At 63.0% G+C, this 449,066-nt stretch carries 446 protein-coding genes, 3 tRNA genes, 4 pseudogenes and 1 riboswitch (2 of these 454 only partly in view); of the genes and pseudogenes, 226 read left to right on the top strand and 227 right to left on the bottom strand.

What is annotated here, in order from left to right:
- The 6 genes from MESCI2_RS0133425 to MESCI2_RS0133400 all read right to left on the bottom strand — a co-directional run.
- A protein-coding gene (locus MESCI2_RS0133425; RefSeq protein ID WP_032901455.1) for a retron St85 family RNA-directed DNA polymerase crosses the window boundary here: on the bottom strand, positions 1-736 show its 5' portion. It extends 212 nt beyond the left edge of the window; only the first 736 of its 948 coding nucleotides appear in the window; its start codon is at positions 734-736; its stop codon lies beyond the left edge, outside the window.
- Entirely contained in the window at positions 733-1,632 is a 900-nt protein-coding gene (locus MESCI2_RS01000000136005) for a retron St85 family effector protein (RefSeq protein ID WP_210164817.1), read from the bottom strand. Before MESCI2_RS01000000136005 ends, MESCI2_RS0133425 begins: the two co-directional genes overlap by 4 nt.
- Positions 1,633-1,953: 321 nt before the next feature.
- A complete protein-coding gene (locus tag MESCI2_RS0133415) occupies positions 1,954-2,553 on the bottom strand; it encodes a DNA-3-methyladenine glycosylase (protein ID WP_027040292.1) in 600 nt (199 codons plus the stop codon).
- Between the two features lie 18 nt (positions 2,554-2,571).
- Positions 2,572-2,952: a nuclear transport factor 2 family protein gene (locus MESCI2_RS0133410; protein WP_027040291.1), complete on the bottom strand. Its 381-nt coding sequence runs from the start codon at positions 2,950-2,952 to the stop codon at positions 2,572-2,574.
- Between the two features lie 49 nt (positions 2,953-3,001).
- Entirely contained in the window at positions 3,002-3,985 is a 984-nt protein-coding gene (locus MESCI2_RS0133405; RefSeq protein ID WP_027040290.1) for a threonine/serine dehydratase, read from the bottom strand.
- A 295-nt stretch (positions 3,986-4,280) separates the two neighbouring features.
- The gene (locus MESCI2_RS0133400; RefSeq protein WP_023813492.1) at positions 4,281-4,604 is read right to left on the bottom strand and encodes a hypothetical protein; all 324 of its coding nucleotides are present in this window, start codon (positions 4,602-4,604) and stop codon (positions 4,281-4,283) included.
- A 176-nt stretch (positions 4,605-4,780) separates the two neighbouring features.
- On the opposite strand from MESCI2_RS0133400, the gene mbfA reads away from it, so the two are divergent.
- Positions 4,781-5,764 carry an iron exporter MbfA gene (gene mbfA, locus MESCI2_RS0133395; RefSeq protein WP_027040289.1) on the top strand — a complete coding sequence of 328 codons (984 nt, stop codon included), beginning with the start codon at positions 4,781-4,783 and terminating at the stop codon, positions 5,762-5,764.
- A gap of 204 nt (positions 5,765-5,968) precedes the next feature.
- Here the strand turns inward: mbfA and MESCI2_RS0133390 are convergent, their stop codons facing one another.
- The 3 genes from MESCI2_RS0133390 to MESCI2_RS0133380 form a co-directional block, all read right to left on the bottom strand.
- Entirely contained in the window at positions 5,969-6,313 is a 345-nt protein-coding gene (locus MESCI2_RS0133390) for an antibiotic biosynthesis monooxygenase family protein (RefSeq protein WP_027040288.1), read from the bottom strand.
- Positions 6,310-6,642 (bottom strand): NIPSNAP family protein, encoded by a 333-nt coding sequence (locus MESCI2_RS0133385; protein ID WP_027040287.1) that lies wholly within the window; start codon positions 6,640-6,642, stop codon positions 6,310-6,312. The genes MESCI2_RS0133390 and MESCI2_RS0133385 overlap by 4 nt, the downstream gene beginning before the upstream one ends.
- A 64-nt stretch (positions 6,643-6,706) precedes the next feature.
- Positions 6,707-6,922, bottom strand: a complete 216-nt coding sequence (locus tag MESCI2_RS0133380) for a DUF1127 domain-containing protein (protein WP_027040286.1) — start codon at positions 6,920-6,922, stop codon at positions 6,707-6,709.
- A gap of 68 nt (positions 6,923-6,990) precedes the next feature.
- Here MESCI2_RS0133380 and MESCI2_RS0133375 point away from each other — a divergent pair, with 68 nt between their 5' ends.
- Positions 6,991-7,665 (top strand): ArsR/SmtB family transcription factor, encoded by a 675-nt coding sequence (locus MESCI2_RS0133375; RefSeq protein ID WP_027040285.1) that lies wholly within the window; start codon positions 6,991-6,993, stop codon positions 7,663-7,665.
- A gap of 12 nt (positions 7,666-7,677) precedes the next feature.
- On the opposite strand, the gene ligD is transcribed toward MESCI2_RS0133375, so the two are convergent.
- A complete protein-coding gene (ligD, locus tag MESCI2_RS0133370) occupies positions 7,678-10,194 on the bottom strand; it encodes a DNA ligase D (protein ID WP_027040284.1) in 2,517 nt (838 codons plus the stop codon).
- A 12-nt stretch (positions 10,195-10,206) separates the two neighbouring features.
- On the bottom strand, positions 10,207-11,076 hold the full coding sequence (locus MESCI2_RS0133365; RefSeq protein WP_027040283.1) for a Ku protein: 870 nt from the start codon (positions 11,074-11,076) through the stop codon (positions 10,207-10,209).
- Between the two features lie 378 nt (positions 11,077-11,454).
- On the opposite strand from MESCI2_RS0133365, the gene MESCI2_RS1000000137725 reads away from it, so the two are divergent.
- Positions 11,455-11,595, top strand: coding sequence for a hypothetical protein (locus MESCI2_RS1000000137725; RefSeq protein ID WP_013528645.1), 141 nt, complete (start codon positions 11,455-11,457; stop codon positions 11,593-11,595).
- A gap of 179 nt (positions 11,596-11,774) precedes the next feature.
- A complete protein-coding gene (locus MESCI2_RS0133355) occupies positions 11,775-12,236 on the top strand; it encodes a DCC1-like thiol-disulfide oxidoreductase family protein (RefSeq protein WP_027040282.1) in 462 nt (153 codons plus the stop codon).
- A gap of 49 nt (positions 12,237-12,285) precedes the next feature.
- Here MESCI2_RS0133355 and MESCI2_RS0133350 read toward each other — a convergent pair whose 3' ends face one another.
- From MESCI2_RS0133350 to MESCI2_RS0133340, 3 genes are read right to left on the bottom strand one after another with little or no spacing between them, the layout of a single operon-like run.
- A complete protein-coding gene (locus MESCI2_RS0133350; protein WP_027040281.1) occupies positions 12,286-12,669 on the bottom strand; it encodes a DUF1850 domain-containing protein in 384 nt (127 codons plus the stop codon).
- On the bottom strand, positions 12,666-14,786 hold the full coding sequence (locus tag MESCI2_RS0133345) for a TRAP transporter permease (protein ID WP_027040280.1): 2,121 nt from the start codon (positions 14,784-14,786) through the stop codon (positions 12,666-12,668). Before MESCI2_RS0133345 ends, MESCI2_RS0133350 begins: the two co-directional genes overlap by 4 nt.
- A 14-nt stretch (positions 14,787-14,800) precedes the next feature.
- Positions 14,801-15,760, bottom strand: coding sequence for a TAXI family TRAP transporter solute-binding subunit (locus tag MESCI2_RS0133340; RefSeq protein WP_027040279.1), 960 nt, complete (start codon positions 15,758-15,760; stop codon positions 14,801-14,803).
- A gap of 257 nt (positions 15,761-16,017) precedes the next feature.
- Here MESCI2_RS0133340 and MESCI2_RS0133335 point away from each other — a divergent pair, with 257 nt between their 5' ends.
- Positions 16,018-16,371 (top strand): YciI family protein, encoded by a 354-nt coding sequence (locus MESCI2_RS0133335; protein WP_027040278.1) that lies wholly within the window; start codon positions 16,018-16,020, stop codon positions 16,369-16,371.
- Positions 16,371-17,615: an RNA polymerase sigma factor gene (locus tag MESCI2_RS0133330; RefSeq protein ID WP_027040277.1), complete on the top strand. Its 1,245-nt coding sequence runs from the start codon at positions 16,371-16,373 to the stop codon at positions 17,613-17,615. The genes MESCI2_RS0133335 and MESCI2_RS0133330 overlap by 1 nt, the downstream gene beginning before the upstream one ends.
- A 3-nt stretch (positions 17,616-17,618) precedes the next feature.
- On the opposite strand, the gene MESCI2_RS0133325 is transcribed toward MESCI2_RS0133330, so the two are convergent.
- The 6 genes from MESCI2_RS0133325 to hrcA all read right to left on the bottom strand — a co-directional run bounded on the left by MESCI2_RS0133325 (position 17,619) and on the right by hrcA (position 23,065).
- Positions 17,619-18,245, bottom strand: a complete 627-nt coding sequence (locus tag MESCI2_RS0133325; RefSeq protein WP_027040276.1) for a glutathione S-transferase family protein — start codon at positions 18,243-18,245, stop codon at positions 17,619-17,621.
- Positions 18,246-18,373: 128 nt separating this feature from the next.
- Complete coding sequence (cysK, locus tag MESCI2_RS0133320) at positions 18,374-19,354, bottom strand: cysteine synthase A (RefSeq protein WP_027040275.1); 981 nt, start codon at positions 19,352-19,354, stop codon at positions 18,374-18,376.
- A gap of 191 nt (positions 19,355-19,545) precedes the next feature.
- Positions 19,546-20,163 (bottom strand): LysE family translocator, encoded by a 618-nt coding sequence (locus tag MESCI2_RS0133315; protein WP_027040274.1) that lies wholly within the window; start codon positions 20,161-20,163, stop codon positions 19,546-19,548.
- Positions 20,164-20,309: 146 nt separating this feature from the next.
- On the bottom strand, positions 20,310-21,662 hold the full coding sequence (locus MESCI2_RS0133310; protein WP_027040273.1) for a PQQ-dependent sugar dehydrogenase: 1,353 nt from the start codon (positions 21,660-21,662) through the stop codon (positions 20,310-20,312).
- A gap of 98 nt (positions 21,663-21,760) precedes the next feature.
- Positions 21,761-21,958, bottom strand: a complete 198-nt coding sequence (locus MESCI2_RS0133305) for a hypothetical protein (protein ID WP_013528634.1) — start codon at positions 21,956-21,958, stop codon at positions 21,761-21,763.
- Positions 21,959-21,982: 24 nt separating this feature from the next.
- Positions 21,983-23,065 carry a heat-inducible transcriptional repressor HrcA gene (gene hrcA / locus MESCI2_RS0133300; protein WP_027040272.1) on the bottom strand — a complete coding sequence of 361 codons (1,083 nt, stop codon included), beginning with the start codon at positions 23,063-23,065 and terminating at the stop codon, positions 21,983-21,985.
- Positions 23,066-23,263: 198 nt separating this feature from the next.
- Here hrcA and rph point away from each other — a divergent pair, with 198 nt between their 5' ends.
- The 5 genes from rph (at position 23,264) to MESCI2_RS0133275 (ending at position 27,046) form a co-directional block, all read left to right on the top strand.
- Positions 23,264-23,980 (top strand): ribonuclease PH, encoded by a 717-nt coding sequence (rph, locus tag MESCI2_RS0133295; protein ID WP_027040271.1) that lies wholly within the window; start codon positions 23,264-23,266, stop codon positions 23,978-23,980.
- A 10-nt stretch (positions 23,981-23,990) separates the two neighbouring features.
- A complete protein-coding gene (locus MESCI2_RS0133290) occupies positions 23,991-24,401 on the top strand; it encodes a VOC family protein (RefSeq protein WP_027040270.1) in 411 nt (136 codons plus the stop codon).
- Positions 24,401-25,048, top strand: coding sequence for an RdgB/HAM1 family non-canonical purine NTP pyrophosphatase (gene rdgB / locus MESCI2_RS0133285; RefSeq protein ID WP_027040269.1), 648 nt, complete (start codon positions 24,401-24,403; stop codon positions 25,046-25,048). The genes MESCI2_RS0133290 and rdgB overlap by 1 nt, the downstream gene beginning before the upstream one ends.
- A complete protein-coding gene (hemW, locus tag MESCI2_RS0133280; protein WP_027040268.1) occupies positions 25,045-26,208 on the top strand; it encodes a radical SAM family heme chaperone HemW in 1,164 nt (387 codons plus the stop codon). Before rdgB ends, hemW begins: the two co-directional genes overlap by 4 nt.
- A 400-nt stretch (positions 26,209-26,608) precedes the next feature.
- A complete protein-coding gene (locus MESCI2_RS0133275; RefSeq protein ID WP_027040267.1) occupies positions 26,609-27,046 on the top strand; it encodes an EamA family transporter in 438 nt (145 codons plus the stop codon).
- Positions 27,047-27,119: 73 nt separating this feature from the next.
- On the opposite strand, the gene MESCI2_RS0133270 is transcribed toward MESCI2_RS0133275, so the two are convergent.
- Both MESCI2_RS0133270 and MESCI2_RS1000000138345 read right to left on the bottom strand, forming a co-directional pair.
- A complete protein-coding gene (locus tag MESCI2_RS0133270) occupies positions 27,120-27,329 on the bottom strand; it encodes a hypothetical protein (RefSeq protein WP_027040266.1) in 210 nt (69 codons plus the stop codon).
- A 299-nt stretch (positions 27,330-27,628) separates the two neighbouring features.
- Complete coding sequence (locus MESCI2_RS1000000138345; RefSeq protein ID WP_155936718.1) at positions 27,629-27,727, bottom strand: putative RiPP precursor; 99 nt, start codon at positions 27,725-27,727, stop codon at positions 27,629-27,631.
- Between the two features lie 200 nt (positions 27,728-27,927).
- On the opposite strand from MESCI2_RS1000000138345, the gene MESCI2_RS0133265 reads away from it, so the two are divergent.
- From MESCI2_RS0133265 to MESCI2_RS0133255, 3 genes are read left to right on the top strand one after another with little or no spacing between them, the layout of a single operon-like run.
- On the top strand, positions 27,928-29,007 hold the full coding sequence (locus MESCI2_RS0133265) for a formyltransferase family protein (protein ID WP_027040265.1): 1,080 nt from the start codon (positions 27,928-27,930) through the stop codon (positions 29,005-29,007).
- A 41-nt stretch (positions 29,008-29,048) separates the two neighbouring features.
- Positions 29,049-29,963, top strand: coding sequence for a 16S rRNA (cytidine(1402)-2'-O)-methyltransferase (rsmI, locus tag MESCI2_RS0133260; protein ID WP_027040264.1), 915 nt, complete (start codon positions 29,049-29,051; stop codon positions 29,961-29,963).
- Positions 29,956-30,333: a YraN family protein gene (locus MESCI2_RS0133255; RefSeq protein ID WP_027040263.1), complete on the top strand. Its 378-nt coding sequence runs from the start codon at positions 29,956-29,958 to the stop codon at positions 30,331-30,333. Before rsmI ends, MESCI2_RS0133255 begins: the two co-directional genes overlap by 8 nt.
- A gap of 276 nt (positions 30,334-30,609) precedes the next feature.
- On the opposite strand, the gene MESCI2_RS0133250 is transcribed toward MESCI2_RS0133255, so the two are convergent.
- Positions 30,610-31,416, bottom strand: a complete 807-nt coding sequence (locus tag MESCI2_RS0133250; RefSeq protein ID WP_027040262.1) for an undecaprenyl-diphosphate phosphatase — start codon at positions 31,414-31,416, stop codon at positions 30,610-30,612.
- Positions 31,417-31,576: 160 nt separating this feature from the next.
- Here MESCI2_RS0133250 and MESCI2_RS0133245 point away from each other — a divergent pair, with 160 nt between their 5' ends.
- The 11 genes from MESCI2_RS0133245 (at position 31,577) to MESCI2_RS0133195 (ending at position 42,597) form a co-directional block, all read left to right on the top strand.
- Entirely contained in the window at positions 31,577-32,269 is a 693-nt protein-coding gene (locus MESCI2_RS0133245; RefSeq protein ID WP_027040261.1) for a glutathione S-transferase family protein, read from the top strand.
- Positions 32,250-33,404: a tRNA epoxyqueuosine(34) reductase QueG gene (gene queG / locus MESCI2_RS0133240; RefSeq protein ID WP_027040260.1), complete on the top strand. Its 1,155-nt coding sequence runs from the start codon at positions 32,250-32,252 to the stop codon at positions 33,402-33,404. The genes MESCI2_RS0133245 and queG overlap by 20 nt, the downstream gene beginning before the upstream one ends.
- Positions 33,401-34,300 carry an SDR family oxidoreductase gene (locus MESCI2_RS0133235; protein ID WP_027040259.1) on the top strand — a complete coding sequence of 300 codons (900 nt, stop codon included), beginning with the start codon at positions 33,401-33,403 and terminating at the stop codon, positions 34,298-34,300. The genes queG and MESCI2_RS0133235 overlap by 4 nt, the downstream gene beginning before the upstream one ends.
- Before the next feature lie 157 nt (positions 34,301-34,457).
- Complete coding sequence (mepA, locus tag MESCI2_RS0133230; RefSeq protein ID WP_027040258.1) at positions 34,458-35,546, top strand: penicillin-insensitive murein endopeptidase; 1,089 nt, start codon at positions 34,458-34,460, stop codon at positions 35,544-35,546.
- 182 nt (positions 35,547-35,728) lie between these two features.
- Positions 35,729-36,754: a glucokinase gene (locus MESCI2_RS0133225; RefSeq protein ID WP_027040257.1), complete on the top strand. Its 1,026-nt coding sequence runs from the start codon at positions 35,729-35,731 to the stop codon at positions 36,752-36,754.
- Between the two features lie 161 nt (positions 36,755-36,915).
- A complete protein-coding gene (locus MESCI2_RS01000000136000) occupies positions 36,916-38,775 on the top strand; it encodes an ABC transporter ATP-binding protein (RefSeq protein WP_032901452.1) in 1,860 nt (619 codons plus the stop codon).
- On the top strand, positions 38,772-39,593 hold the full coding sequence (gene dapB / locus MESCI2_RS0133215; RefSeq protein ID WP_027040256.1) for a 4-hydroxy-tetrahydrodipicolinate reductase: 822 nt from the start codon (positions 38,772-38,774) through the stop codon (positions 39,591-39,593). The genes MESCI2_RS01000000136000 and dapB overlap by 4 nt, the downstream gene beginning before the upstream one ends.
- 92 nt (positions 39,594-39,685) lie before the next feature.
- Positions 39,686-40,306 carry a 2,3-bisphosphoglycerate-dependent phosphoglycerate mutase gene (locus MESCI2_RS0133210; RefSeq protein ID WP_027040255.1) on the top strand — a complete coding sequence of 207 codons (621 nt, stop codon included), beginning with the start codon at positions 39,686-39,688 and terminating at the stop codon, positions 40,304-40,306.
- A gap of 73 nt (positions 40,307-40,379) precedes the next feature.
- Positions 40,380-40,464 (top strand) — tRNA-Leu (locus MESCI2_RS0133205).
- A gap of 148 nt (positions 40,465-40,612) precedes the next feature.
- Positions 40,613-42,292: an FAD-dependent oxidoreductase gene (locus tag MESCI2_RS0133200; protein WP_027040254.1), complete on the top strand. Its 1,680-nt coding sequence runs from the start codon at positions 40,613-40,615 to the stop codon at positions 42,290-42,292.
- On the top strand, positions 42,289-42,597 hold the full coding sequence (locus MESCI2_RS0133195) for a UBP-type zinc finger domain-containing protein (RefSeq protein WP_027040253.1): 309 nt from the start codon (positions 42,289-42,291) through the stop codon (positions 42,595-42,597). Before MESCI2_RS0133200 ends, MESCI2_RS0133195 begins: the two co-directional genes overlap by 4 nt.
- Positions 42,598-42,685: 88 nt before the next feature.
- Here the strand turns inward: MESCI2_RS0133195 and MESCI2_RS0133190 are convergent, their stop codons facing one another.
- The 3 genes from MESCI2_RS0133190 to MESCI2_RS0133180 form a co-directional block, all read right to left on the bottom strand.
- A complete protein-coding gene (locus MESCI2_RS0133190) occupies positions 42,686-43,045 on the bottom strand; it encodes a YkvA family protein (RefSeq protein WP_027040252.1) in 360 nt (119 codons plus the stop codon).
- A gap of 104 nt (positions 43,046-43,149) precedes the next feature.
- Positions 43,150-43,329 carry a hypothetical protein gene (locus MESCI2_RS0133185; RefSeq protein ID WP_023814179.1) on the bottom strand — a complete coding sequence of 60 codons (180 nt, stop codon included), beginning with the start codon at positions 43,327-43,329 and terminating at the stop codon, positions 43,150-43,152.
- Between the two features lie 130 nt (positions 43,330-43,459).
- Entirely contained in the window at positions 43,460-45,448 is a 1,989-nt protein-coding gene (locus MESCI2_RS0133180; RefSeq protein WP_050596732.1) for a BTAD domain-containing putative transcriptional regulator, read from the bottom strand.
- A gap of 257 nt (positions 45,449-45,705) precedes the next feature.
- Between MESCI2_RS0133180 and MESCI2_RS0133175 the strand changes: the two genes are divergently transcribed.
- From MESCI2_RS0133175 to MESCI2_RS0133145, 7 genes are all read left to right on the top strand, one after another.
- Positions 45,706-46,794: a PLP-dependent cysteine synthase family protein gene (locus MESCI2_RS0133175; RefSeq protein WP_027040250.1), complete on the top strand. Its 1,089-nt coding sequence runs from the start codon at positions 45,706-45,708 to the stop codon at positions 46,792-46,794.
- A gap of 13 nt (positions 46,795-46,807) precedes the next feature.
- Positions 46,808-48,295, top strand: a complete 1,488-nt coding sequence (locus tag MESCI2_RS0133170; protein ID WP_027040249.1) for a pyridoxal phosphate-dependent decarboxylase family protein — start codon at positions 46,808-46,810, stop codon at positions 48,293-48,295.
- A gap of 48 nt (positions 48,296-48,343) precedes the next feature.
- Positions 48,344-48,700, top strand: coding sequence for a hypothetical protein (locus tag MESCI2_RS0133165; RefSeq protein WP_027040248.1), 357 nt, complete (start codon positions 48,344-48,346; stop codon positions 48,698-48,700).
- 125 nt (positions 48,701-48,825) lie between these two features.
- Positions 48,826-49,197, top strand: coding sequence for a hypothetical protein (locus tag MESCI2_RS0133160; RefSeq protein WP_027040247.1), 372 nt, complete (start codon positions 48,826-48,828; stop codon positions 49,195-49,197).
- Between the two features lie 114 nt (positions 49,198-49,311).
- Positions 49,312-49,938, top strand: a complete 627-nt coding sequence (locus MESCI2_RS0133155; protein WP_027040246.1) for a CDGSH iron-sulfur domain-containing protein — start codon at positions 49,312-49,314, stop codon at positions 49,936-49,938.
- Between the two features lie 250 nt (positions 49,939-50,188).
- Entirely contained in the window at positions 50,189-52,231 is a 2,043-nt protein-coding gene (locus MESCI2_RS0133150; RefSeq protein ID WP_027040245.1) for a hydantoinase/oxoprolinase family protein, read from the top strand.
- A 98-nt stretch (positions 52,232-52,329) separates the two neighbouring features.
- Positions 52,330-54,498, top strand: a complete 2,169-nt coding sequence (locus MESCI2_RS0133145) for a malate synthase G (RefSeq protein WP_027040244.1) — start codon at positions 52,330-52,332, stop codon at positions 54,496-54,498.
- 130 nt (positions 54,499-54,628) lie between these two features.
- Here MESCI2_RS0133145 and MESCI2_RS0133140 read toward each other — a convergent pair whose 3' ends face one another.
- Positions 54,629-55,168: a J domain-containing protein gene (locus MESCI2_RS0133140; protein ID WP_027040243.1), complete on the bottom strand. Its 540-nt coding sequence runs from the start codon at positions 55,166-55,168 to the stop codon at positions 54,629-54,631.
- 185 nt (positions 55,169-55,353) lie between these two features.
- Positions 55,354-56,250: pseudogene (locus MESCI2_RS01000000135995) on the bottom strand (YifB family Mg chelatase-like AAA ATPase); the annotation flags it as partial.
- A 59-nt stretch (positions 56,251-56,309) separates the two neighbouring features.
- Between MESCI2_RS01000000135995 and MESCI2_RS1000000136375 the strand changes: the two are divergent.
- Complete coding sequence (locus MESCI2_RS1000000136375) at positions 56,310-58,103, top strand: recombinase family protein (protein WP_050596731.1); 1,794 nt, start codon at positions 56,310-56,312, stop codon at positions 58,101-58,103.
- A 117-nt stretch (positions 58,104-58,220) separates the two neighbouring features.
- Here MESCI2_RS1000000136375 and MESCI2_RS0133120 read toward each other — a convergent pair whose 3' ends face one another.
- Positions 58,221-59,147 carry a hypothetical protein gene (locus tag MESCI2_RS0133120; protein ID WP_155936717.1) on the bottom strand — a complete coding sequence of 309 codons (927 nt, stop codon included), beginning with the start codon at positions 59,145-59,147 and terminating at the stop codon, positions 58,221-58,223.
- Between the two features lie 303 nt (positions 59,148-59,450).
- Between MESCI2_RS0133120 and MESCI2_RS0133115 the strand changes: the two genes are divergently transcribed.
- Positions 59,451-60,110, top strand: a complete 660-nt coding sequence (locus MESCI2_RS0133115) for a hypothetical protein (protein ID WP_027040241.1) — start codon at positions 59,451-59,453, stop codon at positions 60,108-60,110.
- Between the two features lie 214 nt (positions 60,111-60,324).
- Here MESCI2_RS0133115 and MESCI2_RS0133110 read toward each other — a convergent pair whose 3' ends face one another.
- Entirely contained in the window at positions 60,325-61,737 is a 1,413-nt protein-coding gene (locus MESCI2_RS0133110) for a PIN domain-containing protein (RefSeq protein ID WP_027040240.1), read from the bottom strand.
- A gap of 329 nt (positions 61,738-62,066) precedes the next feature.
- Entirely contained in the window at positions 62,067-64,760 is a 2,694-nt protein-coding gene (locus tag MESCI2_RS0133100) for a plasmid replication protein, CyRepA1 family (RefSeq protein WP_027040239.1), read from the bottom strand.
- A 387-nt stretch (positions 64,761-65,147) separates the two neighbouring features.
- Between MESCI2_RS0133100 and MESCI2_RS0133095 the strand changes: the two genes are divergently transcribed.
- Positions 65,148-65,519, top strand: coding sequence for a hypothetical protein (locus MESCI2_RS0133095; RefSeq protein WP_027040238.1), 372 nt, complete (start codon positions 65,148-65,150; stop codon positions 65,517-65,519).
- 424 nt (positions 65,520-65,943) lie between these two features.
- Here the strand turns inward: MESCI2_RS0133095 and MESCI2_RS0133085 are convergent, their stop codons facing one another.
- Positions 65,944-66,207 carry a helix-turn-helix domain-containing protein gene (locus MESCI2_RS0133085; protein ID WP_027040236.1) on the bottom strand — a complete coding sequence of 88 codons (264 nt, stop codon included), beginning with the start codon at positions 66,205-66,207 and terminating at the stop codon, positions 65,944-65,946.
- A gap of 108 nt (positions 66,208-66,315) precedes the next feature.
- On the opposite strand from MESCI2_RS0133085, the gene MESCI2_RS0133080 reads away from it, so the two are divergent.
- The 4 genes from MESCI2_RS0133080 to MESCI2_RS01000000135980 all read left to right on the top strand — a co-directional run bounded on the left by MESCI2_RS0133080 (position 66,316) and on the right by MESCI2_RS01000000135980 (position 69,337).
- A complete protein-coding gene (locus MESCI2_RS0133080) occupies positions 66,316-66,642 on the top strand; it encodes a hypothetical protein (protein WP_027040235.1) in 327 nt (108 codons plus the stop codon).
- 12 nt (positions 66,643-66,654) lie between these two features.
- Complete coding sequence (locus MESCI2_RS0133075; RefSeq protein WP_027040234.1) at positions 66,655-67,173, top strand: hypothetical protein; 519 nt, start codon at positions 66,655-66,657, stop codon at positions 67,171-67,173.
- Between the two features lie 229 nt (positions 67,174-67,402).
- Entirely contained in the window at positions 67,403-68,050 is a 648-nt protein-coding gene (locus tag MESCI2_RS1000000138340; protein ID WP_155936716.1) for a hypothetical protein, read from the top strand.
- Positions 68,051-68,164: 114 nt separating this feature from the next.
- Positions 68,165-69,337 (top strand): hypothetical protein, encoded by a 1,173-nt coding sequence (locus MESCI2_RS01000000135980; RefSeq protein ID WP_050596730.1) that lies wholly within the window; start codon positions 68,165-68,167, stop codon positions 69,335-69,337.
- A 16-nt stretch (positions 69,338-69,353) separates the two neighbouring features.
- Here the strand turns inward: MESCI2_RS01000000135980 and MESCI2_RS0133065 are convergent, their stop codons facing one another.
- Positions 69,354-69,674 carry an ArsR/SmtB family transcription factor gene (locus tag MESCI2_RS0133065; protein ID WP_027040233.1) on the bottom strand — a complete coding sequence of 107 codons (321 nt, stop codon included), beginning with the start codon at positions 69,672-69,674 and terminating at the stop codon, positions 69,354-69,356.
- Positions 69,675-69,844: 170 nt separating this feature from the next.
- Between MESCI2_RS0133065 and MESCI2_RS0133060 the strand changes: the two genes are divergently transcribed.
- From MESCI2_RS0133060 to MESCI2_RS1000000139370, 4 genes are all read left to right on the top strand, one after another.
- The gene (locus tag MESCI2_RS0133060) at positions 69,845-70,597 is read left to right on the top strand and encodes a hypothetical protein (protein WP_155936715.1); all 753 of its coding nucleotides are present in this window, start codon (positions 69,845-69,847) and stop codon (positions 70,595-70,597) included.
- 151 nt (positions 70,598-70,748) lie between these two features.
- Positions 70,749-71,741: a hypothetical protein gene (locus MESCI2_RS0133055; RefSeq protein ID WP_155936714.1), complete on the top strand. Its 993-nt coding sequence runs from the start codon at positions 70,749-70,751 to the stop codon at positions 71,739-71,741.
- Between the two features lie 76 nt (positions 71,742-71,817).
- Positions 71,818-72,264, top strand: a complete 447-nt coding sequence (locus tag MESCI2_RS0133050; protein ID WP_027040230.1) for a MucR family transcriptional regulator — start codon at positions 71,818-71,820, stop codon at positions 72,262-72,264.
- Between the two features lie 746 nt (positions 72,265-73,010).
- Positions 73,011-73,853 carry a hypothetical protein gene (locus MESCI2_RS1000000139370; RefSeq protein WP_197031616.1) on the top strand — a complete coding sequence of 281 codons (843 nt, stop codon included), beginning with the start codon at positions 73,011-73,013 and terminating at the stop codon, positions 73,851-73,853.
- 360 nt (positions 73,854-74,213) lie between these two features.
- Here MESCI2_RS1000000139370 and MESCI2_RS01000000135975 read toward each other — a convergent pair whose 3' ends face one another.
- Positions 74,214-74,879, bottom strand: a complete 666-nt coding sequence (locus tag MESCI2_RS01000000135975) for a recombinase family protein (protein ID WP_050596729.1) — start codon at positions 74,877-74,879, stop codon at positions 74,214-74,216.
- A 355-nt stretch (positions 74,880-75,234) separates the two neighbouring features.
- Complete coding sequence (locus MESCI2_RS1000000138330; protein WP_155936712.1) at positions 75,235-75,369, bottom strand: YHYH domain-containing protein; 135 nt, start codon at positions 75,367-75,369, stop codon at positions 75,235-75,237.
- Between the two features lie 92 nt (positions 75,370-75,461).
- On the opposite strand from MESCI2_RS1000000138330, the gene MESCI2_RS1000000138325 reads away from it, so the two are divergent.
- From MESCI2_RS1000000138325 to hxsA, 4 genes are read left to right on the top strand one after another with little or no spacing between them, the layout of a single operon-like run.
- The gene (locus MESCI2_RS1000000138325; protein ID WP_031213933.1) at positions 75,462-75,785 is read left to right on the top strand and encodes a hypothetical protein; all 324 of its coding nucleotides are present in this window, start codon (positions 75,462-75,464) and stop codon (positions 75,783-75,785) included.
- Positions 75,782-77,191, top strand: coding sequence for a His-Xaa-Ser system radical SAM maturase HxsB (hxsB, locus tag MESCI2_RS0133025; RefSeq protein ID WP_027040229.1), 1,410 nt, complete (start codon positions 75,782-75,784; stop codon positions 77,189-77,191). The genes MESCI2_RS1000000138325 and hxsB overlap by 4 nt, the downstream gene beginning before the upstream one ends.
- Positions 77,188-78,288, top strand: a complete 1,101-nt coding sequence (hxsC, locus tag MESCI2_RS0133020; RefSeq protein WP_027040228.1) for a His-Xaa-Ser system radical SAM maturase HxsC — start codon at positions 77,188-77,190, stop codon at positions 78,286-78,288. The genes hxsB and hxsC overlap by 4 nt, the downstream gene beginning before the upstream one ends.
- Positions 78,285-78,818: a His-Xaa-Ser repeat protein HxsA gene (hxsA, locus tag MESCI2_RS0133015; protein WP_027040227.1), complete on the top strand. Its 534-nt coding sequence runs from the start codon at positions 78,285-78,287 to the stop codon at positions 78,816-78,818. Before hxsC ends, hxsA begins: the two co-directional genes overlap by 4 nt.
- Before the next feature lie 424 nt (positions 78,819-79,242).
- Here the strand turns inward: hxsA and MESCI2_RS0133010 are convergent, their stop codons facing one another.
- The 4 genes from MESCI2_RS0133010 to MESCI2_RS1000000139365 form a co-directional block, all read right to left on the bottom strand.
- Positions 79,243-79,908, bottom strand: coding sequence for a hypothetical protein (locus tag MESCI2_RS0133010; protein ID WP_027040226.1), 666 nt, complete (start codon positions 79,906-79,908; stop codon positions 79,243-79,245).
- A 429-nt stretch (positions 79,909-80,337) separates the two neighbouring features.
- Positions 80,338-81,018, bottom strand: a complete 681-nt coding sequence (locus MESCI2_RS01000000135965) for a thermonuclease family protein (RefSeq protein WP_245270506.1) — start codon at positions 81,016-81,018, stop codon at positions 80,338-80,340.
- 110 nt (positions 81,019-81,128) lie between these two features.
- A complete protein-coding gene (locus tag MESCI2_RS0133000; RefSeq protein ID WP_027040225.1) occupies positions 81,129-81,515 on the bottom strand; it encodes a hypothetical protein in 387 nt (128 codons plus the stop codon).
- 1,101 nt (positions 81,516-82,616) lie between these two features.
- Entirely contained in the window at positions 82,617-82,736 is a 120-nt protein-coding gene (locus MESCI2_RS1000000139365; protein ID WP_430981689.1) for an SEC-C metal-binding domain-containing protein, read from the bottom strand.
- Positions 82,737-82,952: 216 nt separating this feature from the next.
- Here MESCI2_RS1000000139365 and MESCI2_RS0132985 point away from each other — a divergent pair, with 216 nt between their 5' ends.
- Together MESCI2_RS0132985 and MESCI2_RS0132980 are read left to right on the top strand one after the other, a co-directional pair.
- Positions 82,953-83,165, top strand: a complete 213-nt coding sequence (locus tag MESCI2_RS0132985; RefSeq protein WP_027040223.1) for a YodC family protein — start codon at positions 82,953-82,955, stop codon at positions 83,163-83,165.
- Positions 83,166-83,185: 20 nt separating this feature from the next.
- Positions 83,186-83,992, top strand: coding sequence for a hypothetical protein (locus tag MESCI2_RS0132980; RefSeq protein WP_032901449.1), 807 nt, complete (start codon positions 83,186-83,188; stop codon positions 83,990-83,992).
- Positions 83,993-84,037: 45 nt separating this feature from the next.
- On the opposite strand, the gene MESCI2_RS0132975 is transcribed toward MESCI2_RS0132980, so the two are convergent.
- Entirely contained in the window at positions 84,038-86,398 is a 2,361-nt protein-coding gene (locus tag MESCI2_RS0132975) for a hypothetical protein (protein WP_027040221.1), read from the bottom strand.
- 230 nt (positions 86,399-86,628) lie between these two features.
- Positions 86,629-86,832 (bottom strand): hypothetical protein, encoded by a 204-nt coding sequence (locus tag MESCI2_RS1000000138315; RefSeq protein ID WP_027040220.1) that lies wholly within the window; start codon positions 86,830-86,832, stop codon positions 86,629-86,631.
- Between the two features lie 25 nt (positions 86,833-86,857).
- Between MESCI2_RS1000000138315 and MESCI2_RS0132965 the strand changes: the two genes are divergently transcribed.
- Both MESCI2_RS0132965 and MESCI2_RS01000000135960 read left to right on the top strand, forming a co-directional pair.
- Positions 86,858-87,088 carry a hypothetical protein gene (locus MESCI2_RS0132965; RefSeq protein ID WP_027040219.1) on the top strand — a complete coding sequence of 77 codons (231 nt, stop codon included), beginning with the start codon at positions 86,858-86,860 and terminating at the stop codon, positions 87,086-87,088.
- Positions 87,089-87,194: 106 nt separating this feature from the next.
- A complete protein-coding gene (locus MESCI2_RS01000000135960) occupies positions 87,195-87,464 on the top strand; it encodes a hypothetical protein (protein WP_050596728.1) in 270 nt (89 codons plus the stop codon).
- 238 nt (positions 87,465-87,702) lie between these two features.
- On the opposite strand, the gene MESCI2_RS0132955 is transcribed toward MESCI2_RS01000000135960, so the two are convergent.
- From MESCI2_RS0132955 to MESCI2_RS0132940, 4 genes are all read right to left on the bottom strand, one after another.
- Entirely contained in the window at positions 87,703-88,317 is a 615-nt protein-coding gene (locus MESCI2_RS0132955; RefSeq protein ID WP_027040218.1) for a class I SAM-dependent methyltransferase, read from the bottom strand.
- 109 nt (positions 88,318-88,426) lie between these two features.
- The gene (locus MESCI2_RS0132950; RefSeq protein ID WP_027040217.1) at positions 88,427-88,741 is read right to left on the bottom strand and encodes a YMGG-like glycine zipper-containing protein; all 315 of its coding nucleotides are present in this window, start codon (positions 88,739-88,741) and stop codon (positions 88,427-88,429) included.
- A gap of 429 nt (positions 88,742-89,170) precedes the next feature.
- Positions 89,171-89,989, bottom strand: coding sequence for a plasmid partitioning protein RepB C-terminal domain-containing protein (locus MESCI2_RS1000000136370; protein ID WP_050596727.1), 819 nt, complete (start codon positions 89,987-89,989; stop codon positions 89,171-89,173).
- A complete protein-coding gene (locus tag MESCI2_RS0132940; protein WP_027040216.1) occupies positions 89,986-91,566 on the bottom strand; it encodes a recombinase family protein in 1,581 nt (526 codons plus the stop codon). The genes MESCI2_RS1000000136370 and MESCI2_RS0132940 overlap by 4 nt, the downstream gene beginning before the upstream one ends.
- Before the next feature lie 165 nt (positions 91,567-91,731).
- Between MESCI2_RS0132940 and MESCI2_RS01000000135950 the strand changes: the two are divergent.
- Together MESCI2_RS01000000135950 and MESCI2_RS0132930 are read left to right on the top strand one after the other, a co-directional pair.
- Positions 91,732-91,911 (top strand): annotated as a pseudogene (locus tag MESCI2_RS01000000135950) (hypothetical protein); the annotation flags it as partial.
- Positions 91,912-92,357: 446 nt separating this feature from the next.
- Positions 92,358-92,729, top strand: a complete 372-nt coding sequence (locus MESCI2_RS0132930) for a nuclear transport factor 2 family protein (protein WP_027040215.1) — start codon at positions 92,358-92,360, stop codon at positions 92,727-92,729.
- Between the two features lie 379 nt (positions 92,730-93,108).
- On the opposite strand, the pseudogene MESCI2_RS01000000135945 reads toward MESCI2_RS0132930, so the two are convergent.
- Both MESCI2_RS01000000135945 and gshB read right to left on the bottom strand, forming a co-directional pair.
- A pseudogene (locus MESCI2_RS01000000135945) lies at positions 93,109-93,750 on the bottom strand (magnesium chelatase domain-containing protein); the annotation flags it as partial.
- Positions 93,751-94,267: 517 nt separating this feature from the next.
- The gene (gshB, locus tag MESCI2_RS0132915) at positions 94,268-95,209 is read right to left on the bottom strand and encodes a glutathione synthase (protein WP_027040213.1); all 942 of its coding nucleotides are present in this window, start codon (positions 95,207-95,209) and stop codon (positions 94,268-94,270) included.
- A gap of 230 nt (positions 95,210-95,439) precedes the next feature.
- On the opposite strand from gshB, the gene MESCI2_RS0132910 reads away from it, so the two are divergent.
- The 7 genes from MESCI2_RS0132910 (at position 95,440) to MESCI2_RS01000000135940 (ending at position 102,974) form a co-directional block, all read left to right on the top strand.
- Positions 95,440-96,789 carry a putative bifunctional diguanylate cyclase/phosphodiesterase gene (locus MESCI2_RS0132910; protein WP_027040212.1) on the top strand — a complete coding sequence of 450 codons (1,350 nt, stop codon included), beginning with the start codon at positions 95,440-95,442 and terminating at the stop codon, positions 96,787-96,789.
- Positions 96,790-97,058: 269 nt separating this feature from the next.
- On the top strand, positions 97,059-97,826 hold the full coding sequence (locus MESCI2_RS0132905; protein WP_027040211.1) for an SDR family NAD(P)-dependent oxidoreductase: 768 nt from the start codon (positions 97,059-97,061) through the stop codon (positions 97,824-97,826).
- Positions 97,823-98,776 (top strand): 2-dehydro-3-deoxygalactonokinase, encoded by a 954-nt coding sequence (locus MESCI2_RS0132900; protein ID WP_027040210.1) that lies wholly within the window; start codon positions 97,823-97,825, stop codon positions 98,774-98,776. The genes MESCI2_RS0132905 and MESCI2_RS0132900 overlap by 4 nt, the downstream gene beginning before the upstream one ends.
- Positions 98,773-99,411, top strand: coding sequence for a 2-dehydro-3-deoxy-6-phosphogalactonate aldolase (locus MESCI2_RS0132895; RefSeq protein WP_027040209.1), 639 nt, complete (start codon positions 98,773-98,775; stop codon positions 99,409-99,411). Before MESCI2_RS0132900 ends, MESCI2_RS0132895 begins: the two co-directional genes overlap by 4 nt.
- The gene (locus tag MESCI2_RS0132890) at positions 99,411-100,292 is read left to right on the top strand and encodes an SMP-30/gluconolactonase/LRE family protein (protein ID WP_027040208.1); all 882 of its coding nucleotides are present in this window, start codon (positions 99,411-99,413) and stop codon (positions 100,290-100,292) included. The genes MESCI2_RS0132895 and MESCI2_RS0132890 overlap by 1 nt, the downstream gene beginning before the upstream one ends.
- A gap of 129 nt (positions 100,293-100,421) precedes the next feature.
- A complete protein-coding gene (locus MESCI2_RS0132885) occupies positions 100,422-101,489 on the top strand; it encodes a hypothetical protein (RefSeq protein ID WP_027040207.1) in 1,068 nt (355 codons plus the stop codon).
- A gap of 192 nt (positions 101,490-101,681) precedes the next feature.
- On the top strand, positions 101,682-102,974 hold the full coding sequence (locus MESCI2_RS01000000135940) for a low temperature requirement protein A (RefSeq protein ID WP_197031615.1): 1,293 nt from the start codon (positions 101,682-101,684) through the stop codon (positions 102,972-102,974).
- Positions 102,975-102,998: 24 nt separating this feature from the next.
- On the opposite strand, the gene MESCI2_RS0132875 is transcribed toward MESCI2_RS01000000135940, so the two are convergent.
- The 9 genes from MESCI2_RS0132875 to dnaK all read right to left on the bottom strand — a co-directional run bounded on the left by MESCI2_RS0132875 (position 102,999) and on the right by dnaK (position 110,462).
- Complete coding sequence (locus MESCI2_RS0132875; RefSeq protein ID WP_027040206.1) at positions 102,999-103,415, bottom strand: GFA family protein; 417 nt, start codon at positions 103,413-103,415, stop codon at positions 102,999-103,001.
- A 2-nt stretch (positions 103,416-103,417) separates the two neighbouring features.
- Positions 103,418-103,900 carry an SRPBCC family protein gene (locus MESCI2_RS0132870; RefSeq protein ID WP_027040205.1) on the bottom strand — a complete coding sequence of 161 codons (483 nt, stop codon included), beginning with the start codon at positions 103,898-103,900 and terminating at the stop codon, positions 103,418-103,420.
- On the bottom strand, positions 103,897-104,217 hold the full coding sequence (locus MESCI2_RS0132865; RefSeq protein ID WP_027040204.1) for an ArsR/SmtB family transcription factor: 321 nt from the start codon (positions 104,215-104,217) through the stop codon (positions 103,897-103,899). Before MESCI2_RS0132865 ends, MESCI2_RS0132870 begins: the two co-directional genes overlap by 4 nt.
- Positions 104,218-104,475: 258 nt before the next feature.
- Positions 104,476-104,763, bottom strand: coding sequence for a DUF1330 domain-containing protein (locus tag MESCI2_RS0132860; RefSeq protein WP_013528591.1), 288 nt, complete (start codon positions 104,761-104,763; stop codon positions 104,476-104,478).
- Between the two features lie 32 nt (positions 104,764-104,795).
- Positions 104,796-105,503: an orotidine-5'-phosphate decarboxylase gene (pyrF, locus tag MESCI2_RS0132855; RefSeq protein ID WP_032901517.1), complete on the bottom strand. Its 708-nt coding sequence runs from the start codon at positions 105,501-105,503 to the stop codon at positions 104,796-104,798.
- Positions 105,504-105,514: 11 nt separating this feature from the next.
- Entirely contained in the window at positions 105,515-106,111 is a 597-nt protein-coding gene (locus MESCI2_RS0132850) for an NADPH-dependent FMN reductase (protein ID WP_027040202.1), read from the bottom strand.
- 319 nt (positions 106,112-106,430) lie between these two features.
- A complete protein-coding gene (pmtA, locus tag MESCI2_RS0132845) occupies positions 106,431-107,036 on the bottom strand; it encodes a phospholipid N-methyltransferase PmtA (protein WP_027040201.1) in 606 nt (201 codons plus the stop codon).
- 166 nt (positions 107,037-107,202) lie between these two features.
- Positions 107,203-108,333: a molecular chaperone DnaJ gene (gene dnaJ, locus MESCI2_RS0132840; RefSeq protein ID WP_023810873.1), complete on the bottom strand. Its 1,131-nt coding sequence runs from the start codon at positions 108,331-108,333 to the stop codon at positions 107,203-107,205.
- Positions 108,334-108,545: 212 nt separating this feature from the next.
- On the bottom strand, positions 108,546-110,462 hold the full coding sequence (gene dnaK / locus MESCI2_RS0132835; protein ID WP_023810872.1) for a molecular chaperone DnaK: 1,917 nt from the start codon (positions 110,460-110,462) through the stop codon (positions 108,546-108,548).
- 489 nt (positions 110,463-110,951) lie between these two features.
- Here dnaK and MESCI2_RS0132830 point away from each other — a divergent pair, with 489 nt between their 5' ends.
- The 5 genes from MESCI2_RS0132830 (at position 110,952) to MESCI2_RS0132810 (ending at position 120,425) form a co-directional block, all read left to right on the top strand.
- Positions 110,952-112,937 (top strand): hypothetical protein, encoded by a 1,986-nt coding sequence (locus MESCI2_RS0132830; protein WP_081738960.1) that lies wholly within the window; start codon positions 110,952-110,954, stop codon positions 112,935-112,937.
- 10 nt (positions 112,938-112,947) lie between these two features.
- Positions 112,948-116,685 (top strand): DUF11 domain-containing protein, encoded by a 3,738-nt coding sequence (locus MESCI2_RS0132825; RefSeq protein ID WP_027040199.1) that lies wholly within the window; start codon positions 112,948-112,950, stop codon positions 116,683-116,685.
- A gap of 221 nt (positions 116,686-116,906) precedes the next feature.
- Positions 116,907-117,584, top strand: coding sequence for a ribulose-phosphate 3-epimerase (gene rpe / locus MESCI2_RS0132820; protein ID WP_027040198.1), 678 nt, complete (start codon positions 116,907-116,909; stop codon positions 117,582-117,584).
- 408 nt (positions 117,585-117,992) lie between these two features.
- Complete coding sequence (locus MESCI2_RS0132815) at positions 117,993-118,733, top strand: GntR family transcriptional regulator (RefSeq protein WP_027040197.1); 741 nt, start codon at positions 117,993-117,995, stop codon at positions 118,731-118,733.
- A gap of 177 nt (positions 118,734-118,910) precedes the next feature.
- Positions 118,911-120,425 (top strand): malonate--CoA ligase, encoded by a 1,515-nt coding sequence (locus MESCI2_RS0132810; protein WP_027040196.1) that lies wholly within the window; start codon positions 118,911-118,913, stop codon positions 120,423-120,425.
- 16 nt (positions 120,426-120,441) lie between these two features.
- Here MESCI2_RS0132810 and MESCI2_RS0132805 read toward each other — a convergent pair whose 3' ends face one another.
- The 5 genes from MESCI2_RS0132805 to MESCI2_RS0132785 all read right to left on the bottom strand — a co-directional run bounded on the left by MESCI2_RS0132805 (position 120,442) and on the right by MESCI2_RS0132785 (position 126,431).
- Positions 120,442-122,481 (bottom strand): ABC transporter ATP-binding protein/permease, encoded by a 2,040-nt coding sequence (locus MESCI2_RS0132805; protein ID WP_027040195.1) that lies wholly within the window; start codon positions 122,479-122,481, stop codon positions 120,442-120,444.
- A gap of 62 nt (positions 122,482-122,543) precedes the next feature.
- Positions 122,544-123,722 carry an N-acetylglucosamine-6-phosphate deacetylase gene (gene nagA / locus MESCI2_RS0132800; protein ID WP_027040194.1) on the bottom strand — a complete coding sequence of 393 codons (1,179 nt, stop codon included), beginning with the start codon at positions 123,720-123,722 and terminating at the stop codon, positions 122,544-122,546.
- Entirely contained in the window at positions 123,719-124,753 is a 1,035-nt protein-coding gene (locus MESCI2_RS0132795; protein WP_027040193.1) for an SIS domain-containing protein, read from the bottom strand. Before MESCI2_RS0132795 ends, nagA begins: the two co-directional genes overlap by 4 nt.
- 17 nt (positions 124,754-124,770) lie before the next feature.
- A complete protein-coding gene (locus tag MESCI2_RS0132790; protein WP_027040192.1) occupies positions 124,771-125,553 on the bottom strand; it encodes a GntR family transcriptional regulator in 783 nt (260 codons plus the stop codon).
- Entirely contained in the window at positions 125,550-126,431 is an 882-nt protein-coding gene (locus MESCI2_RS0132785) for an N-acetylglucosamine kinase (RefSeq protein WP_027040191.1), read from the bottom strand. Before MESCI2_RS0132785 ends, MESCI2_RS0132790 begins: the two co-directional genes overlap by 4 nt.
- Positions 126,432-126,628: 197 nt before the next feature.
- Between MESCI2_RS0132785 and MESCI2_RS0132780 the strand changes: the two genes are divergently transcribed.
- The 7 genes from MESCI2_RS0132780 (at position 126,629) to MESCI2_RS0132750 (ending at position 133,407) form a co-directional block, all read left to right on the top strand.
- A complete protein-coding gene (locus MESCI2_RS0132780; RefSeq protein WP_027040190.1) occupies positions 126,629-127,588 on the top strand; it encodes an N-acetylmuramic acid 6-phosphate etherase in 960 nt (319 codons plus the stop codon).
- A 2-nt stretch (positions 127,589-127,590) separates the two neighbouring features.
- Positions 127,591-128,850: an ABC transporter substrate-binding protein gene (locus MESCI2_RS0132775; RefSeq protein WP_027040189.1), complete on the top strand. Its 1,260-nt coding sequence runs from the start codon at positions 127,591-127,593 to the stop codon at positions 128,848-128,850.
- Positions 128,851-129,092: 242 nt separating this feature from the next.
- On the top strand, positions 129,093-130,022 hold the full coding sequence (locus MESCI2_RS0132770; protein WP_027040188.1) for a carbohydrate ABC transporter permease: 930 nt from the start codon (positions 129,093-129,095) through the stop codon (positions 130,020-130,022).
- Between the two features lie 10 nt (positions 130,023-130,032).
- Positions 130,033-130,872: a carbohydrate ABC transporter permease gene (locus MESCI2_RS0132765; RefSeq protein ID WP_027040187.1), complete on the top strand. Its 840-nt coding sequence runs from the start codon at positions 130,033-130,035 to the stop codon at positions 130,870-130,872.
- Entirely contained in the window at positions 130,869-131,336 is a 468-nt protein-coding gene (locus MESCI2_RS0132760) for a DUF4304 domain-containing protein (protein WP_027040186.1), read from the top strand. Before MESCI2_RS0132765 ends, MESCI2_RS0132760 begins: the two co-directional genes overlap by 4 nt.
- Before the next feature lies 1 nt (position 131,337).
- Positions 131,338-132,393 carry a Gfo/Idh/MocA family protein gene (locus MESCI2_RS0132755; protein WP_027040185.1) on the top strand — a complete coding sequence of 352 codons (1,056 nt, stop codon included), beginning with the start codon at positions 131,338-131,340 and terminating at the stop codon, positions 132,391-132,393.
- 15 nt (positions 132,394-132,408) lie between these two features.
- The gene (locus MESCI2_RS0132750; RefSeq protein WP_027040184.1) at positions 132,409-133,407 is read left to right on the top strand and encodes an ABC transporter ATP-binding protein; all 999 of its coding nucleotides are present in this window, start codon (positions 132,409-132,411) and stop codon (positions 133,405-133,407) included.
- Between the two features lie 168 nt (positions 133,408-133,575).
- Here MESCI2_RS0132750 and MESCI2_RS0132745 read toward each other — a convergent pair whose 3' ends face one another.
- From MESCI2_RS0132745 to MESCI2_RS0132725, 5 genes are all read right to left on the bottom strand, one after another.
- Positions 133,576-134,421, bottom strand: coding sequence for a fumarylacetoacetate hydrolase family protein (locus MESCI2_RS0132745; RefSeq protein WP_027040183.1), 846 nt, complete (start codon positions 134,419-134,421; stop codon positions 133,576-133,578).
- Positions 134,422-134,648: 227 nt separating this feature from the next.
- Positions 134,649-135,380, bottom strand: a complete 732-nt coding sequence (locus tag MESCI2_RS0132740; RefSeq protein ID WP_027040182.1) for an SDR family oxidoreductase — start codon at positions 135,378-135,380, stop codon at positions 134,649-134,651.
- A 188-nt stretch (positions 135,381-135,568) separates the two neighbouring features.
- Positions 135,569-137,941: an aldehyde dehydrogenase family protein gene (locus tag MESCI2_RS0132735; RefSeq protein WP_027040181.1), complete on the bottom strand. Its 2,373-nt coding sequence runs from the start codon at positions 137,939-137,941 to the stop codon at positions 135,569-135,571.
- Positions 137,942-138,014: 73 nt separating this feature from the next.
- Positions 138,015-139,064, bottom strand: a complete 1,050-nt coding sequence (gene deoC, locus MESCI2_RS0132730) for a deoxyribose-phosphate aldolase (protein WP_027040180.1) — start codon at positions 139,062-139,064, stop codon at positions 138,015-138,017.
- Between the two features lie 152 nt (positions 139,065-139,216).
- A complete protein-coding gene (locus MESCI2_RS0132725) occupies positions 139,217-140,044 on the bottom strand; it encodes a ferredoxin--NADP reductase (RefSeq protein ID WP_027040179.1) in 828 nt (275 codons plus the stop codon).
- A 221-nt stretch (positions 140,045-140,265) separates the two neighbouring features.
- On the opposite strand from MESCI2_RS0132725, the gene MESCI2_RS0132720 reads away from it, so the two are divergent.
- From MESCI2_RS0132720 to MESCI2_RS0132705, 4 genes are all read left to right on the top strand, one after another.
- On the top strand, positions 140,266-142,350 hold the full coding sequence (locus MESCI2_RS0132720) for a hydantoinase/oxoprolinase family protein (RefSeq protein WP_027040178.1): 2,085 nt from the start codon (positions 140,266-140,268) through the stop codon (positions 142,348-142,350).
- 1 nt (position 142,351) lies between these two features.
- Positions 142,352-144,109, top strand: coding sequence for a hydantoinase B/oxoprolinase family protein (locus MESCI2_RS0132715; RefSeq protein ID WP_027040177.1), 1,758 nt, complete (start codon positions 142,352-142,354; stop codon positions 144,107-144,109).
- Between the two features lie 125 nt (positions 144,110-144,234).
- Complete coding sequence (locus tag MESCI2_RS0132710; protein ID WP_027040176.1) at positions 144,235-145,011, top strand: ABC transporter substrate-binding protein; 777 nt, start codon at positions 144,235-144,237, stop codon at positions 145,009-145,011.
- A 69-nt stretch (positions 145,012-145,080) separates the two neighbouring features.
- Positions 145,081-146,196 (top strand): aminomethyltransferase family protein, encoded by a 1,116-nt coding sequence (locus tag MESCI2_RS0132705; RefSeq protein ID WP_027040175.1) that lies wholly within the window; start codon positions 145,081-145,083, stop codon positions 146,194-146,196.
- Positions 146,197-146,303: 107 nt separating this feature from the next.
- Here the strand turns inward: MESCI2_RS0132705 and MESCI2_RS0132700 are convergent, their stop codons facing one another.
- The 6 genes from MESCI2_RS0132700 to MESCI2_RS0132675 form a co-directional block, all read right to left on the bottom strand.
- Positions 146,304-146,960, bottom strand: a complete 657-nt coding sequence (locus MESCI2_RS0132700) for a methionine ABC transporter permease (protein WP_027040174.1) — start codon at positions 146,958-146,960, stop codon at positions 146,304-146,306.
- The gene (locus MESCI2_RS0132695; RefSeq protein ID WP_027040173.1) at positions 146,941-148,038 is read right to left on the bottom strand and encodes a methionine ABC transporter ATP-binding protein; all 1,098 of its coding nucleotides are present in this window, start codon (positions 148,036-148,038) and stop codon (positions 146,941-146,943) included. The genes MESCI2_RS0132700 and MESCI2_RS0132695 overlap by 20 nt, the downstream gene beginning before the upstream one ends.
- Before the next feature lie 91 nt (positions 148,039-148,129).
- Positions 148,130-148,984, bottom strand: a complete 855-nt coding sequence (locus tag MESCI2_RS0132690; RefSeq protein ID WP_027040172.1) for a MetQ/NlpA family lipoprotein — start codon at positions 148,982-148,984, stop codon at positions 148,130-148,132.
- A gap of 244 nt (positions 148,985-149,228) precedes the next feature.
- The gene (locus tag MESCI2_RS0132685) at positions 149,229-150,716 is read right to left on the bottom strand and encodes an aldehyde dehydrogenase (RefSeq protein WP_050596725.1); all 1,488 of its coding nucleotides are present in this window, start codon (positions 150,714-150,716) and stop codon (positions 149,229-149,231) included.
- A complete protein-coding gene (locus tag MESCI2_RS0132680) occupies positions 150,713-151,906 on the bottom strand; it encodes a cytochrome P450 (RefSeq protein WP_027040170.1) in 1,194 nt (397 codons plus the stop codon). The genes MESCI2_RS0132685 and MESCI2_RS0132680 overlap by 4 nt, the downstream gene beginning before the upstream one ends.
- Positions 151,907-151,964: 58 nt before the next feature.
- Positions 151,965-153,413, bottom strand: a complete 1,449-nt coding sequence (locus tag MESCI2_RS0132675) for an APC family permease (RefSeq protein ID WP_027040169.1) — start codon at positions 153,411-153,413, stop codon at positions 151,965-151,967.
- A 173-nt stretch (positions 153,414-153,586) separates the two neighbouring features.
- Here MESCI2_RS0132675 and MESCI2_RS0132670 point away from each other — a divergent pair, with 173 nt between their 5' ends.
- From MESCI2_RS0132670 to MESCI2_RS0132645, 6 genes are read left to right on the top strand one after another with little or no spacing between them, the layout of a single operon-like run.
- Positions 153,587-154,357, top strand: a complete 771-nt coding sequence (locus tag MESCI2_RS0132670) for an IclR family transcriptional regulator (RefSeq protein WP_027040168.1) — start codon at positions 153,587-153,589, stop codon at positions 154,355-154,357.
- Entirely contained in the window at positions 154,357-155,637 is a 1,281-nt protein-coding gene (locus MESCI2_RS0132665; protein WP_027040167.1) for a Tm-1-like ATP-binding domain-containing protein, read from the top strand. The genes MESCI2_RS0132670 and MESCI2_RS0132665 overlap by 1 nt, the downstream gene beginning before the upstream one ends.
- Positions 155,634-156,302: an HAD family hydrolase gene (locus tag MESCI2_RS0132660; protein WP_027040166.1), complete on the top strand. Its 669-nt coding sequence runs from the start codon at positions 155,634-155,636 to the stop codon at positions 156,300-156,302. The genes MESCI2_RS0132665 and MESCI2_RS0132660 overlap by 4 nt, the downstream gene beginning before the upstream one ends.
- A 21-nt stretch (positions 156,303-156,323) precedes the next feature.
- Complete coding sequence (locus tag MESCI2_RS0132655) at positions 156,324-157,673, top strand: aminotransferase class III-fold pyridoxal phosphate-dependent enzyme (RefSeq protein ID WP_027040165.1); 1,350 nt, start codon at positions 156,324-156,326, stop codon at positions 157,671-157,673.
- Positions 157,674-157,708: 35 nt separating this feature from the next.
- The gene (locus tag MESCI2_RS0132650; RefSeq protein WP_027040164.1) at positions 157,709-159,001 is read left to right on the top strand and encodes an aminotransferase class III-fold pyridoxal phosphate-dependent enzyme; all 1,293 of its coding nucleotides are present in this window, start codon (positions 157,709-157,711) and stop codon (positions 158,999-159,001) included.
- The gene (locus MESCI2_RS0132645; protein ID WP_027040163.1) at positions 158,998-160,020 is read left to right on the top strand and encodes a phosphotransferase enzyme family protein; all 1,023 of its coding nucleotides are present in this window, start codon (positions 158,998-159,000) and stop codon (positions 160,018-160,020) included. The genes MESCI2_RS0132650 and MESCI2_RS0132645 overlap by 4 nt, the downstream gene beginning before the upstream one ends.
- A gap of 24 nt (positions 160,021-160,044) precedes the next feature.
- Here MESCI2_RS0132645 and hpaH read toward each other — a convergent pair whose 3' ends face one another.
- The 5 genes from hpaH to MESCI2_RS0132620 all read right to left on the bottom strand — a co-directional run bounded on the left by hpaH (position 160,045) and on the right by MESCI2_RS0132620 (position 164,875).
- Positions 160,045-160,851: a 2-oxo-hept-4-ene-1,7-dioate hydratase gene (hpaH, locus tag MESCI2_RS0132640; RefSeq protein ID WP_027040162.1), complete on the bottom strand. Its 807-nt coding sequence runs from the start codon at positions 160,849-160,851 to the stop codon at positions 160,045-160,047.
- On the bottom strand, positions 160,848-161,720 hold the full coding sequence (locus MESCI2_RS0132635; RefSeq protein ID WP_027040161.1) for a fumarylacetoacetate hydrolase family protein: 873 nt from the start codon (positions 161,718-161,720) through the stop codon (positions 160,848-160,850). Before MESCI2_RS0132635 ends, hpaH begins: the two co-directional genes overlap by 4 nt.
- 244 nt (positions 161,721-161,964) lie before the next feature.
- Positions 161,965-162,945 (bottom strand): 3,4-dihydroxyphenylacetate 2,3-dioxygenase, encoded by a 981-nt coding sequence (hpaD, locus tag MESCI2_RS0132630; RefSeq protein WP_027040160.1) that lies wholly within the window; start codon positions 162,943-162,945, stop codon positions 161,965-161,967.
- 14 nt (positions 162,946-162,959) lie between these two features.
- A complete protein-coding gene (gene hpaE, locus MESCI2_RS0132625) occupies positions 162,960-164,477 on the bottom strand; it encodes a 5-carboxymethyl-2-hydroxymuconate semialdehyde dehydrogenase (RefSeq protein WP_027040159.1) in 1,518 nt (505 codons plus the stop codon).
- 11 nt (positions 164,478-164,488) lie between these two features.
- Positions 164,489-164,875: a 5-carboxymethyl-2-hydroxymuconate Delta-isomerase gene (locus MESCI2_RS0132620; RefSeq protein ID WP_027040158.1), complete on the bottom strand. Its 387-nt coding sequence runs from the start codon at positions 164,873-164,875 to the stop codon at positions 164,489-164,491.
- A 213-nt stretch (positions 164,876-165,088) separates the two neighbouring features.
- Here MESCI2_RS0132620 and hpaR point away from each other — a divergent pair, with 213 nt between their 5' ends.
- Complete coding sequence (gene hpaR, locus MESCI2_RS0132615) at positions 165,089-165,484, top strand: homoprotocatechuate degradation operon regulator HpaR (protein ID WP_245270514.1); 396 nt, start codon at positions 165,089-165,091, stop codon at positions 165,482-165,484.
- A gap of 31 nt (positions 165,485-165,515) precedes the next feature.
- On the opposite strand, the gene MESCI2_RS0132610 is transcribed toward hpaR, so the two are convergent.
- Positions 165,516-166,025 carry a flavin reductase gene (locus tag MESCI2_RS0132610; protein ID WP_027040156.1) on the bottom strand — a complete coding sequence of 170 codons (510 nt, stop codon included), beginning with the start codon at positions 166,023-166,025 and terminating at the stop codon, positions 165,516-165,518.
- A gap of 6 nt (positions 166,026-166,031) precedes the next feature.
- A complete protein-coding gene (locus MESCI2_RS0132605) occupies positions 166,032-167,576 on the bottom strand; it encodes a 4-hydroxyphenylacetate 3-hydroxylase N-terminal domain-containing protein (RefSeq protein WP_027040155.1) in 1,545 nt (514 codons plus the stop codon).
- 92 nt (positions 167,577-167,668) lie between these two features.
- On the opposite strand from MESCI2_RS0132605, the gene MESCI2_RS0132600 reads away from it, so the two are divergent.
- From MESCI2_RS0132600 to MESCI2_RS0132525, 16 genes are all read left to right on the top strand, one after another.
- A complete protein-coding gene (locus MESCI2_RS0132600) occupies positions 167,669-168,538 on the top strand; it encodes a helix-turn-helix domain-containing protein (RefSeq protein WP_027040154.1) in 870 nt (289 codons plus the stop codon).
- A 162-nt stretch (positions 168,539-168,700) separates the two neighbouring features.
- Positions 168,701-169,237 (top strand): hypothetical protein, encoded by a 537-nt coding sequence (locus MESCI2_RS01000000135935; RefSeq protein ID WP_245270505.1) that lies wholly within the window; start codon positions 168,701-168,703, stop codon positions 169,235-169,237.
- Between the two features lie 135 nt (positions 169,238-169,372).
- Positions 169,373-170,467: a transporter substrate-binding protein gene (locus tag MESCI2_RS0132590; protein WP_027040153.1), complete on the top strand. Its 1,095-nt coding sequence runs from the start codon at positions 169,373-169,375 to the stop codon at positions 170,465-170,467.
- Positions 170,464-171,078 carry an ANTAR domain-containing response regulator gene (locus tag MESCI2_RS0132585; protein ID WP_027040152.1) on the top strand — a complete coding sequence of 205 codons (615 nt, stop codon included), beginning with the start codon at positions 170,464-170,466 and terminating at the stop codon, positions 171,076-171,078. Before MESCI2_RS0132590 ends, MESCI2_RS0132585 begins: the two co-directional genes overlap by 4 nt.
- Before the next feature lie 19 nt (positions 171,079-171,097).
- The gene (locus tag MESCI2_RS0132580; RefSeq protein ID WP_197031628.1) at positions 171,098-171,964 is read left to right on the top strand and encodes an ABC transporter permease; all 867 of its coding nucleotides are present in this window, start codon (positions 171,098-171,100) and stop codon (positions 171,962-171,964) included.
- Complete coding sequence (locus MESCI2_RS0132575) at positions 171,961-172,881, top strand: ABC transporter permease (RefSeq protein WP_027040150.1); 921 nt, start codon at positions 171,961-171,963, stop codon at positions 172,879-172,881. Before MESCI2_RS0132580 ends, MESCI2_RS0132575 begins: the two co-directional genes overlap by 4 nt.
- A 38-nt stretch (positions 172,882-172,919) precedes the next feature.
- The gene (locus MESCI2_RS0132570) at positions 172,920-174,563 is read left to right on the top strand and encodes an ABC transporter substrate-binding protein (protein WP_027040149.1); all 1,644 of its coding nucleotides are present in this window, start codon (positions 172,920-172,922) and stop codon (positions 174,561-174,563) included.
- Positions 174,553-175,497, top strand: coding sequence for an acetamidase/formamidase family protein (locus MESCI2_RS0132565; protein WP_027040148.1), 945 nt, complete (start codon positions 174,553-174,555; stop codon positions 175,495-175,497). The genes MESCI2_RS0132570 and MESCI2_RS0132565 overlap by 11 nt, the downstream gene beginning before the upstream one ends.
- A 208-nt stretch (positions 175,498-175,705) precedes the next feature.
- A complete protein-coding gene (locus MESCI2_RS0132560; protein ID WP_027040147.1) occupies positions 175,706-177,469 on the top strand; it encodes an ABC transporter ATP-binding protein in 1,764 nt (587 codons plus the stop codon).
- 205 nt (positions 177,470-177,674) lie between these two features.
- Positions 177,675-178,883 (top strand): ABC transporter substrate-binding protein, encoded by a 1,209-nt coding sequence (locus tag MESCI2_RS0132555; RefSeq protein ID WP_027040146.1) that lies wholly within the window; start codon positions 177,675-177,677, stop codon positions 178,881-178,883.
- 12 nt (positions 178,884-178,895) lie between these two features.
- Positions 178,896-179,675, top strand: a complete 780-nt coding sequence (locus tag MESCI2_RS0132550) for an ABC transporter ATP-binding protein (RefSeq protein ID WP_027040145.1) — start codon at positions 178,896-178,898, stop codon at positions 179,673-179,675.
- Positions 179,668-180,378, top strand: coding sequence for an ABC transporter ATP-binding protein (locus MESCI2_RS0132545; protein WP_027040144.1), 711 nt, complete (start codon positions 179,668-179,670; stop codon positions 180,376-180,378). Before MESCI2_RS0132550 ends, MESCI2_RS0132545 begins: the two co-directional genes overlap by 8 nt.
- Positions 180,379-180,385: 7 nt before the next feature.
- Positions 180,386-181,273: a branched-chain amino acid ABC transporter permease gene (locus tag MESCI2_RS0132540; RefSeq protein WP_027040143.1), complete on the top strand. Its 888-nt coding sequence runs from the start codon at positions 180,386-180,388 to the stop codon at positions 181,271-181,273.
- Positions 181,274-181,295: 22 nt separating this feature from the next.
- Positions 181,296-182,267, top strand: a complete 972-nt coding sequence (locus tag MESCI2_RS0132535) for a branched-chain amino acid ABC transporter permease (protein WP_027040142.1) — start codon at positions 181,296-181,298, stop codon at positions 182,265-182,267.
- Between the two features lie 97 nt (positions 182,268-182,364).
- Positions 182,365-183,012: a class I SAM-dependent methyltransferase gene (locus MESCI2_RS0132530; RefSeq protein ID WP_027040141.1), complete on the top strand. Its 648-nt coding sequence runs from the start codon at positions 182,365-182,367 to the stop codon at positions 183,010-183,012.
- A gap of 116 nt (positions 183,013-183,128) precedes the next feature.
- On the top strand, positions 183,129-184,157 hold the full coding sequence (locus tag MESCI2_RS0132525; RefSeq protein ID WP_245270504.1) for an aminopeptidase: 1,029 nt from the start codon (positions 183,129-183,131) through the stop codon (positions 184,155-184,157).
- Between the two features lies 1 nt (position 184,158).
- Here the strand turns inward: MESCI2_RS0132525 and MESCI2_RS0132520 are convergent, their stop codons facing one another.
- From MESCI2_RS0132520 to MESCI2_RS0132450, 14 genes are all read right to left on the bottom strand, one after another.
- Complete coding sequence (locus tag MESCI2_RS0132520; RefSeq protein WP_245270503.1) at positions 184,159-185,151, bottom strand: acetylserotonin O-methyltransferase; 993 nt, start codon at positions 185,149-185,151, stop codon at positions 184,159-184,161.
- A 130-nt stretch (positions 185,152-185,281) separates the two neighbouring features.
- Complete coding sequence (locus MESCI2_RS0132515; protein WP_027040138.1) at positions 185,282-185,515, bottom strand: hypothetical protein; 234 nt, start codon at positions 185,513-185,515, stop codon at positions 185,282-185,284.
- A gap of 104 nt (positions 185,516-185,619) precedes the next feature.
- Positions 185,620-186,003, bottom strand: coding sequence for an SMU1112c/YaeR family gloxylase I-like metalloprotein (gene gloA2 / locus MESCI2_RS0132510; RefSeq protein WP_027040137.1), 384 nt, complete (start codon positions 186,001-186,003; stop codon positions 185,620-185,622).
- Positions 186,004-186,092: 89 nt separating this feature from the next.
- A complete protein-coding gene (locus tag MESCI2_RS0132505) occupies positions 186,093-187,079 on the bottom strand; it encodes a 2-dehydropantoate 2-reductase (protein ID WP_027040136.1) in 987 nt (328 codons plus the stop codon).
- Positions 187,080-187,081: 2 nt separating this feature from the next.
- Entirely contained in the window at positions 187,082-188,608 is a 1,527-nt protein-coding gene (locus tag MESCI2_RS0132500) for an acyl--CoA ligase (RefSeq protein ID WP_027040135.1), read from the bottom strand.
- A gap of 66 nt (positions 188,609-188,674) precedes the next feature.
- The gene (gene ggt / locus MESCI2_RS0132495) at positions 188,675-190,261 is read right to left on the bottom strand and encodes a gamma-glutamyltransferase (protein WP_027040134.1); all 1,587 of its coding nucleotides are present in this window, start codon (positions 190,259-190,261) and stop codon (positions 188,675-188,677) included.
- 130 nt (positions 190,262-190,391) lie between these two features.
- Positions 190,392-191,084, bottom strand: coding sequence for an ABC transporter permease (locus tag MESCI2_RS0132490; protein WP_027040133.1), 693 nt, complete (start codon positions 191,082-191,084; stop codon positions 190,392-190,394).
- Entirely contained in the window at positions 191,081-191,794 is a 714-nt protein-coding gene (locus MESCI2_RS0132485) for an ABC transporter permease (protein WP_027040132.1), read from the bottom strand. The genes MESCI2_RS0132490 and MESCI2_RS0132485 overlap by 4 nt, the downstream gene beginning before the upstream one ends.
- 74 nt (positions 191,795-191,868) lie before the next feature.
- The gene (locus MESCI2_RS0132480) at positions 191,869-192,720 is read right to left on the bottom strand and encodes a transporter substrate-binding domain-containing protein (RefSeq protein WP_027040131.1); all 852 of its coding nucleotides are present in this window, start codon (positions 192,718-192,720) and stop codon (positions 191,869-191,871) included.
- A gap of 88 nt (positions 192,721-192,808) precedes the next feature.
- Entirely contained in the window at positions 192,809-193,450 is a 642-nt protein-coding gene (locus MESCI2_RS0132475) for a GntR family transcriptional regulator (RefSeq protein ID WP_032901445.1), read from the bottom strand.
- 427 nt (positions 193,451-193,877) lie between these two features.
- Entirely contained in the window at positions 193,878-194,642 is a 765-nt protein-coding gene (locus MESCI2_RS0132465) for an SDR family NAD(P)-dependent oxidoreductase (protein WP_027040129.1), read from the bottom strand.
- A 371-nt stretch (positions 194,643-195,013) separates the two neighbouring features.
- Positions 195,014-195,529 carry a GNAT family N-acetyltransferase gene (locus MESCI2_RS1000000136365; protein WP_027040128.1) on the bottom strand — a complete coding sequence of 172 codons (516 nt, stop codon included), beginning with the start codon at positions 195,527-195,529 and terminating at the stop codon, positions 195,014-195,016.
- A 283-nt stretch (positions 195,530-195,812) separates the two neighbouring features.
- A tRNA-Arg gene (locus MESCI2_RS0132455) sits at positions 195,813-195,889 on the bottom strand.
- A gap of 253 nt (positions 195,890-196,142) precedes the next feature.
- Positions 196,143-197,645, bottom strand: coding sequence for a sensor histidine kinase (locus MESCI2_RS0132450; RefSeq protein ID WP_027040127.1), 1,503 nt, complete (start codon positions 197,643-197,645; stop codon positions 196,143-196,145).
- 278 nt (positions 197,646-197,923) lie between these two features.
- Between MESCI2_RS0132450 and rpmH the strand changes: the two genes are divergently transcribed.
- The 4 genes from rpmH to MESCI2_RS0132430 all read left to right on the top strand — a co-directional run bounded on the left by rpmH (position 197,924) and on the right by MESCI2_RS0132430 (position 200,993).
- Positions 197,924-198,058 (top strand): 50S ribosomal protein L34, encoded by a 135-nt coding sequence (gene rpmH, locus MESCI2_RS1000000137710; RefSeq protein ID WP_008833937.1) that lies wholly within the window; start codon positions 197,924-197,926, stop codon positions 198,056-198,058.
- Positions 198,059-198,074: 16 nt separating this feature from the next.
- Positions 198,075-198,428 (top strand): ribonuclease P protein component, encoded by a 354-nt coding sequence (rnpA, locus tag MESCI2_RS0132440; RefSeq protein ID WP_027040126.1) that lies wholly within the window; start codon positions 198,075-198,077, stop codon positions 198,426-198,428.
- Positions 198,429-198,442: 14 nt separating this feature from the next.
- Complete coding sequence (gene yidC / locus MESCI2_RS0132435) at positions 198,443-200,254, top strand: membrane protein insertase YidC (protein ID WP_027040125.1); 1,812 nt, start codon at positions 198,443-198,445, stop codon at positions 200,252-200,254.
- 178 nt (positions 200,255-200,432) lie between these two features.
- Positions 200,433-200,993 (top strand): fasciclin domain-containing protein, encoded by a 561-nt coding sequence (locus MESCI2_RS0132430; RefSeq protein WP_027040124.1) that lies wholly within the window; start codon positions 200,433-200,435, stop codon positions 200,991-200,993.
- 161 nt (positions 200,994-201,154) lie between these two features.
- Here MESCI2_RS0132430 and MESCI2_RS0132425 read toward each other — a convergent pair whose 3' ends face one another.
- Genes MESCI2_RS0132425 through MESCI2_RS0132415 form a run of 3 tightly spaced genes read right to left on the bottom strand, consistent with a single transcriptional unit; the run spans position 201,155 to position 204,442 of the window.
- Positions 201,155-202,696 (bottom strand): DHA2 family efflux MFS transporter permease subunit, encoded by a 1,542-nt coding sequence (locus tag MESCI2_RS0132425; RefSeq protein ID WP_027040123.1) that lies wholly within the window; start codon positions 202,694-202,696, stop codon positions 201,155-201,157.
- Positions 202,693-203,985: an HlyD family secretion protein gene (locus MESCI2_RS0132420; protein WP_027040122.1), complete on the bottom strand. Its 1,293-nt coding sequence runs from the start codon at positions 203,983-203,985 to the stop codon at positions 202,693-202,695. Before MESCI2_RS0132420 ends, MESCI2_RS0132425 begins: the two co-directional genes overlap by 4 nt.
- Complete coding sequence (locus MESCI2_RS0132415) at positions 203,978-204,442, bottom strand: MarR family winged helix-turn-helix transcriptional regulator (protein WP_027040121.1); 465 nt, start codon at positions 204,440-204,442, stop codon at positions 203,978-203,980. The genes MESCI2_RS0132420 and MESCI2_RS0132415 overlap by 8 nt, the downstream gene beginning before the upstream one ends.
- 178 nt (positions 204,443-204,620) lie before the next feature.
- Between MESCI2_RS0132415 and MESCI2_RS0132410 the strand changes: the two genes are divergently transcribed.
- From MESCI2_RS0132410 to yihA, 3 genes are all read left to right on the top strand, one after another.
- A complete protein-coding gene (locus MESCI2_RS0132410) occupies positions 204,621-204,935 on the top strand; it encodes a hypothetical protein (RefSeq protein WP_027040120.1) in 315 nt (104 codons plus the stop codon).
- A 124-nt stretch (positions 204,936-205,059) separates the two neighbouring features.
- Positions 205,060-205,698 (top strand): CatB-related O-acetyltransferase, encoded by a 639-nt coding sequence (locus MESCI2_RS0132405; protein ID WP_027040119.1) that lies wholly within the window; start codon positions 205,060-205,062, stop codon positions 205,696-205,698.
- Positions 205,695-206,354: a ribosome biogenesis GTP-binding protein YihA/YsxC gene (yihA, locus tag MESCI2_RS0132400; protein ID WP_024502094.1), complete on the top strand. Its 660-nt coding sequence runs from the start codon at positions 205,695-205,697 to the stop codon at positions 206,352-206,354. The genes MESCI2_RS0132405 and yihA overlap by 4 nt, the downstream gene beginning before the upstream one ends.
- 28 nt (positions 206,355-206,382) lie before the next feature.
- Here yihA and MESCI2_RS0132395 read toward each other — a convergent pair whose 3' ends face one another.
- Positions 206,383-207,117 (bottom strand): TetR/AcrR family transcriptional regulator, encoded by a 735-nt coding sequence (locus tag MESCI2_RS0132395; RefSeq protein ID WP_027040117.1) that lies wholly within the window; start codon positions 207,115-207,117, stop codon positions 206,383-206,385.
- A 132-nt stretch (positions 207,118-207,249) separates the two neighbouring features.
- On the opposite strand from MESCI2_RS0132395, the gene MESCI2_RS0132390 reads away from it, so the two are divergent.
- Together MESCI2_RS0132390 and MESCI2_RS0132385 are read left to right on the top strand one after the other, a co-directional pair.
- A complete protein-coding gene (locus MESCI2_RS0132390; RefSeq protein ID WP_027040116.1) occupies positions 207,250-208,446 on the top strand; it encodes an HlyD family secretion protein in 1,197 nt (398 codons plus the stop codon).
- Between the two features lie 22 nt (positions 208,447-208,468).
- Entirely contained in the window at positions 208,469-210,064 is a 1,596-nt protein-coding gene (locus MESCI2_RS0132385; RefSeq protein WP_027040115.1) for a DHA2 family efflux MFS transporter permease subunit, read from the top strand.
- Positions 210,065-210,263: 199 nt separating this feature from the next.
- On the opposite strand, the gene msrB is transcribed toward MESCI2_RS0132385, so the two are convergent.
- From msrB to MESCI2_RS0132365, 4 genes are all read right to left on the bottom strand, one after another.
- A complete protein-coding gene (msrB, locus tag MESCI2_RS0132380; RefSeq protein WP_027040114.1) occupies positions 210,264-210,767 on the bottom strand; it encodes a peptide-methionine (R)-S-oxide reductase MsrB in 504 nt (167 codons plus the stop codon).
- Positions 210,768-210,979: 212 nt separating this feature from the next.
- The gene (locus MESCI2_RS0132375) at positions 210,980-211,537 is read right to left on the bottom strand and encodes a fasciclin domain-containing protein (RefSeq protein ID WP_027040113.1); all 558 of its coding nucleotides are present in this window, start codon (positions 211,535-211,537) and stop codon (positions 210,980-210,982) included.
- 223 nt (positions 211,538-211,760) lie between these two features.
- Positions 211,761-212,489: an anti-sigma factor gene (locus MESCI2_RS0132370; protein WP_027040112.1), complete on the bottom strand. Its 729-nt coding sequence runs from the start codon at positions 212,487-212,489 to the stop codon at positions 211,761-211,763.
- Positions 212,486-213,025, bottom strand: a complete 540-nt coding sequence (locus tag MESCI2_RS0132365) for a sigma-70 family RNA polymerase sigma factor (protein WP_013528490.1) — start codon at positions 213,023-213,025, stop codon at positions 212,486-212,488. Before MESCI2_RS0132365 ends, MESCI2_RS0132370 begins: the two co-directional genes overlap by 4 nt.
- Before the next feature lie 149 nt (positions 213,026-213,174).
- Between MESCI2_RS0132365 and MESCI2_RS0132360 the strand changes: the two genes are divergently transcribed.
- Both MESCI2_RS0132360 and argB read left to right on the top strand, forming a co-directional pair.
- Complete coding sequence (locus MESCI2_RS0132360; protein WP_027040111.1) at positions 213,175-214,671, top strand: amidase; 1,497 nt, start codon at positions 213,175-213,177, stop codon at positions 214,669-214,671.
- Positions 214,672-214,833: 162 nt separating this feature from the next.
- Positions 214,834-215,727, top strand: a complete 894-nt coding sequence (argB, locus tag MESCI2_RS0132355; protein ID WP_013528489.1) for an acetylglutamate kinase — start codon at positions 214,834-214,836, stop codon at positions 215,725-215,727.
- Between the two features lie 8 nt (positions 215,728-215,735).
- Here argB and bchE read toward each other — a convergent pair whose 3' ends face one another.
- Together bchE and MESCI2_RS0132345 are read right to left on the bottom strand one after the other, a co-directional pair.
- Positions 215,736-217,304: a magnesium-protoporphyrin IX monomethyl ester anaerobic oxidative cyclase gene (gene bchE, locus MESCI2_RS0132350; RefSeq protein ID WP_027040110.1), complete on the bottom strand. Its 1,569-nt coding sequence runs from the start codon at positions 217,302-217,304 to the stop codon at positions 215,736-215,738.
- A gap of 116 nt (positions 217,305-217,420) precedes the next feature.
- The gene (locus MESCI2_RS0132345; RefSeq protein WP_027040109.1) at positions 217,421-217,897 is read right to left on the bottom strand and encodes an Lrp/AsnC family transcriptional regulator; all 477 of its coding nucleotides are present in this window, start codon (positions 217,895-217,897) and stop codon (positions 217,421-217,423) included.
- Between the two features lie 137 nt (positions 217,898-218,034).
- On the opposite strand from MESCI2_RS0132345, the gene phhA reads away from it, so the two are divergent.
- Entirely contained in the window at positions 218,035-218,871 is an 837-nt protein-coding gene (phhA, locus tag MESCI2_RS0132340) for a phenylalanine 4-monooxygenase (protein WP_027040108.1), read from the top strand.
- Between the two features lie 21 nt (positions 218,872-218,892).
- Here the strand turns inward: phhA and MESCI2_RS0132335 are convergent, their stop codons facing one another.
- From MESCI2_RS0132335 to MESCI2_RS0132325, 3 genes are all read right to left on the bottom strand, one after another.
- A complete protein-coding gene (locus MESCI2_RS0132335) occupies positions 218,893-220,332 on the bottom strand; it encodes a GMC oxidoreductase (protein WP_027040107.1) in 1,440 nt (479 codons plus the stop codon).
- Positions 220,329-220,505: a hypothetical protein gene (locus tag MESCI2_RS1000000137705; RefSeq protein ID WP_081738956.1), complete on the bottom strand. Its 177-nt coding sequence runs from the start codon at positions 220,503-220,505 to the stop codon at positions 220,329-220,331. The genes MESCI2_RS0132335 and MESCI2_RS1000000137705 overlap by 4 nt, the downstream gene beginning before the upstream one ends.
- Positions 220,506-220,699: 194 nt before the next feature.
- Positions 220,700-221,461, bottom strand: coding sequence for a GGDEF domain-containing protein (locus MESCI2_RS0132325; protein WP_013528483.1), 762 nt, complete (start codon positions 221,459-221,461; stop codon positions 220,700-220,702).
- Between the two features lie 160 nt (positions 221,462-221,621).
- On the opposite strand from MESCI2_RS0132325, the gene MESCI2_RS0132320 reads away from it, so the two are divergent.
- Complete coding sequence (locus MESCI2_RS0132320; protein ID WP_027040106.1) at positions 221,622-222,347, top strand: pyrimidine 5'-nucleotidase; 726 nt, start codon at positions 221,622-221,624, stop codon at positions 222,345-222,347.
- 103 nt (positions 222,348-222,450) lie between these two features.
- Here the strand turns inward: MESCI2_RS0132320 and MESCI2_RS0132315 are convergent, their stop codons facing one another.
- Entirely contained in the window at positions 222,451-223,296 is an 846-nt protein-coding gene (locus MESCI2_RS0132315) for an LOG family protein (RefSeq protein WP_013528481.1), read from the bottom strand.
- 228 nt (positions 223,297-223,524) lie between these two features.
- Between MESCI2_RS0132315 and dapD the strand changes: the two genes are divergently transcribed.
- From dapD to MESCI2_RS1000000137700, 4 genes are all read left to right on the top strand, one after another.
- Complete coding sequence (gene dapD, locus MESCI2_RS0132310; protein ID WP_027040105.1) at positions 223,525-224,379, top strand: 2,3,4,5-tetrahydropyridine-2,6-dicarboxylate N-succinyltransferase; 855 nt, start codon at positions 223,525-223,527, stop codon at positions 224,377-224,379.
- Positions 224,380-224,451: 72 nt separating this feature from the next.
- Positions 224,452-224,814: a DUF805 domain-containing protein gene (locus MESCI2_RS0132305; protein ID WP_013528479.1), complete on the top strand. Its 363-nt coding sequence runs from the start codon at positions 224,452-224,454 to the stop codon at positions 224,812-224,814.
- The gene (locus MESCI2_RS0132300; RefSeq protein ID WP_023810766.1) at positions 224,807-225,184 is read left to right on the top strand and encodes a DUF805 domain-containing protein; all 378 of its coding nucleotides are present in this window, start codon (positions 224,807-224,809) and stop codon (positions 225,182-225,184) included. The genes MESCI2_RS0132305 and MESCI2_RS0132300 overlap by 8 nt, the downstream gene beginning before the upstream one ends.
- Before the next feature lie 13 nt (positions 225,185-225,197).
- Entirely contained in the window at positions 225,198-225,971 is a 774-nt protein-coding gene (locus MESCI2_RS1000000137700; RefSeq protein ID WP_081738955.1) for a hypothetical protein, read from the top strand.
- Here MESCI2_RS1000000137700 and MESCI2_RS0132285 read toward each other — a convergent pair.
- Positions 225,874-226,914 (bottom strand): 2-dehydropantoate 2-reductase, encoded by a 1,041-nt coding sequence (locus MESCI2_RS0132285; protein ID WP_027040103.1) that lies wholly within the window; start codon positions 226,912-226,914, stop codon positions 225,874-225,876. The genes MESCI2_RS1000000137700 and MESCI2_RS0132285 overlap by 98 nt on opposite strands.
- A 127-nt stretch (positions 226,915-227,041) precedes the next feature.
- Here MESCI2_RS0132285 and dapE point away from each other — a divergent pair, with 127 nt between their 5' ends.
- Together dapE and MESCI2_RS0132275 are read left to right on the top strand one after the other, a co-directional pair.
- Entirely contained in the window at positions 227,042-228,235 is a 1,194-nt protein-coding gene (gene dapE / locus MESCI2_RS0132280; protein WP_027040102.1) for a succinyl-diaminopimelate desuccinylase, read from the top strand.
- Positions 228,236-228,240: 5 nt separating this feature from the next.
- Entirely contained in the window at positions 228,241-228,876 is a 636-nt protein-coding gene (locus MESCI2_RS0132275) for a hypothetical protein (protein WP_027040101.1), read from the top strand.
- Here the strand turns inward: MESCI2_RS0132275 and truA are convergent.
- Genes truA through def form a run of 4 tightly spaced genes read right to left on the bottom strand, consistent with a single transcriptional unit; the run spans position 228,843 to position 231,629 of the window.
- A complete protein-coding gene (gene truA / locus MESCI2_RS0132270) occupies positions 228,843-229,613 on the bottom strand; it encodes a tRNA pseudouridine(38-40) synthase TruA (RefSeq protein WP_027040100.1) in 771 nt (256 codons plus the stop codon). The two genes, MESCI2_RS0132275 and truA, sit on opposite strands and share 34 nt — an antisense overlap.
- A gap of 23 nt (positions 229,614-229,636) precedes the next feature.
- Entirely contained in the window at positions 229,637-230,143 is a 507-nt protein-coding gene (locus MESCI2_RS0132265) for a GNAT family N-acetyltransferase (protein ID WP_027040099.1), read from the bottom strand.
- Positions 230,140-231,093 carry a methionyl-tRNA formyltransferase gene (fmt, locus tag MESCI2_RS0132260; RefSeq protein WP_027040098.1) on the bottom strand — a complete coding sequence of 318 codons (954 nt, stop codon included), beginning with the start codon at positions 231,091-231,093 and terminating at the stop codon, positions 230,140-230,142. Before fmt ends, MESCI2_RS0132265 begins: the two co-directional genes overlap by 4 nt.
- A gap of 5 nt (positions 231,094-231,098) precedes the next feature.
- A complete protein-coding gene (gene def, locus MESCI2_RS0132255; protein ID WP_027040097.1) occupies positions 231,099-231,629 on the bottom strand; it encodes a peptide deformylase in 531 nt (176 codons plus the stop codon).
- A 103-nt stretch (positions 231,630-231,732) separates the two neighbouring features.
- Here def and MESCI2_RS0132250 point away from each other — a divergent pair, with 103 nt between their 5' ends.
- The gene (locus tag MESCI2_RS0132250) at positions 231,733-233,004 is read left to right on the top strand and encodes a DNA recombination protein RmuC (protein ID WP_027040096.1); all 1,272 of its coding nucleotides are present in this window, start codon (positions 231,733-231,735) and stop codon (positions 233,002-233,004) included.
- Positions 233,005-233,024: 20 nt separating this feature from the next.
- Here the strand turns inward: MESCI2_RS0132250 and MESCI2_RS0132245 are convergent, their stop codons facing one another.
- The 3 genes from MESCI2_RS0132245 to MESCI2_RS0132235 all read right to left on the bottom strand — a co-directional run bounded on the left by MESCI2_RS0132245 (position 233,025) and on the right by MESCI2_RS0132235 (position 235,391).
- The gene (locus MESCI2_RS0132245; RefSeq protein WP_013528467.1) at positions 233,025-233,429 is read right to left on the bottom strand and encodes a GFA family protein; all 405 of its coding nucleotides are present in this window, start codon (positions 233,427-233,429) and stop codon (positions 233,025-233,027) included.
- 61 nt (positions 233,430-233,490) lie between these two features.
- A complete protein-coding gene (locus MESCI2_RS0132240) occupies positions 233,491-234,456 on the bottom strand; it encodes a cation diffusion facilitator family transporter (protein WP_027040095.1) in 966 nt (321 codons plus the stop codon).
- A gap of 125 nt (positions 234,457-234,581) precedes the next feature.
- Positions 234,582-235,391, bottom strand: a complete 810-nt coding sequence (locus MESCI2_RS0132235) for a transglutaminase-like domain-containing protein (RefSeq protein ID WP_027040094.1) — start codon at positions 235,389-235,391, stop codon at positions 234,582-234,584.
- A 210-nt stretch (positions 235,392-235,601) separates the two neighbouring features.
- Between MESCI2_RS0132235 and MESCI2_RS1000000139190 the strand changes: the two genes are divergently transcribed.
- Positions 235,602-235,727, top strand: a complete 126-nt coding sequence (locus MESCI2_RS1000000139190) for a hypothetical protein (protein ID WP_013528464.1) — start codon at positions 235,602-235,604, stop codon at positions 235,725-235,727.
- Between the two features lie 204 nt (positions 235,728-235,931).
- Positions 235,932-236,246: a quaternary ammonium compound efflux SMR transporter SugE gene (sugE, locus tag MESCI2_RS0132225; RefSeq protein ID WP_027040093.1), complete on the top strand. Its 315-nt coding sequence runs from the start codon at positions 235,932-235,934 to the stop codon at positions 236,244-236,246.
- Positions 236,247-236,382: 136 nt separating this feature from the next.
- On the opposite strand, the gene MESCI2_RS0132220 is transcribed toward sugE, so the two are convergent.
- Positions 236,383-236,811 carry a DUF6481 family protein gene (locus tag MESCI2_RS0132220; protein ID WP_023761392.1) on the bottom strand — a complete coding sequence of 143 codons (429 nt, stop codon included), beginning with the start codon at positions 236,809-236,811 and terminating at the stop codon, positions 236,383-236,385.
- 277 nt (positions 236,812-237,088) lie between these two features.
- On the opposite strand from MESCI2_RS0132220, the gene MESCI2_RS0132215 reads away from it, so the two are divergent.
- From MESCI2_RS0132215 to MESCI2_RS0132205, 3 genes are all read left to right on the top strand, one after another.
- On the top strand, positions 237,089-238,150 hold the full coding sequence (locus tag MESCI2_RS0132215) for an LLM class flavin-dependent oxidoreductase (protein ID WP_027040092.1): 1,062 nt from the start codon (positions 237,089-237,091) through the stop codon (positions 238,148-238,150).
- Positions 238,151-238,264: 114 nt separating this feature from the next.
- Complete coding sequence (locus tag MESCI2_RS0132210) at positions 238,265-239,434, top strand: AI-2E family transporter (protein WP_027040091.1); 1,170 nt, start codon at positions 238,265-238,267, stop codon at positions 239,432-239,434.
- Positions 239,435-239,502: 68 nt separating this feature from the next.
- Positions 239,503-240,504, top strand: a complete 1,002-nt coding sequence (locus MESCI2_RS0132205) for an LLM class flavin-dependent oxidoreductase (RefSeq protein WP_027040090.1) — start codon at positions 239,503-239,505, stop codon at positions 240,502-240,504.
- 18 nt (positions 240,505-240,522) lie between these two features.
- Here MESCI2_RS0132205 and MESCI2_RS0132200 read toward each other — a convergent pair whose 3' ends face one another.
- Entirely contained in the window at positions 240,523-241,542 is a 1,020-nt protein-coding gene (locus MESCI2_RS0132200) for a LacI family DNA-binding transcriptional regulator (protein WP_027040089.1), read from the bottom strand.
- Between the two features lie 220 nt (positions 241,543-241,762).
- On the opposite strand from MESCI2_RS0132200, the gene MESCI2_RS0132195 reads away from it, so the two are divergent.
- Genes MESCI2_RS0132195 through MESCI2_RS0132185 form a run of 3 tightly spaced genes read left to right on the top strand, consistent with a single transcriptional unit; the run spans position 241,763 to position 245,624 of the window.
- Positions 241,763-243,346, top strand: a complete 1,584-nt coding sequence (locus MESCI2_RS0132195; RefSeq protein WP_027040088.1) for a sugar ABC transporter ATP-binding protein — start codon at positions 241,763-241,765, stop codon at positions 243,344-243,346.
- Entirely contained in the window at positions 243,343-244,659 is a 1,317-nt protein-coding gene (locus MESCI2_RS0132190) for an ABC transporter permease (RefSeq protein ID WP_027040087.1), read from the top strand. The genes MESCI2_RS0132195 and MESCI2_RS0132190 overlap by 4 nt, the downstream gene beginning before the upstream one ends.
- Positions 244,656-245,624: a substrate-binding domain-containing protein gene (locus tag MESCI2_RS0132185; protein WP_027040086.1), complete on the top strand. Its 969-nt coding sequence runs from the start codon at positions 244,656-244,658 to the stop codon at positions 245,622-245,624. Before MESCI2_RS0132190 ends, MESCI2_RS0132185 begins: the two co-directional genes overlap by 4 nt.
- A 40-nt stretch (positions 245,625-245,664) precedes the next feature.
- Here the strand turns inward: MESCI2_RS0132185 and MESCI2_RS0132180 are convergent, their stop codons facing one another.
- The 6 genes from MESCI2_RS0132180 to MESCI2_RS0132155 are packed head-to-tail and all read right to left on the bottom strand — an operon-like array spanning position 245,665 to position 252,807.
- A complete protein-coding gene (locus MESCI2_RS0132180) occupies positions 245,665-246,126 on the bottom strand; it encodes a MarR family winged helix-turn-helix transcriptional regulator (RefSeq protein ID WP_023810741.1) in 462 nt (153 codons plus the stop codon).
- Positions 246,123-246,707 carry an amino acid synthesis family protein gene (locus tag MESCI2_RS0132175; RefSeq protein ID WP_027040085.1) on the bottom strand — a complete coding sequence of 195 codons (585 nt, stop codon included), beginning with the start codon at positions 246,705-246,707 and terminating at the stop codon, positions 246,123-246,125. The genes MESCI2_RS0132180 and MESCI2_RS0132175 overlap by 4 nt, the downstream gene beginning before the upstream one ends.
- Complete coding sequence (locus MESCI2_RS0132170; protein WP_027040084.1) at positions 246,700-247,584, bottom strand: UPF0280 family protein; 885 nt, start codon at positions 247,582-247,584, stop codon at positions 246,700-246,702. Before MESCI2_RS0132170 ends, MESCI2_RS0132175 begins: the two co-directional genes overlap by 8 nt.
- Entirely contained in the window at positions 247,584-249,125 is a 1,542-nt protein-coding gene (locus MESCI2_RS0132165) for a hypothetical protein (protein WP_027040083.1), read from the bottom strand. Before MESCI2_RS0132165 ends, MESCI2_RS0132170 begins: the two co-directional genes overlap by 1 nt.
- Positions 249,122-251,956 (bottom strand): molybdopterin-dependent oxidoreductase, encoded by a 2,835-nt coding sequence (locus MESCI2_RS0132160; protein WP_027040082.1) that lies wholly within the window; start codon positions 251,954-251,956, stop codon positions 249,122-249,124. The genes MESCI2_RS0132165 and MESCI2_RS0132160 overlap by 4 nt, the downstream gene beginning before the upstream one ends.
- Positions 251,953-252,807 carry an FAD binding domain-containing protein gene (locus tag MESCI2_RS0132155; RefSeq protein WP_027040081.1) on the bottom strand — a complete coding sequence of 285 codons (855 nt, stop codon included), beginning with the start codon at positions 252,805-252,807 and terminating at the stop codon, positions 251,953-251,955. The genes MESCI2_RS0132160 and MESCI2_RS0132155 overlap by 4 nt, the downstream gene beginning before the upstream one ends.
- A gap of 246 nt (positions 252,808-253,053) precedes the next feature.
- On the opposite strand from MESCI2_RS0132155, the gene pncA reads away from it, so the two are divergent.
- On the top strand, positions 253,054-253,668 hold the full coding sequence (pncA, locus tag MESCI2_RS0132150) for a bifunctional nicotinamidase/pyrazinamidase (RefSeq protein ID WP_027040080.1): 615 nt from the start codon (positions 253,054-253,056) through the stop codon (positions 253,666-253,668).
- 208 nt (positions 253,669-253,876) lie between these two features.
- Positions 253,877-255,271 carry a sodium:proton antiporter gene (locus MESCI2_RS0132145; protein ID WP_245270502.1) on the top strand — a complete coding sequence of 465 codons (1,395 nt, stop codon included), beginning with the start codon at positions 253,877-253,879 and terminating at the stop codon, positions 255,269-255,271.
- Here the strand turns inward: MESCI2_RS0132145 and MESCI2_RS0132140 are convergent, their stop codons facing one another.
- From MESCI2_RS0132140 to gcvA (MESCI2_RS0132105), 8 genes are all read right to left on the bottom strand, one after another.
- On the bottom strand, positions 255,272-255,991 hold the full coding sequence (locus MESCI2_RS0132140; RefSeq protein ID WP_027040078.1) for an ABC transporter ATP-binding protein: 720 nt from the start codon (positions 255,989-255,991) through the stop codon (positions 255,272-255,274).
- A complete protein-coding gene (locus MESCI2_RS0132135) occupies positions 255,988-256,716 on the bottom strand; it encodes an ABC transporter ATP-binding protein (RefSeq protein ID WP_027040077.1) in 729 nt (242 codons plus the stop codon). Before MESCI2_RS0132135 ends, MESCI2_RS0132140 begins: the two co-directional genes overlap by 4 nt.
- Complete coding sequence (locus MESCI2_RS0132130; RefSeq protein WP_027040076.1) at positions 256,713-257,675, bottom strand: branched-chain amino acid ABC transporter permease; 963 nt, start codon at positions 257,673-257,675, stop codon at positions 256,713-256,715. The genes MESCI2_RS0132135 and MESCI2_RS0132130 overlap by 4 nt, the downstream gene beginning before the upstream one ends.
- The gene (locus MESCI2_RS0132125) at positions 257,672-258,553 is read right to left on the bottom strand and encodes a branched-chain amino acid ABC transporter permease (protein ID WP_027040075.1); all 882 of its coding nucleotides are present in this window, start codon (positions 258,551-258,553) and stop codon (positions 257,672-257,674) included. The genes MESCI2_RS0132130 and MESCI2_RS0132125 overlap by 4 nt, the downstream gene beginning before the upstream one ends.
- A gap of 211 nt (positions 258,554-258,764) precedes the next feature.
- Positions 258,765-260,069 (bottom strand): ABC transporter substrate-binding protein, encoded by a 1,305-nt coding sequence (locus tag MESCI2_RS0132120; RefSeq protein WP_027040074.1) that lies wholly within the window; start codon positions 260,067-260,069, stop codon positions 258,765-258,767.
- A gap of 153 nt (positions 260,070-260,222) precedes the next feature.
- Positions 260,223-261,662 carry a hypothetical protein gene (locus MESCI2_RS0132115; protein WP_027040073.1) on the bottom strand — a complete coding sequence of 480 codons (1,440 nt, stop codon included), beginning with the start codon at positions 261,660-261,662 and terminating at the stop codon, positions 260,223-260,225.
- 168 nt (positions 261,663-261,830) lie between these two features.
- Complete coding sequence (gene pncB, locus MESCI2_RS0132110) at positions 261,831-263,135, bottom strand: nicotinate phosphoribosyltransferase (protein WP_027040072.1); 1,305 nt, start codon at positions 263,133-263,135, stop codon at positions 261,831-261,833.
- Between the two features lie 136 nt (positions 263,136-263,271).
- Positions 263,272-264,246: a transcriptional regulator GcvA gene (gene gcvA / locus MESCI2_RS0132105; RefSeq protein WP_027040071.1), complete on the bottom strand. Its 975-nt coding sequence runs from the start codon at positions 264,244-264,246 to the stop codon at positions 263,272-263,274.
- A 212-nt stretch (positions 264,247-264,458) separates the two neighbouring features.
- Between gcvA (MESCI2_RS0132105) and speB the strand changes: the two genes are divergently transcribed.
- From speB to MESCI2_RS0132085, 4 genes are all read left to right on the top strand, one after another.
- Entirely contained in the window at positions 264,459-265,520 is a 1,062-nt protein-coding gene (speB, locus tag MESCI2_RS0132100) for an agmatinase (protein WP_024502058.1), read from the top strand.
- A gap of 80 nt (positions 265,521-265,600) precedes the next feature.
- Positions 265,601-266,407 carry a transporter substrate-binding domain-containing protein gene (locus tag MESCI2_RS0132095; RefSeq protein WP_027040070.1) on the top strand — a complete coding sequence of 269 codons (807 nt, stop codon included), beginning with the start codon at positions 265,601-265,603 and terminating at the stop codon, positions 266,405-266,407.
- Positions 266,408-266,413: 6 nt separating this feature from the next.
- Positions 266,414-267,070 (top strand): amino acid ABC transporter permease, encoded by a 657-nt coding sequence (locus MESCI2_RS0132090; RefSeq protein ID WP_027040069.1) that lies wholly within the window; start codon positions 266,414-266,416, stop codon positions 267,068-267,070.
- On the top strand, positions 267,067-267,714 hold the full coding sequence (locus tag MESCI2_RS0132085) for an amino acid ABC transporter permease (RefSeq protein ID WP_027040068.1): 648 nt from the start codon (positions 267,067-267,069) through the stop codon (positions 267,712-267,714). The genes MESCI2_RS0132090 and MESCI2_RS0132085 overlap by 4 nt, the downstream gene beginning before the upstream one ends.
- A 38-nt stretch (positions 267,715-267,752) precedes the next feature.
- Here the strand turns inward: MESCI2_RS0132085 and MESCI2_RS0132080 are convergent.
- Positions 267,753-268,004 (bottom strand): annotated as a pseudogene (locus tag MESCI2_RS0132080) (oxidoreductase); the annotation flags it as partial.
- A gap of 250 nt (positions 268,005-268,254) precedes the next feature.
- Here MESCI2_RS0132080 and MESCI2_RS0132070 point away from each other — a divergent pair.
- The 9 genes from MESCI2_RS0132070 (at position 268,255) to MESCI2_RS0132030 (ending at position 276,203) form a co-directional block, all read left to right on the top strand.
- On the top strand, positions 268,255-268,713 hold the full coding sequence (locus MESCI2_RS0132070; protein ID WP_027040066.1) for a nuclear transport factor 2 family protein: 459 nt from the start codon (positions 268,255-268,257) through the stop codon (positions 268,711-268,713).
- Positions 268,714-268,914: 201 nt separating this feature from the next.
- Positions 268,915-269,694 (top strand): ABC transporter ATP-binding protein, encoded by a 780-nt coding sequence (locus MESCI2_RS0132065; protein ID WP_050596724.1) that lies wholly within the window; start codon positions 268,915-268,917, stop codon positions 269,692-269,694.
- Positions 269,681-270,412 carry an ABC transporter ATP-binding protein gene (locus MESCI2_RS0132060; RefSeq protein WP_081738954.1) on the top strand — a complete coding sequence of 244 codons (732 nt, stop codon included), beginning with the start codon at positions 269,681-269,683 and terminating at the stop codon, positions 270,410-270,412. Before MESCI2_RS0132065 ends, MESCI2_RS0132060 begins: the two co-directional genes overlap by 14 nt.
- A complete protein-coding gene (locus MESCI2_RS0132055; RefSeq protein ID WP_013528427.1) occupies positions 270,409-271,311 on the top strand; it encodes a branched-chain amino acid ABC transporter permease in 903 nt (300 codons plus the stop codon). Before MESCI2_RS0132060 ends, MESCI2_RS0132055 begins: the two co-directional genes overlap by 4 nt.
- Positions 271,308-272,357, top strand: coding sequence for a branched-chain amino acid ABC transporter permease (locus MESCI2_RS0132050; protein ID WP_027040063.1), 1,050 nt, complete (start codon positions 271,308-271,310; stop codon positions 272,355-272,357). The genes MESCI2_RS0132055 and MESCI2_RS0132050 overlap by 4 nt, the downstream gene beginning before the upstream one ends.
- The gene (locus tag MESCI2_RS0132045) at positions 272,354-273,532 is read left to right on the top strand and encodes an ABC transporter substrate-binding protein (protein WP_027040062.1); all 1,179 of its coding nucleotides are present in this window, start codon (positions 272,354-272,356) and stop codon (positions 273,530-273,532) included. The genes MESCI2_RS0132050 and MESCI2_RS0132045 overlap by 4 nt, the downstream gene beginning before the upstream one ends.
- A gap of 2 nt (positions 273,533-273,534) precedes the next feature.
- The gene (locus MESCI2_RS0132040; RefSeq protein ID WP_027040061.1) at positions 273,535-274,293 is read left to right on the top strand and encodes a cyclase family protein; all 759 of its coding nucleotides are present in this window, start codon (positions 273,535-273,537) and stop codon (positions 274,291-274,293) included.
- 70 nt (positions 274,294-274,363) lie between these two features.
- On the top strand, positions 274,364-275,620 hold the full coding sequence (locus MESCI2_RS0132035) for a cysteine desulfurase-like protein (RefSeq protein WP_027040060.1): 1,257 nt from the start codon (positions 274,364-274,366) through the stop codon (positions 275,618-275,620).
- Position 275,621: 1 nt separating this feature from the next.
- Complete coding sequence (locus MESCI2_RS0132030) at positions 275,622-276,203, top strand: cupin domain-containing protein (RefSeq protein WP_027040059.1); 582 nt, start codon at positions 275,622-275,624, stop codon at positions 276,201-276,203.
- Positions 276,204-276,263: 60 nt separating this feature from the next.
- Here the strand turns inward: MESCI2_RS0132030 and MESCI2_RS0132025 are convergent, their stop codons facing one another.
- Positions 276,264-277,667 carry an MATE family efflux transporter gene (locus MESCI2_RS0132025; protein ID WP_027040058.1) on the bottom strand — a complete coding sequence of 468 codons (1,404 nt, stop codon included), beginning with the start codon at positions 277,665-277,667 and terminating at the stop codon, positions 276,264-276,266.
- A 273-nt stretch (positions 277,668-277,940) separates the two neighbouring features.
- Here MESCI2_RS0132025 and MESCI2_RS0132020 point away from each other — a divergent pair, with 273 nt between their 5' ends.
- The 6 genes from MESCI2_RS0132020 (at position 277,941) to MESCI2_RS0131995 (ending at position 284,380) form a co-directional block, all read left to right on the top strand.
- On the top strand, positions 277,941-278,858 hold the full coding sequence (locus MESCI2_RS0132020) for an AraC family transcriptional regulator (RefSeq protein WP_032901442.1): 918 nt from the start codon (positions 277,941-277,943) through the stop codon (positions 278,856-278,858).
- A 240-nt stretch (positions 278,859-279,098) separates the two neighbouring features.
- Positions 279,099-280,370: an ABC transporter substrate-binding protein gene (locus MESCI2_RS0132015; RefSeq protein ID WP_032901441.1), complete on the top strand. Its 1,272-nt coding sequence runs from the start codon at positions 279,099-279,101 to the stop codon at positions 280,368-280,370.
- Between the two features lie 158 nt (positions 280,371-280,528).
- Positions 280,529-281,395, top strand: a complete 867-nt coding sequence (locus MESCI2_RS0132010) for a carbohydrate ABC transporter permease (RefSeq protein ID WP_027040055.1) — start codon at positions 280,529-280,531, stop codon at positions 281,393-281,395.
- A gap of 11 nt (positions 281,396-281,406) precedes the next feature.
- On the top strand, positions 281,407-282,219 hold the full coding sequence (locus tag MESCI2_RS0132005; RefSeq protein ID WP_027040054.1) for a carbohydrate ABC transporter permease: 813 nt from the start codon (positions 281,407-281,409) through the stop codon (positions 282,217-282,219).
- 15 nt (positions 282,220-282,234) lie between these two features.
- Complete coding sequence (locus MESCI2_RS0132000) at positions 282,235-283,281, top strand: NAD(P)-dependent alcohol dehydrogenase (protein ID WP_027040053.1); 1,047 nt, start codon at positions 282,235-282,237, stop codon at positions 283,279-283,281.
- A 7-nt stretch (positions 283,282-283,288) separates the two neighbouring features.
- Positions 283,289-284,380, top strand: coding sequence for an ABC transporter ATP-binding protein (locus tag MESCI2_RS0131995; protein ID WP_027040052.1), 1,092 nt, complete (start codon positions 283,289-283,291; stop codon positions 284,378-284,380).
- Here MESCI2_RS0131995 and MESCI2_RS0131990 read toward each other — a convergent pair.
- The 9 genes from MESCI2_RS0131990 to gcvA (MESCI2_RS0131950) form a co-directional block, all read right to left on the bottom strand.
- Positions 284,377-285,963: an FGGY-family carbohydrate kinase gene (locus tag MESCI2_RS0131990; protein ID WP_027040051.1), complete on the bottom strand. Its 1,587-nt coding sequence runs from the start codon at positions 285,961-285,963 to the stop codon at positions 284,377-284,379. The two genes, MESCI2_RS0131995 and MESCI2_RS0131990, sit on opposite strands and share 4 nt — an antisense overlap.
- Positions 285,960-286,643 (bottom strand): HAD family hydrolase, encoded by a 684-nt coding sequence (locus tag MESCI2_RS0131985; protein WP_027040050.1) that lies wholly within the window; start codon positions 286,641-286,643, stop codon positions 285,960-285,962. The genes MESCI2_RS0131990 and MESCI2_RS0131985 overlap by 4 nt, the downstream gene beginning before the upstream one ends.
- A gap of 15 nt (positions 286,644-286,658) precedes the next feature.
- Positions 286,659-288,137, bottom strand: a complete 1,479-nt coding sequence (locus MESCI2_RS0131980) for a mannitol dehydrogenase family protein (RefSeq protein WP_027040049.1) — start codon at positions 288,135-288,137, stop codon at positions 286,659-286,661.
- Between the two features lie 142 nt (positions 288,138-288,279).
- On the bottom strand, positions 288,280-289,050 hold the full coding sequence (locus MESCI2_RS0131975) for an L-iditol 2-dehydrogenase (protein WP_027040048.1): 771 nt from the start codon (positions 289,048-289,050) through the stop codon (positions 288,280-288,282).
- A gap of 2 nt (positions 289,051-289,052) precedes the next feature.
- Entirely contained in the window at positions 289,053-290,051 is a 999-nt protein-coding gene (locus MESCI2_RS0131970; RefSeq protein ID WP_027040047.1) for an ABC transporter ATP-binding protein, read from the bottom strand.
- Positions 290,052-290,120: 69 nt separating this feature from the next.
- Positions 290,121-290,945 carry a carbohydrate ABC transporter permease gene (locus MESCI2_RS0131965; RefSeq protein WP_027040046.1) on the bottom strand — a complete coding sequence of 275 codons (825 nt, stop codon included), beginning with the start codon at positions 290,943-290,945 and terminating at the stop codon, positions 290,121-290,123.
- Between the two features lie 11 nt (positions 290,946-290,956).
- On the bottom strand, positions 290,957-291,829 hold the full coding sequence (locus MESCI2_RS0131960) for a carbohydrate ABC transporter permease (RefSeq protein WP_027040045.1): 873 nt from the start codon (positions 291,827-291,829) through the stop codon (positions 290,957-290,959).
- Between the two features lie 124 nt (positions 291,830-291,953).
- Positions 291,954-293,264, bottom strand: coding sequence for an ABC transporter substrate-binding protein (locus MESCI2_RS0131955; protein ID WP_027040044.1), 1,311 nt, complete (start codon positions 293,262-293,264; stop codon positions 291,954-291,956).
- A 226-nt stretch (positions 293,265-293,490) separates the two neighbouring features.
- Positions 293,491-294,396: a transcriptional regulator GcvA gene (gcvA, locus tag MESCI2_RS0131950; protein ID WP_027040043.1), complete on the bottom strand. Its 906-nt coding sequence runs from the start codon at positions 294,394-294,396 to the stop codon at positions 293,491-293,493.
- Between the two features lie 109 nt (positions 294,397-294,505).
- On the opposite strand from gcvA (MESCI2_RS0131950), the gene MESCI2_RS0131945 reads away from it, so the two are divergent.
- Entirely contained in the window at positions 294,506-294,691 is a 186-nt protein-coding gene (locus tag MESCI2_RS0131945) for a hypothetical protein (protein ID WP_027040042.1), read from the top strand.
- 37 nt (positions 294,692-294,728) lie between these two features.
- On the opposite strand, the gene MESCI2_RS0131940 is transcribed toward MESCI2_RS0131945, so the two are convergent.
- Complete coding sequence (locus MESCI2_RS0131940) at positions 294,729-295,688, bottom strand: sugar-binding transcriptional regulator (RefSeq protein ID WP_013528410.1); 960 nt, start codon at positions 295,686-295,688, stop codon at positions 294,729-294,731.
- Positions 295,689-295,946: 258 nt separating this feature from the next.
- On the opposite strand from MESCI2_RS0131940, the gene MESCI2_RS0131935 reads away from it, so the two are divergent.
- Complete coding sequence (locus MESCI2_RS0131935) at positions 295,947-296,579, top strand: HAD family hydrolase (protein WP_027040041.1); 633 nt, start codon at positions 295,947-295,949, stop codon at positions 296,577-296,579.
- A gap of 53 nt (positions 296,580-296,632) precedes the next feature.
- Here the strand turns inward: MESCI2_RS0131935 and MESCI2_RS0131930 are convergent, their stop codons facing one another.
- From MESCI2_RS0131930 to ureC, 9 genes are all read right to left on the bottom strand, one after another.
- Positions 296,633-296,965: a hypothetical protein gene (locus MESCI2_RS0131930; protein ID WP_027040040.1), complete on the bottom strand. Its 333-nt coding sequence runs from the start codon at positions 296,963-296,965 to the stop codon at positions 296,633-296,635.
- Between the two features lie 81 nt (positions 296,966-297,046).
- On the bottom strand, positions 297,047-297,814 hold the full coding sequence (locus tag MESCI2_RS0131925) for a class II aldolase and adducin N-terminal domain-containing protein (RefSeq protein ID WP_027040039.1): 768 nt from the start codon (positions 297,812-297,814) through the stop codon (positions 297,047-297,049).
- A gap of 81 nt (positions 297,815-297,895) precedes the next feature.
- Entirely contained in the window at positions 297,896-298,540 is a 645-nt protein-coding gene (gene ureG / locus MESCI2_RS0131920) for an urease accessory protein UreG (RefSeq protein WP_027040038.1), read from the bottom strand.
- Complete coding sequence (locus MESCI2_RS0131915) at positions 298,537-298,977, bottom strand: DUF3995 domain-containing protein (RefSeq protein WP_027040037.1); 441 nt, start codon at positions 298,975-298,977, stop codon at positions 298,537-298,539. Before MESCI2_RS0131915 ends, ureG begins: the two co-directional genes overlap by 4 nt.
- On the bottom strand, positions 298,974-299,645 hold the full coding sequence (locus tag MESCI2_RS0131910; protein ID WP_032901440.1) for an urease accessory protein UreF: 672 nt from the start codon (positions 299,643-299,645) through the stop codon (positions 298,974-298,976). Before MESCI2_RS0131910 ends, MESCI2_RS0131915 begins: the two co-directional genes overlap by 4 nt.
- On the bottom strand, positions 299,638-300,231 hold the full coding sequence (ureE, locus tag MESCI2_RS0131905) for an urease accessory protein UreE (protein WP_027040035.1): 594 nt from the start codon (positions 300,229-300,231) through the stop codon (positions 299,638-299,640). Before ureE ends, MESCI2_RS0131910 begins: the two co-directional genes overlap by 8 nt.
- Positions 300,228-300,833, bottom strand: a complete 606-nt coding sequence (locus MESCI2_RS0131900) for a glutathione S-transferase family protein (protein WP_027040034.1) — start codon at positions 300,831-300,833, stop codon at positions 300,228-300,230. Before MESCI2_RS0131900 ends, ureE begins: the two co-directional genes overlap by 4 nt.
- A gap of 43 nt (positions 300,834-300,876) precedes the next feature.
- Complete coding sequence (locus MESCI2_RS0131895; RefSeq protein WP_027040033.1) at positions 300,877-301,470, bottom strand: hypothetical protein; 594 nt, start codon at positions 301,468-301,470, stop codon at positions 300,877-300,879.
- Positions 301,471-301,562: 92 nt separating this feature from the next.
- Positions 301,563-303,275, bottom strand: a complete 1,713-nt coding sequence (gene ureC, locus MESCI2_RS0131890) for an urease subunit alpha (RefSeq protein WP_027040032.1) — start codon at positions 303,273-303,275, stop codon at positions 301,563-301,565.
- 167 nt (positions 303,276-303,442) lie between these two features.
- Here ureC and MESCI2_RS0131885 point away from each other — a divergent pair, with 167 nt between their 5' ends.
- Positions 303,443-303,826 (top strand): hypothetical protein, encoded by a 384-nt coding sequence (locus MESCI2_RS0131885; protein WP_027040031.1) that lies wholly within the window; start codon positions 303,443-303,445, stop codon positions 303,824-303,826.
- A 129-nt stretch (positions 303,827-303,955) separates the two neighbouring features.
- On the top strand, positions 303,956-304,444 hold the full coding sequence (locus tag MESCI2_RS0131880; RefSeq protein WP_027040030.1) for a hypothetical protein: 489 nt from the start codon (positions 303,956-303,958) through the stop codon (positions 304,442-304,444).
- A gap of 35 nt (positions 304,445-304,479) precedes the next feature.
- Here the strand turns inward: MESCI2_RS0131880 and MESCI2_RS0131875 are convergent, their stop codons facing one another.
- The 5 genes from MESCI2_RS0131875 to MESCI2_RS0131855 are packed head-to-tail and all read right to left on the bottom strand — an operon-like array spanning position 304,480 to position 306,850.
- Positions 304,480-304,785, bottom strand: a complete 306-nt coding sequence (locus MESCI2_RS0131875; RefSeq protein WP_027040029.1) for an urease subunit beta — start codon at positions 304,783-304,785, stop codon at positions 304,480-304,482.
- 8 nt (positions 304,786-304,793) lie between these two features.
- Positions 304,794-305,381: a HupE/UreJ family protein gene (locus MESCI2_RS0131870; protein WP_027040028.1), complete on the bottom strand. Its 588-nt coding sequence runs from the start codon at positions 305,379-305,381 to the stop codon at positions 304,794-304,796.
- Between the two features lie 33 nt (positions 305,382-305,414).
- A complete protein-coding gene (locus MESCI2_RS0131865) occupies positions 305,415-305,669 on the bottom strand; it encodes a DUF1272 domain-containing protein (protein WP_027040027.1) in 255 nt (84 codons plus the stop codon).
- A gap of 10 nt (positions 305,670-305,679) precedes the next feature.
- The gene (locus MESCI2_RS0131860) at positions 305,680-305,982 is read right to left on the bottom strand and encodes an urease subunit gamma (RefSeq protein ID WP_027040026.1); all 303 of its coding nucleotides are present in this window, start codon (positions 305,980-305,982) and stop codon (positions 305,680-305,682) included.
- Between the two features lie 28 nt (positions 305,983-306,010).
- The gene (locus MESCI2_RS0131855) at positions 306,011-306,850 is read right to left on the bottom strand and encodes an urease accessory protein UreD (protein WP_155936708.1); all 840 of its coding nucleotides are present in this window, start codon (positions 306,848-306,850) and stop codon (positions 306,011-306,013) included.
- A gap of 222 nt (positions 306,851-307,072) precedes the next feature.
- Here MESCI2_RS0131855 and MESCI2_RS0131850 point away from each other — a divergent pair, with 222 nt between their 5' ends.
- The 3 genes from MESCI2_RS0131850 (at position 307,073) to MESCI2_RS0131840 (ending at position 309,404) form a co-directional block, all read left to right on the top strand.
- Positions 307,073-307,327 carry an acyl carrier protein gene (locus MESCI2_RS0131850; protein ID WP_013528393.1) on the top strand — a complete coding sequence of 85 codons (255 nt, stop codon included), beginning with the start codon at positions 307,073-307,075 and terminating at the stop codon, positions 307,325-307,327.
- Between the two features lie 5 nt (positions 307,328-307,332).
- The gene (locus MESCI2_RS0131845) at positions 307,333-308,541 is read left to right on the top strand and encodes a beta-ketoacyl-[acyl-carrier-protein] synthase family protein (protein ID WP_027040024.1); all 1,209 of its coding nucleotides are present in this window, start codon (positions 307,333-307,335) and stop codon (positions 308,539-308,541) included.
- Between the two features lie 158 nt (positions 308,542-308,699).
- Complete coding sequence (locus MESCI2_RS0131840; RefSeq protein ID WP_027040023.1) at positions 308,700-309,404, top strand: glutathione S-transferase family protein; 705 nt, start codon at positions 308,700-308,702, stop codon at positions 309,402-309,404.
- 24 nt (positions 309,405-309,428) lie between these two features.
- On the opposite strand, the gene MESCI2_RS0131835 is transcribed toward MESCI2_RS0131840, so the two are convergent.
- The 4 genes from MESCI2_RS0131835 to MESCI2_RS0131820 all read right to left on the bottom strand — a co-directional run bounded on the left by MESCI2_RS0131835 (position 309,429) and on the right by MESCI2_RS0131820 (position 314,007).
- A complete protein-coding gene (locus tag MESCI2_RS0131835; RefSeq protein WP_027040022.1) occupies positions 309,429-309,776 on the bottom strand; it encodes a hypothetical protein in 348 nt (115 codons plus the stop codon).
- Between the two features lie 85 nt (positions 309,777-309,861).
- Positions 309,862-310,482 (bottom strand): nucleoside triphosphate hydrolase, encoded by a 621-nt coding sequence (locus MESCI2_RS0131830; RefSeq protein WP_027040021.1) that lies wholly within the window; start codon positions 310,480-310,482, stop codon positions 309,862-309,864.
- 266 nt (positions 310,483-310,748) lie between these two features.
- A complete protein-coding gene (locus MESCI2_RS0131825; protein ID WP_027040020.1) occupies positions 310,749-311,849 on the bottom strand; it encodes a hypothetical protein in 1,101 nt (366 codons plus the stop codon).
- A 343-nt stretch (positions 311,850-312,192) separates the two neighbouring features.
- A complete protein-coding gene (locus MESCI2_RS0131820; RefSeq protein WP_027040019.1) occupies positions 312,193-314,007 on the bottom strand; it encodes a chemotaxis protein in 1,815 nt (604 codons plus the stop codon).
- A gap of 491 nt (positions 314,008-314,498) precedes the next feature.
- On the opposite strand from MESCI2_RS0131820, the gene MESCI2_RS0131815 reads away from it, so the two are divergent.
- The 6 genes from MESCI2_RS0131815 (at position 314,499) to MESCI2_RS1000000139110 (ending at position 319,489) form a co-directional block, all read left to right on the top strand.
- Positions 314,499-315,389: a D-alanyl-D-alanine carboxypeptidase family protein gene (locus MESCI2_RS0131815; RefSeq protein WP_027040018.1), complete on the top strand. Its 891-nt coding sequence runs from the start codon at positions 314,499-314,501 to the stop codon at positions 315,387-315,389.
- Between the two features lie 580 nt (positions 315,390-315,969).
- Positions 315,970-316,896 (top strand): DUF1003 domain-containing protein, encoded by a 927-nt coding sequence (locus MESCI2_RS0131810; RefSeq protein ID WP_027040017.1) that lies wholly within the window; start codon positions 315,970-315,972, stop codon positions 316,894-316,896.
- 131 nt (positions 316,897-317,027) lie between these two features.
- Positions 317,028-317,104 (top strand) — tRNA-Arg (locus MESCI2_RS0131805).
- A 285-nt stretch (positions 317,105-317,389) separates the two neighbouring features.
- Positions 317,390-318,250: an RNA ligase family protein gene (locus tag MESCI2_RS0131795; protein ID WP_027040015.1), complete on the top strand. Its 861-nt coding sequence runs from the start codon at positions 317,390-317,392 to the stop codon at positions 318,248-318,250.
- Positions 318,251-318,332: 82 nt separating this feature from the next.
- Positions 318,333-319,157, top strand: coding sequence for a Ku protein (locus MESCI2_RS0131790; protein WP_027040014.1), 825 nt, complete (start codon positions 318,333-318,335; stop codon positions 319,155-319,157).
- A 179-nt stretch (positions 319,158-319,336) separates the two neighbouring features.
- Entirely contained in the window at positions 319,337-319,489 is a 153-nt protein-coding gene (locus MESCI2_RS1000000139110) for a DUF1515 family protein (protein ID WP_245270501.1), read from the top strand.
- 450 nt (positions 319,490-319,939) lie between these two features.
- On the opposite strand, the gene MESCI2_RS0131780 is transcribed toward MESCI2_RS1000000139110, so the two are convergent.
- A complete protein-coding gene (locus tag MESCI2_RS0131780) occupies positions 319,940-320,143 on the bottom strand; it encodes a hypothetical protein (protein WP_027040013.1) in 204 nt (67 codons plus the stop codon).
- A 270-nt stretch (positions 320,144-320,413) separates the two neighbouring features.
- Here MESCI2_RS0131780 and MESCI2_RS1000000138305 point away from each other — a divergent pair, with 270 nt between their 5' ends.
- The 4 genes from MESCI2_RS1000000138305 to MESCI2_RS0131765 all read left to right on the top strand — a co-directional run bounded on the left by MESCI2_RS1000000138305 (position 320,414) and on the right by MESCI2_RS0131765 (position 322,393).
- Positions 320,414-320,527, top strand: a complete 114-nt coding sequence (locus MESCI2_RS1000000138305) for a putative RiPP precursor (RefSeq protein WP_155936707.1) — start codon at positions 320,414-320,416, stop codon at positions 320,525-320,527.
- A 146-nt stretch (positions 320,528-320,673) separates the two neighbouring features.
- A complete protein-coding gene (locus tag MESCI2_RS1000000138300) occupies positions 320,674-320,973 on the top strand; it encodes a hypothetical protein (RefSeq protein WP_155936706.1) in 300 nt (99 codons plus the stop codon).
- Positions 320,974-321,821: 848 nt separating this feature from the next.
- Positions 321,822-322,115 carry a hypothetical protein gene (locus tag MESCI2_RS0131770; RefSeq protein WP_027040012.1) on the top strand — a complete coding sequence of 98 codons (294 nt, stop codon included), beginning with the start codon at positions 321,822-321,824 and terminating at the stop codon, positions 322,113-322,115.
- Entirely contained in the window at positions 322,112-322,393 is a 282-nt protein-coding gene (locus MESCI2_RS0131765; protein ID WP_027040011.1) for a hypothetical protein, read from the top strand. The genes MESCI2_RS0131770 and MESCI2_RS0131765 overlap by 4 nt, the downstream gene beginning before the upstream one ends.
- Positions 322,394-322,404: 11 nt before the next feature.
- Here the strand turns inward: MESCI2_RS0131765 and MESCI2_RS0131760 are convergent, their stop codons facing one another.
- The gene (locus tag MESCI2_RS0131760; RefSeq protein WP_027040010.1) at positions 322,405-323,520 is read right to left on the bottom strand and encodes a LacI family DNA-binding transcriptional regulator; all 1,116 of its coding nucleotides are present in this window, start codon (positions 323,518-323,520) and stop codon (positions 322,405-322,407) included.
- A gap of 558 nt (positions 323,521-324,078) precedes the next feature.
- On the opposite strand from MESCI2_RS0131760, the gene MESCI2_RS0131755 reads away from it, so the two are divergent.
- The 4 genes from MESCI2_RS0131755 (at position 324,079) to MESCI2_RS0131740 (ending at position 328,745) form a co-directional block, all read left to right on the top strand.
- A complete protein-coding gene (locus MESCI2_RS0131755) occupies positions 324,079-325,041 on the top strand; it encodes a sugar-binding protein (protein ID WP_027040009.1) in 963 nt (320 codons plus the stop codon).
- Between the two features lie 184 nt (positions 325,042-325,225).
- Positions 325,226-326,770 (top strand): sugar ABC transporter ATP-binding protein, encoded by a 1,545-nt coding sequence (locus tag MESCI2_RS0131750; RefSeq protein ID WP_081738982.1) that lies wholly within the window; start codon positions 325,226-325,228, stop codon positions 326,768-326,770.
- 57 nt (positions 326,771-326,827) lie between these two features.
- A complete protein-coding gene (locus tag MESCI2_RS0131745) occupies positions 326,828-327,823 on the top strand; it encodes an ABC transporter permease (protein ID WP_027040007.1) in 996 nt (331 codons plus the stop codon).
- Between the two features lie 22 nt (positions 327,824-327,845).
- Complete coding sequence (locus MESCI2_RS0131740; protein ID WP_027040006.1) at positions 327,846-328,745, top strand: aldose 1-epimerase; 900 nt, start codon at positions 327,846-327,848, stop codon at positions 328,743-328,745.
- A gap of 9 nt (positions 328,746-328,754) precedes the next feature.
- Here MESCI2_RS0131740 and phnN read toward each other — a convergent pair whose 3' ends face one another.
- From phnN to MESCI2_RS0131695, 9 genes are all read right to left on the bottom strand, one after another.
- The gene (gene phnN / locus MESCI2_RS0131735) at positions 328,755-329,384 is read right to left on the bottom strand and encodes a phosphonate metabolism protein/1,5-bisphosphokinase (PRPP-forming) PhnN (RefSeq protein WP_027040005.1); all 630 of its coding nucleotides are present in this window, start codon (positions 329,382-329,384) and stop codon (positions 328,755-328,757) included.
- Positions 329,381-330,520, bottom strand: a complete 1,140-nt coding sequence (locus tag MESCI2_RS0131730) for an alpha-D-ribose 1-methylphosphonate 5-triphosphate diphosphatase (protein ID WP_027040004.1) — start codon at positions 330,518-330,520, stop codon at positions 329,381-329,383. The genes phnN and MESCI2_RS0131730 overlap by 4 nt, the downstream gene beginning before the upstream one ends.
- Positions 330,521-330,533: 13 nt before the next feature.
- Entirely contained in the window at positions 330,534-331,241 is a 708-nt protein-coding gene (locus MESCI2_RS0131725; protein ID WP_027040003.1) for a DUF1045 domain-containing protein, read from the bottom strand.
- Between the two features lie 153 nt (positions 331,242-331,394).
- Positions 331,395-332,207 (bottom strand): 5-deoxy-glucuronate isomerase, encoded by an 813-nt coding sequence (gene iolB, locus MESCI2_RS0131720; RefSeq protein ID WP_027040002.1) that lies wholly within the window; start codon positions 332,205-332,207, stop codon positions 331,395-331,397.
- 5 nt (positions 332,208-332,212) lie between these two features.
- Complete coding sequence (locus tag MESCI2_RS0131715; protein WP_027040001.1) at positions 332,213-332,431, bottom strand: DUF3329 domain-containing protein; 219 nt, start codon at positions 332,429-332,431, stop codon at positions 332,213-332,215.
- 58 nt (positions 332,432-332,489) lie between these two features.
- Positions 332,490-333,407, bottom strand: a complete 918-nt coding sequence (gene iolE, locus MESCI2_RS0131710; RefSeq protein WP_027040000.1) for a myo-inosose-2 dehydratase — start codon at positions 333,405-333,407, stop codon at positions 332,490-332,492.
- A 144-nt stretch (positions 333,408-333,551) separates the two neighbouring features.
- Positions 333,552-335,402, bottom strand: coding sequence for a 3D-(3,5/4)-trihydroxycyclohexane-1,2-dione acylhydrolase (decyclizing) (gene iolD, locus MESCI2_RS0131705; RefSeq protein ID WP_027039999.1), 1,851 nt, complete (start codon positions 335,400-335,402; stop codon positions 333,552-333,554).
- Between the two features lie 34 nt (positions 335,403-335,436).
- The gene (locus MESCI2_RS0131700) at positions 335,437-337,371 is read right to left on the bottom strand and encodes a bifunctional 5-dehydro-2-deoxygluconokinase/5-dehydro-2-deoxyphosphogluconate aldolase (RefSeq protein ID WP_027039998.1); all 1,935 of its coding nucleotides are present in this window, start codon (positions 337,369-337,371) and stop codon (positions 335,437-335,439) included.
- Positions 337,372-337,512: 141 nt separating this feature from the next.
- Positions 337,513-338,358: a MurR/RpiR family transcriptional regulator gene (locus tag MESCI2_RS0131695; RefSeq protein WP_027039997.1), complete on the bottom strand. Its 846-nt coding sequence runs from the start codon at positions 338,356-338,358 to the stop codon at positions 337,513-337,515.
- A 156-nt stretch (positions 338,359-338,514) separates the two neighbouring features.
- Here MESCI2_RS0131695 and MESCI2_RS0131690 point away from each other — a divergent pair, with 156 nt between their 5' ends.
- A complete protein-coding gene (locus tag MESCI2_RS0131690; protein WP_027039996.1) occupies positions 338,515-339,624 on the top strand; it encodes a Gfo/Idh/MocA family protein in 1,110 nt (369 codons plus the stop codon).
- Between the two features lie 12 nt (positions 339,625-339,636).
- On the opposite strand, the gene MESCI2_RS0131685 is transcribed toward MESCI2_RS0131690, so the two are convergent.
- Positions 339,637-340,338, bottom strand: a complete 702-nt coding sequence (locus tag MESCI2_RS0131685) for a helix-turn-helix transcriptional regulator (RefSeq protein ID WP_027039995.1) — start codon at positions 340,336-340,338, stop codon at positions 339,637-339,639.
- A gap of 129 nt (positions 340,339-340,467) precedes the next feature.
- Between MESCI2_RS0131685 and MESCI2_RS0131680 the strand changes: the two genes are divergently transcribed.
- Complete coding sequence (locus MESCI2_RS0131680) at positions 340,468-341,103, top strand: LysE family translocator (protein ID WP_027039994.1); 636 nt, start codon at positions 340,468-340,470, stop codon at positions 341,101-341,103.
- A 34-nt stretch (positions 341,104-341,137) separates the two neighbouring features.
- On the opposite strand, the gene MESCI2_RS0131675 is transcribed toward MESCI2_RS0131680, so the two are convergent.
- The 7 genes from MESCI2_RS0131675 to MESCI2_RS0131645 all read right to left on the bottom strand — a co-directional run bounded on the left by MESCI2_RS0131675 (position 341,138) and on the right by MESCI2_RS0131645 (position 348,858).
- Positions 341,138-342,229 carry a 3-deoxy-7-phosphoheptulonate synthase gene (locus MESCI2_RS0131675; protein WP_027039993.1) on the bottom strand — a complete coding sequence of 364 codons (1,092 nt, stop codon included), beginning with the start codon at positions 342,227-342,229 and terminating at the stop codon, positions 341,138-341,140.
- Positions 342,230-342,689: 460 nt separating this feature from the next.
- Positions 342,690-343,484 (bottom strand): SDR family oxidoreductase, encoded by a 795-nt coding sequence (locus MESCI2_RS0131670; RefSeq protein ID WP_027039992.1) that lies wholly within the window; start codon positions 343,482-343,484, stop codon positions 342,690-342,692.
- Positions 343,485-343,517: 33 nt separating this feature from the next.
- Positions 343,518-344,513, bottom strand: a complete 996-nt coding sequence (gene iolG / locus MESCI2_RS0131665) for an inositol 2-dehydrogenase (protein WP_027039991.1) — start codon at positions 344,511-344,513, stop codon at positions 343,518-343,520.
- Positions 344,514-344,626: 113 nt separating this feature from the next.
- The gene (locus MESCI2_RS0131660; protein WP_027039990.1) at positions 344,627-345,394 is read right to left on the bottom strand and encodes an ATP-binding cassette domain-containing protein; all 768 of its coding nucleotides are present in this window, start codon (positions 345,392-345,394) and stop codon (positions 344,627-344,629) included.
- A 2-nt stretch (positions 345,395-345,396) separates the two neighbouring features.
- Positions 345,397-346,473 (bottom strand): ABC transporter permease, encoded by a 1,077-nt coding sequence (locus MESCI2_RS0131655; protein WP_027039989.1) that lies wholly within the window; start codon positions 346,471-346,473, stop codon positions 345,397-345,399.
- Between the two features lie 112 nt (positions 346,474-346,585).
- Positions 346,586-347,527, bottom strand: a complete 942-nt coding sequence (locus MESCI2_RS0131650; RefSeq protein WP_027039988.1) for a sugar ABC transporter substrate-binding protein — start codon at positions 347,525-347,527, stop codon at positions 346,586-346,588.
- Between the two features lie 299 nt (positions 347,528-347,826).
- A complete protein-coding gene (locus MESCI2_RS0131645; RefSeq protein ID WP_027039987.1) occupies positions 347,827-348,858 on the bottom strand; it encodes a LacI family DNA-binding transcriptional regulator in 1,032 nt (343 codons plus the stop codon).
- Between the two features lie 169 nt (positions 348,859-349,027).
- Between MESCI2_RS0131645 and MESCI2_RS0131640 the strand changes: the two genes are divergently transcribed.
- From MESCI2_RS0131640 to MESCI2_RS0131630, 3 genes are all read left to right on the top strand, one after another.
- Positions 349,028-350,119, top strand: coding sequence for a fatty acid desaturase family protein (locus MESCI2_RS0131640; protein ID WP_027039986.1), 1,092 nt, complete (start codon positions 349,028-349,030; stop codon positions 350,117-350,119).
- Positions 350,120-350,208: 89 nt separating this feature from the next.
- Positions 350,209-350,523, top strand: coding sequence for a MocE family 2Fe-2S type ferredoxin (locus MESCI2_RS0131635; RefSeq protein WP_027039985.1), 315 nt, complete (start codon positions 350,209-350,211; stop codon positions 350,521-350,523).
- Complete coding sequence (locus tag MESCI2_RS0131630) at positions 350,520-351,758, top strand: NAD(P)/FAD-dependent oxidoreductase (protein ID WP_027039984.1); 1,239 nt, start codon at positions 350,520-350,522, stop codon at positions 351,756-351,758. Before MESCI2_RS0131635 ends, MESCI2_RS0131630 begins: the two co-directional genes overlap by 4 nt.
- 287 nt (positions 351,759-352,045) lie before the next feature.
- Here MESCI2_RS0131630 and MESCI2_RS0131625 read toward each other — a convergent pair whose 3' ends face one another.
- From MESCI2_RS0131625 to hslV, 6 genes are all read right to left on the bottom strand, one after another.
- On the bottom strand, positions 352,046-353,005 hold the full coding sequence (locus tag MESCI2_RS0131625) for a DUF1402 family protein (RefSeq protein WP_032901437.1): 960 nt from the start codon (positions 353,003-353,005) through the stop codon (positions 352,046-352,048).
- 231 nt (positions 353,006-353,236) lie between these two features.
- Positions 353,237-354,550: an ATP-dependent protease ATPase subunit HslU gene (gene hslU, locus MESCI2_RS0131620; protein ID WP_027039982.1), complete on the bottom strand. Its 1,314-nt coding sequence runs from the start codon at positions 354,548-354,550 to the stop codon at positions 353,237-353,239.
- 4 nt (positions 354,551-354,554) lie between these two features.
- Positions 354,555-355,154 carry a DUF2585 domain-containing protein gene (locus MESCI2_RS0131615; protein ID WP_027039981.1) on the bottom strand — a complete coding sequence of 200 codons (600 nt, stop codon included), beginning with the start codon at positions 355,152-355,154 and terminating at the stop codon, positions 354,555-354,557.
- 52 nt (positions 355,155-355,206) lie between these two features.
- Positions 355,207-356,367 (bottom strand): hypothetical protein, encoded by a 1,161-nt coding sequence (locus MESCI2_RS0131610; RefSeq protein ID WP_027039980.1) that lies wholly within the window; start codon positions 356,365-356,367, stop codon positions 355,207-355,209.
- Positions 356,364-356,876, bottom strand: coding sequence for a GNAT family N-acetyltransferase (locus MESCI2_RS0131605; RefSeq protein WP_027039979.1), 513 nt, complete (start codon positions 356,874-356,876; stop codon positions 356,364-356,366). Before MESCI2_RS0131605 ends, MESCI2_RS0131610 begins: the two co-directional genes overlap by 4 nt.
- A gap of 71 nt (positions 356,877-356,947) precedes the next feature.
- Positions 356,948-357,499, bottom strand: a complete 552-nt coding sequence (hslV, locus tag MESCI2_RS0131600) for an ATP-dependent protease subunit HslV (RefSeq protein ID WP_027039978.1) — start codon at positions 357,497-357,499, stop codon at positions 356,948-356,950.
- Between the two features lie 242 nt (positions 357,500-357,741).
- Here hslV and hisB point away from each other — a divergent pair, with 242 nt between their 5' ends.
- Genes hisB through coaA form a run of 9 tightly spaced genes read left to right on the top strand, consistent with a single transcriptional unit; the run spans position 357,742 to position 363,459 of the window.
- A complete protein-coding gene (gene hisB, locus MESCI2_RS0131595; protein WP_027039977.1) occupies positions 357,742-358,341 on the top strand; it encodes an imidazoleglycerol-phosphate dehydratase HisB in 600 nt (199 codons plus the stop codon).
- 4 nt (positions 358,342-358,345) lie between these two features.
- A complete protein-coding gene (locus MESCI2_RS0131590; protein WP_027039976.1) occupies positions 358,346-358,822 on the top strand; it encodes a DUF2628 domain-containing protein in 477 nt (158 codons plus the stop codon).
- Between the two features lies 1 nt (position 358,823).
- A complete protein-coding gene (gene hisH, locus MESCI2_RS0131585) occupies positions 358,824-359,474 on the top strand; it encodes an imidazole glycerol phosphate synthase subunit HisH (RefSeq protein WP_027039975.1) in 651 nt (216 codons plus the stop codon).
- Between the two features lie 6 nt (positions 359,475-359,480).
- The gene (locus tag MESCI2_RS0131580; protein WP_027039974.1) at positions 359,481-359,771 is read left to right on the top strand and encodes a DUF1330 domain-containing protein; all 291 of its coding nucleotides are present in this window, start codon (positions 359,481-359,483) and stop codon (positions 359,769-359,771) included.
- Positions 359,772-359,775: 4 nt separating this feature from the next.
- Positions 359,776-360,519, top strand: a complete 744-nt coding sequence (gene hisA / locus MESCI2_RS0131575) for a 1-(5-phosphoribosyl)-5-[(5-phosphoribosylamino)methylideneamino]imidazole-4-carboxamide isomerase (protein WP_027039973.1) — start codon at positions 359,776-359,778, stop codon at positions 360,517-360,519.
- Positions 360,516-361,352 (top strand): arginase family protein, encoded by an 837-nt coding sequence (locus MESCI2_RS0131570; RefSeq protein ID WP_027039972.1) that lies wholly within the window; start codon positions 360,516-360,518, stop codon positions 361,350-361,352. Before hisA ends, MESCI2_RS0131570 begins: the two co-directional genes overlap by 4 nt.
- Positions 361,349-362,143, top strand: a complete 795-nt coding sequence (gene hisF, locus MESCI2_RS0131565) for an imidazole glycerol phosphate synthase subunit HisF (RefSeq protein WP_027039971.1) — start codon at positions 361,349-361,351, stop codon at positions 362,141-362,143. The genes MESCI2_RS0131570 and hisF overlap by 4 nt, the downstream gene beginning before the upstream one ends.
- 9 nt (positions 362,144-362,152) lie before the next feature.
- Complete coding sequence (locus tag MESCI2_RS0131560) at positions 362,153-362,476, top strand: phosphoribosyl-ATP diphosphatase (protein ID WP_027039970.1); 324 nt, start codon at positions 362,153-362,155, stop codon at positions 362,474-362,476.
- A 23-nt stretch (positions 362,477-362,499) separates the two neighbouring features.
- On the top strand, positions 362,500-363,459 hold the full coding sequence (gene coaA / locus MESCI2_RS0131555; RefSeq protein ID WP_027039969.1) for a type I pantothenate kinase: 960 nt from the start codon (positions 362,500-362,502) through the stop codon (positions 363,457-363,459).
- Here the strand turns inward: coaA and MESCI2_RS0131550 are convergent.
- The 4 genes from MESCI2_RS0131550 to MESCI2_RS0131535 form a co-directional block, all read right to left on the bottom strand.
- Entirely contained in the window at positions 363,446-364,075 is a 630-nt protein-coding gene (locus MESCI2_RS0131550) for an alpha-ketoglutarate-dependent dioxygenase AlkB family protein (protein WP_027039968.1), read from the bottom strand. The two genes, coaA and MESCI2_RS0131550, sit on opposite strands and share 14 nt — an antisense overlap.
- A gap of 102 nt (positions 364,076-364,177) precedes the next feature.
- Positions 364,178-364,651 (bottom strand): peptidoglycan-binding protein LysM, encoded by a 474-nt coding sequence (gene lysM / locus MESCI2_RS0131545; protein WP_027039967.1) that lies wholly within the window; start codon positions 364,649-364,651, stop codon positions 364,178-364,180.
- A gap of 90 nt (positions 364,652-364,741) precedes the next feature.
- Entirely contained in the window at positions 364,742-365,179 is a 438-nt protein-coding gene (gene arfB / locus MESCI2_RS0131540; RefSeq protein WP_027039966.1) for an alternative ribosome rescue aminoacyl-tRNA hydrolase ArfB, read from the bottom strand.
- 85 nt (positions 365,180-365,264) lie between these two features.
- Positions 365,265-366,890: a phosphoenolpyruvate carboxykinase gene (locus tag MESCI2_RS0131535; RefSeq protein WP_027039965.1), complete on the bottom strand. Its 1,626-nt coding sequence runs from the start codon at positions 366,888-366,890 to the stop codon at positions 365,265-365,267.
- Between the two features lie 343 nt (positions 366,891-367,233).
- Between MESCI2_RS0131535 and MESCI2_RS0131530 the strand changes: the two genes are divergently transcribed.
- The 14 genes from MESCI2_RS0131530 to MESCI2_RS1000000137680 all read left to right on the top strand — a co-directional run bounded on the left by MESCI2_RS0131530 (position 367,234) and on the right by MESCI2_RS1000000137680 (position 385,475).
- Positions 367,234-367,935 (top strand): response regulator transcription factor, encoded by a 702-nt coding sequence (locus tag MESCI2_RS0131530; protein WP_013528337.1) that lies wholly within the window; start codon positions 367,234-367,236, stop codon positions 367,933-367,935.
- 20 nt (positions 367,936-367,955) lie between these two features.
- On the top strand, positions 367,956-369,740 hold the full coding sequence (locus tag MESCI2_RS0131525) for a sensor histidine kinase (protein WP_013528336.1): 1,785 nt from the start codon (positions 367,956-367,958) through the stop codon (positions 369,738-369,740).
- 16 nt (positions 369,741-369,756) lie between these two features.
- Positions 369,757-370,218: an HPr kinase/phosphorylase gene (locus MESCI2_RS0131520; RefSeq protein ID WP_027039964.1), complete on the top strand. Its 462-nt coding sequence runs from the start codon at positions 369,757-369,759 to the stop codon at positions 370,216-370,218.
- 164 nt (positions 370,219-370,382) lie between these two features.
- On the top strand, positions 370,383-370,784 hold the full coding sequence (locus MESCI2_RS0131510; RefSeq protein WP_010912939.1) for a PTS sugar transporter subunit IIA: 402 nt from the start codon (positions 370,383-370,385) through the stop codon (positions 370,782-370,784).
- A complete protein-coding gene (locus MESCI2_RS0131505; protein WP_027039963.1) occupies positions 370,781-371,077 on the top strand; it encodes an HPr family phosphocarrier protein in 297 nt (98 codons plus the stop codon). Before MESCI2_RS0131510 ends, MESCI2_RS0131505 begins: the two co-directional genes overlap by 4 nt.
- A 181-nt stretch (positions 371,078-371,258) precedes the next feature.
- Complete coding sequence (ahcY, locus tag MESCI2_RS0131500) at positions 371,259-372,659, top strand: adenosylhomocysteinase (protein WP_027039962.1); 1,401 nt, start codon at positions 371,259-371,261, stop codon at positions 372,657-372,659.
- A gap of 199 nt (positions 372,660-372,858) precedes the next feature.
- Complete coding sequence (locus MESCI2_RS0131495) at positions 372,859-375,414, top strand: sensor histidine kinase (protein ID WP_027039961.1); 2,556 nt, start codon at positions 372,859-372,861, stop codon at positions 375,412-375,414.
- 8 nt (positions 375,415-375,422) lie between these two features.
- Positions 375,423-376,934 carry a tRNA (adenosine(37)-N6)-threonylcarbamoyltransferase complex ATPase subunit type 1 TsaE gene (gene tsaE, locus MESCI2_RS0131490; protein ID WP_027039960.1) on the top strand — a complete coding sequence of 504 codons (1,512 nt, stop codon included), beginning with the start codon at positions 375,423-375,425 and terminating at the stop codon, positions 376,932-376,934.
- Positions 376,931-377,659: a nucleotidyltransferase family protein gene (locus MESCI2_RS0131485; RefSeq protein ID WP_027039959.1), complete on the top strand. Its 729-nt coding sequence runs from the start codon at positions 376,931-376,933 to the stop codon at positions 377,657-377,659. The genes tsaE and MESCI2_RS0131485 overlap by 4 nt, the downstream gene beginning before the upstream one ends.
- Positions 377,656-380,790, top strand: a complete 3,135-nt coding sequence (gene addB / locus MESCI2_RS0131480) for a double-strand break repair protein AddB (protein WP_027039958.1) — start codon at positions 377,656-377,658, stop codon at positions 380,788-380,790. The genes MESCI2_RS0131485 and addB overlap by 4 nt, the downstream gene beginning before the upstream one ends.
- Entirely contained in the window at positions 380,787-384,305 is a 3,519-nt protein-coding gene (gene addA / locus MESCI2_RS0131475; RefSeq protein WP_027039957.1) for a double-strand break repair helicase AddA, read from the top strand. The genes addB and addA overlap by 4 nt, the downstream gene beginning before the upstream one ends.
- Before the next feature lie 76 nt (positions 384,306-384,381).
- Positions 384,382-384,705 (top strand): thioredoxin, encoded by a 324-nt coding sequence (gene trxA / locus MESCI2_RS0131470; RefSeq protein WP_013528326.1) that lies wholly within the window; start codon positions 384,382-384,384, stop codon positions 384,703-384,705.
- Positions 384,706-384,866: 161 nt separating this feature from the next.
- The gene (locus MESCI2_RS0131465; protein ID WP_013528325.1) at positions 384,867-385,148 is read left to right on the top strand and encodes a cupin domain-containing protein; all 282 of its coding nucleotides are present in this window, start codon (positions 384,867-384,869) and stop codon (positions 385,146-385,148) included.
- 78 nt (positions 385,149-385,226) lie between these two features.
- Positions 385,227-385,475: a plasmid stabilization protein gene (locus MESCI2_RS1000000137680; protein ID WP_081738949.1), complete on the top strand. Its 249-nt coding sequence runs from the start codon at positions 385,227-385,229 to the stop codon at positions 385,473-385,475.
- Between the two features lie 73 nt (positions 385,476-385,548).
- Here MESCI2_RS1000000137680 and MESCI2_RS0131455 read toward each other — a convergent pair whose 3' ends face one another.
- The 6 genes from MESCI2_RS0131455 to MESCI2_RS0131430 all read right to left on the bottom strand — a co-directional run bounded on the left by MESCI2_RS0131455 (position 385,549) and on the right by MESCI2_RS0131430 (position 391,224).
- Positions 385,549-385,968 (bottom strand): VOC family protein, encoded by a 420-nt coding sequence (locus MESCI2_RS0131455; protein ID WP_027039956.1) that lies wholly within the window; start codon positions 385,966-385,968, stop codon positions 385,549-385,551.
- A 24-nt stretch (positions 385,969-385,992) separates the two neighbouring features.
- On the bottom strand, positions 385,993-387,318 hold the full coding sequence (locus MESCI2_RS0131450) for a bifunctional folylpolyglutamate synthase/dihydrofolate synthase (RefSeq protein WP_027039955.1): 1,326 nt from the start codon (positions 387,316-387,318) through the stop codon (positions 385,993-385,995).
- 119 nt (positions 387,319-387,437) lie between these two features.
- Complete coding sequence (gene accD, locus MESCI2_RS0131445) at positions 387,438-388,364, bottom strand: acetyl-CoA carboxylase, carboxyltransferase subunit beta (protein ID WP_027039954.1); 927 nt, start codon at positions 388,362-388,364, stop codon at positions 387,438-387,440.
- A 45-nt stretch (positions 388,365-388,409) separates the two neighbouring features.
- On the bottom strand, positions 388,410-389,249 hold the full coding sequence (gene trpA / locus MESCI2_RS0131440; RefSeq protein ID WP_027039953.1) for a tryptophan synthase subunit alpha: 840 nt from the start codon (positions 389,247-389,249) through the stop codon (positions 388,410-388,412).
- A gap of 2 nt (positions 389,250-389,251) precedes the next feature.
- Complete coding sequence (gene trpB / locus MESCI2_RS0131435) at positions 389,252-390,472, bottom strand: tryptophan synthase subunit beta (RefSeq protein ID WP_027039952.1); 1,221 nt, start codon at positions 390,470-390,472, stop codon at positions 389,252-389,254.
- A 92-nt stretch (positions 390,473-390,564) separates the two neighbouring features.
- Positions 390,565-391,224 (bottom strand): phosphoribosylanthranilate isomerase, encoded by a 660-nt coding sequence (locus MESCI2_RS0131430; protein WP_027039951.1) that lies wholly within the window; start codon positions 391,222-391,224, stop codon positions 390,565-390,567.
- Between the two features lie 112 nt (positions 391,225-391,336).
- Here MESCI2_RS0131430 and MESCI2_RS0131425 point away from each other — a divergent pair, with 112 nt between their 5' ends.
- A complete protein-coding gene (locus tag MESCI2_RS0131425; RefSeq protein WP_027039950.1) occupies positions 391,337-391,555 on the top strand; it encodes a hypothetical protein in 219 nt (72 codons plus the stop codon).
- A gap of 5 nt (positions 391,556-391,560) precedes the next feature.
- On the opposite strand, the gene MESCI2_RS0131420 is transcribed toward MESCI2_RS0131425, so the two are convergent.
- From MESCI2_RS0131420 to MESCI2_RS0131405, 4 genes are all read right to left on the bottom strand, one after another.
- Positions 391,561-392,319 carry a M48 family metallopeptidase gene (locus MESCI2_RS0131420; RefSeq protein WP_027039949.1) on the bottom strand — a complete coding sequence of 253 codons (759 nt, stop codon included), beginning with the start codon at positions 392,317-392,319 and terminating at the stop codon, positions 391,561-391,563.
- Positions 392,320-392,419: 100 nt separating this feature from the next.
- Positions 392,420-392,902 (bottom strand): DUF2852 domain-containing protein, encoded by a 483-nt coding sequence (locus MESCI2_RS0131415; protein WP_027039948.1) that lies wholly within the window; start codon positions 392,900-392,902, stop codon positions 392,420-392,422.
- A gap of 117 nt (positions 392,903-393,019) precedes the next feature.
- The gene (locus MESCI2_RS0131410; RefSeq protein WP_027039947.1) at positions 393,020-394,162 is read right to left on the bottom strand and encodes a benzoate/H(+) symporter BenE family transporter; all 1,143 of its coding nucleotides are present in this window, start codon (positions 394,160-394,162) and stop codon (positions 393,020-393,022) included.
- A complete protein-coding gene (locus MESCI2_RS0131405; protein WP_027039946.1) occupies positions 394,162-394,932 on the bottom strand; it encodes an alpha/beta hydrolase in 771 nt (256 codons plus the stop codon). Before MESCI2_RS0131405 ends, MESCI2_RS0131410 begins: the two co-directional genes overlap by 1 nt.
- Positions 394,933-395,137: 205 nt before the next feature.
- Between MESCI2_RS0131405 and infC the strand changes: the two genes are divergently transcribed.
- The 9 genes from infC to MESCI2_RS0131360 all read left to right on the top strand — a co-directional run bounded on the left by infC (position 395,138) and on the right by MESCI2_RS0131360 (position 402,794).
- Complete coding sequence (gene infC, locus MESCI2_RS0131400; RefSeq protein WP_013528312.1) at positions 395,138-395,674, top strand: translation initiation factor IF-3; 537 nt, start codon at positions 395,138-395,140, stop codon at positions 395,672-395,674.
- Positions 395,675-395,804: 130 nt separating this feature from the next.
- Positions 395,805-396,431, top strand: a complete 627-nt coding sequence (locus MESCI2_RS0131395) for a methyltransferase family protein (RefSeq protein ID WP_027039945.1) — start codon at positions 395,805-395,807, stop codon at positions 396,429-396,431.
- Between the two features lie 142 nt (positions 396,432-396,573).
- Positions 396,574-397,218, top strand: coding sequence for a methyltransferase family protein (locus MESCI2_RS0131390; RefSeq protein ID WP_027039944.1), 645 nt, complete (start codon positions 396,574-396,576; stop codon positions 397,216-397,218).
- A 182-nt stretch (positions 397,219-397,400) separates the two neighbouring features.
- A complete protein-coding gene (rpmI, locus tag MESCI2_RS0131385; RefSeq protein WP_006201248.1) occupies positions 397,401-397,604 on the top strand; it encodes a 50S ribosomal protein L35 in 204 nt (67 codons plus the stop codon).
- A gap of 37 nt (positions 397,605-397,641) precedes the next feature.
- Positions 397,642-398,043, top strand: a complete 402-nt coding sequence (gene rplT, locus MESCI2_RS0131380; protein WP_023672281.1) for a 50S ribosomal protein L20 — start codon at positions 397,642-397,644, stop codon at positions 398,041-398,043.
- Positions 398,044-398,196: 153 nt separating this feature from the next.
- Positions 398,197-399,294 (top strand): phenylalanine--tRNA ligase subunit alpha, encoded by a 1,098-nt coding sequence (gene pheS / locus MESCI2_RS0131375; RefSeq protein ID WP_027039943.1) that lies wholly within the window; start codon positions 398,197-398,199, stop codon positions 399,292-399,294.
- Positions 399,291-399,713: a GFA family protein gene (locus tag MESCI2_RS0131370; protein ID WP_027039942.1), complete on the top strand. Its 423-nt coding sequence runs from the start codon at positions 399,291-399,293 to the stop codon at positions 399,711-399,713. Before pheS ends, MESCI2_RS0131370 begins: the two co-directional genes overlap by 4 nt.
- Positions 399,710-402,118: a phenylalanine--tRNA ligase subunit beta gene (gene pheT, locus MESCI2_RS0131365; protein WP_027039941.1), complete on the top strand. Its 2,409-nt coding sequence runs from the start codon at positions 399,710-399,712 to the stop codon at positions 402,116-402,118. Before MESCI2_RS0131370 ends, pheT begins: the two co-directional genes overlap by 4 nt.
- A 73-nt stretch (positions 402,119-402,191) precedes the next feature.
- Positions 402,192-402,794, top strand: coding sequence for a nucleotidyltransferase family protein (locus MESCI2_RS0131360; RefSeq protein ID WP_027039940.1), 603 nt, complete (start codon positions 402,192-402,194; stop codon positions 402,792-402,794).
- Between the two features lie 269 nt (positions 402,795-403,063).
- Here the strand turns inward: MESCI2_RS0131360 and MESCI2_RS0131355 are convergent, their stop codons facing one another.
- Positions 403,064-404,059 (bottom strand): aldo/keto reductase, encoded by a 996-nt coding sequence (locus tag MESCI2_RS0131355; protein ID WP_027039939.1) that lies wholly within the window; start codon positions 404,057-404,059, stop codon positions 403,064-403,066.
- A 96-nt stretch (positions 404,060-404,155) separates the two neighbouring features.
- Between MESCI2_RS0131355 and MESCI2_RS0131350 the strand changes: the two genes are divergently transcribed.
- The 5 genes from MESCI2_RS0131350 (at position 404,156) to MESCI2_RS0131330 (ending at position 409,313) form a co-directional block, all read left to right on the top strand.
- A complete protein-coding gene (locus MESCI2_RS0131350; RefSeq protein WP_027039938.1) occupies positions 404,156-405,046 on the top strand; it encodes a LysR family transcriptional regulator in 891 nt (296 codons plus the stop codon).
- 58 nt (positions 405,047-405,104) lie between these two features.
- Positions 405,105-405,677, top strand: coding sequence for a cytochrome b (locus MESCI2_RS0131345; protein WP_027039937.1), 573 nt, complete (start codon positions 405,105-405,107; stop codon positions 405,675-405,677).
- Positions 405,678-405,745: 68 nt separating this feature from the next.
- Positions 405,746-406,321 carry a YceI family protein gene (locus MESCI2_RS0131340; protein ID WP_027039936.1) on the top strand — a complete coding sequence of 192 codons (576 nt, stop codon included), beginning with the start codon at positions 405,746-405,748 and terminating at the stop codon, positions 406,319-406,321.
- A gap of 307 nt (positions 406,322-406,628) precedes the next feature.
- Positions 406,629-407,615, top strand: a complete 987-nt coding sequence (locus MESCI2_RS0131335; protein ID WP_027039935.1) for a Gfo/Idh/MocA family protein — start codon at positions 406,629-406,631, stop codon at positions 407,613-407,615.
- A 39-nt stretch (positions 407,616-407,654) separates the two neighbouring features.
- A complete protein-coding gene (locus tag MESCI2_RS0131330) occupies positions 407,655-409,313 on the top strand; it encodes an FAD-binding dehydrogenase (protein WP_027039934.1) in 1,659 nt (552 codons plus the stop codon).
- 35 nt (positions 409,314-409,348) lie between these two features.
- On the opposite strand, the gene MESCI2_RS0131325 is transcribed toward MESCI2_RS0131330, so the two are convergent.
- The 7 genes from MESCI2_RS0131325 to MESCI2_RS0131295 all read right to left on the bottom strand — a co-directional run bounded on the left by MESCI2_RS0131325 (position 409,349) and on the right by MESCI2_RS0131295 (position 417,195).
- On the bottom strand, positions 409,349-410,287 hold the full coding sequence (locus MESCI2_RS0131325; protein ID WP_027039933.1) for an alpha/beta hydrolase: 939 nt from the start codon (positions 410,285-410,287) through the stop codon (positions 409,349-409,351).
- A 217-nt stretch (positions 410,288-410,504) separates the two neighbouring features.
- Entirely contained in the window at positions 410,505-411,287 is a 783-nt protein-coding gene (locus MESCI2_RS0131320) for a carnitinyl-CoA dehydratase (RefSeq protein WP_027039932.1), read from the bottom strand.
- The gene (locus MESCI2_RS0131315; RefSeq protein WP_027039931.1) at positions 411,280-413,358 is read right to left on the bottom strand and encodes an acetate--CoA ligase family protein; all 2,079 of its coding nucleotides are present in this window, start codon (positions 413,356-413,358) and stop codon (positions 411,280-411,282) included. Before MESCI2_RS0131315 ends, MESCI2_RS0131320 begins: the two co-directional genes overlap by 8 nt.
- Positions 413,359-413,361: 3 nt before the next feature.
- Positions 413,362-414,525: an acyl-CoA dehydrogenase family protein gene (locus MESCI2_RS0131310; protein ID WP_023810592.1), complete on the bottom strand. Its 1,164-nt coding sequence runs from the start codon at positions 414,523-414,525 to the stop codon at positions 413,362-413,364.
- Positions 414,526-414,529: 4 nt separating this feature from the next.
- Positions 414,530-415,633 (bottom strand): carnitine 3-dehydrogenase, encoded by a 1,104-nt coding sequence (locus tag MESCI2_RS0131305; RefSeq protein ID WP_027039930.1) that lies wholly within the window; start codon positions 415,631-415,633, stop codon positions 414,530-414,532.
- The gene (locus MESCI2_RS0131300) at positions 415,630-416,259 is read right to left on the bottom strand and encodes an HD domain-containing protein (RefSeq protein ID WP_027039929.1); all 630 of its coding nucleotides are present in this window, start codon (positions 416,257-416,259) and stop codon (positions 415,630-415,632) included. The genes MESCI2_RS0131305 and MESCI2_RS0131300 overlap by 4 nt, the downstream gene beginning before the upstream one ends.
- Before the next feature lie 18 nt (positions 416,260-416,277).
- Positions 416,278-417,195, bottom strand: a complete 918-nt coding sequence (locus MESCI2_RS0131295; protein WP_027039928.1) for a 3-keto-5-aminohexanoate cleavage protein — start codon at positions 417,193-417,195, stop codon at positions 416,278-416,280.
- Positions 417,196-417,323: 128 nt separating this feature from the next.
- On the opposite strand from MESCI2_RS0131295, the gene MESCI2_RS0131290 reads away from it, so the two are divergent.
- Positions 417,324-418,304, top strand: coding sequence for a GlxA family transcriptional regulator (locus MESCI2_RS0131290; protein ID WP_027039927.1), 981 nt, complete (start codon positions 417,324-417,326; stop codon positions 418,302-418,304).
- Positions 418,305-418,318: 14 nt separating this feature from the next.
- Here MESCI2_RS0131290 and MESCI2_RS0131285 read toward each other — a convergent pair whose 3' ends face one another.
- From MESCI2_RS0131285 to xylA, 3 genes are all read right to left on the bottom strand, one after another.
- Entirely contained in the window at positions 418,319-418,522 is a 204-nt protein-coding gene (locus tag MESCI2_RS0131285) for a hypothetical protein (RefSeq protein WP_027039926.1), read from the bottom strand.
- A gap of 177 nt (positions 418,523-418,699) precedes the next feature.
- Positions 418,700-419,176: a GNAT family N-acetyltransferase gene (locus tag MESCI2_RS0131280; RefSeq protein WP_027039925.1), complete on the bottom strand. Its 477-nt coding sequence runs from the start codon at positions 419,174-419,176 to the stop codon at positions 418,700-418,702.
- Between the two features lie 169 nt (positions 419,177-419,345).
- Complete coding sequence (xylA, locus tag MESCI2_RS0131275) at positions 419,346-420,671, bottom strand: xylose isomerase (protein WP_027039924.1); 1,326 nt, start codon at positions 420,669-420,671, stop codon at positions 419,346-419,348.
- A gap of 112 nt (positions 420,672-420,783) precedes the next feature.
- Here xylA and MESCI2_RS0131270 point away from each other — a divergent pair, with 112 nt between their 5' ends.
- Positions 420,784-421,146, top strand: a complete 363-nt coding sequence (locus tag MESCI2_RS0131270) for a nuclear transport factor 2 family protein (RefSeq protein WP_027039923.1) — start codon at positions 420,784-420,786, stop codon at positions 421,144-421,146.
- 197 nt (positions 421,147-421,343) lie between these two features.
- Here the strand turns inward: MESCI2_RS0131270 and xylB are convergent, their stop codons facing one another.
- A complete protein-coding gene (xylB, locus tag MESCI2_RS0131265) occupies positions 421,344-422,798 on the bottom strand; it encodes a xylulokinase (RefSeq protein WP_027039922.1) in 1,455 nt (484 codons plus the stop codon).
- Between the two features lie 82 nt (positions 422,799-422,880).
- Positions 422,881-424,203, bottom strand: coding sequence for a tetratricopeptide repeat protein (locus tag MESCI2_RS0131260; protein ID WP_027039921.1), 1,323 nt, complete (start codon positions 424,201-424,203; stop codon positions 422,881-422,883).
- Between the two features lie 226 nt (positions 424,204-424,429).
- Here MESCI2_RS0131260 and MESCI2_RS0131255 point away from each other — a divergent pair, with 226 nt between their 5' ends.
- Positions 424,430-427,219, top strand: coding sequence for an autotransporter outer membrane beta-barrel domain-containing protein (locus MESCI2_RS0131255; RefSeq protein WP_027039920.1), 2,790 nt, complete (start codon positions 424,430-424,432; stop codon positions 427,217-427,219).
- Positions 427,220-427,271: 52 nt separating this feature from the next.
- Here MESCI2_RS0131255 and MESCI2_RS0131250 read toward each other — a convergent pair whose 3' ends face one another.
- Both MESCI2_RS0131250 and MESCI2_RS1000000138640 read right to left on the bottom strand, forming a co-directional pair.
- Positions 427,272-427,895 (bottom strand): LysE family translocator, encoded by a 624-nt coding sequence (locus MESCI2_RS0131250; RefSeq protein ID WP_027039919.1) that lies wholly within the window; start codon positions 427,893-427,895, stop codon positions 427,272-427,274.
- 96 nt (positions 427,896-427,991) lie between these two features.
- Positions 427,992-428,273, bottom strand: coding sequence for a hypothetical protein (locus tag MESCI2_RS1000000138640; protein ID WP_197031612.1), 282 nt, complete (start codon positions 428,271-428,273; stop codon positions 427,992-427,994).
- 80 nt (positions 428,274-428,353) lie between these two features.
- Between MESCI2_RS1000000138640 and MESCI2_RS0131240 the strand changes: the two genes are divergently transcribed.
- From MESCI2_RS0131240 to MESCI2_RS0131205, 8 genes are all read left to right on the top strand, one after another.
- A complete protein-coding gene (locus tag MESCI2_RS0131240; RefSeq protein WP_027039918.1) occupies positions 428,354-429,121 on the top strand; it encodes a L,D-transpeptidase in 768 nt (255 codons plus the stop codon).
- Positions 429,122-429,221: 100 nt separating this feature from the next.
- Positions 429,222-430,388 carry a diphosphate--fructose-6-phosphate 1-phosphotransferase gene (locus tag MESCI2_RS0131235; RefSeq protein WP_027039917.1) on the top strand — a complete coding sequence of 389 codons (1,167 nt, stop codon included), beginning with the start codon at positions 429,222-429,224 and terminating at the stop codon, positions 430,386-430,388.
- Between the two features lie 44 nt (positions 430,389-430,432).
- Positions 430,433-431,152, top strand: a complete 720-nt coding sequence (locus MESCI2_RS0131230; protein WP_027039916.1) for an MBL fold metallo-hydrolase — start codon at positions 430,433-430,435, stop codon at positions 431,150-431,152.
- 246 nt (positions 431,153-431,398) lie between these two features.
- Positions 431,399-432,919, top strand: a complete 1,521-nt coding sequence (locus MESCI2_RS0131225; RefSeq protein WP_027039915.1) for a DegQ family serine endoprotease — start codon at positions 431,399-431,401, stop codon at positions 432,917-432,919.
- Positions 432,920-433,069: 150 nt separating this feature from the next.
- Positions 433,070-433,681, top strand: a complete 612-nt coding sequence (locus tag MESCI2_RS0131220; RefSeq protein WP_027039914.1) for a sulfite oxidase-like oxidoreductase — start codon at positions 433,070-433,072, stop codon at positions 433,679-433,681.
- Entirely contained in the window at positions 433,678-434,424 is a 747-nt protein-coding gene (locus MESCI2_RS0131215; protein ID WP_027039913.1) for an FAD-binding oxidoreductase, read from the top strand. Before MESCI2_RS0131220 ends, MESCI2_RS0131215 begins: the two co-directional genes overlap by 4 nt.
- A 100-nt stretch (positions 434,425-434,524) precedes the next feature.
- Positions 434,525-434,758, top strand: a complete 234-nt coding sequence (locus MESCI2_RS0131210; protein WP_027039912.1) for an AbrB/MazE/SpoVT family DNA-binding domain-containing protein — start codon at positions 434,525-434,527, stop codon at positions 434,756-434,758.
- On the top strand, positions 434,755-435,159 hold the full coding sequence (locus MESCI2_RS0131205; protein WP_027039911.1) for a type II toxin-antitoxin system VapC family toxin: 405 nt from the start codon (positions 434,755-434,757) through the stop codon (positions 435,157-435,159). Before MESCI2_RS0131210 ends, MESCI2_RS0131205 begins: the two co-directional genes overlap by 4 nt.
- Positions 435,160-435,183: 24 nt before the next feature.
- Here MESCI2_RS0131205 and MESCI2_RS0131200 read toward each other — a convergent pair whose 3' ends face one another.
- The 8 genes from MESCI2_RS0131200 to MESCI2_RS0131165 all read right to left on the bottom strand — a co-directional run bounded on the left by MESCI2_RS0131200 (position 435,184) and on the right by MESCI2_RS0131165 (position 442,955).
- Positions 435,184-436,659, bottom strand: coding sequence for a nucleotidyltransferase family protein (locus MESCI2_RS0131200; protein ID WP_027039910.1), 1,476 nt, complete (start codon positions 436,657-436,659; stop codon positions 435,184-435,186).
- Positions 436,656-437,333 (bottom strand): glycosyltransferase family 2 protein, encoded by a 678-nt coding sequence (locus tag MESCI2_RS0131195; RefSeq protein ID WP_027039909.1) that lies wholly within the window; start codon positions 437,331-437,333, stop codon positions 436,656-436,658. The genes MESCI2_RS0131200 and MESCI2_RS0131195 overlap by 4 nt, the downstream gene beginning before the upstream one ends.
- A complete protein-coding gene (locus MESCI2_RS0131190) occupies positions 437,333-438,085 on the bottom strand; it encodes a glycosyltransferase family 2 protein (protein ID WP_027039908.1) in 753 nt (250 codons plus the stop codon). The genes MESCI2_RS0131195 and MESCI2_RS0131190 overlap by 1 nt, the downstream gene beginning before the upstream one ends.
- Positions 438,086-438,140: 55 nt before the next feature.
- On the bottom strand, positions 438,141-438,875 hold the full coding sequence (locus tag MESCI2_RS0131185) for a glycosyltransferase family 2 protein (RefSeq protein ID WP_081738946.1): 735 nt from the start codon (positions 438,873-438,875) through the stop codon (positions 438,141-438,143).
- A 14-nt stretch (positions 438,876-438,889) separates the two neighbouring features.
- The gene (locus MESCI2_RS0131180) at positions 438,890-439,936 is read right to left on the bottom strand and encodes a hypothetical protein (RefSeq protein WP_027039906.1); all 1,047 of its coding nucleotides are present in this window, start codon (positions 439,934-439,936) and stop codon (positions 438,890-438,892) included.
- A 47-nt stretch (positions 439,937-439,983) separates the two neighbouring features.
- Positions 439,984-440,415, bottom strand: coding sequence for a PqqD family protein (locus MESCI2_RS0131175; protein ID WP_027039905.1), 432 nt, complete (start codon positions 440,413-440,415; stop codon positions 439,984-439,986).
- A 169-nt stretch (positions 440,416-440,584) separates the two neighbouring features.
- Positions 440,585-441,682 (bottom strand): hybrid-cluster NAD(P)-dependent oxidoreductase, encoded by a 1,098-nt coding sequence (locus MESCI2_RS0131170; RefSeq protein ID WP_027039904.1) that lies wholly within the window; start codon positions 441,680-441,682, stop codon positions 440,585-440,587.
- 25 nt (positions 441,683-441,707) lie between these two features.
- Complete coding sequence (locus tag MESCI2_RS0131165) at positions 441,708-442,955, bottom strand: aromatic ring-hydroxylating oxygenase subunit alpha (protein ID WP_027039903.1); 1,248 nt, start codon at positions 442,953-442,955, stop codon at positions 441,708-441,710.
- Positions 442,956-443,070: 115 nt separating this feature from the next.
- Positions 443,071-443,272, bottom strand: a riboswitch (cobalamin riboswitch).
- Between the two features lie 510 nt (positions 443,273-443,782).
- Here MESCI2_RS0131165 and MESCI2_RS0131160 point away from each other — a divergent pair.
- The 3 genes from MESCI2_RS0131160 to MESCI2_RS0131150 all read left to right on the top strand — a co-directional run bounded on the left by MESCI2_RS0131160 (position 443,783) and on the right by MESCI2_RS0131150 (position 444,572).
- Entirely contained in the window at positions 443,783-443,980 is a 198-nt protein-coding gene (locus MESCI2_RS0131160; protein WP_027039902.1) for a DUF680 domain-containing protein, read from the top strand.
- An 86-nt stretch (positions 443,981-444,066) separates the two neighbouring features.
- Positions 444,067-444,267, top strand: coding sequence for a DUF680 domain-containing protein (locus MESCI2_RS0131155; RefSeq protein ID WP_027039901.1), 201 nt, complete (start codon positions 444,067-444,069; stop codon positions 444,265-444,267).
- A 68-nt stretch (positions 444,268-444,335) separates the two neighbouring features.
- A complete protein-coding gene (locus tag MESCI2_RS0131150) occupies positions 444,336-444,572 on the top strand; it encodes a DUF680 domain-containing protein (RefSeq protein WP_023813652.1) in 237 nt (78 codons plus the stop codon).
- Between the two features lie 80 nt (positions 444,573-444,652).
- Here the strand turns inward: MESCI2_RS0131150 and MESCI2_RS0131145 are convergent, their stop codons facing one another.
- The 4 genes in view from MESCI2_RS0131145 to MESCI2_RS0131130 are tightly spaced (at most 24 nt apart) and all read right to left on the bottom strand, a layout consistent with a single transcriptional unit that may run on beyond the window.
- Positions 444,653-445,765 (bottom strand): ABC transporter ATP-binding protein, encoded by a 1,113-nt coding sequence (locus MESCI2_RS0131145; protein WP_027039900.1) that lies wholly within the window; start codon positions 445,763-445,765, stop codon positions 444,653-444,655.
- 24 nt (positions 445,766-445,789) lie between these two features.
- The gene (locus MESCI2_RS0131140) at positions 445,790-447,454 is read right to left on the bottom strand and encodes an alpha-glucosidase family protein (protein WP_027039899.1); all 1,665 of its coding nucleotides are present in this window, start codon (positions 447,452-447,454) and stop codon (positions 445,790-445,792) included.
- Between the two features lie 4 nt (positions 447,455-447,458).
- The gene (locus MESCI2_RS0131135; protein ID WP_027039898.1) at positions 447,459-448,613 is read right to left on the bottom strand and encodes a carbohydrate ABC transporter permease; all 1,155 of its coding nucleotides are present in this window, start codon (positions 448,611-448,613) and stop codon (positions 447,459-447,461) included.
- A gap of 1 nt (position 448,614) precedes the next feature.
- Positions 448,615-449,066, bottom strand: partial view of a carbohydrate ABC transporter permease gene (locus MESCI2_RS0131130; RefSeq protein ID WP_027039897.1) — the 3' portion only. The gene runs 562 nt beyond the window's last position; only the last 452 of its 1,014 coding nucleotides appear in the window; its start codon lies beyond the right edge, outside the window; the stop codon is at positions 448,615-448,617.

Below are 449,066 nucleotides of genomic sequence, written 5' to 3'. Positions count from 1 at the left end.
AGACCTTCCCGTCGTTGGTGAGCGTTAATCCTGTGACCTTGCGGCCATATTTACGAGTAACCCGCGTTGTCTTTTCATTGTTCACGGTGAGTTTCGGATAACCCAATCCCCTGAGGGTCGATCGTACCATCTTCTCTACGTTGACGAGATGACCTGTTCGCGGAGCGGAAAATGTGAGGTCGTCGGCGTAGCGGGTGTAAATCACGTGGTCCTTGGCTACGGCCTCCGAAATGCGTTTGTCGAATTCGAAGAGAAGCGCATTCGAGACAAACGGCGAAGAAGGCGCTCCAATCGCCAAGCGTAATGTCGAGCTTCTCTTTGGGCGCTGAAACATCAGCAAGCTCGTCAGCTGGATATCCACGAGATCACTGATCGCACCAGTTTCCTTGCAAAATTCTACCCAATCGTGAGGTCTGATTGAAGGAAAGAAGTCCTTGAAATCCATCTTTAAGATAGGCCCGCCACCCACATGACGAAGCGCATTGTCCCTTATTGACATCCCCTCGCGGTACGCAGTCGCAGCTTCGTGCACTGGGAGCCTGCGCAGCAATACTTCGATGAGGGCGCGTTGGAGGAGTTTCACCTCACGAGCAGGTTGGGAAATTGTTCTATGCCCGCCGGAGCGCTTGGGAATTTGATAAGTCTTGTACCTCACCGGCGCCGTTCGGATAATACGCTCAACAAGGCTCATTTCCATACCGGTTTCGATGGCGAGGATTCGCACTATGTCGCTCATTTGAGCGCGCCTTTGAAGGCTGCCTGAATCACGCTGAAGCGCGCGTCGTCATTTGCCTTCCAAAATTCGCTGATTTGGGCGCGCCACCTCTCTCGCGGCTCGACCTCCTTTGCCTTTCGAAGCCTATATTCGATCGCGTCAGCCTTGTTAGGTATGGCACAGTAGTAATCAACAAAACCGCGCCTGTCCTTCAGTATCCACTCCGCATTGATGGCGCAGAGCAGGTAATCAGCCAATTTGCCATGCTTAAGCTTCACGTCAAAGCCGGCGACTAAAGCTTCGATCTCCTCGATTGTCAGTGCTCCGTAGTGCTGGATCAGTCCGACAATGAGCTTGATGATGTGGCCGGGCCGCTCTGGATTAAAGGTCGTAGGCTCCTTCACTTCACGGCGACGCGCGTTGATCGCAGCCACGATCCGGCTTTCAAAGACACCGATGTCGAGATCGCCTACATCCTTGATGCTTTTAATATTGAGGTCATTCCTATTGACGACACAGACTGATGATTGCCCAATGTTGTTTTGAAGGAAGAGAAGTGGGCCGAGCTTGATAAAGGAATCGGCATTGTAATTCTGGTCATCAATCACGACTAGCAACCGGTCGGCGATCTCCTTGATCATCGAAAAGGCGCCGAGTTCGGTGAAGCTGCCATTGCTCTCGGAAAACAGGACGACGAGATCCACTATCTCAGCGAATTCCGTCTCGAAGCTGAGAATGTCTTTGTACTGGCCATGGGGAGGGAAGATCCTGAAATCTTCCGGCATGATGGTGTGATACGAGCGGAGACTTGGGTTGGCGTAAATCCGAGTGAACGCTTCACGCAGCGAAATTGGCTTTGGGTTCTTAACGTCGGTCTGACCGCCACACAGAAAAATCAGCGGGCTCGGAGCACGCACATGTATCGTGCCCGCGTCAATTCGATCAATGAGATCGACTATGTCACCCCCGGCTATCACTTACCCTTGGAGGTGTGGAAGAACGTGGAGTTTTACCGAGCGGAGCGGCCACTTGTGGCGGTAAGACACCACGTTGTTCCACACCGGATAAAACCTATCAATCAATTGAGGTCTGACGAAACGTCGGACCAAGCACAAAAAGTGCTTTTCGCGTAAGCTATACACTGTCTCTCACCCCCCAAAGATTCTGTCAAGCAGAGTGCCTCTGGCAATTGTGAAGAGCAATACCCGGACGGTAGTAGCAGGCCAATAGTGGCGTTCTTATTCGTTTAGCGATTTCGGGCCGCTGACGAAGGCGCTCCCCTTGACGTAAAACCGTAGCGGGCGATCCGCGTCCTTCGTAATGCCGATCCGGATGCCCTGCCCGATGTCCCCGGCCTGATGATCATCAACTGCCAGCCATAGCGGGCCTTCCCGGCACAGATCGAGCCCGTCGAGAGAACGATCGATCCGCAGTGCCTGGGCCAGCCTTCCCGGTCCCCGCGCCAGGTCGCGCAAGCGCTCGATGCCGCGATTGAGCCGCATGATCGCAATGCCTTCGAGCGGCTCGAGCGCCCTGATCAGCACGCCGGTTCCGATCCCCGGCGTCTCGCTCGAGACATTGAGCATGTAGGAGATGCCGTAGGCAAGATAGACATAGGCGTGCCCAGCCTCGAGAAACAGCGAACGGTTGCGCGGGGTCATACCCCGGTAGCCGTGCCCGGCGGCATCACCGGTCACATAGGCTTCTGTCTCGACGATGCGGCCGCTGGCGATGCCTTCAGGCAGCTCGCGCACCACGAGTTTGCCAACGAGGTAGCGGGCAAGGGATGCCGTATCACCAGGCAGTTCCGAGCGCGCGAGCGGGCGATGGATGGCCATGCTCAGCGCGGCCAGGTTTCACGGCATCCGCTCGACCCATTGCGCGCGCGAAGATCCCGGCTCGAACGGATCGGCAAAATACTGGGTCTCGTGGGCGACCTTGCCATCGACGAACTCCATGATGCTCACGGTGTAGGACGGCCGCCCGTCATAGGCGAGAACAAATTCAGTGACCCAGAGATCGCCCGCGCCGACTATCCGCCGAACCGTGAAGCGCTTGCGGTTCGGCTGCGCGGCGCGGGACGACTGGATGTTTCGCCGCCCGCTGATGCGCTCGCCCGACTGCGGATAGTCGAGCACCGCGTCCTCCCGGTAGATCTGGTGTTCCGCCTCGAAGTCGCTGGCATCGGAGGCGGCCCAGTGGCGATCCAGAGCCGCTCTTGTCTCCAGGTCTCCCATGTCGGATCTCCCTTAGACATCGCCGTCGTGGACTGGACCGGGGTTTACCCTACGCCGCCGCCATGATCCCGGCATACGTTCCAAAATCCACATTGCCGCCGGACAGCACCACGGCAACGCATTTGCCGGACATCTCGATCTCGCCCGATGACAGTGCCGCCAGCGCCACGCAGCCGCCGGGCTCGACCACCAGCTTGAGATAGGCCATGGCGTCGCGCATCGCCTGCGCCGCCGCCTGGTCGGAGACGGCGATGCCACCGGTGAGGTTCCTGCGGTTGATCTCGAAGGTGATCACGCCAGGCTCGGCGGTCAGCAGCGCGTCGCAGATGGAGCTATGGCCGGGCTCGTTCGAAACCCTGGCGCCGGCGGCGAGCGAACGGCGGGTGTCGTCGAAATGCTCGGGCTCGACCGCCCAGACCGCCGTGTTCGGCGAGGCGTCCTTGACGGCAACGGAGATGCCACTCGACAAGCCGCCGCCTCCACAGGGGACGATCACCGCGTCGAGGTCAACGCCAAGCGCTTTTGCCTGGCGCATCAATTCGAGACCGATCGTGCCCTGGCCGGCAATGATGGCCGGATCGTCGAAAGGCGGCACCAGCACCATGCCTCTTTCCATGTAAGGACGGATCACGGTCATGCGGTCGTCGCGAAAGCGGTCGAACGGGACCACCTCCGCGCCCATCTTGCGCACGTTGGCGATCTTCATAGCTGGGGCATCTGATGGCATGGCGATGACCGCCTTGACGCCGAACATCGCGGCCGAAGCGGCGACACCCTGCGCATGATTGCCCGACGAGAAGGCGACGACGCCTCGGCTGCGCTCCTCCTCGCTCAGCGACGACAGCTTGTTGTAGGCGCCGCGGAACTTGAACGAACCGGTGCGCTGCAGCGTCTCAGGCTTGAACAGGATGCGGCCGCCGAAGCGCTTGTTCAGCTCCTGCGATTCGATCAACGGGGTTTCGACGATCAGGCCGGAGAGACGCGCGGCGGCGGCGTGGATGTCGGCAATGCCGGGAGGGGTGGTGGTGGTCATGTGAAGTCCAGTGGACAGGGTCTTTCCATGATGCCCGCAAACAGATGTGGCGCACCAATGAAAAAATGTGAGCGTTACAAAGTTTGGCGGGGCAACTGGCAACGCCACGGCGGCACGCCCCCCTCTGGCCTGCCGGCCATCTCCCCCTCGAGGGGGGAGATTACGCACTCAGTCGACTTCGCCACCTATTAACGCTGCAAAGTGAGCGGGACGCCGAAGCTGCCAATCTCCCCCCTTGAGGGGGAGATGTCCGGTAGGACAGAGGGGGGCGCTGGCCCGCAGACATCCCCCATGTTCAGCCGAGCAAAGTCCTCTGCCTCTTGCCCCCACCCAGCTTGCGCCAGTTGTTGAACCGGTGGCTGGCGGCGGCAAACGAGATCTTCATCTGCTGGGCGACCGAATAGCGCGACTTGCCCTCGTCGAACATGCGGTAGCAGCACTCGACGCCCTCCTCGGTCAGTTTGCCGTCCGGCGCCTTGTTGTGCGGGTTGGCGGGATCGAATTTCTCGACCTGCTGCTCGACCAGCCCCTTCAGGCGTTGCAGGTCGGCCTCGATGCTGGCGATGAGATCGAGAACGGGCTTGGGATCATAGGGGTGCGGAGGCTGTTTTGCCGTCATCTGCCGGTTCCTTGTTCTTAGCTTGAGTCCAGCGATATAGGTGAACATTTACTGATAATGAAGGGTCACCGCGGGCGCGGGGCTTCAACAATTCTTGACCGCGACCCAAGCGCGCAATTGACCGAAGGCGTTCAAAACCCTAGTTTAGAACTATTCTAAACTAGGGTGAATTCCTCATGCTTTCCCGTGTTTTCGGCTTCGGCCGCCGCGCCTTCGAATCGCTCTCCGAACAGGAGATCCTGGCGCTGGCCATTTCCTCCGAGGAGGATGACGGTCGCATTTACCGGGCCTATGCCGACGGGCTGACGGAAAACTTCCCGCAATCGGCAAAAGTGTTCGAGGAAATGGCCGAGGAAGAGGATGGCCATCGCGATGCGCTGATCGAGCTTTTCCGCAAGCGTTTCGGCGAGCGCATTCCGCTGATCCGGCGCGAACATGTGAAGGGCTATTACGAGCGCAAGCCCGACTGGCTGGTCCGGCCGCTCGGCATCGAGCACGTGCGCAGCCAGGCCGAGGCGATGGAGCGGCAAGCCTACCTTTTCTATGTCGAGGCGGCCAAGCGCACGGCAGATGCTTCGACGCGAAAACTGCTTGATGATCTGGCGGTGGCCGAACTGGGCCATGAGACCTTGGCGCAGCGGCTGGAGCAGAAACATGTGCCGGGCGAAGTGAAGGATGAAGAGACCGCCGCCGAGCAGCGCCAGTTCATCCTCACCTATGTGCAACCAGGGCTGGCCGGGCTGATGGACGGATCGGTGTCCACCCTGGCGCCGATCTTTGCCGCCGCCTTTGCCACGCATGACACCTGGCAGACGCTTTTGGTCGGGCTTGCCGCCTCGATCGGCGCCGGCATTTCGATGGGCTTCACCGAAGTCGCTTCAGACGACGGCAAGCTGTCGGGCCGCGGCTCGCCGATCAAGCGCGGTCTGACCGTCGGCATCATGACGACGCTGGGCGGTCTCGGACACGCGCTCCCCTATGTCATTCCGCATTTCTGGACGGCCACCGGGGTTGCCGCGGTGGTGGTGTTCTTCGAATTGTGGGCGATCGCCTTTGTCCAGAACCGCTACATGCAGACGCCCTTCCTGCGCGCCGCCTTCCAGGTGGTGCTGGGCGGCGCCCTGGTGTTCGCGGCCGGCGTGCTGATCGGGAATGCGTAGCTTTTTCCCTTCCCCCCTTGTGGGGGAAGGTGGATCGGCGCGCAGCGCCGAGACGGATGAGGGGTGTTCCAGCGGAGTGAGACGGTGATTGCCTACCTTTGCGTATCCGTTTTAGACGAAGGTTTCCGCCAAGCTGGAACACCCCTCATCCGTCGCCTGCGGCGACACCTTCTCCCACAGGGGGAGAAGGAAGAAACTTGCCACTCACCCATTCACCGCCCGGCTATCCCCAGGTGCCTCGTCCCTTTCCGTCAGCCCATAGTCCCTCACGACATGGGCGATGCGCAATCGGTAGCCGGCAAAGATGCCGCCACGGCCGGCCTTCTGCGCCTGCCGGTGTTCCTCGGTGTTGCGCCAGGCCTTCACGGCTTCCTCATCTCGCCAGAACGACAGCGACAGGATGCGGTTCGGATCGGCCAGGCTCTGGAAACGCTCGATGGAGAGAAAGCCGTCGATGCCGTCGAGCAGCGGGCGCAAGTCGGCGGCGATGCTCAGATAGGCATCGCGCCGGTCCTCCGCCGGCTCGACCTCGAAGATGACGGCAATCACGGCAGCACCAGTTTCGCGTGCGGGCCGGAGGCCAGTTTCAGGAACATGCGATCCTCCTTCAGGATGAATCTCTCGCGCTTGGCGAATTCGTAGTTTGCCTTGCCGGCGGGATCGGCGGCAAGCCGGGCGCGATAGGCTTCGTAGGCGGCCAGGCTGTCGATGTTGTAGGCGGCATAGGCGGTCGTCGCCGAGCCCTCATGCGGCGCGTAGTAACCGATTAGATCGGCACCGCAGCGTGGAATGGCCTGGCCCCAGTTGCGCGCATACTCCTCGAAAGCCGCCTTGCCGAACGGGTCGATCTCGTAGCGGATGAAGCAGGTGATGGTCATTGTGGTCTCCTCGGGTTTGCGTCGATAGTTCGAGCGGCGTCGAAAAATTGTGTCGTCTGGTCTGCTAGGGCTGCCAGAAAGACTTCGCGCATTCGCGGCGCACGTCTCGCCGCGTCAGGCCAAGATCGCTCAGCAGGTGATCGTCGATCTCGACCAGGTCGAGACGCTGCAAATGGCGGTCATACCAGCGGGCCAGCAGCCGCGAGCGAAGCCAGGTGACGAACGGGAACGATCGGCGGTGGGGAAGTGGGGCTGCGGGGAAAGCGGATCGTGCGGGCATCGTCGTCTCCTTGATCTCACCGGAGAATAGTGGTTACCTGACAAGAACGCTTCGATGAGGAACGAACTATGCGTGAAGGACCCGACATCGCCCGCATCGCCAGCCTGGTCGGCGACCCGGCACGGGCAAACATGCTGAACGCCCTGATGGGCGGCACGGCGCTGACGGCGAGCGAACTGGCGCTCGAGGCCGGCGTTTCGCTGCCGACTGCCAGCTCGCACCTGGGCAAACTGATGGAAGGTGGGCTGCTCACGGTGGCAAGCCAGGGCCGGCATCGCTATTACGGCCTCGCCGGACCGCAGGTGGCCGGCATGATCGAAGCCATCACCGGTGTCGCGGCGTCTGTTGGGCCGCAGCGCGTGCGGCCGGGTCCACGCGATGGCGCGATGCGTGTGGCGCGCGTCTGCTACGATCACCTCGCCGGCGAGCAGGCGGTGGCGATGCTCGATAGGCTCGTCGCCAAGAACGTACTGGTCCGCGACGAACAAGAGATCAGGCTCGGGCCATCGGCGGCATCGCATTTCGCAGCGATCGGCATCGACGTTTATACCAAGCCGCGCCGGCCGGTGTGCCGCGCCTGCCTCGACTGGAGCGTGCGCCGCTCGCATCTCGCCGGCACGCTGGGCGCAGCCATCCTCGACAAGACCCTTGCCGAGAAATGGGCGCGCCGCGAAAAGGACAGCCGGGCGGTGATCTTCTCGCCGCCGGGTAGGCAGGCGTTTGAGAGGGCGTTTCTGTCCTGAACGGGCGAAGCGTTAACCCCGCCTCAGAGCCTTGCCCTGCTTAAAGAAATCCGACCACGGATCGGCTTTCGCCAGCTGTTTCAGCGTCGTCTTGTCGCCGATCGGGAAAGCGTTCGGCGCCAAGCCGGCCTCGATCTCTGGCCAGGTCACCGGCATCGACACGGTGGCGCCCTTCTTGGCGCGTGACGAATAGGGCGCGACCGTCGTCGAGCCCCTGCCATTGCGCAGATAGTCGACGAAGATCTTTCCCGTGCGCGCTTTTTTCGACAGCGTCGCCGTGTAGCGGTCGGGGGCACCCTGCTCCAGCGCACGGGCAAAATCATGGGCGAAGGTTTTGACCTCCTCCCAATCCGCCGCTGGTCTAAGCGGCACCATGACGTGAAAACCCTTGCCGCCCGAGGTCTTGACGAAATTCGGCAGCGACAGCTCGTCGAGCTTGCCCCTGATATCGAGTGCCGCCTCGCGGACCGCCTTCACGTCGACGCCTTCATCGGGATCGAGATCGAAGATGATCTGGTCGGGCTTTTCGATCTCATCGATCGTGCAGCCCCAGATGTGGATCTCGACCACGCCATATTGGACCAATGCGGCGACACCATCGAAATCCCGGATGTAAAGGATCTCCTCGCCGTCGGTCGGATCCTTCATGCGCGCGATCTTGTCGCTCATGCCGGCCGAGGCATGTTTCTGGAAGAAACGCTGGCCGCCGACGCCGTCCGGCGCCCGCACCAGGCTGAGCGGCCGGTTGACGACAAACTGTTCCATGCGCGGCCACACCTGCGCGTAATGGTCGAGCAGGCCTTGCTTGGAGATGTTTTCGTCCGGCCACAGCAGCTTGTCGGGATGCGAGAGTTTTACCGTGGTCGTCATCGATCCGGCGGCTTTGCCACCCGATGCCGGCTTGGCCGTGCTCTTGCCTGTCGATGGCTTGCCTGTCGACGCTTTGGGCTTTTCCTGCACGACTTCCTCCGCCGGCTTGTCCTCGCGCAATCCCTGGAACGAGGCGTGGCGTATTATACGGTCCGAGGTCCAGCTGCGAAACTCCACTTCGCCGACAAGTTCGGGCTTGACCCAGACCAGGCCCTTGCCCTTCGGCACGGCCGCATCGAACGGCGATGATTTTGCCGTCAGCGCGTCCAGCTTTGTCTTCAGCTCATTGGCGCCCTTGCCGGAGAAACCAGTGCCGACGCGGCCGGCATAATGCAGCTTGCCGCCCTCGTGGAAGCCGACGAGGATCGAGCGCAGTCCGCGCCCGGTCTTGTCCGACGGCAGGTAGCCGCCAATGACGAATTCCTGCCGCGCCGTGCATTTCGACTTCACCCAGGTTGGGCCGCGGCCGCTGCGATAGGGGGCATCGGCACGCTTGGAGACGACGCCTTCCAGGCCCATACGGCAGGCATGCTCCAGCATGATCTTGCCGGGTTCGGAAAAGTGGTCGCTGAAGCGGACCGCCGGATTGTCGGACTGCTTGCCGAGTAAATCCTGCAAGGCCTGCTTACGCTCGACCAGCGGCTCGCGGCGCAAATCCCGTCCATCGAGGCGCATCAGATCGAATACGTAATAGATGAAGCGATTTGTCCGTTTCGCCGACAGATCCTGCTGCAACAGCGCGAAAGACGAGACGCCGCTGTCGGCCAGCACGACCACCTCGCCATCGATGATGGCGTCGCTGCACTTCAGCCCGGCCAGCTCCGCGACGATCTCGCCGCCGAATTTCTTCGTCCAGTCGAGGCCGGTGCGGGTCAGCAGCCGCACGTCGGTGCCGGCTATCTGTGCCTGCATGCGATAGCCGTCGAACTTCACCTCATGCAGCCAGTCCTTGCCCGGCGGCGCATCGCGCTCCAGCGTGGCCAGCTGCGGCTCGATGAAGTCGAGTTTCTTGCCCGCGGCCTTCGTCTTGCCGGCGGCCGGCTTGTTGGAATGCCAGACCTTCGGCTTCTCACCCTTCGCGGTCTTGCCCTCGCCGACCTCCTCGATGGTCAGGCCTGACTTCACCGATTCCGGCGCCTCCTTGAGGATGTCCTCGCCCGGACGCGCAGCGGCATCGTCCGACTTGATCAGCAGCCAGTTGTCGCGCTTTTCACCCGCGCGGGGTTTCAGCCGCACCAGGTGCCAGAGACCATGCAGCTTGTGTCCCTTGAGCTCGAAGCTGATATGGCCCTTCTTCATCGCCTTCGCCGGGTCGATCTCGGGGGTCCAGGTGCCCTCGTCCCAGACGATGACCGAACCGCCGCCATATTCGCCTTTGGGAATGGTGCCCTCGAACGGCGCATAGTCGATCGGGTGATCCTCGACATGCACGGCCAGTCGCTTCTCATGCGGATCAAGGCTCGGGCCGCGCGTCACCGCCCAGCTCCACAGCACGCCGTCATGCTCGAGCCGCAGATCGTAATGCAGCCGCGTCGCGGCATGCTTGTGGATGACGAAGATGCCGCCCGCCTCGCTCTTCTTGGTCCGGGCGACCTTGCCGGCCGGTTCGGCGGTTTTCTTGAAATCGCGCTTGGAGTGATATTGTTCTAGGCTGGCCATTCGTTGGTGTCCTCAGGCCGATTTGCGTTTTGGCGCGCCGGCTTTCGGCTTGGCGCGTTTGGCCGCCGGCTTGGCTTTCGCCGACGAAGACGTTTTCGATGATCCGGAATCCGACAGGCTCTTCTTCAGCGCGTCGAACAGATTGACGACATTGGAAGGCTTGGGCGCCGCCTTGGCCTTAGGCGCCTTGTGGCCAGCCTTCTTGGCGCGGATCAGTTCCAGCAGCGCGTCCTCGTATTTGTCGTCAAATTTCGAGGGATCGAACTTCGTCTTCTTCTTGTCGATGATCAACTCGGCGAGGTCGGTCATCTCCTGATCGGTCTTCACCGACTCGATGTCGCCGAAGACGGTGTCCGGTTGGCGCACCGTGTTGTCGTAGCGCAGCGTCGTCAGCACCATGCCTTTGCCGAGCGGCTCGATAACCACCGGCCGTTCGCGTCGATAGAGCACGATACGCGCCAACCCGGCCATCTTCTTGCCCGCCATCGCGTCCCGAATGACGGCGAACGCTTCTTCCGACACCTTGTCGGCCGGGGCGACATAATAGGGCGTATCGAGATAGATCTGCTGGATCGAAGCTTTGTCGACGAAACCGTCGAGCGCCATCGTGTGCGAGGATTCGATCTGCACCGCCTCGATCTCGTCTTCCTCGATATGGATGAAATCGCCGTCGTCGAGTTCATAGCCCTTGATCTCGTCATCCTCCTCCAGAGGCTTGCCTGTTTCGGCGTCGACATAGAGCCGCTTCACCGTGTTGCCGGTCTTGCGGTTGAGAATGCGAAACGACACCCGCTCCGTGTGGGTGACGACATTGGTCAGTTCGACGGCACAGGTGACCAGCGAAAGCTTCAAATAGCCTTTCCAGGCCGGACGCGGCGCCATGATATCTTCCCTTCCAGAACCAGATGCAGGTGAGAACGGACAGACCGCGCTCCAGTTCCGCGCTCCGGCGCCGGTCTGGATTCCAAGGGCCGCCTGAGTGGTTCTGGCCCCCAGCATGGAAATTTCGCGGACGCCACAAAAGTTGAAACAGAACCGCGCGCAGGCGACATTCAAACGAAACATATGTGATGCAAAAGTCACATTGGCCGGAATGCCGGCCAACTGCACCGAAAGACCCCGAATCAGCCGCAATCCAGCCACGAAGCAAGGCATTTTCGACCAGATATTAACATCACGTTCACCGACTATTCACGCCTCGACGCTATGATGACCGCAATTCGGAAGGGACATCCGAAAATCGGGACAGGGACAAGGGTAATGAACTTCCTCGCGCACCTCATCGGCTATGCCGCCGCCATTCGCGAATTCGTCGCGCCGACCTATCGGCCCGAGCGCTATTACATGCGCGGCCCCGGCCCTGCTTGCGCCCGTCGCGGCAACTCGCTGGGCGCGCACTGATCATGGCTTTCGAAAATCGCCACAACAGCAGGATCTGCAGGCCGGCCGCCTCTACCCGCGCCACCACCTATCGCGCCGAGCGTCCCGTTCTCGCCGACAGGCGCCGTGCGATAACGCCACGGCTTTGATGCGATCGCTGGCTGGCTTAGTGTCATAGGACACGAGCAGCCGAGGCCAGCGTGACCGAGCATTCCCAACCCAGTCGACCCCAGTCAGATCCTCCCCCTGAAACAGTTCTCGGCTCACGCCATTCATTGATCGTTTTCGATGGCGTCTGTGTGCTCTGCTCCGGCTTCGTGCGCATGGTGGTCAGGCTCGACCGCCAAGGCCGTTTCCGCTTCGCCACCGCGCAGTCGCCCTTCGGTGAAACGCTGTTCCGGAAGCATGGACTGCGCACGGACTCTTACGAAACCAACCTCGTCCTGATCGACGGCGTCGCCTTCACGCGGCTCGACAGCTTCGTCGCCGTCATGTCGGAACTCGGCTGGCCGTGGCGGGCGATGAAGGCTTTGCTGCTGCTGCCGCGCCCGTTACGCGACTGGCTCTATGATCGCGTTGCAAAGAACCGCTACGCGCTGTTCGGCAAGAAGGACAGCTGCGAAATCCCCGCACCCGAGCTGCGGGAACGGTTCCTTGGCTGAGGATGTGGCTGCTGGAGAACGAGCCGCCGCTCAGCGCATTGATCGTACGCTATCGCGGCTGGCTCGAACCGGTGGATCCGCACGGCTCCAGCGCGATCGTATCGCCGGCCGTCTTGCCCAGTTCAAGGCAGCCCTGAACCGTGCACAGCGTCCAGCCGTCACCGGTTGCGCCGGAGGCGGCGAGCACGACGCGCCGCTGTGGACCGACATCAGGCGCGTAGATCCACCAGCCATTCTTCAGCACCGCGCCTTCCGGTGGCTCCATGCCCGCACCCGAGCCCTTGATCCGCGCCTCGACCAGCTGCAGGCCGGAAGGCGTGACCTTCCAGTCCTCCTGCCAGCGCGTCCCTTCCACCGAATGCGTCCAGGACAGCGTGAAGGCGGCGACGGAGAGCGTTACCGTCTTGCCAGCGGCCAGGATGCACAGGCTCATGTTCTGCCTGAAGCCCGCCGCGCGCGAAAACAGTGCCAGCCGATCCAGGCCAGCGCCAGCACCCAGCCGGCCTCGTCGGTCAGCGGCACCGCGGCGACCAGAAGCACGCCGGCCGCGAAGGCAAGCAGGCGTTCCCACCCCGCCATGCGGCGGGCGAGAAAGCCGACGGCGGCGGCACCCCACATCACGATGCCCATGCATGCTTTGGCGACGATGTAGGCGACCTCGATGGGATAACCGAACTGGGCAGCGATCGGCCCGGCGTCCTGCAGCATCAGCGCTGGCGTGTAGACCGCCATGAACGGCACGACGAAGCCGGCAATGGCGAGTTTGGTCGCCTGGATGCCGATCTTGAGGCCGCTTTCCTTGGCCATGGGTGCCGCGGCAAACGCGGCCAGCGCCACTGGCGGCGTCAGGTCGGCCATGATGCCGAAATAGAACACGAACATGTGGCTGACCAGTAGCGGCACGCCGAGTTCCAGCAGCGCCGGCCCGGCCAGCGACGAGGTGATGATGTAGTTGGGAATGGTCGGGATGCCCATGCCCAGCACCAGGCAGGTGAGCATGGTCAGCACCAGCGACAGGAACAGATTGTCCTCGCCGATCGAGATGATCCAGCCGATGAATGTCGAAGCGATGCCGGTCAGCGTCAGCGTGCCGATGACGATACCGACGATGGCGCAGGCAATGCCGACCGGCAGCGCATTCTTGGCGCCCTCGGCGAGCGAATCAACACAGATTTGCAGGGTCTCGCGCCCGCCCTTGAAGGTGAAGCAGGCGACGACCAGCGCGGCGATAACCAGGCCGAGGAGGTTGACGCCGAACTTCATGAACGAGGCGGCGGCAAGCCCGAGCGCGATCCAGAAGACGATGCGGAAGGCAAGCGGTCCGATCGCCGCCGCCAGTGGTGTGCCGAGGATGAGCACGATGGTCAGCGCCAGGCCCATCGTGCCGGCGAAGATCGGCGTATAGCCGGCAAACAGCAGGTAGATCAGGGCTGCCAGCGGCAGCACCAGCGGCCAATGTTGCCGCACTGCGTCCCACGGGTTGGGCAGCTCGGCCTTGGCCATGCCGTGCAGGCCGGCCTTGCCGGCTTCCAGATGCACCTGCCAGAAGCAGGCGCCGAAATAGAGCAGCGCCGGGATGATCGCCGCCTTGACCACCTCGGCATAAGGCACGTTCAGCGTCTCGGCCATGATGAAGGCGACCGCGCCCATCACCGGGGGCATGATCTGGCCGCCCATCGAGGAGGTCGCCTCGACGGCGCCGGCAAAAGCCGAGCGGAAGCCGAAGCGCTTCATCAGCGGAATGGTGAACTGGCCGCTGGCCACCACATTGGCGACGCCCGAGCCGGAAATGGTGCCCATCAGCGCCGACGACAGCACGCAGACCTGCGCCGGGCCGCCGCGCCATGTGCCGACAAGGCCCAGCGCGAAATCGTTGAACAGCGCGATCATGCCTGCGCGTTCGAGAAAGGCGGCAAAGACGACGAAGATGAAGATGTAGGCGGCCGAAACATAGATCGGGGTGCCGTATATGCCTTCGGTGCCGTAGGCGAAGGTGTCGACGAGCTGGGCGAAATCATAGCCGCGATGGACGAGCGGCGGCGGCAAATGGTTGCCGACGAAGCAATAGGCAAGGAAGATGAAGGCGATGACCGCCAGCGGCAGGCCCATCAGCCGCCGCGCTGCCTCGAAGACCAGCACCACCAGCACCGCGCCGACGATCAGGTCCGGCGTGGTCAGGAAGCCGGAGCGGCGGATGAGGTCGGTGTAGAACACCCAATTGTAGAGACCGGTGCCGAAGCCGAGCGCCCCGAGCGTCCAGAACGCTGCTTTGGCCGGCATGCTCTTGGCGCGCAGATTGGCGATCAGGCCGAAGCCGAGCAGCAGCAGGAAGCCGACATGCATGGCCCGCACCACCTGGCTCGGAATGCTGCCATAGGCGGCGACATAGATCTGGAACACGGAAAAGGCGACGGCGATGAGAAAAGCGGCCTTGCCGGCAAGGCCGTCGCCGAAGCCCGGCGGCAGCCCTTCGACCTGTTCTTCGACGGCAGGCAGATGGAAGGTGGCGGATTTGCCGTCGGGTGTTGTTCCAGACGTTGCTTCGCTCATCCGACGGACCCGCCCTACTTCAACAACCCCTTCTCCTTGTAATAACGCTCGGCACCGGGATGCAGCAGCACCGGCATGCCGGCGAGCGCCTTGGCCGGGTCGATTGCCTTGGCAGCGGCATGCGCCGCGGCCAGCTGGTCGAGATGGTCGAACATCAGCTTGGTCATCTGATAGGCGGTTTCGTCGGGGACATCGGCGCGTGTGATGAGGAAATTGCCGACGGCGGCGGTGGCGACATCCTCGCTCTGGCCCTCATAGGTACCCTTGGGGATGACCACCGAAAGATAGGGCGAGCCGATCTTCGCAACATCCTCGGCCGGCACCGCCACGACATTGATCGGCACCGAGGTGGCGAGGTCGCGGATCGAGGCGACGCCGAGCCCGGCCGATTGCAGCGTGGCGTCGAGCTGGCGGTTTTTGATCAGCTCGACCGATTCCGCGAAGGGCAGATATTCGACCCGGCCGAGATCTTCGTATTTCAGTCCGGCGGCGGCGAAGATGGCGCGTGCGTTGAGTTCGGTGCCCGACGCCGGTGCGCCGACCGACAGGCTCTTGCCCTTGAGGTCGGCCAGCGTCTTGATGCCGGACTCCTGGCTGGCGACGATCTGGATGTAATTGGGATAGATGGCGGCGATGCCGCGCAATTTGTCGAGCTTGCCTGGGAAACCGGCCTCGGCATTGCCTTCGGCGGCCATCTTGACGGAATCGCCGAGCGCAAAGGCGATCTCGCCCTTGCCCTGCTGCAGCAGATTGAGGTTTTCGACCGACGCCTTGGTCGCCTGCACCTGGGTGCGCGCGCCTTCGATGCCCTTGCCGTAGATTTCCGACAACGCCACGCCGAGCGGATAATAGACGCCGGATGTGCCGCCGGTCAGCACATTGATGAATTCCTGCGCCTTGGCTGAAACAGCGCTTAGGCCAAGCGACAGCGCCACGGCGCCGGCCGCAACAAATTTCGTTCTGAAATGGAACATCTGATTTCCTCCCTGGAATAGCGGCCGCATCACCTCCCTGACGCGAACAAGGGCGAGTTTAGACAGCGAGATGGAAATGCCAACCCGCAATCCCATGCGTTAGACGAATGGTTGAGTGCGGCATGCGCACATGACCGCTTGCGTGAAAAGTCTTCGGAGCCGAAAGATTTTTCCAGCGCCTGTCGAAATCGGCCAGGGCCGCGCGACATACGTCCGGCTCGCAAACGAAGCGGCCTTCGAGAAAACGGGAGAAGACCATGCGATATATGCTTTTGATCTACGTCAACGAAGCCGCGATGGCGGCCGCGCCGACCGATAAGACCTACGAGATCAGCGCGGCCTACGGCGCCTATACCGAGGCGTTGAAGAAATCCGGCGCCTGGCTGGCCGGCGACCGGCTGAAGCCGACCCAGGCCGCCACTTCGGTGCGGATGGCCAATGGCAAGACCAACGTCCTCGACGGCCCCTATGCCGACACCAAGGAGCAGCTCGCCGGTTTCTACATGATCGAGGCTGAGGACGCCGATGCCGCCATCGCCTGGGCGTCGCGCTGTCCCGCCGCCAGCGCCGGCACGGTCGAGCTGCGGCCGATCTGGGAACAGACCATGTGATGGAGACTGGCCCGGAGATCGCGCGGGCGGCGGCGGAAACCGCCGCCCGGCAAAGCTACGGCAAGCTTGTCGCCTGGCTCGCGGCGCGCACGCGCGACGTGGCCGGCGCCGAGGATGCGCTGGCCGATGCCTTCGCCGCCGCCCTCGAGCGATGGCCTCGAACCGGCGTACCCGAGAAACCGGAAACCTGGCTGCTGGCGGTGGCAAGGCGGCGCCGCGTCGATGCGGTGCGGCGGCGGCTGACCAGCGAGGCCGGCCGCGAGCATCTCAAGCTGATTGCCGAGGAGGCGGAGGCGCGCATGACCGAGGAAGACCTGCCCGACGATCGGCTGCGGCTGATGTTCGCTTGCGCCCATCCGGCGATCGAATCGAGCGTACGTTCGCCGCTCATCCTGCAGACGGTGCTGGGGTTCGACGCCGCGACGATCGCCTCCGCCTTCCTGGTCTCGCCCGCAACGATGGGCCAGCGCCTGGTGCGCGCCAAGAGCCGCATCCGTGAAACCGGCATTCCGTTCCGCGTGCCGGAGCGGGCCGAACTCGGCGAAAGGCTGGACGCGGTGCTGGAGGCGATCTATGCCGCCTTCGCCGAAGGCTGGTCCGATCCGGCCGGCACCGAAACGCGGCGCCGCAACCTGGCGACCGAAGGCATCTGGCTCGGCCGGCTGGTGGCCTCGCTGATGCCGGAGGAACCGGAGGCACTGGGCCTGTTGTCGCTGATGCTGTTTGCCGAGTCCCGCCGCGCCGCACGGCGCAGCGCCGAAGGCGACTTCGTGCCGTTGGCGGAGCAGGATTGCCTTCTATGGGACCGTGCCCTCATCGACGAGGCGGAAGCGCTGCTTTCCCACGCCGCGGCCAAGGGCGTCATCGGCCGCTACCAGCTTGAGGCGGCCGTGCAGTCCGCGCATGCGGCACGAAGGCTCACCGGCCGCACCGATCGGGCGGCGATCCAGGAACTCTACGACGCGCTGCTTTCGATCGCAGGATCGCCGGTGGTGGCGATCAACCGCGCGGTGGCGATCGCCGAAGCAGAGGGCGCGGTGGCGGGATTGGCGGCCCTTTACGTGCTGGGCGACGACAAGCGGCTTGACGAGTACCAGCCCTATTGGGCCGCACGCGCCGGTCTTCTGGCCAGGCTTGGTCAGGTGCCACAGGCAACCGAGGCCTATGACCGGGCGATCGGCCTCGAACGCGACCCGGCGGTGCGCCGGTTCCTGCAGGGAAAACGGGCAGTGCTCAGAAATTGAGCTTCAGCCCGGCCACATCTCATGCGATGTGTTGAGCGTCCTCATCAGCGGATGGTCGCGCAGCCTCGACCACAGACGCTCAATGTTCGGCCATGCCGTCCGCGCGCTGTCGATGTCGGGATGCCAGGCCACCAGCATGACCAGATAAATGTCGGCCAGCGACATCCGGTCGCCGACCAGCCAGTCACGGCCTTCGAGCGCGGCATCGAGAACGGCAAAGCCACGGTCCATCTCGGCCACGGCCGCCTGCTTGACCGCCTTGGTGCCTTCGGGATCGGCCGTGTAGCGGTATGCGTAGTAGAAACGCAGCACCGCCGAATAGAGAACAGACGACATGAATGCCATCCAGCGCAGGAAATCCGCGCGGGCAGGCGCATCGGCCGCCGGCGCCAAATTGGCATCGGGATGACGCTCGGCAAGCAGGATGCAGATCGCCGCCGATTCGGTCATCGAGCTTCCGTCCGGCAGGGTCAGCACCGGCACCTGGTTCAACGGACTGATGTCGAGGAAGGCGGGATCGGGCCGGTCGGTCTTCGGCACATCGATCTGCTCGAACGGCGCATTCGCCAGCACCAGCGCAGCCTCGACGACGAAGCCGCCGCTGCCGGGACGGGTATAAAGCTTGTACATAAATTCTCCCCCGGCCGCGCAAAGCAGGCCGGGGGCGATATGAACCGGAAGCGGTGTCGCGCTCAAGCCGCCGATGGCGGCCACGGGCGTTTTTTCAGCGGGCCAGCTTGGTCACGAGAAGCGTCGGACTACGATCCCAGCCCCTCGAACAGGATGGTCGACAGATAACGCTCGGCGAAGGACGGGATGATCACCACAAGGTTCTTGCCCTTGTTCTCCGGCCGCGAACCGACGACGATGGCCGCCTGCAGGGCGGCGCCCGAAGAGATACCGACCGGCACGCCTTCGAGGCGGGCGACGAGGCGGGCATTGGCCACGGAATCCTCGTTCGACACCTTGACGATCTCGTCATAGATCGTCGTGTCGAGGATTTTGGGCGCAAAGCCGGCGCCGATGCCCTGGATCTTGTGCGGGCCGGGCTGGCCGCCCGACAGAACCGGCGAGGAGTCCGGCTCGACGGCGACGACATGCACCGAGGGCTTGCGCTTCTTCAGCACCTGGCCGACGCCGGTGATGGTGCCGCCGGTGCCGATGCCGGCGACGAAGATATCGACCTCGCCATGCGTATCGTTCCAGATTTCCTCGGCCGTCGTCGTGCGATGGATCTCCGGATTGGCCGGGTTCTCGAACTGCTGCGGGATGATCGCATTGGGGATCGTCGCTGCCAGTTCGTCGGCCTTGGCGATGGCGCCCTTCATGCCTTTCGGGCCTTCTGTCAGCACCAGCTCCGCGCCGAGCAGCGCCAGCATTTTCCGGCGCTCGATCGACATCGTTTCGGGCATCGTCAGGATCAGCTTGTAGCCCTTGGCGGCAGCGGCGAAGGCAAGCGCGATGCCGGTGTTGCCCGACGTCGGTTCGATCAGCGTGGTCTTGCCGGGAGAAATCTTGCCTGACGCCTCCAGCGCCTCGATCATCGCCACGCCGATGCGGTCCTTGACCGAGGCGATCGGATTGAAGAATTCGAGCTTGGCGATGAGATTGGCGACGATGCCCTTTTCCCGAGCGAATTTGTCGAGCCGCACCAGCGGCGTGTCGCCGATCGTGTCGGTGATGGACTCATAGACGCGGCCGCGGCCGGGCACGCGGGCTGATGTGACGGGCTTGTTCATTGGTTTCGCTCCCAGAATTTCAGGCAAGTGGAGAATTTCAGGCAAATGCAGCCGGCAGGATAGGACCTTCGACCGCGCAACATAAGCTGTCGGCCGAAAATATCCGAGTGGGGCCTGTGTCGAAAACATCCCTGTCTCGGAAAAGCATTTCCCGCAAAGGCCGATTTGCGAAATGCTTTGGCTGAAAGCCTCTATTGGCGGGCGGCAATCGCCGCAGCGGCGCCGACCATGAAGCCGGCGGCCGTGCGGTTCAGCGCCTTGAGCGCACGCGGCGACTTCAGGAACCAGCGCGCCTTGGCGGCCAGCGCCAGATACGGCACCAGCACCACCAACAGCACGACGACCGTCAACGCGACGAGGATGCCGTAATCGGCCAGCGTGATGGTCTTCAGGTCGACAATGGTCGGCGTGATGGCGAGGTAGAAGATCATCGTCTTCGGATTGCCGAGCGTGACGGTCAGGCCGGCGGCAAAGCTCGACAGCAACCCGCTTTTGTCTTTCCGGGCCTCGACGGTCTCGGGCGTGATGCCGCTGTTCCAGAAGCGCCAGCCGAGGAAGGCGAGATAGGCGACGCCGAGCCATTTGATGGCGAGAAAGACCATGCCGAAACTCTGCGCGACGAAAGCGAGGCCCAGCACCACGGCGGTCAGATAGGTGATGTCGCCAACCATCAGGCCAAACGACATCGCCAGCGACGAACGGAAGCCGGAGCCGAGCGCACGCGCGACCAGCGCGGTGATGCCGGGGCCAGGAATTGCGGCGGCGATGCCGAGAGCGGCACTGTAGGCGAGGAATCCGGTGAGGGTCATGGCACTGGTCTCGGATCAGAGCGTTTTATTGCATGGGACAGGCCAAGATTGAATTCCCTCGGGCCGGATTCTATTGCACCAGATATCGGGGGCCTCGCCTTGCGAAGCCCCAATCCGGGTGAGGGGGCCTGCGCAACCCAAGCGGATCAGGAACGACCGTCGCCATGGGTGACGCGCCAGATGGTGCCGTTGCCGTCCTCGGTCACGATCAGCGCGCCATCGTTAGCCACTGCCACGCCGGCCGGACGCCCCCACACCTCGCCATTGGAGACGACGAAGCCGGTGATGAAATCCTCATATTCGCCGGTCGGCTTGCCGTCCTCGAACAGCAATCGCACCACCTTGTAGCCGGTCCGGTTGCCGCGGTTCCAAGAACCGTGCAGAGCGACGAAAGCATCGCCCTTGTATTCAGCCGGAAAGCTCTTCCCCTCGTAGAAGGCGATGTTGAGCGGCGCCGAATGCGCCTGCATCAGCACATCGGGAACGGTCGTTTTGCCGGCAAGATCGGGGCGCTCACCCTTGTGGCGCGGATCCTCATTGTCGCCGGTATAGTACCAGGGCCAGCCATAGAAGGCGCCCTCCTTGACCACGGTCGCGTATTCGGGCGGCACATCGTCGCCAAGCGCATCGCGTTCGTTCACGACGCACCACAGCGCGCCGGTCGCCGGCTGCACGGTCATACCCGAGCAGTTGCGCAGGCCGGTGGCAAAGATGCGGCCGTTCTTGCCATCGGGATCGAAGGCCAGCACGTCGGCGCGGCCATCTTCGGGTCCCCAGGCTGCACCCAGCGGCTGCGATTTCGCCCAGGCATCGAGTCCGCCTTTCGGCTCCTGGCCCATGTCCTCGGCGACATTCGATCCCGAGCCGACCGACAGATAAAGCGTCTTGCCGTCCGGCGAGAAGGCGATGTCGCGGGTCCAGTGATGATTGGCCGGGATGTTGTCGACGATGGTTTCCGGATCGCCGGAGGCCTTCAGGTCGCCATTGCGGTAGGCAAAGCGCACGATGCTGTCGCTGTTGGCGACATAGACCCATTGCGGGTCACCGCCCGGCGGATAGAAGGCAATGCCATAGGGCCGGTTGAGATTGCCGGCAAAGATGCCGTCCTGTGCCGGCTTCGCCCTGCCTTCGGCGAGGCGATAGATGCGGACCTGATTGGCTTTGCTGTCGGCGACGAACAGGTCGCCATTCGGCGCGACGCGCACGACGCGTGGATTGTCGATGCCCGATGCAACCAGCTCGGCCGAGAACCCCGGCGGCAGTTGCAGCTTCGCATCTGCCGGCATGTCCGCAACGCCGGCGCTGTTCGAGGTCGACCGGCTGGCATCGGGCTTGGGCAGATCATCCGGTCTGATCAGGCGGCGTGTGCCCGGCTTGTCCGCTCGCCAGTCGCCGAAGGCGGCCGCGCCTTTGAGCACCGGCTCGGCCGCCTGCTGGGCGAATGAAGCGGTCGAGAGAAACAGTGCGGCGGAAAGTACGGGGCCGGCAAAACGCATCATTCGGTCCTCCAATGTTCGGGCGTGAGAACAGGAACGAGCGGTTTCGTCGATCGTTCCATGGCACGCGATGAGGTGAAGGAAGCTCCCGGGTTCCCGGTTCAGGTCCCGGCGGCGTAGAAATCGTCGTCGAGGCGTTTTTCCAACTCGACGAGGTCGGCCGGCAGCGGCAAGCCCATGGCGCGCATTTCCCGCAGTTTTTCGCGCAACTGCTCCTGGATCTCGTGCTGGTCTTCCGGCTGGTTGACCATCTCCTCGAGCAGCAGGCTGATCCGGGCCTTGAATTCTTCGAGCGCCATCATCGTCTCCTCGGTTGGATCAGCTCAGCGCAGCATGCGTGAAATCAGCTGCGCCGTATAGTCGACCATTGGGACGATGCGCGCGTAGTTCAGCCGGGTCGGGCCGATGACGCCGAGCGCGCCGACGACGCGGGCATCCTTGTCGCGATAAGGCGCCACCACCAGCGACGAGCCCGACAGCGAAAACAGCTTGTTTTCCGAGCCGATGAAGATGCGCACGCCCGAGCCTTCCTCGGCGAGGTCGAGCAACTGGATAAGCCCGTCCTGCGTCTCCATGTCCTCGAACAGATGGCGCAGCAGTTCGATGTCGGCCTGGGCGGTGACGTTTTCGAGCAGATTGGCGCGCCCGCGCACGATGAGCCGTGCCGGCAGGCCGCTGTCGGCGCCTGCCCATACCGCCAGCCCCTTCTCGACCAGGTCCTGCGACAGCGTGTCGAGCGCGGCCCTGGTTTCTTCCTTGATGCGGGCGATCTCGATCCGCGCCTCGGCCAGCGTGCGGCCGCGTATATGGGCGTTGAGGAAATTCGAGGCCTCGTGCAGTTGCGAGACGGTGATGCCGGCGGGCAGCTCGACGACGCGGTTTTCGACGTCGCCATTCTGCGACACCAGCACCGCCAGCGCCTTGGTCGGTTCGAGCTGGATGAATTCGATGTGCTTCAGCGCCACCTCGTTCTTGGCGGCCAGCACCAGGCCAGCGCCGCGCGACATGCCCGACAGCATCTGGCTGGCCTCGGTCAGCATGTGTTCCAGCGTCGCGCCCGAGCCGGACGCCCGAACCTGTGCCTCGATGGCGCGGCGCTCCTCGTCGGAAAGGTCGCCAAGCTCCATGAAGGCATCGACGAAGAAACGCAGGCCGGCCTGCGTCGGCAGCCGGCCGGCCGAAATGTGCGGCGCGTAGATCAGGCCGAGATGCTCGAGGTCGCTCATCACGTTGCGGATGGTCGCCGGCGACAGCGAGGACGGCAGGATGCGCGACAGGCTGCGCGAGCCCACGGGTTCGCCGTCCCTGAGATAGGAGTCGACGATACGCCGGAAGATGTCGCGCGAACGCATGTCGAGCGACTGGAGCGCGGGCGACTGCGAAGCGGGATCGACTGCCTTGGTCATACGGCCAAAAACCTCCGGCCCAAGGATATAGACTTACACTGCACCCGCGCAACCCGGTGTCTGTGCCAGATCACCCGGTGTCTTTGTGAGATCACCTGGTGTCTGAGTCAGATCGTCAGGCCATTTTCCTTTGCGCCACGGGGCCCATGCGGTTACAAGCCGGCCAAGATTCCGAAAAATGACAAGAAAGCAGCCTGAATGCGCCCTTCCAAACGCCAATTCGACGAAATGCGTGCCATCTCCTTCGAGCGCGGCGTCTCCAAGCATGCCGAAGGCTCATGCCTGGTGAAGTTCGGCGACACGCATGTCCTGTGCACGGCCAGCCTCGAGGAAAAAGTGCCGGGCTGGATGCGCAATTCGGGCAAAGGCTGGGTGACGGCGGAATACGGCATGCTGCCGCGCTCGACCGGCGAACGCATGCGCCGCGAGGCTTCGGCCGGCAAGCAGGGCGGCCGCACGCTGGAGATCCAGCGGCTGATCGGCCGCTCCCTGCGCGCCGTGGTCGATCTGCAGGCGCTGGGCGAGCAGCAGATCACCGTCGACTGCGACGTCATCCAGGCCGATGGCGGCACCCGCACCGCATCGATCACCGGCGGCTGGGTGGCGCTGTATGACTGCCTGCGCTGGATGGAAGCGCGCCAGATGGCCAGCGTCGCCAAGGTGCTGAAGGACCATGTCGCGGCGATCTCCTGCGGCATCCATGACCGCCAGCCGGTCATCGACCTCGACTATATCGAGGATTCTTCGGCCGGCACCGACGCCAATTTCGTCATGACCGGCAAGGGCGGCATCGTCGAGATCCAGGGCACCGCCGAGGGCGAGCCTTTTTCGGAAGAGCAGTTCGCGGACCTGATGGGCCTGGCCAAGAAAGGCATCCAGCGGTTGGTGAGTTTGCAGCAGATGGCAGTGGCTTGACGGTTTTCTGGTGACCCCCTCCGCCATCCTGGAATCGGCCCTCTACGTCACCAATCTGGCGGCGGCGGAAGAATTCTATGTCGGCGTCCTCGGCCTCAATCTCCTCGGCAAGGTCGACGGCCGTCATCTCTTTTTCCGCTGCGGACCGGGCGTGCTGCTCGTCTTCAACGCCGAGGCGACCAAAATCCCGCCGGCGCCTGACGCAAGGCTGCCGGTGCCGCCGCATGGCACGGTCGGCGAGGGCCATCTGTGCTTTGCTGCGACCGCCGATGAAATCGCCGGCTGGAAAGCCCATCTGGAGGCAAAGAAGATCGCCATCGAGAGCGAATTCGAGTGGCCGCAGGGCGGCCGTTCGATCTATATACGCGACCCCTCGGGCAATTCGATCGAATTCGCCGAGCCACGAATCTGGGGCATTTGATGGATTCTCTTGACGGAAAGAAGATCGTCGTCGCCAGCCATAATGACGGCAAGCTGCGCGAATTCGCCGACCTGATGGGGCCGTTCGGCTTCGAAGCGAAGTCGGCCAAGGAGTATGGCCTGCCGGAGCCGGATGAGACCGGCACCACCTTCGAGGAGAACGCCTACATCAAGGCGCTCGCCGCCGCCAAGGCGACCGGCCTGCCGGCGCTGTCTGACGATTCCGGCCTGTGCGTCGACGCGCTTGATGGCGCGCCCGGCGTCTACACCGCCAATTGGGCCGAAACCCCGGATGGCAGCAGAGATTTCGGCATGGCCATGCAACGCACCGAAGTGGCGCTGCAGGAAGTCGGAGCGGCCTTGCCGCAACAGCGCAAGGGACGTTTCGTTGCCGTCATCTGCCTGGCGTTTCCCGACGGCGAGGCGGAATATTATCGCGGCGAGGCCGAAGGCACGCTGGTCTGGCCCCCGCGCGGCGAGCTCGGCTTCGGCTACGATCCTGTGTTCCTGCCCGATGGCTTCGAAAAAACCTTCGGTGAGATGAGCGCTGAGGAAAAGCATGGCTGGAAGCCCGGCCAGGCCACGGCGCTGTCGCACCGCGCCCGTGCCTTCCAGAAATTCGCCAAGGCGAGATTGGGCTCGGCATGAGCATGCTGCTCGACCGGGCGCCCGGCTTCGGCGTCTATGTCCACTGGCCGTTCTGCGCGGCCAAATGCCCCTATTGCGACTTCAACAGCCATGTCCGCCACCAGCCGGTCGACCAGGAGCGCTTTGCCGCCGCCTTCGAGACCGAACTGGCGACAATGCGCGAACGCACCGGGCCGCGCGAGGTGACCAGCGTTTTTCTCGGCGGCGGCACGCCCTCGCTGATGAAGCCGGAAACCGTGGCCAGGGTTCTGGACGCCGTGGCGAAGAACTGGACTGTGCCTGACGGCATCGAGGTGACGCTGGAGGCCAATCCGTCCTCGGTCGAGGCCGAACGCTTTCGCGGCTATCGGGCGGCCGGTGTCAATCGGGTGTCGCTCGGCGTTCAGGCGTTGAACGACAAGGATTTGCGCTTCCTCGGCCGGCTGCACAATGTCGAAGAGGCGCTGCATGCCATCGGCCTGGCGCGAGAAATTTTTCCGCGGCTATCCTTCGACCTGATCTACGCCCGCCCCGGCCAGACGCCGGAGGCTTGGGCATCGGAGCTGGAACAGGCGATCGGCCATGCCGCCGATCATCTGTCGCTCTATCAGCTGACCATCGAGGAAGGCACGCCCTTCCACGCCCTGCACGCGGCAAAGAAATTCATCATTCCCGACAATGACCACGCCGCCGACCTCTATGCGCTGACGCAGGAGATCACCACGGCGCATGGCTTGCCGGCTTACGAGATTTCCAACCACGCAAGGCCGGGCGCCGAGAGCCGGCACAACCTCACCTATTGGCGCTATGGCGAATATGTCGGCGTTGGACCCGGCGCGCATGGCCGCTTCGTCGAGAACGGCCGCCGCACGGTGACGATCGCCGAACGGATGCCGGAAACCTGGGCCAATTTGGTCGAGGCCAAGGGCCATGGCGTCACCGGCGGCGAAATCCTGACCCGCTCGGAAGAGGCCGACGAGTTCCTGCTGATGGGCCTGCGGCTGGCCGAAGGCATCGACCTCTCCCGCTACGAGGCGTTCTCCGGACGCGGCCTGTCGAGCGCGCGGCTTTCGATGCTGCAAGGCGAAGGGCTGGTGGCGCCGATCGGCAATGCGCGCCTGCGCGCCACGCCGGCCGGCATGATCGTGCTCGACGCGGTGGTGGCGGACCTGGCGCGGTAGCCAGGTAGCTTTGCCTGCGCCAAGCTCCTCCCGCCTTCGTCATCCACGGGCGGAGCGACGCGAAGCGGCGCGCAGACCCGAGGATCCATGCCGCGACGGCTGCCGAGGGGCGTCACGGTCCAGAATGGGCATGCCTGCTCTGCCACTTGTCCCGTTCAAACAATAGATTTCGTTGCCGGCGCATCTTCTCCACCCCAGCTTTCCAAATTCTGCACCGTAGCGAAATTCAGAAGTCACGGAATGGATCCTCGGGTCTTCGCGACGTCGCTTCGTTCCTGCTCCGCCCGTGGATGACGAAGGTGGGGATGCCTCGCCCAATCTCCGAAGCTTAGGATTGCGCTTCTGAAGGCACGCGTTTCACGCTATCTCGGTTGAGACGCCATCCGCGAAGGCCACCTCAATGAACCTGACCGTATCCTCCTGGCAATTCTGGGCCCTGCTCTCGGCTGCGTTCGCTGCCCTGACGGCGATCTTCGCCAAGGTTGGCATCGAGAACATCAATTCCGATTTCGCCACCTTCATCCGCACGGTCATCATCGTGATCGTGCTCGGTGCGATCCTGCTTGCCAGCGGCCAGTTCCAGTCGCCGGCCACGATCTCGGGAAAGACCTGGGCTTTCCTCGGCCTCTCCGGTCTGGCGACCGGCGCCTCATGGCTCTGCTATTTCCGGGCGCTCAAGATCGGCAATGCGGCGCAGGTGGCGCCGATCGACAAGCTAAGCGTTGTGCTTGTGGCGGTGTTTGGCGCGGCCTTTCTCGGCGAGCGGTTGTCCGGAGCGAATTGGCTTGGCGTCGCCCTTATCGCGGCGGGCGCGGTGCTGGTCGCCTATCGAGGCTAGTTGCGCGCCGTTGCGGGCACTCTTTGTTTCAAGACGGGTGATGAAGATATCGAAGCGATTGGGCATCGTCCGGTCAGTGCTCCGTCGTGCTGTCGGGTTTGTTGTCGGAATGCCCGACAGTCGTCGGCAAGGTGCTCATCGGCTTGGTGCTCATCGGCAAGCCGCGTGCGGGCCGCTTCGTCAGGCTGGCGTCGGCAGGCGGACGCTTGTCATTGGGGGTGGCAACGCGGTTGCGGCCGGCATAGTAGGGCTCGAAAGCGTCTTGTATCTTGAGGCTGTCCATCCTGTCCTCCCGGGGGATCAGGGATTAAATCTGCCAAAGCCGGTTTCGTTCCCTACTGTGGCAAAGGAATGGCAAGGACTTTCCACCAGGGCCATCGACACGATCGGGCAGAGTTCCGCGTGGAGGCATTCACGCACGGGCGATGGGCTTCTGGCCAGACCTGAATTGGTTCTCAAAGCCGCCGATTGGTGCTGTGAGGGAACAGACGTTTAGAACGGCGGCTACGGTATCGATGTTCCGCTCAATAAACGAAAAGCCCGCATGATAGGATCAAGCGGGCTTCCGGTATCTCGTTGGTGTCAGGCCGGCGTCTTGGTCGGAGGCGACCCGGTAACGGCGACGACAGCCGATAGCCGCTCTCTCTTAACCAGCGCAGGCTTCTTGTAGATTTTCTTCATGGGACATTTCCCGCAGTTTTCCTGGATGACACAGATGCCGTGCGCCGTCTCCTGTTGTCAAGCCGGCACGACAGAACCGTCGGGCTGCCACCCGGTGGCGGATCTCCCCTGGGAATCCGGCAGCTTTTCGATTGCCAGCCAAAGCCAACCGCTGCACTGGTATTTCCTTGCGCCGCGCAACGACAGGGGGAGGGGCAGATATGATTAAGCAGCCTCTCTCGGCGCAGACTGTAATCGGTGCCTTCGCGGATGACGGCCGCCGCCGCCCGATCACGGCGATTTTCCTGCTGAATATCGATAGACACACCGGTCCGCTGCTTGCCGGATGGGTGAAGTCCGGCAACCGTATCGGCGCCATCGTCCTGCCTGGTCTCCAACGCCGGCCAAAGGGCTCTGGTATTGGCGACTTCCGAAGAAGCCTGCAGCGCAAGCTTCGGCTCAAACGTTATCTGGGCGATGTCCCCGTCAAGCTGATCGAATTCGGCAGGCCGCATGATTGGGACGCGCTTGAGCGCCAATTGTCGGGCATCAACGCCGATGTGCTGATCTCCTACGCTTTCCCGAACTTAATCCCACAGCGGGTGCTTGCCGGCTTTCGCAAGGGCGGGCTCAATCTTCATCCCTCGCTGCTCCCCAATTATCGTGGTCCCCACCCCGTTCATCGAATGGTCGTTGACGGCCAGCATCTGGCTTGTGGCGGCGTGACGCTGCACAAGATGTCGGCAGGTTACGATGAGGGTGACATTCTCGCGCAGGTAGCGTTTTCGGAAGCGGACTGGGCGTCGAAACAGACCCTGGCGCACGCTACCGCGGCTGCTTTCCGATTGCTTGTGAGCGATGCGGTGCCGGCCTATTGCCGAGGCGCCTTATCCGGAATGCCGCAGCCGGCCGGTGACTTCACATGGGCACGGCTGGAGCCCGCCCATATGATGATCTCATCTTCCATGCCCATGGAACACGTCGCACGGCTATGGAACGTATTGGGGATAGCGCCGGGCATTTATCTGCCAACAGCCGGCGGCAATGCGAGGCTTGGGTTCCAGATACGAAGGTTGGGCGCCCCGACAGGAAGGGCTCCAACCAAGCGATGGGCAAGCATTGAGTTTGACCTGGCCGACGGCAGGGTGGTTCACCTCACCTACAACCGCCTGCTCAAAAGGCTGGTCAAGATGCACGCTGTGATGGCATCCGCCAGGCTCGAAGAATCGCGTCTTGAAATACGGTTTTTTCGACCAAGCGACGTGAGCTTTTTGCAAGCCTGCGCCAGCCATGCCAAATAAGATTTTGGCAGGCCAAACAGGGTCGAACGGAGACTTGATCAGTGACCGCAGAGACGGGCAAGCGCAGCTATGTGGTCGGGCAGACCGAGATCGCGGCCCGGCCGCTGGAGCCGGCGCTCTATCTGGTGGCGACACCGATCGGCAATCTCGCCGACATCACGCTGCGCGCGCTGGAGACGCTGGCCGCCGCCGACATCGTCGCTTGCGAAGACACGCGGGTGTCGCGCGTGCTGCTAGACCGTTATGGCATCCGCCGCCGCACCACGGCCTATCATGAGCATAATGCCGGAGAGGCCGGGCCGAAGCTGATCGCGGCGCTCCAGGCCGGACAGAGCGTGGCGCTGATCTCCGATGCCGGTACGCCGCTGGTGTCCGATCCCGGCTACCGGCTGGTCGGCGAGGCGCTCGACCACGGCATTCGCGTCGTGCCTATCCCGGGCCCGTCGGCGCCGCTCGCGGCGCTCACGGCATCCGGCCTGCCGTCGGACGCCTTCCTGTTTGCCGGCTTCCTGCCAGTCAAATCAGGGCAGCGGCTGACGCGGCTGGAGGCGTTGAAAGCCGTGCCGGCGACATTGATCTTCTTCGAATCGCCGCGCCGGCTGGCTGACTCGCTTGTCGCCATGGTCGAAGCGCTCGGCGGCGAGCGCAAGGCCGCGATCGGCCGTGAACTGACCAAGACCTTCGAGGAGATGCGCACGGGCACGCTGCAGGCGCTGGCCGACCACTATGCCGCGGCCGATACGCCGAAGGGCGAGATCGTCGTCTGCGTCGGTCCGGCCGAGGCCAGGGTCGACGAACCCGCCGACATCGACCGTCTGCTTCTGTCGCTTGCCGCCGAAATGCCGGCCTCCAAGGCGGCGGCGGAAGCCGCGAAGATGACCGGCGGCCAGAAACAGGCGCTCTATCGGCGATTGCTGGAGCTCAAGGATGCTTCTGGAGAAAGCGGCGGTGGCTGAACGCCCGAGCGCCAGCCGCCAAAAAGCCTATCGGCGCGGCCATCGCGGCGAATGGCTGGCGTCGGTAGCGCTGATGCTGAAAGGCTATCGCATTCTCGCCCGCCGCCACCGCACGCGCTTCGGCGAGATCGACCTGATCGCACGGCGCGGCGATCTGGTGCTGTTCGTCGAGGTCAAGGCGCGGCGCACGCTGATGGAAGCCATGGAGGCGATCGGCCACGAATCGGAACGTCGAATAGAAGGCGCGGCCGACATCTGGCTGTCGCGCCAAGCGGACTACGGCAGATTGTCGATGCGCTTCGACATGGTCGCGGTGCTGCCCTGGCGCTGGCCGGTGCATGTCGAGAACGCATTTTACGGGAGGAGTTGAGGGAGCGGCCCTCCTTCATTCGTCATCCACGGGCGGAGCAGGAGCGAAGCTCCGTCGCGGAGACCCGAGGATCCATGCCGCGACCTCTAAGCGCCTCTACGGTGCAGGAATTGGGAGACTTTTCGCCGGATTTGGCGAGCTTGGCGATGGCTATTCTCGATCGCCGAACCCTCCGATCCACGTCACGGCATGGATCCTCGGGTCTGCGCTGCGTCGCTACGCTCCTTGCTCCGCCCGTGGATGACGAAGCGTGAGGGCCGCTACGCGGATCACTCCTCACCCCCAGATCATCAACGCCACCAAGCCGACACCGCCCACCACCAGCCGCCACCAGCCGAACAGCGAGTAGCCGTTGCGCGAGACGTAATCGAGCAGGAAGCGCACGACGATGAGCGCCGTGACGAAGGCGGCGACGAAGCCGACGGCGATGATCGGCAGGTCGGCACTGCTCAGCACGTTGCGGTTCTTGAACAGGTCGAAGGCGAAGGCGCCGACCATGGTCGGAATTGCAAGGAAAAAGGAAAATTCAGCGGCCGCGCGCTTGTCGACGCCCAAAAGCAGGGCGCCGACGATGGTCGAGCCCGAACGCGATGTGCCGGGAATGAGCGACAGGCACTGGAAAAGCCCGATCTGCAGGTAAAGCCGGGTCGGGAAGCGCTCGACATCGCGGTAGACCGGCTTGAGGTTCATGCGGTCCACCGCCAGCAGCACGACGCCGCCGATGATCAGCATGATGCAGATCAGTCTTGGCGATTCGAACAGCACCGTCTTGATGAAATCATGCGCCAGCGCGCCGATGATCGCCGCCGGCAGGAAGGCGATCAGGATGCCGATGGCGAAATGCCGCGTCAGCCGGTCATGCGGCAGGTCGAGCAGCATCTTCCACAGGCGGCGGAAATAGACGCTGAGGATCGCCAGGATGGCGCCGAGCTGGATCAGGATCTCGAAGGCCTTGCCGGTCGAATGGAAGCCGAGGAAATGACCTGCAAGCAGAATATGGCCGGTCGACGACACCGGGATGAACTCGGTCAACCCCTCCAGCAGGCCAAGCAGCAGGGCTTCGACGATGGTCTGGCTTTCCATGGCTACCTCGGCATTGGCATGACGGCTGACAGAAGGGCTTGCTTGTCATGGCGTTGAAGTCCCCCTATAGGTCGCAACACCCTGACGGCCCGCTAGCCGGGCGGCCAAGACTTACCGGTGCGCCCTGCGATTCGCCAGTGCGCTTTATCATCGCGGAACCATGCTGACGCTTTTCCACCATCCCATGTTCGCCACCTGTCGCTTCGTCCGCCTCGCATTCGGCGAGTATGGCGAGGAGCTGGCTTTGATCGAGGAAAAGCCGTGGACCCGGCGCAAAGAGTTCCTGGCGCTGAACCCGGCCGGAACGCTGCCGATCCTGCTGGCCGAAGGCGACGTGCCGATCGTCGGGGCGACGGTCATCGCCGAGTATCTCGATGAAACGCGCGGTGTGCTGAAGCGCGACAAGCGGTTGTTCGCCGAAGACCCGATGCAGCGCGCCGAAATCCGCCGGCTGATCGACTGGTACCTCAACAAGGCTGAAAGCGAAGTCACCCGCCATCTGGTGCGCGAGCGCGTGCTGAAGCCGGTCATGCCGGAAACGGCTGGCGGCGGCTCGCCCGATTCGGGCGCGATCCGTGCCGCGCGCGCCAACATCCGCCAGCACATGAAATACACCAACTGGCTGGCTGGCACCCGCCATTGGCTGGCTGGCTCGAGGGTCACCTATGCCGATCTCGCGGCCGCGGCGACGCTGTCGGTGCTCGATTATCTCGGCGAGATCGACTGGCGCGAGCACAGCGCTGCACGCGAATGGTACACGCGGGTCAAGTCGCGGCCATCCTTCCGGCCGCTCTTGACCGACCGGGTGCGCGGCCTGTCACCGGTGTCGCATTATGCGGACCTCGACTTCTGACCCCGCAAAACTGCGCGCGCTGATCGACGCGGAGGCGCAGCGCGCCGGCTTCGATGCCGTCGCCGTCACCTCCCCCGATGCGATCCCGCTGGCGCCGGCGCGCCTGGCCGAATTCGTCGCCGACGGCTTTCACGGCTCGATGGACTGGATCGCCGAGACGCTTCAACGCCGCAGTGAACCAACGGCCCTCTGGCCGCAGGTGCGCTCGATCGTCGTGCTGGCGATGAACTACGGCCCCGGTCATGATCCGCGCGGCGTGCTGGCCAGCCGCGACCGCGCCGCCATCTCGGTCTATGCTCAAAACCGCGACTATCACGATGTGATGAAGGGACGGCTGAAGGAGATCGCCGGCAAGCTCGTGGCGCGCGCCGGCGGCGATGTGAAGGTGTTCGTCGACACTGCGCCGGTGATGGAAAAGCCGCTGGCCGAGGCCGCCGGGCTCGGCTGGCAAGGCAAGCACACCAATCTGATCAGCCGCGAACACGGCTCCTGGCTGTTCCTCGGCACCATCTTCACCACCGCCGAACTCGTGCCCGACCGCGCCGAGATCGACCATTGCGGCTCCTGCCGCGCCTGCCTCGACGCGTGCCCGACCGATGCTTTTCCGCAGCCCTACCGGCTCGATGCGCGGCGCTGCATTTCCTATCTCACCATCGAGAACAAGGGGCCGATTCCGCACGAATTCCGCGAAAAGATCGGCAACCGCATCTATGGCTGCGACGATTGTCTTGCCGCATGCCCGTGGAACAAATTCGCCAGTGCGGCTTCCGAAGCAAAACTCGCCGCTCGCGATGATTTGCGCGAGCCGCCGCTCGCCGACCTTTTGGGTCTCGATGACGCGGCCTTCCGCGCTTTCTTCTCCGGTTCGCCGATAAAACGCATCGGCCGCGATCGTTTTGTCCGCAACGTATTGATCGCCGCCGGCAATTCCGGCGAAGCGTCGCTGTCTGGCGCGGTGCGTACGCTGCTCGGCGATCCGTCGCCGCTGGTGCGGGGCGCGGCAATATGGGCGCTGGCGCGGCTGGTGTCCGATGCCGAATATTCAGAAAAGGCAGCCATCGGCCTGAAAACCGAGAGCGACGAAGCCGTGCGCGACGAATGGCGTCTGGCGCGACCAACCAGGGCGAATGCATGAGCGAAAAGCAGATCTTCATCTTCGGCGCCGGCTATTCCGGCAAGGCTTTTGCTCGGGCTAACATAGGCGCCGCGACGATCTTCGGCACGACACGCTCGCCGGAAAAATTCGAGACGCTACGGCAGGCCGGCATCGCGCCGCTGCTGTTCGACGGCGCGATGACCGACGAAATCGATGATATATTGGGAAAAACAACGCATCTGCTGATTTCGGTCGCCCCGGAAGAGGCCGGCGATCCCGTTCTGAATGCCGCGCGAAAAACGATCGCTCAAATGCCAGCGCTGGAATGGATCGGCTATCTCTCCACCGTCGGCGTCTACGGCAATTATGACGGCGCCTGGGTCGATGAAACCGCCGAATGCCGCCCTGTGTCGAAGCGCTCGGTGATGCGGGTGGCGGCCGAACAGGATTGGCTGCAATTGGGCACGGACATCGGCCGGCCAGTGGCGATCCTGCGCCTCTCCGGCATTTACGGGCCGGGCCGCAACGCCCTGGTCAATCTGGAAAATGGCACTGCAAGGCGGCTGGTAAAGCCGGACCAGGTGTTCAACCGCATCCATTGCGACGACATTGCAGGCGCCCTGTGGCAGCTTATCAATGGCAATACAGGTGGCATCTTCAACGTCACCGATGACCTGCCGGCGCCGCCGCAGGATGTCGTCGCCTATGCCGCTTCATTGATGGGTATCGAACCGCCGCCCGAAATTCCCTTCGACGCCGCCCAACTTTCGCCCATGGCGCGGTCCTTCTATGGCGAGAACAAGCGTGTCGGCAATGCAGCGATCAAGGCGACGGGCTATCGTTTTCGCTTTCCGGACTACCGCGCCGCCTTCGACCACATGTGGGCAAGCGGCGGCTGGCGCGACGGCGAGGCGCGCAGCCCGATGAAGCGCTAAAAGCAATTCCAGGAAAAGTGTGACACGGTTTTCCGTCCGGGATTGCGTCAAAACAGAGATAGAGCAGTTCACCGTTTCGGTGAACCGCTCTAGCGATCGAAGCGTCGTGCTTTGCGTGCTATGATTCGGCCTTGGATTGCGGTGGGGATCCGGTTTCATGAAAACACCGATACGGCCGTCTCTCGGCAAAATGCCCCTGCTGGCAGCCGCGCTTGGCCTGCTTGCCCTGGTCGGTTTCGCCGTTCAGCCGGTGAGCGCCGAAGAACGCGCAAAAGACCTGTTCGGCGCCAAGAAACTGCCGGCCGCGACCGCGGCGCAGTCGATCGGATTCTATTCCAAGGGCTGTTTTGCCGGCGGCGTCGCCATTCCCATGGACGGTCCGACCTGGCAGGTGATGCGGCCTTCGCGCAACCGTCGCTGGGGCCATCCGGCGATGATCGCGGTAGTCGAAAAATTGTCGCGCGATGCCGCAGCCGATGGTTGGCCAGGCCTGCTGATCGGCGACATTTCGCAGCCGCGTGGCGGCCCGATGCTGACCGGACATGCCTCGCACCAGATCGGGCTCGACGCCGACATCTGGCTGACGCCGATGCCCAGCCGCTCGCTGTCGATGGCGCAGCGCGAATCGATGAGCGCCACCTTGATGGTCGATGAGAAGACTCATCTGGTGAAGGACGCGCTGTGGACGCCGGCGCACACAAGGCTTCTGAAGCGGGCGGCGAGCTACAGCCAGGTCGAGCGCATCCTGGTCAATCCGGGCATCAAGAAGAAGCTCTGCGACACCGTCAGGGGCGACCGCTTCTGGCTGCGCAAGGTCAGGCCATTCTGGGGCCACGACTATCATTTCCACATGCGCATCGGCTGCCAGCCGGGATCGCCCGGCTGCAAGGCACAGGAAGCGACGCCGGACGATGACGGTTGCGGCAAGCCGCTGGCCTGGTGGTTTACGCAGGAGCCGTGGCGGCCCAACAAGAACCCGGATGCGCCCAAGGCGCGCGACCTGATGACGATGGCGAACCTGCCGAGCGAGTGCCGCGCCGTGCTCGACGCACCGGGGCCGTCGTCGGCCGAGGCGGCGACCTACCATGGCGGCGGCGTGCCGGTCGCGGCTGCCGCGCCCGAACCCGAAGCGCCGTCATTGCCCGCTACCCCGGCCACCGCCGGCTTGCCAAGCACGGTGAACGCCTTCACGGCGACCCCCGAGATCGGCGTGCCGCTGCCGCGACCGCGGCCGCCAGGAAACTGACGGTCACGGCTCAAGGCGGGCTCAATCGGTTCAGGCCTCATTTTGCGAAACCGTGGCGGTTTGGCCGCAGAGCCGGCCTCAGCGTGCCGCCGGGGTCGAAAACCGTTTCCCTTTTCAAACCCATGCGCTAGTCAACGGAAGAACGGCTAGATGCCGTCGGGGCGCCGGAGACGGACGAGAGCATGCCAGGCACAGGCGACGACGATACTTTGTTGCGGTTTCCGATCCTTATCGGCGACATCGGCGGCACCAATGCGCGCTTTTCGATCGTGCTCGACGCCAATTCCGAGGCCGGCGAGCCGACCATCGTCCAGACGGCGAACTACAACACCATCGACGAGGCGATCCAGGCGGCCGTGCTCGACCGCTCGTCGGTGCGTCCCAATTCAGCGGTGCTGGCGGTGGCCGGTCCGGTCGACGGCGACGAGATCGAGCTGACCAACTGCCCCTGGATCGTCAAGCCGAGAAAAATGTTCGCCAGCCTCGGCCTGAGCGACATCGTCGTGCTCAACGATTTCGAGGCGCAGGCGCTGGCCGTCGTCGCGCTCGGCGAGGAGCACATGGAAAAGATCGGCGGCGGCACGCCGGAGCCCAGTGCCGGGCGCGTCGTGCTCGGCCCCGGAACCGGGCTCGGCGTTGCCGGGCTGGTCCATGCGCTGCACCACTGGATACCGGTGCCCGGCGAGGGCGGTCATATGGACATCGGCCCGCGCACGCCGCGAGATTTCGAGGTTTTTCCGCATATCGAGAAGCTGGAGGGCCGCATTTCGGGCGAGCAGATCCTGTGCGGGCGCGGTCTGGTCAATGTCTATCGGGCGGTCGCCAAGGCAGACGGAAAGCCGTCGCCCTTCACCACGCCGGCCGAGATCACTGCCGCGGCACTTGCGAAAACCGATCCGGTTGCCGAGGAAGCGCTGGAGATCTTCGTCACCTGCCTTGGCCGCACCGCAGGCGACCTTGCTCTGGTTTTCATGAGCCGCGGCGGCGTGTTCCTCACCGGTGGCATCGCGCAGAAGATCGTGCCGGCGCTGAAAGCCGGCAATTTCCGCGCCGCTTTCGAGGACAAGGCGCCGCACAGCGCGATGATGCGCACCATGCCCGTGTACGTCATCACCCACCCGCTGGCCGCACTTCTGGGCCTTGCCGCCTATGCCAGGAACCCCTCGCTGTTCGGTGTCCAGACCGAGGGCCGGCGCTGGCAGGCCTAGTTTTCTGCGGCAGAGCCCCATGGGAGACCGCAGACGCGCTAAAGCCCCGCGACGAAGTTAATCAGGTGCGGGCATAGGCAATCAGGCCGCAGGGCGTTAAGAGGGGTGCCGAATTTGCAGCCCCGGTCCCACGAGGCGGAAAACCACAAAGCGCTCCCGATTTGACACTTCAAGCTCCAAACAAACAAAAAGCCCTGCCCGGCGAGGTCACAGCGGTGCTCCGCCGCATCCTCGCTGAAAACGGCAACGAGTATCGCTGGACCTATGTAGTCGCCGTCACCTGCCTGCTGATCGTTTCCGGCACCACTGCCTTCACGGCGTGGATCATGGCCCCGATGATCAACCAGATCTTCTACGAACGACGCGGCGATATGCTCTGGTTGATCTGCGCCGGTTTCATGGGAGCCTCCTTGCTGCGCGGCTTCGCCGGTTACGGCCAAGCAGTCGCATTGGCCAGTATCGGCAACAATCTGGTCGCGCGCTACCAGAAGCGCAGCTTCGACCATCTGATGAAGCTCGGCGTCAACTTCTTCAATGATACGCGTTCCGGTCGGCTGGCGGCACAGGTCAGCGAGAATGTCGGCGGCGTTCGCGATCTGCTGTCGCTGACACTGACCTCCATCAGCCGCGACGCGGTCACGCTGATCGCTCTCGTCGGCGTGATGATCTACCAGGATCCGGTGTTGTCGCTCAGCTCGCTGCTGATCGGCCCTCCACTGATCTGGGCCGTCGTCTACATCACCCGCCGACTGCGGCGTATCAACCGGGAATCCGTCCTGATCAATTCGCAGCTGAACGGGTCCGTGCAGGAGGCCACGCAAGGCATCGCCATCGTCAAGGCCTTCACCTTGGAGGCCGAGCTGGCGCGCCGCATCGGCATCATGGCGGACACTGCCGAGCAGCGTAACAACAAGATCGCCCGCGTCTCGGAGCGGCTGTCGCCGATTTCCGAGATTCTGGGCGGTCTCGCCATCACCTCCGTGCTTGCCTATTCCGGCTACCGGGCGCTGTATCTTGGGCAGCCGCCGGGCGCGGTTTTCTCCTTCATCACCGCGCTGATCATGGCCTACGATCCGGCAAGACGCTTGGCGCGCACACAGGTGGGCATGGAACGCGCCCTGGTCAACGCGCGCATGATCTACGAGTTGCTCGACCTAGAGCCGAAACAGGGCGACGCGCCCGATGCCGTCGAGGCCAGGATCACCACCGGCGAGGTGCGTTTCGACAATGTGACGTTCGGCTACAGCGCCGACATGCCGGTGCTGAGGGATCTGAGCTTTACCGCCGCCGCCGGCAAGGTGACGGCGATAGTCGGTGCGTCGGGCGCCGGCAAATCGACGCTGGTGGCGCTCTTGCAGCGCTTCTACGACGTCGACCGGGGCAGCATCGAGGTCGATGGCCAGGACATCTCGAAGGTAACCAAGCATTCGCTGCGGCAGTCGATCGCCTATGTGGCGCAGGCGCCCTATCTGTTCGAGGGCACGATCCGCGACAACATCCGCTACGGCCGTCTCTCGGCCACGGACGCCGAGATCGAGCAGGCGGCGAAACAGGCGGCAGCCGACGAGTTCATCCGCCAGCAGCCGCAAGGTTACGACACGCCGGTCGGCGAAGGCGGCTCGACCCTTTCCGGCGGCCAGCGCCAGCGCGTCTCGATCGCCCGCGCCATCGTGCGCCAGGCACCGATCCTGCTGCTCGACGAGGCGACATCGGCGCTCGACAACGAGGCGGAGGCGCGCGTCCAGGAAGCGCTGACCCAGGTCATGCAAGGCCGCACGACCATCGTCATAGCGCATAGGCTATCGACGGTGGTCAATGCCGACCACATCATCGTGCTGGAAGAGGGCCGGTTGGTCGAGGAAGGCACCCATGCGACGCTGATGGCCGACCCGGACAGCATCTATTCCCGCTTCCACCGCATCCAGGGCAAGAAGGGGCTGGGGCTTGTCGATGACAGCAAGCCGATCCAAACTCCGGTCCGGGCCACGCGTGCGAAGAAGACTGCTGTGAGGAGCACATGAGCGAAGCAAGCGATATGGGCCTTGTGGTGGTGGGCGCTGCCGGCCGCATGGGCCAGACGCTGATCCGTGCCATCCACTCTATATCAGGCGCTCGAGTTATCGGCGCGGTCGAGCGGGCGGATTCGCCGCATCTGGGTAAGGATGCCGGCGAACTGGCGGGCATCGGCATCATTAATGTGCCGATCGGTGACGACCCGCTGCCGGTCTTCGCCAAGGCAGACGGCGTGCTCGATTTCACCACGCCTGCTTCGACGGTCGAATTCGCCGGCTACGCGGCGCAGGCGCGCATCGTCCATGTCATCGGCACGACGGGCTGTTCAGCCGACGATAACGCGAAAATAGCTGCGGCGGCGCGCCATGCGACCATCGTCAAGTCGGGCAATATGAGCCTCGGCGTTAATCTGCTGGCGGTGCTGGTCGAACAGGCGGCGCGCGCGCTCGATGCCGACGATTTCGACATCGAGATCCTCGAAATGCACCACAAGCACAAGGTCGACGCGCCATCGGGCACGGCGCTGCTGCTGGGTGAAGCCGCCGCCGCCGGGCGTGGTATCGAGCTTTCAGGCAATGACGTACGCGTCCGCGACGGCCACACCGGGGTGCGCAAGACGGGCTCGATCGGCTTTGCCACGCTGCGCGGCGGCTCGGTGGTCGGCGACCACAGCGTGCTGCTGGCCGGGACCGGCGAGCGCATCACGCTTGCCCACCATGCAGAGGACCGCGCCATCTTCGCCCGCGGCGGCGTCAAGGCCGCCTTGTGGGGGCGCGGCAAGAAGCCGGGACTGTATTCGATGCGGGACGTGCTCGGCCTCAGCTGAGCCGGCCTGATCCATAAACCTCTTTGTCTAACGCAATTCCGGGCGGAAAACCGCGTCACACTTTTCCTGGAATTGCTCTTGAAGGAGCAAACATGTCGAGAACCCTCGTGCTCGTGCGCCACGGCCAGAGCGAATGGAATTTGAAGAACCTTTTCACCGGCTGGCGTGATGTCGACCTGACCGAGCAGGGCCACGCCGAGGCCAAGGCCGCCGGCCAGAAACTCAAGGCGCGCGGCCTGAAATTCGACATCGCCTTCACCTCGGCGCTGATCCGGGCGCAAAAGACCTGCCAGCACATCCTCGACGCGGTCGGCCAGAGTGACCTGAAGACCATCCGCGACCAGGCACTCAACGAGCGCGACTATGGCGATCTCTCCGGCCTCAACAAGGACGACGCCCGCAAGAAATGGGGCGAGGAGCAGGTGCATGTCTGGCGCCGCTCCTACGACGTGCCGCCGCCCGCCGGCGAAAGCCTGAAGGACACCGGCGCCCGAGTCTGGCCCTATTACCTGCACGACCTGCAGCCGCATGTGCTGCGCGGCGGCACCGTGCTGGTCGCCGCCCACGGCAACTCGCTGCGCGCGCTGATCATGGCGCTCGACGGCAAGTCGGGCGAGGAGATCGTCAAGCTGGAACTCGGCACCGGCGTGCCGATCATCTACCAGCTCAACGCCGATTCCACCGTCGCTTCCAAGGAAGTGCTGCACGACTGAGCCGGCGAACGGAGTACCTGCGAAAAAAGCGCGTTGACAGCAATCGCTTGCCCGCTTACATGAGCCCGCACCAGCCCAGATGGCGGAATTGGTAGACGCGCACGGTTCAGGTCCGTGTTCCGCAAGGAGTGGAGGTTCGAGTCCTCTTCTGGGCACCAAATTCCCGTTTCGAACCATTCGAGGGTTCAGAAACCTAGAGAAAAAGCCCGGTTCGTCCGGGCTTTTTCTTTTCAGCCACCTCCCCTTCCGGCCAGTCCCCTCACAAACCGCTTCAAACTCCGCGCCCGCTTCGCTACGCTCAAAGCCATGGCTCAATCCACCAACCAGATCTTCGGTGCCCGCCGCGATCAGGCGTTCCCCACGCTGGCTGAGGTGGACATCGACCGCATGCGCCGGTTCGGCGAGGCCAGCGCCTATGCCGCTGGCGAGCACATCATCGAAGCAGGCGATGTGGCGCCCGGCCTGATCGTCGTCTTGTCGGGCAGCGTGGACATCACCCAGGATGGCGGGCTCGGCCGGCGCGAGACGATCGTCACGCATGGCCCAGGCAGCTTTGTCGGCGAGCTGGCGCAGCTTTCGGCCCGTCCCTCGCTGGTCAATGCGCAGGCCGCCGAACCGGTCGAGGCGTTCGTCATCGCCTCGCAGCGGCTGCGCGACCTGATGGTGCAGGAGGCCAATCTCGGCGAGCGCATCATGCGGGCGCTGATCCTGCGCCGTGTCGGGCTGTTGGAGAGCGCCACCAGCGGGCCGATCATCATCGGACCCCAGGACCATGCCGACGTGTTACGGCTGCAGGGTTTCCTTGCCCGCAGCGGCCAGCCGCACCGCGTGCTCGATTCCGGCAGCGATCCCTGCGCCAAGACCCTGGTCGAGCGTTTCGAGGTCGATCCTCACCACCTGCCGATCGTGCTCTGTCCAAACGGCAGGCTGCTGATGAATCCCGGCGAAAAGGACCTCGCCCGCTGCATCGGCCTGCTGCGGCCGATCGATGCCGATACGGTGTATGACGTGGCCATCGTCGGCGCCGGCCCGGCAGGGCTGGCGGCGGCGGTCTATGCGGCATCCGAAGGGCTGTCGACGATCGTGCTCGATTGCCGTGCCTTCGGCGGACAGGCCGGTGCCTCCTCGCGCATCGAGAACTATCTCGGTTTCCCGACCGGCATCACCGGCATGGCGCTGATGGCGCGCGCCTACAACCAGGCGCAGAAATTCGGCGTCGAAATGGTCATCCCGGACGAGGCGAAGCTTTTGAGCGCCGCCACCGACGCGTCTGGCGCCCGCTATCTGCTCGATGTCGGTGACGGCGAGACCGTGCGCACGCGCAGCGTGGTGATCGCCAGCGGCGCGCGTTATCGTCGCCTCGACATCGCCAATCTGGCGCGGTTCGAGGGGACATCAGTGCATTATTGGGCATCGCCCATCGAAGGCCGGCTTTGCGCGGACCAGGAAGTGGCGCTTGTCGGCGCCGGCAATTCGGCCGGACAAGCGGCTGTCTATCTGGCCAGTCATGCGCGCAAAGTGGCGCTGCTGGCGCGCGGCGGCAGCCTCGATGCCAGCATGTCGCGTTATCTGGTCGAGCGCATCCGGGCGCAGCCGAACATCGAGGTGCTGACCGGGACCGAAATCGAGGCGCTGGACGGCGAAGACGGCAATCTTGCCACAGTGCGATGGCGCAACCGCGCCGGCGGCGCGGAAACGACGCGCCCTATCCGTCATCTCTTCCTCTTCATTGGCGCTGATCCGAACACCGATTGGCTGGCCAGCTGCGATGTCGAGCTGGACGCCAAGGGTTTCGTGCGCACCGGATCGGACATAGGATCGGCGCAGATGGAGACCAGCCGCAGCGGCGTGTTCGCCATAGGCGATGTCCGTGCCGGCTCGGTCAAACGGGTCGCGGCGGCTGTCGGCGAAGGCGCCCAGGTGGTCGCGGCATTGCATGCCTATCTCGCACGCGCGGACGCACCTCAAACAGCAGGGAGACCATGATGGATGAATGCAGGCATACGCGCGACATCAGGAAGGTGACGCCGAGCGCGCTCGGCTGCGAGGAATGCCTGAAGAGCGGCTCGCAATGGGTGCATCTGCGGCTCTGCCGCACCTGCGGCCATGTCGGCTGCTGCGACGACTCGCCCAACCGTCACGCCACCAGGCATTTCCACGCCACCAAGCATCCGATCATCGAGGGCTACGATCCACCCGAAGGCTGGGCATGGTGCTATGTCGACGAGGTGTTTGTCGACCTCGGCGACGACGTGACCCCGCAGAACGGCCCGATCCCGCGCTTTGTTTGAGCGGCGCCGCATGGCGACGGAATCCCGAGAAAAGCGCGACCGTCCGGGCTTCATTTGGCGGCGGTTTCCCTGCTGAACGGCCTGGCAATCAGTCGGCGAAATACAGATATCCCAGCCACCCGGCCAGCACGATCGAGGCAGTCCAGATACAAACAATGATCACCGCCGCGTAGCGGCTCACCGACCTGTCGGCGGCCAGCGCGGCGGTCTTTCTGTGTTCCGCCATCACCTCGGGCGGTATCATCCTGACCACGGCAAGAACGCCCAAAGGGACCAGGATGACGTCGTCGAGATAGCCGATCACCGGAATGAAATCGGGGATCAGGTCGATTGGCGACAAGGCATAGCTTGCAACACACACGGCAAGCGCCTTGGCATACCAGGGCGTTCGGGGATCGCGAGCGGCGAGGTACAGCCCATGCACATCGCGCTTGATCGTTCGGGCCACTCATTCAGTGCCATCGGATGACTTTAGCGCCAAATGAAAACCGCCGATAGCGCACGCCAGGCGCCCGCCTCCGAGAGCATCTCGAAGAGCTGATGACCGCCGGTCTACCGCACGGAGCCGGTGACGGTCGGGTCGATCATGCTGGGAACCGATTTGCGTTCGTTTCCGGCAAGCGCCGCTATGATCAGCAGGCTGGCAACCACCGGGACAAACAGGATGGCAACGCGAGCTTGCACGTAGAATATGGCGCGCCATTCATTGCGCTTGTCGGGGCTGTTGCTCATCATACTCACTTTGTCGGCCCCCCGGACCGTGACATAGCCGCGAACGGTTAAACAACTCCTTCCGACTTCGTTAACCCGGCGGAATTGAGGCGAAATTCCCGGCCGATCCCCAAGATGGCGATCCCAGGCTTCAGTTCAGCCCGATGCGGCTGGCGCCCTGCCGGAACAGCGCTACGGCATCCGGCTCGAAGCGGAAGGTGCCGATGAAATCGTCGGCGCAATAGTCCGGCCTTGTCATGCGGATGGCGGCGGCGAAGCCGCGCGCCTCGTCGAGCCGTCCGGCCAGCGCCAGGCAGTGCGCGGCGATCGCCAGTATGATGGCGTGGGCGTTGGGCCGCGCCGCCGCCTTCAGCGCCCATTCGGCCGCTTCCTCGAACTGGCCGAGCCGGACATGCGCCATGGCGCGTGCGCCCAGCATGCCGAACAGCAAGGGGTCGAACGGGCTGAGATGGCGCGAATGATCGGAAGAGCCGATCGCCGCTCGCGGGTCGCCGGACTGCGAATGCACGAAGGACAGCGCATAGTGGCCGAGCGCGAAGTTGGGGCTGAGATCGACCGCCCGTTCCAGTTCGAGCAGCGAGCCGTCCTGTTCGCCGCGCAGCCACAGCGCCCGGCCCATTGCCCAATGCGCGGCCGGATTGTGGTCGTCGACCAGCAGGCTGTTCCCGGCGCTCTCGAAGGCCAGCGCGCTTTCGCGGTCGCGGTCGCCCCAGCGCTGGAAAGCGTTCTGCCAGTGGGTGAAGGACAGGCCGGCATAGGCGCGGGCAAAGGTCGGGTCGAGCTGCAAGGCCTGGGCAAAGAAATGCCGCGCCTGCTCGTTTTCCGCCTGCGTGAAGCGGTACATATGCCAGAGGCCGCGATGGTAGGCCTCCCAGGCGTTGAGCGAGCTGGGCGCCTTCAGCATGGCGCGGTTGCGCTCGACCGTTTCGATCTCGGCCGAGATCGAGGAGACGATGCTGTTGCCGATATCGTCGAGCACGGAAAAGATGTCATCTGGCCTGCGCTCGAAGGTCTCGGCCCAGACGATCCTGGCGCTGCGCACCTCGATCAGTTCGACGCTGACGATGAGGCGGCCGGCCGGGCTGCGTACCATGCCGGTGGCGACATAGTCGACATTCAGCCGCCGGCCGGCATCCTCGGGCGCGATGTTCTTCTCGGCCAGTGCAAACACCGATCCGCGCGCGATGACGAAGAAATCCCTGAGCTTGGCGAGGCGGGTGATGATGTCGTGGGTGAAACCATGGGCCAATCCGCCGCGCGTGCCGCCGCTCTCCTCGACAAACGGCATCACCGCCAGCGACGCGTGGCTGGGCTCGACCGGGCCGGGTACGGTGGTGGCCACCGGTGGCGACAGTGTGGACAGGCAGGCCGGCTGTGCCCGCAGCGAGGTGCCCGACCATTGGTCACGGATCGCCCGCCAGGCCGCGCGAAGCGGTGCGAAATCGAGTTCCTCCGACTGGAACAATCGTTCCGCTGTCGCCAGATGTTCTTCGGCCGCGCCGATCTCACCACGTCCGGCCAGATTGGACAGCAACGCCTCATGTGCACGCCCGTCGAACGGAGCCAGTTCCACCCATGCGTCGAGATGGGCGATCGCCTCCTCACTATGCGCCGGCAGGCTACCGACAAGCTGTTCCAGCACGGCGACGTGGCATGAGTGGAAACGGCGCCGCTGTGCGATCAGCCAGCTGTTGAAATGCGGGCTGCGCTCGAGCTCCAGCCCGTCGAGGAAATCGCCGGCAAACAGTCTGGCCAGTATGCGCAAGCGCTCGACATCAAGCGTGCCGATCCCTTGCTTGGCGGCCTGGCTGACCTCCAGCGCATCGACCAGGCAATCGCTGAGATCCAGCGCGACCGTGTCACCCTGTGTCGCAACCCGGTGCCGGCCCGGCGCGTCGAGTGCGCCGCGCAGCTTGCTCAGGCACCAGCGCAGCTCGCCCCTTGGATCGTTCGGCACATCCCACAGCAGCTCGCACAGACGGCTGCGGCTGACAGGATGCGGCGCCAGCGCCAGATAGGCCAACAGAGCGCGCAGCTTGCGTGATGACGGCAACGCAACCGGCACATCATTGCGGGAGATCGCCAGCGTTCCGAGCAGGCGCACGGAAAGGACCGGCATCTCGCCGTTCAGCCTCGATCGGGTGGATTCCACGTGCGTTTCCACGCCTGCTCCCACGCTGGCCTGTCGGCCTCTCCTGTATCACCAAACACGACACGGCGCATCCGGCAGCGGATTTCAGCGCCGGATACAGCCATTGCCGCTGTGCGGCATGTCAGTCCTAGCGCGGCAAGGTCACGAAACCTCGCCGCCCAACCCGCCGGTTTGTAACCGGCCCCGTGATGACAAGACACGACAACACTCGAGGAGGACCAAAAATGTTGCAGCAGCAGAAGATCAGAACCACGGCCGGGCGCGGCCGCCTGTTCGACAGCATTCTCGACACCGTCGGCGACACGCCGGTGGTTCGCATCAACAATCTCGGACCGGCCCACGCGACGATCTACGTCAAGGCCGAGTATTTCAATCCCGGCGCTTCGGTGAAGGACCGGCTGGCGCTCAACATCATCGAGGAGGGCGAGCGCAGCGGTGCGCTGAAGCCGGGCCAGACGGTGGTCGAGGCGACCAGCGGCAACACCGGCATCGGCCTCGCCATGGTCTGCGCGCAAAAGGGCTATCCGCTGGTCGTCACCATGGCCGACAGTTTTTCGGTCGAGCGCCGCAAGCTGATGCGCATGCTGGGCGCCAGGGTGGTGCTGACGCCGCGCGCTGAAAAAGGTTTCGGCATGTACAAGAAGGCGGTGGAACTGGCCGAGGCCAATGGCTGGTTCCTTGCCCGCCAGTTCGAAACAGCGGCCAACGCCGCCATCCACGAGGCGACGACGGCGCGCGAGATCGTCAATGATTTCGCCGGCTCGCGGCTCGATTGCTTCGTCACCGGCTATGGCACCGGCGGCACGGTGGTGGGCGTGGCGCGCGTGCTGCGCCGCGAGCGGCCGGAAACCCGCATCGTGCTGTCCGAGCCGGCCAACGCGCAGCTCATCGGCAGCGGCAAGGTGCAGCAGCGCGGCGCCGATGGTGCCCCCGCCGCCAGCCATCCAGCCTTCGAGCCGCACCCGATCCAGGGCTGGACGCCGGATTTCATTCCCAACGTGCTGCAGGAAGCGATCGACGCCAGCTTCTATGACGAGGTGATGCCGATCGCCGGGCCCGAAGGCATCAAGTGGGCCAAGGCGCTGGCGCGCCAGGAAGGTATCTTCACTGGCATTTCCGGCGGCGCCACCTTCGCCGTGGCAAGGCAGATCGCGGAGAAGGCGCCGGCCGGCGCGGTGATCCTGTGCATGCTGCCCGACACCGGCGAGCGCTACATGTCGACGCCGCTGTTCGACGGCATCGAGGCCGAGATGGACGCCGACGAGATCGCCCTGTCGCGCTCGACGCCCGGCTGCCAGTTCCCGGCGGCTTGACGGGAGATCCGGTATGGACGCCGTGCAAGAAAACCTCGGCCTGGTGGCCGAGGAAACGCTCGATCCCCCGGACTGGGCCGATGTGCAGGCCCTGTCGCACCGGGTCATCGACGATGCGGTCGATTATCTCCGAGATGTGCGCGACCGCCCGGTATGGCGGGAGATGCCGGCCGATGTGAGAGAGGCCTTCGCCGCACCCCTGCCGCGCTCGCCGGCACCGCTGGATGCTGTCTATGCCGAGGTGTCCCGCACGGTGATGTCCTATCCGATGGGCAACATCCATCCGCGCTTCTGGTCCTGGTATATGGGGTCGAGCAACTTCACCGGCGCGCTCGGCGATTTCCTGGCGGCTATCCAGGGCTCCAACCTCGGCGGCGGCAACCACGCCGCCGGGCTGATGGACAGCCAGGTGGTGAACTGGTGCAAGGAGATGCTGGGCTTTCCCGCTTCTGCCGGCGGCACGCTGGTCAGCGGCGGCTCGATGGCCAACATCATAGGGCTAACCGTGGCGCGCAACGTCAAGGCCGGCATCGACGTGCGCGAGCACGGCGTTGCCGCGATCGAAAAGCCGTTGCGCTTCTATGGCTCGGACCAGATCCACTCCTGCCACCGCAAGGCGATGGAGGCACTCGGCCTCGGCAACCGGGCACTCCGCCGCATCCCGACCGATAGCGGGCTGCGCATGGACATCGATGCCTTGCGGGCGGCAATCGCCGAGGACCGCGCGGCCGGGTTCAAGCCGGCCTGCGTCATCGGCACCGCCGGCACGGTCAACACCGGGGCGATCGACGACCTGCAGGCGCTTGCCAGGCTGGCGCATGAGGAAGGCCTCTGGTTCCATGTCGACGGCTGCATCGGCGCGCTGATCGCCATTGCGCCTGAAAATGCGCATCGCGTCGCCGGCATCGAACGGGCGGATTCGGTCGCGCTCGATCCGCACAAATGGCTGCACGCGCCATTCGAGGTCGGCTGCGCCCTGGTCAGGGATGCCGCGGCGCATCGCCGGACCTTCGCGGTGACGCCGGAATATCTGGAATCGACGCCGCGCGGCCTTGCTTCCGGCGAATGGCTGCATGATTACGGCCTGCAGACGTCGCGTGGTTTTCGCGCGCTGAAGGTGTGGATGGCGCTGAAGGAGCATGGCGTCGAAAAGTTCGGCCGCCTGATCGACCAGAACATTGCCCAGGCCGTCTATCTTGCCGACTTGATCGAGGCCGCGCCGCGGTTGCAACTGGCGGCATCGCCGACCGTCAACATCGTCTGCTTCCGCTATCAGCCCGGTCTGACAGGTGAGGCTCTGAAGGCGCTCAACACGGAGATCATGCTGCGGCTGCAGGAACAGGGTATTGCGGCACTGTCCGACACTACGGTGCATGGCGAGCATTGGCTGCGGGTGGCGATCACCAACCACCGTACACGGCGTGAGGATCTCGATCTTCTGGTGCGGGAAACAGTGCGACTCGGGCGCGAGATCGCTGCAGAGGGTGCTGCGTCTTCCTAGTCACCGGCAGGCATGCGATTCTGCCGCCCTGATTCGCGAGGTCCGACGGTGACGCTCTTTCGTATGGCTGCACTGGCGGCCTTGCTCTTCACCACCTCGGCGCAGGCCGCCGAGATGGCCTTCTTCGTCAAGAACCTGCGCAAGGAAGCGGTCGCCGTCGAGCTGTTCAGCCGCGATCGCGAAACAGTCTGGCCGGGCAACGACAAGGTGTTCCTGATCGAACCCGGGTCGCAGAAATCCGTGCCGCTGTCCTGCAATCAGGGCGAACATATCTGCTACGGCGCCTGGGCCGACGGCAATGACAGCATCTCCGCCGGCGTCGGGCCGGACAATGACCAGCCCTGCGACACCTGCTGCTTCATCTGCGTGGAACATTCCACCGAGACGATCGATCTGGTGCCGTAGAGCGCGGAAGTTTCCGTTGGACCCAAATTAAGTCAGGGATCGGCTCGTCCGGCCCACTTCCGCGATTCAGCGCTGCATGCAATGGTCGCCCCGCGGCCGGGTGGGCCGCTTGTTCGGGGGCTATCATGTTCCATGCCTATGCGCGCCGCATGCTGGCCGCGCTGTCCTTCGTCATGCTGGTTGCGTCGGCGGCGCAAGCCGACGATGTCACCTTCGCCATCAAGAACAGCCACCCGAACGCCATGCGCGTCGAGCTCTACAGCCAGGATCGCGACTATGTCTGGCCGGGCGAGGACAAGGACTATTTCCTCGACGACGGCGAGACCAAGCAGCTGCCGATATCCTGCAACGCGGGCGAATCGATCTGCTACGGCGCCTGGGTCGATGGCGACGAGGGCACCTATTGGGGCGTCGGTCCCGGCAACACGGAAAAATGCGAGGATTGCTGCTACACCTGTAGCGGCGGCGAGACCGAGGAGATCGAACTGGTCCCCTGACCGGTTTGCCAGCTTGACGGTCTTCGGGCCGGAGCCATAGCCTGTGCAAATACCCAGCGCGCGCCGCCTCGACCTGTTCAGACGCGACGTGCTTCAGGCAAAAGGAGCCCAGCTATGGCCGGCATGGTTGAAAGCGACAAGATCGATGTCGGATTTTCCGGCAGGCGCTGCATCCATTCGCGCAACTGCGTGCTCGGCGATCCGCATGTCTTCGTGCCCAACGCGCCGGGCCAATGGATCCATCCCGAGGCGGCCAGCGTCGAGAAGATCGTCGCCATCGCCGAAAGTTGCCCGTCGGGCGCCATCACCTATGTCAGGAAGGATGGCGGGCCGCAGGAGCAATCGCCGGTGGTCAACACGGTTCGGCTGCGGGAAAACGGCCCGCTGGCGGTACACGCCGAGATCGTGCTCGACGGCGAGACTTCTTATCGTGCCACGCTCTGCCGCTGCGGCGCTTCGGAAAACAAGCCGTTCTGCGACGGCAGTCACAACAAGTCCGGTTTTGCCGCCACCGGCGAGCCGCCGCTGAAGGACACGCCGGCGCTCGAAGCGAGGAATGGTCCGCTGAAAGTGACGCCGACCACCAATGGCCCGCTCAAGCTTGAGGGCAATCTCGAGATCGTCACCGGAACAGGCCATACGGTCGACCGCACGCAACGCGCCTTCCTCTGCCGCTGCGGCCATTCCGCCAACAAACCGTTCTGCGATGGGACGCACAAGAAGGTGGGGTTTGTGGGGTAGCTGCGATCTCCCTCCTTGAGGGGGAGATGGCCGGCAGGCCAGAGGGGGTTGTCTCGCGTAGAGCGCTGGCTTCCTCTTTCGCCTCGTATGAAGTCGCATCCAGTCGTGCCGACCCCCTCTGTCGCCTTTGGCGACATCTCCCCCTCGAGGGGGGAGATTACCCGTGGCCCAGCGCTCGCGGCTTTATCGCTCGCTCCGTATCGGCTAAGGGCAGGGACAAATAAATTGCCACCCGGACCGCCGCCAAAAAATGACCGCCAAGACCAAGCCAAAGCCGCTGTTCCTCGGGATCGACACCGGCGGCACCTATACCGATGCCGTGTTGTGGTCCGAGACGGAAGGCCCGCAAGAAGGCCCGAACAAGGGCAAGGTGCTGGCCAAGGCCAAGGCGCTGACCACAAGGCATGATCTTGCCGTCGGCATTTCCGGCGCCGTCGATGCGGTGCTGCAGAAAGCCGGAACCGATCCGGCTGATATCAAGCTGGTGTCGATGTCGACGACGCTTGCCACCAACGCGCTCGTCGAGGGCCAGGGCGGCCGCGTCGCGCTGGTGATGATCGGCTTTTCCGAGGGCGACCTCGCCCGCGACGGGCTGAAGGCCGCGCTCGGCACCGATCCGGTGGTTTTTTGTCCGGGCGGCCACGACGTGCATGGCAATGCCGCCAAGCTCGATCTGTCCGGACTGGAAGCGGCGCTGCCGGAACTCGGCGCCTCGGTGTCCGGCTTTGCCGTCTGCGCTTATTTTGCCACCCGCAATCCGGCGCATGAGATCGCCGCCCGCGAGTTGATCCGCGAAAAGACGGGCCTGCCGGTCACATCGAGCCACGAGCTGTCGGCCAAGCTCGGCGGCCCGCGCCGGGCGCTGACCACTTTGCTCAACGCCAGGCTGATCTCGATGATCGACCGCCTGGTGGCGGCAACCGAAGGTTTTCTTGGAGAACGCAACATCGCGGCACCGCTGATGGTGGTGCGCGGCGATGGCGCGCTGGTTTCGGCCGCCTTTGCCCGCCAGCGGCCGATCGAGACCATTCTGTCCGGCCCTGCAGCCAGCCTGGTCGGCGCCCGCCACATGACCGGGCTCGACAATGCCGTGGTGTCCGACATCGGCGGCACCACCACCGACGTCGCCGTGCTCGACGGCGGCCGGCCCAGGCTCGATCCGGAAGGCGCCACCGTCGGCGGCTTCCGCACCATGGTCGAGGCCGTCGCCATGCGCACCTTCGGCCTCGGCGGCGATTCCGAAGTGGCGCTGGAAGATGGCGCGCTTAACCCCAGGATCCTGCTTGGGCCGCGCCGCCTGGTGCCGCTGGCGCTGGCCGGCATGGCGCATGGCGTAGCGGTGATTTCAGAGCTGGAGCGCCAGCTGCGCGCGCCCAATCCCGGCCGCATGGACGGCCGTTTCGCGGTGCGCACCGGCGTGCCCGACCGGCTCGCCGCCGGCCTGACCGGCGCCGAAGCCAGGCTTTACGAGGCCATCGGTGCCGTGCCGCTCGCCGTCGACAGGCTTTTGACCTCGAACGCGCAGAACGCGACGCTGAACCGGCTGGTGTCGCGCGGGCTGGTGCATGTCGCCGGCTTCACCCCATCGGACGCCGCCCATGTGCTGGGCAAGCAGGCGAACTGGGATCCCATCGCCGCGCGCCTCGGCGCCGAACTCTTCGCCCGCAAACGTGACGGCCGCGGCCAGAACATCGCCGCTTCGCCGGAAGCGATCTCGGAACGGGTGCTGGTGACGCTGACGCGCTGGTCGGCCGAATATATCCTCGAGACCGCCTTTGCCGAAGATGGGCTCGATGGCGCGTCGACGGTGGCGCATGCATTGGTGCAGCGCGCGGTCGATTCGCATCCCGGCATCGCCCGCCTGAGCGTTGCGCTCGACCGCCCGGTCATCGGCCTCGGCGCCTCGGCGCCGCTGCACTATGCCGGGCTGCCGCCGCTGATCGGCAATGACTGCGTGGTGCCCAGGGATACCGATGTCGCCAACGCGCTCGGCGCCGTCGTTGGCCAGGTCAGGGTTTCGGCCGAGGCGCGGGTCAGCCAGCCCATAGAAGGGCTGTTTCGTCTCGCCTCGGGCGAGACCGTGCGCGATTTCCTCGACGAGGCGGCGGCGATCGCGGCGGCCGAGGCCGATGTCCGCGCCATCGTCGCGGAGCGCGCTATGGAGGCCGGCACCGACAGCGCCGAGATCGACGTTTCGACCGAATTCCGCGTCTCGACCGTCGAAGCCCAGCGCATGTTCATCGAGGCGCATGTGGTGGCGGTGGCCTCGGGAAGGCCAAGGATCGCGGTTTGAGCGGGGCGGCGAAATACGCCACCTTCACCCTAAGCTGAATTGACCCGGCAAACCTGACATGCCAAAGGCCCGCAAAGCCTTTCATCTGGAGTAGCCTGATGACCGACCGCATCGAGATCGCCGGATTGCGGATTGCCCGCGAGCTGCATGAGTTCGTGGCCAGGGAAGCGCTGCCGGGCACGGGCGTCGAAGCGGACGCCTTCTGGAACGGTTTTTCGGCCATCATCCATGATTTGGCGCCGAAGAACCGGGCGCTGCTGGCAAAGCGCGACGCCATCCAGGAACAGATAGATGGCTGGTATCGCGAGCATGGCGCGCCGGTCGACATGGAGGCCTACAAGGGCTTCCTGAAAGAAATCGGCTATCTCGTTCCCGAAGGCCCGGCCTTCAGCGTATCGACCGACAATGTCGACCCCGAAATTGCTGATGTTGCCGGACCGCAGCTGGTCGTGCCGGTGATGAATGCGCGCTATGCGCTCAACGCCGCCAATGCGCGCTGGGGATCGCTTTATGATGCGCTCTACGGCACCGACGCCATTCCCGAAACCGATGGCGCCGAAAAGGGCAAAGCCTTCAATCCGGCGCGCGGCGCTAAGGTCGTCGGCTGGACGAAGACCTTTCTCGACGAGGCTGCCCCGCTCACCTCGGGGAAATGGGCCGGGGTCAACGGTCTGTCGCTGGCGCAAGGCGCCTTGCGTCTGAGCGCCGGTGCAGGCTCGACCACGCTGGCCAACCCGAAGCAATTCGTCGGCTACCGTGGCGATGCCGCCAATCCCGATGCCGTGCTGCTTGTGCGGAACGGGCTGCACATCGAGATCGTCATCGACCGCAATAACCAGATCGGCCGTACCGATCCGGCGGGCATCGCCGATGTCATCCTGGAATCGGCGCTGACCACCATTCAGGACTGCGAGGATTCGGTCGCGGCGGTGGATGCGCCAGACAAGGTCGTCATCTACCGCAACTGGCTCGGCCTGATGAAGGGCGATTTGGCGGAAGAGATCACCAAGGGCGGCAAGAGTTTTGTCCGCAAGCTCAATCCCGACCGCTCCTACACCGCGCCCGCCGGTGGCACGCTGACCGTGCCCGGCCGCTCGCTGATGCTGGTCAGGAATGTCGGCCACCTCATGACCAACCCGGCGATACTGGATCGCGACGGCAACGAGGTTCCGGAAGGCATCATGGATGCGGCGATGACGGCGCTGATCGCGCTGCACGATGTAGGGCCGAACGGCCGCCGCGCCAATTCCCGCGCGGGCTCGATGTATGTCGTGAAACCCAAGATGCATGGGCCCGACGAAGTCGCTTTCGCCGTCGAGATATTCGACCGCGTCGAAGCGCTGCTCGGCATGGCCAGGAATACCATCAAGATGGGCATCATGGACGAGGAGCGGCGCACCACCGTCAACCTCAAGGAGGCGATCCGCGCCGCAAAAGAGCGCGTCGTGTTCATCAACACCGGCTTCCTCGACCGCACCGGCGACGAGATCCACACCTCGATGGAAGCCGGCCCGATGATCCGCAAGGGCGACATGAAGCAGGCCGCCTGGATTTCCGCTTACGAGGCGTGGAATGTCGACATCGGGCTGGAATGCGGCTTGGCCGGCCACGCACAGATCGGCAAGGGCATGTGGGCGATGCCGGATTTGATGGCGGCGATGCTGGAACAGAAGATCGCCCACCCCAAGGCCGGCGCCAACACTGCCTGGGTGCCGTCGCCAACGGCGGCGACGCTGCATGCCACGCACTATCACAAGGTCGATGTCCACGCCGTGCAGGCGGCACTGAAGAACCGGCCCAAGGCGAAGCTCGACGACATCCTGTCGGTGCCCGTCGCGGTGCGGCCGAACTGGTCGCCCGAGGACATCCAGAAGGAACTCGACAACAACGCGCAGGGCATTCTTGGCTATGTCGTGCGCTGGATCGACCAGGGCGTCGGCTGCTCGAAAGTGCCTGACATCAACGATGTCGGCCTGATGGAAGACCGCGCCACGCTGCGTATTTCCTCACAGCACATCGCCAACTGGCTGCACCACGGTGTGTGCAGCGAGGACCAGGTGATGGCGACGATGAAGCGCATGGCTGACATCGTCGACCGCCAGAACGATAGCGACCCGCTTTACCAGCCGATGGCGGCCGACTTTGACAAGTCGATAGCCTTCCTCGCCGCCTGTGACCTGGTTTTCAAGGGCCGCGTCCAGCCCAACGGCTACACCGAGCCGGTGCTGCACGCGCGGCGGCTGGAACTGAAGGCGCAGCAGGGCTGAGCAGGCACAAACGGAGGATCGGTGGCGTGATTGCCGCCAACGGTCTTGATCGGCCGCGTTTCTCTCAACCAACGGCGCTGCCGTGAATGGGGCGGCAAGTTTTCAGCCTGCTTCCTCCGGAGGTGAGGCGTCAGGAAGCTGTATGGTCCAGGAGCCGAATGGTGGGATCGCGACGGTGTTCGGAGTTGACCCTATCGACGCCTTCCACCGTGATCGCGATCGTCCCGTTTTCCACTCTTGCTATCCAGCCCTTTGCTTTCAGGTACCAGAGATGAAACTCGAGATGCTCTCGCGGACAGTCTGACAGGCGTTCGAGCTCCACATCCCCGATCCCGGGATTGCCGACGTCGTGCCGGCGCTTCGCGTAAAGCAGCGACAACAGCCTGGCCTGGATCACGACGTCACGCTCGATGCCCTTGGTGTTGCTGGCTTCCTCGGTCAATTCGCGGCGAAGGCCGGCATGGTCCCTGTACGCGATGTCGTATTGCGCGCGTTTGACCGGATCCTTGAGCGTGTTGTGGGCTTCCACGATTTCACTGAAACGGGCTTCATCGCCGGTTTCGCGATTGTCTGGATGATAGCGCATCGCAAAATAGCGAAATATGCGCTCCAGCGTCTCCGAGTTGGCGTTCGGGCTGACTTCCAAAACTTCGTAGTAGTCAATGAACATAGCGGGCTCCCCGACCACAACCATATTCGCATTGTCTAAATAAGGAATGTCCAATGCGGAGACCAAGACCTTGGTCCGACACCGCCAAGCGGACAATCAGGTCCGCGCCGATGATCGATTCCGCAGCGGCGGGATTGTGGCGTGATCGCGGAATGCAATGTGGCGAGGCCGGCTTGTCGGCGGACCTACGCCGCCTGCGCCATCCGCTCCGAGCTCATGCGGTAGGAGATCGCTTCGGCCAGATGGATGCGGCCGACGGTTTCGCTGGCGTCGAGATCGGCGAGCGTCCGCGCCACCTTCAGCACGCGGTGATAGGCGCGGGCGGAAAAGGCGAGCTTTTCGCTGGCGTCCTTGAGCAGCGACAGGCCGGCGGCGTCAGGCATGGCGATCTCCTCGATGACCGAGGGCGCGCAATGCGCGTTGGTGGTGGCGCGGGTGGCGCCGAGCCGCTCGAAACGCTCGCGCTGGATGGTGCGGGCGCGTGCCACGCGCAGCGCCACATCGGCACTTTTCTCCGCCCGGTCGGGCCGGATCAGGTCGCTGGCCGAGACCGCCGGCACTTCGATCCTGAGATCGATGCGGTCGAGCAGCGGACCCGAAATGCGCGCCTGGTAGTCGGTACGGCAACGCTCGCCGCGCAGGCAGCGATAGCCCGGCTCGCCGGCCATGCCGCAGCGGCACGGGTTCATCGCCGCCACCAGCTGGATGCGCGCCGGATAGGTGACGCGATGGTTCGCCCGCGCGATCATGCAGTCGCCGGTCTCCAACGGCTGGCGCAACGCATCAAGCGTCTGCGGCGTGAACTCGGGAAACTCGTCGAGGAACAGCACGCCGTGATGGGCCAGCGACACCTCGCCCGGCCGCGCGCGGATACCGCCGCCGACCATCGCCGCCATCGAGGCCGAGTGGTGCGGCGCGCGGAATGGCCGCCGGTCGGTCAGCTTACCTTCGCCGAGCTCTCCCGCCACCGAGGCGATCATCGAGACTTCCAGAAGCTCCTTCGGCGCCAGCGGCGGCAGGATCGACGGCAGCCGCTGCGCCAGCATCGATTTGCCCGATCCCGGTGGCCCGATCATCAAGATAATGAGTCCTATTAATTAGGATACGGTGGTTGAAATTTAATGTCATTGTGGGATATTAATTGTCCGACCCGGAGGTTTTCCTGACAAAGCCGCTCGCCTATTCCTACGTCCGAATGTCGACCGATATCCAGCTGAAAGGCGACAGTTTGCGAAGGCAAACGGAGCGGTCAAAGAAGTATGCCGACGATCACGATCTTCATCTAGTCGAGGACTTCAGGCTTGAGGACATAGGGGTCTCTGCGTTCAAGGGCGACAACCTCTCAACCGGCGAGCTTGGCAAGTTTCTCGAAGCGGTGAAGGCCGGACGAATTCCGAAGGGCTCGTACCTATTGGTTGAGTCGTTCGACCGCCTTTCACGTCAAAAGCTTAGTGCCGCAGTCCCTCTGTTTTTTGACATTACGTCGAACGGGATCAACCTAGTCACGTTATCAGACAATCAGCTCTACAAGGCTGGAGAAGCCGAATTCGCGCAGTTGATCATCTCGATTGCCATGATGGCACGTGCGAACGAAGAGTCAGAAATCAAAAGCCAGCGGTTGTCTGCAGCTTGGGACGCTAAGCGAAAGGCTATCGACGACAAAAAACTTACTGGACTGTGTCCGGCTTGGCTGGCGCTATCTGACGACCGGAAAAGCTTTGGTGTGTTGGAGGATCGAGCACAGATCGTCAGGCGGATATTCGAGGATAGCGCGAGTGGACAAGGGTCGTTTGTCATCACGCGCCGACTGAACGACTTGGGAACACCAGCCTTTGGTAGGTCGAATGGTTGGGTGCAGTCGTATGTCACCAAGATCATCCAGACGCGTGCGGTCTTGGGGGAATTTCAGCCTCACACCAAGCAGAATGGCAAACGGATACCGTTCGGCGACCCAATTCCGGGCTATTATCCACAAATCGTCGATGAGGAACTGTTTCTCCGAGCCCAATTCGCCAGGGGCAAGCGCCGGATAGAAGGCGGGGGCCGTAAGGGAGAAGCACTGCGCAACCTGTTCACTCACTTGGCAAAGTGCGGAAACTGCGGCTCTCCGATGCATTTCCTCAACAAGGGGTTTGGGCCGGGCGGCGGTACATATCTGAAGTGCAGTCAGGCACTACGTGGACTGGCCTGCGTTTCAACCCCATGGCGCTACCAAGATTTTGAAAGGTCGTTCTTTCTGTACGTCAGGGAGATCGATCTAGGTGAAATACTAGCGGCATCGGCCACTAAATCCGATGCAATCGCCTTGGATAATAGACTGACTTCGCTGAAGGAGAAACGCAATCAGCTAGAGGTGCAACGGGAGCGATCGTACGCTCTCATAAATCAGGCAATTTCGATCGATTTCGTGTCTGCAAAACTAAAGGAATGCGAAAACGACCTAGCCGGAGTCGACGTGCAGATCGCCGAGGTTGAGCTACAGCTGTCTGCAATCCGTGAACAGCAGTCGATTTCGCCTGACGAGGTGCACCGTTTGATTGACCAGCTTCAAGAGACCGAAGGCCCCGACGCGTTCGCGCAAAGGACAATGCTTGCCGGCCGCTTGCGTGAAATCGTCAGGGACCTGCGATTAGATGTTGAAGGCAACAAACCCCGGTTGGAGAAGGCTGAAGCGCTCTTCGATCAGGCGGGGACCGATCCGACGGAGCGTCAGCGCATTCTCGAAGTGATCCGACGAACCAACTTTGAAGCAAAGCGGTACAATCGCAGCTTCACTGTTGTTCTAGCCGACGGAGTTTCCCGCAGAATCGTGCTTAACAACGACGATCCAACGGACTTCGTCGCTGAAGTAACCGTGGATGCCGCAGGTAATCCCGCTGGCAGCGAACGTTGCATGGACCTGGAAACCCTTTTTGGATTGAGATCCGGAGGATAGGATTCCGAAAAGGATGACCGAACACTTCCACTCGGTTTGAGGCAAGCGGCAAGTTGAATGGGTATGTCCGGAAAACAACCGTTTTACGCACGAGACCGAGCTGGAATTCGCGGTATTTCAGCCTGGACTGTTCGAACCGTTTGACAGAGGTTTGCGACCCCGGTCGATGGCCTTGGTTTCGAATTGCGCCTTCAGGTCAATAAGAGCCTCACCTACTACAACCAGATGCGGCGGCGAACCAAGATCAGCCCAGAATTGCATAAAAACAACGATGATCCCTTTGCCGAAACCGGCTTCCTCCGGGACCTCACCGAGGGTGATCTTGTAGTCGTGCCCGGTCGGGCCTTCGAGTGATGCAACGCCGGCCATGTCGCCTACGTAGCGACCGACGTCATCTGAGCGTTTAAGAATTATCTCTGTAAGGAATGGCTTAAACGCATCTGGCCCTAGCTCGGCTGCGGCATAGGCGTGCGCTATTTTCGCGAGCGTCCTAAGATAATGTAGGCGGTTCACTCGGCCGAGCTTGATGCCAACATTTCTGGCGCCGGCGACACTAGCGATGGCCGCCAGGATCGGATCTGCGATCTTCTTCTCGATGTAATGCCACGCACGACCTTCCCCATCTGGAGGATCGTCCGGCACGCGCAGCATGCGTGGTGGCGGTGACTGCCAAAGGTTGAGGATAAGCGGGGCCTCGCTGAGCGGAATTACTTGCGAGCTCAAGTCTCGAATGGCTTGGCCTTTATCATTCACTTCTACGAACTCAAGGGTGACCATATTCGGACGATCCCTCTTATTTCGCGTAGGCGACTCGACCATCGCGCGGAAATGACCGAGCTGGTGTTTAAGCACCGCCTGCTCGTATGGTTGAATGATCTTCTGACAGACCTCGCAGCAAGATTTATCGAGGATCGTAGCATCTTTGCCTATCGCAAACGGGATAACGTGTTCATCAGTTAGTTTAACACCCGTAATCCCGCAGTAGATGCATTTACCAGGCGATGGGATGTTGCGAGCGCGGCTCTCGTCGATATTGTATTCCATCAAGATCATAGCGTTACCAAACATATCTGAAGAATTCTGCGCGAATTCCGAGCCCCACCGCCCTGATGGGTATGATTGTTCCGAAGGCGGTGATGTTCCGTCTAAGCCACGCTATAAATAGAATGGCATCATAGAACCGTCATCCCCTAGAACATATTCGCCATTAGCTCCTTTTCCGCTTCCTCATTTTCCAAATCGGTCCTTGATCCGTGCCGACGGCAATCCTCGCACGCCTTCAAACCCCCAAACCCAACTTTCACCATCGTCGATGGTTTATATCCCTATGAAAGATGACGAACTCACATGCTGCAAAGCCACTCACACGCCTCTCCAACCTCCATCTCGTCTCAATATGCATGCTGGTTCGACGACAAGATCGATCAGTTCATCGAAGATCACAAAGGCAGATTCGAACCCACCTCATATTGCAAACGACGGAACGGGTTTTTCATAACGATCTCGTTCGATCACAGCCGTCGCAATAAGCGGCTAGAAAGTTCCGCCCTGATCGACGGCCCACCTGCCAAAACTGAGATGGACACGTTCACCGATCTGTACAACTTGATCTGCCGGAACGTGGTTGGACGGAACTACCATCGACCGTCATTCCACGACCTCAAACCCCTAGCTATCGGTTGTCTGGACATGAATGGATCGAGATACTGGAGATCGATGGGCAAACTAGAGAACCCTCACATCCACTCGATCTGGATTTTCACCAATCAAACTAGAGAGGGATTTCAAAAGTTATTAGCCGACAAAGAACGGCTACTATCCATCAAAGAACGGTTTTCGATTCGAGAGCTAGATATCCAGCAGCTGGATCATGACCATCGAAATTCGACGGGTGAGAGTCGTGCATCGTCGTACATGGCAAAATTTATGGTGCACAATAATCACGAGCTGAAAGTCGCTGACGACTTCAGGGTGCTGCCGTTTCAGGTCGAGAAAACGTTGAACTGAGAGAGGGTTCAGGCAGGGTTCGGGGCTGTTTGTGACCTCACAGCGCAGTTGAGGGTTAGTTATAGAGGCAGCACCCAGAATTCCGATGCCCCAACCGTCACCCTGCCCTGATTTCTGGAGTTCAAGAAAGGCCCGTAAACCCGGCGCGTGTGTCTTGGTGGTCGTCTCTCAAATCTCCACGCATAACCCGCTTGGTCCTTGGTCCGTTCAGTTTTCAATCCTCATCGTCGCCATCTTCATCACCGTCGTCGGGCCACTCCTCTTGGCCGTCAACATCGACGACTTCTATCCAATCCCAGTTCTTAGCTGTGATTTCGGCCGTCAAGCGCTCCATCATCGGGATGGGGATCTTGTATCCAGGCTTCAGGAGGTCAACGAGATCACCGATCTTGGCGTTCTCCACCGTGAGGGCAAGATCGAACGACTTAGTCTGAATTCCGCGCATATTCGATGCAGTCACCTCGACATCGACAACGAACGGCCCCTCGTGGTGGGGATCGAGCGTCGCAATCCCCTCGAATTCCCAGTAGCGACCATGTCTGAAATCGGCGCAATGGATCTCGATCACCGGGCTACGGTCGGGACCGACAGCAAACTGCATCTCATGTCTGCCGACGATCGCCGGCCGAATGGAATTTGGATCGAATCGGATGCCATCGAGGAAAGTTCTTGGCTTAGGCGCAGGCGGGCCGAATATCGGATAACAGGTGAATCGGTTGTGAAGGCAGCCGCCCTTACCTGCCAATCTGAGCACTAGGCTCTCAGCTTGCAAATTCCCGATGTTCTTGACGCAAAAGGCAAAGGGAACTTGAGCGTAATGAACCTCAAGGAACCGATGAACCGAGGTAGTGTATGCAGGAACGACCTTGGTCCGATAATCACGATAACGTTCATCGTAGCTGTAGTCTCGGCGCAAGTTGAAGGGAGAATCGTCCTGCTGGCTGGGGTTCTGTCGGATCACATGCGATGCGATGACACCTTTGGCATCATCTGGCATCGGATGAACGCGAAAGATCGTCTGAGGCTGAGCCAATCCGTATTTCAGCGAGATTTCAATCTTCGGCTGGGCCGATTCCAATTCGCGAACACGTGCCTTGAGCCGCTCCACTTCCTTCTCACTGGGGCTGGGCTCCGGATCTAGCAACCAGTGATCAGGCAAGCGGCGGCACTTAAGGCCGTGGCGAGACGCAATCGCCATCGGGTTAGTGTCATTGGTTAGCAGCAGCTTGCGTTGATCAGGTACATCGACAGCGTAGAGAACTTGAGCAACAACACGATCGTCACCTTCGCCGGGATCGAGGGTGTCATATTGATCCCAATCGATACGTTTGTGACGGGTGACGGCGATAGCAACAGTCGGAGAACCTACAGCTATCGTGTGCGGTACTCCAGATTCGGCAGCATGGGCTATTAGCCGATTGAATGCCCTCGCGCGCTTGCCAAGGCGCCCATCACGTTTCCGCTTATCGATTTCGGAGTTTACCTGTGGAACGACCAAAATGAGGATGGAGTCGGTTGGATCGATCTCGTGCCACGGCATCGTTTCCAGCGGCTTGCCTTCTAGGGCAACCATGCTGTCGATGAAGACGATCGACGAATACTTTGTGTGGTCGAACGCAAGTTCCATGCTGAAGCGTATCGGCAATCCGCCGATTCGACCATGACCATCGAAAAGCGTTGGATGGGTCGTGACTGTTCACATTAGGTATCCCAGATACCATTGCCGTGGGTAGGAAGATGCCCCCCCCTAACAGAGAGGGGCAGGGCATGTGTTGATATAGCTAATTGAGTGCCAGGCCTATCAAGCAGCGAGTTGAAGACGTTCAGAGACGTCTTTGTATATACGGCCATCCGTGATCTGCATCATCACGTCCAGGGTGGTCTGACTGATCTGATACAAGATAACCGTAGTTCCCCCTGCGCTGGTTTTTGGCAGTTTAACCAACTCAAGACCGATCATGTCCATGAAAGGCCGAAGCTGGCTAATCGGATTTTGTCGAGGCCTTTGTGCACAGCAATATTGAATTGCTGCTGGATGGCGATCCGATTGGCTTTAACCCAATCGACGAACCGCGTGAGGTCCGCCTTCCCGAAGATGATTTCGGGGGTGAATGCGAAATCCTGATAGAACGGGGTTGTTGAGAGCGTCTCCATCAGCAGGATCCGCCGCGCATTCGGGTTGAGTATCAACATGGCTGCCTGGTTACGCCGCTCCGGTTCATAAATTCCGCCGCTCAAGGTCTCGGCGGTGGTGCGGTCCACCATCATTTCGAAATTGGTCACGCGTGCGCGGAAGCGGCCCCTATTGTCGAGCATGATCAGCTCAGCGGAGATCGTCTGATCATAGAAGCGTTCAATCGCGGATCGCTCATAGCTCGCGCGCTCGCTATCATTGGTGAACTCGTAGTTCCTAAAACGACGATCGATTCGCTGAAAATCGGCTTCTGACAGTGGCTCTGCCTGCATCAGCCGGTTGAGGTTGTATCTGGCACGACGCTCTTTGCCTTCGGAGAGCATACCCAATCCAAGGTGGGCGATTTCTTCGTGCGGGTCGACGTGTTCGATCTCCCATCCTTGCTGCACCTTGTAGTGCAGGAAGTTTCTCCAGAGCTGGTTCTTGGAAGCCCACTGCAATGAGATAATCGCTGCTGCGACGTCCGCAAGCGGATCGGGGCGACGAATTGGAGTAGGTATGAAATCAAGCGTCCATCCGTGGCAAGCGCTGTTGAATACGTGGGCGTTTTGCGCGTCTCTTTTTACGACGCTAAGGTCGGTTTCGAACGCGTATGTGGCAGGTGACACATGCACCTTAACCTGTTTGGGATGACGAACTCGCCCCAATTGTTGGTCACATTCGAAGTGGGTCAGCACTTGAGGGACGAACAGGCCGTAAACCGAGTCATAGAACTGTTCATCATCGGGGAACGTAATGTCCACCCCTGTGCCAATTGACGGTGATGCCAGGACGGCATGGTATTTTCTTGCCTCGACGGATGGGTTCTTGATGAATGCTATCGCGGCAGGGTTCTTGTCTGCCGTCTCGTCAGACGTGACGACAAGGCAGGCGATCTCGGGGCATTCCTCACCGATTTGCGCCGCAATGTCCTTGATCTTCTCCCTTGAATTCGAAGTGAAATAGCAGCGTTTGCCCTGCTTGATAGCGGCTCTGAAGTCGCCGACCAGGTGGGTCTCTGATGCAAACACGTGGAGCTTGCCCTTCTGCGAGCGGTACTGGTTGATTATCACCTGACTGGCCGCCGGCCCATTCCGCCGCTCGGCCCACTCTTTAATGAAATTGAATGATGTCCACGAAAGGTCAGCATCTGCAGCGATGACCCGCTTTGCTCTGGCAAGAATACAAATCAACGCGTGGACAATGTGTGGACGTTTCTCAGCTAGCGTTTGAGAAAGAAGGTGCGCAAGCACCTGCTCCGATTCGTCGATCACTACGACATCGTAGGGGCGCTCTTCGACCATTTTCAAGATACTGTCGAGACAGATCCCGTAACGCTCTCGGCGTTTGCTCTGAGGCTCGTCAACTTGGTCGTCGTGAAGGTAGCATGCAAGCCCCATTGCAGAGCACATGGAGTCAATCAAGGCACGCCGATGCCCTATGAGAAGGACGCGACCCCTTGTCGAGCCGACAATCTGCGCAAGCAGTTTCGTCTTTCCCGTGCCTTTCGGGCTTTTAATAAACGTCGTCCCGTCTTCGATGCCTATGGGGCTGATGTACTTCTCGTCGCGAAACGAGATTTTCGCGTCCTTAAACTTCTCGACGGCGCTGTTGACTGAAGGGCTCGAGCAGTCCTGGAACGCCATCTTTGCCGCCTTGTCGAAGGCATCGAAATCATAAGGTTCAGGGTACCCCTGCCAGTAGGTCACGCCGCAAGCGCTGCAATGCACCCCTTTATTGCTCTTGCTGGCGTTCTCGACAACAAATGCACTTGGATTCCTGTCATTGTGGATTGGGCAGTGAACCTCGGTTTTGGCTCCGGTGCTTGCAAGAAGAACGTCTATCCCCTGAGCAGTGCGAACCACTTGATCGGGCGGCAATTGGATCGCCGAGCGACCGGTGCCAACTAGACCAAGGGAGGTGTCTTTCCGCCCGGCGGCTGCCGTTTGGTCGATCAATTCGTCGACTAGCATCGATGGCAGCGTCATTCCTATCTCGGTGACTTGGGCTTCGGTGTTGCCGTAGAACATGCGAGCAGGATCGACCGCCTTTGGATCGCCATTGAGCTTGAGTGCAAGAGAACGGGTTGCGGCCCTTACCTCGTTAGCATCAAGCAGAGTATCCTGCAGGATGAAGACCACTCGGAACCGATGCTCCTCAGGGGTGTGGCTGCACGTCGTATATATAAATGACGCGTTTTTCTGAACGAAGGGGTGGTTCAGCGCCTCCGAAATGGTCAACCCACCGTCGATGTCCACCGACAAAACGTCGGTGGCGGTGAAGTTGTCCGCCTTACGCCGCCCGTTAAGCTCGGCACAATAGGCGTAGCCGTTCCTGATGCTAGCGATCAGTTCACTGACGGTTACCTGAGAGGGTTCGAAGCCCTCGGCCCTTGCCAGGGTATCGCCGAGTTCATCTTTGTTGATGAGGCGCTTGTTTATAGACAAGCGGAGGGGTTTGGTTGTGAAGCCATTCATTAGAATATCCTTTGATGTTGATTTTGAGTTAGGTTTTGGTGGCCCAGCGGGATGCTGGAGTTTTTTTAAATAGGAATTTTTAAAAATGTGACGCCGCTTTGTCACAAGGCTTTTGTAGCATTATTGACAGCAAAACGCAATGTATGGGGCAGTCTGACGATTTTATACTTAAGTTAAACCAATACTTTATTGGTTTAACTTATTTCGCAGAAACCGTCGAGATAACAGTGGGTTGTGCGGACCCCTGCCGCCTAAAATAGCAGGGCCGTCAGAACCCACTGCTGAGCGCTGAAAAAAGTTTGCTGCAAGATGCCTGACTTGCGTCGCGTTGACCTTCTCAGTCGTTCGACGGGATGCCCTTGTCGATCAACAAGGAAGGAGATCACAATGGCATTCGAAGGATTGAAGCTGGTCGCCACCCCGAAGCAGGAAGCGTCGGACCCCGCATCCAAGCGCCGGCAAAGGCTGGTTATGCAGATCGACCATCAGCTGTACATGGCCGAGCCTGAGAACCAGGGTCGGAAGTTCCGTGGCCGCTGGTGGACGATCGATTTGGATGGCAAGCCAACGCTGGCAATCAAGTACGGCAAGGTTCCCCTTGAGCTTGCCAAAGGCAAGCATGCGATAGCATGCACCGACATGACAGGCGTGGTCGATGCACTTCAGAAGGCCCGAGCGGCGGCCGTCGACGGTACGTTTGACGGCCAGCTTGCGACAGTGTCTGAGCAGGTCCGGGCAAGGTTCAGGAAGGGCAAGTAGATTGATATGCCTATCCCGCCATCGGCGGGATAGGCACCGCGTCAGCGGTTCGAAAGACTATTGGGGGCTAGGTAACCCGTCCCAGATTGAGTCGGCATTGGGTCACAATGGCGGGATCGAGAACTGTGGCCCAGTCGCTGTCCAGGACGTACTTTTCAATAGCCAGGTCGGGACGGTTCAACTCGTACAGCCTAGCAAGCCCTGACGTTTCGCGACTACTAATCCTCCTAAGCGTGCTCTGCGCGCCTTCATTCGTCAACATTGATCGAAGGTTTACGGGGGTGTAGCGCGTTTCTCGGATGATTCGACCACAGTGCGCCAACAGTTCGCTAGTCAGTTTCCGGTCCTGCTTTAGGCTTAGCGCCATTTGCCCCTCTGCCAGGTCGCGCGACGGTTTTGATCAGACTAGAAGCCGTCAGACGGCTTAGCGAGCGCTTTTTCGACCTGCTTTCAAGGTGGTCGGCACGGTCTCTCCTTCTAGCGGTTCTCGGAACAGCTGAGAAATGGGGATGCTCATGGCATCAGCCAGCTTGCTGAGCGTGGCAATGGTTGGGTTGCGCACCCCACGCTCCAGATATCCGACATAAGCCCGCTCAACGCCCGCCGTGAGGGCCAGGTCATCCTGTGAGATGCCTCGTTCTACCCTCAAGCGCCGAAGATTCCAGGCGACCAGTGACTGCACTTCCATTTTCAGGAAGCAAGCAGTTGCCCTTGCCCGAAACCACGTAATATAAGACCATGATTATGGGCTGAGGAGCGCTAGTCTCCTCTGGGTATCAGACCTGACGGGGGAAGAATGGACGAGACCGCATCGCCGGCCGCTACGATTGACTGTCCGTATTGCGCGGAGCCGATCAATCCTAAGTCCAAGAAATGCAAACACTGCGGCGAAATCCTCGATCCGCAAATGCGAGAAATCGAGCTTCTGAAGAGCCAGCGAAACAGCCCTCAGGTGTTCATGAACGCCGGCGGCGGAGCCGCAGCCGCGGCTGCGTCAGGGGCCGGGATCCTGAGACGCTTCCCTCACTGGTTCCATATCCTGCTGACCCTGATTACCGGAGCGCTTTGGCTCCCGGTCTACATCCTGATGTACCTGTTTCGAAACAAGCGATACTACTATTGAGGAGTTGGGCAAATGAGCATCCTTTCCGTTACCTCTCGCCATAGCCGCCTTTCTCGAAGCATCTTGTGGTCGCTTTCGATTGCTATCGTCACTCCAACCCCGCTGTTTGCCGATAGCAGCTTTCGCGGTTTCACCGTGTCGGACAGCCCTGATCAGGTCGATAAGACGGCGAAGACCGAAGGTTTTTCGGTAAAATGGCGCGCACCACTGCAAAGCGACGATAGCGAAGGCAAGCGCGCCACCCTTTTGGACGGGGATAATGCCTGCGGATGGATCTCGTTCAACGATAGCAAGATTGAGAAAATGGCGTTTGCCCCGTGCTTTTTCGGTGCAGAAGGGCTCGGACTGCGCCAAGTCACACAAGAGTTCGTCAATAAGTTTGGCGGATCGGCCGAGATAGAACCCATCTCCGGCGACGTATGCAAAGGCGCTCAGCCATTTTGCATTCAAGGGCAGAACCTCGGAAGGCGAACTCTTTCGGATAGAGGAGGGTTGCGCCAATTGGGAGCTAGAGGTCATGGTAGGGATTAAGCCAGGATCAGGTAAAGGTTTGAAGTTCTAGGATGCGAAGTCGACGGGACACGGTAAGATCTCTGTTCGCCACCAGTCGATAATGCTGAGGTCGCAGCGTATGCATGTTTTTTCAGGTGGTTTGCTAGCACGGTACTCTTGCAGGACCACGCTTCCGCTCCTGTTCTTGGTCGCGGGTGCATACACAGCAAACGCAACGGATGCACTACCTGTTGCTGAGGGAGCCTATATGAGGTCAGCCGACCTGTGTGAGCAGTTTCGCAAGGGCAACGTCGATTCCATTGAGTTCTCAGTCTCCAAGAACGGGCACTACTACGAATTCCCCGAATCCGGATGTGTGGTCGCCACCGTTAAGCCTCTGCGGACAAATCGTTACGCAGTTGATGCAGACTGCATTGAAGGCGGAGACCACTCCCAAGCGACATTCATCCTGGATGTTGAGAATCCACGAGCTGTACGAATTGACGGTGAGCAGCTGATCGCATGCGAAATAGGCAAGCCGGGTAAACGCGCCTCGTTACCTGGAATTGCAATCGTCGATCCGGTTACCGGAGATGCATCAAAGGCTGCGACGGACACGGCTGCTGCGAAGGAGGTTCCTCTTCCGAGTTTTTCGGTTCGGCCTAGTCAGGAACAGGCTACGAAAGCCGAGACCAAAAGGGTAACTCCACCGACGAAGCTCATTCGTCAGTGGGAGGCGGCTAATGAAAATTGCCGTGGCGGTTCCGGAGATGATCCTAAAACTCTCAAGGCGTGCGGTGTCAGAAGCAGGCTTGCCCGTCAGCTTGAGGCGGCGAAATGGTGCTATGGTAAGGACGGCCAATCTGGCTACCAGTACAAATGGCACCGCTGCGGGAAAGGCTCGATCCACTTCTAGAGCCGCTGCAGGGACGCTGTAGAAACTTCGATCTAGAGTTCACCAATTTCCAAACATTGAATCGACAGCCGTTCCATATTGGCGCTAGACATACGGCTGGGGTGCTCTGGGGCCATGTTTCGCGTCTTTTCCGTCTATGTTCTGCTGTTTTTCGCGTCGGCTTTGCTAGGCAGTCCGGCGCGCGCCGGCTTGCAATTCCAAGCTGGACAGACTGGCTGGGGACTGCACTACATCCTAGTGTCAGGCGATTTCTCCTATCAGGACGACCTGTCTATCTTTGAGAACCAGGTGCGATCCAATTCGGCGACCGCAGTCACATTCTCGTCTCCAGGCGGCAACATCCAGAAGGCCATGGAACTCGGCCGTCTCATTCGCAGGCTAGGTATCAATACGATCCAGTTTCGGGCGGTCGAATGTGCCTCAGCATGCTCACTTGCTTTCCTAGGTGGCGTCATCCGCTACGCTGACCCGGGCTCGATCGGCGTTCACAAATCGTCTTTCCAGGGCGATGTCGCCCTTACAACTCAGGAAGCGGTGTCCGCCGTTCAGCAAATTACCGCCGACGTCATGACCTATATGATTGAGATGGGCGTGGACCCGGCCCTACTCCAGCTTTCGCTGCAGTATGACAGCAACGACATCCGTTATTTGTCGATGAGCGAGATGGTGAAATACAGGGTTGTTACCTTCACGCCAGAGGCTGGCCAGAACCAAGTTGCGAGCCATGTACCGCCCTCCACGCCGGCGACTCAGCCGCAATCAACCACGCCATCACCGCCAGCCGCAACGCCTCCGTTAGCTGCTCCGTTGCTCGTGATCCCGGAAGCCCGCTCGGGTCGAATCGGGCACCCGAAAGGTTCCGCGCCCCTCAAGGCGCTGCCGGAGGGAAAGTCGGCCAACGTAGCTGTGCTGAGAAACGGAAGCTGGGTGGCAATCCTTGGTAACAGCGGTCGCTGGTATCGGGTCCGTGCCGGGACTCAGGTTGGCTACATGCATGACACCTGGGTACACGTCGACCAATACAACAGCGGGCCATTCGGAGAGAGGCATATTCAGGTCAAGAGCTTTGACAACTATGCTGAAGCCGAGGCTTATGTGCGCTCCGCATCGATTCCCCTAGCCGCCTATCTTGCCACGAACGGCTGGTTTGCGATCACTTTGGAAAGCACCTTTGACGAGCCGATGGCCAAAGGGCTCGTCAAGGAGATGAAGGCCAGAGGCGCGATCCCCGACGATGCCTACGCGACTTTCGGCAACACGTACGTTCGCAAGGTCTGCTGCCAGTAGCGCTGCCAAGGCACGATTAGACATTCGGTGTCGAAGTCGGTTTTTGCAGAAGGTCGCATAGGCCGGTGATGGCCTCGTCAATTCCTGCCTCGTTCCGCTTGTAGAAAACTCGCGTCCCAACCTTCGTTGCAGAGACCAATCTGGCCTCAGTGAGCCAACGCATGTGCAGGCTGACAGACTCTTGCGTGATACCAAGCCTGCCGCAGATCAGCTTGTTCGTCAGCCCGGTCTGTTGCGCGTTGGGAACGTCTGGGAAATTCAGCTCCGGCCAGTTCAGAAAATCCAGGATTTTGAGCCTGCTCTCGCACGCCAGCGCCTTAATAGTTCGAGCGTCCATTGCCGTTCACCATCAGTTTCGGATGGCGGGCTTATCTCTAAGTAAACGACTATCGACAACGGCGACAAGATAGCTTTACTGAGATTATGGCGGTCCGACTTCTCTGTTTCATTTTCCGGAGCAACGTCGACATCGGCTTATCTGTTCTGCGAATTCTAAAGGGGGGTGCAATGCCGTGGCCGGATTTCTCGGAACTGTCGTTTGGATATGGTTTTCTACGGGAGTTTGAGCGGCAGCATACGGCCGGGGGAAAATTTCCGGCCGCACCAGATTTTATTAGCCAAGCCGTCGAGGCGACCAAGGGCTATGACGTGAAGGTGCTCAAGGACAGCACGCCGGTGTATTTTCAATTTAAGCGGTCGTTTGTGCTGACCACCGCAAACGCACGAGAAATCAAGAACGGCGATTTCACTTCGACGCCGCTCTATCGTATGCATCTTCGGGAGCGAGACGGGTACCGTCAGCACAAGGCGCTCCAAGAGCTTGAGTCAAACGGCGAAGCCGTATTCTACGTCACCAGCCAGATAGAGGATGCTGACGAGTTGTCACACTGCTACCGGAAGGCAGGTATTCTCGCAAAGGCGACAGCGTTTATAGCGCCAAATGAGATTGCGCTTCCTGACATCACCAACAAGCATCACCTGACTTTCGAGGCGGATGGCGACACATTCCGGCTCTATTCCCAGCAGGGCAAAGGGTTTGAGCGGAAAGTCCCAAATTGGGGCCGCCTGCTGGAGATTTTGTCAGCTCGGCGTCGCCCAGCAGCCGCCAATCGCGAAGCCATCGAGCGATCAATAAGACTGCTTGCATCGAGGAGCCACTTTGCTAGGGAAGTGGCCGACCAGTTCAAGGATCCTGTTAAGAGAGCTTCAGTGCTCGCGTTCCTCGTGCTCGACGCTCAGCTCACCTTCTTCAAGGGGTAAAATCAGACGCTCGCCACTTTAGTGAGCAATTGGAATACTTCCGCTTCTCACCGAAGCAGTCCATCGAACAAATCACTACAACGACGAGACGTTTATTGAAGCGTTGTCTTCGAAGGCTTTCGAAACGAAAGCGGGCTATCAGGAGATAGCCATGCATCAAGAGCGAGCCGGCCCGTCGCTCAATCGTATTGGATCGGAGAAGTCAATTATTGCCTTGCTTGCGCGACAGGACAGCGCTCAAGTTCAGTCAATTTGGCCGAATGATCTCACGTGCGAGTACCTGCTCGCACCAGATAGCCGGCGGCACACCTGGCATGCGTGGCTGGCTGTCCACGGCGCGAACATTCCCGATCCAATCGGAACGCACCGGCTCTTCACCTTCGCCAAGTCCCGGCAGATTCTTGCGAATGCATTTGGCACCTGCCCCGCTGGCATGATCTCGGTGCTCGGCAAATTGGGATCAATCGCAAGGCCCAAACACGTCTATGTCGCACTTCATGCTGTACTCGCGGCTGCTGGACCGCTGGCAAATCACGTCTATCAGGCAACGGAATTCCGGGACGACGACATTCTTTCACTGGCATCAGCCTCGACGATGCCGGTGTCGAACCGAGTTTCCCGCTCGCTGCTGAAGTGCAAAATACCCGCCCCGGAGCTGGTTGAACTGCTATGGGTGATCGCACGGCTAGCACCTAGTCTCGATGAGCGGCGGCTGGTTCGAGCCATTGTTCAGGGCCGTCAGCCAGCATCCATCCTGGCCAATTTGCTCAGCCTCACGCCATTTCCCAACCCTCCGTTTGAGCAGGTTGGTGCTCTCGCTCCGATCACCACAGCAGAACAGCTTCGAAAAGCCGGGCACGAATTCGACAACTGCCTGAAGGGCGGAGAAGAACTCGCATACGCAATCACATCAATCCAATCGGGGCAGCGATACTTCTATCGATGGGATGGTGAACACCCGACGCTGCTCGCATTTTGTCGATGTGGTTCAACCGGGTGGATTTTGGCCGAGCGTTCTGGTCCAGCTAATGCCCGCGTCTCGCAAGTTACGGTCGATGAGATGGGTGAGGCGTTGGCCGGCATTCCCAACGTGCTCGTCGGAAAACGAGGCGCGGGAATGTTGGAGTGGATTTGTGCGAGATGATCTCGAAGGCCGGCGCGCCGTTGATTAGCCTGTCGCCAAAAGCTAGGAAGGCTAAATGCTTTAAAGGAGAAAGCCCTTGTCCGACGAGACCATCAATCTGATCGAATTAACCGCAGATATAGTTTCCGCATACGTCAGCAACAACCCTGTGCCGGTTGCGTCACTGCCGGACCTGATTCACAGTGTGAACCTATCATTGTCAAAGGTCGGACAACCTGTTGAGCCAGAAAAGCCCGTTCTCACGCCTGCGGTTAATCCGAAAAAGTCGGTGTTCCCCGACTACATCATCTGCCTTGATGACGGGAAGAAGTTCAAGTCGCTGAAGCGACACCTCGCCACGCATTACGGTCTCACGCCCGACGAATATCGTGTGAAGTGGGACCTAGGAAGGGACTACCCGATGGTGGCACCGAACTACGCGGCCCAACGATCAGCGTTGGCGAAGTCCAGCGGGCTCGGCCGGAAGCCGGCGCAAAAAGCGCTGGCCAGAAAGGCTCCATCCAAGCGGAAAGCCAAGGCTTAGCTGATGGTACGACAATTCGCGGAACGAACTTGATCTCGGCCAGGCGCGGGTGGCGGATCGACACCCCTTCCGCGCCACTGCGCTTTGATCTTGTCTGATTGTAATACCGCCGAGCGCAGTTGCCATCCCACTGCACATGAAGCGCGCGAAGCGATACGAGGATAGCATGACATTCCGGCGCAATGTACAACAGTACGGCAAGTGGTTCTTCGTTGCTGCTGGGCTGGCACTAGGTCTTCAGGCGAGTGTCTATTGGAACGATCGACGGATAGAACGTGATCGCCCATCAAGCCTCGCCCCACACGCATTTACTTGCAACCGCGAGATGCCTAGCAATGCAGGACTAGCGTGGGTAGAGAGATTTTGTAATGTTACTGTGGTTTCTACCAACGATGATGTGACATTTGTGCCAACGACTAATCCACGCCATTATTACTATACCTGCAACAAGTCGTCATTTATAAACGGCGATAATATGCCAATAGACGCTGATCTGACGTGGCTTAATCTATTCTGCACCCGCAATTTGAGTTTGCGGGACTAAGAGGGCTTTTGGACAAGATAAGCGTCGCTCGATTCGGTTGCGCCTCCGCACAATCAAGGATAAACGCGCGAAGACCCGGCAACCCATAAGCTTACTCGACCTGTTGGGTGTCAGGAGGTTGTCGAGTGCAGATAGCGAAGCATTGGCATCACCGCTATAGGTTGCGCGGCGAGTAAGACTTGGGTGGCGGGCTGCGAGGATAATGAGGGTAATTTTCAGCAGAAAAGGCTTCGACGGAGCGGCTGGCTGCGTTCCAAGCCCGATTGTAGATGGGCGGCCAATCAGTTTGCCGATACCGACCGAGCTCCAGCACACCAGATTCTCCGACCTTCGTGAGCCAGTTGCTCAGCTCGTTAGCGATCTTACCAAAGGCCGGGTCAACGGCGACGCGTTCTGTCACCTGGACCCCGACATTGACGATGCTGCCACGATCCGTCCAAGGCCAAGCGGTTGGCGCGGGGCTCTAGGACAGGTCGGCAATGCTCAATCCCATCTCAGGAACTCTAAGGTTGGTCGGGGTGATCTTTTCGTCTTCTGGGGTCTGTTTCAGGAAGTCGAGAAGCGGTCTGGGCGCTGGCGTTATCATGGAAGCCCCCAGCATTCGATATTCGGATGGCTGCAAGTTGCTCACGTTTTTTCGGTTGCAACCGACGGAGATCAGATTCGAGCCATGCACCCATGGCTGACCAACCATGCACATCTCCGGGACGGATGGGAGATCTTCGGCGACGCTGAGAAGCTCAAAAACACCGTTTACGTCGCAGAGGAGCGACTATCGCTGTTTCCGGATTCAAATTTGCCAGGGTTTGGGGCGCTTGCAGCGGCTCACGTGCTGTCCGCGTCTGAAAATGGGCCGAAGTCTGTATGGCGAGTTCCCGAGTGGCTTAACCCCCTTAGAGGAGGGACGGGCTTAACGTTCCATTCGGACAGCCGGTTCTCGGGCGACCTGCTTTCCACTGTAGGTAGAGGCCAGGAGTTCGTTGCCGACATTGGAGATAGATTGGAGCCTCGCGAATGGCTCCGATCAATCCTTTCGCTCCAATAAATTGGATTGCAGCCACTTCCCCACCTTCCAGTGAACTTCGCCGAGAGGAGCGACTATGGTAGTAAAAAAGCGAGGGCGACGGGAACGTGCCGGGAAAAATCATTGGGTAAACTACGATTCAAAAGGCGAGATCGTTTCGAACACGCACAAAGACGGAAATGTTACGACAACCAAATACGCGAAGTCCGGTAAAACAGTCATAAGGTCAAAGCTTGGCGGCCCTTGGTACTCGGAGAACGTGTTTGACGGCGACAAGAAGTTTCGTCGAAAGAAGGCCGAGGCAACCGGCTGCGTATTTCCATTTCTATTGATGTGCTCTGGAGCCTTTATCCTAGGGGGCATTGTGGTATCGACGCTTATCTAGATCGCTCGTTGCGATCGATAGCCGTCCCCGCCTCCCCTTTTTAGCCGGTTGAGAACGGCCTTGACCGTCTGAGCATGAAATCTTTTGCCGGTCGCTGTCGCAATCCCCTTTGCATTCAGGCTGCGGGCAACTTCCGAGTATGCAAGCCTTTCCCATCCGGCGGGAAGCCTTTCCACGATCGAGCGAGCAAAGGCATCCGCCCGACGTTGGTTCTCTTCGGCCAAAATAGCGCCGTTCTTGCCCAGTCTTGTTCCTCTCAACTTCGCCTGAGCCAGCGCAGCTTTTGTGCGCTCGGATATCAGCCGCCGCTCCTCCTGGGCCAACGCAGCAAAGATATGCAGCTGAAAGTCGGTAGCGTGGGGCATTTCAGCGACGACGAGCTGAACGCCCTTTTCCATCATCGACGCTATGAAGCTGACCCGTCGGGAAAAGCGGTCGAGGCGGGCGATCAATAGCGATGCTCCGGCTTTTTTCGACGCAGCCATCGCTTTTGCCAGTTCAGACCTTTGATCGTTCCTACCTGATTCCACCTCAACAAACTCAGCGGCCAGCCCTCCACGGGTCGCGGCAAATTGCCGAACCATCTGCTGCTGGGCCTCTAAGCCGAGCCCGGAGCGGGACTGCTTCTTCGTGGAAACCCGGTAGTAGCCGACATATTTCATGGAGCCTCGTCAAACATAAACGCTGGTTTATGTTTTAAGGACTCCCCCTGAATCCGGTTTGAAACAACTAGATTCAAGGTTCCTGGAGGAAAAGCACTCACATCGAGCTTATAGAAAAGCTGTCAGCGTCCGTTGGCACCGCTCAGCAGCCAATGTGGCAGCATCCCGGCCATCGCTCAGGTTCGGCCAAGATTCAATTTCCTTGAAGTAACTGATCCCTCGCTGAGTGCAATCGGCAATGGCACTATCTTGCCCGCATGCTGCGACAGTGATGCCCGTAAAAGCTACCCCAAGCATTGCGAAGATCATCCTAAGCGGTCTGAGATGATCGCCGCGCACCAGGGCCGGCTTTTGGTCAGTGACAATGATACTCACCGTTCTTGTGATTGGTGTGGCACCCATTGCTGTCCGTGCCGCCGCTATGTGCATAAGCGTTGTTAGCAAGCGCCATCGTCAAAGCCGCCAAAGCAGCCACAATTGCTTTTTTCATATCCCCTCCCAAGTAATTCTGGCAATAAAGCACGGTCAAAAGCGCAGTGCAAGGTAGTCATCCGTGGCATTGCGGAAACCGGGTACAGTTCGGTGTTCAAGGAAAAAAATTCCAGTATATTGGCAGCCAGGCCGGGAGGAGTTCAAACGGTGGGTAATTGCGTCCTAGAGAAAGCTACAATCGACATTCCACAGAGCTTTCGACGTTTCGTGGAAGGTGCATTGCTTCGCGTTCAAATTCAGTATCCGGCACTGCGCTTTCAGGTTGCGCCCAATGGCATTGAGGTCGCCGCTCTTCCTGCCGACCATTTAGACGACTTGCGGAAGAACGTGCTGCATGCGGTTTATCGAGAGAAAATCTACGCTGAGACACTGCCGCTTCGGCAAGCTCTTATCGATGCGGTTACTGCAAAATGACGGTCTGGCCACTTAAGTTTCGCGAGTGTGGCGATGGAGAATTTCTGCTCACCGATGATACCGGCGGCTTCTTCCTCAGCAGACAACCGTTTCTCGAACGGTATGCTGCCGGCGAATTGTCGCTAGTCGATCAGGAGTTTCTTCGCGGAAACGGTCATGCATTCGGTCGGGAAGGCGATCCCGACTGGACAGCGTTTGCCTATCGATGGGCACAGCGGCAGGCAAGCCAACAGGAGCTTTCCTACGTTATCCTTGTTCCGACACTGCGCTGCAATTTGAGTTGCGGCTATTGCCAGGTTTCACGGGCGCCAGAAACAGCACGAGGTTTCGACTGGACCGAAGCAACGCTGAACGCGACGCTTGGTTTTATAGAAGCGATGAAGGGTCCGCAGATCAAAGTCGAGTTTCAAGGTGGCGAGCCTTTGCTGCGGATTGATTTGCTTGAAAAGGTTCGCTCGTTCGTCCGCACGAGGTTTCCGGGCAGCCAGTTTGTCGTCTGCACGAATCTGCAACGCTTGGGCAATCGCGAATGGGCCTTCCTTGACCAAGAGGATACCTTCGTCAGCACGTCACTCGATGGAGATCAAGACACCCACCAGCGCCAGCGCACCCACGATGACCTGGCAACCGATACGTTCTACAAAAACCTTGCCGAGGCAGTGAAGCGCCTTGGGCCGGGTAAGGTATCCGCACTTCCGACGATCGATGTTGACGAGCCGCCAGACTTCGGGGAGCTAGTCGGCAATTTCGAGCGGTATGGGGTACACTCGATCTATCTCAGGCCGATAAATCATCAAGGGTTCGCCCGTCGCCGGGGAAGCCATCCGAGTTCGATAGCTAAATGGAATACGCTTCATTCCGGCTTTATCGACTACTTGATTGAACGGAACCACCGTACCGGTGGATTCGTCGAGGAATATTATTTTAGCCAGTGCTTACGAAGGTTTCTCCGATCGGGTGCCGACGATCATGTCGACTTGCGCAATCCCAACTTCTTCGCTTCGGACTACCTCGTCATCGATCACGACGGGCAGTTTTACCCGACGGACGAAGCTCGGATGCTCTCGCGCATAGGGCGTGTCGATCTATCGATTGGTAGCGTTGCGGCAGGCATCGACCAGGCGAAGGTCCAGTTGCTCAACCATGCGTCGTTCAACAATTTCGACCCAGACTGCATTCACTGCGCCTATCAGCCGTTCTGCGGGACAGACGTTGTGGATGATTTATCGAGGAACGGGCGAATAGACCTGGCTCGCACCGATACCTGGTTCTGCCGACGACACATGTCCATCTTCGACAAGATCGTTGAAGTCATCCGTCGAAGCGATGAGGCGGCTCGGAAATCGGTGGCTAAATGGGCTCGCGTACCGTCGTGGGGAGATCACATGATCCCTGTGCACGCGTGATCCCGCTCCGGCTCAAGGTCGATACCGACGCTATCGATCCATATGTGGTTCGGTTGCGCTCGTTCGAAGGAATGCCTCAGCCACCAGATAACTGCGGCTTTCTCGATGCCGCGTTGGAAACCGCAGACGGAGAAACTGCACTTTTTGCCGGCGCGACCGGCAATCTCCGCGTTTTTGGAGTAGATCCATCCGAGTTGGATGGCGATATCGTGTTTGTCGTGCCATCGCGAAAGACTGCCCATCGGCTAATTCGGGCCAGCTCTCCCCACAACACGCTTTTGATAACCGAACGTTGTGATCAGCTGTGCGTGATGTGCTCGCAGCCACCGAAGAAGCAGCACGTCAACATGTTTCCTTTTTTCGAGACGGCCGTGCTTTTGGCGCCGGAGAATTCAACGATAGGCCTTTCCGGCGGAGAGCCGACACTATTCAAGTCGGAGCTCTTCGAATTCTTGCGGGAGACCATGGCGCGGCGGCACGACATCGACTTTCACATCCTGACCAACGCCCAGCATTTTGGACGCGCCGATCTCGCGGAGCTTCGCGATTTGGATTTGAGCCGGATCCTGTGGGGGGTTCCCGTCTACTCGAGCGCTGGCGCCATCCACGATCAGATCGTGGGAAAGCAAGGAGCCTTCGAGCAGGTAAGGAAAAACCTTTCCGTCCTTTGCGAGGCAGGAGCAAGAATCGAGCTGCGGACGGTTCTGATGAAGCCAAACGCACCCGGTCTGCTAGATTTGGCTAAGTTCGTGGCGGTCACCCTGCCGTTCACCGACACATGGGCAATCATGCAGCTCGAAAATATCGGCTATGGCCGACAAAACTGGGGCTCGCTGTTTTTCGACAGTTCCCTGGGTTTCGACTTGGTTGGCAAGGCACTAGATTTCGCCGTCAGCCGCGGCATCAATACCAAGCTCTACAATTTTCCGCTGTGCACTGTTCCGGCTGATTATCGAGTATTCGCGCCGTCGACGATCTCAGATTGGAAACGAGCTTACGTCGCAGATTGTGCCGATTGCGATCTTCGAAACGAGTGTGGCGGCTTCTTCGAATGGCATCCAAAAGCACACGGGTATGGAAGGTTCGGTGTCGCATGAAGAGACGAATATTCACGATTCCCTCCTTGATCGCTGCCGGGTTCATGCCGGTTGAAAGTATCGCGATGCCGCTTGTACCCCCCGGTGAAGGAGGTAAGTCAAAGTCGCTATTCGACATTTTCAAGCTCGATCACAAATTCACATTGGCCGGCCATCGATCGCATAGCAGCCATCGTTCTCACAGCAGCCACCGATCATCATCAGGAGGCACAATTTATCTGCCTAGGGCGCCCGTGTATTCCGCGCCAACCTATCAGCCACAGGCACCTGCATATCAACCACCGGCAACAAAACCGCCTGTGTCAGCGCCTCTGACGACGCTTCCCGGTAACGCCAACAAGTTCAAGGAAATCGTCCTTCAGGTCCAGTTCGCGATGCTGGCATACGGCTACTACACGGGGGAGTTGGACGGCACGATGAATCCTGAGATGAGAACCGGCTTGACCAAGCTACAGTCTGATTACAACCTTAAGGTCACGGGAACGATTACACCCGAAACGTTAAACGCGCTGCGCGTCGTCGCTCAGTGACTGCTCGGAGCCCGCCCCACCCTGGGCCGTGCAGCCCGGGTGGATGCATTGACATCAGGCTGGACCGAACCAGAGAGCGCAAAGAAGTGCCGTAAGAAGGACAAATGATGAGCACGCGAATCGTAGCCGCAGTCGTTTTAACGGTCGTGACTTCCACGGCTCAGGCAGCAGGAACTCTTGTCGAGAAGATACAGGAAAATCCCGCCTGTCAGCAATTCAATGACGGGTGCAGCATATGCGAGGTCAGCCAAGGAGTTGCATAATGCTCGTCCCCCGCAATCGCCTGCATTCAAACCGAATGGCATTGCGTTCTTGGTCCTTCGAAGGCCGACCAGTCAGATCCTTGAGGTCCTTACCTTAAACCAGTGCAAGGACCGAGGCGCACGCAACGGCTACCTACTTCCAATATCCTCGCTTCACAGGATCACTGCCTTAGCCACCCTTTGGTGATCCCTTCGACCTGTACCTTGCTAAGTTGTTCTTGGGTGATGCCGTACCTTGCGACCACCTCCGCCTTGTATTTCTCGATCAACCCATTTCCAAGGTTGGTCTGTTCCGTCAGTCTGCTGTCCGGGATAAGCTCCATCGCCTCGCGGCTTGCTCTGTTTTCTGCTCCGACACTTTCCTTGAAAACCTTTTTCCGAACATCCTCCGACAAGCCAAAGCGGTCCTCCGGGGCTTTTGACAGCGCCGCAAGGCGGCCTTCGTCCATGAGTACTGGTGGCTCCCACGTATCATGGTAGTTTTTCGCGAGCATCGCGATCCACAGGCCTTGTTCTGCTCGTGCCTGTTCCTCACTGCCGTACACATAGATGTATATGTTCGTCGGAGAGTTATGGTGCCGGAAGCCGCTGCGCTTTTTGGCGACGCGGAAGCGTTTCAGGATTTCAGCTTCCAGCTGGCTCTTCGTGGGGACGCCCTGGGCGACTACGTGCTGCTCTATCTGTGTTTTGGCAGGAACGTCGTATATTTCCTCGTTCACGAGGGAAAACCCGTCATTATCAGATGTTTCGTCAGGTCCGCATCCCGAAATGACCACTAGGACAACTCCCGCGATAGACGCGCGGCAAAGCCTCTGTGCGATCTTCATTGTTGCTGTCTCCCGACCACCCCTTGGAACAGGGCCCTGCGCCTCGATTTATTGCACGCTGCGGAACGACCGGTTATCCTCGCGGTTGTAGGGAGCTAATGCAGTCTCCGTAGTATGTGATGACGTCAGCGCCAGGCGCGGCTATTGAAACAGAGGTGGGCATTCGAAGGGAAAACGTCAGCTCCTGTGCCCCTATTTCGGCAACCATCAAACTTGATCCGACGCTTAACGGAACGGGCGGGTTTTGTCCGACTTGCAGGGTATTGTCGTTAGCTCCCATGCCGCCACGGAACGTTAGCAGCATCGGAGGCAGGTGCTCAAACTTGCAGGAGACGACGGTCGGTTCTCTCGCCGCAAGCGCAACCATCTGAAAGGGCGGGCACAAAGCCACAGCCAGTCCGATTAGTCTCGCTGTCATCGTCGCTGTTCCTAACATAAGGTTTCGCACGCCTGGCCGTCGCCATCCCGGTCGAGCTTGCCGCCCCACGGACAATTACTGAGATACCATTGAGCCTCGTCGCACGAGCTGATTTGCGAGCATTTCCGCCGCGGCTGGCACGAGTAGCTTTGCGCTACCTGTTGACGGCTGATGATGCCGAGCGGCTGGCTCACCGCCGCTTCGGCATTGTCTCCATGCCCGGCGCGCCATTCCCACGGCGCTTGGAACTTTCCGACCCACAGCCCGACCTTCGCCGCTTCCGCCTTCCCCTGCTGCGCTGCATAGGCACCATGGCTGTAGCGGGGCCAGTCGATCGCCTGGCCGTGCTCGACCATCCAGGCGGCCACGCTGGCGCCATCGGCACGCTGGCAGTCGCCGACAAAGCGGTGATAGCGATCCCAGGTCACGAATGTGCATTGCACTGCCTTCGACGCGGCCAAGAAGGTGTCAAGCGCCTGTGCCGATCGCCGGCCGCAGGGATAGTCGGCCCCGCTCGCATTTTTACAAAGCTGCTGGCTCTCCGGCGCGTCGATGCCGTTGAAGCGGATGCGCTGTCCGTGGATTTCGATCGTGTCGCCGTCGATGACGGATGCCACGCCGGCAATCGTCGCCAGGCCCGCGCTGGTCCAGTTCGGCAGATTGAGCTCGGGCATGTGGTCGCTGTGTTGCATGGCCGTTTGCGCAGCCAGAGCGCCAGCCGCGGCTACCGTCACCAAGAGCAGGCGCCTTTGCACCACGCCAAGTGGCCTCCGGCGAGGTGATCGCATTCCACGCAGCATTGCTAGTTCGCCTCATGTCCGGTGCGGCCGCCTGGTTTCGCTTCGGCGGCACGTTCACCACAAGCCCGGCCTAGGCTGTCAATCCCATTGCGCAGATCGCATGGATGATTGCCAGTGTCCCTGCCGCCACCTTGGCGGGCACCTTGGCCTGCCGGTGTCAGCGGGATTCCGCGAAAGGCCTGGATGACTCCAGCTGTTCGCTGGCCGTCGCCCTCGATATGCGTGTTCTGACTGCTCGGGTTGAACAGGTCGACTGTCTGGGCCAGGCTATTGGCGCGATTGGCGTCGCCGGCAGAGAGCGTCACGCTGTCGTAGTGATTGAGATAATCCGCTGCGCAGCCGCTCAATGCCAGAACGATGCCAAGGCAGATCGCCAGGTTCCACTGCATGGCCCCTAGACCGGCGCCGGGTTTATGCCGGCGGCTCTCAGTTGCGCACTAAGCTTCGCTCGAGTCCCACACGCGGCCTTGTCGCCGGCGACGCACTTGTTATTCGCGTCTGACCAGTCCAGCAGCGCCGTATTGATCCAGCTGCCAGGTGCGCGCTGGATCCCATAGGGTGTCGGTGGCGCGCCACCAGCAACGGCTGGAGCTGCCGTGGCACCCTGGCCATGCGGGGCACGCTTCCATCCGCTTAGGATGAGGCAGTTCTTCATATACTGGTCTTCGGCAGCCAAGTTGCCGAGTGCATTGCCGATTCCGGCCCCCGCAACAAAGCCCGGGGACCCGATAGCAATATAGCCTTGGTCAACCGACCCCTTATGCATTTCGCATTGAGCGTGGGCGACGTCGAAACTAGGCCCGTAGCCTATTTGCATGTAGTCGGCTTGATTGCTTGTTTGGCAGCCGCCCAGCGCTGCCGTGGCACCAAGTGCCACAAATGCTTTTATTCTCATCCCCCAGCCCTCCCAAGGCCGAGTTAGCATCTCCTAAAGTTGAATTTGGTGCAAGAGCGATGAACAAATCTGGTAAATTCTGCCAAAGTCCACCTGCTGGCAGTTCGTAGACTTCCCTATCACGACGGATATACCCCGTTATTTTATCCATCATCCCGTGGGATTGAAGATGCGAAACAGCGAATTGGCGCAACGGCTATGCAAGGGCTGGACCCCATGGGCAAAGGGTCCAGGCGACCACGATATAGAGAAAATATGGTGGGCGGCCACGTGCTGCATTTTCCGAAGCTGAACTTCTCGACCTGATTCGACCGTTCGGAAGTCGTCGGCACCTCGCAGTGGGGATTTCGTCAGGAGCGGCATGCTTCCCCCTCTGACCCGATCGTGCATCGCTTACGGATGTAGAGCTACGGATTCCCGCTGACGTCCGCGACATGCGCCCGCAGAGTAGAGTGAACCTCTAACATGGGAGGTGGAGGTTTTTGTCCGCCTTGGGCGATCAACGCTGCAATTTCGGCGGGGGGCGCTCGATCAAGGATGCCGAGACCGAGATTAGGCCTTTTGAAGGCGTGCAGAATTGACAGAAAGGGCAGTCTCAGGTCATGCGCCGGCAGCATTCGCCATAGCGCCGATTTGATCCGCAGCTGCAAAGCTCGGCCTCCTTAAACTGAGTTAGCCGATAATTGGGATCAGATTGGCCCAGCTCATCAGGCATCGCATACTGGCGTCCCGGCCACCGATCAAACACCACCAAATGAAGGTGACGAAGCGCCCATACGCTAAAAAGGTCGAGCAACATGCACAAAAAAAACAAAGATGGCGCCGCTTACCTCACCCCTGTGAATTGCGGGGACGTGTGTCATAACCGGTAGCGAGGCTCGCGACGAGAGCGCACGCTGAAGACTGCGATTCGGGGCACATAGAGGCTAAGATGACTGACGATGATTTCAATATCGGCGACGAAGTAGTTCACCGCACAGGCGGGAAAAAGATGATTTATACCGGTAAGGGTATAGTTGGTGACGCTATTTGCGAATGGTTTGATGGGGTTAGAAGGCACCAGGAAGCGTTCGCATTCGTCGCTTTGAAGAAATTCAAGGAGCCGGAAGCATCGAGTTTATCTGGCAGATCGACGCGCGTATAGCTCGGTCTGGCGTTGCTCCGATGGAAATCGACAGGATTGACAAGGATGAACTGGAGCCGGACGGCAAGAAGAAGGCTGCTCGAGCAGCGATAAATGCTCTTGCGGGCTCAATTCCTTTCGTCGGAGGCTTGATCTCCGCTGGTGTCGGCTACTGGTCTGAACAAGAGCAGGAGCAAGTCACCAACATTCTGAAGCAATGGCTACAGATGCTTGAGGACGAGCTTCGTGAAAAGGGAAAGACGATTGCTGAGATCGTTGCTCGGCTCGATATGGATGACGAGAAGGTCAAGGAGCGGATAGAATCCCCAGAGTATCAATCGCTCATGAAGAAGGCGTTTCGGAACTGGTCGTCAATCGACACGGAATATAAACGTCAGAGAATCCGTAATATTCTAGCAAACGCAGCTGCCGCGAAGACAACGTCCGATGACGTTGTGCGTCTATTTATCGACTGGATAAATCTGTATTCGGATTTCCACTTTGAAGTAATCGGTGAAATTTATCGAAATCCGGGCGTCACGCGCGGCGGCATCTGGGACAACCTCCAAAAGCCTGACGTCAGGGAGGACTCAGCTGAGGCCGATTTGTTTAAAATGCTAGTCCGCGACCTCAGCACAGGCGGCGTCATCCGGCAAGTCCGTCAGACGGACTATGCCGGAAACTTCATTAGAAAACAGCCTGCCGGGAGGTCTCGACCAGGACAAGTAGCCCGTACAGCCAAGTCGGCATTTGATGAGATCGAGCCGTATGAACTCACAGACCTTGGAAAGCAGTTCGTTCACTACGCTATGACCGAAATCGTAGCCAAGATAGAGTTTAAGGAATGACTCTCAGAAAACATCATCGGTCGCTTAATTAGCTACTCCGCCGGATCATGCGGCTTCCCACACCTGATTCAGAATCCTCGCCGCGAGAGCCGCTTTGTCCTGAGGCAGGAAACGACCGTAGTGTTTAGCCACCATGTCGGGCGTGTCTTGGATGGCGTAGCTAGCCTGTTCGTAGGAACCAGTCTGCTTGAGGATGTGGGTCGCAAGCACATCGCGGACGTTATGCGGGCCATGGGGCAGGAGTCCGGGAATAGCTCCACGTCTGGTATAGGGATTATAAATCCCATAGCGTTGTATGATCAGTCTCCACGCTTCGTAGAAACTGGTCTGATCGTACGCTGCATCCCTGCTGGTGACTTTCACTGTTTTGACGAAGAAGGTCCCTGGGTCGACCGCATCGGCGAGCAGGATACCCCGATGCCGACCCACATACGCGTCGATATGTTCGTAAAGCTCGCCGAGATTTGGCAGGATCAATCGAAATGGCTTGCTACCAAAAAAGGACGAGCTTGCGTTCTTGAACGCTACGGAAGGAATGAGGACTTCCCAACCGCTGTCGCGCACACTCCAGCGGATCTCCCCGCGCTTCATGTCAGCAAGCTGGCGCTCGGAGCGCGGCAGGTGGCCCGGGGCGCAAATCATCAACTGTCGGAGATTCTTTTGACGTAGTCCGAGATGTAATCCCAATCGCAGCATCAGGAATGACCGCACGGCCTCGGCCGTTGCCCGTCGGTATAAGCGTTCATCCGGCATCAGACGAAGAATTTCTTCCGTGATCTTTCGGTAAGCGCCAACCGGGCTCTCAGATTCAAGCACCGGCATGATAGGTTCAAAGGGATCACGGTGAACACGAGCGACTCGCTGGATTTCCTTCACGCGGAACGTCGCATGCTTGAAATAGACGTCACACGCTTCATCCCAATCTGCCTTGGCGCGATCGATGTCGATCTGCGAGATCAAGCCCGGAACGGGGCGAAGCTTTGTCATCAGGTTGGGGTGTTGCCGCAGCCACCCGGTATCCTTGCGGGTTAACGCCAGCGAGATGCGGAGCATGTCGACTTCCCAGACGGTGTAGAAGCCCCGCCGTCGCTCACGCCATTGCACATACCAATCCCAGACCGATGGAAACACGAGCATGCCGAATGACAGAAGCTGGAAGGGAACGCCGTGGCCTTGTACAGGACCCCTGGGGTGTGCTGCCAAGGCGCCGAACATTAGTCCAAGGTGCTCAATCTTTTGGGACGCGGTCTCTTCTCCCCAGACACCCTGGCGCTGAAGACCGAAGGCGGTCAGCGTGGAGGTCTTGAACCGAATGAGATCTGCCATTTCCATCGCCAGCGAGGGCGGCGCGTCGATCACCCCCGAAAATAGATCTGGATCTGGAAAGGACATGCCGACCGACTCACCAGTATGGAAGTCGTCTGAATCGTCATGATCAGCCATGTCGGTTCGGCCATAAGCTACGCCCGGAAACCGTATTGCATAGCGGTGCTTCATTGCCGCCGCCTGAAAACGCCGATAGTCGGTCGAGCCGGTGATGATCACGCGGCGGACCCATTCGAGGATCTCCTCCTGCTCAATGGCCGAACGCGAATTGAAGTCGTCGGGAAGATGCCACGCTAGCCGCCTGCGTTCGGCTGGCCCTATATCGTCGAGTATATGACCGTAAGCTGAGCGTGCCGGATGTGGAAGCTTTGCCTTGAAGTACCCCTCCGGAAGCCGGTACCGGCGCTCGATCCGTCCGAGCAGCTGGAAGCTTGCCACGCTGCGCGGCACTTTGGTTCCCAAAAGCCAATGCCGGATCGTCGAACGATCGAGCGTTTCGTGATCTTCTACAACCGCGCGATGCAGGTTCCAATAGCTGTCGCCGTGCCGGCGCATGTGAAGCTCCAAGGCTTCCTGGAATGCCGTTGGGTCCGACCATTCTGTGAATAGAGGTTCTGGGAACTCGTCGATTGGCCGAGGTTTCACTCCAGGCCTTTGACGGATATTGTGTTGTTCGCGCTCTACATTCGCTCTCAGAGAGGGAATGGACGTAATTTTTGCCGTTGGACCTTTTGAACGGGCGGGTGCCGCCACCTCCATTAAAGGAAGGGCCGACTGCGCCATTGAGATCGTCCTCTGCTTGGGGACATTCTTTAGCGCGCGAACAATCGCATCAAGCCCTGGTTCAATTGCTTTTTTTGCCCCGATAATGAGCTCGTACGGGGTCGCGCATTGAACGGCGATTTCGTCCCAGTCGTATCCTCTTTTTCTCGTTGGCGGGTGCTGACCGTTTATGACCAGAGCGATCATAAATCTGCGGACACGTTCCGCCTCTTGTGGCGGCAGCACCGGAGCAACGCGGGCTTGGCAAAAGTTAGATAGTTTTCGAACGAGTAGCTTCGGATTCCAGGATTCAGGCATGCGCTTAACAGAAAAATTGCGACCAGCGCGCCACTTAGCCGATTCGTCGCTCACCGAAATCTGATTCTTGGCGAAAAGAAGCACGGCTGGGAGTGAGGACCCCCCTACCTTCCGTGGCCATCGCTATCAGCTCAGGTGCCGGCGAGCCTATCCAGCCGGTCGTTTCGACCAGCTTGCTGACCATGCCTTAGAGACAATCTCGAAAGCTCGCTGAGGTGTGAGGGGCGCGCTCAATAGCCAAGAAGATGACGCAACCCGACGATGGGAAGGTAAACCGTCCAGACAAGGCAGGCTGCTATCGCAATGACAACGCCCATGGCCGGAGCCCAAGCATGCCACTGCCTTTGAAACTGCGCCGCCAGCGCTGTAAAAGCATCTTCCATTTTCAAATTCTCGCAGCGTGAGAGTTTGGTGGCCGATCTCGCAATTGTCATTGGTCGATTCGCAAGGCAAGCGTCAATGAACATCAAGATCGCGTTGTTCGCAATTATCTTCTCTGGCTGCATCGCTGCCGGCCTGGCCTATTCCAGCGGTCACAGGGCCGGCCGGGTGTCGCAGTTGAGGGATACCGTCGCGGCGTACAACAGACGCATGGGAATCAGCGACGATGCAAATAGCCTTGGCAGCGTCGACCTCTGTTTGGAGCTGGGCGGGCAATACGATGAATGCCGGGAGCTTGCTGCGCGGTAATCTAGGGCAACGTTGCACGTTCGCTGCCAGATAACACCTGCACGATCAGATCCGGATCTATTTGCCTTGCCTTCGCGCCGAGTCTGGATTCTGCTATGGTTGCCCCATGCAAGACCTGATTGATTTTCTGCAATCGAACGCGACCCTCGTGCTCGCGAATCCAGCGGCATTTGCCACATTCGCGATTATCTTTGGCGGCGGCGGGTTCGTTATTGGGCGCTACTTTTTGACCGAGCGCATTTCGAATCTCGAAAGCCGAATAACAAGGCGCGACGAAGAAATCGCCGAACTTAAGAAGAGCAGAAAGCCGCAAAAGCCGGAACCCTCGATGGTCCCGATAAGGGGAACCAGTGCAGTCGACCAAAAAGCCGAATGAACATTGAATGCAGTTAGCTGTGTCAACCGACCTGATTCGCAGTTCTCCTCGATAAGCCGGTATTCGCTCACACGCTTGTTGTAGGTGAAGGCCTCATCATCATCAGCGACCAGGCATTCGACGTCCATTAGCTACACTATAATTGTGGGCCGCCCACCGGACGAGCGCCAACTTTGGATCCAAGCAGGCTCTTAAGGTCGCGAATCTGGCGACGATCCACCCAGCCTGAGATTGAGGATTACGCAGCTCTTTTGGCAAAGGCCCACACCATCAGCGGGTATTCCTCGTCGTTGCTGAGGTCTCTCCATAGTCCATAAGCACGCACCGCGCCGCCGATATGCGCCCTGGCGCAGGCCTTATTGCCCCAGCCAAACGCCTGTACGTGGTCCTCGGCGAAGCCGCCTTCGACCATCAACTGCTTCATGCCAGCGGGCGTCCAGCGGTTGTAGTCATGCGGGCGCGCATGCACGCGGAACAGGAAGGGCGTCGCCACCAGCGCCCAGCCGCCCGGCTTAGTCATGGCATGGATGTTGCCGGCTGCTGCAGTCGGGCGCTGGACGTGCTCCAGCACCTGGTCAGCGATGACGATGGAATACTGCTCCTCGGTCCGATCCTTGCAGATATCGAAGTCTGGAAAGTCGACCGAGCGATAGTCAGGGCAGAGCGCCTGCCAGTAGCGGTTCCAGCCTGGCGAGATCTCGATCACGTCGCGTGATTTGCGGTTCGCCGTCTGCAGAAACGCTGTGAAAGCTTCGATCTGGCGGATGCGTAGCCAGTTGCGGCTGTCGTACCGCAGCAGACGCTTTACAGTTTGTTTGCCGCGATTTTTCACGGCGCCGGCAAGGCTTGTCATTCTAGACCTCCTCCTGCCCGCCGCAAATCTCCTTATCCCGCAAACCGTGCAAAAGAATGACGGCGAGAAGGAGCCGACGCGGAACGCGCGCCCGTCAGTCAGACTTCGATCAATAATCGCCGTTGTAATACCGGTCATCGCAAGGGGCGGTGTAGATGCGGCCACGGCGGTCCTGATAGCGGCACATCTGTTCGCCGCGACGCTGCGGGGTGGTGGAACTGCCGACAACTGCGCCCAGCAAGGCACCCGCGCCGGCACCGATCAGTGTGCTTTCGGTGTTGCCGCCAATTGCCTGGCCGACGAGAGCGCCGCCGGCGCCGCCGATCAGCGCGCCGGTCCCGGCCCGCTGCTGGCCTTCGGTCTGCGCGCAGCCTGCTAGTGCTGCGGTCATCAGCACGGCGGCAATGGCTTTGTGAAAGTTCATGTGCGGTCTCCCTTGAAGGCCTGAAATCCCTATAGCTCGTCCCGTGCGGCCGCATTGCGGCGGAACGGGGGCGCACGGCCTCACGATATAAGACATGGTTTCTCGGGCGTTCATTAAGGCTCGCCTTGGAGATTATAAGTATCTCGTCTCGTAGCAACACGGTCCCATTCGACACGTATGTCCACGGACCATCAGAGCTACTCGATCGACAATCAGAATGATGCAATCCGTGAATTCGCGGATCCGATGAATGTGGGCGATGACCGTACCCGGAAAACGCCGGTAGTGAACAAAAGCAACCAATCTAGGCAACTTTCAAAGACCGAACCGGGGCCGCAAGCGGAATGTACGTCAACGAAGACGACGCCGACGACCTTCAGTCGCTGGCCAGCACATTCGCACGGAATGGAGCAGGACGATCTGTTTGATCTACACTCCTGCCGCCCTTTCAAGATCCGGCTCCAACAACCGGTGAAACGTCTCAAAGTGGCTCGGATAGTTCCCGGCGAGATAGCGCACCACCTTGAGATTATCCATAAGTCGATGGAGGTACCCTCGGGCCGCAACAAGCTCCAGACTCCAGATACCGAGGCACTCGTTGGCATCCAAGAACTCGCGGCTTAAAGCGGCAAACTCGACTTCCATGCCATCGAACGTATCGGTGTCAATGCCGAAGAACCGTTTCCTGGGAATTGAAGGATCCGCGAGCTGCAACTGGGGCGTGAGCGCGATAATAACTCTGGCGCTGATGAACGTCACCCGGTCCAGCGCGACCATGAGTTTCGCCACTTCGACCTGCCGGTTCGGCGTGCCCTTCTTCAGCAAGCCAAAGATTTTCGGGTGGACTCCGAAATCCTCCAACAGCTCGATGGCTTTAGGGCAAATCCCGGCGACCAGCGGTTCGTCCGACATCACGGCTTGACCCGGCCTTCCCTGGGCGCTGAACCCTCGGCTGCCCGAGATTCTTTCGGCCAGCTCTGCCGGAATATTTACGAGGCCTTCCGCCTTCAGCACGGATCTAAACATATCAACCGCCATCAACTGGCGAAGAGCTTCGACAATGACTTCTATGTGCTCACGCGTCGCGTTCGTCTCACGGATGAAGCGCCGCATACGCTCGCAATGACGCTTGTACGTCCTGCGCAGCAAATAGGGGTGAAGAGGCTTCCGCGGTTCCTGCAAGCCATCAGTCAGATGAATTGCGTGGCGGCTAGTCTGTAGGATGCGCTGGACTGCGGTTTGGGTCATGACCCTAGACCTGGCTCAATCGGCATCCGCCTTGCTATCACCACTACCGGCGCCAACGACTGAAAAAGAAAGGGATCGAAACGCATACCGCTGTTTGCTCTCATCATGGCCGGCGCCCGTCTTAAGTCGGCTGTCGGTGCGACCAGGTAGTCGCGGGCCGTGACATTGTCGGGTTTCATCCTGACCAATATCGTGATGTCGGAAACGGCCTGACGCCGCCTCCTAACTGGCCAACGAGGATAGCCGTAGCTCGTGGCGCGGTAGCGCGCAGTCCATAACGCGACAGTGAACTCCCCATTGACCCGCACAAGCGCGGTTCTGGTGTCGTAATGGGCCTCTCCGCCGACCCTCTCGATTGCCTCTACAAGTTCGTCGATGATCTCCAACCGGCGGCGGTGAAGCCGGGTGTTTTGGTCGAAATACCGGTAGTTCAGCGAGGCCTCAAAACCGATCAGCTTGTAGGCTGCCTGGAGGGTTCCAAAGCGATGGATGTACAGGCTCTTTGTCGACCGGCCGGGCGCGGCATTGATGATTGAGCCCGATAACCGGCCTCGTTTTTCAAGAAGCTTAGCAAGGTTCACCAGCAGCTGTTCGTTGCTGATGCGAACAGCACCGTGTTTCTCCTCGGCCACAATGGCTTGCGCGCGCCGGAACAGGTCACGGCTGACGAGCGGCTCATTCACATTTTCAGCGCGGACCCATGCGCTCGGGGGGTTAGGTCTCCTCTTGCTATGAAGCGTGGTGCAAGTTTTGTTCCAAACATTGTTGCCGATGTATTTTTCATTGGTGAGGAGGTTGCGCACGGAAGTAGTCGTCCAGGTGCGATTCAATTCTGCGGGAACGCCGCGCTCGTTCAGCGCATTCGCGATCTGGAACTCAGTTTTGCCCCTGTTCACGAATTGGTTGAAAATCCAGCGGACGGTACGAATCTCATCTGCCGGTCCACGCACGAGGATAACTCGGTCGGATGACAGGCTCTTCCATTCCCTCGGCTTTAGGATAGCCTTGGGCTTGCCCTCTCCATCTGTCAGCATGCGCCGAAAGCCGTATCCTGCGTATCCGCCTCCCCGGAAACCCAGCTTGACTATCCGGCTTTGCCCGCGGAAGACCTTCAGCGAGAGCATGCGGCTTGCCTCGGCGGCCATGCTCCGTTTGATGACCTTGAGAACGTCAGAACCCACACTGCCATCGTTCACAAATTGCTCTGCGCAGAACTCGATGCGTATCCCTGCCATTTGGCAACGGTATTCGTAGGAGGCGCTTTCATCGATGTTTTGAAATCGGCCCCATCGGCTCACGTCGTAGACGACGACCGTCTCAAAATTGGCGCGTCCGTTTTCTACATCGAACAGCAGCTTCTGCAGGCCGGGCCGCCCCTCTATGTTCAACCCGCTTCGACCGGGATCTTCGTACGTGGCAACGATGTCGTACCCCATGATGTCCGCATAGCTGCGAATTGCATCCTTCTGGTTCTCAAGCGAGTAGATTTGCTGATCGGTGGACATTCGAAGATATTGGGCCGCGCGGCCCCTTCGCCTCCCAGGTGGAGGATTTAGGGCTGTCTCAGCCTTTTCCATCGCATTGCGCCGTCGTGCCGATGTCCTAAGTCGGTGAAGTAGGGCCTGCGGTCAGAATTGGAATACCCTGTTCAGGTTGTGCAACCATAGCCTTCAACTGCCGGGAAACTCTCACTACGATGAGCCGGCGCGCCGCCGTTCCGCCGCAATGTGACCGCTCTGGGGCGGCGGGCCACCACCGGCGCGTTGCTGGGTGGCGCCGGCGGCGCGCTGCTCGGCGCTGTCGTCGGCAGCGCCACCACCCCGCAGGAGCCGCGCGGCACCCAACTCTGCCGCTACCAGGACCGTTACGGCCGCATCTACACCGCGCCTTGCGACGACCGGTATTACAACGGCGACTACTAGGCACAAAAGTATACCTGGTTATCCGCAGTCCTCTTGTGTGAAAGGGGACGGAAACTTCGTAGCGGGGCGGAGCAGCTGGGGAACCGCTGATCGCGCGTTCTTCCTCGTAGCGCCGCCAGAAGGTGGCGCCAGGTTGTCATCTTTTGCGCATATGAAGCCGCTGATGGTCGATGGCGGCTTTCCCCAGCGAACGTCAAGATTCGAGGCTGGGGCAACAAGGCCTGCGCCAAAGCCACATCGGCGGCCCCGGCCGCGCCTGCGGTCCTGTGGTGCGACCTCAGCAACGATGACCACTGCCCGCTGTTGGTCTGGGCGTTTGCGAAGAAGGGGTGAGTGGCGGAAGCTGCGGTTTATCGAAGTCATGGCAAGCTGAGGCTTGGAGGCTTGGGAACTTGACCGGCTTCGCTGCCAGTGACCTACTTCGGATTTGGAGGAGACACGAGCGCATGGACATTCGAGCTACACTGACGGAGCTATGCGAGGCCTTCAACGCGCACGATCTCGATCGCATCATGGCGTTTTTCGCCGACGACTGTATCCTTGAGATGCCGAGGGGAGCCGAGCCCTGGGGAACTCGTTGCGAGGGCAAGCGAAACGTACGAGATGCGCTGGCGACGCGTTTTGAAGGCTTGCCTGATGTCCACTACGGGAATGGTGAGCATTTTGTAGACGAGGTTGCCGACACCGGCATGTCGAAATGGACCCTCACCGGCACGACCCGCGACGGTGTGAAAAAGGAAGTCCGAGGCTGTGATTTCTACACGTTTCGCGACGGAAAGGTGATCCGCAAGGACTCATACTGGAAGATCGTGGAGTAGGACTTGGCATCTCTCTCTGATCTTTTTTCGTTGCCCAAATCCCATCACGGAATAGCCAGCATTTTGACGACGATCTCTGTGGGGAGCGGAAAGGGCCCATCGCTAACGGGTCCGTTGCCTGCGTTTGCTGACCTTTCTGTAATCTTCCTGCGTCGCAAGGTTGCATCCTGATCTGCATGCGCGGTCCTCAGTTTGCTGCGAACTGGCCATCGAATGGAGTTACAGGCCAGCGGACAGCGTGATGCAGCTAGCAGCATCAACTTAGCAGTTCGGGCAGGCGCGCTAAACGGGCCGTTTTTGCCTGCGGGCACGGCGCCATTTAATCGGCCACAATGTTAGGATATTGTGCCGTATTAAAGTATTTAATGACCCACATTCTCAAGAGATTGTGCCCGCCGGCCGCCGCCACCTCCAGCGCCCGCTTGGCGGTCTCCTGGCCCTTGATGTCGGCGAGGTCGGGCAAATCCAGCGCGGCGGCATGAATGCCGGCCTCGGGGCGCGACAGCACCTGCGTGCCACGAAAATGATTGGCGATGGCAATCAGGCTGCGCGGCGCCAGAATGTCGAAATCCTTGCCAGCCCAGGCCGCTTCCGGCCCGCATGCGAACGGGCAGATCAGGCCCTTGCCCTCGGCATTGGCGGCGATCGCCGCCGGCAAGGCGCCGGCGACCGCAGCAATCGTGCCGTCGAGCGACAATTCTCCAAGCACGACATAGCCGGCCAGCATGTCGCCCGGAATGGCGCCAAGGGCAGCCATCAGGCCAAGCGCGATCGGCAGGTCGTAGTGGCTGCCTTCCTTCGGCAGGTCGGCCGGCGCCAGATTGACCGTGACTTTCTTCGACGGCATCGACAGGCCGGAAGCATGCAGTGCGGCCTGCACCCGCTCGCGGCTTTCGGCCACCGCCTTGTCGCCCAGGCCGACGATGTGCATGTTGACCTTGCCGGGTGCGATCATCACCTGCACGTCGACCGGCACGGCCTCGATGCCCTGGAAAGCGACCGTGCGAACCCGCGCCACCATCGTGCAACCCCAATTCAGGCTTGCCACAGCCCTGCGTTCAGGCCAGGAATGGGCCCGCCGGGAAGACAATCACACTTCCCCGGTCAAATCAAGAACATTACGGGAACGCATGACCGCTTGGGTTGCAGCGGAATTGAGCGCGGTTGCAAAAACGGAACATGGTTAAGACAAAATGAAAACGGAAAACACGATCACTGAATACGATCGCGCGGAATAGTTGTTGCCGCAGCGGGAAATGATACGACTATGGAGATCTCTCGTCGGGGCCGCGCGCTTTGAGCAACACCAGGCTGCTTGCAATTATGGCGGTTGTGCCGCCAATCATCGTCGGGCTCGGCATCTACCTCTTTGTTTTTTTGGACCGGTGCCACGGTGAGAGATGTGTGGTGACATTCGGCGTCGTCGCTTTTTTGGCGATCATTGGTGCGACCATCAGCACGGTTGTTAGCCTGATAGGGTTGGCGGTTATCCTATTTAACCGGCAGCCCTAATCAGTATCCATGAAAGAGGCTTGCCCTTACTTCCGCTTTCCCTCGACCGCGTCCCAGAACAGGCTGGCGATGTCGGCGCCGCCGAAGCGCTTGACCTCGCGCACGCCGGTCGGCGAGGTCACGTTGATCTCGGTCATGTAGTCGCCGATGACGTCGATGCCGACCAGGATGAAGCCGCGCTCCTTCAGCGCTGGGCCGATGCGGGCGCAGATCTCGCGTTCGCGCTCTGTCAATTCGGTCTTTTCAGCACGGCCGCCGACATGCATGTTGGAGCGGGAATCATGCTCGGCCGGCACCCGGTTGATGGCGCCGACCGGCTCGCCGTCGATCAGGATGATGCGCTTGTCGCCCTTGCGCACGTCCTTGAGATAGCGCTGCACGATATAGGGTTCACGGAACATCTGGCCGAACATTTCCAGCAGCGAGGCCAGGTTGCGGTCGGCCTCCAGCAGATGGAAGATGCCGGCGCCGCCATTGCCGTAGAGCGGCTTGACGATGATGTCGCCGAACTCCTTGCGGAAGGCGGCAACTTCGAGTGGATCCTTGGTGATCAGCGTGTCCGGCATCAGGTCGGCAAATTCGGTGACGAAGATCTTTTCGGGGCTGTTGCGCACCCAGGCCGGGTCGTTGACCACGAGCGTTTTCGGGTGGATGCGCTCCAGGATGTGCGTGGTGGTGATGTAGTTCATGTCGAAGGGCGGATCCTGGCGCAGCAGGACCACATCCATCTCCGACAGGTCGGTGCGCACCTTCTCGCCCAGCGAATAGTGGCTGCCCTTCTCGTCGCGCACCTGCATTTCCTCGATGCGGGCAAACACCTTGCCGTCGCGCAACGACAGCCGATCCGGCGTGTAGTGGAACAGCTCATGGCCGCGCCGCTGCGCTTCCAGCGACAGCGCGAACGAGGTGTCGCCGGCGATCGACACGGTGGAGATGTGGTCCATCTGGACGGCGATTTTCAGCTTCATGGCGGGTCTCCGGCGGCTCGGATGGACGACTGTCTTGCCTGTACAGGCTCACTGCCCGTCTGCCAATCGCGACATTCCTGGGATTGGCATCTGACACCCGAATGCGCTGCTTTCATCGATCCTTCGAAACAGTCGCGGTTGCCCGTGGAAAATCGATTTCGCGATACGTTTCCTAAAGGGTTTGCTGCCAGTCTGAAAATAAATTCCGACGTCACAAAACAGGGACACCGATGCAAACTTCGTTTGGCACCGGTCAGGCAAACAGGGAGAGCACGGATCTGGCATTCACAGATCCGTTGACCGGGCTTGGCAACCATCGCCGCTTCTTCGACAAGGTCGATCGCCTGATCGCCGACCGGGCCGACGATCCCGCGCCCTTTACCGTCGGCATTCTCGACCTCGACGGCTTCAAGCCGATCAACGATCTGTTCGGCCACAAGGCCGGCGACGACATCCTGATCCAGGTCGCGATGCGGCTACGCGCCTCGATGGACGGCCATTCCACGGTCTGCCGCATCGGTGCCGACGAATTCGCCTTTCTCTATCCCCTGGTGTTCAGTGAGGATGCAGCGGCCGAAAAGTCCCGCATGCTGATCGAGATCCTGTCGGCGCCCTATGATGTCGGCGAACGCACCGCCAGGCTTTCGGCCTCGGTCGGCTGCTCGCTGTTCTATTCGGGCGACGAGACCACGGAAATCCTCATCAACAAGGCAGAGACGGCGCTCTACCACGCCAAGCGTTCCGGCCGTGGCCGGGTCGTCGTCTACACCCGCGAGATGGAAGAAGCGGCCAAGCGCGTCACCCGCATCGAACAGGCACTGCGCCGTGCCGTTTCGGCCGGCGAGGTGGAGCCGCATTTCCAGCCCATCGTCGATCTCGCCACGCGCCGCACCATCGGCTTCGAGACGCTGGCGCGCTGGACCGATCGCGACCTGGGTTCGGTGCCGCCGACCGTCTTCATTCCCATCGCCGAGGAGCGCGGCATCATCGGCCCGCTGTCGCAGCTGGTGCTGCGCAAGGCGACAGAGGCCGCCAGAAGCTGGCCGAAAGACCTGTTCCTGTCGTTCAACCTGTCACCCTCGCAGCTCGTCGACCAGAACACCGGCCTGCACATACTGGCGATCCTCGACCGCACCGGCTTCGATCCGCGCCGGCTGGAGATCGAGATCACCGAGACCGGCCTGATGAATGACCCGGCCTCGGCGGCCCAGGTCGTCGAGGATCTGCGCCGCGTCGGCATCCGCGTCTCGCTCGACGATTTCGGCACCGGCCAGTCCTCGCTCGGCCGTCTGCGCGAATTCCATTTCGACAAGCTCAAGATCGACCGCGCCTTCGTCTCTTCCATTCTCGACGACCGCCCGTCCGAACACATCATCCGCGCCATTCTCGCCATGTGCGAGGGGCTCGGCATGGATGTCGTCGCCGAAGGCATCGAGCAGGAAGCGCAGGCCGACCGCCTGGTCCAGTTCGGCTGCGCCGGCGGGCAAGGCTATCTGTTCGGCAAGCCGGTCGATGCCGACGCCACGCTCGGCTATCTCCGCGATTCCTTCCGCGGCGCCCTGCGCGCCAAGGCGATCTGACCGGCGATCTCGAAGCCGCCAGCAATCCTGACGATGTCGTTGTGCGCATCCGGTGCGGCGCATTGTCGTTTTGTCTGACATAAGCCCTGAAATTCGGCGGTTCGCCCTTGCCCGCGCGCCTTGCGTGGCTAGGATGCGCGCCGGTCACGCTACAGCGCCGCGCGTCCTTTTGGGTGCGCAAAGGACGCTGTAGCAATTTACATTTTGAGCATGATCCCTTTCCGAAAATCGATCCGATTTTCGGGGTCATGCGCTGGGAGACAACAACGATGATGCCATCGGCGCATTTTGCCGACCTCGAAGGAGCCTCGGTGCTGATCACCGGCGGCGGCTCCGGAATAGGTGCTGCACTGACCGAGGGTTTTGTGCGTCAGGGCGCCAATGTCGCCTTCATCGACATCGCCGACGGCCCGAGCACGGCCCTTGCCGACCGCATCGAGAAAGCGTTCGGCAAGAGGCCGCTCTATCTCAAGACCGATTTGCGCGACGTCGAGGCTCTGCGGGCGTCCGCCGCGAAGGCCGCCGAGGCGCATGGCGATGTCACCGTGCTGGTCAACAATGCCGCCTGGGACGAACGCCACGCCGTCGAGGACGTGACGGTCGAGTTCTGGGACAACAACCAAGCGATCAATCTGCGGCCGCATTTCTTCACCGCGCAAGCGGTGGCGCCGGGCATGAAGCGGGCGGGCGGCGGCTCAATCATCAACTTCACCTCGACATCCTATCTCATCAACCACCCCGACATGCCGTCCTACACGGCGGCCAAGGCCGGTATCCTCGGTCTGACCAAGGGGCTGGCTGGCAAGCTCGGCGTCGACGGCATCCGCGTCAACGCCATTGCGCCCGGCTGGGTGATCACCGAGCGGCAGAAGGAGCTCTGGGTGACCGAACAGGCGCTTGCCGCCCATGTTGCCAAGCAGTGCATCAAACAGGTGATGCAGCCGGACGACATCGTCGGCACCGTGCTGTTCCTCGCTTCGGACGCCTCGCGCATGCTGACAGCGCAGATGCTGGTCGTCGATGGAGGTTTCCTGTGAGCCCAGTCGGCAACGCACCGGCGGTCGCCGCCGTCGACTGGGGCACGACCCGCATGAGGGTCTGGCTGATCGATGGGCAAGGCAAGGTGCTTGCCGAACGCCGTGGCGATGATGGCCTGATCACCGCCCAGCAAAAGGGCTTTTCGACCATCCTCGAAGGGCATCTGGCGGCGATGGGAGCACCAGCGGCGCTGCCCGTCATCATCTGCGGCATGGCCGGATCCCGCCAGGGCTGGCTCGAAGCACCCTATGTCACGGTGCCGGCGCCGCTTAGCGCCATCCTTGCTGGTGCTGCCAGCGTGCCCGGCCAGAGCCGCGACATCCGCATCGTTCCGGGCCTTGCCCAGCGGCTGGCCGATGCGCCCGACGTCATGCGCGGCGAAGAAACGCAGCTTGCCGGCGCCGGCCTGCAGGCCAAGGGGCGCCAGCTGGTCTGCATGCCCGGCACCCATTCGAAATGGGTGCTGGTCGAGGACGGTACTGTCACCGGCTTCGGCACCTGGCCGACCGGCGAGCTGTTTTCGGTGCTTGCCGCGCATTCGATTCTGCGCCATTCGCTCGGCGAACATCCCAAGCCCGTCACATCGGACAATCCGTTCTTCCGCCGCTGGTGCGAAACCGCATTGGGCGAAGGCGGCGATGTCACCTCGCGGCTGTTTTCCATCCGCGCCGCCGGCCTGCTGCAGGATTTGAAAGCCGACGATGCCGCCGCCTGCCTGTCCGGCCTTCTGATCGGCGGCGAGATCGCCTCCGCCAGCCGCCGGCATGGCGCCGGCACGGAACCCGTGGTGCTGATTGCGTCCGGCGCGCTGGCCGCGCTCTACCAGGCCGCACTTGGTTTTGCCGGGCTTGAGGTCCGGAGCGTCGACGCCGATGAGGCGGTGCGTGTCGGTCTCGTCGAGGCGGCGCGTGAGAACGGCATGATCGCCAGAACCGGAGTTACTCGATGAGCCAGACCGCACCGTTTCCAAAACTCAAGCGCGGCCTGGTTGCCATCCTTCGCGGGCTCAAGCCCACCGAGGCGATGGCCATGGGCCAGGCGCTGTTCGACGCCGGCATCGAGGCGATCGAAGTGCCGCTGAACTCACCGCAACCGTTCTCGTCGATCGCCCGCATCGTTCAAGTGCTGCCGAAAACCGCGCTGGTCGGCGCCGGCACGGTGCTGACCCCGACCGATGTCGATGGCTTGCACCAGGCCGGAGGGCGGCTGCTGGTCAGTCCCAACATCGATGCCGAGGTGATGGCGCGCGCCATGCATTACGGCATGGTGACGATGCCCGGCGTGTTCACGCCGACCGAAGCCTTCCTGGCGATCAAGCTCGGCGCCTCGGCCCTGAAATTCTTCCCGGCGAGCGTGCTGGGCGCCGGCGGCATTTCCGCGATGCGCGCCGTGTTGCCGGCGCAGACATTGGTCGGCGCCGTCGGTGGTGTCTCCGAGAAAGATTTTGCCGGCTACAAGGCTGCCGGCGTGACCGCCTTTGGGTTGGGCTCCAGCCTGTTCAAGCCGGGCATGAGCGTCGACGAGGTGGCCGCGCGCGCGCACGCTGCCGTTACGGCCTGGGATGCGGTGTTCGGAGAAGCATGATGAGCGAAGCGATCGTTTCGGTTTTTTCCGATCACGTCTGCCAGCTCGGCGAAGGGCCGAGCTACGATCCCGCCACAGATACGCTGTTCTGGTTCGACATAGTCAACAGCCAGCTTCTGGAAAAGCGGCTGTCCGGCGGCGCAACCACCGTCCATGAGCTTGGCCGGATGGCGAGCGCCATCGCAATCATCGACGACAAGCGCCAGCTGATCGCCGCCGAGACCGGCCTTTATGTCCGCGACGTCGCGACCGGCAAACTGACGCTGCACACGCCTGTCGAGGCCGACAATCCGGTCACACGCTCCAACGATTCCCGGGTCCACCCCTGCGGCGCCTTGTGGATGGGCACCATGGGCAAGGGCGAGGAAAAAGGCGCCGGCTCGATCTACTGGTTTTTCAAGGGCGAACTGCGCCGCCTGTTTTCGGACATCACCGTCTCCAATTCGATCTGTTTTACCGAGGATGGCGCAATCGCCTACTACACCGACACCTCGACCGGGCTTTTGATGCGCGTCGCCTGCGACCCGGCGACCGGCCTGCCTGCCGGTGATCCCAAGCTGTTCGTCGATCACCGCTCGGCCAAGGGCTATGTCGACGGGTCGGTGCTCGACCGCGACGGCATCCTGTGGAACGCCGTCTGGGGCGGCAGCGTCATCGAAGCCTATGGACCCGACGGCAAGCTCGTCCGCACGGTCGCCATGCCGGTGACGCAGCCATCCTGCCCGGCCTTTGTCGGCGCCAAGGCCGATAGGCTGGCGGTCACCTCCGCGTGGTCGGGCAAGGATGAGAAGCAGCGTCTGCTGGATCTGCAGGGCGGCATGACCTTTCTACTCGACATTCCCGTCAACGGCCGCTTCGAGCCGCGCGTGCTGATCGCCTGAACGAGGCCGGCCTTCCCGGTTCCACGCCGGTGCTGTCACGCAGGCGCCCGCGCCATGTCGGTTTCGCGAGAGCCGATAGTATCGGCCGTGCGATGGTAGGTGGCCCCGCCGCCGGAAACCGTTGAAGCCATGACGAGCACAAAACGAAGACTGATCCTCGTCCATGAGCCTGAGAAGGCTTGTTTCGACCGTCTGGTCGCCGACGGTCATGCACCGGAGCGTGCCGGCGAAATTGCGTCCTATCTGGCGCAGTCGACCGATCTCGCTCCTGAATTCGACATGCTTGGCCGCGCCTGCCAGGCACGCGGCCTGTCGTTCACGCCGGTGGCGCTGGACGATGCCGCAAGCGTCCTTGCCGGCGAGCATCCCAGCACAACGCTGGTCTGGACGCTGACCGACGGCATTGCCTATTTTCGCGGCGGCGCGGCGCCCGCTCTGGCGCGACTGGGCGGTTTCAAGACAATCGGCGCCGACGATGCGCTGTTCGCGCTCTGCCAGGACAAGTTCCGTTCCGGCGCCGTGCTCGGCGCGCTCGGCCTGCCGGTGCCGCAGGCTGGGCTTGCGCGCGACGGCCAATGGCTGGTCGAGCCGCCGGCCTCGCGCGCCGGCTGGTTCGTCAAGCCCAACCGGCTCGGCGCCAAGATCGGTATCTGGCCGGATTCGCGCTGCAGCGAACTCGGCCATGCGCTGGAGCTTAGCCGGCGCGTCTTTTCGGCCTATCGCGACGATGTCGTCGTCCAGCCCTATGTCGCCGGCCGCAACGTGCGCGCCAGTTTCCTCGGCCTGGTGCCTGGCGCCGGGGTCGAAGCCCTTGGCGTGGCTTTTGTCGATTCAGGCGCCGATTTCCAGACCATGGCCGACAGCCTGGCGCTCTATGGCGACACCGGCGAGGCAGCGAAAGCGGCGGGACATTACGCCGAGCCGGAACTCGTCGCGGTTGCCGACAGCCAGCCGGCCGCCGACACCAGGATTCGCGCGATCGCCGGGCGGCTGATGGGCGGGCTCGGCCTGCGCGATGTGTTTTCCATCGATCTCAGGGTCGAGGCCGACGACACCGTCCACCTCATCGAGTTCGAGGTCTGCCCCGGCCTGCCCTGCTTCGATTTTCGCGCCTATTGCCGCCAGCAATGGGGCCTCGAGTTGGCCCATGCCATGGCCGAAACCGCTGCCAGCCGGCTGATCGGCGTCGACCGATAGCTGCGCGCCTTGACGGCTTTCGCCCTGCCTCTAGTGTCGGCCAACGACCCGAAAGCAGTTCTGGGGAAGTGTGGAGCGGTTTTCCCGGGAAAAAGCGCATAGCGCTTTCCCTTGGGAATTGCGTCAAACCAAAGAGTAAGAGCAGTTCGCCTTCTCCGTGAAACGGTGAACTGGTCTAGCAAAGGCCACGCGATGAACACCACGCCTGTCAATCCCGAAAGCCTCCACCATCATGTCAGGCGCATGGTTGGGCGCGATCCGCATGAGGTGCATCGCGTCGCGACGCCGCTGGAGCTTCTGTTCGACCTGACCTTCGTGACGGCGTTCAGCTTTGCCTCGTCGCAACTCGCCCATGCATTGGCCGAAGGCCATTACCCGGCCGCCCTGCTCGGCTTCGCTTTCGCCAGCTTCGCCATTTGCTGGGCCTGGATCAATTTCTCCTGGTTCTCTTCTGCCTACGACACCGACGATTGGATTTTCCGCCTCGTCACTATGGTGCAGATGATCGGCGTGTTGGTGCTGGCGATCGGCCTGCCACGCATGTTCGCCTCCATTGAGCACGGCGAGCACCTCAACAATTCGGTGATGGTGCTGGGCTATGTCATCATGCGGGTGGCGATGATCTTCCAGTGGCTGCGTGCTGCCCGGCAGGACCCCGTCCGGCGCCGTGCCTGCCTGACCTACGCCGCGGCAATCGCGGTCGCCCAGATCGGCTGGGTGGTGCAGATCGTCGTCGATTTTCCGGTCGGCACCAGCATCATCCTCGCAGTCATTCTCGGGCTGATAGAACTGGCAGGACCGGTGATTGCCGAAAGCAGGGATGGCGGCACGCCCTGGCATGCGCACCACATGGCCGAACGTTACAGCCTGTTTGCCATCATCGCTTTGGGTGAGGGGGTCGTCGGCACCCTCGCCACCTTGTCCGCCGTGGTCGAGGAGCAGGGCTGGACCATGGATGCGGCGTTGGTCTGCATCGCCGGCACCGGGCTCACCTTCGGCATGTGGTGGGTCTACTATATGCTGCCGTCAGCGCCGGTCCTTCATGCCCACCGAAATCGCGCATTCGTTTGGGGCTACGGGCAAATGGTGATCGTCGCGGCAATCGTCGCCACCGGTGCCGGGCTGCATGTCGCGGCCTATTTCCTTGAGCACAAGGCGCATATCGGCCCACTTGCGACACTGCTTGCGACAGCTGTTCCCGTCGCTGTGTTCCTGGCGGCGATCTATGCGCTCTACACCTATCTTGTTCAGCACTTCGACCCGTTCCACATCTGGCTGCTGGTCGCGACCGCAGCGGTCGTGGCGCTTGCCGTTCTTGCAGCGCTTGCGGGCGTCGACATGGCGATCTGCCTGATCATCTTGATGCTGGCGCCAGCAGTTAACGTTGTCGGCTACGAAATGCTCGGGCACCGCCACCAGGCGGAAGCGCTCGCCGGCGACGAGCACTCGACACGCCACGGTGCTGCCCCGCTAACTCACGAATAGTGTCGGCGGACTGACCAGCAGACGCTACCCGCCAGGCATTCGCTCGACCGCCTGCAAGGACGGATCCATCTTGTCCCAGGCATGGCCGTGGCTCGTGTAGGTCACCATCTGCGGGCTGAACTGTTCCGGATCGTCGAGGCTGGCCGCGTGGACCACTATCAGCTCGGGCATGGCGACGGGTATCAGAAAGACCGGCGTTCCGCAGGTTGGACAGAAGGTGTGGATTTTTTCATTGCCGCTGGCGCCCGCCACGCGCCAAGTGCTCACCTCCCCGGTGATGGCCATATCGGCGCGCTGGCCGAAGGTCAGGTAGGATCCGTGGCCGGTGCCTGAGCGCTTCTGGCAATCGCTGCACTGGCAGTGGTTCTGGAAGATCGGCTCGTCGTTGGTTTCGTAACGGATCGCGCCGCATGCGCAGCCGCCGGTATAGCGCTTGGTCATCGTTATTCTCCCGCGGCGATCAGGGCTGATTTCGGCTTGGCGAAAATGTCGATGCCGCTGCCGGTTTCGAGAAAGGATTTCAGGCTCGACAGCACCGCCGGCCAGCCCTGGCTGACGCCTTTCGCCATGCCGCTGCCGGCTTCGAGTTCGTCATGGCTGACGGTCAGCCGCACCATGGTGTCGTATTCCTCGATGGCGAACGTCACCCGGCTGGTTTTTGACGGATCGTGCGCCTGCGAAGCGTTCGCCCAGGTGATGACGAGGCGGGTCGGCGGCGAAATCTCGACGACCTTGCCAACGAGTTCGACGGTCCGTTCGTCATTGGCGCGGATGTGCTCCCATTTCGAACCCGGCGTCCATTTGGAGACGTTCTCGTGGCCCCAGTAGCGCTTCGCGATCTCGGGCTTGATTATGGCCTCGAACACCTTCTGCGGCGTCGAGCGGATATAAGTCACGTAGACAAAGCTGGTCGTTTCCCTGGTCATTGGTCTTCTCCTTCGAGTTCTTGCTTCAGGTCGTGCAGCAGGCTGAGCCGCTGCCGTTCGAATTTCCGTACCCAGCGCTCGTAGACTTCGTGCAGCGGCACGGGATTGATGAAATGCAACTTTTCGCGGCCGCGCTTGACCGTGCTCACCAGATTGGCCGCCTCCAGCAGGTCGAGGTGCTGGGTGGCGGATTGCCTGGCCATGTCCAGGTTTTCGCAAAGCTGACTGAGCGTCTGCCCGTTCTGCTCGCACAGAAGGTCAAGCAGCCTTCTGCGTGTCGGGTCGCCCAGCGCTTTGAAAACCTTGTCGGCGTCCATCTGCCTCACTCTGTTGTAAGGCATAATATGCAGGTAAATACCTGCATGTCAATCGGCCATCCGACCCGCGTTGAATGACCGCTCGTCGGCACGGCTCCGCACCCGGCAACTGCGCCAGGCAGATCACCGTGAAATCGCGGAGCAAAGATATGGAAGATGAGCCTGCGGGCTTCAAACGCCGCCGGGCTTTATCCGATTTTGAGCATGATCTCCGGCGAAAACCGGAATGACTTCTTCGGAACTATGCTTGCAAGGACCTCAGGCGCCTTCCACCAGAACGATCTCGCCGTCGGCGACCTTCTGACGGATGGCGGCGGCGCGCTGGTATTCCGGCGAGTGGTAGCAATCATGCGCCGCGGCGAGCGATTCGAACTCGATGATGACGTTGCGTGCGCGGCCGGGACCTTCGGCCTTTTCATGCTCGCCGCCGCGCGCCAGGAATTTTGCGCCGAAGCGCTCGAAGGCAGGCTTGGCGGCGGCGACGTAGTCCTTGTAGCCTTCCGCGTCGCGCACATCGACACGAGCGATCCAATATCCCTTGGGCATTTTCTTGGTCTCCGAACTTGTTCCTGGAAATCTCAGGCCGAGCGCATCTCGTCGAGGATGGCTTCGGCCGCTTCCCGTTTGTTGGCCGCAGCCACGATCGGACGGCCGACGACGAGGTGGCTGGCGCCGTTGCGGATTGCCTGGCCCGGCGTCACCACGCGCTTCTGGTCGCCATGATCGCTGCCCGCCGGCCGGATGCCGGGCGTCACCACCGCCATGTCGGGTCCGACGATCCGGCGCACCGCCTCGGCCTCCGCGGCCGAGCAGACGATGCCGCCCATGCCGGCATGCAGCGCCTGTTCCGAACGCCGCAACACCAGCGTATGCGGGTCGTACTCATAGCCGACGTCGATCATGTCCTGCTCGTCCATCGACGTCAGCACACTGACGGCAAGCAGGCAAAGCTCGCTGCCTCTGGCCGCCTCTACGGCGGCCTGCATAGCCTTCGGATAGGCGTGGATGGTCAGCATGGTCATGCCCATCTTGGCGATGTTCTCGACGCCCTTGGCCACCGTGTGGTCGATGTCAAGCAGCTTCATATCGAGGAAGACCTTGGTGCCGCCGCTGGCCAGTTCTCTGGCGAAGTCGAGCCCGCCGGCGAAGGCAAGCTGGTAGCCGATCTTGTAGAAGGAGACGATGCCGTCGAGCTCGCGTACCGCCTCCTCGGCATCCCTCACGGTCGGCACGTCGAGGCCGACGATCAGTCTTTCCTGCATGGATTGGGCCTGCATGGTTCGCATCGTGTCGGCGATCACGCCTCGATCCGGGTGGACAGCATGCGCGAGGTTTCGATCAGCGTGCGGCATAGATGCTCCATCGATTTGTGCAGTCTTTCGTCACGGAAATTGCCGTCTTCGTCGAAGGCGTCGCCGCCCTCGGGCACCGAGCATTCCGGCGTCACCACCTCCATCTGGCAACGCACCAGAACGGCGCGCAGATGGTTGATGCAGCGGATGCCGGCAAAGTGGCCGCTGGAGGACGAGCAGAGGCCGGCGACCTTGCCGGCCAGCGGCCTGACCGGCCGGCCGCCATCCCTGCGCACCCGGCTCACCCAGTCGATCGTGTTCTTGAGCAGCGGCGGAATGGAGCCGTTATATTCGGGCGTGGCGATCAGCAGCCCGTCATGGGCGATCACCAGACGCCCGAGTTTCTGGGCGTTTTCTGGAACGCCTTTTTCCTTTTCCAGGTCCTCGTCCATGATCGGCAGGGGGTAGTCGGCAAGCGAGATACGGGTCACCTCGGCGCCTTGCATGGCAAGTTCCTTCTGCGCCACGTCGGCAGTCCTGCCGCTATAGGCGCCGCCGCGCACCGAGCCGGCGAAGACGAGGATTTTCGGGATCACTGCCATTGGCCACCCTTGTTCCCGGACAGGTACAGCCAAGGACCGAGCAAATCAACGCCAACTTCGTCATCCCCGGGCGAAGCAGGAGCGAAGCTCCGTCGCGGAGACCCTGGGATCCATTCCGTGACCTTGACCGTAGAGTGCAGCGGAACAGAATTCTGCACCGTGGCGCGCACTCGGAAGTCGCGGCATGGATCCTCGGGTCTGCGCCGCGTCGCTGCGCTCCTTGCTCCGCCCGTGGATGACGAAGCGATGGATGTTTACGCCAAATGCCAAGGTATGCGGCGACCACTGGCGAGGCGCTGAGCGGTTCTGCGCTGAGAAACTAATGCGCCTCGCGCCGATAGATCCACAGCTGCGTCGGCGGGATGTTGCGGAGGATGAAATCGAAATGCTTGACCGTATAATTGCCACGGCCGGGTGGGATCGGCGACATCGGGCCATAGGTCAGCTGCACGATCGGCCGTCCGGCCGGGATGCGGTCGAGCAGGCTCTCGATATAGGCAATGCGCTGGGCGACCGGGAAGTTGAGCAGCGGCACGCCGGAAACGACGGAATCGAAGATCATCCCGCTCTTGTCGCCAAGCGTGGCGTTGAGGTTGAAGGCGTCGCCCTCGATGACGTTGACGCCGGGATAGAGTCGTCGCAAATGGCGCACGAAATCCGTGGAATATTCGACGGCGTAGAGGTTTTCGGGCCGTACGCCCTGGGCGAGGATGGCGCGGGTGATGACGCCGGTGCCGGGACCGACCTCGAGCACCGGCAGGCCGGATTTAGGATCGACGATCGAGGCCATCTTGCGCGCGGTGATTGAACTGGTCGGCACGATCGAGCCAACCGTCTTCGGCTTGTCGATCCAGCCCTTGAAGAATTTGAGTTCGTCGTCGAACTTTTCGACAAGCGCCTTCCGCAGTCCAGGGCCACGTGTCATGCAAGCTCTCCTCAGCGCTCCCCGCAAAGTTACTTAGCACCTGAGCGGTGCTAGGCAAGGCGCGGCCGGACGCATGTCGTGGATAAGATAATTTTCGTCGCGTCTCAAGGGGTGACGCGATTCAAGGATTTACGCGTTGCAATCGGCTTAGGCTGGCCAAAATGCATCAACGTTCGCCGAAGGACTCGAAAAAATCCTTCATGCGGGCGAAAAAGCCGCTCGATTGAGGCGAATTGTCCTGCGAGGAGAGCTGTTCGAACTCCTCCAGCAGTTCGCGCTGGCGGCGGGTCAGGTTCTGCGGCGTCTCGACAGCGGTCTGGATGTAGAGGTCGCCGATATTGGGCTGGCGCAGCACAGGCATGCCCTTGCCCTTGAGGCGGAACTGGCGCCCGTTCTGCGTGCCTTCGGTCACCTTGACCTTGGTCTGCGTGCCGTCCAGCGTCGTCACCTCGAAGGAGCCGCCAAGGGCGGCCGTGGTCATCGAGATCGGCACCTTGCAATAGAGATCGGCGCCGTCGCGCTGGAAGAACTCGTGCGGTTTGACCGCCAGGAAAATGTAGAGGTCGCCCGAGGGCCCGCCGCGCAGGCCGGCTTCGCCCTCATTGGCAAGGCGGATGCGGGTGCCGTCCTCGATGCCGGCCGGGATGTTGACCGACAGCGAGCGCTCCTCGGTGACGCGGCCCTGGCCGGCGCATTTCGGGCACGGATCCTTGATCGTCTGGCCGCGCCCCTGGCATTGCGGGCAGGTCCGTTCGATCGAGAAGAAGCCTTGCGTGGCGCGCACCTTGCCGTGGCCGTTGCACATCGAGCAGGTGACGGGCTGGGTACCGGGCTTGGCGCCGCTGCCCGAACATTCAGAGCACGATATCGACGCCGGCACGCGGATTTGCGCGGTCTTGCCGGCAAAAGCCTCTTCCAGGGTGATTTCCATGTTGTAGCGCAGGTCGGCGCCGCGCTCGCGGCCGCCCGACGAGCGGCGCTGGCGCCCGCCCATCATGTCGCCGAAAATATCCTCGAAGATGTCGGCGAAACCGCCGGCGCCGAAACCTTGCGCGCCGCCATTCATGCCGCCCTGTTCGAAGGCGGCGTGGCCGAAGCGGTCATAGGCCGCGCGCTTCTGCGGGTCTTTCAGCGTCTCGTAGGCTTCGTTGATTTCCTTGAACTTGTGCTCGCAGGAATGATCGCCGGGGTTGCGGTCGGGATGGAACTGCATGGCGAGCTTGCGGAAAGCGCTCTTGAGCTCCTTCTCGTCGGCGCCTTTTTGGACGCCCAGCGTCTCGTAGAAATCAGCTTTCATTTTTTCCCGCTGTCCGGATGCTCAACGTCTTGAAGCATTGTTGCGTCTCTTGCCGGCACTGACGCTTCGATTTAGGTGCGATGGAAGGGGGATGCCAGTGTCGACGCGGCTTTGCCTGCATTTTTTCAGCAAGGCCCGCTGTTTTTCTGCAAGAGGTTGCAAAAAAGCCCGGCCTTCGCCGGGCTTTTCGCTTTATCTTGCCGTCAAACGGTTCAGGCCGACTTCTTCTTGTCGTCGTCCTCGTCGATTTCCTCGAAATCTGCGTCGACAACGTCACTGTCCTTGGCGGCGTCCGCCTTGGCGTCGGCTTCCGCCGCTTCCTTCTGCGAAGCCTCGTACATGGCCTGGCCAAGCTTCATCGAAGCCTCGGCAAGCGCCTGGCTCTTGGCTTCGATGTCGGCCGGGTCGTCGCCTTCGGTCGCGGTCTTCAGCGCTGCGATCGCGTCGGAGATCGCCGTGCGCTCGCCTTCCGAAACCTTGTCGCCATATTCCTTCAGCGACTTCTCAGAGGAATGCAGCAGCGCTTCGGCCTGGTTGCGGGCCTCGACCAGCGCACGCCGCTTCTTGTCGGTCTCGGCATTGGCCTCGGCGTCCTTGACCATCTTCTCGATGTCGGCGTCCGAAAGGCCGCCCGATGCCTGGATGCGGATCTGGTGCTCCTTGCCGGTGCCCTTGTCCTTGGCCGAAACGTTGACGATGCCGTTGGCGTCGATGTCGAAGGTGACCTCGATCTGCGGCACGCCGCGCGGCGCCGGCGGAATGCCGACCAGGTCGAACTGGCCGAGCGCCTTGTTGTCGGCGGCCATTTCACGCTCACCCTGGAAGACCCGGATGGTCACGGCCGACTGTGAGTCCTCGGCCGTCGAGAACACCTGGCTCTTCTTGGTCGGGATCGTCGTGTTGCGTTCGATCAGGCGGGTGAACACGCCACCCAGCGTCTCGATGCCGAGCGACAGCGGCGTCACGTCGAGCAACAGCACGTCCTTGACGTCGCCCTGCAGCACGCCGGCCTGGATGGCGGCGCCGAGAGCGACGACTTCATCCGGATTGACGCCCTTGTGCGGCTCCTTGCCGAAGAACTGCTTCACGATTTCCTGGATCTTGGGCATGCGGGTCATGCCGCCGACCAGGACGACTTCGTCGATCTCGCCCGCCTTCAGGCCGGCATCCTTCAACGCCGCCTTGCAAGGGGCAATCGTGCGCTGGACGAGGTCGTCGACCAACTGCTCGAACTTGGCACGCGTCAGCTTCAGCGTCAGGTGCTTCGGCCCGGTCGCGTCGGCGGTGATGAAGGGCAGGTTGATTTCGGTCTGGGTGGTCGACGACAGCTCGATCTTGGCCTTTTCAGCCGCCTCCTTGAGGCGCTGCAGGGCAAGCTTGTCGTTCTTCAGGTCGATGCCCTGTTCCTTCTTGAACTCGGCCGCCAGATATTCGACCAGGCGCATGTCGAAATCCTCGCCGCCGAGGAAGGTGTCGCCATTGGTCGACTTGACCTCGAACACGCCGTCGCCGATTTCGAGCACCGAAATGTCGAACGTGCCGCCGCCAAGGTCATAGACGGCAATGGTCTTGCCTTCCTTCTTGTCGAGGCCATAGGCAAGCGCTGCCGCGGTCGGCTCGTTGATGATGCGCAGCACTTCAAGGCCGGCGATCTTGCCGGCGTCCTTGGTTGCCTGGCGCTGGGCGTCGTTGAAATAGGCCGGAACGGTGATGACCGCCTTCTCGACCTTCTCGCCGAGATAGGCCTCCGCCGTCTCCTTCATCTTCTGCAGGATCATGGCCGAAATCTGCGAGGGCGACTGCTTCCTGCCGCCGGCTTCGACCCAGGCATCGCCATTGTCGCCCTTGACGATCTTGTAAGGGACAAGCTTCTTGTCCTTCTCCGTCACCGGATCGTCATAGCGGCGGCCGATCAGGCGCTTGACCGCGAAGATGGTGTTTTCAGGATTGGTGACCGCCTGGCGCTTGGCCGGCTGGCCGACGAGACGTTCGTCGTCGCCCGAGATGGCGACGATGGAAGGCGTCGTGCGCGCGCCTTCCGCATTCTCGATCACCTTCGGCTCCTTGCCATCCATGATGGCGATACAGGAGTTGGTGGTGCCGAGATCGATACCGATTACTTTTGCCATTTTTCTAGTCTCTCCGCTAAGCAGGCTCTCAGGACCCGTACAGGCGTTCCGACGAAAGCCCCTGTTCACAAGAAATCCCGTTCCGGCAACCGGCATTCCGGCGCCGAACGGCTTGGCGCGTATATAAGAACAGGCAGCATCGCGCGCAAGCATTCTGCGCAAGGCTTCCATGAACCTTTCCACCTCCGCCTGCGACTGATGTCCAGGTGCCGCATGGTGCGGCCCGGAAAGGAAGCCCCCATGACCAATAACCCAGAGACTCCGCGGTCTCCGGGAACAACAGGAGCTCGGCGCGACCACCGCCTTCGGGACGAGGTCGATGCGCTGGGCTTTCCGTTGATTCCGTTGACCCTACGGAAGAGCAGGCGTATCGTGATTTCGAGGAAAGCAGACAATTCGATCAGGGAAGAACGAGCCGGACCGCCGCGCCTTGCCCTGGTTTGCGCGGCCAGACCCGACGTTCTCCCGTCGACTACGGGGGGTAGTGTCATGTCTCGCATCCGCGGCTCGTTCGTGTCGTCTCTTGATGGCGGCTTGCGCCGCGCTGTGCATCCAGGCGCATTGCTGGCGCTGGCACTCGGCTTGTGGCTGGGCGCCGCCCAGGCGCAGGAAACCCGGATCATCTATCCCGGTTCGATGGCGGTGACCGGATTCTCCGGCACCATCATTCCCAATTTCGACCCCCCTGATTCCGAAAAAGGGGGCTTGCCGCCCGGCGTCGATCCGGTCGACGAAACCTTCATCGACACCACGCGCGCTACCTTGCGCGTGTTCGACGTCTCACGTCTGGGTGGGCCAGCCTCCGGTCAACTGGTCAACACCCCGCCGCCCTTCGAGGTGACGGCGGAGCAGGTCGGCCAGGTGTTCGGCGTCACCTACGATGACGGCGTGCGCGACGGCGTTCCATCGGGCATTCCCAATCTCTATGCCGGCGCCACCTCGCTGCACGGCATCCGTATCGTAACCCCGGACGCCGACGATGACGGCCGTCCCGAGCGGCAGCGCCGCGGCGCTGCCGGCGCCACCTTCATGGATGGCCAGTTCGGCACCGAAAACGGCGGCGGGCCGGGCACCGTCTGGAAGATCGACGGCATCACCGGCCAGGTCTCCAAATTCGCCGACATCGACACCAACAGCGGTCCCGGCATCGGCAATCTCACTTTCGACGCCACTCACCGCGAGTTCTTTGCCTCCGATCTCGACACCGGCCTGATCCATCGCATCGACGCCGACGGCAGGCTGATCGACAGCTTCGATCACGGCGTTGCCGGCCGTCCCGCGCATGGACTGGCTCCAGTCGCCGACGACGGGTCGGTGATGGACATAAAGGGCGCGGCCTTCGACAGCGAAGACCCCGACAGCTGGGGCTACACGCAGGACGAGCGGCGCGTCTGGGGCGTCTCCTACCATGGCGGCCGGCTCTACTACTCGGTCGGCGAAAAGTCGGAAATCTGGTCGGTGGGCATTGCCCGCGATGGCAGTTTTGCCGGCGACCCGCGCTGGGAACTGACGGTCAAGGCCGACAAGGACTACGCCGTCACCGACATCGCCTTCGACAATAGCGGCTTCATGTACCTGGCCCAGCGCGGCCCAGTCGAGAACCGCTACGATTACAGCCAGTTCGCCGATTCCGGCAAAGGCGAGGTCATCCGCTACTTCAGAGAGAACCCGGACGATCCGGAAACGGAATCGGTCTGGGTCGAAGTGCCGCAGGAATATGCGGTCGGTTTCCCGCAGGGCAACCGGCAGGCCGCCGGCGGTCTCGACCTGCAATATGGTTATGATGCCGACGGCAATCTCGACACATCGGTCTGCACGCAGACGCTGGTCAAGTCAGGCGACAAGCTGCGCGACAATCCTTCACTCGCCGAACAGCTCGCCGCCGGCGGGCCACTGGCCGTGCATGGCGTGCAGATCACGCCGAAAGAGCTGGTCAAGCCGGCCAACGTGCCGCCCTTCGGCTCCTGGTTCGTCGATTTCGACGGTTATTTTGAAGACCCGGAGGTCGAGGGCCATGTCGGCGACGTTGCCGTCTGGCGCCCTTGCGAAGGCCGCGCCGGCTATTACGAGGAAATCCCGGGCGGCTACCTGCCCCCCTTCTACCCGCCGGATTTCCCACCACCCGGCAACCTGCCCCCGTGCATCGATGTCGAGGATATCAGGTATTACTGTACGCCTCGTGGCCTCCAGGCCGATCTCTATCTCCATGACCATGCCGGCTTCGGCGGCGATTCGATCAAGGCCCAACCTTCGAATGAGACAAAGTCCAGGACGCCAGGCGTCGGGGTGACATCATCCCAGTCGCATGCGCCCGGCAAGCCTTACACGATCGACATCACCGGCCATTATCCGGGCGACAGAGTGGATGTTGGACTTTGCTTCTACAGGAAGTCCGACAAGGACAAGGGTGGCTACTACCCTTGCTGCAAGATGATCTTGCCGCTCCGAACCCCAGCCGTCAGCTGCGAACGTTGAGGAGGGGAAGATGAAAAATCTCGCACTCTCCCCGCTCGCAACCAACACTCAAGAAACCGTCATGGAGACGATCATGAAACCCCTGTCATACGCCAGGCGCGGCGCGCGCTGGCTGATGGCGGCCGGTATCGCGGTCGCCATGTTCACCCCTGTGGCAAGCCACGCGGAAGACGCCGCCCCGATCACCCCGGAACTGAGGCTCGATCTCGACAATTCGAAGATCGTCAATCCGAGGCCGGAGCGGGCGGTGCCCTTCTTCACCAAGAAAGGCACCCAGCGGAGCTGCGACTATGTCGTCTATTCCCTGAGCTTTGGCCTGCGCGGCGATGCGCAAGCCTTCGCCGACCTGACAGCCTTGCTGAAAACGCTCAAGATCGAGTTCAAGGACCAGCTTCCACACGGCCTTTCGATCGTCAGCGCGAATGTGTCGGGCGACGGCACGGACGCTTCGGGCGGACCATTGCCCGGCGTTTCGATCAGCACCTCGGCCGGTCCGAACGATACGGCAACGGTGTCCGATTTCCGGCTCTCCGCCGCCGATCTCGACGGCGCCGGTGCCGCCAATGAACGCGTCATCAACTTCCAGATCACGGCCAAGATCGACCATGCGGCGTTTCCTTCGCCGACCGTGATCGACAACCAGGGTGTGATCAAGGTCAGCAACGGAGCCGGCCCCGGGACCATCATCCCGTCGCAGGATCCGGGCAAGCCCGACGATGGCGACTACAAGACCGGGGCCAAGACCTCGATCAAGATCGACCTCACCAACTGTGATAAGCGGCCACCACCTCCCGACCAGGAATGCTTCAAGGTGGAACGCGGCACGGTGGACTGCGTGCCCGGCGGCGGCGCCTTCATCTACCACATGCCGGTCGGCCCGGAGATGGGCGGCAAATGGGTGCAGGTGTCGACGGCCACATCAGGCGTCACCATCATCCCTGACACCCAACTGGTGCCGGCGGGCGGCGGTGTGCTCAACTGGAAGATCGTCGGCGCATCGCCCGGCGACGTCATCCACCTCATCGTCACCGGCATCGAAACCTATGCCGGTCCGAAGGAAGGCTGGGGCCTTTGCTGCACGCAGACGATCGACATCGTCATCCCGCGTGACCAGAGATGCCCGCCCAAGGACAAGGAGCCGGACCTCAAGGTCGAGAAACGCGCCGACGTGACGCGTTGCACGATGGGTGGCGGCTGCGACTTCACCATCAGGGTCATCAATGTCGGCACCGGCGCCTACCACGGCAAGATCGTGCTCGACGAGGTGACGCTGCCGGCCGGATCGACGCTCGATTCAGGACCCAATCCGCCCTGGGTCTGCGCACCCGGCGCCACCCCGATGATTTGCACCCATCCGGTGACCACGCTCAATCCGGGGGCCTCCGTCGACCTCAAGCTCGGCTTCAAGCCGGCCGGGGGCTGGCAAGGCAGCGCGCTGCGTAACTGCGCCACCTACAATTATGGCGCCAGCGGCAAGCCGCTTTTCGGCAGCCAGTCGAACGATCGCGGCTGTGCCTCGATCCCGATCTGCCGGCGTGGCGACCGTGACCGCGACTGCCGGCCGCCGGTCGAGAAGAAGGTCGACCTGATCCTGAAGAAGCGTGCCCGCGTCCCGGTCTGCACGGCCGACGGCATCTGCCACTTCGTGATCGACATCATCAACAACGGCACATCGACCTATAACGGGCCGCTGACGGTGATCGACAGCTACCCGGCCGGCGCGCCAGCCTCCTCGACCTTCGGCCCAAGCCCGCCATGGACCTGCGTACCGACCGGTCCCGGCCTGTTCCGTTGCGACCATGCGGGCATCTCTCTCGCGCCTGGCGCCTCGACACCGATCGTCGTCAAGGCGGTCATGCCGGCCGGCTATCAGTCGGACACTGTCGAGAATTGCGCGACGGTGAAGCCCATCCCCGGCGAAAATGACCTCACCAACAACAAGGCCTGCGCCAAGGAACGCTTCCGTCATCCCAATGGCGGCAAGCCGACCCTGCGCATCACCAAAGTCTGCAACGGCTCGCTCGCCGGTGCCGCGCTCGTCTCTTGCCGCATCACCGTCATCAGCCTTGGCACCGCTGCCCCCACCGGTCCGGTGCGGGTCAACGATGCCGCCACGCTGGTGGCCGGCGGCGCGCCCGTCCAGATCCAGACCGTCACCCCTGACGGCGCTGAGTGGGCGTGCGGACCGGTTCCGGCCAACGCGCTGTCGTGCCAGATTCCCGGTGCCGTCATGACACCTGGAACCAGCCGCCACTTCGACGTGACGGTCTCGGCCAATGGCGCGTTCGAAAACTGCGCGCGCGGCTCCTATGGGCCGGCGCCGGGCGACGACGTCGTCTATCCCTTTGGCCAGGCCTGCGCCAAGGGCGGCGGTTCTTCGACTATCCGTGTCGAAAAGACCGGCGACCGCGAATGCAAGCTCGGCCAACCCTGCACGTTCGAGATCACCATCACCAATGATGGGACGACCCCGTTCTCGGGTCCGGTCCGCATCGGTGATGCGATCGGCGTCGAGGGTCTTGGCAGGCTGGAAGGCGTCGAAATCACTTCGATCCAACCTCCCTTCGGCTGCTCGCCGGAACCGGCGACCCTGCCGCTGTCCTGCATTGCCAACCTGACGCTCGGCGCCGGAGAAAGCCGGGTGCACCATGTCACCGTGGTTATTCCCGACGACGGCCGCCTGGCCAATCTGCAGGGCAATGTCAGCGGCCGGAACTGCGTCGGCGTGCTCTCCCCCGACACGCGGGTGCAAGGCGGCGGTGACGTGCTTGGCGGCGACCAGGCCAATGTGCAGGGCGATCGCGGCAAGGCCTATGCCTGCCATCCCTTCACCATCAGCCAGGAGACGAAGAAGCAATGCTCGGCAGGCTTCGTCCTGAACGATGCCGGCCGCTGCGTTTGCCCCGAAGGCACCACCTACCGCAACGGCCAGTGCTCGCCGGGCGGTGGTATCGTGCCGAAGCCGGAGCAGCCGAAGCGCTGTGTGCTGCTCGAAGGCCAGATCCGCACCGAGGACGGACGCTGCGTCTGCCCACGCGGAACCGGGCTCGAGAATGGCAGATGTGTCAGGACCGACAAGCCCGAGCAGTGCACCATCCGTGGCCAGGTCCACAATGCGGATGGCGATTGCGTCTGCCCCAGAGGAACCGAGATCAGGGGCAATGCCTGCCGCCCGATCCAGCCAAAGCCTGAGCAGTGCACGATCCGTGGTCAGGTCCACGACGCGGATGGAGACTGCGTCTGCCCGAGAGGGACCGAGGTGCGCAATGGCGCCTGCCGCCCGATCCGGCCGAAGCCTGAGCAGTGCACCATCCGTGGTCAGGTCCACGACGCCAACGGCAATTGTGTCTGCCCGAGGGGTACCGAGGTGCGGGGCAATGCCTGCCGGCGCAAGCAGCCGACACAGGAGCAATGCGACATACGCGGCCAGGTCCACAACAAGCGTGGCGAGTGTGTCTGTCCGCGTGGGACGCAGGTGATCAACGGCGCATGCCGCAAGCCCAGGCAGGACGTGGAATGCGCACCGGGCTCGCAGATGATCAACGGCCAATGCCAGCCGATCATCAGGCGGCGCTGCCCGGAAGGCACGATCGGACGCTATCCGAACTGCCGGCCGATCCGCGGACAACCGTCGCTGGAACTCAATCCCGGCCTGCTGTTGCAGCAGGTACTGCCACGGCGCAGGCCGCAGGTCGAACAGCAGCAGGATCCGGTTCCAGACAGGATACTGAAGCTCCAGCAGCAATAACCACCTGCTCGCCGCCAGACCAGAAACCCGCCGGAGCAATTCGGCGGGTTTTCTTCGTAGCAGTGGAGGCAAGCGGAGTTGGCCGCACCATGATCGCGGATACCGGCACGTGACCCCAGCCTGCGCGGTGACCGCGCCAGCACCCTCGACAAGTCGGCTGGAGCGCATTAGGCAGTCGATAGGGTGGCCGCATGAAAAGGGCGCTCGGAAAGGCCGCACCCATGAGCAGAAAGACCCTGATTGCACCATCGGTGCTGGCGTCGGATTTTTCCAAACTCGGCGATGAGGTCGAAGCGGTGGCGGCGGCCGGCGCCGACTGGATCCATCTCGATGTGATGGACGGGCATTTCGTGCCCAACATCACCTTTGGCCCACCGGTGATCAAGGCGATCCGCAACCGCACCAAGGCCTTCTTCGACTGCCATCTGATGATTGCCCCGGCCGACCCCTATCTGGCCGCTTTCGCCGAGGCCGGCTGCGACGGTTTGACCGTCCATGCCGAGGCCGGCCCGCACCTTGACCGCTCGCTGCAGACCATCAGGAACCTTGGCAAGAAGGCCGGTGTGTCGCTCAATCCGGCGACGCCGGAAAGCGTGGTCGAATATGTGCTCGACCGGCTCGACCTGATCCTGATCATGACCGTCAATCCGGGCTTCGGCGGCCAGGCCTTCATCCCGGCGATCGTCGACAAGGTGAAGCGGGTCAAGGCCCTGATCGGCGGCCGGCCGATCCGCATCGAGATCGACGGCGGTGTTTCAGCCGAAACCGCGCCGCTGGTCACCGCTGCCGGCGCCGACGTGCTGGTGGCGGGCGCCGCCATCTTCAAAGGCGGCAGCGTCGAGGCTTACCGTCAGAACATCCAGGCGATCAGGACGGCAGCCGACAACGCAGCCGGCTAACCAGCGCTGTTCCCGCGGTCAGCCCCGCATGCCGGCTGAGGTTCCGGTGCCGGGCGGGGCTTGTGGAAATCTGATGCGCAACGGCGTCGGGCTGAGCGGTTGCCTGATTCGGTCTCAAGATCCCCTGGTCTATGCCCAAAGCAGACAGTTGATCCCGCGCGCATACAAAAGAACAGAAAGACAGATTCTCCTGCGTGCATACAAAACATGTTAAGTTTCCACAGGTTGTGAAAATGCACGGAATTACAGCATTGAGCTCCAGATCCCGCATATTCCTTCGTGCTAAAGTACAATAACGTGATCTTCTGCTTGAGCAGGCGAATGCTCGCGCTGTATGGTACAAGTACGAGAATGCGAAAGCTTTCGGACTCGAATCGCCCAAGGCAAGTCTTGGGACAAGGAGTCGCTATGACATACGGAGCTGCCAATCTGAACGACGACGCTGCTGGACCGAAGAGTACGCTTGCCACTACGGTCTATCAGCAATTGCGTGACGACCTTCTCGGTGGTGTTCTTGAAGCCGAGAGCAAGCTGCGGGTCGAGTGGGTGGTCTCCAAATATGGAGCCGGCGCTTCCCCGGTCCGCGAGGCCCTCAATCGCCTGGCATCGGAAGGGCTTCTCGGCCGCCACGACCAGCGTGGTTTCTTCATCATGCCGGTCAGTGCGTCGGAACTCGAAGAGTTGACGCGCACACGCTGCTGGCTCGAGGAGCGGGCACTTCGCGAATCCATTGCCCACCGCACCGCTGAATGGGAAGAGCAACTTGTTCTGGCGCTGCATCGCCTTGGGCGCGCGTCGCGTTTCTCGCCGCAAAACCTCGCCTCGATCAACCCGGATTGGGAGCGGCTGCATCGCATCTTCCACAGGGTGCTGATTTCGGCCTGCCGGTCGCAATGGCTGGNGGGGTTTTGCGACCAGCTCTCCGATCACGCCTACCGCTACCGGCAAATGGCCAATGATGGCGAAGGCGTCCAGCGCGACGATTTCGGCGAGCATCGCCTGATCGCGGAATGTGCCTTGGACGGCAATGCCGACGGTGCCGTCGAGGCACTGCTCAACCACTACCGGTTGACTGCCGCCATGTGCATGAAGCGCTTCGAGCAGGATGACGAAACGAAGGAACTCGCCGGCAAACACGCTCGGCGATAGCAGCCGTTTCCCGGCGGGTCTCGTGCGCTCGTTTCTTGCCTGCAACCTGCGTCGAGCGCGGCTGGCATGAACCGCTGTCGGCGGACTTGACGACGCGGCCAAGAACCGCGAACTCTCGCCGCCGAGGCATGCCGCGACAGGCGCATGCTCAGCGCCGCCGCACCCAGGGAAGTCTTCATGAGCAATCATCTGTTCGATGCGTTCCGGTCCCCGATGCCGGCGCCAGCGCGCTTGCTGATGGAAACCGATGATGGCCGCTCGCTCACCTATGGCGATATGCTGGCCCGCTCGGCGCAGCTTGCGCATGCGCTCTTGCAACTGGATGTCGAACCCGGTGACCGCGTTGCCGTGCAGGTCGAGAAGAGTCCGGAAGCGGTCATGCTCTATCTCGCCTGCCTGCGAGCCGGCGCCGTCTTCCTGCCGCTCAACACCGCCTACACGCTGGCCGAGCTGGAGTATTTCTTCGGCGACGCGGAACCACGCCTGGTCGTCTGCGATCCGGCAAGAGCGGTCGACATCGGCGCGCTGGCGGAAAAGACCGGCGCCGTCACCGTCACGCTCGGCCGCGACGGCCGGGGATCGCTGACCGACCAGGCCTCGCGATTGCCGACGGATTTTCATGACGTGGCGCGCGGGTCGGATGACCTCGCGGCAATCCTCTACACGTCGGGAACCACCGGCCGTTCGAAAGGCGCCATGCTCAGCCACGAGAACCTTGCTTCGAACGCGCGCGTGCTGGTCGAGCACTGGCGTTTCACCGGAGACGACGTGCTGATCCACGCATTGCCGATCTTCCACACGCACGGCCTGTTCGTCGCCACCAACGTCGTCCTGATGGCCGGCGCCTCGATGCTGTTCGAGCAGAAGTTCGATCCGGCCCGCATCGTCTCGCTGCTGCCGCGCGCCACGGCCCTGATGGGCGTGCCGACCTTCTACGTGCGCCTGCTGCAGCAGGATGGGCTGGACCATGAGGCGGCGAAAAACATCCGTGTGTTCATTTCCGGGTCGGCGCCGCTGCTGGCCGAGACGCACAAGGCCTGGCGCGAGCGCACCGGCCACGCGATCCTCGAACGCTACGGCATGACCGAGACCAACATGAACACCTCGAACCCCTATGAGGGCGAGCGGCGCGCCGGTACCGTCGGTTTCCCCTTGCCCGGCGTCACGCTTCGCATCGCCGATCCAGACAGCGGCGCAGCGCTTGCGCAAAGCGAGGTCGGCATGATCGAGGTGAAGGGCCCAAACGTCTTCGGCGGCTATTGGCGCATGCCGGAGAAGACCAAGGCGGAATTCCGCGCCGACGGTTTTTTCATCACCGGCGATCTCGGTATGATCGACGCCGACGGCTACGTCCACATCGTCGGCCGCGGCAAGGACCTGATCATATCAGGCGGCTACAACATCTATCCGAAGGAACTCGAAAGCGAGATCGACGCGCTCGACGGGGTTAGCGAAAGCGCCGTCATCGGCGTTGCCCATCCGGATTTCGGCGAAGGCGTCACCGCTGTCGTCGTGCGTGCGCCGTCATCGCGGATCACCGGTGCCGAAATTCTCGGCGCCATCGCCGGGCGGGTGGCGAAATACAAGCACCCGAAGCGGGTGATCTTCGTCGATGAACTGCCGCGCAACACCATGGGCAAAGTACAGAAGAACCTGCTGCGCGACACCTACAAGGACATATACGCACCATAGTTGGGGCAGGGGCGCCTTACTCCTTGCGCGGCCTTTCGGCCCGGCTGCCGGAACCCCACAAGGCACGCTTCAGCAGGTTGCGCTTGCGTGGGGCGAGGTTGATGTCGCTGACAAGCTTGGCGCCGCCCTCGCGCCGTTCCAGGGTGATCTTGCGGCTGTGGAAGGCTTCCAGCTCGGCCCGGTGCGCCACACTGATGATGGTGACATCAGGCAATTCGCGGATCACCGTCGCCATCATGGTGTCCTGGCTCTTCTCGTCGAGCGCCGAGGTTGCTTCATCCAGCACGACGATATCGGGGCGGTGCAGCAGCAGGCGCGCGAAGGCGAGACGCTGCTTTTCGCCGCCCGACAGCGTCTGGTCCCATGGCGCTTCTTCCTTGATCCTTTCGACAAGGTAGGCGAGGCCGACCTTGTCGAGGGCGGCCTTGATCTGTTTGATCGTCCACTTGTCCGCCGCCGCGGGATAGGCGACCGCGCGGCGAAGCGTGCCCGAAGGGATGTAGGGGCGTTGCGGCAGCATGAACAGTCGCCTGTCGGCGTGGAAATTGACGCTGCCGCCGCCCCACGGCCACAGGCCCGCGACGGCCCGCACCAGCGTCGACTTGCCCGAGCCGGATTCGCCGGCCACCAGCACCCGCTCACCGGGTTCGATCGCAACCTCGGTCTCCTTGACCACGGCGGTGCCGTCGTCGAGCGTCACGGAGAGATCGTCGAGGCTGAGCATGGCACCGTCGTCGGTTTCGCCGTGCTGGATGCGTCCAAGCGCATCGCTCTGCTCCGCACGCTCGAGCCCGTCGAGCGACATCATCAGCGAAGCTACGCGCCGCGCGGAGGCGTTCCAGTCGGCAAGACGCGGGTAGTTGTCGACCAGCCACCCGAATGCGCCTTGCACGATGCCAAAGGCGGACGCTGCCTGCATCACCTCGCCAAGCGTCATTGAGCCTTCGAGGAATTTTGGCGCGCACAGCAGGATTGGCACGACCGGCGCAAACAGGCTCGATCCCTGCGACACCGCCGCCGTGCGCATGTGCTGGCCCGTCAGCAGCGCCCATTGCCTCAGCACATGGCCGAAATTCCTGTCGATGCCGCTGCGCTCCTCTTCCTCCCCGCCCAGCAAGGCGATGCTCTCGCCGTTTTCGCGCACGCGCGTCAGCGTGTAGCGCAGTTCGGCCTCCGCCTGGTTCTTCCGCTCGGAGAGCTGGACGAAATTGCGGCCGATGACCACCATCGCGGTCGAGGTGATGGCGGCATAGATCATCGCGGTGATGACCAGGAAGCCGGGAATGGTGATGCTCTCGCCGCCGATCGGCAAAGTGAGCGCGCCGCCGATGGTCCACAGCACGACGATGAAGGTCGAGGCAGACAGGAACGCGTTGAGGACGCCGGCGATGAAATCGACCGGCGACTCGGTGGCGATGCGCAGATCCTCGGTCATGCGGGCCTCGGGGTTCTGGTGGTCGCCGCCGACGAGATTCAGTTGGTAGTAGCGGCCGCCTGCCAGCCAGCGCGCGATGACCGCGGTGGTCAGCCAGGAACGCCAGCGGCGCTGGATCGTCATGCGCAGGTAGACCTGCGCGACGACAAGGCTGCCGCTGCAGATTACCAGCGGCACGAAGACGGCGCTGAGGAAATAGACGCTGCGGGCGTTGCGCTGCTCGAGGGCATCGAACATCGAACGGTTCCAGACATTGATGCCATACTGGAAGCCGATATTGATGCAGATCAGCAGCAGCACCCCGATCGTCAATGGCCAGGCGAGCCGGTCGCCGCGCCGGCTCCAGTAACCGCGCGCGCTGATCCAGAAACGCCGCAGCAGATATTTCTTGCGCTCCTGCTCGGCCCCTTCGGGCGTCAGTTGCGGATCGGGCTCGACAGCATCCGGTGGTGGCCCCGGCTGGCCGTCGACCTCCGGGGCAGCTTCGGCACTCGACAGCTTTTTTTCGCGCAGCTCCTCGTGGCGTGGCCTTTGGTCACGCGGCGCTTTCTGTGGCGGCTTCAAGGCACCGCGCGGTTTGATGCCGTCGGCCTGTTTCAATTTGGGTTTCGCCTCGGACATACGCTCCGACAACGACCTCAAAATCAAAAGGTTTCATGACGTCAGCCGACTTGAACCTGAAATCAACGCGCAGTGTCGGAACCGGCCGCAAAAACCTTTTCGCCGCCGATCCAGACGCCCTTCGTGTCGAGATCGTCCGACAGCGCGACCATGTCCGCAGCCGTGCCGTTGGCGAATCGGCCAAGCCGGTGCGACTGGCCGATTGCTTGCGCCGGATAGAGTGAGGCCATGCGCAAGGCCTCGGAAAGCTCGACCCCGGCGACGCGGTGGATGAAACGAACGGCCGAGATCATATCGAGATCGGCGCCCGCCAGTGTGCCGTCGGCGAGCCTCAGGCTGCCGTCCCTTCGATAGATGGTGCGGCCGTTGAGCGTGAACGACGTCATGTCGGTGCCGATTGTCGCCATGGCGTCGGTGACCAGCACGATCCTGGCCGGCCCCTGCTTGGCGCGCAGCGCGATCTTGATGGTGGCCGGATCGACATGGATGCCGTCGGCGATGAGGCCGGCCGACAAGGTGCCGATGTCGATGGCGGCGCCGACCAATCCGGGCTCGCGATTGCCGATCTGGCTCATCGCATTGAACAGATGGGTGACCATTGAGGCGCCGGCCGCGGCAAAGGCGCTGGCGGTGGCATAGCCGGTATCGGAGTGGCCAAGGCTGACGATGATGCCGGCCCTGGCGAGTGCCGCGACGCGCGCCGGCTCGACGGATTCAGGGGCAATGGTGGTGAGCAGCACCGGTAGTTTTTGCCGCGCGGCGATCAGCATCGCCTGATCGGCATCCGTCATCGGCCGGATCAGCGCCGGATCATGCGCGCCCTTGCGGGCGACCGACAGATGCGGGCCTTCGAGATGCAGTCCGAGAAACCCAGGCACCTTCTGGCGCGCCGCTGCCTCGCCGGCGGCGACAGCGGCGGCCGTGATTGCAGGCGTGTCGGTGATCAGCGTCGGCAGCAGCGCCGTCGTGCCGAAGGGCGCGTGCGCGCGGCAGATGGTCTCGATTGAAGCGACATCGGGGTGGTCGTTGAGCATGACGCCGCCGCCGCCGTTGACCTGCAGGTCGACGAACCCCGGCGCCAGAAGGCCGCCACCGGTGTCGACGACGCGGATATCCGAGGGGATGGCACCGGTGGGCAGAATGGCCTCGACGAGACCGTCGCGCACGACAAGTGCGTGGCCTTCATGCCAGTCGTCGCCGTCGAAAATCCGGGCGCCAGTCAGGGCAAAGCGATCGCTCATACTGTCTCCGTCACCTTGCGAAGATTGCGCGGCGTGTCCGGATCGAGACCGCGATGGCGGGCAAAGGCCTCGACGAACATGTAGAAGGAGACGATCAGCGTCAGCGGATCGGTCAGCGGATGGCCGGTGGCAACATGCGGCAGGCGCACGGCGCGTTTGGCAAGCGCGGAGGTGACGAACACCGGCGCGCCCTTGGCCGCCAGGCTGTCGGCGGCCTCGGCGATAGACGGTTCGGAGGCGTCGCGCGCGGCCAGCGCCAGCACCGGAAAGTCGGGGCCGATCAGCGCCAGCGGGCCGTGCATGACTTCGGCGGCGCTGTAGGCCTCGGCATGCATGCCGCAGGTCTCCTTGAATTTCAGCGCCGCTTCATTGGCCATCGCCGCCGACGGTCCGCGGCCGAGGATGAACAGCGACTTCTGCTTCTCGATCGTCTCAGACAGCACGCTCATCCAGTCGCAGGCGATCGCCTTGCCGAAATGCTCCGGCAGGCGGGCAAGTGCGGCCAACAGCGCATCGTCGCCGGTGGCATGCGCCATCAGAGCGAGGCCGGCGACGGCCGAATTGATGAAGGTCTTGGTGGCCGCCACGCTGCGCTCGGGGCCGGCCAGGATATCGATCGCATAGTCCGAAGCACGCGCCAGCGGCGAATCGGCGGTGTTGGTGATGGCGACGGTCAGCGCGCCCCCCGCCCGCGCCGTTTCGGCCATGGCGACGATATCGGGGCTCTTGCCCGACTGCGAGATCGCCAGGCAGGCCGAGCCGGCGAGCCTGAGCTTGCGGCCATAGATCGAGGCGATCGACGGTCCGACAGACGCCACGGCCAGGCCCGCGGTCAACTCGACGGCGTATTTCATGAAGGTGGCGGCATGGTCGGACGAGCCGCGCGCCACGGTGACGACGAACTGCGGGTCGCGTTCCCTGATGCTGCGCCCGGCCTCGGTCAGCACCGCGCCGGAGCCGTCGAGCAGGCGGGCGACCGCTTGCGGGACCTCCTCGATCTCGCGCCGCATATGGGTCATTTCTGCCGACATGGTCGGCTCTGTCGTGCTCATGGTCGGCCCTCTTCGCTCGGCCCTGTCAGCCGCAGTTCGGCGACGAAATCATAGGCGTCGCCCCGGTAGATGGAGCGGGTGAATTCGATCACCTTGCCGCTCGCCAGATAGGAAATGCGTTCGATGTGCAGGCCGGCAATACCTGGCGGCACTTCGAGCAGGCGCGCGTCGCTGTCGCCGAGATTGGCGGCGGAAATGCGCTGCACGGCGCGCACTGGCCGGTTGCCGGTCAATTCCAGCGCTGCGTAGAGCGAGGAACCTATATCGGCCGGATCGGGCAACACGCTGGCCGACAGCGAGGCGCGTTCGATCGCCAGCGGTGTGTCGTTGGCGATGCGCAGGCGCGCCACCCGCGCCACCAGTTCGCTCGACGACAGGCCGAGCACCATCATCTCGTCGGGTGAAGGTGCGTAAAGGCCGCGGTCGAGCCATGCCGAACGCACCGCCATGCCGCGCCGCGCCATGTCCTCGGTAAACGAGGTCAGCCGCGACAGCGATTGTTCGACACGCTCCATGCGCGGCGCCACGAAGGTGCCGGAGCCGTGGCGCTGCACCAGGATGCCGCCCTTGACGAGATCCTGCACCGCCTTGCGCACGGTGACCCGCGAAATATCGGCCTTGGTGGCGATGTCGCGCTCGGAAGGCAGCGCGTCGCCCGGCCCGATCAGGCCGCGATTGACCGCGTCCTCGATGCTCTTGCGCAGCTGCAGATAAAGCGGCGCGCCGCTTTGCGCCTGATGTTTGAGCGTGGCGAAGATCTGGTCGGCGGCCTCGCTCATCGAGTTGCCTCCGCGTGTCCGGCGAAAAGGCGAACCGCCATCTGCACCGCGCCGCCCAGTGCGTCGTCGAGCGGCGGCTTCAGCAGCGCCCGGTAGCGGGCAGACAGGCGCGGCGCGTAGAGCGGCGCCAGCCCGCCGAGCAGGCACAGAGGCGCGTCGTCGGCGAGACCGAGCGCGCCGAGCGAGGCTTCGACATCGGCGACCACCCTGTCGAGGATCCAGTTGGCGACGCTGTCGCCCTTCTCGGCATGCTCGAACACCTTGGGTGCGAAGCCGCCGAAATCGCCCGGCTTGGCATTGGTGGTGAATTCGACGACGTCTTCCGGGTTGTTGCGGAAGACGGCCAGCATGCTGTGCGTCAGCGGCGAACCTTCGCGGACGCCGTCATAGGCAAGCAGTGTCTGTTCGAGCAGGTCGCGGCCGATACGGGCGCCGCTGCCCTGGTCGCCGACCTGGAAGCCCCAGCCGCCGATGGCGCGCGATTTGCCTTGTCTGCGCGCCATATAGGCGGTGCCGGTGCCGAGGATCGCCATAGCGCCATCGCCGGAGCCGACAGCGCCTTCCAGCGCGATTTCGGCGTCGGTCTCGACGCGGCTGATGCTGAACGGCAGGATCGCTTCGAGTTGCTGCCGGTAGGTGCCGACATTGGCGCCGGCCAGCCCGAGAATGGCCGGCGTTCGCGGGATCAGTTCCGCATCCTGCCCGGCGGCGAGAAACGCCTGCCTGGCGGCCTCGACGATGTTCGAGCGGGCGCCGGTCAGGTCGGTGCGGATGTTGGCGGCGCCGCTTTTTGCGCGGCCGACCACCGTGCCGTCCGCCGTTGCCAGGGCGGCCCTGCAGCTGGTGCCGCCGCCATCGATTCCGAGCACGAAATTCACGTGATTTCTCCTCCGAGGGGATAATACCAATAAAATACCAATAGCCAAGAGTTAATTTCCGTTTCAAAAAGATTAAGCCGTATTTTATTGAAAAACCTGCGTATTTCGTTGGGTCATGATTTCCGGCCAGCGAATTCGTTAATGCGTGTGGACAAGTGGTATTTTTTTGGTATTGTTCTGGTATTGGAGGAACCGGGATGGCCGAAACGCGCACCGAAGCGCTTCACAAAAATGCCGAGGGGCTGGATATCCAGCCTCCGGACGCCATCCTTTCCTATTTGGCCGATGCGCAGATCGAAGCCGCCAAGGTCGTGCGCCATGCCATTCCATCCATCGCCATGGCGGCCGAGATCATAGCCGGCAGGCTGAAGAACGGCGGCAAGCTCGCCTACGCCGCGGCCGGCAGCTCAGGCCTGATGGCACTGGCCGATGCGCTGGAGCTGCCGGGCACCTTCGGCATTCACCGCAACCGCATCGCTATCCTGATCGCCGGTGGCGACGACGCTTTCCGCACGCTGGCCGGAGGGCCGGAAGACGATACCGAGGAGGCTGCGGCAGCGGTCGCCGAAGCCGGCCTCGGCAAGGGTGACTGCCTGATCGCCATTTCCGCCAGCGGCACGACGCCCTATGCCGTGCGGGCCATCGAGGAGGCTGCCCGCCGCGGCGCTGCCACCATCGGCATCGCCAACAACAGGGACTCGGCGCTGCTGCGCCAGGCACAAACCGCCATCCTGCTCGAAACGCCGCCGGAACTGATCGCCGGCTCCACGCGCATGGGCGCCGGCACCGCCCAGAAGATCGCGCTCAACATGCTGTCGACGCTGACCGCCATCCATCTCGGCCATGTGCATGACGGCTACATGGTCAATCTCATGGCCGACAACATCAAGCTGCGCGGCCGCGCGGCGCGCATCGTCGCCGCCGTCAGCAGGTGCGGCACGGACGAGGCGGCCCGCCTGCTCGAGAAGAGCGGCGGCGCGGTCAAGACCGCCATTCTGCTCGCCGCCGGCGCCGACAGTACCGACGCGGCGCAGAAGATACTGGAAGAGGCCGGCCAGAAGCTGCGGCCGGCCCTTTCCGCGATAGAGGGGAGCAAAGGGCGCACTGCCTCCGTTCTCATCAAAACCGAACCTGAAAAAGGTCAACAGGGAGACTGAGCATGACAACGAAACTACTGACGGCACTGCTTTTGGGCACCAGCATTCTCGGCTCGGCCGGGGTTGCTTCTGCCGCAGACGTAACGCTCAACATCGAAAGCTGGCGCGGCGACGACCTTGCCATCTGGAAGGACAAGCTGATCCCGGCTTTCGAAGCCAAGAATCCGGGCATCAAGGTGGTGTTCGCGCCGTCGGCTCCGACCGAATATGACGCGGCCCTCGGCGCCAAGCTCGCCGCCGGCTCGGCGGGCGACCTGATCACCTGCCGCCCGTTCGACAAGTCGCTCGAGCTGTTCAAGAAGGGCAACCTTGCCGATCTCTCGGCGCTGCCCGGCATGGAGAACTTCTCACCGGTGGCCAAGTCCGCCTGGCAGACCGACGACGGCAAGGCGAGCTTCTGCGTGCCGATGGCCTCGGTCATCCACGGCTTCATCTACAACAAGGACGCCTTCGACAAGCTCGGCATCAAGGTGCCGGAGACCCGCGACGAGTTCTTCGCCGCGCTCGACAAGGTCAAGGCCGACGGCACCTACATCCCGATGGCGATGGGCACCAAGGATCTCTGGGAAGCCGCGACCATGGGCTACCAGAACATCGGCCCCAACTACTGGAAGGGCGAGGACGGCCGCGCAGCGCTGATCAAGGGCGATCAGAAGCTGACCGACAAGGACTGGGTCGCGCCGTATGAGGAACTGGCCAAGTGGAAGCCTTATCTCGGCGACGGCTTCGAAGCGCAGACCTATCCGGACAGCCAGAACCTGTTCACGCTCGGCCGGGCCGCCATCTACCCGGCCGGCTCGTGGGAGATCGGCCTGTTCAACACCCAGGCGCAGTTCAAGATGGGCGCCTTCCCGCCGCCGGTCGAGAAGGCCGGCGACACCTGCTACATATCAGACCATACCGATATCGGCATGGGCCTGAATGCGGCTTCGAAGAACGCCGATGCAGCCAAGACCTTCCTGTCCTGGGTCGCCTCGCCGGACTTCGCTACCATCTATGCCAACGCGCTGCCGGGCTTCTTCAGCCTGAACTCCGCGCCGGTGAAGATGGAAGACCCGCTGGCGCAGGAATTCGTCTCCTGGCGCGGCAAGTGCAAGTCGACGATCCGCTCGACCTACCAGATCCTGTCGCGCGGCACGCCCAACCTCGAAAACGAGACCTGGGTTGAATCGGCCAACGTCATCAACGGCACCGATACGCCGGAAGCCGCGGCCAAGAAGCTGCAGACCGGTCTCGACAGCTGGTACAAGCCGGCCAAGTAAGAGCTCGGCTGAGCGCTGCTTATCTCCCCCCTCGAGGGGGAGATGTCGCCGAAGGCGACAGAGGGGGTCGGTGGAGGCAGGCCGCGACTTGATCGTTGCTGGAAAGCACGGTCAAATATCGATGGCGCGCTGCCTTGACCGACCCCACCCGCCTCGCTTCGCGAGGCACCCTCCCCTCAAGGGGGAGGGAGGCGCCGCGCCTTTGGCGGCATTTGCCGACCTGATCGGCGGGGACCGAACTCATGGCCGCAGATATCAGACCGAAAAGACCGTTCCGCTGGCACATCGGCATCTTCCTGGCGCCGGCGGTGCTTGTCTACACGGCGATCATGATCCTGCCGCTCGCCGGCACGCTGCAGCTGTCGCTGTTCCGCAACATCGAGCAGCACCAGGTCTTCGTCGGGCTGGAAAACTTCCGCACGCTGTTCGGCGACCCCAACTGGTCGGTGGGTTTCTGGAACGCGCTGAGAAACAATGTCTGGTTCTTCATCATCCACATGATTGTGCAGAACCCGATCGGCGTCATGCTGGCGGCGCTTCTGTCCAGCCCGAAACTGAGATTCGCGGCTTTCTACCGCACGGCGATCTTCGTGCCGACCATCCTGTCCTTCGTTATCGTCGGCTTCGCCTGGAAGCTGATCCTGTCGCCGCTGTGGGGCGTGGCGCCGCATCTGATGGACCTCGTCGGCCTGAAAAGCCTGTTCACGCCGTGGCTCGGCAAGGAGCAATATGCACTGACCGCACTCAGCCTGATCTCGGTGTGGCAGTTCGTCGGCATTCCGATGATGCTGATCTATGCCGCCCTGCTGTCGATCCCCGAAGAGGTGATCGAGGCCGCCGAATGCGATGGGATCACCGGCCTTTCGCAGTTCTGGAAGATCAAGCTGCCGCTGATCCTGCCGTCGATCGGCATCATCTCGATCCTCACCTTCGTCGGCAATTTCAACGCCTTCGACCTGATCTACACCGCGCAAGGCGCGCTCGCCGGGCCAAACTATTCGACCGACATTCTCGGCACCTTCCTCTACCGCGCTTTCTTCGGCTTCCAGCTGCAGACCGGCGACCCAAATATGGGCGCGGCGATCGCCACGATGATGTTCCTGATCATCCTCGGCGGCGTCTGTGTCTACCTCTTCCTCGTGCAGACGCGCCTGCGTCGCTACCAGTTCTGAGGGCCGGGAGATGAGCACCGCCACCCATTCCCTCCCCCGCACCATCGGCGCCCACGCGATCCTGTTGACCTACACGGTGATCGCGCTGTTTCCGGTGATCCTCGTCATCATGAACTCGTTCAAGTCCCGCGCCGGCATCTTCGGCGCGCCGCTGACGCCGCCGACGCCCAAAACCTTCGACCTGATCGGCTACACGACCGTCATCGGCCAGGGCGACTTCATCCACTATTTCCAGAACAGCCTGGTCGTCACCGTCGCCTCGCTGTTCTTCGTACTCTTGTTCGGCGCCATGGCGGCGTTCGCGCTGTCGGAATACCGCTTCCGCGGCAACTCGCTGATGGGGCTATACCTTGCGCTCGGCATCATGATCCCGATCCGGCTGGGCACCGTCGCCATCCTGCAATTGATGGTGGCGAGCGGGCTGGTCAACACGCTGACGGCGCTGATCCTGGTCTACACCGCGCAGGGCCTGCCGCTTGCCGTGTTCATCCTGTCGGAGTTCATGAAGCAGGTGTCCGACGATCTGAAGAATGCCGGCCGCATCGACGGCCTGTCGGAATACACCATTTTCTTCAGGCTGGTGCTGCCGCTGGTCAGGCCTTCGATGGCGACCGTCGCCGTCTTCACCATGATCCCGATCTGGAACGACCTGTGGTTCCCGCTGATCCTGGCGCCGTCGGAAGAGACCAAGACGGTCACGCTCGGCGCGCAGCTCTTCCTCGGCCAGTTCGTCACCAACTGGAACGCTATCCTGGCAGCCCTGTCGCTGGCGATCATGCCGGTGCTGATCCTCTACGTCATCTTCTCGCGGCAGCTGATCCGCGGCATTACTTCCGGAGCGGTGAAGTGAGCGGCGGGGAAGAAGCTATCGTACAGGCCCTCGTCGAGACAGCGAGCCACTATGGATTCCGGGGCGTTCGCGCCAAAAATTTCTACCGAGAGTGGCCGGAGACGATCTGTGTGCTGAACCTTCAGAAGTCTTCCTGGGGTCCGCAATTCTATATCAACGCTGCTGTCTGGTTTGCACGGCTTGGGCCGGAGCGCCGGCCGAAGGAATACAATTGTCACATTCGTTGGCGCGTCAATTCCCAGATGGAAGACGAGCAGTCGAAAGCGTTCGAGCAGGCGCTCAACCTTGAGCATCCCTTGCCTGATGATCAGAGGCTTTCACTGATCAAGGACGGAGTTGATGCCTATGGCTTTCGACTTTTGTCCCGGTGTGACAGCGAAGAAGCAGCCCTGCAGGTCGCAGATGAATGTGAGCCACAGGTGATGGTGGCTCTCGCAGCCCGCAGTCAAGAAAAGGCGAATTGAAATGGCCCAACCTCTTCGCGTTGTCGTCGCCGGGCTCGGCAATATGGGCCGCAGCCATGCGCTGGCCTACCATACCAATCCAGGTTTCCAGATCGCGGCACTGATCAACCGCTCCGATGTGCCCTTGCCGGACGGGCTGTCGGGCTACGGCATCAGACGTTCCTTCGACGAGGCGTTGCGCGAGGAAAAACCCGATGTCGCCTGCATCGCCACCTATTCCGACAGCCATGCCGATTATGCGGTGAAGGCCTTCGAGGCCGGTTGCCACGTCTTCGTTGAAAAGCCGTTGGCAACGACGGTGGCCGACGCCAGGCGTGTCGTCGCGGCGGCGAAGGCCAACGGCAGGAAGCTGGTGATCGGCTACATCCTGCGCCATCACCCGTCCTGGATCAGGCTGATCGCCGAAGCGCGCAAGCTCGGCGGCCCCTATGTCTTCCGCATGAATCTCAACCAGCAATCCTCGGGTCACACCTGGGAGACGCACAAGCAGTTGATGCAGACGACCTCGCCGATCGTCGATTGCGGCGTGCACTATCTCGACGTCATGCTGCAGATCACCGATGCGAAGCCGGTCGAGGTGCGCGGCATGGGTGTGCGGCTGACCGGAGAGGTGGCGCCCTCGATGTACAATTATGGCCATTTACAGGTGCTGTTCGACGACGGTTCGGTTGGCTGGTACGAGGCAGGCTGGGGGCCGATGATTTCGGAAACCGCCTTCTTCGTGAAGGACGTGATCTCGCCCAATGGCTGCGTGTCGATCGTCATGAAGGAAGGTGTGAGGTCGGATGACATCGACACTCACACCAAGACCTCGACCATCCGCCTGCACAATGCGGCGACCGGCGCGGACGGCAAGTTTCTCAAGGCCGACGAAATGCTATCGATGGCAGGCGAACCCGGCCATCAGGACCTCTGCGACCTCGAACAGGCCTTCGTGCTGAAGGCGATCCGCGAGGATCTCGATCTCACCAAACACATGGACGACGCGGTCAAATCGCTCGCCGTCTGCCTTGCCGCCGACGAGAGCGTGCGCAGTGGCGCCGCCGTCAAACTCTAGAACAGGGACGAAGCCGTGGGCTCGCTGAACATCGAGAACGTGAAGAAGGCCTTTGGGCCGGTCGAGGTGCTGAAGGGCATCAACCTCGAAGTGAACGACGGCGAGTTCGTTGTCTTCGTCGGCCCCTCCGGTTGCGGCAAGTCGACCTTGCTCAGGGTCATTGCGGGACTGGAGGACTCGACCTCGGGCCGGGTGGTGATCGACGGCGCGGACGTCTCGGCCACGCCGCCGGCCAAGCGCGGCATCGCCATGGTGTTCCAGACCTATGCGCTCTATCCGCATCTGACGGTGAAGAACAATATGGGCCTCGGCCTCAAGCAGGCCGGCACGCCCGCCCCGGAGATCGAGCGCCGCATCGGCATCGCCTCGTCGATGCTGTCGCTCGAGCCCTATCTCGAAAGGCGGCCGGCCGAGCTCTCCGGCGGCCAGCGTCAGCGCGTGGCCATCGGCCGCGCCGTGGTGCGCGAACCCAAGCTCTTTCTCTTCGACGAGCCGCTTTCGAATCTCGATGCAGCACTGCGCGTCAACACGCGGCTGGAGATCGCGCAGCTGCATCGCCGGCTGAAGGCGACGATGATCTACGTCACCCACGACCAGGTCGAGGCGATGACGCTGGCCGACAAGATCGTGGTGCTCAACGCAGGGAAAATCGAGCAGATCGGTGGCCCGATGGAGCTCTACAATTCGCCGGCAAATGAGTTCGTCGCCGGCTTCATCGGCTCACCAAAGATGAATTTCGTCGAGGGTGCCAGGCTCGGCGAAACCGCCAAGACCATCGGCGTGCGGCCGGAACATTTGACCGTGGATCCGAAATCCGGCGCCTGGAAGGGAACGGTGGTGCACGCCGAGCACCTCGGCGCCGACACCAATCTGTATCTCGATTGCGAGAAGGCCGGGTTGATTACCGTGCGGATTTTCGGGGTGTACGATGCAGAACCGGGAGCCACGCTCTATGCGACGCCGGATCCGGCGAAGACGTACAGGTTTGGGGCCGATGGGAAGGTGCTGAAGTAGCGCGGCGGCGCAGTTCTTGCCTTCCCCCTTGTGGGGGAAGGTGGATCGGCGCGCAGCGCCGAGACGGATGAGGGGTGTTCCAGCGGAGTGAGGCGTTGCTGGAACACCCCTCATCCGTCGCCTTCGGCGACACCTTCTCCCGCAAGGGGAGAAGGGAAGTCGGCGCCGCTACAAATCAGCCTTGAACGTCTGCTTCTGCTGGCCCAGGCCCTCGATGCCCAATTCCACCACATCGCCGGCCTTCAAGAACACCGGCGGCTTCATGCCCAGCCCGACGCCGGGCGGCGTGCCGGTGGAGATGATGTCGCCGGGGTGCAGCGACATGAACTGGCTGAGATAGGAAACCAGGTATTTGACGCCATAGACCATGGTCTTGGTCGAGCCGTTCTGCATCGTCTTGCCGTTGACCGTCAGCCACATTTTGAGGTTCTGCGGGTCGGCGACTTCGTCCTTGGTCACCAGCCATGGGCCGGTGGGGCCGAACGTGTCGCAGCTCTTGCCCTTGGTCCACTGGCCTTGCCGCTCGGCCTGGAAGGCGCGTTCGGAGACGTCGTGGGCAACGCTGTAGCCGGCGACATAGTCGAGCGCGTCGGCTTCGCTGACATACTTTGCCGTCTTGCCGATGACCACGGCCAGCTCGACTTCCCAGTCGGTCTTCTCCGAGCCGCGGGGGATCAGCACGTCGTCATCCGGGCCGACAATGGCCGAGCTTGCCTTCATGAAGATGATCGGCTCCGGCGGCACGGTGGCGCCGGTCTCGGCGGCGTGGTCGGAATAGTTGAGGCCGATGCAGATGAACTTGCCGGTGCCTGCAACGCAGGCGCCGAGGCGCGGGCTGCCGGACACCGCCGGCAGCGACTTCGGATCGAGCTTGGCGAGTGCCGCCAGCGATGCCGGATCGAGTGCCTTGCCGCCGATGTCGGTGACGTGAGCGGACAGATCACGGATCGTGCCATCCGCATCGAGCAGACCTGGGCGCTCGCTTCCCACCTCGCCATAGCGCAGCAGTTTCATCTAAAATCCTTCTCCTGATTGCGGCCTCGTGGCCTTTTGCAAACTTGCCGCCAGGGCGATGGCTCCTTCGCGGAACCGGCGGACCCTACTCATCGACCCGACCCCGGACAAGCGTGGTTACCCTACAAGATGGCCGGCGCGCGGGATTTTCAGACTCTTCGATCCCCTCGTAAACGCCGGCAAGGGCCCCGATTGTTCTGCATGCTCAGATCTTTTCCGACCAGCGGTCAGATCGACCAGCCGCCGTCGATATTGTAGGCCTGCCCGGACGTGTAGGTGGCGCCGGCCAGATAGACGGCGAGATCGGCGATTTCCTCAGGCGTGCCGAGCCGGCCCATCGGCTGGCGGGCGATGAAGGCGGCGCGGGCGGCATCGTAGTCGCCCTGAGCGTGCATGCGGTCCTGCAACGACGGGCTCTCGACCGTGCCGGGGCAGATGGCGTTGCAGCGTATGCCCTTGCCGACATAGTCGGCGGCGATCGCCTTGGTCAGGCCGATGACGGCGGCCTTTGTCAGGCCATAGACGAAGCGGTTGGGCACGCCCTTGGTCGAACTGGCCAGCGAGGCCATGTTGATGATCGAACCGTCGCCGCGTTCCAGCATGCCGGGCAGCACGGCCCGGCTGGTGCGGATCATGGCGCGAACATTGAGGTTCAGCGCGAAATCGAGATCGGCGTCCTTCATCTCCAGGATCGAGCCAGCATGGACGAAGCCGGCGCAATTGAACAGCACGTCGACGACACCGATCTCGGCAAAGGCGGCGTTGACGGCTTCGTCGTTGAGCACGTCCAGCTTGCGAGTCTTGATCCCTGGCGTCTTGGCGAATTCCGCCAGCAGTGCCTCGTTGATGTCGGTGGCGTAGACGATGGCGCCAGCTTTTGCGAAGGCCAGTGCGCTCGCCTTGCCGATGCCTTGCGCCGCTGCCGTGACGACAACGACCTTGCCTGCCAGATCCGCCATAGTGTTCTCCTCGTCCGCTGGGATAGTCCGGGTCTAACTGCGGCTGGCCAAGGCGTCATGTGCCAGTCACGCGCGATCATGCGGCCTGCGCCGTTGACGTTCACTGATAAAGATGTTTTTTCTCGTTAAAGAACATCTGTCCGTGCGTCAACCCCGAACACGATCACCATCACGATAGCCATTTGGGCTCAGTCGCCATAAGGCACCCAGACATTCTTGACCTCGACGGCGCGGCGCAGGAAGGCGTCGCCGGCGGCTTCGTCGGACGCCCAGTCGAGGCCACGGCCATTGCCGCTCCAGACCCGCTTGAGGTTGCCGATGGACTCGGCTTCCGCTTTGGCGCAGGTCTCGGCATCGGCGAACACCCAGAGCCCATCGACATCGTCATGCTTGGCCAGCACGCCGGCGAGTTCGGCGCTGCGACCGGTGACGATGTTGATGGCGCCGGCCGGAATGTCGGAATATTCGATGACCTGGTAGAGATCGGTCGCCAGCAGCGGGTAGCGCTCCGACGGCACCGCGACCACGGTGTTGCCCATGGCCAGCGCCGGTGCGACCAGCGATATCAGGCCGAGCAGCGGCGAGGTATCAGGCGCGACGATGCCGACGACGCCGACCGGCTCATGCAGCGCCAGCGTCACGGCACGCGCCGGCGGCTGGTGCACGCGACCCTCGAACTTGTCGGCCAGACCGGCATAGAGGAACAGCCGTTCGATGGATTGTTCTACCTCTTCCCGCGCGGCCTTGGGCGTAGCGCCGGTCAATCCGGTGAGACGGGCGGTGAACTCGCCGGCGCGGCCGGAAAGATTCTCGGCCAGATAATAGAGCACCTGGGACCTGTTATAGGCGGTCGCCTCCGGCCATGCTTTGCAGGCACGGGCGGCAGAGACGGCGTCGCGGATATCCTTGCGGCTGCCGAGCCCGACCTCGCCGGCAAGCTTGCCCTTGGCGGTGGCGATGGCGAGGGAATAATTGCCGTCCGGCCGCACCTGCTTGCCGCCGATGAACAGCTTTGCCGTGCGGTCGATCGCCGAGCCGTCGGCCTGCTCGACCGGCTGTGCGGAGGTCGTCGCCGGCTTGATGATCGGGCCGAGCGGCAGCTTCGCCGTGAGATATTCGAACATGCCCTCGCGCCCGCCCTCGCGGCCAAAACCGCTCTCGCGGTATCCGCCGAAGCCACAGGCGGCGTCGAACATGTTGGTGCCGTTGACCCAGACCACACCGGCCTTCAATTGCGGCGCGACGTGCAGAGCGAGGTTGACGTTTTCGCTCCACACCGAGGCGGCGAGGCCGTAGCGCGTGTTGTTGGCCAGCTCGATCGCTTCCTCGGTGTTGCGGAAGGTCATGGTTGCCAGAACAGGGCCGAACACCTCTTCTTGCGCCAAGATGTTAGCCGGCGAAACACCTGTGGCGAGCGTCGGCAGATGGTAGTAGCCGGAAGAGGGCAGCGCCGCATCCGGCTGCCAGCAGACGGCGCCCTGCCTGGCGCCTTCGGCAACCAGGCCCTTGACGCGGTCAAGCTGGGTCAAGTCGACGAGCGGGCCGATGTCGGTGTTCTTGTCGAGCGGGCTGCCGACGCGCAGCCGGCTCATCCGCGTCTTCACCTTGGCGATCAGGGCGTCGGCTATGCCTTCCTGCACCAGCAGCCGCGAACCGGCGCAGCAGACCTGGCCCTGGTTGAACCAGATGCCGTCGACCAGGCCTTCGACGGCGCTGTCGAGATCGGCATCCTCGAAGACGATGAAGGCCGACTTACCGCCGAGCTCGAGAGACAGTTTCTTGCCCGAGCCGGCGGTCGCCTTACGGATGATCTTGCCGACTTCGGAAGAGCCGGTGAAGGCGATCTTCTGGATGCCGGGATGGTTGACGATGGCCACGCCGGCCTCAGGGCCGCCCTGGACGATGTTGACGACGCCTTTCGGCACGCCGGCGCGTTCGCAAATCTCGGCAAACAGGATAGCGGTCAGCGGCGTGAACTCGGCCGGCTTCAGCACCACGGTGCAGCCGGCGGCGAGCGCCGGCGCGATCTTCCAGGCCAGCATCAGCAACGGGAAATTCCACGGGATGATCTGGCCGACCACGCCGACACCCTTGTGGCCGGGGAAATCCTTGTCCAGCGCCTGCGCCCAACCGGCATGGTGGATGAAATGGCGGATCGCCAGCGGTACGTCGATGTCGCGGCTTTCGCGGATCGGCTTGCCATTGTCGATGGTCTCAAGCACTGCGAACAGGCGCTGATGGCGCTGCATGGCACGGCCGATGGCATAAAGCACCTTGGCGCGCTGATAGCCTGAGGCTGCCGACCATTTCGGCAGCGCCTTGGTGGCCGCCGCAACCGCCGCATCGATATCGGCGGCACTGGCGTCCGAGACCTTGGCCAGCAGCTTGCCGGAGGAGGGCTCGCTGGTCTCGAAGGTCTTGCCGCCGGAAGCGGCTTTCCAGTCGCCGCCGATGAACAGCGCCTTGCCGAAATCGCGTGCGGCAAGCCAGGCGTCGGCCTCGTTGCGGGCTTCCGGCGCCGGGCCGTACTCCATGGCGTGGTAGCGGTCGAGAATGTTCATTGGGCGCCTCCTTCACCCCTCCCCCTTGTGGGGAGGGTCGATCGGCTTGCCGATCAGGGNGGGGGNAAATCTCTCAAGCCATCGCGTGGCGATGATTGGCCGAATAGTGTCCCGTCAGATGGTGCTCGAGCTGGCGCTCGATGTCGGTCAAGAGGCTCGACGCACCGAAGCGGAACAGGTCCGGCTCCAGCCATGGCCGGCCGAGTTCTTCCTTCATCAGCACCAGCCAGTCGAGCGAGGCCTTGGCCGTCGAAATGCCGCCGGCCGGCTTGAAGCCGATGAGATAGCCGGTTTCCTCGAAATAGGCCCTGATGGCGCGCACCATGGCGAGGCCGACGGGCAGCGTGGCGTTGACGCTTTCCTTGCCGGTCGAGGTCTTGATGAAATCGGCGCCCGCCATCATCGCCACCATCGAGGCCAGCATGACATTGCGCAGCGTTGCGAGGTCGCCGGTGCCGAGGATGACCTTCAGATGCGCGTCACCGCAAGCGGCGCGCATCGAGACGATCTCGTTGTAAAGCTCCCGCCACTTGGCCCCGAACACCAGGCCGCGCGGGATGACGACGTCGATCTCGTCGGCGCCGTCGCGGACCGAGGCCTCGATCTCCTGCAGGCGGGTCGACAGCGGCGTAAGGCCATGCGGGAAGGCGGTGGAGACAGCGGCGACATGGATGCCGGTGCCGCGCAAGGCATCGACGGCGGTGGCGACGAAGGGATGGTAGACGCAGACGGCGGCCGGGCGGATGGTTTCACCTGATATGCCGAGGCCCTCGACAATGTCGCGGCGGAACGGATTGATCGCCTTGGCGCAGAGCCGGCGCACGCGCTCCTCGGTGTCGTTGGAATTCAGCGTCGTCAAATCCATGCAGGCGACGGCGCGCAGCAGCCAGGCCGCCTGGTTGTCGGCCTTTATCGAGCGCCGCTTGGTCAGGCTGGCGACGCGCCGTTCCAGCGCCGAGCGATTGACGCTGCGCACCGATTCCATGAAGCCGAGGTCGAGCTTCATGCCGGGATTGCGCGCAACGCGATGGTCCAGAGGTACGGCTGTGTTGGCGGCGGCACGCGCCGGCAGCGGCGTCACCTTGGACGAGCCGACATCGGCTTCGCGTATTGTGCTGCTCATCTCCTGCCCTTTCATTCAGCGACGTGTGCCGAAGATAGCCCGTGAAGCCGTACTTCACGAGTCCTGCGGGCGGTCATAACCGAAAAAGGCGGCGAAAGCAGCAATTTTTGACCGTGCGGTCAAAAACATAGACTTCGAGATGTTGGTGCGGCTCAGCCGACGAAGGCGCGCTCGACGACAAAAGTCGCTGGATGGCTCAGCGAGCCTTCCTCGAAGCCGAGGCTTTCGGCCAGTTCCTTGACATCCTTCAGCATATGCATCGAGCCGCAGATCATGATGCGGTCGGTTTCCGGGTTGAGCTTGTCGATGCCGAGATCGCTGTAGAACTTGCCGGAGCCGATCAGCGCGGTGATGCGGCCCATGCGTGCCGATTCCTCGCGGGTCGTCGAATTGTAGAGCGTGACGCGCCCGGTGGTCAGCTCGCCGATCAGCGGGTCGCTTTCCAACGCCGCGACCAGCTCCTGGCCGTAGGTGAGTTCCGCATTGTCGCGGCAGGTATGGGTCAGGATCAGCTGATCGAATTTCTCGTAGGTGTCGGGGTCGCGCAGCAGGCTGGCGAAAGGCGCGATGCCGGTGCCGGTCGAGATCATGAACAGCCGCTTGGCCGGCGTCAGCGCGTCGACCACCAGCGTGCCGGTCGACTTCTGGCGCATGATGACCGTGTCGCCGACCTGGATCTTCTGCAGCTCGGAGGTCAGCGGACCATCCGGCACCTTGATCGAGAAGAATTCCAGCTCCTCGTCCCAGGCCGGGCTTGCCACCGAATAGGCGCGGTACACCGGCTTCTCGGCATTGGGCAGGCCGATCATGACGAACTCGCCGGAGCGGAAGCGCAGCGACTGCGGACGGGTGATGCGGAACGAGAACAGCCGATCGGTATAGTGCTTCACCGAGACGACGGTCTCGGCATAGACGTTGGCCGGTATAGGGAACTGCAGCGGTCGGGCGCCGACGGTGTTGAGAGCGGATGTGGTGTTCATCAAATCCAACCTTCTGGCCCAGCTTACGGACGCGGGCGCCAAACCTTCACCTGCGCGCCCGGACCATTCAGGTCCCGGCGTGCTGTTCGCACACTCCAAAGCGGCAAGCTCTTGTGTCCGGAATTTATTAGTATACAAACGATATTTGCGTCAAGATGCTCCCTTAAAACAGCTTTCCAAACTGACGCATATCCGTAGTTCGCGCATTTCGGGTTTCGACGATGGAAGAGAATATTTCGGCGCAAGCGCGCGATTCCCAGGGAAATGTCGTTGCCGGTATCGATGTCGGCGGCACCTTCACCGACCTGCTCCTGATCGACGGCCGCGACGGTGGCAGGGTGTATCTAGCCAAGACGCCGACCACGGTCGACAATCAGGCTTTCGGTGTCGTTTCGGCGCTCGGCGCCACCGGATTTCCGATCGACGGCATCGACCTCATCGTGCATGGCACGACCACCACCACCAATGCGGTGCTCGAGCGCCGGCTGGCGAAAACCGGCATGATCACCACGCGCGGTTTTCGCGACGTGATCGAGCTCGGCCGGCGCACGCGGCCGCAGGCCTATGGCATGACCGGCAGCTTCGTCCCGATCATTCCTCGCAATCTCAGGCTCGAAGTCTCGGAGCGCGTCGAAGCGTCGGGCGCGGTGCGCACGCCGCTCGACGAGACCGAGATGCGCGACGCCGTGCAGACGCTGATCGCGGCCGGTTGCGAATCCCTGGTCATCCATTTCCTGCATTCCTATGCCAACCCGACACATGAGCGGCGCGCCGTCGAAATCGCCGCCGAACTCTGGCCGAACGGCTACATCACGGCGGGCCATGCGCTGCTGTCGGAAGCGCGCGAATTCGAACGCGGCGTGACCGCTTCGGTCAACGCCTCCGTGCAGCCGATCCTCGAGCGCTACGTCGAGCGGCTGCGCAAGGAACTGGGCGCCAAAGGCTATGCCCGCGACTTCCTGATCATGAATGGCAATGGCGGCATGATCTCGGCCCGCTTCGTCACACGTGAATCGGCCAAGACGGTCATGTCCGGCCCGGCCTCGGGCGTCATCGCCGCCGCCTATACCGGAAAACGCGCCGGCTTCGAAAATCTCGTCACCTACGACATGGGCGGCACCTCGACCGACGTGGCGCTGATCCGCAATGCCGAGCCGGCAGTCTCGAACGAGATCGAGATCGAATATGCGATGCCGATCCATGTGCCCATGGTGGCGGTGCACACGGTCGGCGCCGGCGGCGGCTCGATCGCCCGCGTCGATGCGGCCGGCCTGATCCAGATCGGCCCGGAAAGTGCCGGCGCCAATCCCGGCCCGATCTGCTACGGGCGCGGCGGCCTCGAACCGACCATCACCGACGCCAATCTGGTGCTCGGCCGGCTGGCGCCGAAGAAGCTGCTGGCGGTCCAAAATCCCGTCACATCAGAGCGCGTCACTGGCATCTTCGAGGAAAAGATCGGCAAGCCGACCGGCCTGTCCGGCGTCGAGGCGGCGGGCGCGGTGCTCAGGCTCGGCAACATGAAGATGGCCGGCGCCATCCGCATGGTCTCGGTGTCGCGCGGCCACGACCCGCGCGATTTCGCGCTGTTCGCCTTTGGCGGCGCCGGCCCGTTGCATGCCACCGCGCTTGCGCGCGAACTCGGCCTGCCCAAAGTGTTGGTGCCGGCGCGTCCAGGCATCACCAACGCGCTCGGCTGCGTCGTTGCCGACCTGCGCCACGACTTCGTCAACACCATCAACCAGCCGGTGTCGGTGCTCGACGAAGCCCAGCTTCACGCTGTGTTGGAACGGCACCGAAACGAAGGCGAGGAGCTGATAGGCAAGGAGGCGGTGAAGCCGGAGACGATCCGCGTCACCCATTCCGCCGACATGCAGTTCGTCGGCCAGACCCACATCATCAATGTGGCGCTGCCGTCGTCGTCGGTGACGCGCGCAACGCTGCAGCAGCTTTTCGAAAAGGCCTATTTCGCCCGCTTCAAGGTCGAGCTGCCGGAAATCCGCGCCAACCTCGTCAATCTCAACACGTCGGTGACCGGCGTGCGTCCGGCGATCGATCTGTCGCGCCTGATCGACCCCGCAGGGCGCGCAACAACGCTCGACGAGGCGCGGCGCGAAATCCGGCCGGTCTGGTACGCCGGCCAATGGCACGACACGCCGGTATACGCGCGTGAAAAGCTGCCGCTCGACGCGATCATCGAAGGGCCGGCGATCCTAGAACAGATGGACGCCACCACCGTGCTCGAACCCGGCGACCGCGCACGCAGCGACGCCGACGGCAACATCATCATCGACATCGGCGAGGCCTGAGATGCCAAATCCTGATAGGGCAAAACTCGACGCCATCACGCTTTCGGTCCTCCAGGCGGCGTTGCAGCAGGTCTGCGACGAGATGGACCTGACCTTTTCCCGCGCCGCCTTCTCGCCTGTCATCGCCGAGGCCAACGACCGCTCCGATGGCATCTATTCGGCGCTCGACGGTTCGCTGATCGCGCAAGGCAGCCAGGGTTTGCCGGTGTTCGTCGGCGTCATGCAGTATTCGACCAGGACGGTGATCGAGATGATCGCCGATGGCCGCTGCTTGGCTCCCGAGCCGGGCGACATCTACATCGTCAACGACCCCTATCTCGGCGGCACCCATCTGATGGATGTGCGCTTCGCCATGCCGGTCTACCGGGACGGCAAGATTTTCTGCTGGCTGTCCAACACCGGCCATTGGCCCGACATTGGCGGGTCGGTGCCGGGCGGGTTTTCGGCCTCGGCGACCGCGGTCGAGCAGGAAGGCCTGCGGCTGCCGCCCGTAAAACTGTTCAAGAAGGGCATGCTCGATCCCGAGATCTACGCCATCATCTGTTCCAACATCCGCGTCGCCGATCAGCGCATCGGCGACATCAGGGCGCAGGCCGCCGCACTGCTGATAGGTCAGGACAGGCTCAACGGAATCCTGGATCGTTACGGCGACGAAACCGTTGTCGAGGCGATCGCCGAACTGCGCCGCCGCGCCGCCGAACAGATGCGCGCCAACATCTCAGCCATCCCCGACGGCACCTACCATTCGAAGGCCTTTGTCGATTCAGACGGGGTGGTCAACGAGCCGCTGAGCATCGCGCTCGCGGTCGAGAAGCAAGGCGATACGCTGACCTTCGATTTCGCCGGTTCGTCCAAGCCTTGCGCCGGGCCTATGAACAGCGTGCTGGCGACGACCCTGTCCTCGGTCTATCTCGCCATGCGCCACATTTTCCCGGATGTGCCGATCAGCGCCGGCGCTTTCGAGCCGCTGATCGTCAAGCGGCCGGAAGGCACTTTCCTCGACGCGAAATATCCACGCCCGGTCTCGGGCTGCGCCGCTGAAGTGTCGCAGCGCATCGCCGAGGCCGTGTTCGCGGCGATGGTGCAGGCATTGCCGGAGAAGGTGACGGCGGCGCCCGCCGGCTCCAGCGGCAATTTCGCGCTTGGCGGCAACGACCCGGCGCGCGGCCGCGATTACGTCATGTACCAGATCTCCGGCGGCGGCTATGGCGGCAATTCAGGCCATGACGGGCTGACCAATGGCTGCTCGACCATCGGCATTTCTAAATCGCCGCCGGTCGAGATCATGGAACAGGCATTCCCGGTGCTCTACCGCCACTACGCCTTGCGTGAAGGCTCCGGCGGCGCCGGCAAGCATCGCGGCGGTTTCGGCCTCGCCTATGAGGTCGAAATCCTGCGCGGCGACGCCCGCGCTTCCTTCGTCATGGACCACGGCCGTTTCGGCCCGCAGGGCGCGCTCGGCGGCAGGGATGGCGCGGTCAACATGGTGACCGTGTTCCGCAACGGCGAGGAACATGTACCGCCGCATTTGTCCAAGGAGCAGGACATCGCGCTCAAGGCCGGCGACCGCGTGCGCGTCGGCACGCCGGGCGGTGGCGGCTATGGCGATCCGCTGCAGCGCGATCCGGATCTGGTGCTGCGCGACGTGGCGTTGGGTTACTATACGGTCGAAGAAGCCAGCGAAAAATTTGGCGTTGTCCTCTCGGCCGGGGAGTTGGCCATCGACCGGACAGCGACGAACAAGCAGCGCGCCGGCTAACGCACGACCAATCGTGAGGGCTTGGTCCGCTCGCCGCGCCGCGATCGCCGCATGACATGTCGTTTCCGTCTCCGCCACACGCCTGGAAGCCCGTAGACTTCCCGTTTTCAACGGGGAACTCGAACATGCGTCTTTTCGGTCGTTTCGTGCTTGCCACTTCCGTCGCTCTCACCCTTGCCACGAGCGCCGCCTCCGCCCAGGACAAAAAACTCAGGATCGGCACCGAGGGCGCCTACCCGCCCTTCAATTACGCCAGTGCCGACGGCACGCTGGGTGGCTTCGACATCGACTTGGGGAAGGCGCTGTGCGCCGAGATGAAGGCCGAGTGCGAATTCAGCGTGCAGGATTTCGATGGTTCCATACCGGCGCTGCAGGCCGGCAAGTTCGACGCCATCATCAACATCACCATCACGCCCGAGCGGGCCGAAAAGGTCGAGTTCACCCACAAATACTACCAGACGCCGCCGGCCATCGCCGTGCCCAAGGATTCGACCATCGCGGGCACCTCGCCTGACGATCTGAAAGGCAAGGCGCTCGGCGTGCAGACCGCGACCATCCACCAGAAATTCGCCGAGCAGAAATATGCAGGCTCGACGGTCAAGGCCTATCCGACGGGCGATGATGCCCGCACCGACATGGCCAATGGCCGCCTCGATGCGATGATGGACGGCTCGATCATCCTGACCGAATGGCTGAAGAAGCCCGACGGCGCCTGCTGCAAGCTGCTCGGCACGCTGACGGCCGATCCGGCCATACACGGCCCCGGCGTCGGCATCGCGCTGCAGAAGGGCAACAAGGAGCTGGCCGACAAGCTCAATGCGGCCATCGACGCGCTGCGCGCCAACGGAAAATACAAGGAAATCAACGACAAGTACTTTTCCTTCGACGTCTACGGCAGCTGAGACCGGCAGCAAATGCCTCCGGGCAGCGCCGTCTGGCGCTGCCGTTTTTCATGAACGATGGAGACTTCCTTGGCTGAGCGGCGCTCCCCTTTCTACAGCAGCATCGTCGGACTGGGCGCGACCATGGGTCGTGTCGGCGGCGATTTCATCTCGGCCAAAACTTATTCCGGCATTGCCGACGAGCACCTGAACACCCGCAAAAATGTTGGCGTGCAGGATCTCAGCACCATGGGCAAGATGGACATCAAGGGGCCGGACGCCGAGGCGCTGGTCAACCATGTCATCGTCAATGATGCCGCCGCCATGAAACCCGGCCAGGTACGCTATTCCACGGTCTGCCGCGAGGATGGCGGCATCATGGACGACCTCACCGTGTTCCGGCTGGGGCAGGAGCACTTCATGCTGGTGACCGGCTCGGTCAACCGGCTGAAGATGCTGCCTTGGCTGCTGCATCATGCGCAGGGGCGCAAGGCCTATGTCACCGACATCACGGCGGCCATCGCCTTCCCGACCATCCAGGGTCCGCGCTCGCGCGAACTGCTGAAAGCGTTGATCGCGGATGCCGATCTGGATGGACTGAAGCGCTGGTCGTTCACGTCGGGCCATATCAGCGGCACGCGGGTGCTGATCTCGCGCACCGGCGTGACCGGCGAACTCGGCTTCGAACTGTTCGTGCCTGCCGACGAGGCGGCTTCGGTCTGGGACGCGCTGATGCGAACCGGCCGGGACTTTGGCCTGAAACCCTATGGCGTGCTGGCGATGTTCACGCTCGGGCTGGAAAAGGCCTATCCGGCGCACGGCATCGACATGGATGAGAGCCGCACGCCGTTCCATGTCGGTCTCGACCGCTGGATCAAATTCGACAAGGGCGATTTCGTCGGCCGGCAAGCGCTGCTCAAGGTCCGCGACAAGGGCCTCGACGAGCAATGGGTCGGGCTGATCCTCGACGGCGACAGGCCGGCCGCGACCGATGCCAGGGTTCTGGCCGATCGCGAGGACGCGGGCATCGTCACCTACAGCGACCATGGCTATTCCCTCGGCAAGGTGCTGGCCACGGCGCACCTGCGGCTGCCCTTCACCGCCATCAGCACCGAACTCAGCATTGAGATCGACGGCAAGCCGACGCGAGCCGTCGTGGCGCCGATACCGTTCTTCGATCCGGAAGGGGTTAGATTGCGCGGCTAACTCGGCTTGCGTCAACAACTGCGTGCGTTGGCGATTGGCGGAAACGTCCACCGAAGGCGGGGAGGCCTCCGCCTATCCCGTGCGCTGCGGTGCCATCAGCCAGTCTTTCAACCCCGCCGATCCAGCCTCGCCACCAGCCTGTCTCCCACCCACTGGATGCCGCACACAAGGATGATCAGCACGATGACCACGGCGATCATCACCGAAGTCTCGAAACGCTGATAACCATAGCGGATGGCGAGGTCGCCGAGGCCGCCGGCGCCGATGGCGCCGGCCATGGCTGACGCACCGATCAGCGTTACCAGCGTCACGGTGAAGCCGGCGACGATGCCGGGCAGGGCTTCGGGCACCAGCACCTCGCGGATGATCGTCCAGCGGTTGCCGCCCATGGCGCGCGCTGCCTCGATCAGCCCGCGGTCGACCTCGCGCAGCGACACTTCGGCGATGCGCGCATAGTAGGGCGTGGCGGCGATCGACAGCGGCACGATGGCTGCCCATGTGCCGATCGAGGTGCCGACGATCAGCCGCGTCACCGGGATCAGCGCCACCAGAAGGATGATGAAGGGAACCGAGCGGAAGCCGTTGATGACGGCGCCGAGCACGCGGTTCACCCACAGGCTTTCGGCGATACCGCCGCGTTCGGTGGCAATCAGCGCCAGCCCGAGCGGCAAGCCGAACGCCAGTGAGATGAGGCCGGAGGCGGCCGTCATCAGCACCGTCTCCCAGATCGAACGCAGCAGAAGCTCAAACAGGATTGGCGACATGGCCAAGCACCTCCACCCGCGCCTGGCGGGCCTTCAGGAATCTGATGATGTCAGCGAGATGATTTGCATCGCTGCCCGGAACAGACAGGAACAGCGTGCCTACCGGCTGCTGCTGGATATGATCGATGCCGCCATGGACGAGGCGGAAGGCGCCTGGAACAGCCGTGGCAAGGTCGGACAGCAATGGCCCGCTTGCCGCCTCGCCGGCCACATCCACGCGCAGGATCGTCTCCGCGCCGGCCGCTGGCAGCAGCTGGGCCGCCAGTTCGGCCGGCAGTTGCGGCCGGATGGCGCCGAGCAGGCTTTTGGTGACATCCGAGCGCGGATCGGCAAACACCGACCAGACCGACCCTTGCTCGACGATGCGCCCGGCGTCGATCACCGCAACCCGGTCGGCGATCGAACGGATCACCTCCATCTCATGGGTGATCAAAAGGATGGTCAGGCCAAGCTGCCGGTTGATGTCCTTGAGCAGGGCGAGGATGGAGCGCGTCGTCTCCGGATCGAGCGCCGAGGTGGCTTCGTCCGACAGGAGCAGCGCCGGGCGCGCGGCAAGCGCCCGGGCGATGCCGACACGCTGCTTCTGGCCGCCCGACAGCGACGCCGGATAGGCTTTTGCTTTCTCCGACAGGCCGACGAGATCGAGCAGTTCGGCGGCGCGCTTCAGTCGCTCGGCTTTCGGGCGGCCCTCGATCTTGAGCGGCAGCGCCACATTGTCCTCGACGGTCTTGGCCGACAGCAGGTTGAAATGCTGGAAGATCATACCGATGCGCCGCCGCAGCGGCTGCAGGTCGCGCTCGCCGAGCCGGCTGATCTCGCGGCCCTCGATGAACACCTCGCCGGAGTCAGGCCGTTCCAGCCCGTTCAGGCAGCGGATCAGCGTCGACTTGCCGGCGCCGCTGCGGCCGATGATGCCGAGGATCTCACCCTTGCGCACGGTCAGCGACACGCCGTCGAGCGCCGCCGTCACACCGAAGCGGCGCTTCAGCTCGACGAGGCGCACGACGTCCTGAGATGTGTCGGGCCGGGCGTGGGTCAGATCGGCAGTGTCCCCGGATGCCGTGATATGCTGGTTCATGAATGTTCCTGTTCCCGAAAACGCAATCGCGGCCCGCGCCTGAGCGCGGACCGCTGTTGCTCTCGAACCGGGCTTCCGGTCGACGATCGGATCAATAGGCGCTGAGGCCGGTGCCCTTGTAGACCTTGTCGAACTCGGCCTTCACCGCCTCGTTCTGATAGGAGGCGACCAGCGTCTTCACCCAGCCCTCGTTCTCGTTGCCGGTCTTCACCGCGATGAAGTTGCGGTAGGGATTGTCGGCGATCGGCTCCTGCGCAATGCGGTTTTCCGGCGTCAGGCCGCTTTTCAGCGCCCAGTCGGTGTTGACCACGGCCGCATCGAGATCCTCGACCGAGCGGCCGACGATGCCGGCGTCGAGTTCCTTGATCGCCACTTTCTTCGCGTTCTCGGCGATGTCGACGGTGGTGGCCAGAATGCCGGTGCCGTCCTTCAACTTGATCACGCCCTCGTTCTGCAGCACGCGCAGCGCGCGGCCTTCATTCGAGGGATCGTTCGGCACGCCGATGACCGCGCCCTCGGGCAGGTCGGCGACTGCTTTGTACTTCTTCGAGTAGAGGCCGATCGGCCAGACGCCGGTATAGCCGACGCGCACGATGTGATAGCCCTGAGTCTTGATCTGGTTGTCGAGATAGGGCTGGTGCTGGAAGGCGTTGGCGTCGATCTCGCCACGCTCCAGCGCCTCGTTGGGTTGGGTGTAGTCGTTGAACACCACGGTCTCGATGGCGAGGCCCTTTTCGGCCGCCTGGGCGACTACGACGCGCCAGACATCCTCGTCTTCGCCGCTGATGATGCCGACCTTGATCGCCTTCTTGTCCTCGGCGAACGATGCGCCGGGCGCCATCAGGCTGCCGATCGCGACGGCCGATGCGAACAGCAGAGCGAGGCCACTGCGCCGGTTCACGGTTGACCTCGGGGAAGATGGCAAAGTGTTCTTGAAGTCGGACATGATTGATCTCTGCGGTTGTGAAGTCATGGCAGCGAGGCGGATTGCCTAGCCTCGGTCACATCCTCAGAAATTCTACCAAGTTTATCAAAGAACGCGTTTCGCCGTTCTCGCCGAAGCCGGGAATATTCTCTCAAAATTTTCAAGGGCGTGAGCAAAAGCCGCCGCTTGACCGGCCGCAGCGGGTCGCGGCGCGATCTTGCGCGCCTCTGGAGGTCGCCAGATTCTCAGAGAGCCCGGCGTGCCGTCAAAACGCGATCCAGGCCGTCTTCAGGTCCAGATATTTCTCCAGCGCGTGAAGCGACTTGTCGCGGCCGAAGCCGGACTGCTTGACGCCGCCGAGCGGCACGGTGATGTCGGCGCCGCCATAGGTGTTGACGTGTACGACCCCGGCATTGATGGCACGCACCATGCGATGCGCGGTGGAGAGATTGGCGGTCCATACCGCCGAGGCAAGCCCGTAGATGGTCGAATTGGCAAGCCGCACCGCCTCCTCCTCGGTCTCGAAGCGCATGACGCCGAGTACCGGCCCGAACACCTCCTCGCGGGCAAGCTGCATCTCCTGCGTGACGTTCTCGAAGATCGTCGGCGCCATGTAGCTGCCGCCGGTTTCCGCGAGAATCCGTTCGCCGCCGGTGACCAGCCGGGCGCCTTCCTCCGTCGCCCTGGTGACGAAACCGAGGTTCTTGTCCAGCTGTTCGGCGCTCGACACCGCACCGACATCGCTGGCGAGATCGAGCGGATCGCCGACTTTGAGCCGCATGGTTGCCGAGAGCAGTTCGTCCATGAAGCGGTCGTAGACCGCTGACTGGACGAGAAGCCGCGAGCCGGCGACGCAGACCTGGCCGGAATTGCGAAAAATGCCGTTGGCCGAGACGACCGCCGCCTGTTTCAGGTCGGGGGCATCGGCAAAGACGATGTTCGGCGATTTGCCGCCGAGTTCGAGGAAGACGCGCTTCAGATTGGAGCGAGCGGAATATTCGAGCAGCCGCCTGCCGACCGGGCCGGAACCGGTGAAGGCGATGGCGTCGACATCCATATGTAGGCCGAGCGCCTCGCCGGTAACCGAACCACGCCCGGTGACGACGTTGAGCACACCGGGAGGCAAGCCGGCCTCGCTGGCCAGCTCGGCCAGCCGCAGCAGCGTCAGCGAAGCGATTTCCGGCGGCTTGACCACCACGCAATTGCCGGCGGCAAGTGCGGGCGCGATTTTCCAGGCGCCGATCATCAGCGGGAAATTCCACGGCACGATGACGCCGACGACGCCGAGCGGCTCCTTGTGGATCAGCCCGAGCACATTGTCGGCCGTCGGCGCGATCTCGCCATAGACCTTGTCAATCGCCTCGGCATAGTAGCGGATGGTGCCTGCCGCCGAGAGCGGTTCGGCCTTGTAGGCCATGCCGATCTCGGTGCCGTTGTCGCGCACGCCGAGCACGGCGAGCTCGTCGGCATGCTTTTCAACCAGCTCGGCGAATTTCGTCAGCACCTTCTTGCGAAAGGCTGGCGCTGATCGCGACCACGAGCCCTTCTCGAACGCCTTGCGCGCCGACTTCACGGCGCGGTCGATATCGGCGGCGTTGCCGTCGGCGATGCTGGCGAAAGGTCGGCCGTCGATCGGCGACGTCACCGGCAGGCTCGCGCCGCTTGTTGCCTCGATCTGCACGCCATCGATGAACAGGCCCCGCGCGCCGATCTCCGTCCTGCGCAGCGTGTCGATGGCACTCTGACTGATCATGGGTGACGGACTCCCAGGGAAACATGCAATGTGGTTGGCGCGCGGAATTCCCAGCCGCGAAACACCGGTTCCTTGCCAGGCACAAGGCTGAGATCGGGGAACCGCAGGAGCAGCAGCCTTACCGCAAGGCACATCTGCTCGCGCGCGAAGAACCGGCCCGAACAGAAATGATGGCCGAAGCCGAAGGCGGCATGGTTGCCTTCGTTGCGGTTGATGTCGAAGCGGTCGGGATCGGCAAAGCGGCTCTCGTCGCGGCTTGCCGAGGAGACGAGTGCGGCGACGGCGGCGCCGGCTGGAATCGTCACGCCGCCAAGCTCGACCGCCCGTGTCGTCTGCCGCGTCTGCGTGCCGATCGGCGCCACCCAGCGCAGGCCCTCGTCGACCGCTTTTGGCACGAAGGTCTCGGGATCGGCGAGCACCTGCCGCAATTGCTCGGGATGGGCCAGCAGGCCGGCGAGGATCGAGCCGGCGCCATGTCCGGGCTCCTGCATGCCACCGAGCAGGATGACCTTGATGCTTGGCATCAAAAAATCGATTGGCCGCGTCGTGCCCTCCTGCATGCCGTCATGCAGCATATGCGACAGCGCCGAGTCATCTGGCTGGCGCGCAAGTCTTTCCAGCGTCGGCAGGATGGCGTCGCCAACCTCGGCACTGATTGCGTCGGCGATCTCCTGCCGCTTCGGATCGTTCTCGAAATTGATGGCGCCCTGGGCAAGGCCGTAGAACCAGCGGCGCAGCGTTGGCATCTCGATGTCGGCAAGGCCGAGCGAGCGCGCCAGGCTGAGCGTCGACACCGGCTCGAAATAATCGGCCATCAGCTCGGCGGAGCCCTGGCTGGCGATCCGGTCGAGAAAAGGTTCGGCAATCGACCGCACGAGGTCGCCGGCATAGGCGGCGACGGTGCGCGGCCGGTATTTCGGATCGACGCCCTGGCGCAGCTGCTTGTGCGTCTCGCCATCGGTGGTCAGGATGGTGGGCTTGCCGAAGGAGCGCTCGACCGGCGACGAGCCGACCACGGCGGAGAAGATGTCGGGCGACTTGGCGACGCTCTCGACATCCTTCCAGCGGGTGACGAACCACAGATTGACCGCCGGCACGAAGGTGACCGGCGCACTGCGCCTGAGCTCTGCATAGATCGGGTAGGGATCGGCTTCCAATGCCTCTACGGTGATATTCTCGGCAAAGCTCAAATCCGCCACTCCCTTTGTGGTGTAAGGGGCGGCGTGACACGCCGCCCCTTTGCTTTTCTCAATCTTTCAGCGGCTGGCCGAGGTTTTCGAAGGCTATGGGATCGCGGCTCTTCAGCGCGCTGGCCAGCAGCAGTCCGACGATCGCGGCGATCAGCACCAGCCCTGGCAGGAACACGCCAAGGAAGCCGCCGGCCCCCGACAGGCTGCCGAAATTGATGACGATCAGGTAGATGATGATCACGAAGGCGATGAAGGTCAGCCCTGGCAGGATGGTGGTCTTCAGCGCGTTCTCGTGGGCCGCCGGGTTGGCGCGGAAGAACATCACCACGGCCAGCGAGGCCACCGCCATCATGACGATGACGCCGAGCGTCGCGACATTGGTCAGCCACGAAAACAGCGCCAGCACCGGATCGAGGCCGAGCACGGCGAACAGGCCGACGACGACCGCGGCGAGCACGCTCTGGATGACGGAAGCGACATGCGGGCTCTGATGCACCGAATGCGTCACGCCGATCGTCCGCGGCAACAGCTTCTCGCGGCCCGAGACATAGATGTAGCGGGCAACCGCATTGTGGAACGCCAGCACGCCGGCAAACAGGCTCGACACGAACAGGATGCTCATCGCCTGCGACAGCATGGTGCCGGCGTAGCGGTCGGACAGGCCGAACAGGAAGGTCGTCGGATCCTGCAATCCCTGCAGCGTCGGCAGCAATTTGTCGACACCGGCGCCGACCGCCATCAGCCATGCCGTGAGCATGTAGAAGACGCCGATCAGCACGACCGAGAAATAGGTGGCACGCGGAATGGTGACTTTTGGATCGCGGGCTTCCTCGGCATAGATCGTCGTCGCCTCGAAACCGATGAAGGCGGCAAAGCAGAACAGGATTGCGATGGCCGGCGAGCCGCTGACGATCTGGCTCCAGCTGAACGGCGCCGCCGACAGGCCGCTGTCGCCGCCGGTCTTGAGGATGGCGATGTCGAGGACCAGCACTACAAGATATTCGCACAGCACCAGCACTGTCAGGATCTTGGCGGAAAGGTCGACCTGCCGATAGCCGAGCACGGCGACCAGCGCGATGGCGATGAAGCTCCACACCCACCAGGGCAAATTGATGCCCCAGCCGGCGAACAGGCCTGATGTCGCGGCACCGAGCAAGCCCATGACCCCGATCTGCATGGCATTGTAGGACAGGATGGCGATCAGCGCCGTGGCGCCGCCGGCCATGCTGCCGAGGCCGCGCGCGGCATAGGCATAAAAGGCGCCGGCATTGCCGACATGGCGTGACATGGCGACATAGCCGACCGCGAACAAGAGCAGCAGGATGGTGACGATGAGGTAGGTGCCGGCAAAGCCCGCGCCATTGCCCATCAGCATGCCGAGCGGCGTACCGCCGGCGACCGCGGTAAGGGGTGCGGCCGCCGAAATCACCATGAAGGTGATGGCGCCGACGCCAAGACTGTTCTTGCGCAGCCTGTTGGCCGGCGCCTGTTCTGCAACTGCTGTCATTGATCCCTCCTGTTTGCGAACCCTTGAGCTCGCCGGCCGAATGGCCTGTCCCATGCACTCTGTTGGCTGGTTCATTATTTGAACCGTTATTTTGAATATAGACTTGCAAACAATGCCGATGCCTGTCAAGTTAATTCACACGTTAAATGATTGTCCCGAACCCGGAGGCAAATTTGAGTACGGTCGGAAAAGCGATCTCGCTTCTGGAGCTGTTCAACGTCGACGAGCCCGAACTCGGCCTGTCCGATCTGGCGCGCCGCTCGGGCTTCGACAAGGCGACGACAAGGCGGCTGCTGATTGCGCTGGCCGGCCGTGGTTTCGTCGAGCAAGATGCGGGTACGCGGCACTATCGCCTCGGCGCCGGCCTGTCGCGGCTGGCGCGCATCCGCGAGGCGCGCTTTCCCTTCCTGCAGACGGCTGTTCCGCTGGTGCGGGAGCTCGCGGCATCGACGGTCGAGACCGTGCATTTGTCGGAATTCGGCGTCGACAGGCTGGTCACCGTCCATGTCGAGCATCCGGCATGGGCGAACCGGGTCAATGTCGATATCGGCCAGCTGCTGCCCCTGCATTCGACGGCTTCCGGCATCGCCTATCTGGCCTTCGCCCGTGACGAGACCGTCAAGGCGTGTCTTGCGGGTTCGCTCGACGCCTTCACGGCGCATACGCTGATCGAACCGGTCGCCATCTCCAGGTCCATGGGCGAGGCGCGCGCGCGCGGCTATTCGATTTGCGACCAGGGTTATGAGGAAGGTGTGATCAGCGTCGCGGCAGCGATCCGCGCGGCGGACGGCTTTGCGCTCGGCACCATCGCGGTGGCCGCGCCGAAGGCCAGGACGACGGCAGCCGCGATCGCGGAACGGGGACTTGCGGTGATGGAAGCGGCACGAGAGATTTCGATACGCCTCAACGGCGAGACCCTGCAAACCTTGAGGAGGCAGGCTTGATGTCTGCAGAGACTGCGCCCCGCATCCTGGTCATCGGCACCGGCGACACTAAGGCCGAAGAGCTGTTGTTCATGAAACAGTGCATCGAGGCATCGGGTGGCAGCGCCGTGATGATGGATGTCAGCGTGCTGGGCGACCCACCCTACAGCCCCGATCACGACAAGCACGCCGTGGCGAGGGCGGTCGATGTGACGATTGCCGAGATCGTCGCGAGCGGCGACGAGAACACCGCCATGACGCTGATGGCCGGCGGCGCCGTGCAACTGGTGCGCAAGCTCCATCAAAACGGCGAGATCGATGCCTTCATCGCCATCGGCGGCTCGATGGGAACCGATCTGGCGCTCGACGTGGCCCTTTGCCTGCCGCTCGGCGTGCCGAAATTCGTCGTTTCGACCATCGCCTATTCGCATCTCATCCCGCCCGAACGCGTCGCCCCCGACCTGATGATGATCCTGTGGGCGGGCGGACTGTACGGCCTCAACAGCATCTGCAAGCTGGTCCTGTCACAGGCCTGCGGCGCGGTCGTCGGCGCGGCGAGGATCGTGCTGGCGTCGCGCGGCTCGGCGCCCGCCATCGGGCCGACCATCGGCATGACCTCACTTGGCAGCAGCTGCCTGCGCTACATGAAGACGCTGAAGCCGGCGTTGGAGCAGCGCGGCTATGACGTTGCCGTCTTCCACACCACCGGAATGGGCGGACGCGCCTTCGAATCGATCGCCGGACAGGGGCATTTCTGCGCGGTGTTCGATTTCAGCCTGCAGGAAATCACCAATCATCTCGCCGGCTCCGTCGTCAGTTCCGGCGCCGATCGGCTGGAGAATGCCGGCGCCCGCGGCATTCCCCAGATCGCCGCGCCCGGCGCCGTCGACATGGTCGATCTGCCGACCTGGCAGGATTTGCCGGCTAAATTCTCGACGCGGCCGTTCCATGCCCACAACAGGCTGATCGCTTCGGTCACCGTCGATGCCGACGATCGCCGCCAGGTCGCCAGGACCATCGCCGTCAAGCTCGGTGCCGCGAAAGGCCGCTCCGCCTTCATACTGCCAGCCGGAGGCATCCAGGAATGGGACGTGCAGGGCGAGCCGCTCTATGAACCCGAGGCTCTCGCGGCCTTCGCCGATGAAATGCGCAAGGTCATTCCCGCCGGGGTCGAGTTCCACGAAATGGACGCCCATATCAACAGCGACGACTTCGTCGGCAAGGCGCTCGAAATCTTCGACCGTTGGGTCGAGGAAGGCATCATTCCGCGCGGCATGCCGGCCAAGGGAGTGGCCGCGTGAGCGCTGTTCCGGCCCAGGCGCTTGTCCTCGATTTCGGTGGCGTCGTTACCCGCACGTTGTTCGAGACGCATGCCTTGACCGAACAGGCGCTCGGCCTCGCACCGGGGACGCTGCAATGGCGTGGGCCGTTCGATCCGGACAGTGACCCGCTGTGGCGCGCGATGCAGGGCGACGAGATCAGCGAGCGCGACTATTGGCGCACCCGTACAAGCGAGGTCGGCGGTCTCGTCGGCGAGGACTGGCAGGCGATGGAAACCTTCGTCCAGCGCGCGCGCGGCGCGGAGCCTGAAAAGGTGGTGCGGCCCGAAGCAGACAACGCCATCCGCACCGTGCATGCGGCAGGTTTCCGACTGGCCATCCTGTCCAATGAACTCGACCTGTTCTATGGCGCCGACTTTCGCCGGAGGCTGCCCTTGCTCGGCCTGTTCGACGTGATCGTCGACGCCACCTATACCGGCATCCTCAAGCCCGACCCGCGTGCCTATGCCTTCGTCACCGAAGCGCTCGGCCTGCCGGCCGGTGCTTGCGTCTTCGTCGATGACCAGCAGCGCAATGTCGATGGCGGCATCGCGGCCGGCATGCGCACTGTTCATTTCGACGTCGCCCGCCCGGGCCAATCCTATGCCGAAGCACTCGGCCATTTCGACCTCGTCCCGGTTGCCTGAGACCATTTGCGGAGCCCTTTCATGCGCGACATCAATTTCCTCACCGAGACCAACGCCAAGCCAATCTGGCACCCGATGGCGCATCCGGCCGAGATGCGGGCCAACCCGCCGAAAGTCATCATGAAGGGCGAGGGGGTGATGGTCACCGATATCGCCGGCAACACCGTGCTCGATGCCGTCGGCGGCCTGTGGAACGTCAATCTCGGCTACAGCTGCGACCCGATCAAGAAGGCGATCGCCGACCAGCTCGGTGCGCTGCCCTATTATTCCGGTTTTCGCGGCACCTCGACCGGACCGTCGATCGAACTCGCCTACGAACTGGCTGAATGGTTCGAGCCGGAAGGCATGGTGCGGACCTTCTTCACCTCGGGAGGTTCGGATTCGGTCGAAACAGCACTTCGGCTGGCCCGGCAATACTGGAAGATCCGCGGCCAGGCCGACCGCACCAAATTCCTCGCCCTGAAGAAGGGCTATCACGGCACGCATTTCGGCGGCGCGTCGGTCAACGGCAACGCCAATTTCCGCCGCAACTATGAGCCGCTGCTGCCCGGTGTGTTCCACATTCCTGCGCCCTGGACCTTCCGCAACCCGTTCGACGAGACCGACCCGGTGCGGCTGGCAAAACTCTGCGCCAGGGCGTTGGAGGACGAGATCGCCTTCCAGGGCGGCGACACCATCGCCGCTTTCATCATGGAGCCGGTGCTCGGCGCCGGCGGCGTCATCGTTCCGCATGAGAGCTTCATGCCGCTGGTGCGCGAGATCTGCGATCGCCACGAGATACTGCTGATCGCCGACGAAGTTGTCACCGGCTTCGGCCGCACCGGCGCCTGGTCGGGTTCGCGGCTGTCGGGTGTGAAGCCGGATTTCATGACCATCGCCAAGGCGATCACCTCGGGCTATTTCCCACTCGGCGCCACGCTGATCGGCGGCAAGGTAGCCGATGTCTTCGAGGCCGACAAAACCAGCTTCGGCGCCATCGGCCATGGCTATACCTATTCCGGCCACCCCGTCGGCTGCGCGGCGGGGCTGGCGGCGCTTGCCGAGACCAAACGGCTTCGCCTGAACGAGAACGCGGCCGCGCGTGGCATCGAACTCGCGGCCGTGCTGGAGGGGCTGAAGGCCAGGCACGCGATCGTCGGCGATGTCCGGTACAAGGGCCTGATGGCGGCGCTGGAGCTGGTCTCGGACCGCGCCACCAAGAAGCCTGCCGACAAGAAGACCATGGCGGTGGTTTCGGAGGCGGCCTATGAGGCCAGTGTCATGCTGCGCGTCTCCGGTAACGCCATCATCCTGTCGCCGCCGCTCATCATCAGCGCCGCCGATGTGACGAAGATCGGCGAAGCATTGGATGCAGGCCTGTCGAAGGTCTGACGGGTTAGTGGATGAAACGGAGTTTCGAGACGCAAATGACTCAATCGCAAGAAGCGCTGGTTAGCCGGCGTTCCCGCCTGCTCGGTGCGAAATCGCAATTGTTCTATGACGAGCCCGTGCACCTGGTGCGCGGCGAAGGCGTCTGGCTCTATGATGCCGACGGTCGCAAATATCTCGATGCCTATAACAATGTCGCCCATGTCGGTCACTGCCACCCGCATGTGGTCGAGGCCCTGTGCCGGCAGGCCAGCCTGCTCAACACCCACACACGCTATCTGCACACCGCCATCCTCGACTATGTCGAGCGGCTGACCGCCACTTTCGATGCCAGCCTGTCGACCGCCATCCTGACTTGCACCGGTAGCGAGGCCAACGACATTGCGCTGCGCATGGCGCAAGCGGCATCGGGGCAGATGGGCATCATCGCCACCGACGCCACTTATCACGGCAACACCACGGCGGTTTCGCAGCTCAGCACCCGCATGCCGCCAGTCGGCGGCCGCGCCCGCAATGTCAGGCTGGTGCCGGCGCCCGATAGTTTTCGCCACCCGGATGCGATGGCCAATGGCAAGGCGTTTGGCGATGCGGTGCGCGAAGCCATCGCCTCGCTGGCAAAGGACGGCATCGGCCTGTCCGGCATCATCCTCTGTCCGCTGCTGGCCAATGAGGGATTTCCGACGCTCCCGTCCGGATTCTTCGATGATGCGGTGCGCTCGGTTCGTGATGCCGGAGGATTGGTCATCGCCGATGAAGTGCAGCCCGGCTTTGGCCGCACCGGCAGCCATTTCTGGGGCCACCAGCGCGCCGGCTTCGTGCCCGACATCGTCACCATGGGCAAGCCGATGGGCAACGGCCATCCGGTCGCCGCGGTGGTCACCACCAAGGACACATTGGCGACCTTCCGCAACGCTTTCCGTTACTTCAACACCTTCGGCGGCAATCCGGTCTCCTGCGCGGTGGCCAATGCCGTTCTCGACGTCATCGAGCAGGAAGATCTCGTCGCCAACGCGCGTAATGTCGGCGCCTATGCGCTTGGGCTGTTGCGCCCGCTGGCCGAGCGTCATGAATGCATCGGCGAGGTCAGGGGTGCCGGGCTGTTCTTCGGCGCCGAGCTGGTTCATGACCGCGAGACCCGCGAGCCGGCGCCCGACATTGCCGAGCAGGTCGCCAACCGGATGCGCCATCACGGCGTGCTGATGGGCAAGACCGGCATCCACGGCAATGTGTTGAAGATCCGCCCGCCAATGCCGTTCTCGCGCGACAATGCCGACGCCCTGATCGGCGTCCTCGACGAGGTGCTGGGTGAAGTCGGCGGAGTGAAGGCGTGAGCGCTGTTTCCGCGCAGTCCGAGCCCGAGACGGCAGCCGATGTCACGGCGCTTGCCAGGCGCGCGCTCACCCATTGGGGCATTCGCGAAGGTGAGCCGGAGCTGCTGAAATTCCGCGAGAACGCGGTCTTCCGCATCCGCTTGCCCGATGGCCAGCCGGCTGCCATGCGCATTCACCGGCTTGGCTATCACACGGACGCGGCGCTGCGCTCGGAACTGCAATGGATGGGCTTTCTGCAATCCGCTGGCATCGCCACGCCATCTGCGGTCGCCACGCAGGCAGGCGATCTGTTCGTGCTCGTCAGCACAGCCGCTTCTACGCAGCCCCGGCAAGTCGATTGCTTGAGTTGGCTGGAAGGCCGCGCCGTCGGCGCGCGAGGCGTGCCGCTGGATTTTACGCCCGAGCAGGCAAGACAGGTCTTTACCGCGATCGGCCGAACCATCGCCCACATGCACAATGTCACGTCTGCCTGGACGCCGCCCGCCGGCTTTGCCCGCCATGCCTGGGATTTCGATGGCTTCTTCGGCGCGAACCCGAATTGGGGCCGCTTCGAGACCTCGCCCTTCCTCGACAGCCCTCGTCGCGAGCTGGTTTTCCAGGCGCGGGAGAAGGCCGTGAAGGCGCTGTCGGAGCACGAACGCAGCGCCCGCAATTTCGGCATCATCCACGCCGATCTGGTGCGCGAGAACGTGCTTGTCCATGAGGGTGCGATCCGCATCATCGACTTCGACGATTGCGGCTATGGCTGGCACATGTACGACCTTGCCGTTGCGCTGTACCAGAACCGCGAGGAGGCGATCTATCCGCTGATCGAGGCTGCTTTGCTCGACGGCTATCGGCGGGAGCGGGGGCTGACGGCGCAGGACATCGCCGCGCTGCCGCTGTTTTCCGCCTTGCGCGCCTTCGCCTTTCTTGGCTGGGTGCAGAGCCGCGTCGAAGGCGACATCACCAGGGAGGTCGGCCTGCGCATGTCGGCCATCGCAGCCGATGTGGTGATCGCCTATCTGCGTGGCGAATAGGGCTGCTGTGCGGGCTGGCGACCGTCAGCCCTTCGCGAAATGGATGCTGACCGTTCCCGAGCTGCCGAAATCGGCAACGATCGTGTCGCCGGGCCGCGCCTCGACCGGGCGCACGAACGATCCCGAGAGCACCACCTCGCCAGCCGCGATCGACATGCCGTAGCTGGCGAGCCTGTCCGCCAGCCAGGCGATGCCCATCGCCGGGTGGTTGAGCACGCCGGCGCCGAGCCCGGTTTCCTCGACCTCGGCGTTGCGCGAGACGATGGCGCCGATCCAGCGCATGTCGACCTCATCAGGACGTTGCCGCCGGCCGCCGATGACAATGCCGGCATTGGCGGCATTGTCGGAAATCGTGTCGAAGAAGGTGCGTGCCTTCTTCGTCTCGGCATTGACGCGCTCGATGCGCGTATCAAGGATTTCCAGCGCCGGTGTGATGTAGTCGGTGGCGTGGAGCACGTCGGAGATGGTCACGCCGGGGCCTTTCAGCGGCGCCTTCATGACGAAGGCGATCTCGGCCTCGACGCGCGGCTGGATGAAGCGGCCGGCCGGCACCGTCGCGCCGTCATGGAAGAACATGTCGTCGAACAGCACGCCCGAATCCGGCGTGTCGATGGCAAGCGCGTACTGCATCGCCTTCGATGTCAGCCCGATCTTCCACCCCTTCGGCTTCAGCCCGGCATCGATCTTGCGCGTCACCAGCGCCGCCTGCACGCGATAGGCATCCTCCATCGTCGCCTCGGGGAAATCGAGGCTGAGCAGACGGATCTGGCGGCGCGACCGCTCGGCCTCGAACAGCCGTGCCGCGGCGTCTTCCACTTGCTCCGGGGTCATTGCGCTGCCTCGTCGACGACACCGTTTCTGAGCACGCCGATGCCCTCGGCCTCCACCTCGATCACGTCGCCGGGCTTCAGCCAGATCGGCGGCTCGAAGCGGGCGCCGGCGCCCGTCGGCGTGCCGGTGACGATGATATCGCCCGGCACCAGCTTGGTGAAGGTCGAGATGTAATTGATGATCTTGCGGAAGGAAAAAATCATCCGGCTGGTGCGGTCCTGCTGGCGCAACTCGCCATTGACGCGGGTGGTCAGCGCGATGTCGGCGATCTGCGCCTCGTCGGTAAACGGCACCAGCCATGGGCCGATAGAGCCGCTGCGGTCGAAATTCTTGCCTTGCGTGACGTTGAACTTGGCATGCCGCACCCAGTCGCGAATGGTGCCCTCGTTGCACAGCGACAACGCCGCGATATGGCCGAGCGCCTCGGCCTCCGGGATGCGCCGTCCGGCCTTGCCGATGACGATGACGATTTCGCCCTCATAATCGAGCTGCGGTGATTCCGGCGGCCGCACCAGCGGCGCGCCATGGCCGACGAACGAGCGTGGAAAGCGGACGAACAGCGACGGGTTGGAGGGCGCAGCCTGACCATCCTTGTACTCCTCGTTACGGTCGGGGTAGTTGACGCCGACGCAGACGATCTTTTCCGGCGAAGGCACCGGGATTTCGTAGGCGATGGCGTCGAGCGGGAAATCTGGGGCAAACGCCTCGGCCTCTTCCGCCAGCCGCCGCAAGGCCCCGGCCTCGATCACTTCGCGCAGCGTCGGCCACATGCTGTAACGCGCCGACAAGTCGACGACACCCTTGCTCGTGATAGCGCCATAGCGCGCCTTGCCGCCGACGGTGAAGGTGGCGAGCCGTGCGGGGTTCATGCAGCGGTTCCACCGTTCGTTTTGCTGGGAATGGAACAGGTTGGCGCTCTACGGCGCCCCCCTCTGTCCTGCCGGACATCTCCCCCTCTTGGGGGGAGATTGGATGTCATCTCTGCCTTCGCCAATTTCCAACGCTGCAAGAGAGGCGCTGACCATGGGCCTGGCCAATCTCCCCCCTTGAGGGGGAGATGTCCGGCAGGACAGAGGGGGGCGTGACGGAACGCTATCATCTCTGAATTCCCGTCTAAGGTGCAATGATCGGCGAAGCCGCCAAATCCGGCTGGCGTGCCTTCGCTCCGGCAAACACACTGCCCTCCTCGAACCAGCTTTTCGGCGCCGGCGCGCCCCACAGCGTCTGGCGCTGCGGGTCCTTGAGGTCCCATTTGATCGGTTCCAGGTCCGGATCGACCGTCTGGTAGTCCGAACAGTAGATCTCGATGCGGTGGTTGTCCGGATCACGGACATACAGGAAGAAGGCATTGGAGATGCCGTGCCGGCCGGGGCCGCGTTCGATATTCGGCAGATAGCCCGTCGTTGCCATCAGGTCGAGCAGGTCGATGATGTTGAGCGGCGTCGGCACCCAGAAGGCGACGTGGTGCAGGCGCGGTCCGACGCCGTTGGTGAAGGCGATGTCGTGCACGCCGCCCTTGCGGTGCGTCCACGCCGCCCAGAGCTTTCCGCTGCTGGCATCCTCGGTATACTCGGTCACCCGGAAGCCGACCTCGTTGTAGAAGGCGACGGATTCGTCGACATTGGGCGAGAAGCAGTTGAAGTGGTCGATGCGCAGCGGCTTCACGCCCTTGTAGAGCGCATATTTCTGGTGGATCGGCGGCAACCTTTCCATCTCGGCGTAGAATTCAAGCGGAATGCCATGCGGATCGCGTGTGCGAAAAGTGCGCGACTGGTAGGGCCGCTCGACCCATTCCACCGGCAGGCCCTTGCCCCTGAAGAAGTGCTCGGCTTTGTCGAGATCCTCGTCCGAAAAGACCTTGAAGCCAAGGTCGCGCGCCTCGGCCACCTCGGCCTTCTTCAGCACGATGCAATGGTGCCCGCGCTCCTCCAGCGCCCTGAGATAGATGGTATCCGATTTCTCGTCGGTGACCTGCAGGCCGAGCGTATCGACATAGAACGCACGGGATTTGGCGAGGTCGGTGACGGCCAGCTCGACATGGCTGAGGCGCACGATGTTGAAGGCGGGATAGAGATTGGGCTTGGGCAAGGGCATCTGATTTCCTCCGGTCAGCCGCCGAGTTTCTGGATCGCGTGCGCCGTCGTCGCGAAGGCTACGTTCTTCGTCTCCATGTAGAAGTCGAAGGAATGGTCGCCGCCGTCGCGGCCGATGCCGGAATTCTTGACGCCGCCGAACGGTGTCGGCAAATGGCGCACATTCTCCGAGTTGACCCAGATCATGCCGGCGTCCAGCGCGTCGGTGAAGCGGAAAGCGCGGGTGACGTCCGAGGTCCAGAGATAGCCCGTCAGGCCATATTGCGTGTCGTTGGCCAGCGCCAGCGCCTCGGCCTCGTCGTTGAAGGGAATAGCGCTCAGCACCGGCCCGAAAATCTCCTCCTGCGCGATGCGCATGCCGTTGGTCACGTTGGTGAACAGGGTTGGGCCGACATAGCAGCCGCCGCCCGGCCCATCGACCTTGCCGCCGCCGACGGCGAGCGTGGCACCTTCCGACCTGCCGATATCGATATAGGACAGCACCTTCTTCTCATGCACCGGATGGATCAGCGGTCCGACCACCGTTTTCGGATCGAGCGGGTGGCCGACGACGATGCGCTTAGCCTTCTCCGCGACTTTGGCGGTGAAGCTCTCATAGACGGAGGCTTCGACCAGCAGCCGCGAGGACGAGGTGCAGCGTTCGCCATTCAGCGAATAGATCATGAACACGGCGGCGTCGGCGGCGCGCTCGAGATCGGCGTCGGCAAAGACGATCACCGGGTTCTTGCCGCCAAGCTCGAAATGCACGCGCTTCAGCGTGTTGGCGCCTTGGCGCATAATCATCGAACCGGTGCTGCTTTCGCCGACAAAGCCGATCGCCTTGATGTCGGGATGCTCAGTCAACGCCTTGCCGGCATCTTCACCGAGGCCGTTGACCAGGTTCCAGACACCCTTCGGCAGACCGGCCTCCTCGGCGATGTCGACCAGCAGGCGGGCGGTCAGCGGCGAAAATTCAGCCGGCTTATGAACCACGGTGCAGCCGGCCGCCAGCGCCGGCGCAATCTTCCAGGTCGACAGCATGAACGGCGTGTTCCACGGCGTGATGATGCCGATCGGGCCGATCGGAACGCGCGTCGTGATGTTGACCTGGCCAGATGTCCGCAGCGTCTCGCCGTCGCGGGCTTCGGGCGCACGGTCGGCGAAGAAGCGGAAATTCTCGGCACCCCGCAACGCCGCCTTGGCCATGAACTTCAGCGCCTGGCCGGTGTCCATGCATTCGACGAAGGCGATCTCTTCGGCGCGCGCTTCAATCGCGTCGGCGATTTTGTGCAGCAGCTTCTTGCGTGCCTCGCCAGGCATGGCGGCCCAGGCCGGGAACGCTGCCTTCGCCGCCTTGGCGGCGCGGTCGATATCGGCAGCCCCGCCGCGCGCGACGCTTGCCAGCGGCTTCAGGTCGACCGGCGACAGCGTTTCGAACGTCGTGCCGTCGAGCGCCGGTACCGCCTCGCCGCCGATCTGGTTCAACACGCCATCGCGCCTGAAGCGGTCCAGATAGGCCTCGGCCTTGTTCAGATTGCCTTGCAGGTCGGACATGTCGGGTTCCGTCACTTGCCGCGCAGTCGCGGGTGGATTGCGTTTTTCTTCCAGCTCAGCACCGGGTCGATTTCCCGGATCTCGAGCGACAGGGCGAAATGCGGCGTCTCGAACAGCGTGGCAAGGTATTCGCTCACCGCCGCAAAGACAGCCTCGCCGGTCCGCTTCTTCTCGTCCGGGCTGCGGCCGGTGCCGATGCGAAACGACATGTCGAGAAAGGCGTTTTCCGGCAGATTGTCGGCCATCGCGTAAGCCTCGGCGCGAAAGGCCCGCACCCGCACGGCGCCGGTCTCGAACAGCCCGGTGTCCAGCACGGTGCGCAACACCAGCGCGCACAATTCGCCCATGTCGACCTTGGCATCGAGATTGGCTGAATACTCGATGGAGAAGTGAGGCACGGCGTTTCCCTGGTCTATTGTTTTTGTTGTAGTTAACGCGTTAATTACATGCAGCGCCCACGAAGTCAAGTCTTGCATCGGCCTTGGCGCAACGATACGGGATGGCAGGACGGGCCCTGGCAGGCGGATACGGCTGAGGGAAGGCCTGTTTTCGATCGCAAGCGTGGGAGGCTCTTTTTCTTGCTGCCTGAAAACACTCGTCGTTCCCTGCCGATGGCGCTTCTTCATGCCCGCGAAGCGGTGATGGCGCGGTTTCGGCCTATGCTTGCGGCGCATGACGTGACCGAACAGCAATGGCGCGTGCTGCGTGTGCTCAGCGAGGCCGGCCCGGTCGAGGCAACAGAGCTTGCCGATCGCGCATCGGTGCTGCCGCCCAGCCTGACGCGCATCATCAAGGCGCTCGAGGGCCGCAAATTCATCACCCGCAACAAGGCCGAAGGCGACGGCCGCCGCGTCGTTCTGACCATTGCGCCAGCCGGTTCCGCCCTGATCGACGCGCTGTCGCCCGAGCGTCGCATCATTTATGACGACATCGAACAGCGCTTCGGCCACGAGAAGCTTGAGCAGTTGCTGGATCTCCTGGAAAGCCTGATCGACGGCGAGAGTTGAGCGTTCTCCAGCGCAAGCCGTTCCGATCTGCTCACCCGCCAAAGCTGCCCAGCCGCGTCGGCTGCGTGTAATTGCGGTCGACATAGAGCAGGGCCGAGCCGCCGCTGCCGTGTCGGACATCGATGACGCGGCCGATCATGACATTGTGCGTGCCGACGACATGAACAGTCTCGATCTCGCAATCGAAATTGACGATCGCATCCGACAGCGCCGGCGTACCGGAGGTCAGCGTCTGCCAGCGTGCGGCGGAGTAGCGCGCTTCCATGTCCCTGGTTGCGCCGGCAAACTTTCCCGCCAGATGCATATGGTCATGCGTCAGCACGTTGACGCAGAAGCGCCGGTTGGACAGGAACATGGCGGCCTGCGTCGAGCGCCCATTCATGCACACGAGCAGCGTCGGCGGCTCGTCGGAGACGCTGCACATGGCGGTGGCGGTGAAGCCGCCACGCCCGGCCGGCCCATCGGTGGTGACGATGTTGACCGGCGCGCAGACCCTCGCCATGGCGTCGCGGAAATCGGCTTTCGAGATCTGCGTGGCCATCTGATTTCACTCGGCCGTTGAAGCAAGTGGATCGAGCCAGGTATCGCCGGTCCAGCCATTCTCGTCATAATCGGCCATGCAGGTGTCGACCAACTCCTCCATCGCCTTCAGCCGCCCGCCGCGCTCGGCGCCCTTCAGCACCTGCAGCCGCACCTCTTCCGGCGCGCCGGCATAGTTGAGCTCGTAGAGCGCATGGCGGCCGCCGAACTCGGTGCCGGTCGCGTCCCACAAAAGCTTCATGATCTTGATGCGCTCGATGTGGCCCATGTCGTTGGAGCCGCGCACATATTGCGCCAGATATTTGTCGATCTCGGGATTGTTGAAGTCGCGCACCGAGGACGGCAGGTAGATCAGCCCCGAGGCGATCACCCGGCGCACGGTGTCGATGACGCGTGGATAGGCTTCCGACATGAAGGTCCGGTAGGCGAGTGCTGCTTCCAGATTGGGCAGCACCGCGCCATTCGCCCACGGGATCGGGTTGTAGGCCATGGCGTTGGAAAAGCTCCAGAACATGTGCCTGAGCGCGATGACCTCGCCAAGTGCCGCCTGGTTGCCGCGGAAGGCATCGCCGCCGGTGGCGCGCAGCGCCTTGGCCAGCAGGCCGGCGAGGAAATCGAGCTTGACGGCGAAACGCGTGCAGCCCTGGAAGCAGTAGCCGTGCATGAAGCCGGAAGCCGGATGAAAGGACAGGATTTTCTGCGCGTCGCGCAGCACCAGAACGTCCTCCCAGGGGATGAAGACATTGTCGAGCACCAGGATCGCGTCGTTCTCGTCGAAGCGCGACGACAGCGGATAGTCGAAGGGTGCCGCCACCGTGTTGGCCGTCTGCTCGTAGGAGACGCGGCAGAACATCTTTATCCCCGGCGCATTCATCGGCACGATGAACATCACCGACAGCGACGGATCCTCAGTGATCGTCGCTGAGCCCTGCGCCAGAAAATTGTAGTGGGTCAGCGCCGAGGACGTCGCCACCACCTTGGCGCCGGAGACATAGATGCCGGTGTCCGTCTCCCTGGTGATGTGGACGAAGACGTCCTTCACCTGTTCGGCCGGCTTGTGGCGGTCGATCGGCGGATTGACGATGGCATGGTTCATGAACAGTGCGGCTTCCTGCGCACGTTTGTGCCAGGACAGAGCATTGTCCTTGAACGGCCCGTACCAGTCGGCGTTGGCGCCGAGCGTGTTCATCAGCGCCGCCTTGTAGTCGGGCGTGCGCCCCATCCAGCCATAGGACATGCGCGACCACTCGGCGATCGCCGTCTGCTGAGTAACAAGCTCAGCCGAGGATTTGGCAACCCGGAAATATTTGTGGGTGTAGCCGCCCGAGCCGGTGTCGGTCGGCGAGGTCAGCGTGTCCCGCCGCTTGGCGTCATGCAGCGCGTCGTAGAGGCGCGCCAGCGACCGCGCCGAATTGCGCATCGAAGGGTGCGTGGTGACGTCGGCAATGCGTTCGCCATTGATATAGACCTCGCGGCCATCGCGCAGGCTCTCCAGATACTCTGCCCCGGTGAACGGGCGTGCCTTATCAGTGCGGAAGTCTTCCGATCGCATGATGGTCCTCCTCTTAAGCCGCAACACTAGCGTCCTGGGCATCCATCGGTTATGGACGGAACGGCAAAACCGATTGGACTTTTTCCGGCGACATGAGCCAGAATTCCATCCCCGATTTCTTCGTCTATGGCGAGCCGGTGCGGCCGCTCGATGTCGGGTTCCTGCATGTCGAGACCGTGCTGGCGCGCAGCAATATCCATCTTGGCCAGGTCGCAGCGCACAAGCATCCGCAGATGGGCCAGATCACCTTCTGGACCAGCGGCTCCGGCACCTACCGCATTGAAGACCGGTCCTGGGACTTTTCGGCGCCTGCCGTCAGCTTCGTGCCGAGCACTATCGTGCACGGCTTCTCGATCGGTCCCGGCACCGACGCCATCGTCGTCTCGGTCGCAGATGATGCCTTGGCGGCAATCGCCGCTCACAGCCTGCTGCCGCTGGACCGGCCGGTCTTTGCCGACGGCCTGCCGCGGCACGCAACGTGGGCGAGATTGGCGGCGGTGCTGGAGATGATCGCCGCCGAATACGCCGAGGCGCAGGCCGGCAACGACAGGGTCCTGCCGGCGCTGATCGCCGTCGCGCTCTCCCACATCGCGAGGCTCAGTCCCGGCGTGACCGCTGCCGCAACCTCCTCCGACGCTTCGCTGGCGCTCGGCCTGCGTCGGCTCGCCGATGCGCATTTCCGCGACAACTGGCCGGTTGACCGCTACGTCGAGGCGCTGGCCACGACACCGCATCTCCTCGACAAGGCCGCTCGCGCGGTGCTGGGCAGCGGCGTCAAACGGGTCGTGAGCGAGCGACGGCTGCTGGAGGCCAAGCGTCTGCTGCTGTTCACCGTACGCACGGTGGAGGACATCGCCTATGAGATCGGCTTCGACGACCCCGCGTATTTTTCACGGTTCTTTCGCGCGCGTGTCGGCGAAGCGCCCGCCGCCTGGCGGCGGAAACAGTTGCAGGGCCATTGATCCTGCGTGAAATGCAGACTCCGTGACGCGCAATCCTCGATGTTGCAGCCACAGCCACTTTTTCGTGAAGCTGAACGGGTTGATCCCTTCGCCTGTCTGCCTAGGTAGAAAGGAGCGGCGGGCGCCACGCAAATCTGACATCGGACCAATTTGACAGTCGGCATGATATTTTCCTGCATTCAAAAGCTTGCCCTCGCTGTTCTCTGTGTCGCCATCCAGTCTTCCTGCGTTGTTCCCGACGATACGTCGCGTATCGCCAAGGTTGATCCAACGGCGGCGGCCGCCCGCAAGGAGATGGTCGGCCTCAGCGAAGCCGATGTTCGAATGTGCGCCGGTTTTCCGACCGCCACCGCAGATGCCGGCCGATCGAGCCAGATCTGGACCTATAAGCGCGTCGTTCAGCGCGGCAATCTCAGCGTTGTCGTCCCGACCCTGGCGGTCGGCGCGATCCCGGCGGTCGGCGGCCCGTCAATGTCGCTCCCGGCGGATATTGCGACACGCAAATTCGCATGGTCGACGGCCGCGTCGCCGAAGTTGCCTACGCCGGCGACAACAATTTGCCGAACAGTCGCGACGCGCTTTGTGTCAGCACGGTGGACGCTTGTGTGGCCTACGCCCGCCAGCACGGTCGGAGGCCGGCAGCCAGGTAGCTGGCGGCAAACAGCGATGGCATGGGGTGTTGCACGCGGATATTGTTGAGGGCTTGACTGACCGCCCGTACCGAATAGGTTAGCGGTCGAGAAAATACCGGCTCTGATCGCCGGGCGGCAAGAATGCCTCGTATGCCTCGCCTCCGGCGCTGGCTGCGGGGCATTGTCATTTTTGGGGATCTGTTTGAAACGGCGCATTGAGATCGGCATCCTCTATTCCCGCTCGGGGAGCTATCAGCTCGTCTCCGATGCGTGCCGCACCGGCGCCATGCGCGCCATCGCCGACATCAACGCCGATCGCAGCTCAGGCATCGAGCTGGTGCCGGTCGAGCGCGATCCACAAAGCAATGCGGACCGCTACGCAACGCTGTGCGAAGACATCTTCAAGACCAGCAGCGCACGCCATGTCGTCGGCTGCGTCACCTCCTGGAGCCGTAAGGAAACCATTCCGGTGCTCGAGAAGGCGGGCGGCATGCTCTGGTACGCCTGCCCCTATGAGGGCTTCGAGGCCAACGAGCACGTCGTCTACATGCACGCCTGCCCCAACCAGCATCTGGTGCCGCTGATGGCGCATGTCGTGCCGCGATTCGGCGCCAACGGCTTCCTGCTCGGCTCGAACTACATCTGGGGCTGGGAGATGAACCGCGTCGCGCGCGACCTGATCGCGGATGCCGGCGGCAAGGTGCTGGGCGAACGCTATCTGCGCATCGGCGAGACCGACGTGTCGCGCCTGATCGCGGAGATCCGCGCGACGCGGCCGAACTTCATCCTCAACAATCTGATCGGCACCTCGTCCTACGCCTTCCTGGCAGCCTATCGCGACCTGGGCGACGAGGATGCCGCCTTCAGCCCGGAAGTCTGTCCCGTCATCTCCTGCAACCTCACTGAAGGCGAGCTGCCGGCGATCGGCGAATCCGGGAAAGGGCATTTGTCGGTTGGGCCGTATTTCGCGCCGCGCCCGGCCGCCTTCGCCTCGTCCTTCGAGGCCTCCGCCTATGCCTCCGTGCAGGTGATGGCCGACGTGCTCTCGCGCGATCCTGACGCCGGCCAGGCGGAATTCTCAAAAACCTTCGCCGAACGGCGCTTCTCGACCCGGCTCGGGCCGATCGCCATCGACGCCCACTCGCAGCACGCGACATTGCCGGTGATCATCGGGCGCATTGCGGACGGCTTCTTCGAGGTCGTCAGCCGCGAAGACGAAGTTGCGCCGGATCCGTATCTGTCGCGCTACGACCCGGCAAAAACATTCGGCCGCCCGCGCCTGAGGGTGGTGTCGTGACGAGAGCCCCACGCATCCCCAATCTCGGCGGCGCCAGGGCCTTCATCCTGCATCGCCCGCATCCGACGGTGCAGGCGATCACCAGGCAATTGTCGGCCATCGGCCTGATCACGCTGGACTGCTGGCCGGAATTGCCGCCCGAGGCGTTGGCCGCTGATTTCGTCTTCTTCGACGCCGATCTCGGCTTTGACGAGCAATTCCCGTGGAAACCGGGCGAAGCGCCGATGCCGCTGGTGGCGCTGATCGGCTCCGAGGCGCCTGGCCGCATCGAATGGGCGTTGTCGCACAAGGCCGACGCGCAACTGCTGAAGCCGGTCGGCAATGCCGGCGTCTACAGCGCGCTGCTGATCGCGCGCCAGAGTTTTGAGGCACGCAAACACTTAGCCGGCGAAATCGCCTCGCTTCGCCAGCGCGTCGCCGAGCGCCAGACCATCGTACGCGCGGTGACGGCCCTTTCGAAAGGCACCGATGACGGCCGCGCCTATGCGCAGCTGCGCTCGCTGGCGATGAGCTGGCAGATCAGTGTCGAGGACGCGGCGCGCCGGATCGTGGCAATGACGGAAGAAGCAACGGGGGAAGAAGGCGGCGATGACCAGTCCCATCGCGCCTGATCTCCCGGCGGCCGGGCGCATGCCGGTCAAGCCGCGCGCCGGCGTCTGGCGCCGGCTGGTCAAGCGTCGTCTGGCGCTGCTCGGGCTGGTCATTGTCGCCATTGTCGTTGCCGGCGCCGTGCTGGCGCCATGGCTGACCGGCTACGATCCCAATGAGCAGATGTTCGACGGCCTGACCATCGAGGGCTCGCCCTTGCCGCCGGATGCAAAATTCTGGCTGGGCACCGACCTGCTTGGCCGCGACTTGTTGACCCGCATCCTCTACGGCGCCCGCACCTCGCTGATCATCGGCATCGTCGCCAATGGCGTGGCGCTGTTCATCGGCACGCTGGTCGGCGTTGTCGCCGGCTATTTCCGCGGCTGGATCGGCAGTGCGCTGATGCGCTTCACCGATTTGATGATGGCGTTTCCGGCACTGCTGCTCGCCATTTGCCTGGCGGCGGTGTTCGAGCCCAGCCTGTGGATCGTCGCCATGGTCATCGCGCTGGTCAACTGGGTGCAGACCGCGCGCGTCATCTACACCGAGACCTCATCGCTGGCGGAGCGTGAGTTCATCGATGCCGAACGCACCATCGGGGCGAGTGCACCGCGCATCCTGTTTCGCCACATCCTGCCACATCTCTTGCCGACCATCATCGTCTGGGGCACGCTCGGCATCTCGACCACCGTTCTGCTTGAGGCGACGCTCTCCTTCCTCGGTATTGGCGTGCAGCCGCCGACGGCGTCCTGGGGCAACATCATCTTCGAGAACCAGACTTATTTCCAGGCCGCACCCTGGCTGGTGTTCTTCCCCGGTGCGGCGATCCTGGCGCTGGCGCTGGCCTTCAACCTGATCGGCGACGCGCTGCGCGACATCCTCGATCCGACGCAAAGGGGCCGGGCATGATCGCCTATCTCGGCCGCCGCCTGATCCAGTCGCTGCTGATCCTGCTCGGCGTCTCGCTGATCACCTTCGCGCTGCTCTATCTCTTGCCGGCCGACCCGGTGCGTCAGATCGCCGGCCGCAGCGCCACGCCGCAGACGGTCGAGAACATCCGCCAGCAGCTCGGCCTCGACCAGCCCTTCATCGTCCAGTACTGGCGTTATCTCACGAAGCTCATCAGCGGCGATCTCGGCCGCTCCTACATCCAGCGCTCCGAGGTCACCGAGCTGATCGTCTCGCGGCTGCCGGCAAGCCTGTTGCTGATGGTCGGCGCCATCCTGTGCGAGCTGTTGCTCGGCCTCAGCATGGGCCTGATCGCCGCCGTCAGGCGCGGCACCGCCACCGACCAGACGCTGATGGTCGCCTCCTTCGTCGGCGTCTCGGCGCCGCAATTCGTCGTCGGCCTGTTGCTGCTCTACGTCTTCGCCGTGCGGCTGAGCTGGTTTCCGATCGGCGGCTACGGCACCTGGCGCCATCTCGTGCTGCCGTCGCTGACCATGGGCATACTCGGCGCCGGCTGGTACGCCCGCATGATGCGCTCGTCGATGATCGACGTTCTGCGCCAGGATTATGTCCGCACCGCCCGCGCCAAGGGCCTGGCGCGGCGAGCCATCCTGTTCCGCCATGCACTGCCCAACGCCATCCTGCCGGTCATCGCCATGATCGGCATCGACATCGGCATCTTCATGGGTGGCATTGTCGTCGTCGAAAGCGTGTTCGGCTGGCCCGGCATCGGCCAGCTGGCCTGGCAGGCCATCCAGCGCGTCGACATTCCGATCATCATGGGCGTCACGCTGGTCTCGGCCTTCGCCATCGTGCTCGGCAATCTGCTGGCCGACGTCATCGCGCCCTTCATCGACCCTCGCATCAAGCTCAGATGAAATGAAATGAAAACCAAACAGAGAAAGGGAACATAAAAATGAAAAAGTTTCTCGCTTCCACGGTAGCGGCATCGGCGCTGGCGCTGATGCTCGGCATGACAAGTGTTCGCGCTGAAGACGCCATCGATCCGAACGCCAAGCAGGGCGGCGCCATCACCATCACCTACAAGGACGACGTCGCTACGCTCGATCCGGCGATCGGCTACGACTGGCAGAACTGGTCGATGATCAAGAGCCTGTTCGACGGGCTGATGGACTACGAACCGGGCACCACCAACTTGAAGCCCGACCTCGCCGAAAGCTACGAAATTTCGCCCGACGGCAAGACCTTTACCTTCAAGCTGCGCCATGGCGTGAAATTCCACAATGGCCGCGAGATGACGGCTGACGATGTAAAATATTCGCTCGACCGCGTCACCAATCCGAAGACCCAGAGCCCCGGCGCCGGCTTTTTCGGCTCGATCAAGGGCTATGACGATGTCGCCGCCGGCAAGGCCGAGAGCCTCTCCGGCGTCACCGTCGTCGACCCCTACACGGTCAAGTTCGAGCTGACCCGCCCCGACGCCACCTTCCTGCATGTCATGGCCATCAACTTCGCCCATGTCGTGCCGAAGGAGGAGGTCGAGAAATACGGCGCCGATTTCGGCAAGCATCCGGTCGGCACCGGCGCCTTCAAGCTCGCCGAGTGGACACTCGGCCAGCGCATCGTCTTCGAGCGCAATGCGGACTATTGGCACAAGGGCCTGCCACATCTGGACAAGATCACCTTCGAGATCGGCCAGGAGCCGATCGTTGCGCTGCTGCGCCTGCAGAAGGGTGAGATCGACGTGCCCGGCGACGGCATTCCGCCGGCAAAATTCCAGGAGGTAATGGCCGATCCCGAGCAGAAGGCGCGCGTCGTCGAAGGCGGCCAGCTGCACACCGGCTATGTCACCATGAACACCACCATGGCGCCGTTCGACAATGTGAAGGTGCGCCAGGCGGTCAACATGGCGATCAACAAGGCGCGCGTGATCCAGATCATCAACGGCCGCGCCGTGCCGGCCAATCAGCCGCTGCCGCCGTCGATGCCGGGCTACGACAAGGAATACAAGGGCTACCCTTATGACGTCGCCAAGGCCAAGGCGCTGCTTGCCGAGGCCGGCCATCCCGATGGTTTCGACACGCAACTGTTCGCCATGAACACCGACCCCAACCCGCGCATCGCCCAGGCGATCCAGCAGGATCTGGCGGCGATTGGCATCAAGGCCAGCATCCAGTCGCTGGCTCAGGCAAACGTCATTGCCGCCGGCGGCGACAAGGCCGGCGCGCCGATGATCTGGTCCGGCGGCATGGCCTGGATCGCCGACTTCCCGGATCCGTCGAACTTCTACGGCCCGATCCTCGGCTGCGCCGGCGCGGTGCCGGGCGGCTGGAATTGGTCATGGTATTGCAACAAGGATCTCGACGCCAAGGCGGCCGAGGCCGACTCGGTGGTCGATCCAGCCAAGGCCGGCGAGCGCGACAAGATGTGGAGCGCCATCTACGACAAGGTGATGGAAGACGCGCCCTGGGCGCCGGTCTTCAACGAGCAGCGCTTCACCATGAAATCGGCGCGCATGGGCGGCGCCGACAACCTCTATGTCGACCCGGTCCATATCCCGATCAACTATGACAATGTGTACGTAAAAGATGTGCAATAACTGCGACTACACCATCCACGGGCGCCAACATCATTTCGGCTGGGACAATTCGTTTGCCCCGGCCGAGCGGGTGGCGCCCGGCTCGACCATCGAGTTCCAGTGCCTCGATTCCTCCGGCGGCCAGTTGCAGGCCGACAGCACGGTCGCCGACGTCGCCAGGCTCGACTTCGCCACCGTCAATCCGGTGACCGGGCCGATCTTCGTCGAGGGCGCCGAGCCAGGTGACGCGCTGAAGGTGACGATCGAGATGTTCAAACCGTCCGGCTTCGGCTGGACGGCCAACATTCCCGGTTTCGGGCTGCTCGCCGACGACTTCAAGGAGCCGGCGCTAAACATCTGGAAATACGACGCTGCCTCGCTGGAGCCGGCGCTGTTCGGCAAAAATGCGCGTGTGCCGCTGAAACCCTTCGCCGGCACCATCGGCAACGCGCTGGCGGAAAAGGGCCACCACTCCGTGGTCCCGCCGAGGCGCGTTGGCGGCAATCTCGACATCCGCGATCTAGCGGCCGGCACCACGCTGTACCTGCCGGTGGAAGTGGCGGGCGCGCTGTTTTCGGTCGGCGACACCCATGCCGCGCAAGGCGACGGCGAGGTCTGCGGCACGGCGATCGAAAGTCCGATGGACGTCGTGCTCAAGCTCGACCTGGTCAAGGATGCCAGGCTCAAGACGCCGCGCTTCACCACGCCAGGCCCGGTGACGCGCCATCTCGACGCCAAGGGCTATGAGGTGACGACCGGCATCGGTCCGGACCTGATGACCGGCGCCAGGGAAGCGGTTGCGCAGATGGTCGACCTGCTTGCCGGCCGTTACAAGATCGATCCGGTCGAAGCCTATATGCTGGCCTCTGTGTGCGGTGATCTCAGGATCAGCGAGATCGTCGACATGCCAAACTGGGTGGTGTCGTTCTACTTCCCGCGCTGCGTGTTTGAATGAGGTTGGGTCAGCGCCGCACCCCCCTCTGTCCTGCCGGACATCTCCCCCTCAAGGGGGGAGATTGGCAGCTTCGCCGTTCCGCTTTTCTCGAAACGTTGGTGAGTGGCGAAAGCCAGAGTGAAATCCAATCTCCCCCCTTGAGGGGGAGATGTCCGGCAGGACAGAGGGGGGCGTGCCGGAACAAACCCCTCAGAACTCTGCTTTTGCGATGACCTCAACTCCCAAACCCATCCTCGACATCGCCAACCTCTGCGTCAGCGTGCGCGGCGAGGATGGCGAGCGCGAGGTCGTCTCCGACCTGTCGCTGACTTTGGCGCGTGGCGAGACGCTCTGCATCGCCGGTGAATCCGGCTCCGGCAAATCGATGACGGCGCTGGCGATCATGCAATTGTTGCCGCAGCCCGCGGCGCGAATATCGTCGGGCTCGATCCGTCTCGGCGATACCGAGCTCACAACGCTCGACGAGCGCCGGATGCGCCGCATTCGCGGCAACCGCATAGCCATGATCTTCCAGGAGCCGATGACCTCGCTCAACCCGGTGCTGTCGATCGGCCGGCAACTGACCGAATCCATCGAAGCGCATACCAGCCTGTCGCAGGGCGAAGCCCGCCAACGCGCCATCGAGGCACTGAAGGCGGTGCGCATTTCGGAAGCCGAAAGCCGGCTGAAGCAGTTTCCGCACGAACTGTCCGGCGGCATGCGCCAGCGGGTGATGATCGCCATGGCGCTGGCGCTCGAGCCGGACGTGCTGATCGCCGACGAGCCGACGACGGCACTCGACGTCACCGTGCAAGGCGAGGTGCTGGAGCTGCTGCGCGACCTGCAGCGACAGCATGGCACCAGCGTCATCCTGATCACCCACGACATGGGCGTGGTCGCCGAAATGGCCGACCGCGTCATCATCATGCGGCATGGCCGCATGATCGAAGAGGGAAGAACCGCTGACATTTTTGCCAGGCCGCAAGCCGACTACACGCGCGAACTGCTGGCCGCCGTGCCGCGCATCGGCAGCGGTGTCGGCCGCCAGAAATCCAGGGATGCCGAGGCGGTGGCGCCGGCCAATGTCGCGGAGGTCAAGGACCTGCATGTCCGCTTCGACCTGCATGGTGGTTTCTTCGGCCGGGTCACCCGCCGCGTTCACGCCGTCGAAGGCGTCAGCTTTTCGATCGCGCCCAACGAGACGCTGGCGCTGGTCGGCGAGTCCGGTTGCGGCAAGTCGACCACCGCCAAGGCATTGGCCGGGCTGGTCCCGTACAGCGGCGACATCGCCATTGGCGGACGTAATCTGTCCGGCCTCGGCCGCGACGAGCGCAAGGCGGTGCGCCGCGACGTGCAGATGATTTTCCAGGATCCCTATGCCTCGTTGGACCCACGCATGCGCGTCGGCGAACTCGTCGCCGAGCCGCTGCTGATCCATGGCATCGCCTCGAAGCAAGAGCGCAGCGACCGTGTGGCCGTGCTGTTCGAGCGCGTCGGCCTGTCGGCCGATCAGATGGAGCTCTATCCGCATGAATTCTCCGGCGGCCAGCGCCAGCGCGTCTGTATTGCACGCGCTCTTGCGCTGCGGCCGAAGCTGATCATCGCCGACGAAAGCGTCTCGGCGCTCGACGTCTCGGTGCAGGCGCGCGTGCTCGATCTGTTGAAGGAATTGCAGCGCGAATTCGGCGTCGCCTATCTCTTCATCTCGCATGACATGGCTGTGGTCGAGAACATCTCCGACCGCGTCGCCGTCATGTATCTCGGCCAGATCGTCGAGATGGGCACGCGCGACCAGGTCTTTTCCAACCCGCGCCACCCCTACACCAGACGCCTCATCGAAGCAGTTCCGATGCCCGATCCAGCCAAGCGACGAAGCCGCTTCGCCCGCCTCGACCAGGAGATCCCGAGCGCCACCCGCAGGATCGGCGAGGCGCCGTTGAAACTGGCGCTGAGGGATGTCGGCAACGGCCACCTCGTCGCCGCCGAGGGCTGAGCCGGCACTGCCGCCGGCGGTTCACGTGTTTGTGTCTCTATCTCGCGCTCAAGGCTCGCGTTCCGCCGCCAAACCGTATCGCTTCGAGCACGAAATCCCTTACGGCCTCTTGCCCTCTGTCCCTATCTTCCTCATGTTCAATACCATTGCGATGATCGATCGTAGGAGGGTCGGTCGGATTCATCGCTATGGGAGGAAGTCAACCATGAAGGTAAGCCTTTTCGTTTCCGCGGCACTTCTCGCCGCATCCGCGATCCCCGCCTCGGCCGCCGAAATTTCCGACGGCAAGGTCAAGATAGGCATTCTCAACGACCAATCGGGCGTCTACGCCGATTTCGGCGGCAAGTGGTCGGTCGAGGCGGCCAAGATGGCGGTCGAGGATTTCGGCGGCAAGGTGCAGGGAGCGCCGATAGAAATCATCAGCGCCGATCACCAGAACAAGCCCGATATCGCCTCCAACATCGCGCGGCAGTGGTACGACACCGAACAGGTCGATGCCATCATGGAACTGACCACCTCTTCGGTGGCGCTCGCCGTCCAGGGGATCTCCAAGGAAAAGAAGAAGATCGACATCGTCACCGGCGCGGCAACCACGGAGCTGACCGGCAAACAATGCTCGCCCTATGGCTTCCACTGGGCCTATGACACACATTCGCAAGCGGTTGGGACCGGCGGCTCTCTCGTGCAGCAGGGCGGCGACAGCTGGTTCTTCGTCACCGTCGACTATGCATTCGGCTATTCGCTGAAGGATCAGACCACCAAGTTCGTCGAGAGCCATGGCGGCAAGGTGCTGGGCGAGGTGCGTTATCCCCTGGGATCGACCGATTATTCGTCCTTCCTGCTGCAGGCGCAATCGTCGGGCGCCAAGGTCATCGGCCTGGCCAATGCCGGCCTCGATACCTCCAACTCGATCAAGCAGGCGGCTGAATTCGGCATCGTGCAGGGCGGTCAGCGTCTTGCCGCACTCCTGTTCACGCTGGCCGAGGTGCATGGGCTTGGCCTTCAAGCGGCGCAGGGCGTTGTGCTGACCGAAGGCTATTATTGGGATCGCGACGACAAGAGCCGCGAATTCGGGCAGCGCTTTTTCAAGCGCACCAACCGCATGCCGAACATGATCCAGGCCTCGACCTATTCGGCGGTGACGCAGTACCTGAAAGCGATCGACAAGGCCGGCACGGACGAGACCGAAGCGGTCGCCAAGCAACTGCATTCGATGCCCGTGGACGACGCCGCGATAACCAACGGCAAAGTGCAGGCGGACGGCAACATGGTCCACGACATGTACCTCTATCAGGTCAAGTCGCCAGCCGAGAGCACCAAGGAGTGGGACTACTACAAATATCTCGCCACCATTCCCGGCAACGAGGCCTTCCTGAGCGAAAAGGAAAGCGGCTGTCCGACGGCCGGTCAGTGATCGGCGCGGCCGATGGCGCCGACTGACCTGAGCGCGAACGAGCCGCTTGTGGTGCTTTCCGCCCGCGGGTTGCGGCGTGACTTTGCCGGCTTTGTCGCCGTCAAAAACGTCGATCTCGATGTCCGCCATGGCAACATCCACGCCCTGATCGGACCCAACGGCGCCGGCAAGACGACCGTCTTCAACCTGCTCACCAAGTTCCTGGCGCCGACCAGCGGCAGGATCGAGCTGCTTGGCCACGACATCACCCGCACGTCACCGGCCAAGGTCGCGCGGATGGGCCTGGTGCGCTCGTTCCAGATATCGGCGATTTTTCCGCACCTCAGCGTGCTCGACAATGTGCGCGTCGCCCTGCAGCGGCCGGGTGGTCTTGCCGTCCAATTCTGGCGTTCCCTGGCGGCGCTCGACCGGCTGACGCCGCGCGCCGAGGAATTGCTGCGCTCGGTCGGTCTCGACGACGCCAGGAACAGGCTCGCCGGCGACCTTTCCTATGGCAGGAAACGTGTGCTCGAGATCGCCACGACCCTGGCGCTCGATCCGAAAGTGCTGCTGCTGGACGAGCCGATGGCCGGCATGGGGCATGAGGACGTGGCCACGGTTTCCGACCTTATCCGTTCGGTGGCCAGGGATCGCGCCGTGCTGATGGTCGAGCACAATCTGACTGTCGTGGCCGACCTTTGCGACTGGATAACAGTCATGCAGCGCGGCGAGGTGCTGGCCGCCGGCGACTACGCCACCGTCAGCCGCGACGAGCGCGTCAAGATCGCCTATATGGGCACCGCCGATGACTAGTGCCGCACCTCTGCTTGCCGTCAGCGGCCTCAACGCCTGGTATGGCGAGGGCCATGCGCTGCACGGCGTCGATCTGGAGGTGTTTGCCGGCGAGACGGTCACGCTGCTCGGCCGCAACGGCGTCGGCAAGACGACGACGCTGCGCGCCATCATGGGGCTGATCCGCAAGCGGACCGGCCGGATCGCCTTCGACGGCAAGGATCTGATGCGGCTGCCGCTGCACCGCACCGCCCATCAAGGCATCGGCTTCGTGCCGGAGGAGCGCGGCATCTTCGCGACGCTGACCGTCGACGAGAACCTGGTGCTGCCGCCGGTCGTTGCCGAGGGCGGCATGAGCGTCGAGGAGATATTCGATCTGTTCCCCAATCTGAAGGAGCGGCGCAACAGTCCCGGCACGAGGCTGTCGGGCGGCGAACAGCAGATGCTGGCGATCGCACGCATGCTGCGAACAGGCGTCAAAATGCTGCTTCTCGATGAGCCGACGGAGGGTCTCGCTCCCGTCATCGTGCAGCGCATCGGCGCGTTGCTGGCGACGTTGAAAAAGCGCGGCATGACGATCCTGCTGGTCGAGCAAAACTTTCGCTTCGCCAGCCGTGTCGCCGACCGTTTCTATCTGATGGAGCACGGCAAGGTGGTGGCGGGGTTTCCGGTCGGCGAACTGCCGGACCGCATGACGCAGCTCCACGAAGTCCTGGGTGTATGATGGCGCCATGACGATGATCTTCGGCATCCCCGTGCAGGCATTCCTCGGCCAGTTGCTGGTCGGCCTGATCAACGGCTCTTTCTACGCCATGCTGAGCCTCGGGCTAGCCGTCATATTCGGCTTGCTGCGCGTCATCAATTTCGCCCATGGCGCCCAGTATATGCTTGGTGCCTTCGTCGGTTATCTGCTTCTCACCTATCTCGGCATCGGCTACTGGCCCGCCTTGATCCTTGCGCCGCTGATCGTCGGTGTGTTCGGCATCGTGGTCGAGCGCCTGGCGCTGTCGAGACTGTACGATCTCGATCCGCTCTACGGCCTGCTCTTCACCTTCGGCCTCGCGCTCGTGCTCGAAGGCATCTTCCGCTACTATTACGGCGTCTCGGGAAACCCCTACGCCGTGCCGCCGCTGCTTTCGGGAGGCACCAATCTCGGCTTCATGTTCCTGCCCAACTATCGCGGCTGGGTCGTCGTCGCCTCGCTGATCGTCTGCTTCGGAATCTGGGCGCTGATCGAGAAGACCAGGCTCGGTTCCTACCTGCGCGCGGCAACCGAGAATCCCCGCCTCGTCCAGGCTTTCGGCGTCAACGTGCCGTTGCTGCTGACCCTGACCTACGGTCTGGGCTCCGCGCTGGCCGGGCTTGCCGGAATTCTGGCGGCGCCGATCTATCAGGTGAGCCCGCTTATGGGGTCGGATCTCATCATCGTCGTCTTCGCCGTCGTCGTGGTCGGCGGCATGGGATCGATCCTCGGCGCGATCGTCACCGGCTACATGCTCGGCCTTGCCGAAGGCCTGACCAAGGTCTTCTACCCCGAGGCCTCCAACCTCGTGGTCTTCGTCATCATGGCCATCGTGCTTCTGGTCCGGCCGGCCGGTCTGTTCGGAAGGGACGCCTGACATGTCGGAAGGGACATCTGACATGCCAGAACTGACGCTTCGCGAGACATCGGCCAAAACCTCGGCACGGCTCGAATGGACGCTGGTCGGACTCGGCATCCTGGCGCTGCTGGTGGCGCCTTTCCTGGTCTATCCGATCTTCCTGATGAAGATGCTGTGCTTCGCGCTGTTTGCCTGTGCGTTCAATCTCCTGCTTGGCTACACCGGGCTGCTGTCGTTCGGCCACGCCACCTTTTTCGGCGGCGCCGCCTACTTCACCGCGCATGCCGTCAAGGTCTGGGGCTGGCCGCCGGAAGCCGGCATTCTACTCGGCATGGCGGGTGCGGCCTTGCTCGGCCTTGTCATGGGTTTTTTCGCCATTCGCCGGCAAGGCATCTATTTCGCCATGATCACGTTGGCGCTGTCGCAGATGTTCTTCTTCTTCTGCGTGCAGTCGCCCTTCACGCAAGGCGAGGACGGCATTCAGGGCGTGCCGCGCGGCATGCTGCTCGGCGTCCTCGACCTGAACGTCTCGCTGAACATGTATTACTTCGTGCTGGCGGTGTTCCTGATCGGCGTCTTCGCCATCTGGCGCATCGTCAATTCGCCGTTCGGCATGATCCTGCGCTCGATCCGCGAGAACGAGAACCGCGCCATTTCGCTGGGCTATTCCGTCGCCAACTATAAGCTGGGCGCTTTCGTCATGTCGGCGGCGCTGGCCGGGCTGGCCGGATCGCTCAAGGCGATCGTTTTCCAGTTCGCCACGCTCACCGACGTCACCTGGCAGATGTCGGGCGAGGTGATCCTGATGACGCTTCTGGGCGGCATCGGCACCATGGTCGGGCCGATCATCGGCGCAAGCCTGGTCATCGGCCTGGAAAACACGCTTGCCACCTCCGGCTTTCCGGTGACCATCGCCACCGGTCTGATCTTCATGGTGTGCGTGCTCGTCTTCCGGCGCGGCATCGTCGGTGAATTTTACGCGCGGTTTTTCAAGCGGGCCGGAAAGGACTGATCAGTTCAAGCTAGCGGCTGAATAGCTGACCGCTCGATTGCCCGGCTGCGTTTAGCTGTGCCATTTAAGGAGCTCGGAATCCGGAGGCCGCACGCTAATGTTGGACAACTACACGGTGGACGGGTTTGGCGTGATCCACCAGGTCGACTCCAAACCGATCAAGTATGACAAGCAGTACATTTCCTATTACGAGGACCTGAGTGACCGGACCATCAAGCTCGGATATCAGCGACTCGGCTGGGTGCTGGGAATCACCGGCGAGATTCCTCGTTCCGTGCTGGAGATCGGATATGGCACCGGCACATTCATCGAAGCCGCGAAAATAACCGGGGTCGCCGACTGCGCCGGCTGCGACATAACCAGGTTTCCGCTGCCCAAGGGCGTGCGCTTCGTCGATTGGGATGAGGCGCTCTCCAGCTCGTGGGATCTCGTCGCCATGTTCGACGTGCTTGAGCATATCCCGGATCTGGGTTTCCTCACCCGGCTTAAGACACGCTACCTTGCCGTCGCCGTCCCCTATTGCCGCTGGCGCGAACTCGGCGCAGACGGCGACGCCTGGTTCCGGACATGGCGTATGCGTCTTCCCGACGAGCACCTCCACCACTTCGACCGTGACTCGCTGGTGGCATTCCTCGCACACAGCGGCTTCGAATGCGTGACGCTGAACTGCTTCGAGGATGGGATTAGACTGCGGCCCGGTGAAGCGGGTCCGAATATTCTGTCCGGATTCTTCAGAAAACTATAGACCTCGATCGAATGAGTGCGACTGCTGGAGAGGCCTGGGGCAATCGCGCTGTCGGAACGGGTGAGCACTGCTGTGGGCAAATCGTGATGCGCGCATTCTTTCGATTGGTTGTGGTTATGACCGTGCTGTCCGGCGTGACCGGTTGCACCAGTGTTTCCTATTACGCGCAGTCCGTGCAGGGTCATCTGCGGATCATGACGGCGCGCCAGGATGTCGGAAAACTGATCGAGGATCCTTCGACGCCGAAGGCATTGCGCGCCCGAATGGCATCGGCGAGCGCCATAAGACAGTTTGCAACGGATGAACTGGCGCTGCCCGACAACAACAGCTATCGCAGCTATGTCGATATCGGTCGGGACTCAGTGACATGGGCCGTCTTCGCCGCGCCGGCATTTTCGCTGACGCCGCGGACATGGTGTTTTCCCGTTTTCGGCTGCGTGCCCTACCGCGGGTATTTCTCCAGGAAGTCCGCGACTGAAACCGCTGCCGAACTTCAAGGGCAGGGCATGGACGTCTATGTGACGGGCATCACCGCATATTCCACGCTTGGCTGGTCAAGCGACCCGCTGCTCAGCACGATGTTCGGCCAGGATGAAACCTATCTCGCAGCGCTGGTGTTCCATGAACTGGCCCACCAGCGCGTCTACGTGCACGACGATTCCGCATTCAACGAGGCATTCGCTGTCGCCGTCGAAACGACCGGCGTAAAAAAATGGCTGCGCGCGACTGGCGATACCGCCGCATTGCGCCGTTACGAAGCCGCCCGGAAGCGAAAAGCTGAATTTCTTGCGCTGGTGTCGCGGACCCGGGACGAGTTGGCGCAAGTCTATTCCAGCGCCGGCACCTCGGAGCAAAAACTGGCCGCGAAGACGGCCGCGATTGAACGGCTGCGGATGCGCTACCGACACATGCGCGACAGGCGCTGGGGCCGATACCGGGGATACGATGCCTGGTTCGCGTCCCCGATCAACAATGCAAAGCTCGCCGCGACCTCCGTCTACAGCGACCGGGTGGCCGCGTTTCTCCGGCTGTTCGACTTGTGTTCGGGTGACTATGTCAGGTTCTATGCATCGGTCCGGCGGATTGGCGCGCTGGACCAAGCTCACCGCGCCGAAGCACTTGCGGTGGCAGATCGCTGTTATTGAGTCAGCCCGGGAGGCGTCCACGAAACAACGTGCAGCCGTCCGTCAGGCGCGACCTGGAGATATCCCGGAATCCAGCCTCGGTCATCCACGCACGATATTGACCTTCCGCGTACGATTCGCCGTGGCGATAGAGATTCAGGAAAGTGAGATTGAGGAAGACACCCTCGGACGGGCCGAGGCGGTCGTCGTCGACGACACCCCACCCCGCAATTGCGATCTCGCCTCCGGGGGTGAGGCAACGCGCCGCGTTCAGGATCGAATTGCGCGCCTGGTCCGGCGGAAGCACCTGGACGACGGCCTTCAGGATCGCCAGATCGTGCCGACCGACCGATGGCGCGACGGTTATGTCCCCCTCTTCGACAACCACGTCATCGGCACCGTATTCCGACAGGATAGCTGGCGCGACCGCTGCGACCGTTGGGAGTTCCATCAGCGTCGCCGCAATGTGCGTCCACCGCTCGCGAAGCCCGACCAGTATGGTCCCGGCACCCCCGCCGATGTCGATCACCGAACCGACCGCCGAGAGGTCCATCTCCTGGGCCAGGTGTCGGCCGAAAATCACCCCGCCCGGTGCGAGCATGCGGCTGAAGGCCGCCGCGGACTCAGGTCCCGCTTCGGAAAAATCGTGCAGCGCGGCCGGCCGGTTCTGTCGCAGCGAGTCCGCGGTCAAAAGGTCGGCTCCCCACAACTCGCGCATGAGCGCGTGGTCGCCGCCGCGATAGGTCGGCTTGGACGCATCGAGGAAGGCCGACGCTTCGGCTCCGTTGCGAAACTGACCGTCCTCGACTTCAAGGAGGCCGATGCTGGCGAGCGCGTAGAGGAGCCGCGACAGACGATCGGGCTCGACTTTGAGCGTGGCCCCGAGGCTGTCGGCAGTCACAGCACTTTCACCGAGCCGGGTGAAGATGCCAAGGTCCAGTCCGGCGCGAAGCGCCAAGGCGGGGGGCACCGCTGCGATCAGTCTGTCGATCCGATCAAAACCCACCACGTCCATCCCCCCTCCGCGATCCAGGGCCGACTTTGAAACAGCTCCGATGGATTAGAACCTGCAGTCCCGACGTCCGGATGGCGACGGACCGGCCGGGAACTCCCAACGGCGGGGTTGAGATCGCCCGCGCGCCGTTCTACTGGTCCGAAAACCTCACGCTCACACCGCGCTGCCGAAAATAAGCCTGCATCAACTTGCGGCCCGAGCGGTTGTTCTGCGCCAGCTTGGCCGGATCAAACACCGCCTGTTTGATCCCCTCTCGCGTCAGCGCCGCCTTAAGCGCCGCGATATGTGTGTCGATGTCGGCATTGTCCGCCCGGAGCGAGGCATAGATGCTCTCGGTCGCCTCGGCCACGGTCAGTTCGCTCATTGGTGTCGTCCTTTGGTTGGTTGGGCGGCGCTTAGCACAGATTCGCGGTCCGCCGATACCGAGACCGTCAGTACACAGCGCCCATCGTGAAAGCGAACCGTTCCTTATGGGGCTTCGTAGAGTTCCAGCGGCAATCCATCCGGGTCCCTGAAAAAGGTAAACCGTTGGTCCGTATATGGGTCGATCCGGATAGGCTCGACGGCAACGCCTGCGGCTTCCAGGCGGATAATTACGGGCTCAAGATTGGACACAGCGAATGCCAGATGTCTCAGGCCTGTCGCCTCTGGGTGGGACGGCCGCATCGCCGGTGTGGGGAAGGAGAACAATTCCAGTTGGGCCGACCCGATCCGCAGATCCGCCTTCCATGACTGCCGCTCCTCCCGATAGATCTCCCGGATCAGATCGAGGCCGAGGAGTTCGACGTAGAACCGTCGCGACCGGTCGTAATCGGTGCAGATGAGCGCGACGTGGTGAATGGCGTTCAGCATGCTGCTAACCCTGGTCAAGCTGGGATATGAGGCCAAGGTGCCTCAAGGCCTGGATCGTCGCGCGCCATGGCTCTGATTTACGCCGTCGCTCAACCCCACCCATAACACCCGCGCTCCACCGCCAGTCGGCGCACCAGCGCCAGCACGGCATCGATGGTCGGGGTCGGTCTGTCCGTTAGCCGGCCAAGTTCCTGCACCGCGCTCACCAGCGCGTCGATCTCCATCGGCCGGCCGCGCTCAAGGTCCTGCAGCATCGAGGTCTTGTGTTCGCCGACATCGCCGGCGCCCTTGATGCGCCGGTCGACGGTTATGGGAAAGCGCACTCCGAGGCTTTCGCCGATCGCCTGCGCCTCCAGCATCATGGTGCGGGCGAGCGTGCGGGTGCCCTCGTCGGCAACGATCGCGGCCAGCGTGCTGCCGGTCAGCGCCGAGATCGGATTGAAGGAGAGATTGCCCCACAGCTTCACCCAGATTTCGCTGCGGATGTCGTCGCGAACCGGCGCTTGCAAGCCGGCCTTGACCATCTCCTCGGCCAGAAGCGTGACCCGTTCGCTGCGCTCGCCCGAGGGCTCGCCGAGCGAGAAGCGCTTGCCCTCGACATGGCGGATGAGGCCGGGAGCATCGACTTCGACCGCGGGATAGACGACCGAGCCGATGACGCGCTGCGGTCCGATCCGCTGCCAGATGGCGCCGCCCGGATCGACCGCGTTCAGCCTGGTGCCTTCGAGCGGCCCGCCGACGCCGTGGAAATACCACCACGGCACGCCGTTCTGCATGGTGACGACGGCGGTATGTTCTCCGAGCAGCGGTGCGATCTGGTCAAGGGCCGGGGTGAGGGAATGGGCCTTCAGCGCCAGCACCACATAATCCTGCACGCCAAGTTCCTCGGCATTCGCGGCGGCTTGGACGGGGACGGACGTCTCCTGGCCATCCTCGATCAGGCGCAGGCCATTTGCCTTGATCGCGTCGAGATGCGCGCCGCGCGCGACGATCGACAGGTCGGTCCGCCCAGTGATCGCCAGCTTGGCCGCGAGATAGCCGCCGATCGCACCGGCGCCGAAGATGGTGATCTTCATCGTCAAAGTCCGAGTTTGGCGGCAAGGCCGATGCGTTGCAGCTTGCCCGTCGCGCCCTTTGGGATCTCGTCCAGGATCAGGATCTTGCGCGGCACCTTGAAGTCGGCAAGCCGCGTCGCGGCATAGGTGCGGATGTCGCCCTCGGTGGCGCTGATGCCTTCACGCAGCACAACCGCCGCCGCCACCTCCTCGCCAAGCTTGTCATGCGGCATGGCGAAGGTGACGACCTGCGCCACCGCCGGATGGTCCATCAGCACGTCGTCGACCTCGAGCGGCGAGATCTTTTCGCCGCCGCGGTTGATTATCTCCTTGAGCCTTCCGGTGACGCGCAAATAGCCGTCCTCGTCCAGCACGCCCTGGTCGCCGGTGTGGAACCAGCCATGCGCGAAAGCCGTGGCGTTGGCATCCGGGTTCTTTTCGTAGCCCGCCGTGACATTGGGCCCGCGAATGACGATCTCGCCGGTCTCGCCGGCTGCGAGCAGCCGCCCGTCGGGCGCCATCACAGCCACGTCCGGACCGGCGGAGGCCCCGACGCTGCCGGGCTTGCGCTGGCCCGGCGGCAGCCGGTTCGAGGCCATCTGGTGCGCGGCCTCAGTCATCCCGTAGGATTCGATCACCGGGCAGCCGAAGGTCGCTTCCAGCTCGGTCATCACCTGCGCCGGCAGCGATGCCGAGGACGAGCGGATGAAGCGAAGACGTGCCGCCGCCAGCGCCTCGGTATTGCGCGCCGCCCTGGGCAGGATCGCCTGATGCATGGTCGGCACCGCCGTGTACCAGCTCGGCTGCGCCTCGCTCAGCCACTGGAAGAAGCGCAGCGCGTTGAAACCCGGCGTGCAGTAGATGCTGCCACCGGCAGCCAGCGACGACAGCACGGCCGCGATCAGGCCGTGAATGTGGAACAGCGGCATGATGTTGAGGCAACGGTCATTGGCTGTCAGGCCAAGCGTGCCGCCGATATGGGCAGCCGAGGCTGCGATGTTGGCATGGCTGAGCGGCACCAGTTTTGGCCGCGACGTCGTGCCGGAGGTGTGCAGCAAAAGCGCGATGTCGCCGTCTTGCGCCATGTCGGGTGATGCCGGGGGTCCGATCGCCGCGCCCCCGATCGCAAAACTGCCGGCGGGTGTGCCGGGCTGCACGACAAGCCGCAGCACGCCGATGCCGAGCCGCTCGGCCACCGTCACCGCAGGGCCGGTCTCGCCCTCCGCGACAAGGATCGCCTTGGCGCCGATGTCGGTCAGGTAGAAATCGAGCTCGTCGGCCCGGTAGGCGGGATTGAGCGGAGCCGTCGAGGCGGCGGCCGCCACGGCGACGAAGGCGGTGGCCATCTCGGGCCCGTTCGGCAGCACGATCGCCACCCTGTCGTCCCGGCCGATGCCGCGCGCATGCAGCTGTTTTGCCGTGTCGGCGATCAGGCTGCGCAATCCGCCATGGCTGAGCGTCGCCCTGTCGGGTGCCAGAATGGCGGGCGCATCGTCGACGCCGGCGGCGAGACGGCGGGAGAGATCTACGTGGGTTTCGGTTTGGGTCATGATCACCGGCTGGATTTCGAACGACTATTGGCGGGATATGGATACGCCATTGGACAACGGATCGCCTCAATATCCAAGCGCCAAACCATCCTTGCGCGGATCGGAAGCGCCGGTCAGCGTCCCCTTCTCCCAATCGATCAGCACCACCTGCCCGCCGCCAAGCGGATGATGCGGTTCGGCGATGCGGTGGCCGCGCCGGCGCAGGCCCTCGATTGCATCAGTGGGAACGCCACGCTCGGCCTCCACGGTGTCGTCATTGTAAAACACCCTGGGCGCATCCAGCGCCTGCTGCGGGTCCATGCCGAAGTCGATCATGTTGGTCAGCAGATGGACATGACCGAACGGCTGGTAGCCGCCGCCCATAACGCCGAACGGCATCACCACGCGGCCGTTCTTCGTCGCCATGCCGGGCATGATCGTATGCATAGGCCGCTTGCCGGGCGCGATCGCGTTCGGATGTGCCGGGTCGAGGCGGAAGCTCGAACCGCGGTTCTGCAGCACGACACCGGTCTTCGGGCCGACGACACCGCTGCCGAACGAATAATAGGTCGAGTTGATGAAGGAGACCGCGTTGCGGTCGCGGTCGACGATGGAGATGTAGACCGTGTCACTGCCGGGCAGCTCCACGCGCGGCAGATGCGTCATGGCGCGTTCGCGGTCGATCTCGGCGCGCAGCCGGTCGGCATAGGCGCCGGACAGGAGCTGCTTCACCGGCACCGGAACGTGGTCCTGGTCGCCGACATAGCGGTCGCGGTCGCGATAGGCCAGGCGCCCGGCCTCGATCTCCAGATGCAGGCGTTCGGCGCCATTCGGGTCGAGCCCGCCGAGCTTGAAGCCCGACAGCACGTTCAGCATCAAAAGCGCCGTCAGCCCCTGATTGTTCGGCGGCATCTGGTGGATCTCATGGCCGCCATAGGAGGTGCTGACCGGCGCCACATAATCGCCTCGGGTCGCGGCGAAATCCTCGGCCGAATGAAGTCCGCCCAATTCCTTGAGCCGGCGCACGATATCGTCGGCGACCGCGCCTTCGTAGAAACCGGCCCGGCCGTGTTTGGCGATGATGCGCAAGGTCGCCGCCAGTTCCGGCTGCCGGTGGACGTCACCCGCCTTCGGCGCCTTGCCGCCCGGCAGGAAGATGCGCGCGGCATGCTCGTCGGCCGACAGGTCGGTTTCCGGTTCGGCCCAGTCGAAAGCGACGCGGTCGTGCACGACATAGCCGTTTTCGGCATAATGGATGGCCGGCGCCAGCGCCTCGGCAAGGCCCTTGCGGCCATGGTCTTCAAGCAGGCGGCTCCAGGCATCGACGGCACCCGGCACGGTGACAGCATGCGGGCCCTGCAACGGGATGCGATCGAAACCTTTTTCGCGGTACCAGTCGACTGTCGCCCTGGCCGGCGCGCGGCCGGAGCCGTTGAAGGCCAACACATTGCCTTGCCCCCCGGGAGAATAGAGCACGAAGCAGTCGCCGCCGATGCCGGTCGACTGCGGCTCGACCACGCCCTGCACGGCGGCGGCGCAGACCGCGGCATCCATGGCGTTGCCGCCGGAGCGCAGCATGTCGATGGCCGCAAGGGTTGCAAGCGGATGCGACGTCGCCGCAACCGCTTCCGTGGCACGAACCGGCGAGCGTCCGGGAAACTGGAAATCACGCATTCTGTCTTTGTATCCCCTGGTCTGATGGATGCGACGCTGCCGCCATGGCGTAACACGACACGGCAACGGATCGCTTCGGCTTCTCGACACTGCGCATTTTGCCAATTCTCCTCGTTACGCCAGACGCGTATCAGGCTCGGACCCGATAAGGCGTTAGCCAGGTTTCCAGCGCGTTCAGTGCCGAGATGATCGTGAAATTGATGGTGAGATAGATCGCGCCCGCGGCCACGAAAACCTCTACGGCGCGATAGGTCTGTGAAATAAGCCCCTGGGCGATGCCCGTCACTTCCATCAGGGTGACGATCGATGCAAGCGACGTACCCTTTACCATGAGGATGATCTCGTTGCTGTAGCTCGGTATGGCCTGGCGCAGCGCCAAAGGCAGAACGACGAGACGCAGGGTCTGGAGCCGTGTCATGCCGAAGGCTGAGGCCGCCTCGACAAGGCCGCGCGGCACACCCTGTATCGCACCCCGCAGGATTTCGCTGCCATAGGCCGCGGTATTGAGACTGAGCGCGATGATGGCGCACCAATAGGGCTCGCGAAACAGCCACCAGAGCCCAACTGCCTGAAGTGTGGGGCGGAACTGGCCGAGGCCGTAATAGATGAGGAATATCTGGACAAGCAATGGCGTGCCGCGAAAGACGGCAACGAAGGAGCGTATGGGCCAGACCAGCATCCGATGGTTTCCCTGCTGCGCCAGTGCGAGCACCAGGGCCAAGGCAAAGCCTATTCCGATCGACAACCCCGCAAGTTGCAAGGTTAACGGCAAGCCGGAGAGAAGGGTGGGAATGATCTCTCCAAAGAAGGCGAAGTCGATCATGCGTGGACCATGCCTCGCCACGCCCGTGCCTCGCCGTAGCGAAAGACCGATCCGGTCACGGTAGCGATGAGGAAATACAGCGTCGCGGCTGCTATATAGAAGACGAAGGGCTCCCGCATCGATCCCGCGCCGATCTGAGATTGCCGCATCAATTCCACCAAGCCGATCACGGAGATCAAGGCTGAATCCTTGAGCACAAGCTGCCAGACATTTCCCAGGCCCGGCAGGGCGTGCCGCATCAGTTGAGGCACGATGACGAGACGCAGCGATTGGAACCGGGACAGGCCGAGCGCCTTGCTAGCCTCAAACTGGCCGAGATCGACGGCGAGATACGCTCCGCGATAGACCTCGGCTTGATAGGCGCCCGAAATGATGCCGATCGCCAGGACGCCAGTCGCAAATGTCGGCAGCCCGATGAAGCCTGCGCTGCCGAAGAATTTACCGATCTCAGTCAATGCTATGCTGCCGCCGTAGTAAAGCAGGTAGATCGTCAACAGATCGGGCACACCCCGGAACACCGTGCCATAGCCCTTGGCGGCCCATGACGGTAAAGCTCTCGTGGAGAGCCGGCCTCCTGCTGCAACCGCGCCGAGGAGAGCGCCGAGCAGGAAGCCGAGGACTGACAGCGCAAATGTCACGCCAGCTGCCAGCAGCAGGGCTCCGCCCCAGCCGCCCTTGCCCACGGAAAGGATATGGAGTGTGTCCGTCATGTGAAACCTGATCGTTCAGCGCGGCACTAGGCCGATCGGTTGATACCAATCGGCCGGACAGAATACACACGTGGCTACTTGACCGGCGTCACGTCCGTTTTCACCCATTTTTCCGAGATGCGTTTAATGGTCCCGTCGGCAATGGCGGCGCTGATCGCGTCGTTCAGCATTTCCTTGAGCTTGGCGTCTTCCTTCCTGAGTCCCGCACCCGTTCCGGCGCCGAACAAGCCGCCGACAAAGCCCGGACCTGCAACCGTGAAGCCCGAGAATTCGGGTTTCGCGAGCGTGGCGGCGAGCGCTGTCTTCTGAGCGAATATTGCATCGATGCGGCCCGCGGCCAGATCGAGATCGTGCTGCTCGGTCGTCTTGTACTCACGGATTTCCACCGTGTCGCCGAAGTATTTCTTGACGAATTCGAGCATGGCCGTGGCCGCCTGGACACCGACCACCTTGCCCTTCAGCAGGGGCTTCAACTTTTCGACCGCAGCCTTGGTAGCAGCCTCATCGTCCAGTTTGAATTTCTCGCTCGAAGCGCCGAGCTTCCCCAGATCGCTATCCTTGGCGGCCGCGAACCCGCCCGGGTCGATCGCATAAGGCTGGGTGAAGTCGATGGTCTCGAGGCGTTTGGGCGTGATGAACATGCTGGCCATGATCACATCGAACTTGCCGACCTTCAGCGAAGGAATAAGTCCGTCCCAGTCCTGAGCGATGATGGTGCATTTGACCTTCATCCGCTCGCAAAGATTGTTGGCGAGTTCGATCTCCAGTCCGTCGAGCTTGCCGTCCGCGTTGGTGAAATTCCATGGAGCGTAGGCGCCCTCCGTGGCGATGGTTATGGCCTTGGGCGCGTCCTCGGCCAATGCGGCGTGCATGAAGCCGAACATGCTGAGTGCGGCCGCAACTGCGGCCAAACGACAAACTTTCATGTGGTTCCCCTTTTTTGATAGGCTGATCGAGCTGTTCCTACGTCCGGCCATTACCGGTTCGAGGCCATTCTTGTCCGGCCGGTGTTCGTCACCGGCTCGGACTCACGAACTCGGCCAGCATCGGTGCTGTGCTGAGAATATGATCCTGCATCACCTTTTCCGCGTGAAGTTCGTCGCCTGAACGCAAGGCCGCGATCACGGAGGCATGCTCCTCGCGCGCAGAATGCGGCTTGTCACAGTCGTCGAACCAGATGCGCATGTAGGGCTCTATCACCACATGCAGCGCCGATATCTGGTGGATAAGCTTGGGCCTCCGGCTTAGCGCACAGATACGGCCGTGGAATTCCTGGTGGCGGACCACCCAGTCGCTGCTGCCGCTCTGGCCCGCGCGTTCCATGCGCTCGAGCAGGCGCTCGAGTTCCTCGAACTCCTCCTCATCGATCCGGGGCATCGCCAGCCTTACGGCCAGTCCCTCCAGAACCGAGCGAATTTCGAAAATCTCGTAAAGCTCATCGACCGTCAGGCCTGCGACCACGCATCCACGATTGGGCCGCAGAACCACCAGCCCGTCGGAGGCCAGGCGCCGAAAGGCTTCCCGCACCGGCATGCGACTCATGCCGATCTCGGCGGCAATCTCCTCCGGAATAAGCCTGTCGCCCGGTTTGTAGCGGCCGAGGCGAAGGGCTCTCTGAACGTGTCTGTACGCCTCTTCCTCCGCAGTGGCGGACATCTGTGGCTCTGCCGGAAAGGCTGCTGGCATGGGGCACCTAAAAGTATTTTTGTATCCACGTATCATCAAATCCGTATTTTATTTCATCGTCAATACCCGGTGGCGCCGTTCAGAAGCCAATACTGGTGCAGTGCACCACCGGCACGATCTATTTCGGGCCGGGCGAGTCTTTGGGGCGGTGCCGCGTTGGGCGTGGCAAGTCAGACCGGCCACCACTCCAAATGGGACGACAACAGGCCAAAGCGCGGAAATGGCGACTGCGCAACGCCGGCACGCGCCCATGTGCGGGGCTCGCGAGACAACGTGCTGCGCCTGCTGCAGGCCAATTCGAATTATCGGAATTTCCTAGCCAAAGCGTCCTGAGGGGCGAGGAACTTGCGCGAGGCCTGCCCGCCGACCGACCATGACGACAAGCGCCTTTGAGCCTTCAGCCCTTGCGCTCTTGAAGGCTGTTGCCGCCGTCGACCACCAGCAGCGCGCCATTGACATAGCTGGCACCTTCCGATGCCAGGAACACCACCGCGGCGGCTACCTCATCCGGCCGCCCGGCCCGCGCCGGCGGCGTATTCAGGGCGGCTTGCCGCTCCATCTCGCTCGATGACCCCGTTTCGATCCAGCCGGGAGCCACGGCATTGACTGTTACGCCGCTTTTCGCCACTTCGAGCGCCAGCGTCCGCGTCAGGCCGACCATGCCGGCCTTGGCGGCGGAATAGGCTGCCGTGCCCTCGAAAGACACCAGCGGCCCGGTCACCGACGCCACATTCACGATGCGCCCATAGCCCGCTTCGACCATCGCGGGCAGAAACGCCTTCGTGACGAGGAATGCGGTCTTCAGGCTGACGTCGATCCCCTGATCCCAGTCGGCCTCGGTCGTGGCGAGAAACGCCTTGTCGACCGATGGCGATGCCAGCGAGCCCATGCCGGCATTGTTGACCAGGATATCGACCGCGCCGACATCGGCCTGCAGTCGCGCGACATCGTCAGCGATGGTGAGATCGGCGACCACCGCCTTGGCATCGATGCCTTCGGCGCGGAGCTCAACGGCGCGATCGAGCACACGCGCACTGGCACCGGTGAGAAAAACGGCATGGCCGGCATGGCCGAGCTGCCGGGCAATGGCAAAGCCGATACCGTCGGCCGCACCGGCCCCGGTGATAAGTGCGCGCCGGATGCTGGTAGAGGGAACGATCAAATCAGGCTCCACTGACTTCCGCTTGTCGCGGATTCGGATGACGCGATCAAGTGCACGTTTCCAACACGCGCCCCTCTTGGGAGACATGGGAACAGGCTTTAGTTCCTCCCGGTAGTTCCTCCCGGTCGCGTGTGCGCCAGGCTGCGATGGGCCTCAAAGGAACGTTCGCTCTGCCGGAACCGGCTGAATCCGGCGCCGAAGCTGTTACTGTAAAAAGTACCAATGTCTCAATTGTTTGAGTGTTGCGCCTGACGAGGTCAAACTGGGAACTATTATGTGATTGTCTCAGCTCTGGAATCCCGCCGGACACGCCGGGCCTGAGCCCTGTCGTCAGCGGCCGTCGGGCATCTCGAAGCGCGCGTCGCTGCCCGTCACGTCCGCTTGTAGACGCACCACAAGGGCGTTGCATCGAGGTTGCCATCGCCTCGGAGTTCGAACCCGTTATTGTGGTAGAATTGGAGGCTGCCTGGATTGCAGGTGTCCAGATAGACACCGCGTGATTGTGGATCTGCGTGGGAGCGCGCGCAAAAGGCATCGAGCAGGGCCTTCCCTGCGCCCTTGCCCTGAAGGGACGGATGTACGCCGATCACGCCGAGATAATAATGATCTTCGTTTGGCTGATGAGCCTCGCAGATTTTCTCGTAGGCCGCGAGGTGCGCAGCAAAGCCGGGCACGCCGAGTTCGAACTGGCGCCATTCGCTGGCGAGCGCCGCAGGCCAGACCGGGCGCGAGGTGTCGTATCCCATTGCAGCGCCCAGCACGCCGTCGGCTTGCTGCAGCACATATGCGGGCATCCCGAGCGCGATCCTGGCTCTGAGCAGCATAGAGAAAAACTCCGTCGCCCCGGCGCGGACGCCATTTGGGTTTTCGCGAAAGAGATACAACATCAAGGGGTCTTGGGCGAAAGCTTCGCCCAGGGCAGTGACGGCCCCTTCGATGTCCCCAGGCCGAGCACTTCTGACTACGAACATTGCAATGCGACGTGCGGTGAATTCGACGATACGTTAGCACAGCATCCAGATCGCCCGGCAACAGCTAAATGTCTCAGAAGTACGCCGAAGCGGACATCGATTGCTGGAGTTTGAATCCTGGCGTCAGAGAAGGCTGGTCGCGTTTGCGGCTATATGCCGTCGGCAACAGATAGCGCGGTTTGGAATGTGCACTACAATTTGGCGCGCCCGAAGAGATTCGAACTCCTGACCCCCAGATTCGTAGTCTGGTGCTCTATCCAGCTGAGCTACGGGCGCGCAACAGGCCATGCTTTCCATGACCCCGCAATCCGATTGTAAACGACCGGTCGCGACGAGACGTGTTCCCTAGCGACTGAATTTCGGAAAAGCAAGCCGATCCGGCAAAAGTTTTGTCACAAGTGCCTTGGTTGGTGATGAAGGCTGGGATTCCGGCAGATGGCAACGGTCCGAAGTTGAGCCGGTTCCTGCTCATTGGAAGAAGCATCGGGCCAGAAGACAAGAGGGCCGGGCGACCCAGCGCTCTAAACCGTCAGGCGGGGCGGCGCAGGCCATTGCGCGCCTGATCGAGCCGGACCGGCTGGTCGGGGATGGTGACGGCGAATGTGGTGCGCCCGCCAATGCTCTCGACCAGCTCCACGGTGCCGCCATGCGCGCGGATCAGTTCGTGCGCGATCGCCAGGCCAAGGCCGGTGCCGCCGCTGCGGGCCGAGCCACGAAAGGCCGCGAACAGATTTTCGCGCGCCTTGGGCGGCAGGCCGGGTCCGGTGTCGCTGACGGCAATGCGGCTGACGCTGCCCAGGCGCACGGCCGACACCGCCAGGCGGCGCACCAGGGCGCTTTCGCTGTCTGCCGCCATCGCCTGCACGGAATTCCGGCACAGATTGGTGAGCACGCGGAACAGCTGGTCGGAATCGGCGTCGATCTCGAATGCCGGCTCGACCGAATTGACGAACTCGATGCCTTGCTCGATGTCGAGCAGGCCGTGCACGTCCTCGACCAACTGCCGCAGCCTCAAGCGTCGGCGCGCCGGCGGCGGCTCCTGGGTGCGGCCGTAGTGGAGCACGCCTTCGGAATAGGACACGGCGCGGTCGAGCGCGCGCAGCAGTTTCGGCGCGAAGGCCTGCACGGTCGGGTCCTTGACCTGGCGCAGACGGTCGGACATCAACTGCGCCGAGGCCAGGATGTTGCGCATGTCATGGTTGATCTTGGAGACGGCAAGGCCGAGGTCGGCAAGATGCTTCTGCTCGGAAAGCATTTTTTGCAGCCGCTCCTGCATCTGCGACAACTCGCGCTCGGCAACGCCGATCTCGTCGGCGCGGGCAGCCGGATGGATGATGCGTCCGGGATCGTCGGGCGCCTCGGAGAAGGACAGCATCGAGCGCGTCATCGTCCGGATCGGCCCGATCATGATCAGGTCGATGGCGGCATAGACCAGCATGGCGGTGAACAGCGAGATCAGCAGCGAGACGAAGGCGACGTTGCGCGAATAGCGCAGCATCGCATTGCGCAGGCTGTTGTCCGGCATGATCAGTTCGAACTCCTTGTCCGAGTCGCCGACCGGACCGAAGACGCGCAGCATCCGGTCGCCGCCGAAAAACAGCGTGTCGAGCGCACCGGTCATGCCCTTGATCATGCCGATCGAGGCGATATCGATGTGCTCGTCGACCTTCGGCGGCATTTCGGCCACCACCAGCAGCCGCGAGACGCCGCCGTCGCGCACCGCGATCGCCTTGGCGCCGATCGCCATCAGCACGTCGTTCTGGGCCGTGCGCGACAGCGAGGTGGATTCACCTTGCACCAGCACGATCGACACCGCCGCCGCCGTGCTCAGCCGCTCCTTCAGCCAGTTCAGCCGATAGCTGGCGATCCAGGGCAGGAAGATCAGCACTTCGGCCAACAGCACGAAGACGATGGTCAGCAGCAGCAGCTTGGTCGACAGGCCGCGCGACAGCGGCACCGTGCGCACGGCGGCTGGCGCCTCGGTGGCCCCCGCCGTGCCGATCCCTTCCTGTGCCTGTATGGTTTCGCTCATGCGGCTAATGTCTTCACGATCACTTGATCAACGCAGATTAGGCGATTACGGCTTTTTTGCCAATTTCATCCTTGGTCGCAAACATAAACCGGCCTGAACGGAGCCGGATTGCGCCCGACGACTCCGGATTGACTTCCAAAAGCCTTCTTTCTATAAGCCCGCACACGCTCGGGCCATTCGTCCCGGCGCGGTTTCGATCGCGCCAAAGCCGGCCCGGCAAAGCTCCTGTTACACAGTGACAGAATCAAGAAGGGCCGCACCCCGCGGTATTAAAACAAATGAAGCGTACCTACCAACCGTCTAAACTCGTCCGCAAACGTCGGCACGGCTTTCGTGCCCGCATGGCCACCAAGGGTGGTCGCGGCGTCGTCGCAGCTCGCCGCAACCGCGGCCGCAAGCGGCTCAGCGCCTGAACGGAAGACGAGATCGTTGCCCGCAACCGGCAAGCCAGTGGGACCAAATCCCAAGCGGCTTCTGAAGCGCGCGGAATTCCTGGCCGTCCGTCGTGGTGAAAAGCGACGCGGGCGGCTTTTTCTCGTTGAAGTTCTCGACCGCGGCGACGGCCTGTCGCCGCGCGTCGGCTACACCGTCACCAAGAAGGTCGGCAATGCGGTTGTCCGCAACCGCGTCCGGCGGCGGCTGCGAGAAGCCGTCCGTACGCATGCGGCAAGTGACATGGCGCCTGGCAATGACTATGTCATCGTCGGGCGCGAAGACGTGCTTACCACTCCGTTCGGCCAGTTGAAGGCCGAACTCTCCCGCCGACTGCGCGGAACACGATAGGCCAAGGGCTTTCGATGGAAAACAACCGGAACTTCTTCATCACCATCGCGCTGTCGGTGCTGATCCTGGCGGTATGGCAATATTTTTACGTGTTGCCGCGCAGCGAAGCCCAGCGCGAAGCGGCCCGCGTCGAACAGCAGCGCGTCGAGGAGCAGAAGAAGGCCGCCGGCACCAATCCCGGTACCGACACCGGAACGCCCGCCGCCCCTGGCGCCGTTCCCAACGCACCGGGAACAGACGTCGTGACGCCGGCCGGCCGCGAACAGGCGCTCGCCACCACCACGCGCGCCAGGATCGACACGCCGAGCCTCGAGGGTTCGATCAACCTGACCGGCGCCCGTCTCGACGACCTCAAGCTCAAGCACTACACCGAGACGGTCGACAAGAACTCGCCCGAGATCAGCCTGCTCAACCCGGCGGCACTGCCCAATGGCTACTATGCCGAGATCGGCTTCGTCGGCAACGACAAGACCGGCGCGGTGCCCGGTCCCGAGACTGTGTGGGCCGTCGACGGCAATGCGACGCTGACGCCGACGACCCCGGTCACGCTGACCTATTCGAACGACAAGGGCCTGACCTTCAAGCGCACCTTTTCCGTCGACACCAACTACATGTTCACGGTGTCCGACACGGTGCAGAATGCGGGCACGGCCGCTGTGTCGCTGTCCAATTACGGCCGCGTCACCCGCTTCGACAAGCCGCTCGTCGCCAGCACCTATGTGCTGCATGAGGGCCTGATCGGCTTCACCGGCACGGAAGGCCTGCAGGAGCACAAATACGCGTCCATCGAGAAGGACAAGCAGTTCACGCCGGGCAAGTCGACCGACGGCTGGCTCGGCATCACCGACAAATACTGGGCGGTGACGCTGGTGCCGACCGAGAAGCAGCCGTTCCAGCCGCGCTACGCCTATTTCGAGGACGGCCGCCATCGCTACCAGTCCGATTTCCTCACCGATCCGATCACCGTCGATGCCGGTCAGTCGGCGACGGTTGAGAGCGAAATCTTCGCCGGCGCCAAGGAAGTCGGCAAGATCAACGCCTATGCGGAAGATCGTCATATCAAGCGGTTCGACCTTTTGATCGACTGGGGCTGGTTCCACTTCATCACCAAGCCGATGTTCTGGCTGATCGACACGCTGTACAAATTCTTCGGCAATTTCGGCCTGGCGATCCTCGCCACCACCGTCATCGTCAAGGCCATCTTCTACCCGCTCGCCAACAAATCCTACGCGTCGATGGCGAACATGAAGAAGGTGCAGCCGAAAATGCTCGAGATCCGCGAGAAATACGCGGACGACAAGATGAAGCAGCAGCAGGCGATGATGGAGCTGTACAAGACCGAGAAGATCAACCCGCTTGCCGGCTGCTGGCCGGTGGCGCTGCAGATCCCGGTCTTCTTCTCGCTCTACAAGGTGCTCTACATCACCATCGAGATGCGGCACGCGCCGTTCTTCGGCTGGATCCAGGATCTGGCCGCGCCCGATCCGACGTCGCTGTTCAACCTGTTCGGCCTGATCCCGGTCACCCTGCCGCACATGCTGATGATCGGCGTCTGGCCGCTGATCATGGGCGTCACCATGTTCCTGCAGATGCGCATGAACCCGACGCCGCCGGATCCGACGCAGGCTGCGATCTTCACCTGGATGCCTGTCATCTTCACCTTCATGATGGCGGGTTTCCCGGCCGGCCTGGTCATCTACTGGGCCTGGAACAACACGCTGTCGATCCTCCAGCAGGGCATCATCATGAAGCGCCAGGGCGCCAAGATCGAGCTCTGGGACAATCTGATCGCGCTGTTCCGAAAGAAACCATCACCGGCCGAATAGAAGGCGCAGCGCTTTCTCCAGTCTTCAAAGCCCCGCCTCGCGCGGGGCTTTTTCGTTCAAGCAGCTACGGCATCACGTTCCCGTGATCGGCGAAACTTGCGCCCGGCCGGCGGCGTGACTGCCTGTGCGTTTCCAAAGGCTATCAATTCCGATCAGCCCTCACCCGGAGGAAGACCATATGCGCTTGCCGTCATTCAGGACCATCGCCTTTTCCGCGCTCGTCGCCGGCGCGGCGATTGCCGCGCCCGCCTATGCCAAAAACCCGAATGTCGGCGGCGCGCCGATGTACACCACCAAGAACATCGTCGAGAACGCCGTCAATTCGAAGGACCACACGACGCTGGTCGCCGCGGTCAAGGCCGCCGGCCTGGTCGACACGCTGCAGGGCGCTGGCCCGTTCACAGTCTTCGCCCCGACCAACGCAGCGTTTGCGAAACTGCCCAAGGGCACCGTCGACACGCTGCTGAAGCCGGAGAACAAGGGCAAGCTCACCAAGGTGCTGACCGCGCATGTCGTGGCCGGCAAGATTTCGGGCGCCGAAATGATGAAGAAGGCCAAGGCGATGGGCGGCAAGTACGAGATGAAGACCGTCTCCGGTGACACGCTGACCGCCGAAGTCAAGAAGGGCAAGCTCTACATCATGGATGAGTCAGGCGGCGAGGCGCGAGTGACGATCGCCGACGTCAACCAGTCAAACGGCGTCATCCATGTCGTCAACAAGGTGCTGTTGCCGAAGTAACGAGCGGCTTCCGGCAAAGGGGATCAAGGCAGGTCCGTTGGGGCTTTCTCGGGCCTGCCATTCCCGCCTCATGACGAGGTGCCACGTTTCTTGGGAAGCCGTATCGGCCGGGGTCCTGTAGTCCCTCACAGGGCCCCGGTTTCTTTTTGGCGCGTCGCCCGTCACTCCATCACGGCGCTGTGGTCGATCTTGGCCGGAGTCGCCGGCTTGCGCAGCAACAGAACCAGCGGAATGGCGGCAAGCGACAGGATCATCATCAGCTTGAAGTCGTTCATATAGCTTATGATCGTCGCCTGCAGCGTCACCACGCCGTCGAGCGCGGCACGCCCGGCGGCGCTGTATGGGTTCATCGCCTGGAAGATCGCCGGATTGCCGAACGCCTGGTTGTAGGGCGTCACATAGGTGGCGATGTTGGCGTGGTTGATCTGCACGTTCTCCGTCAACAGCGCGGTGACCACCGATATGCCGACGCTGGAGCCGATGTTCCGCGACAGATTGTAAAGGCCTGTGCCTTCCGCGCGCCGCTCCGGCGCCAGCGTGGCGAAGGTGATGGTGGTCAGCGGCACGAACAGGAAGCCCAGGCCCGCGCCCTGGATGAAGCCGGTGCTGATGATCGTCCATTGCGACACATCAGGGGTCCAGCCGGTCATGTCGTACATCGCCCAGGCGGTGACCAGCAGGCCGGTCAACAGCAGCCAGCGCGTGTCCACCTTGCCGATCAGCCTGCCGACCAGGAACATGCAAGCCATGGTGCCGAGACCGCGCGGCCCCATGACGATGCCGGCCGTCACCACCGGATAGCCCATCAGCGTCTGCAGATAGGGCGTCATCAGGGCCAGCGAGGCCAGATAGGTGATGCCGATGATGAAGATGAAGATCATGCCGACGGCGAAGTTGCGGTCGAGGAAAAGCCTCGGGTTCACGAAGGTGTTTTTGGCGGTGAAGGTGTGGACGAGGAAGATGTAGAAGGCCGACGCGCAGATCAGCGCCTCGACGATGATCTCGGACGACGAGAACCAGTTGAGCTGCTCGCCGCGATCGAGGAACATCTGCAGCGCGGCGATGGTTATGCTGAGCATGCCGAAGCCCAGCCAGTCCAGCCTCGCCTTGAGGTCCGTCTTGGTTTCCTGGACGAACATCGACACGCCGGCGAAAGCCAGGGCGCCGATCGGGACATTGATGTAGAATACCCAGCGCCAGCTGACATTCTCGGTCAGCCAGCCGCCGATGACCGGCCCGAGCACCGGCCCGACCATCACCGAAACGCCGAACAGCGCCATCGCCGAGCCGCGCTCCTCGACGCTGTAAATGTCAAGCAGGATGCTCTGCGCCAGCGGCACCAGGGCTGCGCCGAACAGGCCTTGCAGCAGGCGGAAGCCGACGATCTGCGGCAGCGACTGCGCGAAGCCGCACAGCACCGATGCGACGACGAAGCCGGTGATGGATATCAAAAGGATGCGCTTGCGGCCGAAACGATTGGCGAGGTAGCCCGAAGGCGGCGTCATGACGGCCGCAGCCACGATGTAGGACGTCAGCACCCAGTTTATCTGGTCGGCGCTCGCCGAAACGCTGCCCTGGATATAGGGGAGCGCCACATTGGCGATGGTCGTGTCCAGCGCCTGCATGATCACGGCCAGGATCACGCAGGCGGTGATGGCGCCGCGATTGGCGACCACGCCACCTGTCGCGGACGCGCCGGTCATGACTTTTGTCCGAACCGGCCGAGGAGGTCCGTCACGAAGTCCGGCAGGCCGCGCGCATGGCCGGTATCGATGCCGACCACGACGCTCATCCCGCCACGCAACGGCGGCTTGCCCTGGAGATCGTCCAACGTCACGCGCATCGGAATGCGTTGCACGACCTTGACCCAGTTGCCGGTGGTGTTCTGCGCCGGAAGCAAGGAGAAGCTCGACGACGACGCCGGGCTGATCGAGGCGACCGTGCCGTGCCAGACGGCACCGGGGTAGCTGTCGACGCTGATCGTCGCCGTCTGTCCCGGCCGCACATAGGTCAGTTCGGTTTCCTTCGGCTCCGCCGCGATCCATAGATCGGTCGCCGAAATCAGGCTGAAAGCCGGCTGCGAAGCCGGCAGGTACTTGCCGACCTGAAGCGCGTCGACATTGGTGACGATGCCGTCGAACGGCGCCTTGACGATGGAATCGGCAAGGTTGCGCTGGGCGTCGTCGACCGCCGATTGCGCCTGAAGGTAGAACGGATTCTTCTCCACCGGCTGGCTCGCGTCGCCGCCAAGCTGGGCAAGCGTCGCCTGTGCCTGCGCTTGGGCAACGGACACTTTCTGGCGGGCGGCGACGAGGTCGTGCTGGGCGCTGTCGAAGGTCGCCTTGGAGGAGGTGGAGGTCTTGAGCAGATCCTGCTGGCGCTGGAAAGCGGCCTCGTAATAGGGGATGTCGGCCTGCGCCTGCTCGATCAGCGCCTGCGACTGCTGGTAGCTCGCCTGCAGGGTCAGCACCTGGTTGCGTACCGTGCCGAGCTGCGCCTGGGCGGCGGCAAGAGCGGTTTGGAAAGAGGCCGGCCGCAGCCGGAAAAGCACCTGGTCCTTCTTCACCGCCTCGTTCTCGTGCACGTCGATCTCGGACACAGTGCCGGAGACATCGGTGGAAACGCCGAGCGACTGCGCCTGGATGTAGGCATTGTCGGTCGTCATGACCTGGCCGCCGATGACGTAGTAATAGCCGCCGACGACCAGCGCGACCGGAAGCAGGGCAAACAGGATCGGCCGTGCCCGGCCACGCTTGGGCTTGACCGGCGCCGGGGGCGCCACCGCAACCCCGGCCTGGCGTGGCTCCTTGGACGGAGCCTCGAGCGCCGCCGGCTCCAGGGCGACCGGTGCTTCGAGCTCGTCATTGTCGATGACGGTGCCGGCTCGCCTTTGCTCGCGTTCGCTGTCCAGTCGGATGACCTGGTCGCGCGCCCGGTCGGCGGCGGATACGTCTTCTTCGACAGGCTTCTTTGGTGAGGTTGATTCAGCCATGTGTTTTCTCCCGGTCGGCGGCAGGCTGGGCGCAAGCCGCGAGCAGATTGGATTTGATGAGGGATAGGGTTTGCAGCAGATGCAGTTGCGCATCCGCGGAAAGGCCGACAAAGGCCTCGTCACGCGTCTTCTGCCCATTGCTGCGCATGATTTCGATAAGCGGATGGGCTTGCGGCTTCAGGTAGAGCAGCCATGCCCGGCGGTCGGCGGGATTGGGCCGGCGCTCGATGAAGCCACGTGCTTCCATCTTGTCGAGCAGCCGGGCGAGCGTGATCGGCGTGATCTCGATCAGGTCGGCCAGTTTGTTCTGGTGGATGCCTTCATGCAGGCTGAGATAGGCCAGCACCTGCCACTGGGCGCGGGTCAGCCCCGATGCCCGCGACCTCTGCTCGAACCGCTTTCGAAGCAGGCGCGCGACATCGTGCAGCACGAAGCTGATGTTGGGTGACGATGGCATGGGAGGCACTGGAGTTTTTCGGCGCGACTTTTAGTGAGCATGCTTATTATCATCATGCACATAATCCCGCTGGACGCGGTGCGCAAGACGGACTAAGCCCGCCTGGAAAAAATGACGCATGGGCTGCGACCCACAAAAAGGCTCAGGTAGCAGGCCGTTGCCGGGCGAGGATACGACGATGAATTGGCTGAAGATCGCGACCGTGGCGGCCATTGCCGGATGGCCCGGAATAGCGCTCGCTAAGGATGCCGTCAGCTGCGGCGGCGCCGCGATGCTGGGTGGCGCGCAATTGAACTGCAGCCACGTCGAACCCCAGGCGCCGCCTCAGTTTTGCACCTATAGCTGGGCTCTGCACACGTCCGCCGGTGACCAGAAAATCGTCGAAGGAACCTTCATGCTGCCGCCCGGTGCTGCGAATGTCACCGTCTATCAGGGCAGCGGTTTCGACAGTGCGCTGTCCGATCCGATCGTGATTTGCCGCGGCAGCAAATGAGCAAGCCCGTCAAGGAAAGCTCGCTCGTCGCCCGATTGGTGCTATAGGGCGGATCACGCTATTTTGAACGGGCGCATTCGAGTTTCGGATGCGCCTGGCGGCCATTTCTCTGACGGATTTCGACATGGACGGACCCAACCCAGACATCAAGCATCCGATCCCGATGCATACCCGCGTCGGCTTCCTCAAGGGACTGGTGAATGCGCCGAACATCGAGATCGGCGACTTCACCTACTATGACGATCCGGACGGCCCCGACAAATTCGCCGAAAAATGCGTCCTGCATCATTATCCGTTCATCGGCGACAAGCTGATCATCGGCAGGTTCTGCGCCATCGCCGAGGGGGCGCGCTTCGTCATGAACGGCGCCAACCACGCCATGTCCGGCTTTTCGACCTATCCGTTCAATATTTTCGGCCATGGCTGGGAAAAGGGTTTTGACCCGACGACCTGGTCCAGGGAAGTGCGCGGCGACACAATCGTCGGCAACGACGTCTGGATCGGCATGGAGGCGGTGGTCCTGCCCGGGGTGGAAATCGGCCACGGCGCCATCATCGCAGCGAAATCGGTGGTGACGCACGACGTGCCGCCCTATGCGATCGTCGCCGGCAACGCGGCCAAGGTGGTGAAGATGCGTTTCGACGACCGGACAATCAGGCGGCTGCTGGCGGTGGCGTGGTGGGACTGGCCGGTGGACAAGGTCAGCCGCAACCTCGATGCTATCCGGGGTGCCGATATCTCTCTTCTGGAGGCAGCAGCTTGAACGCTTTGAACAGCAGCATAATCGGCACCGAACTGTTTACGCGAGGGTGGATCTTCATCCGCGGCGTGCCGGCCATGAAGTTCCTGCCGCCGGAAGGGCCGCCGGAAATCGCCTTTGCCGGCCGCTCGAATGTCGGCAAGTCGTCGCTGATCAATGCGCTGGTCAACCAGAAGGGGCTGGCGCGCACCTCCAACACGCCGGGGCGCACGCAGGAGCTCAACTATTTCGTGCCGGACGGATTTTCGGGTGAGGGCGCCGACCTGCCGCCCTTGGCGCTGGTCGACATGCCCGGCTACGGCTATGCCACCGCGCCGAAGGAAAAGGTCGACGAGTGGACCAAGCTGGTCTTCGACTATCTCAAGGGCCGCGTCACGCTGAAGCGTGTCTATGTGCTGATCGACGCCCGCCACGGCATCAAGGCCAAGGACGACGAAGTGCTGTCGCTGCTCGACAAGGCGGCGGTGTCCTACCAGATCGTGCTGACCAAGACCGACAAGATCAAGACTGCCGGCGTGCCGAGGCTGATCGAGGAGACGCTGGCAAAGATCAAGAAGCGGCCGGCGGCGTTCCCGTTCGTGCTGGCCACCTCTTCTGAAAAGGCCGAGGGCCTTCAGGAATTGCAGGCAGCCATCGTGCTTGCCGCCAATGGCGGCTAAAGCATCCACGCTTTGGAGCATGGTCTAGCTAGGGCTTGGCCTCGATAGCAATCGTCTGATGGCCCTCTTCCGCCACAAGCCTTTCGGTGCCGTATGCCTTCAGGAACATGCTGACGCCTGACCTGACGATGCGGTCGATCTCGTCCTGGGTCGGGGCTTTGGTGCGGTAGGCGAAGATGCACTGGCGGAACAGACCGGCCAGGCACAGTTCGGTGAACTGATAGGCGGCAAGATCGACATCGTCGATGCGCAGCAGGTCGCGCTCGATGGCGGCATTGAGAAAGGCCGCGACCTTGTCGTGGCCACGCTTGGGGCCACGCTCGTAAAAACGCGCGCCCATGTCGGGTATCCGGTCGGATGCCCCGATCACCGTGCGCTGCGCCTGGATGACCTTGGCCGACGTGATCTTGAGGGCCAGCACCTTGCCGAACTTCACCAGCGTTTCGCGCAGGTTGTCGGCGTTGTCCAGCACGTCATACATGTTCTTGAAGATGGTGCCGCGCTCTTCCTCGATCAGCGCTTCGAACAGCTCTTCCTTGTTGGCAAAGTAGACGTAGATCGTACCCTTGGAGACACCGGCCTCGCGGGTGATGTCGTTCATCGAGGCGGCTTCGAAGCCCTTGTCGATGAAGACACGACGGGCACCGTCGATGATCTGGCTGCGCTTGACCGGATCCTGCCCCGCGGCCGGGCGGCCACGGCGCAAGCTTTCCAACAGGTCGTCGCACGACTCGTTTTCGACATTGGGCGGGGTCTCGGCCATGAAAGTCACACCTCGAAAATAATTCGAACCAAGCGGTTCGATTGCCCTTGATATGGTCCTCTTTACGCGCTATGTCAACGGCCGGATCGAACCGAACGGTTCAGTATCATATTATAACTTTAGAGAGATGTCATGTCCTCGAACGCGCCGACCACTGCCGAAGTCCGTCCCTTTCCCAACGCCAAGGTTGCGCCGGCGACGGAAGCCCCGGAAGTGCCTGTCCAGCCTGTCTCGTCGCCACCGGCAGAGGCTCCGGCCAAGAAGAAGCGTTCGGTGCGTTCCTTCCTGCTGCCGGTCATCGGCGCCGCTTTGCTGGGCGCCGGCGCCTGGTATGGTTACGACTACTGGACAACGGGCCGCTTCATGATCTCGACGGACGATGCCTATGTCCAGGCGGACATGGCGTTCATATCGCCCAAGATCTCCGGCTATGTCGATCAGGTCAAGGTCAGCGAGAACCAGCTGGTCAAGGCCGGCGATCCGCTGCTCGTCGTCGATGACGGCGATTACAAGATTGCCGTCGCCCAGGCCGAGGCGCAGATCGCCACCTTGAGCAAGACGCTCGACCGTATCGACGCCCAGACCGACGCGGCCCGCGCCTCGCTGCAGCAGGCGCAGGCGCAGAAGGTCGCCGACCAGGCCGCAGCCGACAATGCAGCCAAGGTCGCGGCGCGCGCCTTGCAGCTGCTCAAGACCCATGTCGGCACGCAGGCGCAGCTGGACGACGCCCAAACGGCGGTCCAGCAGGCCGATGCCGCCCTTGTCGGCGCCGACGCACAGATCGCCGCCGCGCAGGCCAATATCGGCGTGCTGCAGGCGCAACGCGCGGAATCGGCGAGCACGCTGGCGTCCTTGCAGCTCAGCCATGACAAGGCGCTGCGCGATCTTTCCTTCACCGTGCTCAAGGCGCCTTATGACGGCATCGTCGGCAACCGCTCGGTCGAACAGGGCGACCTTGTCAGCCCCGGCCAGAAGCTCGCCGTCATCGTGCCGATGGACAAGCTCTACATCGTCGCCAACTTCAAGGAGACGCAGCTTGCCCGGCTGGTTCCCGGCGAGAAGGTCAAGATCTCGGTCGATGCGACCGACGGCCAGGACTTCGAGGGAACCGTCTCGTCGCTGGCGCCGGCTTCGGGTGCCGTGTTCTCGCTGCTGCCGCCCGAAAACGCCACCGGCAACTTCACCAAGGTCGTGCAGCGCGTTCCGGTCCGCATCGATGTGCCGGCAGATGTCCTGAAGAGCGGCAAGCTGCGCGCCGGCCTGAGCGTCATCGTCGCCGTCGACAGCCGCACCGCCCCATCCGGGCCGGGCTCAGTGGCCGCGAACTGAGCGGCCGCCAGGGAGCAATGCCATGGCAACCGCAACCCTGACAGCAGGAGCACCGCCGGCGAGGCCGGCTGTGCCTGACACCATCTCGACGCGGCGCGTCATCGCCTTCCTGGCGATGGTGTTCGGCATGTTCATGGCCATCCTCGACATCCAGATCGTCTCCGCCTCGCTGTCCGAGATCCAGGCCGGCCTGAGCGCCAGCTCCGACGAAATCCCGTGGGTGCAGACCGCCTATCTGATCGCCGAAGTGGTGATGATCCCGCTGTCGGGCTTCCTCAGCCGGATGCTGTCGACACGCGTGCTGTTCACCATCTCGGCGGCAGGCTTCACCGCGGCCAGTGCGCTGGCGGCGACCGCCACCAACATCGACCAGATGATCGTCTACCGCGCCGTCCAGGGCTTCATCGGCGGCGGCATGATACCGAGCGTCTTCGCCGCTGCCTTCACCATCTTCCCGCCCTCGCGCCGCGCCTTCGTCTCGCCGATGATCGGCCTGGTGGCGACGTTGGCGCCGACCATCGGCCCGACTGTCGGCGGCTACATCAGCCATGCCATGTCCTGGCATTGGCTGTTCCTGGTCAATGTCGTGCCCGGCATCCTGGTGACAGCGGCGGCCTGGACGCTGATCGACTTCGACAAGCCCAACCTCAAGCTGTTCAGCAAGTTCGACTGGTGGGGCCTCGCCGGTATGGCGGCGTTCCTGGGCTGCATGGAATATGTGCTCGAGGAAGGCCCCAACAATGACTGGCTGCAGGACCAGGGCGTCTTCATCTGCGCGATTGTCATGACCATCGGCGCGGTGCTGTTCTTCTGGCGCGTGTTCACCGCCGAGGAGCCGATCGTCGATCTGAAGGCGTTCACCAACATCAACTTCGCCTTCGGCTCGCTGTTCTCCTTCGTCATCGGCATCGGCCTCTACGGCCTGACCTATCTCTATCCGGTGTTCCTCGGGCGCATCCGGGGCTACGATTCGATGATGATCGGCGAGGCGCTGTTCGTCAGCGGCCTGGCGATGTTCGTCACCGCGCCGATCTCGGGCATCCTGTCGAACAAGATGGACCCGCGCCTGATGATGATGGTCGGCTTCTTCGGCTTCGCCACCGGCACCTGGTGGATGACGCATCTGACCGCCGACTGGGATTTCTATGAGCTGCTCATCCCGCAGATCCTGCGCGGCTGTTCGATGATGCTGTGCATGGTGCCAATCAACAACATCGCGCTCGGCACGCTGCCGCCCGAGCGGCTGAAGAATGCGTCCGGCCTGTTCAACCTCACCCGCAACCTTGGCGGTGCGGTTGGCCTCGCCCTGATCAACACTGTGCTGATCGACCGCAATGCTTTCCACTACGCAAGGCTCTCCGAACATGTGCAATGGGGCAGTGAAGCCGCGCAGACCAAGCTGCAGAACATGACGCTCAATTTCGAGCAGACCCCCGGCCTCGACGCGACAAGTGCTGCGATTTCCAAGCTGTCGGGCATGGTGCAGCAGCAGGCGGCGCTGCTGTCCTTCATGGATGTGTTCTTCATGCTGACGGTGCTGTTTGCGACGCTTGGCATGTTCACCATGCTGATCCGCAAGCCGGCCGCGGCGGGCGGAGGTGGCGGCGGCGGCCACTGATACCGGAGCAATTCCAGGAAAGTGTAAGGCGGTTTTCCCGGGAAAAGCGCGCAGCGCTTTCCCTTAGGAATTGCGACAAGACAGAGATACGTGGGCAGCTGTTTCGGGAAGCTCCTCCAGTCCACGCCCGAAAAAGCTCTGACCGCGCAAAAAACTCCGGGCCGCAAGCCCGGAGTTTTTCATATCCAGTTGGAATTTGTCAGGCTGTGGCGGGCTTGAAGGTCAGCGCGACACCGTTGATGCAGTGGCGCAGACCGGTCGGCGCCGGACCGTCGTCGAAGACATGGCCGAGATGGCCGCCGCAGCGGCGGCAATGCGCCTCGGTGCGCGTCATGCCGAGCGAGCGGTCCACGGTCGTGCCGATAGCCTTGGGGATCTCCTGCCAGAAGCTCGGCCAGCCGGTGCCGGAATCGAATTTCGTCTCCGACGAATAGACCGGCAGGTCGCAGCCGGCACAGGCGAAAACGCCCTTGCGGTGTTCGTTGAGCAGCGGGCTGGTGCCGGGATACTCCGTGCCTTCCTTGCGCAGCACGTCGAAGGCGGCAGGCGACAGGATGGCTTTCCACTCGGCGTCGGTCTTGGTGACTTCGAATTTCTCGGCGGCCTGTGCTGCCTGCGGATCGCCCATGCGCAGCATCGTTGCCGCAGCCCCGATCACGCCGATGGCGGCTGCACCGCTCAAAAGAAAGTCGCGACGGTTCATGACCAATTCCTCCTGATGTTCTTTTGCCAAACTATACCGCCGCGCGGAAATCAAAAGCCGGTGACGGTAGCCCCCTCGAACGAACACTCCGCGCCCTCCCACATCCGAATGTGGGCGGCGCGGAGTGCACGGGTCAATTGCCGATCACGGGAGCGGGATCATGCAATCGACGGAGGGCCCTTGCCGTCAGTTCGCCGGCAGCGAACCCCTTGTTACATCTTCGGCAAAAGAACCTTGTCGATGACGTGGATGACGCCATTGGACTGTTCGACATCGGCGATCGTCACATTGGCGACATTGCCGTTCTCGTCGGTGACCGTGACCTTGCCGCCGTCGGCCTTGAGCGACAGCTCGCAGCCGCCTACCGTCTTGACCTTGTGGGCGCCGCCGTCAGCCTTGGCCATCGCGGCGACATCCGCCCCCATCGCCTTGGCGCCGATGACATGGCAGGTCAGGATCTTGGTGAGCTTGTCCTTGTTTTCGGGCTTGAGCAGCGTCTCGACCGTGCCGGCCGGAAGGGCTGCGAAGGCTTCGTTGGTCGGCGCGAACACGGTGAACGGACCGGCGCCCTGCAGGGTTTCGACAAGGCCGGCGGCCTTCACGGCGGCGACCAGCGTCGTGTGATCCTTCGAGTTCACGGCGTTCTCGACGATGTTTTTGTTGGCATACATCGCGGCGCCGCCAACCATCGGGTTTTCGGCATAGGCGGCGGTGGCAAGAGCCGAAACGGCGATCGTACCGGCGAGCAAAAGGGTGGCGTATCTACGCATGATGTCAAACTCCTCGGGTTTTTCTCTTCCCATTTTTGGGGACGCGAGGAGATACGGAACAAACTCGCCCGAGTTTCAGGAATATTGTGATTTTTGATTTTATCTTTGGCGCAGAGGGATTTTCCCAAGCAACCGGTCGCGGCCGACATGCTGTCTATGGGCATGTTCAGTGAGGGATAGACTTATGATAGTCTGTTGTGATTTTTCAGGCGCGCGGAGCCGGTCAAATGCTCTTCAGGTCGCCGGCGGCGACCACCGGTCCGGTTGGCTGTCCGGTCGGCGAACCGCCTGACGGCTCGAGGCTGACGGCAAGCACCGCGCCCTGGGCAAGCTTCTGCTGGGCCGCCGGCGAGACGACGATGTGCGCCGTGGCACCGGCCGGAATGACGCCCATCGAGACCGGCGGGTTCTTGCCCTCGATCATCCACAGCTCGAAATCCTTGCCGGAAGCGCGCTCACCGGAGACATGCGACAGGCCGACTTCGTGATGCGCGGCGTCGTAGACGGCAAGATATCTGACGTCGCTGCCTTCGGCGGCCAGCGAAGCGACGAGGCGCGCCTGCGGCTGCTCGACCGGCGGGTTGAAGACGGGCACGGCGATGTAGATCGCCAGTGCCGCAACCGCGGCTGCGGCAAAGCCGCGCCAGAAGGCCAGGCTGGACCAAAGGCCGCCGCGCGATTCGGCGGGCGTGGTCACCCCGGCAACGTTCGCGAACAGGCGGCGGTCGACCGCGGTCTTCACCGAAACCGGCGGCTCGACTTCCCGATAGGCGGCGGCAAGCGGTGAGAGACTGACCTCCCATCCCTCGACAAGACGGGCGAAAACCGTATCCGCATCGATGCGGCGGGAGACGATCTGGCGTTCGTCGGCATCGAGCACGCCGAGAACGTATTCGGCGGCGAGTAGGTCGTCGCCTCCACGTTCCGGTCCTGTGTCTTCTGCCAGCGTCATCTTTCCAGACATTCTCTGAGTTTCAACAGGCTGCGGCGCAGCCATGTACGCATTGTGTTCAGCGGCACGCCATGGCGTTCCGCCAGTTCGGCATAGCTCTCGCCCTTGAGATAGGCGCCCCGGACGGCGGCTGCCCGGTCCTTCTCCAACTCATCGAGACAATGGTGGATACGTTCGGATTCGTCGCCCGCCACCGCCATCGCTTCAGGCCCCGGCGCCGGATCGGCCACGTCGAGCGCGGCATCGATATCGGCGGCAGGTTTGCGCCGCGCTCTGATGCGATCGATCGCATGGTTGCGCGCTATCGCCACCAGCCAGGAGATCGGGCTTAGATCGGAGACGGCAAAACGATCCGCCTTCGTCCATATCTTGACGAAGACTTCCTGTAGCGCTTCTTCCGCATCTCCCCGGTCGTTCAATACACGAAGGCAGACGCCGAAAAGTTTCGCGCTGGTCTGCCGGTAGAGCAGATCGAACGCGGCCCGGTCCTTCATCGAAGTCCGGACGATCAGCTTGGTGATGTCCTGCGGCGTCATCTGCGGCAAGTTAGGCGATTGCAATGTATTTGCAACGGCGGAAATAACCTTGTGCACCCCCAAGCCTTGCGTGTCGCCAACCCGGATCGACCCCTCGATTGCCAATGAAGTCGCCACTGGCTAGCTTGCTGGCGGTGATGGGGGCGCGCATGTCGGTTGAACATACACTGTGGGCGCAAGACGCGACCGGCCTCGCCGATCTGGTCCGCAAGGGTGAGGTTTCGGCCGTCGAGCTGACCGACGCCGCGATCGCCCGCGCCGAGGCCACCCGTCCCGACATCAATGCCACGGCCGAGCCGCTCTACGATGCCGCCCGCGCCCGTGCGAAGACCGTCGACCGCTCGCTGCCGCTGGCCGGCGTTCCCTTCGCCATCAAGGATCTCGGCATCGCCATCAAGGGCGTGCCGACGCATGGCGGCAGCCGCATTCCGGCATGGCTGGCCGATGTCAATTCGGTGCTGACCGACCGCTATCTCGCTGCCGGACTTATCCCGATCGTCACCTCGACATCGCCGGAGCACGGGCTTCGATTGATGACCGAATCCAGGGCCTTCGGCATCACCCGCAATCCGTGGAACACCGGTCACACCAGCGGCGGCTCGTCGGGTGGTGCGGCTGCACTGGTCGCCGCCGGCGTCGTGCCGGTGGCGCATGCCTCCGATGGCGGCGGCTCGATCCGCGTGCCTGCCGCCTGCACCGGGCTTGTCGGCCTGAAGACGTCGCGCGGTCGCACCCCGCTGACGCCCTTGGTGAGTGAAAGCTGGTACGGCATGGTGGTCGACCATGCGCTCACCCGTTCGGTGCGCGATTGCGCGCTGCTGCTCGACCTCACCCACGGTCCCGATCTTTTGTCGCCCTATGCCGCGCCGCCGCCGAAAGGCACGTTCGCGGCCGCTGCCGCGCGCGATCCCGGCAAGCTCAAGCTGGCTGTGTACCGCAAATCCCCGCTTGGCCTGCCGATCTCGGACGAGACGCTCAAGGCGCTCGACACGGCGGTGGCGCTTGCCCGCGAGGGCGGCCATACGGTCGAGGAGATCGATCTGCCCTTTATCGGTCGCGATTTCTTCGCCGATTTCTGCAGGACGGTTGCCTCCGCCGTCGCCGGCACCATGCGGGCCGAAGCGCTGCGCGTCGGCCGTTCCGTTACCGGTGACATCGAGCGGGCGACGCGCGTGCTCGCCCGCTTCGGCGAACTGGTGTCGGCGGGCGAGACCTATGCCGACCTGCAGCGGCTGCATGCCGCCTCGCGACGCCTGATTTCGGAGACTGCGCGGTATGACGCCGTGCTGATGCCGGTCATTGCCCACCCGCCGCTCGCCTGCGGCGCCATGGATCCGAAAGGCGCCGACGACCTTATCGAGAACCTGCTCGACAAGCTTCACCTGACGCCTTTGCTGAAGTTGAAGCCGTTCTTCGGCCAGCTGATGGACAAGAGTCTCTGGTTCACCCCTTGGCCGGCGATCCAGAATGTCAGCGGCCAGCCGTCGATCGCCCTGCCGGTCCATGTCACCGACGCCGGCCTGCCGATAGGCATCCAGGCGGCAGGCCGTCCGGGCGACGAGGAGACACTTTTGTCGCTCGCCGCGCAGATGGAGAAGATCTCGGGTTGGCTGGGCCGCAGGGCGCCGCTAATGGTGCCGACATGATGACGAGGTCGTGAAGCGCTCGAATATGACAGCAAAGCCATTTGCGGGCGGCGCCAATTCCCGCTAAGACGCCGCCGTCCTTACCCGATGCATGTCGCCCAAAAGTGCTTAGCGGTTTTGGGACAACGACATGCTTAGAATAAAAACCCGGGAACCAAGCCGATGACGGAAATAACCGCCACCGCCGAAATGCAGGCAGCCCTGTTGTCGCGGGCGCTGCCCTACATGCAGCGCTACGAGCACAAGACGGTCGTGGTGAAATATGGCGGCCACGCCATGGGCGACATCGAGCTCGGCAAGGCCTTCGCGCGCGACATCGCGCTCCTCAAGCAGTCCGGCGTCAACCCGATCGTCGTCCATGGCGGTGGCCCGCAGATCGGCGCCATGCTGGCCAAGATGGGCATCGAATCCAAGTTCGAGGGCGGCCTGCGCGTCACCGACCAGAAGACGGTCGAGATCGTTGAAATGGTGCTGGCCGGTTCGATCAACAAGGAGATAGTGGCGCTGATCAACGCCGAGGGCGAATGGGCGATCGGCCTGTGCGGCAAGGACGGCAACATGGTGTTTGCCGAAAAGGCCCGCAAGACCATGATCGATCCGGACTCCAACATCGAGCGCGTGCTCGATCTCGGCTTCGTCGGCGAGCCGGTCGAAGTCGACCGCACGCTGCTCGACCTTCTGGCGCGCTCCGAAATGATCCCGGTGCTGGCGCCGGTGGCGCCGGGCCGCGACGGCCACACCTACAACATCAACGCCGACACTTTCGCCGGCGCCATTGCCGGCGCCTGCCAGGCGACACGGCTGCTGTTCCTCACCGATGTGCCTGGTGTGCTCGACAAGAACAAGAAGCTGATCGACGAACTGACCGTGGCCGAGGCCAAGGCGCTGATCAAGGACGGCACGGTCTCGGGCGGCATGATCCCCAAGGTCGAGACCTGCATCGAAGCGATCGAGCGCGGCGTCGAAGGCGTCGTCATCCTCAACGGCAAGACGCCGCATGCGGTGCTGCTGGAACTGTTCACCGAGCACGGCGCCGGCACGCTGATCGTACCCTGAGGGGCTCATCAGCCGGCTAACTTCTTCGCCTCGGAATCTTCAATATTGCCGATGGTGGGAATGGCGGGCTTTCTGGCCGGCCGTGAAACCGTCATCGATTCCTCCTCGGCGTCCTGCGGCGCGCCCCAGAATTCGGCCAGCGTCGGGCCGTCTTTCACCCTGATGTCGCGGACCAGAAAACCCCAGACCTCGCGGAACCAGACGCGGCGGCCCATCTGTGTGTACCAGCGCATCGAATGGCGCTGCTCGGGATCCCTGTGGAACAGGATGCGGGCCAGCGCCTTCGGCCGCGATTGCACTGCGAGCTCGATCAGTTTGACGCTGAAGAACAGCATCCAGGGTTTCAGACGCGTCATCTGCAGCACCTGGTGCTTGTAGTCCCACAGGCGCGCGTCCTGCTGGATCACCTTGCGATCCCGGGCGATGCGGAAGAACGGCGTCCAGCGATGCGGCGTCACGTAAAGCGCCTGGATCTGGTCCGGGTCATAGGCGATGAGCTGGCGAAAGCCGCGCCACAGGTCGCGAAAGCCTTCATCCTCGAAGCCGGCGACCCAGGTCGCCATCGACAGGATGCCGTTGAGGCGCAGCAGTTTGATTGCCTCGCGGTCGGATGAGGTGCTGCCGCCCTTGCGGATCAATTGAAGCGTCTGCTCGTCGGTGTTTTCCATGCCGAGCAGCCAGCGAATGACACCCGCCTTGCGGTAGAGATGCAGGATGTCGGCATCGCGCACGATGTCGTCGGCGCGGGTCGAACCGACGATCAGCACCGGCACGTTCTCGGCGATCAGGGCGTCGAGGAAGGACCGCCAGGCTTTCTTCGAAACCGTCGGATTCTCGTCGGCGAGATTGATCAGCTCGACGCCGTGCTCGCGATGCAGCCAGGCGATCTCCCTGGCGAATTTCACCGGATCGCGATGCCGCCAGCGGGTCCAGAAGCCGCGCTGGCCGCAATAGTTGCACAGATGCGGACAGCCGCGCGAAAACTGCATGACCACGGCCCGCTTGCCGCCCCAGTAACTGTACCGCGAGTGCTCAATCAGCTCCCAGCCGACGCGGTAGGCGTCGAGGTCGGCAATGGTCATGGCCGCCTGTGTGGCGAAGGGGCGGCCGAGATCGTCGCGATAGGCGATGCCGGCCACGCTCGCCGGTGGCTGGTGCATTTCCAGCGCCTCGACCAGCGCCACGACGGTCGCCTCGCCTTCGCCGCGCACGATGAAGTCGAAGGCATCGGTGGCGGCCAGGATGTCGCGCCAATGATAGGTCGGGAAAACGCCGCCATAGATGATGATGGTCGCCGGCTCCCGCTCCTTGATCATGCGTGCGATCAGCAAGGCGGTCGGGTGCGCCGAGGTCGAGCCGGAATGGCCGATCAGGACGAAGTCGGGGTGGTCCTCAAGTGCGTTGCGCACGACGTCATCGAGCGGCATCGGCCCGAATTCGGCGTCGACGAGCCGCACCTCATGGCCGGCATCGATCAGCGGTCCGCCGATCGCCAGCAGGCCGAGCGGCGGCAAATGATCGTCGGGCACCCGGCTGCCGATGGCCGTGTGCGGCGGATTGATCAGGACGATTTTCATGGCGGACCTCCTGGGCAGTTGGTCCGCGCAAGCTGGCCGGCGATATCGACGCGCGCTTGGCCCGTTTCAGCAGTTTGCGTGCAGCTTTTCCCCAAGGAGTGCGAAGGGAGACATTGTCATCGCCTGAGATGCCCGAGCGGCACATGGCCCGGCCCCTTGATGTTCTGCAGCACCAACTGCGTGTGGACGTCGCGCACGCCGTCGAGCCGCATCAGCCGGTGCATGACGAAAGCGTTGAGCTCGTCGACCGACGGCACCATGACATGCAGCAGAAAGTCATGGTCGCCGGTCATCGTCCAGCACGAGGACACCTCGTCCATGCGCTGCACGGCGGCGATGAAGCTTTCGGGCGAGCCGTCGCTATGGCTGACGAGGCGCACCTGGATGAACACCTCGACCATCAGCCCGACCGCGCGGCGGCTGATCACCGCGGCAAATCCCTTGATGATGCCGGCCTCCTGCAGCGCCTCGAAGCGCCGCGCGCACGGCGTCGTCGACAGGCCGATCTCTTGCGCCAGCTCGGAAACCGGCTTGCGCCCGTCGCGCTGCAGGACATCGAGCATCTTGATCTCGAAATCGTCGAACTGAGGCATTTTCACTCCATTAGAGAGTTTCGTGAGTGGATGTTATCTCGAATACTCCGTTCGAGCCATCATCAAAACCGATTTGCCTCGGCAAATCCGGGTAGCCTTTCGGCACGTCAGCCATTGATGATTTGCGAGGAGAAACCATGACGACGATGAGCGTTGCCGAATATGCCCGCGACTGCGCGGCGCAAGGATTGCGCGGCGACTACTCGGTCTGCCGTGCCGATTTCACCGTGTCGCAGGGTTACGATTACAGCGAAGAAGAGCAGGCGGTCTGGCGCACGCTGTGCGACCGCCAGACCAAGCTGACGCGCAAGCTCGCCCACCATTCCTATCTCGACGGCGTCGAAAAACTCGGCCTGCTCGACCGTATTCCCGATTTCGACGAGGTCAGCGCCAAGCTGCGCGAACTGACTGGTTGGCAGATCGTCGCGGTGCCGGGGCTCATTCCCGCGGCCCCGTTTTTCGATCATCTCGCCGATCGCCGCTTCCCGGTCACCAACTGGCTGCGGACCAGGCAGGAGCTCGACTACATTGTCGAGCCCGACATGTTCCATGATTTCTTCGGCCACGTGCCGGCGCTGTCGCAACCGGTGTTCGCCGACTTCATGCAGATGTATGGCGAGAAGGCTGGCGACATCATCGCGCTGGGCGGCGACGAGATGATTTCCAGGCTCTATTGGTACACGGCCGAATACGGCCTGATGCAGGAGGCCGGCCAGCCGCTAAAGGCCTTTGGCGCCGGCCTGATGTCGTCGTTTACCGAACTGCAGTTCGCGGTCGAAGGCAAAGACGCCCACCACGTGCCCTTCGACCTGGAAACGGTGATGCGCACCGGCTACGAGATCGACAAGTTCCAGCGCGCCTATTTCGTGCTGCCGTCCTTCGGCGCCTTGCGCGATGCCTTCCAGACCGCTGATTTCGCGGCGATCGTCGGCCGACGCAAGGACCAGCCGGCCCTCGACCCGGCGACGCTCTAGGCAGCAGTTGCCCTGCAGCCGTCAGGCGGTGACCACCTTGCTCAGATGCTCGCCCAGCCGGCAGGCCAGCGCGGTGATCGTCGTCGTCGGGTTGCATTGACCCGACGTGCAGAACACCGAGGAGCCGCCGACATAGAGATTGTCCATGCCGTGCACCTTGCAGTTGGCGTCGACAACACTTTTGGTGACGTCGGTGCCCATGCGCGTGCCGCCCATATGGTGATGGCCCGCCGTCTCGTCGTTGGTCGGATAATCCTGACCATTGCTGATCCAGTCGGCAATGCGCACGCGGCCGAGGTTCTTCTCGATCAGCGTCGTGCCGAACAGTCTGAGCCCTTCGAGAAGGGTGCGATGTTCCAGTTCGGATTTCTTCCAGTGCAGTTCGATGCGCGGCACGCCGGCATGGTCGACATCGGTCTTCGACAGCTCGATCTGATTGGAGGCCAGCGGCGCCTGTTCCCATGCGACGTAGAGCTGGGCAGCGCAACGCAGTCTCTGGCTGAGCTTGGAGGACATCCACTCGGCCATGTCGGGTGCCGTGCAGGCGAGATCGGCGATAAGGCTCTTGACGCCGGGATACGGCGTCTCGATCAGCCGGATGCCGAAATTCATGATCTGCAGCCGCTCCATGGCGGCAAGTGTCGGCGAGAAGAAGGCCTCATTGACGGCGTCGACCTCGAACGCGTTATAGTCGGCCAGGATCGCGTTGCCTCCCTCGAAGGTCGGATGCTCCATCCAGTAGCGGCCAAGCGCCGTCGCATTCGGCACGACGCCGCCGTTCGAGCGCTGGTTCGACCACAGAAGCAGCCGCGAATTCTCCAGCCCGCCGGTGCAGACGATGAAATAGTCGGCACTGAAGGAGCCGGCATCCTGCCCGTTCGACCACAGTCTGGCGCCCGTCACGCGTTTGCCGTCGCCGGTAAGTTCAGTGACGCATGTGTTGAGCACCACCGCGATGTTCTTGGCCTTGTCGAGTTCGTCGCCGAATTTCTCCGCGAAGCGCACGGCCGGGCTCTTGATCAACTGCACCCAGCGAATATCGTCCGAGATCGGCATATCGGGCCGGAGGGCCGGAAGGTCGAGAATATCGCGCACTTCCGGCAGATAGGGTTCGATGTCGGTGCGGCGGATCGGCCAGCCCGTATCGGGTACCCAGGCTTTCGGCTCGAAATCCTGGCTATCGAGCACGCGGCACCAGCCGGCCCAGTGGTTGGAACTGCCGCCCATGAACCGCAGCCGGGTTATGTCGAGATCGAAATAGAAATCGCCGACCGTGCTGCCCCGGTAAAAGTCCTGCGACTCGTCGCTGAATTCGCGCGGACCGGCCTCCATCACCACCACCGGAATGCCGGCCGCACCAAGCTTGCGCGCAATCGTCGTGCCGGCCGGGCCGGAGCCGAGGATGCAGACTTTTGGGGTGAAGTTCGCGGCGCGATACGCCTGGTAGCTGTCGAAGATCATGCCAGGTCGCTCCGCTTCAGGATCCAGCCATTGACCTCGACGATCTCGTTCGGGTCGGGCTTTGGACCGGCGGCATCGGCATCAGGCAGCTTGCGGAACAAAGACAGGGCAGGCAATGCGATCAACGCCTGCACGAGCGCGCGGCGTGACATTCTTTTGATGATGAAACTCATGGCTGGTCTCTCGGCTGGGCTTCGGCACTGCATGGCGTTCCCAGAAAGGCAATTCCCGGAACGACACATGCATCACCGTGGAAGCCAGTATCGTGCCAAGTCTGGCCGCAAAGCAGTGAAAACCCGGCTAAGCGGTACAACCGAGTGCAAACAGGGTTAGAGTTTTCTTAACAGGCCGGTTGCGGCAGATCGGATCACGCCGCCTCGGAAATGCCGGTATCGATGATCGTCAGGTTGCGGCCCTGGTGCTTGGCCTGGTAGAGGCGCCGGTCGGCGGCGCGCATCAGCTCCGACACACTGGCTTCCTCGCCGCAGACAGTACCGCCGATGCTGACCGTGAGCGGAATGGTCCGCTCGTCGACGGGCCGGAAGCGGATCAACTCCACTTCGCGGCGAATGCGCTCGGCGACGCGCTTGGCCTCCTGCTCGGTGGCGCCAACCAGAAAGGCGCCGAACTCCTCGCCGCCGATGCGGCCGAGCACATCGCCGCTGCGCACGCCGCGCTGGATCGCGCTGGCGATCAAAAGCAGCGCGTCATCACCTGTCAGATGGCCAAAATTGTCATTGATGGTCTTGAAGTGATCGGCATCGATGATCAGCAGCGCGCCGCGATCGGACTTGCGGCGCGAACCGTCGAGCGCGGCAAAGAAGCTTTCCCGGTTGAGCATGCCGGTCATGTCGTCGCGGCTCGCCTTTTCCGCCAGGCGGCGATGCGCGGCGGCGAGCTGGGCATGAGCGCGGGCGAGGTCGCGATGCGCGTTTTTCAGCCTGTCGCTTTGCCAGAAAGTGCTTGCGCTGGCGGCCCACGCCAGCACCAGCGGACAGAGGGTGGAGGTCAGCCAGATCGTGCGGTTGACCGGAAATCCCATGGCCGGAACGATGATCAGGGTCAGCAGGAGAGAGGCCGCGACTGAGGCGAAAGCAACGGCGGCGGATCTCAGAATTATGCTGTTCATCGCTTGCTCCCACAAGACTGCCTCTCTGCCAGCAAGCCCTGAAGGCCACCTTTCCCAGATGCCTAAAATTTGAATCGTGAGGCGATTTACGCAACCTCAACGAGCAGAAGTTGTGGATAAAGTCGCTTTCGGAATGCGCGTTTCATGCCATAAGGAGCCCATGACCACGCTCCCTGACCCCGCCCGCTTCGCCCATGTCACCGACTGGGTCTTCGATCTCGACAACACACTCTATCCGCATCATTCGAATCTGTTCTCGCAGATCGACGTCAAGATGACCGCCTATGTCGGCGAACTGCTGGCATTGCCGCGCGAAGATGCGCGCAAGTTGCAGAAGGAGCTCTACCGCGAATATGGCACGACGCTGAACGGCCTGATGACACGCCACGGCATCGACCCCGACGATTTCCTCGAGAAGGTCCACGACATAGACTATTCATGGCTGGTGCCCGATCCGGTTCTAGGCACCGCCATCCGCCAGCTTCCGGGCCGCAAGTTCATCTTCACCAATGGCGACCGCAGGCACGCCGAGCGCACCGCGCGCCAACTCGGCATCCTCGACCATTTCGACGACATCTTCGACATCGTCGCTGCGGGGCTCAATCCCAAGCCGGCGCGCCAGACCTACGAGAAGTTCGCCGAACTCCACGCCGTCACCGGCCACAATGCGGTGATGTTCGAAGACCTTGCCCGTAACCTTTCGGTGCCGAAGTCGCTCGGCATGACCACGGTGCTTATCGTGCCGCGCAATTTCGAGCCGACCTTTTCCGAGATCTGGGAGCGCGACCCGGCCAATGAGGATGATGTCGATTTCGTCACCGACGATCTGGCGGGGTTTCTGACGGCGATTGTGGAGGGGGAAGGAAGAGGGGAATTGAAGAATTGAAGAAATGAAGAATTAAAGAATTAAAGAATTGAAGAATGAAGGACGGTCTCTACGGACAATTCCCCAGTTCTTCAATTCGTCAGTTCTTCAATTCCCTACTCCCCTACTCCCCTAACTTGTAGAACCGGCTGATAATCCCCCACGCCTCATCCGCGGTGTCGACGAAGTCGATGATGTCCTGGTCGCCGGGGCTGATCGTGCCTTGCTCGGCGAGGAAATCGAGATCGATCGCCCGCTTCCAGAAGGATTTGCCGAACAGGATCACCGGTACGCGCTCCATGCGCCCTGTCTGGATCAGGGTCAGCGTCTCGAAGAATTCGTCCATCGTGCCGAAGCCGCCCGGAAACACCGCGACCGCCTTGGCGCGCATGACGAAATGCATCTTGCGGATAGCGAAATAATGGAAGTTGAAGCAGAGCTCCGGCGTCACATAGATGTTCGGCGCCTGCTCGTGCGGCAGGACGATGTTGAGGCCGATCGACGGCGCGCCGACATCGTCGGCGCCGCGGTTTCCCGCTTCCATCACGCCGGGCCCGCCGCCGGTCACCACGACGTATTCGCGGTAATAGGACGTAGCCGACTGCTGCGAGCAGAGGCGGGCGAATTTGCGCGCTTCCTCGTAGTATTTGCTGTTCTCCTCGAGGTTCTTCTTCTGCGTCTCGTTCTTGGCCGCCCACGCCTCGCCGCCGGGTTCCGGCAGGCGCGCGCCGCCGAACAGGATCACCGTCGAACGGATGCCGCGTTCGGCCAGGATCATTTCCGGTTTCAGGAGTTCGAGCTGCAGCCGGACCGCGCGCAACTCGCGCCGCGTCATGAAGTCGGGATCGTTCCAGGCGAGCCGGTAGGTTTCGGCACGCGTCTGCGGCGTGTCCGGCACGCTCTTCGACCGCTCCAGATCCTCGTCCGAATGCGGCAGCGGGGTCCACCCCGCCTTTTCCATAGGAGTCATAATTGTCTTACCCGTCCAAATTCTTCACTTGCGCCGTCCCGTGGCGCAGCCGCGATTGACCCCCATTGAGCCTTAACATAAGCAGGTTCCGCAAAAGTGTCCGGCGGTTTTGCGACAAGAACCTGCTACATGCAAAGACCCAGGCAGGCAAAGCCTGCCAGGGGTCCGCGCGACTTTCAAAACAGGTTAAGGCGCAGCCCCTTAACAGCTTGGTAATGGAGCGAATTCATGTCGAAGCCCGATCTGGCGAGCCTCGAAAAGACCATCGAGAAGGCCTTCGAGGAACGCGACGCGATTTCGGCTGCGACGCGCGGCGAAACGCGCGACGCCATCCAGTCGGCGCTTGACCTGCTCGACCGCGGCGCCGTCCGCGTCGCCGAGCGGCAGGCCGACGGCAAGTGGCATGTCAACCAGTGGCTGAAGAAGGCCGTGCTGTTGTCCTTCCGGCTCAACCCGATGGAGATCATCAAGGGTGGTCCCGGCGAAGCGATGTGGTGGGACAAGGTGCCGTCGAAGTTCGATGGCTGGGGCGCTGTCGATTTCGAAAAGTCGGGCTTTCGCGCCGTGCCGGGGTCGATCGTGCGTCGCTCGGCCTATATCGCGCCGGGCGCCGTGCTGATGCCATCCTTCGTCAATGTCGGCGCCTATGTCGATACAGGCACCATGATCGACACCTGGGTCGGGGTAGGGTCCTGTGCCCAGATCGGCAAGAACGTGCATCTTTCCGGCGGCGTCGGCATCGGCGGCGTGCTGGAGCCGATGCAGGCCGGCCCGACCATCATCGAGGACAATTGCTTCATCGGCGCGCGCTCGGAAGTGGTCGAGGGCTGCATCGTGCGCGAAGGCTCGGTGCTCGGCATGGGCGTCTTCATTGGCCAGTCGACCAAGATCGTCGACCGCGCCACCGGCGAGATTTTCTATGGCGAAGTGCCGCCGAATTCCGTCGTCGTCGCCGGAACGATGCCGGGCAAGCCCTTTCCGAACGGCGAACCGGGTCCGAGCCTCTACTGCGCCGTCATCGTCAAGCGTGTCGACGCCAAGACCCGCTCCAAGACCTCGATCAACGAATTGCTGCGCGATTGATCTTTGCGCGAAGCGAGCGCACCTTCCGCCGGCGCGACAATCGGTCGCGCTGGTTCAAGATGGAGGGGTGACATGGACTGGAAGTATCTGCTCACAAGCTTTGATGGTCGCATCAATCGGGGCAAGTTCTGGGCCGCGATCGGCGTTTTCATCGTCATTGGCATCGTTGCCTTCATTCTCGATGCGATCCTTGGTACACGCATCACCACCGCCAGTGGCGCCCAGATCGGCATCATCGGCATTCTCATCGCTCTGGCCTCGATCTATTTCGCACTCGCAGTCTACGCCAAGCGCTGGCATGATCGCGGCAAGTCGGGCTGGTGGAGCCTGATCATGCTGGTGCCGCTCATCGGCCCGATCTGGTTTCTGGTGGAATGCGGCATTCTCGAAGGCGCCAGGGGCGCCAATCAATATGGACCGGACCCGCTTGCCTGACAGATCAGATCTCACCTGGCTTTTCTTCAAAACCTCGGGCCGCGTCAGTCGCGCGGCCTATTTTCTTGGCGGGTTGCTCGTCGCCATCATCCAGGCCTTCCCGCTCTACCGCTTCACGCTGGTGCCGGAAGGTTCGGCCGAGAGCAACATGTGGTCGTTCATCTTCTTCGTCGCCTTCATCGCCTCGCTGTGGTCGAACATCGCGCTGGCGGTGAAGCGGCTGCACGACTTGGACAAGCCGGGCATTGCCGCGCTGATCCTGTTCGTGCCGGTGGTCTCGATCGTCGCCTTCCTTGTGTTGTGCCTGTTTCCAGGGCAGCCTGGACCCAACCGCTATGGCCGGCGCACCAACGAGCCGGAACAATCCTGAGGGTCGATCGGACATGCGCTACCGCACGCTTGATCCGAAACTGATCGTCGAAACCGCCGAGCGGCTGGAAGAGCGGGTCGCCGACCGTTTCCCCGAAGCGGGATTGCGTGGCGTCGCCGCCGAACTGGTCTCGCTGTCGCGCGACCTGGCCAAGGCGGCCAAGGTGCTCGAAGCACCGATCTGGTGGCTGCGCGGGCTCATTGTCGCCGCCTTTGTCGCCGGTGTGCTGGTGTTCCTGTTCGTCGGTACTATCTTGCCGATCGACCGCATTTCGGGAACCCACGACGCCCTGCAGTCGGTGCAAGGCATAGAGGCCTCGATCAACACCGTCATACTCGCTGTGTTGGGCTTGCTTGCTCTGATCCGCACCGAGGAGCGCATCAAGCGCAAAAGAGTGTTTCGCCAGCTGCACGGCCTGCGTTCGCTGATCCATGTCATCGACATGCACCAGCTGACCAAGGATCCGGCAGCCCTTTCGGCCGATTTCAAGCCGACGGCGCACTCGCCGGCCCGCATCACCAATGCCGCCGACCTGGCCCGTTACCTCGACTATTGCTCCGAAATGCTGTCGATCACGGGCAAGATCGCCGCATTGTTCGCACAGTCGGTCAATGACGACGTGGTCATCGACGGCGTCAACGACATCGAGAACCTGGCATCCAACCTGTCGCGGAAAATCTGGCAGAAGATCACGTTGATCGACGGCCGGCCGGTGCAACAATCTGCTCCGGCGCCAGGCCCGGCGAGCCAAGCCGCTCCGCTTCCGCCGCGCGCACCAAGGCGGTGATCCGCTGGACCGTCGGCACGGGCGTGCCGGCTTTTTCCGCCAGCCGCAGGATGGCGCCCTGCAAGTCATCGATCTCCGTCCGCCGGCCGCGCTGCAGATCGTCCCACATCGACGAGCGCGCCTGCGGGTCGATCGCCAGCATGCGCCGTGCCAGCAGCTTGAACAGCCAGTCCGGCAGCCTGAGCACTTTCGGCAGCAGCGCCGGCCGCAGACCGGCGATCCGCGCCGGCTCGATGCCGGACGCTCTCATCGCTCTCAGGGCCTCGTCGATCTGGCTGGCCAGGATCAGCCGCCAGCGCCGGTCGGCCAGTTCGGTTGCCAGCGGCAGGCCGGAAAGCGCCACCAGCGCGTTGTTCAAATTCATCAGAAGCTTGCCCCACAGCACTGCTTTCATGTCGCCATGGGCTTCGACCGCAAACCCTTCGACGCCAAGCAGGCCGACCAGGCCGGCGGTGCCGTCCTCGACCATTACCGTGCCGTCGCTGGCGCGGTGCACGCGCAGCGGCAGCTCGCCGTCCGGCGACTGCACCACATTGAACGGCACCATGCCGGCCAGCACTGTTCGCTGGCCAAGTCCGGCACGCAGCCTGTCGGCATTGTCGATGCCGTTCTGCAGGCTGACCACCACGGCGTCGGGGCGGGCATGGGCTTTGATAAGATCCGCCATATCCTGGGTGGCGCCGCTCTTGACCGTCACCAGGATCACGTCCGCCAGCGGCAAAGCGGCGGCAGGATCGGCGGTGGCGGAAAGCGCCTCGGGCTTGATCGAGCGATCGCGGCCCTGGAGGTCGCTGACCCGCAATCCGTCCTGCCGCAATGCTGCCTCGATGCGCGGCCGAGCCAGCAGAATGACCTCTCGGCCGGCCAGCGCCAGGCAGCCGCCGGCATAGCAGCCGATGCTGCCGGCACCGGCTATGACGATCCGTTTGTCCTTGTCTGCCATCCTGTCGCCCGCGCCGGGTCGCAACTATACGACATGAAAACCATAATATCGGCGGTATCGCCAGCCATGAGGCTGGCCCCTATGTCTGGCCGTGACAGGCCCTGCGCTTTCGACTATCGCTTTTGCCATGACGCTGCCGACCGATCCCGCCGAAAACCTCGCCGCCCTTATCCGTTGCGCTTCGGTGACGCCCGCTGAGGGCGGTGCGCTGACCGCGCTGGAGACGATGCTCAAACCGCTCGGCTTCCTGGTCGATCGGCCGGTGTTTTCCGAAGACGGCACGCCCGATATTGAAAACCTCTATGCAAGGCGTTCCGGCAACGGCCCGCATCTGATGTTCGCCGGCCACACCGACGTGGTGCCTGTCGGCGACGAAGCCGCCTGGACGCACCCGCCTTTTGCCGCCGAGATCGCCAATGGCGAGATGTATGGCCGCGGCGCCGTCGACATGAAGGGCGGCATTGCCTGTTTCATCGCCGCCGTGGCGCGCCATGTCGAGGCCAATGGCGGTCCGAAAGGGTCGGTCTCGCTGCTGATCACCGGCGACGAGGAAGGCCCGGCCATCAACGGCACGGTCAAGCTGCTCGAATGGGCGGCTTCGCGGGGCGAGAAATGGGATGCATCTGTCGTCGGCGAACCGACCAATCCGGATGCGCTGGGCGACATGATCAAGATCGGCCGCCGCGGTTCGATGTCCGGCGCCGTCACCGTCAATGGCCGCCAGGGCCATGTCGCCTATCCCTTGCTTGCCGACAATCCGGTGCGCGGGCTGATGAGCCTGGTCGATGCCTTGCTGCATCCGGTTTTCGACAAGGGAACCAGGGATTTCCAGCCGACCAATCTGGAGATCACCTCCATCGATGTCGGCAACCCGGCCACCAATGTCATTGCGGCCAAAGCGACCGCGACCTTCAACATCCGCTTCAACGACACCTGGACGGACGAGACCTTGCAGGCCGAAATCCACAACCGGCTCGACCAGGCAGCCAGGCGCAAGAAGTACCGGCAGGGCAAGAAGACGCCGGTCGGCTACGAGCTCGTCTGGCGCGACCGGCCAAGCCATGTCTTCCTGACACGTGACGACAGGCTGATCGACACGCTGCGCGGCTCGATCAAGTCGGCGGTCGGCAAGGAGCCGACGCTGTCGACCTCCGGTGGAACGTCCGACGCGCGTTTCATCAAGGACTATTGCCCGGTGGTCGAGTTCGGGCTGGTCGGCAAGACCATGCACATGGTCGACGAACGCGTCGCCATTGCCGACCTCGAGACGCTGACGCAAATCTACCAGCGCTTCATAGAAGACTGGTTCGGACAGGACTGAACAGCATGCTTTCGGCGGACGAAACCCAAGCTTCGCTGACGGGCGCCTGGCGATTGATGCTCGGCAAGGCCGACGGCCTGCGCCTGCTCGACCTGTCGGCCGACGGCTTCTGGGATTCCTTCTTCGCCATTGTCGTTGCAGCACCGGCGCTGATCGTCGGCTGGGTCGGCATCGCCAACGAAATCGGCGATCCCGACGCCTTCGCGGGGCGCTTCGGCATGCTGGTGCGCCTGGCGACGGTCGACATCGGCTCCTGGGTGCTGCCGCTGGTCGCGCTCGCTTTCATCGCGCCGCGCGCCGGCATAGGCGGCCGCTTCGTCCACTACGTCGTTGCCAGCAACTGGGCTTCGGCCATCACCGCCTGGCTGATGCTGCCCTCGGCGCTGATCCGGCTTTTCCTGTCGTCCGCAAGCCAGGTTTCGAGCCTTGTGTCGCTGTTCCTGTTTGCCCTTTCTATGGTGCTGACCTGGCGCATGACAAATGCCACCATAGGCAAGGGCGCAGCGGTAGGCTCCGCCGTTTTCGTCGGCATGTTCATCGCGTCGCTGCTGGTGCTGTTCGGCCTGCAGACGCTGCTCGGCATCACGGTGCCGGACGATGTCGGAGTTCAGAGCCTTTCCGGGCTCGTCTCGACTGGATAATCGACACCGGTGAGAAACAGCCCGTCGGGCGGCGCCACCTGGCCGCAGGCGGCGCGGTCGTGCGCCTCGAGCGCCGTTTTCAGGTCGGCCGCGGTCCAGCCGCCGTCGCCGACGCGCTTGAGCGAGCCAACCATCGAACGTACCTGGTTGTGCAGGAACGAGCGCGCCGAGGCTCTGACCTCGATCAGGTCGCCTTGCCTGCTCACATCGAGCCGCTCCAGCGTCCTGATCGGGCTGTTGGCCTGGCACTGGGTCGAGCGGAAGGTGGTGAAGTCATGCCGTCCGAGCAGGACCTTTGCCGCTTCATGCATGGCGCCAGCATCGAGCCGCTTCGGCACCCACCACACCTTGCCCTTGTCGAGCGCGGCCGGCGCGCGGCGGTTGAGGATGCGGTAGAGATAGTGGCGGCCGGTGGCCGAAAAGCGGGCGTCGAAGTCGTCGGAGACGACCGTCGCTTTCAAGATGGCGATGCGCGCGCCTGCCGCCTGCAGATGGGCATTGATGGCATCGCGCACCTTGTCGTCAGGCCACGCCTTGGCGAGGTCGGCATGCGCCACCTGCGCGGTCGCATGCACGCCGGCATCGGTGCGGCCGGCGGCGCGCAGCCGGATCGCTTCGCCGCAGAAGTTTTCGATCGCCTGCTCGATCGCCTGCTGCACCGAAGGCTGATCCGCCTGGTGCTGCCAGCCGGCAAACAGGCTGCCGTCATACTCGATGTGGAGGCGAAAACGCGGCATGCGTGGCGGCTATACGCTCTCGCCTACGCGGCGAGAGCGGTGAAGGCGGAGGCATAGACCAGCGTGCCCGCCTCTGGGGCGTCACCCCAGGCCAGCGCTTGCAGCGCTTCGCCCTGGTACTCGCTTTCGAAGTTCTCGGCACGCGTGTGGCTATAGCCGAAACGCCCGTAATAGGTGGGGTCGCCGAGCACCACGGCCAGCGTCTCACCACCATCCTTGAGGCGGATATGCGCCTCGCGGATCAGCGCGCCGCCGATGCCGCTGCCATGGAACGAGGGCTCCACCGCCAGCGGCGCGAGCGCCACGGCGGCGAAGGTCTTGCCGCCATTCTGGACGAACAGCCGCGAAAACAGGATATGGCCGACCACCTGGCCGTCTTCTTCCGCCACCAGTTCTGCAACCGCGTCGCCCCCGGTCACCAGCGCGTCGACCAGACCGGCCTCCGCCTGCTGGCCGAAAGCGTGTTCCTCGACGAGGCGGATGGCCTCGCGATCCCGCGGCGTTGCCGCGCGTATCGACATCATGCTCATGAGAATTTCAGTCCTTTTTCGATCTTGGCCCCGCGCAGGAATTCCGACGCGGCAGCGGGCTTTCCGCCCGCCCGTTGAACTTCGACCAGCCTGATCGCACCTGTCCCGCAGGCGACCGTCAGCCGGTCATCGAGAATTCCTCCCGACTCGCCCAACCCTTCCCAAGGCGACAGGCCTTGCGACAGCGTCGAGCGAAGCAGTTTCAGCCGCTCCTGGCGGCCGCCAATTCCTATCTCCGACCAGGCGCCGGGAAAGGGCGACAGGCCGCGAATATGATTGTGGACCTCACTTGCTGAGCGAGTCCAGTCCACGCGAGTCTCGGATTTATCGATTTTCTTGGCGTAGGTCACCCCATCCACAGCTTGTGTGGTGAATGTCAGGGTATTCCTTTCCAGTCGCGCCAGCGCTTCCACCATCAAGGCAGCACCGACACTCATCAACCGATCATGCAGATCGCCGGCTGTCATATCGGGTTCGATGGCGCATTTTTCAACCAGCCCGACCGGGCCGGTGTCCAGCCCCTCTTCCATGCGCATCACCATCATGCCGCTTTCCAGGTCGCCGGCCATGATGGCGCGCTGGATCGGCGCGGCACCGCGCCAGCGCGGCAGAAGCGAGGCATGGCCGTTGATGCAGCCGAGCCGGGTCGCCTCTAGAACCGCCTTCGGCAGCAGCAAGCCATAGGCGACGACCACGGCGACGTCGGCCTGCAAGGCACGGAAAGCGGCCTGTTCGGCCTCGCCCTTGAGCGAAGTAGGCGTACGCACCTCGATGCCCAGTCGCTCCGCCTCGCGCTGCACCGGCGACGGCGTCAGCTCCAGCCCGCGCCGTCCTGCGGCGCGCGGCGGCTGAGTATAGACGGCTGATATCTCATGGCCAGCCTCGGCGATCGCGCGCAAAGTCGGCACCGAAAATTCCGGCGTGCCCATGAAGATGACGCGAAGGGGCATGGCCCCTATCCCGCCAGCTTGCCCGGCGCCTTGTCCCTGGCGAGCTTCTTGAATTTCTTCACCACCATGTCGCGCTTCAGCTTCGAGATGTGGTCGATGAACAGGACGCCATTGAGGTGGTCGATCTCATGCTGCAGGCAGGTGGCCATCAGGCCTTCGGCCTCCAGTTCCTGCAGCTTGCCGTCGCGGTCGAGATATTTGACCCGCACGGCGGCCGGGCGTTCGACCTCGGCGTAATAATCCGGGATCGACAGGCAGCCTTCCTCGTAGACGGAGCGCGCGTCGGCGCTCTCCAGGATTTCCGGGTTGATGAAGACATGCGGCGCCGGCGTCTCGTCTTCCTTGGCCAGATCGATCACCAGCAAGCGCAGCGGCTCGCCGATCTGGATTGCCGCCAACCCGATGCCCGGCGCGTCATACATGGTCGCCAGCATGTCGTCGGCTAATTTGCGCAAAGGTGCGTCGACACGCTCCACCGGCTTGGAAACCTGGCGCAGGATGGGGTCGGGAAGGATGATGAGCGGCTTGATCGACATGGCGTTCCACCTAAGACCTCCAGAGAAAAGCGTCAACCGGTAGGCTGGAGGCTCGTTCACGTTTTGATCTGTGCCGGCAGCGCGAATCGTTTATGCTGTCCACATGAATGATTTGAGCACCATCCTTTCCGAACCTGTCGCCCGGCTTGGCGCCACAACCATCACGCTCGGCCATGCGCTGGCCTTCGGCGCCTTGCTGTTTCTTGGCCTGTTCGTGGCGCTTGTCATCGCGCTGTGGCGGTCGGCGAAGGCGCGCGCCGTGGCGGCCGCGGAAGCCGCCGATCATGCCCGCGATGCGGAAGTGCGGATGGCCGGCATTCTGCAAAGCCAGGCCGAAATGCAGGGTCGTATGGGCGCCATCGCCGAAGTGTTCGGCGCACGGCAGGCGGAGCTGACGCAGTCGATTGGCCAGCGCCTCGACGCCATGACCGGCCGGCTCGGCCAGACCATGACCGAGCAGACCAAATCCACGCATGAGAGCCTGGCCAAATTGCAGGAGCGGCTGGCCATCATCGATGTCGCGCAGGGCAACATCCAGTCGCTCGCCGGCCAGGTGGTGCAGTTGCAGGCGATCCTCTCCAACAAGCAGACGCGCGGTGCTTTCGGCCAGTCGCGCATGGAGGCGATCGTTGCCGATGGCCTGCCGCATGGCGCCTATGAATTCCAGGCGACGCTGTCGAACGGCAGCCGTCCTGACTGCCTGGTGAAGATGCCGAACGGCGCACCGTCGCTGGCCATCGACGCCAAGTTTCCGCTCGAAGCCTGGAACGCCATCCGCGCCGCCGACGGCGCCGACCTGCAGAAGGCCGCCTCGCAGGCCTTCCGCCGCGACATCGAGATCCATGTCCGCGATATCTCGGAAAAATACCTGATCCAGGGCGAGACGCAGGACACCGCCTTCATGTTCGTGCCCTCGGAATCGGTGTTCGCCGAGATTCACGAGAATTTCGAGGCGATCATCCACAAGGCGCACCGCGCCCGAATCGTCATCGTCTCGCCGTCGCTGCTGATGCTGTCGATCCAGGTCATCCAGGCGATCCTCAAGGATGCCCGCATGCGCGAACAGGCGCACCTGATCCAGGGCGAGGTCATCCGGCTGATGGAGGATGTCGCGCGTGTCGATGAGCGGGTGCGCAAGCTGCAGGTGCATTTCGGCCAGTCGGCCAAGGACATCGACGACATCCTGGTTTCGACGTCGAAGGTCACCAAGCGCGGCCAGAAGATCGAAGCGCTGGAGTTCGGCGCGCAGCCCGACGGCGATGCCGCGCCGGACGCCGCGTCACGGGCTCCCGCCGCGAAGGTCGATTCCGGCGCGCGCGTTGCCGATTCGAAAACCGGGCAGCTCAGGCTGAGGGTCGTCGAAGGCGACGATTGAGGCGCGGTGCCGGACCGGCGCTACTGCTCCTCCAACGTGGTCATGCCCTGAAATTCAGGCAGCCAGTGCAGCGCCGAGCGGTGCCATTTCTGCTGTGTTGGAATCAAATCCTGGCGCTGCCGCGCGGTCCCCACGCGAATCCCATAGACCTTGGGGCCATCGCCGACAGACGTGGCGTAAAGATGCGAACCGCAGTCGGCGCAAAAGGCCTGGGTGCGCTTGGCGCCGCTCGCCACGATCTTGATGTAGATTTTCGGCGTGCCCTTGGTGATGCGGTAGTTGCTTTCCGGCGCCGGAACCGTCAGGCGAAAAGCCGTGCCGGTCAGTTGCTGGCAATCCGTGCAGTGGCAGATCGTGGTCTTTTCCGGATCGACCTCGGCCTCGTAAGTGATGGCGCCACAATGACAGCCGCCGTCTATTCTCATCTTCGTTCCTCCAAAGTCCCTTCAATCTAGCGGGGCAAGGCCGTGAGGCAATGGCGCGGCGCTAGTCCAGAGCCGGATCGGATGCGGTCTCGATCAGCTTGCGCCGCTGCTCCCAGGTGCCTGTCGTCTGTGGCTTGACGAACAGCCGCGTGATCTCCGGCATTTCCTTCTTCAGCTGCGCCTCCAGGCGCTCGACGCAAGCTTCGATCTCGGGCGCCGTCAAATGGTCTTCGAACTCGATGCTCAGGCCGGCGACGATCTCTGCCGGCCCCATATGGACGGTCAGGACGCCGTTCGCCCGCTGCACCGCCGGATCCTGCTGGGCGATCGCCAGCACCTTCATTTGCACCTCGGGCGATGCCGGCTCACCGATCAGCAGGCCCTTGCTTTCGCGGGCCAGGAAGATCGCTGTCGCCCCCAGGATCAGCCCAATGCCGATAGAGGCGGCGCCGTCGAGTTCCGGCATCTCCAGAACTTCCGCTGCCAGGATGCCGGCGAACGCGACGATCAGGCCGAGAAGCGCTGCACTGTCCTCGAACAGCACGGTGTAGACGCTCGGGTCCTTGCTCGACTGCACCGCCCGCAGCCAGCCCTGCTTGCCCTTCTGCTGGCGGAACTCCTTCAGTGCCACCCACCACGAACTGCCTTCGAACAGGAAGGCAAGCCCCAGAACGATGTAGGTCACCTCAGCGTTGGCGACCGGCTCCGGCGCCATGATGTGGACCACGCCTTCGTAGAATGACACGCCGGCGCCCAGCGCGAAGACGAGGAGCGCGACGATGAAGCTCCAGAAGTAGAGTTCGCGGCCGTGACCGAGCGGATGCGTGCGGTCGGCCGGGCGGGCGGCGCGGTGCATGCCGTAGAGCAGCAGGCCGCCATTGCCGGTATCGACCAGTGAATGCACGCCTTCAGACAGCATCGCCGAGCTGCCGGTGAAGAGGGCGGCGGCGAACTTGGTCACTGCGATGGCGAGATTGCCGGCGAGCGCCGCGTAGATCACCTTTTTTGAGCCGCCGTGCCCGGCCATGGCATTTGTCCCCGTTCAAGGCGCAGTCTAGCGGTCAGGCCGCTAAAGCTCCACAGGCATCACGCCCCACGAATGTCGGGTTGTCCAGGCAGCGGCCGAGAGAGATCGCCTATGGAAGACGGCGGCTACTCGACGATCTCGCTGGTCCACACCTTGAAGCCGGCAAGCGTTCCCGGGCCGAATATATGGGTCAGCGGCACGTCGGCGGCGTCGCGGCCGGAGGCGATCAGGATGCGGCCGATGCGCGGTGCATTGTTGCGCGGGTCGAAGACGTGCCAGCGGCCGCCGAGATAGACTTCCATCCAGGCGCAGAAATCCATGCTCGCCCATGGCTTCGGCATACCGATGTCGCTGATGTAGCCGGTGCAATAGCGCGTTGGGATGTTGAGCGCCCGGCAGAAGGTGACGGCGAGATGCGCGTAGTCCCGGCACACGCCGCTCTGTTCGCGATAGGCTTCCGCGGCGGTGCGTGTCGGCCGTGCATTGCCGTAGTTGAAAACGATGTGGTTGTGGACGAAGTCGCAGACCGCCTGCACGCGGGGAATGCCCAGCGGCGTGTTGCCGAACAGCCGCCACGCTTCGTCAGCCAGAAGGTCGCTTTCGCAAAAACGGCTGGGCAGCAGAAACAGCAGCGTGTCCGCCGGCAGGTCGCGCACCTCGTGCTGCCAGGCCATCAGGTCGCCCATCTCGAAGGTGCCGGGATCGCGGATCACCGCATCGGTGCCGAAGGTGAAACGCCCGGGCGGCGCGACGAACCGGTTGCACCAGTTGCCGAAACTGTCGCGATAGCTTTCGATAGGCACCGGCGGATTGGAGATCAGGAAATCCGGCCGCTCGAGATCGGAGGCACGCGAATAGTGGACATTCAGCATCGCGATGAGCGGCGTTTCCTGAGGAAAGTCGAAGCTCATCTCGCAGCCGATGTGGATTCGCATTGTCGTCCTGACGGCCTGCCTGACGATCACCCGGCGAAGGCACGGGTCGATGCTGCAGTGCGAAAATGACCATGGCACGGACCGCCATGGTTTACGAGCAAATTAGAAACCGGTTGAAAGCGATCCGCTGACGGCGGCAGCAGTCGCTAACCCCTTGCGGTCGGGCGTTTCTCTTGTTTCACTTGGCTTCCACATCAGGAGGAACGAATCATGGCTAAAGGTGCGATGAAGGCAGGCAAGGAAGCCCGCAAGCCGAAGAAGGACGCCAAGAAGCCCGCTCCGGCTCCCGCGCTGAAGGCGCCGCCGGTCAAGGCGATGAAGCTCAAGGACAAGTAGGTCCGGCGACCCACTTCGCAATAAGATTACGGCCGGCGACACTGTTGCCGGCCGCTGTTGATCGAGCGCCCGAAATTCCTATATTGGCGTGGCGGGGACGACCTCGCGCTTCCCCAAATCCGGACGGGACGACCCGCCATTGTTTGACTGATCGTCGGGCGCCGAAATCACTTTTCGGTCCGATGCTCTGATGGAGCGTTGTCGATGTCGTGGATTCTTCTCTTTCTTGCCGGCCTGTTCGAGATCGGCTGGGCAATCGGCCTCAAATACACCGATGGCTTCTCGAAGCTGGTGCCGACCGTGCTGACCGTTGCCTCGATGGTCGTCAGCCTCACTCTGCTCGGCCTGGCGTTGAAGGCGCTGCCCGTTGGCACTGCCTATGCGGTGTGGACCGGCATCGGCACAGTCGGTACGGCATTGCTCGGCATCTGGCTGCTCGGCGAACCGGCCACCGCGATCAGGCTGGCCTGCATCGCGCTCATCGTCTGCGGCATCATGGGACTGAAGTTCGCCGCCTGATGGCGCTTCTTGTTTCTATGCATGTCGTCCTCCCAAAACCGGGACCACTTTTGGGCGACATGCATGGGACAAACACGTTCAGGGCCGCTGCGAGGCGACCCTGATACTCGAAGCAGATTGCTTCGCAGCCTGAAGGCTAGCGGGCGGAGAAGCCCGGAGGCGTTCTGCCGGTGCGCTGCTTGCGTGCCGCATAACGCGCGTCACGCTTGGCCTTGCGCTCGGCTTCATCGGCCAGAAAACGGGCGATGCGCTCGTTCTCTTCGGATTCCCGAATCTTGGCCTCAGCCTGCGCAGCTTCCTCGGCGGCGATACGTGCCGCTTCGGCTGCTGCCTCGCGCTCGGCCTTCTCGACCGCTTCGCGTGCCAGCTTCTCCTGCTTCAGCCGGGCCTTTTCGGCCTCGCGGATTTCGCGAGCCGCAAGGATCGCCTTGCGTTCAGCCTGCCGCGCCAGCACTGCGGGATCATCCGCCGCCGGCTTTGCCTTGAAGCGCTCGAGGAGCGCCTTCTTTGCCTCGTTTGCGGCATTGCGCCGCTCGAAAACGTCTTTTTCCCTGTAGATAGCCAAGTCCACTTCCCTGAAGTCAATTCGCGACGCTTACATACGCGCGAAAACCGAGAGTTCAAGCGCCAAAACGGCATGGCAGCCATGAAATTGTCGGCTGTTGCAGCCGGGAGACGCCTTTAGAGGCAATTCCAGGAAAAGTATGCAGCGCTTTCCCTTGGGAATTGCGACGAAGAGATAGAACCGAAAACGACATGCACTGTTCACCGTCGCCCCTCTGGCGGCGAGGTTGGCGGATGGCTACGTCTAGCGGCAAATTCCAACATCAGGATGACATTAGATGGAACTCGGTCTCTACACCTTCGCCGACGTCAGCCCGCAGCCGGGCCCCGGCGCCATCGGCCCGCATGAGCGGCTGCGCAACCTGATCGAGGAGGTCGAGCTGGCCGATCAGGTCGGCCTCGACGTCTTCGGCCTCGGCGAGCATCACCGGCCCGACTATGCCGCCTCCGCACCGGTCGTGGCTCTGGCTGCGGCGGCCGAGCGCTCGAAGCGCATCAAGCTGACCAGTGCCGTCACCGTTCTGTCTTCCGATGACCCGGTGCGCGTTTTCCAGCAATTTGCCACGCTCGATCTTCTGTCTGGCGGCCGCGCCGAGATCATGGCCGGGCGCGGCTCGTTCATCGAATCCTTCCCGCTGTTCGGCTACAATCTCGAGGACTATGACGAGCTGTTCGCCGAAAAGCTCGACCTTTTGCTTGCCATCCGCGACAGCGTTAAGGTCACCTGGTCCGGCAATCTGCGCGCGCCGATCGACGATCGCGGCGTTTATCCCCGGCCCTTCCAGGACAGGCTACCGGTCTGGATCGCCATTGGCGGCACGCCACAGTCTGCCGCCCGCGCTGGTGCGCTCGGCCTGCCGCTGGCGCTCGCCATCATTGGCGGCGAGCCGGCGCGTTTCGCGCCGCTGTTCGATCTTTACCGTGAGGCCGCCAAGCGCGCCGGCAGCAATCCGGCGGGCCTTGCCACCAGCATCAACGTGCACGGCTTCATCGCCGAAACGACGGAGCAGGCGGCTGACGACTTCTACGGCCCGCAGGCGGAAGTGATGAACCGCATCGGCCGCGAGCGCGGCTGGGGGCCGACATCGCGGGCGCATTTCGACCAGTCGCGCGGCCCGAACGGTGCCTTGTTCGTCGGCAGTCCCGAGCAGGTGGCCGAGAAGATCGTCGCCCAGCACAAGATCTTCGGCAATGACCGCTTCCTGCTGCAGATGGCGATCGGCACCATGCCGCATGCCAAGATCATGAAGGCGATCGAACTCTACGGCACCAGGGTGGCGCCGATCGTGCGCAAGGAAACAGCCAGGGCTGAACCGGCACCGGCAGCGCCGGTCGCCTGAGCCAACGGCAAGGCAAGCGGGCGCGGGCCTTGCCGGCTAACGGAACCTTGAAGCCATGCCGGCGTTTTCCGTCGAGGGATCGCACCAATTGCGGTGCGCCGCTGAGGGACCGTGATGAAAGCCGAACCCGCCGCTTTGCGCGCAGGCGTCGCCGAAGAGTCGGATTCGCGCGTCGCGGCTCGCGCCGACACGCATCTGATGCGTTCTCTGCTCGTCGGCATCTTCCTGTTCATGGCCATCTACGCGCTCTATTTCGCCCGCGCCTTCTTCATGCCGGTCATGCTGGCTTTCCTGCTGGCGCTGACGCTGACCCCGATCGTTCGGCTGCTGCGCAAGCACGGCATCCCCGAAGTGATTTCGGCGACCCTTCTGGTGCTGTTGTCGGTCTGCATCTTTGCCAGTGCCGGCTATTTGCTCAGCAGCCCCATCATCGACCTCATCAACAACACCTCGTCGATCGGCCAGCAGCTCGCCGAAAGGCTGGCGCAATTGCGGCGACCGTTCGAAAAGATCATGCAGATTTCGCACCAGATCGAACAGCTGACCGAGACCTCGCAGGAGCCGGGCATCCAGAAGGTAGCGGTGGCGCAGTCCGGCATGATGTCGGCGGCGGCCAGCAACATCCTGTCGGCGGGAACAAGCCTGACCATCATCTTCGTGCTGTCGCTGTTCCTGCTCGCGTCCGGCACGATGTTCTATGAAAAGATCATCCAGTCCTTCGCACGTCTCAGCGAAAAGAAGCGGGCGCTGCGCGTCGTCTATGACGTCGAGCGCGAAATCTCGCACTATCTGCTCACCGTCACCATCATCAATGCCGGCCTCGGCACGGTCATCGCCCTTGGTCTGTGGGCGCTCGGCATGCCAAATCCGCTGGTGTGGGGGGTTGCTGCCGCCCTGCTCAACTTCCTGCCCTATGTCGGAGCGCTGATCACCATCGTGCTTGTCACGATCATGGCGCTGATCAGCTTCGACACGGTCGCCTACGCGCTGCTGGCGCCGGCCTTCGTGATCTTGTGCGACATCGTCGAAGGCCAGTTCGTCACACCGATGGTGGTCGGCCGGCGCCTCGAGATCAACGCCGTGGCAATCTTCATCGCCATCGCCTTCTGGTCATGGCTGTGGGGCTTCGTCGGCGCCCTGATGGCGGTGCCTCTCCTGGTCGTCATCAAGGTGTTCTGCGATCATTTCGATGGGCTGAGCCACGTCGGCAATTTTCTCGCCGCGCAACAGGCGACCGTCGTCGAGGAGGACGACGACGCCGATACCGAACCCGCGAAAGGTTGATCAATATTTTTGAATTTGCGGCGTCGCCGGGCGCTTCCTACATGCGGTCCTGACACAGGATACCGTTCATGACCGACCTTTCCGTTCTCGACCTGTCGCCGATCGTCGAAGGCAGCGATGCCTCGCAGTCGCTGGCCAACTCGCTCGATCTTGCCCGCCATGCCGAGCGGCTCGGCTACAAGCGCTACTGGCTGGCCGAGCATCACAACATGCCGGGGATCGCCAGCGCGGCAACCGCGGTCGTCATCGCCCATGTCGCCGGTGGCACGAAGACCATTCGTGTCGGTGCCGGCGGCATCATGCTGCCCAACCATGCGCCGCTGGTGATTGCCGAGCAGTTCGGCACGCTGGCCGCCCTGCATCCGGGCCGCATCGATCTCGGCATCGGCCGGGCGCCCGGCACCGACATGGGCACCGCGCGGGCGCTGCGCCGTAATCTTGAAGCTGGCGTCGACAATTTCCCGCAGGATGTCGTCGAGCTGATGGGCTATTTCCAGCCGGCCGAGGAAGGCCAACGCATCCGCGCCGTGCCCGGCGAAGGCCAGGACGTGCCGGTCTGGATCCTCGGCTCCAGCCTCTACGGCGCGCAGCTCGCCGCCATGCTCGGCCTGCCCTATGCCTTCGCCTCGCATTTCGCGCCGGCGGAGCTGGATCACGCGCTGGACGTCTACCGCTCGCGCTTCCAGCCGTCCGAGCAGCTCGACAAGCCGCATGTCATGCTTGGCCTCAACGTCTTTGCCGCGCCCACCGATGCGGAGGCCCGTTTGTTGTTCACCTCGCTGCAGCAGGCTTTCGTCAATCTGCGCACCGGCCGGGCCGGCCGGCTGCCGCCGCCTGTCGAGAACTATGACCGCGATCTCGATCCGATGGCAAAGACAATGCTCGGCCAGGCCCTGTCCTGCGCCGTCGTAGGCTCCCCGGAAACAGTGCGGCAAGGCATCGACGCCTTCGTGCGCCGCACCGGCGCCGACGAACTGATGGTCACCGCGCAGATGTTTGATCATGCGGCGCGGGTGCGGTCGTTCGAGATCCTGGCCGAGGCGCACAAATCCCTGTCGCAGGCGGCCTGATAGCGCCTGGGCGAAAAACTATGCGCTCATGCTCTGCGCAATCGCTCCCAGCGGGCGGCATGAATTGCGGATCATCAGCCGGCCCTTGAGCACCAGTTTGCGCGGCGGCGCGTCCCTGTTGCCGGCGAGACGATCGAGAAGCAGATTGGCCGCTTGTTCGCCGATCGCCTGCACCGGCTGGGCGACCGTGGTCAGCTGCGGCTGGAACACGTCGGACCAGGGGAAATCGTCGAAGCAGGCGACTGAAATGTCTTCCGGGCAGGACAGGCCGATGTCGCGGATCGCCTTCATGGTGCCGATCACCATCGGGTTGTTGGCCGAGAAGATCGCGCTTGGCCTATCATGCGAGGAAAGCATCTGCATAGTGGCGTTGTAGCCGTCGATCTCGTGGAAATTGCCGAAGCGGATCAGCTCCTCGGCGATCGGCAGGCCAGCGGCGTGAAGCGCCTCGCGGTATCCCGCCATGCGGTCATGCATCGGCGAGATGTCCGACGTGCCGGTGATGTAGCCGATCCGCCGGTGGCCAAGATTGATCAGATAGGTGATGGCGTCGAACACCGCGCGCTGGTTGTCGAGCACCACGGCATCGGTGTCGACGCCTTTGCAGATACGATCGAGCAGCACGACCGGCACGTTGGCGTCGTCGACGATCCGCTTGAGGATCGCGCCGTCGCCGACGCGCGCCACGATCAGCCCGTCGACCATGCGGTCGAGCAGCAGCTTGATCTGATCGTCCTGGGTGTTCAAATCCTCGTCCGTGCAGCACAGCATGACGGCATAGCCGGCCCGATCGAAGGCCTGCTGGATGACCGAGACGACATCGGTGAAGAATGGATTGGTGATGTGCGGCACGGTCAGCCCGATCGTGCGGGTCGTGCCCATCTTCAGGCTGCGGGCGATCGCGTTGCGCTTGTAGCCGATATCGCGGATCGCCTGTTCGATGCGCTGGCTAAGCTCCGGGCTGACCGTCGCCGTGCCATTGATCAGCGCCGAAACGGTGGCGACAGAAACACGCGCCGCTTCAGCCACATGAAGCATTGTGGGGGCGGTGGATTTCCGGTGTTTTTTTTGCCTTGACGCTGTCATTTTCGAAACGTTTCGCCACCCTTGCCGGTCAATACGTACGGAATCCTGTCCTTTTAAGCAAGAATCGAAATGCATCAAACTTGCAGCACCCTATATCGGCTTGACATGATCGAAACGTTTAGATTAGCGTTTGCGGGAAGTTGACGACGACGGAAGGGAGGCCGCCATTGTCATGAAAGAGAGCAATTCCCTTTCCCCGGAGCACGGTGCGGCCGATCGGTCGGACACCGTTCTGAGCGCCGAGCGCATCTCCAAGAGCTTCGGCGGCATCGCCGCCCTGGTCGATGTCGGCTTCGAGCTGCGGCGCGGCGAGGTTCATGCCTTGATGGGCGAGAACGGCGCCGGCAAGTCGACGCTGATGAAGATCCTCTCCGGCGTCTACACCGGCTATGACGGCACGGTCAGCGTCGATGGCCGTCCCGTCAGCTTCGCAGGCGTGCGCGACGCCGAGGATGCCGGTATTGCCATCATTCATCAGGAACTCAACCTGGTGCCCGAACTCAGCGTCGCCGACAACATCTTCCTTGGCCGCGAGAAGCTGATCGCCGGGTTGATCGTCGACCGCAAGGCAAGCAGCCGCGCGGCGGGCGCTTTGCTGCAGCGGCTCGGCATCGAGCTCGATCCGCAGGCCCGCGTCGGCGCCCTGCGTGTCGGCGAGCAGCAACTGGTCGAGATCGCCAAGGCATTGTCGATGTCGGCGCGGATCCTGATCATGGACGAGCCGACCTCGGCGCTGTCGCCGGCCGAATGCCAGCGGCTGTTCCGCATCATCCGCCAGCTTGCCGACAGCGGCGTCGCCATCGTCTACATCTCGCACCGCATCGACGAGGTCATGCATCTGGCCAACCGCGTCACCGTGTTTCGCGACGGCCGCCATGTGCTGACCGAGCCGATGGCCAGGCTCGACGAAGATGCGATCATTTCGGCGATGGTCGGCCGCAACCTGCTCGCTTCCTCCCAGGAAGAGCGTAACACCAGCGGCAATACCGTGCTTTCGGTCGAAAACCTGTCGCTGTCTAAGCCCGATGCGCATGGCTGGCGCACGGTGATCGACGGCGTCGGCTTCGATCTTGCCGCTGGAGAAATCCTCGGCATTGGCGGGCTGCTGGGTTCGGGCCGCACCGAGATCCTGGAAGCGATCTTCGGCTCGAGCGATGGCCGCACCGGCGGCGAAATCCGTATCGACGGCCAGCCCGTGGATATCCGTTCGCCCCGCGATGCAAGGCGGCTGGGCATTGCGCTGGTGACCGAAGACCGCAAGACGCAAGGGCTGCATCTGCAGGCTTCGATCGCGGACAATGTCGCGCTGCCGCTGGTCGGTTCGCTGGCCCGCTTCGGCATCCGCTCGCTGTCCGGCGAGCAGGGGCTGGCGCGGCAGGCGGTCAAGGCCCTAGGCATCCGCTGCCGGGACATCGACCAGCCTGCCGGCACGCTGTCCGGCGGTAACCAGCAGAAGGTCGTCATCGGCAAGTGGCTGGCGACCAGGCCGAGGGTGCTGCTGCTGGACGAGCCGACGCGCGGCATCGATGTCGGCGCCAAGCGCGAGATCTACGACCTGATCTTCAAGCTGGCGCGCGACGGCCTCGCCATCGCCGTCATCAGCTCCGAACTGCCGGAGCTGCTGCACCTCTCCGACCGCATCCTGGTGATGGCCGATGGCCGCCAGACAGGCATTCTTTCCCGCGATGCGGCCAGCGAGGAGGCCATCATGCGTCTCGCCGCCCCGCGCCGGACCATATCGAGACCAGCCGCATGACTGCCCTGAAACTCCTGTCCCGGACCAAGCTCTATTGGGGCCTGATCGCCATCTTCCTGATCGGCGTGCTCGGCTCGCCGATGAGCTCAAAGGGCAACAACATTTTCCTCTCCTACGGCAATCTGCTCGATGTGCTGCGCCAGGTGTCGACCACCGGGCTGATCGCCACCGGCATGACGGCTGTCATCATCACCGGCGGCATCGACCTTTCGGTCGGCTCGCTGATGGCGATCTGCTCGGTGGTCTGCGCCATGTTGCTGACGGTTCCAGGTGTGACGCCCGGCGTCGTCCTGGGCGTGCCGACCGTCGCCCTGGTGGCGCTTTGCCTCGGTTTCGTCGTCACCCGTTTCATCTTCCAGAACCTGGCAAAGTCCCGTGCCGGCGCCGACCTCCTCCGTGAGATCAAGCTGGACGGGATTCGCGGGGTGGTCACGCCCGCCGTCGTAGGCGTGGTCCTGTGCTGCCTGTCGCTGTGGTTTCTGCTGCCGCAGATCGAGCCGAAATTCGGCGTGCTCGGCGTGCTGCTGGTAGCGCCATGCGTCGGCTTGCTGTTCGGCGCGCTCAACGGCTTCATCATCGTTGCCGGACGGCTGCAGCCCTTCATCGTCACCCTGGCGATGATGGTGACGGCGCTCGGCATCGCACGGCTGACCGCCGGCCAGAACAATGCGGTGCTGCCGGTCTATACCGGCTCCAACGCGACCGCCGATTTCGAGATACTGCGCTCGCTGGTGTTCGGCATCATCCCGATGCCGGGCCTGTTCTTCCTCGGTGCCATCGTGATCTATGGCGCGGTGCTGCGCTTCACGCCGTTCGGCCGCTATGTCTATGCCATCGGCGGCAATGAGGAGGCGGCGCGTCTCTCCGGCATCGCCGCCGGCCGCGTCAAGATCGCCACCTATGCCGTCTCCGGGCTGCTCGCCGGCATCGCCGCCGTGCTCTATGTCGCGCAGTACCGGCAAGGCAAGCCGGATGCGGGCGCCGGGCTGGAGCTCGATGCCATCGCCGCCGTCGTCATCGGCGGCACCAGCCTGATGGGCGGGCGCGGCAGTCTCATCGGCACGTTCTGCGGCGTGCTGATCTTCGGTCTGCTCTCCAACATCCTGCAGCTCCACAACATCAATTCGAACCTTCAGCTGGTGCTGAAGGGGATGATCATCATCGGCACCGTGCTCGTGCAGGAGCGCAATGCCGGTGATCTCCTGGCCTATCTGCGCCTGCCCGGCGGGCAATCGGCGCACAACGAAACGGCCGCGGCAAAGCGGCCGTCGCAAGAGACACCGTCTCTCAATCTCGGAGGAAACAAAAAATGAAACGACGTGACATGTTGAAGCTTGCCGCCGTGACCGCGGCACTGCTGACCACCACCGCGCTGCTGACCACTGGCAACGCTTATGCTCAGGACAAGAAGTGGAAGATCGGCTTCTCCCAGGTGACGACCATCGAGCCCTGGCGCGCGCAGTTCAACAAGGACATCCTGGCCGAAGCCGCCAAGCACCCCGAGGTCGAGCTGATCATCACCGACGGCGAGGACAAGACCGAAAAGCAGGTCGCCGATGTCGAGAACCTGATCCGCCAGGAGGTCGATGCGCTGCTGGTGTCGCCGAAGGAATCCGCCGGCCTGACCGGCGTCGTGCAGCAGGCGATCGATGCCAAGATCCCGGTCTTCGTGCTCGACCGCAATGTCGAGACCAAGGACTACACGCAGTTCGTCGGCGGCGACAACGCGCTGATCGGCCGCGCGGCCGGCGAATATGCCGTCGAACTGCTTGGCGGCAAGGGCAAGGCTGCAGGCAACGTCGTCGAGATCTGGGGCGGCATGGGCACCCAGCCGGCGCATGACCGCCATGACGGCTTCCATGAATTCACAGACAAGGAACCGGGCATCAAATATCTGCTCGACCAGCAATCGGGCGACTGGAAGCAGGACCAGGCCTACAATCTGATGGCCAATGCGCTGAAGAGCAACGAGAAGATCGATCTCGTTTACGGACACAACGACCCGATGGCCTATGGCGCCTATCTCGCCGCCAAGGATGTCGGCCGCGAAAAGGATATCAAGTTCATCGGCATCGACGGCCTGCCCAATGAAGGCGTGCAGATGGTCAACAAGGGCGAGCTGACGGCGACCTTCACCTATGTCACTCCCGGCGCCGAAGGCCTGCGCCAGGCGATCAAGTTCCTCAACGGCGAGAAGGTCGAAAAGACCATCACTCTGCCGACCGAGAAGATCACCAAGGAAAACGCCGCCCAGGTGCTGAAGGACAACGGCCTCTGAGCCAAGCTTCCTGCCGGGTGCCTTTTTGGCGCCCGGCGGTCTAAGCCAGCTTCACCAGCAGCTTCATGAAGGTGGCGATCTCCTTGGCGGAGAGCGGCGCCAGCGTCTCCTGGGTGATCTCGCGCGCCAGCGGGATCAGGCGCTCGATCGCATCGCGGCCTGCCGCGGTCAGATTGACCAGCAGCCGTCTTTTGTCGACCTCGTGCCTGGAAAGCTCGACCAGGCCGCGCGCCTTCAGCCTGTCGATGACGCCCTTCACCGTCGCCGCATCCATCGCGATCAGCGTGCCGAGCTGGTTCTGCGAGGTCTCGCCGACGTCACGCAACTTGGCCAACGCCGCGAATTGCGGCGGCGTCAGGTCGCCGATATGCGCGGCAAAGATCGCGACATGGCGCTGATGCGCCTTGCGCAGGATGAAACCGACCTGCTCCTGCAGGAGGTAATCCTGGTCGTCCGGCGCCTCGACCTCGACCAGCTTGAGCAGATTATCCTCGCCGCTCACCGCAAGCCATCCCAGGCTTTGATGTCATCGGCCGCGAGACCACCCATGCGATTGTGGATGCGCGGGCCACAGGTCATGGCGAGGCAGAACAGGATTTCGTCAGGGCGCGGACCGTCGCTGATGCCGACCTCCATGGCGTCGAAATGGCTGCGCACATAGGCGGCGTTGATGTGGCCGAGCGGCACATCGAGCTTTGAACCGAACGCGCCGACCTTCTTCGCCGACGGCACGATCGCCTTGGCGTCGCCGAGCCGTTCGCGCATGGCGTAGCCGCCGGGCACATGCCAAAGCGCGCCTTGCTCCAGCTCACCTGCGGTGCCGACGATGGCGCCCTTGCCATAGCCGTCGATCTGTTTGACGTCGCCACCCAAGGCGGCGATCAGCCGGTCGGCGAGCAACAGGCCGAGCGGCTTCAGATCGTCCATGGCGCTCTGCAAGTCCTCGACATAGCGCCCGGCGAACGGGTTCTTCACCAGCGCCATGGCGGCGGCGCGACGGCGCGGCACTTTGGCCACCGGCCCGCCCTCGTGAAAGATCTCTTCGGTCACCACCGCGATCTTGCGGATCGGAAACTCAGGCATGGGCAACTTCCTCCCTCGAACTTTTGTTGGGCGCGGCAAGCGCAACCGAGCCACTGATGCGGGCCTCGCCGCCAAGAAACAGCGCCGATCCGGCAATCAGGCCGCGCCGGCGAAAATCTTCGGCGACGGCAAGGCCATTGTCCAGCGCCCGCGTCACTTCGCCAAGGGCAAGCGTGCCGACACCATGTGTCACCAGGCGCGCGCCAAGATCGCTGTCGGGCGACAGTTCCTGTGCGGAAATGCGCTTGATGGCCGGATTGCCGGGCAGGTCCACCGCGTTGGCAATGAGCGTCGCCGCCGCATCGGCCTCGGCACCAGTCCGCGCCAGCACAGTGACGGCGTCGGCAATGCCAAGCGAGAAGGAGCGGCCACGCCAGCCGCTGGTGGCGACGCCGCGAACGCCATCTTCCGCGCGGATCGTGATCCGGTCGGCCATGCCGTTGCCGGTGCCGGCGATCGCCAGGCCCATCGACTGGCCCTTGCCGATATGGAGCGCGCAGTCACCGCCATTGTTGACATAGGCGCGCTCGAGCTTGCGACCGGCAAGCAATGCTGCGAGCATTTCGTCGGCTACCGATCCCGCGACGGCGGCCATCGGTGTTATGAAGCATTCCGCCAGGGGCATGACGGCTGCTTCCATGCGGCGCGCCGTCGGGCCGGCGAAGGTGCGCGGCGCCAGGAAAAAGGCTGGGAGCCGCAATTCGGGGAGCTCCTCGACCAACTCCATCAGGATCGTCTGGAACCGCGCTATGGCCTGTTCATAGGCTTGGCGGCATTCATCCGTCGCACCAAAAACCTCGACGATCAGGTCTATCGGCCCGTGGTTGAGATGCAGCCGCTTGCCGTCCTGCAGCCAGTTGGCTTGCGGGCCTTGCATCACCCGGCCCCGTTCGAGCCGGCACGGCGCAGCTGCGCGAGTGGCGGCCATGGATTGGTGGCTTCGGCGCCTGTGCCGCGGCGCGGATTGAGGTACTCACCGCCTTTTGCGACAATATCCTCGACGCTGCGGATCTCGGCCTCGTACCCACCAAGCCTGACATAGTCGTCGCGGCGCAGCGTGAATTCGATCGGCGCCACCAGCGCCGGCGTCGGCACATAGCCGAAGGCACCCTCAGGCACTCTGGTGACATCGACCATCAGCGTGATGCCGCCGCCCGGCCAGACATAGACCGGCGCTCCGCCGACCGTGACATAGGTGGTCAGGCCCTGAACCGAGCGGGTGAGATTGACAGGGTTTTCGGTGACGCCGGCGCGCAGCGAACCGCCGGCGCCGCCGATGAACAGCACCGTGCACAAAGCCGGCTCGCAATTGTCCTCGATCAGGCCGACAGACTTTTGCAGCCGTTCGGGAAAGGGTTTTTGCACCGGCTTCAGCTCGTCATCGAGCTCGTAATAGGCGAACTGCTCGCCGGTGGTCGACACCATCAGCAGCGACAGGTCCGGCCGCGCGCCCTTCTTGGCGTTCCACTCGCCGAGGATCGACAGCGGGTCGGAAATGCTGGTGCCGCCCCAGCCCAGCCCGGGTTCGGAGACCTTGAAATAGCGGCCCGGCGTCGAACGGCGACCAATGATCTTGATGCCCGTATCCTGCCAGCCCAGCACCTTGCCGGCCTGGTGCTCGGAGACGACGCCGGTGATGTGGTCGTCGACCACCACCACCTCGTCGACGAGCCCGCGCCATTGCGTGGCGAACATGCCGATGGTGGCTGAGCCGCAGCCGACGCGCATGCGGTGTTCCTGCTTGCCGTCGATGACGGGCGCCTTGCCGGCTTCGACTATGATGGTGGCGCCGCCGTCGATGGCCAGTTCCACCGGCTTGCGGTTGCACAGATTGAGCAGCGCGTCGCAGGTCGCGCGGCCCTCGGCCTTGGAGCCGCCGGTCAGATGATGCACGCCGCCCAGCGACAGCATCTGCGAGCCATATTCCCCCGTCGTGACATGGCCGATTGCCTCGCCCTGCGATCGCACAATAGCCGTTTCGGGTCCGATATGACGGTCGGTGTCGATCTTCACCTTGGCGCCGCAGTACGAAAAAATACCTTCCGTGACGACGGTGACGAGATCGACGCCTTCGACTTCCTGGCTGACGATGAACGGCGCCGGCTTGTAGTCGGGATAGGTGGTGCCGGCGCCTATTGCCGTGACGAAGCGGCGGCCGGTGTTGACCAGTTCGCCGTCCCATGCCTCGCCCTCGGCGATGAACGGTACGATTGCGGCGCCGGTCTCCGCAGCATGGTCGAGGATGGTCAGCGGGTCCATCCGCACGATCCTGCCGCCGACATTGCCGTAGCGGTCGCAGGCGCCGGTGCGCCCATCCGCGATGTAGCACATCACCGGACAGGCATCGCAGCGGATCTTCTCCGCCACCAGCTTCTCGCCGGGATCATGGGTTTCGAAGCGTTCGGCAAGCTCGCTCATCGGCGTGCCTCCTTTTCGCGGATGCCATCTTTTTCGCGGATGCCAGCGCGGATACGCGTCGGCGTAGCCGGAACCTTGGTGACCAGGACGCCGGTGGCGTGGCGGATGGCATTGAGGATTGCCGGTGCCGTCGGGATCAGCACATGCTCGCCCAAACCCTTGGCACCGAAGGGTCCTTCCGGGTCCGGAACTTCAATGAGAATGGTCTCGATCGGCGGCACGTCGCCAATGGTCGGGATGAGATAGTCGTGCAGATTCTCGGTGCGGCCGGGGATGTACTCTTCCATCAGCGCCATGCCGATGCCTTGCGCGATACCGCCTTCGATCTGGCCCTCGGCCAGCAGCGGGTTGATCGCCTTGCCGACATCGTGCGCGGCGGTGATTTTCAGCAGCTTCACCGTGCCGAGCTTGAGGTCGACCTCCAGTTCGGCGATCTGCGCGCCATAGCCATAGACGGCATAGGGCTTGCCCTGTCCCTTGGCATCGAGCGGCAGCGTCGGCGGGTCGTAGGTCTCCTCGGCGCGGAAGACGAAGCCTTCGGCATCCACGTCCAATATCGCGAGATCGATGCGGCGCGTGGCTTCTCCCTCGCGGATGACGATCGCCGAACCGTCGAGTTGCAGAGCGGCTTTTTCCGAAACATTGGCGAAACGCAGGATCTTTTCACGCAAAGCACGGCCGGCCTTTTCGGCGGCCTTGCCGGTCACAAAAGTCTGGCGCGAGGCCGAGGTCTTGCCGGCGTCGGGAGTGATTGATGTATCGGCGCTCTTCAGCTGGAATTTCTCCAGCGGCAGGCCGAGCGCGTCGGCGCAGATCTGGGTGATGACGGTGTTGGAACCCTGGCCGATATCGACCGCGCCCTGGTGCAGGATGACCGTGCCGTCAGCCGCGATGCCGACCCGGATGGTCGACGGATTGGGCAGCGAAGTGTTGCCGCAGCCATACCAGCAGGACGCGACGCCAACGCCGCGCTTTCTATCCCTGTTGGCACGGTTGAACGCATCCGCATCGGCCGTCGCGCGCGCCCAGTGCGGCCGCAGCGATTCCAGGCATTCGGCAATGCCGACGCCCGAGTCGAGAAGCTGCCCGGTAACCGTTTCGGAACCGTTCCGAAGGCAATTCTTCAAGCGAAAGTCGAGCCTGTCCATGCCGAGCTTGCCGGCCAGCTCGTCATACAACGTTTCCTGCATGATCGTCGCTTGCGGCACGCCGAAGCCGCGGAAGGCGCCGGAAATCGGCCCATGCGTATGGATGGCGCGGCCCTCGGCCCGGTAGTTCGGCGTGGCATAGGGGCCGGACGCGTGCACCGGCACGCGGTTGGCCACCGTCGGCCCCCAGCTGGCATAGGCGCCGGTGTTGAAATCGCCTGAGAAGATCATGCCGGTGACAAGCCCATCGGCGTCGGCGCCGATGGTCGCTTTCATCTCGGCCGGATGGCGCTTGGTGGTCGACATCATCGATTCGGTGCGGGTGTAGGCAAGTGCCGCCGGCCGCCCCGTCTTCATGGCCACAAGGCCGATCAGCGGCTGCAGCGAAACGTCGAGCTTGGACCCAAATCCACCGCCGGTCGCGGTCGGCACGATGCGCACCTTGTCGACGGCAAGGCCGAGCACCTTCGCCGTCTCGTCGCGGTCCATGTAAGGCGCCTGGGTGCAGGCGACGACGACCAACGTGTCGCCGTCCAGATAGGCATGGCCGGCTTCCGGTTCGATATAGGCGTGCTCGACATAGGAGGTGTCGATGGCGCCGGACACGGTGAACGCAGCGCCGGCAAGCGCCGCTTCCGGGTCGCCGCGCTCGACAAGGCCTGACGTGAGCAGGTTCGCCGGCCGATTGTCATGGATCAGCGCGGCACCCTCGGCCTGCGCCTCAGTAGGTTGCAGAAAATGCGGCAGTTCGCTCCAACTGATAGGAAAATCCGACAAATCGAGATCGAGGATCGCCTCGCGCTCGCCGGCAACCAGCGCCACCGCCTCGCCGCGGAGCCGCGCAAACCCTTCGGCCAGAGCCGGCTGGTCGGCGAACGGACCGATAGCGCCGAAACAGTTTTTTCCGGGAATGTCGGCGGCTGTGAAGACACCGGCGATGCCAGGGTGCTGTTTCGTCCAGCCGTTGAGGTCCCCAAAGGCGAAGCTGGCGTGATAGTGCGGCGAGCGGACCACCAGCACGGCCAGCGCATCGGCGGGGAAGGAATCGCCGCCGAATTTTTCACCGCCGGTGACCTTCGGGACGCCGTCGAGCCGGATGGGCGAGGAGCCGATCGCATGGCCTGACTGAGGCAAGCGGAAATCGAGACTTGCGGCCTGCAGGGAGGCATCCATCACCGCCGCGATGATCTTCCGGTAGCCTGTGCAGCGGCAGAGAATACCGCCCAGCGCATCCTGCACCTCGGTCTCGGTCGGGCTTGGCTGTTTGTCCAGCAGCGCGGTTGCCGCGACCAGCAGCGCCGGCGTGCAGATGCCGCACTGCGCCGCGCCATGGGCGAGGAACGAGGCCTGCAGCGCCGACAGCCGGCCATTGGCCAGCCCTTCGACTGTTGTCACCGATGCTCCGGCGACGGACGCCGCCGGCATCAGGCAGGCGCAGACGGGATCGCCGTCGACCAGCACCGTGCAAGCGCCGCAGTCACCGGCATCGCAGCCGACCTTGGTGCCGGTCAACAGCAATTCATCGCGCAGCACCAGGGACAGCCGGCGCAGCGGCGGCACATTGACCGAGACGGCGGCGCCGTTGACCTCGAAGGCGATGTCAGCGCGCTCCGGGCCGCGAGCAGGCCGAACGGCGCCCAGGTCGGGCACTGCTTCACGCACGTCAGGTTGAACCTGGCTCATGCCGCCACCTCTCCGCCAGTCGTCCGCCCCACAGCCGCAAGCACGGCGCGTACAACGATCTCGCGCACCGCATCGAGCCGGTATTCGGCGCTGCCACGCACATCGGCGATCGGTGACAATTCGCTCATCGGCGCGGCCAGGACCGCGTCGGCAAGTCCGCCATCCACCGGCAGCCCGCGCAGCGCGGCTTCGACACCTGCCAGCCGCTTGGCCACCACCGAGCAGGAGCCGGCGGCGACGGCGGCGTCGCTGACGATGCCATCCTCGACGACCAGACGCGCCGCCACCATGGCGATGGAAATGACGAGATAACGCCGCGCGCCGAGCTTGATGAAAGCCGACGTGCCGCTGGGTTTAGGCACGCGGATGGCGGTGACCATCTCGCCGGGCAGCAGAGCCGTGCGGCGGTTGCCGAGAATGAAGTCCTGCAACGGCAAATGACGTGTCGCCGCCACGGAGCGCAGCTCGACCTCGGCATCGAGGACGAGCAGGCCCGGCACGCCGTCTGCGGCAGGCGATGCGTTGCAGAGATTGCCGGCGACCGAGGCGACGTTCTGGATCTGCACCGAACCGACCTCGCGCGCCGCCTGCTTCAGTGCGTGGAAGGCCGGCGGCAAGGAATGGCGGACGATGTCGGTCCAGGTCGTGCGCGCGCCGATGACGAAATGGTCGCTCGTCTCGGCAATGCCGCGCAGCGCCGCCAGGCCGTTAATGTCGAGAACATTGTCGCGCAAGGGTTTGCTGCCCTGTGCCGGATAAAAATCGGTGCCGCCGGCGAGGATGCGCCAGGCGCCCTCGCCAAGCAAAGCGAGCGCTTCGTCGACCGAGGTGGGTTTCGCGTAACGGATCACGCTTTGCCTTCCAGAAAAGGAACTTTCCGAATCCGGTATTTCCGGCGTTCGAGCCGAGAAATTCATTCGTATGCAAATGATATCAAGCCGGCAGGATTTGTCAAAGCCGGAGTTTGCAGCGGCCCGGCCGGCACGCATTTGTTATGTCGCGAGAGGTTGACGCCGCCGGCCATCTGGTCAAGTTTCTGCGTCCGGTCGCGTCAGCGGCATTTTCCACTGGAGCCTGCATACGGAAGAGGAAAGCCCATGGCCGACGAAGCGCTTGTTGTCATCGACCTGCAGAACGACTTTTGTCCCGGTGGCGCGCTGGCGGTTGCCGGCGGCGATGAGATCGTGCCGCTGGTCAACGACCTGATCCGGCGAACCGACCATGTCGTGCTGACGCAGGACTGGCATCCCGCCGGTCACTCCAGCTTTGCTTCCAGCCATCCGGGCGCGCAGCCCTTCACCATGATCGAGATGCCGTACGGCCAGCAGACGCTGTGGCCGGACCACTGCATCCAGGGCAGCCTGGGCTCGGATTTCCATTCCGGCCTCGCCTGGACCAAGGCCGAGCTCGTCATTCGCAAGGGATTTCGGCCTGATATCGACAGCTACTCGGCCTTCTTCGAGAACGACCGCACGACGCAGACCGGCCTTGCCGGCTACCTCCGGGAGCGCGGCATCGACACGCTGACCCTGGTTGGCCTGGCGACCGATTTCTGCGTCGGCTTCTCGGCGCTGGATGCCGTCAGTCAGGGCTTCAAAACCACCGTGCGGCTCGATGCCTGCCGCGGCATCGATCTCAACGGCTCGCTCCATGCCATGCTGCAGCGCATGCGCGACGCCGGCGTGACGCTCGAAGACCCTTTGTCGGATTGAACGGCCGTTGGGAAAGCACCCCCTCACCCGGATTGCCAGCCGAATTGCGAAGGGCAATTCGGGGCAATCCGACCTCTCCCCGAGGGGAGAGGAGAAGGCGAGCGTCGGCGCCGAGTCTCTTCTCCCCTCGGGGAGAAGGTGGCCGCGTAGCGGCCGGATGAGGGGGCCTTTTTTATATTTGATGCCCTTGTTGGCAGCATGCGCTGCAATGATTGCCGCAATACTGTTTCCGGCACAGGCATTCGCCGCCGAAGACCACGGCCTACCCGGCGCTTCGATGTCGCTGTGGTGGGCGCTGCCCTTTGCCGGGCTGCTGCTGTCAATCGCCACCGGTCCGCTGCTCTTCCACCATGTCTGGGAGCATCACTATGGCAAGATCACGGCCCTGTGGGCGGCGCTGGTGATCGTGCCGCTGGCGCTTGCCTTCGGTGCCCCCATGGCGACCGAAGCGGTGCTGCATGCGCTGCTCACCGAATACATGTCGTTCATCATCCTGCTGTTTGCGCTCTATACGATTTCAGGCGGCATCCTGCTTTCCGGCAACATCCATGGCACGCCGCTGGTCAATGCCGGGCTGCTGCTGGTCGGCGCCATTCTCGCCTCGGTCATCGGCACGACCGGCGCCTCGATGATCCTGATCCGGCCGATCCTGCGCGCCAACGACGCCAGGCCGTTCAACGCCCATGTCGTCATCTTCTTCATTTTCCTGGTGTCCAACATCGGCGGCTCGCTGACGCCTTTGGGTGATCCGCCATTGTTCGTCGGCTTCCTGCGCGGTGTCGACTTCTTCTGGACGACGACGAACCTCTGGCGCGAGACGCTGTTCGTTGCCACTGTCGTGCTGACCGTCTTCCTGGGCATCGACATCATCCTGCATCGGCGCGAGGCTGGCGCGCCGAAGATCAAGGATCCGACGCCGGACAAGACGGTGCGCCTGCGTGGCCTGGCCAATCTTCCGCTGCTGGCGGGTGTGATCGGCGCCATCCTGCTGTCGGCGGCCTGGAAGCCGGGAGTGAGCTTTTCCGTGTTCGGCGTCGGTCTCGAGCTGCAGAATCTGGTGCGCGACGCCATCATCCTGGCGCTGGCCCTGCTGTCGCTTCCGCTCTCCTACAAGAGCCACCGGGAAGCCAACGGCTTCAACTGGGGTCCGATAGCAGAGGTGGCAAAATTGTTTGCCGGCATCTTCATCTGCATCGTGCCGGTCATCGCCATCCTCAGGGCGAGCCATGAGGGGGCACTGGCGCCGCTGGTGTCGCTTGTCAGTTCACCCTCGGGTGCGCCCAACGACCTCGCCTATTTCTGGCTGACGGGGGCGCTGTCATCCTTCCTCGACAATGCGCCGACCTATCTGGTGTTTTTCGAGCTCGCCGGCGGCGACCCACGGCACCTGATGACGGAATTCGCCTCGACTTTGGCGGCGATCTCGGCCGGCGCGGTGTTCATGGGCGCCAACACCTATATCGGCAATGCACCGAACTTCATGGTCTACGCCATCGCCAGGCATCGCGGCGTCAAGATGCCGGGCTTTTTCGGCTATATGGCATGGTCGGGCCTGGTGCTGATCCCTATATTCCTGATCGCGGGCTTTCTGTTCTTCGGCTGATCACCCGACGCCGACATAGCGGCGGACCGCCGACGGGTCGGCGCGCAACTCCTCGACGTCGACCGTCTCGCGGTTGCGGCCGTTTTCGATGAAGACAACGCGGTCGGCGACAGAAAGCACCGCATCGACACGCTGTTCGACCAGGATGGTCGAAACGCCCATGTCGCGCAGCTTCGACACCGTCTCGCGGATCTTGGCGATCATCGACGGCATCAGCCCTTCGGTCGGCTCATCGAGCAGCAGCACCTGTGGTTCGAGGCAGAGTGCACGCGCCATCGCCAGCATCTGCTGTTCGCCGCCGGACAGCGTGCCCGAGCGCTGCCGCAGCCGCTGGCGCAGCAGCGGAAAGAGGTCGAGCACGTTTTCACGCGTCGCCTTGTCCTTGCTGCGCGCCATCAGGCCGATCTCGATGTTTTCCGCCACCGTCATTTCGGCGAACAGCCGCCTTCCCTGCGGCACATAGGCGACGCCGGCCTTGGGCACCTCATGCGCCGGCAGCCCGGTCAACTCTAGGCCAGCCAGTTTGATCGAGCCGGCGCTTGAGGGAACCAGCCCCATGATAGCTTTCAGCGTCGTCGTCTTGCCGGCGCCATTGCGGCCGAACAGGCACAGCACCTCGCCCTTGTTCAGCACCAGGTCGAGGCCATAGAGCACCTGGACCTCGCCATAGAAGCAGTCGAGCCCCGAAATGGTGAGTGCTTGAGACTTAGGTTCAGTCATGGGGCGGTCCCCAGATACGCTTCCTGCACCGCCGCGTTGTCGCGGATCGCTTCGGGCGTGCCTTCGGCCAGGATCCTGCCGGCATTGAAGACCGTGATGCGGTCGGCCAGTTGCATGACCACAGGCATGTTGTGCTCGATCAAAAGCACGGTGGCGTTTTTGGCGATCTCGCGCACCAGGGTGATGAAATTGTCGATCTCGCTGTCGGCAAGGCCTTGCGTCGGCTCGTCGAGGATCAGCAGGCGCGGCTTGAGCGCGAGGCCCATCGCCACTTCCAACAGGCGCTGATGGCCGTAGGACAATTGGCCGGCCGGCATGTGGGCACGATCGGCCAGGCCGGTGCGTTCCAGTGCGGTCATGACAGCGGCCTGTATCGCGCTCTTGGAATGGCTGCCATGCCGCTGCGTCAGTTGCGCGGGCAGCGCGACGTTGGCGTAAACGGACAGGTTGGCATAGACGCTGGTGATCTGGAACGTGTAGGCGATGCCCTGGCGCACCCTGACATAGGCCGGCAGGTTGGTGATGTCGGTGCCATCGAAGACGATCATGCCGGCAGACGGCTGGATGCGGCCGCTGACCAGGCTGACGAAGGTGGTCTTCCCCGCACCGTTAGGGCCGATCACGGCGCGGATTTCGCCCGGCATCAGCGCGAAATCGACATTGTCGACGGCGCGCAGGCCGCCAAAGTCGCGAGAAAGGCCCTTGGTGGTCAAAAGCGGCATCATGGCAGCCACCCGAGCCAGCGCTGGCGGATGCTGCCCAGAATGCCCTTCGGGAAAAACAGCACCAGCAGGATCAGCGCAATGCCGACGATCAGCAGATAGGCGGAGGTGTAGCCGCTGGTGATGTCGATGACATAGTACATGAACAGTGTGCCGATCAGCGGCCCGAGCGTCGTCGCGGCACCCCCCAGCAGCACCCACAGCAGCGGCAGGATCGAATACTGCACCGAGGCGAAGCTCGATCCGACATAGCCGAACAGCAGCGCATAGGCGGCACCTGAGGCAGCGCAGATGATGCCGGAGATGACGACGGCGGCGAGCTTGTTCGAAAACGTATCGTATCCCAGCATCTTTGTGCGCTCCTCATTCTCGCGAATGGCGACCAGCACGCGGCCATATCTCGAGCGGACGATGGCCAATGTGACGAGCAGCACGATGGAAAACAGCCCGAGCGCTGTCATGTAGCGCACCGTCGGATTGGTGAGCTCGAGCGACGTCGCGCCGAGGCTGAGCACCCGTGCCGGCTGCGGCACGACCATGCCCTGGTCGCCGCCGGTCCACGTCGCGAAGTAGAGGATGAGGAGGTAGAACACTTGAGCGAACATCATGGTGACGATCATGAAGGCGACACCCGTGGTGCGCAGCGCCAGCAGGCCGATCACGAGTGACACAACAACACCACAGCCGAGGCCCGCGGCGAATGCCGCTGGTACGCTCCAGCCGAGCTGGATGACGGCAAGGCCGGCGCCATAGAGCCCGGCGGCAAAGAACATCGCATGGCCGAGGCTGAGCAGGCCGACATAGCCGAACAGCATGTTGTAGCCCATGGCAAAGACCGCCAGCACCATGATGCGGGCAAGCAGGCCGTGATAGTAATCCGGCAGCAGGAAGCTCAGCACGAAGAGCAGCGTGATGACGCCGAGATGCAGGGCATAGGCTTTTGCCGGCGAAGCTTCGCTCATCGCGGCGTCGTCCCGAACAGGCCTTGCGGGCGGAACACCAGCACCATGGCGACCAGCAGCGTGGCGATGATCTTGGCCAGCGTCGGCGAGAAGAACATCGAGATGATGCCGTCGGAGAGGCCGATCAGCACGGCGGCGACGACCGTGCCGCGCAGCGAGCCGAGACCGCCGATGATGACGACGATGAAGGAGAGCAGCAGCGGATCCTGTCCCATCAGATAATGCGCCTGGCTGATCGGCACGATCAGCACCGCCGCTATGGCCGCCAGCATGGCGCCAAGCGCGAAGACGCCGCCATAGACCCGGCCGACGGGGATGCCGAAGGCCTGTGCGGTTTCGCTGTCATACTGCGTGGCGCGCATGACGAGGCCGATCCTGGTGCGCGTCAGCACCAGCCATGTCGCGGTGAGCAGCAGCGCGGAAGCGGCGATAACAGACAGTTTGTAGCCGGAATAGCCGAACCACGGCAAAAGGATGCGGTAGTTGAAAGGCGGCTCCACCGGCCGCGCCTCCGGGCCATAGAAGGTCAGCGCCAGCTGCTGGATGATGTAGAGCATGCCGATGGTGGCGACGATGGTGGCTTCCGGATTGTAATTGAGCCGGCGCAGCACCAGCCGTTCGGCGACCAGCGCAATGGCGCCGACGATCAGCGGAGCAATCACTAGCGCCGCCAGGAAGCCCAGCGCCGGGTGGCCACCGATCGCCGTGGTGATCGCCCAGGCGAGCACGGCACCGAGCATGAAGAACTCGCCATGCGCGACATTGACCACCCGCATGACGCCGAACACCAGCGACAGCCCAAGCGCTGTCAGCGCCAGCACGGCTGATGTGACGAGGCCTTCGAGGGCAGCGAGGAGGAGGTGGGGACCGAAGTGCATGGGCTAGGCACCAGTGGATGCGCGAGGCACCCCCCTCTGTCCTGCCGGCCATCTCCCCCGCAAGGGGGGAGATTGGATTTCACATAAGGTTTCGCCAATCGCCAACGCCGGCAGATGGGCACTGCCGTATGAACTGCCGATCTCCCCCCATGCGGGGGAGATGTCCGGCAGGACAGAGGGGGGTGACTTGGCTCCCACGCTTACAGGCTGTCTAAAGCGCCTGCGTCGTATAATCCCCTTTAGCCTCGTAAAGCCCGTCCTCGATCTTGGTCTTGTGCACCACCTTGAGCTTGCCGCCTTCGACCTTGGAGATGTTCTGGATGCCAAAGCATTGGTGGATCTTGCCGTTGAAGGTTTTCGGTCCCTGCGGATGCTCCGGACCTTCGGCGAATGCAGTCAGCGCCTCGGTCGCCTCGACCAGCTTGGCGCGGTCTTCCGGGCCCTTGTAGCCGGCGTCTTCCATCGCTTTCTTGACGACATAGAGCGTCTCCCAGCAGCCGAACATGTGGGCTGCGGTGGAGACGTCCTTGGGATCGCCGACGGCAGCGCCATTGTCGTCGATGCCGACAGCGGTGCGGTAGGCCTTCTGCGCTTCGGAATCATCGGCCTGCGCATAACGCGGCGAGCCTTCCCAGAAATGGCTGCCGTCGAGGAATTCGAGGCCGGGGCTGTTGATGTCGGTGGCTTCGAGCGAATCGATGAAGCCGAACAGTTGCGGCCGGTTGGAGCCGTAGAACTCACCGAGCTCTTTGACGAAGGTGAGCACGGCCGGGCCGACCATGACGTGGTAGATCACCTCGGTCTCGGCCGGGATCTGCGGGAAGTATTTGGTGAAGGACGATTCCGTCGGTGGGATGGCGATCTGCGCGATGACCTCGCCGCCCTGTGCCTTCAGTGCCGGCGGCAGGTAGTCGCGGTGGTCGTAGCCGAAGGCGAAATCCGGGAAGATTTGCGTCACCTTCTTGCCGGCATTGGCCGCGATCCACGGCGCCATCGACTGGATCTGGCTCTTCACGTCGGTGATGCCGGGCTGGAAGACATAGCGGTTCAGCTTGGTCGAGGCGACGTGGTGGCCTTCGCTGACGACGAAATAGGGCATCTTGTTTTCGCCGGCGGCGGGCGCCGAGCCGATGACGACATGCGAGAACAGCGTGCCGAAGACGATGTCGGTCTTGTGCTGGGTGGCGAACTTGCCGACCACTTCGGCGCCACGGCCGGGATCGGTGCCGTCATCCTCAATGATCACCTCGACCTGACGGCCATTGATGCCGCCGGCGGCATTGATCGCCTTGACCGCGGCAGCCGTCGTCTTCTCGTACCAGCGGCCATAGGCGGCGCCGATGCCGGTGCGGTGCGACTGGAAGCCGATCTTGATCGGCGCCGAGCTCTGCGCCTGGGAATAACGGACGAAGCCGGGGGCAAGGCCGAGGCCGGCGCCCGCGGCTAACCCCTTCAGCGCCGTGCGGCGGGTCAGGGCAGTCTTGGAGAGGTCGAAAAATCCGTTCTTGTCAGCCATGTTCGTTCCCCTGTTTTTCAGTTTTGACCAACGATAAGGCGGCTTCGGCATCCTCGCTCAGAGGACGCAAAAAATTGCATGTGTACAAACTAAATCACCAAAGCCTTGATGTGGCAAGCGAGCTTCCCCAACGATATCGAGGCCGTCCTTTTCTCATCCGGTGGTCGGCGTGGCAAGCAACCAGAGGCCGAAGACGGTGTAGGCGATCATCAGCAAGGTAAGCGGGAACTGGCTGAGTGCCGCGCGGGAGGGCTGTGGGTGCAGGCGCCAGGCGAAGCCGTGGGCGACGAGGACGGCGAGCACATGGCCCAGGATGATGGCGCTGGCCTGGATATTCCACAGCCACCACGCGGAATCCGCCCCCGCAACGATGCCGGCCTCGATCTGCATGTCGGCGGTGCCGAACAGGTTCCAGCCCATCGCGAATGGGTCGGAAAGTGCCGCAAGCGCATATTGGCCGTCGACGAGCAGCGCCGTCAGATAATGCGCGACATGATAGGCAAGCGCGATCGGCACGATCGACCACACCAGCACGCCGGCCGCCTGGGCAAGGGTGTGATCGCTGCCGGCAAGACGCTGGCCGAGCCAGACGGCAAGCAGGAACACCGCCGCAAGCAGCACGAATGTCAGCACGAGGCCGAAAGTGCCGCTGCCGATCAGCGCGGTGCGGCCGGGAAATTCGAGCGGGTTGATGCCGAACAGGCCGAGCCAGAAGAAGGTCTTCGACAGGCCGTCGAAGGACACCGACGACAGGGCGAGCAGCAGGAAAGCGATGCCGCTGGCTGGCAAGGGCTCCGCAGCCAGCAGCTTGGCGCCGGGCCAGCAAAGTGCAAGCCGGCCGTCTTGGTTGCGTTCGACCACGGCGAAGCGCGCCACCATCGAGAAGAAAACCGTCAGGAATTCACCGCTGCGGCTCCAGCCGCGATAGCCGAACGCCAGCATGGCGAGGAAAGAGAACAGCCAATAGAGGCCGGCGGCCCAGGCCAGACGCGCCGGATCGTCGGGCGCCGGATCGATGAGTTCGAACCAGGCGAAGGCAAAGAACAGGATGACAGCCGGCCAGCAGCCGACCCATCCGGGCAGGCGCCATGCTCCGTCATCCCCGGTCCCGAACAGGCGCGAGGCGAGACGCCATGCTCCATACCAGGGGTTGAGCCATAACCAGAAGTCGCCGAAGACACCCTGCAGCAGCGTGACGCCGGCCCACAACAGTGTCCAGATCACCAGTGGCAGAGGATTGGAAAGCGGGTCGCGGCTGCCGAAAAAGCCGGCGGTGATGAGAATTGCAAAGCCGGCAAAGGATATCAGGCTAATGGTGGCGTGGGCGGCGTCGCCGAGGGCGAACAACGGCAGGCGCCGACGCCAAAAGCGATCAAGCGAATCCGCAGGCAGCAGCGCCAGGACGAGGAAGCTGACGGCCACGGCGAAGGCGCCTCCGACCAGATAGTAGCCGGTCGGCAGGAGCAGGACGTGGCCACGATCGGAGGCGTGCGCGAAGGCGGGGGTGGGGGAGGCGAGCGATACGACGGTAAGCAACAAGGCCAACGGCAGATGACGGCACTCTACGGCGCCCCCCTCCGTCCTGCCGGACATCTCCCCCTCAAGGGGGGAGATTGGCAGTTTCGCCGCCGGCTCTTCCCAGGCAACGTTGTTGATTGGCGAAAGCAGAGATGAGGGAGCAATCTCCCCCCTTGAGGGGGAGATGTCCGGCAGGACAGAGGGGGGCGCCAGGGAACTCGTACTATCCAGGAACCCCACCCCTCACACCTTGACCAGTTGCTCCACGCGGTCCTTCTCGCCAAAAATCCTTATATAGCGCTCGATCTCTTTCACATCGCCGGTCGCCTTGGCCGGATTGTCGGAAAGCTTGACCGCTGGCCTGCCATTGGCCTCGGTGACCTTGCAGACCAGCGATATGGCGTCCAACCTGTTGGTTTCGATCGGCGCGCAGCCTTCGAAATCATTGGTCAGATTGGTGCCCCAGCCGAACGACATGCGCACCTTGCCTTTGAAATGGCGATAGGTCTCCTCGATGGTTTCGACCTCGAGCCCATCGGAGAAGATCAGCAGCTTCTGCCTGGGATCCTTGCCCTTGTCGCGCCACCAGGCGAGAATCTTTTCGCCGCCTTCGATCGGCGGCGCGCTGTCGGGACGGAAACCGGTCCAGTCGGCCACCCAGTCCGGCGCGTCGCGCAGGAAGGAGGCGGTGCCGAAGGCGTCGGGCAGCACGATCAGCAGATTGCCGCCATAGTAGCGCTGCCAGTCCTGCAGCACCTTGTAGGGCGACTGCCTCAGCTCTTTTTCCGAGTCGGCGAGGGCGGCGAACACCATCGGCAGCTCATGTGCGTTGGTGCCGAGCGCTTCGAGGTCGTTGTCCATGGCCAGAAGCACGTTGGAGGTGCCGGTGAACGCCTCGCCGATGCCTTCCTTCAGCGCCTCGACGCACCAGCGCTGCCATAGGAAGGAATGGCGCCGGCGCGTGCCGAAGTCCGAGATGCGGATGCCGGGCAGCGCCTTCAGCCGCTCGGTCTTGGCCCACATCTTGGACTTGGCGCGGGCATAGAGCACGTCGAGCGCGAAAGGCCCGAACGCCCGCATCGCCGCGCGCGATCGAAGTTCATTGATGATGGCGAGCGCGGGGATTTCCCACAGTGTGGTGTACATCCACGGCCCGCTGAAGGTCAGTTCGTACTGGCCATCGCGCTTCGACAGCTCGTAGTCGGGCAGCCGGAAGCCTTCCAGCCACGCGAGGAATTCTGGCTCGAAGATCTGCTTGCGGCCGTAGAAATTGTTACCGCCGAGCCAGATCATCTCCTTCTTGGAGAAGCGCAAGGTGCGGGCATGGTCGAGCTGTTCGCGCAATTCGGCCTCGTCGATCTCGTCGGCAAGGCGCACCGAAGTCGTGCGGTTGATCAGCGAGAAGGTTGCGTCGACCTTGGGATACATGCCCCAGATCATCTGCAGCATCAAAAGCTTGTAGAAATCCGTGTCGAGCAGGCTGCGCACGATCGGGTCGAGCTTCCAGGTGTGGTTGTAGACGCGCCGCGCAATATCGGTCTTAGCCATGTTTCAACACCGCCTTCGCTGCCTGCCATCCACAATCGCGACAGGCCTCATAGCATCGAATCGGCCGGAACGCTGCCCGCTTTCAGGCTGGCCCGACAAAAAGAGCTGCCTGCATGCGGCGGCGCGCAGCCTGGCATCAGCCTGCGGATTTGCCGCCCATCACCCTGAGCGCCGGACGCTTGCGGCGGCTGACGATGCGCCCGGCCACCGGGGCGTCGGCGCGCCCGTCGTCCCCGGCCTTCTCGGCGAACAGCCAGTCGATGAACACCTGCACGATCGGCGTCGCCCGCATCTCGTTGCGGCAGACGACATAGAAATCGTCGACCGCCGGCACCGACAGGCTGAACGGCGCGACCAGCATGCCCCTGGCCAGCAGCGCGCTTGCCGTTACCGAGTCGCCCAGCGCTACGCCATGGCCATGCACCGCCGCCTCGGTCGCCATACGCGCATCGCCGAGATGATGGCGGCGGCCCCGCTCCAGGTCCAGCGCATCGGCGGCAGCCAGCCAGGTGTGCCACTCGCGGCCGTCATCGCCATGCAGGAAGACATGGTCGGCGAGATCCCTGACGCTGCGGATCGGCCGGTTGTTGATCAAGGTCGGGCTGACCACGGGAAACAGTTCGAGCCCCGACCATTTGCGCATCCAGCAATCGGTCCAGCTGCCGTCGCCATAATGCACGCAGACATCGATGTTGGGCGCCCGCAAATCCTTGGGATCGTTGGAAGGGATAAGCGTCAGCCTTATGTCGGGATATTGCGCCATGAAACTGCCGAGCCGCGGTGTCATCCACAACAACAGAAGCGCCGGCACGCAGGAGACCGAAAGCGTGCCGCTGCTCGCCGGCCTTGTCATGCGCTGGGTGGCGGCGGCGATGCCGTCGAAGGCGGTCGACACCGCCGGCAGAAGCTCCGCGCCATGCGGTGTCAGCTTGACCCGCTGGCCGACCCGCTCGAACAGCTTGACACTGAGCGACTGCTCGAGCGCCTTGATTTGGTGGCTGATGGCGCCATGGGTGACGTTCAGCTCACTCGCCGCCTTGGTCAGCGAGCCATGTCGGGCCGTTGCCTCGAAGGCGCGCAGCGGATTCAGCGGTGGCAGGCGCTTGGTCATGGGTATGAACTTTATTGTGAGATTTTCTCACAGAAAACACCCTAACAATATCAATTGATTTTTCAATGCCGCTGCCAGACACTTGAGCCCGGAACAGCATCAAGACGTGAAATCTGCAGGCAGCCAGCGGGACAGCGACCCGGCCGGATGACGGTCGGTTCGCCAAGCATCACCGGTGGCCGCGCTGCATCAGCCCGGCAGGAGGAGCGCAGATGGGATACGATCGCGGCAAGCTCGACGCGTTGCGTCGCAAATATGGTGAAAGCCATGGCGGCGAGATGTTCGACCCGAAATTCCGCAAGGTCGCCGACAAGATCTTCTCCAAGAGCGGCACGCGGCTGGCGCCCTATTCAGGCATCCCGACCTTCCTCGCGGCGCCCTACCGCGAAATATCGGCCGACAATCCGGATTTCGGCGATTTGCAGGTGGCGATGATCGGCGTGCCGATGGATCTCGGCGTCACCAACCGGCCAGGCTCGCGCTTCGGGCCAAGGGCGTTGCGCGCCATCGAGCGCATCGGTCCCTACAATCACGTGCTGGAATGCGCGCCGACGCATGAGCTCCGGGTCGCCGACATCGGCGACACGCCGTTCCGCAGCCGCTACCGGCTGGAGACCAGCCACGAGGATATCGAGCGCCGCACCAACCAGATCGTCGATGCCGGCGTCATCCCGCTGTCGATCGGCGGCGACCATTCGATCAGCCATCCGATCCTGAAGGCCGTCGGCAAGAAGGCGCCGGTCGGGTTGATCCATATCGACGCCCACTGCGACACCAGTGGCCTGTTCGACATGACCAAGTTCCACCATGGCGGCCCGTTCCGCAACGCGGTGCTTGACGGCGTGCTCGACCCGACGCGCACCATCCAGATCGGCATCCGCGGCTCGGCCGAATATCTGTGGGAGTTCACCTACGAGTCCGGCATGACCGTGGTGCATGCCGAGGAGGTGACCGGTCTAGGCATTCCGGCCATCATCGAGAAGGCGCGCAAGATTGTCGGCGATGGCCCGACCTATGTCTCCTTCGACATCGACAGCGTCGATCCGGCCTTCGCGCCGGGCACCGGTACGCCGGAAGTTGGCGGGCTGACGACGCGCGAGGTGCTCGAACTGCTGCGCGGCCTCAAAGGTCTCAACATCGTCGGCGGCGACGTCGTCGAGGTGGCGCCGCAATATGACGCGACCACCAACACGGCGCACGCCGCCGCACAGGTGCTGTTCGAGATACTGAGCCTGATGGTGTTCAGCCCGGCGATAACAGGCAAGGGAGCCTGATCTCAACGAATTCAAGGCGGCCGCCGTGCTGGAGCCGGCGGACGACCCTAACAAACAAGCTTCCAGACAGGGGAATAACAATGACAATCCGAAAGACATTTACATCCATCGCCGCCGTGCTGATGCTCGGCACGGCCGGTTTCGGCCTCTCAATTCAGGCCGCTAGCGCCGATGCGCTGGCGGACATCACCAAGGCCGGCACCATCAATGTCGGCGTCTTCGCCGACTTTCCGCCCTTCTCCTCGGCCAGCGCCGACATGAGCCTCAAGGGCTATGACATGGATGTCGCGCAATACATTGCCGATACGCTCAAGGTGAAGCTCAATCCCATCGCCGTCACCGGCCAGAACCGCATCCCGTATCTGAACGACAAGCGCGTCGACATCCTGATGAGCGTCGGCTACTCGAAGGAACGCGAACAGGTCATCGATTTCGCCGTCGCCTACGCGCCCTACTACATCGCCGTGATCGGTCCGGCGGCACTTGCGGTCAAGGGCAAGGAAGACCTCGCCGACAAGTCGATCGCCGTCAATCGTGGCACGCTGGAAGACACGTCGCTCACCGAGGCAGCACCGGCGTCGGCTGACATCAAGCGCTTTGACAACTACAATTCTGTGATCCAGGCCTTCATCTCCGGCCAGACGCAGCTAATGGTCGTCGGCAACGACGTCGGCGCGCAGGTGCTGGCCAAGCAGGACGCACTGAAGCCGGAGCAGAAGTTCCAGCTTCTGACCTCGCCCTCGCATATCGGCCTCAACAAGAACGAGGACGGCCTGAAGAAGGCTGTCAACGATGCGGTCGCCAAGATGCTGGCCGACGGCAAGCTGGACGAAAGCTCGAAAGCCTGGCTGAAGACGCCGCTCAATCCCGAAAACCTCAAGGATTGAGTTTCCGTGGCCTTTGCCTGGCTCCCGGGTGCCCTGGGCGACATCGCGCACGGCGCGGCCACGACGATCCTGCTGATCGCCGTGACCACGCTGGCCGGAACGCTGCTCAGCATCCTGGGTGCCGCGGGGCGACGAAACGGGCCGGCGCTGCTCAAGCGGGCAATCGCCTGTTACGTCGAGGTGATGCGCAACACGCCGTTCCTGGTGCAGCTGTTCTTCATTTTCTTCGGGCTGCCCAGCCTCGGCATCCGGCTCGACCCGATCCTGGCCGCCATGCTGGCGATGACGCTCAACATGGCGGCCTACACCATCGAGATCGTCGGCGCCGGGCTAGACGCCGTGCCCGGCGGGCAGACGGAAGCGGCGCTCGCGCTGGGCTTGCGGCCACGCCAGGTGTTCGTCAAGATCGTGCTGCCGCAGGCGCTCAAGATCATCTATCCCGCGCTCACCAGCCAGGTCGTCATCATGATGCTGGAGTCGGCCGTCGTGTCGCAGATCGCCGTGCGTGAGCTGACCTACGAGGCCGACATGCTGCAGGCGCGTACCTTCCGCTCTTTCGAGACCTATTTCGTCGTGACGCTGGTCTATCTCGCTCTGTCGATGGCCTTGCGCCGGCTGCTGGTATCAGGCGGGCGCCGTGCGCTCGGAGCCGGCGTGTCATGATCGAATTCACCTCCTGGGACATCGTGCGCAACCTGCTGCTCGCCGCCCGCTGGACGGTGCTGCTATCGCTGGCCGCCTTCATCGGCGGCGGCATCGTCGGCCTGATCGTGCTGTTCTTCAGGATCGCCAAAAACAAATGGAGCCGGCGCATCGCCTCCGGCTACATCGCCCTGTTCCAGGGAACGCCGCTCCTGATGCAGCTGTTCCTGATGTTCTTCGGGCTGCCGATGCTGGGCCTGCGCATCGAACCCTGGACGGCGGCGGCGCTCGGCCTGACCTTCTTCGCCAGCGCCTATCTCGCCGAGATCTGGCGCTCCGGCGTCGCGGCGCTACCCCTGGGCCAATGGGACGCCGGCGCCAGCCTTGGCCTGCACTATCTGCAGGAGCTGAGGCTGATCATCCTGCCGCAGGCCTTTTCGATCACCCGCGCACCCACCGTCGGCTTCCTGGTGCAGCTGATCAAGTCGACCGCGCTCACCTCCATCATCGGCTTCGAGGAACTGGTGCGGACCTCCAATGCCATCAACAATGCGACCTTCGAACCGTTCAAGGTTTACGGGCTGGTGGCTCTGATCTTCTTCATCATGTGCTTTCCGCTGACGCAATACGCCCGCAGGCTCGAGAAACAGGCGGCTGCTCGCTGACGCGCCAAGGTAGCTGTCCTTACGGTTAGCGCTCGACTTCAGGCCGGCAGCCCAAGCTGCTTGCGCAGGCTCTTGTCGAATGCGGATGCGGGGACGAAACGGCGCAGGAAACTGACCTGGCGCGCCATTTTTCCCGCCGCGTAGCGTTTCTTCGGCGCGGGATCGGTCGCCGCGGCCAAAACGGTGTTGGCGACCACTTCGGGCGCATCGCCTTTTTCCATCGCCTTGCGCACTGATGTGGTCATGCCGACACGCGCGGAGTCGTAGATTTCGAGCGACCGGTCGGGGGCGATCCGCTGCGGGTTGTCATGGGCCTCGCCAACAGTGACTCCGTGGCGTTTTCCATACCGGGCTACCCGGGCTCGCTCTACGCGTTCTCAAGGTCCGGCAAGGAGGTGACGGTCTCGACCGAGACTGACACATCCCAGCGGGCCGACGCGACAATGCCCTGACCCTGACGCGCAGGCCGCGGCCGCGCGATGCTGGCCGGGGCTCTCGCGTCGGAACGGCGCGCCACCAACAAGTCTGGAGAGAGGTCACATGCTTTACAGCTATTTTGTCGAAAAATCGATCCGGCAGAGCTTCGACGACGTCAACAACCATCGCTGGGATGCGGCGGTGAAGGCCATCGCGCCACATGTCCATCACCGGGTCGGCGGCGCCCACGCTCTTGGTGGGGAGCGCCACGACAAGCAAGCCCTGCGCCGCTGGTTCGAGCGCCTCGGCCGTGTTCTGCCCACTCTCCAGCTCACGGTCAACCACGTCTGGGTGAAGGGCTGGCCGTGGCATACCACCGTGTTCGCCCAGTGGGATGGCACCGCAACCCTGCTCAACGGCGATACGTCCTACATCAACCGTGGTCTCCACGTGTTCACGCTGCGGTGGGGCACGGTTCATGCGCTCGAGGAGTTTTACGATTCACAGGCGGCGGCGCGCGGTCTCGCCGCTCAAGCCGCAGCCGGCCTCGAAGAAGCTGTCGCCGAACAGATAACAAGCTAGCGGAAGCGCGGTCCGAGGGCCGGCCCAGGTTTACGGACCGGTCGCTGATCGTCTTCGTCATGTCGCAGCATCGGTCGAGCCGAGGCAGGCATACAGCTTTCCTGTTAGGAATAGGCCTTGACATCTTACCGTTCGAATTGTCCATTTGATGCTTGACCGGGCCGAACGGGGCGGCGAGGGCGGACAGGGGCAAACCGGCGCGTGGATAGACAGTCGAGTCGAGTGCTGTTGAAGACGGTTGGGCTGACAAAAGCCTTTCGAGGGCTGGTTGCCCTGCGGGATCATTCCATCGAGCTCCACGAAGGTGAAATCGTTGGGGTAATCGGGCCGAATGGCTCGGGTAAGAGCACGCTTTTCAACCTGATCACCGGCTTCTCCCAGCCGAATTCCGGTAGCATCGAGATGGAGGGCCGTTCGATCGTCGGCCTGCGCACGTCGCAGATCGTCGCGATGGGCATTGCCCGCACCTTTCAAGGTTCTCGCCTGTTCGGCAGCCTCAGCGTCGCACAGAACGTGCTGACGGCGGCGCAGTTGCGCCATCCTGTCGGCTCCGTCGACACCGTGCTGCGCGGTCGGCGCTATCGCGAGCGGGTGGCCGCGACGCGGCAGAAGGCCGACGAACTCCTCGACCTCATGGGCCTGACGGATCAGGCCGGCAGGGTCGCCGCGGATCTTCCCTATGGCGATCAGCGGCGGCTGGAGATTGCGCGTGCGTTGGCGACCGGCCCGCAACTGCTGCTGCTCGATGAGCCCGCAGCCGGGCTTGATTCCAACGAGACCAAGGTGTTGGCAGCGCTGATCCGGACGATCCGTGACCGCTACGGCGTAACGGTGGTCGTTGTCGAGCACGACATGGACCTGATCATGGCGCTGTGCGAACGCATCCAGGTGCTGGCGACTGGCGAGGTGATCTGCGTCGGAACACCGGAGCAGGTGCGCGAACACCCGAAAGTGCGGGAGGCGTATCTTGGCCACGCCTAGCCCCGTGCTGCTCAGCGTCGAGAACCTCGAGGTCAATTTCGGCGCGGTGCGTGCGCTGAAGGGCATTTCGCTCGACGTCCATGCCGGCGAGGTGGTGGCGTTGGTGGGGGCCAACGGCGCCGGCAAGAGCACGACCTTGCGCACCATTTCCGGCCTGTCGCGGCCGCGCGGCGGCAAGATCATCTTCGATGGCAAGCCGATTGGAGGTATCGCTCCGTCGCGCATCGTAAGTCTGGGCATCGCGCAGAGCCCGGAGGGCAGGCGCCTGTTCGGCGGCCTGACGGTGGCCGACAATCTGCGGCTCGGCGCCTGCACCCGCACCGACAAGGAGGCCGTCGTCAGAGACAGCGAGCGCATGTTCATGCTGTTCCCGATTCTCAAGCAGCGGCTGAAGCAACTGGCCGGCACGCTGTCGGGCGGCGAACAGCAGCAGCTGGCTCTGGCGCGCGCGCTGATGGCGGCGCCGCGCCTGCTGCTGCTCGACGAGCCTTCGCTCGGCGTTGCGCCGCTGCTGGTGCGCCATATCTTCAGCGCGCTTGCCGAACTGAAGCGCCAGGGCATGACGATGCTGCTGGTGGAACAGAACATCACGCTCGCGCTGGACCTCGCCGACCGTGCCTATGTGCTGCGCACGGGTCAGGTGGCGCTGTCGGGCCGGTCCGCGGAACTGCGCGACAGCGAACGCGTGGCGCAGGCATATCTTGGGGCGGCAACATGACCCAACTGGATTATATCCTGCAGCAGATCGTCAATGCGGTGAGCCTAGGCAGCCTCTACGCACTGGTGGCGGTCGGCCTGTCGATCGTCTTCGGCGTGCTCAAGCTGACCAATTTCGCGCATGGCGACGTCATGATGGTAGGGGCCTTCGGGGTTGCCTTGCTGGTCGGCATCGGCGTTCCGTTCCCGGTCGCCGTGATCTGCGGCATCGCCGCGGCCGCCGTCGCGGGCTTCCTTATCGAACGCATCGCCTATCGTCCGATCCGCGACGCGCCCGACGTCGCGCGACTGCTCACCAGCCTCGCCGTCACCTACATCATCGAGAACGTCGGCATCCTGGTGTTCACCTCCTCGCCGCGCAATTTTCCACTCCCCGATATTCTCAACACCTCCTGGGAAATGTCGAACGGCGCCATCACCTTCACCAGCATCAATCTCCTGACCATCGCGCTGACCTTCGTGTCGCTGCTGCTCCTCGGCTGGTTCATCACGCGCACCACGACCGGGCTCGGCATGCGCGCCGCGGCTGAGGACATGTCGGCGGCACACCTTGTCGGTCTGAACGTCAACCGGCTGATCATCGTCGCCTTCATCGTCGCCTCCGCCTATGCCGGCCTCGCCGGCATTCTGTGGGCGGCACAGGCCGGCGTGGTGCAGCCGCAGATGGGCTTCACGCCGCTCCTGAAGGCTTTCGTGGCGGCAATCATCGGCGGTTTCGGGTCGATCGCGGGCGCCCTGGTCGGCGGCTACATATTGGGCGCGCTGGAGATCTTCATCGTCGCATTCCTGCCGAGCAGCGTTTCGTCCTATCGCGACGCAATCGTCTTCGCCGTGCTGATCGCCTTCCTCCTGGTGCGCCCGGGCGGGCTGCTCCAGCCAAACCGGGAGATAAAGCTGTGAGCCGGGAAGCGCGGATCACACTCCTCGTCCTCGTCGCCCTGGTGGCGGGAGCAGCTGTCGCTTTCGGTGCACCGCACGTGCTGAGCGACTATTTCGTCCGGATTATCCTGCTGATCGCGCTGAATGCTATCCTGGTGCTGGCGCTGTCGCTGAGCAACGGTTTTACGGGCGTGTTTTCGCTCGGTCATGTCGGCTTCATCGGCGCCGGCGCGTATATTTCGGGAATCCTGTCGATCCCGGTGCAGCAGAAGATGGCGCTGCTGCCGCATCTGCCGACGTTTCTGCATGCTTTCAGCCTCCCCTTCCTGCCGGCGACGCTGGTGGCAGGTCTTCTGACGGCACTGCTTGCGGTGGTCGTCGGTTACCCCTTGATGCGCCTGTCGGGCTATTTCGTTTCGGTGGCGACGATGGGATTCTTGATTATCGTCAACGTGGTGCTGATCAATGCGTCGGACTTCACCCGAGGCGCCCGCACGTTCACCGGCGTGCCGCTGGAGACGACGTTGCCCTGGGTGATGGGTTGGCTCGCCATCACGGTGTTCGTGCTGGCGCGCCTGGTCTATTCGCCTTTCGGGCGCGCCATGAAGGCGGTGCGCGACGACACGATCGCGGCCAGCGCTGTCGGAATCGGCGTGTTGCGGACCAGACTGATCGCCTTCGTCATAGGCGCGTTCTTCTCAGGCGTCGGCGGGTCGCTCTACGCACATTATCTCGGCTCGTTTTCGCCGAACACCTTTTACTTCGCGCTGACGATGAGCCTGATCACAATGCTGGTGCTGGGCGGCATGGGCTCCCTGACCGGCGCGGTGGTCGGCGTCATCTGCGTTTCGCTGTTGTCGGAGGTCCTGCGCTCGGTCGAACGCGGCTTCACGATCGGCGATTTTGCGGTGCCGGCCCTGTTTGGCGCCAGCCAGATCGTGCTCGGCTTCATCTTCATTCTAGTCATGATCTTCCGGCCGAAGGGGATCATGGGGGACCGGGAACTTACGTTCGGATTAACCCAAAGATCGGCAACGGTGAACCAGACAGAGGAACGAAAACGATGATCAAACTCACTCGACGCGGCACCATCGGCCTGGGATTGGGCGCATTCTTCGCGCTTGCCTCGGCCAGCACGGCACTTGCTGCCGACACGATCAAGATCGGCTATCCGGCAAACCTGACCGGCATCCAGGCCTCGCTCGACGGTCCGATGCTGAACGGCGCCAAGCTGGCAGCGAGCGAAATCAACGCCGCCGGCGGCGTGCTCGGCCAGCAGATAGAACTGGTGATCTACGACTCCAAGAGCGATTCGACGACGATCTCGACCGTCGCCAGCCAGTTGATCGACAGCGACAAGGTCGTCGGCATCATCGGCTTCGCCGATTCCGACTCGGTGCTGGCCATCGGACCGCAGGTCCAGAAGGCGCAGATCCCGTTCATCACGCCCGGCGCGACCTCGCCGAAATTGCCGAGCCAGCTCGGCAACGAGATCTTCCTCGCCGCCTTCGGCGACAACGTTCAGGCCGCGGTTGGCGCGGAATTTGCGCTGAACAAGCTGAACGGCAAGACCGCCTACCTGCTCACCGACATCGGCACCGAATACACAACGCTGCTGTCGGACTACTTCGTCACCGCCTACGAGCATGGCGGGGGCAAGATTTTGGAGCGCGACACCTACAAGATCGGCGACAAGACCTTTACCGCGCAGATCGCCAAACTGAAGGCGCTGTCGCCGCAGCCCGACTTCGTCTATGCCTCGTCGAATGCCGAGGAAATCGGCCTGATCTTGAAGCAGATGCGCCAGGCCGGCATCAACCTGCCGGTGGTCGGCGGCGACGGCTACGACACGCCCTTGCTGATCCAGGTCGGCGGCGACGCGGCCAAGGACACCTACTTCACCACCCACGCCTATATCGGTGAGGGCGCCACCCCGAAAGTGCAGGCCTTCATCGACGCCTACACCAAGTCGGCCGGCAATGCCCCGGAGAACGCGTTCGCTGCGCTCGGCTACGACTCGGTCAAGCTGATGGCCGACGCGATCAAGCGTGCCGGTGCGCCGGATCCGGCCAAGATCCGCGACGCGCTGGCCGCTACGTCCGGGCTCGACGGCGTGACCGGAACGATCACCTACCGCCCAGGCATTTCGGTGCCGGACAAGTCGGTCTCGGTCATCGGTGTCAAGGACGGCAAGCTTGTCCTGGCAAGTGAAGCGGCACCGACCTTCGTCGCGGAGCCGTGATCTTGTCCACTCCGGGTTCCCTTTGGGACATCTACAGGTCGCGGCTCTCCGCCGCGACCTTCACCGACCTGACGCATGCGTTTCATCCGGGCCAGCCGCATTTCCCGGCCTTCCCGGACGAGGAGCGCCGTGCGTTGCTCGATTTTTCGAAGGGCGACGCCTTCCAGGTCCACCACTACGCCTTCGTCGGACAGTGGGGCACCCATGTCGATCCGCCGGTGCACTTCATCGACGGCGGCCGCTCGATCGACCAACTGCCGGTGGCGGAGATGCTTCTGCCGTTGGTCATCCTCGACATCAGCGACAGGGTCGCCGCCGATCCCGACGCGACGCCGACGCTCGACGACATTTCCGCTTGGGAGACGCGGAACGGCCGTGTCCCCGAAAAGTGTTTTGTCGCACTTCGCACCGGGTGGTGGCCGCGCTGGCCAGACCCGGTGGCGTTTCAGAACAAGTCGGCCGACGGTATCTCGCATGCGCCGGGCTGGTCGAAGCCGGTGCTGGAGGAACTTCTGGAACGCCGCGGTGTCGCTGCCATCGGGCACGAGGGCATGGATACCGATCCCGGCCGCGCCACTTCCGCGGGTGACGCAAGCCTGGAATACTATGTGCTGTCCCGCGACTGCTGGCAGATCGAGCTCCTGGCCAATCTCGACAAGGTGCCTGAAGCCGGTGCGTTGATAATGGCAAGCTGGCCAAAGCCAAAGGCCGGATCCGGCTTCCCGGCTCGCGCTGTCGCCATCCATGAAGCGGCCGGCTGAACGCGTGAAGCCGCAGCTGGTGGCGGTCTAGGGACCGCCACACAACGATCATCAGACACGGAATTCAGACATGGATATAGACACAGTCCGCGATGCTTTTCCGGCGATGGCGAGAGGTGCCGAGCCGAAAAAGCGGATTTTCTTCGACAATCCCGCGGGAACCCAGATGGCGAGCCGTTCGATCGAGCGTATGACGCGTGCCATGATCGAGACCAACGCCAATCTTGGCGGCTATTTCGAAACCTCACTCGCGGCCCAGGCGATGGTCGGCGACGCGCATCAGGCGATGGCCGATTTCTTCAATGCCGCGGACCGGCGTGAGGTGGTGTTCGGCCAGAACATGACAACTCTGACTTTCGCCGTCTCGCGCGCCATCGGCCGCGATCTGAACGCCGGCGACGCCATCGTGCTGACGCGCATGGATCATGACGCCAACGTTGCACCCTGGCTGATGCTGGCGGAGGATCGCGGGCTTGAGGTACGCTGGATCGACTTCGATCCAAAAACCTTCGAACTCGACCTGTCGACGATGGAGGCCACTATCGACGAGCAGGTCAAGCTGGTCGCCGTCGGCTATGCCAGCAACGTTACCGGCACGATTAACGACGTCAAGCGGATTGCGCAGCGCGCACGCGCGGTCGGGGCGCTGAGCTATATCGACGCGGTGCAGTTCGCGCCGCATGGGGTGATCGACGTCCAGGAGATTGGCTGTGATTTCCTGGTTTGCTCGGCCTACAAATTTTTCGGACCGCATCACGGGGTGTTGTGGGGCCGTTTCGATCTGCTGCAGGCGCTGACCGCCTATAGAGTGCGCGCGGCTTCGAACACGCCACCTGGAAAATTCGAGACGGGGACGACAAGCCGCGAGGCGCTTGCCGGGGTGCTTGGCGCCGTCGAGCACTATGCCTGGCTCGGACAGTCCTTCGGCAACGTCCACCCGCAGGCGACGCGGCGCGAGCGCATCGTCGCCGGCATTGAAGTCGCCGACCGCTATGAGCGTGTCCTGACAGCGCGGCTGATTGCCGGATTGTCCAGAATCGATGGCGTCTTGATCCAGGGTATATCAGATGTGGCGGCGCTGGCGCGCCGGGTGCCTACCGTGTCGATCACCGTTGACGGAACCGATCCCGCCGATATCGCCAAGGCGATGGCAAAGGAAGGCATCTATCTCTGGCACGGCCACAATTACGGTTTGGAGCCAATCAAGCGGCTGGGGCTTGCGGACCGCAACGGCGTCGTCCGCATCGGGCTGGCCCATTACAACACCGAGGCGGAAGTCGATTTCCTGTTGGCGAAGCTGGCGGACTGGATGAAGACGCGGACCTGACATGCGCGACAAAAACGGAACCCCGAGGATCGGCGTCAAGCTGCGCCATGCCAGACAGGTGCTTGGCCTCAGCCTGGAAGAGCTCGGCGCGCGCATCGGGCTGACAGAGGGTTATCTCTCGAAGATCGAAAACGACCGCGCGACACCCTCGATGGCGGCTCTGCACCGGCTGGTGCAGGCGCTGGGCATCAACATGAACGCGATGTTCGGCACGCTGCAGCACAATGCCTCGGAGGTGTTCGTTTTGCGGCACAACGAGCGTCCGCACATGGAGACGGGACATCGGCGTTCGGGCAACCATGTCGTGCTCGAGCAATTGGTGCCGTCCGGTCCGGAATATCTGCTGCAGATCAACGTCCACGTGATCGAGGCCGGCGGCGGCAGCCCCGAGTTGATCAGCCATAAGGGACAGGAATTCGGCTACGTGCTCGAAGGTTCCGTCGAGTTGCTGGTCGAGGCGAACGTGGTGGCGCTCGAGGCAGGCGACGCGTTCTACTTCAACTCCGAACTCGGCCACGGCTACCGCAATATCGGTTCGACCACGGTCCGCATCCTCTGGGTCAACACGCCGCCGACATTCTGACCGCCTCCATCGCGGTGCCGGATTTCGAGGACAACAGCCGCCGAGCCCAACCGTCCTGTTTCAATGCCCGAACGCGAGCGGCGGCGCCAGTCGATCGCGCCGCAGCCAGCGCGCCAGCAGCAGCGCGGCCACCACCGCCAGCCCCGTCGACAGGCCGATCCAGATGCCGACGCCATGCAGGCCGAAATGGAAGGCGAGCAGCACGCCGAGCGGCAGGCCGACGCCCCAATAGCCGATCGCGGCATAGATCATCGGCACCTTGGTGTCGTGCAGGCCGCGCAGCATGCCGGCGGCCACCGCCTGCGCGCCGTCGAAGACCTGGAACAGCGCCGCGAAGACCAGGAACGACACGGCAAGTTCGATTACCCTGGCATTGGCCGGATTGCCCAGATCGATGAAGGCGCTGATCAGCGGATGCGGCCACAGGATCATCACCAGCCCCATCAGCGCCATGAACGAGACACCGATGACGAAAGCGGTCCAGCCGGCGCGCGAAACGCCTTCCGGATTGCCGGCGCCGTGCGCAAGGCCGACGCGCACCGTCACCGCCTGGTTGAGGCCGAGCGGCACCATGAAGCTGATCGAGGCGATCTGGATGGCGATCGCGTGCGCGGCCAGCGAATCCGCGTCGATCAGGCCCATCAGCAGCGCTGCCGCATTGAAGATCGTCACCTCGAAGGCGAGGATGCCGGCAATCGGCATGCCGAGCCGCAGCAGACCCTTGAAGCGCGGCCAGTCGGACCGCCAGAAGCGCCCGAATAGCCGGTAGCGGCGGAACGTCTTCTCCAGCATCACCACGGCAGCCATGCCGACGAACATCAGCGTGCTCGACAGCGAGGTGGCAAGGCCTGACCCGGCAATGCCCATTGCCGGCACGCCGAGATTGCCGAACATGAACACCCAGTTGAAGAAGACGTTGCAGGCGACGGCGACGAAGACGATGACCAGCGCCCAGCCCGGCCGTTCCAGCGCCGAGATGAACGAGCGCAGCACGATATAGCCGTAGAACGGCAGCACCGCCCATTCGAGCCAGCGCAGATAGATGCCGGCCTGACGGGCGAGCGCCGGTTCCTGGCCCATGGCCAATAGAATGCCTTCGCCGTGCCAAAGCACGAGCCAGATCGGGATCGAGATCAGGATCGCCAGCCACAGGCCCTGGCGCACGGTGCGGCGCAGATCGCGCACCGAATATCGGCGGCGGCCAAGCTCGGTAGCGATCATCGGCGAGGTCGCCAGCATCAGGCCGAGGCCGAAGATCAGCGGCATGAAATAAAGGTTGGCGCCAAGCGCGCCGCTGGCCAGTGTATCCGGGCCCAGACGACCCATCATCATGACGTCGGTGGCCGTCATCGCGGTCTGGCCGAGATTGGTCAGCACCATCGGCCAGGCGAGCGCCAGCGTCGCCCTGATTTCCTGACGCCAAAGATTTTCCGGCGCGCGAGCGCCGGCTTCGATCGCAGACATTGTTCCGCTCTTTCCAGCTACGGCACGTCGGCCAGAGCCGGAAGCCGCATGTCAAACGGCAAAACCTTCGGTTTCGCGGCGTTTGCGGCAGCTTCTGGACGAAACGCGACATGAAGGCAAGAGACGAGGGAAGGGAACGGATTGAGCCAGCCGGGAACACTCGAACCGTGAATGCTCGCCGCCGAGGCGCATTTCACATGCGGGCAACGGGCTGCTACGGATTGCATGAAAGACGAGGTGCGACGACGGATTCCGAGTTTGCCAGGAGGCAGGATGCAGTTCAGGCGCAGAAAGAACACGGCCGCGATCCCGCGCACGGCCCCGGCCTTCGAGCACATCGTCACCGAAGCGAACGACAGTTTCCTGTGGCGGCTCGACGACTATCCGTGGGAGCGCAATGTCTGGAACTTCCATCCGGAATACGAGATCCATCTGCTGCGAAAATCCTCCGGCGTGGTTCTGGTCGGCGATCACATCGGCGAGTTCGGACCGGGCTACCTGACCATCGTCGGCGGCGGGCTTCCGCATGATTGGGTGACCGCGGTACAGCCGGGAGAGCTGATCGAAGGCCGCGACATTGTCCTGCAGTTCGATGCGCAGAGGCTGCGCGGGTCGGCAGGCTTGTTGCCGGAATTGCGCGAACTGGAACCGTTTCTCGAACGCTCGCTGCACGGGATGGTCTTTCACGGCCAGACCGCATTGGAAGGCGCCGAGCTGATGGAGCGGATGGGCGAGGTTAGCGGGCTAAGCAGGTTCTGCCTGTTCCTGAACCTCGTCGACCTTCTCGCCAGAACGGACGAATATGAATTGTTGTCGTCACCGGATTTCTCGCCGGTTCTCGATGCCGCCTCGCTGGACATCATCCAGCGCACGCTGACCTATCTGTTCCAGCATTTCGCCGAAGACCTGAAGCTGCCGGAGGTGGCGGAACTGGCCGGAATGACGGAGAGCACGTTTTCGCGGTTCTTCCAGAAGAACACCGGCAACAGCTTCAGCGACCACCTTGCCAAGCTCAGGCTGTGGCAGGCCTGCAAGCTGCTGGCGGACACCGACATTCCGATCACCGACATCTGTTTTCAGGTAGGCTACATGAACATCTCGAACTTCAACCGGGCGTTCATGCGCAAGCACAGGATGACGCCATCGTCCTATCGACGACTGTCGCGGCAGCGTTTGACATTACGCGCATAAGCAAGTCCTAAACCACCGTTTCAAGCTCGATCGATACTCACGTGACAGGCGACGTATTTGGGTGCCAGTTTTTGCGCTGCACAATGCATAAAAGTACAGGTCTGCTGCAACGAGGCTTCTAGCGCGGCCCGCTGCAACTCCGCATCTTGGCGATGGGTGGCACGTCACTCGGGCGATGGTGAGGATCGCGTAACCCGAGGACTTCCGCTTTCTGCGAATGTTCCTGGAGGAGAAAAGATCATGAAACCAATTCGGCTTGCTGCCAGCCTTGGCGCAGCTTTTATGCTTTCCGCTACCGTTTCCACCATCGCTCTGGCGCAGGCGCCGGTCTGCTCGGCGCCGGTCAAGGTGCTGGCGCAGCCACGCGACGGCCTGACGCTTCTGGAGGACTCCAAGGACGAGTTCCAGAAGTTGAGTGGCGCCAGCTTCCAGATCGATTATCTAAACGAGAACGACCGCCGGGCGAAATCACGCGCCGATGCGTCCACCGTCGGCAACTACAATGTCTACTATGTCGACGAAGCCAACGTGGCGCTGTTTGCTTCCTCGAAATGGATCGTGCCGCTCACCGACTATTATCCGGCGGACTACGACTATGCCGATTTCGACCCGGGCCGTCAGAAGGTCGCCACCTATGACCGCAAGGTCTGGTTCGCGCCGCTGACCGGCGGCGGCGATTTGATGGTCTACCGCAAGGACATTCTGGAGGCGGCCGGCATCCAGCCGCCGAAGACGCTGGACGAACTGATCGCCGACGTGCCGAAGCTGACCAATCCGGACAAGGGCATATATGGCATCGCCCTGCGCGGCGCACGCGGTTCGGGCGCCAATGTCTGGCGCTGGATGCCGTTCTTCAAGGCCTATGGCGGCCAGTGGTTCGATGGCGACAAGCCGGCCTTCAACTCGGATGCCGCCGTCAAGGCGACCGAAACCTACCTGAAGCTGTTCAAGGACTCGGCACCCGGCACGCAGACCGGTAGCTGGGACGAATCGACCGGCGCCTTCCTGTCTGGCCAGGTCGCCATCCTCGTCGAATCGACGCCGCTGTCGGGCATGGCGGTCGATCCCAAGACCTCGCAGGTGGTCGGCAAGATCGGCTTCCTGCCGCCGCCGGCGCCGCTCACCGGCGGTGGCTACGGCCATGGCCTTGCCATCGCGGCAAAGGCCAATGCCGACGATGCTTCGAAGAAATGCGCCGGCCTGTTCATCGCCTGGGCGACATCGAAGGAAAACGAGAAGCGCCGGCTCGACGCCCACCAGTTCGGTGAGCTGAACCGCACCAGCATCCTGTCCAGCAAGGAATTTGCCGACATCTACGGCGCCGATCTCGGCCAGGCGCTGGCCGAGACAGGCAAGGTCACGGCGGTCAATTTCTGGCAGGATCCGCGCTGGCCGGATCTTGGCGACCGCTGGGGCATCATCCTCGAGGAACTGGTCACCGGCACCCGCACCGATATCAAGGGCGGCCTCAACGAGCTCGAAGCCTATGCCAACGAGCTGGTAAAAAAATAAGCCATCCTCCCCCTGCGGCGCACGGTCCGCGGCATTCAAGCGAGTGCCGGGACCTGTGCGCCGCGGGTCTCCCTTTCTCACCACCGCCGTTCGAGCCGCACATCGCGCGAAAAGGCCAGTCATGTTCAATCGCTCGAGACGCAGCCAGGGATAGACAGATGCCGCGACGCTCATCCTTGCCGGTCACATTCGTCGTGCCGACACTGGTCATTCTTCTAATCCTGTCGATGGTGCCGACGCTCTACGCGATCGTCATCGCCCTGCAGAACCGTGAGCTCTCCTCGACGGCCTATTCCTATGTCTGGTTCTCGAATTTCGTCGACCTGTTCTTCGACCGCCGCTTTCTCAACGCTGTCTGGGTGTCGGTGAAATGGGAGGTTGTCACCGTTGTCGCGACGATGGCCGTGGCGATTGGCCTCGGCGTGCTGATGTTCGAGGTCGCGTCGCCGCGCCTGCGCAACATCTACTGCCTGCTGTTCATTATCCCGGTTCTGCTGCCGCGTGTTTCGGCCGCCTTCGTCTGGAAGTTCGCCTATCATCCGCTCTACGGCATCGCCACCTACCCCTATCGGCTGCTGACCGGCGGGCTGATCTTCGACCCGCTGTCCAAGCCGGCGACGGCATTGTTCGCCGTCGCTTCCGTCGATGTCTGGCAATGGGGGCTGTTCTTCGCCGTCATCGTGCTGAAGCTGCTGGAGACCTTGCCGCCGCAGCCGATCGAGGCGGCACGGCTCGATCACGCCAGGCGCTGGCAGATCCACGCCTATGTCACCTTGCCGATGCTGAAGGCGCCGCTCATCAGCCTGATGTTCGTCAAGATGATCGAGTCGCTGCGCTCCTTCGACCTGATCTATGTGATGACCCGCGGCGGGCCGGGCGTGGCGACCGAAACCCTCGACATGTACGCGTTCTCGCAAGGCTTCATCGAGTCCGGCAAGGTCTCCTATGCCTCGGCGATGGCCGTGCTGATGATGATCGCCACCGTCATCACCTTCACCATGCTGTGGAAGCGGGTGCAGGCATGAGACCATATCGTATGAGACCGGGCCGCCTGATCGGCAAGACCGTGCTGGCATTTGCCGGCTTCATGGCCGTGTTTCCGCTGCTGTGGACGGCGCTCAATTCGCTGAAGAACAATGTCGACATCATCACCCGCGTTCCGCGCGTGGTGTTCACGCCGACGCTGGCCAACATCAGCTACATTATCGGCCGCGACAGCGTCATGACCGGCCTTTACAACTCGGTGATCGCCTGCGGCGTCGCGGTGCTGATCGGCGTGGTGCTTGGCCTGCCTGCCGCTTATGCGGTGGCGCGCTATCCCAACCGCTGGGCCGGCGACATCCAGTTCTTCGTGCTGTCGCTGCGCTTCCTGCCACCCGTGGCGGTGGCCATCCCGCTGATGGTGATCTGGCTGCAGCTCGGGCTTTACGACACGCTCGCCGCGCTCATCGTCACCTATTCCCTGCTCACCATCTCGGTGATCATGTGGCTGGCCATCCCCGCCTTCCAGGCCGTGCCGAAGGAGGTCGAGGAAGCCGCCTTCGTCGATGGCTACGGCGCCTATTCGGTGTTCTGGCGGATCGCATTGCCGGTCGCCGCGCGTTCGCTGATCGGTGCGGTTGCCTTCAGCTTCGTGCTGGTCTGGAACGAATTCCTGATCGCGCTGATGCTGTCCAGCTCCAACGCCAAGACCTTGCCGATCGTCGCCTCGGAACTGTCCCAGCAAGGCATGAACGTGCCGTGGGGCATCCTGAACGCCTCGGTCGTGCTTTTGTCGCTGCCACCCCTTTTGTTTCTCGGCGTGCTCAGCGGGTTCCTGAATTCCGTTTTCCGGCAGAAAAAGACTTGAAGTGAGGACGACACGATGCGGGCTTTGGTTCTTGAGAAAAAGGGCGAGCTGGCCCTGCGCGAGATTGCGTTGCCGCTCAATGTCGGGCCGGACGACGTCAGGATCGCCATCCACACGGTCGGTGTCTGCGGCAGCGACGTGCACTACTACACCCATGGCGCCATCGGCAGTTACGTTGTGCGCGCGCCGATGGTGCTTGGCCACGAAGCGTCGGGAACAATCGTCGAAATTGGCGCCAATGTCAGGACGCTGAAGGTCGGGGATCGCGTCTGCATGGAGCCGGGCGTGCCGAACCTGTCATCGCGGGCAACAAAACTCGGCATCTACAATGTCGACCCCGATGTGAGCTTCTGGGCGACGCCGCCGGTTCATGGCATCCTTGCGCCGCAAGCCGTCCATCCGGCCGCGTTCACCTACAGGCTGCCGGACAATGTCTCCTTCGCCGAAGGGGCGATGGTCGAACCCTTTGCCATCGGCATGCAGGCTGCCGCCCGTGCGCGCATCGTTCCGGGCGACGTGGCGGTCGTCGTCGGCTGCGGCCCGATCGGCATCATGATCGCGCTGGCAGCCCTTGCCGGCGGCTGTTCGAAGGTGCTGATTTCGGACTTCTCCGCGCCAAAGCTCGAAATTGCGGCGCGCTATCCCGGTGTCGTCCCGGTCAACATCGGCGAGCAATCGCTGGTCGATGCGGTGGCGGAGGCGACCGACCATTGGGGAGCCGATATCGTCTTCGAGGCCAGCGGCAGCCCGAAGGCGTTCGCCAACCTGTTCGATGTCGTACGCCCTGGCGGCGCGGTGGTCCTCGTCGGGCTGCCGGTCGAGCCGGTGGCGCTCAACGTGCCGGCGGCGATATCGAAGGAAGTGCGCATCGAAACGGTGTTCCGCTACGCCAACATCTTCGACCGCGCCCTGCAACTGATCGCCTCCGGCAAGGTCGACCTCAACCCGCTGATCACCGGCACCTATCCTTTCGACGACAGCATCGAGGCATTCGAGCGGGCGGCCGCGGGCAAGCCGGAAGACGTCAAGCTGCAGATCCTGATTTCGAGCGAGAAGGGTTGACCCAACCATGTCCGCGATTACCTGCTCCCATGTCGAGAAATCCTATGGCGCCACGACCGTCATCCGCGACCTGAACCTCGCCATCGAGGAACATGAATTCGTAGTCTTCCTTGGTCCTTCCGGGTGCGGCAAGTCGACCTTGCTGCGCATGCTGGCGGGGCTGGAAGACATCAGCGGCGGTGAGGTCTCGATCGGCGGCAAGGTGGTCAACGACCTCGACCCCGGCGACCGCGGCATTGCCATGGTGTTCCAGAACTACGCGCTCTATCCGCATATGACGATCTTCGACAACATCGCCTTCGGCCTGAAGCGGCAGAAAGTGGCGAAGGCCGAGATACAAAAGCGCGTCGAGGCGGTCTCCAAGACATTGGGGCTGGATCCCTATCTCGGCCGCAAGCCGGCCGAACTGTCCGGCGGCCAGCAGCAGCGCGTCGCCATTGCCCGCGCCATGATCAAGACACCGAAAGTGTTCCTGTTCGACGAGCCGCTGTCCAATCTGGATGCCAAGCTACGCAACCACATGCGCATCGAGATCGCCCGGCTGCACCAGTCGTTGAAGACCACCACCGTCTACGTCACCCACGACCAGTTGGAGGCGATGACGCTCGCCGACCGCATCGTGCTGCTGCGCGACGGCAGGATCGAGCAGATAGGCTCGCCGGCGGAAATCTACGAGCGGCCGGGCAATCTGTTCGTCGCCGGATTCATCGGAACGCCCAACATGAATTTCATCGACGTCACTGTCGACTGCAAGGGCAACGGTTGGACACTGACCAGTGCCGGAACCGTCTTCACCATCGATGGCTCACGCTTCAAGCTTCAGCAAGGCGAGCGTGCGGTGCTTGGTATCCGGCCTCCGGACCTGAAGACCGCCGGCGCCAAAGCCGACAGCCTTCTGGAAGGCACGGCCGATCTCATCGAGTTTCATGGCAATGACGCGCTGGTGATCTTCGGTTCCGGCGGCAAGGAGATCAGCGCGCTGGTGCCAACCCGCGAATGCCCTGCCGTCAACAGCCATGTCCGCTACACGGTCGACGAACAGAGCATGCATCTGTTCGATGCCAAGTCGGGCATGTCCCTGCTGAGGCAGTCGCTCTAACGGATCGCGTCCAGCATTTGCCGCTGACGGTGCATCTCGAGGAAAACCTTGTAATCGCGGTCGAAACGCCCTGATGATTTCGGGTTCGACGGGCGCGTCCTGCCGCCTTGCTGCATGGCAAGACAGGCCGCGTTGAGGTCGGGAAACAGCCCGGCCGCGGTGGCCGCGATCATGCCGGTGCCGAGCAGCACCGCCTCGTCGGCCAGCGGCTCGACCACCGTGCAGCCGGTGGCGTCGGCGTAGAGCTCCATCAGCAGCGGGTTCTTGGTGTGGCCGCCGGTGACGTGCAGCGTGTCGATGAGATAACCGTTCTCGTTCAGCGCCTCCAGCACGTGGCGCACGCCAAGCGCGATGCCGACGGCGGTGCGCCAGTAGAGCTTGCACAGGCTGTCGAAGGAGGAGTCCAGCGTCAGCCCGCTGACGACGCCGACGGCATGCGGATCGGCGAGCGGTGAGCGGTTGCCGTGAAAGTCGGGCAGCACATGCAGCCTTGCGGCGAGGTTGTCGCCCTCGGTGGCGCGCAGCTCGGCGACACGCCTGGCGATCTTCGCATGCATGGCGGCATCCGGCTCGCCGCCGGCGCCGTGCCAGCGGATGATGTGGTCGAGCAGGGCGCCGGTCGCCGACTGGCCGCCTTCCGACAGCCACAGCCTGGGCAGCGCCGCGCCGTAATACGGCCCCCAGACGCCGGCGAAGGGCTGTGGATCGGGCGACATCGCCATGACGCAGCTCGACGTGCCGGCGATCAGCGCCAAATGCCGGCCGATATCCTGTTCGACGTCGGCAAAGCCGCCGAGCACGCCAAGCGCGCCGGCATAGGCATCGATGACGCCGGAGCCGACCCGGCATTTTTCGCTCAAGCCAAGCTCGGCCGCCGCTAGCGCCGTCAGGCGGCCGATATCGGTGCCGACGGGACTGGCTTTGTCCGGCAGGTTGCCGTGCTCGAAAAGATCGCCGAGGCCGACGAGTTCGAAGAAATCGCGCCGCCAGCCTGTTTCCTCATGCGCCAGATAGGTCCATTTGGCGGTCAGCGTGCATTGCGAGCGGGCCAGCGAATCCGTCGCTTGCCAGGTCAGGAAATCGGTCAGGTCGAATAAATAGCCGGCTTCATTCCACGTCTGCGGCAAATTGCGCTTCAGCCACATCAATTTCGGCGTCGCCATTTCCGGCGACATGACGCCGCCGATGTAATTCAGCACGGCGTGGCCGCTTGCCGTGCATTCGTCGGCCTCGGCGATGGCGCGGTGGTCGAGCCAGACGACGGTGTCCCAGCGCTTGTCGCCCGTGACCGAGACACTGAGCTGGCTGCCTTGCCGGTCGCGCACCACCAGCGAACAGGTGGCATCGAAGGAGATGCCGACAATGTCCTCAGGGCCGACACCGGCTTTTTCGCGGGCAGCGCGCACGGCGGTGCAGACGGCCGACCAGATATCGCGCGAATCATGCTCGGCGTGATCGGGCCTCGGCCGGTTCATGGCAATCGGCCGCTCGGCGCGGCCGAGCAAGGTGCCACTGGTGTCGAGAATGCCCGCGCGAGCGCTCCCGGTGCCGACATCGACCGCGCAGACAAACTGTTTCGTCAAGATGCTCTGTCTCTCGCTCCCAGGCCTGCAATCAGATCGGGCAATTGCAGCATGTCAGCGAATATAAAGTCCGGTTCACTCGACGCAAGCCGCGCTTTCAAGGTTGGGTTGCCGGCATGCGCGCCGCCGGTGAAGGCGAACACCCGCATGCCCGCCGCCCGCGCGGCAGCGATACCGGCCGGGCTGTCCTCGACGACGAGGCATTTGCGCGGATGGGCCCGCATGCTGGCGGCGGCATGCAGGAACAGATCCGGCGCCGGCTTTCCCTTGGCCACCATGGTGGCACTGAACAGATTTGGCTCCATCAGCCCAAGCAATCCGGTGACGTCGAGCGCGTAGCGGATGCGGTCGAGCGTGCCTGAGGACGCGACACAGTACGGCAGCCCAAGCTTGGGCAGCATCTTCCTGACGCCGGCGATCGGCTTCAGCTCCTCGCGGAATTTGCGCATCAATTCGACGCGCATCTCGGTCAGGTGCAGGTCGGTGATATCGAGCCCGAAGTCGCGGCCGAGGATCTCGCGCACGCTTTTCATGCTCTTGCCGAGGAAATGCTCGTAGGCGGCATCCTCACTGACGCTGCCGCCGGCAAGTTTGACCATGCCGAGCAGCGCCGAGACGGACAGCGCCTCGCTATCGACCAGCACGCCATCGCAGTCGAAGATGACCAGTTCAGGCGTCATGGCGGCGACTGGCTCTCAGAGCTTGCCGGCGAGGTAGCGCGTCAGCGTCGCGCGCGCGCCATTCTCCCACAGCACGTTGAGCGCATGGGCAAAGGCCTCGACAAACGCCGTTGCGCGGCCGACATCGCCATAGATGTCCTCCATCGCAAGCCAGGTGGCGGGGGCATCCTTTGCCGCTTTTGCCGTTGCCTGCAGCCGGCCCCAGCTCGGGTCGTTGGGCTCGATGACGGCGCCGCTGTCCGTCGTGCCGAAGCAGTAGCGGCACCACAATGCCGATTCCAGCGCCAGGCCGGCGACGCTTTTCCCGGCCTTCAGCCGGTCGGCGATGGTCGGGATGATGAATTTCGGCTGGCGGTTGGAGCCGTCGAGGCAGAGCCGGCGCACCGTGTCGCCGATCTTGGGATTGGAAAAGCGGCTCTCGATGAGTTGGTAATAGTCTTCCAGAACCGTGTCCGGCACCGGCGGCACCGTCGGAATGATTTCGTCCCGTTCGAGCTTGGCCAGAAAACCGCTCACCAGCGGCTCCTGCATCGCCTCATGTACAAAATGGATGTCCATCAGGCCGGCCGGATAGGCAATCGTCGCGTGGCCGCCATTGAGGATGCGGATCTTCATCAGTTCATAGGGCGCAACGTCTTTAACGAACTGCACGCCGACCTTTTCCAACGGCGGCCGGCCATCGGTGAAATGGTCCTCCAGCACCCACTGCCGGAACGGCTCGCAGAACACCGGCCAGTTGTCCTCGAGGCCAAAATCCTTGGCGAGGATACCGCGTTCGCGGTCGGTGGTGGCCGGCGTGATGCGATCGACCATACCGTTCGGAAAGGCGACATGCTCGCCGACCCAGTTCGCCAGATCCTCGTCGATCAGCCGGGCCAGGCCGATGACGCCGTCAGAGGTGACATGGCCGTTGTGGGGAATGTTGTCGCACGACATGACCGTGAACGGCACGGTGCCTTCGTCGCGGCGGCGCACCAGCCCGGCAAGGATGATGCCGAACACCGTCTTCGGCGTGGCGCCGGGCTGCGCATCGGCGACGATGTCGGGATGGGTCGGGTTGAACACGCCGGATGCCGGATCGATGAAATAACCGCCTTCGGTGATGGTCAGCGAAACGATCTTGATTGCCGGGTCGGCCAGCCGTTCGATGATGCCGGCCGCATCGCCGGGCATCAGGAACTCGATCATGGCGCCAGTGACGCGTGCGCTCATATGGCCGCTGTCCTGCTCGACCACCGTGGTCAGCCAGTCCTGCTCTTCCAGTTTGCCGCGGCCGATCTTTTCACCGTCGAACACGCCGGCGCCGATCAGCGCCCAGTCGTGGCCGATGCCCGCATTGAACAGATCGTCGAGATAGACGGCCTGATGCGAGCGATGGAAATTGCCGACGCCGAAATGCACGATGCCGGCCTTCAGCGTCGCGCGGTCATACTTCGGACCTGCGACGTTGGCGGGCAGCTTGGAGAGGTTAGAGGACGAGAGTTTCACGGTCATCTGTTTTACCCTTTGGCCGGGCTACGGCCTTCGTTACGCCCTCTCCCGGTCGGGGAGAGGATAAGGGGGCACTTGCTGCGCGGCCTCTGATGTCGGCCTCTGCTCCCCGCGGAGGGACGGGGAGCAGGGGCCGTCCCCGCCCTCAACTCATCCACTGGCCGCCATCGACATTGTAGGTCTGGGCGACGATGTATTCGGCGTCGCTACTGGCGAGAAACACCGCCATGCCGGTAAGGTCCTGCGCCGTGCCCATGCGGCCATACGGCACCGCCTCGCCAACCAGCTTCTTCTTCTCGCCCTTCGGCCGGTTCTCATATTTGGCGAACAGCGAATCGACATGATCCCAGTGCTCGCCGTCGACGACACCAGGGGCAATCGCGTTGACGTTGATGCGGTGCTTGATCAGGTCGAGCCCCGCCGACTGGGTCAGCGAGATGACGGCGGCCTTGGTGGCGCAATAGACGCCGACCAGTGCCTCGCCGCGGCGTCCGGCCTGGCTAGCCATGTTGATGATCCTGCCGCCCCGGCCAGCGGCGATCATCGAGCGGGCGGCTGCCTGCAGCATGAACAGCGTGCCGGCGACATTGACGGAAAACAATTTGTCGTAGCTTGCCTTGGTGATCTCGACGATCGGCGCCAGGTCGAACAGTGCGGCGTTGTTGATCAGGATATCGAGGCCGCCGGTCTTGGTCTCGACGGCTTTCACCGCCGCTTCGATCGAGGCGAGGTCGGTGACGTCGAGCTTGACCGCATAGGCCTTGCCGCCAATCTCGGCGGCGGTCTTCTGCGCCGCCTCGAGATTGATGTCGGCGATGGCGACGGTGGCGCCTTCGCCGGCATAGGCTTCGGCGAAGGCTCTGCCGATGCCGCGTGCCGAACCGGTGATCAGCGCGGATTTGCCGGCCAGTCTCATGCTCACATCGCCTTTCCGTCGGCGCCGAAGCGATGCAGCTTGGCCTTGTCTGCTGTCAGGTAGATGGTGTCGCCATGATGGACGGCGAGTTCGCCGTCGGCACGCACCGTCAGCGGACCGACGCCATCGGCCTGGACATGCAGGAAGGTGTCGGAGCCGAGATGCTCGGCGACGCCGACGACCGCCTTCCATTCGCCCGCCGTGGTCGAGATCTCCAGGTGCTCGGGACGGATGCCGATGGTCTTGGCGCCGTTTTTGGCAGCCGGCGCGCCTTCGATCAGGTTCATCTTCGGCGAGCCGATGAAGCCGGCGACGAACAGGTTCTTCGGCGTCTTGTAGAGCTCCATCGGCGAGCCGACCTGCTCGATGTTGCCGGCGTTCAGCACGACGATCTTGTCGGCCATGGTCATGGCTTCGACCTGATCGTGGGTGACGTAGATCATGGTCGTCTTGAGCTGATGGTGCAGCTCGCTGATCTCCAGCCGCATGGTGCCGCGCAGTGCCGCATCGAGATTGGACAGCGGCTCATCGAACAGGAAGGCGGTCGGCTGACGCACGATGGCGCGGCCGATGGCGACGCGCTGGCGCTGGCCGCCGGAAAGCTGGCCCGGCCGGCGTTCGAGATAGTTGGTCAGGTTGAGCACGCGCGCCGCGTCTCCCACCTTCTTGTCGATGGTCGCCTTGTCCTCGCCGGCCATCTTCAGCGGGAAGCCGATGTTCTTGGCCACCGTCATGTGCGGATAGAGCGCGTAGGACTGGAACACCATGGCCAGCTTGCGCTTGGCCGGGGCCTCGCCGGTGACGTCGCGGCCGTCGATGTTGATGGAGCCGCCGCTGGTGTCCTCGAGCCCGGCGATCAGGCGCAGCAGCGTTGACTTGCCGCAACCCGACGGGCCGACAAAGACGACGAACTCGCCATTCTCGATCACCAGGTCGAGACCGGGGATGATGGACGTCGATCCAAAAGATTTGGAGACGTTCTTGAGCGTGATGTTTCCCATGATTTCCTCCCCGAGGGGTTATTTCTGCCGATTGCTTCGGGCAATTCCGTTACTTCACCGCACCACCAATTATTTGACCGCACCAAATGTCAGGCCGCGAACCAGCTGCTTCTGGCTGAACCAGCCCATGATCAGGATCGGCGCGATGGCCAGTGTCGAGGCGGCCGAAAGCTTGGCCCAGAACAGTCCTTGCGGGCTGGAGAACGAGCTGATGAAGGCGGTCAGCGGTGCGGCTTCCGTCGTCGTCAGCCGGATTGTCCAGAACGCCTCGTTCCAGGCCAGGATGATGTTGAGCAGCATCGTCGAGGCGATGCCCGGCACCGCCATCGGCGTCAGCACATAGACGATCTCGTTCCACAGCGAAGCGCCGTCCATGCGCGCCGCTTCCAGGATTTCGCCCGGTATTTCGCGGAAATAAGTGTAGAGCATCCACACCACGATCGGCAGGTTGATCAGCATCAGCATGATCATCAGGCCGATGCGGCTGTCGAGCAGTCCTGTGTCGCGGAAGATCAGATAGATCGGGAACAGCACCGCGACCGCGGGCATCATCTTGGTGGACAGCATCCACATCAAGATGTCTTTGGTCCGCTTGGTCGGCGAGAAGGCCATCGACCATGCCGCCGGTATGGCGACCAGCAGGGCCAGGATGGTCGAGCCAACAGAGAGCAGTACCGAGTTGAAGAAGAACTTGAAGTAGCCGCTTTGCGCCTGAACCTCGGCATAGCTCTCGAACGTTCCCGACGGGATGATGCTGAAGCCCTGGATGGCTTCCTGCTCCGACTTGAACGAGGTGATGATCGTGTAGAGGATCGGGAAGAAGATCAGCAGGGCGACGACCCAGGCGGCAACTGTCGCAATCGTCTTGTGCTGGGTGGTGACTGAGCGTGCCATCGTAGCCTCCCTTACTTGTCCAGGTTCTTGCCGACGGCGCGCATGGCGAAGAAGGCAACGATGTTGGCGAGAATGACGGCGATCACACCGCCGGCGGATGCCTGGCCGATTTTGAATTCCAGCAACGCCTTCTGGTAGACGAGGAAAGGCAGGTTGGTGGAAGCGTATCCCGGGCCGCCATTGGTGGTGACGAGGATCTCGGCATAGACGGAGAGGAGGAAGATCGTCTGGATCAGGATGACGACCGTGATGGCGCGCGACATGTGCGGCAGCGTCAGATAGATGAAGCGGCTGATGAAACCGGCGCCGTCCATCTCGGCGGCTTCCTTCTGCTCACCGTCGAGCGACTGCAGCGCGGTCAAGAGGATGAGCGTCGCGAAAGGCAGCCACTGCCAGGCGACGATGATGATGATCGCCAGCATCGGATGTTGCCCGAACCAGTCGATCGGCTGGGCCCCGAAGAAGCGGGCTATGTCGGCGAACACCCCGTATTGCGGGTGCATGATCATGTTCTTCCAGACCAATGCGGCCACCGGCGGCATGACGAAGAACGGTGAGATGACGAGGATGCGCACGATGCCCTGGCCCCACATCGGCTGGTCGATCAGCAGCGCCAGCATGATGCCGCCGATCACCGTGATCAGGAGCACGCTGACCACCAGGGTGAGCGTGTTGAGGATCGATTGCAGGAAGGCCGGGTTGGAATAGAACAGCGCGTAGTTCGAGAAGCCGACGAAGCCGTCGCGGATCGGATTGAGCGGGTTGTATTGCTGGAAGGAGAACCAGATGGTGATGACCAGCGGCACAATCATCCAGACGAACAGCAGCACCACGGATGGCGCCATCATGAAACGGGCAAGCGAACGGGTCTGCTGAGTAGCCATGACGGTCACCCTTCACTGGTCAGACGGAATTTTCAAAAGGCGTTAAAGGCGGCCGCCCGAACTGGGAACTCGGGCGGCCGTTGCCGGTCAAGGAGGCGACCGGCAGTCGGCACCGGGAGGAGCCTTACTTGATGTATCCGCCTTCGGTCATTGCCGCGGTGGCAGCGTCCTGGGCCTGCTTCAGCGCATCGTCGACGCTCGACTGGCCGGCAAGAGCCGCCGAGAAGAGCTGGCCGACCGTGGTGCCAAGACCCTGGAACTCAGGGATGGCGACGAACTGAACGCCGACATAGGGCACCGGCTTGACGGTCGGATGCGTCGGATCGGCGGCATTGATCGAGTCCAGCGTCATCTTGGCGAACGGAGCCGCCTTCTGGTACTCGGCGTTGGCATAGAGCGAGGAGCGCGTGCCCGGAGGAACGTTGGCCCAGCCTTCCTTCGAAGCGACGAGCTCCGCATAGTGCTTGCTGGTTGCCCAGGAGACGAACTTCTCGGCGGCATCGGCCTTTTGCGTGCCGGCGGGAATGGCCAGCGACCAGGCCCACAGCCAGTTGCCGCGCTTGCCCAGACCATTGTCGGGCGCCAGCGCATAACCGACCTTGTCGGCGACGGTCGAGTTCTTCGGATCCGAAACGAAGGACGCGGCGACCGTGGCGTCGATCCACATGCCGCATTTGCCCTGCTGGAACAGCGCCAGGTTTTCGTTGAAGCCGTTGGAGGACGCGCCCTCGGGGCCGTCGGCCTTCATCAGGTCGACATAGAACTGCAACGTGTTCTTCCATTCCGGCTGATCGAACTGCGGCTTCCAGTTCTCGTCGAACCAGCGCGCGCCGAAGGAATTCGACATGGCGGTCAGGAAAGCCATGTTCTCGCCCCAGCCGGCCTTGCCGCGCAGGCACACGCCGTTCACGCCATTGGCGCGATCGGTCATCTTGTCGGCGGCCTGCTTGATGAAGTCCCAGGTCGGCGCGTCGGGCATCTTCAGCCCGGCTTTCTCCATCAGGTCCTTGCGGTACATGACGAAGGAGCTTTCGCCGTAGAAGGGCGCGGCATAGAGCTTGCCGTCGACCGAAAGGCCGCCGGCGATGGCCGGGATGATGTCCTTGGCGTCATAGTCGTCGCCGAGCTTGTCGAGCGGCAGCAGCCAGCTCTGCTTGGCCCAGATCGGAACCTCATAGGTGCCGATGGTCATCACGTCGTACTGGCCGCCCTTGGTGGCGATGTCGGTGGTGACGCGCTCGCGCAGCACGTTTTCCTCGAGCGTAACCCAGTTGAGCTGGATGTCGGGGTTCGCCTTGGTGAAGTCCTCGGTCAGCTTTTGCATGCGGACCATATCGCCATTGTTGACGGTGGCGATGGTGATGGATTCGGCATGTGCGGCGAACGCAAGCGTGCTGGCCGACAACAAGCCCAGGGTGAGCGTGCGAAGTTTCATCAAATTCCTCCCTTGAACCAAGATGAGCATTTGCCTTGGCTTTGGGCAATTACTCACTTGGTGTGAATTATGTCAAGTCGGATTCGATGCTGCAGCGCAGCACCCGGGGCGACACCGCGGGCCGGGACGAGCAGAAACTGCCAAGGCGAGGATCGTCCCGGCCGCATACAGTGAGGCAACAGCGGATAGATCAGCGAGAATCAGGTGCAGCCCGGAAGCTTGCCGGTCAGCAGGCGATCTCGGCCAGCAGCCAGTCGCGGAAGGCACGGATCTTCGGCACGTTGCGGCGCGCCTCGGGGTAGACCAGCCAATAGGCATGGCCGTCGTCGCCAACCAGATCGAAAGGCTGGATCAGGCGCCCGTCGGCGAGTTCCGCCTTGAACAGCGCCCTGGTCAGGATCGCGACGCCATGACCGGCGATCGCCGCATTGGCCTCATAGGCCTGCGCGCCCATGCTGCTGCCGGGCCGCTTGGCAAGATCGTGCGAGTGCACGCCGGCAGTCTCGAACCATTGCGTCCACCAGATGTCGCCGGGATCGAGGATCGGCAGCCGCAGCAGGTCCGCCGGCTCCCTGACGCCGCCGATGCTTGCCGCGAGCTTCGGGCTCAGCATCGGCGTGAAGTCGGCATCGAGCAGCTTGTAGGCTTCCAGCCCCGGCCATTTGCCGCCGCCCGACCGAATGGCGAGGTCGACATCCTCGCGGGCGAAATCCGTCAGCCGGCTCGACGTTTCGAGCCGCACGGCAAGGGAAGGATGAGCGATCTGGAAAGAGCCCAGATGGTGCGCCAGCCAGTTCGAGGCAAAGGTCAGCACCGTCGTGACGCACAGCAATCCATCGGCGCCGCCACGCGCCGCCGCATAGGCCTGGCCGAGAATGGCAAAGGCTTCGCTGACCGCCGGCGCGAGGCGCTGTCCGGCCTCGGTGAGTGCGATCTGGCGCGGCCGGCGCAGGAACAGCGGCGCGCCGACCCGTTCCTCCAGCACCTTGATCTGATAGCTGACCGCCGCTTGCGTCATGGCAAGTTCCTCGGCCGCCTTGGTGAAGGAAAGATGCCGCGCCACCGCTTCGAACACCCGGATCGCCTGTAGCGGCGGAAGCTGTGAAACCTGCCGAGAGCTGAGGTCCGGCATAAAGCCTCCTTATGGGTCCTTATCGACGTTCGATTGGCAAAGGCCGCCGTCAAGGCCGACATTCCCAGTCAACCCGTCATTCGGGTCAGGATAGCGAAGGTTGACGATCATGACCATGGCGCAGCAAAAATGCACTCCCGCTCCGGATCACCGCTGGTTTTCGTGGCTTACGGATGGATTCGGCTGGTTCGCGGCCAAGAAAAGGGCACATCTCGACATCAGGGACCTGTCGCCGCATCTGCAGCGCGATCTCGGTTTTCTCGATGGCAACGACCCTTTCGGGCGGCACGGCTAGTGCGGTTGGTTTTATCGCAAACCAGTTGTGGTTCCGGTCAGATGCTGGCCAGCAGGGCGGCGGCGGTCCGCTCATCGGTGATGAGGCCGTTGATCAGCCGCCGGTTCGCGGCCGCCAGGATGCCTGGCAGCTTTCGTTCGCCCATCGCCAGTGCGATGACCAGCGATTTCTCGCGTGACGGCAGCGACGCCGACGACACCCGGTCGTTGGTGATGCCTTCGATCATGCGGCCTTCCCTATCGAACACCCAGCCGACGATCTCGGCGATGCCGCCGGCCTTCTGCAGCGCCTTCAATTCGCTCTCCGAAATGAAGCCGTCCTCGTAGAGCGGCGCCTTGGGGCCGAGGTCGCCGATGCCGATGAAGGTGACGTCGGCCTCGGCGGCAAGCGCAAGCGTCGGCTGGATCATCGGCTGGTTGAGCAGCATCTCGCGCTCCTCCGGCGACGAGGCGATGACCGGCAAGGGCATCGGGAAGGAGCGCGCCTTGACCCTGTCGGCCATGGTGAAGATGACGTTGTAGAAGGCGGCCGAGCCGTCCGGCGAGATGTTGCCGGTCAACGACACCACCTTGTGCTGCGGGCATTCCATCGGCGGCAGCTGCTCGATCGCCGCCTTCAGCGTGCGCCCGGTGCCGATCGCCATGACGATCGGGGTCGGTGACCGCAGCCGCCGCTCGATCTCGGCGGCAGCCGCCTCGGCGATGCCGATCGTGGTCGAGGACGAATTGGGATCGCTCGGCACCACTTCGACCAGATCGAGCGCAAAGCGCGATCTCAGCCGTGCCGCCAGATCGAGGCAGTTGGCGATCGGATGGTCGACGCGAACCTTGATCAAGCCCTCCGACACCGCCAGCGACACCAGCCGCTGCGCCGTTTGCCGCGAGATGCCAAGCGTCGAAGCGATCTGGTCCTGTGTGTTGCCGGCAACATAATAAAGCCAGCCGGCGCGCGCCGCATCGTCCAGCCTGTTGCTGCCACCATCCTGCCGGCTATTCAAAGTCCTGCCTCCCGAGACCGCCGGTCATGAGAGCGGCCCATGCCCACTTTGGCAGGGAACGGCCTGCTGTGCAATTGTCAATCTCGGGGGCAATTGCTTGCTGTTCCTCGGCGTAGGCACGGCCCGGTTTCTCGTCTCCCACGATGCCTGTATCGCCAAAGAGACTTAACCGCGGTCCCGGCAGGCGGCACGTTCTTGCGCTCCGAAGGTTTATCTCCCGGCTCAAACCCTTTAAGGGATGGCAAAAAGGAGCCTCGCATGACGCCGAAAGCGGTTTTCTGGGACATGGACGGCACGCTGGTCGACAGCGAACCGCTGCACGAAGCAGCCCTGGTGGCGGCGATGCGCAATGTCGGCCTTGTCCCGCCCGACGATCTGCATGAGCGCGTGCTCGGCGTCGCCGCCTGGCCGGTCTACGAGATGATGCGCGACGAGTTCGGCCTGGACCTGCCTTTCGACGACTGGATCGTGCGCAAATACGAGCATTATCTGCCGTTGGTCGAGGGGCTGAAGCCGCGCCCCGGCGCGATCGAGATCTTCAACGAGCTGCGTGCAAGAGGCATCCAGCAGGCCGTGGTCTCGAATTCGGACCGGATGATCGTCGACGCCAATCTGAGCATGGTCGGCCTGATCTACCCCGGCATGAAGACGATCAGCCGCAACGATGTGCGCGAAGGCAAGCCGCATGCCGAGCCGTTCCTGCGCGCCGCCTATCTGGCCGATGTCGAGCCTGCGCACGCCGTGGCGATCGACGACAGCTGGCCGGGCGCCATGGCGGGACTGGCGGCGGGCATGAAGACGATCTTCTGGCCGGAAAAGCCGATGGAGGGCCCGCCCGGCGCTATCGTCATCAACAGTGCCGAGGAATTGCGGGAGCAGCTGGGGCTTTGAACGCCTCGCAAACGTAGACGCTGCACGTCATCTACAGGTCGAAAGTACCGATCCTAGCCGATGCTACGCGCAGCCCGCGCCTTTTCAAAGGCGGCCACGGTCTCCGGGTCAAGATCAATCAAGCGGGCGAGATGGTTGATATCTGTAAAATGGTCCCAAAGCATCATGAACCCCTTGTCATTGTCCATATTATGAAACTTAAAATCTGAGCCCAAAGTTGGGTCGATTGTTTCGACATCCTTTAATCCTTCTACGCCTAAGCCGAAAAAACCATCTTCGGCCACATAGAAAACAACTCGATCCTTAAATACCCAATCATCAGGTGTATAAAACGCAATCGCGTAGACGTCGTATTCTTTCTTGCGGCCTTTATTCCTTATCTTCATGTTAATTTGCTTCCGATGCGTCGAATGGGGCGACCCCTCCCGCTTCCAGCAAACTAGTTTCGCTCGCGGAAGTCTCCGCTCCTAATTCCGGTAAACCGGCTCCTGCTCGTCGAGGATCGCCTTCAACTCGCTGAGATGGCGTTCGGCCTGGCCGGGATAGTCGTCCATCTCGCTCGCCGCCTTTTCGGCGATCGCGTCGGAAAGCGTACGCAGCGGGCGGCCGGTCCAAAGCGCCTTGATGTAGGTCTCGGCGGCGCGTTCGAAATAGAACATGCGGTTGAAGGCATCGGCGACCGTGTCGCCGATGACCAGCACGCCGTGATTGCCCATCACCATCACCTTGACCTTGGGATCGACGAGAAGCTGCGAGCAGCGCTCGCCCTCCTCCTCGAAGGCCAGCCCGCCATAATGCGCGTCGACGACATGGCGATTGAAGAACATCGCCGAATTCTGGTCGATCGGCGGCAATGTCGAGTCAGCGAGCGATGCCAGCACCGTGGCGTGGATCGAGTGCACATGCATGACACAGCGCGCGTGGCGCACATTGCGATGGATGGCGCCATGCAGGCCCCATGCCGTCGGGTCGGGTGCGTTCGGCCCCGAAAGCGTTTCTGGATCGTTGGCATCGATCATCAGAAGGTCGCTCGCCTTGATGCGCGAGAAATGCACCTGGTTGGGGTTCATCAGGAACTGTGTGCCATCGTCATTGACAGCCAGCGAGAAGTGATTGGCCACCGCCTCGTGCATGTTGAGCCGTGCCGTCCAGCGGAAGGCGCAGGCGAGATCGACGCGCTCCTCATAGTAGGGCAGGTTGGTCAGCGTTTCCTTTTGCAGGCGGGCGATGCTCATCCTAAATCCTCCGGTTTCGGCAAGAATGCCGTGGCCAGTCGATCCCCGCAACCGGTTTTGGTTGGTGCAGGGATGGCTGTCTCACGCCGCCGTGCTGGCAGCGGCAGCGCCGGCTCGCAGGCCGCCATGCTCGATGATGAAATCGATCACCTCCTGCAGCCCCTTGCCGCGCGACAGGTCGGTGAAGCCAAACGGCCGTCTTCCGCGCATGCGGCCGGCGTCGCTCTCCATGACATCGAGGTTGACGTTCACGTAAGGAGCAAGATCGCTCTTGTTGATCACCAGGAAATCGGAGCGGGTGATCGCCGGCCCGCCCTTGCGCGGAATCTCCTCCCCCTGGCAAACCGAGATGACATAGAGCGTCAGGTCGGCGAGGTCGGGCGAGAAGGTCGCGGCAAGATTGTCGCCGCCGGATTCGATGAAGACGATGTCGAGATCCGGAAACTTTCGGTTCATCTCGGCGATTGCCTGCAGATTGATCGACGCATCCTCGCGGATGGCGGTATGCGGGCAGCCGCCGGTCTCGACACCCATGATGCGGTCCTCGGGCAGTGCCTGCAGCCGCGCCAGCATCATGGCGTCTTCCTTGGTGTAGATGTCGTTGGTGACGACGGCGATGGAAAACTCGTCGCGCAGCGCCTTGCACAGTTTTTCGGTCAGCGTCGTCTTGCCCGAACCGACCGGGCCGCCAATGCCGATGCGCAGCGGGCCATTTGTCTGTGTCATGTCGGAAACTCCGTGATGGCGAGGATGGCAAAGCCGAGCCCGATCAGCAGGCACAGCGGCGAGTAATAGCGCAGGTCGAGCCGCGCGAAAGGTTGTTCCGGCGCCAGCCGCCGCCACCATGGCGTGAAGCCGACTATGCCGCGGCCCAGGAACACCAGACCGATGAGCAGCGAAGTGGCGGCGAGCCCCTGCTTTGGGAAGGGTGAAGCAAAGACGCCTGCGAGCGCCAGCGGCCACAGTGTCGCCAGGCACAGGCACGCGGCCACGGCAAAACTGGCGAACGGCGTCGGCATCTCATCGACACCGCGAAAGCCGACCACGGCGCGAGCGCAGGAGGCTGCGTCCTGGCCCGGCCAGATGCCGCCAAGGCCCCAATAGACATGCAGCGTGGTGATCAGCAGCAGGACAAAGGAGAGCGAGCAGGCGAGAAGGATCATGAGCGGAACAGTCGCGAATACTGGGTTTCATGCTTCATCGCCATGACATCGGAAACGAAGGCGCAGCCGCCGAGATCATCCAATGTCGAGCGCGCGGCGCGGCTTGCGGTCACCAGCGCCAGCGGCTCGAAGCCGGCTAACAACGTGGTCGCGCCGCTCTGGCCGACGATGCCAAGCCGGATCGCGGCCTGGACGAGGTTGGAGAAGAAGGTTTGCAGGAAGGCGGACAGCGCGTCCTGAAGCGCGATGCCGTTGCCGCCGGCAATGGCGCCGACGGCGACGCAATAGGCGCATTCGGCCGGCAGGCGCGCCAGCACCGGATTAGGCCAGGCCGCCGCCGCTTTGAGGAAGGCCGCACCCTGCAGCATGGTCTCGGTATGGCGTTCGCGCGAGCCGGCCAGCGCCTCGGCGAGCGCGGCTATTTCATCGAGATCACCGGCGCCGCGTGCCCGGCGCCAGCTCTCGGCGAACAGCACGGCGTCGTTCCAGCCCGAACCGATCTCGACAAGCGTTTCCAGCCAGTCGGCCAGGCTCCCGGCATCGGCAACCAGCCCGTCATGCACCGCGCGCTCGAGGCCATGGCTGTAGGAAAAGCCGCCGATCGGAAAGGCCGGCGACAGCCACGCCATCAATCGCAGCAGGGCGATGTTCGAAGGCTGGTCAGTCATGATCGTGGTGATGGCCGGCGTGACTGTGCGAATGGGAATGCGATTCGCCATGAGAATGGCTGTGCGCTTCGGCGTGGCTGTGCGCATGCGCATGGCCGTGATCGTGGCTTTGCCCGCCATGCCCGGAATAGGCGCCGCGCACCGGCTTGAACGGTTCGGAAACGTCGGCCACCGTGGCGCCCAGCCCCTCCAGCATCGCCTTGATGACATGGTCGCGCAGGATGAGGATGCGTCCGGCCTCGATGCTCGCCGCGAGATGGCGGTTGCCGATGTGCCAGGCGAGCTCGGCCAGATGCACGCCGTCGCGGGCGCGGATGTCATAAACCTCTTCCGGCGCCGCGACGATCTCGACATGGCCGCCATCCTCCAGCACCAGCCGGTCGCCATCGTTCAAGGCGACGGGTTCGGGCAGGTCGACCAGCACCTTGCTGCCGTCGGCAAGCTCGATGGCGCGGCGGCGCAGATGCCGCTCGTCATGGGCGAGTATGGCCCGGCCTGACGGTAGGGTGGTTCCGGCATTGCCGGCGGACAGTACGGAGACGGCGCGCGGGAATTTGGTGAAGTCGGTGTTGAGGTTGAGCTTCATTTCATGGATCCCCCATTTGCTTGCGCCCGTGCACGGGCGGGCCGTGCCAGCACGCGGTCGAAATAGGCGTTGACGCGCTCGGAGTCGACCGGGAATCGGCCGGCGCGAGCCCAGCCGCCCATGTCGCCGAGCAGCACATCGACAGCGGAAAACCGATCGCCGAGCGCAAACGGTTTGTCGCCCAGCCGCCGCTCCAGCGCCTTCAGTTCCGAGGCAAAATCGTAAGCCGCCGCAGGACCGACATCGACGCGCACATCCCTAGGCAGCAGGAAGCGATGGCGCAATTTGTTCCACAGCGGCGCTTCCAACTCGCTCTGGGCGAAATGCATCCAGGAATCCATCTCGGCCCGGCCGGCGACACCCGGATTGGCGCCCATTCCCTTGTCCGCGTGCTTGTCGGCGAGATAAACGCAGATCGCCGCCGAATCCGTCACCGTCAGTTCGCCGTCGATGAGGATCGGCACCTTGCCCGATGGGTTGAGCGCATAGGCTTCCGGCGAGCGCAGATGAACCTCGACGAATTCATAAGGCTGCCCGAGCTCCTCGAGCATCCAGAGAACGCGGCTGACCCGGGATCCGCGCGATCCAACGGCCTTGTACATGTCGACCCTGCCTTTTCCCAACAAGCTAGACCATCGCGTTCGTTCAGACGATGGTGTCGAAGAGCCGCAGGATGAACGATATCTGGTAGATAAGCGCCGCCGTGACGAAGGCGATGTGGAAGCGGCGATCGCGCACCAGGATCGCGATGATGCAGAGCGCGACGAAGACCGGCGTGCGGAACAGATACTCGCTGCCGAAGCGGGCGAAATGCTCCGGCCCTTTCAGCAGCGTGTCGACCACGTCGAGCAGATAGGTCGCCGCCAGCAGGCCGAAGAACCAGGCGCGGCGCGAATAGAAGAAATCCTCGTAGCTGGTGTAGTCCAGCATCGAATCCGGGAACAACAGCGCGCACAGCAGGAACAGCGTGATCGCGTAGAAGATGATGAACAAATATTTGCCGAAGGTCCAGGTTTCGATGGCGTAGAGGCCGAACTCCCACCACCAGAAATGCACCAGCATCAACAGCACCGAAGCGACCCAGGCCAGATGCACGGGATAAAGCCGGTATTGGCCCGGATGCTGGACGATGCGCGCCACGCCCGACAGCAGGCGTGCGACGCCAAGCCCGATCACCATGCCCATGACGATGCGGATATGCGGGAAGATGTCGTGGGCGGAAGCGATTTCGGTGGCCATGCTCGATCACAATGCAACTGTTGGTCGACCGCATATTGCTGCCTCCCACTAAGGGCTGCAACGGATAATGCTCGCCCGGTCGAAGCGCCGCTTCAGAACAGAAAATACCGCTGCGCCATCGGCAGCACCGTTGCCGGCTCGCAGGTCAAAAGCTCACCGTCGGCGCGCACCTCGTAGGTTTCGGGATCGACCTCGATATGCGGCGTGGCGTCGTTGAGCACCATCGAATGCTTGCCGATGCCGCCGCGGGTGTTCTCGACGGCGACGAACTGCTTGTCGACGCCAAGCCTGCCATGCAGCCCCGACTCGAGCGCTGCCTTTGAAACGAAGGTCACCGACGAATTGGTTCGCGCCTTGCCATAGGCGCCGAACATCGGCCGGTAGTGCATCGGCTGCGGCGTCGGGATCGAGGCGTTGGGATCGCCCATCGGTGCTGCGGCGATCATGCCGCCGATCAGCACCATGTCCGGCTTGACGCCGAAGAAGGCCGGGTTCCACAGCACCAGGTCGGCGCGCTTGCCGACCGCGATCGAGCCGATATCTTTCGACAGCCCATGCGCGATGGCCGGGTTGATCGTGTATTTGGCGATGTAGCGGCGGACGCGGAAATTGTCGTTGTTGCCGGTCTCCTGCGGCAGCGAGCCGCGCTGGCGTTTCATCTTGTCGGCGGTCTGCCAGGTGCGAATTGCGACTTCGCCGACGCGGCCCATGGCCTGGCTGTCCGACGAGATGATCGAGAAGGCGCCGATGTCATGCAAAATGTCTTCCGCCGCGATCGTTTCCTTGCGGATGCGGCTTTCGGCGAAGGCGATGTCTTCGGGGATCGACGGCGACAAATGATGGCAGACCATCAGCATGTCGAGATGCTCGGCCAGCGTGTTGACGGTGTAGGGCCGCGTCGGGTTGGTCGAGGACGGGATGACGTTGGGCAGGCCGCAGACCTTGATGATGTCGGGCGCGTGGCCGCCGCCGGCGCCCTCGGTGTGGAAGGCGTGGATGGTGCGGCCCTTGATCGCCGCCACCGTGTTCTCGACAAAGCCGGATTCGTTCAGCGTGTCGGTGTGGATCATCACCTGCACGTCGTAGTCGTCGGCAACCGACAGGCAGCAATCGATCGCCGCCGGCGTCGTGCCCCAGTCCTCGTGCAGCTTCAGCGAGCAGGCGCCGCCCAGCACCATTTCCTCGAGCGCGGCGGGCAGTGAGGCATTGCCCTTGCCAGACAGGCCGATGTTCATCGGGAAGGCATCGAAGGACTGGATCATGCGGGCCATGTGCCATGGCCCCGGCGTACAGGTGGTGGCCAGCGTGCCGTGCGCCGGACCCGTGCCGCCGCCGAGCATGGTGGTGATGCCCGACATCAGCGCTTCCTCGATCTGCTGCGGGCAGATGAAGTGGATATGCGCGTCGAAGCCGCCTGATGTCAGGATCTTGCCTTCGCCGGCGATGATCTCGGTGCCGGGGCCGATGATGATGGTGACGCCATCCTGCGTGTCCGGATTGCCGGCCTTGCCGATGGCCGCGATGCGGCCGTCCCTGAGGCCGATATCGGCCTTGAAGATGCCTGCGCTGGCATCGATCACCAGTGCGTTGGTGATCACGGTATCGACGGCGCCTTGCGCCCTGGAAACCTGGCTCTGGCCCATGCCGTCGCGGATCACCTTGCCGCCGCCGAATTTCACCTCTTCGCCATGGATGGTGAGATCCTTCTCGACCTCGATGAACAGTTCGGTGTCGGCAAGCCGCACTCTGTCGCCGACCGTCGGACCATACATCTGCGCATAGGCGGCGCGGGTAATTCTGGCCATCAGCGATTGCTCCTGAAATGCGGTTGGATTGAAGCGATGCTGCACATTGCTGCCATCCTATGGTCACGCAATGACCCGCTGGGCGACACCTTCTGATCCCATTTGGCGGTTGAGGTTAGGGGGTCACCCCAGACCGACCGTTTGCCAATCGATGGAAAGGAAAATCCATGCGCAAAACGATAGTTCTTGCCGCCGCGGCCAGCCTGATGCTGGCGGGCGCCGCCAGTGCCCAGCAGCAACCCGCGCCACAGCCCACTCCGGCGCCGGCAACGCCTGCTCCAGCCACGCCTCAGGCTCAGCCGGCGGTGCCGACGATCCAGAGCGTCAACATCGTCGACATCACGGAACTGCCAAAGGACACCCAGACGCAGGTCAACCAGGTGATCGCCCAGCGCGGCGATGACGGCTTGAAGAAACTGCGCAGCTCGATCGACGCCACGCCCAAGGTGAAGTCGGCGCTGGAGGCCAAGGGAATGACCTCTGCTCAGGTGGTCGCGGCCAGTATGGAACCCAATGGCGCACTGACCCTGATCACCAAGAAGGCGAGCTGACGCCACGGCACGGCGGGCCGGCATCCGGCCGGCCGGCCGCATCGGGAAAGGAACCTTCGCCGGGCGGGAGTCGTTTTGTTCTTTTCGCGCTAACCCGCGCCCCGAAACGACTTCCCTCAGGAGCGAGCGATGGCGATCACTTCTTTCTCGACCAGAATGCAGGCAGTCGCCGCCTTGGCGTTCCTGGCGGCTGCCGGTCCTGCTACCGGACTGAAGGCGCAAGGGCTGGAAAGCACGGAGACCGTCAACCGTATCGTTGGCTCGCAGGTCAAGCAGGAAGAGACCAAGGCCACCACTGAGGCCGCAAACGTCAACACGGCGATCGACCGGACGCGTGAAAACATCGGTACGGTGCGCAAGACGTCCAAGCTCGACAAGGTCGACATCGTGTTCCTCACCGATGCCGCGCGCAGCGAAGGCGGCCCGCCGCCGGAGATCGAAAGCAAGGTCAAGCAGCATCAGGACGACATCACCGAGCTGCGCAAGGAGATCGAGGCCAACGCGCTGCTGTTCAACGCCATAGAATCGCGGCGCGTGCAGGCGCAGGATGTCCTCGCCGTCGAATTCGACGATCCCGGGAAGATTGTCATCTACGCCGCGGCCAAGCCATCGAACTGAGCTGAGCGCGCTGAAAGATCTCACAGCTTGAGATCTCACAGCTTGCCCATCACCTTCTGCTGAAATCCGTAGACCTCGCGCTTGCCGCCGAGCGGCACCAGCGTGACGTCGCGCTCCTGGCCCGGCTCGAAACGCATGGCCGTGCCCGCGGCAATGTCGAGGCGCATGCCCCTGGCGCGCTCACGGTCGAATTTCAGCCCCTCATTGGTCTCGAAGAAATGGTAGTGGCTGCCGACCTGGATCGGCCGGTCGCCGCTGTTGGCGACTTTCAGGGTGACGGTCGGCAGGCCCTTGTTGAGCTCGATGTCGCCGCCCACCGTGATGATCTCACCGGGGATCATGGTCACCCTCACACGATGCCGAAGGCGAGGCCGATGCCGATCGCCGCGCAAGCGGCACCGGCAGCACGGAGCACTCCACGGAACCGGATGCCGAGACTGAGACCTGCAGCGATGCCGGCGGCATGCAGCAACAGCGTGGCGATGGCAAAGCCGGCCATGTATTCAAGCCCGCCGGCATTCTCCGGCACTTCGGCGCCATGCGCGTGGCCGTGGAACAGCGCGAACAGGCCGATGATGGCGACGCCGGCCGAGACCGGCAGATCGATCGCCAGCGCCACCAGCAGCCCGAGCGTCACGACCGATGCCAGTATGCCCGGTTCGACGAAGGGCAGCGGCATATGCAGCATGCCCAGCGCGCCGCCGACCAGCATGACACCGACAAAAGCCGCCGGCCAGGCAAGAATCGCCTTGCCGCCCTTGAGCGCCGCCCACAGTCCGACCGCGATCATCACCGTCATGTGGTCGAGCCCGGAAAGCGGGTGCATGAAGCCGGCCGTGAAGGAGGAGGCCGTGCCGATGCCGACATGGGCATAGGCCGGCATGGCAGCGGCCAGCAGCAGGATCGCCGACAGGCAGAGGCGTTTGGCAGGGATCATTCTATTTGCCTTTCGTTTTGATCGGTCTGGTGTTTACGCCGCCTTGCGGGGGCCGCAGCCTTCGGCCTTGAGAACGCGTCTGCTCGACGCCGGATATTTCTTCAGCATCGCCACTGGGCGGATCGGCCGCGCCGAAAAACCACCGCCGCAATTGGGGCAGATGCCGCCCAACACCTGTTCCACGCATCCGGCGCAAAAGGTGCACTCGAAGGTGCAGATCACCGCATCCGTCGCCTCCGGCGGCAGGTCCTTGTCGCAGCATTCGCAGTTGGGACGCAGCTCCAGCATCCTGTCCTCCTCAACGGATCGGTTCGTGCACGGTCACCAGCTTGGTGCCGTCGGGAAAAGTCGCCTCGACCTGCACATCATGGATCATCTCGGCGATGCCTTCCATGACTTGCGCGCGGCTGACGACATGAGCGCCGGCTTCCATCAGTTCGGCGACCGGGCGGCCGTCGCGCGCGCCTTCGACGACGAAGTCGGTGATCAGCGCGATCGCTTCCGGATGGTTGAGCTTGATGCCGCGATCGAGCCGCTTGCGCGCCACGATCGCCGCCATGGCGATCAGCAGCTTGTCCTTTTCCCTCGGCGTCAGGTTCATGCGTTTCCCTGGATTGGTAGAGATGGGCCTATAGTGACCATAATTTGGGCAACCCCGCCCTTCCGTTGAGCAATTCGACGAGTGGAACCAGCCGCTGGCGCAGCCGGTAGCCGTCCCCGGCGTAGAGCCTCGCAAGAAGCTTGCCAGATTTCTTCACGCTCCAGGCACTGGCGCTGCCGTGGTCGCCGACGATCTCCAGAACCCGGTCGAGCAGGGCCTCGGCGCGCGGCGACACCAGAAGCAGCGTCGCCACCGCAATCGCGCCGCCGGCAACCGCCGGGCGATCGAGCGTGGCGGCGATATCGGGTCCGATGCGGAAATCCTCGGCATGAACGAGGGCGCCATCCTGGCGCACACGCCAGCGGTCATGGAAGTAGCCCTGCGTGGCGCGCTCGCCCATCGCCAGGCGACCGAAGACGGCGGCTTCCAGCACCAGCGCCTCGGCGCCGACGGCAAGCTCGACGTCGAGCGTGCGGGCAAAGGCCGCCCGGTCGAAGACGATGGTTTCCTGCGGCAGCCAGGCGATGCGCCCGTTTTCGCCGACCGACAAATTGACCCGCACTTCGGCACGGTCGGATGCCGCCCGGTAGATCTTCTCGCAGGCCTGGGTGGTGATCGATGCCGAAGCGGCCGCGCCGACATCCACCTCCCAGGCGATACGGTCGCCGCCGGTCATCCCGCCGGCGGTGTTGATCAGCACCGCTTCGAGCGGATCGGTCGAGACGGCCGGCATCCTTATCTTGGCGGCGCCGTCCTGATAGAGGCGCCGCAGGCGCGTGCGGTCCTCACTGAGCGCGCAGGAAAGCCGCGCGACGCCCGCAACGCGCTGCGTCGAAATCCCGTCATGTTCGCCGCTAGGTTCGCCCATATCCATGCCTGCACGTTAAGCACTCCGTCGGCTTTGTCGATATGGAGTTCGATATAGCTTGTTGCTTGACAACGTTTCGGTTTCTATAGAGGGAACCACCTTGGTACGGTCATGCTGCGCTTGGCGGGGGTATTAAACGACGACGGCGGCTTGATACCAGGAGAAAAAGGGGCGCTGCTCAGTTGGCGTCGGGAAACGTCGAGATAGTGGGGAAGGAACCGAATGGCCGACCAGCTGGCAACGGATATCATCGCGAAGATCAAGGCTCATGCCGAGCCGGGCGGCGAAGAAATCACCACCACCACCGAATTGACCTCGCTTGGCATCCATTCGCTCGAGCTGACGGAGATTATCTTCGATCTTGAGGAAGAGTATGGCATCGAGATCGAGATGAACACGGTCGACGCCTGGAGCAATCTGAAGAATGTCGGCGACATGGTCGAAGCTGTGCGCGCGCTGATCGCGAAAAAAGCCTGAACTGAATGCGGCAGCGCGTTGTCATCACCGGCATGGGCGGCATTTGCGGGCTCGGCACCAGCGCGCCCGCGATCTGGAACGAGATGCGCGCCGGCCGCTCGGCCATCGGCCAGATCACAAGTCCCCAACTGCATGATTTGAAGGTCAAGGTCGGCTGCGAAATCAAGGCGCTTCCCGATCACGGCATCGACCGCAAGCAGACCGTGTCGATGGACCGCTTCAGCCTGCTGGCGACGATCGCAGCCAGGGAAGCCATGCAGCAGTCCGGCCTGGTTTCGAACGAGACCAACACCTATCGGATGGGCACCGTCGTCGGTGTCGGCGTCTGCGGCTGGGAGGCGATCGAAGAGAACTATCGCGCCATCCTGATCGAAGGCAAGAATCGCGCCGGCATCTTCACCGTGCCAAAGGTCATGCCAAGTGCTGCCTCCGGCCATGTCAGCATGAATCTGGGCCTGCGCGGCCCGGTCTTCGGCGTCACCTCGGCCTGCTCCTCATCCAACCACGCCATCGCCTCGGCCGTCGACCAGATCAGGCTTGGCCGCGCCGACGTGATGGTCGCCGGCGGCACCGATGCGCCGCTGGTCTGGGGCATCCTGAAGGGCTGGGAAGCATTGCGCGTGCTGGCGCCCGACACCTGCCGCCCCTTCTCGGCCGACCGCCAGGGACTGTCGCTCGGCGAGGGCGCCGGCATGGCGGTTCTGGAGACGTACGAGCACGCGATGGCGCGCGGCGCCACCATCCTTGCCGAGGTCGCCGGCGCCGGCCTCTCCGCCGACGCCTCCGACATTGTCGCTCCGACCGTCGAAGGGCCGACGGCGGCCATGCGCGCCTGCCTGGCCGATGCCGGCTTCAATCCCGAGGATGTCGACTACCTCAATGCCCATGGCACCGGCACCAAGGCCAACGACCAGATCGAGACGGCAGCGATCAAGCGCGTCTTCGGCGACCATGCCTACAAGCTTTCGGTGTCGTCGACCAAGTCGATGCACGCCCATTGCCTCGGCGCATCGGGTGCTCTGGAGATGATCGCCTGCGTGATGGCGATCCGCGAAGGCATCGTGCCGCCGACGGCCAATTTTCGTGAGGCCGATCCCGATTGCGACCTCGACGTCACGCCGAATGTGCCGCGCGAGCGCAAGGTGCGCGCCGCGATCAGCAACGGCTTCGCGTTCGGCGGCACCAATGCCGTGCTGGCCTTCAAGGCCGTCTGAACAAGGTTGTCTGATCTAGAGCAATTCTAGGAAAAGTGTTAAGCGGTTTTCCGTCTAGAATTGCGTCAAAACAAAGAGTTAGAGCAGATCGCCGTTTCCGTGAAACGGTGAAATGCTCTAAGCGCGCCGCTCGGCGCGAACCCCATTCAGGAGTTCCCATGGCAGACCTGTCCGCCTTTCCGATCGCAACGCGTTGGCCGGCCAAGCATCCGGACCAGCTCCAGCTCTATTCGGCGACCACGCCGAACGGCGTGAAGATATCGATCGCCCTGGAAGAGCTCGGACTGCCCTACGAGCCGCATTGGGTCAACATCGGTCAGAATGAAAGCTGGACGCCGGAATTCCTGTCGCTCAACCCCAACGGCAAGATCCCGGCGGTCATCGATCCGAACGGTCCGGACGGCAAGCCGATCGGCCTGTTCGAATCCGGCGCCATCCTGCTCTACCTCGCTGAAAAGACCGGCCTGCTTATGCCCGTGGACGCCGCGCGCCGCTATGAGACCATCCAGTGGGTGTTCTTCCAGATGGCCTCGGTCGGGCCGATGTTCGGCCAGGTCGGCTTCTTCCACAAATTCGCCGGTCGCGAGATCGCCGACAAACGCCCGCTGGAGCGTTATCGCGACGAGTCAAAGCGACTGCTCGGTGTGCTCGACGGCAGGCTGAAGGGGCGCAAGTGGATCATGGGCAATGACTACACCATCGCCGACATCTCGCTGCTCGGCTGGGTGCGCAACCTGATCGGCTTCTACGAAGCGCGCGAACTCGTCGGTTTCGACGATTTCGTCAATGTGGCGGCATGGCTGGAGCGTGGCCTGGCGCGTCCAGCGGTTCAAAAGGGCCTGACTATCCCAGCCAAGGGATAGCCAAACCAGCCTGCGGGAAAATGGCTACTTCGCTTTCGCCTTGGCTTTCGAGCCGCCTTTTCCCATGACCGAAGAGGCAAGCGACGCAGCGCCTCTTGCTGCGACCATGACGGCGCCGGCGGCTACATTGGCTGTGGCCTTGGCCGTGCGCATGGCGCTCCCGCCCAGCGAATCGCTGGAACTTGCGGGCTTCTTCGGCTTTGCGGCTTTTGGCGCGGCTTTCGCCGCAGCCGGCACCACTTTCTTCGGAGCTGACTTGCCAAAGGCCGGCTTGGCGTCTTTCGAACGGGCCGTCATCGCCGGGCCTGCGCCGGCCTTGGATTGGGTCGCCTTGCCCTTGGCGGGCGCGGGCTTTCTTGCGTTGGTTGCCATTGGACCGAATCCCTCTTCTGGCACAATTGCCGTGTCGGGATAACGGCCTGAAAGTCTTAAGGTTCCCCTTGCGCAGTCCGTCGAATCAAGCGGAAAGGCCGATCACAAGATCGGCAGCCCGGCGCCGCGCGAGCACGCGTTCGATGTTGGGCAGGTCGTTGGAGGCGATCCAGGCGCGCGCATCTTCATCGGAGCGGCCATGTCCGTGCCAGCGCTCCACCAGCCGGCGCTCGAGCTCGTTGCGCGGCACGTCGACGAAGATCGAGAAATCGAACAGCGGCGCCAGCCGCGACCACGGCTCCTCGTCGAGCAGCAGATAGTTGCCCTCGACCAGGATGAATTTGGTCTCGGTAGCGACAATCGAGGCGGCGGCGCGCGACAGTTCCATGCTGCGGTCGAAGACCGGGATGGCGATATCGGCTTCACCGGCGCGGATACGCTTCAGCAAGGCCTCAAAACCGGCAAAGTCGAAGGTTTCCGGCGCACCCTTGCGCGCGCGCAGGCCGCGCCGCTCGAGCACCGCGTCGTCAAAGTGGAAGCCATCCATAGGCACGACCTCCGCTGCCCCTTCGGGCAGCAGGTCATGCAGCCTTGCCGACAGCGTCGACTTGCCGGAGCCTGGCGGTCCGGCAATGGCGACGATGAAGCGGTTTGCCTTGCCGGCGCGTTTGAAGATGGTGGCGGCGAGATGGGCGATTTCGGACATTGGGCGCTTCCAGTTGTGCTTTTGCATCTTGTCGGCAGTTTGAGGAAATTTCAAACCCTGAACATGGGTTTCCTCGCCCCCACGGGAGTGGGGGAGAGGTGGCCGCGCAGCGGCCGGAGAGGGGCCAGCGCCAGCGGATGCAAAGCGGGTACTTTCCGGAAACGACGGTTAGGGTTGCGCCATTCCCCCTCTCCGTCTCGGCTTCGCCGAGCCACCTCTCCCCCCTCCGGAGGGAGAGGAACCCAGGTTTCGTGGATGCCGAGCGTTCAGGCAGCCGCTGGCTGGCCAATGCGCAGGAAATCGCTGTCGAAGGGAACCTCCCGCGCCGCGCCACCAGCCGTCAGCCGCATGCGGCCATCCGCCGTCGTGACCTCTTGTGGCGGCTCGCCGCCGGACAGCGGTATGGCGCCGATGACATGGCGAAAGGAAACGCTTTGGCTTTCGCCCAGCGCAAAGGCGGTCGCTACCCCTTCGCGCTTCAGCCAGTTGTCGCCGACCGAGGCGGCATGGCCGACGGCGGCGCGGCCATCCTCGATGCCGAGCACGCCCAGGTGGCGACCGCTCCAGGGCGCGTAGTCGCGCCCGCCATTGCTGAACCACAGCATGGTGATCGGTAGTTCGGCCGGGTTCTTCAGCACCAGCACCAGATCGTCCTCGGCCTGGCGCGCCAGCGCAGTCCAGCCCGGTCCGCCATGGCCGGCTTCGACGAGGGTGATAAAATCCTCACGGCGGTCATCCATGCGGTATTCCGTCAGGTCGAGCGTGCCGCCGCCTGCGGCGGGGAAATGGCCGAGATCGGCGGAGCGCGCCGGATAGGCCAGCAGGAAGCGGCCGCGGGCGGGATCGGGCTCCAGCGGATCGTCCAGCGTCGCGGCGAACCGCTTCGGCGAAAAGGCCAGCCTGCCGCCGCCGGTCATTGCCGTCATCGGATGATGGGCGACCGAAATCGCGCCATGCCCGCCGGAAAACACATGCTCCTGGTAGAGGAAGGGATGGCCGTCGCGCAGCGTCAGGATCTTGTCGACGCTGGCACCCATCACCTTGTGGCGCAAGCGAAAGACGGCGCGCCAGCCATCGTCGGTCGCGACACTCTCGATGACATCCCAGGCGCTGTTGGCCGGCCAGCCATGCAGCGGCGCCTCCTCGACATCGCTGCGCGAAAACGGCGCGCAGAGAAAATCGCCGGACAACCGAACCGTACCTTCCGGCAGATTGTCCGGCAGTGTCTCGTTCGCATCGACCCAGGGCGCGCGGTGCAGCGGCTTCAGCTGCCGCCCGCCGCCCTCGACGACCATGTCGGCGATATGGCCGACCGTGAGGTCAAGCGAAACCGAAATGCCCCGGGCCTTGATGGTGTGGATGGTCATTGCGCTCTCACCGATTCTGCAGGCGCAAACTGGCCTGTTCGGCGGCACTTGCGCAAGCACCGCGATTGGCAATTTGCATCAGTTGTCACTCTCCCACATCGCATATGGATTCTTTCGAAGAGGACCCCCACCCTAACCCTCCCCACAAGGGGGAGGGACGCTGCCGCGTGCCTTAATTGTTCTTTCTTTGCCCCGAAAAGACAGGCGACTAGCCTGGGTCGGCGCCAACGGAAGTCTCCCTCCCCCTTGTGGGGAGGGGTTAGGGGTGGGGGTCCGTGCCGGGCAGACATCTCAAGAATTCCACGTGCGATAGCCCTCCTCACAAGGGGGAGGGTGGGCGCCTCTACTGCCGCTTGTATTCCCGCACCGGCGACTTGGTGTCGTCGGTGTAGGTGACCTGCACCGACATCGATTTCACGCTGTCGGCGACCTTGAAATAGGGCTGGTATTCGTAGGGGATGGCGTAGGGATCCTTCTTGTCGCAAGGCGGCATCTTGATCTCCTTGTCGAGTGCCGCGCCGTTCAGGCTGTAATGCACCTGTTTGATGGCGCAGCGGTAGGACAGCATCTGGGTGAAGTAGACCAGCCCATGGTTGCCGCTGGCATCGAAGGCGATCCACGAGGTCCAGAACTGGTCGAGGATCTGCTTGTTGCCTTGCTGGAGTGCAGTCTCCGGGTCGAAGCGGATGTCGAACGGGCCGGTCTCACGGCCCCTGATATCGAGATATTTGATCGCGATGGTCCCGGCCACGGTGCTGTCGGGCATCTCGAAGCTCGGATTGGCCATCGGCTTGCCTGTCGTCTGGTCGTTCATGGCCAGGAAACCGGTGTCGGTGAACGGACCGCTGTCGCCCATGCGCCAGGAGATGGCGGTCGCCGGCTCCGGCAGCGAGATGGTCATCGACCAGCCCTGGTTGGAGCGCATCGGCGTCAGCGAAGGCACGAAGCGGGCGGGATCGAGCACGTCGCCGAGTGCCGCCAGGCGGCTGCGGCTGCGGTCCAGCCAGTCGGCCAACTGCGTCTGGTCGACGAAATATTTGAGCAGCCCGCCATCCTTTTCGTAGGATACGAATTTGGTCAGCGCCTTGGCCTCGTTGCGCTTGTCGGCCAGCGTCTGGGCGCCGAGGCGGTCTTCGGAAAACTCCTGCGCCAACAGGAAATAGGCCGGCGCGAAATCGGCATGGGCGGCGATGAAGGCGTTGAGCTTGTCGAGGCGCTGGGCGTCATCGAACTGCTGGATATGCACCAGCTTGATCGACAGCGCCTTGCCCTTGTCGGAAAGCGCGCCGAACACCTCGCGGGCACCAGCCTTGCCGTCCTGCACCCGAAGCAGCGTGGCAAAGCGCGTGTAGGGATCGATGGCGTCGACATCGAAGCCGGCAAAGGCGAGGTAGGAGCGCCGCGCATTGAGCATGTCGCCGGACAGCTCGTAGACGCGGGCATTGTGGTAGAATTCGTCCGGCCGCTTCGGCTCGGCGATTGCGCCGCCCTGTGCCGCCAAGGCGGCAAAGCCCTTGGCGATCGTGTCGATCGAGGCGGCGATCTGCTGCGTCGTTTCTTGCAGCTTCTCGGTCTGGGCTTGCTGCTGCGCCTGGCCGGCGGCCAGCGTCTCGGTCTGCTTCTTCACCTCCTCGGTGGTCTTCTGAACTTCCGCCGTCTGCTGCGTCTGCTGCTGCTGGACGTTAGCGATCTCATCGGCCTTCTTCGCCACCGTGTCGGTGGTCTGCTTGACCGCCTCGACCGTCTTTTGGGTCTGCGTGACGGTCTGCTCGATCCTGGCCACTTTTTCGGACACGATGCCCATCGACTGCTGCAGCCCGGCAATGGCCGGCACCAGGCTGGCGATCACCCCGTTCTGGGCGTTGGTCTGCTGCTGCAGGCCGTAGACGCCGCCGGCGACGGCCGCCGCTGTTGTGGCGAAGATCAAGGCCGGCAGCGCCTTGGCCGCCAGCACCAGCCTGAGCACGATGGCAATGGCGATGATGATTGCGGCGATAGCGGCGACCAGCGCGATATAGGCGGCGAACGGCGCCAGCGGATTGAGGATGTCGGAGGCAGCACCCCCGATAAAGGCGACGCTGCCGGCCCATTTGCCGGTGCGGCTGAGTGATGCCCTGATAAGCGAGGGCGCAGCGCCCCCGGCCCCGATATTCGTCATGCCAAGCCCCCAAGCCCTCGGATACCACGCCCCTTCCCACGGGAAACGCGGCCTTGGCAAGGAAAGACACGAGAAAACCGGCGTTTTCGGGGCGGCTTCGCAGGCTTGGGTTCCTCGCCCCCCGAGGCGGAGCAATCGCATATGGGAAGCGGAGGCTTTCGCTCTACGAATACCCCCACCCCTAACCCCTCCCCACAAGGGGGAGGGAGACTTCTGTAGGCGCTGATCTCGGCAACTGTCGATATCTCGACGTCCAAGACGAATAAGAGCGCGCGGCAGCATCCCCTCCCCCTTGTGGGGAGGGTTAGGGTGGGGGTCCATCTTCGCAAAAATCCGTATGCGATTGCCCTGCGCTGTGCAGGGGCGAGGAACTGAGCCCGATGCCCTCGACAATCCTGGGGCTAACCGGCATTAACCAAATGGACGCATCACTTGCGTTACGTTAGCTTCGTCTCATCTCAGCAACAGCCGATCCCAGAACAGTCCCGCCCTTGTCCAACCTGCGTCCCCTTCCGCTCATCCAGAGAGTTTTTGCGGCACTCGTCCTGCTGGTGCTGCTTGCCGGCTGCTCGACCACGACGCCGCCCGACAGCGTGCTGGCCGTACCCGCGCCGGCGCAGAAATATGCCGCGATCGTCGTCGACGCCAGGACCGGCAAGCAGCTGTTCGAGGTCAGCTCGACGGCGCAGCGCTACCCGGCCTCGCTGACCAAGATGATGACGCTGTATCTTTTGTTCGAGGCGCTGCAGTCCGGACGTGTCAGCAAGGAGACCCAGATCCCCGTTTCGGACCATGCCGCCTCGCAGCCGCCGACCAAGATGCGCTTCCGGCGCGGCGAGAGCATCGACGTCGATTCGGCGATCCGCGCCATCGTCGTCAAATCCGCCAATGACGTGGCGGTGGCGGTCGGCGAATATCTCGGCGGCTCGGAGGACCAGTTCGCCGCCATGATGACATCCAAGGCGCGCCAGCTCGGCATGACCAGCACCACCTTCCGCAACGCGTCCGGCCTGCCCGACGATGGCCAGATGACGACGGCGCGCGACATGGCGGTGCTCGGCATGGCGCTGCGTCAGCGCTTTCCCCAGCAGTTCCACTATTTCTCCGAAAGCGACTTCATGTTCCGCGGCAAACTCGTGCGCGGCCACAACGACATGCTCGGCCGCGTGCGCGGCGTCGACGGCATCAAGACCGGCTACATCAGGGCGTCGGGCTTCAACATCGTCACCTCCTACAATGCCGACGGCCGCAACCTGATCGTCGTGGTGATGGGCGCCGACTCGGCCCGCCAGCGCAACGACCATGTCGAAGCACTGATCCAGCGCAGCCTGTCGCCGACCATGGACGGCGCCAAGACGAGGCTGATGTTCGCCGAACAGTAGTGGGCCGCGGCGCGATTTGCGCCTGGCTGCGCGGTGACGGATAGGAATTTTTTCTTGACCCGGTGAGGGCAGCTAAGCTATAGTTTTGGGTATGGTGCTGAGTCGCGCCAATTGATCCACTGGAACCGTGACCCGCCCGCAAGGCGGGTTTTTTGTTGCCGCCGCCCCGTTGCCTTCTCCGGCAGCCCTGGTTCCATTTAGCGGAGACATCCATCGCTTCGTCATCCTAGGGCGAAGCAAGGAGCGAAGCGACGCGGCGCAGACCCTAGGATCCATGCCGGGACTCCAAGGCCCCGCAGCGGTGCTGAATTCGGCTCCGCCGCATTCTCCGGCCAAGGTCGCGGCATGGATCCGCGGGTCTACGCGTCCGCTTCGCTCCCGCTCCGCCCGTGGATGACGAAGTTGGTGAGGCTTCGGCCAATTTCGAACGTCTCCACCCGCCCTCAGGGGCGAGCCGCCGCCAGCCACATCGCCTTCTCCGATCAAAACCACTTGTCCGGCCTGCGAAATCCGTGCCCGGCGCTGGCTATGCGCCGCCACCTCTGTCTATCGTCGCCCAGCACCACCAGGAGCCCGCATCATGAGCACCGTCCCCAAAACGCCCGAGCAGCCGGCAGACAATCAGAACGATGACGGCGGCGAATATTTCGAGGCGCCGACCCTCAGTGAGCTGGAGGCCGATCCGGTATCGGACGAGCACTTCGACACGCCCGAAGTGCCGGACTCCGAACCCGCGGGCCCCGGCGCCCACCGTGGCAAGCCGAAGAAAAAACCGTCGGCGATCTCGGGCCGCAAATTCCGCAAGCGCGATCTGGTGCGCATCGACACGCTGCGCCCGAGCCTTGCCGACCGCATCCGGTCGGACCATCCCGACCTGCCGGCCGGCGCCCGCATCAGCCGCGCCGAGCTTGGCCGCTACCGCATGCGCTACATGGAGGAGCTGCTGCAGCAGGAGCACGGCGAATTCTCCGAGCTCGACCGCCAGGTGGTCGAATCGATCGCCAGGCAGGACACGATTTCCGAAAACTCGGAAGAAGAATTCGAGGAGCACCGCACCTTCGCCGACCGCGTCTCCGACAACATGGCGGCCTTCGGCGGCAGCTGGTGGTTCCTGATCTCGTTCGGCAGCGTGCTTCTGGTCTGGATCGGCATCAATTTGATCGCCGGAATGAGCGCCGCCTTCGATCCCTACCCCTTCATCCTGCTCAACCTCTTGCTCTCCTGCATCGCCGCCATCCAGGCGCCGATCATCATGATGAGCCAGCGGCGGCAGGAGTCCAAGGACCGCCTGCGCTCCTTCAACGACTACCGCGTCAACCTCAAGGCCGAGCTGGAAGTGCGCCATCTGCACGAAAAACTCGACTACCTCATCTCGCGCCAATGGACCCGCCTGGCCGAAATGCAGCAGATGCAGCTGGATGCGATGCATGAACTGGCCGGTGCGAAGAAGCCGAAGAGGGCGGTGCGCGGACGGCGGACGGTGAAGGCGGGGGCGGGAACCTCATAGGCCGTAGCCTGGACGCACCGCGCCAGGTCGCAGCGCCAATCGCCATTTGCCCGTTGAAGCCCGCGCCGGCTTCCGCTAAGAAGCCGTGACTTGCCGGTTCACCGGCTGGTTCGTTTTCCGGATTCCGGGAAGCACCCGTAGCTCAGCTGGATAGAGCGCTGCCCTCCGAAGGCAGAGGTCACAGGTTCGAATCCTGTCGGGTGCGCCATCAAAGGTTTATGCGGCGGAATCTTGTGCCCAAGGAGCGGCTTGTGCTTTGGCTGCTCGTGCCAAATCACCTGCCGCAAGTCGCGCATGTCGACATGCTGTCCACACGTCGGGCAGGTATAGAAGTTGTCGTCCTCATCGGCTGGCTCGCCGCAGTGCTGCTTGCCGGGAATTGGTGGACCGAGGTCGGATAGCTTCGCCATAGCTATCAAACATTCCATTCGTCTAAAATGTTCCGGAACCATTTTAGCGCGCGCTAATTGAATCGCACTATGCGAGTCAGCGCATGCGTCTGAAGTTCATCAAGCCCATGGAGCCCGAGCTGGTCGAAACGCCACCGCAGGGCGACGAATGGCTCCATGAGATCAAATTCGACGGGTATCGCACCCAAATCATCAAGGATGAAAACGGGATCCGGCTGTTCACCAAGAACGGTTACGACTGGACCGGCCGCTATATCGAACTTGCCGGAGAGGCGGAGGCGATCGAGGCGGAAAGTTTCATCATCGATGGCGAGACAATCACGGTCAACGAGGCCGGCCTGTCCGACTTCCACGCCCTGCAGTCAGCCGTCACCCGTCGTAAGCCGGCGCGCGATCTGTATTTGGTGGCATTCGACCTCCTGCACCTGAACGGGCATGATTTGCGCAACCTGCCGGTGGAAGACCGCCGCGAAATCCTGCAGGAACTGATTCCAGCCGTTGGCCGCATTCAGATCAGCAAAGCCATGCCCGGCACTGGCGACGCGGTTTATCACCTGGTCGACAGGGCAGGGCTGGAGGGCATGGTCTCGAAGCGCAAGGACAGCGTCTATCGCAGCGGGTCGACGATGAACTGGCGCAAGATCAAGTGCTATGCCGAAAAGGAAATGGACATCATTGGCGTGCAGCGCGAGGCTGGAAAGCCCGCAATGGTGCTCATGGCCGATAAGGGCCGCTATGCCGGCGGTGCTTTCGTTGCCTTTAAAGCCGACAAGCGTCAGCGACTCTGGGATCGCGTGCAAGGGAAAGTCGGCGGACCAGTGCCCATCGGTCTAAAGAAAGAAAAGGCCGAATGGCTTAAGCCTGGTCTGGTCGGTCGCGTGCGGTTTTTAAAGGGCGAGGAAAGGCTCCGCCACGCCAAGCTGCTGGACTACCGTGAGGAATAAGCGGCGACAAGGTGCTGCCCATGACGCGGAACAGAACCGTGCGCCTGGCGTTGTGCCGAGATCGACGTCTAGGAGAAACGGCATGGTGGCGCCACGCGCGGTCTGGAGGGGCTTTCTGAGGGTCGGTTCCGTGTCGTGCGGGGTCAAGATAGTGGGTGCCACAAGCGAGGCATCGAAAATCCACTTCAAGATTTTGAACCGCAGCGACGGTTTACCCGTCAAGAGTGCCTATGTCGACGAAGAGACCGGCGATGTTGTCGAAGCCGAGGATCAGATCAAAGGCTATGAAGCGGACAAGGGCGATTTCATCCACGTCGAGCCGGACGAGATCAAGAAACTGAAACTGACGTCGCAGCACACACTCGATGTCGATTCCTTTGTTCCGGTTGCCGAGATCGACACGCGCTATCTCGAAAAGCCCTACTACTTGATCCCGGCAGATGGCGCTTCCCTGGAGGCCTTTGGCGTCCTGCGCGACGCGATGGCCAAGAAGCGCGTCGCGGCACGCTCCTGCGTCGTACTCTATCAGCGCGGGCGCGAAGTGTTGATCCAACCCCTTGGTAAGGGGATGTTGCTGACCGAGTTGCGCACCCACAATGAGATGACATCGGAAGACACTGTCTTCGACGATGTGAAGAGCCCAAAATACGATTCGGATTTGCTCGAAATCGCGGGGCTTCTCATCGACAAGAAGGTGACGAAGTTCGATCCTTCCAAATTCGAGGACACCTATGAGGATGCGTTGATTGCCATGATCGACGCCAAGCGAAAGGGCAAAAAGCCTCCGAAACCGGCGCCGAAACCCAAGGAGAACGTGGTCGATCTGGCCTCGGTTCTTCGAAAGAGCCTCGCCAAGGAAGGCATCGGCCAAGACCAACCAAAGGCGAAGGGCCGCAAATCAGCATAATTAGAGATAAGGATCACCAACGGAGATCCGCCGCCATATCAAGGATAGCGATTCCCGCGCCGCCTAAGCTACGAACAATCCGAACAGCGCGTGGCCGCAAGCCGGTCCAAGATGTATGCCAAGACCGACGAGCTTATCGACCGGGTCGCGGCAACCGAGACCGCTGTCAGCAAGACGACATGACGGGTGTGAAGGCGGTCACTGCCGAGGTGACGCGCTGGAAGCTGATGGGGCTCGGAGCCTTAGGCGTTACCGGAATGGCGGCGGCGGCACTGGCTTCGCTCATTACCGCCTATTGGCATGACATCTGGCGCCTGCTGCGGGGAGGATGACGAGTTCGCTCATCGCCTTGAAGGGTGCCAAGGGCAAGCTGCCCACAAGCTCGAAACCGACGAGTCAGAGGATAATTTTGATCGTGTGTTAAGGTGTTGAAGAAGGTTGCGAAATCCACGTCGCAAAAGCGCCTCGCAACCAACCCCGCCTCCGCAAGTTGATCCATGCTGGTTGATCCCAGCTACTACAGACCTTGCCCGCTGCCGAAAGGTGGCGGGCTTTTTCGTGCATTAGCGGAACCGGATATGTCGAGGCTGGTTTGGAAAAGCGGCAGCGTCCCCCGCTGCTGGTCGAGGCCCCCAAGCCTCGGCCGGGTCCGCCTCTGCCCGCCAGTAGGGGCGGACCCACTGGAACATAGATCCGAAAATGAAGTTTGGATCGCGCTCGGTTCCGCTGGCCGAGCAGATCACCGGAAGGCCCGTCACTGCTTCCCTCAGTGGCGGGCTTTTTCAATGGAAGGTTGGCCAGAGAAAGGTCATGTCGCGGTTCTCGGCTACCTGTACCGCTACCCTGAACTGCTGGATTTCGTTGCCTTTGGCATCGCAGACCTTGCATCTCAGATCGAGGCGCGAACCAGCCCCAGAACGCGCCAGCTCCTCAAGGATCTCGGTCAGCGCATCGGTGTCGTGAAGGTCGAAGAAGTAGCGAGCCATTAGGCAAAAATCGTAAAGGCCGGAATGGTTGCTGTACGGTTTACCAAGGTAACGACGCCAAGTCGGTTCACTGGATCAGTGGAACAAAATCGCGCTGTCAAACTTCGGTCGTTGCACTGTTCCCATTCAGTGCTTTCCCCCATGAGAACTGCCCGCCGGCCCCACGGCTGGCGGGCTTTTTCGTTGAAACCATTCGAGCGTCGGCGAAGCAATTGACAAGGGATGCCAACGCAAGCAGTTTCTGTCGTGGGAAAGCGAGGAGCACCGCGAATGAAGAAGACCTACGAAAAACCTGTACTGACAAAAAAGGACCGGCTCTCTGCTGTTACAGCAGGTAATGGCGCATCATTCACACCGCCGCCGCCGCCGCCAACTCCGGAATAATTTTAAGCCGTTAAAGAAAAGCCCGCTGCTGAAAGGTGGCGGGCTTTTTTTAAACGATGTGCGGAGGCTCCGAACATTTTCGTTGGAACCGTCCCTTCGATGCGATGTTAGCTGTCCGAAGGGATGTTCAAATACGGAGTTTGACCATGAAACAGATTATTTTCGCATCGGCCCTCATGGCACTTTCGACCGGCTTGGCGTTCGCGCAGTCGAACAGCACCAGCACCGGCGGATCATCAACGACGACGACGAAGACCATGCCGAGTACCACGACCGATCAGGGCACGGATTCGACCACCACCAGCGGAACGAACTCGAACTCCGCCAAGGACTGCGCTCCGGGGCAGCAGACAGGCAGCGCCAAGCAGGCGGCGCCAGGCCAGCAAGATACGGACGCTAACTCGGCCGCTCCTGGCCAAATGAAGAAGACTACGGAAGGCTGCTGAGGGCTGTCTTTGGGACTTCAGGCTCTGTCCCAGGTTGATACATAGCATAGGATGTAGCCGCACATTATAAACCCGTCGTGCAAGGCAAGCACGGCGGGTTTTCCAGTAGGACCAAAGGCTTGGGTGCGAGGTCCAAAGGTCCGGTCTGTGCTAATTGGTTCTCGGCTTGTCTGGCGGCCGTTCTATTACATTAGCCATTCAAGATATACGTTGACGAGCCGCAACGTTGTATCGTTATGGACCATCGAGCTTGGCACTTATTTTGCATCGCAAATCTCAGCAGGGGAAAACCAACACCCCAGTGAGTCCCGCTATCCCTAGGGACGGCCCGCCGCTGCTGCCGTGATGGGGTGGGGCGGGCTTCTTCCTCTACGTTTGTAACCGCTGAGGGTGAGCCCGCCGCCTATTAGGCGCCGACGGCGGACCCTGTTCAAGCGGCTACATCCTTTGGAATCGACCGCTCACAGGGTCAATGTGCCACCTGAGGGTGAGTTCCATAGATTTGAGGCAGCACCCGCGCTCATAGGCCATCAGGCGTAGTGTAGCAACGCCAGTGTACCGGTAGCATATGGAGCCTGGACATTAGGCCCACCCTCATGTCCAGCCATGGTCGGCACGGTCACTCAACCGGTTTTTGGTCTGCCTGATCGTGCCGACTAACGGGCGGCCTCTTCCAGGGGCTGGTGCCTTGGGCGTCATGCCAAATCACCTGCCGCAAGTCCGCATGTCGACCTGTGTCCACGTCCATGCATGCTTCCTGTGGCTATCCTGCCAGCAGTGAACAAAATGGAGAACATGAGAGTCAATCCCTCTTGACCAGAGAGGAATATGTTCCTCTTCTATGAGCCATGGCACACGAACCGATCGACACGCTGGGCAAGGCGACGCGGCACAACATGCTTGTGAAAGCAGAATGCAGCTGCGGCAATGTTCGCTACTGCAGATCGGCCGATTTGATGATGGTCTACGGCGGCGGCGTTGACCCGCAGTCGCTGAAGTTTGATTGCAGTCGCTGCAAGCCGCAGGTCAAGATCACGCTAGTGGAGGTGCATCCGGAGCATTTGCCGAAGCGCCTGGTGATTCACAAGCCGATGAAGATCGATGGCAAGATCCATTGGCATACCGAGCGCTTCCGGGGATGACAAAGACCCTGGCTGACACGTTGGCCGCCCGTGAAAGTGTCTACATCAACTGCTCTCACTCAATGTGCGGCAAATCCACAAAGCTCGATATCCAGGCATTGATTGACCGGCTTGGCCCGGCTCACGGTGCCATGCACCAAGACTTGGTTGCACTGTTCGGCTGCTCGGATTGCAAAGCCGCAGGCCGCGACCGCTTGCCAGTGTTTTTCACTATAATTCCTGATTACGAAGGGATTCGGGCGAAGAGCAACCGACCAATGCTGAGATCAAAAGACTGAAAAACACGCGATTACCGCGTCCCCTCGCGCTTCACCCCCCTCACACTCTCCCTTTCCACCAGCGGGCACTCCAGCTTCGTGATCGGATACCGCCCCCGCCCAGGCGCCGCCGGCGCTTCCAGCTGCTCGATCGCCCATTGGCCCATCGCCATATGCGGCAGGATCGAGGTGGTCAGCGGCGGGAAGAGATGACGGGCGATTTCCTCGTCGTCGTAGCCGACCACGGAGATGTCCTGTGGGATGTGCAGGCCGGCTTCTTTCAGCGCTTCGTAGCAGCCGATCGCGGTGCGGTCGTTCTGGCAGAAGATGGCGGTCGGTCGGTCCCTCAGCGCCAGCAACTTGACGGTCGCGGCGTAGCCGGCGCTGGCCGACCAGTCGCCTTCGACCACCAGCTCGGGATCGAACGGGATGTCGGCAGTGGCGAGCGCGCGGCGGTAGCCTTTCAGCCGGTCTTGTGCCGCCTGCATCCACGGCTCGCCGGTGATGGTGGCGATGCGGCGGTGGCCGTGGCTGATCAGGTGGCGGGTCGAGCTCTGGCCGCCGGCGATCTCGCTCGGCACCACGGCGGGGAAGGCGTAGTCGGCCGTATAACAGTTGAGCAGGATCACCGGGATGTCGAGGCCGTAGAGGTAATCGGGCGCCGTGATCTCGCGGGTGAAGATGGTCATGTAGATCAGCGCCGAAATGCCCCGCTTGGTGAGTGCTGAAATGGCGCGCGGCTCCATGACGGAATCGCCCAGCGTCTGCGCCACCAGAAGCACGTTGCCGGCATTCCAGGAGGCCTGGCGCGCGCCCTCGATGGCGACCACGGCTTCCGGGCTGGTCGCGAGCTGGTCGACGGCAAAGCCGATCACCCCGTCCAGTCCTTCGAAAGCCGGTAGCGGCGGGTGGAGGGCCTCGAAAGCGGGCGCGGTGTAGCCAAGCGTCCGTGCGGCCTCGATCACCCGTTCGCGGGTCTGCTGCGACAGCTTGATCCCCGGCGAATTATTGAGCACGAAGGAGACGGTCGCCTGCGAGCAGCCGGCTGCCCTGGCGATATCGATCATGGTGACGCGGCCCTTGGCGCCCTTGGCCGGCGCCTTGCGCCGCCTCGCCGTGTCGCTGGCCCGATCCGTCGTCTCGCTCATGGCAAATCCCAGTCTGGCAGGCCGGTCAGGCCGGCAAGATGGCGTGACGCCGTCGATTCATAGAGACAACGTCCAGGCCGTTTATAACTATTAGTATGCAGGAGGTCCATCCGCCGTGGATCTCCATACAAGCCAAAACTCAAAGGGCGAAAGGCTTGGGCGGCGGGCCAGCGGTGACCACGGCTCGGCGGCGGCGCCCCGCGAAACCCCGGCATTGGCTCGGAACTAATACTGTTTACTAATACAAAAATGCGCTGTACCGTCAATCCGTCGCGTCCGGCCGGTCACGTCCGGGGCGGCGGGAGAGTGCGAAAAATGGCCCGGTGGCGAGCGGATCCTACCTCCGCGAGCCTTGTCTCGGATATGTGATATGTCAGACAAATCGGACTATTTACGAACGAAGGATGAGTCTCTAAGGTCCATGATCGTGGCTGGAACGACGCCATTCTTTCGGTGCCGGGAACCCCTTTGAGGAGGAGGGCGTCCACGCTGCAAACGGCAAATCAGGTCAGTGCAAGATCGGCCGGTCCAATGACTGAGCCAAACGGGAGGTTGAACATGAAATCCTTGATACGAACTGCATCCGTAGCCGCGGCCGCGCTGCTGCTTGGCCTGTCGGCCACGGCCATCGCACGCGCCCAAGACAAGCCGACGCTGGCCTTCGTCGTCAACGGCGCTTCCGATTTCTGGAAGGCCGCCGAAGCCGGGGTCAAGAAGGCGCAAGGCGAACTGCCCGACTATACGCTCGAGCTCAAATACCCCGAGCAGTCCTCGGTCGCCATCCAGCAGCGGCTGATGGACGATCTGGTGACCGCCGGCGTCAAGGGCATCATGGTCTCGGCCGTCGATCCCAAGACCTCGACCGATGGGTTGAACAAGATCGCTTCGGAGACCGCGCTGTTCACCACCGACTCGGACGCACCGCAGACCAAGCGCGTCGCCTATATCGGCTCGTCCAATGTCGATGCCGGCAAGCAGGCGGCCGAAATCGCCAAGAAGGCAATGCCCAATGGCGGCAAATGCCTCGGCTTCGTCGGCCTGCTCGGCGCCGACAATGCCAAGGAGCGCATCCAAGGCATGAAGGACGGCCTCGCCGGCACCAAGATCGAGCTGATCGACGTGCGCGGCGACGACATCGACCAGGCGCGCGCCAAGAAGAACGTCGAGGACGCGCTGGTCGCCAGCCCCGACGTCACCTGCATGGTCGGCTTCTACTCCTACAACACGCCGCGCATCTATGAAGCGCTGCGCGACGCCGGCAAGCTCGGCTCGATCACCGTCGTCGGCTTCGATGACGATCCGATCACGCTGGGCGGCGTCAAGGAAGGCACCATTGCCGCCACCGTCGTGCAGCAGCCCTTCGAATGGGCCTATCAGGGCATGAAGCTGATGGCTGCCTATCTCAAGGGCGACAAGTCGGGCATCCCGGAAGGCAACCTCATCATCATCCCGACCAAGATCATCGGCAAGGATGATGTCGACGCCTACGCCGCCAATCTGAAGGCGATGGCCGGAAACTGATCGTCGTTGGCGCTGCCCCTCATCCGCCTGCCCGTCCTCCGCAGCAGCTGCGCTGCAGCTGCGGAGGGTGGACCGGCACCCCGAAGAGGGTGAGGGGCAGCGCGACGCCTCGCTTTTTATTGACGGGCCTCCCAAGGCCCGTCAGTCTGCGAGGAGGCCGTTCCGCCAATCGCTGTCAGGCATGATGAACTATTCCGACACATCCATTGCTGCATCCGTGACCGCCCCGTTCCTCAGCCTCGAGAACGTGCGCAAGACCTATCCGGGCGTCGTCGCGCTCGACGGCTTCTCCATGGAGGTTAGGCCGGGCGAGGTCATCGGCCTCGTCGGCGAAAACGGCGCCGGCAAATCGACACTGATGAAGATCCTCGGCGGCGTCACCACGCCCGACAGCGGCACGATCACCGTCGACGGCACCGCGCATGACAGGCTCTCCGTTGAAGGCAGCCTGGGGTCTGGCATCGCCTTCGTCCACCAGGAACTCAACCTGTTCGACAATCTCGATGTCGCCGCCAACATCTTCTTCGGCCGCGAGCCGTTGCGCGCCGGGCCGCTCAAGCTCGTCGACCGCGCCAAGCTGCGCACCATGGTGGCGCCGCTTTTGAAACGCGTCGGCGCCAATTTTTCCGCCGACACGCCGGTCGCGACCCTGTCGCTGGCGCAGCAGCAGATGGTCGAGATCGCCAAGGCGCTGTCGATCGAGGCGCGGCTGGTCATCCTCGACGAGCCGACATCGAGCCTGCCGCTCGCCGAGACCGACAAATTGCTCGACGTCATCAAGGCGCTGAAGGCCGACGGCATCAGCGTCATCTTCATTTCGCACCGCCTGCACGAGGTCGAGCGCGTCGCCGACCGCGTCGTCGTGCTGCGCGACGGCATGCTGGCCGGCACCTTGCCGAAGAGCGACATCGGCCACGACCAGATGGTCAAGCTGATGATCGGCCGCATGCTGAAGGAGCGCGAAAAGGCCTCGGAGGCGGCGCGTGCGCCCGGCGCCGTAGCACTCGCGGCCAAGGCCATCCGTACGCCTGCCTATCCCGGCCGGCCGGTCGATCTCGACATCAGGCGCGGCGAAATCCTCGGCCTTGCCGGCCTTGTCGGTTCCGGCCGCACCGAACTGGCGCGGGTGTTCTTCGGTATCGACTCGAAGCTCGGCGGCGCGCTCGAGCTCGACGGCAAGCCGCTTGCACTGGGCTCGGCGGCCGACGCCGTCGCGCATGGCATCTTCCTGGTGCCGGAAGACCGCAAGCTAACCGGCATCCTGCTCGACCTGTCGATCGCGCAGAACATTTCCTTGCCCAATCTGCCTGCGCATGCGCGCCGCTCCCTGGTGTCCAAAAGCGCCGAGACCGCCACCGCCGAGAAGCAGAAGAAAGATCTCGGCATCAAGGCGCCTTCGGTGCAGACGCGCACCGGCACGCTGTCGGGCGGCAACCAGCAGAAGGTCGTGCTCGGCAAATGGCTGGCCATGAACCCCAAGGTGATGATTTTGGACGAGCCGACGCGCGGCATCGACATCGGCGCCAAGGCGGAAATCTACGGGCTGATGCGCGCATTGGCCGATGCCGGCGTCGCCGTGCTGATGATCTCGTCGGACATGGAAGAGGTGATCGGCGTGTCCGACCGCATCGCCGTCATGCATGAGGGCCAGATCTCGGGCATTCTCGACAAGGACCGGTTCAGCCAGGAAAACGTGCTGCTGCTGGCGGTGGGCAAGCAGCCGAAATAGTTGTTGCCACGGGCCGCGCAAACGCGATCCGCTCAGGCAGGCATTGGGGAGAAGACGATGAGCAAGAAAGATCTCGGCCTGCTGATCCTGATCCTGGTGGTCGGGGCGATCGTTGCGATCATCAATCCGCGCTTCCTGCTGCCGATCAACCTCGCCAACACCTCGAACCTGATCGGCCTGTTCGGCATCCTGTCGATCGGCCAAGCCTTCGTCATCATCACCGGCGGCATCGAATTGTCGGTCGGCTCGGTGGTAGCGCTGCTTGGCACGCTGTTCATCGACTTCATCGCCGTGCGTGGCATGGAATGGCCGCTGGCCTTCGTGCTCATCCTGGTGCTTGGCGCCATCATCGGCCTGGCGCATGGCTGGCTGATCACAAGGCTCAAGCTGCAGCCCTTCGTCGTCACCCTGTGCGGCCTGCTGATCTACCGCGGCGTCGCCCGCTTCTACACCGCCGACGGCACCGCGGGTTTTGCCTTCGGCCAGAATTTCCCCGACCTCGAATTCCTCACCGCCGGGCGTTCCTATGGCGTACCGAACAGCTTCATCGCGCTGATCGTCATCTCAATCGTCATGTGGGTGGTGCTGCACCGCTCGGTGTTCGGCCGCTATCTCTACGCCATCGGCAAGAACGAGGAGGCGGCGAAATATTCCGGCATCCGCACCGGCCGCGTCGTCATCGCCGCTTACGTCATCTGCGGCGTGCTGACGGCGCTGTCGGCGATCTATTTCGCCATGTACACGCGCTCGATCTCGCCGGCCAGCCACGGCCAGTTCTACGAACTCTACGCCATCGCTGCCGCCGTGCTCGGCGGCTTCTCGCTGCGCGGCGGCGAAGGCTCGCTGATCGGCGTCATCCTCGGCACGGTGCTGCTGCAGGAGTTGCAGAACCTGGTCAATCTGCTCGGCATCCCGTCCTCGCTCAACTTCGCGGTGATGGGCGGCGTCATCCTCATCGGCGTGCTGGTCGACCAGCAATGGGGCGTGTTCCGGGAACGGCGGCTGATGGTCGACGCCACCCGCAAAAGCGCCGCCGGCGCGGCCGCGGAATAGCGCCTCGCGGCGAATGGCGGCGATGGCTGCAATTTCTGAACCGTTGACGCTCAGGGCCGGCGCGCTCGAAGCCGAACTGGTGCCGCAAATCGGCGGCAGCCTCAGCGCGCTGCACTGGCGCGGCATCGATCTCATGCGCAGGCTCTCGGACCATGATCGCGAAGCGGGCAATGTGCTTGGCGTCGCCATGTTCCCGATGACCCCCTACGCCAACCGCATCGCCGGAAACACCTTCGAGTTTCGAGCGAAGCGCTGGCGGGTCCAGCCCAACAATCCGCCCGACGCCATCAACGTGCATGGCAGCGGCTGGAAACACCCCTGGACTGTCACTGAGGCGGGCGACGCCCAGGCAACGCTGTCGCTGGATATCGCAGCCAGCCTCGAACCCTACTCCTATCACGCGACGCAGGCTTTCATGCTGTCCGAAGAAGGCCTCGACGTGACCATGACACTGACCAACACGGGGCCGGTTTCCATGCCGTTTGGTTTCGGCCTGCATCCCTGGTTCGATCGCGACCCGGACGTCACGCTGCAATTCAAGGCCGCGCGGTTCTATCTGGAGGAACCGCAAGGCATCGCCGGCGATCCGATAGCGCTTGCGCCCGAACTCGACTTCGCCGAGAGCCGGCCTTTACCCGCCGGCTGGCGCAACAATGATTATGGCGGCTGGACGGGTGAGGCGACGCTTCGCTTTCCGGCGCGCGGCGCGGGTTTGCGCATCAAGGCCGATCCGATCTTCAAGCACCTGATGCTGTACGCCGACCCGGCCAAGCCTTACTTTTGCGTCGAACCGCAGACCATGGCCTCCGGTGCTTTCAACCGGGGCGGATGGAGCGATCCGGACGAGGGCACCATCGTACTTGCCCCAGGCGAAAGCATCGCCGGCACCGTCTCGTTCACGCCCTTCGCGCTTGGGGCCTGAACGCCTATTTCAGATCAGGCCCGACATGTCGGAAAAAGCCATCGCCTTGCGCAGCACCTCGGCGAAGCGTTCGCCGGCCGTCTCGCGCGGGCCGCTGTTGTCGATCGAGGTGACGCCGGGCCCGGACAGAGTGACATTGGCGCTGCGTGCCAGCCGCGCCAGCACTTCGCCGCGTGACTCGCGGCCGCGCATCGCCAGACGCTCGGCCAGCACTTCAGGCGAGGCGGTGATCTCGACGATGGCCAGATTGGCATAGCGTTCGCGCAAGGAGGGGATGATCGCGCGCGACACATTGGCGACAGCGATACGGCCATTGGCAACGGACCAGTCGACATCGGCGGGGATGCCGTAGCGCAAGCCGTGCGCTTCCCAGGAGATGGCGAAGGCGCCATCGGCTTCGGCCTCGGCGAAGGCGGCATCGGCCAGCGTGTCGTGGTCCTCGCTGGCGACATCGCTCGGCCTGGTGATGACGCGGCGGACGAACTCCAGCCGCGTTTCGTCGGCAAAGCGGGCGCGGGCGTAGCCGATCACTGTGTCCTTGCCGGCGCCGCTTGGGCCGACGACGGCGACGAAGACGCCATCGCGGATCGGAAACGTCTCGGCCGACAATTCCCGCTCAATCGATGCCGACACCATCATGCGACCCGGCTTCCCTGCCGCCACACGGTGCGCACGACCGGGACATGGTCGTCGACGCGCACCCGCACCAGATCGGCGCGGCGGCCCTGCTCGATGACGCCGCGATCGGTCAGGCCAACCGCATCGGCCGGGTTCTTCGAGACCATGGCGACGGCCTGCGGCAGGGAAATGCCTTCGACGACATCGCCGAGGAAGAACGCCGACTGGATCAGGCTGAAGGGAATGTAGTCGGACGACAAGATGTCGAGCAGGCCATCGCTGGCCAGCGTACGGGCCGAGACATTGCCCGAATGCGAGGCGCCGCGCATGACGTTGGGCGCGCCCATCAGCACACCCATCCCAGCCTCTTTCGAGGCCCTGGCGGCCTCTTCCGTGGTCGGGAATTCGGCGACGCGAACGCCCTGTTCGATCGCCTCGTCGACATGGCCTGATGTGGCGTCGTCGTGGCTGGCCAGCACGATGCCGCGCTCCTGGCAGGCGGCTGATATCACCGCCCGGTTCGGCGCCGAATTGCGCGCCGATTCGGCCATCCGCTTTTCGCAGAACAGCTTGAAATCGCGATCGGTCAGCTTCAGCTTGCGCTGGTAGTAGTAGGCATAGGTCTCGAGGTTGACGAACTGGCGCTGGCCTGGCGCATGGTCCATCAGCGATGCCAGCTTCACCCGCTCGTCGCCGTCGAAATTGGCGAAAGCCCTGAGGCAGTCCGGTGCCGAAACCTCGCAGCGCAGATGGATGAAATGGTCGGCGCGCAGACGGTCCTGCTTCACACTGTCCTCGATCGCGTCGGCCAGCTTGCGGATGTCGGCCGATGTCAGGTCGGCGTCTTCGTCCATGCCGACGCGCAAGGCGTCGAGCACGGTGGTGATGCCGGCGGTCGCCACCTGCGCGTCATGGGCGAGCACGGCGGCGATCGGATTCCAGCGCACCTTGGGCCGCGGCGCGTAGTGGCCTTCGAGATGGTCGGTGTGCAATTCGACCAGCCCGGGAATGACATAGTCGCCGCCCATATCCTCGCCGATGCGGCTGATGCCGGCTTCGATGCCGGCGATAAAGCCGTCGCGCAGCACCAGCGAACCTTTGACGATCTCGTCGGCAAGCACGATGCGGGCATTGTGGAGAACAGTCTCGGCGGTCATTTCAGGCAGTCCTTCAGGCGGTTTTTCTGGCCGGGCGGCGCCCGAGCGCGTGATGCGAGAGCACCATGAACGGTGCACCCGGTTCGGTTTCGACAAACAAGGTCAGCGCATCCACCAGCACCTTCTGTTGCAGCACGTCCGCGAACAGGCTGTCGATCGCTGCGCGCAAACGAGGGCTTTCCTGTGACCCCGCCCGGCCGGACAGCGTCATGTGGAAGCGAAAGGTTTCGAAGACATAGGGGTAACCCCATTGGCAGAGATTGCGGAACTCGGCCGGCTTCAGCGAATCCGGGCTGCGCCGCTCGATTTCCGCCTCGCTCAGCGGTGCGCGAAACCGGTCAAAATCGCGCACCACGTCATCGGCGAACCGGTTGAGCGCAGGCACTGGCCCTTCCGGCACCAATGCGAAGAAGCCGTCGATCTGGCTGACCACGAGACGCGGGATGGTCACCACCGGCGTCGCCTCGGCAAAATGGTCGAGTGCGGAGCGCAGCGAGGCTTCCGTCTCGTCGGTAGCCAGGCGGAAGGGGGCTTTCAGCGTCGCATGGAAACCATAGCGGCGCGCCGAAGCGGTGTGGAAAGCGACTTCCGCCGCCGACAGGCCGGCCACCGCTTCGACCGGCCTCGTCGCGGCGCCGAACGGGTCGCGGCCCAGCCAGTCGGCGGCGATCCGCGCCAGTGGCTCGTCCTGCCGGGGGGTGAAATAGAGGGCGTAGCGCATGGAAAGTCCTTGTCAGCTTCGCTGCCATAGGTGATTTCCATGACGAATTGACGAAGCCTTGCTGGCTTTCAGGTAACAAAACGCTGCGGCGGGGTCATTAGCCGACGATTTTTTCGTGCTGGACCAAGGAGCTAGTGCTCACGCAGCGACCGGTCAGGCCTTCATCAGCCATTCGTGCTCGGGCGCGTTGTGGAATTTCCACGTCCGCTTCGGTCCGGCCATGACGTTGAGATAATAGAGGTCATAGCCGTGGCAGGCAGCGCAGGGGTGATAGCCTTTGGGCACCAGCACGACATCGCCATCCTCGATCGCCATCGCTTCGTCGAGCGCGCGATGGCCATTCTTGTCGGCATCGGTATAGACGCGCTGGAAGGCAAAGCCCTGCGGCGGGTTGAGGCGGTGATAGTAGGTTTCCTCGAGATAGGATTCGGCAGGCAGATTATCCTGGTCGTGCTTGTGCGGCGGATAGCTCGATGTATGCCCGCCGGGCGTGATGACCTCGACCACCAGCAGCGAATCGGCCGGCTTTCCCTCCGGCAGGATGTTGGTGACATAGCGCGTGTTGGTGCCCTTGCCGCGCACCTCCTGGCCGAGATCGTCCGGTGCGATCACCCGCACCGGCAGGCCGCCGCCAAGGCCCGGCGCCGAGCAGACGGCAAGTTCCAGCTCGGTGTCAGCCGTCACCGACCAGTCGGAGCCTTGCGGAATGTAGACCGACCACGGCTTGCCCTCGAAGGGCGACATGCGCTCGCCGAGCAGGCCGAGCTCTCTGCCGCCGGCTGAAGCCTTGCCCTTGCCGGTAACGAACACCAGGCAGACTTCACGATCTTCGGTGTTTCCCGAGGCGCTTTCGCCGGGCTTCAGCCGATGCAGGTCGAAACCGACATAGGTCCAGCCGGCACTTTTCGGCGTCACATGGGCGACGCGGCCATGGCCTTTGTCGGCTTTGACGAGCAGCTTCGACATCCCAGTCACTCCTTCGGCTCGGGCTCGACTGGAGGCTTCGCCTCGTCAGCAGGCTTGTAGAGATAAAAAAACTGCCAGACGGCGTAGCCGGCGAAGCCGAGCGCGATCATGCCCCAGAACGGCGTGCCGGTGGCGAACTCGATGATCGACCAGATGACGCAGACCGCGACGATGGCGGCACGCCGCCACAAAGGCCGGAAGAAGGGGTGTTCGGAATCTTTCATAGAACCAATCTACAGCAATCGGCCTCGCCGGGAACCCGTCGCACCAGCCATTGGGAAACTAGACATTTGGAAAGCCTTGCGTCTCGACCGTATAGCCGGCGGCGGTCATGACGCGCATCAGTTCCTTGTAGCCAACCTGCGCCATCCTGAGTGGCGGGTTCTTTTTCGGGTCCTGCTCGGCCTCGACTACGAACCAGCCCTCATAGCCATGGTCGGCGAAGCGCTGCACGATGGCGCCGAAATCGAGTGAACCGTCGCCCGGTACGGTGAAGGCGCCCAGCGCCACGGCGTCGAGGAAAGATTGCTTCGAGCGGTCTAGCCTGTCGATCACCTCCATGCGAACGTCCTTCACATGCACATGGCTGATGCGTGTGTGATGGTTGTCGATGGCACGCAGCACGTCGCCGCCGGCGAATGCCAGATGTCCGGCATCGAGCAGCAGCGGAATGCCGGCTCCGGAATAGCGCATGAAGGCATCGAGTTCCGGCTCGGTCTCGACCACCGCCGCCATGTGGTGATGATAGGACAGCGGCATACCCTGTTCGGCGCACCATTCGCCAAACGCGGTCAGGCGTTTCGCGTAAGCCTTCATCTCGTCATCCGACAGCTTCGGCTTGGTCGCCAGCGGCTTCGAGCGGTCGCCCTGGATCGAGCGGCCGACTTCGCCATAAACGATGCAAGGCGCATTCACCGCCTTGAACAGGTCGATCATCGGCTGGATGCGATCCTTGTTGTCGGCCATCTCCCCATCGACCAGCGTGCCGGAGAACCAGCCACCGCATAGCGTGACGTCGGCGGCCTTCAGGATCGGCAGCATGATTTCGGGATCATTGGGAAAACGCCGACCCATCTCCATGCCGGTGAAACCGGCCGAGCGCGACTGGCGCAAACATTCTTCCAGCGACACGTCATCGCTGAGTTCCGCAAGATCGTCGTTCCACCACGCAATGGGGGACATGCCCAGTTTGGCTTTCAAGTCGTCACTCCGGTTTCTTGTTCACCCTCCCCCTGTGGGGAGGGTCGCTGCGAAGCAGCGGGGTGGGGGTGCGGCGCCAGACCCCCACCCGGACCTTCGGTCCGACCTCCCCACAAGGGGGAGGTAGGGGTGGCAGCGCCTATATCAATCGCCGACGGTCTGCATCTTCCGCTTCTCGTCATACGCCTTGCGCGCTGCGTTGACCTGCGGCCGCACTGAGACTTCCGGCACCGCCACGTCCCACCAATGGCCGCCGGCATCTGTGGAAACCAGCGGGTCGGTGTCGATGACGAGCACCGTGGTGCGCGTATTCTTCCTGGCCTGTGCCAGCGCGTTTTCCAGCCCGGCAATCGATGGCACTTTCTCGGCAATCGCTCCCATGCTCGCCGCATGCGCGGCAAAGTCGATGTCGGGCAGGACCTCGTGGCGCGAGTCCTTCAGGAGATTGTTGAAGTTGGCGCCGCCGGTCGCCATCTGCAGCCGGTTGATGCAACCATAGCCGCGGTTGTCGAGCAGCACGATGGTCAGTTTCAGTCCGAGCATCACCGAGGTGGCGATCTCCGAATTCATCATCAGGTAGGAGCCATCGCCGATCATGACGACGATCTCCTGATCGGGCTTCGCCATCTTGGCGCCGAGCCCGCCGGCAATCTCGTAGCCCATGGTCGAGAAGCCGTATTCGCCATGATACGATCCGGGCGCGCCCGCCTGCCAGAGTTTGTGCAGTTCGCCCGGCAGGCCGCCGGAGGCATTCAGCAGCGTCACACCGGAGCCCATGGCGCGCTGCACGGCGCCGATCACCTGCGCGTCGGACGGGTAGGCGGCATTGGTCGACGCCGTCACCTTGGCCGCCTCGGCCTGCCAGGCCTTCTTGCCGGTGGCCGCATTGTCGGTCCAGGTGGAAGGTGCCTTCCAGCCCTTCAGCGCCGCGCCGAGTTCCGCCAGGCCCTCGGCCGCATCGGCCACCAATGGCAGGGCGCGGTGCTTGCCGGCGTCGAAGGGCTGCACGTTGAGCCCGATGATGGTCTTGGCCGAATTCTTGAACAGCGCCCACGAACCGGTGGTGAAATCCTGCAGGCGCGTGCCGATGGCGAGCACGACATCGGCTTCCTCGGCCAGCCGGTTGGCGGCGGAAGTGCCGGTGACGCCGACCGCCGCCATGTTGAGCGCATGGTCGTCCGGCAGCGAGGATTTGCCGCCTTGCGTCTCGCAGACCGGGATGCCGGCGCCTTCGGCGAACTTCGCCAGTTCGTCCGAGGCCTGCGAGTAGAGAACGCCGCCGCCGGCGATAATCAACGGTTTTTTCGCACCCTTGAGCGCGGCGACTGCAGCGGCAAGTTCATGGCGATCAGCGCGCGGCCGGCGCTGATGCCAGACCCGCTCGGCAAAGAAACTCTCGGGATAATCATAGGCCTCGGCCTGGACGTCCTGGCACAGCGACAGCGTCACCGGCCCGCATTCGGCCGGATCGGTCAGCACCTGCATGGCGCGGCTGAGCGCAGGAATGATCTGCTCCGGCCGGGTGATGCGGTCGAAATAGCGCGAAACCGGACGGAAGCAGTCGTTGACCGTCGCCGTGCCATCGGAAAAATCCTCGGCCTGCTGCAGCACCGGATCGGGAATGCGGTTGGCGAAGACATCGCCCGGCAAAAACAGGACGGGCAACCTGTTTACATGGGCGAGCGCCGCCGCCGTCACCATGTTGAGCGCGCCGGGGCCTATCGAAGAGGTCGCGGCCATGAAGCGGCGGCGGAAATTGGCCTTGGCGTAGGCGATCGCCGCATGCGCCATCGCCTGTTCATTGTGGGCGCGGAAGGTCGGCAGCTCGTCGCGGACCTGATAAAGCGCCTCGCCGATGCCGGCGACATTGCCGTGACCGAAGATCGCCCAGACGCCGCCGAAGATCGGAACTTTGCTGCCGTCGATCTCGGTCATCTGGCGCGACAGGAAGCGGGTCAGCGCCTGCGCCATCGTCAGGCGGATTGTCTTGCTCATGGTGTTTTCCTCCGCAGTCCTATTCCGCGCCTTCTTATGCCGCCTTGCGGCCGCGCGCGGCAAGCCACGCATCCGTCAACTGTTCGAAGCGCTGGGCCATGTCGGCGATCGCCTCGTCATCCGACATCTTGCCGGCCAGCCATTGTTCGGCCGCATGGACGAAGATGGTGCGGCCGACCGCAAAGCCCTTGACGATGGGCGCCTTGGCGGTGGCGGCGAACGCCGCTTCCAGCTCGTCCTGCGGCGCTTCCAGGCCCAGCAGCACGACGCCGCGGCACCAGGGGTCGTGCTTCAGGATCACGGCCTCGATCTTCGCCCAGGCACCGACCGACGCCTGCGGCTCGAGCTTCCACCAATCCGGCTTGATGCCGAGCGCATAGAGTTCCTCCAACGCGCGCGGGATCGTCGTGTCGTCGAGTTTGCCATGCTTGCCGGCAATGATCTCGATGAGAAGTTCTCGGCCGACCTTCCGCGCGCCTTCGAACAGCGCCCGCAACTTCTGCTGCTGTTCTTCCTTCAGCGCCGCCGGATCGTCGGGGTGATAGAAGCACAGGCATTTGATGCAATGGTCGACCGGCCATTCGACAAGCTGCGAGCCGATGTCCTGCGAGAATTCGAAGCGCAGCGGCCGCGAACCCGGCAACTCCACCGGCCGCCCGAGCCAGGCGAAGGAATGCCTGGCGAATTCGAACATCGCCTTGCGGCCGTGTTTCTCGTCGATCAGCATGCCGTAGCCGTCGCGGCCGGCAGCGACCTTCGCAGCCGCCTTGACCGCCAGCACCTTGAATTCTTCGATCCGCGCCGGATCGGCACCGGCCTTCGCCGCCACATCCTCGAGCTGCACGCGGTGGTCGCAGGCGAGCGCCATCAGCGAGGGGATGTCGCGCCGGCGCGTCGTCGCCCAATGGATGTGGTTGATCGCCTCGTCCTTGCGCAACGCCAGATGCTCGCTGCCGTGCTTGAGGAAGAACCGCAGCTCCTCGAAGGTCGGATATTCCGGCGCGCAGAGCAGCCGCGACACGGCGAAGGCGCCGCAGGCATTGGCCCAGGTCGCCGCCGTTGCATGGTCTTCGCCACCCAGCCAGCCGCGCAGGAAGCCGGACATGAAAGCGTCGCCGGCGCCCAGCACATTGTAGATCTCGATCGGAAACCCCTTGCCGACGACACCGTCCTCGAGGTCGTCGCTGATCGGTCCGTCATAGGCGATGCAGCCCATTGCGCCGCGCTTGAGCACAATGGTCGCGGACGACAGTGAGCGGATCGTCTTCAGCGCGCTCAGGCAATCATCGGCGCCCGACGCGATCATGATCTCTTCCTCGGTGCCGACGATGAGGTCGCAGTCGGGCAGCACCGTCTTCAGCTGGGCCGAGACCCGGTCCGATTTCACATAGCGCTCGAACCCTTCGGCATGGCCGGCAAGGCCCCACAGGTTCGGCCGGTAGTCGATGTCGAACACCACCTTGCCGCCCTTGGCCTTCATGATGCGGATCGCCTTGCGCTGCGCGGCATCGCTGTTGGGCCTGGAAAAATGCGTGCCGGTGACGACGATCGAGCGCGCCGAGGCGATGAAGGCCTCATCGATGTCTTCCGGCGCCAGCGCCATGTCGGCGCAATCCGAGCGGTAGAAGATCATCGGCGAGACGCCTTCGTCCTCGACCGACAGCAGCACCAGCGCGGTCAGCCGTTCCTTGTCGGTCTTCAACCCGTCGACATTGACGCCTTCACGCGTCAGCTGTTCGCGGATGAAGCGGCCCATCTGCTCGTCGCCGACGCGGGTCAGCAGCGCCGACCGCAGGCCGAGCCTGGCGGTGCCGACCGAGATATTGGCCGGGCAGCCGCCGACCGACTTGGCGAAGGAGGTGATGTCCTCCAGCCGCGAGCCGATCTGCTGCCCATAAAGGTCCACGGAAGCGCGACCGATGGTGATGACGTCGAGCGGCGCGTATTCAGCGTCCACGGCTTCGCTCATTGGAACCTCCCGTCGGCCTTGTTGTGTTGGGGTACACGCGCGAGCGGCAGCGTGGCGCCGGGAATATGAAATAATAATTCCAATCCATAGTCAATATGGAATGAGCGTTCCTTCGGCGAAAAGTACCTTTTCGGCGGTCGATCAGCCCTTGCGCTTCCTGCCCGTGTCGCGTCGCTTTTCGCCGACGCCGACAGTCAGCGCCATGGCCAGCGCCATTGTCGCCGACAGCGAGCGGAAGCCGGCGAAATCGGCCTCTGCAACCTCGAACCAGACCTTGGCGAACTGGGCGAGCGGCGAAAACGAGCTGTCGGTGATGGCGACGATCGGCACGCCCTGTTCCGAAATGCTGCGCGCTTCCTCGATCGTGGCCGGCGCATAGGGCGAGAAGGAGATGGCGATGACGGCATCCGCCGGCGTCGCGAAGCCGATCATCTCCGCATTCAGCCCAGCCGCCGATTCGATCAGCTGGTTGCGGATCTTCAGCTTGCCCAGCGCATAGGCGATGTAGGACGCCACCGGATAGGAGCGGCGCTTGGCCAGCACGTAGATGGTTTCCGCCTTCGCCAGCAGGGAAATCGCGTCTTCCAGATGCGCGTCGTCCAGCGTGCGCGAAATGTCGTTGAGCGAAGTGCTGGCGGCGGCGACGAAGCCGTCGAAGATCGACCGATGGCCGGCGCCGCCCTCGGCCTTGACGCGCAGCGCCTGCAGCCTTTCGTCATAGGACGAGTTGCGCTCGCGCAGCCGTTCGCGAAACACCTGCTGCAGGCTGGTGAAACCATCGAAGCCAAGCTGCTGGGCAAATCGGATCAGGGTTGAAGGCTGCACGCCGGCCGAAGCGGCGATGCTGGCGGCGGTGCCGAAAGCGATATCGTCGGGATTGTCGAGCGCATGGGCGGCGATCTGGGCGATGCGCTTCGGCAGGCTTTCGCGCCGCTCCAGGATGGTGGTGCGCAGCGTCTCGAAATCGCGAGGTACCCGTTCGTCCATCGTCGCTCTGTCCAGGCTCATGCGTGAAGCATCCCTCTGTGCATCATCATAGCGAGCCTGCGCAAGAACACCATAAAAAATGAGGCAGACATTCCATTCCAGGAGAAAATGGACTAATTCATCCACGCAGCGCTTCAAGCAGAGGAGAAACGGAAAATGGTCGGCGTCGGTCTCATCGGTACGGGTTTCATGGGCAAGTGTCACGCCATCGCATGGAGTGCCGTCAGCGCCGTCTTTCCCGACGTTGCCAAGCCACGGCTGGTCCATCTCGGCGAGGTCAATGAAGAGCTTGCCCGGCGCAAGGCGGGCGAGTTCGGTTTCGCCAAGGCGTCGGGCGACTGGCGTGCCGTCGTCAACGATCCCGAAGTCGATATCGTCTCGCTGACCACGCCCAACCAGTTCCATCCGGAAATGGCCATCGCCATCCTGGAAGCCGGCAAGCATCTGTGGTGCGAAAAGCCGATGGCGCCGAGTTTTGCCGAGGCCGAGGCGATGGCGGCGGCGGCGAAAAAGTCCGGCAAGGTCGCGGCGCTCGGCTACAACTACATCCAGAGCCCGGCCATCCGCCACATCGGCGCGCTGCTCGACGAGAGGATCATCGGCGAGGTCAACCATCTGCGCATCGAGATGGACGAGGACTTCATGGCCGACCCCGAAGCGCTGTTCTTCTGGAAGCACGAAGCCGCGTCGGGCTATGGCGCGCTCGACGATTTCGCCGTGCATCCGCTGTCGCTCGTTTCCGCCCTGTTCGGCCGCGTCGCCAGTGTCATCTGCGACATGGCCAAACCCTATGCCGACCGCAAGCAGGCCAGCGGCGGCCGTCGCGCGGTCGAAACCTACGACATCGCCAGCGTGCTGATGCATCTGGAAAACGGCATTGCCGGCACGCTGCTGGTCAACCGCTCGGCCTGGGGCCGCAAGGGCCGCATCGCCGTCCAGATATTCGGCTCGAAAGGGTCGATCCTGTTCGACCAGGAACGATCGAACGAATTCCAGCTCTATCTCACATCAGACCGTCCGACCGAGCAGGGCTACCGCACCATCCTGGTGGCGCCGCACCACAAGCCCTATGACCTCTTCGTGCCGGCGCCCGGCCATGGCCTCGGCTTCAACGATCTCAAGATCATCGAGTGCCACGAATTGCTGACGCGGCTTGAAGGCAAGCCGGCGCGGCTCATCGAGTTTGCCGAAGGGCTGGAGATCGAGCGCACGGTGCACGCGATGGCGCGCTCCTTCGAAGAAAAGCGCTGGGTGGACGTGCGGTGATATAAGCCCGCTTCAGACGAGGGTGGCCGCAGCGTTCGTCTCCCAGCCGTTGACCCAGACCTGCCGCAGCCGGTCGCCTTCGCCCTTGAAGCGCAACCCCGTCGCCTGGCAATCCTCGATCCGGTCGCTGCGGAAATTGCGGATCGCCTGGCGCAGCTCGCACCAGGCGACGATGTTGGCGGTTTCGGCGTAGTAGATGAGCGCGATCGGGCGGATGAGGCGCTCGGAGGCCCGGCCCATCTCGTCGCGATAGGAGATGTCAAGCTTCTCCTCGTCGCGGATGGCGCGGCGCACCAGCGCCAGGTCGATCGCGCCGGTCGAAGGCGCGGCGAAACCCCAGGCATGCAGCGCATTGGCGTCGAATGCCTGCCGCAAGGGTGGCGGCACCGCGCCGGCGATCTTGGCGCTGACGCGCTTGGCCGCTTGCTTGAGCTCGCTGTCTCCGGTGCGCTCCAGCAGCGCCAGCGACAGGACGATCGCCTCCATCTCCTCGATCGAGAACATCAGCGGCGGCAGGTCGAAGCCGGGGCGCAGGATGTAGCCGATGCCGCGGCCCCCTTCGATAGGCACGCGCATCGCCTGCAGCGCTGCGATGTCGCGATAGATCGAGCGCACCGTCACTTCCAGCCGCCCGGCAATCGTCGCTGCCGTCACCGGCTGCCGCGCCAGCCGCACGATCTGGATGATCTCGAACAGGCGTGACGCCTTGCGCATTTTTTACCCCACGTTGCGCGCCCAACTGACACACCATTGTCAGTTGGGCTGACCTATAGGAGCGCCTATCGAATTGAAAATCAACAGGTTCCGCTGCGGTTTGGCGGAGCGAGGCGGCAGGCAACTGACATGGGCTATGCGGAAAATCTTTGGCTTTTCTTTATCCTGCTGTTCGGCATCATCGCCGTTCCGGGCATGGACATGCTCTTCGTGCTTGCCAATGCACTGACCGGCGGACGCGACAGGGGTCTTGCCGCGACCGGCGGCATCATGGTCGGCGGCATGGTGCACACGCTGAACGGCGCCATCGGCGTCGGCCTGCTGATGCATTTCGTGCCGATCCTGTTCAAGCCGCTTCTGCTTGCCGGCGCCGCCTACATGGCCTTTATCGGCATCACGCTGATGCGCAGTTCCATCACTGTCGGCCAGGACGGACCCACCGGCAGCCGTTCCGCATGGAAGGCTTTTCGCCAGGGTTTTGTGACCTGCCTGATCAACCCGAAGGCATACCTGTTCGTGCTTGCCGTCTACCCGCAGTTCCTGAAACCGGACTACGGTCCGATCTGGATGCAGGCGACGGTCATGGGGCTACTGACCGTGGCCACCCAGGCTGCGATCTATGGCGGACTGGCGATCACGGCCGGCCGCAGCCGCAACCTTCTGATCGCCAATCCGCGGGCGACGATTTTTGCCGGCCGGGCGGCCGGACTGCTGCTCTTTGCCGTGTCGGTGTTCACGGCATGGGAAGGATTAAGGGCGGCGTAATCCCGGCCACCGCCGCCCGCTTGCCTATGCCCTGTCAAGCAGCTCCCTGGCGGTTGTCGATCATGGCGCGGCGTGCCGAGCGGCGCCACTCGACGGCGCCGGCAAGGCCGTGCAGCACCGTCTCGGTGGTCGCCCAGTCGATGCAGCCATCGGTGATGCTCTGGCCATAGACCAGCGGCTTACCCGGCACCACGTCCTGCCGGCCGGCGACGAGGTTGCTCTCGATCATCAGGCCGATGATGCGCTCGTCGCCTGCCGCGACCTGGCCGGCGACATCTGCCGCGACCTTGGGCTGGTTCTCGGGCTTCTTGGCCGAGTTGGCGTGGCTGACATCGATCATCAGCCTGGGCGCAACGCCGATGCGGGCGAGTTCCACAGCGGCGGCTTCGACGCTCGCCGCGTCATAGTTGGGCTGAACGCCGCCGCGCAGGATGAGGTGGCAGTCCTCATTGCCCGTGGTCGTGGCGATGCCGCTGCGCCCGCCCTTGGTCACCGCCATGAAATGATGCGGCTGGGCAGCCGATTTCACCGCCTCGGCGGCGATGCGCAGATTGCCGTCGGTGCCGTTCTTGAAGCCGACCGGGCAGGAGAGGCCCGAGGCGAGTTCGCGATGGATCTGGCTCTCGGTCGTGCGCGCGCCGATCGCGCCCCAGGCGACGAGGTCGGCAATGTATTGCGGCGTGGTCATGTCGAGGAACTCGGTCGCAGCCGGCAGGCCGAGATTGTTGACGGCGGAGAGCACGTTGCGTGCCATTCGCAACCCCTTGTCGATGTTGAAGCTGCCGTCGAGGTCGGGATCGTTGATCAGGCCTTTCCAGCCGACCGTCGTGCGCGGTTTCTCGAAATAGACCCGCATCACGATCTCCAGCCGGTCCGACAGGCTCTCGCGCAGCGCCGCCAGACGGCTGGCATAGTCGACGGCGGCGACCGGATCGTGGATCGAACACGGGCCGACGATGACGAGCAGCCTATCGTCGGTACCGTTCAAGATGGCGTGGGTGGCGTTGCGCGATGCGCTGACGGTACGCGTCGCCGTCAGCGTGCGCGGGATCTCCCGCATCACCTCGTCCGGCGTACTCAGTTCTCGGATTTCCTTGACCCGGAGGTCGTCTGTGGTGGTCAACACGGCTTTCTGCTCCTGTTTGGGAAACCTGCCGGCTGAAAACAAAAAAGCCGCCAGGTATGGCGGCTGTTCGGATGTTGTTGCTGCAATCTTCAGATCGAGCGCAATCCTCCCGCCGCCAGCGAGCTCCTAAAGTACCAATATGCGGCGGTCAGGTTGATCATGCGGTTCATATAGTCGATGCGGAGGCGCTTGTCACGGGGGTGGTGGCAGCCTAATTCGGGATGGGCCGAACTCTCACGATTTCGTCATCCTATGGCGGAGCAAGGAGCGAAGCGACGCGGCGCAGACCATAGGATCCATGCCGCGACTTCAGAGCGCTGCTGCGTTGCAGAATTCTGCCCCGCTGCATTCTTCGGCTAAGGTAACGGCATGGATCCTCGGGTCTGCGCCGCGTCGCTGCGCTCCTTGCTCCGCCCGTAGATGACGAAGTGATGGGTGTTTTCCGCAGGACTCGCCGGCGTTACTCCGGAGACGCCCCCGCAATGCTCTGGTCATAATCGACCAGCGATCCGGTCATGACACCGGACTGCGGGCTGACCATGTAGCTGATCAGCCGGGCAAGCTGGTCCGGCTTGACCAACTGGCCCATCGGCTGCGTCGCTTCGGCCTTTGCCAGCCAGTCGTCCGGCGCGTCGTGCCACTTCTTCTGCACGATGTCCTCGCCCTCCGTGTCCATCCAGCCGGGCAGCACCGCATTGCAGCGGATGCGGTTGTAGCGATAGGCATTGGCGACGTTCTTGGTCAGCGTCATCAGCGCCCCCTTGCTGGTCGAATAGGGCGTCAGGAACGACTGGCCGGTATGCGCCGACATCGACAGCACATTGACGATCGAGCCGGGTGCCTTCTTTTCCAGGAGATGCGCCACCACGCCTTGCATCAGGAAAAACGGGCCGCGCACATTGGTGTCGAAGATGGTGTCGAACAACTCTTCTGAGGTTTCGACCAGCGAGCCGCGCGCCGATGTCGCGGCGGCATTGACCAGGGCGTTGATGGTGCCGAAATGCGAAATCGCGGTGGCAACGGCGCGCTTGCAGTCGGCCACTTTGGAGACGTCGGCGCTGATGAAGATCGCCTCGACGCCAGCCTTCTTGAAGTGAGCGACGGCCTTGTCGCCCTTCTCCTGCGAGCGGCCGATGAGCGCCAGCGCCCGGCAACCTTCCTCGGCCAGCGCTTCGGCGACGGCAAAGCCGATGCCTTGCGCGCCGCCGGTGACGATGGCGCGTGTCTGTGAATTGCGATCGGCGGATGCGCTCATCGCTCTGCTCCTGTGGTTTCTTCCTAGGGTTTCTTACTTGTCGAGACGGACGGTCTTGCCGGTCGTTGCTGATTTCAGCGCCGCATCGGCCAGCTTCAGCGCCACCAGCCCATCCGCACCGCTCGGCGACGCTTTCTTGCCCGAGGTCGCGGCTGTGATGAACGCGGCGATCTCAATGGCATAGGCGTCGAGGTAGCGGGTCATGAAGAAGTCGTGCAGCGGCGGGCGGGTGTAGCCCTTCTCGTTGGCCAGTTCGATCGACACCGGGCGCTGGTTCTCGGCGGCAACCATGCCTTTCGAGCCATGCACCTCGATGCGCTGGTCGTAGCCATAGGTGGCGCGGCGCGAGTTGGAGATGACGGCCTGCTTGCCGGAGGCGGTTTCCAGGATGACGCTGACGCTATCGAAATCGCCGGCGGCACCGATCTTCTTGTCGACCAGCACCGAGGCATGGGCGCTGACCGCCACGACCTCTTCGCCGAGCAGGAAGCGCGCCATGTCGAAATCATGGATGGTCATGTCGCGAAAAATGCCGCCCGAGCGCTTGATGTAGTCGATCGGCGGCGCGCCGGGATCGCGCGAGGTGATGGTGACCATCTCGACGGTGCCGATAGCGCCGTCGTCGATCGCCTTGCGCACGGCGGCGAAATGCGGATCGAAGCGCCTGTTGAAGCCCACCATCAGCGTCGCCTTGGTTTTTTCGACCACGGCCAGGCACTTCTCGACGCGCTTGACGTTGAGGTCGATCGGCTTCTCGCAGAAGATCGCCTTGCCGGCCTTGGCGAAGCGCTCGATCAGATCGGCATGGGTGTCGGTCGGCGTGCAGATGACGACGGCGTCGATATCCCCGGCTTTCTCGATATCCTCGATGCTGCGCACCTCGGCGCCATAGGCGCTCGCCAGCTCTTTGGCGGCCTTCTCGAACGCATCGGCAACGGCAACCAGTTTGGCCTGCGGGTTGGAGCCGACGGCGCGGGCGTGGACCTTGCCGATGCGGCCGGCACCGAGGAGAGCGAAGCGAACGGTCATGGGTATTTCCTCTGGGGGGATGGGTTGGAGAGAGTTGTGTCCGCACCTTCCTTTTGGGGGAAGGTGGCAAGGCTATTTTTCGAGCGCGCCAGAAAACAGGATGACCATCCTGTTTAGGCCGCGAGTTCCGCCTCCCCGGTCTTGGCGCCGGTGATGTAGGAGACGATGTCGTTTCCGTCGGTGTTCTCCTTGCGCAGATTGGCGACGATGCGGCCGCGCCGGAACACGACGATACGGTCGCAGAGATCGAACACCTGGCGCATATTGTGGCTGATCAGGATCAGCGGCTCGCCATTGTCCTTCAGCGTACGGACGATGTTTTCGACCTGCGCGGTCTCCTGCACGCCAAGGGCGGCCGTTGGCTCGTCCATGATGATCAGCTTGGAGGCGAAGGTCGCCGTCCGGGCGATCGCCACGCATTGGCGCTGGCCGCCCGACATGTGGCGGATGGTGTTGGACAAATTGGGGATCTTCACCGCCGTGCGGACGAGCGCCGCCTCGGTCGCCTTGCGCATGTATTTGCGGTCGAGGATCGAGAACGGGCCGAGGTTGAACAGCACCTTCTCGCGCCCGAGGAACAGGTTCGACGGCACGTCGAGATCGTCGGCCAGCGCCAGGCTTTGGAACACGGTCTCGATGCCCGCCGTGCGAGCCTCGATCGGCCCGGCAAAATTCACTTCCTTGCCGTCGAACCAGATCTGGCCGCTGGTGCGCTGCTCGACGCCGGTGATCTGGCGCACGAAGGTCGATTTGCCGGCGCCGTTGTCGCCCATGATGGCGACATGCTCGCCCTTGCGCAGCTCGAAGTTCGCGCCTTCAAGCGCATGCACGCCGCCATAGCGCTTGGTCAGGTTTTCGGTCTTCAGGACGATGTCTGACATGGTCATGCCCTCATTGCCCGCAGGCGTTGGCGCCACTGGTCGAGAACCACCGCACCGACGATGATCACACCCTTGACCATCTCCTGGTAGTAGGCGTCGAGGCGCAGGAAGGTGAAGCCGGAGATGATGACGCCGAAGATCAGCGAGCCGATCACGGTGCCGATGATCGAGCCGCGGCCGCCCGACAGCGAGACGCCGCCGATGACCGCCATGGCGATGGCGTCGAGCTCGTACATCACGCCCATGCCGGACTGCGCGGTCAGGTTCTTGGAACTCAGCACCACGGCGGCGAGCGCGGCGAGAATGCCGGCGATGACGTAGACCAGGATCTTGTGGTTGGCGATCTTGATGCCGGACATGCGCGCGGCGTCCTCGTTGGAGCCGATCGCGTAACAGTGCTTGCCGTACCTGGTGTAGGTCATGATCAGCTGGAACAGGATGGCCAGCGACAGGAAGATGACGACGGGCATCAGGCCTTTGCCGATGCCGGCGAAACTCTCGGTGGGAAACGAGATCGGCTGGCCCTTGGACCACCATTTGGCGATGCCGCGCGCGGTCACCATCATGCCGAGCGTGGCGATGAACGGCGGAATGCGCGTGTAGGCGATCAGCGCGCCATTGACCAGGCCGGCAAACAGGCCGCAGGCGATCGCCACCAGCAGCGGCACGATGACAGGCAGGTCGGTCCAGCCTTGCGCCAGGAACATCGCCTTGGGATTGGGGTTGCCGTTGACCGTGGCCACCTGGGCGAAGCTCATGGCGATCATGGCGGTCGCGCCGACGATCGAGCCCGAGGACAGGTCGATGCCGCCGGTGATGATCACTTGCGTCACGCCGATGGCGATGATGCCGACGATCGACACCTGCAGGATGATGATCTGCAGGCGCGCTTCGTTGAAGATGCCGCCGACGTCGCTGCGTGTGTTGAACAGAAAGCTGTCGCCCAGAAAGATGCGGCCGATCAGTTCGAAGATGACGACGAGAATGACCAGTGCCAGGAAAACATTGAACTCGGCCGGCCATGTGCGCTTCCTCGCATCATAACCGACGCCGCCGACGCCATGAGATGTCTGTGCCACGTATTCTGTCCTCCATCAGCCGCGGTCGCCCTCGCGCCTGCGGCGCTGAGGGAGAGAGGGGAGCGGCGCTGTCTTGATCGAGAGCGCCGCTCCGTATCGAACCGTTGGCGGCTCAGTTCTTCTTCAGGAACTTGTCGATGTTGGCGGGCGTCACCAGCTGGAAGGGCACGTAGACCTTGTGCTCGACCTTCTCGCCCTTGGCGAGCTTGAGCGCCGCATCGAGAGCGCCGGCGCCCTGGCCGGCCGCGTCCTGGAACACGGTTACGTCGAGGTCGCCCGCCTGCATGGCCGCCAGCGCGTCCTGGGTGGCGTCGACGCCGCCGACGACAACCGCCTTCATGTCGATGTTGCCGGCCTTCATCGCCTGGATGGCGCCGATGGCGCTCTCGTCATTGTTGGCGATGACGCCGTCGAACGGCTTGCCGGTCGACAGCCAGTTGGTCATCAGGTTCTGCGCCTCGTCGCGGTTCCAGTTCGACGTCTGCTTGTCGATGATCTTGATGAAGCTGCAATCCGGCGTCGCGATCACATCGTCGATGTCCTTGGTGCGCTGCACGGCGGCCTGGTTGGAAAGCTCGCCCATGATCACATAGACATTGGCTTCCTTCTTGCCGGCTTCCTTGAACAGGCGGCAGACTTCCTTGGTCTCGAGCGTGCCGGAATCGGCTTCGTTCGAGGCGACGAAGGCCTGGTTGTCGGGCAGCGTGTCGACATTGACCGGCTCGCGGTTGACATAGACCAGCGGGATCTTGGCTGCGGCGGCGGCGTCCGACATCGCCTGCGTGGCCGAAGTGTCGACCGGGTTGACGATGATGGCATCGACGCCCGAGGCGGCGAAGTTCTTGATCTGGTCGAGCTGCTTGGCAACGTCGTTCTGTGCGTCCTCGACCTGCAGCTCGACGCCGCTCATGCCCTTGGCCTGCTCGATCATGCCGTTGCGCAGCACGGTCAGGAAGTTGTCGTCGAACTTGGCCATCGACACGCCAACCTTGGCGGCCAAGGCGGATGAGCTCATCAGCGCCGCGAAGGCGACGCCCAAAATCAATTTCTTCATTGTGTTTCTCCTCCACATATTGGTGTCCGGTTTCACCGATTTATCCGGAATCCCCGATCTCCCCGGGGAATCTCTCCCTGATGTCTCTTCTGTTCCGGGTGACGCCTGCCTCCTGGCTGGAACGTCAAACCCTCCGTTTGAAACAGATATTCCGGAACGAAAGAACCAAAATACACAGATGATGAAATATTTATTCCATTTCACATCGGGGCGTCAAGGGCGATTCCGCGGCCTGCGGGCCGATTTACGCATCGCTCTGATGGATTCTATCATTTGCCTCGGCGGCCTAGCGCGGCGGGCTAGATGTTTTCCGGCAGATAGATGTCGAAGGGCAGGAAGGTCTGGCCCGGAGCGTTGGCGGCACCGGTCTCGATGGCATGCGCCATCAGGTCGACAAGCTCACGGCACAAAGCGGCGAGCGGGGTCGAGATCACCATGGTGAGGATGTTGTCGGCGAGTGCCGCGCGCGATTCAGCGTTGATCTCGTTGCAGACGACCACCGGCATGGTCGCGGGCTTCGCTGCCCGCAGCGCCGAGACCGCGCCTTCCATGCCGCCGCCGGCGACGTAGCAGCCGGCAAGATCCGGATAACGCGCCAGAAGATCGATCATCGCGTCATGGGTCACCTGGTTGGCTTCCAGATTGACCAGCGTTTCAAGCACGCTGAACTCCAGCGCATGCTCGCGGAAGAAGGAGCGAAAGCCGATCTCGCGCAGCTCATGGCCGTGGAAGCGGTGGCTGCCGACGAAGAGGGCGACCTTGCCGGGCCGCTTGGCTGCCTTGGAGATCATCCATGCGGCGGTGCGCCCGACCTTGCGGTTGTCGAGGCCGATATAGCCCTCCCGGATGCCGGCGGCAAAGTCGGACAGCACCGAAAAGACCGGCTGCCCTCTCGCCTTCAAGGTTTCCACCACCGCTGTCAGGGTCGGATGGTCCGGACCGACAACGGCGATGGCCCTCGATTTCGCCGCCAGCCTGCGCATCTGGGAGGCGATCTCGTCGGGAGCCAGGGAACTTGCGAAATCGATGGTCGCAACGCCCCGGAAGCGTTGCGATTGCGAGATGGCCAGTTCGAGTTCCCGCGCGAAGTCACCGTAGAAGGCATCATTGCCCCGCAGCAGCAGGAAGCCCAGCCGGTACTCCGGCAATTCCTGGCGCATGCGCTGCTTGATAAGGCCGGCGGCGTGATAGCCGATATCGGTAGCGGTCTCGTAGACGCGGCGCGCTGTCTCTTCGCGCACCGGCAGCCGGTTGTTCAGCACACGGTCGACGGTGGCGACACTGACGCCCGAGATGCGCGCCAGATCTGATATTGTCGGCCGCTTCACCATGCTTGCCTCGTCGGGTTTGCTTGAGCCTTCGTACATCATCCTGATGGGAAATGATAGAAACTATCTTTGTGATGTTGAGTCCATCATCGGTCGGCGTTACTTTGACGCTCGAAGCCAAAGGATTTCATGGCATTCGCTCTGGCGGATGCCTTTGCCGAGGGAGGCAATCATGTCCACTGCGCCGTCCCGGCGTGACTACAGCCTGATCGGCCGCGACGCCAAGCTCGCCGTCGAGACCGGTCTGTCGGCGGCCGAGTGGTATCACACCGACGTGCCGCGCAAGCAGATGAAGGAGCTGATGCAGCGCTCCGACGGGCCGGCGATCCGCGATACGGCAATCTGGTTCGCCGCGCTGATCGTCAGCGGCGCCGGCGGTGCCTGGTTCTGGGGCACATGGTGGTGCGTGCCGTTCTTCTTCGTCTATGGCGTGCTCTACGGCTCCTCGACGGATTCACGCTGGCACGAATGCGGTCATGGCACCGCCTTCCGGACGCAGTGGATGAACGATGCGGTCTATCAGATCGCCTGCTTCATGATCATGCGCAATCCGGTGACCTGGCGCTGGAGCCACACCCGCCACCACACCGACACCGTCATCGTCGGCCGCGACCCGGAAATCTCGGTCATGCGGCCGCCTGATCTGGTTCGCGCCATGCTGGGCTTCGTCGGTGTAGCAGACGCCTGGCATGCGATGTCAGACATGCTGCGCAACGCCGCCGGCACCATCAGCTCCGCCGAAAAGACCTTCATTCCCGAACAGGAACAGCCCAAGGCGATCCGCGTCGCCCGCATCTGGACGGCGATCTATGCCGCCACCATCGCGCTGGCGCTCTATACCGGTTCGTTCCTGCCGCTGATGCTGGTCGGCCTGCCCAGGCTCTACGGCGCCTGGCATCACGTCATGGTCGGGTTGCTGCAGCATGGCGGCCTGGCCGACAATGTCACCGACCACAGGCTGAACAGCCGCACCGTCTACATGAACCCGATCAGCCGGTTCATCTACTGGAACATGAACTACCATGTCGAGCATCACATGTTCCCGATGGTGCCGTACCATGCGCTGCCGAGGCTGCACGAACTGATCAAGCACGATCTGCCGGAGCCGACACCGTCGATCCTGGCCGGCTATCGCGAGATGATCCCGGTCTTCCTGCGCCAGCTGCGCAACGAGGACTATTTCCTCAAGCGCGAGCTGCCGCCGACCGCACGGCCATATCGCGAAGAATTCCACAACGACACTATCGCCGCCGCGGCGGAATGATCGTGCTTCCGTCCGATCCAGACTGTTTATTTAACGCAATTCCGGACGGAAAACCGCTGCGCACTTTTTTGCTTTTGGGGAGGACTTGAATGAGCGACTGGGTCGAGGCCTGCGCCACCGGCGACATAGACGAGGAGGATGTGATGCGCTTCGACCATGGCGGCCGCACCTTCGCCATCTATCGCAGCCCCGACGACGAGTTCTTCGCCACCGACGGCCTGTGCACGCATGAAAAGGTGCACCTGGCCGACGGGCTGGTGATGGACGACATCATCGAATGCCCCAAGCACAATGGCCGCTTCAACTACAAGACGGGTGACGCCCGCGGTGCGCCGGTCTGCGTCAATCTCAAGACCTATCCGGTCAAGGTCGATGCCGGCAAAGTCCTGATCCGGATCGGATGACTGACATGGCGGGGGGGATGCTCATCATCGGCGCCGGCGAATGCGGCGGGCGGGCGGCATTGGCGCTGCGCGACCTCGATTATCAGGGGCCGGTGACGCTGGTCGGCGACGAGCCGCATCTGCCCTATGAGCGCCCGCCTCTGTCCAAGGATGCGATGGCCAGCGATGCGCCCGAGATCAAGGCGATCGCCAGCGACGCAATTCTGGCCGAGAAGTCGATCCGGCATATCCATTCCGTCCAGGCCGTCGCGATCGATCGCGCGGCGCATACTGTGCGTCTGTCGGACGGATCGGTCCTGCCTTACGACAAGCTCCTGCTGGCAACGGGTTCGACGCCGCGCAAGCTGCCGATGCCCGGCCTTGGCGCGCACTGCGTCTATCTCAGGACCTTCGCCGACGCGCTCGCCATTCGCGCGCATCTGACCCCCGGCAACCGTATCGCCATCATCGGCGGCGGCTTCATCGGCCTCGAACTCGCCGCCGCGGCCCGCAAGCTCGGCGCCGCGGTCACGGTCATCGAGGCGCAGCCGCGCATCCTGATGCGCGGCGTGCCGGCGGAGATCGCAGAAATTATCCATGATACGCATGTCGCCGAGGGCGTCGATATCCTGTGCGGGGATGGCATCGCATCCATCGCCGACGACGGCAGACAGGTGCGCACCACACTTGCCGGCGGCCGGGAAATCGTCGCCGACCTCGCGATCATCGGCATCGGCGCCGTGCCGGTGACCGGGCTTGCGGCCGAAGCGGGGCTGACGATCGACAATGGCATTGCAGTCGATGCCGAGCTGCGCAGCAGCGATCCCGACATCTTTGCCGCCGGCGATTGCTGCTCGTTTCCGCTCGCCGTCTATGGCGGCCGCCGCGTGCGGCTGGAAGCCTGGCGCAACGCCCAGGAACAGGGCGCGCTGGCGGCCAGGAACATGCTCGGCGCGGGCGAGGCGCATGCGGCGGTGCCGTGGTTCTGGTCGGATCAATATGGTCTGTCCCTGCAGATCGCCGGGCTGTCCGACGAAGGCAGCAGCACCGTGCGCCGCGACCTCGGCGACGGCGCTTTCATCCTCTTCCATCTGGCCGAAGATGGCAGGCTGGTGGCGGCCAGCGGCATCGGCCCCGGCAACGCGGTCGCCCGCGACATCAGGCTGGCCGAAATGCTGATCGGCAAGCAGGCGAAGCCGGCGCCGGAAGCGCTGGGATCGCAGGACGTCAAGCTGAAGTCGTTGCTGGCCGCTTGAGCCTGCTCTGCCGCTTGTGGGAAGGGGTAATCGCATATGGAATTCCTGAGATGTCTGCCCGGCACCGACCCCCACCCCTAACCCCTCCCCACAAGGGGGAGGGAGATTTCCGTCGGCGCCGACCTAGGCTAGTCGCCTGACTTTTCGGCGCCAAAGAAGAATAAAAGGCACGCGGCAGCGTTCCCTCCCCCTTGTGGGGAGGGTTAGGGTGGGGGTCCTTCTTCGCAAGAATCCATATGCGATAACCCTGCCCGCAAGGGGAGGTAGAGGCCGGAGCTCCAAACCAGCTAAAACAGCGCCTTCAGCTCCGGCAGCTTATCATTCACCAGCCAGCCATAGTAATTCTCTTCCGGCAGCTTTTCCGGCTCGCCGGCGGCGCGGCGCCTGTCGTTCTCCGCCTTCAGCGCGTCAGCCCGCTGCTCCGGATTGCCGACATTGTAGAGCGTGGCGGTGACCCCCGGATTGCCCGAAATGTCGAAGCCGGCAATGCTTTTATAGGCATCGATCGATTTCCGGATCGTCGCGGCGACGTAGGGCAGCGTCAGGTCCGGATCCATGATGGTCTTGTAGACCGAATTGGGATCGCCGACGTCGAGCTTCGGCAGGCCGGAAACCTTGTGCACCAGATCGCTCATCTGCAGGGCGGTCAGCGGATTGAGCTGGCCGAGGCCAAAGGTCTGGCCGGCATAATAGGGCTGGAAGAAGGTGGCGCCGAAACGATCGTCGGGAAAGCTCGTCCCGCCGACGCTCTTGCCGCGAAACGAACGGTTCCACACCTGCTCGCGGCATTCCCACAGATCATAGCTGTCGGACATCCCGGCGCATTTCTTGAATTCCGGCCGCTGCACGAAATCGGTGATGTCCTCGCCGTCATAGGCGAAGGACAGCTTGCTGGAGAGATAGGAGATCGCCTTGACGTAGTAGGTCTGCAGCCGGTCATAGGCATCGACATTGTAGGTGTGCTCGCCGACGATGGCGCCGACGATGTGCAAGGGATCGATGCCGTAGGTGGCTGCTGCCTTCTTGATCTTGCCGCGCAATTCGGCGTCGTTCTGCAACAGGGCGTAGACCTTGCGGTACTTCGCCTGGAAACTGGTGTTGGTCGCCTGCGTGCGCCGGCTGGATGCGCCGGGAATGTCGGGCTGCACGGCATTGCGATTTCCCGGCGGCACCAATGTCGCTGCCTCGGCGGCGAACAGCGTCGCCGCCAGCGTTAAGCCGAGAATGACCAGGATCAGTTTTTTCATGCACCCGCCGCCCAAGCAATTCCAGGAAAAGTGTGAAACGGTTTTCCGGAATTGCGTCAACCAAGAGATCGAGAATTGCCGCGCAAACTAGGTAAAGCTCTTGGTCGAGTCGAGAGCGCCCCTTCACCCGGCACTACGAAAGGTGGCCGGATGGTACCATCTGGCCACACATGATTTTGCTTGCCGGAAAATGTTGCCTGGACCGGCGCCGGAACGTTCCGGCGCCGTCGTTTAAAGAATGAACCGCGACAGGTCGGTATTCCTGGACAGGTCGCCGACATGCTTTTCCACATAGGCGGCGTCGATGGTGACTGATGTGCCGTTGCGGTCGGGGGCATCGTAGGAGATTTCGTCCAGCACCCGCTCCATCACCGTCTGCAGCCGCCTTGCGCCGATATTCTCGACGCTGGCGTTGAGATCGACGGCAATGCCGGCCAGCGAATCGATCGCGTCGTCGGTGAAGGTCAGGTCGACGCCCTCGGTCTTCATCAGCGCGATATACTGCTTGATCAGGCTGGCTTCGGTCTCGGTCAGGATGCGCACGAAATCGTCCTTCTCCAGCGCCCGCAGCTCGACGCGGATCGGCAGGCGGCCCTGCAATTCCGGCAACAGGTCGGACGGCTTCGAGACGTGGAATGCGCCGGAGGCGATGAACAATATGTGGTCGGTCTTCAGCGGTCCGTATTTGGTCGCCACCGTGGTGCCCTCGATCAGCGGCAGCAGGTCGCGCTGCACGCCTTCGCGGGAAACGCCGGCGCCCATGCCGCCTTCGCGCGACGCGATCTTGTCGATCTCGTCGAGGAAGACGATGCCGTCATTCTCCGTCGCATCGAGCGCCCGGCGCACCACTTCGTCCTGGTCGAGCAGCTTGTCGGACTCGTCATTGACCAGCAGGTCGTAGGACTCCTTCACCGTCGTCTTGCGCATCTTGGTCTTCTTGCCGCCCATCGCCTTCGACAGCATGTCGTTGATGTTCAGCACGCCGATATTGGCGCCCGGCATGCCGGGGATCTCGAAACCGGGCATGCCGCCAGCGCCGGTATCGGCGACCTCGACCTCGATCTCCTTGTCGTCGAGCTCGCCGTCGCGCAGCTTCTTGCGGAAACTATCGCGGGTGGCCGGGCTCGCCGTCTTGCCGACCAGCGCTTCCAGCACGCGTTCCTCGGCGTTGACGTGGGCGCGCGCCTTGACGTCCTCGCGCATCCTCTCGCGCACCAGGCCGATGGCGATCTCGACCAGATCGCGGATGATCTGCTCGACATCACGGCCGACATAGCCGACCTCGGTGAACTTGGTGGCCTCGACCTTGACGAAAGGCGCACCGGCGAGCCGCGCCAGGCGGCGCGAAATCTCGGTCTTGCCGACGCCGGTCGGCCCGATCATCAGGATGTTCTTCGGCATCACCTCTTCGCGCATCTGGCCTTCCAGCTGCTGGCGGCGCCAGCGGTTGCGCAAGGCGATGGCCACGGCGCGCTTGGCGTCCTTCTGGCCGATGATGAAGCGGTCGAGTTCCGAAACGATTTCGCGGGGAGAAAATGTGCTCATATCACTAAATTCCACTTTGCCACTGCTTGATGGCCTCGAACGGATGCAGCAGCATGATCACGTTGAGTGTCAGATTGTCCCGGATGAGATAGCCGGTACCGAGTTCGAAGATGATGGCGAGGCTGACGATCACCCATATAGGTAGCCTTCGCGCCATCACAAATCCCAGCACCATGGCCAGTGTGTCGGACACCGAATTGATGATGCTGTCGCCGTAATAGTCGAGCGAGATGGTGCCGGCGCGGTAGCGCTCGATGATGAACGGGCTGTTTTCGAGCAGCTCCCAGCCGCCCTCGATAAGGACGGCGAATGCCAGCCTCAGGCCGATCGGCGAACGGGGGAACAGGAATCTGGCCAACGCGTAGAACAGGAAGCCGTGGATGATGTGCGAGAACGTGTACCAGTCCGAAATGTGCTGGGAATTCTCCGAACTGTTCACCACGCCGTGCCAGAGCTTGACGTAGCCGCAGGTGCAGATCGGCGTTCGCCCCATCCCGTAGAGCGCCCCGGCCTGGAAGATGATCAGGGCGAGGGCGAGCAGAAGCCCCATCCGCCAGCTGTCTTCATAGGCCGAATAGCTGTTCTCCGTGGCCGGTGTCGTCATCGGTTCATTCCCCCTGGTTTCGCGTCGCCGTGTCGATCATCACAAAGCCTTGTCACGCCTTCAGCGGCGGTAGACGGCGGATCACGGCAGCCGGCAAGGTGGGCTTGACCACAATCCGCCGGATACGCTGCCAGCCAGCCCCGAACAGAATAATCAGCCCTCCAACAACGACCAGGATCAAGGCAAAAGGCGGGATACCCGTCGAATCGGAGGCGGAATTCACCAGATAATAGATGCCCAGCGAGCCGAAGTAAGCCAATGTCGGAACCAGAAGCGAACGGCGGTCTGTGGCAAGCGCGACATAGAGGAAGCCAAGGATCAGTATCGTCAGCATGATGGTTGCATTGGCATCCGGCGCGATATGTCCGAATACGACGTTCTGGCCGGTTGCCATGATAAAGAGCGGATGCACCAGCATGGGCGCCGAGACGACATGCAGCCAGAAAGCGCAATCGGACCAGATCTTGCGCCGATCCCTGTCATAAATGTCAAAAGCTACACCCGTTGCGAACACCATCAGGCCGCAGATCAGCGGCATGTAAAGTGCCGCGCGCAGCAATTCGGGAACATCCTCAAGGCGCGGCGGCGCAATCGCGCCCGTTGTCACGCTGTCATACAGGATTATCGCCGTTTGCAGGAAGGCAAGCAATGTGAAGGCGATGGCGATAACCCCGGCAATGATGGGGACGCGAAAGCGCCAGAAATAGATCGCCGCCGCGATTATTCCTCCGCCCAGGAACAGATATCCGGCCCGGGACGCCGTCTGGCGCAACGCCAACAGCTGCCAGATAGTCTCCGGCTTGCGTATGCCGAAACTGGCCTCCACTTGCAGCGCCAGAGCGGCCAGAATGGCGGCCATGAAAATCAGGGCAAGCACGGACGACGATAATTTCATCCGGTGCTGACGCGTGACGATTTCGGCGAGCCCCCAGGCGAAAACCGCGAGGATGCCGGCGATCCAGAATGTCTGGCCGGGAAGCAAGGTGGTGAGGACAAAGAAGAAGCCGGCGCTGAGCAGAACGGTTCCCACCGTGACGAACAGATCGTTGCCGCCGCCGACCAGCCGCAGGTTTTCCTCGTCACCCTCGTCATCGGCGCGCCTGGTCTCGGGGGCGAGAGCGACCGCGCGTTCCATGGCCTCCAACTGATTGCGCAGGGTCTGCGAGATCAAACCTTTCGCGACTGCGTTGTCGAGGGTTTCGGCGCTGATCAATTGGGCTCCTGCGTCGCGTCGCGCGCCATCATCAAGGCCGGCCCGTACTCCGATGTTCTGGTGTCAAAAGCAACAAAGCCGGCCTTTTCATAGGCACGGATCGCCCTGACATTGGCGGGATCCGGATCGATGATGACGCGCGGAACACCTTCCTCGAAAAGCTGTTCGACGAACTGGCGCACGATTGCCGAGCCATGGCCGCGCCCGACCAGCTCCGGCACGCCGATCGACACGTCGATGCCGAGCGTGCCGAACGGCTGGTCGGCATAGGGATGGTCGTCTTCCAGATGCGGGTCGTAGCTTTGCAGATAGGCGATCGGCTTGCCGTCGAGCTCGACGATCAGCGGCTCGACGGAAATCGAGTCGATATGATCGCTGATCCCGGCGATTTCCGTCTCCGGATCGTCCCACCACTCTGCGACATGCGGCTGGGCAAGCCAGCCGGCGATCATCGGCAGGTCTTTCTCCGTCACCGGTCGAAAATCGTAGCTATCGTCCTGTACGGCCATGATCTCTTCCGAAAACCGGTTTCCACTTTTCGCTTATGCGGTCCCGCGGTTCGGGTTCATGGCCGGCCTTCTCAGGCGGCATCGAGCGTTTCGACGACGAAATTGTTGTTGGTGTAGACGCAGATGTCGGACGCGATCTGCATCGCCTTGCGGGCGATCTCCTCGGCATCCTTGTCGCTGTCCATCAGCGCGCGCGCCGCCGCCAGCGCATAATTGCCGCCCGAACCTATGGCCATGACGCCAAATTCGGGCTCAAGCACGTCGCCTGTGCCGGTCAGCGCCAGCGACACCGACTTGTCTGCCACCAGCATCATCGCTTCCAGCCGGCGCAGATAGCGGTCGGTGCGCCAGTCCTTGGCGAGCTCGACGCAGGCGCGCGTCAGCTGGTCGGGATATTGTTCGAGCTTGGCCTCGAGCCGCTCCAGAAGCGTGAAGGCGTCGGCGGTGGCGCCGGCGAAACCGGCGATCACATTGCCGCCCTTGCCGATGCGGCGCACCTTCTTGGCGTTGCCCTTCATGATGGTCTGGCCAAGGCTGACCTGGCCGTCGCCGGCGATCACCACCTTGTTGCCTTTGCGCACAGTCACGATGGTCGTGGCGTGCATGGTCAGATTATCGGACATTTCCTGGCTCCGAGCAGCGCCATCCCGATAAGGCGATCGGCGCGGTACGAGTAACTTTGATCGGCCATATGTATGCATGGGGCCGGTGATTGCAAATCGCTCTCTGGCAAGGCCGATACCGCTGTCAGAGGCAACTGGCAATCGCCGGATCATGCTGCTAGAAGGCTTTCGTTTTCAAGCCTGCGAGCGCTTGAAGCCTCTGAGCCGGTCACGATGTGAACCTCTGGGACAAGGATAGAGTGATGCCGCCCCGTTCCGCCGAAGCGAGCCGCAAGACCAAGGAAACCGACATCTCCGTGTCGGTCCATGTCGACGGCTCCGGCAAGTCGGATATCGCCACCGGGGTCGGCTTTTTCGACCATATGCTGGACCAGCTGTCGCGCCATTCCCTGATCGACATGACGGTCAGGGCCAAGGGCGACCTGCATATCGACGATCACCACACGGTCGAGGACACCGGCATCGCGCTCGGCCAGGCGCTGGCCAAGGCACTGGGCGAGCGGCGCGGCATCATGCGCTATGCCTCGATCGACCTTGCCATGGACGAGACGCTGACGCGCGCAGCGATCGACGTGTCCGGCCGTCCCTTCCTGGCCTGGAACGTTTCCTTCTCGTCGCCGAAGATCGGTACTTTCGACACCGAGCTGGTGCGCGAGTTCTTCCAGGCGCTGGCGCAGAATGCCGGCATCACGCTGCATGTCATCAATCACTATGGCGCCAACAACCATCACATCGCCGAGACCTGCTTCAAGGCGGTGGCGCGCGCGCTGCGCGCGGCTCTCCAACGCGATCCGCGCCAGCCGGATGCGGTTCCCTCCACCAAGGGATCGTTGAAGGGATAAGGCCATGGCCACCTATGTCGTGATGGAACCGCCAGGCCGCAGCGAGAAGGCCGATGCCACGGCCTTTGTCCGCGATGGCTTCACCTGGCTGGGCCTCCTGGTGCCGCCGCTATGGTTCGCCTGGCATAGGCTGTGGATCGAGGCAGCGCTTGCCTTCGTCGTCATGGGCCTGCTTTCGATGCTGGGCCAGAAGCTCGGCCTTGGTCTGGCCGGGTCGCTGCTGTCGCTGCTGGTTTCGCTCTATGTCGGACTGGAAGGGCAAGGCCTGCGCATCGCGGCACTTCGCCGGCGCGGTTGGCACGAATGGGGCGCGGTCGAAGCCGGGTGGCTCGACGATGCCGACACGCGCTATGCGCTGGAAGCGGAAGCGCTTGCCGATGAGGTTGTGCCGGCGCCGCGCATGGTCCCCGATGCTGCCCTGGCACGGCCAGCGCAGCCGGGCATGGCGCTGGGGCTCACCCACATTCCAGGAAGAAGCTGACATGCGGGTTGCGATCATCGACTACGGCTCGGGCAATTTGCGCTCGGCCACCAAGGCTTTCGAGCGCGCCGCGCGCGAAGCCGGCATATCGGCGGAGATCGACCTGACATCGGATGCCGAACGGGTCCGCACCGCCGACCGCATCGTGCTGCCCGGTGTTGGCGCCTATGCCGACTGCGCGGCCGGCTTGCATGCCGTCGAAGGCATGTGGGAAGCGGTCGAGGAGGTGGCCATCTCCAAGGGTCGGCCGTTCCTCGGCATCTGCGTCGGCATGCAGCTGATGTCCGAGCGCGGCCTGGAAAAGACAATTACCAACGGCTTCGGCTGGATATCGGGCGACGTCAAGGAGATCACGCCGGCCGATCCGGCGCTGAAAATCCCGCAGATCGGCTGGAACACGATCGAGCTCAAGCGCCAGCATCCGCTGTTTGCCGGCATTCCGACCGGCGCAAGCGGGCTGCACGCCTATTTCGTGCATTCCTACCATCTCGACGCACGTAAGCCGGACGAAGTCCTGGCGGTCGCCGACTATGGCGGCCCGGTGACGGCGGCCGTCGCCCGCGACAATCTCGTCGGCACGCAATTCCACCCCGAAAAGAGCCAGGCACTGGGCCTGGCGCTGATCACCAATTTCCTGCGCTGGAGGCCCTGAAAACCCATGAGCAAGAAGGGCTACTGGATGGCGATGATCGATGTTCGCGATCCCGAAATTTACAAGCAGTACATCGAGGCGAACGCCGTCGCCTTTGCCAAATACGGTGCGAAATTCCCCGTGCGCGCCGGGCGCTATGAGAATCCCGAAGGACCAACCGGCAATCGTCATGTCCTGGTGGAGTTCGAATCTTACGACAAGGCGGTGGAATGCTATCATTCGCCGGAATATCAGCATGCCTCGAAATTCCGACTTGCCGCCTCATCAGGCCATTTCGTCATCGTTGAAGGCGCCTGAACGTATGATCCTTTTCCCCGCCATCGACCTCAAGGACGGCCAATGCGTGCGCCTCAAGCACGGCGACATGGCCACCGCCACCATCTACAATGACGACCCGGCGGCCCAGGCCAAGGCTTTCGAGCAACAGGGCTTCGAATGGCTGCATGTCGTCGACCTCAACGGCGCCTTCCAGGGCCAGAGCGTCAACGGCGCGGCGGTCGGCGCCATCCTCAAGGCGACGAAAAACCCGGTCCAGCTCGGCGGCGGCATCCGCACGCTGGCGCAGATCGAGGACTGGCTCGATCGCGGGCTGGCCCGCGTCATCCTCGGCACGGTGGCGGTGCGCGATCCCGATCTGGTCAAGCAGGCCTGCAAGGCATTCCCGGGCAAGGTCGCCGTCGGTATCGACGCCAAGGGCGGCAAGGTGGCCGTCGAGGGCTGGGCCGAGGCGTCGAGCCTCGGCGTCATCGAACTGGCCAGGAAATTCGAGGGCGCCGGCGTCGCCGCCATCATCTACACCGACATCGACCGCGACGGCGTTTTGACCGGCATCAACTGGGACGCCACCATCGACCTCGCCGACGCCGTGTCGATCCCCGTCATCGCTTCGGGCGGCCTCGCCTCGATCGCCGATATCGTGCGCATGACCATGCCCGATGCGCAAAAGCTCGAAGGCGCGATCTCCGGGCGCGCGCTCTATGACGGCCGCATCGATCCGGCCGAGGCCCTGGCGATCCTGAAGGGCAGGGTGGAGACGCGGACGTGAAAATCTCCATCATCCTGGCCTCCTATGACAGCGGCCATTACCATGGCGGCATGGGCCAGGGGCCGGACGCGCTGGTCTCAGGTGGGCTCGTCGACGCCCTGACCATGGCCGGCCATGACGTTACGGTGGAAGACATCGGCAGGGTCGGAGACATCCAGGAGCGCGAAATCGCCACCGGCTTTGCCGTCTGCAACGCGGTTGCGACCGAGGTTCGCCTTGCCCGTGACGCCGGTCGGTTTCCCATCGTCCTTGCCGGAAACTGCCTGACCAGTGCCGGCGCGGTCGCCGGCGAGGACGCCGATGCGATCATCTGGGCCGACCAGCATGGCGACCTCAACACGCCCGAGACATCTGTCTACGGCTTTCTCGACGGCATGGCGCTGGCGACCGTGCTTGGTCTATGCTGGCGGCCGATGGCATCAGTCATTCCCGGCTTCAAGCCGATCGATCCGTCGCGTTGCGTGCTCATCAACGCGCGCGATCTCGATCCGGCGGAAAAACAGCTTCTCGAGACATTGCCGATCGTGCGGACGGAATGCTCCGGGGTGGCCCAGGCGACCGAAAGACTGAAGATCGCCGGCGCCAGACGCGTGCACATGCATCTCGACATGGACGTGCACGATCCCCGGGAGCTGCAGGCCAACCGCTATATCACTTCGGGCGGCCCGAGCCCGGAACAGCTGCGCGACGCCACTTGCGCCATGGCGCTGGCGGTGCCGATCGTCGGCATCACCGTCTCCGCCTACGACCCGGCCTTCGACGCCCAGGCCGATGTTCCGCCGCTGGTCGGCCAGTTGCTGAACGATCTCATCGCCACGATAGAGGGCCGCTGATGCTGAAAGCCCGTGTCATCCCCTGTCTCGACGTCAAGAACGGCCGCGTCGTCAAGGGCGTCAACTTCGTCGATCTCATCGACGCTGGCGATCCGGTCGAGGCAGCCAAGGCCTATGACGCGGCCGGCGCCGACGAGCTTTGCTTTCTCGACATCACGGCTTCGTCGGACAATCGCGAGACCATCTTCGACGTCATCGCACGTACCGCCGAACAATGCTTCATGCCGCTGACCGTCGGGGGCGGCGTGCGCCAGGTCGCCGATATCAGGAAGCTGCTGCTGGCCGGCGCCGACAAGGTGTCGATCAACACGGCCGCGGTGAAGAACCCGGATTTCGTCGCCGAGGCGGCCGACAAGTTCGGCAACCAGTGCATCGTCGTCGCCATCGACGCCAAGAAGGTGTCGGGCACCAGTGAGGCCGACCGCTGGGAGATCTTCACCCATGGCGGGCGCGAAAAGACCGGCATCGATGCGGTCGAGTTCGCCCGGAAAATGGTCGATCGCGGCGCTGGCGAGATCCTGCTGACCTCGATGGATCGCGACGGCACCAAGGCCGGCTACGACATCGCGCTGACCCGCGCGATATCAGACGCCGTGCGCGCGCCGGTCATCGCTTCCGGCGGCGTCGGCACGCTCGACCACATGGTCGAAGGCATTCGCGACGGCCATGCCGGCGCGGTGCTGGCGGCGTCCATCTTCCATTTCGGCACCTACACGATAGCGCAGGCCAAGGCGCATATGGCCGCCGCAGGGCTGCCGATGCGACTGGACTCACTCGGCAATCGGTCTTAAACGGCGGCCATGACCGAGTTTTCGCTTTCCGATCTGGAAAAAATCGTTGGGGAACGCGCCCATTCCGGCGACCCGGACTCGTGGACGGCAAAATTGTTCGCGCGCGGCATCGACAAGGCGGCGCAGAAGCTCGGCGAGGAGGCCGTCGAGACGGTGATTGCCGCCGTCAGGGGCGACAAACCGGCCATCGTTTCAGAAAGCGCCGATCTTATATATCATTGGCTCGTCGTTCTCGGCCTCTCCGGGGTACCGCTGAGCGACGTGCTTAGGGAACTCGAAGGCCGCACCCGGCGTTCGGGCATCGCCGAGAAGGCGTCACGGCCCAAGGGCTGACCGCGAGGAGGGCAGGTATCTCGATGGATCAGCTCGCGCCAACCGAGAAATATTCCCCCTTTCGTTTCTTCTCCGCCGATCAATGGTCGCAATTCCGTGCCGACACGCCGCTGACGCTGAGCGCGGACGAATTCCGCCGCCTGCGCTCGCTCAACGATCCGGTCGACCTCGAAGAGGTCACGCGCATCTATCTGTCGCTGTCGCGGCTGTTGTCGGCACATGTCGAAGCGAGCCAGCTGCTGTTTCGGCAACGCCAGGCCTTCTTCAACGCGGTCGACGTGGTCAAGACGCCCTTCATCATCGGCATTGCCGGTTCGGTCGCGGTCGGCAAATCGACCACCGCACGCGTGCTGAAGGAGCTGCTGGCGCGCTGGCCGTCGAGCCCCAAGGTGGATCTCATCACCACCGACGGTTTTTTGCTGCCCAACGAGGTGCTGCGGCGCGAGAACCTGATGGAGCGCAAGGGTTTTCCCGACAGCTACGATGTCGGTGCGCTGCTGCGCTTCCTGTCGGGCATCAAGTCGGCGCTGCCCGATGTCCGAGCACCGGTCTATTCGCACCTGACCTATGACGTCATTCCCGGCGAGTTCGTCACCATCGACCGGCCCGACATATTGATCTTCGAAGGCATCAATGTCCTGCAGCCCGGCAAGCTGCCGCAGGACGGCAAGATCGTGCCTTTCCTGTCGGACTTCTTCGACTTCGCCATCTACATCGATGCCGACGAGAAGCTGATCCACAACTGGTACATTTCCCGCTTCATGCGGCTGCGTGAGACCGCCTTCCGCAACCCGGACTCCTTCTTTCACCGCTATTCGCAGCTGTCGGAGGGTTCGGCGCGCGCCATCGCCGAAGGCCTGTGGACCAACATCAATTTGAAGAATCTGCGCGAGAACATCCTGCCGACGCGGGCCCGCGCCGACTTGATCCTGCGCAAGGGCGCCGATCACCTCATCGAGGAAGTGGCGCTCAGGAAGCTGTGACGGCCGGCTTCGTCACCCGTCGCAATGTCAGATTGATCCGCCCACCGTTTTTCAGCAGTGCCGAGGTCGAGGGATAGATCCGATCGACGCCGTGAAAGCACAGCCGCCCCTCGCCGCCGAGCACCACGACGTCACCGCTTTGCAGCCTGAACGACTTGGTGGCGCCATCACGCGTGGTCTGGCCAACCCGGAACAGGCAGTCGTCGCCGAGCGAGACGGAGACGACCGGCGCCGAAAAATCGGTCTCATCGCGGTCCTGATGCAGGCCCATCTTCGCATCCGCCGTGTAGAAATTGATGAGGCATGCTTCCGGCGGGTGCGGATAGGCCGAGACTTCGCGCCACAGCTCGAGCAGCGCATCCGGGATTGGCGGCCATGGCGCTCCGGTCACCGGGTGCGCCGGCTGGTAACGATAGCCCTGTTCCTTGTCGGTGACCCAGCCCAGCGGCCCGCAATTGGTCATGCGCACGCTCATCTCCTTGCCGGTGCGCGGCATCGCCGGCACGTACAGCGGCGCCTGCTGGACGATGCTTCTCACCTCCTCGACCAGCGCTTCCTGCACGGTGCGTGACAGGTAGGCCGGCATGTGGCGGACGCCTTTGGGCAGGACGAGCACGGGTTCGGTCACCTCTTGAATGGTTCGAAACCGTAAAATGCCACGACCAAAAGAAAACGGCGACCCGAAAGCCGCCGCTCTTGTTGAATTGGCAGTCGCCGATCAGGCGAGGTCGGGGATGCGCAGCACCTGGCCCGGATAGATCTTGTCGGGATGGGTCAGCATTGGCTTGTTGGCCTCGAAGATAACCGTGTTCTTGACGCCTTGGCCCTTGCCGTAGCTTTTCTCGGCGATCTTCCAGAGATTGTCGCCCTTCTTCACGGTGTAGAAGGTGGGCTCCTTGGCGGGGGCGGCGGCCGTGCCAGGTGCTGGCGCGACCTGCAATTCGTCAGCCTGCACCTTGGAGACGCCGAGCGTGTTGCCGACGGCTATGACCGCCTTTTCGAAGATTGACTGGTCCTTGACCACGCCCTTCAGCACCGCTGTATCGCCCGTGACGACGACCTCGACGCCATCGGTGCCGAGCTTGTGCGAATCGAGCTCCTTCTTGAGTGTGTCGGCCGTGGGGGCGGCTTCGTCGTCACCGCCGATGCCCAGTTTCTTGCCGACGCTCTTGACGAAATCGAACATGCCCATCGTTGGTCTCCATTGCTGTGGTGGGTGATCGCAGCTTGCCATCTGCAACCCAGAATTGGAAGCCACCCGCGCGTTGCAGCTTCGCGGTGCTTAATCGTTCTCCACTCGGCCGCGCAGTTTCTTGATCGTGCCGCGCCCGGCCTTGCTCTTCAGCCGCCGCTCCACGGCGCCCTTCGATGGCCGTGTCTTCTTGCGCGGCGGCGGCGGCGGTTCGGCGGCCTTGGCGACCAATGCCGTCAGCCGTGCCCGCGCATCCGCCCGGTTCTGTTCCTGGGTGCGGAAGCGGCCCGCTTCGATGACGATGACACCGTCCTTGGTGGCACGTTGGCCGGCAAGCTTGATCGTCCGCTCGCGCACGCGTTCCGACAGACCCGCTGCGTTGGCGGCGTCGAAGCGCAGTTGCACCGCCGTCGCCACCTTGTTGACGTTCTGGCCGCCGGGACCGGACGAGCGGATGAAATCCTCGTGCAGGTCGCCCGGATGGATCACCGCATCGCCTGATATGATGATGTTGTCGTCGCTCGCCATGCCGCAGTCATGGCGCGGCGGATCGAAAAAGAAAAGGCCCGATCGAAGCCGGGCCTTTCAACGAAAGCTGAGCCCCGTGGCGCGATTACTCCGCCGCTTCCTGCATGCGCGGCGCCGCACCCCGCACCACGGCGTCGACATGGCTTTCGAATTTCTCGAAATTGACGGCGAACATGCCGACCAGCCTTGCCGCCTGCCGGTCATAGCCGGCCTTGTCGGCCCAGGTCGCCCGGGGGTCCAGAATCATCGGGTCGAGAATGGCGCTATCGATGCCCGGCACAGCCACCGGCACCTCGAAACCGAAATGAGGGTCGGTGCGGAACGCGGCCGTCTTCAGCGAGCCGTCAAGTGCGGCTGCAAGCAAGGCGCGCGTCGCCTTGATCGGCATGCGCTTGCCGGTGCCGTAGGCGCCGCCGGTCCAGCCGGTATTGACCAGCCAGCAATCGGCGCCGTGGCGGGCAATCAGCTCGCGCAGCAGATTGCCGTATTCGGAAGGGTGGCGCGGCATGAACGGCGCACCGAAACAGGTCGAAAACGTCGCTTCGGGCTCGGTCACGCCCTTTTCGGTTCCGGCCACCTTGGCGGTGTAGCCGGACAGGAAATGATACATCGCCTGCGCCGGGGTCAGCCGCGCGATCGGCGGCATCACGCCGAACGCATCGGCGGTCAGCATGATGATGTTGTTGGGATGGTTGGCGCGGCCGGTCTTGCTGGCATTGGGGATGAAGTCCAGCGGGTAGGCGCAGCGTGTGTTCTCGGTCAGTCTTCCGTCGTTGAAATCCGGCACGCCATCAGCGTCGAGCACGACATTTTCCAGCACCGTGCCGAAGCGCTGCGTGGTGGCGAAGATTTCCGGCTCGGCTTCCGCCGACAGCTTGATCGTCTTGGCGTAGCAGCCGCCTTCGAAATTGAAGATGCCGTGCGGTCCCCAGCCATGCTCGTCGTCGCCGATCAACGTGCGCGAGGGATCGGCCGAGAGCGTCGTCTTGCCGGTGCCCGACAGGCCGAAGAAGATCGCGGCGTCGCCGGCCGCACCCTCATTGGCCGAGCAATGCATCGGCATCACGCCTTTCGCCGGCAGCAGATAGTTGAGCATGGTGAACACCGACTTCTTCATCTCGCCGGCATAGGAGGTGCCGCCGATCAGCACGATCTTGCGCGAAAGATCGACGGCGATCACCGTTTCGGTGCGGCTGCCGTGACGAAGGGGATCGGCGCGGAAGGACGGCAGGTCGATTATCGTCATCTCAGGCACGAACTGTTCGAGTTCGGCGGCACCGGGACGGATCAGCAGATTGCGGATGAACAGCGAGTGCCAGGCAAATTCGGTGATCACCCTGGTCGGCAGCCTCGACTCCGCATCGGCGCCGCCGACCAGATCCTGGACGTATAGATCCTTGTCCGCGGCATGCGCCTGGAAATCGGCGAGCAGCGTGTCGAACTGGGCCGGCGAGATCGCCTTGTTGTTGTCCCACCAGACATGTGGTTCGGTGGCGCCATCGCGGACGACGAACTTGTCCTTGGGCGAGCGGCCGGTGTGCTGTCCGGTCTCGGCGACCAGCGCGCCATGGGCGGTCAAGCGGGCCTCGCCTCGCCGGATCGATTCCTCATAAAGGGCAGCCGCACCGAAATTATAGCGCACCACGCCGGTGGTTTTCAGGCCGATATGATCGATCGCGCAGGCGGAATTGCGTTTGCCGACTTCCGACATCGAGTGTCCCTCTTGGATTTGCCGCATCTTTGCCGGCACGTTTCCAGCACGCCCACTACGCGGGCTGAGATGGTCAGAACCAGAAAAGCCAAATGATATCAAATCATTAATCGATTTAAATATTTTGAAAGTTGTTTAAATCGTTTATATGTGTAAAAAGTTTCGCGGTTGCCCAAAGGATTGGCGATGTCCGTTCGTCCAATCCATGTCGAGGTAGGATTGTGGCCGCCGGCATGCCGCGCGTGACAGCGGACAAGGCCTATGCCACATTTTGTACCTAATTTGTCCTGCAAAAGCCCCTTCTCTACGAAAGAAGGGACAGCTCATGAGGGAGCCGCTTGAAATGGCAACAATCGCGCTTGTCGATGACGACCGCAACATTCTGACATCGGTGTCGATCGCCCTGGAATCCGAGGGGTATCGCGTCGAGACCTACACGGATGGTGCGTCGGCGCTGGAAGGCCTGGCGGCACGCCCGCCGAACCTTGCCATCCTCGACATCAAGATGCCGCGCATGGACGGCATGGAACTGCTGCGCCGGATGCGCCAGAAGTCAGACCTGCCGGTGATCTTCCTGACCTCCAAGGACGACGAGATCGATGAATTGTTCGGCCTCAAGATGGGCGCCGACGATTTCATCCGCAAACCCTTCTCGCAGCGCCTGCTGGTCGAGCGGGTGCGCGCCGTGCTGCGCCGCGCCAGTGCCCGCGAGGCTGCCGCCAAGACGCCAAGCCAGCAGGCCCGCTCGCTCGAGCGCGGCCAGCTCGTCATGGACCAGGAGCGCCACACCTGCACCTGGAAAGGCGAGCCGGTGACGCTCACCGTCACCGAGTTCCTGATCCTGCATTCGCTGGCGCAGCGTCCCGGTGTCGTAAAAAGCCGTGATGCGCTGATGGATTCGGCCTATGATGAACAGGTCTATGTCGACGATCGCACCATCGACAGCCACATCAAGCGGCTGCGCAAGAAGTTCAAGGCCGTCGACGACGACTTCGAGATGATCGAAACCCTTTACGGAGTCGGATACCGGTTCCGCGAAGCATAAGTAGCAGGGCCTGCTATTCGATGGCAGTGGAAGCACAGCGAACAAGACCGGCGGGCGCCTCCAGGCGGCCGTCGCGGATCATGCCGTCCTTCGTGTCGAAGATCACGGTGCCGATGCGCCGCTTCCTTGGCCATCACATCTTTTCCAGCCTGACGCGGCGTATCCTGTTCCTCAACCTTGCCGGCCTCGCCGTCCTGGTGACCGGCATCCTCTATCTCAACACCTTCCGAGACGGACTGATCGACGCCCGCGTCGAAAGCCTGATGACCCAGGGCGAGATCATCGCCGGTGCGATCGCCGCGTCGGCGACGGTCGAGACGGATTCGATCAGCATCGACCCGGAAAAGCTGCTTGAACTGCAGGCCGGCGAAAGCCTGGGGCCGGGCTCCGACCAACTCGACAATCTCGACTTCCCGATCAACCCGGAGCGCGTCGCCCCGGTGCTGCGAAGGCTGATCTCGCCGACCAGGACCCGCGCCCGCATCTATGACCGCGACGCCAATCTGCTGCTCGATTCGCGTCACCTCTATTCGCGTGGCCAGATTCTGCGCTACGACCTGCCGCCGGTCGAGGAGGAAGAGCCCGATCTGGTCGAGCGCATCCAGAAATTCGTCTTCGACTTCTTCCGCAACACCGAGCTGCCGGTCTATCACGAGCAGCCGGGCGGCAATGGCGCCGCTTTCCCCGAAGTGGTCAAGGCTCTCACCGGCAGCCCGTCGACCATCGTGCGCGTCAGCGAGCAGGGCGAGCAGATCGTTTCGGTGGCGGTGCCGATCCAGCGCTTTCGTGCCGTCCTGGGCGTGCTGATGCTGTCGACCGAAGGCGGCGACATCGACAAGATCGTCGCCGCCGAGCGCAAGGCGATCCTGCGTGTCTTCGGCATCGCGGCCCTTGTCACCGCCATCCTGTCGATGCTGCTCGCCTCCACCATCGCCAATCCGCTGCGCCGGCTGTCGGCGGCGGCAGTGCGGGTGCGGCGCGGCGTCAAGAGCCGTGAGGAGATACCCGACTTTTCCGACCGTCAGGACGAGATCGGCAATCTGTCGATCGCCATACGCGACATGACCAACGCGCTCTACGCCCGCATCGAGGCGATCGAAAGCTTCGCGGCCGATGTCTCGCACGAGCTGAAGAACCCTCTGACGTCGCTGCGTAGCGCGGTGGAAACCTTGCCGCTGGCCAAGAACGACGATTCGCGCGGCCGGCTGATGGACATCATCCAGCACGATGTCAGGCGGCTGGACCGGCTCATCACCGATATTTCCGACGCCTCGCGCCTGGACGCGGAGCTCGCGCGTGAAGATGCCGGGACGGTCGACCTGAAGAAATTCATCACCGATCTGGTAGCCGTTTCGCGCGAAGCGACGCGCAACAAGAAGGCGGTCGAGATCGAGTTCAAGGCCGCCAAACTGCCGCAGGGCGTCAAAGGCTATGTCGTCGTCGGGCATGATCTGCGCATCGGCCAAGTCATCACCAATTTGATCGAGAACGCCCGTTCCTTCGTTCCCGAAGATCATGGCCACATCAGCCTGTCGCTGGCGCGTGCCGGCAAGTTCAACATCGTCACCGTCGACGACAATGGCCCCGGCATCCGGGCCGACAACATCGACCGCATCTTCGAACGCTTCTACACGGATCGGCCGGCCGGCGAGGCATTCGGCCAGAATTCGGGCCTTGGCCTGTCGATATCCAGGCAAATCGTCGAGGCCCATGGCGGCACGCTCACCGCCGAGAACATCCCCGGCACCAAACCCGGCGAGATCAAGGGCGCGCGTTTCGTGGTGACATTGCCGGCCGAAGGTTGAGGGCATGAATCCCACCATGCCTGGTCCAGCCGTGCAGCCTGAAAACATTCACGCGACAATGGTTTTGATCGGCGAGCGCGGCATTCTCGTAACCGGAGCCTCCGGTTCGGGCAAGACGACGCTGGCGCTGGCGCTCATCGATCATTGTCGCCAACGCGGCCTGTTCTCGCGGCTCGTCGGTGACGATCAGCTCTTTGTCGAGGCGCATGCCGGGCGGCTTCTCTGCCGCGCTCCCGCCACCATAGAAGGCCTCGTCGAGGTGCCTGGGCTCGGGCCGCGAGCGGTGCCGTTCGAGCCCGCCGCCATCGTCGATTTGCATGTCCGCCTGACGCCGGCCGGTGAAACGGCACGCTTTCAGGAGGATGCCGACACCTGCATCGCCGGCTGTCGGGCGCCGCGCATCGATGCGGTCGAACGCAACGTCGCTGCAGCCTTGCCGGTCGTGATGGCGCGGCTGTCGATCGCGCCTTTTCTATGATCCGCTCCGGGTTTTTTGCTGCAATGCGTCAAAATGGCATGCGCCTGCGCAATTTTGGGCTTGTCAACGGGCCGTGCGTCGACAAGATAGCGCTCCCGCCGCCTGGATTGGCTGGCGAGCATAAAATGCGCCTGTGAAGCGGCGATGACGGGAGCCACCAAAGAATGATCGGACTCGTGCTTGTAACGCACGGTCAACTGGCCACCGAGTTCCGACATGCCGTCGAACATGTCGTCGGGCCACAAGACAATTTCGAAACCGTGGCGATCGGTGCCGACGATGATATGGAGCAGCGTCGCCGCGACATCGTCGACGCTGTCGCCCGTGTCGATACCGGGGCGGGCGTCATCGTGCTGACCGACATGTTCGGCGGCACGCCCTCCAATCTTGCCATCTCGGTGATGGAGTCCGGCCGCACCGAGGTGATCGCCGGCATGAACCTGCCGATGCTGATCAAGCTCTCCTCGATCCGCAAGGGCGACAATATGGCCGCGGCGCTCGATGAGGCGCAGGCTGCCGGCCGCAAATACATCAATGTCGCCAGCCAGCTCCTGAGCAGCAAATGACCGCGCTGTCCCCGGAAAAAGATCAGATAGTCCGGGATTTTCCCATCATCAACCAGCGTGGCCTTCATGCCCGCGCTTCGGCGAAGTTCGTCCAGCTGGCCAGCGGCTTCGATGCCTCGGTGCATGTCGAGAAGGATGGCGTCAAGGTCGGCGGCACTTCGATCATGGGCCTGATGATGCTGGCGGCAAGCCCCGGCTATTCGATCCGCGTCACCGCCAGCGGGCCGGAGGCCCGGCAGGTCATCGACGCGCTGGAGCAACTGGTGGCATCCCGCTTCGGCGAGGAATGCTGATCAGTTAGAGCGCGGATGCGTGTCTGAGAGACATGCAGGGATAAAGATTTCTTTATATCCCATTGTCGTCCTTGCTCCGATCTGCTAGTCAGGCCGGCAATTCGCGCCCTTAGACGCGCCGACCGGCGCGGGCGCATCCGCAACAAATTCGCAAGCACATCATTCGCATCGGAGTACTGCCATGACGGGTAGCAAGGACTATGTGGTCGCCGACATCTCGCTTGCCGGCTGGGGCCGCAAGGAACTCGATATCGCCGAAACCGAAATGCCGGGCCTGATGGCCTGCCGTGAGGAATTCGGTCCCAAGCAGCCGCTCAAGGGCGCGCGCATCACCGGCTCGCTGCACATGACGATCCAGACGGCGGTGCTGATCGAGACGCTGAAGGAGCTGGGCGCCGATATCCGCTGGGCCTCCTGCAACATCTTCTCGACCCAGGACCATGCGGCCGCGGCCATCGCCGAAGCCGGCATCCCGGTGTTCGCCGTCAAGGGCGAGTCGCTCGAGGAGTATTGGGACTACACCGACAAGATCTTCCAGTGGGCCGATGGCGGCCTCTCCAACATGATCCTCGATGATGGCGGCGACGCCACCATGTACATCCTGATCGGCGCCCGCGCCGAGGCCGGCGAGGATGTGCTGTCCAACCCGCAGAGCGAGGAAGAGGAATACTTCTACGCCCAGGTCAAGAAGCGCCTGAAGGCTTCGCCCGGCTTCTTCACCAAGCAGAAGGCGGCGATCCGCGGCGTCACCGAAGAGACGACCACCGGCGTCAACCGGCTCTACCAGCTGCAGAAGAAGGGCCTGCTGCCCTTCCCCGCCATCAACGTCAACGACTCGGTCACCAAGTCGAAGTTCGACAACAAATATGGCTGCAAGGAATCGCTGGTCGACGGCATCCGCCGCGGCACCGACACGATGATGGCCGGCAAGGTCGCTGTCGTGTGCGGCTATGGCGACGTCGGCAAGGGCTCGTCGGCCTCGCTCAAGGGCGCCGGCGCCCGCGTCAAGGTCACCGAGGTCGATCCGATCTGCGCCCTGCAGGCGGCGATGGACGGTTTTGAAGTCGTCACGCTGGAAGATGCGGCCCCCACCGCCGACATCGTCATCACCACCACCGGCAACAAGGATGTCGTCACCCTCGACCATATGCGCTCGATGAAGGACATGGTCATCGTCGGCAACATCGGCCACTTCGACAATGAGATCCAGGTCGCCGCGCTGCGCAATTTGAAATGGACCAACGTCAAGCCGCAGGTCGACATGATCACCTTCGCGGACGGCAAGCGGATGATCCTTTTGTCGGAAGGGCGCCTGCTCAATCTCGGCAACGCCACCGGCCACCCGAGCTTCGTCATGTCGGCATCCTTCACCAACCAGGTGCTGGCCCAGATCGAGCTCTACACCAAGCCCGGCCAATACGAGAACCAGGTCTATGTCCTGCCCAAGCATCTCGACGAAAAGGTCGCGCGCCTGCATCTCGACAAGCTCGGCGCCCGCCTGACCGAATTGTCGGGTGAGCAGGCCGCCTATATCGGCGTCACGCCGCAGGGTCCGTTCAAGCCGGAACACTACCGCTATTAACCAAAGCTAAAATTACTACCAGATATTGAGGCCGGGCGATTGACTTTTCGCCCGGCCATATTTTTGCGCGCCATCAGCCTTCACGGCGATTCGGCGAGGGGTTATTGTCAGGTGATTCGGCGATGCTTCCAGCCCGAGAGGGTCAAGAGAGGCACGCATCAGGGCGGTCTTGCATTCAGGCGGCGGAGAGGACCAAGACATGCCGGGGCAACACCCGCACAGAGCGGGACGGGCCGTTTCCGGCGGCCATGACGATTCGGGGATTGCTGGTTCCGCCCAGGAAGGCGGGAGCCTTTCCTGGCGCGCCCGTGCGTCGACATTCCTTGCCACCTCCGCGCTCGCGGGCCCCTTGGCTGGCGCCGTCGCGCATGCCGAAACCGCTGCTGCCAGCGTCGCTGGACTGTCGCTGAGCGCCATCGAGGTCATGCAGCTTGCCGTGTTCGTCGGCGTGACCGGTGCCGCACTGATATCGGCCATCGTTCTCATCCGCGAAAGAGCCCGCACCTCGGCGGAGAATGTCGAACTCAGGAGCCGCCTCGCCGACATCAACGCTGCGCTCCGCCGCTCCGAGGCGCTGCTCAATCTGCGCGACCAGCGCGTCGTCGTCTGGGCCGCGGAAAACAAGAAGCCCGAACTCATCGGCACATTGCCCGTCGAAAGCGGCGCTCCCGAGGATAGGGCCGCTTTTCTCGCTTTCGGCCGCTGGCTGATGCCGCGTTCGGCGGCGGCACTCGAACATGCCGTCGCGGGATTGCGCGAAAAGGCCAAACCCTTCGACCTCGTCATCGAATCGCAGGCCGGCGCACCGCTGGAAGTGCATGGCCGCAAGAGTGCCGCGCATGTGCTCGTGCGTTTCGTCTCGCTCTCGGAGACGCAGCGCAGCCAGGCCAGGCTGAAGATCGAGAACCAGCGGCTGGCCGCCGACCACGACACGATGATCGGCCTGCTCGACGCGCTGAACATGCCGGCATGGTTGCGCGGCGAGGATGGCGGGCTGAAGTGGGTCAACCGCGCCTATGCCGATGCCGTCGAAGCCGAGAATGCCGAAGCCGCGGTTCGGGAGAAGAAAGAGTTCCTCGGCGGCCAGGCGCGCGATGCGATTGCCGCCCAGCACAAGACGCATCCGGTTTTCGAGCAGTCGCTGTCCACCGTGATCGAAGGTGACCGCCGCGTGTTCGCGGTCACCGATTTTGCCGGCAGCGATGGCTCGGCCGGCCTTGCCTGCGATACCAGCGCCATCGAGACCGTTCGCGGCGAATACGAACGAACCGTCAGGAGCCACGCCGACACGCTCGACCAACTTAACACGGCGGTCGCCATTTTCGACATCGACGAGAAGCTGCGGTTCTTCAACCAGGCCTTCCAGAAGCTTTGGGGTCTGGACGCAGGCTTCCTGCACAGCGCACCCGACAATGCCTTGCTGCTCGACCGGCTGCGCAGCGAAGGCAAGATCGCCGAACAGCCTGAATGGCGCCGCTGGAAGGAAGGCCTGCTCGGCGCCTATCGCGCCGTAGAATCCCAGGAGCATTGGTGGCATCTGCCGGATGGCAAGACCATCCGCGTCGTCGCCAACCCGCAGCCCAAGGGCGGCGTGACCTGGGTGTTCGAGAACCTGACCGAGAAGATGGACCTCGAAAGCCGCTACCAGACAGCGGTGCGGGTCCAGGGCGAGACGCTCGACAATCTTGCCGAAGGCGTGGCGGTGTTCGGACCCGACGGCAGGCTCCGGCTGTCGAATCCTGCCTTTGCCACGCTCTGGGGATTGAGCGGCGAAGCGGCCAAGCCCAGTGTCCACGTGTCGACGATACGCGACCTTTGCGACCGGCAGGCCGCGGACAGCCCCTGGCCCAGCTTCGTTGCCGCCATCACCGGCTTCGACGACGAGCGCCGCGACCGCCACGGACAGACCGAGCTCAACAACGGCAATGTGCTGAGTTACGCCATGATCCCGCTACCCAACGGGCAAGTGATGATGACCTTCGTCGATGTCACCGACAGCGTCCATGTCGAGCGGGCGCTAAAGGACAAGAACGAAGCGCTGCAAAAATCCGACCAGCTCAAGAACGAATTCGTCCAGCACGTCTCCTATGAACTGCGCTCGCCGCTGACCAACATCATCGGCTTCACCGAACTCCTGTCGCAGCCCACGACCGGTCCGCTGACGCAGAAGCAGCGTGAATATGTCGAGCATGTCAGCTCGTCCTCCTCGGTCCTGCTCACCATCGTCAACGATATCCTGGACCTGGCGACGGTGGACGCCGGCATCATGCAGCTCGACATTTCCGAGGTGCAGGTCGATCGCACCATCGCCGCTGCGGCCGAGCTGGTGGCCGACCGGCTGGAAGAGCATTCGATCAGTCTCCAGGTGGACGCCATCGCGGCGCCGAAGACGTTTCACGGCGATGAGGTCCGCGTCCGCCAGATCCTCTACAATCTGCTCAGCAACGCCGCCAATTACGCTCCGGAAGCCAGCATCATCCGGCTCACCTGCCGCCATCTGGCGGACGGGGTGGAATTCTCGGTTCATGACGACGGTCCCGGCATGCCGCCGGATGTGCTCGATTCGGTGTTCCGCCGTTTCGAGCCGCGCGCCAATGGCGGCCGCCGGCGCGGCGCCGGCCTTGGCCTGTCGATAGTCAAGAGCTTCGTCGAGCTGCATGGCGGCAGCGTTCGCATCGAAACCGGCAAGGACAAGGGCACGACCGTCATCTGCACCTTTCCAGACATGCCGGGCATCCGCGCCGCGGCCGAGTAGCGCGCTCGATGACGGGATTGGTGCTGGAGCGTTTACTCGCCGACGAAACACACACAGCGCGGCTGGGCGAGGATCTTGCGTTGTCGCTGCGCCCAGGCGACGTGCTTGCCCTCAAGGGCGATCTCGGCGCCGGCAAGTCGACGCTGGCGCGGGCCTTGATCAGGACCCTGGCCGACGATGCCGGTCTCGACGTTCCGAGCCCGACCTTCACATTGGTGCAGAGCTACGACACCCGCATTCCGGTCCATCATTTCGATCTCTACCGCCTGTCCTCGGCGGACGAGATCGATGAGCTTGGGTTCGACGAGGCCCTGGCGCAGGGTGCTGCTTTGGTCGAATGGCCGGAACGGGCGGAAGCCCATCTGCCGAAAACCACGGTCCTGATCGAGCTCGTCCTGCATGGCGACGGCCGGTTGGCGCGATTGTCGGGGCAGGGTGATGCCTTCGATCGGGCGGCACGATCGCTGGCCATGCGCGACTTTCTCGTGAACGCCGGCTGGGCGCAAGCGCAGCGCCGCCATTTCATCGGCGATGCTTCAGCCCGCTCCTACGAGATCGTTTCGTTGCCGGACCAGAAGCCTCGGGTCTTGATGAACTCGCCGCGGCTGGTGCTCGGTCCGCCGGTTCGCGACGGCAAGCCCTATGCCGAGATCGCGCACACCGCCCAGTCGGTCTCCGCCTTCGTTGCCATCGACCGCGCCTTGAAGCAAGGCGGCGTCAGCGTTCCGGAAATCCATGCCGAGGACCAGGAGCAAGGTTTCCTGCTGCTCGAACATCTTGGTTCCGAAGGTTTCCTCGGCGGCGATGGCCAGCCGCTGGCCGAGCGCTGCGCGGCAGCGGCCGAGCTGCTGGCCATGATGCATGGCAGGGCCTGGCCGCAGCGCCTGGAAACAGGGCAAGGCGGCTTCCACGATGTGCCGCCTTTCGACCGCGACGCCATGATGATCGAAGCCGATCTGCTGGTCGACTGGTACGTGCCGGCAATCACTGGCGCTCCGGCAAGCGAGAGCTTGCGCGCCGGTTACCACAAGCAATGGAATGCGCTGCTCGACCGGCTGCAAGGCCGCGAGGTCACGCTGATGCTGCGCGACTTCCATTCACCCAATATCATCTGGCGCGGCGACCGTTCAGGGCATGATCGGCTGGGCATCGTCGATTTCCAGGATGCGCTGATCGGCCCTTGCGCCTATGACGTCGCCTCGCTCGCCATGGACGCGCGTGTTACGATGTCGCCCGAGATCGAGAAACAGACGCTGGATGCCTATGTCGCAGCGCGCCACACAGCCGGGGCTTTCGACGAGGCAAGCTTCCTGGAATCCTACGCCATCATGGCGGCGCAGCGAAATTCCAAGATCCTCGGCATCTTCGTCCGCCTCGAAAAACGCGACGGCAAGCCCTATTATCTGAAGCACCTGCCGCGCATTCGCGACTATCTGCGCCGGGCATTGTCTCATCCGGCGCTGGCAAGCCTGCGCGAGTTCTACGACGCTCACGGTTTACTGGAGGAGCGAGCGCTGTGACAGCAGGACCGGACACCGCCATCGTACTCGCAGCCGGGCTTGGCAAACGCATGCGGCCGATCACCGACACCATCCCCAAGCCGCTGGTCAGGATAGCCGGCAAGACATTGCTCGACTGGAGCCTCGACAGCCTGGCCGCCGCCGGCGTCGGCAAGGCGGTCGTCAACGTCCACTACTTTCCCGAACAGATCGTCGCCCATGTCACTGCCCGCCGCGCGCCAAAAATCGTCATTTCCGATGAGAGCGAACAACTGCTCGATTCCGCCGGCGGCATCGTCAAGGCGTTGCCCGAACTGGGCGATCAGCCTTTCTACATCCTCAACGCCGACACCTTCTGGATCGATGACGGTCCTCTCAATCTCCAGCGCCTCGCCCTTGCATGGGACGCAGCGAAAATGGATATTCTGCTGATGCTGGCGGATCTCCAACAGGCGACCGGACACTGCGGCAGCACCGATTTCCTGGTGGCGCCGGACGGCGGCTTGCGGCGTTCAAAGGGGGATCCGGCGGGGCTGATCTATGCCGGCGCGGCGATCGTCCATCCGCGCCTGTTCGAGGGTGCACCGGCCGGGCCGCACTCGCTGAACGCCTATTTCGATTCCGCCATCGCGGCCGGCCGCCTGTTCGGCATGCCCATGCATGGCCACTGGATCACCGTCGGCACGCCCGATGCCGTACCGCTCGCGGAAGCGGCGGTCGCCGGTGCGCTCATCGAGTCGCAATGAGCGGCTCCAGCCGCGTTTTCTCGATCCCGCCCGGAGCGCCGTTTCTGCCGACGCTTGCCGAGGCGCTGCTTGCCGGTCGCCTCGTGCCGGGGTTCCGATTTGACGGCGACCCGCTCGCTTTGGCCGATGTCACCATCTACGTGCCGACACGCCGTGCCGCGCGTGCCTTGCGGGGTGTCTTCGTCGACAGCCTGGCGGCACGCGGCGGCGGCGGTTCGGCAATCCTGCCGGTCATCCGGCCACTGGGCGAGTTCGACGAGGATGAGGCCGCGTTCGAGACCGAGGCATCGGCAGCCATCGATCTCGCGCCGCCGATTTCGGCAACCGAACGCCTGTTGCTGCTGACGCCGCTGGTTCGGGCCTGGAAACGCCGGCTACCGGCGCATGTCGCCGCCCTTTTCGCCGAGGAGATCGTCATCCCGGCTTCCACCGCCGACGCAATCTGGCTGGCGCGCGATCTTGCCCGGCTGATGGACGAGATCGAGACGGAAGGAACGGACTGGGCCAAGCTCACCGATCTGGTGACCGGCAACCTTGCCGGATGGTGGCAGGTGACCCTCGAATTCCTCGGCATCGTCACCGAAGCCTGGCCGAAATTCCTCGCGGAAAGCGACCGCTCCAATCCGGCCGCGCATCGCAGCGCGCTGATCCGCGCCGAGGCGGCGCGGCTGCAGCGCAATCCGCCCGCTGGCCCGGTCATCGCCGCAGGCTCGACCGGCTCGATACCCGCCACGGCCGAACTGCTTGCCGCGATCGCGCGCCTGCCCGGCGGCGCCATCGTGCTGCCCGGCCTCGACCGTACGCTGGACGAAGCGTCGTTCCAGGCAATCGCCGCGCCCGGCGCGCGTCCAGCCGTGCTCGGCCACCCGCAATATGGTTTGGCCAGGTTGATCGGCAAAGTCGGCGTGCTGCGCGGCGATGTCGAGGAGATTGGCGTGGCCGAACCGCGACTGGCGCTTCGCGCCGCCCTTGTCGGCGAAGCGCTGCGGCCGGCCGAAACCACCGAACTCTGGGCCGAGACACGTGCCGGTTTCCCGGCGTCCGACATTGCCGGCGCCTTCGCCGAGGTGACCTTGCTCGAAGCTGCCAGCGAACGTGATGAAGCTGTCGCCATCGCCGTCGCGCTCAAGCGCGCGGTCGAACAGCCCGGCCAAAGGGCGGCTCTCGTCACCGGCGACCGCGCATTGGCGCGACGCGTCTCGATCGAGCTCCAGCGCTTCGGCGTCGTCGCCGACGATTCCGGTGGCACGCCGCTCGCCAACACCCCGGCGGCCAGCCTGCTCAGGCTGGCGCTCGAGGCGCTGTTCCGGCCAGACGATCCGGTTGGCCTGTTGTCGCTGCTCAAGCATCCGCTGCTCGGCCTCGGCCTCGAACGGGCCGATGTGCGCCACGCGGCGGAGCTGATCGAACTGGTGGCGCTGCGCGGCGGCACCGGCCGCCCCGACATCGTTTCGCTACCGGAACTGTTCGAAGCCCGCCTCACCGGCCTCGGCAGCGGCAGCCGGCAGCCCTTCTGGTTTTCCCGGCTGACCGTGCGCTCTATCGAAACTGCGCGGAATTTGCTCGAACGTCTCAAGCAGGCGCTGGCGCCGCTCGCAGCCTTCCGAGGCCGGGACGACGCCGACCTTGCCGCGCTTGTCAGGGCCAGTGTCGTGGCACTCGAAAATCTCGGCCGCACCGCCGACGGTGGCCTTGGCGAACTCTATGCCGGTGACGCCGGCGAGAAGCTTGCCGAACTGCTGCGCGGGCTGGTCGCGGCTTCGGCTTCGCTGTCCTTCGCGGCGACCGAGTGGCCCGATATCATGGCGGCGCTGATCGCGCCTGAAACGGTCAAGCCGGCACAAGGCACCGACCGGAACATCGCCATATGGGGCGCGCTGGAAGCGCGCTTGCAGACTGTCGACACGCTGGTCATCGGCGGGCTCAACGAGGGCGTATGGCCGCGCAAGCCCGAGAGCGACCGCTTCATGTCGCGGCTGATGAAGATCGGCATCGACCTCGAACCGCCCGAGCGGCGCATCGGCCTTGCCGCGCATGATTTCCAGATGGCCATGGGCGCTGGGAAGGTGGTGCTGTCCCGCTCGGCGCGTTCCGGCGATGCACCTGCCGTGCCGTCGCGCTGGCTGCAGCGGCTGCTGACCTTCATCGGCAGCGACCAGGCAGCGGATTTGCGCCGGCGTGGCGACGAACTGCTTACCTGGACACGTGCGCTGGATACCGGCGCAAGGCAGGATTTCGCGCCACGGCCGCAGCCGAAGCCGCCGCTGTCGGTGCGCCCCACGCATTTCTCGGTCACCGAGATCGAGACCCTGCGCCGCGATCCCTACGCCGTCTATGCAAGACGCATCCTCGGCCTGATGGCGCTCGATCCGGTCATCCGCGACCCCGGTGCGGCCGAGCGCGGCACGCTGTTTCACGCCATTCTGCACCTGTTCTCAGGCAGCGTCGCCGATCCGCGCACCCCCGATGCGCTTGCCGGCCTCATCGCTGCAGGCCGCGCCTGTTTCGCCGAAGCCGCACTTCCGGCCGATGTCGAGGCGGTGTGGTGGCCGCGCTTCGAGAAACTCGCCGCCAACATAATCGAGTGGGAGCGCACGCGCGCCGATGCGGTGACAAGGCGCCATGCCGAGGAGCGCGCCGGCAAGACTGTCGTGGGCCAATCCGGCGTGACTCTGTCCGGCTACGCCGACCGGGTCGATCTGCTGGCCGGCGGCATGGCCGATATACTGGATTACAAGACCGGCTCCTCGCCGTCCAAGGCGCAGGCGCACACACTGCTTGCGCCGCAACTGGCGTTGGAGGGCGCGCTGCTCAGGCGCGGCGCCTTCAAGGATCTGGGCGCGCGCGCGCCCTCTCAACTGGCCTTCATCAGGCTGAAGCCGAATGGCGAGGTGTTCGAGGAATCCATCCTCGAACACAACCGCCAGCCGCGGACCGCGACCGATCTTGCCGAAGAGGCCTGGGCGCGGCTGGAAAAGCTGCTGATCCACTATGCTGACCCGGCGACCGGCTACCTGTCGCGCGCGCTGCCGTTCCGCGAAGGCGAGACGGATGGCGATTACGACCATCTTGCCCGCGTGCTCGAATGGTCGGCAGGCGGCGATGCCGGCGACGAGGGAGGGGAGGCATGAAGAAGGCCTATCCCATCCCCAGCGACACCGCGAACAGCCAGGCCCGTGCCGCCGATCCCGGCAATTCCGCCTGGGTGTCGGCGAATGCCGGCTCCGGCAAGACCCACGTGCTGGCCCAGCGCGTTATCCGGCTGCTGCTGCGCGGCACCGATCCGTCGAAGATCCTGTGCCTGACCTATACGCGCGCCGCCGCCGCCAACATGTCGAACCGGGTCTTTTCGACCCTGTCGGAGTGGACGACGCTTGGTGACGCGGAGCTGGCGGCAAAGGTCGAGGCGCTGGAAGGCCGCCGGCCCGATCTTGAGACCATGCGCCGGGCGCGGCGCCTGTTCGCCGAGGCGCTGGAAACGCCCGGCGGGCTGAAGATCCAGACCATCCATGCCTTCTGCGAATCGGTGCTGCACCAGTTTCCGCTGGAGGCCAACATCCCGGCCCATTTCGAGATGCTCGACGGCCAGATGGAAGCGTCGCTGTTTGCCGCGGCGCGCCGCGACATGATCTCCGGCACAGCCGCCGGTGACAAGGATCTGGCCGAGGCTTTTGCCGCCATTCTCGATCGGGGCGGCGAAGCCGGGCTCGACGCCTTGTTGGGTGAGATCGTGCGCAAGCGCGACGGCTTGCGCCATTTCATCGACGCCGTCGGGCATGATGGCACGCGCTTCCAGGCCCTGTTCGACGAATTCCATTTCCATCCAGGCCAGACGGCCGAGGGCATAGCCGCTTCGGTATGGCCGTTGCCGGGTTTCCTGCCCGACTATTTTGCCGGCTTCGCCCACGCCGCCGAGGCCACCGACGCCAGATCGGTGCTGAACAACATCCTGCCCTATGCGCGGCAGGCTTTCGCCGAGGGCGATCCCATTCGCCGCCTGCAACTGCTGGCGCGAGCCTTCCTCAAGACCGATGGCGACGCCTACGACCCGGCAAAGGCCTTCAAGAAGGCCCTGGTCGACCGGCTGCCGGATCTGGCGGAGCGCTATCTCTCGGCCGCCAACGCCATCGTCGAAACCACCGATCGGCTGGCCCTGTTCCGGATGCTGGAAGGCACGGCTGCGGCGCTGACCATCGCCGGCTGGCTGATCGCCCGCTACGAAATGCTGAAGCGCAGCCGCGGCTTTCTCGACTTCAACGACCTGATCACCCGCACCGTCAACCTGCTGGCGCGGCCTGACGCCGGCCCTTGGGTACAATACAAGCTCGACCAGGGCATCGACCATATCCTGCTCGACGAGGCGCAGGACACCAGTCCGGATCAATGGGAAGTGGTGAAACGGCTGGCGGAAGAATTCTTTGCCGGCTTTGGCGCGCGCGACAGGGTCCATCGCACGGTCTTCGCCGTCGGCGACGAGAAGCAGTCGATCTATTCCTTTCAAGGAGCCGCCCCGGATTCCTTCGCCGACAGCCGCCTATTGTTTGCAGGGAGGGTCCGTGACGCCGAGGCGTCCTTTGCCGACCTCAAGCTGACCTGGTCGTTCCGCTCGACCGACGATGTTCTGACCGCGGTCGACCGCGTCTTCGCCGATCCAGCCGTGCGGCGCGGCATCAGCCATGATCCCGATCCGTTGCGCCACCAGGCGATCCGCACCGACGCCCCGGGCTATGTCGAGGTATGGCCATCGGTCGGCACTGAAGCCGTCGATGAGCCCGACGACTGGACGCAAGCCATCGACCATGCGCACGCGCCGGCGGTGCGCGTGGCCGAGAACGTCGCCGCCACCATCGCCGGCTGGATCGGCAGTGGCGAAATCATCGAAGGCCGCGGCAAGCGGCTGCGGCCGGGCGACGTGCTGGTGCTGGTGCGCAAGCGCGATCGCTTCGTCCATGCGCTGACCCGCGCACTCAAACGCCGCGACATTCCGGTTGCCGGCGCCGACCGGCTGAGCCTACCAGGTCACATCGCGGTCAAGGACCTGATCGCGCTCGGTCACCTCCTCATCCAGCCGCAGGACGATCTGTCGCTCGCCGCCGTGCTGCGCAGCCCGATCTTCGATCTGCCGGAAGAGACGCTTTTCACGCTCGCCGCTGAGCGGCCGTCGGGTCTGTCGCTGATCGCGTCGCTGCGACAGCACGCCGGCGAAAGCGAGAGACTGGCGAAGATCGCCGCCCAGGTCGACATCTGGACTGATGAGGCCGCCTTCAAACCGGTGTTCGAGTTTTACGCTGGCCTTCTGGCGCGCGATGGCGTGCGCAAAAAGATGATCGCGCGGCTTGGGCCCGAAGCCGGCGACATTCTCGACGAGTTCCTGAGCTTCTGCCTTGCCGAGGAGCGAACCGGCCTGCCGGGGCTGGAAGCCTTCCTGTCGACGCTGGAAAACGCCGGTCCCGAGATCAAGCGCGAGATGGACCAGACCCGCGACGAGGTCCGGGTCATGACCGTGCACGCCGCCAAGGGCCTGGAAGCGCCGGTCGTGTTCCTGGTCGATGGCGGTTCCGCACCGTTCAGCGACCAGCATCTGCCGCGTCTGATGCCTTTCGATGGCTCCGGCGCGAACTGGGACGGCAAAGGCTATCTCTGGCGTTCGGCGAGCGACGTCGCCAACGGCTTTTCCAAAGCAGCGGCGGCGCGGGCACGGGAACTCGCCGACGACGAGTACCGCCGGCTGCTCTATGTCGGCATGACCCGTGCCGAGGACCGGCTGATCGTCTGCGGCTATCACGGCAAGCGGGCGCCGAACGCCGGCACCTGGCACTCGATCGTCGGCTGCGCGCTGATCGGCGCTCCGGAGAGCGAACAGCGTCCGCATCCCGCCGGTGGCGAACCGGTGCATCGTTTCCATGTCACCAAGCTGCCGCCCGTCGCACTGGCTTCCAGCGAGCAGGCGCGGCCGAAAGATGCTTTCGGACCTTTGCCGTCGACCCTGTTTCGGCCTTTGCCGCCGTTCGAGGATCTGCCGCGCCCGCTGTCGCCATCGGGCGCCTCGGCGCTGATCGATGAAGGCAAGGAAGCCGTGGTCGACAAGGCGTCGCCGGTGCTGGATGCCGATGCCGAGCCGGGCTTTGCCGTGCTGCGCGGGCTTGCCCTGCACAAACTACTGCAGATGCTGCCCGGTATTGCCGAGCCCGAGCGCGCGGGCGCGGCAGAACGCTATCTCTTGCGAACCGGTGCGGACTGGCCGCCATCAGAGCGTGAAAAGGCCCTGGCGTCGGTTACATCGATCCTTGCCTATCCCGGCTTCGGTCAGTTGTTTGCACCGGCGTCACGCGCCGAGGTCGCCATCATGGGCAGCCTTGAGGTAAAGGGCAAAAAGCGCTCGATTTCCGGCAAGATCGACCGTTTGGCCGTGACATCGGACGCGGTCTCGATCGTCGACTACAAGACCAACCGGCCGGCGCCCGGCTCGCTTGCCGAGGTTCCGCCGGCCTACGTCCTGCAGCTGGCGCTCTATCGCGCCCTGTTGCAGCCGCTCTATCCCGGCCGCGCGGTCAAGGCGGCCTTGCTGTTCACCGAGGCGCCGCGGCTGATCGAACTGCCGGCCGGCGCCATGGACGACGCCCTTGCTCGACTCACGCGAGCGTGACACAACACCTGCTTGAAGAAGGGCGCGACCACCACCACATTTGGTGGGACAAAAACTTTCAAAAGGATTTTTCCATATGGCAACCGTGAAGGTCGACAAGAGCAACTTCCAGGCTGACGTGCTTGACGCCAACGTACCGGTCGTCGTCGATTTCTGGGCGGAATGGTGCGGTCCCTGCAAGATGATCGCTCCGGCGCTCGAAGACATCGCCACCGAACTTGGCGCCAAGGTCAAGATCGCCAAGCTCAACATCGACGAGAATCCGGAGCTTGCCGCCCAGTTCGGCGTGCGCTCGATCCCGACGCTGATGATCTTCAAAGGCGGCGAAATGGCCGACATGAAGGTCGGTGCGGCGCCTAAGACAGCGCTGTCGCACTGGATCAACGGCAACCTCGCCTGATCCTTCTGAAATTCGTGATCATCAAGCCCGGCCTCGCGCCGGGCTTTTTGTTGGCGTCGCCTACAGCGCTGCGCGTCCTTGGGTCATGCGCTGAGCCGCTCTGGCCCTGACGTCCGGCCGCTCCATGTCTTCTGTTGGCAGCAGAAGCAGGGAGAAACGACATGACCGGATCCGCCAAGGCCACCGTCTTCATCGACAATGAGCGCGTCATCGTCACCGAATACCGCTTCGCGCCGGGTGAGAACACCGGCTGGCATCGCCACGGCCACGACTATGTCGTCGTGCCGCTGATGGACGGCAAGGTGAAGCTGTTGACCAAGGACGGCGAATCCTTTGCCGAGATGAAGAAGGGCGCGCCCTATTTCCGCAAGGAAGGCGTCGAGCACGACGTCATCAACGCCAACGAAGGCGAATACGCTTTTATCGAGATTGAGTTGAAGTGATGGCATGCCATCACGTGCTATCTTGATGGCAAGCCCCGAGAAGCCATATCTTTATCTTTCTAAAAAGGGGAGTTTGACATGGCCGAACCCCAGCTTTCCGTCCGCAGCGCAAAAGCACGAGATCTTGCTTATCGACTCGCTCGTCGCGAAAACCGTTCAATAGCTGATATCGTCGAACGCGCACTTGAATCCTATGAGATTCGGGAGGCCGGGCGAGAACCGGCCTCCCTCTTCTACTCCCGCCTGACGGCAAGCATCAGCGTTGACATCGATCTCGAAGCAATCATCCGGGAAAGCGGCAAGGTCCATACAGGGACGGAGCTTTGATTTTCATCGATACCATTGTGATTTCAGAGACCCTTAGAAAGGCGCCTGATGCGGTGTCATGGCTTGGCTGGTCTCACCAGTCGGCGATGCGGTCGCCGCCTGTGAACTGTGCGCTTTTGCCGGTGTATTCGAACAGCTCGATCTTCACGCCGTCGGGATCGCGGAGCCAGGCCTGAAAAGTGTCATCGCAGGCCAGTTTCTTTGAGGTGACGGCGATGCCGTTCGATCTGATGTGATCGATCGCAGCATCGATGTTTTCCACCTCAAGGCAGAAATGGTTGATCTGGTTCTGCTCGCTGTAGCGGGCTCCGTCCTTCTGAAACACCTCGACATGGCTGCCGCCGCCGCAATCGAGGTAGAACCCGAAAATCTTGCCGTCGCGCAGGAAATTGAACCGCGTATCCATGCCCAGCACGTCGCGATAGAAGCTTCGCGTTGCCTCCAGGTCATGCGCGAAGATGCAGACGTGGGCGAGCTGCTTGACCTTGATCATGACGGGTTCCTCGCAAATCCGACCTCAGGTCGGCGGGGTGCCGTTCTCGGCCAGCACCGCGCCGGTCAGATACAACGAACCGCTGATCAGGATGCGTGGCGCCGGGCCGTCCCAGGTGTCGCGCAGCAGCATCAGCGCGCTGGCGACGGAACTCACCGGCTCGGCGGTCAGCCCGGCTTCCGTTGCGCGGACCGCCAGTTCGTCGTTAGGCACGCCGGCCTCGCTCAGGCTCACCGGCACCGTGTAGACATGCCGGGCGAGGCCCTTGAAGGCACGGAAATAGCCGGTCTGGTCCTTGGTGTTGATCATGCCCGAGATGAGGAACAGCGGACGCGGGTTCTTCTCCTCCTGCTCGGCCAACGCTTCGGCAACCACCACGCCGGCACCGGGATTGTGGCCGCCGTCGAGCCAGATATCAGCGCCCTTGGGTGCCAGTTCGGCCAGCCGGCCCTGCACGAGCTTCTGCATGCGGCCGGGCCAGGCGACATTGATCATCGCCTTTTCGGCGGCGCGATGGCTGATCTCGAAACCGGCCGCCTTGACCGCGGCGATCGCCGCCGCCGCATTGGCGAACTGGTGGCGGCCGGGCAGCCTGGGCGGCGGCAGGTCCATCAACCCGTCTTCGTCCTGATAAACCATGCGGCCGTTTTCCTCGAAGGCAAGGAAGTCCTGGCCGTAGACGAAGGTGGGGCATTCAAGCCGCTCGGCGGTTTCGATCAGCACCTGCAGCGCCGTTTCGCTCTCCTGCGCGCCGATGACCACCGGACAGCCGGGCTTGATGATGCCGGCCTTTTCGGCCGCGATCAGTTCGACCCGGTCGCCGAGATAGGCCTCGTGGTCGAGCGACACCGGCATGATCACCGACACGGCCGGCTCCTTGACGACATTGGTCGCGTCGAAGCGGCCGCCGAGCCCGACCTCGATGACGGCGGCGTCGGCCTGGTGTTCGGAAAACAAGAGGAAGGTGACGGCGGTGAGGATCTCGAAGACGGTGATCTTCTCGCCTTCATTGGCTCTGGCCGCACGAGCAATGGCATCGGCGAAAACCCTGTCCTCGACCAGCCTGCCGCCGCCATCGGCGGCCAGCCGGTAACGCTCATACCAGTGGACCAGATGCGGCGAGGTGTGGACATGGACGCGGTAGTCCGCAGCCTCGAGCAGCGCGCGCGAAAAGGCGGCGCACGAGCCTTTGCCGTTGGTGCCGGCGATGTGGATGACCGGCGGCAGCCGATCCTGCGGATTGTCAAGCCGCTCCAGCAGCCGCGAAATGCGGTCGAGCGAAAGGTCGAAGCCTTTCGGATGAAGCGCCATCAGGGCTTCGATTTCGCGGTCGGCGGCAAGCGTCGTCATGGCAGAATCCTAGCGCATGAGCCGTGAAAACCAGAATCGGTTTCGGATGGCCATGGCAATCAAAAGCTACAGCGCGCCGAAGCCTCCGTGCAATCGCGGTCGCGGCGCTTCGTGTCGCTTCAGGCTTGCGGCCGAGCTTCCGCGGCGACCACCGCCGGCGGCAGGATTTCCGGCTCCAGCGGCTTTTGCTCCTCCGGCAGCTTGAGCAGCATTTTTAGCAGCCGCGATATGGTTTCGCGCAGCTCCAGCCGCGACACCACCATGTCGACCATGCCGTGCTCCATCAGATATTCGGAGCGCTGGAAGCCGTCGGGCAGTTTCTCGCGGATCGTCTGTTCGATGACGCGCGGTCCGGCAAAGCCGATCAGCGCGCCGGGCTCGGCGATGTGCACGTCGCCCAGCATGGCATAGGAGGCGGTCACGCCGCCCGTGGTCGGGTTGGTCAAAACGACGATGTAGGGCAGGCCGGCTTCCTTCAGCCGGTCGACACCGACCGTTGTCCGCGGCAATTGCATTAGGGACAAAATACCTTCCTGCATGCGCGCGCCACCGGAGGCGGCGAACAGGATCAGCGGCCGCTTGCGCTGCAGGGCCACTTCGAAGCCATGCACGATGGCGTCGCCGGCGGCCATGCCGAGCGAGCCGCCCATGAAGGCGAAGTCCTGCACCGTGACCACCACCGGCAGACCCTCGACGGTGCCCAGCGCATTGATGATCGCGTCCTCAAGGCCGGTCTTGGCCTTGGCGTCCTTCAACCGGTCGACATAGCGCTTCTCGTCGCGGAATTTCAGCGGATCCTGCATCACCTTGGGGTTGTCCAGGGTCTCGTATTTACCGCCATCGAAGAAGAATTTCAGCCGTTCCTTGGCCGAAATCTTCATATGATGGCCGGACGAGGGAATGACGAACTGGTTGGATTCCAGATCCTTGTGGAACACCATCTCGCCGGTCTCCGGATCCTTGATCCAGAGGTTCTCGGGCATGTCGGTGCGCCGTCCGAGCATCGAATTGATCTTCGGGCGAACGTAATTGGTGATCCAGTTCATCGCTTCGGCTCCTGTCCTGACGAGGATTGGGAAGAGGTAGGAGAACTATTCGGCAGCAGCAAGGCGGGCCGAGCGCACGCCTTGCGCAAGGCCGCTGACCAGCGTGGCGACGGCTTCGGCCGGGTCGGCGGTCTTCTCGCCCTTCGGTCCCAGCACATTGGCCACCGCATTGACGATAGCGGTGCCGACGACGACGCCATCGGCATTGGCGCCGATCACCCGCGCCTGCTCGGCGGTCTTGACGCCGAAGCCGACGCAGACCGGCAGGTCGGTGTGGCCCTTGATGCGCTTGACCGCCGCCGCCACCTTGCCGGTGTCGGCCAGTGCCGAGCCGGTGATGCCGGTCATCGACACGTAATAGACGAAGCCGGACGTGTTCTGCAGCACTTTCGGCAGGCGCTTGTCGTCGGTGGTCGGCGTCGCCAGCCGGATGAAGTTGATGCCGGCCTTGAGCGCCGGAATGCACAGTTCCTCGTCCATCTCCGGCGGTAGGTCGACGACGATCAGCCCGTCGATGCCGCTGGCGATCGCGTCCTTGAGGAAGCGGTCGACGCCATAGATGTAGATCGGATTGTAGTAGCCCATCAGCACGATCGGCGTTTCATTGTCACCAGTACGGAAGTCGGCCGCCATCTTCAGCGTCTTGACCAGCGTCTGGCCGCCTTTCAGCGCCCGCAGGCCCGCTGCCTGGATCGCCGGGCCATCGGCCATCGGATCGGAGAACGGCATGCCGAGCTCGATGATGTCGGCGCCAGCCTTGGGCAGTGCCCTCATGATCGACAAGGAGGTGTCATAGTCAGGGTCGCCGCCCATGAAATAGGTGACGAGCGCCGGGCGGCCTTCGTTCCTGAGCTTCGCCATGCGGCGATCGATGCGGGTGGCCATGATCAGATCTCCATGCCCAGCATCGAGGCTACGGTATGCACGTCCTTGTCGCCACGGCCGGACAGGTTGACGATGACGATCTGGTCCTTGTCCATGGCAGGCACGATCTTCACCGCATGCGCGATGGCATGCGCCGATTCCAGCGCCGGGATGATGCCTTCGACGCGCGTCGTCAGCTTGAAGGCCTCCAGCGCCTCGTCGTCGAGGATCGGCACATATTCGACGCGGCCTGAATCGCGCAGCCAGGAATGCTCCGGCCCGACGCCGGGATAGTCGAGGCCGGCTGAGATCGAATGGCCGTCCATGATCTGGCCGTCGGCGTTCTGCAGGAGATAGGTGCGATTGCCGTGCAGCACGCCGGGCGCGCCGGCATTCATCGAGGCGCAATGCTCGATGCCGTCGAGACCGCGGCCGCCGGCCTCGATGCCGATGATGCGGACCTCCTTGTCGTCGAGGAAGGGATGGAACAGGCCGATGGCGTTGGAGCCGCCGCCAACAGCGGCGATGATCGTGTCCGGCAGCCGGCCTTCCTGCTCGAGGATCTGCGCGCGCGCCTCGATGCCGATCACCGACTGGAAGTCGCGCACCAGCTCCGGATAGGGGTGCGGGCCGGCGGCGGTGCCGATCAGGTAATAGGTGTCCTCGACATTGGTCACCCAGTCGCGCAACGCCTCGTTCATGGCGTCCTTCAGCGTGCCGTGACCAGCGGTCACCGGCCGCACTTCGGCGCCCAGCAGCTTCATGCGGAAGACATTGGGGCTTTGCCGGGCAACGTCGGTGGCACCCATATAGACGACGCAGGGAAAGCCGAAGCGGGCCGCGACCGTGGCCGACGCCACGCCGTGCTGGCCTGCACCGGTCTCGGCGATGATGCGCTTCTTGCCCATGCGCTTGGCCAGCAGGATCTGGCCGAGGCAATTGTTGATCTTGTGCGAACCGGTGTGGTTCAAATCCTCGCGCTTGAAATAAACCTTTGCGCCACCAAGATGCTTCGTCAGCCCTTCCGCGAAATAAAGCTTCGATGGCCGCCCGGCATAGTGGGTCGAAAGGTCAGTCAGCTCGGCCCTGAAATCCGCATCGTTCTTGACCTCGTTCCAGTGCCGCTCGAGGTCGAGGATCAGGGGCATCAGCGTTTCGGCAACGAAACGACCGCCGAAAATGCCGAACATGCCCTGTTCGTCGGGTCCGGTGCGGAAGGAATTAGGTGTCGCCGGCCTGTTCATCGCCGATCTCCTGGCATCTTGACTTATGAAGCATGTCCTTGTCGGAAAACCGGTTCCCACTTTTCCGGAACATGCTCTGGTTTAAGGCACTACTAGGCTGCGCGGGTGTTCCGCGCGGCCCTGACGGCCCGGAAAAACTGTTCGATCAGCGCCGGATCCTTGACGCCGGGTGCGCTTTCCACGCCTGAGGAAATGTCTATTCCGGGCGGGTCGGCAAGCCGAAGGGCATCGCCGATATTGGCGGCGTTGAGCCCACCGGAAAGCATGTAATCGACGCTGCCGTCAAGGCCGGCGAGGATGTGCCAGTCGAAGGCCACGCCGTTGCCGCCCGGCAGTTCGGAGCCTTTCGGCGGCTTGGCGTCGAACAGCAGCCGGTCGGCTATGCCGATGAACGGCTTTATCCGTTCCAGATCGGCGGCCTCGCTGAGCGGCAGCGCCTTCATCACCCGCAGGCCATAGCGGGCTTTGACCCCGGCGACGCGCTCGGGCGTTTCCGCGCCATGCAGCTGCAGCATGTCAGGCTGCATTTCGGCAACGATTTCATCAAGAAAGGCGTCGCTGGCATCGACGGTGACGGCAACCGCCATCGCCTTGCCGCGCGCAGCCTCGCGCAGACGGCCAGCCTCGGCGGGTTCGACATAGCGCGGGCTTTTGGCGAAGAAGATAAACCCGACATGGCTGGCGCCGCCGGCCAGCGCCGCGGCCATTGCCCCGTCGGTCTTCAAGCCGCAGATCTTGATGTCGAGTGCCATGGCGCGGGAATTGGCATGAAAAGCGAAAAGAGTCGAGAAAAAGCATGCTGTTTGCCGGCACGGCCAAAGGCGCTACCTATGAATGGACAGGATACAAGGCGGGAGCACGATCATGACCGACAGAACTGTAGCCGAACTCAGGCAGAAGATCGCGCAGGCGCGCGAGGTCATCGCGCACCTGATCGACAAGGCCGCCTTCAACGGCGCCGAGGCGCACCGGGCGCTCGACTATTTCGGCGGCGATGAATTCGACGGCAATTTCCTGCCGTGGCCGCATCATGGCGATGAGGGGTTGCGGCCTGAGGACTTGAATGCCGCCAACGACGATTGAGCGATCTACTCGAACATGATCGCCTGCAGCGCACCGCCATTGCGCTTCAGCCAGTCCTTGCAGCGATCGGTGTCGGGGCAGAGCTTTTCGCACAATTTCCAGAATTTCGGACCGTGATTCATCTCCTTGAGATGCGCCACTTCATGCGCGACGAGATAGTTAATGACCGGCGACGGCGCCATCATGATGCGCCAGGAAAAGGACAGATTGCCTTCGGAGGTGCATGACCCCCAGCGGCTTGACGTGTCCTTGAAGCGGATCGCCTTGGCGCGCTTGCCGAGCGCCTCTGTGTGTTTGGCCACCAGCTTCTCGATTTCCTTCTTGGCCTCGCGCTTGAGGAAATCGGCGAGGCGGCGCGGCAGATGTATGCGGTCGCCATGCACGATCAAGAGCGGACCACGTTCGTCGCGCGACACGGTGACGGTGCCGCGCTTTGACGGTTCATGGACGATGCGGTGCGGCACGCCGCGCACCGGGATCTTGATGCCGGGCCGCACCTGCGGCCGCGTCGGCACCTTGGCCAGTCGCTGCTCCAGCCAGTCCTGATGCCGCTCGAGGAACCTGTCCACTTCGCCGCGGCGCAGGCCTGGCGGCACGGTGATGCGCAGACCCTGGCCGCCTGAATCGATGCGCAGCGTCATTCGGCGCGCCCTGGCGCTCTCGACGATCTTGAGCGGCAGCGTGCGGCCGGCGACGCAATATTCGCGCTCCACAACAGGCGTGGGCTTGGGCTTTGTCAGATTGCGAAAGAAGCCGAGAGTCATGGCGGGACGATACGCGATTCGAGAAAAACGACTAGAACAAAAAAGAAACGGCGCCGCTCGCGCGACGCCGTCCTTTCACGATGTGGCCAGTCGCTTGGCCTCAGTCGTCAAGCAGGTTCGAACCCTTGCCACGCTTGGTGGTCGTTGTCCCAGCGCCCGGATCGGTCTTCGTCGGCGCCGTCGACTTGTTGCGGTTGGCCATGAACCGGTCGAACTCGTCCTGGTCCTTGGCGCGGCGCAATTCGCGGGCATACTCGTCGAACTGGGTCAGCATCTCGTCGAGCTTGCGGCGCTCTTCGTTCAGCCGCTCCAGTTCCTTTTCGCGCCAGTCGTCGAAAGCGACGTTGCCGGTGCGGGCAGAGCCATTGCCCCAGCGCGCGGCCTTGTCGGAACCGCGGCGGCATCCGGCGAAGATGCCGTCGGTCGCGCGGTTGACGTCACGCTTGAAGCCATCGAGGCGGTCGCCCCAGATGATGTAGGCGAGCATGGCGAAGCCGAGTGGCCAGAACACCATGAAACCCACAACCATCAACGCGATGGTTGCCGGCGTCCAGGCCGGACGGATCAATGCGGATGCGTTCATTTTCTCCCATTCCTTCGGTTGGAGACAGCCAAACCCGGCTGCGTGGAATCGAAATGGGAAGAGAAAAACGGCGATTCAAGACAATGTCCGCCAAATCCGGACAAGCATCTGAAATGATTATCGCTTTTTGATCATATCGAGGAAAAGCACGACCAGCCCGGCAATCAGGCCCCAGAATGCGGCGCCAACGCCGAACAGCGTCAGACCCGACGCGGTGACGACAAAGGTGACGGTGGCGGCCATGCGATCCGCCTCTTCCTTCAGCGCGATAGACAGCGCGTTGGCGAGCGACGCCATCAGCGCCAGGCCTGCCACCAGCACGATCAGGCTCTGCGGCAGCACCGCGAAGATCGCCACCAGCGAAGCGCCGAAAATAGCAAAAATGAGATAGGCGAGCGCATAGAACGGCCCGGTCTTCCAGCGCTCGGCAGGATCGGGGTGGACGTCCGGTCCGGTGCAGATCGCCGCCGAGATCGCCGCCAGATTGGTCGTCGAGCCGCCGAACGGCGCCGACAGCAGCGAAAACAGGCCGGTGACGCCGATCAGCGGGCCGGGCTCCGGGTGATAGCCGGCGGCGCGCAGCACGGCGAGGCCGGACAGGTTCTGTGAGGCCATGGTGACGAGATAGAGCGGCAGTGCCAGGCCGATCATCGCCTTGGCGGTGAAATCAGGCGCAATCAGCGTCAGCGTCGACAGTTCCGGTGTCGGCAGGCCACCGACACGGCCGGTGAGGAAAGCGGCGAGGCCACCACCGATCAGCACGGCCAGCACCGACAGCGCCGGGTTGAACAGGCGGATGACGAAGAAGGCGGCAATCAGCGGCAGGATCAGCCACGGGTCGATGGGAACAGTCTTCACCGCATTGAGCGCGAAGGTGACGACGATGCCGGCCAGCATGCCCGAGGCGACGGAGGGCGGTATCCTCGAGATCAGCTTCGTCAGGGGCCGAAACAGCCCGGTGGCGATCAGAAGGACACCGGTGACGATAAAGGCGGCGACGGCCTCGCTCATCGAAAAGCCGCTCGATGCCGCGATCAGCGCCAGGCCCGGCGTCGACCAGGCGGTGATGACAGGCATTTTCGTGCGCCATGACAGCCACAGGCTCTCGATCGCCATGGCCAGGCAGATCGTCGTCACCCAGCTTGCCGTCTCGATCTGCGTCGCGCCGACTGCGTTGGCGGCTGCGATGACGATGGCCAGCGTGCCGCCGAAGCCGACGATCGCCGCGACGAAGGCGGATATCGGAATGGAAAGGCGCATCAGATTCCCCTCTGCGCCATCGCATCGACGGCCCGCACCAGCATGTCGAGATCCTGCGGGCGCGACAGGCGGTGGTCGCCGTCAGGGATCAGCGACAGTGTCACGTCGTCCGCCGGCAGCAGGCTGACCAGCTTCAGTGCGTGGCTTGCAGGCACGTCCGCATCTGCCAGGCCCTGCAGGATGTGCACCGGGCAATGGGTGTCGATCGGGCCCGTCATAACCCGGTTGGCGCGCCCATCCTCGATCAGGGCGCGGGTGTAGATGTAGGGTTCGGCGGAATAGTCCGACGGCTCTTCGAAGAAACCTTTTTTGGCGAGATCGCGCTTCTGCGCCGTGGTCAGCACCGGTTCGACCAGTTCGGCGGTGAAATCCGGTGCCGGCGCCAGCAGCACCAGGCCAGCGACGTTGCTGTCATCAGCCTTGCGCAATTCCTGCACCATGCGCAGCGCGATCCAGGCCCCCATCGAGGAGCCGACCAGGATTTGCCTGCCCTTGGTGAAATGCCGGAACACGGCAAGGCTTTGTGCAAGCCATGTCGAAATCGTGCCGTCGGCAAAGGCGCCGCCGGATTCGCCATGGCCGGAATAATCGTGGCGCAGGAAGGCGCGGCTTTCTTTTGCCGCCCAGTCCGACAGCGTCTGCGCTTTCGTGCCCAGCATGTCGGACTTGTAACCGCCGAGCCAGACGATGCCCGGCCTATCACCTGACGTATGGCGCACCGCGATGCGCGATCCGTCGACATCCAGAAAGGTTGGGGGCGTGGCGTTCATGGCTTTTTCCTCAAGCCGGTCTTGTGACACGGCCGGTGGCGTGGCGAAAAGTGCTCACTATGTTCTTTGTTTGGTGCAGGGCAGCGATCAGGGTGATTTTCTGTCAATGCTGTGCTATTGACTCCGCCCGCGCGCTCACCACATTGGCGCGTCCATGCATCAACACTGACAAATCCTGAACGAAACGGCCAAGGAGACCACGACCATTCGCAGACCTTTCAAAGCAGCGGCGCCGACCAAGGATGGCCCGCGCTCCAACCGTGACATCCGGGTTCCCCGGGTCCAGCTTATCGACGCCGAAGGCCAGAACCGCGGCGATGTTTCCATCAACGACGCATTGCTGCTGGCCGAAGAGGCCGGGCTCGATCTCGTTGAGATATCGCCCAACGCGGTGCCCCCTGTCGTCAAGATCCTCGATCTCGGCAAGTTGAAATACGCCAACCAGAAGAAGGCGGCCGAGGCGCGCAAGAACCAGAAGGTCATCGAGATCAAGGAGATCAAGATGCGCCCGAACATCGACAGCCATGACTATGAGACCAAGATGAAGGCGGTTCGCCGCTTCTTCGAGGAAGGCGACAAGGTCAAGCTGACGCTGCGGTTCCGTGGCCGCGAGATGGCGCATATGGAACTCGGCATGCAGCTTCTGAACAAGGTCCGCGAGGAAGTGGCGACGATCGCCAAGGTCGAGGCGGAACCGAAGCTCGAAGGCCGCCAGATGATGATGGTGCTGTCGCCGCGCTAGAGCGATCCCCGTTAAAAGCAAAGGCCGCTTCGGCGGCCTTTTGTTTGTTTTGTCTTCGCCATGATTTTTCCGCAAGTTGCATCGACAAGGATTCTGGTTGCCGGTCCTCGCGGCGAAAGGATTCCCCCCCATGACCGCCGCGGCACGTTCTACGAGTGAAATGGGTCGCTATCAGCGGCGCCGGCGCGTCCTGCTGGCGCTGCTAATCGGCGCTTTTTGCGCTTTGCTGATCTTCGGCGGCTCACTGCACGATGAGCTGACCCACGAACGCATAGAGGCGCACGGGATCGCCCTGATACTGATCGGGATCGGCGGCCGGCTCTGGTCGATCCTCTATATCGGCGGCCGCAAGTCTGCCGAAGTGGTTACAACCGGCCCATATTCGGTGATGCGCAACCCGCTGTATTTTTTCTCCACCATAGCTGCCGTCGGCATCGGCACCCAGACCGGCAGCGCGATCGTCGCGGTAGCGTCGGCGGTTTTGTGCGCGGCCGCGTTCCACATCGTCACGCTGCGCGAGGAACGCCATTTGACGACCGTGCTCGGGGCGCCGTACAAGGACTACGTCGCACGGGTGCCGCGCTTTTTTCCCAATCCCCGGCTTTATCGCGATCAGGCCGAGGTCACCTTCACACCGCGCATCTTCAATCACACGCTGCGCGACGGCTTGATGTTTCTGGTTTCCATACCGTTTTTCGAACTCATCGAGTCCGGACAGGAAAGCGGTGTAATTCCCGTCCTCTTCTGGCTGTATTGAGCTGCGGTAGGCAGTCAAAAGAGGCGACATGCATTAAATCCGCCTGAATTATCCTGCAAGTCATCCCAACGATCGGCGGTGCCCTGTTTTCTTGGCCAGAAGCTGCGATCGCCGGCAAATTTTTCGACGATCGGATTCCGCCATGGTCAATGAAATCAAGTCTGCGCCCGTCGAGGCACACGGGCTGGGCAACTACCAGCATATGCGCCGGATAGTGCTTGCCGTTCTCGTGGTCGTGCTGTTCGCAGCATTGCTATTTGGTCAATCGACGTTTCCGCCCGACACACCGGTGCACGAATCGATCGAAATGTTCGGGGTGCTGCTGATTTTCCTCGGCATAGTGGGCCGTCTTTGGGCGACACTCTACATAGGCGGGCGCAAATCATCCGAGGTGGTGACCGGCGGGCCCTACTCGATAACCCGCAACCCGCTCTATGTGTTCTCGACCGTAGCCGCGGCCGGCGTCGGCGCGCAGATCGGTTCGTTCTCCGGCATCATCCTCTTCGGGCTTTTGTGCGCGGGGGCGTTTCATATCGTCATCCTGCGCGAAGAGAAGTTCCTCAAGGAAGCGCTCGGCGCACCGTATCAGGCCTATCTGGCGCGGGTGCCGCGCTTCTTCCCGAAACTGTCGCTCTACCAAGAGGGCGATACGGGCAGCTTCAAGCCCCGCTTGCTGCTGACCACGCTGCTCGACGGCCTTGTGTTTCTCATCGCGCTGCCGGCCTTCGAATTGATCGACGGGGCGCAGCTGTCGGGTATGTTGCCGGTCTGGTTTACGCTTCCCTGACCGGGGACAGAGCGTCGCATCCTGGCAGGTGTTGCGCGCGGGCCGTCTTTGACGTATAGGACCGCCGTTCAAGAAAACCGCCCGGCAGGGCATGCCGTGGCGGTTTCATTTGCTTTTCGGGCTTTGGTCGGCCCGAAGCGAACAAGAAGCGCGATAGTGCGCCAACGATACGGAGTAGCAAAATGCCCAAGATGAAGACCAAGTCCGCCGCCAAGAAGCGGTTCAAGATCACAGGTACGGGTAAAGTCCTGTCGGCTGCGGCCGGCAAGCGTCACGGCATGATCAAGCGTTCCAACAAGTTCATTCGAAATGCCCGCGGCACGATGGTTCTGGCTGAACCGGATGGCAAGAAGGTCATCAAGAATTTTCTGCCGAACGGCCTCTAAGGCATTCGGTCCGGACACGTTTTAAGGAGATCATGACATGGCACGCGTAAAAAGAGGCGTCACTTCGCACGCCAAGCACAAGAAGGTCCTGAAAGCCGCGAAAGGCTTCTACGGCCGCCGCAAGAACACCATCCGCATCGCCAAGCAGGCGGTGGAAAAGTCGATGCAGTACGCGTATCGCGACCGCAAGAACCGCAAGCGCTCGTTCCGCGCGCTGTGGATCCAGCGCATCAACGCCGCGACGCACGAGCATGGTCTGACCTATGGCCGCTTCATCGACGGCCTCAACAAGTCGGGCATCGAGATCGATCGCAAGATTCTGTCGGACATGGCCATCCACGAGCCGCAGGCTTTCGCAGCCCTGGTCGCCAAGGCCAAGGTGGCGCTCGAATATCTGAAGAACACCACGCCGAACGCTTTTGAAAGCGCTGTCGCCTAAGACCAGCGCTTCCCAAGCATTTGCAATTCTGATTTGGGGAACCCGCGCTGGCACGGCTGGCGCGGGTTTTTCTTATGCCTGATCCTTGGAGTGATTTCACTTTAGAAGTGACTTTCACTTTGAGGCCGACCTCCCAACGTAGCGAGTTTGACCGTGAACGACGCAACCACTGGCCTGGATACGCTTGAAACCTCACTTCTGGCCGAGATCGCCTCGGCCGCCGATGAGCCGGCCATCGAGGCCGTGCGCATCGCTGCTTTCGGCAAGAAGGGCAGCGTGTCCGAGATGCTGAAGACACTGGGCGCGATGACCGCCGAGGAGCGCCAGATCAAAGGCCCTGTTATCAACGGCCTCAAGAACCGCGTCACCGACGCGCTGACTGCCCGCAAGGCTGAGCTCAAGGATGTGGCGATCACCGCCCGCCTCGCCGCCGAAAAGGTCGACGTGACGCTGCCGGTGCGGCAGTCGCCGGCCGAGCGCGGTCGTATCCACCCGATCAGCCAGGTCATCGACGAGATCGCGGCGATCTTCGGCGACCTTGGTTTCTCCATCGCCGAAGGTCCCGATATCGAGACCGACTACTACAATTTCACCGCACTGAATTTCCCCGAAGGCCATCCGGCGCGCGAGATGCACGACACCTTCTTCTTCCAGCCGGACGAGAAGGGCGAGCGCAAGCTTTTGCGCACCCACACCTCGCCGGTGCAGATCCGCACCATGGAGACGAAGAAGCCGCCGATCCGCATCGTCATTCCGGGCAAGACCTACCGCCAGGATTCGGATGCCACCCACTCGCCGATGTTCCATCAGGTCGAGGGGCTGGTGATCGACAAGACGGCCAACGTCGCCAACATGAAGTGGGTGCTGGAGGAGTTCTGCAAGGCCTTCTTCGAGGTGCCGCAGGTCAAGATGCGCTTCCGGCCGTCCTTCTTCCCGTTCACCGAGCCGAGCCTCGAGGTCGACATCCAGTGTGACCGCTCCAGGCCCGGCGAAGTGCGCTTCGGCGAAGGCTCCGACTGGATGGAGATCCTCGGTTGCGGAATGGTGCATCCCAACGTGCTGCGCCATGGCGGCCTCGATCCGGACGAATATCAGGGCTTTGCCTGGGGCATGGGCATCGACCGCATCGCCATGCTGAAATACGGCATGCCGGATTTGCGCGCCTTCTTCGATGCAGACGTGCGCTGGCTGTCGCATTACGGCTTCAGGCCGCTGGATATGCCGACTTTGTTCGGAGGCCTGAGCGCATGACAGCGCCCTACGCCGGTGGCTGCCGCTGCGGCGCCGTGCGGTTCGAAGCTTCCGTCGAACCGCATCACGTCAGCTATTGCCATTGCGGCGATTGCCGGCGGGCCAGCGGTGCGCCGGTGTCGACCTTTGTCGGCTTCCTGGTCGGTCAGGTCGCGTTCACCGGCAAGGCGCTGAAGATGTATGAGAACGGCCCGGTGACGCGCTCGTTCTGCGGCACTTGCGGCTCGCCCATCGCCTATGTCGACGAGCGGCTGGAGGACGACATCTACTTCATGCTCGGCGCCATGGATGCGCCGGCCGATTTTGAGCCGACGCAGCATGCCTATGTCGGCGAACAGCTTGCCTTCCTGCATATATCCGACGACCTGCCGAGACATCTGAAAACAAGCGTCAAAAGACCAGACGGAACAGTCCCATGAAATTCACCCTCTCCTGGCTCAAGGACCACCTCGAGACCGACGCCACGCTCGACGAGATCGTCGAGCGACTGACCTCGATCGGCCTCGAAGTCGAGCATGTCGACGACAAGTCGAGCCTGACGCCCTTCGTCATCGCCAGGGTGCTGACGGCGGTCCAGCATCCCGATGCCGACCGGCTGCGCGTGCTGACCGTCGATATAGGCGACGGCAAGCCACCCGTGCAGGTAGTCTGCGGCGCGCCCAATGCCCGCGCCGGCCTGATCGGCGCCTTTGCCGCGCCCGGCACCTATGTGCCCGGCATAGACGTGACGCTGACGGTCGGCAAGATCAGGGGGGTCGAAAGCCACGGCATGATGTGTTCCGAGCGCGAGCTGGAACTGTCCGACGAGCACAACGGCATCATCGACCTGCCTGAGGATGCGCCTGTCGGCACCAGCTTCGCCGCCTATGCGCATATCGACGACCCGGTCATCGAGATCAATTTGACGCCGAACCGGCCGGACGCCACCAGCGTCTACGGCATCGCCAGGGATCTGGCGGCGAGCGGGCTTGGCCGCCTCGTCGGCGGTGCCATCATGCCGCATGTCGGCAGCGGCATGTGTCCGGTCAAGGTGACGATCGAAGCGCCGGAGCTTTGCCCCGGTTTCGCGCTCAACCTGGTCAAGGGCGTCAAGAATGGGCCGTCGCCAAAATGGCTGCAGCAGCGGCTGATCGCCATTGGGCTGAGACCGATCAGCGCGCTGGTCGATATCACCAACTACGTCACCTTCGACCGCGGCCGCCCGCTGCATGTGTTCGATGCCAGCAAGGTCGCCGGCAATCTTGTCGTGCGGCGTGCGCGCGATGGCGAAAAGGTGCAGGCACTCGATGGCCGCGAATACACGCTGACGCCGGAGATGTGCGTCATCGCTGATGACAACGGCGTCGAGTCCATCGCCGGCATCATGGGCGGCGAGCATTCGGGCTGCGACGAGAACACATCAGATGTGCTGATCGAATCGGCCCTTTGGGATCCGATCACCACGGCGCGCACCGGCCGCACGCTCGGCATCATCACCGACGCGCGCTACCGCTTCGAGCGCGGCGTCGACCCCGAATTCATGGTTCCCGGCGTCGAGCTGGCAACGAAACTGGTGCTCGATTTCTGCGGCGGCACGCCGACCGAAATGGAAGTCGTCGGCTATGCCGGCCACAAGTCGAAGATCGTTTCCTTCCCGCTTTCGGAAGTGAAGAGGCTGACCGGCATCGAGGTTCCCAGGGCGGAAAGCCTCGACATCCTGTCGCGCCTCGGCTTCAAGCCGGAGGGATCGGGCGATGTCGTCGATGTCGCCGTGCCGTCCTGGCGCCCCGACGTCGATGGCAAGGCAGACCTGGTCGAGGAGGTCATGCGCATCCACGGCGTCGACAACATCGCACCGCAGCCGCTCGGTGCGCATGACGCGGTCAACGCAAGGATACTCACCACGCTGCAGGTCCGCACCCGCACCGCCAAGCGCGCGCTTGCCGTGCGCGGCATGATGGAAGCCGTCACCTGGTCGTTCATTCCGGCCAAGCATGCCGAGCTGTTCGGCGGTGGCCAGACCGCGCTGAAGCTCGCCAACCCGATCGCCGCCGACATGTCCGACATGCGGCCGTCGCTGCTGCCGGGCCTGATCGCGGCTGCCCAGCGCAACGCCGACAAGGGTATCGGCGACGTGGCGCTGTTCGAAGTGTCGGGCACCTATGAGGGCGACGGCGCCGACCAGCAGCGGCGCGTGGCCGCTGGCGTGCGCCGCGGCACCGCCAAGCTCGACGGTTCCGGCCGCAACTGGGCCGGCAATTCAGGCCCGGTCGGCGTGTTCGACGCCAAGGCCGATGCCATTGCCGCACTCGAAGCCTGCGGCGCGCCGGTCGACCGGCTGCAGATCGAGGCCGGCGGCCCGGCCTGGTATCATCCCGGCCGTTCCGGCACGATCAAGCTCGGCCCGAAAACCGTGCTCGGCACCTTCGGCGAATTCCACCCGAAGACGCTGGAAGGCCTCGATGTTTCCGGCCCGCTGTGCGGCTTCGAAGTGTTTGTCGATGCTGTGCCCGAGCCGAAGGCCAAGCCGACGAAAACCAAGCCGAAACTGGAGCTGTCCCCCTTCCAGGCGGTCAAGCGCGACTTCGCCTTCGTCGTCGACAAGTCGGTCGAGGCCGGCATGCTGGTTCGCGCAGCGCTCGCCGCCGACAAGAAGCTGATCACGGCTGTTTCGGTCTTCGACATTTTCGAAGGCGCTTCGCTGGGCGAGGGCAAGAAGTCTATTGCCATCGAAGTGTCGATCCAGCCGGTCGAAAAGACGCTGACCGACGAGGATTTCGAGGCGCTGGCCAAGCGTATCGTCGAGAATGTCGGCAAGCAGACGGGCGGCGTTCTGAGGACGTAGAGCGGCCAACGCCGCTCTACGCGTTTTCCTTTTGAGGATTGCCCGGAAGTAGCGAATCGCCCTCCAAAGGGTGATGGATCATCTGCGCTATTCCGGGCTCCCGTTCGAAGCACAACGCGAAGCGTTCCTCGCCATCGTGTCGGCGGATCCGCTGGTCCGCGACGCGTTGGCGCGCGCCTGCACGCTCGACCTTCCGGATTGGCTGATCGTTTCCGGCGCGCTCTACAACAGCATCTGGAATCACCTGACCGGGAAGCCTTCGGGTTACGGCATCAAGGACGTTGATCTCTTCTATTTCGACGACGGTGATCTGTCCTACGAGGCCGAGGACGCGGTGATCCGCCGGGCGGCGGCGCATTTCGAAGGGCTACCGCTGCCGGTCGAGGTGCGCAACCAGGCGCGGGTGCATCTGTGGTATCCGCAGAAATTCGGACGGCCGTGCCCGCGCTATACGAGTTCCAGTGAATCCATCAGCTATTTTGCTTCGAAGACGCACGCCGTCGGGGTTCGATACGATGCTGACGAGCAGCTCGATCTGGTTGCGCCTTTCGGGCTCGACGACATCTTCTCATTCCGCATAGTGCCGAACCGGGTGATGGACAACCAGAAGACGCATGAGGCGAAGGGCAGACGCGCCCAGGAGTATTGGCCGGAGATCACTGTCGTGCCTTGGTAGGGAGTGGCCGGAATGTTGGCGCGAGGCACCCCCCTCTGGCCTGCCGGCCATCTCCCCCGCAAGGAGGGAGATTAGCAGCTTCATCGGCGGCACTCTTTTTTGCAACGTTGTGATTGCGAAAGCGCGGGTGACATCCGATCTCCCCCCTTGCGGGGGAGATGTCCGGCAGGACAGAGGGGGGTGCCTCGCGCCAAGGTCTTGCATTCTTCACGTAACGCGACATACGAAAGGGACGCCGAAGCGCCCCTTTTTGTCTCGCAGTGACCGGCTCACCCATTCACCAGCGCCAGCAATTCCTCGGTATAGCGTTTGCCCACGACCTTATCCGGCGACAACGCATCGCCAATCGCCTGCACCTCGGCCATGCTCAGCGCGATCCCGGCCGCCGCCGTGTTCTGCTCGAGATGGCGAATCTTCCGCGCGCCGGGGATCGGCACGATAAAATCGCCCTGGTGCAGCACCCAGGCCAGCGCCAGCTGTGCCGAGGTCACGCCCTTTTCGGCCGCCATCTTCTCCAGCGTACCGATAACGGCGGCGTTGGCTTCCATCGCATCTGCCTGGAAACGCGGCAGGCCACGACGCCAGTCGTCGTCGCTCAGCGCCTCGGGCTTGGCGATCGTGCCGGTCAGCAGCCCACGGCCGAGCGGGCTATAGGGAACGAAGCCGATGCCGAGTTCGCGGCAGACGGCGAACACCTCGTCTTCCGGGTCGCGGCTCCACAGCGAATATTCGCTCTGCACGGCGGCAATCGGATGCACGGCATGCGCCCGGCGGATAGTCGCCGCACTGGCCTCCGACAGGCCAAGCGCGCGCACCTTGCCCTCGCGCACCAGTTCGGCCATGGCGCCGACCGTATCCTCGATTGGCACGTTGGGGTCGACACGGTGCTGGTAGTAGAGGTCGATCACATCGGTGCCCAGCCGTTTCAGCGAGGCCTCGGCGACCGCCTTGACGTGCTCGGGGCGGCTGTCGACGCCCGCCATGCGGTCGAGGCCTGAACCTTCCTCCAAAATCTTGAAGCCGAATTTTGTCGCGATCGTCAGATGATCACGCACCGACTTCAGCGCCTTGCCGAGCAGGATCTCGTTCTCGAAGGGGCCATAGACCTCCGCCGTGTCGAAGAAGTTGACGCCGATGTCGACGGCGCGGTGCAGCGTGGCGATCGCGTCGGCTTCCGCCTGGCCGCCATAGGCGAAGCTCATGCCCATGCAGCCGAGGCCGACGGGATAGACATTCAATTCAGTTCCTAGCTTGCGGGTTTGCATAACGCGTCTCCTTGTTGCGATGCGGGAGAAATAGCGCCTTGCCTTGTGTTCGATAATCGGCTCTCATCCGCACAGGCTGTACTAAAAAAGAGATCAATGAATCGCGCGCATCTTTCCCAATTGGCCGTGCTGGCAACCGTTGCCCAATGCGGCAGCTTTCGCGGCGCCGCCAGGGAATTGGCCATCGCGCCGTCGGCGGTCAGCCACGCGGTGTCCAGCCTCGAAGCCCGGCTTGGTGTTCGCCTCCTGTCGCGCAGCACGCGTAGTGTCGCGCCCACCGAAGAAGGTGCGCAATTGCTGGAGCGGCTGCGGCCGGCGCTGTCGGAGATCGATCTGGCGCTGGAGACGGCGGTCGAGGCGCGCGACCGGCCGGCCGGCAATCTGCGGCTGACCGTGCCGCGCACGGCGGCCCATTTGGCGCTGACGCCACGGCTCGGCGCCTTTGCGTCGGCCTATCCCGACATCGTGCTGGAGATCGTCATCGAGGACCGCTTCACCGACGTGGTGGCAGGCGGCTTCGATGCTGGCGTCCGGCTTGGCGAGAGCCTGCAGCGCGACATGATCGCGGTGCGCATCGGGCCGGACCTTCGCGGCGCGGTGGTCGGCGCGCCGGTCTATTTCGAGGTCAACCCCAAGCCGCGCCACCCGCGCGACCTGGCCGGCCACCGCTGCATCCGCTTCCGCTTCTCCAGCGGCATCCTCTACCGCTGGGAATTCGAGAAAGGCCGCGAGGCGATCGAGATGGCGGTGGAGGGACCGCTGATCCTCGACGAGGACCATCTGATCGCGCAAGCCGCGGTCGACGGCGCCGGGCTTGCCTTCGTCTTTGAGGATTATGTCCGCGCCCCGCTCGCCGACGGCAGGCTGATCCGCGTGCTGGAGGACTGGTGTCCATCTTTCGACGGGTTCTTCGTCTACTACCCCAGCCGCCGCCAGATGCGGCCGGCGCTCAGGGCGTTTGTCGATTTCTTCAAGGTGAGTGGATAGAGCGGGCTCGCCCCTCCCCCTGGTGGAAGAAAACCGGGATCGCGGTCGTTCACCAACGATGCAAACATCGATCACCAACAGCACCACCCGCTATGGCTGGGGCGCGATCATTCTTCACTGGCTGATTGCGCTGATCTTCATCGGCCAGTCCGCTCTCGGCTTCGTCATGGTGCGGCTGACCAGCCAGCGCACCGCCTTCGAACTGATCCAGCTGCACAAATCCTCCGGCTTCCTGCTGCTCGGCCTGATCATCCTGCGCATCGCCTGGCGCCTTGGCAATGCAACGCCGGCTCTGCCGCGCTCGATCGGGATTTTGGAGCGTCGGGCAGCACCGTTGGCCCATCTTGCGCTCTACGCGTTTCAGCTTGCCTTGCCCTTGTCCGGCTGGGCGCTGGTGTCGGTCTCGATGCTGGAGATACCCAGCCTGCCGTTCAACCTGTTCGTCATGCCGAACCTGCCGCTGGCCGAATCGGATGGTGCCGAAAGCTTCTGGGCGGCGGCGCATTGGTATCTCGCCTATGCCGGCATGGCGCTTGTGGCTCTCCACGTCGCGGCGGCACTGCGGCATCATTTCCAGCTCCGGGATGGCGTGCTCACGCGCATGATCACGCCTTCGTCAGATCCGGAATAGAGCGAGCGGTTCATTCGTTCATGGAGTGAGGGCGCAGGAATGCGCTGCCTCCAACAAGGAACATTCCCATGTACACGCGCATCTTCGGATTTGCGGCGGTCGCCGCTTGCCTCGCCATGCCTGTTTCAGCGGCCGTCGCGCTTGGTGACGCCGCCGGCAGCTATTCGATCAGCCCGGCCAACTCCAGCATCCGCTTCTCCATCGGCAAGGTCGGCGGCGGCGGCCTCAATGGCGCCTTCGCCCGCTTCAAGGGCTCGATCCGCATCGACAACAGCGATGTCGGGCGCTCTGAGGTCAATTTCACCATCTTTCCCGAAAGCGTCGGCACCGGCCAGGGCCGTATCGATGCCTTCCTGCGCTCCGACGCGGTGTTCGATGCCGCCAACAACCCGGAGATCCAGTTCCGCTCGACCAGCGTGACCCGAACCAGCGACAGCATGGCCCTCGTCAGCGGCCGGCTGACGGCGCGCGGCAAGACGTTTCCGGAAAAATTCACGGCCGAGCTCGGCGGTCTCAAGGCCGGCATGATCAAATTCCATGTCACCGGCAAGGTGCTGAGGTCGCGCTACGACATGGGTGTCGGCACGCCGATCTATTCCAACATCGTCGACTTCGACATGACGCTGACTGGAAAGCGCGGCTGAGTGGTTGCGGAACTTGGGTTCCTCGCCCCCGCAAAGCGGGGGAGAGGTGGCCCGGCGAAGCCGGGACGGAGAGGGGGACGACGGTCGCGGCGGCAGAGCCCTCTAAAAGCGGTCATGGGCGGTCATTAGCAAAGCCTATGGAGCGCTCGAGTCAGCAAGCCTGGACACGCTACGAAGACCCCTCTCCGTCCCGGCTTCGCCGGGCCACCTCTCCCCACTTCGTGGGGCGAGGAACCAGCACTGTGCATTGGCTTTTCCGGCGATTTCGGGCAAACCTCGTTGCCTGTAATCGTGATGGAGAAGCCTGATGTTCCGATGGGGTGTGTTGTCGACGGCCAAGATCGGCCGCGAGCATTTGTTGCCGGCCATGGTCGAGGCGGAGAACGGCGTGCTGTCGGCGATCGCCAGCCGCGACCTGTCGAAGGCCAAGGCGCTCGCCGACCGCTTCGGCGCGCGCCATGCCTTCGGCTCCTATGAGGAACTGCTTGCTTCCGACGAGGTCGACGGCGTCTACATCCCGCTGCCAACCTCGCAGCATGTCGAATGGACGGCAAAGGCCATCGAAGCCGGCAAGCATGTGCTGGTCGAAAAGCCGCTGGCGCTCGACGCCAAGGACATCCTGCCGCTGATCAAGCTGCGCGACCAGAAAAAGGTGCTGGTCTGCGAGGCCTTCATGGTCATCTACCACCCGCAATGGATCAAGGTGCGCGACCTCATCGCCAGCGGCGCCATCGGCCGGCTGCGCCATGTGCAGGGTGCCTTCTCCTACTACAATGTCGACCCCAGCAACATGCGCAACCAGCTCGACCTCGGCGGCGGCGCGCTGCCCGACATCGGCGTCTACCCGACCGTGTCGACGCGCTTTTCGACCGGCAAGGAGCCGCTGCGCGTGCAGGCGACGATCGAGCGCGACAAGAAATTCGGCACCGACATCTATTCCTCGATCCGCGCCGATTTCGGCGACTTCGAGCTGTCCTTCTACCTGTCGACGCAGATGGCGGCGCGCCAGGTCATGGTGTTCCACGGCGAGAATGGTTTCATCGAGCTGTTCTCGCCCTTCAATGCCGGGCTCTACGACCATCACCGTGTCGAGCTGCACAACCAGAACCACACCGAGGCGCAGGTGTTCCGCTTTCCCGGCACCCAGCAGTACCGGCTGGAGGTCGAGACCTTCGCGCGTGCGGCACAGGGCGGCAAGGAACGCGTCTTCACGCTGGAGGAGTCCATCCTCAATCAGAAAGTCATCGACGCCATCTTCCGCGCCGGCGGCAAAGAAGGCTGGGAGACGGTCTGACCCTTGCATTGAAGTAGCCGGCTAATTCTGGGAGGAAAGATGGCTGACGATGCGGACGTGATCATTGTCGGCGCCGGCCTTGCAGGGCTGGTTGCCGCCGCCGAGCTTGCCGAGGCCGGCAAGAAAATCATCATCGTCGACCAGGAGCCGGAGCAGTCGCTCGGCGGCCAGGCGTTCTGGTCGTTCGGCGGCCTTTTCCTCGTCGATTCGCCCGAGCAACGGCGCATGCGCATCCGCGATTCGCATGACCTGGCGCTGGAAGACTGGCTGGGCACCGCGGCTTTCGACCGGCCCGAGGATTTCTGGCCGCGTAAATGGGCGGAAGCTTATGTCGGCTTTGCCGCCGGCGAAAAACGCTCCTGGCTGATGCAGCGCGGCCTGAAATTCTTTCCGGTGGTCGGCTGGGCCGAGCGCGGCGGCGGCAATGCCATCGGCCACGGCAATTCGGTGCCGCGCTTCCACATCACCTGGGGCACCGGCCCTGGCGTTCTCGAACCCTTCGTGCAGCGCGTGCGCGAGGCGCAAAAACGCGGATTGATCAGCTTCAAATTCCGCCACCGGGTCAATGAATTGACCCGCACGGGTGCGACTGTCGACGGGGTGCGCGGCGACATCCTGCAGTCTAGCACCGCCGAGCGCGGCCACAAGAGCTCGCGCGATGTCGCCGGCGATTTCGAGCTTCACGCGCAAGCGGTGATCGTCGCCTCCGGCGGCATCGGCGCCAACCATCAACTGGTGCGGGAGAATTGGCCCAAACGGCTGGGCGCCGCACCGAAGCGCATGATCACTGGCGTGCCCGATCATGTCGACGGCCGCATGCTGGCGATCACGGAACAGGCTGGCGGCTCGATCATCAACCGCGACCGCATGTGGCATTATGTCGAGGGCATCAGGAACTGGGCGCCGATCTGGACCGATCATGCGATCCGCATCCTGCCCGGCCCGTCATCGCTGTGGCTCGATGCGCGCGGCAAGCGCCTGCCGGTGCCGCTCTATCCCGGCTTCGACACGCTGGGCACGCTCAACCACATCATGAGCACCGGCTTCGACCACTCCTGGTTCATCCTGACCAAGAAGATCATCCAGAAGGAGTTCGCGCTGTCGGGCTCGGAGCAGAACCCCGATTTGACCGGCAAGAGCTGGCGCCAGGTGCTCGGCCGCGCCACATCTGGCATTCCGGGTCCGGTCAAGGCGTTCATGGAGAAGGGCGAGGATTTCATCGTCGAGGCCGATTTGCCGGCGCTGGTCGCGCGCATGAACGCGCTGGCCGGCGGCGAGCCGCTGCTCGACGTCGCCCAGGTCGAGCGCGAGATCCGCGCCCGCGACCGGCAGGTCGACAACCCGTTCTCCAAGGACATGCAGATCACCGCCCTGCGCGGAGCGCGCGCCTATCTCGGCGACCGCCTGATCCGCACAGCCAAGCCGCACAAGATGCTCGATCCGGCAAACGGCCCGCTGATCGCGGTGCGCCTCAACATCCTGACCCGCAAGACGCTGGGCGGCCTGCAGACCGATCTCGACAGCCGCGTGCTGGGTGCCGATGGCCAGCCGGTTGCGGGGCTTTATGCGGTCGGCGAAGCCGCCGGTTTCGGCGGCGGCGGCGTGCATGGTTACGCGGCGCTTGAGGGCACCTTCCTCGGCGGCTGCATCTTTTCCGGCCGCAGCGCCGGCCGGGCGGCGGCCGCTTCGGTAGGGTGAGCCGGCGCCGGTCGGCCCTCAGAGTCTAGCCGCGATCACCAGCGCCAATCGCCCTGTCCAAGCGCGGTCATCGCATCGACGATCCGGGTGAAGCTGGTGCGGGCGCGGCCGACCGTGTGCCGGCCTCGGAGATAACCATGCACCAGCCCCGCTTCCTCGAACCAGGTCGCGCGTCCGCCCGCCGCCACGACTAGGTCGCGATAGTTCTCACCATCCGATGACAGCGGGTCGCACTCGGCAGTGATCAGTACTGTCGGCGGCAGGTTGGAGAAGTCGATGTCGGCGAGCGGGGCCAGCGTGATGTCCCCGGTCCTATCCACGCCGCCGGTGCGGATGTGCTTGTAGAATTCGAGATCGCGCACGGTCAGCATCGGCGCTTCGGCGTGCTTGACATAGGAGCCTTTCGAGCGGTCTCCGCCGAGGCCGGGATAGATCAGCACCTGGCCAACCGGCCTTTTCGAATGGCCGCGCGTGGCGTGACTGACGGCGGCGCAGAGATTGCCGCCGGCGCTGTCGCCGCAGAACACGATAGGATGATCGCGATTGGCGGCGGCCCATTCGAAGGCGCTCATCGCATCGTCGAAGGCCGCCGGATGCAGATACTCCGGCGCCAGCCGGTAGTCGACCGACACCACCTCATAGCCGGTGCGCGCGCACAGCTCTGCACAGACATCGTCATGGCTGTCCAGCCCGCCGAGGATGAAGCCGCCGCCATGGACATAGAGCACCGTCACCGCAGCTTGCTGTGCGCTTCGGTAGGTACGGATCGGGATATCGTGCGTGGGCGTCGCTATGGCTGAGGTTTCGACCGCAACGCCTTCGGGATAGCCGGCAAAGAATTCGCGGCACATGCGGTCGTAAATCTCGCGCTGCTGCGCAATCGTGTAGTCGATCGTGTCGGGCGGATAGTAGGAGTTGGTCCGCTCTATGAACGCCCAGGTCTCGGCGTCGATGAGGGTTTTGTAGTCGGTCATGGGTGCTGGAAAGGCTGCCAAGGCTGAGCCAGGGCGCCCCCCTCTGTCCTGCCGGACATCTCCCCCTCAAGGGGGGAGATCGGATGTTGCGAAGGCTTTCGCCAACCTTCTGCGTCGCAAGAAGAGTGCAGAGATCGAAGCTGCCAATCTCCCCCCTTGAGGGGGAGATGGCCGGCAGGCCAGAGGGGGGTAAGCGCCATCGTTCCGGCGGTATCCACTACTTCCCCTTCCAAACCGGCTCACGCTTCTCCGCAAAAGCGCGAAAACCCTCCATGCCGTCTTCGGAGCCATAGAGTGCATCGACCGTTGGCAACTGGCGCCGCGTCACCTTGTTCATCGCGTCCTGGAAGGTCAGCGCCTCGGCCACGCGCGCCGTCTCCTTGATCGCGGCGAAGACCAGCGGCGGCCCGCCTGCGAGCAGCCGGGCGGTTTCCCAGACGCGATCTTCCAGCCTTTCCTTGGGCAGCACTTCGTTGACAAGGCCCCAGCGATGCGCTTCAGCGACATCCATCCAGCGGCCAGTGAGCAGCAGGTCCATGGCGACATGGTAGGGGATGCGCTTCGGCAGCTTGATCGTTGCCGCGTCGGCCAGCGTGCCGGCGCGAATCTCGGGCAGCGCGAAGGAGGAATGGTCGGAGGCGTAGATGAGGTCGCAGGAAAGCGCCAGTTCGAAGCCACCGCCCACCGCCATGCCGTTGACGCAAGCAATGACCGGCTTGTTGAGGTCGCGCAATTCCTGCAGCCCGGCAAAGCCGCCGACGCCATAGTCGCCGTCGACCGCATCGCCGCCTGCGGCGGCCTTCAAATCCCAGCCGGCGCAGAAGAACTTGTCGCCTGCGGTCTTGACGATGGCGACGCGCAATTCCGGATCGTCTCGGAATGCCTTGAAGGTCTCGCCCATCAGCCGCGAGGTCTTCAGGTCGATGGCGTTGGCCTTGGGCCGGTCGAGGGTGACTTCGAGGATGGTGCCCTCGCGGCGGGTCGAAATGACGTCAGACATTCTTCTTCTCTCCCAGCACCAGCAGCGCGTCGGCGATCCAGGCGCCCTTGCCCTCTGCACAGACGATCAGCGGGTTGATGTCGAGTTCCTCGATCTCACCGGCATTCTGCTGCACGAAGGCGGCAATGCCCGAAATGGCATCGATGGCAGCCGCGACATCGGCTTTCGGCCGGCCGCGATAACCCTCGAGCAGCGGGAACAGTTTCAGGCCGCGCAGCGCCGCCTCGATATCGTCGCGCGTCGCCGGCAGCATGAGCGTAACGCTGTCGCGCAACAATTCGACCAGCACGCCGCCGGTGCCCAAGGTCATCACCGCACCGAACATCGGGTCGCGGGTGAAGCCGACGATGAGTTCGGCAACATCGTCGCGCACCATGCGCTCGACATAGAGCCCGGTGCCGAGCGGCAGCAGGTCATGCGCTGCGGTGCTGACGGATTCGGCATCCCTGAGATTGAGCCTGACAGCCCCAACCTCGGATTTGTGGGTAACGCCGAGCGCCTTCAGAGCGACGGGAAAGCCGAGCGCCATGGACGAGATCACCGCCTCGACGGCATTGGCGGCGCGCTCGCCCTTCGGCACCGGCAGGCCAGCCTTGATCAACCGCGATTTTGCTTCGGCCTCGTCAGGGGTGACGTGGTCGCCGCCAGGGGCACCGGAGGCCGACGTGTCGATCGGCTGCGCCTGAGGTTCAGCCCAAGCCCAGCCGATGAAGGCAGCCGCCCCGGCTGCATCCATGGCTTCCGAAATGCCGAACAACGGCACCATGCCGCGCGCCATCAACTCGGCCGTGTATTCCTCCGGCAGGTTCTCCGGCAGCGAGGAGACGATCGCGCCATGCGCCTTGTTGGTCTTCAGCGCCGATTCGAAGGCGCGCAGCGTCGCCCACCAGTCGGTGACCGAGCAGCGGTCGGGGCGCGGAAAATCGAGCACCAGCATGTTGAGGTCGAAACCGCCCGACACCATGGCCGTGAAGGTGGCGGTCATCGCCGGCTCGTTGTTCCAGATGAAGGTGTGATAGTCCAAGGGATTGGCGACCGCGACCAGCGGCCCGAGCGTCGATTTGACATGGGCGCGGTGGCTGTCGGTCAGCACTGGGAAATTGACCCAGCGCCCTTCGGCGCTGTCGGCCATGACGGAGGCCTCGCCGCCCGAGCAGCTCATCGACGACAGCCTATAGCCGGGCAAAGGTCCGGTGATGTGCAGCAGCTTCAGCGCCTCGATAAAGGCGGGGATCGAATCGACGCGCGCAATGCCGAGCCGCCGCAGGAACGCACCCGAGGCCGCATCCGAGCCGGCGAGCGAGGCGGTGTGCGAGACGGTCGCCTGCCTGGCCTGTTCGGAACGGCCGACCTTCATGGCGATGATCGGCTTCTTCAGCTCGCGCGCCCGTGCCGCCAGCCGCTCGAAGCCGGCTACCGAATCGAAGGCCTCGATGTGCAGGCCGAGCGACGTGACCCGCTCATCCTCGATCAGGCCGAGCGCCATTTCGGACAGGCCGGTCTGCGCCTGGTTGCCGGCGGTCATCAGGAAGGCGATCGGCAGGCCGCGCCTCTGCATGGTCATGTTGATGGCGATGTTGGAGGACTGGGTGATGATGGCGACGCCCTTGCCGCCCTCGGCCAGCCTTATGCCGCCATGCTGGTCGGGCCACAGAAGCGCGCCGTCGGCATAATTGATCAGGCCGTAGCAATTCGGCCCGATGATCGGCATCGAGCCGGCTGCCGCGACCAGCTCGGCCTGGAGCCGCTCGCCGTCGTCGTCATAGGCCTCGGTCTCAAGGAAGCCGGCGGCAAAGCAGACGGCACCGCCGGCGCCGCGTTCGGCCAGCGCCTTGACCACCTCGATGGTCAAATGCCGGTTGACGCCGACAAAGGCAGCATCGGGCGGGCCCGGCAGTTCGGCGACCGAACGATAGGCCCTACGTCCGGCAACCTCGTCCTTGGTCGGATGCACCGGCCAGATCTCGCCGGCAAAGCCCATCTTGATCGATTGCGCGACGACGGCTGCAGCCTGCGCACCGCCGAAGACGGCGATCGATTTCGGCCGCAGGAGACGCTCAAGTTTATGCATATGTTATGCCCCGAACGGGCGCAGCAGCGCCCTCGAAATGATGTGGCGCTGGATCTCGGACGTGCCTTCCCAGATGCGCTCGACGCGCGCGTCGCGCCAGATACGCTCCAGCGGCAAGTCGTCCATCAGTCCCATGCCGCCATGGATCTGGATCGCTTCATCGGCAACGTATGCAAGCATTTCGGTGGCCTTCAGCTTGGCCATGGCCATGTCCTGGTCGGTGACGGTGCCCTGATCGTACTTCCAGCCGGCTTCGAACACCATCAGGTCGGCAGCCTTCAGTTCGGTCGCCATGTCGGCAAGTTTGAACGACACGCCCTGGAACTTGCCGATCTGCTGGCCGAACTGCTGGCGCTGCGCGGCGTATTCGACGGCATGGCCAAGCGCCCGCTCGGCACGGCCAAGGCAGGTGGCGCCGACCTGCAGTCGGGTGGCGCCGAGCCAGGAATTGGCGACGTCGAAACCCTTGTGGACTTCGCCCAACACTTGGGCGGCGGGCAGCCGGCAATCGTCGAATTCGAGGATGGCGTTGGTGTAGCCGCGATGCGAGACGTTGCGGTAGCCATCGCGGACGGTGAAGCCTTTGGTGCCCTTATCGACGAAGAAGGCGGTGATCTTCTTGCGCTTGCCGCGCGGCGAATCCTCTTCGCCTGAGGCCATGAACACGATGGCAAAGTCGGCGAGGTCGGCGTGGGAGATGAAATGCTTGGTGCCGTTCAGCACCCAGTCGTCGCCGTCCTGCACGGCGGTCGCCTTCATGCCGCGCAAATCGGAGCCGGCGCCCGGCTCGGTCATCGCCAAGCAGTCCCATTTCTCGCCGCGGATGCAGGGGAACAGGTACTTTTCGCGCTGCTCCGGCGTGCCGGCAAGGAGGATATTGGAGGGGCGCGCCACGCAGGTCCAGTGCAGCGCATAGTTGGCGCGGCCGAGTTCCTTTTCGTAGAGCAGCCAGGTCACCGTATCGAGGCCTGCACCACCGACATCGGCCGGCATGTTGGCGGCATAGAGCCCGGCCTCGATCGCCTTGACCTTGATCTCCTCGATCAGGTCGCGGCGCAGGACGCCGGTGCGCTCGACCTCGCGCTCATGCGGGTAGAGCTCGTTCTCGACGAACGCACGCGTCGTCTCGACGATGAGCCTCTGTTCCTCCGACAGCCCGAAATCCATGCTCTCAGCCTTTCTTCTTGCCGGTCTTTTTCTTCGGCTTTTCGGCTTTCTTGACCGGTTTCAAGGCTTTGGCCTTCTCGGCCGCCTTGGAGGCCGTCGGCTTCTTCGCCGCCAGTTTGGCCAGCTGCCTGGTATAGTCCTTGTGCAGGGCGCCGGCGCCCCAGCCCTTGCCTTTGTTCTGCTTCGACAGCGCATCCATGATCGCGACCAGATTGTCGTCGCGGATCTTTTCCAGTTCGCGGATCGACAGCCCATGCGCCTGGTCGTCCGACTGCGTGGCGATCAGGTCGACCAGTTCGTCGTTGAATTCCGGCACGTCCATCAGCTTGGTCCATGGCCATTTCAGGCACGGCCCGAACTGCGCCATGAAGTGGCGCATGCCAGCCTCGCCGCCGGCGACGCGATAGACCTGGAACATGCCCATCTGCGCCCAGCGCAGGCCGAAGCCATAGCGCATGATGTCGTCGAGCTCCTCGACCGTACAGATGCCGTCCTTGATCAGCCACAACGCTTCGCGCCATGCCGCTTCGAGCAGGCGGTCGCCGACGAAGGCCTCGATCTCCTTGCGGATGACCACCGGCTTCATGCCGATCGAGGCATACATCTCCTTGGCGACCTCGATCGCCTCGGGGAAGGTCTGTTCGCCGCCGACGATCTCGACCAGCGGCAGGAGATAGACCGGGTTGAACGGATGGCCGACGACCAGCCGCTCCGGATGCTTCTTCATCGCCACCTGCATGTCGGTCGGCTTGATGCCGGAGGTCGAGGAGCCGACAATCGCATTGGCCGGCGCGTGGGTATCGATCTCGGCCAGCACGCGGTGCTTGAGGTCGAGCCGCTCCGGCACGCTTTCCTGGATGAAATCGGCATCGGCGACCGCCTCGGCGATGGTCTTGGCAAAGGTCAGCTTGCCTTCCTTTGGCAGACCGCCGGGCAGCATCTGCTTATAGGCGCGGCGCGCGCCCTTCATCACTTCGCCGACTTTGCGTGATGCCTCGGGGTCTGGATCGAAGATCGATACGTCGATGCCGTTGAGCAGCAGTCGGGCCACCCAGCCGGCACCGATGACACCGCCACCGATGGCAGCGGCCTTGTTGATGATGCTCATGCGGAAGCTCCGGTTCTGGTCCTGGCGGTTGTGGGATCGACGAGCGGCACGCGCTCGCCGGCGCGGATCACCGAGGGATCGTAGGCCTTGCGGGCAAAGACTTCGAGCACGAAGGGCCGGAAGAATTCGATCGGCAGCGTGTCGTAGTCCGGGTCGAAGCTCGACTGGTCCCAGCGCTCGCAAAACTGGTCGCAATCGTCGAAATAGGCGTGGCCGGCAAAGCGGTCGCGCGCATGGCGGTTGCCGCCGAGATGATGAGCATAATAGAGCCGCTGGAAGTCGCCATGCTTTTCCACCACCCAGGTGCATTGCTCGCGCACGAAAGGTTTCAGGATCGAAGCGGCATATTCGTCGTGATTGTAAGGCGCATAGATGTCGCCGATGTCGTGCAGCAGCGCGCAGGCGATCCAGTCGGTATCGGCGCCGTCGCGCCAGGCACGCGTCGCCGCCTGTAGCGAATGACCGAGCCTCGTGATCTTGTAGCCGGACAGGCCCGCGTCGAGCTGCACCAGCGCATCGAGCAGCCGCTCGCCGGTCCTGGCCGCGTAGTCGATCTCATGCGCGGTCAGGAACTCGTAGTCGTCCCGGTCGCCATCCTTCATCGCGGTGAATTTGACGGTAGTCATGTCGACCCTCCCGATAATTTATGCCGCTATCGGCGCCCGCTTGGTCAGGTTCAGCTTCTTGCGCACTTCCTCCGGCCCAAGAATCCTGGCGCCGAGATTGGTGACGATGCTGGCTGCGCGTTCGACCAGCTGCGCGTTGGTCGCCAGCACGCCCTTGTCGAGCCACAGATTGTCTTCCAGCCCGACGCGGACATTGCCGCCGGCCAGCACCGCTGCCGCGGCATAGGCCATCTGGTTGCGGCCGATAGCGAAGGCCGACCAGTTCCAGGTCGACGGCACATTGTTGACCATCGCCATGAAGGTGTTGAGGTCATCCGGCGCGCCCCACGGTACGCCCATGCAAAGCTGCACCAGCGCATCCGGGTTCAGCACCTTTTCCTCAACCAGTTGCTTGGCGAACCACAGATGGCCGGTGTCGAAGGCCTCGATCTCCGGCTTGACGCCAAGCGCCGTCATCATGCCGCCCATGGCGCGCAGCATACCGGGCGTGTTGGTCATGACATAGTCGGCTTCGGCGAAATTCATGGTGCCGCAGTCGAGCGTGCAGATTTCCGGCAGGCATTGGCGCACATGTTCCATGCGGTTGGTGGCGCCGCCCATGTCGGTGCCTTTTTCGTTGAGCGGCAGCGGCGCCTCCGGCGAACCGAACACCATGTCGCCGCCCATGCCGGCGGTCAGGTTCAGGATGACGTCGACGTCTGCCTCGCGAATGCGCTCGGTCACTTCGCGGTAGAGATGCACATCGCGCCTGGGCTTGCCGGTCTCGGGATCGCGCACATGGCAATGCACGATGGCGGCGCCAGCCTTAGCCGCGTCGATGGCGGAGTCCGCTATCTGCTTTGGCGAGCGCGGCACATGCGGGCTGCGGTCCTGCGAGCCGCCGGACCCGGTCACGGCACAGGTAATGAAGACCTCACGGTTCATCGCGAGCGGCATGGAATTCTCCTCCAATAGTATGCATGTCGCCCAAAAGTGGGAACCGGTTTTGGGATAACGACATGCACAAAGACGTCCACAACAATGCCCGACTTGCCGGAAACTGTTTTGCGTTTTACGAAGCTTCCATGACGAAAAGCGAAAAACCGACGATCTTTCGCGCCGAGCGCTCGCCGCTCAAGGTGACGCTGCTGGTGTTTTCCGGCTCATCCATCATGTGCGTGGCCTCGGCCGTCGATCCGCTGCGTGCCGCCAACCGCATCGCCGGCGAGACCCTGTTCGATTTCAGGCTGGTCTCGGTGACCGGGGAGGCTCCGGTCACCACATGCGGCCTGCCGGTGGCGGTCAGTGGCCGTTTCGACGCGGCCGAGCCAACCGACGTCCTTGTCGTCGTCGCCGGCTTCGGCACCCAGAATTATGCAACCTCGGCTCTGTTGTCCGGACTGCGCCGGGCGGCACGCACGGCGCGTGCTTGCGGCGGCGTCGAGGCGGGCACCTGGCTGGTCGCACGCGCCGGCCTGCTGGAAGGGCGCAGCGCCACCACCCACTGGGAGGACATGGAGGACTTCTCCTCGGCCTTCCCGGGTGTCGATGTCCGCCCTGACCGCTATGTCATCGACGGGCCTGTGTTCACCTCGGGTGGCGCATCGCCGACCTTCGACCTGATGCTGCATCTCATCCGCACGCGGCTCGGCATGGCCGTCGCGCTCGATGTCGCCAGCGTCTTCATCTACGACCAGGCGCGCGCCGCCACCGACGCACAGCCGCTGGTCTCGCTTGGCCGGCTCGACGGCTACGACCCGCGCCTTGCGCAAGCCATCCGGCTGATGGAATCGCATGTCGACCAGCCGCTGACCATCGAAGCGGTGGCCAAGCGCACCGGCGTGACGGCGCGAACGCTGGAGGGCATCTTTCGCAAATCGATCGGCGAGACGCCGGGCGCCTATTACCTCAGGCTGCGCCTCGGTGCCGCGCGCCGGCTGGTGGTCGATACAAGGGTTGCCATGGCCGATATTGCCGGGCGGACCGGGTTCTCGTCCGCCGCGGCATTTTCGAGGGCGTTTTCAAGGGCTTTTGGCGAAGCGCCGGTCAGGTTGCGGAGGGGGTAGGTTTCAACGGGCGATCAGGCCGCGTTCTGACGGTCACCGTCGATTTGCGAGCGCATCTGTCTGGCCAGACGGGTCTCGAAGCGGCTGGACACCGCGCGATCCCATTCATTCGAAATCTTGGCGTCGTCCGTTTTCCGCGGCATCGCCATCAGCCGGTCGATGATCGATCCAGCCTCGCCAGGTGAGAGCAGGGCGTCGATTTCACGTTCGTTCTGCATATCGGTTCGCCTCCTTCTTCCTCTCCCGCCACGAGCCAGTCTTATACGAGATTCGTGACGGCTGTTTGAAGGCAAGAGCGAGGTCATTGAAGGGCGGCAAAGGGCAAAACCGTGTCGCGGGACCGGGCCATGCGCAAAGCTGTTCCTGTACCTTGGCAGGTCAGGTCAAGGAGAAATCTACAGCCGCTTTTCGAACAGCACCGTGGTGAAGCCGCTGTCCCATTCGTCATCGGGATAGCGATTTTTCTCGATATAGCCGACCGACTTGTAGAGTGCTTGTGCGGGCAGGTTGAACGTGTCGGTTTCCAACCGCGCCTGCGCCAATCCGGCGGCGCCGATTGCCTGTTCGGCATGGGAAAGCAGCTTGCGGCCGACACCTTGGCCTTGACGGGATGCCATCACGTGCAGGGCCTCGATGAAATCCGCGCGCCAATGGATCAGGCCGGCGACCTCGCCATCAATCTCGGCAACGGCGAATTCAGGCCAGCTCCGGTCGACATAGCGCCCGCCAATATCCGTCTCGATATAGCGTCGCGCCGAGGCTTCGGTGATGTTCGGCAGCCAGGTGCCTTCGAACGTTTCCTGCAGGACCTGCTTCAAAGCCGGGATATCGCTTGCCTGCGCCGGGCGCACGATGATTCGGTCCTCTGCCATTTTCCGTCTCCCGCCCTCTTTCGGCGACACCCGTGCCATCCTGATCTCACACTGGCCGCCGAAGATCTGTGCGATCCTCGGCAGCCTCGCGCGAAATGCGCTGACTAGCAGATGGTGATGGCTGCGGCTTTCAGCCAGAGGTGGCGGATGTCGGTCCAGAAACCGGGCTTCACACGTACCGGTTGACGATGTTTTCCAGCAGCTCCTGGCGGCCGGACCTCGGCTGCGGCTCGATCTTCTTCTTGACGACGCGCTCGGCGATGTCTTCCAGCGTGCGCTTGCCGGAAAGCATCGCCTTGCCCTCGGCCGTGTTCCAGCCGGCATAGCGTTCGGCCAGCGGCGCCGATAGCGCCTTGTCCTCGACCATGCGGGCCGCGGCTTTCAGGCCGCGTGCGCAAGAATCCATGCCGCCGATATGGCCGATCAGCAGGTCCTGAGGATCGAGCGACTGGCGGCGCAGCTTGGCGTCGAAATTGGTGCCGCCGGTCTTGAACCCGCCGGCCTGCAGAACCTGGTAGTAGGCCAGTGCCATCTCGGGCACGTTGTTGGGGAACTGGTCCGTGTCCCAGCCCGACTGGTAGTCGTTGCGGTTCATGTCGATCGAACCGAAAATACCGAGCGCATTGGCCAGAGCCAGTTCGTGCTCAAAGGAATGGCCGGCCAGGATGGCGTGGCCCTGCTCGATATTGACCTTGACCTCCTTCTCCAGCCCGAAGCGCTTGAGGAAGCCGTAGACGGTGGCGACATCGTAGTCATACTGGTGCTTGGTTGGCTCCTGCGGCTTCGGCTCGATCAGGATCGTGCCCTTGAAACCGATCTTGTGCTTGTAGTCGACGACCATGCTGAGGAACCGGCCGGCCTGTTCCTGCTCGCGCGCAAGGTCGGTGTTGAGCAGCGTCTCATAGCCTTCGCGCCCGCCCCACAGCACGTAGTTTTCGCCCTTCAGCCGCTTGGTGACGTCGATGCAGCTTTTTACCGTCGCCGCCGCGTAGGCAAAGACATCCGGATCGGGATTGGTGGCCGCGCCCGACATGAAGCGGCGATTGGAAAACAGGTTGGCCGTGCCCCACAACAGCTTGACGCCGGTCTGCTTCATCTTGCTTGCGAAGTAATCGGCGATCTCATCGAGGCGCGCCGAACTCTCGGAAAAATCCTTGCCTTCCGGCCGCACATCGGCGTCGTGGAAGCAGAAGTAAGGCGCGCCGAGCAGCGAGAACATCTCGAAGGCGACGTCTGCTTTCAGTTTTGCCAGCTCCATCGTGTCGGTGCCGCCTGCCTTGGGGAACCACGGCCGGTCGAAAGTCTGGCCGCCGAACGGATCGCCACCCGGCCAGGCAAAAGAATGCCAGTAGGCGACGGCGAAGCGCAGATGATCTTCCAGCCGCTTGCCGGCGACGACCTCGTCGGGATTGTAGAACCTATAGGCCAGCGGATTGGTCGAATCCGGCCCTTCATATTTGATCTTCTTGATGTCGCCGAAAAATCCGCTGCTCATGATTTCTGTCCTCTCACAAAGTTCTGCCGCCATTACCTCAGGCGTAATTGGTTTCAGGTCGGGGCTGGTCGAAAAGGGTCATGTCAAAACCGTCAAATGAAGGAGACAGACCATGACCGACCTCACCAAGATCGCCCGGAACTACATCACCGCCTGGAACGAAAGCGATGCCGGCCGCCGGGCCGAACTGCTCAAGGCGACCTTCACCGAAGACGTCAGCTACCGTGATCCGCTCATGCAGGGCGATGGCCATGCGGGTGTCGCAGCACTCATCGACGGCGTGCAGCAGCGCTTTGCCGGCTTCCGGTTCTCGCTGAAGGGTACACCGGACGGTTTCGCCGACAAGATCCGCTTCTCGTGGAATCTCGGACCTGAGGGGACGCCTTCGGTGATCGAAGGTACCGACATCGGAATCATCGAGAACGGCCGCCTGAAGAGCGTCACCGGTTTCCTCGACAAGGTGCCGGCGCAGTAAGGACTTCTGGGCGAGGCGGGTGCGAAGCGCCCCCCTCTGGCCTGCCGGCCATCTCCCCCGCAAGGGGGGAGATTGGCTGGCCCTTCCACCTTCGCCAATCATCAACCTTGCAAGACTGGCATAGCCGTCAATACCGCTGATCTCCCCCCTTGAGGGGGAGATGCCCGGCAGGGCAGAGGGGGGTGCCTCGCACTGACTCACGCCGTGGCGACCTTGATTGCCGGGTACAGCGCCCGGTAGCGCTGATAGGCATCGGCATAGACGCCGCCGAGCGCCGCGTCCGGTTCGATCGTGGCGTCGGTCCTCGGTGCCCTACAGATTTCAAGCGGATCGGCACCGGTCGCCGCGATCAACCCAAGCCGCGCCGCACCAAAAGCAGCGCCGAAATCGCCGTCTGCCGGAATATCCACCGGTACCTGCAGCGCGGTGGCAATCGCCTTCAACCAGTAACGCGAGCGCGAGCCGCCGCCGATCGCCGTCACCCGCGTCAAGCTGGTGCCGGCCGTGGCCAGGGCTTCGAGGCTGTCGCGGAAGGCAAAGGCTACACCCTCCAGCACGGCCTGGGTAAGCACGGCACGGCTCGATTCATGCGCCAGCCCGGTGAACGCGCCGCGAATGGCGGAATCATTGTAGGGTGTGCGCTCACCCGAGAGATAAGGCAGGAAGGACACGCCGCTGGGCGTCTTCAAGGTATCGCCGAGCTCGGCGGTCAACTCCCCGGCGCTCTTCCCGGTGATTTCGGACAGCCAGTTGAGCGAATCGGTTGCCGACAGGATGACGCCCATCTGATGCCAGGTGTTCGGAAGCGCGTGGCAGAAGGTATGCACGGCACTTGCCGGGTTGGGCAGGTAGGAAGCGTTGGCGGCAAACAGCACGCCCGACGTGCCGAGCGAGACGAAAGCGTGGCCGGCGCCGACCGTGCCCATGCCGCAGGCCGAGGCCGCATTGTCGCCGGCGCCGCCGGCGATCGGAATGCCGGCCTGGACGCCCCATTTCGAGGCCAATTCGCTGCGCAGCGCACCTGCCTTCTGCGTACCCTCGACCAGTGACGGCATCTGCTTTTCGTCGAGCGATGTCGCCGCGAGCAGGTCCGCGCTCCAGCGCCGCTTGCCGACATCGAGCCAGGACGTGCCGGCAGAATCCGACATTTCCGAAATGTGTTCGCCCGAAAGCCAGAGCCGCAGGAAATCCTTGGGCAGCAGCACTTTTGCGACCTTGGCGAAGACAGCGGGTTCGTTGTTTTTCACCCAGGCAAGTTTCGGCGCGGTGAAACCGGGAAAGACGATGTTGCCGGTCAGGGCGCGGAAGCGCGGATCGGCATCGAGGACGGCCGCCTCGGCATGGCTGCGCGTGTCGTTCCACAGGATGCAGGGGCGCAGCACCTTATCGGCGGGATCGAGCAGCGTGGCGCCATGCATGTGGCCGGACAGGCCGATGCCCTTGACCGCGGCGAACTCTTTTGGATGCCTGGCCCTGAGGTCGGCAATCGCCTCTTCGCAGGCGCGGATCCAGTTGTCCGGGTTTTGTTCCGACCAGCCGGGATGCGGCCGCGACACGTCGATCGACGCATGGCCGGAACCGATGACGGTTTGCCCGGCATCGATCAGCAGCGCCTTGACGCCCGACGTCCCGAGATCGAGGCCCAGATACATGTCTTCCTCCCACGCCAGTTAATTTTTTCGGGGCTCGAAAAAATCTGGCTTGGCCAGTTTTTAAAACAAGATCCGCTTCGGGTCAATTCTCCGACAAATCGGCGGCGCGTCGCACAAACAGCGCTGACAGCGGACTGTCGGACCGCGCCATCGAGCGTTCCGCCGTGAGCGCCCTGGCCAGCGCACCGTCACCGGCGCGCAACGCTGCCTCGATCAGCGTCAGGTCGATAACATCGCGTTGGGCGTGGCTGCCGCCGAAACGATGAGCGATCGCCCGGATCGGCCGGATCAGGCGCACGGTCTCGGTATAGCGGCCCTCACCGAACGCCTTGATGGCGAGCGTCAGCGGATGGCCGACATCCCGCGTGAAAGCCGCATTGTCGTCGCTGCCACGCATGGCCTCGCGCTGCGCCTCGAGCAAAGCGAGGGCCGGCGCATCGAACCCTGCACCGACAAACGCCATCATCGCGTGGGCATCGTTGAAGGCATAATTGCCAGCGCCGGCCTTGTGCCAATTGGCGGCGAGCGCCGCCCAGCGGTCGCCGACATTGATGCCGCCGAGGGCGAGCCGCCACAGGACTGCCGAGGCATCGACCATGTTGAGCGCCATCGTCGATTGCACGCTGTAGATTGGGCCGTCATAGAGGGCCAGCACCGCGTCGGTCTCGCCGAGATCATAGTGGAACAGCGCCAGGTGCCACCAATTGTGGACCTGCAGGAAGCTCTCCCTTGTCCACGCTTCCGGGTTCGCCTGCATCCAGGCAATGCCATCCCTTTGCCGGCTTTGCATTTCCATGACATGGGCGACGGCGTGCTGCGCCCAGCCGTCGCGCGGCTCGATGTCGACTGCCGCGCGGCCAAGCTGTTCGGCCCTGACATAGTCACCCATCTCCTCCAGCCCGAAGGCCTGCATGCCGAGCATGGCGTGGTAGCCGGGCATGCCGCTTTGCCAGGATGGCAGGGCGCGAGCGATGCGGTCGCGCAGCATGCGGGCATTGCCGGTGAAGAAATCGATCTGGTGGCCGACCTGCAGCGCCAGCCCGTCGCGCGGGGTCTCGATGGTGATATCTTCGAGAACGCGGCTGGCCTCATGCCAGCGTCCGTTGGCGAGATGGCCAAGGGCCGAGACATGCGCTTGCTCGCGCGTGGTCGCGGCAAGCGGCAGTGCGGCCTCATGGCAAGCCTTGGCCACGGCCGTCGCCTCCCGCTCGGTGGCGAGGCCGAACAGATATCCCTTGAAGACATGAGCCATGACGAAGCCGGGATCTTCCGCGATGGCGTGGTCGATGGACGCCACGGGATCGCCGATGAAGCACTGCAGTTCGCGCACCGCCTGGCTGTAGGGGGCGAGCCCCGCCTCCGTTGCACCCGAAAGCGTCAGGCCGAATGCGTCCCTGATTGCCATGCGATGTCCTTTCATCGACCTGTGACGGGCCCTCGATCCCTTCGGCCCAAATCGATCCTAAAGCATGGTCCACGACACGCCAAACGCGCGTTGCGCCAGACCATTTCAGTAGTCTTTGCAGTTTAGCAACCATGAGGAGCAGATTAGGCTTTGTAAAATTGAATGAATTGTGTCTTCATTGCGGCGGCTGGCGGGGGCTGGAAATCGCGAATCGAGAGGGGACGCGATGCGGCATATGAAGAACTCGCTTCCGAACAGTCGTTCGGAGGACGCGCAGGTGACAGTTGCTTCGCTACGGCGAAAGTCGCATCCGCTACACCCTTGGCTTATTAGCATCTTCTCAACTACGGCCTTTGCGTTGTTGCCCAATTCAGCTGCGTTTGCCGCATGCGTGCTGGGCCCAATCGCCGGAAACACCGTCTACACCTGCGATAGCGGCGACTCGGGCGGCAGCCTCACCGATGCCGATGGCGATAACACGCTGAATTTTCCCGCCGGCGGCACCGGGCAGATATCAGGCAACGTCACCTTTGGTCTCGGCACGGACCGCATCGACATGCAGTCCGGCACCATCACCGGCACCGTCGATCAGGGCGGCGGCACGGATTTCTTCACCATTGGCGCGGGTACCGTCGGCGGCAATGTCCAGCAGGGCGCCGGCATCGACGACTTCAACATGAGCGGCGGCCAGATCGGCTCGCTCAACCAGGGCGACGGCCTCGACACCTTCACCATGACCGGCGGACGCATCGTCGATTTCTTCGACGACGGCGACCGCGCCGTGATGACCGGTGGCCGCATCGGCCGCGTCAACATGAAGCTCGACCAGAACTACTTCAACATGTCCGGCGGCACCATCGACCGCAACCTCGTCACCGGCTTCGACAAGGACACGATCATCCTGTCGGGCGGCACCATCGGCGGCAACATCAGCGTCAGCGGCGGCGATGACAGCGTCACGGTCACCGGCGGCACGGTCGGTGGCGATATACTGATGAGCTTCGGCGCCGACAGTTTCGTCTGGAACGGTGGCGGCATCATCTATGGTTCCGTCGATCTCGGCGGCGATAACGACACCGCCAAGCTCAGCAACCTCACCAACGCCAATCTCGGTGCCACGGACGCCATTTCAGGTGGTGCCGGCACCGATGCGCTGACCCTGGACAACGTCAAACTGGATGGGGTCAGCCGGCTCCAGAACTGGGAGAGCATCGACGCCACCAATGACACCGAGCTGACGCTCGACGGCAATCTGGTGCTCGGCGGCACCGGCACCGGCACGGGTTCGCTCAGTGTCGATGCCGCAAGCACGCTCTATGGCGGTGGTTTCAACGCAGCGATCCAGGCCTTTACGGCAGGCCAGTTGGCGCAGGTCACCAATGCCGGACGCATCGACCTGACCAATGGCGGCACCGGCGCCACCGACAGCCTGACGATTTCGGGCAATTATGTCGGCCTGGGTGGCCTGCTGCTTATCCAGACCGAGCTCGGTGACGATTCCTCCGCATCCGACAAGTTGGTCCTGTCGAGCGGAACGGCTTCCGGTTCGACCGGCATCTCGGTGGTCAATCTCGGCGGCGCGGGGGCTGCGACCACGCAGGACGGCATCATGGTCGTCCAGGCAATCAACGGTGCCACCTCGGGCGCCACGACATTCGCGCTCGACGCCCCGGTCGCCGCCGGTGCCTTTGAATATTATCTGTTCAAGGGCGGTGTCAGCGCCGGCAGCGAGGAGAACTGGTACCTGCGCTCGACGCTGAACACGCCGGCCCCGCCGGCCGCAGCCCCGCCGGTGCTGGAACCTACTGCGCCGCCGGAACCTGAGCCGCCGGCGGCCGAACCGCCGCCACCACCGCCCATCGACCCTGCGCCGCCGCCTCCGCCGGAATCCACGCCCGGCGACCCCGATCCGGTTGATCCGGCGCCGCCGGTCGTGCCGACCGATCCGCCGCCCGCGACACCGCCGGCACCACCGCCGGCACCAGTTGCGGATCCGCCCCCTCCGCCGCCGGTGGTGCCAACGGATGTGCCCGACCTGCCGACACCGGCGGCGGGCGAGGAGATCCTGCTCTATCGCATCGAGGTTCCGGTCTATTCCGCCTTGCCCCCGGTCGCCGAACATCTGGCGATGACGACGCTCGGCACCTTCCACGAACGGCGCGGCGAGCAGAGCCTGTTGTCGAACACCGAGCTGTCGCCGGTCTGGGGCCGCATCTTCGGCCAGGACAGCAAGATGGCGTATTCAGGAACGGTATCGCCGTCCTTCGACGGCACCCTGTTCGGCCTCCAGGCGGGCTTCGATCTGTTCGGCCGCGAAACCGCGTCGGGCCAGACCGATCGCGCCGGCCTGTTCGTCGCCTATGCCAGCATGAATGGCGACGTGCGCGGCCAGGCGCTGGGCTGGGACAATCTGTCCGTCGGCAGCATGGATATCAACGGCACCAGCGTCGGCGGCTACTGGACCCGGATCGGTCAGGGTGGCTGGTACTTGGACGGCGTCCTCATGGCCACCTTCTTCGGCGGCAACGCAACATCGTCGCGCGACATCGGCATCGACGTCGGCGGCACCGGCGTCACCGCTTCGCTGGAAGGCGGCTATCCCATCGCGCTGGGGCAAGGCTGGACACTTGAACCGCAGGCGCAACTGGTCTGGCAGCAACTGTCGCTCGACGATGCGTCGGACCGCTTTGCTTCGGTTTCCTTCGATACGGACGGCAACGTGACCGGCCGGCTCGGCGCACGGCTGCAAGGCGAAACAACAATCAATGGCATGGCGCTGCAGCCGTACCTCAAGGCGAACATCTGGCACGATTTCGGCGGCACGAGCCATGTCAATTTCGACACCACCGATATCTCCACCGAGGGCAGATCGACCTCGTTGGAGTTCGGCGGCGGCGTGATCGCCAAGGTGACGGACAAGGTCAGCGTCTTCGCCACCGGCGACTACACCACCAATCTCGGCGGCGACAAGCGTCGGATCCTCGAAGGCAATCTGGGCTTCAACGTCAAATGGTAAGGCCGATCATGATCCCGGAAACCAGTTTCGGGATCATGATTACAAAGACAGACTAATTGCTGGAACGCATCGCCACCGTGGCGATGCCGGCACCGACCAGCAGCGTGCCGCCGGTGCGGTTGAAGATGCGGATCGCCTTGGGATTGCGCACCACGTTGCGTGCGCGTGAGGCGATCAGCGCATAGCCGAACGCATTGGCGAAGGCGAGTGCCAGGAAGGTCGTCTCGAAGATCAGCATCTGCGTCCAGAAATCGGCGTGCTGGTCGAGGAACTGCGGCAGGAAGGCGACGAAGAAGGTGATGCTTTTCGGGTTGAGCGCGGTGACCAGCCAGGCATGCGCCATCATCTTCGCCGATGAGGCCGCGTCGGTGCGTGGTTCGGCCTTCAGCGCGCCGCCGGCGCGAAACAGTTTCACGCCGAGATAGATCAGATAGCCGGCGCCGATCAGCTTCAGGATGGTGAAGACACCAGCCGAAGCCGCCAGCAGCGCGCCGATACCCAGCATCGACAAGGTCATGGCGGTGAAGTCGCCCAGCGCCACGCCGACGGCCATCGGCAGCGCGGTGCGCCAACCCTGGCCCAGCGCATAGGACACGACGAGAAGGATGGTCGGTCCCGGAATGATGAGAAGGATCGTCGATGCAGCGGCGAAGGCGGCCCAGTTTTCGAAGGACATGCTCGTCTCCTTTGAGCTTAAAGAAGAGGATAAATCCTTAGGCCCGAGAGAATGTAAAGAGGCGATTTCCCTGACTGCGCCAGCGGCGGATCGGTGTCAGTTCGCGCCGCTCAGCGTGCTCACGGTATCGGCCAGGCTGACATTGGCACCGAGAACGGTTGCCGCCGCGACAATGGCAGCGGCAAAAAGCTTGATGTCGGTTTTTAAGGTCTTGCACATGGAGGCCCCTCGCTGATGGTTCGAGGAGTAGGAAACGCCGGCGCCGGGAATATGACCCGGCCGAGGTCTTTTTGTGCAGCAGCCTTCGTTCAAGCTCAGGTAAGAAGGTCGAACATCGCCAAAGGCCACGCGCAAATGCAGGCTGTGCAAGGTCTTCACGCTTTATCAACCATGAATGATGAAAATGCCCGCTATCCGGCCGGACCGTGCTTCCCGCCGACAGCGTAGGGTCTGGGTATATGCGTGAGTTGCCGCAAGGTTTGACGCCGCCGCAAAATGGCGACGCAATCGAAAACGATCATCATCTTTCCCGCCGCGCCATCCTGTCCGGGGCTGGGGCGCTCGCGCTGCTGAGCGCCGCCGGTTGCTCGACCTCGGGCTTGGGGCTGCCGGCGCTCGAGCTCGACGACGTCACCACGGGTTCCGTGCGGCCGATCCGGCCAAGCATCAGCGTCGACAAGAACATCACCAGCCCCGGCGTCATGTATGCCGGGCTGACCGACGGCGGCTTCAATGTGCCGGAAGTGCCATATCTGAAGGTCAAGCCGGAATTCCGCCGCCAGATCGTCGTCGACACGACAGGCGAGGCGCCCGGCACCATCGTCGTCCATCTCAAGGAGCGCATGCTCTATCTCGTCCAGCCGGGTGGCGACGCTATTCGCTACGGCGTCGGCATCGGCAAGGATGGTTTCCGCTGGTCCGGCCGCGCCAACATCCAGTACGGCAGGGAATGGCCGACCTGGACGCCGCCGCCGGAGATGATCGCCCGCAAGCCTGAACTGGTGAAGTGGCAGGCCGGACAGCCCGGCGGCCTCACCAATCCGCTCGGCGCGCGTGCCCTCTACATCTACCAGGACGGCAAGGATACCGGCTATCGCATCCACGGCTCGCCCGAATGGTGGAGCATCGGTCAGGCGATGTCGTCGGGCTGCGTGCGCCTGATCAACCAGGACATCATCGACCTCTACAGCCGCGTCTCCAAGAAAAATCCGGTCGTCGTCGTCTGACGCTTATGCGGCGTGTTGGCGCCGCTCGAAACTCCCGTTGCGCGATGCGGCAAGACAGGCCAAGGTGCCTTGAAAACCATCGCGCCGGGAGAAATCAAGCATGGCTGGAACGTTTGTCATCGCGCAGGGCGGCGGCCCAACCGCCGTCATCAACCAGACGGTTGTCGGGGCGACGCTGGAGATCCGCAAGCGGCATCCCGGTGCCAAGGTGCTGGGCTCGATCCATGGCGTGCGCGGCATCCGTGACGGCAATTATGTCGACCTTTCCGCCATCCCCGAGGATCGGCTACGGCTGATTGCCGGCACACCGAGCGCCGCCCTCGGCTCGACCCGCGACAAGCCCGACGCCGCCTATTGCGATGTCATCCTCAACGGCCTGAAGAAGGCCGGCGCCGACGCCTTCATCTATATCGGCGGCAACGACACGTCGGGTACCCAGCAGATCCTGACCGACGCCGCCGGCGGCTCGATTGCCTTCGTCCATGCGCCGAAAACCATCGACAATGATCTTGAGGAAAACGACCACACGCCGGGCTTCATTTCGGCGGCCGAGTTCGTCGCCGGCGCCTTCCTGTCCGTCGATCTCGATTTTCGTGCGCTGCCCGGCATCTATGTCGGCATCGTCATGGGCCGGCATGCGGGCTTCCTGACCGCGGCCGCGGCCGCCTGGCAGCTCGACCCCGACAGCGGCCCGCACCTTATCTACGTGCCCGAGCGCCCATTCTCAGCCGCCGGCTTCATCGACGACGTCCGCGCCACGCTCGATCGTCACAAGCGCTGCATCGTCGCCGTTTCGGAAGGCGTCAGCACCGCCGACGGCAAGGCACTGGTCGAAAGCCTGGTGCCGCCGGACAAGCTCGAGCGCGACGCGCACGGCAACGTCAAGTTGTCGGGCAGCGACCTGCCGGCCGCACTCGAACGCGCGTTGGCGGAAGGCCTGCCCGGCAAGCGGGCCCGCGTCGATGCGCTCGGCTACATGCCGCGCGGCTATATCGGTGCCATCAGCGCGGTCGACGCGCAGGAGGCTTTCGATGCCGGCGCTTTCGCCGTCACCGTCGCCGAACAGGGCGGCGGCTCGGTGGCGCTGCAATATGACGGCACCAGAACGGTGCTGAAGAAAGTGCCGCTCAAGAACGTCGCCGGCAAGACACGCCACATGCCGGACGATTTCATGAGGCCCGATGTCAATCAGCTGTCGGATGCCGGCATGGCCTATCTCAAGCGGCTGGTGCCGGAAAAGTACAAGGTCGGGAAGCCCTTCGTCTGATGCCCGGCTCAAACTTGATGTCAGGCTCACGCTTGATGCCAGTGATGCCGGGCTGGTTCAGCAGGAGCGTCGTCGACGACAAGACGACGATGCTGACCGAGCCCTTCGTGCATGCCTATGTTCGGGCCAATATCTGGCATCTGCGCGGTCGCGATGCCGACCTGCTCGTCGACACCGGCATGGGCATCTGTGCGCTGGCGCCGCAGATCGAGACGGCGGACGGCAAGCCGCTGCTGGTCGTAGCCACCCACATCCATCTCGACCATGTCGGCTCGCTGCATGAATTCTCGTTGCGGGCCGGGCCAAGGATGAGCGCGGAACAATTCGAGAGCATGGATGAGGCGGCGACCTACGCCTACATGTTCCATGACCTCGAGGGTGCCGTCTCGAAACTGCCGGCGCCCGGATGGAAGTCGGCGGACTACAGGATCCCGCCCGCGCCGTTGACGCGAACCCTGGACGAGGGCGATGTCGTCGATCTTGGCGACCGGCAATTCCGCGTGCTGCATCTGCCGGGCCATTCACCGGATTCGATCGCGCTGTTCGACGAGGCCGACGGCCTGTTCTTCAGCGGCGATGCCATCTACGACGCCATGCTGATCGACGACCTGCCGGATTCCGACCGAGCCGCCTATATCAGCACGATGCGGCGTCTGCTCGACCTGCCGATCCGCATCGGTCATGGTGGACACGGACCGAGCTTCGACGGCAAGCGCATGCGCGAGATTGCCACGGCCTATCTCGAGCGAACCGCCGGGGTCTGAAGCTCCAGCGAGGCAGCAAGGCGCGGCCCGACGACTTCGCGACCTGCCGCCGTGCGGATATTAAATCTTCGTAAGGTCGCCCGAAAACCCTAAATCGGGCCAATCCACGCCCTAGATTCAAGGCCGTCGATCCGGTTGGCTGCCATGTAGGCGAGACGGGCAATTGCGACCTCGACACGCCGATGACCGATTTCCCGCACGGGAGAGGCCACGGCGCTGGATCAACTCTCGCCCGGACAAACGACCATGTCAGATATCCTTCGCAGACATCGCGTCGCGGCCTTGCTGGGCGCTGCGCTGATCATATCCCCCTTCGTCATGTCTTTCGCCCAAGGCGAGAGCAACACCATTCCGACGACCCAGACGCCTGTCGCCGGCATCACCGCGCCCAATGGCTCGTTCGCACCCATCGTTGCCGCCGACAAGCCGGCGGTAGTGACGGTCACCACCGTCATGAAGGCACAGCCTGAAACGATGAGCGATGCCTCTCCTTTCGACGGCGGCTCGCCTTTCGATGATTATTTCCGCCAGTTCTTCGGTGACCAGGGCATGCCGACGCCCAAGACGCCGCCGCAACAGCAACCGCAGCGCGCCGAGGCGCTGGGGTCTGGCTTCATCGTCGGCGCGGATGGTACCATCGTCACCAACAATCACGTCATCGATGGCGCCTCTTCGATCAAGGTTACGCTCGACGACGGCACCGAACTTCCGGCCAAACTTGTCGGCCGCGATGCCAAGAACGATCTCGCCGTACTCAAGATCAAGTCGGACAAGCCCCTGCCGACCGTCAAATGGGGCGATTCCGACAAGCTCATGCCAGGCGACCAGGTGCTGGCCTTCGGCAACCCGTTCGGCATCGGCACCACCGTCACGGCAGGCATCGTCTCGGCGCGCGGCCGCGACCTGCATAGTGGCCCGTTCGACGATTTCATCCAGATCGACGCGCCGATCAACCACGGCAATTCCGGCGGCCCGCTGGTGGATGTCGCCGGCAATGTCGTCGGCATCAACACGGCAATCTATTCACCCAATGGCGGCAGCGTCGGCGTCGGCTTTGCCATTCCGTCGGACCAGGCCCAGAAGGTGGTCGCCAAGCTGATGAAGGGCGGCTCCATCCAGTACGGCTATCTCGGCGTTCAGATCCAGGAGGTGACACCGGATGTCGCGAGCGCCATCGGGCTCGACCATTCCGGCGGCGCACTGGTTTCAGAGGTCAACGGCGGTTCGCCAGCGGCCAAGGCCGGCATCGAGACGGGTGACGTCATCACCAGCTTTGCCGGGCAGGACGTGAAGGACCCCAAGGACCTATCGCGGGCAGTCGCCGATGTCGCGCCGGGCGCCCGGGAAACGGTGGATGTCTGGCGCAAGGGCAAGCCGATGCGGATTTCCGTCGATGTCGGCCAGAACAGCGCCGATGCGAAGACCGCGTCGCTGGACGACGGGTCCGACGCGCAGAGCGCCGGGCGCGCTCCGGCGATAGGGCTCGGCTTGATGGATATAACGCCCGACATTCGCCAGCAGATGAACCTAGCCGGCAAGCAGCACGGCGCGGTGGTTGCCAGCGTCAACCCCGACAAAGCGGCCGCCGCTTCCGGAATTCAGGCCGGCGACATCATCGTTGCCGTCAATCAGGTGCCGGTCAAGAACGCCAGGCAGGTAACCCAGGCGATCGCCTTGGCCGGCAAGTCCGGCAGGAAATCGGTGCTGTTGCTGGTCGAGCGTGGCGACGCTCAAATGTACATCGCGGTGCCTTTCGCCAATGGCTGAGAAATGGCGCTGACGTGAACATGGGACCGGCAGGTCCATCGGTGACGATCCCGCCGGTCTGCGCCCGTCAAGATTTCGGTTGCCCGTCACGACATCTTCGAGAACATTGCGTCAGGCCGATAGTGGCCTGATTGCATGGGGATTGCCGCTATGGTCACCCGAGGTTTCTCTTCAGGACGGCGCCCGCCAACCGATGGCGATGCCCGCATCCCGCCGGGCCAATATCTGGAGCAGGGTTTTCCGGTGCTGTCGGCCGGTCCGACGCCGCGCGTGCGTACGCAGGATTGGTCTTTCACGCTGAAACATGGGCCACGCCCGATCAAGAAATGGAACTGGGCCGAGTTCAACGCGCTGCCGTTGACCAAGATGACACGCGATATCCATTGCGTGACAGCATGGACCAAGTTCGACACGCCGTGGCAGGGCGTGCTGGTCGACGATATCCTTGCCGATGCGGGTGTGGAGCCGCCGACCGGCTTCACGCTGGCGCACGCGTTCGACGGTTACACCACCAACGTACCGGTCGCGGATCTCACCGCCGGCAAGGCCATGGTGGCGCTGCTCTACGAAGGCAAGCCGATCACACCGGACCATGGCGGCCCGGCAAGGCTGCTGGTGCCGCATCTTTATTTCTGGAAATCGGCCAAATGGTTGAACGGCCTGCAATTCACCACGCGCGACGAGCCCGGTTTCTGGGAATTGCGCGGCTACCACATCTATGGTGACCCATGGCGCGAACAGCGCTACATGGATGATCCATGAGCGATGCGGCGGCAGTGCAGTCGCCCTGGCAAACAGCCGGCATCGTCCGCATCGAAAAGCGCACGCCGCGCGTCACCAGCTTCTTTTTGCAGCCGTCTCGGCCGTTCGCCTATCGCGCCGGGCAGCATGTCGACGTCAGGCTGACGGCGCCGGACGGCTATCAGGCGCGCCGCTCCTATTCCATCGCCTCCGCGCCCGAAACGCATGGCGTAATCGAACTGGCGATCGAAAAACTCGACGATGGCGAGGTCTCGCCCTTCTTCCACGAGGTCGCGGCAGTGGGCGATGAATTCGAACTGCGCGGGCCGCTTGGCGGGCATTTCGTCTGGCCCGAGGATGAGAGTGGGCCGCTTGTTCTGGTCGGCGGCGGTTCGGGCGTCGTGCCCTTGATGTCGATGCTCCGCCACCGCGCCGCGCGTAATTCAGCGGTGCCCGTCGTCCTGGTCTTTTCGGTCCGGGTCTGGGACGAAGTGATCTTTCGTGACGAGTTGATCGCCCTCGACGAACGCCAGGACGGCTTCGACCTGGTGCTGACACTGACGCGCGAAGCCGCACGCCGCCCGGCCGACTATGCGCGGCGGGTGGACGTCGCGATGATGGTTCAAGCCATGACGCGGCTGCCGGAGCCGCCTGGCGTCGCCTTCGTCTGCGGCTCCAATGCCTTCGTGTCCGCCGCCGCCCAGGCCCTGATCGATGCCGGCCTTGCAGCCCAAAAGATTCGCACCGAACGCTACGGAGTTTGAACGGACTCTGACGGTTCGGTCGAGACACGATGCTTCAATCCTTGAAAATCGACCGGTGAGGTAATACCTTGTTGAAACATGGTATTACCAAGGAATGAAGATGGCCACCACCGTTACGGCAAAGGGACAAGTGACCATTCCCAAACCCGTCCGCGATCTCCTTGGGATCGTCCCGGGCAGCAGGGTCGATTTCCGGCGCGCCGCCGATGGCAGCGTGGTGCTGGCGCGTGTTGACAAAAAGCCGCCTGTAAGCCGCTTCGCCAAGCTGCGCGGCCATGCCGGCGAGGGGCTCACGACCGAGGCGATCATGGCACTGACGCGTGGCGAAGTGTGACGTTCGTCGACACCAACGTTCTGCTCGATCTTGTCACGGACGATCCCAATTGGGCGGACTGGTCGATCGCGCAGCTCGAGGCAGCGAGCCTCGAAGGGCCATTGTTGATCAATGATGCTGTCTATGCAGAACTTGCCGTTCGCTACATCAGAATTGAGGATCTTGAGTCATTTCTGGATGCGGCCGGTCTCGAAATGGCTCCGATGCCAAGAGCTGCGCTTTTCCTTGCTGGAAAGGTATTAACGCAATACCGCCGATCGGGAGGATCGAGGACCGGCGTCTTGCCCGACTTCTTCATCGGCGCCCATGCCGCCGTCGCCAGGCTTCCGCTGCTGACCCGTGATGTCGGTCGCTACCAGACCTATTTTCCATCCTTGAGGCTGATCACTCCGGACCCCTGATAGCTGCCGGATGGGCCTTCGCCTTCAGCCGACCGGTGAGAAATCCGCCGACAGCAACTGGAAAGGCAAGGCGCCATAGGCGGCCACCGTGGCCGCGTCGTTCCACTCGCGAAACTGTCGCGATGGTCGCGCCTCGAGCGTTAAGGCAACTCGCGCGCCGTCGAGCGTCACCTTGCCGCGAAAATGCAGCACGCGTTCCCTGCCGGATCGGCTGATGGCGATGGCGCGCAGGCGAGCAATATGCTCGCCACCGTCATTGATCTCCATTTCGATGCGGCGCCGGACCGGCGGAACGCCGATCCTGACGGTGATATCGAGCATCATGTCGCCGGTCGTTTGCGGACAGGCGATGGCCTGCGAAAACACCTGTGGCGCCGATACGGCTTGCGGCTTGCTCGCGGCCGGTCTGCCGCGCCAAGGTTTGGCGGGCGGCTCCTGCTGCAACCGGCCCTTCTTCCGCTTCAGGCGCAACTGCTTGGCAAGCCCGCGCGACAGCCAGACCAGGCCGCCGAAATCCGTGCGCGGCTTGGCTTGCAGAACCGACGACCAACGCGACAGGCCGGCCCGGTCGGCCATCTCGAAGATTCTGGCCATTGTCGGTTCCGGCACCGGAATGCCGATCTCGAACGTCAAATAGGACAACGCCACCGCCGCTGGAACCGCCAGCCTGCGTCTGCCGACGATGTCGAGGAACATGTCCCAATCGACGTCTTCGCCATGGATGGCGACCGCGCAGTCGACAAGCCAGTCGCTGTGGGTATGGGCGTCGAGGCCGCCATGGGCGATGGCCAGGGCCATGCGATCGGCCGGCGACGGCACGAAGACCGCGACGCCGCTGAATTGTGCCGGGACCGCCCGTTGCCAGATCGCCAGGTCGTCTTCCGCGCTCGTCTGCGACCCGTCATAGCCGAGCTGGTGCAGGTCGATGTCACCGAAACGGCCCTTGAAGAAGTTCATCGACCGCAGCGACGCCAACCGGGTTCGCAGATATTGCGCGCTGACGCCCGAGGCGATCTGCCAGTCGCGATCGCGCAAGATGTCGAAGACGGCAGCCATGTCGCGCGGGCGCACCAATATGTCGATATCATGCGCCACCCGGCCACGCTGCGCCGACGCGTTCAAGGCAATGCGGCTGGCGCCCTTGATCAGCATGATGTCGGCGCCGCCGTCGGCCATCGCCTTCAGCGCCGGCTCGGCCTCGCGCATCGCCATGCGCGACTTCGTCCACAGCATCTTCTGCAGGCCGACGAGGCGCGGATGGGCGGTATGCCCGGCCAGCTTCCTGCCGAACCTGTCGGAGATGGCGGCGAGCAGGCGATGTTCTCGAAACGAGACGAGGTCGATGTCGTTCTCGTCCAGCCAGCGCGCGGCACAGGCAGCGGCTGCGTCCTCATCGGAGAGCAGCGCCGCCTTCAGCAACAGGTCCAGCTGGCCGGTGGGCCACGACCAGCCATAGTCCGGAAAGCGGCGGCCGATGCGGCGAACGGGCGTGGCGTTCAACTGGAACCTGCCTTGTTCTGGGCTCGCCGCTGCATGGCGAGCCTTGCGACCTGGAGATAGCCCCTGTCGCGTGCCGGATCGCGGCCGTAGGAAAGGCTGCCCGGACGGATGCGGCGCAATGCAAGCACGTCGTCGAGCATGGCAAGGGCAAGGCCTGCCTCACGAACCCGGGCGATCCAGTCGATCATCTCGCCGCGACCGCCTGGTGGGTCGATGATGGGACCGACGCTCGGCACCACCTGCTGGCGGATCATCATCGTCGTGCGCGACCAGCCCGCTCCACTGGCCGCATCGGGTAGATCGGGCCTGTCGCCGCGAAACGTCCGCCAGTGCGTAAAGACGCCCGCGGTCCCGGGGTGACGGCCGAGATAGGCCAGCTGCTGTTCTATCTTGTCCGGCAGCCACAAATCGTCGGCATCGAGTGTCGCGATGAGCGGCGTCGAGAGTGCCGCAATGCCGCGGGTCGTTGCGCTGCCAGGTCCGGCGTTGTCCTGTCGCAGCACCGTCACCGGCAGGTTCATCGCATCGATCACCGCAGCCGTATCGTCGGTTGAACCGTCATCGACCACGACGATGGCCTCCGCCTTTGCCGTCTGGGCCAGAACGGAGTTCAGGGCCGCGCCTATGGTGGCGGCCGCGTTGAAAGCCGGAATGACGACGCCGTAGCCTGCCATCAAAGGAACCGCCACTGCGCGAGATCCTTGAAGTCGAAAATCCCCTCCACCCGGCGCAAGCTGGGGTCGGCCTTGCGACGCTTCATCGACTTGTGAATGGCGCGCATGAACTCGCGAAAGGGCACATCGGCTTCCTTGGTCATGTTGCCGGGATGACGCCTGTAATAGAGAGCCACCGTATCGGGCATAACGTATTTTGCCTGGCTCTCAAAGATACGCAACAGATAGTCGGTGTCCTCGGCCTGTTTGAAATCCTCGTCGAAACCACCGGTGCGCTCGATGAGGTCTCGCGCAAAGATCCCGGCGGACAGGTGGATCCCTCGCACGGTGATGGAGTGGCTGTCGGCGGCCGGTTCCAGCGTCTCGCCATCTATCTTGTCTATCAGCGTCATGCGCGAATAGGTCAGGTCGAGGCCAGGATCCTCTTCGAAGCAGGCGAGATCCGCCTTGAAGCGCCCTATCGGGGAGATGTCGTCCGAATCGAGAAACGACACCAGACGAGTCTGCGGCAGCAACTGCTTCAGCCCGGCATTGCGCGCTTTGGTGACCCCGCCATTGATCTGCTGGAAAAGACGAATGCACGGGGCCTCGTCGATCAACGACCGTACGACGGCTGCCGAGCCATCGGTCGACCCATCGTCGATGACGATGATGTCGAGATCGATGTCTTCGCGCTGCCTGAGCAACGAGCGCAGCGCGAGGCCAACGAATTGTTCGCGATTGTAGACCGGCATGATGACGCTCAGCCTCATCGGCGTCTCCAGCAGCGTTGCGGGCTTGGCTGATCCGACCCGATTGTGTCGAGCATCATAGCATCCGCCAATCGGCGGGGCTCTTCAATTCGAAGATGCCCTGAACCTCTCGCCGTGACGGATCGGCCTTGCGCCGCCGCATCGACTTGTGGATCGCGCGCAAGTGGTTGCGGACCCTGCCGCTATGCTCCCTGGTGACATTTCCGGCGTGGCGTCGGTAGTAGATCGCGACGGCGTCCAACAATTCGTAGTTCGGTCCCGCCTCGAAAACGCGCAGCAGATAGTCGGTATCCTCAGCCTGCTCGAAATCCTCATCGAACTCGCCCGTCCTGTCGACAAGCCCTCTGCTGAACACGGCGGCGCTCAGCGAAATTCCCCGAAGCGTCATCGTGTGGCTATCGACAGCCGGCTCCAGCCGCTCGTCGTCAATCCTGTCAGCCAGCGTCATCAGCGAATAAGTCAGCTCGAGGCCGGGGTCTGCTCTGAAGCGCGCAAGGTCCTTCTTGAAGCGCCCGGCCGGCGAGATATCGTCCGAATCCAGGAATGACACGAACTCCGCATCCGGTGGCAATTGCCGCAGCCCGGCGTTGCGCGCCCTGGCTACGCCCATGTTGGATTGCTGGAACAGTCGGATGCAGGGGTTTTCGCGCATCATCGAGCGCACGGCCTCAGCAGAGCCGTCGGTCGAGCCGTCGTCGATGACGATGATGTCGAGATCGGCGGCGTCCCGCTGCCGCACCAGCGAGCGCAATGCCGAAACGACATAGCGCTCACGGTTGTAGACGGGCATTATCACGCTCAGTTTCACGAAGCGCCCCGCGCGAGAAAGTCCGCAATCGTGGCGGCTATCTCCTGTGGCTGCGTCCCCAGCGACAGACGGTAGCACGGCAGCAGGCGGGTCAGGTCGCTGAAGAAGCGAAAGCCGCTCTCCCGCTCGCCCGGCATCTGCGCTATGCCGGACGGCGCCAAGGCAATCATGGCATCCCTGCGCGACACCGGCACGATCGAACTTGCCCCGCCTCCGCCGATATGTGGCACCAGCAGCGCAACGATGTCCAGAGTTTCGGGCACCGGCCGGGGCGCGATGTCATGAATGTGAAAAGCATGCTTGCCTTGCCAGTTGAGCGGACCATGCGCTTTTAGCCGATGCTTCAGCCCAAGCCGAACGAACCCCTGGGGATCTTGTTTGAGTGTTGAAAACAACGGGCGGGCAGTCACGCCGTTGGCAAGGTCGACCAGCACATAGTCGTCGCCGACGCTGTCCAGCCCGTGGAGCAGGCCGGCTGCGACGGTTCCGGATTTCCCGGCGCCGCCCGCGCCGGCCAACAGCACGCCCTTGCCCTTGGTGCCGAGCGTCCCCGCATGGGCCAGCCGCATGCCACGTGCCGCATATTCCCAATGGAGGAAGGGGCGCAGCGGCGCTCCCGGCTCCCACGGTGGAAAGGCATCGGCCGAGGCCATCAATTGCACGCCAACGCGACGTTGCGGATCGTAGAACTGCCAGAAATCCAGGTCGTGGAAATGGTTGCCGCGCAATCCGGCTTCCGCCAGCCGGGTGGCGAAGCCATGCTGCGTGAAGGGCCCCTGGCCCCAACTTGCCGGTACCGCGATGCCGTCAATACCGGGATGTGCGACGAAGACGCGGCAGATGTCGGCAGGCGCTCGGTCCGGAGCCGTGATAAAGCCGTGAGCGACGGCATCGGCCAACGCGCCGGCGCTCACATGCGCGGTCAGATCCAGATGCGGCAAGCCCACCTTGCGGGTCAGCGGATAATGCGCGGCGCTGCTCTCCGCTTGCGCCAGGACATGGCGTGCGTAGTCAGTCAGGTTTTCGAGAGTGACGTTCGGCATGGTCTGCCTGTTCCGGAGCTGTCCGGCAACGAGAACCTGATGGCGCTTCAGTTGACCTGCTTCACCGCGGGCCAGCCGAGGGGCTCCTCGACCTCGTGGATGGGGTCGACGACAATGAGATCGGCGAGATCGTCATGGATGTCGACCTTGAGGGGCTCTCTGGCAGCGGCGAGCTGAGCCAGCAATTCGCTTGGAGCCGGTCTTGCCACGCCATCGATTACGGCCGCCAGCAAACCGAATTCGAGCAATTGTGAAACAAAGCCGTCAATCGCGGCGGCATCGAGGGCGCCAATTCCGGTCGCGGCGCCGACCAGTTCGGAGGCAGGCACGCCGGACGACAGTGCATCCCAAAGTCTGCTGCCTGAATCAGAGAAGCCGAAATATTTGCCCGTGGTCAGGTCAAGAACGACGGCTTCGCCATCGAAGGATTCAAAGACGATATCCTTGCTGGCAATGGCATATACGCCGGACTGTCGCATGTTTGCTCCCCGCCGAAGCAGGCCGCGGAGACGATCTTCGGGCCCTACGGTCAACCCCACCGTTGCAGGCGTCTAACCATTTGCAGGGTTTTTGGCAAGATGGCGCAGGCCCGGGCGAGCGCAGCTTCAGGCTGCGCAGGCATGGACAGTCTCTGACCATGCTTGCCGGTCACGCTTCGATTTCAAGCGCCGAAAGCGGCTTCGAGCAACAGGCGAGGATAAAGCCGTCCTCGATTTCGTGATCGAGGATGCCGCCATTGTGGCTCATCTCGACGTCGCCCGCGACCTTCCTCACCTTGCAGGTGCCGCACAGGCCGAACTCGCAGGCGGCGGGAATCCGCACTCCCGAGGCGCGTGCCGTCTGCAGCACGGTCTGGCCGGCGACGCATTCGGCATCGACATCGGAAAGCGAGAACCGGATCGGTGTCACGGCCTCGACGGCAGCAGCGCCGTCTTCTGCCGGCGGCGAGAACGGCGCCGGGATGTCCTCCACGGCAGGCGCAGCAAAGCTTTCCTGATGGTATTTAGCCATGTCGAAGCCGGCGGCGTCCAGCATGCCGCGCACGGCGCGCATGAAGGGATCGGGGCCGCAGCAGAAGATCTCGCGCTCGCGGAAATCGGGTGCCAGCAATGGCAGCCGGATCGCGTCGATGCGGCCCATATGGCCGAACCAGCCCTCGCGGCTCGACCGCTCCTCGATCATGAAGCCGAGCGACAGGCCGGGCATACGGCTGCCGAGCAGCTCGAGCTCCTTGCGGAAAATGATCTCTTCCGGGCGGCGCGCACAGTTGACGAAGCCTACATCTGTCCATGGCGCACAGTCGTTCAGCCAACGCAGCATCGACATCATCGGCGTCACGCCGGAGCCGGCCGAAATGAACAGATATTTGGCCGCCGGGTGGCTGTGCAGCGAGAAGTCGCCGGTCGGCCCATAGGCCTTGACGTGCGAACCGGGCGTCAGATGGTCGAACATCCAGCGCGTACCGGTGCTGCCCGCCTGCGCCTTGACCGTCACCGCGATCGAGAACGGTCGCGACGGCGAGGACGACAGCGTGTAGGTGCGCATCAGCGGCCCGTCCGATGTCGGCAGTTCCAGAGTCACGAACTGTCCCGGTTTGTAGCGGAACCAGGTCTGGTTGTCGGAGCGGAAGGTGAAGGTCTTCACGTCAGGCGCTTCGTCGCTGACGCCGATCACTTCCAGCACCTGCAGCCTGTCGTTCCAGGGCGTCATCTGGTCGAGATGGCGATAGAGGCCAAGGTCCGTCATCGCATTCATCCTCTTGTCCCCTGGGCTAGGCGACGCTGCGCAAGGCCGGCCGGCCGCCTTCGGCAAGGCGCGGTCCGATGAACGACGCGTACCACTCGACGAACTGGATCACGCCGCCCTCATGCAGCTCCGAATAGGGGCCTGGTTCATAGGCCGGCGACAGGATGCCGAAGGCGTTTTCCTCCACGATGCGGCGGTCCTGGTCGTTGGTCTCGGTCCAGACATGGGTGAGCTCAGCGAGGTCGTAGTCGACGCCCTCGACCGCGTCCTTGTGGACGAGCCATTTCGTCGTCACCGCGGTTTCCGTGGCACTGATCGGCAGCACGCGAAAGGTGACCGCGTGGTCGCCGAGGATATGGTTCCAGGTCGTCGGATAGTGATAGAGCAGCAAGGAACCGATGCGGTCGGTTGAAACGCTGTCGGACAGGTTCTTCTGGACCGCCCGTTTTCCCGTCATGGTGTAGCTGACGGCATCGCGCAGCAGCGGCGCGCGGGTGGCGCGGTACTGCCCTGCCGGATCGATGCGGAATTTGCTCGGCAAGCCTGATGCCTCGCATCTGGCCCAGTGCGCGACCATTTCAGGGTCGCTGTCGGCGCCTTGGACGCCGGTCACGGTCGGAGCCTCGGGGAAGGTCTTGCACAGCTCGGGGTGATTGGCGGCGCAGTGGTAGCACTCGCGGTTGTTTTCCCAGACCAGCTTCCAGTTGCCCTTCTCGACGATCGTGCTCTCGAAGGCGATCTTTGCTTCACGCAACCGGTGCGGCAAAAGATAGGGTTCGATCATCGCCCGCATCGGCGCGAAATCCGCCGGTTCCTTGGCCAGGCAGATGAAGATGTAGCCGCCGACGCTCTCGCAGGCGACCGGCTTCAGGCCGAAATCACTCTTGTCGAAACCGTCGGCCATCTGGCGGGCAAACAGCAGGCGGCCGTCCAGCTCATAGGTCCACTGATGATACGGGCAGACGAGCTTTGCCGCCGTACCCTTCTCCGTGTTGCACACGCGGCTGCCGCGATGGCGGCAGGAATTGTGGAAGGCGTTGATCTTGCCGTGCTGGTCGCGGACAAGGACCACCGGATAGTCGCCGATCTGCACGGTGATGTAGCTGCCCGGCTTCGGCAGTTCGCAATCATGGCCGATGAACAGCCAGTCGCGATACCAGATCAGCTCCATGTCGAGCTTGAAGTAGTCTGGATTGGTGTAGAAGGGCTGCTCCAGCGAAAAGCCTTGCCGGCGGCTGTTCAAGAGCCTCAGCATGTCGTTGCGGGTATCCATGTCCTGTCCTCGTTTCTAAGGACTGAACTGGTGGTGATGGAGGAAGGATTGAAACGCAGGCCGGCTGTGTGCCGGACATGCGCTATCCACCTCTTGACCGCCCACCGCGATCAGTCGAGTCTAAAAATCTCGGGCTGGTTTCCGGGCTCTGGAGTTGTCCTTGCGGACCATCGCGACACCTTCCCAGGCAGTTGCCCAGTGGTCTCCCGTTGCGACTTGAACTCCACCACCGTTGCGGGGGCAGCGCCGGATTCTGACCGGCTTCCCAATTCTCCGCCCCGTCGTCACGAAGCGGCACCTGAGATGGCATGATCTAACCACGATCAGCGGCGTGCCGTCGGCATGAAAACGACATCGTATCCATGCGGCGCGACACGGCATTCGAAACGTCACCGCAGATCGTCGAGGGCCGAAATTCCGCCTCCCGGGCGGCCATTTGCCGGCTGCGATCTTCCCTAATCCGACCCTTGGCGGGGGTCAAAAAAGGTTAACGGTTTCGAAAAGTGACTATTAGCTTGCCCTAAAATCGAACCGAACGGTTCGTTTCTGTTGACGGTGCGTGCAGGACGGTGTGAACGCTGGGCCTTTGAAACAGTCAGTGATCCATCGGATGGCTAAACCTAACATACTGATATAAAGAAGAAAAATGTACCCGTAGATTCCCTTGGCACAATTTCAAGGTGTGGATTCATGGTCCACACGGAACAACTTCGTGATTGGAAAACGCAGGGTTGCCCTCCCACATCGGGGCTGTCCGAACGACGCGATTTCATTTCCAAGACACGCCGCTAGACGGACGGAAAAAAGACGATACTGGAGTACCAAAAATGAAAAAGATCATTCTCACTGCCGCAGCCCTTCTGGCCATTTCCGGCAGCGCCTTCGCTGGTAGCGACCACTACGGTTCGAACGCCGCGGCAGCCACTGCTGTCGACAGCTCGTACACCGCTTCTACCAAGAAGTCGGAGCCGGCTGCTCAGGCGCCTGCCCAGGGTGCCGACCACAACCTCTTCGGCAACAACTAACAGCCGATTCCCAGTCGACGGCGGGCTCGCTCGCCGCCCTGGCGAAATTCAGACATTCGAAATTCAGACATTCAGGAGTATTTAAGATGAACAAGATCCTCATTGCTGCCGCCGCCGTTCTGGCCATCACCGGCAGCGCTTTCGCGGGCAGCGACAACTACGGTTCGAACGGCTCCAATCAGCCTGCCGCCGCTGTGGACCAGTCGTACACGGCTTCCACCAAGACCTCGGAACCGGCTGCCCAGACGCCCGCTCAGGGCAGCGACCGTAACCTCTTCGGTCGCTAATTACCAATTTCGCAACCGACGGCAGCTGTGTCTGTCGTCTGGCGAAATCCAGAATTCAGGAGACTAAAATGAACAAGATCCTTATTGCTGCCGCCGCCGTTCTGGCCATCACCGGCAGTGCCTTTGCCGGCAGCGACAACTTTGGCTCCAACGGCGCCAACCAGCCTGCGGTTACTTCGGTAGACAGCGCGCATACGAGCTCGGTCCGCAACAGCGGTGGCCTCGTCGAGAAGCTGCTCAATTCGTCGGGCGACGTAGAGAAGTCCGCCCCTCAGGGCAGCGACCGGAATCTCTTCGGCCGTTAACAGCCGAGGCTGATCTTCAACAAAAGAGCGGCCGGCCTAGCCCGCCGCTCTTTTTGTGTCCAAGACTCGATCCTGCTGCCTCAGGCCGCTTTCGCTTCAGCCTCATGAAGGGCAAACGACCGTCCGTCAGCGTCGAAGATATGCAGGTCCTCGCCATTGGCGCTCAGCCGCAATGTCGAACCGCGCTTGACCTCGACATTGCCGGGCAGCTTGGTCACCAGCGGCAGGTCGGCGCGGCCGATGTCGACATAGACAAGCTGCACCTCGCCGAGTTGCTCGACATAGTCGACCGTCCCCTCGAACAGATAGTCCGCGCCGCTGGCGATGATCAGGTCCTCCGGCCGCACGCCGAAACTCACCGCAGCGCCCTTTGCCGAGGCCGGCGTCGCGATCGGCACGGTCGCCTTGCGTCCGCCGACATGGCTGACGACGGTCGGGTTTCCGGTCTTGTCGATGGTCGCGGGCAGGATGTTCATGGCCGGCGAGCCGATGAATTGCGCAACGAACAGATTGCCGGGCTTCTTGTAGAGATCCATCGGCGTGCCGACCTGCTCGATATGGCCGTCCTTGAGCACCACGATGCGGTCGGCCAGCGTCATCGCCTCGACCTGGTCGTGGGTGACGTAGATCATGGTCGTGTTGGGCATCGATTCCTTGAGCTTGGCGATTTCGATGCGGGTGGCGACGCGAAGCGCCGCGTCGAGGTTCGAAAGCGGCTCGTCGAACAGGAACACCTTCGGATTGCGCACGATGGCCCGGCCGATGGCGACGCGCTGGCGCTGGCCGCCCGACATCGCCTTGGGCAGGCGGTCGAGATATTTGGTCAGCTGCAGGATCTCGGCGGCCTGACGCACGCGGCGGTCGATCTCGGCCTTGTTCTCTTTGCCGATCTTCATCGAGAACGCCATGTTGTCGTAGACGGTCATGTGCGGGTAGAGCGCATAGGACTGGAACACCATGGCGATGCCCCGTTTCGACGGCGGCACGTCGTTCACCACCTCGCCGGCTATTCTGAGTTCGCCGGAGGTGATTTCCTCGAGCCCGGCGATCGACCTCAGCAATGTCGACTTGCCGCAGCCCGACGGGCCGACGAAGACGATGAACTCGCCCGACTTGATATCGAGATCGATGCCGTGGAGAATGTTCAGATTGCCGTAGGACTTCTTCACTTGTCTTAGCGTGACATCGGCCATTGGTTTCCTCCAGTGATTGGAAATTCAGTCGAGACGCCCGAACCAGGCGCCGTAGCCGCCAAGCTCGATGGAACCGCTGTTCGCCTGCCCCGAAAATCCGTGCCCGGGCAGAGGTTGCAGCGATCGGCCGCCAAGGTCAACCTTGGCCGGCCCGGCTCCCAGATTGAAGACGCAGACGATCTGCTCGTTGCCTGCGCGGCGCGTGAAGGCGACGGTGTCGCCCTCACTTTCGATGAAGGTGATGTCGCCTTTGGCCAGCGCCGGATGGGCACGCCGGAAGCTGAGGAAGCGCCGGTAATGCTCGAGCAGCGAAGCCTCGTCGCCCTGCTGGACATTGACCGCTTGCGCCAGATGCTTGGCCGGCACCGGCAGCCAGGGTTTTGCCGAGGAGAAGCCTCCATTCTTGGCATCGCCATCCCACACCATCGGTGTGCGGCAGCCGTCGCGGCCCTTGAATTCCGGCCAGAAGCGGATGCCGTAGGGGTCCTGCAGATCCTCGAACCGCAGCTCTGCCTCACCGAGCCCAAGCTCCTCGCCCTGGTAGATGCAGACCGAACCGCGCAACGACATCAGCAGCGCCGAGATGACCTTGAGGTAGGCGGTCGGGTCGGCCTCATTGGCGGCCCAGCGCGAGGCCGGGCGCATCACGTCGTGGTTGGAGAAGGCCCAGCACGACCAGCCGTCGCTAGCGACCTTGCCGAAGGATTCCAGCACCGAGCGGACCTTGCCCGCGCTGATCTTTTCCGGCGCCAGGAAATCGAAGGAGTAGCACATGTGCACGCGCTTGCCGCCTGCGGTGTAGGCGGCGACCACTTCAAGCCCGCGCTGCGAATCGCCGACCTCGCCGACCGCTGCGGTTGCCGGATATTCATCGAGCAGGGCACGGAACCGTTCGAGGAAGCCGAGGTTCTCGGGCCGGCTCTTGTCATAGAGATGGTCCTGGTAGTTGTAGGGGTTGACCGCCGGCGCGGTCTGGTCGTTGCGCTCTTCCGGCGGCAGCGGCGGATTGTTTTCCAAGCCTTGGCTGTGGAAGTAGAAATTGATGGTGTCGAGCCGGAAACCATCGACGCCGCGCTCCAGCCAGAAGCGGGTGACATCGAGCAACGCGTCCTGGACCTCGTGGTTGTGAAAGTTGAGGTCGGGCTGTTCGGCCAGGAAATTGTGCATGTAATATTGCTGGCGGCTGGTGTCCCATTGCCACGCCGAGCCGCCGAAGATCGACAGCCAGTTGTTGGGCGGCGTGCCGTCCGGCCTGGCGTCTGCCCAGACGTACCAGTCGGCTTTCGGGTTGCTGCGGCTCGACCGGCTTTCCTTGAACCATGGATGGTTGTCGGCGGTGTGCGACAGCACCTCGTCGATCATCACCTTCAAGCCCAGCCTGTGTGCCTCGGCGGTCAGCGCGTCGAAATCGGCCAGCGTGCCGAACATCGGATCGACATCGCAGTAATCCGTCACGTCATAGCCGAAATCCTTCATCGGCGACTTGAAGAACGGCGAAATCCAGATGGCATCCGCGCCGAGTGCGGCGATGTAGGGGAGGCGGCCTATGATGCCCTTGAGATCGCCGATGCCGTCGCCATTCGAGTCCTGGTAGCTGCGCGGATAGATCTGGTAGATCACCGCGCCCCGCCACCAGTCGCGATCGATGGCAAGGTCAGGCTTCGAGCTGGCCTTCAAAGCGGATTGCATCGTCTCAGCCTCCTTTCACCGAGCCGGCAAGCAGCCCGCGGACAAAATAGCGCTGCAGCGAGAAGAAGACGATCAGCGGCACGATGATGGTCACGAAGGCCGATGTCGTCAGGATCTCCCAGTCGCCGCCGCGTGAGCCCAACAGCGCGTTGAGCTTGGCGGTCAGCACGATCTGGTCTGCCTCTGTACCGAGGAAAACCATCGCCACCAGCAGATCGTTCCATACCCACAGGAACTGGAAGATGGCAAACGAAGCCAGCACCGGGAACGACAGCGGCAAGACGATCTTGACGAAGATCTCGAAATCGCTGGCGCCATCGATGCGCGCCGATTCCATGATTTCGCGCGGCAGGCCGGCAATGTAGCTGCGTAGCAGGTAGATGGCGAAGGGCAGGCCGAAGCCGGTATGCGCCAGCCAGATGCCGAGATAGGTCTTCGATGGCATGCCGAAGAAAGCGCCGACGCCATTATAGAGTTTCAACAGCGGGATCAGCGACATCTGCAATGGCACCACCAGCAGGCCGATGATGACGGCGATCAGCAGCGCTCGGCCGGGAAACCGCATCCAGGCCAGTGCATAAGCGGCAAAGGCGGCGATCAGGATCGGGATGACGGTCGCCGGAATGGTGACGGTCAGGGAATTCATGAATGACCGTCCGATGCCTTCGGAGAACAGCACGGTTTTGTAATTGTCGGTGGTGAATTTCGGCGGCGCCGACGAAGCATAATAGACGCGCTGGCCGCGATCGCCTTCGAACGCTTTCGGGGACTGCATGATGAAGCTGCCGTCGGCATTGAGCTGCAAGGTCACGCCGTCGCCGAGATCGGCTGTCGTGCCGGCGGGATATTGCGTCGGTGTCGCCGATTTGACCCCGAAGGCACTGATGTCGCGCTTGGCGCCGTCGCCGAAGATATTGCCCTCGAGGACGAACTTGCCGTCCTTCTCGACTTGCGCCGAGGCGGGTGGGAGCCGGCCTGCTTCCGTCTGGGTGGAACTGGCGAAAGAGTTCCACCATCCCGAGGCGATGATCTGGTTCTTGTCGCGCAGTGACGAAACCAGGATGCCGAGCGTCGGTATGGTCCAGATCGCGACGAAGATGAGCACGGCGATGTGGACGCCAAAACGGCTGGCGAAGGAATTTCCGGTCGCGACGGCCATCTCAATGTCCCCCCGTCTCTTTGTTCGCCTGGCGGATGTTCCAGACCATGATCGGAATGACCGCGATCATGATGATGATGGCGATGGTGGCGCCGCGGCCGAAATCGCCGCCGCCGCGGAACATCCAGTCGAACATCAGATTGGCCAGCACCTGGCTGTTCCACTGGCCGTTGGTCATGGTCAGCACGATGTCGAACACTTTGAGCACCAGAATGGTGATCGTGGTCCAGACCACGGCGATGGTGCCCCAGATCTGCGGCACCATGATCTTCCAGAAGATCTGGAACGGATTGGCGCCGTCGATGACGGCGGCTTCCAGCGTTTCTTCGGGAATGCCGCGCAGGGCGGAAGACAGGATGACCATGGCAAAGCCGGTCTGGATCCAGATTAGGATGATCATCAGGAAGAAATTGTTCCAGAACGGCAGCGATATCCAGACCTGCGGCTGGCCGC

This window comes from Mesorhizobium ciceri WSM4083 (assembly GCF_000519305.1).
Classification (GTDB): Bacteria; Pseudomonadota; Alphaproteobacteria; order Rhizobiales; family Rhizobiaceae; genus Mesorhizobium; species Mesorhizobium ciceri_B.
The sequence above is the reverse complement of the archived record's forward strand: the minus strand, read 5'-3'. Positions and strand labels throughout refer to the sequence as shown.

Coding starts and splice junctions, on each gene's coding strand:
- MESCI2_RS0133055 (WP_155936714.1), top strand. CDS start 70,749: ATGCATCAAGAGCGAGCCGGCCCGTCGCTCAATCGTATTGGATCGGAG.
- MESCI2_RS0132070 (WP_027040066.1), top strand. CDS start 268,255: ATGCTTTACAGCTATTTTGTCGAAAAATCGATCCGGCAGAGCTTCGAC.
- MESCI2_RS0131280 (WP_027039925.1), bottom strand. CDS start 419,176: ATGGCAGAGGACCGAATCATCGTGCGCCCGGCGCAGGCAAGCGATATC.
- MESCI2_RS0132055 (WP_013528427.1), top strand. CDS start 270,409: ATGACCCAACTGGATTATATCCTGCAGCAGATCGTCAATGCGGTGAGC.
- MESCI2_RS0131795 (WP_027040015.1), top strand. CDS start 317,390: ATGCGTCTGAAGTTCATCAAGCCCATGGAGCCCGAGCTGGTCGAAACG.
- MESCI2_RS0131945 (WP_027040042.1), top strand. CDS start 294,506: ATGACCATGGCGCAGCAAAAATGCACTCCCGCTCCGGATCACCGCTGG.
- dnaJ (WP_023810873.1), bottom strand. CDS start 108,333: ATGAAAGCTGATTTCTACGAGACGCTGGGCGTCCAAAAAGGCGCCGAC.
- MESCI2_RS0132195 (WP_027040088.1), top strand. CDS start 241,763: ATGAAAGAGAGCAATTCCCTTTCCCCGGAGCACGGTGCGGCCGATCGG.
- MESCI2_RS0132775 (WP_027040189.1), top strand. CDS start 127,591: ATGACAACGAAACTACTGACGGCACTGCTTTTGGGCACCAGCATTCTC.
- rpmI (WP_006201248.1), top strand. CDS start 397,401: ATGCCCAAGATGAAGACCAAGTCCGCCGCCAAGAAGCGGTTCAAGATC.
- MESCI2_RS0131855 (WP_155936708.1), bottom strand. CDS start 306,850: ATGGGCGAACCTAGCGGCGAACATGACGGGATTTCGACGCAGCGCGTT.
- lysM (WP_027039967.1), bottom strand. CDS start 364,651: ATGGGCATGTTCGATTTCGTCAAGAGCGTCGGCAAGAAACTGGGCATC.
- MESCI2_RS0131510 (WP_010912939.1), top strand. CDS start 370,383: ATGATCGGACTCGTGCTTGTAACGCACGGTCAACTGGCCACCGAGTTC.
- MESCI2_RS0131360 (WP_027039940.1), top strand. CDS start 402,192: ATGGATCATCTGCGCTATTCCGGGCTCCCGTTCGAAGCACAACGCGAA.
- MESCI2_RS0133120 (WP_155936717.1), bottom strand. CDS start 59,147: ATGGAATACAATATCGACGAGAGCCGCGCTCGCAACATCCCATCGCCT.
- MESCI2_RS0131410 (WP_027039947.1), bottom strand. CDS start 394,162: ATGCGCCTTTCCATTCCGATATCCGCCTTCGTCGCGGCGATCGTCGGC.
- rpe (WP_027040198.1), top strand. CDS start 116,907: ATGAGCAGAAAGACCCTGATTGCACCATCGGTGCTGGCGTCGGATTTT.
- xylA (WP_027039924.1), bottom strand. CDS start 420,671: ATGAGCAGCGGATTTTTCGGCGACATCAAGAAGATCAAATATGAAGGG.
- MESCI2_RS0131640 (WP_027039986.1), top strand. CDS start 349,028: ATGTCCACTGCGCCGTCCCGGCGTGACTACAGCCTGATCGGCCGCGAC.
- ggt (WP_027040134.1), bottom strand. CDS start 190,261: ATGCGTGATTTCCAGTTTCCCGGACGCTCGCCGGTTCGTGCCACGGAA.
- MESCI2_RS0132695 (WP_027040173.1), bottom strand. CDS start 148,038: ATGAACCAGCATATCACGGCATCCGGGGACACTGCCGATCTGACCCAC.
- MESCI2_RS0132555 (WP_027040146.1), top strand. CDS start 177,675: ATGAAGGTAAGCCTTTTCGTTTCCGCGGCACTTCTCGCCGCATCCGCG.
- MESCI2_RS0133410 (WP_027040291.1), bottom strand. CDS start 2,952: ATGGGAGACCTGGAGACAAGAGCGGCTCTGGATCGCCACTGGGCCGCC.
- addA (WP_027039957.1), top strand. CDS start 380,787: ATGAAGAAGGCCTATCCCATCCCCAGCGACACCGCGAACAGCCAGGCC.
- MESCI2_RS0131630 (WP_027039984.1), top strand. CDS start 350,520: ATGACTGACATGGCGGGGGGGATGCTCATCATCGGCGCCGGCGAATGC.
- MESCI2_RS0132250 (WP_027040096.1), top strand. CDS start 231,733: ATGAATGATTTGAGCACCATCCTTTCCGAACCTGTCGCCCGGCTTGGC.
- MESCI2_RS0132580 (WP_197031628.1), top strand. CDS start 171,098: ATGCCGGTCAAGCCGCGCGCCGGCGTCTGGCGCCGGCTGGTCAAGCGT.
- truA (WP_027040100.1), bottom strand. CDS start 229,613: ATGCCGCGTTTTCGCCTCCACATCGAGTATGACGGCAGCCTGTTTGCC.
- MESCI2_RS0131580 (WP_027039974.1), top strand. CDS start 359,481: ATGAGCAAGAAGGGCTACTGGATGGCGATGATCGATGTTCGCGATCCC.
- MESCI2_RS0131215 (WP_027039913.1), top strand. CDS start 433,678: ATGAGCGATGCGGCGGCAGTGCAGTCGCCCTGGCAAACAGCCGGCATC.
- iolG (WP_027039991.1), bottom strand. CDS start 344,513: ATGACCGTTCGCTTCGCTCTCCTCGGTGCCGGCCGCATCGGCAAGGTC.
- MESCI2_RS0132955 (WP_027040218.1), bottom strand. CDS start 88,317: ATGACAAGCCTTGCCGGCGCCGTGAAAAATCGCGGCAAACAAACTGTA.
- MESCI2_RS0132940 (WP_027040216.1), bottom strand. CDS start 91,566: ATGGAAAAGGCTGAGACAGCCCTAAATCCTCCACCTGGGAGGCGAAGG.
- MESCI2_RS0131390 (WP_027039944.1), top strand. CDS start 396,574: ATGGTCAATGAAATCAAGTCTGCGCCCGTCGAGGCACACGGGCTGGGC.
- MESCI2_RS0132045 (WP_027040062.1), top strand. CDS start 272,354: ATGATCAAACTCACTCGACGCGGCACCATCGGCCTGGGATTGGGCGCA.
- MESCI2_RS01000000135965 (WP_245270506.1), bottom strand. CDS start 81,018: ATGCAACACAGCGACCACATGCCCGAGCTCAATCTGCCGAACTGGACC.
- phnN (WP_027040005.1), bottom strand. CDS start 329,384: ATGATGGTGTCGGCATCGATTGAGCGGGAATTGTCGGCCGAGACGTTT.
- MESCI2_RS0132740 (WP_027040182.1), bottom strand. CDS start 135,380: ATGGCGGATCTGGCAGGCAAGGTCGTTGTCGTCACGGCAGCGGCGCAA.
- MESCI2_RS0132950 (WP_027040217.1), bottom strand. CDS start 88,741: ATGAACTTTCACAAAGCCATTGCCGCCGTGCTGATGACCGCAGCACTA.
- nagA (WP_027040194.1), bottom strand. CDS start 123,722: ATGAGCGATCGCTTTGCCCTGACTGGCGCCCGGATTTTCGACGGCGAC.
- MESCI2_RS0132145 (WP_245270502.1), top strand. CDS start 253,877: ATGATTGCCGCAATACTGTTTCCGGCACAGGCATTCGCCGCCGAAGAC.
- MESCI2_RS1000000138305 (WP_155936707.1), top strand. CDS start 320,414: ATGAAGAAGACCTACGAAAAACCTGTACTGACAAAAAAGGACCGGCTC.
- MESCI2_RS0132910 (WP_027040212.1), top strand. CDS start 95,440: ATGCAAACTTCGTTTGGCACCGGTCAGGCAAACAGGGAGAGCACGGAT.
- MESCI2_RS0132735 (WP_027040181.1), bottom strand. CDS start 137,941: ATGAACATTCTCGACCGCTACCACGCCATGGAGTACGGCCCGGCGCCG.
- MESCI2_RS0132635 (WP_027040161.1), bottom strand. CDS start 161,720: ATGAACCCCGCACGGCTCGCCACCTTCACCGTCGGCGGCAAGGCGCGC.
- MESCI2_RS0132030 (WP_027040059.1), top strand. CDS start 275,622: ATGCGCGACAAAAACGGAACCCCGAGGATCGGCGTCAAGCTGCGCCAT.
- mepA (WP_027040258.1), top strand. CDS start 34,458: ATGAAAACACCGATACGGCCGTCTCTCGGCAAAATGCCCCTGCTGGCA.
- rplT (WP_023672281.1), top strand. CDS start 397,642: ATGGCACGCGTAAAAAGAGGCGTCACTTCGCACGCCAAGCACAAGAAG.
- MESCI2_RS0131900 (WP_027040034.1), bottom strand. CDS start 300,833: ATGTACAAGGCCGTTGGATCGCGCGGATCCCGGGTCAGCCGCGTTCTC.
- MESCI2_RS0131225 (WP_027039915.1), top strand. CDS start 431,399: ATGTCAGATATCCTTCGCAGACATCGCGTCGCGGCCTTGCTGGGCGCT.
- MESCI2_RS0132560 (WP_027040147.1), top strand. CDS start 175,706: ATGACCTCAACTCCCAAACCCATCCTCGACATCGCCAACCTCTGCGTC.
- MESCI2_RS0132895 (WP_027040209.1), top strand. CDS start 98,773: ATGAGCCAGACCGCACCGTTTCCAAAACTCAAGCGCGGCCTGGTTGCC.
- MESCI2_RS0133225 (WP_027040257.1), top strand. CDS start 35,729: ATGCCAGGCACAGGCGACGACGATACTTTGTTGCGGTTTCCGATCCTT.
- msrB (WP_027040114.1), bottom strand. CDS start 210,767: ATGAACCGTCGCGACTTTCTTTTGAGCGGTGCAGCCGCCATCGGCGTG.
- MESCI2_RS1000000137705 (WP_081738956.1), bottom strand. CDS start 220,505: ATGAGTTTCATCATCAAAAGAATGTCACGCCGCGCGCTCGTGCAGGCG.
- MESCI2_RS1000000137700 (WP_081738955.1), top strand. CDS start 225,198: ATGCGCTACCGCACGCTTGATCCGAAACTGATCGTCGAAACCGCCGAG.
- MESCI2_RS0132245 (WP_013528467.1), bottom strand. CDS start 233,429: ATGAGAATAGACGGCGGCTGTCATTGTGGCGCCATCACTTACGAGGCC.
- MESCI2_RS01000000135960 (WP_050596728.1), top strand. CDS start 87,195: ATGCAAGACCTGATTGATTTTCTGCAATCGAACGCGACCCTCGTGCTC.
- pyrF (WP_032901517.1), bottom strand. CDS start 105,503: ATGCGAACCATGCAGGCCCAATCCATGCAGGAAAGACTGATCGTCGGC.
- MESCI2_RS0132375 (WP_027040113.1), bottom strand. CDS start 211,537: ATGCGTAGATACGCCACCCTTTTGCTCGCCGGTACGATCGCCGTTTCG.
- MESCI2_RS0133150 (WP_027040245.1), top strand. CDS start 50,189: ATGACCGCCAAGACCAAGCCAAAGCCGCTGTTCCTCGGGATCGACACC.
- MESCI2_RS0132425 (WP_027040123.1), bottom strand. CDS start 202,696: ATGACCGGCGCGTCCGCGACAGGTGGCGTGGTCGCCAATCGCGGCGCC.
- ureC (WP_027040032.1), bottom strand. CDS start 303,275: ATGGCCAGAATTACCCGCGCCGCCTATGCGCAGATGTATGGTCCGACG.
- pmtA (WP_027040201.1), bottom strand. CDS start 107,036: ATGACACGTGGCCCTGGACTGCGGAAGGCGCTTGTCGAAAAGTTCGAC.
- MESCI2_RS0131465 (WP_013528325.1), top strand. CDS start 384,867: ATGACCGGATCCGCCAAGGCCACCGTCTTCATCGACAATGAGCGCGTC.
- MESCI2_RS0131530 (WP_013528337.1), top strand. CDS start 367,234: ATGGCAACAATCGCGCTTGTCGATGACGACCGCAACATTCTGACATCG.
- MESCI2_RS0132535 (WP_027040142.1), top strand. CDS start 181,296: ATGCCAGAACTGACGCTTCGCGAGACATCGGCCAAAACCTCGGCACGG.
- MESCI2_RS0131525 (WP_013528336.1), top strand. CDS start 367,956: ATGGCAGTGGAAGCACAGCGAACAAGACCGGCGGGCGCCTCCAGGCGG.
- MESCI2_RS0131305 (WP_027039930.1), bottom strand. CDS start 415,633: ATGAGCATCATCAACAAGGCCGCTGCCATCGGTGGCGGTGTCATCGGT.
- MESCI2_RS0131350 (WP_027039938.1), top strand. CDS start 404,156: ATGAATCGCGCGCATCTTTCCCAATTGGCCGTGCTGGCAACCGTTGCC.
- hxsA (WP_027040227.1), top strand. CDS start 78,285: ATGAAGAGACGAATATTCACGATTCCCTCCTTGATCGCTGCCGGGTTC.
- MESCI2_RS0133275 (WP_027040267.1), top strand. CDS start 26,609: ATGAACCTGACCGTATCCTCCTGGCAATTCTGGGCCCTGCTCTCGGCT.
- queG (WP_027040260.1), top strand. CDS start 32,250: ATGCGGACCTCGACTTCTGACCCCGCAAAACTGCGCGCGCTGATCGAC.
- MESCI2_RS0132770 (WP_027040188.1), top strand. CDS start 129,093: ATGGCCGCAGATATCAGACCGAAAAGACCGTTCCGCTGGCACATCGGC.
- MESCI2_RS0133375 (WP_027040285.1), top strand. CDS start 6,991: ATGCGTGAAGGACCCGACATCGCCCGCATCGCCAGCCTGGTCGGCGAC.
- dapB (WP_027040256.1), top strand. CDS start 38,772: ATGAGCGAAGCAAGCGATATGGGCCTTGTGGTGGTGGGCGCTGCCGGC.
- MESCI2_RS0131650 (WP_027039988.1), bottom strand. CDS start 347,527: ATGAAGAAATTGATTTTGGGCGTCGCCTTCGCGGCGCTGATGAGCTCA.
- MESCI2_RS0132830 (WP_081738960.1), top strand. CDS start 110,952: ATGTCTCGCATCCGCGGCTCGTTCGTGTCGTCTCTTGATGGCGGCTTG.
- MESCI2_RS0131635 (WP_027039985.1), top strand. CDS start 350,209: ATGAGCGACTGGGTCGAGGCCTGCGCCACCGGCGACATAGACGAGGAG.
- MESCI2_RS0132975 (WP_027040221.1), bottom strand. CDS start 86,398: ATGCCTGAATCCTGGAATCCGAAGCTACTCGTTCGAAAACTATCTAAC.
- MESCI2_RS0131250 (WP_027039919.1), bottom strand. CDS start 427,895: ATGTCCTTCGAAAACTGGGCCGCCTTCGCCGCTGCATCGACGATCCTT.
- fmt (WP_027040098.1), bottom strand. CDS start 231,093: ATGCCCCTTCGCGTCATCTTCATGGGCACGCCGGAATTTTCGGTGCCG.
- MESCI2_RS0131235 (WP_027039917.1), top strand. CDS start 429,222: ATGGCTGGAACGTTTGTCATCGCGCAGGGCGGCGGCCCAACCGCCGTC.
- MESCI2_RS1000000139190 (WP_013528464.1), top strand. CDS start 235,602: ATGGCTAAAGGTGCGATGAAGGCAGGCAAGGAAGCCCGCAAGCCGAAG.
- MESCI2_RS0132475 (WP_032901445.1), bottom strand. CDS start 193,450: ATGTCCGCCACTGCGGAGGAAGAGGCGTACAGACACGTTCAGAGAGCC.
- MESCI2_RS0131315 (WP_027039931.1), bottom strand. CDS start 413,358: ATGCATAAACTTGAGCGTCTCCTGCGGCCGAAATCGATCGCCGTCTTC.
- MESCI2_RS0132320 (WP_027040106.1), top strand. CDS start 221,622: ATGACCACGCTCCCTGACCCCGCCCGCTTCGCCCATGTCACCGACTGG.
- MESCI2_RS0132745 (WP_027040183.1), bottom strand. CDS start 134,421: ATGAAACTGCTGCGCTATGGCGAGGTGGGAAGCGAGCGCCCAGGTCTG.
- MESCI2_RS0133110 (WP_027040240.1), bottom strand. CDS start 61,737: ATGGAACTTGCGTTCGACCACACAAAGTATTCGTCGATCGTCTTCATC.
- MESCI2_RS1000000137725 (WP_013528645.1), top strand. CDS start 11,455: ATGAACTTCCTCGCGCACCTCATCGGCTATGCCGCCGCCATTCGCGAA.
- MESCI2_RS0133405 (WP_027040290.1), bottom strand. CDS start 3,985: ATGACCACCACCACCCCTCCCGGCATTGCCGACATCCACGCCGCCGCC.
- MESCI2_RS0131185 (WP_081738946.1), bottom strand. CDS start 438,875: ATGCCCGTCTACAACCGTGAGCGCTATGTCGTTTCGGCATTGCGCTCG.
- dapD (WP_027040105.1), top strand. CDS start 223,525: ATGTCGAAGCCCGATCTGGCGAGCCTCGAAAAGACCATCGAGAAGGCC.
- MESCI2_RS0131755 (WP_027040009.1), top strand. CDS start 324,079: ATGAAATCCTTGATACGAACTGCATCCGTAGCCGCGGCCGCGCTGCTG.
- MESCI2_RS0131340 (WP_027039936.1), top strand. CDS start 405,746: ATGTACACGCGCATCTTCGGATTTGCGGCGGTCGCCGCTTGCCTCGCC.
- MESCI2_RS0131605 (WP_027039979.1), bottom strand. CDS start 356,876: ATGGCCGTACAGGACGATAGCTACGATTTTCGACCGGTGACGGAGAAA.
- hslV (WP_027039978.1), bottom strand. CDS start 357,499: ATGTCCGATAATCTGACCATGCACGCCACGACCATCGTGACTGTGCGC.
- xylB (WP_027039922.1), bottom strand. CDS start 422,798: ATGTATCTGGGCCTCGATCTCGGGACGTCGGGCGTCAAGGCGCTGCTG.
- MESCI2_RS0133330 (WP_027040277.1), top strand. CDS start 16,371: ATGGAGACTGGCCCGGAGATCGCGCGGGCGGCGGCGGAAACCGCCGCC.
- MESCI2_RS0132790 (WP_027040192.1), bottom strand. CDS start 125,553: ATGAGCGAGGCCGCCGACCAGATCTTCGCCACGCTCAAACATCAGGCG.
- MESCI2_RS01000000135935 (WP_245270505.1), top strand. CDS start 168,701: ATGATATTTTCCTGCATTCAAAAGCTTGCCCTCGCTGTTCTCTGTGTC.
- MESCI2_RS0131405 (WP_027039946.1), bottom strand. CDS start 394,932: ATGAACGCCACGCCCCCAACCTTTCTGGATGTCGACGGATCGCGCATC.
- pncA (WP_027040080.1), top strand. CDS start 253,054: ATGGCCGACGAAGCGCTTGTTGTCATCGACCTGCAGAACGACTTTTGT.
- MESCI2_RS0131165 (WP_027039903.1), bottom strand. CDS start 442,955: ATGGATACCCGCAACGACATGCTGAGGCTCTTGAACAGCCGCCGGCAA.
- hslU (WP_027039982.1), bottom strand. CDS start 354,550: ATGAGCACATTTTCTCCCCGCGAAATCGTTTCGGAACTCGACCGCTTC.
- MESCI2_RS0132870 (WP_027040205.1), bottom strand. CDS start 103,900: ATGACCAGGGAAACGACCAGCTTTGTCTACGTGACTTATATCCGCTCG.
- MESCI2_RS0131495 (WP_027039961.1), top strand. CDS start 372,859: ATGCCGGGGCAACACCCGCACAGAGCGGGACGGGCCGTTTCCGGCGGC.
- hisH (WP_027039975.1), top strand. CDS start 358,824: ATGCGGGTTGCGATCATCGACTACGGCTCGGGCAATTTGCGCTCGGCC.
- ligD (WP_027040284.1), bottom strand. CDS start 10,194: ATGGCCAGCCTAGAACAATATCACTCCAAGCGCGATTTCAAGAAAACC.
- MESCI2_RS0133170 (WP_027040249.1), top strand. CDS start 46,808: ATGGACGCCGTGCAAGAAAACCTCGGCCTGGTGGCCGAGGAAACGCTC.
- MESCI2_RS0133195 (WP_027040253.1), top strand. CDS start 42,289: ATGATGGATGAATGCAGGCATACGCGCGACATCAGGAAGGTGACGCCG.
- yidC (WP_027040125.1), top strand. CDS start 198,443: ATGGAAAACAACCGGAACTTCTTCATCACCATCGCGCTGTCGGTGCTG.
- MESCI2_RS0131780 (WP_027040013.1), bottom strand. CDS start 320,143: ATGGCTCGCTACTTCTTCGACCTTCACGACACCGATGCGCTGACCGAG.
- MESCI2_RS0131865 (WP_027040027.1), bottom strand. CDS start 305,669: ATGCTGGAGCTGCGTCCCAACTGCGAATGCTGCGACAAGGACCTGCCG.
- MESCI2_RS0133265 (WP_027040265.1), top strand. CDS start 27,928: ATGATTAAGCAGCCTCTCTCGGCGCAGACTGTAATCGGTGCCTTCGCG.
- MESCI2_RS0132545 (WP_027040144.1), top strand. CDS start 179,668: ATGACTAGTGCCGCACCTCTGCTTGCCGTCAGCGGCCTCAACGCCTGG.
- MESCI2_RS0132755 (WP_027040185.1), top strand. CDS start 131,338: ATGGCCCAACCTCTTCGCGTTGTCGTCGCCGGGCTCGGCAATATGGGC.
- MESCI2_RS0133350 (WP_027040281.1), bottom strand. CDS start 12,669: ATGAGCCTGTGCATCCTGGCCGCTGGCAAGACGGTAACGCTCTCCGTC.
- MESCI2_RS0132215 (WP_027040092.1), top strand. CDS start 237,089: ATGGAACTCGGTCTCTACACCTTCGCCGACGTCAGCCCGCAGCCGGGC.
- MESCI2_RS0131520 (WP_027039964.1), top strand. CDS start 369,757: ATGCCTGGTCCAGCCGTGCAGCCTGAAAACATTCACGCGACAATGGTT.
- MESCI2_RS0131740 (WP_027040006.1), top strand. CDS start 327,846: ATGGCTGCAATTTCTGAACCGTTGACGCTCAGGGCCGGCGCGCTCGAA.
- MESCI2_RS0133085 (WP_027040236.1), bottom strand. CDS start 66,207: ATGGAAGTGCAGTCACTGGTCGCCTGGAATCTTCGGCGCTTGAGGGTA.
- rpmH (WP_008833937.1), top strand. CDS start 197,924: ATGAAGCGTACCTACCAACCGTCTAAACTCGTCCGCAAACGTCGGCAC.
- MESCI2_RS0132210 (WP_027040091.1), top strand. CDS start 238,265: ATGAAAGCCGAACCCGCCGCTTTGCGCGCAGGCGTCGCCGAAGAGTCG.
- MESCI2_RS0132565 (WP_027040148.1), top strand. CDS start 174,553: ATGTGCAATAACTGCGACTACACCATCCACGGGCGCCAACATCATTTC.
- MESCI2_RS0131625 (WP_032901437.1), bottom strand. CDS start 353,005: ATGAAAAAACTGATCCTGGTCATTCTCGGCTTAACGCTGGCGGCGACG.
- MESCI2_RS0131975 (WP_027040048.1), bottom strand. CDS start 289,050: ATGAGACTGGCCGGCAAATCCGCGCTGATCACCGGTTCGGCACGCGGC.
- MESCI2_RS0132010 (WP_027040055.1), top strand. CDS start 280,529: ATGCCGCGACGCTCATCCTTGCCGGTCACATTCGTCGTGCCGACACTG.
- MESCI2_RS0132525 (WP_245270504.1), top strand. CDS start 183,129: ATGACCGTGCTGTCCGGCGTGACCGGTTGCACCAGTGTTTCCTATTAC.
- MESCI2_RS0131860 (WP_027040026.1), bottom strand. CDS start 305,982: ATGAACCTGACGCCGAGGGAAAAGGACAAGCTGCTGATCGCCATGGCG.
- MESCI2_RS0132890 (WP_027040208.1), top strand. CDS start 99,411: ATGAGCGAAGCGATCGTTTCGGTTTTTTCCGATCACGTCTGCCAGCTC.
- MESCI2_RS0131295 (WP_027039928.1), bottom strand. CDS start 417,195: ATGCCGCTCGCGATGAACCGTGAGGTCTTCATTACCTGTGCCGTGACC.
- hpaR (WP_245270514.1), top strand. CDS start 165,089: ATGGCGCTTCTTCATGCCCGCGAAGCGGTGATGGCGCGGTTTCGGCCT.
- MESCI2_RS0131765 (WP_027040011.1), top strand. CDS start 322,112: ATGACAAAGACCCTGGCTGACACGTTGGCCGCCCGTGAAAGTGTCTAC.
- MESCI2_RS0131700 (WP_027039998.1), bottom strand. CDS start 337,371: ATGAGCGAAGCCGTGGACGCTGAATACGCGCCGCTCGACGTCATCACC.
- MESCI2_RS0133060 (WP_155936715.1), top strand. CDS start 69,845: ATGCCGTGGCCGGATTTCTCGGAACTGTCGTTTGGATATGGTTTTCTA.
- MESCI2_RS0132520 (WP_245270503.1), bottom strand. CDS start 185,151: ATGGACGTGGTGGGTTTTGATCGGATCGACAGACTGATCGCAGCGGTG.
- MESCI2_RS0132135 (WP_027040077.1), bottom strand. CDS start 256,716: ATGATGCCGCTTTTGACCACCAAGGGCCTTTCTCGCGACTTTGGCGGC.
- MESCI2_RS0132235 (WP_027040094.1), bottom strand. CDS start 235,391: ATGCGAATCCACATCGGCTGCGAGATGAGCTTCGACTTTCCTCAGGAA.
- MESCI2_RS0133380 (WP_027040286.1), bottom strand. CDS start 6,922: ATGCCCGCACGATCCGCTTTCCCCGCAGCCCCACTTCCCCACCGCCGA.
- MESCI2_RS0131875 (WP_027040029.1), bottom strand. CDS start 304,785: ATGATCCCCGGTGAGATCATCACGGTGGGCGGCGACATCGAGCTCAAC.
- phhA (WP_027040108.1), top strand. CDS start 218,035: ATGACGACGATGAGCGTTGCCGAATATGCCCGCGACTGCGCGGCGCAA.
- MESCI2_RS0132015 (WP_032901441.1), top strand. CDS start 279,099: ATGAAACCAATTCGGCTTGCTGCCAGCCTTGGCGCAGCTTTTATGCTT.
- MESCI2_RS0133315 (WP_027040274.1), bottom strand. CDS start 20,163: ATGACCCTCACCGGATTCCTCGCCTACAGTGCCGCTCTCGGCATCGCC.
- MESCI2_RS0131645 (WP_027039987.1), bottom strand. CDS start 348,858: ATGGTGAAGCGGCCGACAATATCAGATCTGGCGCGCATCTCGGGCGTC.
- MESCI2_RS0132665 (WP_027040167.1), top strand. CDS start 154,357: ATGTCTGCAGAGACTGCGCCCCGCATCCTGGTCATCGGCACCGGCGAC.
- MESCI2_RS0131425 (WP_027039950.1), top strand. CDS start 391,337: ATGACCGACAGAACTGTAGCCGAACTCAGGCAGAAGATCGCGCAGGCG.
- MESCI2_RS0132860 (WP_013528591.1), bottom strand. CDS start 104,763: ATGCCCAAGGGATATTGGATCGCTCGTGTCGATGTGCGCGACGCGGAA.
- MESCI2_RS0132385 (WP_027040115.1), top strand. CDS start 208,469: ATGGCAACCGCAACCCTGACAGCAGGAGCACCGCCGGCGAGGCCGGCT.
- ureG (WP_027040038.1), bottom strand. CDS start 298,540: ATGACACAGACAAATGGCCCGCTGCGCATCGGCATTGGCGGCCCGGTC.
- MESCI2_RS0133245 (WP_027040261.1), top strand. CDS start 31,577: ATGCTGACGCTTTTCCACCATCCCATGTTCGCCACCTGTCGCTTCGTC.
- MESCI2_RS0131880 (WP_027040030.1), top strand. CDS start 303,956: ATGGCGATCACTTCTTTCTCGACCAGAATGCAGGCAGTCGCCGCCTTG.
- MESCI2_RS0131195 (WP_027039909.1), bottom strand. CDS start 437,333: ATGGCAGGCTACGGCGTCGTCATTCCGGCTTTCAACGCGGCCGCCACC.
- MESCI2_RS0132315 (WP_013528481.1), bottom strand. CDS start 223,296: ATGACTCCTATGGAAAAGGCGGGGTGGACCCCGCTGCCGCATTCGGAC.
- MESCI2_RS0132885 (WP_027040207.1), top strand. CDS start 100,422: ATGACGAGCACAAAACGAAGACTGATCCTCGTCCATGAGCCTGAGAAG.
- MESCI2_RS1000000139370 (WP_197031616.1), top strand. CDS start 73,011: ATGAGGGTAATTTTCAGCAGAAAAGGCTTCGACGGAGCGGCTGGCTGC.
- MESCI2_RS0132485 (WP_027040132.1), bottom strand. CDS start 191,794: ATGACGGACACACTCCATATCCTTTCCGTGGGCAAGGGCGGCTGGGGC.
- MESCI2_RS0131970 (WP_027040047.1), bottom strand. CDS start 290,051: ATGGGAAACATCACGCTCAAGAACGTCTCCAAATCTTTTGGATCGACG.
- MESCI2_RS0131730 (WP_027040004.1), bottom strand. CDS start 330,520: ATGACCGCCGAGACTGTTCTCCACAATGCCCGCATCGTGCTTGCCGAC.
- MESCI2_RS0132810 (WP_027040196.1), top strand. CDS start 118,911: ATGAGCAATCATCTGTTCGATGCGTTCCGGTCCCCGATGCCGGCGCCA.
- MESCI2_RS0132685 (WP_050596725.1), bottom strand. CDS start 150,716: ATGATCAGTCAGAGTGCCATCGACACGCTGCGCAGGACGGAGATCGGC.
- MESCI2_RS0132795 (WP_027040193.1), bottom strand. CDS start 124,753: ATGTCGGCAGAAATGACCCATATGCGGCGCGAGATCGAGGAGGTCCCG.
- MESCI2_RS0132285 (WP_027040103.1), bottom strand. CDS start 226,914: ATGGCAGACAAGGACAAACGGATCGTCATAGCCGGTGCCGGCAGCATC.
- MESCI2_RS0132325 (WP_013528483.1), bottom strand. CDS start 221,461: ATGAACAGCATAATTCTGAGATCCGCCGCCGTTGCTTTCGCCTCAGTC.
- MESCI2_RS0131670 (WP_027039992.1), bottom strand. CDS start 343,484: ATGAGCGCATCCGCCGATCGCAATTCACAGACACGCGCCATCGTCACC.
- MESCI2_RS0131285 (WP_027039926.1), bottom strand. CDS start 418,522: ATGCAGAACGAACGTGAAATCGACGCCCTGCTCTCACCTGGCGAGGCT.
- gloA2 (WP_027040137.1), bottom strand. CDS start 186,003: ATGCTGAACGCCATTCACCACGTCGCGCTCATCTGCACCGATTACGAC.
- iolD (WP_027039999.1), bottom strand. CDS start 335,402: ATGAGCAAGACAATCCGCCTGACGATGGCGCAGGCGCTGACCCGCTTC.
- MESCI2_RS0132575 (WP_027040150.1), top strand. CDS start 171,961: ATGATCGCCTATCTCGGCCGCCGCCTGATCCAGTCGCTGCTGATCCTG.
- MESCI2_RS0133325 (WP_027040276.1), bottom strand. CDS start 18,245: ATGTACAAGCTTTATACCCGTCCCGGCAGCGGCGGCTTCGTCGTCGAG.
- iolB (WP_027040002.1), bottom strand. CDS start 332,207: ATGTCGAAGCTGCTCGTCAAAGCCGACAAAGGCCATGGCCGCGTCGCC.
- MESCI2_RS0131325 (WP_027039933.1), bottom strand. CDS start 410,287: ATGACCGACTACAAAACCCTCATCGACGCCGAGACCTGGGCGTTCATA.
- MESCI2_RS0131830 (WP_027040021.1), bottom strand. CDS start 310,482: ATGTCCGAAATCGCCCATCTCGCCGCCACCATCTTCAAACGCGCCGGC.
- MESCI2_RS0131910 (WP_032901440.1), bottom strand. CDS start 299,645: ATGACTGACCAGCCTTCGAACATCGCCCTGCTGCGATTGATGGCGTGG.
- MESCI2_RS0131170 (WP_027039904.1), bottom strand. CDS start 441,682: ATGACGGACCTTGGCCTCTATCGCCATCTCGACCAGATGACGCCCTGG.
- MESCI2_RS0131335 (WP_027039935.1), top strand. CDS start 406,629: ATGTTCCGATGGGGTGTGTTGTCGACGGCCAAGATCGGCCGCGAGCAT.
- MESCI2_RS0131450 (WP_027039955.1), bottom strand. CDS start 387,318: ATGACGACGCTTGCCGCCGACCGCGAAATCGAAGCCCTGATGGCGCTT.
- hrcA (WP_027040272.1), bottom strand. CDS start 23,065: ATGACCAAGGCAGTCGATCCCGCTTCGCAGTCGCCCGCGCTCCAGTCG.
- MESCI2_RS0131260 (WP_027039921.1), bottom strand. CDS start 424,203: ATGGCAATCAGGGACGCATTCGGCCTGACGCTTTCGGGTGCAACGGAG.
- MESCI2_RS0131960 (WP_027040045.1), bottom strand. CDS start 291,829: ATGGCTACTCAGCAGACCCGTTCGCTTGCCCGTTTCATGATGGCGCCA.
- MESCI2_RS0131790 (WP_027040014.1), top strand. CDS start 318,333: ATGGTGGCGCCACGCGCGGTCTGGAGGGGCTTTCTGAGGGTCGGTTCC.
- MESCI2_RS0131370 (WP_027039942.1), top strand. CDS start 399,291: ATGACAGCGCCCTACGCCGGTGGCTGCCGCTGCGGCGCCGTGCGGTTC.
- MESCI2_RS0131825 (WP_027040020.1), bottom strand. CDS start 311,849: ATGACCATCCACACCATCAAGGCCCGGGGCATTTCGGTTTCGCTTGAC.
- MESCI2_RS0132410 (WP_027040120.1), top strand. CDS start 204,621: ATGAATTGGCTGAAGATCGCGACCGTGGCGGCCATTGCCGGATGGCCC.
- MESCI2_RS0132905 (WP_027040211.1), top strand. CDS start 97,059: ATGATGCCATCGGCGCATTTTGCCGACCTCGAAGGAGCCTCGGTGCTG.
- mbfA (WP_027040289.1), top strand. CDS start 4,781: ATGCTTTCCCGTGTTTTCGGCTTCGGCCGCCGCGCCTTCGAATCGCTC.
- arfB (WP_027039966.1), bottom strand. CDS start 365,179: ATGGCGAGCGACGACAACATCATCATATCAGGCGATGCGGTGATCCAT.
- MESCI2_RS0131850 (WP_013528393.1), top strand. CDS start 307,073: ATGGCCGACCAGCTGGCAACGGATATCATCGCGAAGATCAAGGCTCAT.
- MESCI2_RS0132655 (WP_027040165.1), top strand. CDS start 156,324: ATGCGCGACATCAATTTCCTCACCGAGACCAACGCCAAGCCAATCTGG.
- MESCI2_RS0131935 (WP_027040041.1), top strand. CDS start 295,947: ATGACGCCGAAAGCGGTTTTCTGGGACATGGACGGCACGCTGGTCGAC.
- MESCI2_RS0131820 (WP_027040019.1), bottom strand. CDS start 314,007: ATGACGAATATCGGGGCCGGGGGCGCTGCGCCCTCGCTTATCAGGGCA.
- MESCI2_RS0131930 (WP_027040040.1), bottom strand. CDS start 296,965: ATGAAGATAAGGAATAAAGGCCGCAAGAAAGAATACGACGTCTACGCG.
- MESCI2_RS0132780 (WP_027040190.1), top strand. CDS start 126,629: ATGGCCGAAACGCGCACCGAAGCGCTTCACAAAAATGCCGAGGGGCTG.
- MESCI2_RS0133000 (WP_027040225.1), bottom strand. CDS start 81,515: ATGCAGTGGAACCTGGCGATCTGCCTTGGCATCGTTCTGGCATTGAGC.
- gcvA (WP_027040071.1), bottom strand. CDS start 264,246: ATGACCAAGCGCCTGCCACCGCTGAATCCGCTGCGCGCCTTCGAGGCA.
- MESCI2_RS0131870 (WP_027040028.1), bottom strand. CDS start 305,381: ATGATCCCTGCCAAACGCCTCTGCCTGTCGGCGATCCTGCTGCTGGCC.
- MESCI2_RS0132335 (WP_027040107.1), bottom strand. CDS start 220,332: ATGATCTTCGACAGCTACCAGGCGTATCGCGCCGCGAACTTCACCCCA.
- MESCI2_RS0131505 (WP_027039963.1), top strand. CDS start 370,781: ATGACCGCGCTGTCCCCGGAAAAAGATCAGATAGTCCGGGATTTTCCC.
- MESCI2_RS0131300 (WP_027039929.1), bottom strand. CDS start 416,259: ATGACTACCGTCAAATTCACCGCGATGAAGGATGGCGACCGGGACGAC.
- MESCI2_RS0131685 (WP_027039995.1), bottom strand. CDS start 340,338: ATGCGCAAGGCGTCACGCCTGTTCGAGATCATCCAGATCGTGCGGCTG.
- dnaK (WP_023810872.1), bottom strand. CDS start 110,462: ATGGCAAAAGTAATCGGTATCGATCTCGGCACCACCAACTCCTGTATC.
- hpaE (WP_027040159.1), bottom strand. CDS start 164,477: ATGTCCGACCTGCAAGGCAATCTGAACAAGGCCGAGGCCTATCTGGAC.
- MESCI2_RS0132515 (WP_027040138.1), bottom strand. CDS start 185,515: ATGAGCGAACTGACCGTGGCCGAGGCGACCGAGAGCATCTATGCCTCG.
- hpaD (WP_027040160.1), bottom strand. CDS start 162,945: ATGCCCTTGCCCAAGCCCAATCTCTATCCCGCCTTCAACATCGTGCGC.
- MESCI2_RS0131345 (WP_027039937.1), top strand. CDS start 405,105: ATGCAAACATCGATCACCAACAGCACCACCCGCTATGGCTGGGGCGCG.
- MESCI2_RS0132985 (WP_027040223.1), top strand. CDS start 82,953: ATGACTGACGATGATTTCAATATCGGCGACGAAGTAGTTCACCGCACA.
- MESCI2_RS01000000135980 (WP_050596730.1), top strand. CDS start 68,165: ATGTTTCGCGTCTTTTCCGTCTATGTTCTGCTGTTTTTCGCGTCGGCT.
- hisB (WP_027039977.1), top strand. CDS start 357,742: ATGCCGCCCCGTTCCGCCGAAGCGAGCCGCAAGACCAAGGAAACCGAC.
- MESCI2_RS0133270 (WP_027040266.1), bottom strand. CDS start 27,329: ATGGACAGCCTCAAGATACAAGACGCTTTCGAGCCCTACTATGCCGGC.
- MESCI2_RS0131140 (WP_027039899.1), bottom strand. CDS start 447,454: ATGCAATCCGCTTTGAAGGCCAGCTCGAAGCCTGACCTTGCCATCGAT.
- MESCI2_RS0132450 (WP_027040127.1), bottom strand. CDS start 197,645: ATGAGCGAAACCATACAGGCACAGGAAGGGATCGGCACGGCGGGGGCC.
- MESCI2_RS0132415 (WP_027040121.1), bottom strand. CDS start 204,442: ATGCCATCGTCACCCAACATCAGCTTCGTGCTGCACGATGTCGCGCGC.
- MESCI2_RS1000000138330 (WP_155936712.1), bottom strand. CDS start 75,369: ATGAAAAAAGCAATTGTGGCTGCTTTGGCGGCTTTGACGATGGCGCTT.
- MESCI2_RS0132850 (WP_027040202.1), bottom strand. CDS start 106,111: ATGGCAGTGATCCCGAAAATCCTCGTCTTCGCCGGCTCGGTGCGCGGC.
- MESCI2_RS0131915 (WP_027040037.1), bottom strand. CDS start 298,977: ATGATCCTTCTCGCCTGCTCGCTCTCCTTTGTCCTGCTGCTGATCACC.
- MESCI2_RS0132420 (WP_027040122.1), bottom strand. CDS start 203,985: ATGGCTGAATCAACCTCACCAAAGAAGCCTGTCGAAGAAGACGTATCC.
- MESCI2_RS0131845 (WP_027040024.1), top strand. CDS start 307,333: ATGCGGCAGCGCGTTGTCATCACCGGCATGGGCGGCATTTGCGGGCTC.
- MESCI2_RS0131270 (WP_027039923.1), top strand. CDS start 420,784: ATGACCGACCTCACCAAGATCGCCCGGAACTACATCACCGCCTGGAAC.
- MESCI2_RS0133235 (WP_027040259.1), top strand. CDS start 33,401: ATGAGCGAAAAGCAGATCTTCATCTTCGGCGCCGGCTATTCCGGCAAG.
- trpA (WP_027039953.1), bottom strand. CDS start 389,249: ATGGCCACCCGCATCGATCGCCGCATGGCGAAGCTCAGGAACGAAGGC.
- MESCI2_RS0132540 (WP_027040143.1), top strand. CDS start 180,386: ATGACGATGATCTTCGGCATCCCCGTGCAGGCATTCCTCGGCCAGTTG.
- MESCI2_RS0131220 (WP_027039914.1), top strand. CDS start 433,070: ATGGTCACCCGAGGTTTCTCTTCAGGACGGCGCCCGCCAACCGATGGC.
- MESCI2_RS0131725 (WP_027040003.1), bottom strand. CDS start 331,241: ATGCGCTACGCCCTCTATTTCACCCCCCGGCAGGACGAGCCACTGGCG.
- MESCI2_RS0132000 (WP_027040053.1), top strand. CDS start 282,235: ATGCGGGCTTTGGTTCTTGAGAAAAAGGGCGAGCTGGCCCTGCGCGAG.
- MESCI2_RS0131770 (WP_027040012.1), top strand. CDS start 321,822: ATGGCACACGAACCGATCGACACGCTGGGCAAGGCGACGCGGCACAAC.
- MESCI2_RS0132205 (WP_027040090.1), top strand. CDS start 239,503: ATGACCGACCTTTCCGTTCTCGACCTGTCGCCGATCGTCGAAGGCAGC.
- MESCI2_RS0132720 (WP_027040178.1), top strand. CDS start 140,266: ATGGAAGAGAATATTTCGGCGCAAGCGCGCGATTCCCAGGGAAATGTC.
- MESCI2_RS1000000136365 (WP_027040128.1), bottom strand. CDS start 195,529: ATGTTGTATCTCTTTCGCGAAAACCCAAATGGCGTCCGCGCCGGGGCG.
- coaA (WP_027039969.1), top strand. CDS start 362,500: ATGGATCAGCTCGCGCCAACCGAGAAATATTCCCCCTTTCGTTTCTTC.
- MESCI2_RS0132130 (WP_027040076.1), bottom strand. CDS start 257,675: ATGAGCGAAGCTTCGCCGGCAAAAGCCTATGCCCTGCATCTCGGCGTC.
- MESCI2_RS0132360 (WP_027040111.1), top strand. CDS start 213,175: ATGTCGGTTGAACATACACTGTGGGCGCAAGACGCGACCGGCCTCGCC.
- MESCI2_RS0132765 (WP_027040187.1), top strand. CDS start 130,033: ATGAGCACCGCCACCCATTCCCTCCCCCGCACCATCGGCGCCCACGCG.
- MESCI2_RS0132930 (WP_027040215.1), top strand. CDS start 92,358: ATGGACATTCGAGCTACACTGACGGAGCTATGCGAGGCCTTCAACGCG.
- MESCI2_RS0131955 (WP_027040044.1), bottom strand. CDS start 293,264: ATGAAACTTCGCACGCTCACCCTGGGCTTGTTGTCGGCCAGCACGCTT.
- MESCI2_RS0131230 (WP_027039916.1), top strand. CDS start 430,433: ATGCCGGGCTGGTTCAGCAGGAGCGTCGTCGACGACAAGACGACGATG.
- MESCI2_RS0132865 (WP_027040204.1), bottom strand. CDS start 104,217: ATGGACGCCGACAAGGTTTTCAAAGCGCTGGGCGACCCGACACGCAGA.
- MESCI2_RS0131190 (WP_027039908.1), bottom strand. CDS start 438,085: ATGAGGCTGAGCGTCATCATGCCGGTCTACAATCGCGAACAATTCGTT.
- MESCI2_RS0131835 (WP_027040022.1), bottom strand. CDS start 309,776: ATGGCAACCAACGCAAGAAAGCCCGCGCCCGCCAAGGGCAAGGCGACC.
- MESCI2_RS0132875 (WP_027040206.1), bottom strand. CDS start 103,415: ATGACCAAGCGCTATACCGGCGGCTGCGCATGCGGCGCGATCCGTTAC.
- MESCI2_RS0132825 (WP_027040199.1), top strand. CDS start 112,948: ATGAAAAATCTCGCACTCTCCCCGCTCGCAACCAACACTCAAGAAACC.
- MESCI2_RS0132175 (WP_027040085.1), bottom strand. CDS start 246,707: ATGCCTGAGTTTCCGATCCGCAAGATCGCGGTGGTGACCGAAGAGATC.
- MESCI2_RS0132715 (WP_027040177.1), top strand. CDS start 142,352: ATGCCAAATCCTGATAGGGCAAAACTCGACGCCATCACGCTTTCGGTC.
- MESCI2_RS0132610 (WP_027040156.1), bottom strand. CDS start 166,025: ATGGCCACGCAGATCTCGAAAGCCGATTTCCGCGACGCCATGGCGAGG.
- trxA (WP_013528326.1), top strand. CDS start 384,382: ATGGCAACCGTGAAGGTCGACAAGAGCAACTTCCAGGCTGACGTGCTT.
- rdgB (WP_027040269.1), top strand. CDS start 24,401: ATGGATTCTCTTGACGGAAAGAAGATCGTCGTCGCCAGCCATAATGAC.
- MESCI2_RS0131330 (WP_027039934.1), top strand. CDS start 407,655: ATGGCTGACGATGCGGACGTGATCATTGTCGGCGCCGGCCTTGCAGGG.
- MESCI2_RS0132365 (WP_013528490.1), bottom strand. CDS start 213,025: ATGACGCCGCAGGACATCACCAAGCTGATCGTCCGGACTTCGATGAAG.
- MESCI2_RS0132035 (WP_027040060.1), top strand. CDS start 274,364: ATGGATATAGACACAGTCCGCGATGCTTTTCCGGCGATGGCGAGAGGT.
- MESCI2_RS0131965 (WP_027040046.1), bottom strand. CDS start 290,945: ATGGCACGCTCAGTCACCACCCAGCACAAGACGATTGCGACAGTTGCC.
- MESCI2_RS0131695 (WP_027039997.1), bottom strand. CDS start 338,358: ATGGACGAACGGGTACCTCGCGATTTCGAGACGCTGCGCACCACCATC.
- MESCI2_RS0131175 (WP_027039905.1), bottom strand. CDS start 440,415: ATGCGACAGTCCGGCGTATATGCCATTGCCAGCAAGGATATCGTCTTT.
- MESCI2_RS0133010 (WP_027040226.1), bottom strand. CDS start 79,908: ATGAAGATCGCACAGAGGCTTTGCCGCGCGTCTATCGCGGGAGTTGTC.
- MESCI2_RS0133185 (WP_023814179.1), bottom strand. CDS start 43,329: ATGAGCAACAGCCCCGACAAGCGCAATGAATGGCGCGCCATATTCTAC.
- MESCI2_RS0131615 (WP_027039981.1), bottom strand. CDS start 355,154: ATGACGACACCGGCCACGGAGAACAGCTATTCGGCCTATGAAGACAGC.
- MESCI2_RS1000000136370 (WP_050596727.1), bottom strand. CDS start 89,989: ATGACCCAAACCGCAGTCCAGCGCATCCTACAGACTAGCCGCCACGCA.
- MESCI2_RS0132965 (WP_027040219.1), top strand. CDS start 86,858: ATGAACATCAAGATCGCGTTGTTCGCAATTATCTTCTCTGGCTGCATC.
- MESCI2_RS0131430 (WP_027039951.1), bottom strand. CDS start 391,224: ATGGCACTCGACATCAAGATCTGCGGCTTGAAGACCGACGGGGCAATG.
- MESCI2_RS0131715 (WP_027040001.1), bottom strand. CDS start 332,431: ATGAAAGATTCCGAACACCCCTTCTTCCGGCCTTTGTGGCGGCGTGCC.
- MESCI2_RS0131660 (WP_027039990.1), bottom strand. CDS start 345,394: ATGTCAGACATCGTCCTGAAGACCGAAAACCTGACCAAGCGCTATGGC.
- MESCI2_RS1000000138315 (WP_027040220.1), bottom strand. CDS start 86,832: ATGACAATTGCGAGATCGGCCACCAAACTCTCACGCTGCGAGAATTTG.
- MESCI2_RS1000000138340 (WP_155936716.1), top strand. CDS start 67,403: ATGAGGTCAGCCGACCTGTGTGAGCAGTTTCGCAAGGGCAACGTCGAT.
- MESCI2_RS0132275 (WP_027040101.1), top strand. CDS start 228,241: ATGCTTTCGGCGGACGAAACCCAAGCTTCGCTGACGGGCGCCTGGCGA.
- MESCI2_RS0133180 (WP_050596732.1), bottom strand. CDS start 45,448: ATGCCGGTCCTTTCCGTGCGCCTGCTCGGAACGCTGGCGATCTCCCGC.
- addB (WP_027039958.1), top strand. CDS start 377,656: ATGAGCGGCTCCAGCCGCGTTTTCTCGATCCCGCCCGGAGCGCCGTTT.
- MESCI2_RS0132025 (WP_027040058.1), bottom strand. CDS start 277,667: ATGTCTGCGATCGAAGCCGGCGCTCGCGCGCCGGAAAATCTTTGGCGT.
- MESCI2_RS0131690 (WP_027039996.1), top strand. CDS start 338,515: ATGGTCGGCGTCGGTCTCATCGGTACGGGTTTCATGGGCAAGTGTCAC.
- MESCI2_RS0131885 (WP_027040031.1), top strand. CDS start 303,443: ATGCGCAAAACGATAGTTCTTGCCGCCGCGGCCAGCCTGATGCTGGCG.
- MESCI2_RS0131320 (WP_027039932.1), bottom strand. CDS start 411,287: ATGTCTGACGTCATTTCGACCCGCCGCGAGGGCACCATCCTCGAAGTC.
- MESCI2_RS0133100 (WP_027040239.1), bottom strand. CDS start 64,760: ATGAATGGCTTCACAACCAAACCCCTCCGCTTGTCTATAAACAAGCGC.
- MESCI2_RS0132185 (WP_027040086.1), top strand. CDS start 244,656: ATGAAACGACGTGACATGTTGAAGCTTGCCGCCGTGACCGCGGCACTG.
- MESCI2_RS0132805 (WP_027040195.1), bottom strand. CDS start 122,481: ATGTCCGAGGCGAAACCCAAATTGAAACAGGCCGACGGCATCAAACCG.
- sugE (WP_027040093.1), top strand. CDS start 235,932: ATGTCGTGGATTCTTCTCTTTCTTGCCGGCCTGTTCGAGATCGGCTGG.
- MESCI2_RS0133385 (WP_027040287.1), bottom strand. CDS start 6,642: ATGACCATCACCTGCTTCATCCGCTACGAGATCGACCCGTTCGGCAAG.
- MESCI2_RS0131415 (WP_027039948.1), bottom strand. CDS start 392,902: ATGAACGCATCCGCATTGATCCGTCCGGCCTGGACGCCGGCAACCATC.
- speB (WP_024502058.1), top strand. CDS start 264,459: ATGGGATACGATCGCGGCAAGCTCGACGCGTTGCGTCGCAAATATGGT.
- MESCI2_RS0131210 (WP_027039912.1), top strand. CDS start 434,525: ATGGCCACCACCGTTACGGCAAAGGGACAAGTGACCATTCCCAAACCC.
- MESCI2_RS01000000135975 (WP_050596729.1), bottom strand. CDS start 74,879: ATGAAATATGTCGGCTACTACCGGGTTTCCACGAAGAAGCAGTCCCGC.
- MESCI2_RS0132095 (WP_027040070.1), top strand. CDS start 265,601: ATGACAATCCGAAAGACATTTACATCCATCGCCGCCGTGCTGATGCTC.
- MESCI2_RS0132570 (WP_027040149.1), top strand. CDS start 172,920: ATGAAAAAGTTTCTCGCTTCCACGGTAGCGGCATCGGCGCTGGCGCTG.
- MESCI2_RS0133175 (WP_027040250.1), top strand. CDS start 45,706: ATGTTGCAGCAGCAGAAGATCAGAACCACGGCCGGGCGCGGCCGCCTG.
- gshB (WP_027040213.1), bottom strand. CDS start 95,209: ATGAAGCTGAAAATCGCCGTCCAGATGGACCACATCTCCACCGTGTCG.
- MESCI2_RS0133200 (WP_027040254.1), top strand. CDS start 40,613: ATGGCTCAATCCACCAACCAGATCTTCGGTGCCCGCCGCGATCAGGCG.
- MESCI2_RS0133160 (WP_027040247.1), top strand. CDS start 48,826: ATGTTCCATGCCTATGCGCGCCGCATGCTGGCCGCGCTGTCCTTCGTC.
- MESCI2_RS0132690 (WP_027040172.1), bottom strand. CDS start 148,984: ATGTCCGACTTCAAGAACACTTTGCCATCTTCCCCGAGGTCAACCGTG.
- bchE (WP_027040110.1), bottom strand. CDS start 217,304: ATGAAAATCGTCCTGATCAATCCGCCGCACACGGCCATCGGCAGCCGG.
- MESCI2_RS0131980 (WP_027040049.1), bottom strand. CDS start 288,137: ATGACCGTGAAACTCTCGTCCTCTAACCTCTCCAAGCTGCCCGCCAAC.
- MESCI2_RS0133250 (WP_027040262.1), bottom strand. CDS start 31,416: ATGGAAAGCCAGACCATCGTCGAAGCCCTGCTGCTTGGCCTGCTGGAG.
- MESCI2_RS0131590 (WP_027039976.1), top strand. CDS start 358,346: ATGGCCACCTATGTCGTGATGGAACCGCCAGGCCGCAGCGAGAAGGCC.
- MESCI2_RS0131150 (WP_023813652.1), top strand. CDS start 444,336: ATGAACAAGATCCTTATTGCTGCCGCCGCCGTTCTGGCCATCACCGGC.
- MESCI2_RS0133080 (WP_027040235.1), top strand. CDS start 66,316: ATGGACGAGACCGCATCGCCGGCCGCTACGATTGACTGTCCGTATTGC.
- MESCI2_RS0131160 (WP_027039902.1), top strand. CDS start 443,783: ATGAAAAAGATCATTCTCACTGCCGCAGCCCTTCTGGCCATTTCCGGC.
- MESCI2_RS0133305 (WP_013528634.1), bottom strand. CDS start 21,958: ATGGCGCTCGAAGAATTCAAGGCCCGGATCAGCCTGCTGCTCGAGGAG.
- MESCI2_RS1000000139365 (WP_430981689.1), bottom strand. CDS start 82,736: ATGCCTGATGAGCTGGGCCAATCTGATCCCAATTATCGGCTAACTCAG.
- MESCI2_RS0131840 (WP_027040023.1), top strand. CDS start 308,700: ATGGCAGACCTGTCCGCCTTTCCGATCGCAACGCGTTGGCCGGCCAAG.
- MESCI2_RS0132650 (WP_027040164.1), top strand. CDS start 157,709: ATGACTCAATCGCAAGAAGCGCTGGTTAGCCGGCGTTCCCGCCTGCTC.
- MESCI2_RS0132390 (WP_027040116.1), top strand. CDS start 207,250: ATGTCCTCGAACGCGCCGACCACTGCCGAAGTCCGTCCCTTTCCCAAC.
- MESCI2_RS0132200 (WP_027040089.1), bottom strand. CDS start 241,542: ATGCTTCATGTGGCTGAAGCGGCGCGTGTTTCTGTCGCCACCGTTTCG.
- MESCI2_RS0132480 (WP_027040131.1), bottom strand. CDS start 192,720: ATGAAAGTTTGTCGTTTGGCCGCAGTTGCGGCCGCACTCAGCATGTTC.
- MESCI2_RS0131535 (WP_027039965.1), bottom strand. CDS start 366,890: ATGTCGGAAGTCGGCAAACGCAATTCCGCCTGCGCGATCGATCATATC.
- MESCI2_RS0133155 (WP_027040246.1), top strand. CDS start 49,312: ATGGCCGGCATGGTTGAAAGCGACAAGATCGATGTCGGATTTTCCGGC.
- accD (WP_027039954.1), bottom strand. CDS start 388,364: ATGAACTGGATCACCAATTACGTTCGCCCGAAGATCAATTCGATGCTC.
- MESCI2_RS0133145 (WP_027040244.1), top strand. CDS start 52,330: ATGACCGACCGCATCGAGATCGCCGGATTGCGGATTGCCCGCGAGCTG.
- MESCI2_RS1000000138300 (WP_155936706.1), top strand. CDS start 320,674: ATGAAACAGATTATTTTCGCATCGGCCCTCATGGCACTTTCGACCGGC.
- MESCI2_RS0131895 (WP_027040033.1), bottom strand. CDS start 301,470: ATGGCCACCGAAATCGCTTCCGCCCACGACATCTTCCCGCATATCCGC.
- MESCI2_RS0132165 (WP_027040083.1), bottom strand. CDS start 249,125: ATGAGCGAGCTTGCCGAACGCTTCGAAACCCATGATCCCGGCGAGAAG.
- MESCI2_RS0131355 (WP_027039939.1), bottom strand. CDS start 404,059: ATGCAAACCCGCAAGCTAGGAACTGAATTGAATGTCTATCCCGTCGGC.
- MESCI2_RS0131560 (WP_027039970.1), top strand. CDS start 362,153: ATGACCGAGTTTTCGCTTTCCGATCTGGAAAAAATCGTTGGGGAACGC.
- hxsB (WP_027040229.1), top strand. CDS start 75,782: ATGACGGTCTGGCCACTTAAGTTTCGCGAGTGTGGCGATGGAGAATTT.
- MESCI2_RS0132980 (WP_032901449.1), top strand. CDS start 83,186: ATGGAAATCGACAGGATTGACAAGGATGAACTGGAGCCGGACGGCAAG.
- MESCI2_RS0133400 (WP_023813492.1), bottom strand. CDS start 4,604: ATGACGGCAAAACAGCCTCCGCACCCCTATGATCCCAAGCCCGTTCTC.
- MESCI2_RS0132115 (WP_027040073.1), bottom strand. CDS start 261,662: ATGTCCGGCAGGACGGAGGGGGGCGCCGTAGAGTGCCGTCATCTGCCG.
- MESCI2_RS0131745 (WP_027040007.1), top strand. CDS start 326,828: ATGAGCAAGAAAGATCTCGGCCTGCTGATCCTGATCCTGGTGGTCGGG.
- MESCI2_RS0132005 (WP_027040054.1), top strand. CDS start 281,407: ATGAGACCGGGCCGCCTGATCGGCAAGACCGTGCTGGCATTTGCCGGC.
- MESCI2_RS0133345 (WP_027040280.1), bottom strand. CDS start 14,786: ATGAGCGAAGCAACGTCTGGAACAACACCCGACGGCAAATCCGCCACC.
- MESCI2_RS0133340 (WP_027040279.1), bottom strand. CDS start 15,760: ATGTTCCATTTCAGAACGAAATTTGTTGCGGCCGGCGCCGTGGCGCTG.
- MESCI2_RS0133115 (WP_027040241.1), top strand. CDS start 59,451: ATGCTGCAAAGCCACTCACACGCCTCTCCAACCTCCATCTCGTCTCAA.
- MESCI2_RS0132305 (WP_013528479.1), top strand. CDS start 224,452: ATGGACTGGAAGTATCTGCTCACAAGCTTTGATGGTCGCATCAATCGG.
- rph (WP_027040271.1), top strand. CDS start 23,264: ATGCGCCCTTCCAAACGCCAATTCGACGAAATGCGTGCCATCTCCTTC.
- MESCI2_RS0132700 (WP_027040174.1), bottom strand. CDS start 146,960: ATGTCGCCAATCCTGTTTGAGCTTCTGCTGCGTTCGATCTGGGAGACG.
- MESCI2_RS0131180 (WP_027039906.1), bottom strand. CDS start 439,936: ATGCCGAACGTCACTCTCGAAAACCTGACTGACTACGCACGCCATGTC.
- trpB (WP_027039952.1), bottom strand. CDS start 390,472: ATGAACAGGCCGGCGACACCTAATTCCTTCCGCACCGGACCCGACGAA.
- MESCI2_RS0133065 (WP_027040233.1), bottom strand. CDS start 69,674: ATGGACGCTCGAACTATTAAGGCGCTGGCGTGCGAGAGCAGGCTCAAA.
- MESCI2_RS0132675 (WP_027040169.1), bottom strand. CDS start 153,413: ATGACAGCAGTTGCAGAACAGGCGCCGGCCAACAGGCTGCGCAAGAAC.
- MESCI2_RS0132020 (WP_032901442.1), top strand. CDS start 277,941: ATGCAGTTCAGGCGCAGAAAGAACACGGCCGCGATCCCGCGCACGGCC.
- MESCI2_RS0131985 (WP_027040050.1), bottom strand. CDS start 286,643: ATGACGCCTGAACTGGTCATCTTCGACTGCGATGGCGTGCTGGTCGAT.
- hemW (WP_027040268.1), top strand. CDS start 25,045: ATGAGCATGCTGCTCGACCGGGCGCCCGGCTTCGGCGTCTATGTCCAC.
- dapE (WP_027040102.1), top strand. CDS start 227,042: ATGACGCTGCCGACCGATCCCGCCGAAAACCTCGCCGCCCTTATCCGT.
- MESCI2_RS0132500 (WP_027040135.1), bottom strand. CDS start 188,608: ATGACCCAAACCGAAACCCACGTAGATCTCTCCCGCCGTCTCGCCGCC.
- MESCI2_RS0131455 (WP_027039956.1), bottom strand. CDS start 385,968: ATGATCAAGGTCAAGCAGCTCGCCCACGTCTGCATCTTCGCGCATGAC.
- deoC (WP_027040180.1), bottom strand. CDS start 139,064: ATGAGCAGCACAATACGCGAAGCCGATGTCGGCTCGTCCAAGGTGACG.
- MESCI2_RS0131290 (WP_027039927.1), top strand. CDS start 417,324: ATGACGAAAAGCGAAAAACCGACGATCTTTCGCGCCGAGCGCTCGCCG.
- MESCI2_RS0133365 (WP_027040283.1), bottom strand. CDS start 11,076: ATGGCGCCGCGTCCGGCCTGGAAAGGCTATTTGAAGCTTTCGCTGGTC.
- MESCI2_RS0131310 (WP_023810592.1), bottom strand. CDS start 414,525: ATGGATTTCGGGCTGTCGGAGGAACAGAGGCTCATCGTCGAGACGACG.
- MESCI2_RS0133095 (WP_027040238.1), top strand. CDS start 65,148: ATGGCATTCGAAGGATTGAAGCTGGTCGCCACCCCGAAGCAGGAAGCG.
- MESCI2_RS0133415 (WP_027040292.1), bottom strand. CDS start 2,553: ATGGCCATCCATCGCCCGCTCGCGCGCTCGGAACTGCCTGGTGATACG.
- MESCI2_RS0131255 (WP_027039920.1), top strand. CDS start 424,430: ATGCGGCATATGAAGAACTCGCTTCCGAACAGTCGTTCGGAGGACGCG.
- MESCI2_RS0132600 (WP_027040154.1), top strand. CDS start 167,669: ATGAGCCAGAATTCCATCCCCGATTTCTTCGTCTATGGCGAGCCGGTG.
- hpaH (WP_027040162.1), bottom strand. CDS start 160,851: ATGACCCCGGAGCAAGTGGAAGACGCCGCGGCACGGCTGTTCGAGGCC.
- MESCI2_RS0132345 (WP_027040109.1), bottom strand. CDS start 217,897: ATGCCTCAGTTCGACGATTTCGAGATCAAGATGCTCGATGTCCTGCAG.
- MESCI2_RS0131760 (WP_027040010.1), bottom strand. CDS start 323,520: ATGAGCGAGACGACGGATCGGGCCAGCGACACGGCGAGGCGGCGCAAG.
- MESCI2_RS0131995 (WP_027040052.1), top strand. CDS start 283,289: ATGTCCGCGATTACCTGCTCCCATGTCGAGAAATCCTATGGCGCCACG.
- MESCI2_RS0131810 (WP_027040017.1), top strand. CDS start 315,970: ATGAGCACCGTCCCCAAAACGCCCGAGCAGCCGGCAGACAATCAGAAC.
- MESCI2_RS0132160 (WP_027040082.1), bottom strand. CDS start 251,956: ATGAGCCAGGTTCAACCTGACGTGCGTGAAGCAGTGCCCGACCTGGGC.
- MESCI2_RS0132120 (WP_027040074.1), bottom strand. CDS start 260,069: ATGGCTGACAAGAACGGATTTTTCGACCTCTCCAAGACTGCCCTGACC.
- MESCI2_RS0133210 (WP_027040255.1), top strand. CDS start 39,686: ATGTCGAGAACCCTCGTGCTCGTGCGCCACGGCCAGAGCGAATGGAAT.
- MESCI2_RS0132395 (WP_027040117.1), bottom strand. CDS start 207,117: ATGGCCGAGACCCCGCCCAATGTCGAAAACGAGTCGTGCGACGACCTG.
- MESCI2_RS0132505 (WP_027040136.1), bottom strand. CDS start 187,079: ATGAAGATCACCATCTTCGGCGCCGGTGCGATCGGCGGCTATCTCGCG.
- MESCI2_RS0132605 (WP_027040155.1), bottom strand. CDS start 167,576: ATGCGATCGGAAGACTTCCGCACTGATAAGGCACGCCCGTTCACCGGG.
- MESCI2_RS0133140 (WP_027040243.1), bottom strand. CDS start 55,168: ATGTTCATTGACTACTACGAAGTTTTGGAAGTCAGCCCGAACGCCAAC.
- MESCI2_RS0131420 (WP_027039949.1), bottom strand. CDS start 392,319: ATGACTCTCGGCTTCTTTCGCAATCTGACAAAGCCCAAGCCCACGCCT.
- MESCI2_RS0131395 (WP_027039945.1), top strand. CDS start 395,805: ATGACCGCCGCGGCACGTTCTACGAGTGAAATGGGTCGCTATCAGCGG.
- MESCI2_RS1000000137680 (WP_081738949.1), top strand. CDS start 385,227: ATGGCCGAACCCCAGCTTTCCGTCCGCAGCGCAAAAGCACGAGATCTT.
- MESCI2_RS0132530 (WP_027040141.1), top strand. CDS start 182,365: ATGTTGGACAACTACACGGTGGACGGGTTTGGCGTGATCCACCAGGTC.
- ahcY (WP_027039962.1), top strand. CDS start 371,259: ATGACGGGTAGCAAGGACTATGTGGTCGCCGACATCTCGCTTGCCGGC.
- MESCI2_RS0132405 (WP_027040119.1), top strand. CDS start 205,060: ATGGACGGACCCAACCCAGACATCAAGCATCCGATCCCGATGCATACC.
- def (WP_027040097.1), bottom strand. CDS start 231,629: ATGTCGATCAAGCCGCTCATCATCCTTCCCGACCCCATCCTGCGCCAG.
- MESCI2_RS0131750 (WP_081738982.1), top strand. CDS start 325,226: ATGAACTATTCCGACACATCCATTGCTGCATCCGTGACCGCCCCGTTC.
- tsaE (WP_027039960.1), top strand. CDS start 375,423: ATGACGGGATTGGTGCTGGAGCGTTTACTCGCCGACGAAACACACACA.
- MESCI2_RS1000000138345 (WP_155936718.1), bottom strand. CDS start 27,727: ATGAAGAAAATCTACAAGAAGCCTGCGCTGGTTAAGAGAGAGCGGCTA.
- MESCI2_RS0131240 (WP_027039918.1), top strand. CDS start 428,354: ATGCGTGAGTTGCCGCAAGGTTTGACGCCGCCGCAAAATGGCGACGCA.
- MESCI2_RS0131135 (WP_027039898.1), bottom strand. CDS start 448,613: ATGGCCGTCGCGACCGGAAATTCCTTCGCCAGCCGTTTTGGCGTCCAC.
- MESCI2_RS0131145 (WP_027039900.1), bottom strand. CDS start 445,765: ATGGCCGATGTCACGCTAAGACAAGTGAAGAAGTCCTACGGCAATCTG.
- argB (WP_013528489.1), top strand. CDS start 214,834: ATGACGGAAATAACCGCCACCGCCGAAATGCAGGCAGCCCTGTTGTCG.
- MESCI2_RS0132490 (WP_027040133.1), bottom strand. CDS start 191,084: ATGATCGACTTCGCCTTCTTTGGAGAGATCATTCCCACCCTTCTCTCC.
- MESCI2_RS0131680 (WP_027039994.1), top strand. CDS start 340,468: ATGGGCTATGCGGAAAATCTTTGGCTTTTCTTTATCCTGCTGTTCGGC.
- MESCI2_RS0132140 (WP_027040078.1), bottom strand. CDS start 255,991: ATGACTGAACCTAAGTCTCAAGCACTCACCATTTCGGGGCTCGACTGC.
- ureE (WP_027040035.1), bottom strand. CDS start 300,231: ATGAAGCTCAACCTCAACACCGACTTCACCAAATTCCCGCGCGCCGTC.
- MESCI2_RS01000000135940 (WP_197031615.1), top strand. CDS start 101,682: ATGAACACCACGCCTGTCAATCCCGAAAGCCTCCACCATCATGTCAGG.
- MESCI2_RS0132265 (WP_027040099.1), bottom strand. CDS start 230,143: ATGAGCATGATGTCGATACGCGCGGCAACGCCGCGGGATCGCGAGGCC.
- MESCI2_RS0133335 (WP_027040278.1), top strand. CDS start 16,018: ATGCGATATATGCTTTTGATCTACGTCAACGAAGCCGCGATGGCGGCC.
- MESCI2_RS0133310 (WP_027040273.1), bottom strand. CDS start 21,662: ATGATGCGTTTTGCCGGCCCCGTACTTTCCGCCGCACTGTTTCTCTCG.
- hisA (WP_027039973.1), top strand. CDS start 359,776: ATGATCCTTTTCCCCGCCATCGACCTCAAGGACGGCCAATGCGTGCGC.
- MESCI2_RS0132710 (WP_027040176.1), top strand. CDS start 144,235: ATGCGTCTTTTCGGTCGTTTCGTGCTTGCCACTTCCGTCGCTCTCACC.
- MESCI2_RS0132725 (WP_027040179.1), bottom strand. CDS start 140,044: ATGAACACCACATCCGCTCTCAACACCGTCGGCGCCCGACCGCTGCAG.
- MESCI2_RS0132550 (WP_027040145.1), top strand. CDS start 178,896: ATGGCGCCGACTGACCTGAGCGCGAACGAGCCGCTTGTGGTGCTTTCC.
- MESCI2_RS0133075 (WP_027040234.1), top strand. CDS start 66,655: ATGAGCATCCTTTCCGTTACCTCTCGCCATAGCCGCCTTTCTCGAAGC.
- pheT (WP_027039941.1), top strand. CDS start 399,710: ATGAAATTCACCCTCTCCTGGCTCAAGGACCACCTCGAGACCGACGCC.
- pncB (WP_027040072.1), bottom strand. CDS start 263,135: ATGGCTAAGACCGATATTGCGCGGCGCGTCTACAACCACACCTGGAAG.
- MESCI2_RS0132240 (WP_027040095.1), bottom strand. CDS start 234,456: ATGGCCGGGCACGGCGGCTCAAAAAAGGTGATCTACGCGGCGCTCGCC.
- MESCI2_RS1000000139110 (WP_245270501.1), top strand. CDS start 319,337: ATGACGGGTGTGAAGGCGGTCACTGCCGAGGTGACGCGCTGGAAGCTG.
- MESCI2_RS0132125 (WP_027040075.1), bottom strand. CDS start 258,553: ATGCACTTCGGTCCCCACCTCCTCCTCGCTGCCCTCGAAGGCCTCGTC.
- MESCI2_RS0132170 (WP_027040084.1), bottom strand. CDS start 247,584: ATGCAAGGCCCGCAAGCCAACTGGCTGCAGGACGGCAAGCGGCTGCAT.
- MESCI2_RS0132430 (WP_027040124.1), top strand. CDS start 200,433: ATGCGCTTGCCGTCATTCAGGACCATCGCCTTTTCCGCGCTCGTCGCC.
- gcvA (WP_027040043.1), bottom strand. CDS start 294,396: ATGCCGGACCTCAGCTCTCGGCAGGTTTCACAGCTTCCGCCGCTACAG.
- MESCI2_RS0131155 (WP_027039901.1), top strand. CDS start 444,067: ATGAACAAGATCCTCATTGCTGCCGCCGCCGTTCTGGCCATCACCGGC.
- MESCI2_RS0131925 (WP_027040039.1), bottom strand. CDS start 297,814: ATGAGCATCGCCCGCCTGCAAAAGGAAACGCTGACCAACCTGCCCTAC.
- MESCI2_RS0132085 (WP_027040068.1), top strand. CDS start 267,067: ATGATCGAATTCACCTCCTGGGACATCGTGCGCAACCTGCTGCTCGCC.
- MESCI2_RS0132370 (WP_027040112.1), bottom strand. CDS start 212,489: ATGACGCTGGCAGAAGACACAGGACCGGAACGTGGAGGCGACGACCTA.
- cysK (WP_027040275.1), bottom strand. CDS start 19,354: ATGAACAAGCCCGTCACATCAGCCCGCGTGCCCGGCCGCGGCCGCGTC.
- MESCI2_RS0132190 (WP_027040087.1), top strand. CDS start 243,343: ATGACTGCCCTGAAACTCCTGTCCCGGACCAAGCTCTATTGGGGCCTG.